The following is a 461,373-nucleotide window of genomic DNA, read 5'->3' as shown; positions in this document are numbered from 1 at the left end:
ACATTTTTCATATTTTCATTTAAATAATCTATTTTATCATCATCTAAAAGCATACCATTTGTAGTTAGGGTAAAGTTAAAATGCTTATTGTATTTATCTTCAAGACTTCTTGCATAATCAACTGTTTGAGTAACTACATCCCAGTTCATAAGTGGTTCTCCACCAAAGAAATCTACATCAAGGTTGTAGTGATTACCGGAATTTGCAATTAGAAAATCTATGGCTTCTTTAGCAGTATCTATAGTCATAATTGCATCTGGTCCATGGTATTTACCACCTTTTGCAAAGCAATATTCACAAGAAAGATTGCATGTGTGAGCAACGTTTAAACAAATTGCTTTTACACTTGTAGGTCTTTTTGTAACATCTATTGCAAGATCAGAAAAATTATCTGTGGTAAATAACATACCTTCATGTTCTAATTCTTTTACTTCATTATACGCTTCATAAAATTGATCATCAGTAAGATTATATGTAGATAAAGTATTTTTTATTTCTTCTTTTGAGTGATCTTCATATAATGAAATAATTTCATAAGTAACATCATCAACAGCATGCACAGATCCACTATATGTATCTAAAACTATATTAAAGCCTTTGGCCTTATATTGGTGTATCATATTTTCTCCTTAATTTGTGATATAGCTATTATACTAAAACAATAGGAAATATTAAAGAAAAAAAATAAGGGTTAATCCCTTATTTTTCTTTTTTGCTAACACATTCTTGGTTAGCTACTCCACAGCTTGTTTTACAAGCTGATTGGCAAGATGTTTGGCATTCACCGCATCCGCCATCTTTTTTTGATTTATGGAGATTTCTTGTATTAAGTGTTACAATTCTTTGCATATGTATTCTCCTTATATTTTATATATGTAGCTTTTATACATATTTATAATAACAGTTACAAAAAAAAATGTCAATCTATTATTAATACATCTGTTGAAATATTTAAAGAAATGCCATTATTGAACATATTATTAATAGTTTTTATTATTGTACTATCAATCACTTCACCGGGTACAACTAAGGGAATGCCCGGTGGATATGCATAGATAAATTGACCTGAAATTCTATTTTTTGCATTATTTATATTTATACATTTTTTTTTGCTTAGCTGAGCATCTTTTATACTTTTTATAGTTTCTGGTATAAAATATGAAAAATTGCTAGCATTTTCTCCGCTGTCTAGATTTTCATCAATTTTTATCAAAGCTTCCTTTAACCTATCAAAACCAATTTTTTTATCAAAAATCGTGGAAATAAGTAATGCATATGATGGATAGGACATTTCTATTTCTATTTTCTCTTGTTTTAATAAACTTTGAAGCATGTCACCATTTATATTACTATTATTAGTAGAAATCAATATTTTTGACTTATCTTTATTAGGATGTTCTATTAATTTTAGATGCTTTAATTTTAAAGTATAGAGTTCATCTAAATTTTCTTTCATTATTTTATACAAATCGTTAAATTTGCAATAATTATTAACCATATCATCAATAGATTGCATAATAATATAAGATGGAGATGATGTTTGAAAAATAGCCATGTTCCTTTGTATTTCTGAGAAATACTTTTTGTTATTAATAAAGACACATGCTGCAGGTGTTAGTGCAGATAAATTTTTGTGAAATGAAGTTATTGCTATATCAAAATAATTCTGCCACATATTATTAAGTAGAAAATGTGAACCATGGGCAAGATCTACAATTAAAGGTACCTTTTGTTTTTGACATTCTTTATAAATTTTTTCTAAATCTATTATATATCCTTCATAAGAAGGTGATGTTACAATTACTGCAGAAAAGTCCTTGCTTCTTATTTTTTTATAAAAATCTTCGTAATCTATATCAACTACAGCATTTTCTTCACTTAATACTACATCAATATATGATGGATTTAAATTATTTAATTCAATTGCATTATAAATCGCCTTATGAGATGAACGCTGAATTAATATATTATTATTTTCATAAGTTAAAGCTCTAATGGTAGCTAGTATCCCACAGGTAGATCCATTGGTAGAAATAATTGCGTTTTTAACTCCATAAATTTCTGCAATTTTTTTGTTAAGGTCTAGTAAAATATCTCCAGGGTCATTTAAATTATCAAAACCTTCAATCTCAGTCAAATCTCTTTGATATGGTAAATCATCTCTTAAGATATCAGTTCTTTTTGAACCAGGCATATGAAAAGGATAGTAATCATTTTTTAAATATTCATCAAGTTTTTTATTTAACATATTTGCTCCTAGTAATACTTTACAGTAGTATTTATATTAAACTAGCGATTTAAAGAAAATGAAATAATTTAAATATATTCATATATTATAGAATTAGAATGATTTTAATATATAAAATCTGGTGTAGTAACGATTAAAATTCTATTATTAATAAGGTCAATAATTTTAGATAAGGAAAAAAATTTATGACAAAAAATAAAAAATGGATACTGTTAATTACTATCATTGTTGGGATTTTTTTAATTAGAAATTATAATTCGCATCCTAGGCATGCAAAGATTCCTAAATTAGAGAATATTATTAAAATCACGTTGATTGATATTAATAATGGTAAAGGAGTTAAGAAAATTACAATTGATAAAAAGTCTGATGTAAATAAATTCTTAGATATATTAAAAAAATCAAAAAAACAAATGAATATAGTGTTTCTGACCTTTCTAATAAAGATAGATATACTATAGTTATGTTTAAACTATCAGAAGGTGGAAAAATTATTAATTCAATATATGAAGAAAATAACAGCGTTTATTTTGAACAAGCGTATTATGGTATTTTTAAATTAGATTATGAAAATACAGAAGAATTAAAAAAAACAATTGATAATAAAGGAAAGAAACAAGATATACTAGTAAATATAGATGATATTTTTAAAGATGATTTTTAAAGCATATGTTTACTAATCCCAAACTATTAATATAAAGTTTTGTCACAATAGGGTATAATCAATATGGAGGATAGAATGGATTTAAAATCAAAAATTAGAGTTATTGAAGGATATCCAGTAGAGGGAGTATCTTTTAAAGATATCACAACTTTATTAAAAGATAAGAAAGCTTACAAACAATCTTTAGATATGCTAGAAAAAGAACTAAAAGATTTAGACTTTGACTATATTATAGGAATTGAATCTCGTGGATTTATTTTTGGGGCACCGCTTGCTGATAGATTGGATAAAGGTTTTGTTCCAATTAGAAAACCAGGAAAACTTCCAGGAGAAATAGAAAAGATTTCTTATGAGCTAGAATATGGTAGTAATGAACTAGAAATGCACAAAGACGCTATTAGCAAAGGTGATAGAGTAATTATTATCGATGATTTAATTGCGACAGGTGGATCAGCACAAGCAGCTGCAAAGCTAGTTGAATCATTAGGTGCAGAAGTGATAGCATTTGAGTTTTTAATAGAATTAGAAGATTTAAATGGTAGAGAAGCTTTAGAAGATTATAAAGTAATATCTTTAGTAACATATGATCATTAAAACAAGAGCCTTCAATTGAAGGCTCTATATCTATATATTAAATAAGAGTTTCAATATTATAAAAAAAAGAAAAAAATACTTGAATATATATACACTAGTGGTATAGTTTAATTAAGGTCAGGGATGGTCAAATAATAAAGATAAAATGATGGAGGTAGCATGAAATATAGAGATTATTATGAAGTATTAGGGGTTGATAAAAAAGCAAGTGATGCTGATATTAAAAAGGCGTATAGAAAGCTTGCCAAAAAGTATCATCCAGACCTTCATCCAGATGATAAAGACGCAGCAGAAAAATTTAGTGAAATCAATGAAGCGTATGAAGTATTATCTGATCCACAAAAACGTAAAAAATATGATAGGTTTGGAAATAGCGCAAACTTCTCAGGTGGTCAAAACTTTGATCCAAGTGATTTTGGATTTGATTTTGGAAACTTTGGAAACGGATCTTACACATATACTGCAGGATCTGATAGTGGTTTTTCAGATTTTTTTGATGGATTATTTGGAAGCTTTGCTAGAAATACTTACCAAAGAGCAGGTTCAAGAAAATCTTCAAAAGCAACGAGTGCTAAGAAAAAAACTACAATTAATACAAACATTGAGCTTAGCATAGCTGAAGCTGAAGCTGGAATAAATAAATCTGTTGCAATAAAGCATAACAATCAAATTAAAAATATAGAAATAAGTGTACCTGCGGGTATTAAGAATAATAATAAAATTAAAGTTGATGGCTCAAAATACGGTATAAATGCCTTTATTTTAGCTAAAATAATCATCAAAGATGAAGAAAATAGAAAACTTGATGGAATAGATATTATTCAGAGGGAAAAAGTATACCCTTGGCAAGCTTATTTTGGAACTAAGAAAAAAGTTTCCACACCAAAAGGTAGCTTGATGGTAACTATCCCAGAGAAAGTAAATTCCGGTCAAAAAATAAGGCTTAAAGGATATGGATATAAGGATAGAAAAAATAATACAGGTGATCTAATTTTAGAAATAATTATAGACAATCCTGCAGAAATCAATGAAGAAATGCATGAATTATATGAAAAACTTAATGAAATAAGGGGCTAAATTATGGATTATAATAAATTTACACAAAAATCATTAGAAGCATTTAATAATGCAAATAGTTATGCTATTAAAAATAGCAATCCAGAAGTAAATGAAATACATTTAAACTATGCTTTAATAGAGAATTCTGATTCTATAGTTTCTCAAATAATAAAAACTATGGATATTGATTTTGAAAATTATAGAAATGATATAAGAAGTATTATGGATAGATTACCACAAACAAACGGTGGTTCTGACATCTATCCTACTCAAACTCTTTCTAGAATTTTATTAAAAAGTGAAGATGAGGCAGATAATATGGGAGATAGTTTTGTATCTATGGAACATATTTTCGCATCATTATTAAATGAAAAAACTCAAGTGAGCGATATTAATAAAAGATATGGTCTAAGATATAGAGATTTTAAAAATTCTATAGATAAGGTCAGGAAAGGTCAAAAAGTGATTACTGAAAATCCAGAAGAAACAAATAATCCATTAGAAAAGTTTGGTAGAGATCTAACCAAAGAAGCTAGAGAAGGTAAGATTGACCCAGTTATTGGTCGTGATAGTGAGATTAGAAATGCACTTAGAATTTTATCAAGACGTAAAAAAAATAATCCTGTTTTAATTGGTAATCCAGGTGTTGGTAAAACGGCAATTGTAGAAGGACTTGCACAAAGAATTGTAAATAACGATGTGCCAGAACCACTTCAAGGTAGAACAATTTTTTCTCTAGATATGGGTTCTTTAGTAGCTGGAGCAAAATACCGTGGTCAATTTGAAGAAAGACTAAAAGCAGTTTTGGAAGAGGTGCAAAAATCTGATGGCCAAATAATAATGTTTATAGACGAGATTCATACTTTGGTTGGAGCTGGAAAAACTGAGGGAGCTATGGATGCATCAAATATTATGAAACCAATGCTTGCTCGTGGAGAAATAAAAGTCATTGGTGCTACAACACTTAATGAATACAGAGAATATATAGAAAAAGACGGAGCACTTGAACGTCGTTTCCAAAAAGTAATGGTCAATGAACCTAGTATTGAAGATACTATTAGTATTTTAAGAGGTATCAAGGATAAGTATGAAATATTCCACGGCATTCGTATTCAAGATAGTGCAGTAATTGCTGCTGCAGAATTATCTGACAGATATATTACAGATAGATTTTTACCAGATAAGGCTATAGATCTTATGGATGAGGCATGTGCAACAGTTCGTACAGAAATTGATACAATGCCAACTTACCTTGACGAACAAAAAAGAAAATTACTTCAATTACAAATTGAAATTACAGCACTTAAAAAAGAAGAAGATGATTCGTCAAAAGAAAGACTTTCAATTTTAGAAAAGGAACTAGCCGACTTATCAGAAAAATACGATGAAGATTTCTTAAAATGGAAGGAACAAAAATCTTCTATAGATGATGTAAAAAATATAAAAGAAGAAATTGATAAGATCAAAAATGAAATAGATCAAGCTGAGAGGTCTTATGATTTTGAAAAACTTTCCGAGTTACGTTATGGTACATTACCAGCCTTAGAAGAAAAATTAAAAAAAGCAAGCGAATTATCACAAAAAGATAATGAAGATTCTATAAAAGAACAAGTAACTGAAGAAGATGTAGCAGATGTTGTAAGCAACTGGACAGGCATACCTGTTTCAAAACTTGTGGAAAGCGAAAGAAGTAAGATTTTAAGCTTACCAGAAAAACTACACGAAAGAGTAATAGGCCAAGATCAAGCTATAAGCGCAGTTTCAGATGCAATTATTAGAGCAAGATCAGGATTAAAAGATGCATCAAAACCAATTGGATCCTTTATATTTTTAGGACCAACTGGTGTTGGTAAAACAGAGCTTGCAAAAGCACTTTCTGAAGCTATGTTTGATGATGAAAACCATATGATTAGAATCGATATGAGTGAGTATATGGAAAAATATTCTGTATCAAGATTAATTGGTGCTGCTCCTGGATATGTTGGCTATGAAGAAGGTGGACAATTAACAGAAGCCGTTCGCCGCATGCCATATTCAGTAATATTATTTGATGAAATAGAAAAAGCTCACCCAGATGTATTTAACATATTATTACAAGTACTAGATGATGGTAGACTTACAGATAGTATGGGTAGAACTGTAGACTTTAAAAATACTATTATAATTATGACATCAAATATAGGTAGCCAATATTTATTAGATGGACTTAAAGATGATGGAACAATAGATGAGGAAAATAAAAATCTTGTAGAAGAATCATTAAAGGCATCATTTAAACCGGAATTTTTAAATAGAATTGACGACATAGTTATGTTTAGCCCATTAACTAGTGATCAAGTTTATAATATAATTGATTTACAAATAAACGAAATTAGGAAAAGACTAAAAGATTTAAGTATAGATCTAGAAATCACACCGGCAGCTAAAGAATATATATTAGACCATTCTTATGATGTAGAGTTTGGAGCTAGACCAGTAAAAAGATACCTTCAATCTAATGTAGAAACCAAACTTGGTAGACTAATAATCGAAGGAAAAGTTGGAGCAAAAGATACAGCTGTTTTAGATGTGGATGAAAATAAAGAATTATCTTTTATAAAAAAATAAATAAATTTTAATCAAAAGAGATGTTTGCCTTTATTGCAACATCTCTTTTAATATCCTAGCTTTATAGTCTACAATACTATATATAGTATATAGTTTTATTTTATGACTATATATGGTATACTGCAAAAGTATAGGAGGAATAATATGTTACAAGTTGTAAAAAGAAATGGTAAAAAAGTTGCCTTTGATGAAAATAAAATATCTGCTGCTATCCTTAAGGCTATGGATTCTCCAAGCGGAGTATACATAAAAAATCAGCCAGAGCATATAGCGTACATTATAAAAGAAAAATATGAAGATGAAAGTGAAATTTCCATATATGATATAGAAGAAGCAGTTTATTATGAGTTGATTAAAAATAATAACCCAGCTACTGCTAGGGCCTATGAATCATATAAGTCAATTCAAGCTTATAAAAGAGAGCAAAATACATCTGATAATGATATATTAGGTTTGCTAAATCAAACAAATATTGATGTAATGGATGAAAATTCTAACAAAAATCCGTTAATAGCATCCACTCAAAGAGACTTAATAGCTGGTGAGGTTGCAAAAGATATAGCAAAAAGAAAACTGATCCCAGCCCACTTAGTAGAAGCTCATGAGTCAGGAGCTATACATATCCATGATCTAGACTATCTTATCCAACCAATTTTTAATTGCTGCCTAGTTGATATGAAAAATATGCTAGATCAAGGCACAGTTGTAAATGGAAAATTAATAGAAAGCCCTAAATCTTTTCAAGTAGCATGTAATGTTATGACACAAATAATTGCGCAAATTGCTTCTAACCAATATGGTGGTCAATCTATAAATATATCTTGCTTAAGTCCATATCTAAAAAAATCTTATGATAAAAATCTAAGATTAGCCAAAGAAACTTTGGCAAGCGAAGACCAAGCATTAGCTATGGCAGCTGCTATGACTCAAAAAGATTTGGAATCAGGCATACAAACTATCCAATATCAAATAAATACCCTTATGACTAGCAATGGTCAGGCTCCTTTTGTGACTTTATTTATGCACACTGATGAAAGTGACCCATACCTAGAAGAAACAGTAAAAATAATAGAAGAAGTCCTAAGACAAAGAATAAAGGGCATCAAAAACGAAGCGGGGGTTTATGTTACTCCAGCCTTTCCAAAATTAATCTATGTTTTAGATGAAAATAATATAAAAGAAAATAGTAAATATTATCAACTTACAAGACTTGCTGGAGAATGTACTGCAAAAAGAATGTATCCAGACTATATTTCTGCAAAAGAAATGAAGAAAAATTATGAGGGTAATGTATTTTCACCTATGGGCTGTAGAGCATTTCTTCCACCATATAAAGATAAAAATGGCAAATATAAATTTGACGGCAGATTTAATATGGGAGTATGTACTATCAATCTTCCTCAAATCGGCATTTTAGCCAAAAATGATGAAAAAAAATTCTTTGAAATATTAGAAAAAAGATTAGAACTTGTAAAAGAAGTGGGCCTTTTAAGGTATGAGCACTTAGCTAAGGTCACAAGTGATAGCTCTCCAATTCATTTTCAACATGGGGCTATAGCAAGGCTGCCAAAACATACACCAATAAAACCACTTCTTGAAAATGGTTATGCCACAGTAACCATTGGATATATTGGAATCTATGAAGCAAGTAAGCTTGTAACAGGCAAATCTCATACCAGTGATGAAGGAAAAGAGTTTGCTCTAAAAATTATGAAGCTTTTAAATGAGAAAAAAGAAAAATGGAGTGATCAATACAATATTGCCTTTGCTGTGTATGGTACACCGGCTGAAAGTCTTACCCATAGGTTTGCGAGCATTGATAAGGATAGGTTTGGAGAAATAGAGGATATAACTGATAAAGGATATTACACAAATTCCTTCCATGTAGATGTTAGAGAAGAGATAAGTATTTTTGAAAAGTTTGACTTTGAGGCAGAATTTCAGTCCCTATCTACAGGTGGTTGTATTTCATATGCAGAAATTCCAAATATGACATCAAATATTGATGCTATTATTACTATGATTAAATACATTTACGATCACATACAGTATGCAGAATTTAATACAAAATCCGATTATTGTAGCAAATGTGGTTTTGATGGTGAAATTTTGCTAGATGATGATAATAATTGGTACTGCCCAAACTGTGGGAATAAAGATAAATCTACACTGACAGTTGTTCGTAGAACATGCGGCTATCTTGGCGAAAATTTTTGGAATGAGGGAAGAACGAAGGAAATAAAAGCAAGGGTGCTTCATATATGAGATATGGTCAAATCAGACAATATGACATAGCAAATGGACCTGGCATACGTACAAGTATTTTTGTAACTGGTTGTAGCTTAAAATGCAAGAATTGTTTTAATAAAGATTATCAAGATCCAAATTATGGTAATCTATGGACTGAAGAAAACACACTACAGATTGTTAATTATTTAAAAAAAGATGAAATATCTGGACTAACAATTTTAGGTGGTGAACCTTTCGAAAATGCAGTAGATTTAATTGAAATTATAAGAAAAATAAAAGAACAAATAGATAAACCAATATGGATTTATTCTGGTTATATATACGAAATATTAATCAAAGATCCTATTCATAAAAAACTATTAGAAGAAGTAGACGTTTTAGTAGATGGTCCTTTCATTGATTCATTAAAAGATTTGACATTAAAGTTTAAAGGATCAGCTAATCAACGAATAATTGATGTTAATGCTAGCCTAGCAAATAATAGCATTATTCTTTTAAATGGGTATTAATATCTTATAAAAGATTTAGGAGGAATAATGAACAAAAGATACGAAAAAAGAAAAGGTTTTGGAGTTGTAGGAGGCATAATAGTAGTTTTAGCTATAATATTAATTCTAACTGTTCCTACTTACAACAGGCTAGCGGCAAGTCGTGAAAATGTCAACGAAGCTTATGCTCAAGTGCAAAATGTCGTTCAAAGAAGAGCAGACCTTATTCCAAACTTAGTAAACACAGTTAAAGGATATTCTGATTATGAAGGAGAAACATTAACAAGAATTACAGAGGCTCGTTCAGGAATTAATAAAGCTGATTCACCAAAAGAGTTGGCAGATGCCAATGAAGAACTGTCTCAAGCTGTTCGTGAAATGAATGTTGTGGTTGAAAACTATCCAGAATTAAAAGCAAATACTCAGTACACTCAGTTAATGGATGAGTTAGCAGGTTCTGAAAATAGAATATCTGTTGAACGTGGCAACTACAACCAAGCTGTAAAAGTATATAACACAGATTTGAAAAAATTTCCTACAAATATAATTGCAGGTTTTACTGGTTATAAAGAAGCTGAATATTTTGAAGCAAGCGCTAGTGCACAAGATGCACCAACAGTAGACTTTAATAATAAATAGGAGTTTTTATGAAAAGGAAAAAAATATTACAAGTTAACTTAGTAGCTTTATTTATGATGATCTTTTTTCCTTTATATTCTTTTGCAAGTATTCCATCTGCACCAACTAGTTTTTACCTAGATGAACTAGATATGCTAGATATGGAAACAAAAGAAAATATTACAAAAACAAATCATGAACTAGAACAAAAAACCGGTTCTCAAATAGTGGTTGCAACGATAAAGAATAATCAAAGATTGCCAGCAAGTGATCTAGCAGCAAAAATATTTAATGAATGGACTATAGGTGATCAAAGTAAAAAAAATGGAGTATTAATGCTGATAACTGAGGATGATCTTACAGGTAATAGAGAGATATTTATATCCACAGGTTATGGTATTGAAGGTAGGTTAAATGATGGTAAAGTGGGTAGGATCATAGATAATTTTATGATGGATGACCTAGAACAGGGAAACTACTCTAAAGCCATTAATGAAGGCTTTAATGCCTTAGTTGCAGAAGTTAGTGATGAGTATGGTGTAACATTAGATGGTAACTATGATTATTATTTAGACGTAAACAGCCAAAATTATTCTGGTGGTTTTAGCTTGGGAACATTATTTGTTATGCTTATATTTTTTATAATATTATCAAATGTATTCACTAGAATGAACCTTTACGGAGCTAGATCTCGTAGATATTATAGAAAATATCCACCTTATGGAAGAGGATACTATAATGATCCTTTTGATTCATCATATCATAGAGGATCAAATCCGTTTGGATCATCATTTGGCGGTGGATCTGCTGGAAGAGGTTCCTATTCTGGAGGATTTAAAGGTGGTGGAGGAACCACTGGTGGCGGTGGAGCCGGCAGAAGTTTTTAAGGAGAATAAATGAGAGGATATTTAGCAAGTCATTTTTTTAATGACGCTATGTACAAGTGGACAGAAGAAGTTGGACAATATATAGAGAATAATACCGAATTAGATCTATATGTTCCTCAAAGAAATGCAGATATTAATGACAAAAAGAATAACGATGATATTATCACAGATATTAAAATATCACAAGCCGATACTGACGAGTTAAAAAAATCAAATATTTTAATAGCGTGCCTTGATGGACTAACTATAGATGATGGTGTTGCTGGAGAAGTTATGGCTCATGGAGTTATGACCGAGCTTGAAAAAGAAAATAACATAGATTTTCCAAGAATGATCATAGGTATTATAACTGATATGAGATACTTAGGTACTGGAGAAAATAAACTATATAGAAATCTAATGATAGTAGGAAAAGTTAAAGAACATGGAGATCTTGTAGTTGGTTATCCAGGAGATGATTCTTATTTAGAAGAAATAGTAAGACTAATAAATGATTTTATAGATGAAAATAAATAAGCTCTAAGATATATCTTAGAGCTTTTCATATGCATATTTTTCAACTTTTGGAATAAGGATAATTAAAATAATTGCGTTTATTCCAGCTTCAACAGCATCTTTTAAAACATTGCGGATAACATAAAATAAATATGGGTTGGAATATAGATGAGTTAGCCACAAAGAGTCAAGTAAAAGCCTAATTCCCATAAAAACAACAATGGTGCTTGTGACACAAATCCAGTCTAATTTATTTTTAAAGTTTCTTTTAAAAATATTATAGGAAATAAATCCTGGTATTGCACCAATTAAAATGCTGCTTAATGTAAAGCCAGGATGAAATACCCCATCAGGTTTTATAAGCATTCCAACAACATCTGCAACTCCACCGGTTATTCCCCCAGCCAAAGGACCATATAAAATTCCAGCCATTATAGTTGGCAAGTAACCTAGACCAATTTTTGTACTAGCAAAAATAGTTATAGTTAGGAATCTCCTAAAAATAACAGTAAGAGCTGCAAAAATAGCCATCTTAGTGATCATGTTTACTGTAAGTTTATTTTTCATTTTTCCCCTTTCTATCAGAGGCAGCGGTTGCGATAGAAAATCACAGCTTATAAGCTTCGTTTAAGAACAACAACCCATTTCTTAACACTTAGTGCTTTCTATCTACTCTGATAATAATATGATAACATATATTTATAATAAATACATCAGAGGAGCTTATGTTAGATAAAAAATTTTTTAATAGAGATACATTACAAGTAGCGAAAGATTTATTAGGTAAAACTTTGATTAGAAATGACAACGGTATTATTTATAAAACAAAAATAGTAGAAACTGAAGCATATCTAGGTATAGAAGATAGGGCAGCCCACACATTTGCTGATAAAAAAACACAAAGAAATAAAATCATGTATGAAGATGCTGGTACTATTTACGTTTATCAAACTTATGGTATACATTTTATGCTTAATTTTGTAACTTTAGAAAAAGGGAGGCCTGAAGCTGTACTTATTAGAGGAGTTGAACCTTTAAATGAGTTTGATAATATTGGTATAAATCGTTTTGGAAAAGTATTTAAGGAATTATCAACATATCAAAAGAAAAATCTAACCAATGGTCCAGGAAAATTAACAAAAGCTTTAAATATAGATAAAAATTTAAATGGAAAAAATTTATTTGGGAAGCAATTATATTTAGAAAATAATAAAGATAATTTTGAAATAGTTAGTGATAAAAGAATTGGCATAGACTATGCCAAAGAAGCCATAGACTATCCCTATAGATTTTATATAAAAGATAATAGTTATGTATCAGTTTTCTAGATGATTACTATTGGATTAATAGACTTTAATATTTATATATTTGAATAAGCTATAGCAATTAGATATAATTAGCTTAACACAAGGTGTGCATTCTCTGAGACGAGAAATCGAACTCTTTAACTTGATATAGTTAGAACTAACGTAGGGATGTGGTTATATAGCTTTATTATATCCTTGTGGAATCCAAGGAGGTTTTTATGTCAGAAAAATTTACAGATAGAATTTATCCAAGAATTATTAAACTATGGGAAGCATGTTTTAATCATCCCTTTGTTCAAGAAATGGGAAATGGAAGTCTTGATTTAGATAAATTTAAACACTGGATTAAGCAAGATTATGTTTATTTAATAGAATACGCCAGACTTTTTGCAATAGGTACATCAAAAGCAGCAGATCTTGAAACTATGAATTCTTTTGCAAAAGGTCTTGATGGAGTATTATTTATGGAAATGGACCTTCATAGATCTTATGCTAAAGATTTTTCTATAAACGAAGATGAATTAGAAGCTACTGAACCATCTGCTATAAATACAGCTTACACTTCATATATGTTAAATAAAGCACAAGCTGGGGGAGTAGAAAATGTTGCTGCAGCACTTCTTGCGTGTTCATGGTCATATAGTTATATAGGTCTTAAACTAGCCGAAATTCCAGGAGCCTTAGAAGATAAAAACTACGGATCATGGATTGAAATGTATTCGTCAAAAGAATTTACAGATTTAAACGAAAATGCCATGGAATTAATGAATAAACTTGCAGAAGATAAGCCAGAAAGAGAATTAAAAGCACTTGAAGAGATTATTGTTAAAACAGGATATTTTGAGTACATGTTCTGGGATATGTGCTACAATAAAGAAACTTGGTCTATAGATTTATAAAAATACTAAAATAATTGACATAATAATTTCGTTTTTTTGGCAGTTTATTTCTTAGGGATAATATAAAATTTATGTTATAATGCTAACAGAGAAAATGTTAACATTAGTTGTTTATTTTTAGTCAGCTAATACTGGTGGAGGTAAAAATGAAATTAGACAGAAAATTTGTATCAAAATATTATGAACATGTTGAAGACTTCCCAGATCTAGACATTGATCTTTCAAAAACAATTTTACTAATTGTTGATTATCAAAATGAGTTTTGCTTAACAGATTTTGGAGAAGCTAAAGAATTTAAAGAAGATGGACTTTGGGATTCTTGGAAACCATATTTTGACAAAATGCACCAAGTAGCTTTACCTAATACTGAAAAAGTTTTAAATTATTTTAGAGATAATGATTTACTAGTATCATATGGTCTTATAGCTTGTCAAAGAGAAGACGGCAGAGATAGGTCGCCAGTTCAAAAATCAGATGGTTGGAATAATATGCTTATGCCTGTAAATTCATATGCCGCACAAGTAGTAGATCCATTAAAGCCAATTGATGATGAAATAGTAGTATATAAAACTACTGATTCTGTAACAACTGGCACTAATTACCTACACTTATTAGATAATATGGATATTGAAACTGTAGTTGTCTGTGGCATGGTTACAGACCAATGTGTAGCATCGACTGTAAGAGGTCTTGCAGATGCAGGTTATAATGTTATAACTGTCCACGATGCATGCATTGCAGCATCAGAAGAACTACACGAAGCAGAGCTTAAAATAATGAATGTAATTTATACCTATGTTTTAAGTACTGAAGATACCTTAAAGTTATTAGATGAAAGTAAATAGTAAAATAAAAAAAGGAGCATGGACTCCTCTTTTTATTTTACTATAAAACCTTGATCTATAAGAGTTTCAAACATTTTATTTCTATTTGCAATTAGACTGCCTTGCTTTACAGGAATTTGTTTAGAAAAGGAATCAACTCTTCTATTTGCATCTCTTAAGTCGTAATAGGTAGTCATTTCCTTATCATATGCCGATATTTTTTCATTGTAATTGTCGAATACTTGGTAATAATTTTCAAATGTTTTCAAATTTATATCCATTCTAGGTTTTAATTGTGGTTTTTGATTTGCAAGCCCAAAACCAAGTCCAACTGCTGGGTAAGTTAGTTTGGGTAAATCTAGTAGTTCAATAATGTGTTTTGTATTATTGTGGATATTACCAAAATAGTTTACTCCAAGACCTAAACTTTCTGCTGCAATGCTTACATTTTGTGCTGCAATTATAGAATCTGTAAATCCTTGTATAAATTTATCAAATCCTATCATCTCATCATTTTCTTGGTAGTTTTCTTTTGCTATATTATAATTTCTAAATAAATCTACTATAAATATCCACAAATATGGAGCACGAGCCATATATTCTTGTAGACCATTTTTTGCTAGTTCTTCTTTTAAATTTTGATCAGTGATTTTTATTATAGAAAAAAGTTGCATGCCATTACTTGATGGAGACATGTTGGCTACGTCTAGTAAAGATTCTATAATGCTATCATCAATTTTCTCATTTTTAAATTCTCTTATAGTTCTATGGTCAAGTTGATTTTTAATTGTTTCATTCATAAAAACTCCTTATCTTGTTATCAGTATATACCCAATAAAATAGTATAATAAAACAAGGTGATTAAATGTTAGTTAGAATTTCTGTTAGAAATCTTATAGAATTTGTAATGAGATCTGGTGACATTGACAATAGATTTCGTGATAATGCCAGAATGATTGAAGGAATAAGGGCTCATCAGGCCATTCAGAAAAAATATGGTGATAATTATAAAAGTGAATATTCTCTAAAAAATACAACTGTTATTGAAGATGTTGAGTTCAAAGTTGAGGGTAGAGCAGACGGTCTTTTAAAAGAAAAAGATGGATGTGTAATCGATGAAATAAAATCTACAACCAGATTACTTACTGAAATGGATGGATCAAATAAATTACACTGGGCTCAAGCCATGTGCTATGCTTATTTTTATGCTATAGATAATAATTTAGATACCATGGGTATCTCTTTAACTTATGTTAGTATAGAAGACTATTCGACAAAAATTTTTAAAGATTATTTTAGCTTTGAACAATTAGAAAAATTTTACTATGACTTACTTAACGAATATCTAAACTTTTCTAAGATATTAGCAAAAAACAAAGTTAAAAGAGATAATTCTATAAAAAAACTAGACTTTCCTTATAAAGAATACAGAAAGGGTCAAAGAAGACTAGCTGTAGCTGTATATACTGCTATACTTGATTCTAAAAAATTATTTGTAGATGCACCAACAGGTATAGGAAAAACAATTTCTACTATTTTTCCATCAATAAAATCAATAGGAGAAGATTTATCTGATAAGATATTTTATCTAACTAGCAAGAATACTCAGTCCAAGGAAGCTTTAAAATCAATAAATATATTAGAAAGCCAGGGTTTATTTATAAAATCCTTGTCTATAACTTCTAAAGAAAAAATATGCTTAAATGATGAAGTGAAATGTAATCCAGTAGATTGTCCATTTGCTAGAGGACATTTTGATAGAGTTAATGATTGTTTAAAAGATATAATTGACAATGAAACAGTGATGGATTTTAATACTATAACATCTTATGCAGAAAAGCACAGGGTTTGTCCTTTTGAATTAGAATTAGATATATCTTCATATGCAGATTTTATTATTTGTGATTATAATTATGTTTTTAATCCAAATACATATCTAAAAAGATTTTTTGATGAAGTGATAGATCGTTATGTATTCTTAATTGATGAATCCCATAATTTAGTAGAAAGAGCTCGAGATATGTATAGCTTTAGCTTTACTGATAGGCGTTTTAGGGAACTTGCTAGCAAATTGAATAAGAAAAAATATAAAAAGATTATAAAATATTTAGAACAAATAGCCGATACGTTTGAAATAATTTATAATAAATATGGCAAGAAATTATATTACTATCAAGAAAATCATATAGAAGAATTTGATAATAAATTTATAAAATTATTAAAACCCTTACAAAAATACTTGGTTGAAGAAAGAGAAGATGAAAATTATGATGACCTTTTAAATTTATACTTTGATATAAATAAGTTTCTTAAAATACAAGAGTTTTATAACAAAGGATTTTATTCTATCATTTCTTATGATGAAAATATGGATGAAAAAATATTTGAAATAAAATGCATTGATCCATCCTTAGTTTTAGCTGATACATATAAGAATGCAAGGTCAGTAGTGTTTTTTTCAGCTACTTTATCTCCTATGATTTATTTTACAAAAATATTGGGAGCTGAAGATAGCTTAAAACTTAGATTGGATATGCCATTTAATGAAAATAATTTTGCTTTATTTAATAGAGAAATAAGCACTAGGTATAAAGATAGAAATAATAATATTGTGTATATAAGTGAAACAATTAACAACTTTATTAATTCAAAAAAAGGAAATTATTTTATATTTTTCCCATCTTATTCCTATCTAGAAGACATTTATGAATATTATAAATCACGATTTGATGATGAAATTATTATCCAAGATAGGTTTATGAATGAAAAAGAAACCAATAAGTTTTTAAAGAAGTTTAATAAAGATTCAGCAAAAACTGCTTTTGTTGTTCTAGGAGGTATATTTTCTGAAGGGATTGATCTACTTGGAGATAGGCTAATAGGAGCTATGATAATATCTGTAGGAATGCCTGGAGTAAGTAATGAAAGAAATTTAATAAAATCTCATTTTGACAAGAAAGGTTTAAACGGATTTGATTATGCTTATACCTATCCTGGCTTAAATAAGGTTTATCAAGCAGCAGGTAGGGTGATTAGATCAAATAATGATAAGGGAATTATTTATCTGGTAGATGATAGATTTAATCAATACAAATATAAAAATCTATATCCAAAGCATCGGAAAAATAAAGGTTTAAAAATAGTAAATGAAAAAGAAGAATTTGATATACAAGCAGAAGGATTCTGGGAGGATGTAATTGAGAAAAAAGAAAAATAGCGAAGTAAAAATCACAGATGTAAAATATCCAAATATTTCTATAGGTCAAGATCAAGACGGAAATACTGTTGAATTTAAAGGTGGTGTACTAGGTCAAACTTGTAAGGTTAAGATTACTAGAAATAGAAAAGATTATAAAAAAGGAAAATATATAGAATTATTAGAAAATTCTTCGCTTGAAAATAGTCGAAATTATTGTCCGCAAGCAGATATATGTGGGGGATGTGCTTACCAAAAACTTCCTTATGAAACAGAATTAATGTTAAAACAGGATATGGTTAAAAAATTATTAGCAGATAACGATATTTGCTATGAAGATGAAATACCTATAAATAGATCACCTAAAGTAGAAGCTTTTAGAAATAAAATGGAGTACACCTTTGGTGATGCATATATAGGAGGAGAACTAATACTAGGCTTGCACAGACAAAATCGTTTTTATGAAATTGTAAATACTATAGACTGCAATGTCATAGATGAAGATTTTAATACAATTAGAAGTGCAGTACAAGAATATTTTAGAGAAAAAAATACGGATTTTTATCATAAATCTAAAAAAGAAGGTTTGTTAAGACATTTTATAATAAGAAAAGCTCATAGAACTGGTGAGATTATGGCTATATTAGTAACAACAAGTGATGAAAGCTTTGATCAGATTAGAAAAAAACTTTTTGTAAACTTTCTGAACAATGTAGAATTAAATGGTAAGATTGTGTCTATATTCCATGTGATTAACGACTCTCCAGCAGATGCAGTAGTTCCTGAAAGAGTTAAGTTACTTTATGGTAAAGATCATATCACAGAACAGATGCTAGGACTTAAGTTTAATATTTCTCCATTTTCATTCTTTCAACCAAATGTATTTACTGCAGAAAAACTATACAAGAAAGCCCTTGATTTTGCAGAGATAGATGAGAGTATGAATATCTTAGACTTATACTCTGGAACAGGAACCATCACCCAAGTAATGGCAAGTCGTGCTAAATCTGCTACAGGTATAGAAATAGTAGCAGAAGCAGTCGAAAAAGCAAAAGAAAATGCAAGAATAAATGAAATTGAAAATATAAATTTCTTATGTGGGGATGTCTTAGAAGAAATTGAAGATGTAAAGAGAAATTACGATGTAGTAATCCTAGACCCACCTAGAGCAGGCATAATGCCAGAAGCTTTAGAAAAAATAATCGCTATAAATCCTAAGAAGTTTGTATACATATCATGTAATCCTAAAACACAGGTAGAAAATTTAAAGGACTTTATAGCAAATGGATATGAGATAAAAAAATACGAAATAATAGACCAATTCCCAAACTCTAGACACGTGGAAGCTATAGCGTTGATACAAAAGATGTAAATATAGAAATCCTGCATTTTAAGCAGTTTTATAAGCATTTTGTCTTCGATAAAGATGAAGAAGGATACGTCAAAAAGACTCAAAAAAACTACATGGACGTAAGAGTAGTTTTGCAACTGGTATGAGGAGACACAAAGAAAAATATAATAAGATAAAACCCATTTTATACTTTCTACAAGAGTAGCTTAAATAAGGCTGCTCTTTTTTATTTTAAAGAGAGGAGGTAAGAATGAATTTTGATTATTTTTATAATAGGCAATCTGAAATGTATAACTTCATTAGGTTGCCTATGGTATTAATGGAAGATGAGATTTTTGAGAGCATTTCTATTGAAGCTAAAGTTTTGTATTCATATATGCTTAATCGAATGGGTCTTTCATGTAAAAATGGATGGATAGATGAAGATGGAAAAGTTTTTATTTACTACACAATTGAAAGTATAAAAGAGCAATTTAATTGTGCAAGTGAAAAAGCAAATAAATTAATAGCTGAGCTTGATATTAAATCAGGAATAGGACTTATTGAGAAGAAAAGACAAGGACTTGGAAAACCTAACAGAATTTATGTTAAAGACTTTATGAGCATATTTAATAATATGGAATTAAAAAATCAAGAAGTTCGAAAATCGGAAGGTAACTATAACAATATTAGTAATAATGAGTTAAGAAATAATGATTTTAGTAAGGGACAAAAGCCTTATGGAATATATAAAAACATATTTTTTACTGATGAAGATTATAAGGACTTAACAAATGAGTTAGGAAGTAGAATTAATGAATACATTGATAGATTGTCGTCATATATGAAAGCAAATAACAGAGTGTATCAAGATCACAAGGCAACGATAATTAATTGGTATCTTAATGATCAGGCAAAAAACATTAATGACAATGCAACAAGGAAAATGAATTACGATATAGGAGAGAGTTTATGAAAAGCTTAAAAGATTTTGTATTAAGAGAAAATGATATTGAAAGAAATGGACATATCCATTGCAAGGTATGTGGTAAAAGAGTAGATGGAGAATTAGTTGACCTTGGATTTGCAAAGTTTATTCCCAGAATTAAATGTGAATGTGAAATAAAAAGAGATAAGGAAAATGAAGAAAGAGAAAGACTGATGAAAATATCAACACTTAAAAGAGGTTGCTTCTCATCGTCGCTCCAACACGAATATAACTTTGAGAAATTCCTAAGTGAAAAGGGACAAGCCTATAAGGTTGCTTATAATTACGCCAAAAGCTTTGAACAAATGAAGAAAGACAATGTAGGACTTTTATTTTATGGCGATGTTGGTAGTGGAAAGACTTATCTTGCTTGTTCAATTGCAAATGAATTAATCGAAAGAAAGCAAGTTAAAGTTAAGATTATGAATTTATCTCAAGTAATAAATCAAATACAAAAATCTGCATTTAAGCTAGATTCAAATGAAATTATCAATAACCTCTCTAATATTCCATTGTTAATATTAGATGATCTTGAAATTGAAAGGGACACATCTTACGCAAGAGAACAAGTATATAACATTATAAACTCAAGATACTTAAAGGGTAGGCCGACAATTTTTACTACAAACTTATCATTGGAAATTATTCAAAATCCTAATATTGACCTTGAGTATCAGAGGATATATTCAAGAATACTTGAAATGACAATACCAGTTAAAGTTACGGGAGAAGATTTTAGAAGAAAAATCCAACAAGAGAAGTTAAGAAAATACAAAGAGCTACTTTTATATGGAGGTGGAATAGATGATTAATGAAGAAGTATCTAGGTCGAGTCTTAATCTTGAAGTAAGACTTGCAAAAGCAACAAGTAAAGCAATTCTTGATGCCTTAAAGAAAGTACACAAGCAAATAGAAGAACAAGGAGGCTTGAAAAATGTAATAAAAAATAACGGAGAAGAAGTAAAGCTAAAGGATATGGTTAAAAAGGGACAGTTAGAAGAAATCAATCTAAAAGATCCTGAGTTAAAAGAATTAAAGAAAATTTTAAATAAATACGGAGTGAAGTTTTCTGTTATGAAAGATAAGGAAACTGGTAACTACTCTGTGTTTTTTCAATCTAAGGATATAAAGGTAATGGAACACGCCTTTAAAAAAGCAGTTAAGGCTTCTGAAAGAAAGACCGATAGAAAAGATTCAATAACGAAGACAATAAATAAGTTTAAAGATATGGCTAAGGACACCATTAGCAAAGATAAAGTTAAAAATAAACATAAGGAGCAAAGCTTATGATAAGTAATTTAAAAATATTTGAAAATAAGAATTTTGGGAAACTCACTGTTATTGAAAAAGACGGTGAGTTTTTCTTTATAGCAAATGAAGTAGCAACTATGCTAGGATATGTCAATCCAAGAAAAGCTATTTATGACCATGTAGATGAAGGAAGATAAGGGTGTAACGAAATGGAACACCCCTGGAGGAATACAGAATATTTCAATAATTAACGAATCAGGATTGTATTCACTTATTCTTTCATCAAAACTATCACAAGCAAAAATATTCAAAGCTTGGGTAACTAGAGAAGTCTTACCAAGTATTAGAAAAAACGGAGGATATATAGTAGGGCAAGAAAAGAAAACTAATGAAGAGCTACTTGCAGATGCAATTCTTGTAGCCAATAGAATTATTGCTGAAAGAGAAGAAGAAATTGAAGTATTAAGACCAAAGGCAGATTATTATGACAAATTAGTAGATTATAACCTACTTACAAACTTTAGAAATACTGCCAAGGAGTTAGGAATACCTCAAAACCAGTTTATAAGTTTTCTAATGGATAAGGGATTAATTTATAGAAATAAGAAAAAAAACTCTTACCTTATGCAGATAAGAACAAGGGATATTTTGAAGTCAAGGAATGGGCTGATCCACTAGGTACACTTGTAGGCATACAAACATTTATAACACCAAAGGGAAGACACTACCTACTAATTTTATTAGATAGTGAAGGTTTCTACGATGAATAAGATATTAGAAGCCATTCTTTCTGATATTAAAAACTTAATTAAAATAGACAACCCAAAGAAATTTATATTATCAAACATTCCTTATCTATCATTCTTCTACATTGGAAATATCTTTTCTAAGCACATAAATTCTTATGTTGGAGGAGATATTATTGATAGAATAATGGTGGGAATTTCTGATATAGGAACTTTATCCTATATACCAAGCCTTAATCCAAGGGACTTGTTAGTAGGTATTTCAGTTGCTGGTCTTGTAAAGTTAATTGTTTATAGTAAAGGTAAAAATAAAAAGAAATATAGGCAAGGTAAAGAGTATGGATCTGCAAGATGGGGAGAAAGCAAGGATATTGCTCCATACATTGACCCTAAGTTTGAAAACAATGTTCTCGTAACTAATACCGAAAGACTAACAATGAACTCAAGACCTAAAAACCCTAAATATGCTAGAAATAAAAATGTATTAGTAATAGGTGGTTCTGGATCAGGTAAGACAAGATTTTATGTAAAGCCAAATCTAATGCAAATGCATTCTTCCTATGTAGTAACAGACCCTAAAGGCACACTTGTGTTAGAGTGTGGAAAAATGCTTTATGAAAATGGATATGACATAAAGATTTTAAACACAATAAACTTTAAAAAATCTATGAAATACAATCCCTTTGCATACTTGAGAAGTGAAAAAGATATTTTAAAGCTTGTCCAAACTATAATTTCCAACACCAAGGGAGATGGAGAAAAGGCAGGAGAAGATTTCTGGGTAAAGGCTGAAAAGTTATATTACACTGCCCTCATCGGTTATATCTATTATGAAGCACCAGAAGAAGAAAAGAACTTTAAGACACTTTTAGATATGATTGACGCAAGTGAAGTTAGAGAAGATGATGAAACCTATATGAACCCAATTGATAGGCTCTTTGAAGCTCTTGAAAAGAAAGATCCAAGTCATTTTGCAGTTAAGCAATACAAGAAATATAAGCTTGCAGCAGGAAAAACTGCCAAATCAATTCTAATATCTTGTGGAGCAAGACTAGCACCTTTTGATATAAGAGAGCTTAGAGAGCTAATGAGTGAAGATGAATTAGAACTCGATAAAATTGGAGATGGAAAAACTGCTTTATTTGTAATAATATCAGATACAGATGATACCTTTAACTTTGTAGTTTCAATAATGTATTCTCAATTATTTAATCTACTATGTGATAAGGCAGATGATGTGTATGGTGGAAGACTTCCAGTTCATGTTAGGTGTCTACTTGATGAGTTTGCCAATATAGGTTTAATTCCAAAATTTGAAAAATTGATTGCAACCATTCGTTCAAGAGAAATATCAGCAAGCATAATACTGCAGGCACAATCTCAATTAAAGGCAATCTATAAAGACCATGCAGATACAATAGTTGGTAACTGTGACTCTACACTCTTTCTAGGAGGAAAGGAAAAAACAACAGTAAAAGAGTTATCTGAAACTTTAGGAAAAGAAACCATAGACTTATATAACACATCAGAAACAAGATCAAATCAAAAATCTTTTGATCTAAATTACCAAAAGACAGGTAATAAACTTATGAGTCAAGATGAAATAACTGTAAAGGATGGTGGTAAATGCTATACCAACTAAGAGGAGTAAGACCTTTCTTGTCTTATAAATTTGATATTACAAAACATAAGAATTACAAGTTATTGGAAGATTATGATAAGAAAAATTTGTTTGATGTAGAGGATTTTTTGAAAAAAAAGATAAAGTAAAATTAAATAGAAATAATTTGATTACAAGAATATACTAACTATGAAACTAATTATTATTTATTACGTAAATTTGCTATAATAGGATTAATGTAATGACTATAAAATTTCATGTTTTTAGAAAGAGGAAAACCAATTATGAGTGAAAAATTTGGGAGTTTAAAATATCTTAGTTCACAAACTGCAAAAAGAATTGAGTTATTAATCCAATATATTGATGAGTTAGACATATCGTATGATATATATTATGGGTATCCAATAATAGATGAATCAGATCATAAAGAATATGTAAAAGGTTTTATTATAACTTGTTATGGGATACTTATATTATATGAACATGAAGAAGAAAAAAATACTTTTGCATCATGTTTTTTAAATCATATAACAAATGATAGTAGCTTGATGATGATTAGTATGAATTTTGACAAATATATTAGATTTATTGATCTTTCAATCATTAGTGAATATATGAATGAAAATTTATTTATAAAGGTTTTATTTAGTGATGAAGAAATATTAAAAATTAATAGAGCTATTCAAAAATCCTATAATTTGACAAAGGATGATCAAAGAGAAATACTACATCAAAACTCACTAGGAGCTCAAATAAAGAAAAGAAATACTTTTATTGGGAAGTATGATTCAACACAATTCAATATGGTACACACACCCATAGAATCTCACCAACGAATAAGAGGATTAGCTGGCAGTGGAAAGACAATATTAATGTTAAAAAAATTGGCATTTTTACATTATAATAATCCAAATTTAAATCTTGCTTTTGTATTCTATACCATATCATTAAAAAGTAGCTTAATTAAGCAATTTGAATCTTTTTATAGAGATTATGATAGATATGGTGAACCTGATATGAGTAAAGTTAATATCTTACATGCATGGGGTGGAAATACTAAAGGATTTTATTCGGATTTGTGTGATAGAAATAATTTTAAAAGAAGGACGTTTAATGAAGCAAAAGATTTATCGGAAAACTTAATAGATCCATTTGAATATACCTGTAAAGAGTTAAATGAATATCTAAAAAGTACTGGATTTGAGGGATTATACGATTATGTATTTGTTGATGAAGCACAAGATTTTGGTATTAATTTTTTTCATTTATGCTTGAGTTCTTTAAGAACTAAAACAGATGGTGTCTTAAATACAAAAAAATCTGGATTCTTGATCTATGCCTATGATGAATTACAATCCTTAAAAGAAGAAACTACAATACCATCAAAAATAGAAATATTTGGAAATGAAGAAAAATGTAAAGACATTAATTTGAAAATATCATATAGAACTACAGTTGAAGTGTTAACTACAGCACATGCCATAGGATTAGGAATATATAGAGATGTGGAAAATGAAGAAAATCCTTTAGTTAATTATGTAGAAGAGTCCAATTTTTTAGATATGGGATATAAAAACAAGTATGGTGACTTTTCAAAAGGTAGTTTAGTTTGCTTGTATAGAGATGAAGAAAAATCTGATATTAGTATTCCTGATCCATTGGAATTTAAAAATGAAAAAGAGCAATATAAATATTTATCAGATATGATAATTAATTTTGTAAATAACGAAGATGTGCTTCCATCAGATATTATGATTATTGATTTAGATGAAAGATATTTACGAAAAAATCATAAAAATTTTTCGAATATATTTTATGAAAAATTAAGTCACAATCAATATGAAAATAACATTAGAGTAAGGTTAATGGATAAGAACACGCCTAATAGAACGACAATTGAAAATGAACTGATATTTACATCAATATATAGAGCAAAGGGAAATGAAGCTAATTTAGTAATAATAATAAATTGCAATTCAGTACCTTTATCTTCAAGAAATAGTTTGAATAGAAATAAGATTTTTACAGCTATGACTAGATCAAAGTGGCTAGTTTGGTTATTAGGTCAAAATATGGATGATTTTAAATCTGAAATCCAGAAAGTAAGAAATAATAACTATATGTTGGAATATAAATCACCAACAGATGAAGAGTTAAAGAAGATAAAACTTTTGAGTGCAGAAGAAGAAAAAATAGACACCACAACTACCAATATTGAAAAAATGCTTGATAACTTGCCAGAAGATGTCATAAAAAAATTGTTAGCAAAACATATTAATAAGGAATGAAATGAGCGATTATAATATAGTTATTGGACAATTTAAAGAATTATGGAGATTAAGTAGTATACCTTTAATCTTAAGCCATAATACTCCTAAAATAAGAAATGATTACATAGGTGAATTATCTGGCAAGTTCACTTATAAGAATTATTATGAATTATATAATAGATGTCTTAGCAGTAGAAATTATCAAATTTTAATACAAGATGAATCAATGATATCAATGTATTATGCATTTAGTAGCGATGGTGAGATAAGTCGTTATAATTTATCTTTTATACCTTCATTAAATAATGAGATAGATGAGAATAATTGTGATATAAATAATATAATTGAAGATGTAGAAAATTATATGAGAATTGATTTTGATATACAAGGATATGAAAAAATATTCCATGAAAAACAACATTTGCATTTAGGATTAAATAATAAATCTCAAAGTAATGAAAAGAATGTAGTTAGGCTTCCAGTGGCAGAAAAATTATATCCATGGGACTTCATATTTTTGATATTAAAATTGATTTATCATTTAGAGGATGGTTATGATAAATATTTTAATAAACATAAGCAGGAATATTATAATATAATTAATGTGGAAGATCAGATATTTCATATAAAATTTAAAAGGTAATAAATGTTAGGCGATAGAAATTAAAAATTCTATCGTCTTTTTTTATACTCAAAATTAGGAGGCTAAAATGGTAAGGATAAGAAGTCCCACTAAAACAATTTAATATATAAGGCATTTAGCGATTGAAATATAAGTTCAGTCGCTTTTTTAATTGAAATTTATAGATTAAGGAGAAGAAATTAATGGATAGAGAAATGATAAATATTAATGCAAATTTAGTTAAGGAAGCTGAATTTTCAGAATTTGAAAAAGATGAAGAAAATGTTCAAGTAGCAAATTTTGCTCTTGTTAAAAAATATGGCAAGAGCAAAGAATATACAAATTGCTCAGTATATGGAGAAAAGGTAGAAATTGTAAAAGAATTTAATAAAGGAGATCTGATCCACGTCTTTGGATATTTCAAAGAAAATAAAAAAGGAGATAAGGTCTACAAGAATTTTATAGTTAAATCACTAAACAAAATAGAAAATAAAGAGAAAGAAAACGAGGAGGAATAATATGGAATTTTTTACAGCAGGAGTTGGAGTTTTAAAGACACTTGTAACTGCAATTGGTGCAGGTTTAGGAGCATGGGGAGTTATTAACTTAATGGAAGGTTATGGTAATGATAACCCTGGTGCTAAATCTCAAGGTATTAAGCAGCTTATGGCTGGTGGAGGAATTGTACTAATTGGTATTAAATTAATTCCACTACTTGCAAATATTTTAAATTAGGAGAAAGTCTATGTTTGGTATCTTTGACAAGCTAACTGAATTTTTTAAGGATATGCTACTCGGAGGTATCAAAGCAAATCTTGAGTCCATGTTCTTAGATATAAATGACAAGGTAGGAGTTATTGCAACTGATGTTGGGAAGACACCAATGGGTTGGAATGGAGAAGTATATAACTTCATAAAAAACATTAATGATAATGTGATTGTTTCAATAGCAGGTCTTATTATAACGGCAGTTTTATGTATTGAACTCATAAATATGGTTATGCAAAAGAATAATATGCACGATACAGATACTTTTGAGTTTTTCAAATACATTATAAAGATGTTTATAGCAGTCTACCTTGCAAGCCATGCCTTTGAATTTTCAATGGCAGTCTTTGATGTGGCACAAAATCTTGTAAACAAAGCGGCAGGGGTAATCACTACTTCTGCCACTGTTTCAGGAGATCAGATAGTTGCAATGGTTGATACATTAAAAGAAAAAGAAATAGGTGAGCTTTTAATGATATTAGTTGAAACAAGCCTTGTAAGGATTGCAATTCAATGTATATCTTTAACTATTACCTTAATAGTATATGGGCGTATGTTTGAAATATATGTCTACTCATCAGTATCATCCATACCATTTGCGACTATGGGAAATAAAGAATGGGGTCAGATTGGAACAAATTATATCAAGGGACTTTTTGCCTTGGGACTACAAGGTTTGTTTTTGATGATATGTTTAGGTATCTACACCGTTTTAATAAGGACGGTACAGATTACAGATATTCACGCAAGCTTGTTTAGTATATTAGGATATGCTCTACTACTTGGACTTATGATGTTTAAGAGTGGAACAGTTGCAAAAAGTATTATGAATACGCACTAGGAGGAATAAATGTTAAAAAAGAAAAATTGTGCTTTATTGGGACTTGGAATTTTATTTGGAGGAACTTATGAATTCTTAAAAGAGAAAAAAAGAAATGAAGAGATTAGAAACTTAAAGAGGAGAATAAATCGACTCGGAAGATGTCACAATGAATTTGTTATGTATCAAGGAGAATACAATGACAGAAATGAAGAAAAACAAGAAGAATTAGAAGAAAGAATTAGCTACCTAGAAGAGGAAACAACATCTAATTATGACCATATACTTGAACTTTCCAAAGAAGAAGTAGAGGGAGATTAAAATGGCGTATGTACCAATACCAAAAGATTTGGACAAGATTAAAACAAAGGTTGCCTTTAACTTAACCAAAAGACAACTTATAGGTTTTTCTGTGGCAGGACTAATTGGCATACCAACCTATTTATTTATAAAGAAATATCTACCTAATGATGTTTCAATCATTGTAATGCTAATAGTAACCCTGCCAATCTTTTTTATAACCTTATATGAAAAAGACACCTTAACCTTTGAAAAATATTTTAAATTTTTCTATCTTCATAAGTTTTATCAACCAACTAAGAGAATAAGAAAGGAGGCATACCTTGAAGCAAAGAAAAAAGCAAATCAGCGACTTAAATCTAAGGGAAAAACAATTAAAAAAAGACCGAAAGGAAGTAAGAAGGCTAAAAACAAAGAAAGATCCGACAAATAGTCTTCTAAGTGTACTTTTAAAGAAAGAGAAAAAGAGATTTACTGTTGAGGATACAATTCCATATATAAGAATGTTACCAGAGGGCATTTGCCAGTTAGATGAAAAAAATTATTCAAAGACAATTTCATTTCAAGATATAAATTACCAGTTGGCATTGGAAGAAGATAGAGATTTAATCTTTAACCAATTTGCCAACTTTTTAAATTCTTTTGATCCGAGTGTCCACATTGAACTTTCGTATGTAAATCAATTAGGAAGAAATAAAGACCTACAAGACGCAATTAAAATTGCTGATAAGGGAGACTTCTATGACGATGTAAGAAAAGAGTTTAGGGAGATGTTAAAGCTTCAACTTGCAAAGGGAAATAACGGACTTAAAAAGATGAAGTATATAACCTTTACAACAGAAGCCGATAACCTAGAGCAAGCAAGAGCAAAGTTAAATAGACTTAAAGTAGATATTTTATCCAACTTTAAATCTATGGGAGTAAGAGCAGAAAGTCTTGATGGAGAAGAAAGACTAAGACTTGTTCACGATATGTTAAATCCAGACAAGAACTTTGATTTTTCATTTAAAGATTTGAAGAAGAAAGAGTCTACAAAATCACATATAACTCCTAATATTTTTAATTTTGCACCAGCAAATAATTTTAAATTTGGAAAATATATTGGGGCAGTAAGCCATTTTCAAATACTAGCAAGTGAGCTATCAGACAGAATGCTATCTGAGTTTTTAGATATTGATGACAATATTTATGTAGCTTTTCATATAGATGTAGTTGAACAAGCAGAAGCCATTAAACTCATTAAGAGAAAAAACACAGACCTAGACAGAATGAAAATTGAAGAACAAAAGAAAGCAATTCGTGCTGGATATGATATGGATATTATTCCTTCAGATATAAATACTTTTGGGGCTGATGTTAAGTCCATGTTATCTGACTTACAAAATAGAGATGAAAGGCTCTTTGTAGTATCTATAGTAATGATGAATTTTGCTAGGACTAATCAAAAATTAGAAAATACTATTGCTCAAATTTCATCAATTGCAAATAGACATAATTGTCAGGTAAAAAGATTATCTCACCAACAAGAGCAAGGACTTGTTTCTGTCTTACCTTTAGGAGTTAACCAAGTCGAGATAAAAAGATTTTTAACTTCATCATCAACGGCAGTATTTATGCCTTTTACAACAGAAGAGCTATTTATTGATTCGGCAAATTCCTTGTATTATGGCTTAAATGCCCTTAGCCAAAACTTGATTATGGCAGATAGGAAGAAACTAAAGAACCCTAACGGATTAATATTAGGTACACCAGGTTCTGGTAAATCTTTCTCAGCAAAGAGAGAGATGGCAAATGCAATTCTTGTAACAGACGATGATGTAATTATTTGTGATCCTGAGGGCGAGTATTCAAACCTTGTAAAACAATTTAATGGAGAAGTTATTAAAGTTTCAGCAAAGTCAAAGGACTATCTAAATCCACTAGATATAAATATGAACTATGGAGATGGGGACGCACCTTTAAAGGATAAGGCAAACTTCATAATGTTTATGCTTGAACTTGTAGTAGGAGGATCTGGTCTTACTGCTGCAGAAAAATCTGTTATAGATAGGTGCTTACCAAAGATATATCAAAAGTATTTTGAAGACCCCAAACCAGAAAATATGCCTATATTAGGAGATTTATACGATATGCTTCTATCCCAAGAAGAGGGAGTTGGTAGAAAACTAGCAACAGAAATGGAAATTTATGTTAAGGGAAGTCTTAATGTATTTAATAATAGGTCAAATGTTGACTTAAATAGGCAACTGCTTTGTTTTGATATAAAAGAGCTAGGAACACAACTTAAAAAGATAGGTATGCTTGTAATTCAAGACCAGGTTTGGAACAAGGTTTCCCTAAATAGAGGAAGCAAATCTACAAGATACTATATAGATGAGTTCCACCTTTTATTAAAAGATCCACAAACTGCTTCATATTCAGTAGAAATCTGGAAAAGATTTAGAAAATGGGGAGGTATTCCAACAGGTATAACTCAAAACGTAAAAGACCTTTTAACAAGTCAGGAAATTGAAAATATCTTTGATAATACAGATTTTGTTCTAATGTTAAATCAAGCATCTGGAGATAGAGATATTCTTGCTAAGAAATTAAAAATATCGCCTTATCAGTTAAACTATATTACTAATTCAAACGCAGGTGAGGGACTCTTATTTTTCGGAAATACTATTGTTCCATTTATTGATAAATTCCCTAAAGATACCATGCTATATAAGCTGATGACAACAAAACCAGAAGAAGCTAAGTAGGTGTGATATGGATAAAGAATTAAAAAAAGATTTTCAAAAGAAAATTATACGAAATAGGGACGCTCCTGAAAAAAATATGGATAGTAAACTTGTTCATTCAGATGATTATACTAATAAGATTATTAAGAATAAGGATAGGTTCGGAGATAAAATTTCAGAAAAAGAATCTAAACTAATTCATGAGAATGTATTATCCAAAGATCAAAAACAAGATAAACTAAAAGATTTTCAGAAGTCTAAAAACAAGGAAAGAATTAGAAACGAAGTTTTAGAAAATAAGGATAAGGCTGGAGAAACAAAACAAGCTAATCTTGAAATAAAGACAGATGAAAGCTTTAAACTTGATGAAGACTTAGATGTAGACTTCAAAAAGGTAAATTTTGATAGTGTAAATAGTAGAAATATTAATTCTAATAAACTAACAACAGATGATATTTCAGCTAAGGCTCAACCAAAAAGTAATAAGAAGGCATCAAGTAAAAGACAAGTTCTTAAAAATTATGAGGATAAACTTATTCATAGTAAGGATAAATTTCAAGACAAAATCAACGAGAAAGAGTCTAAGAGAATCAACACAAGTGAAGATAAACCTATTGAAGTAAAGAAAAGCAAGAGAATATATAGAAAAGATAAACTTGTTAAAGATGAAGTAAGTAAGAACGAGAGTAATACTAATATCAATAAAAAGCAAAAGCAGAAACTTTATCAAGAAAAGAAGTTTAGAGATAAGGAAAAAATTTCTAATGAAATAGATAAAGAAAATAAGCTAAGCCAAGTTGATGAAGATAAGACTTTTGATAATTCGAAGGTTAAAGACAATAATCAAGAATTTATAAAAGATGAAAAGGAAACAAGCCTTAAACCTTCAGAACAAAAGAAAGTTAATAAAAAGAAGACTTACTACAAGAGAAAAAATTATGAAAGTGATAAATTCACTCGAAAGAAAATTGATAACTTAAAAAATGAATCTAAGAAAGCTACACCGAAAAACTCTAAGAAAGCACAAGATGTTAAAGATTTTATCTCAGATAAAAAGATTGGAGAGCTTGAAAAGTCTAAAAGTAAGCTAAAGGATAATATATTAAATAATAAAACTAAAGGAAGTTTATCTTCTGGGGTTTTATTATCTGGAGCTAAGTCTTCAGAGTTAGTGAGAGATTATTTAAGTTCAGGATCTGACAATACTGGTGTAGAATCTGGAGAAAAGGCCGCTAATGTAAGCTCTAAACTCCAGCATGGAATAAGGAAGTATAAGCTAGACAAAAAGAAAAAGTCCTTAAAAAAGCTATCTAAACTTGATAAGAAAATAAGAAAGAGAAAAAGCAAGTTGGAGTTTAAAAGTGGCTTGGAAGATTTAAAAAAGTCAGACGCCTATATAAAGAAAAATAGATTTAAGAAGTTTTACCAAAGAAAGCAAATGAAGAGCATGATAGCTAAAAAGCACGAAACAAGACTGGTAGATAGAGTTAAAAAAGCTATTTTAAGTTTAGGTAAGGCTTCTAAAGAGCTAATCGTAAGAAAAAGTAAGATGGTTTTATTTCTAGTAATAGGACTAGGTCTTATGCTATCAATCATGATTGGTGGTGGAAGTGTTGGTATGAGTGGATTAAGCAACTCTGTTAACTCAGTAATGACAACAACATACCTATCACAAGATACAGTTCTAAGTGAAGTAAATCAAGAATTTTCATCAATGGAGTATGACCTACAATCACAAATCGAAAGTGTAAAAACAAGTCATCCTGGATATGATGAATATATCATAAACAAAGAAGGAGAAATTGGTCATAATACCCATGAACTTTTATCCTATATAACTTCAAGATGTGGAGAAGTAAAATTAGCATCTGAAGTAAAAGGAAATTTAAAAGAGCTTTTTGACAAGATGTATAAGCTTGATTTTAAGGAAGAGATTGAGATTAGAACAAGAACAGTAGCAAGAACTAGATATGATAGTCGTGGCAATCCTTATACTAGCTATGAGAAAGAAGAGTACGAATATAAAAAGTTAATTGTAACTTTAAAGAAAAAAGAAATGGATGAAGTTGTTAGGGAAATATTTAAAGATTATCCAGACAATGTAGTTCATTATGAAGCTCTTCTTGAAGCTAAGGGAAATATGGGAGATGTTTTTGGATCAGGTAATGGGGACTTAGGAGAAATAGTAGATAATCCAAACTTTGGAAATCCTGGTCTTGCTTTTGATTCAGCTATTGCCAAGGCTCTTTTTAATGAAGCAGAAAAACATATAGGCAAAAGATATGTGTTTGGGGCAAGTGGACCATCTAACTTTGACTGTTCAGGTTTTGTATGTTGGTCATTTACAAAGTCTGGTGTAAAGAGAATGCCAAGAACAACTGCATGGAGAATATACAAAGACTATTGTAATCCAGTAAGTCCAAGTGAAGCTCAACCTGGAGATATTATATTTTTCCACTCAACATATAACAGTGGAACTCCAATATCTCATGTAGGAATATACGCAGGTAACGGAATGATGATTCACGCAGGAGATCCAATTCAATACACATCAATAAATTCAAAATATTGGAAATCACATTTTTATGGTTTTGGAAGACCAAGATAGAAGGGAGATATTATGTGAACAGAAAACTTATAAGTATTAGAAACAAAAAGAAAAAAATAGAAGAGAAATTGAAAGATTTAAATGCAAAATACAAGGAAATTTGTGATGAAGAAATACAAGTTGAAAATGAAGAAATAATTGTAACTCTTAGGAGGAACAATATTAGCTTGGAAGAATTAATGGAGAAAATCAATGATAGAAAAAGAGAAGAAAAATTAAAAGAAAAGGAGAACATTCATAATGAAGAAATTTAATACGAACAGACTAAGAGCTTTTTTTATGGCTCTTTTATTAGTTTTAACATCAACCTCAACTACTAATGTACTAGCTAAAGCTGATGATACAGATGGTAGTAAAAAAGTTATAGAGAGTTCTATAAGTAAAATTAGTGATTTAGAAAATCAGATCAAAGACTTAAATGATAAGAAACAAGAAGACCAATCAAAGATAGATGAATTAAAGGAAAAGTTAGAATCTTGCAAAGATAATGGAGAGAATCTGAAACAAGAAAAGTCTAAGTTAGAAGAAGAGATTAGAGATAAAGACAAAAAGATAGCTCAATTGGAAAAAGAAATTGAGAATCTTAGAAACTCTAATAATGATGAACTAATAGCAGAAATTACTCAGCTTAAAGACGAATTAAAAAGATTACAAGATGAAAATGCAAAACTAAAAGAAGATTATTCATCTACAAAATGGGAGTTAGGAGCTGAGAAAGAAAAGACCGATAAAAACGAAAATAAAATCAAAGAAATGCAAGAAAAGCTCGAGTCTTTAGAAGGAGAACTAGCAAAGAAGACTAAAGAAATAGAGGATAAAGATAATAAAATTAAGGACTTAGAAAAAGCCCTTGATGAAAAAGATAATAAGATAAAAGAATTAGAGAATAAAAAGAAAGAAACAGAAAATTCTAAGTCAGAATGCTGTAAGAAAATTGAAGAGCTTCAAAAGGCTATTGATAGTTTAAAAGAATCTTCTGAAAATACAAAAAAAGAATTAGAAGAGAAGATTAAGGGATTAGAAGAAAAACAAAAAGCTTCTGAAGAAGAAATTAAAAAGCTAAAAGAAGATTTAGATAAGAAAATTGAAGAAGCCAAGAAGTTAATCGAGGGAGTAAATAAAAAATCGAAAGAAGAACTTGAGAAACAAGCTAAAGATGGAAAAGATAAAAATCTAAATCAAGACTTATCTAAAAAATTAGATGAACTTCTAAAACTCCAAAAAGAAAACAAAGAGAAGAAAGAAGATAAGAAATCTCAAGATGAGGAGTGGGACGAACTTTTGAAAGCTGATGACAAGAACATTCTAAATCAATTTGATCTTAACAAGATGAAAGAGCAAGATAAACAATTGGACAAAAAACAAGCTAAAGATGAAAAAGAATTTGCAGTTTTCCAAGTTGACAAAAACTTTTATAACATTATCAATAAAGATGGTAAGACAACAGTCTATATGGATGTAAAAACTTATGTAGATCAAGGAAGAACTATGATTCCAGTAAGATATATCGCTTATACTCTAGGTTTTAATGTTGAGTATGACAACTCTACTCGTGAAGCAATTTTCTCAAATAAAGAGAATAATATCCTAGCTAAAAAGACATTAAGACTAAATATTGATACTGGTGTTATGAAAGATTCAGATGGAAAGGTCTACAATTCAGATGTTAAGCCGGTGATTATAAATGGAAGAATTCATGCTTCAATTTCAAATATTGCTAAAGCTTTTGGAGCAAGTCATGGAGATATTAAAGATGGTAAAAACCAAACAATAGAATGGGACAATGCTAGAAAAGCAGTCTATGTATTTAAAAATGTAAAATAAGAAAGGATAGAAAAATGAATATGAGCATTAAACGAGGAGTAGCCATAGCGTTACTCCTTTTTACATTTACAGTACCAAAAGCTACATTTGCTATGACAAATGAAGGGCAAATAGAAAGTCAAAACGAATCAATCTATGAACCACAAAAAGAAGAATTTGAAAAAATGTTGAAAGATGATGTTTTTACACCATCAAAAGAAGAAATTCCTTATCAAGATGTTCCAAGAATACCAGGAAATACAAGTGAAGCAAACAAGCCTTCAAAAAATCCTCCTAAGAAAACACCACTTGTAAAAGGTGGTAATACAAAGGCAGTAAATAGTCTAGCAACACAGGAAAATAAGGCAAGAGGTTCAGTAATTGAAAATGTAGATAGGAATGGAAAAGATATTACACCAAGTGGAGATACAGAAAAAGATAAAGAAAATCCAGTAGATGTAAGACAATTTTTAACATTTCAAACTAAAAGTGGAAAAACTATGCACCTAATAGTGGATCACTCATCAAATCAAGATAATGTAAGGCTATTGACAGAAGTAGGAGAGCAAGACCTACTAAATATGATTGAATCAGAAGATAAAAATACTATAAAGGTTGAAGAGCCTAAGAAAGAAGAAGTAAAAAAAGAAGAACCTAAGACTGTTCCAGTAAAAGAAGAAAAGAAAAGCGGGATAGGTTCATTTCTTATTGTTGCACTTGTAATTGGAGGCGTTATAGGAGCAGGATATTATTTTAAAGTAGTCAAAGCAAAAGAAGATAGAATGTTGGAAGACTTTGAAGAAGATGATGAGGATTATATTAGTGAGTCAGAAGATGAGTCTGACAATGAAGAATCTCTAGATGAAAACGATGAACTATTATAAAGATATGAAAATTAAGCACAATTGAATTTTTGTCACGAATATGATACAATATCCGTGACAAAGGAGAATTGTAATGAGTTCATATATGGAAATAATATCAGATAAAATAAATGATTTTGACTCACGTAAAGTATTTTTTGCAAATGACTTTTTAGATATTGCATCTAATGCTACGGTTAGACAAATATTAAAAAGATTAGCAGATGAAGATAAAATTAAGCGTGTCATTGATGGCTTTTATTACAATCCAAAATATAGTGAGTTAATTGGAGAATATGAAGCAGTATCAATTCACGAGTTGGCACTTGCTATAGCAAGAAAATACAATTGGAATATTGCACCATATAGTAGCACAGCCTTAAACTTATTAGGACTTTCAACACAAGTACCAACTCACTATAAATATATATCTAGTGGAAGATATAAGGAATATAAAATTGGGGATACGGTTTTAGAATTTAAAAAAGTAAATCCAGGAGAAATTGCCAATATGTCCCTAAAGACCGCAACAGTTATTCAAGCAATTAAGTCTTTGGGCAAAGAAAATATAACCTGCGAAGTTATACAAAAGATAAGAGAAAATTTAAGTGAAAAAGAAAGAACAGACTTAATGAACGAATCAAAATCAGTGCCAGCATGGATATATGAAGTAATAAGAGAAATTTACGAGGATAAAAATGAATAAGTTTTATGTGGAAAATATAGAAGACTTAAGAGTTTTAATAGTCAATACTGCAAGAAATAAAAATATATCTGAAGCAGTCATTGAAAAAGACTATTGGGTTACTTTTATCTTAGACTATCTATTTAATGAAAATAAATGGAAAGAATATTTTACTTTTAAAGGTGGCACATCACTTTCAAAGTGTTTTAGACTTATAGAAAGATTTTCTGAAGATATAGATTTAATCTTAGATTGGAGAGTATTAGGCTATGAAGAAAAAGAACCATGGTTAAAAAGGTCAAATACCAAGCAAGATAAATTCAACAAAGCAGTTAATGAAAAGACAGAAGTATTTTTAAGAGATGAATTTTTAAAAGTTTTAGAACAAGATTTAAAGGACATGGACTTTGAATTTTGGGTTGATACTCTTGATCCACAAACAATTCTATGTAAATATCCTAAAATCTTTGAATCTAATTATTTGACACAAAATATAAGGCTTGAAATAGGAAGCCTTGCAGCATGGACACCTGCAATTGGAGTTAAAATTTCACCAATAATTAGTGAAGCATATCCAAATGTATTTAAAGAAAAAACTAATATAAGAACAGTATCAGCAGAGAGAACTTTTTGGGAAAAGGCAACTATACTTCATCATGAAGCAAATAGACCAGAAGCTTCTCCTATGCCCCACAGATATGCAAGACACTTTTATGACTTATATAAAATAGCAAAATCAGATTATAAAAACAAAGCCTTAGAGGATAAAGAGTTATTAAAAAAAGTGACTGAATTTAAAATGAAATTCTACCCTAGAAAGTGGGCAAGGTATGAAGATGCATTAAATGGTAAACTAAGGTTAGTCCCAAGAGAATACCGATTTTCTGAAATAGAAAAAGATTATAAGGCTATGGCAGAAATGATATATGGAGACTATCCAAAATTTGAAGAGATTATAAAAGTTCTTCAAGAACTAGAAAAAGAAATTAATAAGTAAGTAGAATTCTCCCGAAAATAATACAATATTCGGGAGAAATACTTTGAGCGATAGAGAAATCTTTCGCTCTTTTTTTATTTATGGAGGTATTAATGAAGTTAGTAATAGCAGAAAAGCCAAGTGTAGCAGTTACAATTGCAAAAGTAATTGGAGCAAGAACAAGAAAAAACGGATATTATGAGGGGAATGGATACATTGTTTCATGGTGTGTAGGTCATTTAATTCAAATGGCAAGTCCAGATAAGATAGACGAAAAATGGAAGAAATGGACAATAGACACTCTTCCTATAATTCCAGAGGAATATATTTATGAAGTATCTAAAAGCACTAAGAAACAATATGGAGTTTTAAAGAAGCTTTTAAACGATAAGAATATCGACACAGTTATAAATGCTTGTGATGCTGGACGAGAAGGAGAACTTATTTTTAGGCTTGTATATAATCAAGCTAAATGTAAAAAGAAGATTCAAAGACTTTGGATATCTTCAATGGAAAACAAAGCTATTGAAGATGGCTTTAGAAATCTTAAAGACGGAAAAAACTTTGAAGACTTATATAGATCGGCAAGTGCAAGAGCTATTGCGGATTGGCTGGTAGGAATGAATTTAAGTAGGCTTTATTCTTGCATTTACAAGGAAACATATTCAGTTGGTAGAGTACAAACACCAACTCTATATTTAATAGCTAAAAGAGATAGTGAAATAAACCTATTTAAGAAGAAAAAATATTATACAGTTGACCTATCTTATAAAGGATTGAAACTTGTATCAGATAGGATTGATAGAATTGAAGTTGCAGAGCAACTTTTAAACTTGCTAGAAGATGAAATAGTTATTACAGAGGTAGAAGATAAAGAAATAAGCACAAAACCAGATAAGCCTTATGATCTCACTACCTTACAAAGAGAAGCAAATAAATATTTTGGGTATTCAGCAAATGATACTTTAAGTCTGGCACAAGGTCTGTATGAAAAAAAGCTAATCACATATCCAAGAACAGATAGCAGATATTTAACCGATGATATGGTTAATACTATGAAAGAATTATTAGAAGGACTTGAAGAAGATTTTAAGGTTAATGAGTCAAATTTCAAGTCTATTTTTAACTCATCTGAGGTTACAGACCACTATGCAATTATTCCTACTATATCAGGTATTGGAAAAGCCAAAGATTTGTCTGATAAAGAAAGCAAAATCTATAATTTAATTAAGAATAAATTACTTGCTTCATGTTCGGGCAACTTAAAGGAATCTAGTAGAAAAATCAGATATGAATATGATAAATTTAACTTCAACGCAAGTGGCAAGACTATAATCGATGAAGGTTATGCCAAGTATTTAAAGCCTTATGGGAAGGAAAGGCAAGAAAATGAATTACCAGATGTAAAGACTGGAGATAAAATTAAGTTAACTTCTAAAAATATATCGGAGAAATTCACCAAAGCTCCAAGCCACTATAATGAAGATACACTTTTAAAGGCTATGGAGAATGCAGGAGTAGAATCTTTGGATAAAGATATAGAAGTAGAAAGAAAAGGCTTAGGAACACCAGCTACAAGAGCAGGAATTATTGAAAATCTTATCCATAAGGATCTCATAAGAAGAGATAAGAAAAATTTACTTGTAACAGAAAAAGGCAATAGGCTTGTATCAATTGTAGAGGATAAGTTTAAGTCGGCAGAAACAACATCTGAATGGGAAATGAAACTTGCAAAGATTAGCTCTGGCGAAGTAGATAAAGAAGACTTTTTAAGAGAAATAGAAGATAGTATAAGGGAGCTTGTAGATAGGTACAAGAATAATCTAAATGAATAAGGTGAAAATATTAGAGCTTTTCGGCGGCATAGGTGCTATTAGAAAGGCTTTTATTAATTTAAAGATACCTTTTGAAGTTGTTGATTATGTAGAAATAGATAAGGCTTGTGTTAAATCATACAACGCACTTTATGGAGAAGACTATAAGCCAAAATCAGTAGTAGGATATAAAGCTTCTAATGAAAAGATAGACTTAATTATGCATGGAAGTCCTTGCCAAGACTTTTCAAGAATTGGAAAAAAGCAGGGAGGAGTAAAAAACTCAGGCACTAGATCAAGCTTACTATTTGAAACAATTAGAATAATAAAAGAAATGAAAGATAAACCTAAATGGATAATTTGGGAAAATGTAAAGGGAGTCCTTGATAGAAATATGAGGGACTCCTTTTTTATTTATCTAAAAGAGTTAGAGAGCCTAGGATATGAAAGCAAGTATGAAATCTTAAATGCAATGGACTTTGGGATACCTCAAAAAAGAGAAAGGATATTTGTTGTTTCGTGTCTTGGAGCAAATAACTTTTCTTTTAATAAATTGGAGAGGAAAGAAACAAGACCACTAAGTGAATTTTTAGAAAAGGATGTAAGTGAACTTTACACAATGACCCAACCTTATATGCTGAAATTTTTAAATAAAGGCATAGATAACAGTTTTATAGGGCGACTCAAAGTGATTAAAGATTTTTCTTATACTATTTCTACAAAACAAATGAGAGTACCTAATTCTGGAATAATAGATATTGGAAATGGTCAGTATAGGTATTTAACAGAAAGAGAATGCCTAAGACTCATGGGTTTTGATGATAGTGATGTTGACAAACTAGAAGAAGTACATCCAAGAAGAAAGAATTGCACCTCAAGCAAACTGTATAAACAGGCCGGCAATTCTATTGTGGTTGATATTTTAATGGCTATTATAAAAGAAATCCATAGAATGGAGGTAGGAAATGCAAGTAAATGATTTTAAAAATATACAAGAAGCAATAAAGTATGAAGTTTTGCAAGACTCGATAAGACAGTAGTTTCAATTTCCCACAGGAGGGATATTGATTATAGCAAATATTATGGAAAGATTATCGAAATAAAAGATAAAAAAACCGAGGAAGTTTTTGTAAATAAAATATAAAATAACCACCACAGGCAAATAAATTATCAAGTCAAAATCTGTGGTGGTTATAATTTTATTGGCTCTTATTATGTCGTCCTATTGGAACAATCATAGGACTTTTGCTAACTGGGTCAGTTATTATTTTAGCTTCCATATTATATATATCTTTAATTAGTTTGTCATTTAATATATTTTCTGGTTTTCCTTCTGCTATAAGCCTGCCATTTTTTATTGCAAATAAATAATCGGCGTACCTACAAGAAAGATTAATATCGTGGAGCACCATGACAATTGTCGTAGAGTATTTTATATTGAGATCCGTTAGGATATCCAATACTTCGACTTGGTAGGCTATATCGAGATAAGTAGTTGGTTCATCCAAAAGTAGGATATCTGTATCTTGGGCAAGAGCCATAGCTATCCACACTCTTTGCCTCTGGCCGCCTGAAAGCTCATCTACAAACCTATCCGCCAAGTCGGTAATATTTGTCATCTCCATAGCTCTATTTATTACAGACAAATCTTCATTACTTAATGGTTTAAATGCTTTTCTATATGGAAATCTACCCCTAGCTATGAGGTCAGCTACAGTGATTGATTCTGGAAGAATAGGAGATTGGGGTAAAAGCCCTAAATCTTTGGCGAGGTCTTTTAGTTTGTAATCTTTTATGTTCTTATCATCTAAAGTAACTCTGCCATTTTGTATTTCAATGAGGTTGGCTATAGTTTTGAGAAGGGTAGATTTGCCACACCCATTAGCTCCAATAATTACCGAAATTTTGCCTTTAGGAATAGACAAGTTAATATCTTTTAGGATTATTCTATTGTTATAGCCACTGGATAAGTTTATGGCTTTTAGTTCTTTCATATAGCACTCCTTTTGTTAATTTTTATTATAAGGTATAGGAGATATGGGGCACCAATCAGTCCTGTTACTACACCTACAGGATACCTTGCAGGTAAGAAATTAGTACTTAGCAAATCTGAAGCAAGCACTAGGCATATCCCTACAAGTCCTGTAAGAATAGGGTCTTTCTTTTTACCTAGTCCTAGGGCAATAGGTCCTGATATAAATGAAATGCACGCAATGGGACCGGTAACTGATGTTGAAAATGCAGTTAGACTCACACTCAATAGGATTAAAATCATCCTAGATAAGTCAGGGTTAATTCCTAAACATTGACTATAGCTATCTCCTAATTCTAAAATTTCAAGTCTTTTTTTGTAAGTAAGAATCATTATACTAATAATAAAACTTGTGATTACCATAAAAGAAAGGTCATTTAGCTTGGCATAGGATAGAGATCCATTAAGCCATCTCATAACTTCTCCAAGATCATATTTACTAGACTTGAGTAAAACGAAAGAAATCATTGCCCTAAGCATCGCCTGGAAACCAATCCCAATTAGAACTAGTTTGCTTGTAGAAAAGCCGTCTTTTTTTGATAAAAAGAATATTGCCAAGGCAACAGATATTCCAGCAATGGTAGAAATTAGACCAGTGGTATATTTATTAGTTTTTAAAAAAGCTATGCAAATAACAGCAGCAAGAGATGAGCCACTAGTGACTCCTATTATGTCTGGACTGGCAAGAGGATTCCTTAGCATGGTTTGAAAGACAAAACCTGCTAGTGCAAAGGAAAAACCGGCGCTAATTCCTGCTACAAGTCTTGGAATTCTTAATTCAAAAATAACAAAAGAAGCGGGATTATTAGTTTTATCTAAGCATATATTTATAAGTTGAGAAAAAGAATAGGTTTTATCCCCAAAACTTAGGATAAGGAAACTAGCCACAAGGACTAAGATTAAAAACAATAATCTTAGTAAACGGATTCTTCTATTTCTTTTTCTAATTCCCTGAAGAAGATTTTCCACCAAATCCCCCTTTCTTTTTTAGACAAATATATATTAGGATGGGACCACCAATAATAGCGGTGATAATTCCTACTTCAATTTCACTTGGTCTTGCAATTATCCTTGCTAGTATGTCACAGTATAATAGCAGCATAGAACCTGATATAGCTGATATGGGTATAGTGAAACTTAGGTTTGAACCAAACAATATCCTAACAAAATGTGGCACAATAAGCCCTACAAAGGCAATAGGGCCACCGATAGCAGTGCAGGATGCACACAAGATTACAGAGGCCAAGGAGCCTAAAAATCTACATAAGCCAACCCTTGTACCAAGTGACTTTGCAAGTTCATCTCCAAGTGATATGGCATTTAAACTAGGGCTTATTGCAAAGGCAATCAGATGTCCTATTGCTATAAATGGCAAGAGAATAAGTATTGACTTCATAGTTGCAGGACCAAGGCTACCTACCTGCCAAAATCTAAATTGATCCATGATATTGTTGTTGGGCAGGAGAAGAAAACTAACAAGTGAAGATAGGGCAAGGCTTGTGGCAGTTCCTGAAAGGGCAAGTTTGACAGGAGTTAAGGCACTTTTTCCTGAGGATGCTATGGCATACACTAGACCAAAGGCCAAAAATCCACCAACTATAGCTGAACTAATATAAGCAATGGATGATGAAATACCAAAAAAACATAGACCTACTACAACTGCAAGACTTGCCCCAGTATTTATTCCCAGGATAGATGGGTCAGCTATTGGATTTCTACTAATAGTTTGCATTAGAGCTCCACTTACAGCAAGAGATGAACCAGCTAATATTGCAAAAATTGTTCTTGGGATTCTTTTTCTGATGACTGACACACCGAAATCATCAGCCTTATAATGTATATTAAAAGCAGATAGCAGCTCTTGAAAGCTGCTATCTCTGCTACCTAAGCTTAATGATAAAAATATTCCCACTATTAAGCATAAGCTTATCAAAAAGATAAATCCAATATTTATTTTTTTACTTTGCATTTTTGCACGCATTAGATATTAAATCAAGATAATCATTTATTGTGTAAGCTATGGACAAAGGTGTTGGTATACATGATGCTGCAAGAGGGGTATTGTCAGGAATCACAGCTACAGCTCCATTTTTAACAGCCTTTAGTTTACCAAATAAGGGATCATCTTGGAGAGTTTTAAGGGTTGTGTCATCCCCATATGTTATTAAAATATCTGCATCATCAATTTTATTTGCTTCTTCACTGGATAACTCAGCAGCAAAACTATCATCTTTTTCAAATTCTTTAAGAGAAGATGGAAATTCTAAACCTAGGTCTAAAAGGTAAGCTACCCTAGGGTCTTTTGATGTAAAAATCCAAAATTTTGATGGGTCGGCTTGGTTAACCATAATAAATACTGCTTTTTTGCCCTTGATTTCTGGATGTTTTTCGACATTTTCGTTGATTAGTTTTTCGGTTTCGCCAATTAGCTCCTCGCCTTCTCTTTCCATACCCATAGCTTTAGAATCAATTTTTACCATATCTCTCCAAAGAGTTTGCCAAGGTTTATCAGGATAGGCTGCTACTGGAGCTATCTTTGAAAGAGTCTTATAGTCATCTTCTGTAATTCCAGAATAACCAGCAAGGATTACATCTGGTTTTGCATTTGAAATAGCTTCAAAATTTAGTCCATCAAGGTCATCGAAAATTTCTGGACTTCCATTAAGGTCTTTAATTTGTTTTTCTGCCCAAGGGAGAATATCCTTTCCCTTTTCTACTCCGTAATTTTCCTTAGAAAATCCAACAGGAACAATACCTAGGCTTAAAGGAACATCTTGATTTCCCCAACCGATGGTAGCTATTCTTTGAGGTCTTTTCTCTATTTTTGTTTCACCAAAAGCGTGTTTTAATACAATTTCAATAGGTTGACTATCGCTAGAATCGCTTTTATCGTCTTCCTTTTTAGCATCTTTATCATCTTGACTAGATGTTTGTTCAAATTTGTTTTCTGATTTTGTATCATCTTTATCATTAGCAGCTTGGTTTCCGCAAGCACTTAGGCTGAGAGATAATACTAGTGATATCAGAATAAATAATTTATTTCTCATTGATAATGATTTCCTTTCTCAATTATTTCGATTCCATTTTATCATTTTTACTTTTTATGTCAATAATTTTTTAATTTTAATTTTTTAATGTTAAAAGGTAAGTTTATATAAAGAAAAATGTTAGAAAAAATATTAAAAATAACATATAATGTAGTAATATTTAAAATTTGTTTTAAGTCTGATCTAATATTATAGAAAAGAGTATATATGGCACTTAATATAAATTGGTATTCTGGTCATATGAAAAAGACCAAGGAGGAGATTGAAAAAAACCTAAAGCTGGTTGATATAGTTTTAGAGATTATAGATGCGAGGATTCCAGAATCATCGAGAAATCCGATGCTTGATGATATTTTAGCAGACAAGCCTAGGATGATTATCATGAATAAGTCAGACCTGGCAGACCCATTAGAAAATCAAAAGTGAATTAACAAGTTTAAAAACGAAGGGATTGTGGCCCTGCCAATGAATTCTAAGGAGCGAATCAACGTTGGCAAAATCTATGATATAGCTAGGGAAATTCTTTCTGATAAGTTTAAAAAACACGAGGAAAAGGACATTAACAATCCCCTTATTAGGATGATGATTGTAGGCGAGGATGATTTGATGTGGGATAGCCTTGCCATGGCAAATGAAATAAAGGAACAAAACCCTAAGGCAAAGATCTATTCTTATAAAGGAGCAGGGCATATATTTGCAGGCAATGGTATTTTAGATTTAGGAAAAATTAGAGTTGCAACAGGTGGAACAGCTGAAAGCAATGAAAAAGCAAAAAGTGAATCAAGAAAAACTATTGATGATTTTTTAAAAGAAAACCATAAATAGAAAATTACTTGGGTATTTAAGGACGGTAGAAATTTAAAATCTATCGTCTTTTTTTGCTCTAAAAGGGAGGTAGGAAATGCAAGTAAATGATTTTAAGAATATACAAGAAGCTATAAAGTATGAAGTGTTACAAGATGAAAAAGAATATTTAAAACTTTTAAAAGTTATAGGCAATAATCAGAAATATGATTTTTCAAGTCAATTAAGTATATATAACAAGGAACCTGAAGCTAGAACTTGTGCGACTTTTGATATGTGGAAAAAATATTTTGGCAGAGTTGTTATGAGAGGTCAAAAGGGTATTCCGATTTTAGTTGGAAGTGATATAAACAAAAAAATTTCATACATTTTTGATATTAGTCAGACTACATCAATGGATAGGAATATTAATGAGGTTAGCTTATGGAAGTTTGACCACGAAAACCATAACGAGGCTTTAAAAGAAATAATAAGAGATTCTTCATTTGAAGCTAGTGATTCACTTAATGAAAATATATTTTCTTTAAGTCGAATTTATGGAGATGAATATATTAATTTGGCTCTTGCTGATTTAAGGATAGATATAGAGGATAGACTTAGTTTTGAAAAGTTTATGAGAGACGCAATATCCTATGCGGTAGCTAATAGGTTTAATACAGTCTATCCTATGGATATGGAAAATTTAAAAAATAATTTCTCTAGGATAAATACAATTTCTTTAGAACAGATAGGTCTTGTAATATCAAAGATTAGCGAAGATATTATAGATAGCACAATAGAAAAATCTAAGGAAATAGATCGTTCTAGGCTGCTGACAGAAAGGGCCGGTGGCGACTATAATAGAGATATAGAAAATACAAATGAAGATAGAGGAGGTCAAGAAGTAGAGATGGACGAGTTTTCACAGATGGAAGCGACAGAGGAAATAGCAATGAAGATCGAAGAGAAAACCTTGGACATGATGGAGAAGGATCTGGAATTTATGGAGAAATTTCCGAATCCGACTTACGCAGTTCTAAGACTGTCTTACCTGGTAGGGAGCGAGGACATGGAGAACTGGAAGAAACTTCAAGAAATGTACGAGGAGAAAACACTTTTGAACCATCTGAAGGAAATTCAGACTCAGGCAGTGGACTATATCAAGAGAGAGAAAGTCAAGATGATGAAAACACAAGGATTGACAGAGAAGATGATGAGAGAGAATCCAGAGGAATACCAAGGACAGATGAACAACTTGATGACAACAGTGAAGAAAATGGCAATCAAGGAATACGTGGAAGCTTAGAAAATGAAATAAGCCAAGAAAAGGAAGCTGATGAAGCTTCTTTTTTTGATGGCAAAAACACTGAAAATAGAAAAGACTACTGGATTGTAGAATTTAATGAAAACCACGAATTAGTTCCCGATTATAGTGGGCAGATAGTAACTAAAGACTTAATAAATGTTCTAAGACAAAAGGAGATTGATGTTAAAGACCATAATCAAACTCTTGGAGAAAATGAATTTGGAGAAATGACTGATGATTATATCGGATATTTCAAATTCTATTTTGACCACTATGTAGACGGAAAAGTTGTCGAACACTATAGGATTGACCTTGGTGATGGTGAAGAAGTAAATGAGCGTGAATTTTCATATTTAGAAGAACAAGTTACACTAAGTGAGGAAAAATCATTTCAAGAAGAAGTTAAGGAAAAGATAGAGCCTAAGTTTAAGATAGGCGATCAGGTTAGATATAAAGATAAGGACTTTACCATTACAGATTTTGATGAACTAAGTGGAGGACTTAAAACTGTAACCATTAGAGATAATATGGAATATATGGGAGGTATGTTTAGGGGTTCGGAAGTAATTCCATATAGAAACGATTCATACCTTGAAGAAATCTTTGAAAATCTAAGTCAAACATCAGAAAAACTAGCAGTAAAGGTTGGAAAAGAATTTATTTTAGAAGATGAGAATATCTTTGATGGAATTAACTTAATTGAAACAGAAACTAAAGTAGAAGTTAATGGAGAAGAAATTCCCTTATATAAGGGTGAAACATTTGAAGAAAGTAGAAAGATTGATGACCTTTTAGATAGTGGAAATTATGAGATATACAAATTATCTGAATATGAAAAACAAATTGAAAGACAAGTAGAACAAGAAAGCTTTATTGATAACTACAATCCAGAAATTGACCAAATGATGGATAGGTACAATGTCCCAAGAAATTCAGCTGAAAATTTATTGAGGGGTAAAAAAGATTTAAAAAATCTAGGCTATGAACCTAATAAGGAAAGGCTAAGTTTTGCTAGAAATTATGACTTGAAAAATCATATCTACTCAGAATACCTAACACCATCAGAAAGGCTAGATAAAAATATCAAAGCTATTAAAATGCTAAAAAGACTTGAAAATGAAAATAGGAGTCCAAGAGAGTATGAACAAGCCTATCTTGCTGACTATCTAGGTTGGGGTGGTCTTGCCGATGTCTTCGATGAAGAAAAGAGAGGTCAATGGCTTGAAGCAAGAAATATTTTAAAAGAAAATTTAACAAATGATGAATATTTGAATGCTAAAGAGTCTACCTTAACATCGTTTTATACACCTAGAGAGGTAATGGATGGAATATATAAGACCATAACAGATATGGGATTTAAGACTGGGAATATCCTTGAACCGTCTGCAGGGGTCGGCAATTTCATTGGTAATATGCCAAGTGAAATACGAAGCTCTAAAGTCTATGGAGTAGAAAAAGATAGTCTAAGCGGAAGAATAGCAAGAGAACTTTATCCCGAAGCCAATATTCAAATTAAAGCCTTTGAAGAAACAAACTTCTCAAATAACTTCTTTGACTTGGTAATAGGAAATGTTCCCTTTGGAGATTTTAAAGTTAACGATCGTGAATATAACAGAAATAACTTTCTGATTCACGATTATTTTTTTGCAAAGTCAATAGATAAGGTTAGGAATGGTGGAATTATTGCCTTCATAACATCATCTGGAACTATGGATAAAAAAGATGAATCTGTTAGAAAATATATTAATGCAAGATGTGAATTTTTAGGAGCTATGAGGCTTCCTAATACAACATTTAAAGGACTTGCTGGTACAGAAGTTACTTCAGATATTATTTTCTTAAAAAAGAGAGATTCAGTTATAGAAAGAGATGACGATTGGATACACCTAGCAACTTATAAAAAGGGTTTGACTTATAATAAATACTTTGTAGATAATCCTCAGATGGTATTAGGGGATATGAAAGAAGTATCTGGTAGATTTGGAAATACTATAACTTGTGATGAAAGAGAAGATGAGAAGTTAAAAGACTTAATGGATTTTGCAAGTAAGGAAATATCTTTAAATTCAAAATATGAAGAGGTCGAACTATTGGAAGATGAAGAATTAAGTCTTCCAGCAACAGACGATGTTAAGAATTTTTCCTACACTATTATTGATGAAGAGGTCTACCTAAGAGAAAACTAAGTCTTAATTAAGCAGAATATATCAGATAAAAATAAAGAAAAAATAAAAGATTATCTTGATATAATGAATGCTTTGAAAGATGTAATAGAAAAGCAAAGGGACGATTTTTCAGATGAGGAAATAAAAGAATCACAAGCAAAGTTAAATGAAGTCTATGATAACTTTTCAAAGAAACATGGCTTTATTAACTCCTTATCAAACACTAGAGCCTTAAAGGAAGACTCAAACTTTCCTTTGGTATCATCAATAGAAATACTTGATGATGAGAATAATTTCAAAGCTAAGAGTGATATATTCTCAAAAAGAACAATAACAAAGGCAAGGGTAGTAGACCATGTAGATACTTCCCTTGAAGCTTTAGTCTTATCTGTTTCACAAAAAGGATATGTAGATTTTGAATATATGGAATCTATCACAAGTAAAGATAGGGATACTTTAATTGGTGAGCTTGAGGGCGAGATATTTTTAGATATTAAGGACACAGACCTAATAAATAACAGAATGCCCTTTGAAAACTTTAATAATGACGATCCATTTCATTTTTCATATGTATCGGCTGATGAATATTTAAGTGGTAATATCAGAGAAAAGATTGGTTATCTCAATTCATATATCGGAGAAATTGAAAATGTAATAGATTTAGCACCTTCTGAAAAGAAAGACACACTATTAAATGAGTTAGGCAAGCTCAAATATCAAAGAGAAAAATTACAGGAAGTTATGCCTGAAGAACTCAGTGATTCTGATATAAATGTAAGGTTAGGAGCAACTTGGATACCTCAAAAAGATATAGAAGACTTTACTTTTAATCTTTTAAAAACACCAGGTTATGATAGGTGGAATATAAATGTTAGGTTTTCACCACATACAAGTGAATGGAACATTGAAGGTAAAAGTGTTGACTCAACTAATGACCTTGCTAACATGACTTATGGTACAAGTAGAGTTAATGCCTATAAGTTAATTGAAAATGCTCTTAATCTAAAAGATACAAAAGTATTTGACCAAGTAATAAATGATGATGGTTCTAAGACTTCTGTATTAAATAAAAAAGAAACTATGCTTGCAAGTCAAAAGCAAGAACTGATTAAAGAAGAATTTAAGAATTGGATATTTGAAGATCCTGATAGAAGATATAGGCTAGAGAAGATTTATAATGAAAAATTCAATTCAATTAGAAATAGAGAACTTGATGGCTCTAACTTAACTTTTGATGGAATGAATACTGAAATCAGACTTAGAGAGCATCAGAAAAACGCCATAGCAAGGACTCTTTATGGCGGAAACACACTACTTGCCCATGTAGTAGGAGCAGGAAAAACTTTTGAAATGGTAGCTTCTGCTATGGAATCTAAAAAGTTAGGACTTGCAAGTAAATCATTATTTGTAGTTCCTAACCATCTAACTACTCAAATTGGTAGAGAGTTTATGCAATTATATCCGTCAGCAAACATTATGGTGGCAGATAAAAAAGACTTTCAACCAAAAAATAGAAAAAGATTTATTGGTAGGATTGCAACGGGAGAATATGATGCGGTCATCATAGGACACTCTCAATTTGAAAAAATACCAATGTCTAAGGAATACCAGGTAAGGCATATACAAGACCAAATAGATGATATAGTTTCCTTTATTGATGAGAACAAAAGAAATAGAGGAGAAAATTTCACTGTAAAACAACTGGAAAAGACAAAGAAGAAACTCTTGGTAAGACTTGAAAAACTAAATGATGACTTTAAAAAAGATGATGTAATAACCTTTGAAGAACTAGGAGTAGATAAGTTATTTATAGATGAAGCTCATAATTACAAAAACTTATTCTTGCATACAAAGATGAGAAATGTTGCGGGTATCGGTCAGAGTGAAGCCTTTAAGTCTTCGGATATGTATATGAAATGTAGGTATATGGATGAAATGACAGATGGAAAGGGAGTTGTATTTGCTACTGGTACACCAATATCAAATTCAATGACTGAGCTTTATACTATGCAAAGATACCTTCAATATGACGATTTAAAGGCAAGAGGATTAGAACATTTTGACGCTTGGGATTCTACTTTTGGAGAAACAGAAAACACCTTTGAATTATCTCCAGAAGGAACTGGATATAGGCAAAAGACAAGATTTTCAAAGTTCTATAATTTGCCAGAATTGATGTCTATGTTTAAAGAAGTAGCAGATATAAAGACTTCAGATATGTTAAATTTACCAGTACCTGAAGCAAATTTTGAAGTTATTAAAACAAAACCTACTGAGGAACAAAAAGAAATATTAGAAGCTATTTCAGAAAGAGCGGATGCAGTTAGAAATAACCAAGTCGATCCAACAGAAGATAATATGCTAAAGATTACAAATGATGGTAAAAAACTTGCCCTAGACCAAAGATTAATAAATCCACTACTTCCCGATGATCCTAATTCAAAGGTAAATGTATGCGTTAAAAATATCTTTTCGATCTGGGATAAGACAAAAGAAAATTCATCGACCCAATTAGTGTTTTCAGATATGTCCACACCAAAAGGAGATGGAGAATTTAATATCTATGATGATATTAGAAATAAGCTAATGAATATGGGAATACCAAAAGAGGAAATAGCCTTTATTCACGAAGCAGATACAGACAAACAAAAAGATGAATTGTTCTCAAAGGTAAGAAGAGGGGAAGTAAGAGTATTATTAGGCTCTACTCAAAAAATGGGAGCAGGTACAAATGTACAGAACAAATTAATAGCCTTACACGATTTAGACGTCCCATGGAGATCGTCTGATCTAGAGCAAAGAAGTGGTAGAATTGTTCGTCAAGGTAATGAAAATGATAAGGTAAATATCTTTAGATATGTAACAGAAAATACCTTTGATGCCTATTTATGGCAGACAATAGAGAATAAGCAAAAATTCATTTCTCAAATTATGACTTCAAAAACTCCAGTAAGAGTTGCAGAAGATGTTGATGAAGCAAGTCTATCTTATTCAGAAATTAAGGCTTTAGCTACTGGAAATCCTCTAATTAAAGAAAAAATGGATTTAGATAACGAAGTTACAAAGCTAAAAATGCTGGAAGCAAACTATAAATCTAATAAATATAAGCTTGAAGATAAGGTAAATAAATATTATCCTCAAAGTATTTTAAAAACTGAAATGGAAATACAAGCAGTTAAAGAAGATATTGTAAGTGTTGAGAAATTAGGAGAAGGAGATAACAAATTCACTTCAATTAGTCTTGGTACAAACAAAATTTTAGATAAGAAAGAAGCTGGAGGGAAGCTATTAGAAGAAATAAAAAAGGTAAAGATAAATGATAGCAAGGTTATTGGTAAATATAGGAATTTAGACTTACAAGTTTCATATAACTTTATGACTAATACTCACACCTTTAAACTACTAGGAAAAGCAGAATACTTTGGAGAGTTTTCAAACTCTACTGATGTTAATATAACAAGGCTTGATAATGCAATTGAAAAAATGCCTTCAAGACTTGAGAGGTTAAATCAAAACCTTGAAAACTATAAAGAATCTTTAGAAAATGCCAAAGTAGAATTGACCAAGCCATTTGAAAAAGCAGATGAGTTAAGGGATAAGACACTAAGACTAGCTGAAATTAATAAACTTTTAGATATGGGAGAAGTGGAAGAATTAGAAAACCAATCACCACTATTAGAAGATTTAAAAAGGGCGATAGTTGATTATTCTAACTATGAGTTTTCAGAATCTAATAGCTATGAAGACTTTGACAAATTATATCCCGATTTAAGCCATATAGGACTTGCCTATACAGAAACACCAGATGGTAAGCACTCTATTCAATATGAGGTAAATTTGGAAGAAAAAACATGGACTCAGTATGTAGATAATGTTGCTATTAGAACAGAATCTTTTCTAGAAGAAGATATATCTAATTCACAAGCTCTTAAAGATATGACTGAAGCCATAAAAATGTCAAGTTTTGATGATCTGGTATCAGTAGATGAAGAAGATTTAAAACAAGCTTTAGGCTTAGAAATAGATGATGACGGAAACTTCTATGATCCACTAGCAAAAGATCTTGATAATGATGGAATACCAGATAGGTATGACAATGATTTTAAAGATAGTGATTACTTTGAATCAACTTATGATGTAGAGGATAATCTTCACGCAAGGGAAGAGAAACCATCAATATTAGGACAAATATCAAAATTCAAATCAGAAGAAAAAAAAGATAAAAATCAAGAAAAAAGTGAAAAAGGACAAGAAAGATAGAGGAGAGCGAAAGGCTCTCCTTATTTAGTACAAGGAGGAAATTATGGAATACAAAGATATTAGAGAAAACTTAGAAGAAATGATGAATGATAACTACAAGGATTTTATAAAAGCACTTGTGAGTATAGAAAAAGGTGTTACTAATGAAAAGGCACTTGAAGAAGTATACGTTTTATATATGAACAATGACACAACAGGTCTACTAAGTGATGATTTTGACTATATGATTGATGATATGAAAGAACAAGGTAAGATTGTTGAAAATGTCAGTGATATTGAAGAAAAAGATGATCTTATAAATCTCGTGGGTAATATAGCTGGAAAAGTAGAAAATCTTGAAAGAGAAAATGCTAATGGAGAAAAGTTTAAAGTAAGTAACTTTTCTCTTGTTTCAAAAGATGACGATGGGAATAAAATTTATACCAATTGTTCAGCCTATGGAGATAAGACAAAAGATTTAGAGAACCTAAAACAAGGAGATTTTGTAAAAATATTTGGACAAGTAAAAACAAGCATTGACAACAACGGAAAGGAACATAAAAATATCCGTATTTTGTCTTCTAAGCTCTTAAAAGCAAAAGAACAAGTAAAGAGTCAAGATAAGGATAAAAAGTCCATATTATGGCAAATAAAAAGCTTTAAGACAGATGACAAAACTAAGTCAAACAAGAAAGACCATAGCAAAGGAACAGAGAGGTAAATATCGGCAGTCTTGACCTGAACCCCTCCATCCGTATTCCGGATTTTGGGGTTAAGGTCAAGATAGGATTGTTGTTCTTCCTTGGAAATTGTATAATACAATTAGTTGAGATTTATGGAGTAGGTGTATGGTTGAACAAGAAGTGATATTGGAATTGATAGATCTTAGGCGGGAAGTTGAGTACTTGGATTAAAAAAAGAAAGGTATAAATCTGATAAAAAAGGAAAGCAAGATTTGCTTCATGATATTATTTTCATGGCTGATAGTAGAGATGCTTTCATGATAATAGGTGTTGACGAAGAAGATAAGTATAATATCAAAGATGTCAGGAAAGATAAAGGAAGAAGTAATACTCAAAATGTTGTTGATTCTCTAAAGCTTAAAAATTATAATAAGCTTGTAATAATTAATTTACTTTATCGGTGTTGATAATATAGTAAAATTGATTAACATAAGGAGGTATTTTATGAAGTATGAAGACATTAGATTAAATGTTTCAAATGATTCTATTAGTGATTATAAAGCATTCAAAGGAATAAAATTATATTCTGAAATGTTTAAAGCAGAAGATGGAAAAAAACTCATTAATAAAAGAGTGTTTGTAACTCCAAAAAAAAATTATGTATATTATGAAAGGACAGATATAAATTGGAATTATTGGTCAGATAAAACAAAATATGACTCGAGTTTTGATTTAAGTGATGAAAATCATAATATAATATTTGAAGTAACATCTGAATTGGATGATTTCTCAAAATACTTAGATGAAGAAGTAATCAAAAAAATTATAATGAAAGAAAAAAGAGAAGAGATAGTAGAAGTACTAGATATTTGAGACTGTGTAAAATTCTGTGTATAGAAACCTCCTGATTATGGTTAAGAAAAACTAATCAGGAGGAATTTTTATGCCATAAGAAAGCGATCAGAAACAAAATCTCTAAGATGTTAATTGAAGAATATTAACAAGAAACAGCACAAGATTTACAAGATACTCTAAAATATCTTTTAGGTAATACAATGGAGCATTTGTTGAAAAATATGAAAACGCATTAGTTTTAAATAAAATGTTAAAAGAATTTAGAAATAATTGAGAATAAATATATTCCCACATACGAGGCTTTTGAAAAATTTCAAAATTTATCCATACTGACCACTCAAGCCATGTGGAGACTATAGTATTGATGTCAAGGAAATAAAATAAGAGGTTAGAAGACTGTTGAGACAGGTGGCTTTTAGGATTTTAAAAGTAATCTTAAAAGCCATTTTTCTATTCAAAAATACCTTGTGGGAACAGTTAGAGTGTAGATTATAACAGAGTATGTAGACACTATGGATATTTTATGTGGAGTGAGCAGGGTGGATACTATTAGGCTGCTCATTATAGATTAATAATATATGAAACTTCAAACTATATGATCAGAATAGTTGTTAGAGAAGACAATTATAATACAAAATAGATATAAGTTGCTGTTTTGTGTTATAAGAGACAAATAAGATATAATCTAACTACCAGATGTAGAGACGGTAGTATTGATGTCAAGGTGAGGGACTGAACTGTATAGAAAAGCCTTGAAATAAACGGGTTTTGATGGTATTGCCAAGAAAAAGTGCATCATCGTAATCTCATTTTTAGATCTTTTAAAAACAGTTCTGTCTTCCGGAAATGTAACTATGGAACTGCTTTTTGACGTATTGAGACTTCAGAAATGTAGTCGGAGGTGGCTTTGGAGATATTCAGACAATAAAACTGTTTGCAATTGTATATTTCTCGACAAACGGGTCAGGTAGATTACTGAATACACTGAACTTACGGTCAGACGACTTAGTGAAAAGATTACGGTTTACGATGAGAAATAGGCTGTGGAATTCAAATCAGGCCTTGCGATAAAAGGAGATGGATGAAAAGAATATATTAAAATAGGGCACCTCGTCAGGAAATGGCGGGGTGATTTTTTGTAGGAATACTTTAAACATAAAAAGCATATGAAATTGCTACGGCATTGTCGAGTGGTATTAACATATTTCTACTTGACAAGGCAATAACGCATGGTATAACTTGTATGAAATGTATAACAAAGAATACCGAATGTCAAGGAGATAAAGATATGAAAAAAAGCAAACAGAGTCATACCAACTTGGAATATGAGAATAAAACTGAGAAAAACGAACAGGGGTTTTATGCATGGACTGCAAAAGTTGGCACTAAAGGACAGATTGTAATTCCAAAAGAGGCAAGAAATTTGTTCCATATAGAAAGTGGTGACACAATTCTCCTGCTGGGTGACCAAAATCAGGGAATAGCATTAATAAGTGGTGATAAAATGGCTGAGATGCTACAGGCAATTAAAGGAAAGATATTATGAAACGTATGAAACGATTAAAAACTATTATGGTTATTTTGATTGTAATAGTTGTGATTCTAGTGGGTTTTGCATATCGAACGCTTCACTTTGATTATGGAAATGATCGGTTTATGAAGAAAAAGGGGAAGCAGTTAGGATTTACAGAAAAAGTATACAAAGCGACCGATGGCAGTGAGATATCATACTTAGAAGGTCCTAATAATGGGGAGCCGCTTTTACTAATTCACGGTCAGATGGTATCGAAAGAAGATTATGTAAAAGTTTTACCGAAACTCTCAAATCATTTTCACATCTTTGCAGTAGACTGTTACGGACATGGGAAATCATCTAAAAATCCAGACAAATATCAGCTTATTCCCATTCGTGATGATTTGATTGATTTTATGAGAGATGTAATCCGTGATAAAACATTTCTTTCGGGGCATTCTTCCGGAGCTTTAATATCAGCGGCAATAGCTGCAAAGGAAAAGGAACAGGTAAAAGGGCTTCTCCTTGAAGATGGACCTTTCTTTTCTACGGAGCCTGCTAGAGCAGAAAATACTTTTTCTTATCTTGAGTTTAAGACAATCCATGATTTTCTTGCGCAAAAAGTGGAGAAAAATTATACGAGATATTATCTTGATCATACTTACATGAAATCACTTTTCAATAAAGATGGAAAAGATAATTGGGACTTTATAGTCAAAAATCCTTTTTCCGAGAGAATCAGGGAAAATAGTGGAAAAATGCCAATTGTTTGGTATTATCCTCCTGAAATCGGGCTGAATGGAATGATATTCTTAACGCGTAATATGCAGGACGGAACAGGAAACTATGATTTAAGATTTGGGGAGACTTTTTACGATTTTTCCTGGTTTTATGGAGTTGACCAGAAAAAGATGTTGAGCGAAATAGAATGTCCGACAATCATTCTTCATGTTGCGCCTTCAAAGGAAACTGCGCCGAGCTATTATGATGAAAAAGGAATATTACTATCTGCCATGGACGAAAAAGATGCAGAAGAAGTTCATACTTTAATCAAAAACAGTACGCTTAAATCTGGTTATGAATCAAGTCACGATATTCATGCTGACTTACCGGAACAGTTTGTTGATGCAATGATGGAGATGAAGCAGCAGAAGTAGCGGATATGCCCATTGAACGGGCATTGACATTTACCCGGAAACATCATTTTTTTTGCCAACTTCTATCGTGCAACGAGCGTGGAGGCTCTCTTCCAAATGTATCGTTATCGTCAGGGTGGTCTTGGTACATGTGGAGACTATAGCGTTGATACAAAAGATGTAAATTTAGAAATCCTGCATTTTAAGCAGTTTTATAAGCATTTTGTCTTTGAAAAAGATGAAGAAGGATACGTCAAAAAGACTCAAAAAAACTACATGGATGTAAGAGTAGTTTTTAGGCTGGTATGAGGAAACACAAAAAATATAATTAACTCATTTTGTACTTTCTACAAGAGTAGCTTAAAAGGCTGCTCTTTTTGTTTATTCTGTTTTTCTTTGCATCCCACACTTAAAAATATAGAGCCAAGATCTACAAGAAGCAGTTGTAGAAGTCATCAATCAGCTTATTTATGAGAGCAGTGAATTAAAAGAAATAATAAAAGAGAATATAGAAAAAGTCATCACAGGTGATGGGAGTAGGCAGATAGAAGAAATAGATAAAGAAATGCTTGAGGTTCAAGAAGAGCTTTTAAAAGTAGCTAATGCTAAGAAAAACTATACAGACCTTGCAGACAGGGTGGAAGAGCTAAGGAATGAGAAAGAAAATATACTTCTTGAAATGGCAGAAGAGAAGAATGAACAAAGCAGACTAATGGAATTAGAAGAGTTTTTATACAATCAAGAATTCGAAATAGATTTCTATGATGAAGAATTGGTAAGAAAACTTATAGATAAGATAGTTGTATATGAAGAAGATTTAAAAGTTGTATTTAAATCTAAGTTAGAAATTATCATAAATAAGTAGGCAGCTCAGATATTGGGCTGTTTTTGCTTTGTCTAGAAATGGTATAATATAATCAATTATGTAATATTAATGGAGTAGATTTATGGTTAAACAAGAAGTTATATTAGAATTGATAAATCTTAGGCAAGAAGGTGGGTACTGGGATTTTAAAAAAGAATGGTATAAATCTGATAAAAAAGGAAAGCAAGATTTACTTCATGATGTTATTTGTATGTCTAATAATTTGGAAAGTAAGAATGCATTCATAATAATTGGAGTCGATGAAGATGACAACTATAACATTAGAGATGTAAGTGAAGATGAAGGAAGAAGAAATACACAAAATGTCGTTGATTTTCTAAAAGATAAGAAATTTTCTGGTGGTTTAAGACCAACTGTATATGTAAAAAGCTATCAAATTTTAGGTAAAACAATTGATGTAATAGTAATATTAAATGACAATAACACTCCGTATTATTTGACAGATAAATTTCAGGAAATTAGAGCAAATTACATTTATACGAGAATTCAAGATACTAACACGCCTAAAGATAGGTCAGCAGATTTAGATAAAGTTGAATATTTGTGGAAAAAACGATTTGGATTAACTCAATCAGTTCTAGAAAGATTTGAGATTTATCTTGAAGACTATGAAAATTGGAATGATGGTCCATATGGTGAGATGCAGAAGTATTATAAGTATTTTCCAGAATTCACTATAGAATATGAGATTGCTAGAGATGAAAGAAATGGATATGAATATTATCTTTTTTCTCAAACAGATTCAAGGCCGCATTGGTATGATATAAAATTTAAATATCATCAGACATTATTGAAAGAATTAGGTGGGGTTGCTTTAGATGGGGGTAGGTACTTCTCGCCTTGCCCTGAAATAGATGAAATTACATTAGACAAAAACAAAAGCTTTAGTTGGGATTTTTCTTATAGATATTTTACGAAGAGTACTTTTCTTTACAAATTAAATCAGTTTTTCTTTTTTCAAGAAACCTTCAGTGATAGGTTCTCTAGACAGGAATTTTTTGAAGTAGTACTATTATTTGAATCGGAAGAAGAGCGTATGGAATTTAAAGAATTTATTAGGAATAATTGGTATAATAGAAAAGAGTATTTAAAAAATCTACAAGTGCCAAATATTCCGAATTTTCCTAAGTATAAAGAGGGAGCATTCGTTGAAGAATATGAAAATGCATTAGTTCTCAATAAAATGTTAGAAGAATTTAGAAATAATTGAGAATAAATATATTTCAACTTTCGAAGCTTTTGGAAAATATTGATTTTATCCATATTGACCACTCAAGCCCATTGTTAAATGATTTATTTATTAAAAAGAAAATTATTTAAAAATACTACTAATGCAAGAAAAAATTTTATAAGATAATTGGAGGAAAAATGAGTAAAACTGCTGTACTAATTTATGATTCTTTTTGCAACTTTGAAATAAGCGTTGCGCTTGAAATTTAGCGCTTAATAATATAAAAACTATTAATAGTAATATAATGTTTTCATAAAAGAGAGGAAGTTATTTGAATGGATTGGGATTTTGTTTTTAGTCACGTAATAAGTGGCTTTATGCCTACTGTTTTAATATTAATATTATATTTTATAGTTTTAAAAATATATAGAAATAATCAAAATAAAGAACGTATAATTTTGACTTTTGTATTTTCATTTTATCTTGTTGGAGTTTTAACCACAACTGGTATTTGCTTGAAACCTAATTATTCTCCAACATTTTCGTTCATACCATTTATAGATATGATTAGAGGCCCAAAAGATACAATTTTAAATATAATTTTGTTTCTTCCATTAGGATTTTTCCTACCTCTACTTTATAAGAAATACAATTGTTTTTCTAAAGTTTTACTTATTGGATTTTTATTTTCATTGTCCATAGAAGTTATTCAAATGTTTGGTTTTGGAACTACAGATGTAAATGATTTAATTACAAATACAGTTGGATCAGGTTTAGGATACGGTGCATACAAATTATTTAGTAGATTTATTTCTAATTCACTAATTAATAATTCCAAAGCAAAGTCTAAATATAGCTATTATGAACCCATAATTCTATGGGTAATTATTATACTAATCATGCTAACTATTCAGATTTACATCCATAACATCTTTTTCGCAATTAACATAAATGGTGAAATTCATAAATGGTGATATTTTATTTTTATAATAGGTTGTAAAATTAATTCGCTATGAAAAAATCAAAAAAATAGTAAAAAATATTGTAATAATCTGTCTTATGCTAATAGTCGGTATTGCTTGGTATTTTTCAGTATTAACATATAATGGATTTATTCACACTTACGAGACTTTTGAGAAATACTAAATTTTATCCACACGGTCCACTCAAGACACGTGGAAGCCCTAACCATGCTTTCACGAGATTAACACAGTTAATCGACGTTAAAAAGCGGTAGGTCTCATGCCAAGAATCTCCAAGAGAAGTGTCTGTTGAAGATCTTCGATTGGCAATATTCGACGGCGGAGGCTCTAGTATTGATGACAAGAATAAATTAGAGTTTGTGGAGGACTAGATTGAATATAAAAGTAAAAGAAATTGAGAATAAACTAGAAAAGGAATCTGTATCGAGAGAAGTATTGTATGATCTTCAAGAATGGTTTGGAATGCTAGAAAGTACAGAAGAATATATTCAAGATTCACAGGAAAAGCCTTTTCTTGCTTGTTATATTAATGATAAACTTGTTGGGTTTATTGTGTTAAACGCAACCAGCAAGGATTGTGCAGAGATTTTTGTGATGGGTATAAAAAAGAAATTCCATAGAATGGGAGTTGGCTCGGTACTTAACAAAGCATACGAAGCTATGGCAAGGAAGATGGGTTACACATACTCACAGGTAAAAACTGTTCAGATGGGACACTACAAAGAATATGATATTACAAATCATTTTTATATCGCGATGGGATATAAAGAATTGGAATGTTTTCCAACTTTATGGGATGAGTGGAATCCGTGTCAAATATATATTAAATATCTAGGAGTGTGAGAACTCTAAGTTTATTTGCTTGAAACCTTTTAACGATAGGCAGAGATAATTGTTAAAAGGTTCATGGATATGTTTCTGCATACGAACATGTCGATAAAACATAGCTAGTGTTTACTCGTTTAATGTGAAAGCTGTGGCGGACGCTCTAGTATTGATGACAAATGAATAGAAAAAAAGAGAATTGAGGGAAAGTGTATGTTAGAAAGTAGACCTGAATTTAAAGATATAAAATCATTTGAAGAATTCAACAGATATTATTGGTATCGAGAGGAGTTATCAAAAGTTTGTAAGTCTCTTGGATTAGAACATAGAGGAACAAAAAAGGAACTGAATTATATTATAGAAGAATATTTTAAGGGAAATAAAATAAAAAAATCTTCAAGGAATAAAAATAAAAAGATAACTGATAATATAACATTAAATACTCCATTACTAGAATGTGGATTTTCATTCAATCAAAAATTTAGAGACTATTTTTCAGAGCAAACTGGAATTAAGCCATTTAAATTTAATGCAATTATGGCAGAAGCTTGGCGAAAAGTAAAAAGAAAGAACGACAAAAATTTTACAATTAAAGATATGCTTGATGTATATAATGGAGACTCTGATTACGCAAAATATGATAACTCTACTAACCAATGGAACCAGTTTGTAAAAGATTTTAACTTAGATGAACGTAGTGATAAATTTTCTAATAAGATGAAAGTTGCTGCAATTCTTTGGAACGAAGTGAGAGAATCTAACCAAAGTAAAGTATATTCAAAAGAGCTTTTAAGCAAATATGCAGATAAAATAAAAGGATATTGTAAATGAGTAAATTCTACATTATATAATGTATATTATATATCAAAAACATAAAACTCGATATGTTTCCAAATACGTACTAGTATAAAAAACCCTATGATATGTTTACCAATACGAGGAAAACATTAAAAAAAGTCAATGATATGTTCGCGAAAACGAAAAAATGAACTTTTTATCCATAGTGTCGACTCCAGCATGTTGAAGCAATTGCTTTGTTAAAAAAGTAGCAATTAAATATTTTTTATATTTTCTAAAACAGTTACTATAAATGTTATTTATTGGTTAGATTTTATATTTGAATTTTTGAATATAATTGCTTGAATTTGTAATAAGAGAGTACTATTATCAAAAAATATTTATATATGTATAATTTTTATAAATTAATGTATATGTTAAAGTGTTATTTAATGAATAAAAGATAGTTTCAAAATAAATTTGATTAAGTATTGATTTCTTTGTTTATTATTATAAATAAGTAAGTTTTATGAAAATATTTTAAAAAGTTTTTACAGACATATCAGTTATTGCTATGATATTTTCAAATATTCCATAAAGTATATTTGCAAAAGATGAAAACTTAGATGATTTAAAAGAAAATTTTATATAGGAATATTTAGGTATAGATTTAATTTCAAAAAATTTTAATATATATTTGATAGATATAAGATAGATTAGATATATTGTGCTATTATAAAATTTCTAGATTTTTTCTTATTCATCAGTAGCTAAATATGAACTTAATATACAAATGCAATAATCTATAGAACATTAGGAATCGTAATTACTATAGTAGTATGTATAATTCACAATCTTAAATAAGAATGGTATATAACTTATTATATATAAAATATATTTTAAAATGACAAAAATCATAATAAATAATTTCTTTAGCACCTATAAATGAGGTGCTATTTTATTACATAAATTTAATGAGTTGAACAGATGATAAGTTCACGCATGAAATTAAATTTTAAACAGTCATTCTTTCACACCATTATTGATTATGTTAGTATTAGTAAAAGTATTGACTGAAATTTGACTATTATGTCTTATAATATAATAAAGAGATAGGTAGGTGGTTAAATTAAAATTCTAATAATAGAAGATAACAAGAGTTTAGTATCAACTTTAAAAGATGTACTTGAAAGTAGTGGTTATGAAGTAGACTATTCACAGCTTTAGAACAAATTGATGATTATATCATTATTAATTCATATGATTTGAAATATTAGATCTCACGCTTGGTAAATATAATGGTTTTGATTTTAAGAGATGATATAAAAACTCCGATAATAATACTTACAGCGAAAAATACTAAAGAAGACATTATGAAAGGATTTGGCTTAGGAGCAGATGAGGAAGTTTTTGATCTAGCATATACTTATGTAAAAGTTCTATTATTATTTGCTCCGTTTTTATAACTAATAATATTTTATAAGAAATGATGGTAATCCTAAATTATCAATGCTTATAATGATAATAGAGAGTTTATCAAATATTATTTTAGATTATATTTTTATTTTTACTATGAATATGGGAATATTTGGAGCTATACTAGCGACTTGTTTTTCACTAATCATTCTCCTAATAATGGTGTTACATTATATATTTAAAAGGAAAAATAATTTTCATATACAGGATAAATTGGGTAAATAGCATTGTATAAAGGAAATTAAGGAGAAAAAATGCAAGATTTTATTTTTAATATATCAACTAAGATTTTATTTGGAAAAGATCAGCTTAAAAATCTGCCAAGAGAGATTAAAAATTATGGTAATAAGGTTCTATTAGTTTATGGGAGAAATAGCATAAAAAAAATTGGACTTTATGATGATATTATTAAACTATTTAAAAAAAGTTCAATCGAAATATTTGAACTTCCAGGTATAGTACCTAATCCAAGAATTGATAAAGTTCGTGAAGGTGTAAAAATTGCAAAAGAAAATGACATTGATTTTATACTTGCAGTAGGCGGTGGATCAACTATTGATTCTGCTAAGTTAATTGCAGTTGCTGCTAAAACTGATTCTGATCCTTGGGATATTGTCATAGGAAAAGAAAATCCTAAAGATGCAATTCCTATAGCAAGTATATTAACCCTTGCTGCTACAGGTTCAGAGATGAACTCTGGTTCAGTAATTACAAATGAAGAAACTGGCCAAAAACTAGGCTGGGGATCAGAGTATGCTAGACCCAAATTTGCCCTTATAAATCCAGAATACACTTACAGTGTAAGTGTATATCAGACTGCTGCTGGTACTTGCGATATAATGAGCCATACAATGGAGAATTATTTTACACTAAATGATGGTGCTTATCTTGAAGATAGATTTGCTGAAAGTATCTTAAAAACTTGTATGAAATATGGCCCTATAGCTATTAAAGAACCTAATAATTATGAGGCACGTGCAAATCTTATCTGGGCAAATTCTTGGGCTATAAATGGTTTATTAAATGCTGGAAAATTTACAGCTTGGTCAGTACATCCAATGGAGCATGAACTTTCTGCATTAAGAGATATAACTCATGGAGTTGGTCTTGCAATACTTACTCCATACTGGTTAGAGTATTGCTTAGATAATGAAAGAAGTGAAAAGATCGCTGAATTTGGATATAATGTTTTTGATATAGAAAAAACAGAATCTACTTTTGAGGATGCGAAAAAGGCAATAGAATCTTTAAGAGAGTTTTTTATTTCATTAGGAATTCCTGAAAACTTACAAAAAGAGGGATTTAAGAAAGAAGATTTACCTATTATGGCAAGAAATTGTGTTAATAATAGACCAAAACCTGAAATAAATGGATTTAAAAACTTAAAAGAAGAAGATATTTTAAATATTTATAAAATGGCTTTTTGATGAAGGAATTTATGTTAGATTTAGAAAAAATAGCTAATGAGATAGTTAATAAAGAAGATTCTGCTGAAAGTATAATTATATTTGATAATAAAACTGGTCAATGTATTGATTTTTCAAATGATAAAGTATTTGATGTCAGATCTATATCTAAAACAGTGTTAGCTTTAGCTTGTGGAATTTTAATAGAGAAATCTAATAATAATTTTAATGAAGAAACTTTAATTTATCCTATACTAAAAGATAAGATAAATCTTAGCAATACGAAGAATCTAAGGTATCTTAAAGAAGTAAAAATAAAGCATCTCTTAACTCATACTACAGGATACAGGGATTTAGTATTGATGAGTAAAAATATAGATCCTAAGGACTATGATGGTTTATTTGATTATATAATAAATTATCCAATATATTCTAAACCTGGTAGCTACTTTTTATATTCTAATGCAGGATTTTATTTATTAGCAGCAACAATGCAAGAATATTTGGGGTATAATCTTTTTGATTTTATAGATGAAAATTTATTTAATCAACTTAATATAAATGATGCTAAACGGGAAAGATATGGTGATTATCTAGCAGGAGCAACTAAGGTTAATCTTTGTGCTAATGATATGCTGAGCATTGGCAAATTATTAATAAATAATGGTAAATACAACGGAAAACAAATTGTTAGTTGCAATTGGATAGAAAAAATGACAAGACCATTGTTTAAAAATCCTAATGAGACTAAAAGAAAATTTTTATCAGAAGATAATTATGGTTATGGTATCTGGATATCTGATAATGAAGTAATTTTTGCATCTGGAACTGGTGGACAGCTAATTGTTTTACTTAAAAAATTAGGAATCTTAATAATAACAACAAACAGTGGTTCCGATAATAAAGGTTATAAGATTAAGGCTGATATTAATAAAATAATATCTATGATTTATGAAAGGAAATGAAATGAATTATGAACATATAAAAGAATATACAAAAATATATGAAGAACACCAAAAACTTTTAGAGGATCTTTCTAAATCCTTAAAGGACTTTAAAGATCATCAAAAAGAATTAGAAAAATTAGAGAAATATTATTATAGTGAAGATTTTATAAAAGATCATGATGCATCAAATAAAGGAGAAATTCCAGATGATATAAATCAAGGAATTTTAACTGAGGACGCTGTATATGATTTATTAGGTGATAATTATTATATGGCTAGAGAATTACTAGATTTAGCAAATTATATAATTCAAGATAAGGATGAATAGATTGGTAAAGCCAGTCTATTTTTTTGAAAAATTTTGAAAATAAAAAAACTGCGATATTACTCGCAGCTTTCAATTTGTGGTGCACCATCAGAGGCTCGAACTCTGGACACCCTGATTAAGAGTCAGGTGCTCTACCAACTGAGCTAATGGTGCAAAAATAGAATACTACTCTATTATATGCTTCCATTAGCTTATTGTCAAATTAATATATTTGCCATATATGGGCTATTTGATTGCTGATTTCATCAAAGCTCCATGGTCTCATTGAATTTTTTACACTATTTGGGTCATTAACTAAAAATTTACCATCTTTATAAGAATCTATAACAAATATATGACCAAAAAGTGTGAAGTAACCGCGATTGACAGAAACTATCAAGGGACCTTTTTTAAGTGCATCAATCATTTCTTTTTCATTTACTGCTATATCTTTTGAAGATAAATTATATTTTTTTGCTTCATCTGGGAAAAATAACCAGGAAACACCTTCATTGGACATATAATTTTTTGCATCTCTTGAAATTTTGTCTGGAGTTATACTTGGATCATTTTTTAGCCTTGATAAAACCATAGCCGTGGATGTTGGTCCACATCCTGATATACCGATATTTCTAGATCCTAATGCATCATAGGCCCATCTATTGTCCCATTGGATATAATATGGGGTTTTTCGTTCAAGCTTTATAGATTCTCCAGGAGTTTTTGGAAAATCTGTTATATTATGATTCATATTATATACAAATTCAATAGTATCTGGATCATTTCCTGTAAGATATGCTTCTACATTTGTAATATTAAAAAAATTGTCATATACCCATTGAGCTTTAGGATCGTTTGCAGCATATTTTTCTACATTTTTAATAATATCTTCCTTAACGTCTGACTTAACTTTTGGTGTAGAGTTTTCATTTAAATTATTTTCTTCATCTACTATCATATCAGTTATTGAATTATTGTTAGATTTTAAAAAAGTATTTATAGCTAGCTCATTTATATCAGACACAATATTTATATTTTCTTGATCTACTAATCCGTCATTGTTTTTGCCAAAGCTATGTGTACAAGAGCTTAGGGATATAAGCAATAGGGGAATAGCTATTAATTGTTTTTTCATATCTTTACTTTACTCAATAAACGTTTAGCTTCAATCTGATTTTTATATTCTATAATAATGTGGTATTATAGCTAAGTAATGTTTCTTGGCACCCATTATAAAAAATATCAAGGAGAAAAAATGATACAAAGAAATAATTTTACAAATGATACTAACTTTTTAGTTAGATCAGCAATCATCGCAGCATTATATGTTGTGCTTACTTTAGTTGTTCCAATGCCACAATATGGACCAATTCAATTTCGATTTTCAGAGATTTTGGTATTATTAGTTTTCTATAACAAGAAATATATACCTGGTCTAGTTTTAGGATGTGCTATAGCAAATATGTTTAGTCCAATGGCATGGTTTGATGTTATATTTGGAACTTTATCATCTTATATAGCTTTTAGACTTATGACAAAAACTGATAATTTATTTATAGCCTCCCTATTTCCAGTACTTTTAGTTTCAGTACCTGCTTTAGGAACTTATTTTATTCTAGATAGTACAGGAGCTTTTATAACTATGTTATTTTCATTTATGGCAAGTGAATTTGTCATGGTTAGTGTTATAGGAGTTATATTATTTAAGATTTTAGAGAATAATAAAGCATTTATGAAAAATATAATAGAGTTTTAAAAAGACTCCCTTTTTTGGGAGTCTTTTTATATTTTATTTAATTTAGTAATTATATCCTCAATTTCTTTAAGTTTTTCTTTCGCATCATCTGGATCATCATTTTCTAATGCTTGATATACACAATGATTAAGATGAGCTGATAGAACATCTTTATTTATATTTTTCAAAATAGAAATTGAAGCCATTAATTGGTTGCTGATATCTATACAATATCTATCATTTTCAACCATTTTTATTAAACCATCGATTTGACCTCTGACAGTTTTTAGTTTTCTAATTGTTTTTGCCTTATCAGCATGCATTATTTGTATTCGATACCGTTAAATTCGTATCCTGCTTCTGTGATAGCTTCTTTGATTTGATTTTCATCAGCACTACCGAAGAAGTCTACTGTTGCATTTTTTGCTTCTAAATCTACACTTGCGTTTTCCACAAAAGATAATTCACCTAATGCTTTTTCAACATTTTTCTTACAGTGTTCACAAGTCATTCCACCTACGTTAACTACTAATTTGTTTGTATCTGCCATTTTTTCTTCTCCTTTTAATTCTTTATTTGGTAAGTTTTCTATTTGTTTATTTGATATATAATTTTCTAATTCATCTATTTTATTTTGATTTTTAAATTCGGCTTTGAAAGTTTTTAATCTTAGTGAATTTATACAAACAAAAATAGATGACATACTCATTGCAAAAGCTGCAAACATTGGATTAAGCATTATTCCTTTTAAAGGATATAGCAATCCAGCAGCTACTGGAATTAGTATTATATTATAAAAGAAAGCCCAGAATAGATTTTGCTTTATAGTTTTAATTGTTGATTTAGAAAGTTCTAATGCACTTACTATATCGAGTAGTGAATTTCTCATTAGTACAACATCTGCAGAATCTATAGCGACATCTGTTCCATTTCCTATTGCAATACCTATATCACTTCTTGCAAGAGCAGGCGCATCATTAATACCATCACCTACCATGGTTACTTTTTTACCCATATCTTGCAATTGTTTTACAACTTTATCTTTATCTTGAGGTAGGACATCAGCAAATTTTTTATCAATACCTAAGTCAGATCTGATTGCTTCTGCTGTTTTTTCGTTATCCCCAGTTACCATAGTTACTTCATAACCTAGATTTTTAAGCTCATCTATAGCAATTTTTGAAGTTGCTTTTGGTAAGTCCTTAGCAGCTATTAGACCAATTACTTGATTTTCATCAGCAAAGTACATAGAAGTCTTACCTTCATTTGCATAAGTATCAGCTATTTCTATATAGTTTTTAAGATCTATATTATTTTCTTTCATTAGCTTTAAATTACCTGCAAGGTATCTTTGACCATTATATGTTGCGCTTATTCCTTTACCAGAAATAGCGTTAAAGTCTGATACATTTTCTGAAGCTATATTATTTTCCTCAGCATAGGTAACTATTGCATTACTTAATGGGTGTTCAGATGAATTTTCTATAGATGTTGCAAGTTTCATAAACTCATTATGGTCTATGTCAGTTTTTACATCTGTAACTTGAGGTCTACCTTCAGTAATAGTTCCTGTTTTATCTAGTAATATAGTATCAACTTTACTTAAGTTTTCTAAACTTTCTGCGTTTTTAAATAATAAACCTAGTTCTGCTGATTTTCCAGTAGAAACCATTATTGCCATCGGTGTAGCTAGACCTAAGGCACAAGGACAGGATATAACTAAAACTGAAATCATTAGATTTAATGCAAATTCAAAATTATATCCTAGTGCCATCCATACTATGAATGTAACAATAGAAATTAAAATTACAGCTGGTACAAATATAGCTGAAATTTTATCTGCCATTTTAGCGATTGGAGCCTTGGTTTCATTTGCTTCATTTACTAGATTTATAATTTGGGCAAGAGTTGTATCTTCTCCAACTTTGGTAGCTTTAAATTTAAATGAACCTTCTTTGTTAATAGTTGCAGTGATTACTTCATCACCAACACCCTTATTAACAGGAATAGATTCACCAGTTAAAGCTGCTTCATCAAGTAGGGAAGAGCCTTCTATAATCTCACCATCCACTGGAATAGAATCTCCAGGTCTAATTAAGATTATATCTCCTTTTTCTATCTCAGAAACATCTACGCTTTTTTCCTTACCATCAACAAGAATTGTTGCTTTTTTTGGTGCTAGATTTATTAAATTTTCTAGAGATGCTTTAGTTTGACCCTTTGATCTAGCTTCAAAATATTTACCAAGAGTTATTAAAGTTAAAATCATAGCAGCAGACTCAAAATATAGGTTATGCATATATTGATCTATAATTTCTGGTTGTTTAAATCCAAAACCATAGGCCATTCGCATTATAGCAAAAATCCCATAAAGTGTTGCTGCACTTGCTCCTAGAGCTACTAGGGTATCCATATTCGGAGCTTTATTAAATAATCCTTTAAATCCATTTATAAAAAACTTTCTATTTACTACTAATACTGGAATAGTTAGTATAAATTGTATAAAGGCATTATTTATAGAGCCTTCTCTTCCTTGTATAAAAGTAGGAACTGGCAAGCCAATCATTGGTCCCATAGCTATATACAAAAGTGGGATTAAGAAAACTAATGATACTTTTAACCTAAATTTAGTATTACTTTCTTCTTGGTCTTTTTCATTAGGTTTGTCAGCTGTGGCTGATTTTTCTTTATCTTTTAAGCTAGCTCCATAACCTATTTTTTCTACAGCATGGATTATATCATCATCGCTTAATTTATCTTCATCATAATCTACACTCATAGATTCATTGATAAGATTTACATTTACATCATTAACGCCAAGTTTTTCAACTGCTCTTGTAACATTGGCTTGGCAAGACGCACAAGTCATACCTGTTACATCGTAGCGTTTTTTCATATTACCTCCTCTCACACCCATAGGGGGTGTTAAAGTTATTAAACTTTATTTAAAATATATTTCAAGTTCTAGGGTAAAATATAGCCAAGGAGATAAGTATGAAAAGATATAAAATATTATTTAAAGGAAGAGTCCAAGGTGTAGGTTTTAGGTATACATCAAAAGTTATAGCAGATAAATTAAACTTAACAGGTACTATAGAAAATTTATACAATGGTGATGTAGAATGCTATATCCAAGGATCTGAGCAAAATATAGATAAGTTTATACAAGATATGAAAAATCAGAGATATATAAGAATTGAATCAATAGATAAAACACAAGTAGTTATAATGGAAGGTGAAATGTCTTATAAAATTATAGGTTAAATATTGCTAAGTTCACTTTTTAAGATATATTAAATTTATGAGTATAAGAAATAAATTAACAAAAGAAATAGCAAAAATAGTTAGGGCAGGGTTAAGGCTTACAAATCGTAAGGCAACATCCCTACCTGGCTATGTTGCTTATAAATTAGATAAAAATATATTAAATGAGTTGTCAAAAAATACCAAGTTCATCTTTGTTACTGGTACAAATGGTAAAACAATGACAACCCATTTTATAGTAAATATTTTAAAACAAAGATACGATAAAGTTTACACAAACGAGTCTGGATCAAATATGGTTCAAGGGATTATAACCACATTGCTAGATAATCCTTCTAAGGAAGAAACCATAGCAGTTCTTGAAGTTGATGAGGCTAATTTAGTAAAGATAGGTCAAAATATAAAGCCTGACTACGTTATATTTACAAACATATTTAGAGATCAGATGGATAGGTTTGGAGAGATTTATAATATTTTTTCAAAAGTAATGGAAGGTATGAAAGTGATGCCTGATGCTAAAATAATCGCAAATGGTGATTTGCCTATCTTTAATTACGATCAAATAAAAGAGTATGATAGGGTTTACTTCGGTATTCGTGATTATAAAAATGCAAGTGATTGTTATAATATGGATGCTGAAATAAATTCAGATGGCATTCTTTGTCCACATTGTCATAATATTTTAAAATATAAACTTAATAATTATTCTTCATTAGGTGATTATTCTTGTCCAAATTGTGATTTTATATCACCGGCTATAGATTATTCTATAGATGAACTTTTAAAATTAGATGCAAATTATTCTGAGTTTAAAGTAGGAGATGAGCTATATAAAGTAAATGTAGGTGGTCTTTATAATGTATACAATGCTCTGGCAGCCCTTAGTGCTGCAAAAGAACTAGGTTTAACTTATAAAGAAATTTACGAAGGTCTAAGAAGTCAAAAAAATGTTTTTGGTAGACAAGAAAATATTAATATAGATGGTAAAAATATCACTATAAATTTAGTAAAAAATCCTACTGGTCTAAATCAAATTATTGATTTAATGCTTCTAGAAGAAAATCCAATTTCTTTAATATGTCTATTAAATGATAATTACGCAGATGGAACAGATGTAAGTTGGATTTATGACTCTTATTATGAAAATTTAGATAATCTTGAAATAGAAGATATTTATGTTTCAGGTAAGAGAAAAAAAGACATGAAAAGACGATTAGAAATTGCAGAAATATCTGAAGGAGAAATAAAAGAATTTGATTATGAAAATGAAATATATGATGTAATAAAAGATTCGCAAACTGATAATATCTATATCCTATCTACCTACACAGCTATGCTTAGATTAAGGGAGGTTTTAGGTCTATGAATAAAATAATAATATGTCATTTATATGGTAATTTACTAAATACTTATGGTGATATAGGAAATGTGATGGCCTTCACTTATGAGGCAAGAAAGAATGGATATGTAGTAGAAACTGAAATTATCAGTATAGGAGATAAATTTGACTCTAGTAAATACGATTTTGTATTTTTTGGCGGCGGACAAGATTATGAGCAAAGAATAGTCCAGGCTGACCTATTAGATAAAAAAGAAGAGATAAAAAAATATATTGAAAATGAGGGAGTCTTTCTAGCAATTTGTGGAGGCTATCAACTTTTAGGTCAATATTACTTTGATGCATACAATAAAAAAATTGATGGCTTAAATATTTTTAATCATTATACAGAAAATCAAGAAAATGCTAATAGGTTCACTGGACAGATAGAAATAAAAGATGCCATAACAGGAAGTGTCTACCAAGGATTTGAAAATCATGGAGGGGTAACATTCCTATCCAAAGACCAAAAACCTTTTGGAATAGTTATTGAAGGTAATGGTAATAATGGTATAGATAAGACTGAAGGATTTAGATATAAAAATACTATAGGAACTTATCTGCATGGACCGTTATTAGCTAGAAACGAAAATTTGTGTAAAGAACTAGTAAATATAACTATTAAAAATAAAAGTGATAATTAGAATCATATTAATGGTTTTTTGCATAGAAAAGTTATTAGATATAATAATTTGATAAAAGTATGTTTATTTTTAAAAATGGAGTATAATAGTAATGTCGTGATTTGACATATTTTATATATTCGGGGGAAAAATGACAGATTCAAAATTAAGAAATGAACAAATAGATGAATTATTCGAAGCTATTTTAATGCTTGACGATATAGAAGAATGTTACGCTTTTTTTACAGATATATGTACAGCAAGAGAGATCCAATCTATAGCTCAACGTTTACATGTAGCGAGACTATTAAAAATAAGAAAAACCTATAATGTAATTGAAGAAGAAACTGGTGCATCAACTGCAACAATATCTAGAGTCAATAGATCGCTAAATTATGGATCTAATGGCTATGATTTAGTTTTAGATAAGCTAATCGAAAAGGATTTAAAAAGACAAAGAGAAAATAAAGATAATTAATTTTCTTAAAATATAGACCAATGAAAAGAGCAGGCTTTATGTCTACTCTTTTTTCATGTGGTATAATAAAATAGATAAGGGGGAATGTGATGAATTTAGAAGGTTTAAATGATAAACAAGCTGAGGCAGTCCTACATACAAAAGGACCTTTGCTAGTATTAGCTGGTGCTGGTAGCGGAAAAACGCGTGTACTTACAACTAGCATTGCTAATCTAATAGATAATGAAGGAATTGATCCTAGAAATATTTTAGCAATCACATTTACCAACAAAGCTGCAAATGAGATGAAAGATAGAGTGGCTAGTCTTTTAAATATGGATGTAAGTCATCTTTGGATAGGCACTTTTCACTCAATTTGTGCTAGAATTTTAAGAATGAATATTGAAAAAATTGGATACAGCTCCAATTTTACAATTTATGATACTAATGATCAAAGAACTTTAATTAAAGAGATAATCAAAGATTTGGGCTATAAAGATGAAATAAGCGTAAGGGATGCACAAAATCTTATTAGTTCTTTAAAAAATAAGTCTATAAGTCCAGGTGAGTTTTTAAAGATAGATGGTTATTATAGAAACAAAAATGAATATTATGAAATCTATCGCTTGTATGAAAAACGCAAATTTGAATACAATTCTCTAGACTTTGACGATTTGATAGAAAAAGCACTTGAAATATTTAGAAAAGATCAGCAAGTTTTAGAATATTATCAAAAAAAATTTGAATATGTATTTGTAGATGAATATCAAGATACAAATACTTCTCAATATGAACTTATAAAATATTTTGCAGGCTATCATAACAATGTAATAGTTGTTGGAGATGCTGATCAATCTATATATAGCTTTAGAGGAGCAGATATATCCAATATTTTAAACTTTGAAAAAGATTTTAAAGATGCCAGACTTATTAAATTAGAACAAAACTATAGGTCTACATCTAATATACTGGATACTGCAAACTCCCTTATAGAAAATAATATTAAAAGAAAAGATAAAAATCTCTGGACTGCAAATGGAAGCGGAGATGAAGTTCTTTATAAAAATAACTCGGTAGAAAGTGAAGAAAGTAAATTTGTAGTTGATGAAATAAAATCACTTATAAATTCGGGTTATTCTTATGGTGATATAGCAATACTTTATAGAACTAATGCTCAATCAAGACCTTTTGAAGAAGCTTTAATGAAAAATCTTATTGACTATAAAGTCATTGGTGGTTTAAAATTCTATGATAGAAAAGAAATCAAAGATTTAATTTCTTATTTAAAAATAATTGTAAATCCAAAAGATGATGTAGCTTTAAAGCGCATTATTAATGAACCTAAGCGTGGTATAGGCAATAAAAGTGTTGAACAATTGAGTATTATCGCTAGTGAAAATGATATTTCAATGCTAGATCTTATTACTAATCCAGATTATGATCATTTGTTATCAGATAGATTAAAAAAACTGGCACATAAATTTTATAATCCACTAAAAGAAATATTTGAAAAAGCTTTAAACTATACTATTACAGATTTAATAAATGAAGTTTTAGATAAGTCTGGATATCTTAAAGTTTTAGAATCAAGTTACTCTGTAGAAGATAGGGCAAGAATTGATAATATAAATGAATTTATATCTGCTGCTAGTGAGTATGAAGAAAATAATTCAGAAGATACTATTTATGATTATTTAGAAAACTTAAGTTTAATATCAGATTTAGAAAAAACTGAAGATAAGGATGATTCTATCATGCTAATGACAATGCATGCTGCAAAAGGTCTAGAATTTCCAGTGGTTTTTGTAGTTGGCATGGACGAAGGACTTTTTCCAGGCAAAAGATCAATTGATGAAGGAAATGTGGAAGAGGAACGTAGATTATTTTATGTAGCTATAACTAGAGCTCGTGAAAAATTATATCTAACAAGTAGCCAAGTAAGAAGAGCTTATGGAAAACCAATATATTATAAGACTTCTAGATTTGTGGACGAAATAAGAACCAATATCACAGAACTTGAAAATAAGAGTTTTTATACATTTAATTCAAAATCTTTTGAAAGAGCATCCAATGAAGACTACATGAGAGAAAAAACCAGGCAATCAGTACTAAATAAGAAACTTAAAAAAAATGAAAATAGCGATGAAATTTACCAAGTAGGTGATAAGATATCCCACTCAAAATGGGGTGAAGGAATGATTGTTCAAATAAAAGAAAGTAAAGATGGCAATGAACTTGTTGTAGCTTTTGATAAAAAAGGTTTAAAAAAGTTAAATCAGGACTATGCTCCAATTTTTAAGGTGTAATATGGATAAAAAACAAGAAATTAATGAACTTATAAAAAAAATCGAAGAATTAAACTATCATTATTACACTTTAGATGCACCTTTAGTATCTGATGGTGAATATGATAAATTATATGATAGGCTCAAAGAATTAGAAAATGAAGCAGATATTCACCCAGATAATTCTCCTACTCAAAAAGTAGGTGGCGAGGTTTTAGAAAAGTTTGAAAAGCACTTTCATATTTCTAGATTATATTCGCAAGATAAGGCTCAAAACTATGAAGAATTAAAAGAATGGATAGAAAGAGCAAATAGGCTACATGATTCATATAATCAAACTCATAAAGAAAAATTACCAGATTTAGAATTTGTTATGGAATATAAGTTTGATGGTTTAACAATTAATTTAACCTATGAAGATGGAAAGCTTATAAATGCTGCAACAAGGGGAAATGGTATAGTTGGAGAAGAAATTTCAGCTCAAGCAAAAACAATAAAATCTATTCCATTAAAAATAGAAGAGCAATCTTTATTAGAAATTCAAGGTGAGGCATTGATGCCCCTCTCTGAGCTGGAACGTTATAATAAAGAAAATGAATTTCAATTAAAGAATGCTAGAAATGCAGCTGCAGGAGCCTTAAGGAATTTAGATACTAATGAAACTCGTAAGAGAAATTTGACAGCTTATTTTTATAATATTTCTACAACAAATCTTGATTTTTCAACTGAATTAGAGATGTTAGATTTTCTGAAAAATGAAAACTTTAATATTCATCCTTATCATAAATTAGTAAAAACCTATGATGAAATAATCTTAGAATTAGATAAAATAGAAAATGAGAGAAATACCATTGATATATTAACAGATGGTGTCGTAATAAAAATAAATGATAAAAAGACTCAAGAAGTACTTGGCTATACAAATAAATTTCCAAGATGGTCAGTAGCTTTTAAATTTGAAGCAGAAGAATATACAACTACGCTTTTAGATGTAGTGTGGAATGTAGGGAGAACAGGTAAAGTTACACCATCGGCTATTCTAGAGCCGGTAGATTTTTCTGGAGCAACAGTTTCACGTGCAACTCTTAATAATTATGATGATATTTTAAGAAAAAAAGTAAGAATAGGATCAACAGTTTTTATTAGAAGATCAAATGATGTTATCCCAGAAATTTTGGGAGTAGTAGACGAAAGGCAAGAGGGAACTAAGCCAATAGAAAAGCCTAGTCATTGTCCATATTGCAATACTGATCTGATAGAAGGAAATGTCCATATAATTTGTCCTAATTCTATATCATGTACTCCTCAACTTTTGGCACGTATGCAGCATTATGCTTCTAGAAATGCTATGGATATAGAAGGACTATCAGAAAAAACTATAGCACAACTTATGGGTGAATTAAAGATAGAAGATATTTATGAGATTTATGATCTGAAATTTGCTGATCTGCTTAAATTAGATAGATTTGGGAGAAAAAAATCCCAAAATTTAATTGATGCTATAGCAGAAAGCAAAAATAGGGATTTAAATAGATTTATATATGCTATTGGTATACCAAATGTTGGAGAAAGAACAGCCAGAGATTTGGCGAACAAATTTAAAACATTTGATAATTTACGTCATGCAAATGTTGACCAATTAGTTGAAATAGACGATATTGGTGATATTACAGCACTAAATATTGTAGAATTTTTTAATGATAAAAAGATTAGTAATGCTATAGATATTCTTTTATCAAAGGGTATCAATTTAAATGAAGTTAAAAATGACGATGCTTCAAATGAATTAGAAAATCTAACATTTGTAATCACTGGAACTATAGAAGATTACAAAAGAGAAGATATCAAAGAATTAATAGAGAAAAATGGTGGTAAAGTAACAGGATCTGTATCAAAAAATACTGATATCCTACTTTGTGGGCAAAAAGCAGGTTCTAAGTTAACAAAAGCTAAGGATTTTGGAATAGAAGTTTATGAAGGTGATAAACTTTATAACTTTTTAAACGAATTAGAAGGGAAGTAAGATGCAAGCAAAAGAAGTAGAAAAGATTTATAGTCTATCTAATTTAAACTTAGAAGGCAAAGATGTAGAGGATTTGTCAAATAAGTTTAATATTGTAATAGACTTTATAGAAGATATTTTTGATGTTGACACTGAAAATATAAAAATGACTGAAAGTATTGATGCACATAAGGCTGTTTTTAGAGAAGATGAAGCTAAAGAATCATCAAGCCGTGATGATGCGCTAAAAAATGCTCCGGATAGAGAATTTGGATATTTCAGATTAGATTGGAATTTATAGGAGAATTTATGAATATTGAAAATATAGTAAATAGATTAAAATCTGGAGAAATTTCAGTTGTAGATTATACAAAAGAAACTTTAGAAAAAATTGAGAAAAATGAGCACAATGCTTATATTTCTTTTAACGAAGAAGATTCTTTAAAAAGAGCAGAATATCTAGACAATAAATTAAAAAATGGTGAGAAATTAGGAAAACTTTTCGGCTTACCAATAGCTGTTAAAGATAATATTTCATATAAAAATATGAAAATGACTTGTGCATCAAAGATGTTAGAAGATTTTACACCAATTTATAATGCTACAGTTGTAGATAATCTATTAAAAGAAGATGCTATTATAATTGCCAAAACTAATATGGATGAATTTGCTATGGGTGCAAGCTCAAAAACTTCTTATTTTGGAGTTGTTAAAAATAATTTAGATACTGCAAAAATAGCTGGTGGATCTTCATCAGGATCTGCAGTTGCAGTATCAAATGAAGATGTCTTAGTAGCTTTAGGGACAGATACAGGTGGATCTGTTAGAGGACCAGCTTCATATACAAATATTATAGGCTATAAACCAACATATTCTTTGCTAAGCCGTTACGGAGTAGTTTCTATGGCTAATACTCTTGACCAAGTAGGTTTATTTGCTCAAAATATTGATGATTTGAGATTATTATCTGAAATCACTTCATCTCCAGATGAAAATGATATGACATCTATCTTAGAAGCTTACAATTTTGAAAAAGAGGATTATGATTTTAAAGGCAAAAATATAGCAGTAATCAGTACGGATAGTGTTCTTTATGATGGTATTGAAGATAGTGTAAAATCAGACTATCAACAAGCCTTAGAAAGACTAAGAAACTTAGGTGCAAATTTAGAAGAAGTTGAATTAAAATACGCATTTTATGCAAATCCTGTTTATAATATAATAATGAGTTCAGAAGTTTCATCAAATATGAGTAGATTTGATGGAATAAGATATGGTCATCAAACTGAAGACTATAAGGACATTTCTGAATTATTTATAAAATCTAGATCAGAAGGTCTAGGCGAAGAGGTTCAAAGAAGAATTGCACTTGGAACTATGTATTTATCAGCTGACGATGATCAAAAAATTTATAAAAAAGGTCTTCAACTTCGTACTTTAATTAAAGAAGAATTAGAAGAATTATTTGAAAAATATGATTTGATTGTAACACCTACTACAACAAACTTACCTCCAGCTATTGATGAAAAAACAGAAAAAGATCCACTTTCTGATTTCAAAGCTGATGGATTTAATGTAATAGTAAATCTTGCTGGTATGTGTGGTTTATCAGTACCAGTTAGAGAAGGTATATCAGGATCTATCCAATTTATTGGAAATAGATTTGAAGATAATAAAGTAATAAATGCAGCAGATAGATTTTTAGGGGAGGCAAAATGAATACAAAAACAATAATAGGTCTAGAAATCCATGTGGAGCTAGCAACTAAGACAAAAATGTTTTGCTCCTGTAAAAACGAATTTGGGGCAGTACCAAATACAAATGTATGCCCAATTTGCTTAGGTCATCCTGGTGCTTTACCAGTTATGAACAAAAAAGCTGTTGAACTTGCCTTAAGAGCTGGTCTAGCTTTTAATTGTGATATAGCTAATGATCAAAAAATGGATAGAAAAAAATATTTTTATCCAGATTTAACTAAAGGATATCAAATTACCCAATTTGATAAACCATATGCTCAAAATGGATATGTCGGATTATCAACTGGTAAAAAAGTTGGCTTAATTGAAATTCATATGGAGGAAGATACTGGTAAGTCTAATCACGATGAAGAGGGTAGAACTCTAATGGACTATAACAGAGCTGGTGTTCCATTAATAGAGATAGTTACTAAACCAGACATAAATTCTCCAGATGAAGCACGTGAATTTGTAGAAACACTTGCATCAACATTAAGATTCTTAGAAGTTTCAGATTGTATAATGGCTCAAGGCTCTATGCGTGTAGATGTTAATATCAATATGGTAAATAATGATACAGGAAACAAAACAAATATAGCAGAGATCAAAAATATGAACTCTATTAAAGCCATAGAACAAGCTTTAGCTTATGAAGAAGAACGCCAAAGAAAACTATTAGAAAATGGAGAATTTGGTATAAAAGAAACAAGAAGATGGGATGACGAAAAATTAGAAACCATTCACATGCGTAATAAAGAAGTAGGTAATGACTATAGATTTTCAGTAGATGGTGATATTCCAGAAATATATTTGAATGAAGATTATATTAAAGATATTGAAGAAAATTTACCGGAATTACCAACTCAAAAGCAAAGTCGTTATATAAAAGAATATGAAATGACCGAATATGATGCAAACTTATTGGCAAATGATAGAGAACTTGCAGAGCTATTTGAAAAAACAAATGAATTAGTAAATGATCCAAAAATTTCTGCAAACTGGATATTGACAGAATTATCAAGAAGATTAAATGAAACTGAACAAAGTCCATCAACTATGAACTTATCAATAGAAAACTTTGCAAAATTAATAAATCTTGCAAAAGATGATAAAGTTAATAATAATGTAGCAAAAAAATTGCTTCGCGAAATCTTTGAATCAAATGAAGATCCAGAAAAATTAGCGGAAGAAAGAAATTTATTACAAATTAGCGATAGTGAATTATTAGAAGAAGTAGTAAACCAAGTACTTGAAGAAAATCCAGAATCAATCGAAGATATCAAAAATGGAAAAGACCGTGCTTTTGGTTTCTTAGTTGGCCAAGCTATGAAAAAGACCAAGGGTAAAGGAAATCCAGTAGAAATAAATAATTTATTGAAAGAAAAGATAGGAGAATAAGGAGTGGGCACCACTCCTTTTTTTGTAATATGAATATACTAATAAAAAATACTAATGTTTTGTCAATGGTAGATGATAGAATAAAAAAAGATAATATTTATATAGTAGATGGCAAAATTTCAAAAATAGGAAAATTAGAAGGTTTCAAATCTGATAGAATAATTGATGGTGCAAATCATATAACTATGCCAGCTTTTATTAATGCACATACACATGTAGCTATGAGTTTTTTTAGAAACTATGGTGATGATAATGAATTATTTACTTGGCTTAATGATTACATATTCCCTGTAGAAGAAAAACTAACAGAAGAAATTGTTTATTATGCTTCACTTTTATCTTTTGCTGAGATGATAAAAACTGGTACTAGTACATTTGCAGATATGTATTTTTTTGAAGATCAAACTATAAGAGCTTTAGAAAAAGCAAAACTTAGAGGACAGATAGCCAGAGGTCTTACAAGTCCAGATTCAGATAATTTTATGATAAAAGAATGCATAAACTTATATGAGAAATATAATGGATTAAATAATAGACTAGAAATTGCTATGGGACCACACGCAGTATACACAACGGATAAAGATTATCTAAAAAAAATATCTGAATTTGCAAAAGAAAAAAATATACCCATACATATTCATCTATCAGAAACAAAATTTGAGAATGAAGAATGTCAAAAAAAATATAATCAAAGTCCTACAGAAGTTTTTAACGAATGCCATATATTTGATAATAGAACTATAGCTGCTCATGGGGTTTATTTATCAGATAATGATATAGAAATATTAAAAGAGAAAAATGTGTCTATAGTGCACAATCCATCAAGTAACTTAAAACTTTCTTCTGGAATTTGTGATGTTAGCAGATTATTAGGAAATGGAGTAAATGTTGCTTTGGGAACAGATTCAGCTTCCAGCAACAATAAACAATCAATGCTTAAAGAAATTGAAATAGCATCATTAATCTCTAAACTAAAAGCTGCAGATAATCTAAAAGCCTATGAAGTTTTAAAAATGGCAACAATAAATGGCGCCAAAGCTTTAGGAATAGATGATAAAGTTGGAACTATAGAAGAAGGAAAATGTGCAGATCTAATTATGATTGACATAGACAATATAAACCATATACCTGAAAATAACTTGCTAGCTTCTTTATGCTATTCAACTTATGAAAATGATATATCCTATGTGTTTATAGATGGTGATTTGCTTTATGAAAATGGTAAATATACTTACTTAGATATAGAAGATATTAAAGATCATGCGAAAAAACTAAGTGAAGATTTGCTATGATTGGTATAGATATAGTAGATATTGAAAATTTTTCCAAAAAGGCTAATGAAGATTTTCTAAAAAAAATTTTTACAGAAAATGAATTTTCTTATGCTTTTAATAAAAAAAATAATATGCAAAGTTTTGCCGGTATATTTGCAGCAAAAGAAGCTGTCATTAAAGCCTGTGGACTAAACTTAGCATACATTATAAGAAAAAAAGTAGAAATTAGACATGAAAATACTGAACCAACGGCTTATTTGAATGATAAAATAATCAATGGTCACATATCTATTAGTCATGATGGAAAATATGCAATATCTATTTGCGAAATAAAAGAGAATAATTCTATGAATATTGATAAAGATATAAAAAAATTAATGCCTACAAGAAGATCTGACTCCCACAAAGGAGATTATGGAAGAATTGCTATTTTGGGTGGTAGTAAGGGCATGGCAGGCTCAGTTTATATGTCAAGTTTATCTACTATGAAAACAGGTGCTGGCATGTGCTTTATTTTGGCTCCAAAATCCATATCTAATATTTTGCAAATTAAAGCTAATGAGCAAATAATAAATGAAATAGACTGCGAAAATTTTTATTATAGTGATAAAATTCTAAATCAAATTTTAAAGTTATTAGAGGAAAAGGATATACTAGTCATAGGTCCAGGTATGGGCAAAGGTAAAGATTTAAATAAACTTATAGCAAGTATTATTGATAAAACTGACTTAGATATTCTTATAGATGCTGATGGATTAAATGCGATAAGTCAAGATTTGACAATATTAGATTCAAAAAATAATATAATTATAACTCCACATTTAGCAGAATTTGCTAGACTCACAGACCTATCTATTGATAAAATAAAATCAGATGAAGAAAATATAGCAAGAAATTTTGCTAAAAAATATAAATTAGTTTTAGTATTAAAATCAAATCATACAATTGTAACTGATGGCGAGCATTTTTACAAGAATAATATTGGCAATCCTGGAATGGCAACAGCTGGCAGTGGTGATGTTTTAACAGGGATTATTGCAGCTCTTAGCAAAAGGATGGATTCTTATAAAGCTTCTATACTTGGCGTTTACATTCATTCTTTAGCTGGAGATATTGCCAGTAAAAAACTCGGCGAAGATTCTATAATGGCAACAGATATTATATCTAGTTTGCCTGAAGCAATTAAGATATTGAGGTAATTATGATTGAAAGTTGTGTAGAAATTAATATTGACAAAATTATAGAAAATATCCAAAATATTAGAAAAATCAATCCGAAATCTATGTATTGTGCTGTTTTAAAAGCAAACGGATATGGACTTGGTGCTTATAAAATAGCAGAATATATTGAGGATTATGTAGACTATTTTGCAGTTGCAAGGGTAACTGAAGCATTGGCATTAAGAGAAGCAAATATCAAAAAACCTATTCTTATTCTAGGAGCTGTTTATTATAAAGATGTTCAAAAATGTATAGATAATAATATAGATATACCTATAATTGATCTAGATTATGCTAAACTAATAAATGAAAATATAAATGGAAAAGTTAATGCTCATTTACTTTTAGATACTGGTATGGGTAGAATAGGTTTCCGTGATTTTGAAGAAGATAAAATAAGAGAGTTAAATAATTTAGAAAATATAAATATTATTTCAGCTTTTACCCACTTTTCTACAGCTGATGAAGCGGATACTCATTATACAGAAATGCAACATGAAAAATTTAACAAAATGGTTAAAGATATAAATGATAGTTTTAATTTAGAATTTGTACATTTAGGAAATAGTGCTGGAGCAATTAAACACCACATTACTCGTGATATGATGAGAGTAGGTATTGCAACATACGGTCTATATCCTTCTGATTTATTAAAAGAAGAAAAAGACGTTGAACTTAAACAATGCTTTTCTTTTAGAACAAGAGTTATTTATTTAAAGGAAGTTGAAGCTGGAACATCTATTAGTTATGGCAGAACTTTTATAAGTGATAAACCTATGAAAATTGCTACCTTAAGTATTGGTTATGCTGATGGATATATGAGATCTTTTTCAAATATAGGTGAAGTTTCAATAAATGGACACTTATGTAAAGTTCTTGGGAGAGTCTGTATGGATCAAATGATGGTTGATGTAACAGGAGTAGATGTATCTGTTGATGATGAGGTTATTGTATATCCAGATATTTATAAAGAAGCAGCTAAGGTTGATACTATACCTTATGAGTTGATGACATCTATAAATCTTCGTGTTCCTCGAATTTATAAAAAAAGTGGTAAAATAATTAGTATAGATAATTATTTAGGAGAAATCAATGAAGATTAAAAGAGGAGATTTGTTTTATGCAGATCTATCTCCAGTTGTTGGTAGCGAGCAGGGGGGAGTTAGGCCTGTTATAGTTGTTCAAAATGATGTAGGGAATAAATATTCTCCTACTATCATTGTTGCACCGATTACTAGTCAATTAAACAAAGCTAAACTTCCTACTCATGTAAAGATAAGGGGAAATGAATTTGGTCTTCCAAAAAATAGTGTAGCTTTATTAGAACAATTAAGAACTATTGATAAGAGAAGGCTAAGAGAAAAAATTGGAAATTTTGATGATACAGTTATGATAAAAATAAATGAAGCAATGGCTATATCTTTAGATTTATCCAATGATTTTTAAAAATGTACATATAAAAAATGACTCCCGTATGGGGGTCATTCTTAATTTAGGCACTTACTTTTACTTGATCATCGACTATCATATGAGCAAGTACATCAGGATTACCACAACCAGTTGTAATAATAAGATCTGATGGGTTTGCTATTTCGTAGACATAGTCTCTAGCTTCTTCAAATGTAGCCAAATATTTGGCATTTATTCCTTTTTCTATTAGTGCATCTACCACATCTTTAGAATGGATAGTAGGATCGTATTTTTCTCTTGCTGCATAAATATCAGTTACAATTACTTCATCCGCACTATCAAAGCAATTTAGAAAATCATCAAATAAAGTTTTTGTTCTGCTATAAGTGTGAGGTTGCCAAATACAAACTAATTTACCTTCAGTATGCTCTTTTAGAGCATCAAGAGTTACCTCAATTTCTGAAGGATGGTGACCATAATCTGTCATAATAGTTGCATCATTTACATGTCCGATTATTTCCATTCTACGTTTTAGACCTGTATAAGTCTTTAAATTTTCCCTTATAGTATCTAAATCTATACCATTTTCATAGGTTGCTATTATAGCAGCCATAGCATTATTTATATTGTGTCTACCTATAACACCTAGTTCAAAATGCTCAATACTACCATCTTTCATTTTTAAATCAAAATTTGGTCTTCCAATTTCATCAAATGCTATATTATGTGCTACATAATCAGCATCATAATTTTCTTGAGCATATGTAATAAGTTCACCTTGTACAGAATCGAGAATTAACTTATTATTCTCTTCATTTAAGTTTAAAATAGTTTTTGAGTTATTATCTTGATTTCTTAAATAAGCTTTAAAAGTATTTACTATGTCATTTAAATCTTTGTAATAATCTAAATGATCTTGATCAATATTTAATATAATAACAGTTTGTGGAAAATAATATCTAATATTTCCCTTATATTCACAAGCTTCAGTAACAAGATATTTATCATCACCTACATGAACATTACCATCCATATCGTCAAGTTCTCCTCCAAGAAGAATACTAGCATCTTCATTTGAGTTTAGTAATATTTTTGAAATTATACTAGTAGTGGTAGACTTGCCGTGAGAACCAGAAACTGCAATTGAATGCTTATAGTTTCTCATAAGAGCTCCTAAAAACACTCCTCGCGTAACAACTGGTATATCTAGCTTTCTAGCTGCAATAAGTTCTTCATTATCATCTAAAATGGCATCTGTATAAACGACAAGATCAGGATTTTTAATATTCTCCGATTTTTGTCCTATGAATACTTCTGCACCATTTTCCTTTAAATTGTTTACTATATCAGTCATTGATCTGTCAGATCCTGATACTTTATATCCTTTATTTAACAGTAAAGAGGCGATACCACTCATTGAAATACCGCCTATACCGATAAAATGAACGTAATTATAATTGTGTTCATTTAAATTAAATTCAAACATTTTATCTCCTAGCTTCATTTTACTTTATTTAAGTATCATATGCTTTTTATTATTACTTGTAAAGTTAATATCCGTATGTTACCATTAAAATAGAATTAATACAATAGGGGGTTAGCTATGATCTATGCAATTGGTAATGACCATGGCGGTATCGATTTATATGATTCTGTCAAAGAAAAACTAGAGGATCTAGGACATGAAGTAATACACGTGGGTACAAATAGCAAAGATAGTGTAGACTATTCAGACTTTGCTCAAAAAGCTTGCCAAAAAGTTTTGGATGGACAAGCTGATTTTGCTATCTTAATTTGTGGAACAGGTCTTGGAATGAGTATTTCTGCAAATAAAATTGATGGCATAAGAGCTGCATGTGTATCAGAAGCATTTTCTGCTAGAATGAGCAGGGCTCATAATAATGCAAATTGCTTGTGTATAGGTGCACGTGTAATAGGTAACGAAACAGCAAAAATGATCGTAGAAGAATTTGTAAAAACAGAATTTGAAGGTGGGCGTCATCAAAGAAGAGTAGATAAAATAACAGAAATTGAGAAAAGATAGAAAATAAGTCTATCTTTTTTTAGTTTTAAAAAATATATAAAAATGTTATCATAGTATATGAAATTAAATAATAGGAGAGATTATGAATATACCTACACCACATATATCAGCAACTAGTGCTGATCAAATTGCTAAAACAGTTTTAATGCCAGGAGATCCGTTAAGAGCAAAATTTATTGCGGAAAATTTCCTAGAAGATGTAAGCCAATTTAACGATACACGTGGAATGCTTGGTTTTACTGGATATTATAATGGAAAAAGATTATCTGTAATGGGATCAGGCATGGGAATACCATCATCAATGATTTATTATAATGAACTTTTTGGCGGATACGATGTAGATACGATTATTAGAATTGGTACTGCAGGATCTATGCAAGAAGATATAAAACTTCATGATATTGTTATTGCTACAAGTGCATGTTCAGAAAGCTCAATAAATGATAATCTATTTGCAAATATTAATTTTGCATCAACACCTGATTTTGATTTACTATTAAAAACTTACAATAAATCTATAGAATTAGGATATACAACACATTGTGGACAAGTTCACAGCTCTGATCAATTTTATAATGATTTACCAAAAGGTGTTTTTGAAAATTTACGCAAATACGGAGTGATTTGTGTAGAAATGGAAAGCTATGGTCTATTTATGACAGCTAGAAAATATGGAAAAAAAGGACTAGGAATATTTACAATAAGTGACTCACTAGTTGAGGATGTTTCAGATAGTGCAGAAAATAGAGAAAAATCATACACAGATATGATGAAACTAGCCCTTGAAGTAGCTTAAGAGTAAAAGATTATGTTAAAAACTATAATTATGGCCGCAGGTGAAGGAACTAGAATGAAGTCCAATAAATCTAAGGTCTTACATAAATTATTAAATAGAGAAATTATAAAATATGTAGTAGATGCTTCAAGATTTGATGAATCTCAAACAATAATAATTGGCGGTAAAAATAAAGATGATTTAAATAAAATTTTTCCAGATGATATTATTATTGAGCAAAAAATAGGTAAAGATTATCCATATGGTACAGGATATGCAGCATCATTAGCCTTAAATGAGATAAGCGATAATGATCAAGTCTTGGTTTTAAATGGAGATATACCACTTATAACCAAATCATCTCTAGAAGAATTTATTTCAAATCATATTGAAAATGATAATAGTGCATCAGTTTTATCAACTAAAGTCAAAAATCCTATAAATTATGGAAGAATAATTCGTGATGACAGTGGAGACTTTATAGGTATAGTTGAACACAAAGATTTAAAATTGAATCAAGATATAATAAATGAAATAAACACAGGTATATATATATTCAAAGGTTCAGATTTAAAATTGGCCTTATCTAAGCTTGATACTAATAATGAACAAAGTGAACTATATCTAACAGATTGCATAGAGATTCTATATAATGATGGCAAAAAAGTAATGGCCTTTACAGCTAGTGACCCTGATGAATTTTATGGAATAAATAATAAGAAAGAATTAGCTGAGGCAAAAAAAATACTTCAAAAAAGGGTTAATGAAAACCATATGCTGAATGGAGTGGTAATCGAAGATCCAGAAATGGCTATTATAGATCCTGAAGTTATAATAGGAAAAGATACTATTGTATCTGGACCAGTTAAAATCTTAGGCAAAAGTGAAATTGGAGAGAATTGCACTATAGAAGGTTCATCTAGAATAGAAGATTCTATTTTGAAAGATAATATTAAAATCGATAATTCCGTTATTGAAAAATCATTTCTTGATGAAGGAACTGATGTAGGTCCATATTCTCACCTAAGACCTAATGCTAAATTAGGAAAAAATGTTCACATTGGAAATTTTGTAGAAGTTAAAAACTCAACATTAGGAGATGGAACTAAGGCAGGACATCTTGCTTATATTGGAGATTCTGATTTAGGAAGTAAAATAAATATTGGCTGTGGAGTTATATTTGTAAATTACGATGGTAAATTTAAACATAGATCTGTTGTTAAAGATAATGCTTTTATAGGATCAAATTCAAATATAGTTGCACCAGTTATTATAGAAGAAGAAGCATACATTGCAGCTGGATCTACAATAACATCTGATGTAGAAGCTGGCCACTTATCAATTGAGCGAGCTGAGCAAAAAAATGTAGCTGGATATGCAGAAAAAAAACGTAAAAGAGATTTAGAGAAAGAAAAGGAGCAAAAATGACATCTGATCAATCACAATCATATATTCACAGAGGAGAATTAAAACTACTTACAGGAAATGCTAACCCAGAACTTGCAGAATCAATTGCAAAAAGTTTAAGTAAAGAAATAGGTGCTGCAGAAATAGAAAAATTTAGCGATGGCGAAATCAAAATTATTATTAATGAATCAATTAGAGGTAAAGATGTATATATAGTACAACCTACATCTGCTCCAACAAATGATAATTTAATGGAACTTTTAATTATGATTGATGCTTGTAGACGTGCTTCTGCTGGATATATAAATGTTATTGTTCCTTACTATGGATATGCTCGTCAGGATAGAAAAACACGTGGTCGTGAACCAATAACAGCAAAATTAGTTGCTAACCTTATTACAGAGGCTGGAGCAGATAGAGTAATTACTATGGATCTTCACGCTGGACAAATCCAAGGTTACTTTGATATACCAGTAGACCACTTTACAGCTATTAGACTTTTATCAGAATATTTCAAAGACCAAGCATATGATAAAGCAGATGAGTATGTTGTGGTTAGTCCTGACTTAGGTGGGGTAAGACGAGCTAGAGAATTCTCTGATTACTTAAAATTACCTATAGCTATTATTGAAAAAAGAAGACCAAAACCAAATGTTTCAGAAGTAATGAATGTAATTGGTGACTTTAAAGGGAAAACAGCAATACTTGTTGATGATATGATAGACACAGCTGGTACTATAACAAATGCAGCAAATTATCTAATTGAAAATGGTGCAAAAGATGTATATATAGCAGCTACACATGGTGTTCTTTCAGGACCAGCTATTCAAAGACTTGAAGAATCAAAAGTTAAAGAAGTAATTATAACCGATACAATTTATCAACCAGAAGAAAAAAGAATTGACAAGATCAAGCAACTACATGTAGGTCCATTATTAGCTGAAGCAATTCACAGAATAAATACCTATGAATCCATAAGTGGTTTATTTGAGGATATAGATTAGATGTATTTTATAGTAGGGCTAGGAAATCCAGGCTTACAATATGAAAATACCAGACATAATGTTGGTTTTTTAACTATAGATTATTTAGCAGAAAAACATAACATTAATGTAAAAAAACTAAAACATAAAGCTCTTTATGGTCAGGGAGAAATCTCTGACCAAAAAGTTATGCTTATAAAACCACAAACTTATATGAACAACTCTGGTGAATCAGTCAGAGATTTTAAAAATTTCTATAAGTTTGATGATGATAAACTTATTGTTATCCTAGATGATATAGACATTGATTTTGGAAAAATACGTATAAAGAAAAAAGGTTCTGCAGGAACCCACAATGGTATGAAATCTATAATATATCAAACACAAACTGATAAATTCCCGAGAATAAAAATTTCTGTAGGACAAAAACCAGAATACATGGATTTAGCAAACTTTGTACTAAGTGGATTTAACGGAAAAGATGTTGATATAGTTAGAGAAGAAATAATTATGGCTGCAGATGCTATCGAGATGATGCTAGAAACTAATATAGATAAGGCTATGAATAAATATAATTCTATAGACTTATTGGAAAATAACGATAAATGAATCAATTAATAAAACTTTTAGAAGATACAGAACAATTAAATAAGATAAAGGCAAATTATATTAAAGATTCACCTATATATATATATGGTCTAACTGAAGGGATAAAAGCACATCTGATTTTATCTCTTTTTGACGCTTTAGATAAAAATATACTAGTTATAGCTCAAAATGAAAAAAAGGCTAAAGAATATCAGAATAATATAAATAACCTATATGAAATAGCAAGTTTTTATCCTGCTAGTGAGATTAATTTTTATAATATAAAGTCTGTTGACGAAGATATAAAAACTGCTAGAATGGAAAATCTGATTAGTCAATCTAATAATCAAAAGCAGATTACAATAACGACAATAGAAGCTTTATTAAATAAAATAACTCCTTTAGATAAATTTAACAATAGTTTTGTTAGTATTAGTAATGAGGATACTGTGGATGTAGCTGAATTTATACAAACACTTATAAATTTAAACTATAATCCTACAAGCCTTGTTGAAAATAAAGGAGAATATGCAAACCGTGGTTCAATAATAGATTTTTGGCCAATAGATTATCAAAATCCAGTAAGATTAGAATTGTTTGATGATGAGATAGACTCTATAAGAATATTCGATGAAAAAAATCAAAGAACAATAGATAAAATCGATAAAGTTTCAATCTCACCCTTAAATGAGCTCATATACGATAAATCAGATTTTGATAAGATTTTAGAAAATATTGAAGAAGATATTGTAAAATTAGAAAAAAATATAAAAAATTCTAATGATCAAAGATTAATTGATAAGTTTAAGCAAATACAATCATACTTAGAAAATAGTATGTACGTAGCAAATTGGGATTTATTAAATGCTTATAGACAGGATAATTATGAAACATTTATAGATTATCTGTCTAAAGATACCATAATTATTGTTGATGATATATCTAGAATCTATGATGATCAAAATGATTTTTATGATAATTTTTTAGAAGATGTTACTCTTCAAAGAGATAGAGGAGAGGTTTTTAATAACTTTTCAAATTTACTTATAAATAGTAATGACATCTATAAAAAAATTGAAAACTATTCTATTATAAACTTGACTTCTATATTAAAGAGGACAAAATTATTTAATCCAAAACTACTTTTGGAATTAAAGACCATTGAAGCTGAACATTTTAATAGAAAAATTACCAACTTGGCAGAATCCTTAAAAAATCAAGAAAAAACAAGTAAATCATTATTTTTTGTAGGAAATGGTGAAAACAAAGAAAATTTAATAAGTGCATTAAAAGAAAATGATATATTAGAAATATCTGATGACTTTAAGTCAAAAATAACTGTTACTAACGATTCAGCTAGTGAAGGATATTATTTACCTGACTATGATTTTTATCTTTTTACAGAAAAAGAGATTTATGGTACAAGTAAGAAAAAATCTAAAAAGAAAATAAAAAATAAAATGTCATCAACCGACATCATAAATTACTCTGATTTAGATATTGGAGATTATGTAGTACACGAAAATAATGGTATCGGCGTTTATGATGGACTTGAAAAAATCGAAGTAAATAATATACAAAAAGATTTTATTGTTATCAATTATAAAGGTAATGATAAAGTTTATGTACCTATAGATCAGATGAACTTAGTAAGTAAATATATAGGTAATAAAGGTGAAAAACCCAAACTTTCTACCTTAGGATCTCCAACCTGGTCAAAAGCTAAGGCAAGAGCTAAAAAAGCTGTAGATGAGATAGCTGATGATTTGGTAAAATTATACGCTCAAAGATCCAAAGAAGTAGGTCATGCTTTTTCTTTAGATACACCTTGGCAAAAAGAATTTGAAGAATCATTTCCATATGAAGAAACATATAGTCAATTAAGAAGTATCAGAGAAATAAAAGAGGATATGCAAAAAGATAAACCTATGGATCGTCTTTTAACTGGTGATGTAGGTTATGGGAAAACGGAAGTGGCATTAAGAGCTGCGTTTAAAGCTATTGTCGATGGTTATCAAGTGGCATTCTTAGTACCGACAACTATTCTTGCTAGCCAACATTATGAAACAATGAAAGAAAGATTTAAAGATTTTCCAATTGAAGCTAGACTATTATCAAGATTTAATACAAAAAAGGAACAAGATGAAACTATAAAAGATCTAAAGTCTGGAAAAGTGGATATAGTAATAGGCACCCATCGAGTTTTATCAAAAGATGTTAAGTTTAAAAATTTGGGATTATTGATTATAGATGAAGAGCAAAGATTTGGAGTCAAGCATAAGGAAAAATTAAAGCAACTAAAAACTAGCTTAGACGTTTTAACTTTATCTGCAACACCAATTCCTAGAACTCTTCAAATGTCTTTAGCAGGAATAAGAGATTTATCCACTTTAGATGAGCCTCCAGAAGAACGATTACCAGTAAATACTTATGTTATAGAGTATGATGAAAATATTATTAAAGCTGCTATAGATAGGGAATTAAATAGGAATGGACAAGTTTATTTTGTTTATAATCGTGTTCATAATATAGATTTATTATATAATCATCTATCAGAACTAGTTCCTGATACAAGAATAGAGATTATTCACGGTAAGCTCACACCAAAGCAAATTGAAGTAATAATGAACGACTTTATAAGTGGTGAAATAGATATTTTATTATCTACTACAATTATTGAAACTGGTATGGATATTTCAAATGTCAATACAATTATTATTTATGATGCAGATATGATGGGATTATCTCAACTTTACCAGCTAAAAGGTAGGATAGGAAGAGGAAAGCGATCCTCATATGCTTACTTTACCTATAGGCGTGGCAAGGTTTTATCTGAAATAAGTGAAAAAAGACTAAAATCTATTAGAGATTTCTCTGATTTTGGTAGTGGGTATAAAATAGCTATGAAAGATTTAGAGCTTCGTGGAGCAGGTAATCTTTTAGGAGAAAGTCAAAGTGGTCATGTAGAAGCAGTTGGTTATGATTTATATGTAAAATATTTACAAGAAGCTGTTGAGAAAGTATCTGGTAAAGAAGTAAATATAAAGAAAAAATCAGATGTATATATTGATATTAAGGTCAATGCTTACATACCTAATAACTATATATCAGATCAATCGCAAAAGATAGAAATGTATACAAGAATAGCCAATATTGAAAATACAGAAGATTATAATATATTAGTAGAAGATTTGATCGACATTTATGGCGATATACCTGTAATGGTGGATAATATTATGTATGTATCTTTAATCAAATCTTTAGCCGAAAAAATCGGATTTAAGGAGATCAGAGAAAAAGATGGGTACATAAATATAAAATTTGCAAATAGGGATGACTTTAGTATAGATGAACTAAAAGATATTAGCCAAGAATATAAAGGAGATATGAAGCTTGATCTTTCAGCTAATCCATCATTTAGAATCCCAACTACAAACACAAAATTAATTGATACTTATGATTTATTAGAAGTAATAAGTAATGTAAGGAGTAAAAATGAAAAAGACAAATAAAATATTAACAATTATGCTTGCTAGTTCAATGTTTCTAGCAGCTTGCAACAATGAAGCTAAAAATACTGATACAAATAATAACAAAACTGAATCAGTAGAAAAAGCTGATAGCAAAAAAGAATCAAATAAAGATTTACCAAAAAATGCAGTAGCTGTAGTAAATGGTGATGAACTTAGCAAAGATAAATACAAAGATGAAATGGCTTTTTACTCTGCATTTTTAGCTAGTAGCGAAAACGCTAAATCAAAAGTTGTTAGCATGATGATTAGAGATAAATTGGTTGAAGATGATGCTGCTAAAAATGACATTAAAGTTTCTGATAAAGAAGTAAATGATCAATTCATGGAAACAGTAGATAATATAAATAGACAAAATGGTAAAGATGCTTTTGATAAAATGCTAGAAGACTACAACATGGATAATGATATGTTTAAAGAAACAATTAGAAAAGATATTTTATACACAAAACACTTAGATTGGTTTAAAGAAAACAATCCAGTAAGTGATAAAGATGTGGATAAATATTATGAAGAAAATAAGGATAGTTTTGAAAAAGTAGATGCAGATCATATCCTAGTAGAAGATGAACAAACAGCAAAAGAAGTTAAACAAAAACTAGATAATGGTGAAGATTTTGCGAAACTAGCAAAAGAATACTCTAAAGATACTGGAAACGCTGATAAAGGCGGAGCCTTAGGAGAATTTTCAAAAGGACAAATGGTAAAAGAATTTGAAGATAAAGCATTCTCTATGAAAGAAGGAGAAATCAGCGAACCAGTTAAAACTCAATTTGGATGGCATATCATAAAAGTAAATAAAGTTATTAATACATTATCTGATGAAGATCGCGACAAAATCAAAGAAACCTTAGAAAACCAAAAATATCAAGAATACACAAATGAACTAGCAGAAAAAGCAAATATCATTACTGAAGATTCACAAGTAGAAAGTGAACAAAATACTAAAACAGAAGTAAATGATGAAACTTCTAATGACAAAAAAGATAACACAAAAAAAGATGAAAAAGTAGAAGAAAATAAAGATTCTAATGAAAAGAAAGATAATTAAAACTGCTCTACTAACAGTTTTAATAATTAATATATCAGCATGTGCAAAATCCAATGACAATGAAGGAAATATTGCAATTGTCGATGGTACTGCCATTAGTAATAATAGCTACTTAAAAGAATTGGATTTTTATCAAAAGTACTATTCTAAAAAGTATGGAGAAGGCTACCTAGATAAAAAAATTGATAGAAACAAGACTAACAAAGATATATTAGAAAAAGAATTAGTAGATTCTATGATTAAAGATCAGGTTATGGTAAATGATCTGAAAAATAATAATATTAAAGTAGATGATAATGTAGCTTCAACAATTAGATCTGATTTAGAAGATGAATTGGGTGGTAAAGATTCTCTAAAATCCAATGTTAAAGCTATAGGACTTGACGATAATAAATTTAATCAAATACTTTATAATGATTCTATAAGAAAACAACATTATAATTATTTTATTGGTCATAGTGGAATTAAAGATAGTGAGGTTTTAGAATACTATAAGGCCAATAAAAAGTATCACAAACAGTATAAGTATAATGTTTTAGTATTTGACGATAAAAATGAAGCAGAAAAAGTTCATAAAAACTTAAAATCACCAGAAGATTTTAAAACTTATCTTAATAAAACTATACAAAACTATGATGTTATTAGCTCTGATTTTGTATATAACGATGATCCTATTTTAAAAGCAGGAGATACTTTTGAAAAAGGTAAGCCAAGTAACATTTTTAAATATAATGATAAATATATGATATTAATAGTTAACTCATATAATGAAAACGAAAATGAATTATTAATAAATGTAAAAGATATTTATTTGAAAGAAAAATATATAGAATATCTAAATAAATTAGTGAAAAAGTCTAAGATTAGGCTTTTTGTCTAATTTTTGCTTGAAAAAGCTAAAATTATTTTGTATAATCAACATTAGAGTTAAACAGAATTATTTATTGATTTATAGGAGGAAATATGAATAAATCAGAATTATTAGTTAGCATTTCAGAAAAAAGCGGACTTAAAAAAAGCGAATCTGAAAAAGCTCTAAACGCAATGATAGAAACAATTACTGAAACATTAGTTGCAGGTGATAAAGTACAATTAGTAGGTTTTGGTACATTTGAAACAAGAGATAGAAAAGCTCGTGAAGGTAGAAACCCAAGAAAACCTGATGAAGTTATCAAAATTCCAGCTTCTAAAGCACCAGTATTCAAAGCTGGTAAAACTCTTAAAGAAGCAGTTAATAAATAATTTATAAAAATAAAACCGGAACTTGAAATAAAGTCCGGTTTTTTATTATTTAATTTCTTTAAATTGAGTTCTTAGATCATCTGTAGTATCAACAGTTATTGTATTAAAATTTTCATAATATACCATGCCAGGCTTAGCGCCTTTAGCTTTATTAACATTTTTCTTTTGTGTATAGTCAATATCAATTTTTTCTTCATCATTAATAGATGAATTAATAGCTGCAAGGTAAGCAGCAATTATTATATCTCCATCATCTATATTATCAGATCTTAAAATAACATGACTTCCGGGTACATCCTTAACGTGAAACCATAAATCATCTCTATTAGCAAGCTTTAAAGTTATATAGTCATTTTGCTTACTGTTTTTACCTACATATATATCTGAATCGTTATCTGTTAAAAAATGATATGGCTTAGACTTTTTATTTTTAACCTTATGTTTTGAATATTTTTTAATAATATTATTTTCTATCATTTCATCGCGAATGTCATTTAGATCATCTATACTCGTTGATCTTTCTATAAAATCAATAAGTTGATTTAGATATTGTAGATAGTCATTTTGTTTTGGCAAATCTTTTTCAGCATAATCTACTGAATTTTTGATTTTTTTTGCTCTATTATAAAAAGTTTCCGCATTTTCCCATGGAGTTTTTAAAGGATCTAAATTTATTTTTATTTGCTTATTATTATCATAAAAGTCTTTTACAATTATATCTTTATCACCCTTTTTAATTCTATGAACATTAGCAGAAAGTAAATCTCCATTTTTTCGCAAAGATTTAATCTTGGATTCATTTAGGATATTATCATTTAATATATTTATTTTTTTCTGAGTTGTTTTTATATGAGAATTAATCTTTTTGATATGATCTTTTTTTATTTGATTTAATCTATCATGCGTTTTATTTACATCAAAAAATTCTTCGATTGCTTGGCTCATTAGTTCATAATGTTTTTTACTATAGTCTAAGTTACTTAGATCTATAGTATGAAATTCTTTGATCTTTTTACCGTCTGTGTAAGAAAAAGCCTCTAAATTATTATTTATTATATCATCACGAAATTGATATAAGATATTATTCATATTATTTTTTTCATGCTCACTTACAAGTCCCCAATTAATTTTTGGATCTATTCCTGCTCTATAAACAATTTCTTTACCAACAATTGGAGAAAATCCTGTGTAGTTTTTATGAAATATTTTGTCTGGCTTAGTATTATCAGCAAGTTTTTGGTCCAATTTTTTTATATCATATGAAAAATCTGGATCAGTTATATCATATTTATTATCTTCTACAAATTCATAAGTTAATCCTGGTAATAGCTGCCTAACAGATGACATATTTTCGCTTACTCTTTTTATAGAATCGATTATCTTATAATTTTCATCTGTTAATATAATATTTGAATACTTACCCATTATTTCAACAATTAATTTCTTACTAGTGTCAAATCCCATTTCATCTATTGAGCTAATTGAAAATATAACAACTCTATCAAGTCCTTTTTGTGTTATATCTACGATTTTTCCTTGATTTATATGTTTTCTTAAAACCATGGTGTAGTTTGGTGGAACTTCAGGATTTTCAAATTTTTTGTTAGTAAGATGTATTCTAGCCTCATTATTGTTTGCGCTTAAGAGCAATTTGTAACTTTTGCCCATTGAATATACATTTAATACAATATCATTTTTAGAAGGTTGGGTGATTTTTTGTATTTTTCCTCCTAAAATTACATTTTTTAATTCATTAACTATTTTTCTAGTTACAATTCCGTCATATGTCATTTTCTCACCTCATTAATTATTATACTTTTTTTCTTACTTGTAATAAGGGGGCTAAAAAGTAAAATATTTATAATAAGGAGGCGTAATGAAGAAAGGTTTTTTATTAGTAATATCTGGTCCATCAGGTGTAGGTAAAGGTACTGTCCTACACGATCTTATGAATACTCAAAAAAACTTAGTTTACTCTGTATCTGCAACCACTCGAGAAAAAAGAGATGGGGAGGTAGAAGGGGTTTCTTATTTTTATAAGAGCCACGAAGAGTTTAAAAATATGATTGATGAAGATCAGTTTTTAGAATATGCCCATGTACATAATAATTATTATGGTACACCAAAGGAATTTGTAGATAAAAAAATAAATGAAGGAAAAATAGTTGTTTTAGAAATAGATGTTCAAGGTGCGGTTAATGTAAAGAAAAATACAGAAAATGCTGTCTTCATATTTTTGGCGCCTCCAAGTTTATCAGAACTTAAAAATCGCATAGTTGGACGTGGTACTGAAACTGAAAATGATATTAATTTAAGAATGAAAAATGCTCGTAAAGAGCTAGAATATATCAAATACTATGATTATTTAGTTATCAATGATCATATTAACTCAGCAATAAATTCTGTAAATGAAATAATCAATGCTGAAAAACATAAAGTATTTAGAGAAGAAGATTTTGACATAAAGGAGATTTTAGATGAATAACCCATCTTTTAAAAAATTAGCAGAAATAAGCCCAAGCAGATACGACATTTGTATGATGGTTTCAAAAAGAGCAAGAAGAATTGTAAGTGGATCAGCCCCTCTTACTGAACAAGTGGAAGCAAAACCAGTTACTCAAGCCCTAAATGAAGTTATAGAGGGTAAAGTTACAAAAAAATGATAGAAAATAAAAATATATTGTTAGGGGTAAGTGGTGGTATAGCATCCTATAAAGTATTAGACCTATGTTCTAGACTAAAAAAAAAGAATGCAAATTTACAGGTTATTATGACTCCTGCAGCTACAGAATTTGTTAGTCCATTATCTTTTGAAACAATGGCAAAGTGTAAAGTTTATATGGATATGTGGGAAGGCCATCATGAAAGTGTTCACCATATTGATTTGCCAAAATGGGCAGATGTTATGCTAATTGCTCCAGCAACAGCTAGTACAATTGGTAAAATGGCTAATGGTATTGCCGACAATTTTTTAGTAGCTTCATATTTAGCTTGTGAAAAGGATGTTATTATAGCACCATCTATGAATACTCAAATGCTTTTAAATACTGCTACTCAAAAAAATATTGAAATACTAAAATCTTATGGGGTAAAAGTGATTGCTCCGGAATCAGGAATCCTTGCTTGTAATACAGTAGGTGATGGAAGACTTGAAGAACCAAAAAATATCGTTGAGTATCTTGAAGAATATTTTACAAATAAAGATTTAAAAGGAAAAAAAGTTATAGTTTCTGCTGGACCAACTATAGAGCCTATAGATTTTGTAAGATATGTAAGCAATCATTCTAGCGGAAAAATGGGATATAATATAGCAAATGAAGCTAAAAAACGTGGAGCAGATGTTGTTTTAGTATCTGGTCCTGTAAAGCCATTTGACATAAAAGGTATAAATCGCATAGAAGTTAAGACTAACGAAGAAATGAAAAATGCAATTGATGAAAACTTCAATAATGCAGATGCTTTAATAATGGCAGCGGCTCCTGTTGACTACAAATCAAGTATAGTTAGCGATCATAAGATAAAAAAATCAGGTCAAAATTTAAAAATGGAGTTTGTAGAAAATACTGACATTCTTAAATATTTTGGAAATAAAAAGACTAAGCAAAAGGTAATAGGATTTGCAGCTGAGACAGATGATCTAATAGAAAATGCATCAGCTAAACTAAAAAAGAAAAATGCAGACTATATTATTGCAAATGATCTTACAAAAGCTGGTGCAGGATTTAATATGGATACTAATATAGCAAGTATAATATCTAAAGATAATATTAAAAATTTAGAAAAAATGTCTAAGACTGAACTTGCAAATCAAATTTTAGACTTAATTAGGTGATAGTATTTACGCAAAAGTAATAATTGATAGTAAAAGTAGATTTTTAAATCGTTCTTTTACATATCATATACCAGAAAAATTTAATAATAAAATTGACATAGCAATGAGAGTTTTAGTTCCCTTTGGAAAGGGAAATAAAACTAGCGTTGCTTTTGTTTATGGAATAATTGATCAATTAGATGCTGATTATGAAATAAAAAACATCCTAGAAATTATTGATAATAGAAGACTAATTTCAGAAGAGTTAATGGATTTAGCTTTTTTTATGAGCAAAACTTATATGTCACCCATTCAAGCCTCTCTCAAACAAGTGATGCCACCAACAGATATAAAAAATATTAAAACATTTTATTATTCTAAAAGCAAAAAAGATTCTAATATTCTCAACTTCTTAGCTAAAAATAGAACCATGGATGAAATAATTAAAAAATTTGGAGATATAAAACAAGACATTTTTTCACTTGTTGATCAAGGTGAAATTGGTATATCATATGATGTAAAAAATACCCAAAATATACGTTATGATGAGTATGCTTATCTAACTGGTAGTGATATTAAAATAAATAAAAATGCAAATAAGCAAAAAGATATAATAGATTATCTTAAAAAAAATGGAAAAACAAAGTTAAGCATTTTACTAAAAGAAACTAATTCTTTAAAATCCAGCTTAAATTCTCTAGTAGAAAAAAATGTTATAGCCATAGAAAAAGTAGAAACAAAAAAAGAAATTACTAAAAGATACGACCAATATAGTAAATTCAAATTAAATAATGAACAAGAACTTGCATTTAATAAAATTAAATCAAATTCAGATGGACATTTCTTACTATTTGGAGTGACCGGCTCTGGAAAAACCGAAATCTTTTTGCAAATGGTAGAAGAGGTAATTAAACAAGGAAAAGAAGCTATTATTCTTGTACCAGAGATTTCCCTTACGCCTCAAACTATTGAAAGATTTAAAGGGCGTTTTGATGAAAAAATTGCTATTATTCACTCTGGACTTACTCCAAGTGAACGATTTGATCAATGGAGAATGATAAATAATGGAGAAGTAAAAATTGCTATTGGAGCAAGATCTGCTATATTTGCTCCATTTAGAAATCTTGGGATAATAATAATTGATGAAGAACATGATAATTCTTATATATCATCCAAAGATCCCAAATATCATACAGATGAGATTGCAAAATTTAGGGCAAATTATAATAAATGTAATTTGATATTAGCATCTGCAACACCATCTATAAAAACTATGAGTAAAACTAAAAATGGAGAATATGATCTAATCCATTTAAAGAATAGAGTAAATAATAATCTACCAGATATTGAAATTATCGATTTAAAAGAAGAACTTAAGAGTTCTAATTACTCTATAATCAGCTATAGGTTACAAGAAGAAATAAAAAATAATTTAAAGAAAAAAGAACAAACCATTTTATTTTTAAATAAAATCGGACATAATTCTTTTACTTTTTGTAGAACTTGTGGTTATGTCATAAAATGTGAAGCTTGTGATGTAGCGATGACCTATCATAAAAATATTAATAAACTAGTATGCCATTATTGTGGCAGAACTAAAAATCAACCTAAGGTTTGTCCAAACTGCCATTCAAAAAAAATCAAGGAATTTGGCGCTGGAACTGAAAAATTGGAAGAAGAGGTAAAAACTTTATTTCCTAATGCCGATATAATGCGTATGGATAGCATGAAAGCTAGTAACAAATCTACATATCAAAAAATGTATGATGGTATGAAAAATAACAAAATAGACATACTTTTAGGAACACAGATGATTGCTAAAGGCTTGGATTTTAAAAATGTTACATTAGTTGGAATAATCTCAGCAGATCTAAGTTTGAATGTTGGGGATTTTAGGTCTCAAGAAAATACTTTTGAATTGCTTACTCAAGTAGCAGGTAGGAGTGGGCGCGGCAATAAAAAGGGAAAAGTAATTATCCAAACTTACAAACCAGAAAATTTTGTAATCCAAGCTGTAAAAAATGGAGACTACATTAATTACTATAAAAACGAACTTATAGAAAGAAATGCTTTTTCATATCCTCCATTTAAAAATATTTTAACTATAAAAGTAATTGATAGTAATAGGATAAGTACAATTGATATATCTCGCGAATTTACTAAAAAACTTAGAGATAGATTAAAGTCTTTTGAAAATGTAGAGATACTAGGACCGAATCCTTGTAAAATATCAAGAATAAATAATAAACATAGGTATAATATTATTGTAAAAGCATCAGATGACGACTTAGATCTAGTAAGGAATACAGTTAATAAACTTAGAAATGAATTTATAAATAAATATAATAATACTAGCTTTATTCCAGCCCTAAATCCAACTAATATAAATTAAGGAGAAAAAATGTTTGACTTTTTTAAAAAAAAGAAAAATGATGAACAAGTAGATAAAGAATTAGAAGATGATTACCTAGATAGTGATTTTGATGATGAATATTATGAAGATGAAAAAATAGTTTTTGAAACTTCTAGTCAGCAATCTTCTAATATTACTATAGAAAAAGACGATCAAGATGATGTAAGTTTTGGGGATAGACCTGTATCTGATGAACCTATATATTTTGAAAATTTAGATAATGATTCTGATAATAATCTAGAATATGAATCTGATAACTTCTCAGAATATGATAAAACTCCAAGCCTAAATTATACTGAAACTACTAATGGAGAAAATGACGAAGTAGAAGATGAGAAAATAGGATTTTTTGAGAGGTTAAAAGAAGGATTAGTTAAAACACGTGATCAATTTTCATCTGAAATCAAAAATTTATTTACTGCTAATGTAAAAATTGATGATGATATGTATGAGGAACTTGAAGAAATATTAATATCAGCTGATATTGGTATGGATTCTACATTAGACATAGTAGATAGTTTACGTGATGAGATTAAAAGACAAAGTATAAAAGACTCAAATCAAATATATCCTGTGTTAAAAGATATAATGATTGAAAAACTAGACGAAAATAATTTAGATAATAATCTAAATATTATTCAAAACGAACTAGCTATCATATTAGTAATTGGTGTAAATGGAGTTGGGAAGACAACAACTATTGGCAAACTTGCTCATAATTTACAAAAAGAAGGCAAATCAGTAATGCTTGCTGCCGCAGATACATTTAGAGCTGCCGCTATAGAACAACTTGGTGAATGGGCAGAAAAATCTAATGTAGAAATGATTGCTCACAGTGAAGGAGCAGATCCATCAGCTGTTATATTTGATGCTATTAAATCAGCTAAAAGTAAAAATGTAGATGTTTTAATTTGTGATACTGCAGGTCGTCTACATAACAAAAAAAATTTAATGAAAGAATTAGAAAAAATTAATAAAACCATAGATACTCATGCGGGAAGTGCTACTCGTGAGAATATATTAGTTCTAGATGCTACAACAGGTCAAAACGCTGTAAACCAACTAAGGGAATTTAAAAATGTTACTGATATATCTGGTCTTATACTAACTAAATTAGATGGAACAGCTAAGGGCGGGATTATTTTCCCACTTCAAGTGGAGTTAGATGTACCAGTAAAATATATTGGACTTGGAGAAGGTATTGACAATCTAGAAAAATTTGATTCAGAATCATTTGTAGAAGCTATGTTTTAGTATTGATATTTTATATAGTCTATAGTAAAATATTACAGTACTACAAAAATATACACACACTCGGATGAGTATCTCGTTGCCAATTGTGGTTAGATATTCAAAAGAAGAGGGTGGAAGAAGAAAACGGAGGAATATATATGGCAGTAGTTTCAATGAAAAAATTACTAGAAGCTGGTGTACACTTTGGTCACCAAACAAGAAGATGGAATCCAAAAATGGATAAATACATCTTTACAGAAAGAAATGGCATCTATATTATAGATTTACAAAAAACAGCAACACAAATCGAAGATGCTTACACAACTATTAGAGATATTGTAGCTGATGGCGGAGAAGTTTTATTTGTAGGAACTAAAAAACAAGCTCAAGATGCTATCGAACAAGAAGCTAAAAGATCTGGACAATACTACGTAGCTAACAGATGGTTAGGTGGTATGTTAACAAATTTTGACACAATTAGAAAAAGCATTGACAAACTAAAAAGATATGAACAAATGGAAGAAGATGGAACATTTGATCTTCTACCTAAAAAAGAAGTACTACAATACCAAAAAGAAATGGATAGACTTGAAAAAAATCTTGGTGGTATTAAAGATATGGAGAAACTTCCAGATGTACTATTTGTTGTAGATCCAGGTGAAGAATCAATTGCAGTTCACGAAGCTCGTATACTAGGTATCCCAGTTGTAGCAATAGTAGATACTAACTGTGATCCAGATGATGTTGACTTAGCAATTCCTGGAAATGACGATGCAATCCGTGCAGTAAAACTTATAACATCTATTATTGCAGATGCTGTAGTTGAAGCAAATCAAGGAAGCGAATTTGATCCATCTGAAGAAGATTTCATCCAAGAAGAAGATAATAACGATGAAACTTCAGAAGAAAAAGAAGAGCAAGAAGAAGCTCCTCTATCAAATGAAGATTTAGAAAATGCAGCAGAAGAAATAGAAACAGCTGCATATGATAAAACAGAAGAAAATTAAGGAGAAAACAATGGCAGTAAGTGCAAAGTTAGTAAAAGAATTAAGAGAAATGACAGCCGCTGGAATGATGGACTGCAAAAAAGCCTTAGAAGAAACTAATGGCAATATCGATGCAGCTGTAAAACTTTTAAAAGAAAAAGGACAAGCTACATTAGATAAAAAAGCAGGACGTGTTGCAGCAGAAGGTGTTATTGGTTCATATATTCACAATGATAAAATTGGTGTTATAGTAGAAATCAATACCGAAACAGATTTTTCTGCAAATACTGATACTGTAAAAGATTTTGCTAGAGATATTGCAATGCACATTGCTGCAGCAAATCCTTTATACATTTCTGAAGAGGATGCTGATGAAAAGGATGTTGCTGAACAAAGAGAAATATTAGTTAATCAAGCAATCAACGAAGCTTCTGATAATATGCCTGAAGATAAGAAAAAAATGATCGCTGAGAAAAAAGTCGAAGGAAGACTTAAAAAATACTTCTCAGAAGTATGTCTATTAGATCAAGCTTACATCAAAAATCCTGATCAAACTATTGAACAATATCTAAGAGATACAGCTAGCAAAGTTGGAGAAAATATCAAAATTAGACGATTTGCTAGATTTGAAGTTGGTGAAGGACTAGAGAAAAAAGAAGAAGATTTCGCAGCAGAAGTAGCATCACAAATGAATGCATAAGCTTAAAATATTTTTATCACCTATATGTACATATAGGTGATTTTTTTAATAAGATATTTTAAATAATAAAAGATCTAATATTTTAATTTTAGATATTGAAGCATCAAAAGCAGATATTAAAGCTCAAAAAATAATTCAAACCGTAGTTAAAGTGTAATCTATCGATAAAAAATTATGCTATATGAATTATTGCCTATAGTCTTCAACTATTAAAAATGTAGTTAAAATTACTACTTTAAGAAAATATATGATAAACAAATAAAATAGTAACGAAATCATTAATTAAATAATTTTTTTATTTTAAGAATTATATTTTGCTTATTCGTATAATTATCAATTTATGGTATAATTATAAAGGAAAGTAATTTCCGAGAATTTAATAGGAGGTGATATTAAATGGATAATCCAGTTTTTATAATCATTACTGTCGCCTTCGTATTGTTAGCTTTTATTTTAGGCTTCGTTTATCAAAAAAAATCTAGTGAAAAAAAGATAGGTGACGCTGATGAACTCAGTCGCCAAATCATCGAAGATGCTAATAAGCAAGCAGAAACCTTACGCCGTGAGACTCTTGTGGAAGCAAAAGATGAGATATCTAAATTACAAAAAGAAAATGATAAGAAGTTCAGTAAAAGAAGCGAAGAACTCGATAAAAAAGAATCTCGCTTATTTAAAAAAGAAGAAAGTCTTGACAATAGAGCTTTATTGATTGACAAAAAAGCTGATCAAATCTCTAGTGATCAGAAGAGGTTACAACAAAAAGAAGACAGCATTGATAAACTGATTGAAAAACAACAGTTAAAATTGCAAGCTATTGCCGGCCTAACAAATAGTGAAGCTAAAGAAATAATTCTCAATGACGTTAAAAAAGAAACCATCCATGAAACTGCAAAACTTATAAAAGAGTCTGAAGAAAAAGTAAAAGCTGAAAGCAAAAAAATTGCTACAGAAGTTCTTGCCACTACTATTCAACGATATGCAGCAGATCAAGTAGCAGAAAATACTGTATCAGTGGTTACATTACCAAATGATGAAATGAAAGGGCGTATTATCGGCCGTGAAGGTAGAAATATTAGAGCTTTCGAACAATTTTCAGGAGTAGATTTAATAATAGATGATACTCCAGAAGCGGTAGTAGTATCTTCCTTCGAACCAGTCAGACGTGAAGTAGCGAAAGTAGCTTTAGAAAGACTTATCCAAGATGGTCGTATAAATCCATCTAGAATCGAAGAAATGCTACAAAAAGCTGAAGATGAAGTAGAGCAAAGAATCATGGAAGATGGTGAACAAGCAGTTGAAGCTGCCGGAGTTAGAAATCTACATCCACAATTAGTAAGACTTGTTGGTAAAATGAAATTCAGAACAAGCTATGGTCAAAATATTATGAAACATTCAGTAGAAGTAGCTCAACTAGCGGGCATGTTAGCTGAAGAAATTGGTGCAGATGCCCAAGTTGCCCGACGAGGCGGATTACTTCATGATGTAGGTAAAGCAATAGACCAAGAAATGGAAGGAACTCACGTAGAGCTAGGCATAGAAGTAGCCACACGCTATGGAGAGAACAAATACGTTATAAATGCAATACAATCTCACCATGGTGAAGTAGAACCAAATTGTGTGGAATCTATTTTAGTTCAAACAGCTGATGCAATATCAGCAGCAAGACCAGGTGCCCGTCGCGAAAGTCTAGAAAACTATATAAAAAGATTAGAGAATCTAGAATCTATAGCAAATTCTTTTGACGGAATAGAAAAGTCATTTGCTCTACAAGCTGGTAGAGAATTAAGAATAATGGTTAAACCAGAAAAAATAACAGATGATGAAATGATTGTAATTGCTAGAGAAATTGCAAAACGTATAGAAGAAGAGTTAGAGTATCCTGGAGAAATAAAGGTAAACGTCTTAAGAGAATCAAACGCAATAGAATATGCAAGATAATTTATTAGAAATAGTAATGAAATCAAACTAAACTGCCAACAACGACTTTTGGCAGTTTTTTTAATTTATAGATTTTTTATAAAGCTAGTCTAATTTTTATTATATATTTTTAAAATATCCAAATAAAAAAGAGATAACATATATTTATATAAATTTATTTAATTATTTAAAATAAACCCAAAAGGAAAGAGATTCACAGATATAAATTATTGCACAAAATAATAATTTTGTGCAATAATTGCATAAAATTTTGATAGAGGTAAAATTTAATCATAAGTTTTTAGAAAACATCATTTTTATTATAAAGAAAGGAATTTTATATTATGATTGAACAAAAACCCATAATACTTACCGATTATTTAAGTTATTTAAAATCAATACGAGGACTTTCTCCAAAGACCATAAAAGAATATTCTTATGATCTACTAGTATTTTTTGAATATCAAATTATAAGAAAAACATATTTCGGAGATATAAATCTTTATGAAAAAGAATTTAAATCTAATGAAATCAATAAAATTATAAACGCAAAATTCTTACAAGAACTGAAAATAACTGACTTTTATGCTTATTTATCCTACCTCGATAACGAAAAAAATGATAATTCTACCACAAGATCTAGGAAAATATCAGCTATCAAGTCTTTTTACAATTATTTATACCAAGAAATTGAAGTTATTGATAAAAATATAACAGTGAAACTAAAAAATCCAAAAATTAGCAAAAGACAGCCAGTCTACCTCACTTTAGATGAAACCGAGAAACTATTAGATGCTATAAATACAGAAAAAAATGATTTTCTAAGGGCTCGTGATATGGCAATAGTTTTTACTTTTTTAACTACAGGTATGCGTTTATCAGAACTTGTTAGTATAAATGTTTCAGATATCGAAAATGATCATTTTACAATAATTGGTAAAGGAAATAAGGAACGAACCATCTACTTAACCGAAAATGCATTAAAACTTATTCACCATTATCTTAGAATAAGAAAAGATTACTTAGAAGATTTGTATGTAGATGCCTTATTCGTATCTACAAGAAAAAAAAGAATCTCTAATAGAACAGTTCAATCTACAATTGAAAAGTATTTAAAAAAAGCAGGCTTTGATACATCAATCTACTCTACTCATAAACTCCGTCATACTGCAGCTACCTTAATGTATAAATATGGTAATGTAGATATTAGAGCATTAAAAGATATATTAGGTCATACCAATATTTCCACCACTCAAATATACACTCATCTTGAAGATGAGGATTTAAAAAATGCAATCAATAAAAACCCACTTTCTGATTTAGAAATATAAAAAACTAGGCTACCTATATGTATCCTAGTTTTTTAAAATTGCTTAAAACGCATTTTAGAGCGTGCTTTCCGTGGTAATAATTCAATCCACCTTGTAAATATGCTACATACGGTTCACGTAGTGGTCCATCGGCTGATAATTCTGAAGTAGCACCTTCAACAAATCCTCCAGATGCCATTATGACTGGATCTTCATAACCTGGCATAGGAAATGGTTCTGGAACTAAATTTGAATCAACTGTTGCTGCTTCTTGAATAGCTTTACAAAAAGTAATTACCTTATCTGGATCCTTAAATATAATTGATTGGACTATATCACTACGTGGATCGTCAACTTTTGGTATTACATCATATCCGAGCTTATCAAAGACTTTACCAAATAATAATCCTACTTTTATAGCTTCTTTTATAATATGAGGAGCAAAGTATAAACCTTGCAGCACGTGTCTTGTTGTACCAAAACTTAAACCTTCATCCTTACCAATACCTGGAGCAGTCAAGGTATTAGCGCAATATTCTATTAAGTCAGCCTTACCGCAAATATAACCGCCAGTTATAGCGATACCTCCACCTAAATTTTTAATAAGTGATCCAGCTACTATATCAGCACCTACTTCTATAGGTTCTTTATCTTCTGTAAATTCTCCGTAGCAATTATCTACAAAAACAATTGTATTTGGATTTGTTTTTTTTATTTCGTAAACAGCTCTTTTTATTTCATCAATAGTAAAAGCACGTCTTAAAGTATAACCAGTTGATCTTTGTATTAAAGCGAGCTTTGTATCTTTATCAATGATTTTAGCTATATTTTTATAATCTATTTTATTATCGTTATCTAATGAAAGTTTGTCGTACACAACTCCTTTTGATAGTAAGTTACCTTTTTTATTGCCAACAATACCAATAACTTGTTGCATAGTATCATATGGATCATCTGTAACTGCAACCATCTTGTCACCATGATTTAGTAAGGAAAATAAAACTAAGGATAAAGCATGAGTACCAGCTACAATACTCGGTCTTACAAGAGCATCTTCAGATTTAAATACATCTGCAAATATTTTTTCAACTTTTTCTCTACCGGTATCTGCATAACCATAACCAGTCGCAGAAATAAAATCTTGTGTATTTAAATTATTTTTATTAAAAGCTTTTAATACCTTTAACTGATTAAATTCTGATATTTCTTCTAATTTATCAAAATCATTTCCTAAATTATTTTCAGCATTTTTAATAAGATCATCAAATGCTGGATCAATATTATAGTGATTATATATATCGTTAAAATTCATATGTATCCTTTATTGTGCTAATAATTATATCTGTTGCATCGTTTGTGTCTAAATTATCCATAATAATTTCATGAGCAAAATTGTATTTTAAGTAACGTTTCATCCATGTAATTTGACGTTTTGCATAATGTCTAGTATTTTTTTGAATAAGATCAATCAATTCATCTATATCAATTTCTTCGTTTATAAACGGAAAAATTTCTTTATAACCAATAGCTGCCATTGATTGAGAAGCTTGATTTAAATCATATTCCTTTACTACTTCTGCAAACTCTTCAATCAATCCATTATCTATCATTTTTATAACACGATTGTTAATTTTTTGATAAACTTCCGATCTATCTTTATAATTTAAAAAAAATAGAATTGGATTTATATCTTTATTTAATCTTTTTTCACCAGTTCTTACTTCAGATGGAGCTTTACCAGTAGAATTGTATATTTCAAGAGATCTTATTATTCTATTTGTTTCATTTGGATGATATTTTTTTGCCGTTAGAGGATCAATCTCTAATAATTTTTCATATAAATAATTATTTTCTTTTTTACCGTTTAAATTCTGTAATCTTTCTCTAAATTCAGGATTCTGCTTGACTTTTCCATAATTCATATCAAATATAAGGGAATCTATATAAAAACCTGTTCCACCCGCTACTATTGCAACTTTACCTTTTTCATTTATTTTTCTTATAATATTTGTAGCTTTATTTGAAAAATCCTCAACACTAAAATTTTCGTTAGGATCTATAATATCGATTAAATGATGAGTTATAGAATGATCATTTTTTATCTTATTAGTACCGATATCCATTTGTCTATAAACCTGCTGGCTATCTGCAGAGATTATCTCTCCATCAAAAGCTTTTGCAACATTAATTGCAATATCGCTTTTACCACTTGCAGTAGGTCCGGTAATAATTATAACATTATCTGTCAAAATATTTCTCCAAAGTATCTTCTTCTATTTCTAAAATAACTGTTTTTCCATCATAACTTTTAAAAGGATTATCTAATTTAAATAAATCATCTATTAATTTTTCGGCAGTTTCTTTATTTAATCTATCACCTTTTCTAAAGGAATTCTGTTTTATTAGTTTATAGATATCTTTATAAAAAAACTCACTTTTACTACTTATATTCATGTCAATCAATTCTTTTATAAGATTTTCGCTTACTGTTTGTTCAAAAATCTGAGGAACAGCTCTAACAATTAACTGATTTTCTCCAAATACTTCTATATCAAAACCAAGACTTAATATAAATTCCATTTTATTATTATATAAGCTTTTTTCTTCTGATCTTAATTTTATAATTAGTGGTTGTAGCAGTATCTGAGAATCAGGTTTGGAATTTTCTACTTCCGATATATATTTACTAAATTTAAGAGCTTGGTCAGCTCTACGATTGTCCATAATATATATTTTATTTTCATTAGTTTTAAATATTGTATATCTATCAAAAATATTTGTTAGATACAAAAATGAATTACTTTTAATAAATGTATTTTCAAAAGCTTTGTATTCAGTGGTATTTTTTTTATTATTTATATTTTCTTTGTCTTTGTTATTTGTTGATTTATTTACATTTATATTAGTTTTCTCATTAAAAAAATTATTATCCTCGTAGCTAGATTTTTCTTCTCTAACTATACTAAATCCACTATAATTATCTAAAAGATTTTGATAGTTTGATAAGTCTGGAATCTTATCTTTATTTTTTTCTTTAAGATTTATTTTATTTGGCTCTAAGTTTTTATTTAAAACTTTATAAATGGCGTTGTCAATTAAATCTAAGAGCTCATCTTCATAAGAAAATTTTATTGTTTTTTTATTGGGATGAACATTTACATCAATGTTTTTAGGATTTGTATTTATAAAAATAAAAAAGGCAGGAAATCTTCCTTGTGGAATAAATGATCTATATTGTTTTTCTATAGTTTTTGTAATAATACTACTATCTATAAGTCTGTTATTTACATAAATATATTGTAATAATCTACTAGCTCTATAATAATTAGATTTGCAAACATATCCTTCTATTTGATATAAATTATTTTTATCATTTATTTCTATAAGATTATCCTTTAGATTATCATCTAAAAGATTTGCTATTTTTATATCTAGGGGATCTTGGGATATAGTTTTAAACTCTACTCTACCATCTTTAATATATTTTATTGATGTATTATTGTAAGCAATTGCTAAGGAGTACATCAATTTAGATACGGCATTAGATTCAGCTATATCAGATTTAAGAAATTTTTTTCTCACAGGTACATTATTAAATAAATCCATAACTTCGATACTTGTTCCATTATTTGTAGCAATTGATGATTCAGTTGGATTTGTATTTTTTATTTCTAATTTTTTACCAATTTCATCATCTTCACTTTTAGAAATTGCTAATACATGGCTTACTGATGCTATGCTTGATAGTGCTTCACCTCTAAAACCTAATGAGTATATATCATATAGGTCCGAAAAATTTTTGATTTTAGATGTAGTATGTTTTTGAAAAGCTAATGACATTTGATCATTTGCTATGCCCACTCCGTCATCTGTAACTCTAATATAAGATTTGCCGCCTTTTTTTATTTCTACTACTATATTTTTAGCTCCGGCATCTATAGAATTTTCTACTAATTCTTTAACAACAGAAACCGGAGATTCAATTACTTCGCCTGCTGCAATTTGTTCAATTGTCCTGTTATCTAGCTTCATTATTGGCATTATAATTGATTTATCCTTTCAACTAAATCATTTAGTTTATTAATTGCTTCTATAGGAGTAAGTTCATTTATATTGACATTTGATGATATATCTTTAATCTCATTTATTTTATAATCACTTATCTCACTCATTGTGTTCTTTATGTTGTTTGATTTATCCAAGTTTATTAATTTATCTTCATCTATTTTTTTCATAAATTTCTGAGCGTTTTTGATAAGCTCATCAGGCAATCCGCTTAGTTTAGCAACTTCTATCCCATAACTGCGATCTGATTTTCCTTCTTTTATTTTCCTTAAAAATACAAGGTTATTATCTTCTTTTAAAATTTCAATTTTTAGATTTTTTACATTATCTAGTTCGTTCTCTAAAATTGTCAGCTCATGGAAATGAGTTGCAAATACCGTCTTAAATCTAGTTTTTTTAGATATATATTCTACTAAAGACATAGCTATACTCAGACCATCATCTGATGATGTACCTCTACCTACTTCATCTAAAATAACGAATGAATGTGACGTAGCATTTTTTAATATATTTGATACTTCATTCATCTCTAGCATAAAGGTAGATTCACCTTTTGAAATATTATCACTGGCTCCTATACGAGTAAATACTTTATCACATACTCCTATTTCAGCAAAAGAAGCAGGTACAAATGAACCCATTTGTGCTAATATTATTATAATTGCCATCTGCCTCATATAAGTAGACTTACCAGCCATATTTGGACCAGTAATTATTTGTATCAAATTATCTGCTTGACCGATTTTTGTATCATTAGCAATAAATTCATTCTCTTTAAGATTATCTTCAATAACTGGATGCCTGCCATCTCTAATTGTTATTTCATTTTTATTAGTAAGTCTGGGTCTTACATAATTATTTAAGACAGCTACCCTAGCAAGGGTATTAAGACCATCGATATTTGCAATCATTTTTGCAAGAGATTGTAGCATTAGTGTTTGATCTAATATTTCATCACGAATTTGATTAAAAATTTGATATTCTAAATCGTTAACTTTATCTTTGCCACCAAGTATTAGATTTGACAGATTTTCTAATGTTTCTGTGGTATATCTTTCTTGATTTTTTAAAGTTTGTTTTCGTATATAATTATCAGGAACTTTATCTAAATTACTTTTGGTTATTTCTATAGAATAACCATTATTCTTATTAAATACTATCTTATAATTTTTTATCCCTGTTTTATCTCGCTGTTCAGATTCATACTGTGTAAGTTTATTTAATGCACCTTCTGATTCATTTTTTAAAATATCTAGGTCTTCACTAAAAGATTCTTTTATTATTCCACCTTCAGTAATAGAAATAGGTGGATCATCAACTATAGAATTTCTTAATATTTCATAGAGATTTTCTACATTAGGTATATTTAGACCAAGATTCGCAATATTTTCATCTTCACTTTTTTCTAAATACTTTTTTAGTTTAGGAATATTTTTAAGAGAATTTTTTAATGATATTAGATCTCTAGCATTTGCTCTTTTATAAGAAATTTTAGCTACCAATCTCTCTAAGTCATAAATATCATTTAAATAATTAGAAATATTTTGCGAGTCAATTGGACTGTTATAAAAATATTCTACAATATCTAGTCTTCGATTTATTCTTTCAATATCAACTAGGGGTCTTTCTAACCATTCGTTTATAATTCTAGACCCCATTACTGTATCTGCTCTATCTAAAATTTTTAAAACAGTATCATCTTTGGAGTTATTATTTAAATTTCTATGAAGCTCTAAGTTAGTTCTTGTATTTGCTTCAAGTTCTAAGTAATTTGAAATTTCTAAAACTTCTATGTTATTGATGTGCCTTAGCTTATCATCATAAAACTTATAAATATAGTTTAATAAATTAGCTAAAGATACTATCGATAATCTTTTATTCTCAATTTTTTTAATATTTTCTTCACCTAGATAGTTTACAATGGTTTCTGATCTTTGTTCGTATTTTAAATCATCTTCAATATAATTTTTGAAAATATTTGTATTTTGATTTAAATACTTAGATAAATCTTTAAGACTATAATTTTCATTTATTATAATTTCAGAAGGATTTATTTTTTCTATTTGATCTATTGATTGTTTTGCTATAAAATCATCAGAACCTTTTAACTCTATAGTAAATAAAGCTCCTGTAGATATATCACAATATGATAGAGATAGACCAAATTTATTTTGAAAGATAGATAGCAAATAATTATTTTCACGATTATCTAAAGATTCCATATCTGTAATAGTTCCGGGGGTTATAACACGAGTTATAGCTCTTTTTACTAAACCTTTTGCTTGTTTAGGATCCTCTATTTGGTCACAGAGAGCTACTTTGTATCCTTTTTTTACAAGCTTACTAACATAGTTATCTATAACATGATGTGGTACTCCACACATTGGAGCCTTTTTTTCGTGTCCACATTCTTTTCCTGTTAATGTAAGAGCAAGAGCCTTGCTTGTTATAATTGCATCATCAAAAAAAGTTTCATAAAAATCTCCTACCCTATAAAGTAAGAGAGCATCTTTAAAATTTTGTTTAACATCTACATAGTGTTTTAACATAGGTGTTAGTTTTTCGTAAGTAAAATTATCTTTCATAGTCTATTCCTCTTCTAGCATACATTATACCATAAAAAAAACTCACCCTCTGGGTGAGTTTTATTCTATATCCAAGGTTTTTACATCGTTAACCCAAGATGTTGTAGATTCAGCATTTGTATCAATAATCAGCATTTTTCCATAATTTTGACTTATATCAAAAACTGGTTCTCCATCCATTTTATATACTAAATAAACTCTTTCAGGTTCTAACGCTGCTGACATAGATATTCTTTTTTGATTGCCATTGTTATCTTCAACTATTAAAAATGCTCTATCTTTTAAATTAACATCTAGCTTCCCTATTATTTTTTCGATAGCTACACCTTCTATATCTACTTTTTCTAGCCCATTATTTAAATAAACCGATTTTTTTTCAGCACCTAATTTTCGAATTTCTTTTAAGGTTAAAGAATCCAATTGGTTTCCATCACTTTTAACAATTAATATCTCACTATCATATTTGCTAATTGCCTTTTCAACATTATGTTTTCTAATTAAAAAACCTATAAGAAAAACTATTAATACTGCAAAAACGGCTATCATTAGCCTATACTTATTCTTTTTTAACTTCTTATTAACTTTTCTATTAGCCATTATCTACCAGTGGAACCAAAGCCACCCTCACCTCTATCAGATTCATTTAGGCTTTCAACAACTTCAATTTCTAATTGTTGATAAGGTTGTATGACAAGTTGGGCCAGCCTATCCCCGTTTTTTATAACTTGTTCTTGATCACCATAATTATAAAAATAAATAATTATTTCACCTCTGTAATCAGAGTCTATAACTCCTACAGTATTAGCAAGCATTAACTTTTTTTTAACGCCAGTTGATGAACGTGGGTAAATAGCTCCAAAGTATCCTTTTGGTATTTGTACTTTTAAGCCAGTATCAATTTTTACAGTTTCTTTTGCTTTTATCTTAATATCTTCTTTGTTAGAACAATATAAGTCTATACCAGCTGCTTCTTTAGTCGCATAAACAGGTATTTTATTATCTGTCACTATTTTTAATTTTTCCTTCATTTAATCACCTTCACTAAAGATTAGTATACCAATCTTTGCTCAAATTACAAAGCAAAGTATAGTTATTTTAAGAAAAGAGGTAGATTATGGATAATATAACTAAAAGATTTTTAAACTACATTACATTTGACACACAAAGTGATCCAGAAAATGGAGATGAGCAAAAACCTTCTAGCGAAGGTCAATGGGTTTTGGCAAAAGAATTAAAAAAAGAACTAGAAGAACTAGGCCTTACAGTAACTATTAATGATGAAGCCTTTGTTTTTTCTGAAATAAAAGCAAATACTGATAAAGATTTACCAAAAGTTGGATTTATAGCTCATATGGATACATCTCCAGAAATGCCAGGTAAGATTGATGATCCACAAATCATTGATTACAAAGGTGGAGATATAAAATTAAATGACAAAAGATCAATAACTGTTGAAGACTTCCCTGTTTTAAAAGATTTAGAAGGTTTAACACTAATTACTACACGTGGAGAAACTTTATTAGGTGCTGATGATAAATCAGGAGTAGCTGCTATTATGAATATGGCAGAATATTTTGTAAATAATCCTGAAGTAGAACACGGTGATATTAAAATTGCATTTACTCCAGATGAAGAAATAGGAACAGGTGCTGATACTTTTGATGTTGAAAACTTTGGAGCAGATTTTGCCTACACAATAGATGGTGGATATATTGGCGAACTAGAATACGAAACATTTAACGGAGCTGCTGGAAAAGTAAATATAAAGGGTAAATCAGTCCATCCAGGTTCTGCAAAAAATACTATGATCAACTCTACAACAGTTGCATTTGAATTCGATAGATTACTAGGTGAAGTGAATAGACCAGAACACACTGAAGGCTATGAAGGTTTCTATCATTTAACAAATATTAAAGGTGATATAGAAAATACAAAAATGGAGTATATTATACGTCACCATGATAGAGAAGAATTTGAAAATATGAAAAAACAATTTATGGCTAATAAAGACTATTTAAATAACAAATATGGCAATATAATTGAAGTAGAAATAAAAGATAGTTACTACAACATGGGTGAAGTACTAAAAGATAAGCCTGAAATAGTTGGATATGCTAAAAAAGCTATGGAAAACTTAGATATAGAACCATTAATTAGTCCAATCCGTGGAGGTACAGACGGTTCCAAATTATCATTCATGGGTCTACCTTGCCCTAACATATTTGCTGGCGGACTAAACTTCCATGGTGTATATGAAATTTTACCTATAGAATTTTTACAAAAATCTTCCGAAACTATTATAGAAATAGTAAAAGTAATTGCTAAAGATTGTTAAGTATTATATAATTAAGTTGGGTATAATATTACTAAATGCATTATAAAGGAGTTTTAAAATGACTGAAGAAAAAAAATATGAAGAAGACAACAAAATTGCAGATCCAAAAACAGGAAAAGAATCTGGTTCTAGCCAATATAAAGGCGACGAAGAATTAGATAATGTTGCTAAAAACTCAGAAGAAACAGATCGTAGTAACGATCCTGACGTAAAATATAATACAGATACAGAATACAGAAACACAGATGTAGATGAAGCTGGATACGTTTCTGGCCCAACAGCTGAAGGTAGAAGAACAAGAGTTGATGAACTTTCAGAAAATCCTTCAGATGAAGATAAATAAACAATCAAAAAGAGCCAATTATTAGGCTCTTTTTTTAATTAAAATTTATTCATTAATTGCACGTCTTAGTATATCCCCCACTTCTAAAGGCAAATCTATAGTCATATAAATTTTTTCTTTTGGTTTATTTGCTACATCTATCTCTTCGCCCTTAGCGTTTCTCATATTATCTATTGTATAATAATAAAAATCTTTTGAGTTACCAAATATTTCTATTTCTTCACCTTTAAAAAACCTATTTCTTTGTTCAATCACCGCTTCTTTTGTTTGGGAATTATATTCTAATACTGCTCCGATAAAGTCATATTTTCTAATGTATGATGAGTTTTCATAGATTTGGTCTTCGCTATCAGGTTTTTTATAGAAAAATCCTTTTGTGTAATGTCTATGACTAGCTTTTTGAAGTTCATTATAATATTTTTGTACAGTTTCTTCATTATAATTTCCTTCATAGTAAGCATCTATTACTTGCCTGTATGATCTAATTACCGTAGCCACATAAAAGGCAGTCTTCATTCTTCCTTCTATTTTAAAGCTATCGATTCCAGCTTCTATTAATTTATCTATCTCATCTATTAGGCATAAGTCTTTAGAATTCATAATATAGGTTCCGGAACCATCTTCTTTTATAGGATAATATTCTCCTGGTCTATTTTCTTCTTGTATAGAATATTTCCATCTACAAGCCTGAGCACAATCTCCCCTATTTGCATCCCTACCTGTCATATAGTTACTTAATAAACATCTTCCCGAATAAGAAATACACATTGCACCATGAACGAAAACTTCAATTTCTAAGTCTTTTGGTGTATTATTCCTAATTTCTATAATTTCTTCTAATGATAATTCTCTAGCTAATATTACTCTTTTTGCACCCATATTATACCAAAAGTTTACAGTAGCTGAATTTGTTACAGATGCTTGAGTAGATACGTGTAGGTCAATATTCGTTAACTCTTTAGCGATCGAAAATATTCCTGGATCTGAAATAATTAAGGCATCTACACCTATTTTATCTAAGAAATGTAAATATTCTTCAAGACCTATCATATCTTGATCATGAGGTACTATATTCATTGTAATGTGTACTCTTACACCATTTTCGTGGGCATAATCTACAGCTTTTTTCATAGCTTCACGGTCAAAGTTTTTAGCATTTGCACGTAAACCAAAGCTATCACCAGCCATAAATATCGCATTAGCTCCAAATTTTACAGCAGCTTCTAATCTTTCCATATCCCCAGCGGGGGCAAGTAACTCAACTTTTTTTTCTGACATTTCTACTCCTTTATGCTTAAAGTTAAACCATCACCTATAGGAATAATTGTAGTTTGAAAATCCTTTCTGTCCATTACATAGGCAAGATAGTTTCTTAATCTCTTTACTATGGTAATCATGCGCTTATCTACATAATCATCATTTACAACCATTCCTTTAAACAAGACATTATCAGCAATAATTATTCCACCATCATTCAACAGTTTGGATGTTTCTATAAAATAATCCATATAGCGGCTCTTATTTGCATCTATAAAGACAAAATCAAAGCCTTGATTTAAATCACTCAAGGCTTTTTGTGCATCTTTATTTATTAGATTTATTTTTGCATTATATTTGCTAAAGTTATCTCTTGCTATGTTTGCTGTTTCTTCATCTAATTCTATAGTTGTTATTTCTGCATCAGTATATTTATCAAATACAAGAGCTGAATAACCTATAGCTGATCCAATTTCTAAAATTGATTTTGGTCTTTTGCTTATTAAAATGGTTTTAATAAATTCTTTAGTCTCAACATTCATTATAGGTACATTTTCTTTTAATGCATATTCACGCAATTCAAGAAAATCCCTATCTTCAATTAAATTTTGCAAATATAAATTAGTATGAGGATAATTTATATATTTCATTATTTTCTACTTCTGATATTACTGGTAAGATCATTGGATCACGTCCAAGTTCATTATATAAATAAGATTTTAGATCTTCTCTTATTTGATATTTTATTTGGCTAATAGCTCTAACTTCATCTTTTTGGCATTTTTCAAATGATCTTATAACAACTTCTTTGGCATTTTCAATTATATCTTGGTTTTCTTTTACGTAAACAAAACCACGAGATACTATTTCGGGACCTGCAAGTAGTGTTTGCGTATTTCTATCGAATGTAATAGATACAACCATTAATCCATCTTCTGATAAATGTTTTCTATCTTTTAATACAATATTTCCTACATCACCTATACCAGATCCATCTACAAGAACATTTCCTGCTTGAATTTTACCTACAACTTTTGCTGATTTTTTAGTAAATTCAACGACATCACCATTTTCAATTATATGAATATTATCTTTATCCATTCCCATATCAATTGCTAAATCTCGATGTGTATGAAGTTGTCTCGCCTCACCGTGAGCAGGAATTAAAAATTTTGGTGTAGCTAATTGATACATTAATTTGATTTCTTCTTGGCATGCATGACCTGATGCATGTACTCTTTCAAGAGATGAGTAAATAATATTTACACCAATTGTTGTTAGCTTATTAATTACATTATTAATTGCTATTTCATTACCTGGAATGGCTGATGATGATAGGATTACTGTATCTGTTTCATTTAAATGTATTTGTTTATGCTCATGATTTGCCATACGTGTTAAGGCAGATAATGGCTCTCCTTGGGTACCTGTTGATAATACTACAATTTCATCATCAGCATAATTTTTGACATTTTTCATATCAATAATTGTGTTATTCTTCACATTTAAATAACCAAGTTCACTTGCAATTCTCACATTGTTCATCATTGAACGACCGGAGAGTGCAACTTTTTTATTGTATTTTTCAGCTGCATATATTATTTGTTGAACTCTATGAAGATTTGATGCAAACGTTGCAACTATTATTCTACCTGTCACTTGCCCAAATATTCTTATAAAAGTATCTCCTACTTCTTTTTCACTGATAGAATATCCTGGCCTTTCAACATTTGTGCTATCGCAATATAATGCTAATAGACCTTTTTTACCAAGTTCGGCTATTCTTTGAATATCTGTTGGATCTCCATCTATTGGTGTAAAGTCCATCTTAAAGTCACCAGTAAATAAAATTGTTCCAACTGGTGATTTTACAGCTATTGCACATGAATCCGGTATAGAGTGACTTACTCTTATAAACTCTACACTTAGTTCACCGACTTTTACTTTATTATTTACATTAACCATTTTTATTTTATTAGGATTTAGGTTATGTTCTTTAAACTTATTTGCTAAAAGTCCTTTTGTTAATTTTGAACAATATACATTAGTATCTACATTTTTTAAAAAATATGGGATAGCACCAATATGATCTTCATGACCATGAGTTACAAATATCCCTCCCAATTTTTTCTTGTTTTCTTCTACATAAGTAAAATCAGGGATTACTATATCTACTCCAAGCATTTCTTCATTTGGGAAAGTTAATCCACAGTCTATCATAACCATATCATTACCATATTCTATGATAGAGCAGTTTTTACCTATTTCTTGCATTCCACCTAGGGGAATCAGCCTTAGTTTCTTTTCATTTGACATTTTTACTCCTTATTTTTTCTGCAATCGGAGCAAATTCCATAAATTCTTAATGAATAATTGTTTAACTGGAAGTCATATTCCTCTTTTAATGAATCTGCTAATTCTTTATTTGATAAAAATTCATCTTCTATGATCTTTCCACAGTTTGTACATATCATATGATCGTGGTGATCATTTATAGGATCTATTAGTTCATAGGTATAAGCTTGATCTGTAAATTCTTGTTTACTTACAATGCCTAGTTCTTCAAATAAATTTAAGGTTCTATATATAGTAGCTATACCTACTTGCTTATTTTCTTCGTGTACTTTTGAAAATAATTCTTCTGGTGTGACATGTTTTGAAGAGCTTTCCTTTAATACATTAAAAATTATTTCTCTTTGCCTCGTGAATTTTTGATTATTTTCATCAAAAATTTTTCTAATTTCATTAGTTTCCATTACTGTCTTCTTTCATTTCTTCATACAAGCTGATGATTTCATCAAGTTCTTCTTGATTTTCAATTGATTTGAATACTACTTGTTCTTCGTCATTAATGACTTCCATAATCATTATCAATTCATCATCATACTGTTGCAAAGCGCAGTAATTTTTGTCATCTACTCCGAAAGTATCTATTATATTAAATTCGACTTCATTATTATCTTCATCATATAAAACAATACTATCCATTCCTTCTCCCATCTAAATATGTCTGTAGAATAAAGCTTGCTGCGATCTTATCTATATGTTTTTTTCTATTTTCACGTCTGACATCCATATCAATTAATACTCTTTCTGATTGTATAGTTGTCATTCTTTCATCTTGATAGATAATTTCTTTGTCTGTTTGTTTTTTCAAAAGATCAACAAAGCTCATTACTTTCATAGATTGTGGTCCAATAGAATTATTCATATTTTTTGGCAGACCTACTACAATTGTTTCTACATCATATTCATCTATTATTTCAACAAGTCTTTTAATATCCAAACTTGCTTTTTTTCTTTTTATAGTTTCTAGTGGGTTTGCTATCAAAAACATAGGGTCGCTTAAAGCAACCCCTATTGTTTTATCTCCCACATCAAGACCCATTATCCTAGTCATTGATATAATTATTTAATAATTCTTCGATGATTTCGTCACGATCAACAGCACGTATTAATTTACGTGCTCCATTATGAGCAGTAATATATGTTGGATCACCTGATAATAGATATCCTACTATTTGACTTGTTGGCTTATAACCTTTTTCTTCTAGAGAATCATATACAGTTGTCAATATTTCTCTTATATCTTTTTCATCTTCTCTTTCTGGCTTGAAAGCTATTGTTTCATTAAAGTCATGTTTTTCTGTCATAATAACTCCTTTAGATGAGTTCATGTGCTTTTTCTAAAGCTTCATCAACTTTTGAAATATCTTTTCCTCCAGCTTGAGCAAAGTTTTTCTTGCCTCCGCCATTTCCACCTGCTACTTGACTAATTTCTCTAACAATTTTACCTGCGTCATACTTATCTGTCAGACTATTATCTACAGTTACTGTAAATATAATTTTTTCATTTATTACACTTGCAAAGACTATAACTAAATTTTCAAAATCATTTTTTAATCTATTTTCATAATCACGAAGTTCATCCGTAGATACATTTTCAAATTTATGAATTAGTAGATTCATATTATCTCTTGATTCTACATTATTTCCTAAATCTTTATATATATCTTTATGAGATGATGATTTTAATCTTTTGATTTCTTCTTTTTGATTTTCTAATTCATCTTCTAGAGATTTTATTTTTTGAATAATTGCATTTGGTTTTGCATTCAAATTATAAGCTATCTCATCTAAGCTTTGTTTTTGATCTTGTAAAAGTTCATAAACTTTTTTACCTGTAATCGCTTCAATTCTACGAACTCCTGCTGATACAGAAGATTCTGAAACGATCTTAAATATAAGTACTTCTGATGAATTATTTACATGGCATCCACCACATAATTCTTTAGAGTAATCTCCTATAGATACTACTCTAACATTTTCCTTATATTTATCTTCAAATAGTCCTATAGCTCCCATTTCTTGGGATTTCTTAAAGCTTACTATTTGTTTAACAACTGGTAATTGTTCTCTTATTTTTTGTTTATTATATCTTCGATTTTTCTTTTTTCTTCACTTGTTAAAGATTCATTATAAGTAAAATCAAATCTTAGTCTATTTTCATCAACCAATGACCCTGCTTGAGTAATTTCATCTCCCAATACATCTCGTAATGCTTGGTCTAGCAAGTGTGTTGCTGAATGGTTCCTTGTTATATCGTATCTACGCTCTTGGTCAACTTTAAATGTGTATTTTTGATTTGTTTTTATTTCTCCCTCAACAACTTCTACTGAATGGAAAAACACATCATTTTTCTTTTGAACATCTGTAACTTTTGCTTTCCCACCTTGATTATAAATAAATCCAGTGTCAGCTACTTGTCCGCCACCTTGAGCATAAAATGAAGTCCTATCAGATAATATTATACCCTTATCACCTTTATTTAGCGATGAAATATTTTCACTTTCATCAAAAATATTTGAAATATTTGCTTCTACTTTTAAAATATCATAACCAACAAATTCTGTAGGATCAATGCCATCTGTAACTATATTATCTAAAGACCATCCTGAGTCTGATTTTCGTGCATTACGAGCTAGTTGTCTTTGATTTTCCATTTCCTCACTAAACTTATTTTCATCTAAATCAAAGTTTTCTTCATTTAAAATTTCTTTTGTAAGATCTAATGGAAACCCATAAGTATCGTAAAGTTTAAAAGCTTCACTACCGTCTAGAACCGTTTCGCCATTTTTTTTCATTTCATCAATTAATGAGTTTAATCTTTCAAGTCCTGAGTCAATGGTATGTTGGAATCTTTCTTCTTCATCTGTAATAATTTTTATGATATTGTCTTTATTAGTTTCTAATTCTTCATATTCTACTTTATAAGTTTCTATAACTTCAGATACTATTTGTGATAAGAATTCTCCTTTTATACCTAAAAGTTTACCGTGTCTATAAGCACGTCTAATAAGTCTTCTTAAAACATATCCACGTTTTTCATTTGAAGGAATAATACCATCTGATACTAAAAATGTCATAGCCTTTGCATGGTCAGCAATAACCCTTATAGATACATCACATTTTTTATTCTCTTTATATTTTACTCCAGAAACTTTTTCTATTTCTGATATGATATCTTGCATTACATCTATTTCAAAAATATTATCTTTTTGTTGAACAACCATTGCTATTCTTTCAAGACCCATACCTGTATCTATATTAGGATGAGCTAATGGAATATAGTTGCCTTCTATATCTTTATTAAATTGAGTGAATACCAAGTTCCATATTTCTAGGAATCTATCTGAATTATCATTTCCTGGGGCATTATCATTTTCATCTATAGCATGGTCTGGACCTCTATCAACATATATTTCAGAACATGGACCACAAGGACCTACTTCTAATTCCCAGAAATTTTCATCTTTATCTTGGCGTAATATTCTATCTGGACTAATGCCGACTTCATCTTTCCAAATATTGTAAGCTTCATCATCATTAAGATAAACTGTTACCCAAAGATCATTTCTATCAATTTCAACTTTTTTTGTTAAAAATTCATAAGCCCAAGTTATAGCTTCTCTTTTAAAATAGTCTCCAAATGAAAAGTTTCCGAGCATTTCGAAATAAGTACCATGGCGTTCAGTCTTACCAACTCTTTCTATATCTCCAGTCCTTACACATCTTTGAGATGATGTTGCTCTGTTATTTTTTATCTTTTTTTCACCAGTAAAATATTGTTTTAATGGTGCCATACCTGCATTTATGAGTAACAATGACTCATCATTTTGTGGAATTAGTGGAAAAGATTTTAATATAGTATGGCCTTTTTCTTTCCCAAAAAAATCAATATATGATTTTCTAAGATCATTCATTCCTAAGTTTTTCATTTTTCTACCTCAACTTTGTTATTAATTATCTCATTTAAAGTTATGGAATCTATAGTATCATTTATTGCTTCATCTATTTTATAAAAGGCAAAGTAGGCATTGCACTTATCTTCACAATGTCCATCTGGATAACATCCTGTTATGTTCCAATCACCTTCTAATACCCTGATTACTTCTCCAGCTGTTACTTCATCTGGATTTTTAGTTAATTTATAGCCACCTTTTGGACCTCTACTTGATTCTACAATATTTTCTTTTTTTAGAAGTCTAACTAATTGTTCTAAGTAATTTTCTGAAAGATTTAGTTTTTCTGAAATTTCTGATACTGGTATATAGCCCTTATCTTCATTTTCAGCTAAGTAGCAAACTGCTCTTAATCCATACCTGCTTCTAGTTGATAATTTCATTTAACCACCTATACTGTTATTAGATCTTGCATTGCTTGATAAAATTTATCTCCAATGCCAGTTACATTTTTTATTTCTTCAATAGTTTCAAATTTTTTGCTTTCTCTATAATCAATAATGGCTTGAGCTCTTTTCTCACCAATATTTGGCAAAGTCATCAGCTCCTCTTTACTAGCTTCATTTATATTAATTTTTCCTTCTTGAGAACTTGGATCTGCGTTAGAAATTATTTGATCAGTACTAGCATCTTCTTGGTCTAGAATTTCATCTTTACTAGGTATGTATATCTTCATCTGATCTTCTAATTTCATGGCCAAATTTAAAGACTTGCTATCAGCATCAGGACTAAGTCCACCAGCTTTATTTATCAAATCTTCAAGTCTATCACCGTCTTTTATTTCATAGACACCTTCTCTATTAATTTGGCCTGTGATATGTACTTTCATTGCTTCATTTTCTTTTGCATCATCATCTGTTTCATCCTCTAATAATAAATCATCTTCATTTTTATCTAGTAAAGTAAAGTTTTCATTAAGGCTATCGCCTTGTTTTTCTTTTATAAAATTATTGCCAATAGCTATAGCTAAGGCAATAATTAATCCGATTATTATTTTATCTTTATTTTTGTTTTCCATTATGATACCAGGAGATTTATGAAAAGATTACTCTTCCCATAAATCGTCTATGCCATAAAATTCTCTTTGTCTTTGAGTGAAAATATGGATTATAATGTCATCTGCATCCATTAATATCCACTCACCTTCCCTTAATCCTTCCTTAGATAAAAGAGAAAAGCCATTTTTATCTAGCTCTTCTTCTATATAATCCGCAAGAGCTTTAGTTTGAATAACTGATGTACCTGTAGCAATTACAAATGTGTCTGCAATTGAAGAATCTTTAAGTTCTAATACATTTACATCTTCAGCTTTTCTATCATCTAAAACTTTTAGTATTATATCTAATTTATTCATTTTTCTCCTTAATCAAGTAATTTCTTGCATCAATTGTAAGTGGATGAATCAAATCATTTTTTTCGATTATATAAGTAATATTATGATCTAAGCTATATAAAATAGCCTCATCTAAATCATTTTTTGCAAGCTTTCTTATATGATCTACACCTGGGTAGTTTCTTTTTTCTTCTATGGCATCAGCTAAGTAGATTATCTTATCAAGCTGTGTCATATTTTCTCTGCCTGTAGTGTGGTATTTAATTGCATCCAATACATCGTTATCATTTATATTATACTCTTTTTTGGCAACTTCTGCTCCTAAAAAAGAATGTAATACAGCTTTAAACTGTAACTGATAAGAATCGATATTTTCGCCGTAGAGCATCATATATTTATCTTCGTTATATTTAGCACAATCATGTAAAATAGCTGCAGTTTTTACCTTATCTTCTTCGATGTCACTATTTAATAACAAAGCCATTTTCATAACTCTCTTACAATGATTGAATCTTTTTTTACCAATATCTGCTATTAGTTTATCTTCCCAAGCCTCTAAATTATACATATAATTCATACTCCTTTATAAGCTTATAGACTGGATCAGGAACTAAATATTTGATACTTTTGTTTTCTTTTACTAAATCTCTAATAAGGGTAGAAGATATATTTATATTTAGGTTATCAATTAGGTAAATTTTTTCATTGTCTTTTTTGATTTGTTCAAATTTTTTTACTAAATCACTATCTTTTTCTATGCTTGTTCTTGCAAAAACTATAAGATGATCATTTAAAATTTTTTCATAGTTTCTCCATGAATCAATTGTCATAAATGAATCTTCACCCATAATATAATAAAACTCATGCTCAGGATATTTATTTTTAAAATAATCTAAAGTTTGATGAGTATAGATGACTGAGTCATCATTAGCTTCAAAAGTAGACAACTCTAATTTCGGATTATCTTCTATAGCAGCTTTAACCATTTCTACCCTAATACTTGTATCTGTCTTTTTTTTATTTTGTTTGTGTGGTGGATTCGAGCTTGGAAGAACTATTATTTTATCTAGGCCCATAAAATTAAGTGTATTTTCCAATACAATTAAATGACCTATATGAATGGGATCAAAGGTTCCACCGTAAAGACCAATTTTCATTTTATCCCCTCAAAGTTCAAATTTATTATCTTCGTTTTTTCTATATATAGTAAATATATTACCCACATGATTTACAAATTTCGCACCTAATTTTTCTAGTAATTCTTGTAATATTTCATTTGGGTCATCCATATTATTATTCAAAATTTTTATTTTTATTAATTCACGTGCTTCTAATGCTTCTTCAACCGCATTTATAACATCATCAGTTAAAGAAAACTTACCTATATTTACAACTGGTTTATAATCATGGCTTTCTGCTTTTAGCATAGCACGTTGTTTTCCTGTAAGCATATTTACTTACCTCCTATTCAAAGTATTCAAAGACAATATCACCTACAGCAACACTATCTCCTTCTTCAATTCCCATTTCTATAAGTTTATCAAAAACTTCCATTTCTCTTAATTTACTTTCAAAGTACATTCTAGAATCATAATCTTCTAGATTTACTCTTTCTAAAAGATTATCTATTCTTTTACCATAAACTAAATAAATACCATTTTCTTTTGCAAATTGTAAGTCGTACTCTACTTCCCTATTGTAATAATCGTTAAGGAAGTTATCATCAATATCCTCAATAAGATCAAATTTTTTATTTTCTGATTCTAAAAGTAAATTATATGTTGCATCTAATAAATCTTTTATTCCATCAGTTGTAGCCGCAGATATTTTAAATATCTTATAGTCACTTCCAAACTCTTCCATAAATTTAGAAGCATTGTCATTAAAGTCTAGGTCTGTTTTATTTAAAGCTATGATCATTGGTTTATCAGCTAATTTTTCATTATATAATTTTAATTCTTCATTTATTAAAGTAAAATCAGCTATTGGATCACGACCTTCTATCCCTGAAATATCTACCAAATGAACTAAAACTCTACATCTTTCTATATGTTTTAAGAAATCATGACCTAAGCCTTGACCTTCGTTGGCACCTTCTATTAGCCCTGGTATGTCAGCTACAATAAATGATCTTTCTTTATCAATATTTACAACTCCTAAATTTGGATCAATTGTTGTAAAATGATAATTAGCTATTTTGGGTTTTGCTGATGTAATTACAGATATTAATGTGGATTTACCAACATTTGGTAGGCCTACAAGTCCCACATCTGCTAGAACTTTTAGTTCCATTATAAGATCAATTTCTTGGCCTTTTTTTCCATTTTCAGCAAATCTTGGTGCTTGGCGGATAGAATTTTTAAAGTGAACATTTCCTCTACCACCTTTACCACCTTTAGCTATTAAAAACTCCTCATTATCAGTTTTAAAGTCTTTTATAATCGTGTTACTTTCAGCTTCTCTAAGGATAGTACCAACTGGTACTTTTAGAATTAAATCTTCACCTTTTTTACCAAATTTTTTAGATTTACCACCTGGTTGTCCGTTTTCTGCTTTATATTTTGTTTTGTATTTAAAATCATCTAGGGTAGATAGGTTTCTAGTAGCTTTTATTATTATGCTACCTCCATCTCCTCCATCACCACCAGCAGGACCGCCAGTTGGTTCATACTTTTCTCGTCTCCATGCAACAGCTCCATTACCACCATCGCCTGCTTTTAGATTAATTTTTGCAAAATCTATCATATAAATATCCTTTCATATGAAAAAAAGCCTGCCGAAAAGGCAGGCTTATTAATTTTTAAGCAATATCTTGTTTTGGATAAACAGAAACTTGTTTTCTGTCACGTCCTTTTCTTTCAAATTTTACGATTCCTTCGCAAGATGCGTATAGAGTATCATCTCCACCTTTTTTAACATTGTTACCTGGGTGAATTTTTGTTCCTCTTTGTCTAACGATAATAGATCCAGCATTTACAAATTGACCATCTGCTCTTTTTGTACCAAGTCTTTTACTTTCTGAATCTCTACCGTTTTTAGAAGAAGATACCCCTTTTTTACTAGAAAATCTTTGTAAGTTAATATTTAAAATCATTTATATCTCCTTATATTATAGTTTTGTAAGCTTCTACAAAGTCACTATAACTTTGTGTTAGTGTCCAAATACCTGTGTTAAAAGTATTTAAAATTACTTCTGAATCGTGAGATGGATTTTCTACTAATAGTTTCATAGTTTCTTCATCATCACTAAATTCTACCTCATAATCGTAACTATCAAGAGAATTTACAGTTGTATAAGCTAGCATAGATACTGCTGCGCAAACTATATCTTTACCGTGTTCATCATAGTCTGCATGGCCAGTAATTTCAAATCCTTTGAAAATGTCTTTGTTATAGATTAAATTTACTTTAATCATTAGTTAGCAGAGATGCTATCAATTTTAACTAAAGTATAAGGTTGTCTGTGTCCTTGTTTTTTTCTATACATTTTTTTAGGTTTGTATTTGTAAACGATAATCTTTTTGTCTTTGTTTTGATCTTCTATTGTTGCAGATACCTTTGCGTTTGCTACAGTTGGTGATCCAACTTTAATATCGCTATCGTTTGCAACTAATAGTACTTCATCAAATTCAACAGTTTCGCCAACTTCGTAAGGAAGTTTTTCAACTCTTACTAAGTCCCCTTCTGATACTTTGTATTGTTTGCCACCTGTTTTTATAATTGCGTACATGGGCTCCTCCTTATTCTTAGATTCTCGCCAGTTTAGGTGATCAGTACCTAAACTGAGCGGTTTACCTTAAAATGATACTATCTTTTTATTTGATTGTCAAATAAAACTTAAATTTCAATAATTTCCATAGTATCAATAGCTTCATCGACAAGTTTTTGTATATCTAATTTTTCTTCAGATCTTTGTATATATTTAAATTTTGGTTTGGTAACTGGCTTATCTGGTGCAAATATTGAACAGCAATCATCAAAGGGTTCTATAGATTTGTCATAAGTGCCTATATTTATCGCAGTATTTATTATATCTTGCTTGTCTAAGGCGATTAGTGGTCTTAGGATAGGAAATTTAGCAGATTCTTCTATAACTGTAATAGATTCTAATGTTTGAGAAGCAACTTGTCCTAGTGATTCTCCTGTGATAAAGGCTTGGTAAGTATATTTTTCAGCAATCAAATTTGATATTCTCATCATAAATCTTCTTGAAAGAATAGTAGTTTCTCTTCTATCGCAATTTGTAGCAATTTCCTTATAAATATTTGCTAAATTTACTGAATAAAATTTAAGTGGTCCTGTATAATACGACATTAATTTTGCCAAGTCCTCGGCTTTTTGATGAGCTTGTTTGGATGTAAATGGATAGGAATGGAAGTGAACTGCATTAACTCTCATACCACGTTTTGCCATCATAAAACCAGCTACAGGTGAATCTATTCCTCCAGAAAGTAAAAGTAATCCTTCACCGCTACTACCTATTGGTAGTCCACCTAGACCCTTATGTCTTTTAGAATATACATAAGCATTATTTTTTATATCTACATATACTTTAAAATCTGGATTGTGAATATCAACTGAAAGATTATCAAATTCATCAAGCAAATAATCTCCCAGCATGGCGTTTATTTTTGGAGAATCAAATTCAAATGATTTGTCTACTCTAGTTGTATCTGCTTTAAATGTATAATTAACTTCAGAATAATTTTTTTCTACAATATACTTAGCAGCATCAAAAATATCATCAAGATTTTTGTCTACTCTATATACTTCATCTATATAAGCTATGCCAAAGACTTTCTCAATTTCTTTTATTAAGTCATCAAATTTATCTTCACTAGCTTTTATGTAAAGTTTTGCACTTTCTACATAAGTATCTTCATATCCTATATCTTTAATATTAGCTAAAATATGACTTAAAGCATTATTAAAAAAAGTTTTTCTATTTGCACCTTTTAAAAAAAGTTCACCAAAGCTTACTGATAATAGTGTTTGCATTACATAACCCTTCTTATTTCTTCTATAGAATCTTTTAAAACATCTATAACATAATCTAATTCTTCCTTTGTATTTTCACCATTAAAAGAAAATCTGATTACACCATCACTGTATTTTGAATCTACATTCAAAGCTTCTAATATACGGTTATTATTACCCTTAGAACAAGCAGAACCACTGGATACAAATATATCCTTATTCTCTAGCATATGAAGCAATACTTCTGATTTTATTTTAGCAAATCCAACACTCAAGACATATGGTGAATAGTCGTGATCTGGACTATTAATAATATAGTCACTAATATTATTTTTAATTAATTCTCTCATATATTGGTTTAGATCATTTACATAATTAAATTCATTTGCATCTATTTGTTCTTTTAAAGCTATAGCCATAGCATAAATCTCAGGATGATTGTCAGTTCCACTTGAAATTACTTGTTGGTAACCTCCATATAGGACTGGTTTTATTTTATTTAAGACTTCCTTTCTAACATATAATCCACCAACACCTTTTGGTCCGTGAAATTTATGGGCTGAAAAACTCATTAAGTCAACATTCAATTTATTTACATCACATGAAATCTTACCCATAGCTTGAGTAGCATCTATGTGCATAACAATATCTTTATTATAAGATTTAACAATATCACTAATTTTTCTTATATCTTGGATAGTTCCTGTTTCATTATTTGCATATATAATTGAAACTATTTTTACATCTTCACTTAAATTATTTTTTAAACAATCTATATCAATAAAACCATGGCTATCGTTTTTTAAATAAATTACATCTTTATATATATTATTTTTGTAACTAGCATATACAGAAGAATGTTCTATAGATGAAGTTATTGCAATATTATATTCGCCACTTAAAGAGGATATTGCAATGTTATTTGCTTCTGTAGCACCCTTTGTAAAATAAATCTCATCAGCTTTTGATCCAATAACATTAGCTATTATTTGTCTGGATTCTTTTAAAAGATTATTAGATTTCATTCCAAAACTATGAATTGATGAGGAATTTGCAAAAGCTTGATCTTCAGCCATAGCCCTAGCATCCTGTGCTTTTTTATATATTTTAGTTGTAGCTGCGTTATCTAAATAAATCATTTATATACCTCTTATTTTAATTCTTCTCTTAACTAATATCTTTAACTATTATACTATATTGTATAATACATATTCGGCAAATTGGTATAATAATTGTATGATTACTTATAAAAAATTATATTACCCAGAAAATTTAAATAAAGATGAAATTATACTTGATATAGAAACAACAGGCTTAGATTCTCAATCTGATCAGCTTGTATTACTAGGTTTTATATGTTATGAAGGTGATAATTGCTATATTATTCAATATTTTGCAGAAGATAATGATGAAGAAAAGAGACTTTTAGACATATATTTAAAAATAGTAGATGGTAAAAAAATCATAACTTATAATGGAGATAAATTTGATATTCCATTTTTAAATATGAGACTAGATAAGCATAATATGCTAGCTATTTTTCCAGAAACTTTTGATATATACAAGCTTATATCTAAGCATCGAAAATATTTTGTTTTTGAATCGATGAAACTTATGGATATAGAAAAAAATATCGGTATTTTTAGAAGTGATCCTAGCAGGTACAAAGTAATTAGCAAGTTAACAGAAGATATAAAAAAAAGAGACAAGCCAAAACCAATTATGATTCATAATGAAAATGACATTATAGCTACTGAAAGACTATCTAATATAGGTGATTATTTTAATAAAGAACTTTCTATAAATACTAATAATTCAAATATCACTCTTAGGTCAGTATTTATAAATAATGACATTTGTCAAATTAGGCTTGATAGTGACAAAAAACTTCCAGAGTCATTTTTTCAAGCTAGTAACTATGAACTAAGAATTGTAAGAAAAGAAGTCGAGATAAATATACAAGTTATATATGGAAAATTTGATGATAATAATGCTGGCTATGTAGCTTTGAATACTTTTTCATTAAAAAATCAAAGTCAGTTACCGGTTGATCCAAATTTATTAATTATCAGAGAAAACTACTTATATAATTATAAAAATATATTAAATTTAAGCAAAAAAATAATTGAGAATCATTTATAGATTCTCAATTTGCCAATCAATAGTTTCTTGTCCGCTTGCTTTTAAAAAGTCATTTGTTTTTGAAAATGGTCTAGATCCAAAAAAACCTCTATGGGCTGAGAGTGGTGAAGGATGAGTAGATTTTATTATATAATGATTAGGATTTGTAATAAATCTTTCCTTTGACTGCGCATTTCTACCCCATAGAATAAAAACAACAGGCTTTTCTCTCTCGTTTAATTTTTTTATTATATTATCAGTAAGTATCTCCCAGCCTATTTTTTGATGAGAATTTGCTTGATGAGCCCTCACCGTTAGTGATGTATTTAAAAGTAAGACTCCTTGATTGGTCCATTTTATTAAATATCCATTATTTGGAATATATGTTCCTATATCATCATGCATTTCCTTATAGATATTTTGCAAGGATGGAGGTGTTTTTATACCTTTTTGTACAGAAAAAGCATAGCCATGCGCTTGTCCAGGACCATGATAAGGATCTTGTCCTAAAATAACTACTTTTACGTCTTCATATGCTACTGATTTTAATGCATTAAAAATATCATACATATCAGGATAAACTGTATAATTTCTATACTCAGTAATTAATTTTTTTCTTAAATTTTGATAATAAACTCTATCCCATTGATCAGCAAGAATAATATCCCAATCATTGCCAATATTTACACTCATACTTTTTCTCTTTCCTCAAAGAATATTAGGTAAATGATCATTAAGATACTACCTACAGTTACAAAAATATCTGCTACATTAAATACCGGAAAATCTACAAAGGCAAATTCAATAAAATCAACTACATAACCTTGAAATAATCTATCATAAAAATTGCCTATTGCTCCAGTAATTATCATTGTTAAAGCAACATTTAAAAGTTTTGGATTTTTTTTATAGTTTTTAAGAAAATAATAAACTAAAGCACAGACTATAGCTAGTGTTAGTATTATAAAAAATATCCTTCTATCTTGTAAAATTCCAAATGCTGCTCCCCTATTTTCCAAGTAAGTAAAGTTAAAAATACTCCCCTTGTAGGGATTATCTATTAAGTTATTTATCGCATAAGTTTTTGTTAGCCTGTCAATTATTAGGCCTAAAACTATTATAATTATATATGTCATTTTAATTTCCTATATGTAATATGCATATTACCTTTTTTGCTGGTAGCTGTAATATCATCAAATATAAAACGTCCTTGTTTTCTAATCGAGATCATAGAACCTTTACTAACTATCTTGCTAGGGTCTGTTATTATTTCATAATTTACTTTGACAAACTTCGCTTTAATGATTTCTTTAGCTTTAGACCTAGATGTATTTGTAAATTCTGATATTATGTTATCTAATCTTAATGAAGATACAAATCCGCTATATCTAGTATAATCAATAGCTTGTATATCAAGTAAATTATCTTTTTTTAACTCTATATCTATAACTTCTCTTTTTATCTTTTTCAAGTTATATTTTATAAAATTTGCATACTTTTTCAAAGCTACAAATTGACAACAATCTCCATTTATAACAATATCTCCTATTGATTCACGATCTATATTTAAACTCATTAGAGATCCTAGTACATCAGGGTGGCTAAGTCCTTGATGATTAAATTCTAAAATCCTTATGTAATTAGATTCCTCAATAGGTTCATAAAAGAAATTGGCGATAAATATTTTGCGCTCAGCTAAATCATTACCACCTATAAATTTAAGATCAATATTGTTTTTATTTGCAATAGATTCTATAACTTCTTGCTCATAAGGGTCTAGAAAAAAGCTAGATTCTTCTAAGTTCGTATAATAAGATCTCTCTAAAATAGCGATAGCTTTTTTTATAGTTGATTTCTTACTTTTATCATTTATAAAATCTAAATTATATTTTAAACTCATAAAAAATAAAGATCGATTTTAATCTCGATCTTATAATTGATTATAATTTCCATCTGAAATTTGTTCTGTAACTGCACTATCTACTTCTACTCCTCTAGGACTAATTACAAAAATACCTTTTGTAACTCTTTCCACAGTTCCATCTAGAGCATAGACAGCACCAGAAACAAAATCAAATATTCTTTGTCTCATATCAGCATCAACCATTTCAAGATTTAAAACAACTACTTTTTTATCAAGTATATCATTTATAACACTTGGAGCATCTGTTTCATAATCTAGAGGTTCGTGGATAGATATTCTCATTGATGATTTACCTGCAAAATTATTTTCTGTCATACTTACTATATTATCTCCTCTTTTTGATGATCTTGTATAATTGCTAGATGAACTACTTTTAGCAAATGAATCTGGCTTATAATTATTTGTATCATAACTATAGCTAGTTGATGGCTTAGAAGCTGAATAACCACTTTCATAAGTAATGGATCCTTCTGATTTATCATTATCATCATCTAAGAGATTGGTATAAGCTTCCCTTTTTTTTGAAGAAGTAGATGATTCTAATTCATCTTTATTACTATCATCATAATACATTTGTTCGTCATCATAGTCATCATAATTGTCGTCAATACCAATAAAATCTTTAAATTTGTCAAACATAATTTTCCCTTTACTACTTTTATTAATTCTATTATAACTTAAAAATATAAAATTTTAAAATATATATTAAATTAGAATTCGCTCTTTAAACTTCTACCCATTAATGATGAAACAGAATCAATAGGATTTTTATTTTCATATAAAACTTTATATATTTCCAAGGTGATTGGTAAGTCTATATCATTTTCCAAAGATAATTGGTATAAGGCTTTAGTTGTTGGTATGCCCTCGACAACCATTTGTATTTTATCAACAGCATCTTCCATACTATACCCTTTGCCTATTAAAAGTCCTGTCCTATAATTTCTAGAATTTAGGCTGGTAGAAGTAACTATCAAGTCTCCTACTCCTGCTAGACCATTAATAGTATTAGGATTAGCATCATATGAAATTAATAGCCTATTCATTTCATGAATGCCACGTGTAATAACTGCAGCTTTTGTATTATCACCATAGCCTAATCCATCTAACATTCCAATACCAAAAGCTAGAGTATTTTTTATAGCTCCTCCTAATTCAACTCCAATTAAATCTGTAGAACTATAGACTCTAAACCAATCGCTATTAAATAATTTTTGAACATCTTTAGATAAATTTATATCAGATGAAGCGGCTACTACAGCAGTTGGCATTTTTTTGATGACTTCTTCTGCATGAGATGGTCCACTTAGTACTGCAAATGATATATCATCCCCTAGTTCATCACAAAAAACTTCTGAAATCCTTTTATGACTACCAAGCTCTATACCCTTGGCTAAATTGATAAAAACATTATCACTACTTATGTAGGATTTAATTTTTTTTATAACTGACCTTATGCTTTGAGTAGGTATTCCATTAATTATATATTTATTTTTAAATAAATCTTCTAAATTACTAGTTGCTTTTATATTTTCAGCTAAATCAAATTCTTTTAAGTATTTGCGATTTTTATGATTTTTATTTATATAATCAGCATCTTCTTTATTTCTTGCATATATCAAAACATCATAATTTTCAGATAATAATGATGCAATAGCAGTAGACCATGATCCTGATCCTAATATTGAGATTTCCATAATTAAAATATTTTAGACTCCTCATGATTTTTTATTCTTTTTATATTTGACCTATGTTTATAAATGATCATAGCTGCACTAATAAATATTGCATAATAAAGCTTTCCTAAACCAAAGTAGAAGTATCCTACGACTATGGCAGAAAATGCAGCTAAAATTGATCCAAGTGATACCATTCTACCTATAATTACAACAATCAAAAATACTGCTAAAACTATTAATGCGAACTTTACATCTATATAAACAAAAGCACCAAAGGCAGTAGCCACTCCCTTACCACTTTTAAAATGCAAGAAAATACTATACATATGCCCTAGTACAACACATACAAGGCATATTGCAAAAGCATCTACTCCTGCAACTTTGTCCGCAATACATACTGCTAGAAATCCCTTTATGGAATCTAGAAAAAATGTAGCTAGCCCTGCACCCTTACCAAAATTTCTAAGTACATTTGTGCTGCCCACATTACCAGATCCAAGAGTTCTAATGTCTTTTTTAAAACAGTATTTGCCAATAAGATAACCATTCGGAATAGATCCTAAAAGATAGGAGAAAATAGCAAGTAAAAAAATCATTTTCTTGATCCTCTTTCTTTAAGAACAAAGCTAAAAGGAACCCCTGTAAGCTTGTAATTTTTTCTAATTTGATTTTCTAAATATCTCATATATGAAAAATGCATTATATCCCTATCATTTATAGAAAGCATAAATTTAGGAGGAGCTGTTCCAACTTGTGACATATAGTAAATCTTTAATCTCTTACCTTTATCTTGTGGTGGTTGATTTAGCATAATTGCATCTTGCAAGATATTATTTAAAACTCCTGTAGATATTCTTGTATGGTAGTTATTATCTACCACTTCTATCATATCTAATAAGTTATCTATTCTTTGATTTTTAAGTACTGATATAAATACAATAGGTGCATATGAAGCAAATCCTAATTTATTTCTAATATCAGCCTCCATATTTTTCATTGTGTTTGTATCTTTATCAACTATGTCCCATTTATTTACTGCAATAATTATTGCTTTTCTTTGATTATGAGCATAACCTGCTATTTTTGTATCTTGTTCAGTTACCCCAACTGTAGCATCTATTAAAAATAAAACAATTTCTGCACTATCTACTGCATCAAAAGTACGCTGGTTAGCATAATATTCTATATTTTCTTTAACTTTTGATTTTTTTCTTAAACCTGCAGTATCTATTAAAACGTAGTTTTTATCATTATAGGTCCAATAGGAATCTACAGCATCACGAGTTGTACCTGCAACGTTTGTTACAATCATTCTTTCATCATTTAACAACAAGTTTACAAGAGATGATTTACCTGCGTTTGGTTTTCCTATAATTGCTATTCTTGTTTCATCTTCTATTTGATCATAAGCTTCAAAGTCAATATTTTCTACAATTTTATCTAATAAATCTCCAAGACCCTTGCTTTGCTCAGCTGAAATCATAGCTAGATCATCAAATCCCATTGAATAAAAATCATAAATATGATCAGGTACTTTATGACTATCCACTTTGTTTGCAACAATTATAACTTTTTTATGGTAGCGGCGTATGACATCTGCAATTTCTGCATCATATGGACTAAGACCTTCTTTACCATCTACTAAAAATAAAATTAAATCTGTTTCTAAAAGAGCTTTTTCTACTTGAGATTTGATTTCTTGATTCATCATCTCTTTGTTAGAAATATCAAGTCCACCAGTATCTACTAGTAGAAACTCATCTCCTTGCCACTCTACTTTATCTACAATTCTATCTCTAGTTACTCCACTAATATCCTCAGTAATGGATTTTTTCTTTCCAACTAGTCTATTAAATAATGTCGATTTTCCCACATTAGTTCTTCCGACTAATGTTACTATAGGCATAGTCATAATTAATACCCATACACAGGAAATTTACTAGTCAATTCTAGAACTTCCTTTTTTATTATCTCTAGGTCTTCTTTTTGATCAATAGTGCGAGCAATAAGCTCGATAATTTTTTTAGCTTCTGCTTCTTTCATTCCTCTTGAAGTAATAGCAGCTGTACCTATTCTTAAACCACTAGTGACTTGTGGAGAAAGTTTTTCATTAGGAATGGTATTTTTATTAGTTGTAATATTTACCTTGTCTAATAAATCTTGAGCTTGAGCACCATTTATATTTTTATTGGTAAGATCGATTAATAATAAGTGATTATCAGTACCATCTGAAACCATTTTAAAATTATACTCTCTTAATGCTTCTTCCATGGCCTTAGCATTTGCTTTTATTTGCTTTGCATAATCCTTCCAAGATGAATCTAAGTTTTGCTTAAAGCCAAGAGCCTTTGCTAGAATAATATGTTCGAGCGGACCACCTTGATTTCCTGGAAATACCGCATTATCAATTGCTTTTGCATATTCTTTTTTACAAAGAATGATTCCTGATCTTGGACCTCTTAAAGTCTTATGAGTTGTACTTGTTACTACATCACAGCAGGGAAATGGATTTGGATGTTCACCTGCCACAATAAGTCCTGCAATATGAGCCACATCTGCCATTAATAATGCATCAACTTTATCAGCAATTTCTCTAAATTTTTTAAAGTCAATCTCTCTAGGATATGCACTTGCACCACAAACTATTAATTTAGGTTTAATTTCTCTAGCTTTTTTTAAAACATCATCATAATCTATTCTACCGGATTCATCTACTCCATATTGATAAAAATCATAAAGTTTACCAGAAAAATTGACCTTAGAACCATGTGTTAAATGACCACCTTCTGTTAAGTTCATTGCTAAAACTTTATCACCAGGTTTTAAAAGAGCAGAATATACTGCTAGATTTGCATTCGATCCTGAGTGTGGTTGAACATTTGCATGATCACAATGAAATAATTCTTTGGCACGATCAATTGCAATTTGCTCAATGACATCTATATTTTCACAGCCACCATAATATCTTTTTTCTGGATATCCTTCAGCATATTTATTTGTCAATATACTACCTGCAGCTTCTAATATATATGGCTTAACATAATTTTCTGATGCGATAAGCTCTATATTATCTTCTTGTCTTTGTATTTCCTTATTTAAAGCATCATAGGCTTCTTTATCAAATTCTTTGATTAAAGAGTAGTCCATTATACTTTCCTCACTTTCATAACATTTTGATGTGCAAGGTTTTTATCTATCGCCTTTATAATAATAAATGATATAGCAAAAAATACTATAACGGATAAAAGTGTAATTAAGTTTATATCATATCCTGTATTTTTAAAAAGAATGCTTGGTAAAACTGCACCTATTACCATCATTACTACTGGCAATACATATACGTATATAGAATATTTTGTAATATCTGATGAACGTGATTCAATAATTATATTGTCTCCTACGTTTACATCCTCAGTTGAATATACTTCAATAATAGTTTCTTCTTTTTTTCCACAAGTACCCTTGGCTGCACATGAGCCACAGGCTTCATTGCGGGCTACACTTACTACTAAATGACCGTTATTATTCTCTAGAACTTTTCCTAATTTAATCATTTGTGCCATTATCATCACTCCTTACAGAAACCCCAAGCTCATCTAAAGCTTTTTTATCAACTATAGTTGGTGCTTCGGTGAGTGGGCAAGTAGCTGATTGTGTTTTTGGAAAGGCAATTACATCTTTAATATTATCTGTTTTTGCAAATAACATTAATAATCTATCTAATCCATAAGCTAGTCCTGCATGTGGTGGTGTACCATATGATAGGGCTTCAATAAAGAATCCAAATTTATTTTGAATATCTTCTTCTGTTAGATTTAATGCTTCAAAAATATCTTTTTGCAAGTCTGAATTATTGATCCTTACAGATCCTCCACCCATTTCATCTCCATTTATAACAATATCGTAAGCTTGTGTTCTTACTTTTTCTGGATGAGTTTTTAAAAGTGGTATATCATCTTCATTAGGCATTGTAAATGGATGATGTTGAGAAACATATCTCTCATCTTCTTCGCTATATTCAAACATTGGGAAGTTTACTACCCAAGTTAAGGCATATTCTTTTTCATAAAGATCATTATCTTTAGCAACTTTGTTTCTTAAAGCTCCTAGACCTTCTAAAACTTTTTTATCCTTATCAGCTGCAATTAAAATTAGGTCATTATCTTCAATTTCTAATTTTTCTACCATATTATTTAAAATATCATCTGTTAAGAATTTGCTGATTGAGGAATTTACTTCTTCACCATATTTGATGTAAGAAAGTCCACCCAGACCGTAGTGTTTTACAAAATCAGTTAATTTGTCTAATTGTTTTCTAGAATATTTATCAGCTAAATTTTTAAAGTTAATTGCTCTTACTGACTTACCTTCTGAAGTATTATTAGCAAAAACTTTAAATTCACTATCTTTCCATATTTCAGAAATATTTTGAATTTTATATCCAAATCTTAGATCAGGTTTATCAGATCCGTATGATTCCATAGCTTCACTGTAATCCATTCTAGGAATTGGCAATGTTAGATCATAGTCTGTGTATTTGTCAAATAATGTTTTAATTAAGCCTTCATTTACAGCAATTACATCATCTTGGTTTGCAAATGATAATTCCATATCTAATTGCGTAAATTCCGGTTGACGATTTGCTCTTAAATCCTCATCTCTAAAGCATTTTACAACTTGGAAATATCTGTCTAATGATCCTATCATTAAAATTTGTTTTAAAAGTTGTGGAGATTGAGGTAGTGCATAAAATTCTCCTTGATTTATTCTAGATGGTACTAAATAGTCACGAGCTCCTTCTGGAGTCGGTTTTGTTAAAAATGGTGTTTCTACTTCTGTAAAATCATTATCATACATATATTCACGTATAGTACGTACAATATCAGATCTAAGCTTTAAATTTTTTTGTACAGAAGCTTTTCTCATATCAAGGTATCTGTATTTTAATTTTAGATTTTCTGCAACGTCATCATCATCTTTTATATAAATAGGTGGTGTATTTGCTTTATCTAAAATATTGATTTTTTCTGCAACTATTTCTATATCTCCAGTAGCTACTTCTGGATTTTTTGATTCTCTTTCTCTAACTGATCCCTTAACTTCAACAACATATTCTTGACCTAAGTGACTAGCTAAATCATGATTTTCTTTATCTTCTTCACGAACTACGATTTGAGTTATGCCTGTCTTATCTCTTAAATCAAAAAATACTAATGAACCTAGGTTTCTTTTTTTAGCAACCCAACCCATAAGAACTACTTTTTCACCTATATTTTCACTTCTTAATTCGCCACACATATGGCTTCTTTTAAATTCCATCTTATCTCCTTATATTAAAAACGGATTATTTTTAAATTCATAATCTAAATTTGTTTTTTCGCCATGCCCTGGATACACATCTATATTTGGATTTAGTATCCTATATTTTTCATTAATTGAATTAATAATTGTATTATAATCTCCTCCAGGAAAATCTGTTCTTCCAATAGATAATTTAAAAAGTGTATCGCCTGTAAATAGAATATCATCCACCAGATAGCTGGTAGAATCTAAGCTATGACCAGGAGTTTTTAATACTTTTATATTACAATCTGTGATTATTTCATCATCATCTAGATAAATATCTATGGGTACATATAAATCATCATAATCAAAAGCTAGATTATAATGTTTGTCATTTGCTATATATTTAGCTTCGTTTGATGCATAGACATCAACATTATATAGATTTTTGTAAAAATCTAGCCCTAGTACATGATCAAAATGAGTATGTGTTTGTAGAATAAAATCAATTTGGATATTATTTTTATTTATATATTCTGTTACCAAATCACTTTTTTCTACAGCATCTACAATGAATCCATGTCCATTTTTACTAACTACATATAAATTTGTCATAACAGGACCTAGGGTAAATCTCTTAATTTGCATTTAGAGAATCCTCTCACTATCAATTAATATTGTAGTTGGACCGTCATTTATTAAACCTACCTCCATGTGGGTTTGGAACTTACCGGTTTTAACATCAAAACCATCATTTATAAGCTCTTTTTTCATTATTTCATAAAATTCATTAGCTTTTTCTGGTCTCGCTGCTTGTATAAACGAAGGTCTATTCCCTTTTCTCACATCACCAAAAAGAGTAAATTGTGAAACCAAGAGTATCTTTCCTCCTACATCTTCTATTGATAGATTCATTTTTCCATCTTCATCTTCAAAAATTCTAAGTTTTTCAATTTTTTTCTTTACATAGGCTAGATCATCCATTGTGTCATTATCCTTGATACCTAGTAAAACCAAAAAACCTTTGTCAATTTTTGAAATTTCTTCATTATTTACTACTACATTTGCATTTTTTACTTGTTGAATTACTGCTCTCATTAATTATTAACCCTATATACGCTATAAACTGTGTTAAGTGATTTAAGTTTTGCCATAACATCATCCAACTGGTCTAAGCTATTAACTTCAACAGTTAGGTCAATGACACCTTCTTGATTTTCGTTAAGTCTTGCATTGATGCCAGAAATATTGACATTTACAGTAGAAATCATCTTTGTAATATCATATATGACAGATGGTGAATTTGCTACAGCCACTTGAATTTTTACAGGAAATTTATCACTTGCCCCATTTTGCCAGTAAACATCTATCAACCTTTCTGGAGCATGGTTATTAATTATATTTGGACATGACTTTGTATGAACTGAAATACCATTTCCCTTTGTAATAAAGCCTATTATAGGATCTCCGGGTATTGGCGTGCAACATTTTGCAAACTTTACTTCTATATCATCATCAAAGTCACTAACCCTTACTTCACCTTTAGAGGTTGATGGTTTATTTTCTGTTTTGTTTACTAGTTCAATAGGCTCGTTTATAGCTTTTTCTTTTTCTTCTAGTTCTTTTTCTCTTTTTATGAGCTTTTGTATAACTTGCTCACTAGTTATTCTACCGTAACCTACAGCTGCGTACATCTCATCTTTAGTTGGAAATCCTAATTCATTAGAGATTTCATCAACCCACTCATCTTTTAATAGTGATTTGTAGCCTTCTCTGTGTTTTTTTATATCACGGATAATTTGATTTTTGCCTTGCTCTATATTTTCTTCTTTGCCATTTTTCTTAAAAAATTGCTTTATTTTATTTTTTGCTTGATGACTTTTTACAATATTTAGCCAATCTTTGCTTGGTCCTGCAGAATTCTTACTAGTGAGTATTTCTACAACATCTCCAGTTTTTAGCTTTTGTGTGATAGGAACTATGGAGCTATTTACCTTTGCACCAATACATTTATTTCCTACTTCTGTGTGAACTTTATATGCAAAATCTATAGCACATGAACCAATTGGTAGAGAATATATTTCACCAGCTGGAGAATACACATATATTTCTCTGGAGAAAAAGTCTGTTTTAAGAGTTTCCATAAATTCTTTACTATCAGAATCTGCTCCACCTTCATTTTGCCATTCCATGATACGTCGCAAAAATTCCATAGCATTATCAAAATCGGATTCTTTAGTGTTATTTTCTTTATATCTCCAGTGAGCTGCTACTCCATATTCGCATTCTTTGTGCATTTGGCGGGTTCTTATTTGTACTTCAAAAGGCCTAGAATCTTCTCCAAATACAGTTGTATGAAGTGACCTATAGCCATTTGGCTTTGGCTGACCTATATAATCTTTAATTCTATTTGGTATAGGTTTCCATAAAGAATGGACTTTTCCTAAAACTGCATAACACTCAGCTATAGTATCTACTAGTACTCTTACTGCTGTTAGGTCATAAATCTCTTCAAAAACGATATCATTTCTAATCATTTTTTTATAAATGGAGTATAGAGATTTTGGTCTACCGCTTATTTCAAAATCTATATTACTATCTTTTAGAGAATCCGTTAAAGTCTCAATTATTTCATTGATATAGGCTTCTCTTTCACGCCTTTTTTGTGAAACCATCTCCGCTAATTCATAGTATTTTTCAGGCTCTTGGTATCTAAAACAAAGATCTTCCAGCTCCCATTTTATAGAGTATATTCCAAGTCTATGAGCTAGGGGTACATATATTTCTAGAGTTTCTGTTGCAGTCTGTATTTGTTTTTCACGAGTTTTATATTCTAAAGTACGCATATTATGAAGTCTATCTGCAAGCTTTATAAGCACTACTCGTACATCATTAGACATGGCCATTACCATTTTTCTAATATTTTCTGCTTGCTTTTCTTCTCTGGAGCTATAGTTGAGGTTTTTTAGCTTAGTTACACCATCTACCAAAAATGTTATTTCATGACCAAATTCCTTTTCCATCTGATCATAAGTTACAGATGTATCTTCTAAAACATCATGCATAAGACCAGAACAAATAGTCTGATCATCTAGCTTCATGTTTGACAGTGTTTTTGCAACTGCTATAGGATGGATAAAATAATCTTCTCCAGAATTTCTTTTTTGTCCCCTATGATTTACTTCTCCAAAATAATAGGCTTTTTTTATTAAATCCATATCTGCTTTTGGATTATTTTCTAAGATTATTTCTTTTAATTTTTCATATTCTAAGTCAAAATCCGTTGTCATATTTACCTCATCTAATATCAATAAGTTTTAACTGAAGATTTCTATTGCCTCTAAACTCATTTATATCTGGGTAATAGACTACATCAATTTTCTTTCCTTCAATATTTCCATTAAACTTTGTTTTTAAATAATTGTATTGATCAACTGCATTAAATTTAATAGCATTTATATAGACACCATTTTTATGAAGGGATAGTTTCATAGTTTTTTTGTCTTTACCAATCATGGCTACTTGAGCTATATCCACGTTCTTATCTGCAAAAATTGGTTTTTCAAAATCTTTCCCAAAAGGTGTTAGTTTATTTAAACTTTCTGCAAATTCTAGTGATAATTTTGAAATATCAATTGCCTTATCAATATTAATTGTTTTTTGCTTTTGAGCTTTTGTTAATGTTGAATTATTATTTAAAAAATTTCTCAAATAATCAATATTATTTATGCTTATAGAAAGTCCACAGGCCATAGGATGACCACCAAAAGATTCTAAATTTTCTTTAAATTTCAAAACTTCTTTATAAATATTATAAGTTTCTATAGACCTACCAGATCCCTTAGCTAGACCTTGTGTGCTTGAGTTTGTAAGTATAATAGTTGGTCTATAATATTTTTCTTTTATACGTCCGGCCACTATTCCGCAAATAGATTCATTTATGCTTGGCTCGTAAACAACTATTACATCCTTGTCATAGTAATCATTCTCTTCAATAATTGCCAAACACTTATCTAGTCCCTCCTGGGTAAGTTTTTTTCGTTCATTATTTAGATCTACTAGTTGCTTAGCAAGTTCATATATCCTATCTATGTCTTCTTCCATTAAAAGCTCTATGGCCATTTTTGCTGAAGATAATCTACCAGTAGCATTCATTGTTGGACCTAGAATAAATCCAAGTGTATAAACATCAATTTCTTTTGTCCAGGAGCTTTCTTCTAAAACTGCTTTTATAGCAAGTTTATCTGTATAATTTAATCTTTTTATACCTTCAATAACAAATATACGATTTTCATCAGTTAGAGATACTATGTCACAAACTGTGCCCATAGCTACATATTCTAATAATCCATACAAATATTCATAATCTCCATCTAATCTTTTAAATAAAGCTGACATTAATTTAAAGCAAACTGCAGCTCCACATAGATCAGTAAATGGATAATCTTGGTCTATTCTTTTTGGATTAATAACAGCATTAGCTTCGGGTAAAACTTGTTTTGCCCATTCGCCATCATTGGATGTTTCTATTTCATGGTGGTCAGTTACAATAACATTTAAATCCGCTTCTTTTAATTGTTTTATTTGATCAAAACCCGTTATACCATTATCACAGGTAATTATTAGGCTAACTTTGTCATATATGGCTTTTTCTACCATAGCAGTAGAAATACCATAGCCTTCTTTTACTCTTTGAGGTATATCATAGCTAATATTGTCATAATAAAAAAGTAAACCATCTAAAAGAGTCATTACGGATGCTATACCATCTTGATCATAATCGCCAAATATTCTAATTTCTCCACCATTTTTCATAGTTTCTATTATTAAATCTACAGCCTTATCCATATCTCTTAACAAAAATGGGTCATGCATTTTTTCAAGACTGGGATTTAAGAACATTTCTACAGTTTGATCATCTACTATATCACGATTTGCTAGTATCAAGGCCTCTAGCTTTGAAATATTGTCATGTTTTAAGTTATTTAAATAATTATCTTTTTTGTTATATATAAACCAATTACTCACTGCATCACCCTTCCTAATAGGAAAATTATACCATTTTTTAATTTTTTATAAAATAAAAGAGACATTAACTGCCTCTTATGAAAGTATATTTTCTATTTCAGATTTTTTTATTTTTAATTTTGTAGCACTATCATATTCACCTGATAAAATAGTTACAACTTCTCCTTGTATATTTGTTACTTCTCCAATAATACCGGAAATAGTTGTTATTTTAGATCCTACTTTAAGATTATCATTAACATATTCTCTATTTTTTCTATGTATTTTATTGTCTTTTAAAGACTTTTCATAAAACCCGAATAGAAGAATAATTAATATTATATATTCTAGTTTCATTAGTATCCGTATTTACTATAAAATTCTTCTTTATATTCTAAAAATCTATCTTCCATTATAGATTGTCTGATATTTTCACATAATTTTAGTAGGAAGTAAAGATTGTGGTAGGTTAATAATCTAGCTCCCAAAATTTCATTGGCATTTATTAAATGTCTTAAATAAGCTCTAGAATAATTTCTACATGTATAACAATCACAAGCATGGTCTATAGGCGAGAAATCATCTTTATAAACCGCATTTCTAACAACTAAACGTCCTTGAGATGTCAATGCAGTTCCATTTCTCGCAATTCTTGTTGGCAATACACAGTCAGCCATATCTATACCTGCTTGATATGATTCAAACAAATAATCTGGCGTACCTACACCCATATTGTATCTTGGCTTGTTTTCTGGTAGCAGTGGAGTTGTAAAATTTAATATATCAATCATTTCTTCTTTAGTTTCCCCTACTGATAGTCCTCCTATTGAAAAACCATCAAAGTCCATAGCAGTTGTTTGACATGCAGATTTTTCTCTTAGATCCTTATACATGCCTCCTTGGACTATACCAAATAATGATTGATCTGGATGAGAATGTTCTTTATGATAGTCAAGTCCTCTTTTTGCCCAACGAATGGTACGTTCCATCGATTGTTTAACATAACCATAATCAGCTGGAGCTTCTACACATTCGTCAAAACTCATCATTATATCTGAATGAATATCATTTTGTATGCTGATAGCCTTTTCTGGTGTGAAAAAGTGCTTTGATCCATCTATGTGTGATCGAAATTCAACCCCATTTTCATTTATTTTTCTACGTTCAGCTAATGAAAAAACTTGAAAACCACCACTATCTGTAAGTATTGGTCTATCCCAGTTCATAAAGTTGTGAAGGCCACCAGCTTTTTTCATTATATCCATGCCAGGTTTCAAATATAGATGGTAGGTATTTCCTAAAATAATTTTGGCATCCATTTCTTTTAGCTCTTCTACTGACATTGTTTTTACAGTGCCAAGAGTCCCAACTGGCATAAATATTGGTGTAGGTATATCTCCATGAGCAGTATGGATTACTCCTACCCTAGCGTTTGAATTTTTATCTTTTTTTATAACTTCAAATGTTAGTCCCAAAATATCTCCTTAATGAATAAACATTGCATCACCAAAACTAAAGAATCTATATTTTTCATCGACAGCATGTTTATAAGTATCTAATATCATATCCTTAGAAGTAAATGCTGCGACTAGCATAACTAAGGTTGATTTTGGTAAATGAAAATTAGTTATCATGGCATCAATAACTTTATATTCAAATCCAGGGTATATAAATATATCTGTCCAACCAGAATCCTCCGTAACTTTGCCATGTTTTTTATAAACTGATTCTAGAGTTCTAATGGTTGTAGTGCCTGTAGCTATAACTCTATGTCCATTTTCATGAGCTTCATTTATTATATCAGCAGTTTCTTGACTAATTGTATAAAACTCACTATGCATTTTATGATCGTTTACATCTTCTACACTTACAGGTCTAAAAGTACCTAAGCCTACATTTAAAGTTAAATAAGCTAGTTTAATTCCCTTATTTTCTATATCTTCTAAAAGTTCTTTAGTAAAGTGCAAACCAGCTGTTGGTGCCGCAACAGATCCAGGATTTTTTGAATATACTGTTTGGTATTCTTCTGGCTCATCTAATTCTTCTTTTATATATGGTGGAAGAGGTACATTTCCAAGTCTATCCAATATTTCATTGAAAATACCTTCATAAAAAAATTCTATAATTCTATTTCCGTCTTCTTTTATATCTTTTACTTCAGCTTTTAATTCCTCTGAAAATATAATTTTTGTGCCTATTTTCATTTTTTTGCCTGGGCGAACCAAGCATTCCCAAGTTTTACCTTTGGTGTTATGTAATAAAAATACTTCTATAGACTCTTCTTTACCCTCTCTATGACCAAATAGTCTAGCAGGTATTACTCTTGTATCATTCATTACTAAAACATCACCTGGATTTAAGTAATCAATAATATCGTAAAAATACTTATCTTCTGTTTGTCCTGTTTTCCTATCTAGAACAAGCATTCTAGCATGATCTCTTTTTTCTGCTGGATGTTGGGCTATCAATTCTTCTGGTAAATAATAATCAAAATCGTCTGTTTTCATCTAATCCTCGTAAACTAATCCATAATGATCATAGGCTTTCTTTGTTAGAACACGTCCTCGTGGTGTCCTTGATAAAAATCCTATTTGCAATAAATATGGTTCATATACATCTTCTATAGTAACATTTTCTATGCCTGTAGAAGCTGCTATTGTGTCAATGCCAACTGGGCCTCCATTAAAGTTTTGATACATGGTCATAACAATTTTTTTGTCCATAGTATCTAGACCCATATCATCTATCTCAAGTAAATTTAGACCTTCCTTGCTAGTTAGCCAGTCTATTTTACTTTCTTTCCTAACTATAGCATAATCACGAACTCTTTTTAAAAGTCTATTTGCTATCCTAGGAGTACCTCTTGACCTTTTCGCAATCTCATAAGCTCCCTCATCGTCTATTTCTATATCTAAAATACTAGCTGATCTTTTTATAATAGTTGTTAAATCTTCAGCAGTATATAGATTTAATGACAGCATCACTCCAAATCTATCTCTTAAGGGTGCTGATAATTGTCCTGCTCTAGTTGTAGCAGCAACTAAGGTAAATTTTTCTAAATCTATCCTTATTGATTGTGCATTTGGTCCCTTCCCCACAATTATATCCAAAACAAAATCTTCCATAGCAGAGTATAAAATTTCTTCTACGGAACGATTTATCCTATGAATTTCATCAATAAATAAAACATCCCCATGTTGAAGATTTGTAAGAATACTTGCTAGATCTGAGGGACGCTCTATAGCAGGACCACTTGTTACCCTTAGGTTTACTCCAAGTTCATTTGCAATTATTGATGAAAGTGTAGTTTTCCCAAGTCCTGGTGGTCCTTGCAATAGTACATGATCTAAGGGGTCTTGCCTTGAAAGAGATGATTTTATAAAAATATCTAATTTTTCTTTTACCTTGTCTTGACCAATATAATCTTTTAACCACTTAGGTCTTATTGAATTTTCATTAGTTAAATCTTCTTTTAATTCATTAGATCCAACTATTCTTTCATTTTCATCATACATAAACTTCCCCTAAATAAGTCTTTTTAAGCTTTCTTTTATTAAATCTTCAAGTGATAAGTCCATATCCTTTAGCTCATTTAATACATTTGCTATATCATTTTGTGCATATCCAAGATTTTGTAAAGCTTCTTTTGCCACATCCAAGTCTTCATTTTTAGGAAGTGGTGAATTTGTGCTTTTTTTATTAGACATTGGCATAAGTTTAACCTTATCCATTAATTCTAATATAATTCGGCTGGCTGTTTTTTTGCCAACTCCCTTTGCCTTTATAAGAGCATCGATATCATTATTTGCTATAGCCAATTTTATTTCTTCTACACCAAGTGAAGATAATATTGTTATAGCATTCTTAGGCCCGATAGAAGAAACTGATGTCAATAGCAAAAACATCTCAAGTTCATCTTTGGAAAAAAAACCATATAAGCTCATATCATCTTCTCTAACTTGCAGGGAAGTGTATATTTTGTACTCATTATTCAATTCTATTTGTGCAAGGGTTGATAATGAAGACTTAATTTGATAACCAATATTATTATTTTCAATTATAAAATCTTCTTCATTAATTACTCTTACATCACCTATAATATATGAAATCATTAATTCATCCTAAAGTTTTCTTTAAATCTTAGACTTAGTGCATGGCAAAGGGCAACAGCTAATGCATCTGCTGCATCATCTGGTTTTGGTATTTCTTTTAAATTTAATAATGTAGTAACAGTTTTTTGCATTTGACTTTTTGTTGCTCTACCATAGCCTGTTATAGCTTGTTTTATTTGCAACGGTGTATACTCATAAATTGGCAAATTATTTTTTTGTGCACAAAGTACTTGTATACCTCTAGCATGTCCAACCGTAATAGCTGTTTTTACATTTTGATTAAAAAATAATTCTTCGATGGCAAATTCATCTGGCTTAAATTCACTTATAATTTCATCTAAATTATCATATAAAATATTTAATCTCTCCGGTGTTTTTGTCTTGCTAGATGTTGTAATTACACCATTTTCTATTACTTTAACCTTATTTGCATCAAAATCAACCACGCCATAACCCATGATTGCAATGCCTGGATCTATTCCTAATATTCTCATAATTTTTAAATTAAAAAGAGCTTATATAAGCTCTATTGATATCTTTCTAATACTTCTCTTAACAGTCCTCTAAAATAATATTCCGCATAAATGTCTACAATAGATTTGTATAAATATGACTGTGATTTCTCATAAATCTTTTTTGTTTGGGTGATGGTAATATCTTCTGTATAGATACTACTTGTATCAAATCTAAGTTGCTTATGGGTAGTTTGATCTAAAGTATAAATTTTTGATTTTATTTTCAAATCACAGTATATGCCCATATTTTCTTTTAGCTTTGATACTAAATTTTTGTCATTATATATATTTACCTTGTATTTGTCAGCTAATTCTACAAGTTTTGGGTCATTTTTATTTATTGTAGGATAAAAATTATCCATTAAAAAATTTACACCCAAATCGTTTATAATGTCACATTCCAAGTCATCTATCATTTTTTTATCTTTAAATGCTCTATACTGAGCTTTTACTGAAATCCAAAATTCATATCTATTTAAATCGTCAGTAACAAGATTTTCTAAAGTCATGGCAATTTGATCTATATCACTTAAATTCCGAAAATATTTTTTTAAATTTTTTATAACATAGTCTTTTACATAGTAATCATTTTTAGAAAACTTTACAAAATTTTTGTCATATAATAAAGACATAAGTGTATTAAATGAGTATATATCTTCATTTATCAAAAAATTATATTCAAGTTTTTCAATTATTGGATATTGTTCATTTAATTCTGCCTTCATTATCTATTACCTCGTGTTACTATTCTAACATAATTAAACTTATAATTATTTAGATATATTTATCGTAAGAATAAAAAAAACTAAATTATTAGCAAAAATATGCACTATTACTTTATTATTGCATATTTAACTTACAATTTAGCTTATAAGATTTTAAAAATAAAATTTTATACATCAAAATTTTTAAAACTTTTTAAAATTTGCTTTCATATCGCTTAATCTAAAACTGTAGTTTACATCTTTTCTTTCAATATCTATGACAGTTTTTGTTCTCAAATCACTGTCAGTATATAACTTATTAATTAACTCAAATGATGGATTTATTGCATGGGGATTTCCTACTAACTGGAACATAGTAATATCTCCATTTGTATCTCCATAGGCAAATGAGTCGTCTAAATTTAGATTATACTTCTTTGTTAGGTTCATTACAGCCCCTAATTTGCTTCTGCTATCCCGCATTGGAGTTACTTTCCCAGTGAAAGTATTCATTTCATCAAATTCATAAAGGGTTGATATACTTTCATCAGCTCCATAAATTTTTCCAAATTGTTCTACCAAAAACATTGGAGACCCTGATATAAAAAATATTTTAAAAGCTTGCTTTTTATGGTATTCTACAGCTTTTTTTGTTATTCTATATACTTTATTTTTATTTTGCTCTATAACTATTTTTGAATATTTATCTATAGTATCTCGGTCAATACCAGCAAGTTTTTGTTGGTAAACTAATGATGCTTTGTCTAGGTAGTCTTCATAGGCACCTAACCTATTTTCGTATTTATCATATAAAGGACCTATTTCATTGCGCCAAGCATCTTCTTCAATAACCCCATCTGCAGTTAAAAGTAGAAAATGCTCAATTAATAAACTGTTTCTAAAAAGAGTACCATCTATATCAAAAAATGCTGCTTTTTCCATAAAATCACCTTTATTCTTCTTCAGATTCAAAGATTATCATATCTTTAGTATTTATTTTCTTGCTTGCTTTTACTTCTCCATTTGGATTTGCCTTAATTTTTTTTGTATAATATTTGCTAGATGATTTTTTGTTATCGTGATCTTTACTAGATTTTTTTGCTACTCTGCTATTATTTTTGTCCTTTCTCTTTTTATCAGTTCTTGTTTTTTGAGCAACATAAACTTCGTTATTATTTAATTCTAGATTTGTACTTCTTATTGATTTTATCAAATCAATTATAAAACATGTGAATATTCCAACTAGAGCACTAGTTCCTAAAAACACAGCTATCCAAGTTAAGTCAAGCCCATGTGGACTTGTAAATATATTTAATGAATATATTAATAAAAGAATAGAAATAATTCCTAAAGCAAAAGAAGGAAAAAATTTCACTATTTTTCTCTTTGATAAAAAGTGAATAAGGATAGTAATTATTATATTCATCGCTACTATTACTGGTAATATATTTAATTTTGATGAATATTGTGCGATAAGATTAAGTAATCCTGTCATTTAAACTCCTTATTTGTTTGAATTCTTGTTATTTCATAAGAATCACCATTTATATCCAGTATAAAAAAACCATAATTATTATCTCTTGGTAAACTAATTGAACCTGGATTTAAGATTCTTATATCATTTTTAATTGTATTTACACACTGATGGGTATGTCCGAATATAGCAATTTGGCAGGATAATTCCTTTGCACGTTTTAATATTTCATTATCTGTATAATATACATTGTAAGTATGTCCGTGAGTGATAAAAATTCTTATATTTTCTATTTCCACCACTTTTTCATAAGGTGCATCTGATAAATAATCATTATTTCCTTTGACAAACTCGTAATTAATATCTGTTTCATAATGAATATTTTCTACATCTGATGCACCATCCCCTGCATGTAGTAATAATTTTATATCTTCGTGGTCTAATAAATAGTCACTAATAGGCGAATAAAAACCGTGAGTATCACTAGTTACCAAAACTTTCATTTATTTAACCTATATAAATATTCTTTAAACTCTTCAAAAGCTTTGCCTCTATGAGATATTTGGTTTATTTCATCCTTAGTCATTTCTCCTAAAGTTTTTGTTGAGCCTTCTGGCATAAATATTTGATCATATCCAAATTCATAATCCCCAATTTCTTCTTTAGTTATAGTACCAGGAAGTTTTCCAGAAAAATAGTGATCATTGCCATCTTTATCTATAAAGCATAAAACCGTTTGAAAATACGCATTACGATCAGATTTTTCTGAAAGTTCAGCTAAAAGCTTGTCCCTATTTTCCTTATAGCTAGGATTTTCACTAGCATATCTATGAGAATAAACTCCAGGTTTGCCATCCAAGGCATTTACAAATAAACCAGTGTCATCAGCTATAGTCGGTTTACTTATTAAATCATAAAGAACTTTTGCTTTTTTGTATGCATTCCCCTTTAAATCTGGAGCATCTTCATCCACTTCAAAATTTTTAATATTATAGTCTTCAGGTGTCTTAATATCAACATCTTTTAATATTAATTTTACCTGTTTAACTTTATCTATATTTCCACTTGCAAATACTAATTCCATATTATCTCCTAGAAATATGATAACATTTTACAAAAAGTCTTTCAATAAATTAATTTTAGTCAACTATTTCATTGTTACTTATAAAATCTTCTTCAAGACTTTCCACATTAGCTCCACTTTGTTGGTCCAATGATATTAATGATGTTGGATTTGGAGTTTGTATTGAAAAGAAAGGAATTTTTTCTATTGTTCCATCGACAATTTTATGAAATAAAATCTCATCAGTGGTTTGGATTATCATATAATTTCCATTTTCAAGAACTAAATAGTCTTTTTCTTGGGCGTTTATATTTCTAACCTGATCTCTCGTTATAATGGTTTGTACAGAAGAATTTTCCTCAACATAGTTTCTTATTGGTATCTGACTAGATGTTCTTTGTTGACCTTCTTTTGTATAAAGAGATGTCTGTATTGTCCAAATACCATTATCTCTTACTAAGCCAAAATCTGATGTGTCAATTATTATTTTTTCCGGATTAATATCTGAAACCTTACTGGCAGCTTCGTTTATAACCATTTCTTCAAATTGTTCACTGGCGTCTTCTTCTCCTGTAAATTCATCTATATTTACAAGTTTATTAGATTCAAGATCTCCTGTTCTTAATACCCCATACTTATTTATTGTGTTATTTGAGATATCTGTATTATAAGAAAATGATATATAGTTCATATCCGCAAAATTAATTCTTATATCTTTTGAGAAATCTTTAAAGCTATATTTATCTATATTTTCTTGCTTATTCATTTCATTTTCTATTCTAGCTGGATAAGCTTCTATATTGTCATACAAACCGGTTACTTTGCTTTTTAAAGATCTTACTTTCCAATATTCATTTTGCCCTCTTAGGAAAATATCTTTTGATTTTTTTACAATTGCTTCTCCATCAGGATTTATTTTTACAAAGTATGTGTAATAGTCATAATCTTGCTTGCCATTGTTAGAATCCGTTCTTTCCCTTACACCTAATAGTAAAGCTGTATCCTCATTCGCTTCGTCATCTTCATTTGTATCTATTCTCTCCTTGCTAGCTAAGGCTGTATATTTATCGATGATTTCTTGGTCTACATTTTTTGCAAGTTTTGATAAATAGACTATTTTATCATCTACTATAAAAAATATCTCATCTTCACTTCTTATTACAAAATCTCTAGCAAAAAACTGACCCTGAGTTGCATTTACAACTACAGCCGATTCATTTTTATCTATTTTTTCAAAGTCATAGCCTCTATTGGCTAGATATTCATATAAATTTACATATTTTGATGTAAATGTAGGCGGAAATGCATATTCGTCATCCATTGCCACTAAATTTTTATCAATATACAGTTTTGATCCTATATCTGGTGCTTGGCCATTTGTATTATCTGTAATATCCTCTACTTTACTAACTTGCCATGTTCCTTCCAAAACAGGATTTGCTAGCTCTGGAGTTTGTATCAAATCACTTAAATCTTGGGATTTGGAATTTGAACAAGCAGTTAAAAATATTACAAATAAAAATCCCAATAAGTACTTAATCTTTTTTGTCATCATCTAACCTCGGTATTTCTACAATAACTGATGTACCTGAGCCGTACTTACTTTTTATAATTAATTTTCCATAATGTCCTTTAATTATTTCTTCACAAATAGATAAACCTAAACCTGTTTGAGATTTGGATGAGCTTCCCTTATAAAACTTACTAGATACAAAAGCTATCTCATCTTCCTTTATTCCTTCACCATTGTCTTTTACAGTTACTGATACATTATCGTCAATCTGATCTATTAGTATATCTATTTTGCCACCTTCACTTGTAAATTTAATTGCATTATCTATAATATTTATAAAAACTTCTTTCATACGATTTTTATCAGCATAAACCATTATAGACTTATATATACTAGTAAAAGTGAACTCTATCCCTTCATTTATAGCTCTTGGTGCTAATTGTGTATGAACTTGTTTTACTAGTTCGATAATATCAATTTTATCTTTATCGTATTTGAAATTACTAGATTGTAGTCTAGAAAAGTCAAGCAAGTCCTCAACCATCATTGAAAGTCTGTCGCCTTCACTTTCGATAATTGAAAGCCCTTGATTAAGCATATCAGCATTTTGCTGGATGTCCTTAGATTGAAGGGTAATAGCCCAGCCTTTGATAGATGTTAAAGGTGTTCTTAATTCATGAGATACAGACGAAATAAATTCGTTTTTCATATCTTCTCTTTTTACAATGCTATCACTCATAAAATTAATTGTAGAAGCCAGTTCAGATAATTCGTCTTTACCTTTAACTTCCGCTTTTTGCTTAAAGTCACCTGCAGCAAGTTTTTCAGATACATTTATTAAATCCAATATAGGAGCTATAACTCGCCTGGATGCTATAAGTGATACAAAAAAAGCAAGGATACTTACAATAGTACCAAATATTATGTAAAAATACATATCTTTTCTTATCTTATAATTTACCTTTGTCATAGAAGATGTTAGTCTTAATATACCTGCTTGATTATCGTTAGAATTTAGAGGATAAGATAGAGAAATTATTTCTTCGTTAGTGAGTTCATTGCGACTTTTATAAGTACTTTGCTTGCCTTCTCTAGCTTCATTTACATCAGATTTTCCAAGCTTTGTTCCAACCTGATTGCTCGCTTGAGAATCAAAAAGAACTACTCCGGAATTATCCAAAATTTGTACCTGAGTTTCATTATTTCTATAAAATGCATTCTTATCACCAATAATAATTTCTGATAAATCATATCTATTCATATAAGTATTAAATTGTAATTGACTAATTCTTGCTTGATTTTGCATTGATCCAATCAGTGCTGATTCATAGTAATTTCTAATACTGTTATAGGCAAATATTTCAAAACCTATAACTACTGTAACTACAAATAGCATAATTATCCTAATAATGGTTTGTCTGTAAGAATTATTTGCTTTTAATAACTTATTTTTTCTTTCTACTTCCATCTATAACCTGTGCCCCATACCGTTTCTATAAATTGAGGTTTTGCTGGATCTTCTTCTATTTTGGCTCTTATTCTTCTTATATTTACATCAACAATTTTTGTATCATTGCTATAATTTTCACCCCAAGTTTGTTCCATAATTTCATCACGAGTCATTGCCTTTCCCTTATTTTGTATGAAATTTTTAAGGATAGCAAATTCAGTTGGTGTAACATCTATTTCATTTTGATTTTTATAAAAACTTTTAGAGTATAGGTCTAAGGTAAATGGACCATCTGAAAGTGTATTGGTATCTTTATTTTCTTTTTCAACTGTACTTAAATTTACTCTACGCATAAGTGACCTTACTCTTAAAATCAATTCTTGAGGATTAAATGGTTTTATTATATAATCATCTGCTCCACGTTCTAACCCCAATATCTTATCTATATCTTGCGACTTAGCTGAAACCATAATTATCCCAGTTCTAGGAGACTTTTCGCGTATGGCTTCACATACATCAAAACCACTTATCCCAGGTAGCATAACATCTAATATAGCTACTGCTGGATCTTCTTCTTCAAATACTCTTATGGCTTCTTCACCTGAGGCAGCTTCTACAGTTTGATAGCCTTGGTATTCTAAATTTATCTTCATAAATTGTCTTATAGCGTCTTCATCATCTAGGATTAGAACCTTATTATTTTCCATTATTTATCCTTTCAAAAGCAATTTTCCCTGCACCGATTACACCTGAATCATTCAAAAATTTAGCTGGTAAAATGTCTATACTTTCAGTTTTATTGCAAACTTCCTTAAACTTTTCAATCATACCATCCCACCAAATTTCCTTTGAATTAATAACTCCTCCACCAATAATTATTGCTGAGGGATCAAATATATTTCTAAGACTAGTTAAAAAATAAGCTAGATCAGCTTGGTAGTTTTCCAAAACTTTTTGAGCTGCAAGATCCTTGGATACATTCTTTAATATATCTTCACCCGATAAAACTTGACCAGTTAGTTTTTCATAAGCTTTAACAAGAGCACTTCCTGCACAATATGCTTCCACACATCCATATTGACCACAAGTGCAATAATCTCCACCTGGATGTAAGATTATATGTCCTAGTTCTGCTCCTTGAAAATGAGATCCTGAAAGTAATCCAGATTTTTCATTATAAACTGCACCACCAACTCCAGTGCCAAGGGTAACCATAACTATATCTTCATAATTTTTGCCAGTACCTAGCCATTTTTCTGCTAAAAGAGCAATATTTGCATCATTTTCTACAAAAACTGGTATATCAACAAATTCTTCTACAGCATGTTTTAAATTTAAACCTGTCCAACCTTCTATATTACCAGCAAATGTTATTATTCCATTTTCTGCATCTATAAATCCAGGCGTGCCTATACCTATAGCGATAGCATCTTTATAGTCTAATTTCATAATTGATTTTTTTATATTTGATAAAACTGTGTCTTTACCCCTTTTAGCTTGAGTTTCTACATTTGATCTTTGTAAAATATCTCCATTTTTATTTATTAGACAGGCATTTATTTTTGTTCCACCAAGGTCTATCCCTATTACTTTATCCATTTTTTTACCTATAAATCAAAAACTTGACCCTTTAATTTTTCTATATCACTTGTTTTCTTAGATATAAAAGTTTTATCTTTTAAATATCCTAATTTTTCTATATTATTAAATTTCAATTTGTAAGCTAATAATACTTGGTTATTTATTTTAAATTTATCATTTAATAGTTTGTTAGTCTTCTTATCTCCATATTTTCTGTCACCTATAATAGGAGTATTGTTTTTGCCTAAGGAAAATCTTATCTGATGGGTTTTACCTGTAATCAGCTTACATTCTAATAAAGTATATTTGCCATTTGTTTCAATTGACTTAAAGTGAGTGATTATTCTCGAACCATCTTTAGAACTTTTTATCTTATTCTTATTTTCATTTTTACTTATTGTTGTATCAATAGTAAAGTCATCGGTTATTTCACCTTTAACAATTGTTAGATAATACTTCTCAATTTCACTTTCTCTAATAGCTTTATTTAAAGATCGAAGAGCATTCGCATTTTTCGCCCCTATTACTAAACCAGCAGTATTTCTATCAAGTCTATTTACTACAGCCGGATTAAAAGTTTTTACACTTTTATCTACTTGCTTAGTTTTATATAAGTAAGAAAGCATATTATCAACCAAATTATTTCCATAGTCTGCTTTACTTGTTGAGTGAGTCAATAGTCCGCTTTCCTTATCCATTATTATAATATTTTTATCTTCAAAAACTATATCAAGATCAAAGTCTGTCGGTTTAAAATCAGTTCTTGTAAGCCATTTATTATAATTATCGTCTGATATATACATTTTTATTCTATCATTTTCATAAACATATGTATCAGCCTTGGCACGTTTATCATTTATTTTAAAGTTCTTCTTACGGATATTTTTTTGTATAACTGACAAGGGTGCATTTTCAAAGTACTTTCTTAAAAATCTATCAAATCTTTGGTTAGCATCATTTTTTGTAATAACTATTTCTATCATATTAATATGTTTTATTTACATAAGAATCAATTAATGATTGTCTTTCTTCTTCATCAAAAACTTTGTGTTCTCTTAATTTTTGTAAAATCACTTTATTTTTAGAGTGAAGTATAGCCTGTTGCATGGACTTGACATGGATTTCAAAAATTTCTCCTTTTAACCTATTAGACTTTAAAATTATGTAATAACTTTCTATATTTTTATAGTCAATAATCTCTAAAAATCTAAGAGTAGCTATATCTTTTAGGTAGTAATAATTTTCCCTTTGATTTATACGTTTAACATATTGTTTCTTCTTTTTGGGATTGTGAATTATTTTTTGAGCTTCTAAATTTGATTTTTTAGCCAAGAGATTGTAATAATGATAATTATATAAGGCTTCTCTTGTACTTTTAATAGATGTAAAAGGTTTGAGATTAAGTTTGTCTAAAAAAGCTAGATTGGCGGATAGGAATGTTTCCTTATCTACCTTTGATTCTTCCAATAAATCTATGGATTCCTTTCTGAAAGTTTCAAATAGCTCCAATTTTTCATTTTCATTCATCATAATTAAAAAACCGCCTCTAAGAGACGGTCAAACACCATTATATTATTCAACTTCAATTATATTAGCTTTAGTTGATTCAGGGATATCGTCTTTTGACCAGTTTAATCCAAGATAGATGTCAGCTTTTGCATATTCAGAAAGTTCATTTAGTTCATTTGTTAATTTTTCTAAATTTTCGCTATCTAAATCAAGTATATCATAGATTCCATCAACATAAACTTTTCCAATATCGTAGTCACGAGCTAATATACCAGCAATAAATCCTTTTAGTGAGCATATACAGCAAATACCATAAGATTTTGCATTAATTACTCTTACCTTGTGATCTAAAATTCTAGTTTTATCATCATCAGTGTTGACAAAAACAATATTGTTTAAATTATTTTCTTTATCTTTATTAGCTTTATCTACAAGATATTGTGTTTTTCCTGTTCCTGATTGTCCTAGTACATAATAAATCATTCTTATACCCCCTTGATTTTATCAAAAATTATACGTTCGGATTTATCTCCTTGGATATATCCGTTTTTATTCATAGTTTCAATGATTTCATCTCTTATTAGCCACCAAGAAGTATCCCGGTTACAAAAACATGTTTCTTCTTGTGGTGCTCTACCTACAAGTCTTTGGACAGCTATATCTGGATTAATTGTTCTTAAAAATTCTATTACATTTACTTCATAGTCGTTTTTGCTTGGCATTTCAAATTCATTATTCTCATACATTTGATAAAGTTTTGTATCTTTTATTATAAATAATGAATGAATCTTAACTTCTTTTATATTTAAAGCATTTATAATTCTAGCAGTTTGCCTAACATCTTTTATATCATCCCATGGTAGGGACAAGATTACATGCGTACATATTCTAAAATTATATCTATTTATCAAATTGCATGCATATATAAAATCAGCTAAGTCCTCACCTCTATTTAAAATTTCCAAGGTCCTATAATTTGAAGTCTGTAATCCTAATTCAAAAACAATATCTTTGTCAGTTTCAATTGACCATTCTTCTAAAAATATTAGTTTATCTTCTGTTATACAATCAGATCTGGTTGAAATAGAAACTGCTACTATATAATCCTTGTCACAAGCACTAATAACTTGTTTAAATTCCTCCAAAGACATATAAGTATTGGTGAAATTTTGAAAATATGCAATAAACTTTTTTGCTTTATACCTAGAGCCTATATAATCTTTATTTTTTTCTAATTGCTCATCTACAGTCATATATGAAGGTAGATTTTCAAAGCTCCCTCCACTCTCTCCACAAAATATGCAGCCGCCATAACAAGTTGCTCCATCTCTATTTGGACAAGTTAGTGAAAGTTTTACTGGCAATTTATAAACCTTTTGCCCGTAGGTATCTTTATAGTACTGGCTAATTGAATAATAAGGATTATTCATCTAGTGTATCATTATCCTCTATTACTTGTTCATCATCAGCAAAATGTTCGATGTCATTATCATAATCATCTACAAGTTTATCTAATGATTCGTCATCCCAATAGTGAGTAAATAAATGGAATACTTTATCCAATTCTTCTTCATCATCTACAACTTTTAAATCTATTTCATCATTTTCAAAAGAATCTTCATAATAGAAAATATAAATTTCATTAGATTCACTAGAAATAAGTGCTACATAGTCTGTTCCGTCTACCGAAAAAACATCTACTAAGTAGCATTCGTCAGATACTTCTCCTAAGTCTATTTCAATAACAGCTTTACCGCTATTTTTTTGAAATTCTAATTCATGTCCATGAAGTTCAATTTTTTCTGTCATATTAGCTCCTTATTTTAATATGTGTTAATACGTTATCTATAACATTTATAACAGCAATTATATCTGCTAAATCTGTAAAAAACGTATTATCATCTCTTTGTTTATATTCTACCCCTAATGATACAATCTTAACATCTAAGTCAAAAAATATCATGCTGGAGTCCAGTGAATATTGAGTTTTAACTACTTCTAACTGATCACCGGTCAATTCTTCATAGGATTTGGTAAATATTTCTGTAAGACTAGTGTCAGAATTTTTCCATCTAGGTAAGCTTAATCCTGTTAAGGCTTTACTATTACTTATACTTGCTGCAGTCTTAACTTTTTCTAACATCTCATTCATGCTTTCTTCTGATAGAGATCTTAATACGATTATAAAGTTTATATAATCTTCAAATGTCCTTACCGTAGATAAATTTAAAGAGCTTATCAATTGATTGTTATTTGAATTTACTGCATAAGCACCAGTAGGTATTAATTCTACAAATGATGATAGGTAGCTAAATGACGCATCAGATATGGGATTTATATTTGAAACAGTTATTTCACTTAAATCAATATCCATATCCGGCTCATATTTCAGATTCTTTTCTATGTATTCATTTTTATAAAGTTTGAATGTATTAATTAATTCATTTTCATATTGGCAATTTATTGCAAAATCTACACTGGCAAAATTAGGTATATAATCGTATCTATCTCCACCTTGAAGTTTTAATATATCTAAATCTACTTTAGATTTTATTTTTCTAACCAAACCCATTGTAGCTTTAATAGAGTTAACTCTAACCTTATCTAAGTCTTCACCAGTATGTCCACCTATTAGATTATTCAAAGATAATCTAAAGGTTTTAAAAGAATATTCCAGTTCTTTTCTAAGAACTGGAACTTTTATATTTAATAAATTTAGAGCACTGAATTCATCAGCTATACATCTTGATTGATGTAGATTAAGGTTAATAACATTATCAGATCTAATTATATCTTTTAAACTACTGTAATTTTTTATATCTTTTTGTATATTATTATTAGTGATTAATACATCAAAATCATTTGTAGATAAATCCAAAAGAGCTGCTATAACAAAAATAGCATTAAATAAATATATATTTTTGCCTGCTATAATCCTCGCTCCATCGTTTTGATCCAATTCCAAATTTTTATGCAAAAAATTGGAATCAGTATTTAGATGAATGATAGCCTTTGGTGACACACCTTTTTTTATATAGTAAGAATCTAATAAGTCTATGACTTCATAATTGTGGTCATTGGCTTTTTCTAATATAAACTTATTTACTAGATCTGTAGATGTTTCTACATCTGCATATCCCATAGTATGCTCAATATTATATTTTAGATTACTATTTAAATTATCATAATCCATAAGCTTTGCCTAGTAGAATTTTTTAACCTCAGCATTTTTTGCTAATTTATTTACTAATTCTACATATACTTCTTGTCTTTTTATCATCTCATAAGTTGATCTAACTTGATCTTTAATTTCTTCAAAGCTAGTATTTTTTTCTTTTTTATCATCTAATTTTATTAGGTGGTAGCCAAATTGTGTTTTAACTGGTTTTGAAATTTCTCCCACTTCCATAGAATCAAGTCCTTCTTGGAATTCTTTTACCATAACACCCTTAGGAAATGTTCCTAATTGTCCACCATTATTAGCTGATGGATCCTTAGAATATTCTTCAGCTGCTTTAGCAAAATCTAGACCTTCATTTATTTCTTCATAAATTTTATTTGCTTGTTCTAAATCTTCTATCAAAATATGACTAGCTGTGTATGTTACCGGTGAGAATAATGATTCTTTATTTTTTTCATAATATTCTTTTAATTCATCATCTGATATTTCTATATTATCAAAAAGTTTATGCATAGCATAATTTTTAAGCATATTATCTTTTACAGTTTCTAGTTCTTCAATAAACTCATCATCTTGATCATACTTTTGTTCTTTAGCATCTTTTAAAATTAGTTCTTGGTTGATGAGTTCATCTGTAAGAACGTGAATACCTTCTTCGTTATTGAATCTTTCACTATCTTGCATACCTTGCATTAATTCATATACATCGCTTAAAAATATTTGTTTACCATTTACTTCTGCTAATAATTTATTTTCTGTCATTATATCCTCTTTACTAATTCTATTCTGTTATCAAAAATTTTGATATCATTGTTCTTATATAATCTTCCAATAGCACGTTTAAAGCTTGATTTACTCATGCCAAATATTTTGTTGATTTTTGATGGACTAGATTTGTCTGATAAATAAGCTAAGCCACCATTTTCATAAAGATAATCTAGTATTTTATCACTATCATTATCTATTTCTAGATAGGCTCTTTGCCTTAAAGATAGCTCTATCTTACCATCATCTTTTACTTCTTTTACCCTAGCATGTACCAATTCACCTTCAACAAAAACTCCTTTAAGCTCATCTATTCTTAAAAGTGAGTCGTACTTGTTATCTATTGCTACAAAAGCTCCTATAGATTTATTTATAGAATAAATTCTGCCACTAACTTCATCATTTTCATGAAAATCATGGTCTGTAGTTAATAAATCTCTAATCTTCGAGGTAAGATAAATTTCCCCATTGCTATCAACTTTAAAGGCTACAGGATAAGTCATATCTAAAATAACTCTATATGTTCTTTCAGAAAAAGGCATAAATATATGATTTTTATTTGGCATTTGAAAATATACACCCTTTTTGTCTATCTTAACCGCTTTTAGCTCATAGACTTTATTAATTTCATAAGGAAAATCTGTAGCCGCTCTTAAAACATTATTTAAGTCTTGATAAATATAAGCTTTTACACGATCACCCTGGTTTTTATCCTTGACTTCATTTTTGTCAATAACAGCATCTCCAAATTTAGTTGCTAAATATGCCTTATTTTTATTAAATCTTTTTATTTTAAATTCTTTAATAATTATCTCCTAACCTAACTCTTTTGTTGTAAATCCTTCCCCAAAGACTTCTGAAATAGTATGTGTAAATATAAATGCTTTATCATCTGTTTCTAGAATATCTTCTCTAATTAAAGGATATCTTCTATTAGTAGATATTGTAAGTATTAATTTTTTTTCTCTACCAGTAAAGCCACCCTCTGCATGAAGTAAAGTTACCCCTCTACGGTATTTATTAATTAATAGTTCATTTATTTCTTCATATTTATCACTTATAACAAATATTGCAATTTTTCTACCAAGACCTTGTATAACATTATTTAAGGCCATGTCTTGAATCATAATTACTAATATTGCATATAATGATTTTTCAAATCCAATTACAAAAATCGAAAAGATAATTACTATAAAATCTGTTGCAAATAAACTTATATGTATAGGTATATTTGTGTACTTATTAATTATGGTAGCTATAACATCAGTACTTCCTGTAGATCCTCCGTTATAGAATATAAGTCCCATACCAAGTGATATTATCAAAGGACCAAAAACAGCGTTAAGAATTATATCATCTGTTAATATAGTATTAGGAAAAATTTTTTCTAAAAGTATCAAGGATATTGATACAGTTGCAGCTGATAATATCGATCTTTTTACAAACTTTACACTTATAAAAATAGCACCAAGAGTTAATACAATAGCATTTAAGATTAAGTTTATTGTACCAACATTAAAACCAAATAAATTTGAAAGTATAAGAGCAATCCCCGAAATACCTCCTGCCGCTATATTATGTTGTAGAAGGAAGAAATATACTCCAACTGCAAATAATATAGATCCTACAAAAATACTGATATTCTTTTTCATACATTACCTCCAATTGACAATAAAAGCTTACCATAGATCACTCTTAAATTCAATTGACACATAAAAAAGAAGGCATAAAGCCCTCTTTAAAGCCAAGTTGGAATAAAAGTGTTGAAATCATCATAGATTTTTAAAAGGTCATCTATTTCTTCTTTATTATATGCACACTTATCACTGTCTCTATATTCTACAATATCATACAAGATATTATAAGCGGCATATAAAGCTAACAGTCTATAAAACTTAACCGGAACTTTTGTTTCTTTAAAGTAGCTGTCAAAACATCCTTTTACAAATTCTTCAGATTCTAATGCAAAATAATTTATTCTTGCAAAATCATACACTCTATCTCCAACCTTATTAAAATCTAAACCAAAGATACTTATTTTTCCGTTTTCATCTATAAGAATATTTTCATAGTTTAATTTATTAAAAATATATCTTTGATTGACATTTTTTGTAAGGTGTTTATTTGCATTTATATAATCTATTAAAATATAGTCATCATCGCCTATATATTCATTTACTCCATGCATATAAAAAAGATAGTTGGCTCTAGTATTAAATATCTCAAACCAATTTACTTTTTCATCTATTGGAATACCATGAACTTTTTTAAGAATCTTTCCAAACTTAAAACCCAAATCATAGTTATCTTTTTTGCTATGATTTTTTAAATAATCATAAAGATTAGTTATTTTATTTAACTTACTTACTTGATATATATTATTTTGATCAAGTTGACCTTTTTCTAATATATCTTCCTTATTTAACCCCAGAGTCTCAATTTTTGGATAAGTATCATTATCATATAAATTTACAACAAATTTTTGATTTTCTGTCATAACCCTATACCTATCATGATTAATGAAATTTATTTCTTTTATTTTAATACCATTATTTTTAAAATAATTTATATTTTTAATTTGATTTTTAATATAAACTGGCATTTGATCAATTGTGTTTTTTTACCTTTTCTTCTACTTCTTCAGGGCTTTCAATATCTAATAGAGCATTTGCAAATTCTTCTTCCTCTTTTTGACTAGATTTTATAATAGTATCCTTAACTTCTGCAATTTTTGCAGAAGACGCTGAAAATTCATCTAGACCTAATCCTAAAAGTAATTTTGTAGCTTGAGTATCAGATGCAAATTGCCCACACATACCTGTCCATTTGCCTGCCTTGTGAGATTCATCAATTACACGTTTGATAGCTCTTAAAACAGCTGGATTATAATTTGAATATAATTCTGATATATTTTCATTACCTCTATCAACTGCAAGAGTATATTGTGATAAATCGTTAGTACCTATTGAAAAGAAATCAACATATTTTATAAATTTATCAGCCATAAATACTGATGCTGGTGTTTCGATCATAATTCCAACTTCTAGGTCTTTGTTATAATCTACTCCATTTTCATCAAATTCTTTTTTAATTTCATCTATTAATTCCAATGTTCTTTTAAATTCTGTAATATTAATAATCATTGGAATCATTATTTTTAGATTACCAAATGCAGATGCTCTCATCAAAGCTTTTAGCTGTGTTATAAATATATCTTCGCGATCTAAGCAAAGTCTGATAGCTCTATATCCTAAAAAAGGATTGTCTTCTACTGGAAAGTTGAAATAATCTAGTCCCTTATCTCCACCAATATCTAAAGTTCTAATTATAAGTGGTTTTTCGCCTAGCATTTGTGTGGCTTCTTTATATACTTCAAATTGTTCTTCTTCTGTTGGAAAGTGATCACTTTCCATATATAAAAGCTCAGTTCTAAATAATCCTACACCATCACAGCCGTTATTGATGGCAATTTTCAAGTCCTCTATGTTTCCTATATTTGCAGAAACTTCTACCTTTTTGCCATCACTTGTAATCGCTTCTTTATCTTTTACTTCTTGTAATCTCTCACGTTTTTCTTTTTGCTCTTTTACTTTTATTTCATATTCAGCAATTAAATCATCGCTAGGATCAAGAATTATTATTCCTTCATCACCATCAATTATAGCTTTTTCTCCACCCTTTACTTTGCTTGATATATCTTGCATACCTACTAAGGCAGGAATATCTAATGTTTGAGCAATTATTGATGTGTGACTAGTTTTTCCACCCAAATCAGTTGCAAATCCAATAACATTTTCTTTATTCATATTAGAAGTATCAGATGGTGTTAGTTCTTTTGAAATAACTATGGATCCTTTTTCAATTAATGATAAGTCTTTTGGTTTAATTCCTTTTAGTTTATACATTAATTGGTATCCTATATCCTTGTAGTCACTTGCACGTTCTTTTAAGTATTCGTCATCAATTTGGCTCATTATTTCTACCATTTCATTAATTGTTTCATTAAGTGCAAGTTCTGAATTTTTAAATTCTTTGGCTATTTTTGCATCTATTGTATCTGAAAAATATGGATCTTGAAGTAATTCTTTATGTGCATTTGCAATATTTATCTGCGCTTCATTTGCACCATTTGTGTCATTTAATTCATTTATATAATCATCAATTGCAGCTTTTACACGTTTTTTTTCATCATCAACCATGCTTTCATCTATTTTAGAATCATCAACTACAACTTCTACTCTATTAAATAAATATATTGTACCAATGGCTATACCATTACTAGCCTTTATTCCCTTGTATTCAGTAGTCATTTTTAACCTTTCTTAATTATTTATAAAAAAAAGGATACTAATCAGTATCCTTAAATGTTTAATATTATTCTGATAAGTTTTCAATAAAATCAACTAATTCATCTGCAAATTTATCTTCGTCCTCACCTTCAACTACTAAAGTAATTTCTGTTCCTTTAGCAATACCAAGGCTCATTACATTAAAGATTGATTTAGCGTTTGCTTCTTTACCTTCTTTAATGATTTTTACATCTCCTGGATAATTTTTTACAAATTGAACTAATGATGCAGCAGGTCTTGCATGTAAACCTGTCTCATTTTTAATAACAACATTTCTTTCTGCCATAATAGCCTCCTCTTAGTTTATATAATTATTATAGTGTATCATATTTGTTTTTTCAACTATCTTACTTACTTGATTCCCTTGCTACTATGCTACATTCCATAACCCAATCATTTAATAAAATTTCTTCTTCATTTTTTATTCTTTTTATTAAAGCTCTTATAGATATAGCTCCTATGTCGTAATAAGGAATAGAAACTGTAGTTAGATTTGGTCTATAAATACTTGCAATTGATGAATCACCAAATCCTGCCACTGACAAGTCGTTAGGTACTTTTATACCATTATCTGTACAATAGTCTATAAAACCGATTGCCACTTCGTCATTCATTAATGATACTGCGGTGATATTATTCTTTTTGCATAAGTTTATAGCTTCCTCACCTATGTTATACCCATCATCACTATTTAAACCATCAATTTTTAAAATAAATCTTTCTTTTTCTAGCTCCTTGATGGCTTCTTTATATCCTGCAAATTTTGCTCTATTTAATTCATTGTCATCTTTATTGCCAATGTATAAAACATTTTCATGTCCCATATCAAATAAATATTTTGTAAGATTATATTGCTCTTTTTTATAGTCAATTCTAACAGTATTTAAGTTTTTATATGCATGGTATTTATCTAATAAAATAAAAGGAATTCTAGTTTCTCTTAATTTTATTAAAGTTTCATCTGTTAAATTTTCTGTAATTATAATTAATCCTTCAACTTGCTTTGTAGCAAGAAAGTCTATAGAATTATTTAATGCTTCTTCATTACCATAGGAACTTTGAAGCAAAATATCGTATTTATAAACTCTACCAATTTCTTCGACTCCTCTTATAAGTTGAGCCATATATTCTATACCTAGATCTTCTACTATAACACCTACTAGATTTGATTTTCTCATAACTAGTGATCTAGCAAGTTCATTTGGTTTAAAGTCTAGCTTTGCTATAGCATCTAATACTTTTTGCCTAGCTTCTGGACTAACTGGTTTTGAGTTATTCATAACTCTTGATACTGTAGATATAGAAACACCAGCAAGTTTGGCTACATCTTTAATTGTTGGTTGACCCATATTTACCTCTTTTCAATAAAAAAGATCATCCTAAGATGACCTTTGTTTTTATTATCTGCCTGATATTACGTTTCTAACAATATCAACTACGTCCATTACTAAGCTTGAATAGTCTCCAACTGATGCTATACCTGCACCAACTGTATCTATACTATCTATAGCTGTTTCACCAACATAGTTTACAGTATCTCTGATATCGTCAGTGATACTATTTACGTTAGTCATTGTATCATTTGCTTTGGCAATAGCCATTCTTAGGTTAGGGTCTTGAACAACTGTATTTACGTTGTTAACTAACATGTTGGCTTGATCAACAACTCCAGGAAGTTTATCAATTACTTGATCAATATTGTCTTCATTTTTATCTAGTACTCCATGAACTTTCTTTACTAATTCGTTTGCACTTTTTAAAGTCATTATTAAATAAATAAGTGCAATTATTCCGATAATAGTAAGAATAATATTTCCAAGAAGATTAAAGTTAATAGTTACCATTTAAAACTCCCTAGTTATTTTTTTTCTTATTTTCGATATCTTTTTTTATTTCTTTGCCAGCATCTTTTGCTTTATTTGATGCTTTGTCAGCATTTTCTTTTACTTCTTCTTTACCTTTGCTAGCTTCTACTTTTATATCTTCACCTTTATCATCAGCTACTTCTTTAGCTTCTTTTGCTCCTGATTTTACATCATATGCAACATCACTTGCTGTATCAGAAACTATTCTAGAAACTTCGCTAGCTCCTTCAGTAAGATTATCTTTTACATTTCCAGCTGTTTCAGCAATTTGATCTCCAGTTTGTTTGGCTATTTCTTTACCATAGTCAAAACCTTCTCTAACTGGTTCTAAATCTGTATAAGCTCTATATTTCATATCTTCGTAAGAATCTTTTGCATTATCAACTATATCAGTTGATGTTTCTTTTACTGTTCTTACTGTTTCATCAAAAGCTTCGCTAATATCTTCTCTAGTTTCCTTACCAGATTTTGGCGCTAAAAGTACTCCAGCTGAAACTCCAACAAGTGCTCCAAGTAAAGCCCCTTGTGTTCTCATTCTACTATCATGGTTTTTAGCTTTCCAAATTTCGTATTTAATTTCTCTTTGCTTAGCTCTTGCTCTGTCTTCAATATAATCTGCTATTGACATAATAATCTCTCCTTTAATTTGTACTAATTATTATATACCCACTAAAAAGGTGTTATAACAATTATTTTAAAAAAGTCCTAAGGAGGCCCTTACTTTAATACCTTCATTTGTGTGAAGGTGGGCAAGCTGCCTAGTATTTCTGAAGTCCACTCAAAGGAGGCTTTCCATCCAAACTAGAACGACGCAATCCCTTATAAAAGTTGTAGGTTTAAATTCGGACCGTATGCCTTAGGATACGTCAATTATAATACATTGTTAAAATTAATTCAACAAAAACTTTTTCATGTTTTTTTTCAAAAACTCTATATTTCAATAGTTATTTCTAGGAAAATTTTTGCCAGTAGATAAGAATATCTTTATAAATATTTTATCAATTGGATTCTTTTATATATGTTATAATTACTAAGAGAGGTAGAGATAAATGACAAATGTTATCAATATTTTTAAAAACAGATCAAAATTTAGTAAAAGTATCTTTTACAAAACAAAGCAATTATTAGAAAAACACGGTTATGTTGTAAGCAATTCTTATGATAAAAATGCTGTCTTAAATTTAGTAATTGGTGGTGATGGAACATTTTTAAAGGCAGTCCATGATACAAATTTTACATCTATTCCTTTTATAGGGATTAATACTGGACATTTAGGTTTTTACCAAGAAGTAGAGGTAAATGAAATAGAAGATTTTATACTTGCTTTTAAAAACGATCAGTATCAAATGCAAGAACTAACAATTTTACAATCAACTGTTAATAAAAGAAAGATAGAGTCTTTAAATGAAGTTGTTGTAAAAAGCAATAAAAATCAAATAGTAAGGTTAAAGGTTTTTATAGATGGAAATTTTGTAGAAAATTTTTCTGGTGATGGACTTATTATTGCTACTCCCCACGGATCTACAGCTTATAATTTATCCTGCGGTGGATCTATTTTGCACCAATCATTAAAGGGCTATTCTTTAACACCTATTGCACCTATCTATTCAAATTTAAATAATGCAATCATTAGTCCTATTGTATTACCAGAAGATGCAAGTATAGATATTGTTGTGTCTAAACGAGATAATTACCACACGGTTTTTATTTTTGATGGTAAGGAATATTCTACTAAAGACTACAAAATAAATATTAAAGTATCAAAAAATACAATAAAAAAACTTATTCTCGATAAGAACCATTACTGGTCCAATATCAAAAATAAGCTTATATAATTAGTTTAGGTTTACTTGGTTAAAAATATCAACCAGTAAATTCCTAGCTATTGGTGCTACTGTTACACCACCAGTATCATTTGCATCTTCTACTACAATGGCTACTGCAATTTGTGGATCATAGGCTGGCGCAAAGCCAACAAACCAAGCATCGATAAGTCCATTTGACTTATCAGCTGTTCCTGTTTTTCCGGCTACTTGTATACCATCAATATAGGCTGCCTTACCTGTTCCCTCATTTACTACATCTACCATCATATCTCTAATAGTATTTGCTTTGCTTTTACTAGTTACTATCGACAATTTTTCATCTTTAGCCTTATAAACATTTTTTTCATCTTTATCTGTAATAGATTTTACAAGTTTTGGTTGCATCATAACACCATCATTTGCAATTGTTGAAGCTACCATTGCCATATGAAGTGGAGTTGCTTGAGTTTTTCCATAACCAAATCCAGTCATTGCCAGATCTGCTTGATTTAATTGTTTATAAGGTATAACGGAATCATATTTTTCTAAATCAAATGGATATGGTTTATTAAACATATACTTATCTGTCATATTCATCAAAGTTTCTTTGCCCATATCCGTTGTTTTTTTAGCAAAATAAGTATTTGAAGAATACATAAAGGCTTTTGTTAAATCTAAGTGACCAAAGGCTAAGTTATCAAAGTTTTTAATTTCAAAGTTCTGGATGGATTCTGAGCCAGTATCTTCATAATTTTGGTCTATATTACTATCTAGTATAGCATTCGCTGTTACTATTTTAAAAGTAGATCCTGGTCTGTATAAACCTGTTGTAGTTCTATTTACAAGTGGTCCATTATTATTTGCAATTAAATTATCCCAATTTGCATCGATATAATTTGGGTCAAATGTAGGATTTGAGACCATTGCTAGTATATCACCCGTTTTGGGGTTCATAACTACTGCTGCTCCAACATAATTACTCATATAATTGTAGGTAAGATTTTGAATATTTTGATCTATTGTTAGGTGAAGATCATTTCCTACATCATTAGTTACTACCATTTTTCTAAAATTACTCATATTTTCATCTTTTAGATTTAACAGCCAGTTGTTATAAGTTTTCTCTATGCCTGTTTTACCATAGGTTTTAGAAGTATAACCAGTAATCGTTGATGCTGCTTTACCATAATTATAATGGCGTATTTGATTGCCATTTTCATCTACATCACTATAGGCTAGGATATTACCATTTTTATCAAAAATCTTACCACGAGCTATATTTTCCTCATTTACCCAGTTTCTACGATTATTTTCATTGCTAGCTATTGTTTTTGCTTTAAAAAGCTCAAAATATACTAAATATAAGGCAAGTCCCATAAACAAAATCACAAAGAAAATCATTACGAAAAGTAATCTTTTATTCAAGGTCGATTTGGATAAAACTTTTAGCTCTCGGCTATTTTTTATCCTTTGCTCTTCTTCTTGTTTTTTTATTTTATCTATAAAACTTTCTTTTGGAGCTCTTTTTTTGCTAGCTTTGCGATTATTTTTATCACTCATCTATTTCATCTCCATATTTGATGTCACTTGCACAATATTGCAAACATCCCAATAATATAAATCCAGAAAGCATGGATGATCCACCTTGGGATATAAATGGCAAGGTTACACCTGTTAGAGGAATAATTTTTAAAACTCCTCCTAATATTATAAATGTTTGAAAAGCAAATAATACTCCTATACAAAAAGCTAGGATACTAAAAAACTTATCTTGTTGAATTAAGGATATTTTAAATGCTCTATAAACTAAAATCATAAATAAAAGTATAACAGCAAGCCCCATAAATACACCCATTTCTTCAGATATGGCTGAAAATATAAAGTCTGATTCTGCAACTGGAATGTAATCTGGATGTCCCAGACCAATTCCGGTTCCAAATAATCCACCACTAGCAGTTGCAAATAAAGCTTGAGTTATTTGATAGCCCGTAGCATTTATATCAGACCATGGATCTAACCATGTAGCAACCCTTATTCTAACGTGGCCAAACATAAAATATGCCAAAATAGAGCCTAGTATCATCGCTAATATATTTATGGTAATTAAAACCCTATCTTTTTCATAAACAAATTGGGCAAGTATCATTAGTCCAAAAAATATTAGGGCTGTTCCTAAGTCTTTTTGTAAAAATAAGAAGCCTATAAAAATATAAATAACTATATTCATATAATATCTGCCAAATGGTTTCATAGATATTTCGTTATATCTTGAATAAAAACTTGCCACAAAAAATGCTAAAGGTACTTTTATAAATTCTGATGGTTGGATAGTAACAGGACCTATAACAATCCAGTTTTTTGCTCCTCCAATGTAGGAACCGAAAACTAATGTAGCCATAAATAGTCCTACTGAAACAATTACATAAAATATGCTAATCTTATTCCAAAATTTAAAAGTTCTTAAAATAAAAAAAGTTAAGAAAAATAAGACTATACCTATTAAATAAAACTGCAATTGTCTTTTACCAAATGAAGGATTTATCCTATATATCATAGCCACACCAATTGCAAATAGCATATTTACTATCATCAGTAAAATATTATCCGCCTTAGTAATCTTTGGAGTAAGTATAGTTGATAAAACTATTACAATTAAGATAGCTAAATATGTGTAAAAATCAGTTGCTGATAAATTTGCTATATTAAATATCATAGCAAGAGAAAGTGCTAAAAAAGAAAATATAAATAATAGAAAAATTGATTTTCTAATATATTTTTGCTCTTTTTTTTCTACATCTATAATATTATTCATCATCTTCACCTTGGATAAATAAAAATTGCAATTGACCTATATTGATAATATCATTTGATTTTAATTCAATTGCATCTTCTATTCTTTCGTCATTTAAAAATGTTCCATTGGCAGAATCTAGATCTTCTAAAAAATATATATCTTCGTCTTGAATAATTCGGGCGTGAAATTTGGATAAATACTTATCCTTGATACAAATGGTATTTCTATCATCACGACCAATAGTATTGTCTTCACCGATAAAATAATATTCTTGTACTATAAACCTAAAGCCATCATTACGATTTAATAATTTCAAATAAGTGTCTGACTCTTGTTCTTTTTTTAGGGTAGTCCTTACATCATAATAAATAATTCTAATAATAGAATATATAAAGTAAAAAACCACAATTACAAATATGTATTTTAATATTGTTGAAAATAATTGGTATAGGGTTAAATTTCCTATAACTTGTACTGAAAAAACATCATCAACAGCTTTCAAAAATTTTTCCATATAAACCATCCTTTACGATTTGTATATATTTTACCACATATGATTTATTTTTGAACATTATAAAAATCAATAAAAAAACTAGGGCCTATGCCCTAGCCTCTTCTACTTTACTCTATACTGTCAATGATTTCTTGCATTTGATCGATTAGTTTTTGTTTTTTGTTATCTGCTATTTCCAAGTTATCTTTTGAGACTGCATTTATATATAGTTTTATTTTTGGTTCTGTTCCTGATGGTCTAATTGCTACCCATGAATCATCCTCAAAATAATATTTTAATACATTTGATTTTGGCAATCCAGTTTCATCTAATTTATAATCAATGATTTTTACTGTTTCTAGACCTGCTAAAGATTCTAATGGATTGTTTCTAAACTCTTCCATTATTCTACCAATACGCGCTTTACCATCAAGACCTTGAAGAGTTATGGATATTACATCATTTGAGTAATATCCATGTTCTTTGTAAATATCATTTAGAACATCTAATAAAGATTTACCTTGTTTTTTATAATATCCTGCCATTTCAGCTATCATCATTGCTGAATTTACAGCATCTTTATCTCTAACAAAATCTTTGTAGTTATAACCTATTGATTCTTCAAAACCAAAAATGAATTTACCTTCACCTGTTCTATCAAGTTCATTCGCTACTGCAAAGATATTCTTAAATCCTGTTAGAACATCGTATTTTTTAACTCCATATTTTTCACAAATTGGTGCTATCAAATCTCCAGTAACTAATGATTTTACAACAGCACCATTTTTTGGTAATTCTCCATTTTTATCAAGTGCTTCTAAAATATAGTTTGTAAGTAAAGCACCAATTTTATTTCCAGTTAAAAATACAAATTCTCCATTGCCATCATTTATTTCCACTGCACATCTATCAGCATCAGGATCTGTTGCAAGCAATAAATCCGCATTAACTTTTTTACCTAATCTTTCTGAATATTCAAAAGCAGCTGGCATTTCTGGATTTGGATAGCCTACCGTTGTAAAATCAGGATCTGGATTTTCTTGTTCTGGCACTACATGGATATTTTTAAAACCGCGCTCATTTAGAATTCTGCGAACTAATTTATTTCCTGTGCCATTTAGTGGTGTATAAACAATATTTATATCCTTATCAATATCTTCATTTATAGTACAAGCTAATATTTCCTTTACATAATCTTCTATTACACTTTCTGGTACCCACTCTATAATTCCCTCTTCTAAACCTTTTTCAAAATCTATACGTGAGATTTCAAAAAAATCTGGATGTTCTTCAATATGTCCTAATATTTTATCAGCAGTTTCATCTAATATTTGACTACCTTCTGCATTGTAAGCTTTGTAGCCATTATATTCCATAGGATTGTGGCTAGCTGTTATCATTACACCAGCAGATGTTTTTAGATGTCTAACTGTATATGATAAAACTGGTGTTGGCTCAATTTCTTTGTGTATATAAACTTTTATACCATTTGCAGCAAATACCTCTGCAGTTATTTTTGCAAATTCTTCAGATTTGTGACGTACATCATATGAAATAGAAACTCCTGCTTTTTTTGCATCTTCTCCCATTTCTGATATGGTATCAGCAAAACCTTGTGTAGCTTGGGCAACCATATATTCATTCATACGATTTGTACCAGCTCCGAGTTTACCACGCAAACCTGCTGTTCCAAATTCTAGTGAACTATAAAATCTATCTTTTATTTCTTCATCATTATTTTTTATTTCTTCTAGTTCCTTATGGGTTTTTTCGTCAAATTTTTCATTATTTAACCATAAATCATAATTTTTTTTATAATCCATTTTACTCTCCTAATAAATTTTGTATACATTAACTGATAATTTTTCAAGATTTAAATCTACACTTCTAATATTACATTTACCCTTTTTGTCAAAAATCTTATACATAATAAAATCCCTATATCCAGTAAAACATCCTATCTCTTTGCTATCAAAATATTTATTTTCCTTACTGGCATTTATAGCAACTAATATATATCCTTCATCAGCCTTAATTTTATAGATAATTAACGAATCGTCTATATTATTCATAAATGTTAGACTATTTCTAATATCCTCTGGATCTACTTTATTAAATACCTTTAAACTTTTCCTTAGATCTATAAGATTTTTTGTATAGTTGAAGATGTCAACATTCACTTTTTTTTCTTGCCAATTTATCGCATTTATAAACAATGGCGAATTGTAAGAATTTCTATCATTATTTTTGCTATGATTAAACTCGTTACCTTCATATAAAAAAGGCTTACCGAAAGAAAGCATAATTAAAGTAAGGGCAAGCTTTATATAATTATCTATATTTTCTAAATCTTTTATAGATATTATAAGCTTATCATAAAGGATTAAATTATCATGACAATTAAAATAATTTATTGATTCTGAAGCATAGTCAGCAAATCCCATTCTTTTTTCATCATAATAAATAGACCCTGCTATGCCTTCTTCAATCTGAGTTTTTAGATAAAAATTCCCTTGAATATAACCAATGCCATACGAATCCGTATCTCCTTTTATGGCATCTCTATAAGTATCATTGAAAACTCCAAATCCATTTGATCTTTGGCTGCCTTTTAAGCTTTGTTTTTTATATGGCAAAGTCGTGCCTAAAGCTATCCAAGGTTCACCATAAATAATTAAATTTGGATTAATTTTTCTAAGTTCTTTTATAGAAATTTTTATAGTATCCACATCAATTAATGCCATAAGGTCAAAGCGAAATCCGTCTATTTTATATTCTTTAACCCAGTGTTTTAAAGAATCTATAATTAGTTTTCTCACAAAAGGTTTTTCACTAGCAAGTTCATTTCCTACTCCAGAACCATTTGAAAAAGTACCATCTTTATTCATCCTGTAATAATAATTTGGAGCCAAAGTATTTAAATTTGAATCATATGATTTAAAAGTATGATTGAAAACTACGTCCATTATTATAGCTATATTTTCAGAATGAATAGCATCTATCATTTTTTTTGCTTCTATTATTCTAGACTTAGGATTATTTGGATCAATTGCAAAAGAGCCTTCTGGAGTAAAGTATAACTCTGGATCATAACCCCAATTATAGTTATCATCATCAAAAAATCTCTGATCACTTTCATCCACACTTATAAAATCATAAAAGGGCATAATTTGCACATGAGTAATGCCTAATTCTTTTAAATTAGCTAGTCCTGTTTTATATCCATGATAACTAGAATTTTTTTCTGTTAATCCCAAATATTTACCAGCATTTTTTATATTGCTAGTTTTATCGGCAGTATAATTTTTGATAGACAATTCATAAATGATAGCTTCATTTTCTGGGATTTGAGGAACAGATGAGTTTATAAAACCTACTGGATTTGTCTTTTGCATATCACAAACTACTGAATACATAGAATTTATAGAGCTAGTAAAAGAATACGGATCGGTCACTTCATATTTGTCATCTACAATATATGAATAATAATATCCATCATAGTCTCCATTTAAAGTAAGCTCCCAAATACCCCAGTCATTTTGTTTCATAGAATATATATTTTTTCTAGGATTTCTATAATCATTTATTATAGAAAGTTTGACATTTTTTTCAGGAGCAAAAACTCTAAATGTCGTTTTATCCTTACTATAAATAGCTCCCATTTTATAATCTTTTATATCATTATAAGTTACATTTTTATAATTATTTATCAAAACTAAGTTTCCTTTTTATATGATCTAAATTAAATTCATTAGCCCACAATATATTGTGAACTTCATTTTTTGCCCAAGCTTCTTTATTTAAATAGTCAAAACTACTTATTTTTCTAAGATTAATTAAGTTTTCTAAATCTAAAAATATTTCAAATGAGTCATTGTAAACTAATAACTCATTATAAAGCTTAGAGAAATCATATGGTAGATTTCGTTGATTTTCTTTTAACAAATTATCTATTGTATATTTTACTACTTGATTTTGATAAATAATATCATTTGCCTTATAAGATCGTAAATTTTTCCTATTTTTATAAACTCTGTAATCATCATTTAATAAATAAAACTCATTTTTTGTTTTAAGATTATTTACAATGCCTCCCCTAGTTGAAACTATATTCGCCATATTAAATATAGAATTTAATATATCAAAATTTTGATTATCATAAAGCGGATGTGTTATATTTGTATAAATATCACAAGCTGGATATAAGTTTCTTAAATCATCTACTGTTATATTTTCTACAAATATAATTTTTATTTTTTTTCTGATTATTTTATCTGATTCAATAAGTTTTTTAAGAGCTAAGATAAACTTAATAGTTTCCTTTGCCATAAAATAACCTTCATTGGCTTTTCCAGAAAATATATAAGTAACAGGGATAAAATAAGCATTTCTATTATCTCTTAGATAATAATATTGATAAGCAATTGCTAGAGCATTTAGTATTTGTCTTTTGCTTTCATGCATTATTGTTAGCTGCATATCAAAAATCGAATATGGATTAATATCCGATTCTTTATTTGCTAATGACCTTATCAATCTTTCTTTATTTTTAAATTTAATATCTTCAAGTTCATTTAAAAAATTTTTATCCTCTATATATTTTTCGATATTTTTTAAACTATTATAATCTGTAAAATCTATATCATATTTTTTTAAATAATTTACTAGGTCTTCATTTGCACTTTTAGCATATATTAGCCTATCTGTACCTAGATTTATATATTTTTTGCTGGCTATCTTATCTTCTGCTAATATTTTTGATAAAAATAAATAGTCTTTGCTAAGGGCAAGATTTATATTTTTAAATATTACATATCCATCTTCTACAAATGGTAAATAATTGTTTTCACCAGTCAACTCATTTTGAACGTCCATTATGGTAATAAATATTTCTTCATTTAATTTTCTTATCTCATCTACTGGATACTTTTCTAGAGAATCATCTGTTACAGAAAAGGCAAGATGGTAGAAAATCTCCCTAGTATAGTCTATAGATTTTTTTATAGAAAAATCATAGTCATTTCTTAGAATACTTATAAATTCTATAAGAGCTAGTGTAGGATGTATATCGTTTATTATTACATTTGTCTGTTCTTTTATATGCTCTATATTTTCATAATACAGAATATATCTACGAACAAAATCTCTCATTGCTGACGCTACAAAAAAATATTCTTGTTTTAGCCTTAGAATTTTGCCTTCATAGCTTGAGTCATCTACATACAAAAACTCTGTTATAGAACTATTTTCTATATAATCATCATAAGCGTCTATAATGTCGCCTTTAGAAAATTTGTTAATATTTATATCTTTTGTTGATTCTGCTTTAAATAACCTAAGTGTATTTATAAAGCTTGCATCATCGGAAATTACTGGCATATCATAGGTAACGGTTTTGTGTTTTTTACCATATATTTCAATTTCGTTTGTAAAAGACTTTTTATGTTCCCAATTTGATCCATATTTTAGCCAAGATGAAGATTCTTCTGTCTGCATACCGTCTTTTATAACTTGCTTAAAATTACCTGATTCATAGCGTAAAGCGTAGGCTGTTGCTTTTATTTTTTTATTGGAAAGTTCATTTATAAGATAGGCCGAACCCATACCCATATCTCCTATTCCAAGGGCAGGTTCTTTATCGAGGCTTGTAATTTTTTCATAGGAAAATCCCATCTCATTTAAAGCTTCTTTTATTTCTTCTTTTAAATCTAACTTGTAGATAGCGTTTGTCAAAAACCTACCCGGTAAATACTCAAAGCTTAGAATATAAACTTCATAGCCTTCTTTTATCTTTTTTGTATCAACCCAGTTTTTACCTACAATCTCCATCAAGTATCTGCATAGGCAATCATATATTTCATTATCTCTAGCAGTTTTTATATCTTTAGCATAAAAAGAATACAAATAATTTTGTATTCTTTCAATAATAGTATCTTTATTTGTCTTCATTTTATGGTCGTATATTTTCATATAATTTAAAATATTTACCTGCAGACATATTCCAGTCTATATCTTGGCTCATAGCATTTTTTATCAATCTTTCATGATCTGATTCTTGATTATTATATATACTTATAGCATTTTTTATTGTAAATAAAAGTTCGTGGGCATTTATATTTGAAAATGAATATCCAGTTCCTTCTCCTGTGTACTCATTATATGGAATAACTGTATCTTTCAATCCTCCTGCTTCACGAACTATCGGTAAAGTACCATATCTCATGGCAATTAACTGGCTAATACCACATGGTTCGGATATAGATGGCATCAAATAAAAATCACTTGCAGCATATATTTTATGAGCTTCTGCTCCTCCAAAATAAATCCTGCTTGCCATTTTTTCCGGATATTTCCAAGCAAAATATTTAAACATTTCTTCGTATGTATAATCACCTGTTCCTAAAAGTACAAATTGTATATCTTCTTGTAAGAGTTCTTCTAAAATGAAGCGGATAAGATCCATCCCCTTCATCTCATTTAGCCTAGAAACAAGTCCTATCATAGGAACATCTTCTCTTTCTGGCAATCCATAAAGCTTTTGAATAGCAAGCTTATTTAAAACTTTTTTATCTATTGAATTTATATCATAATTTTGATCAATCATTTGATCAGTAGCTGGATTCCATTCTGAGTAATCTATACCATTTACTATGCCAGAAAGTTTATAATCATATTGTCTAATCACTCCATCAAGACCCTCTCCATAAAATGGATAATGTATTTCTCTAGCATAATTTTCAGAAACTGTATTTACAGCAGTTGCGTGAATTATACCGGCTTTCATAAAGTTTATTGCATCATAAAACTTTAAATCATTCTCATTAAAGTATGATCCATCTAATCCTGCTAATCGTAAATATTCAGGATCAAAAACACCTTGATATTTTAAATTATGGATGGTAAATAGAGTTCTAACATCATCATAATAGCTATCTCCACGCCTATAATCATTTACAAATACATTTACCATTGCTGTATGCCAGTCATTTGAGTGGATAATATCAGGTTTAAAGTTTATTTCTTTTCCTAATAGTGTACAAGCCTTTGAAAAAAATATAAATCTTTCTGCATCATCATCGTATCCGTAAGGATTCTCACGATCAAAATATTCAAGGTTGTCTATAAAATAATATTTAATCCCATCAAACTCTAAGCCATAAACACCAGCATATTGATGTTTCCAATCAAGGTCTACATAAAATTCGGTGATTTTTTCCATTTTTGCCTTGTAAGATTCATCTATTGACGAAAATAAAGGCAATACCACTCTTATATCGCAACCAAGTTTTATAAGTTCTTTTGGAAGAGAGCCTGCTACATCTGCAAGTCCACCTGTTTTTATAAATGGAACTGCTTCCCCAGTTAGATAAAGAATGTTCATTAATAACTCCATTCCTCTAAAATTTCATTTTTGCTTGATACATATGGATGAGATCTGTTTCCAAATAGTTTTACATTTTTTCCTATTTGGGTACCTTTTTCTGCTATTACAAAGTTTAATATAGATTCTTCCCCTATTACACTATCTTGGAAAATAACAGAATTCTTAATTACAGCTCCCTTTTTAACACTTACTCCCCTAAATATTACAGAATTTTCTACTACTCCATCAATTATTGCACCATTTGCTACCAAAGAATTTTTAACTTTGCTATCTTTTGTATAGGAAGTAGATGGTTCGTCTTTAGATTTTGTATAAACAAGTCCATCTTTATAAAATAAATTATTGAAGTACTCTCTGTCTAATAATTTAAGATTAGCATCAAAGAAAGAATAAGTATCCATAATGATCTCTAATTGATTATCTATTCTATAGAAACCAACGTCTAGGTCTTCTGGAAATTCAAAAATAGCTGTTAGCATAGTCGTTATACTATTTTTTTCTTCTGCATATCTTAATACTCTCAAAAATATCTCTCTTTTAATAATTATAGAGCCAGCAAATAGATCAAATTCATCACTAGTTCCTAAATTTAACCCAGCACTAATTGGCTTGCCATCTTCACTAGAATTAATTATCTTACGATTTAAGAAAAATCCATCTTTATCTTCAGTTTTTTTAGTAAAAATTAATGCATCCCTGCCTTCTGTTTTTAAGCGTTCTTTGGCATCTCCTATATCAACTTTGTTGATATACATAGGATTTGTAATAAAAACATATTCTGCATTATTATTTTCAAAGGCTCTAATAGTATCAAAATAAGTTTCTATTTCAGTTGGGTTTATAATATCATAATTTGGAGGATTAATAGTCAGTCCTCCACGTCTTCTATTTAATTCCCAGCTACGTCCATCACCTATATGATCTAGGGTAGAACGCATTTTATTTCCAGCATATAAAATCACATTGCTTATATCATAGTTAGTTAAGTTTGATAATGTAAAGTCGATAATCCTATATCTACTAGCAAAAGGTAGCATATAATCAGGCCTTACCTTGCATAATTCCCCATAATCAGCTGGATTAAATTCTGAGCTATATATTAATGCTAAAATATTATCCATATTACTCCTCCTCGATACCTTCAGAGCTTACCAAATAAACTTTGTCAGTACCACTTTGTCCAATATCTTCTGCTATTTCTATATCTTCTGCAACAACGCAATTATAAATTTTGCATCCTGCATTTACCTTTGATCCATTTAATAAAACAGAATTATAAACTTCAGCTCCTTCTTCTACAGTTACATTAGAAAATAAAACAGAATCATCTACTTTTCCATCTATTACACATGCTTCATTAACTAAAGCATCATTTAGTGTACCATTTACGCCAATTCTATGTGGTGGCAAATTTAAACTTGTTGTATATATTTTCCAATCTTCATCATATATACCAAGCTCATTGTTTGGATTTATCAAATCAAGATTTGCTTGCCAGTAGCTTCTAACAGTTCCAACATCTTTCCAATAACCATCAAATTTATATACATAGAGCGGTTGGTTATCGTTTAGCATTTTTGGAATAATATCTTTACCAAAGTCATTAGATGATTCTGGATTTTCATTATCTTCAATCAATGCTTTTCTTAAAACTTTCCAATTAAAAACATAGATACCCATTGAAGCTAGGTTAGATTTTGGATTTTCTGGCTTTTCTTCAAACTCAGTTATCCTTCCATCTTCATCAGTATTCATAATACCAAATCGGCTTGCCTCCTCCCAATCAACTTCCATAACAGCTATAGTAGCATCAGCTCCCTTTTCTTTGTGGATATCTAAAAGCTTCCTGTAATCCATTTTATAAATATGATCGCCTGAAAGAATTAAAACATATTCTGGATCTACTTGGTCAAGATAATTTATATTTTCATAGATAGCACTAGCAGTACCTTCAAACCATTTTCCTCCTTCTTCTGTATAATAAGGAGAAAGGATGCGTAGACCACCATGATTTCTATCATAATCCCAAGCTGAACCTATGCCTAAGTGGCGATTTAATAGTTGTGGCTTATATTGAGTTAAGACACCTATATCTTTTATTTCTGAATTAGTTGAATTACTTAAAGCAAAGTCTATAATTCTGTATTTTCCTCCAAAAGGTACAACAGGTTTTGCCATATCTTTTGTCAATGCCTTTAACCTTGAACCTTGTCCACCGGCTAATAACATTGCTGCGGTTTTATTTGAGTTTCTCATATGCCCTCCTTTTAAAGAGACTTGTCTTATATAATATATTAATACCCTAAATTGAAATATAGTTTTAAAAAAACCTTTTCTTAATATATATTTTACAAAATCCACCTCTCTTTGACAACACAGATGCAAAACGTATAGTATTAGTTACATGGGGATGCCATGGTTTCGACGTGGTCGAGTAATTATTAGTAGCAAGTCGAGTGTGGAACGTAAATCCACAGTTTAAATATAAACGCAAACAATAATAGCGAAGCAAACTTCGCACTAGCTGCCTAAGAATCTGGTAGCAATGAATTGTAGGTTAGTCGCGAACTTACAATTTGTTTCATAATTTTAGCGACAAACTAATATACCTAAGCTTTGCAGTATATTCAGTAATATGAAGCTAGCATAAAAAATATTTGTAAGTTTATAAGTTTTATGCGAAATTTAAAAACTTACTAAACTTGTAGAAGCTAATAAGGATGCTTCCACGGACATGGGTTCGACTCCCATCATCTCCACCATATACACTAAAAGCCTTGAAATATCAAGGCTTTATTTTTTTGAAGTACTAAAAAAGTACTATTTATTTTATTTTCCTAATAAGACATTTTTAAATATATCATTATCTCTTTTTTCTAATTTTAAAACTGTATCTAGTACAGGATTTGAAATATTAGAAGTTTGAACTTTAAGGCTTGAATAGTCATAAGCTTTTATATAGATAATCTCATCATAGTATAAAGCTTCTTCTCTATAATCCTGAAAGTACTTTGAATTATAAATCTTTTTCTCCGCATTATGTTTTATATTTTGCACCCTACCAGTAGTAAATTCTAAACTTTGGGCTATACATTTCATAGACATCTCCTTAATATAAAACATATCTAAGACCTTGTATTCCTCTTTAGTTAGTATTTATTTAAATCGATTTCGATTATATCTATCTACGCAATCACTCTCAATGTCTACCCTTTCATCTTCTAGAGTGTCGACCATCGATAGATTTTCTCCGTCTTGATTTTGAATAGGCTCATCAAGAGATAAATCTATACTATAATCTAATCTATTTCTAGTAATAGCTTTGATACAACTAATAGCATATGTTGAAAACTTAAAGCCTTTACTAACATCAAATGTTTCTACAGCCTTAAGAAGACAAATAAAGGCTTCTTGCTCCAGTTCTTCAATGTCATTTGCATTAGAGCTATACAAGCCTTTCATTCCAATATAAATTAATTTCTTATTCTTTAATGCTATTTCATTTCTTAATCTAATAGATTTTGTTTTCTGATATTCTTTAAATAGATCTATATTGTTATCATAAGAGATTGCTTGCTCCAAATTGCCCTCCAATCAAGAGAACTTACTATTCTTCTTTATGATTGATAGAGTATTCTTCTATAGCTTTTCTAAATAATTCAGCCCTTGATAGATTCTTACTATCTACTAGTTCATCAATCATTTTCTTAAGCTCATTATCAACCCTAATTGTAATCTTATAGTCTTTTCTCTCATCTCTTGGTAAAAATGGTCTACCTACTTTATTGCTATTTATGTCATCTAGATTAGTCATTGTTTTATCCTCCTAATAATTAGTAGCTATCTATTTATATGATAACACTAAATAATAAAAGTAGGACAAAAATTATCATTCATCTATATGGTATAATATACACAATTCTTATTATTTACTAACAATTATTGCACAAAATGATTCTTTTGTGTAATTATTGACTTACATTAATTATGATAACGCCTATTTCAAGCCAATGTATTTTACTGTATATTATACACTATTTTTGAGTTTTTTAGATAGTATCTATAATATTAAGGAGCTTATTTTGAGATTTAAGGGCGTTTTATATTGTTACTAGGGTAATAGCCGATATAATAATTAGCCTTGAATATACTTTAGAGAATATAGATTACTGATTGTATCTACAATTCTTTACTATTGTAATTCCATGATAACAAATGTTAGGAGGTCTAAGTGAGTATAGAGCAAACCAGAAAAGAAATTAAGAAGTACATCAAAATAAAAAAAGAACAAGAAGCATTATCAAATCAAGCTACATATTTAGAAAAAATAAAGAACGATATCGATCAGGAAAGTATAGACCCAAATTTTATAAAAAAAGTTGAAGATTTAGATTGTAGAATTAAAATTTTAAATGCTGAAATGTATAAAGATAAGGTATTTATAGATACCATAGAATCAGCCTTACAGTCATTAGAAAATGATGAAATCGAATTGTTGTTAAATATGCATGGAAATAATAAAATTAGCAAGCGACAACTAGCAAACCATTTATATACTACCAAATCTACCCTATACAGGAGAGAAAACAGGATACTTGAAAAAATAGATTCTGAATTATCAGTTATACGAGAGTTACGGGAATAAAATTGGATCTAATTCATCTCTATTGGTATATTCTCTTTTTGTTTCAATAATCAATCTCTATATTTTAAGATATAAGCTATTTAAAATAGAACTCCATATCTTTATATACCTAATATATATAAGATATACCTAATATATATAAGTTCAAAAAAAGAGTCACATATTAGTGACCCTAATCATTCTATATTGAACATAATTAAGTTATGATACAAATTATAAACTACTTTATTAAAATGCTTTTTATATTTATTATTAAGTATTCTTTTTTATCGACGGACAAACTTCGTGATTTTTATCCAACCACAGTATACTAAAAATACCCGATTCATCTAGAAAACCAAATAATCTAGTTCTTCCATTAAGCCTAAGAGAAAATAGATTATCTGATAAGTTTACTAAATTTAGTTTTATTAATCTATTTTGGGCCTTTTTATCAAGATCTTTGAAACCAATAAAATGATTATTGGTCCCTTTTTTAGGTCCGCCAGTTTGTTTAACAATCTCTTTCCAAGTCATTCTTTCAAAATCACTTAATTTTTTATAAATATCATCATTTAATACAGAATGATTTACACACCAACTCCCACCGCTTTTATCGCATTTGTGTAAATTCCAAGAAGGATTTTTATCATAAAATGCATCTGGACTTTCAGCAACACGTGTTTTTTTATATAATGATGGCTCTCCGCCTTGTTTAACCCTTTTAGCCATTATAACCCAGCATAATATTCTTGCATTAAATCTTTAGGTATGATTTCATTACAAAAATCACCATCTTTACAATTATTTTTTAATCTGATTTCTTTCCAAGGCCTTTCCATATGTGTTAAGTTACTTAACCAGTAAGGCTCTTTATCGCCATAAGTTTTTAAAACCTCATCAATATTCTCTTTTTCGGTTTTATTTAAATTATTTTCATCTCCAAAATCTTCAAAAATTTCTTTATTTACGATAAATTGACCTTTGTGAACTCTGAATAATTCACTACAAACCGGACCATTAGCCCATGCTTCAAACTCCTCGTCAAATAAAGGTTTCCCCTCCCAAGCTAGATTCCACGCTTGAGAATAGTAGGTCAGCTTTTGAAGTTTCATCGAAGTCATTTCTCCATTTTTACTTAAAATGTAATTAACTACATCAAATATACTAGTCATTTTATCCCCCTATTTATTGAAAGAAACTTTCTCCTCTATTTACTTGTATATTATCATAAACTTAAATACTATTCCATTTCATTTTGTATTCATATAATATATAAAATATATATTATATGAATCTTTAACATTAAAAAAGAGCTAGCCATTAACCAACTCAAACTAAGCATGAATGTTATATACTACTTATTACTATATACCGACAATTTACTAATAAAATATTTAAGTTTATTATATATGATATTATTTAGTCAATCTCTTCTTTTCATCTATCTCTTATATGATAAAATCAGTCTAGCTCACATAAATCTATATTCTTAGATTTTGCGTATGATAAACTATAGATGTTTAGATTATATTTTTTTATGGTATTACTTATAGAGTATATCGATATCTATATAATATAAAAAGTCATCAAATGTCATCATCAAAATATTAGATTGGAGTTCTTAAATAAAAGGTAGAAGGTATAAAAATTTGAAACAATAGTTATTAAACTAGTAAATATAAGCATTTTGTTTTACACCTCTCCTATCTTATCTAGCTAAGTAAATTATGTAGAAATGTGATATAAAAATATTCCAAATCCAGTAAATCCTTAATAATAAGCATAATAATAGCCAATAATCAAGTATTTAATGTTAGTTTTTGTTTGTATTTATATAAAATTAGAGGAGAAGCATGACCATTCAAGAAACTAAATAAGATATTAGAAAAGATTGATTTATACCTAAATATAACTTGAAACTAACCACAATATGAAAAGAGCAAGGAATTCCTTGCTCCAATTTTTCTATATAATAATATTTTCATCATACATTGTTGCTATAACTTCAGGTATTACATCTTTTATTTTATCAAGATTTGTTATATCTGTAGTGGATACAGTCCCAGTAGCTAGAATGTGCATTTGCATAATTAATTTATTTCCATCTGATTTTAAATACACACTAGGTAGCCCCTCGCACAATGTTATTATAACCTCACCATCTTCAAATTCTCTTGATGATGAGTTATAGACAATATCTTCTCCCATCTCACTAATTAGGTCAATATACATATCATAACAAGGATCTATAATATAATCGTTTAGTTTTTCCATTTTATTCCTCCGCTTTATCTAATACGCTTTCAGTATCATCATATAATGTATAAGCCAACTCATGTACTAATTTTGATTGATTTGCTAAGCATCCTAACAATGCCATTGAATAGTCTTTTTCCATGTCCGTATTATGTGGTAGAACTCTATATAAAAAGGCTTCTATGCCTTTATATAGGTTGTACGATTCGCTTTCTAAATCCATAATTATTTTCTTAGTTTCTTTTTTATTCATCTTTTCCCTCTCACTGTAATTATTTAGACATTAAATGTCTCTGTATATCCCTGTAACTTTAGCTACAAAGTCTATTTTATCCATCTCATCATTGGTTAGTTTTGAAATCTCATAGAGATTAGTATTACCATCTATGACTGCTACTCCAATATCTGATTGCTTAAGTTCACGATTATTAAATATATGCTTGCAGAAAATAAAATCACCTTGTTTTATCTCCTCACATTCCTTTTTAGATTTTAGTATAAAATCAGGTTGCCCTATTATATTATTTGGCAATGTTACGCAATTGCTTTCAAATAAGTCAGTATTATTCACTTCTTATCTCCTTAATTAATTCTTTAGTTTTGATAGTTTTTTATCCATTGTTATTTTGTTCAATAGCTCATTTATGAAAGTTCTAGATTTGGTTTTATCCATACTATAAAATTGATCATATATCGATTCTTTTATATCTTCAGAATATTTTTCTCCTAACTTTATATACATATCAAAATCAGCTTTTTTTACTTTTATCAAGGTATCAATCTCTTCATCTGTATATTCAAATTGATTGATGATATAAACTAAATCCCACAGGTCAATCTGATGAAATATATATTCAGGTATCAATAACCAGCTTAAATTTTTCAAAATCTTTCGAACTTGATTATAGGCTTCTTTGTATCCCTCTCTATATCCAATCATGTAATTTAAACCAATATCATCTGTAATCATCTCTTTTGATAAATCAAATATATTTTTTTCTCTATCTAAGTATTCTTTTATATTCAAATTTATTCCTATCTTATTTCTGTATAACAAAACTTCATATTTTACGATTTAAGAGATTTTAGAAATCGAAGTATATGTTTATATGCCAAAGTGATTAGAATCTAATCTACATACTAAATCTTAAGGAATTTTAATATAATTCTTATATCTCTTACCTCGATTATTTTCAGTTGAAGTTTTAGCTAAAATTGTTTATACTATTAGTACATTATTTTATTAGCCCCTTGCTCTTTGCAAAGGGCTTTATTTTTATCTATAACTTTTATTTCCAAACTTAACAGGTTTTGTCATTCCGTTAAGTCTATCTACAAATTGATCAATAGTTCTGTTAAGAGAGTTATTTTCTTTTGAATATAGCTTCGCAGCTAAATCATTTAAACCATAATTTGAAGTAACAAATAAAATTGAGTCATTGTTCATCATCTCATCTAATAATCTTTTAAGTGTTCTAACTGCCCAATCTGTACTATTTTGTCCTAATTCATCAATGAACACAGCCCTATTTTTAGCTATATCCCTTATAACTTCATCTTCGCTAGTTTGAGCTTCAGGGTTATATGATTCCTTAACTTTAGATAAGATATATTCTTCAGTTGCAAAGAATATTGGTTCTTCATATTGTTTATATACGGCTCTAGCTAATGCACTAAGTAAAGTTGTTTTTCCAGTACCCGGTTGTTTACTGTAAATGTATAAACCTTTTTCTAAGGTTTTGAAATCATATACTGAATCAATAGCCATATTAACTTGAGGCATTTCTTCGGATTCCCATGTATTCTTAATATCATTCAATGTTAGATCTATAGTTTTTTTAGGCATTCTTGAAAGATTTTTTATATACCTTTCATTGTCTAAGTGCTTACTAGCTTTATTGATTTTAGCTTGCAGTTCTCTTTCTTTTTGCTCCAGCAATTCAGCAAGTGTTTTTTCACTTCTATTGTTTACTTTGCCCATTTGTTTATAATCATTTATCATTCCATCTAAATTCATTTAATCATTTCTCCTTTACCAATCGTATTTGTTTATCTCATTTGAATTATTGAATCCGTTGTTATTAGAGTATTCTTCTCGGTATGCTTCAAACTTGTTACCAAATAATGTTTGTGGTCTTAAATATCTATTCATATCAGGATTAGATAACCATTGATTAGTTTTCGTATCTATAACCTTTTTAAAATCATCAAAACTATTACCATCTCTTGCTCTAGCCTTTATCAAGCTTACAGTTTGCTTTGTAGTAGCTTTAAAATCTTTACCAGTTTTTTCATTCAAATAATTAACAACTTGGTCTATTAATTCATCATTCTTTTCATCTGCTCGACTATTATTACTCTTCTTATTATTCATATCATTAATACTTGTATTATTATCCTTGAACTTTTGTTCAATATCGTTATTGAACGTTTGTTCAATATATGTTGAACTTTTATTCAATATATCTTTAACATTTGTTGGATATAGTTTTCTTCTAAGAATGTAATTAGTACCAGCTTTATATTCATTTTCAGATACCAAATATCCGTATTTGATTAAGCTATTAATCCACCTCGAAATAATAGTAATACTAACACCATACAAATCTGATAAGTACTTATTGCTTGCATAACAGTAACCATTCTTTCTTGATAACGTTAAGATTTCAGAATATAAAATCTTTTCATTCGCTCTTAACTTATCATCATATCTTACAATAGCAGGTATTACTGTAAAATAGTCGGGATTTTTCTTTTCATATTCAGTTTTCTTTAATTCCTTTTCCTTTTCATTCAAGAAACAACCTCACTATTTCGCCATTTCTGTTACTTGTAGCTTAATATCTTCTTCATCAAGTCTAAATCTACTAGCTAAATATTCTGCAGGAATACGACCCTGAATAGTAAGATAGCCATCTCTTTCTAATTCCTTATTTAAAATCTTTATAGAATTATATGCTCTACTCTTACCGCAGTTAAGTATTACCATTACTTGATTCACATCTAAAAGCATTTACAACCCCTTTCTAGTCTTCAAGTTTAACTATCTCTTTTGGATCTACATCTAAAGCTTCAGCAATTTTATTTACTACATTCATGCTTGCATGACCCCTATTAATAACTGTCGCGAGCCATGTTTTAGACAACCCCGTTTTTTCTGAGAGTTTTTCATAAGTCATTCCATTCATCAAAAATTTAATATTATTTATCTTTAATTTCACTAATAACCTCCCGTGTATTAAATGTATCTTGTGTACATTGTACACTATATTTACCAAATAGCAAACTAATTTACTTGTGAATTTAATAAATAATGTTATAATGTTGATAATAAAGAGGTGATAAAATGAGTATTATAAGTGAAAACATAGCATTTTATAGACGTAAAAAGGGTCTGACTCAAAAGGACTTGGCAGAAAAGACTGGTCTCTCTAGGTCTTTTATATCTCAAATTGAAAATGCAACTAATAACGCTTCTGATGATAGCTTATATAAAATTTCTAATGTTCTTGATGTAAGCGTGAGCGAATTAAAAGGAAATGATAAAAGCTTTGTAAAAAATGAGGACACCGAGCTCATCAATCTGCTAATTAAGATAACTGCAGACGAGAAAATCTTATGGGAAAAGTTTGAAGATCCATCAAACTACTATGATTGTACTTATAAATGTTTGATACGTGGTACTGAATATAATCTTAATTTGAAATATAAATTTGATAATAATGAGCTTTATATTAGAGATATAACATTATCCCTTAATGATTATACAACAGAATTTTCTGAAACAATCATCTCCGAAGAGCAAGATAACAGATTGCTGTTTGACTTAGTAGATACTATTCAAAACTTAGAACGTGATAGAAGCCCTAAATTTAAACTTATAAATGAACTTGAAGAGATAGAAAAAGATGACGAAGCAAGACCCGATAATACGGGTACACCATTTTAATAAATAACGATGTCAGCATACAAGGACAAAAACACAGGCAAATGGTACTGCAAATTCTATTATAAAGATGGAGATGGTAATAGAAGACAGAAAAAGAAAATGGGATTCTCTAGAAAAAGCGATGCATTAGAGTTTGAACGTGAATTCTTGCTTTCAAGACAGGGAGAGCCTACAATGTTATTATCTAGCTTCATAGAGCTATATAAGAAAGACCAGTACCCACAGTTAAGACAAAGAAGCCAATTAACTAAAACATCAAAATATAAAAAGATAATGGAGACTTTCCCTGATAAACCTCTCAATGAAATTACCGCCAAAGACTTAAAACATTGGCAAAATAAGTTAATTAAACAAGATTGTTCAGATGGTTACATTACAGGACTTAGGTCAGAATTCAGCGGACTATTAAATCACGCCGTAAACTATTATGGTCTACCTAATAACCCTTTTAGACTTGTAAAAAGAGCAAAGAACCCTAACTACATACCTGAAGAAAAAATGTTTTGGACACTTGAAGAATATCAGACAGTCTATAATAACATTGAAGATATAAAGGCAAAGACTGCAATCAATCTCTTATATTGGTCAGGTATTAGAAAAGGCGAACTATTAGCCTTAACACGGGGCAAATTAAATTTAGATAATAAGACATTATTAGTCGATAGATCTCTTCAAAGAATTAAGGGCAAGAATGTAGTAACCCAAACTAAAACATATGAAAGCAGGGAAATTAGCCTACCTGATTCTACTATTGACCTATTAAGAGATTATAAAAGCAAATGCTACAATAATTCAGATACTGATTATATGTTTAATTGGGAAAAGAGATTTATAGAAAATGGAATCAGTAAAGGTCTTAAGAAATGCAATGAAGAGATAGAACAATACAATAAGAATCATGATGATAACAAGCCATTAATTAAAAGAATTAGAGTACACGATTTAAGACACTCACACGCTAGCTACCTGATAAATCATAATATTAATATTGTTCTTATCTCAAAGAGATTAGGTCATAAGGATACATCTACCACCCTAGACACTTACTCACACTTCTACCCTACTTCAGAAACTAACTTAATCGAATTGATGAATAGAGATTGCTAGTAAAAAAAGGTACTAAATAAGTACTAAAATTATTAAAAGATAACAAAATAAGCGGAAATAATAGCAAATGTATATCTTAAAATGTGTATTTATCAACCATATAGAAATATCAAAAAGGTACTAAAGTATCCCATCATCTCCACCAAATAAAAATTCAAATATTTGAATCTTACAGTTTTACACCTACTAGTTAGCAATGTCATGCATATAAAGTTTGGTACAACAAACAAAGAAAAAAGAGGACTATTTGTCCTCTTTTTTATTACTATTCTCTCTTTGTAATTTCATTACTAAAGCTATACTACTCTATCAATATAGTCTATACACAATCCAATCATTCATATTTTATGATATAAGCTATTTAAAATGTCTGTGCATAAATTTTTATTCCTATTATTTATATAAAAAGCACAAAAAAGAGCCATTTTGGGGCTCTTGATTTTTAATTTTTATTTATTATTAAACTATATTATCTACTATTATTTATAAAGCAATTCTTATAACTTTACTTCGTTATTTTAACTATTTTTACTAAAAACCAGATAAAATAGAAAATGTTATTAGTGTTATAGTAAACTTTATGCTTTAATCACGGATTTCTCTCCTATCTTCTATAGCTCTTTCTAAGGTGAGCTGGTCAAAATATTCTAAGTTCGAACCTACAGGTATACCTTGGGCAATTTTTGTAACTTTTATACTTTTTTCATTTAAAAGACTAGTGAGAAATAAACTTGTTGTTTCTCCTTCAATTGTTGAAGAAATCGCTAGGATAATTTCATTTATCCCTTCTTTTTCTATGCGATTTAGAAGTTTATCTATATTTAATTCATCAGGACCTATGCCATCTGATGGAGAAATTAAACCACCTAGTACATGATATTTGCCATGGTAGGCTCCTGATTTTTCTATAGCTATTAGATCTTTAACATCTTCCACTATACATATAAAATCTTCTTCACGAGTTATATCTTTGCAAACATCACATATATCATCTTCTGTAAGATTGCCGCAGATTTCACATCTATGGATTTTCTCTTTTACTTCTAATAAGGCATTGGCAAAATCTTTTATGTCAGCTTGGTCACGATCTACTATGTTCATAGCAAGTCTTTCTGCTGATTTTCTGCCTATTGTTGGTAATTTTTGAAATTCTCCTATTAAGTTATCTAAACTTTCTGGAAAAATCGCCATTACATAAATCCAGGTATATTTAATCCGCCTGTTAGTTTGCCCATTGTTTCTCCGCTATATTCATCAGCTTTTTTTAAAGCATCATTTACAGCGGCAATTACTAAATCTTCTAGCATTTCGCTATCTTCTGGATCTATTACATCCTCGTCGATTTTAAGACCCACTAATTCTTTTTTTCCATTTACAGTTGCTGTTACTACTCCGCCACCTGATGTGGATTCAAATTCTTTTTCTTCGATGTCTTGTTGAGCTTTTTCCATCTCTGCTTGCATCTTTTTAACTTGTTTCATCATATTATTCATATTTGCTCCCCCACCTGGGAATCCGCCTCTTGCCATAATTATCTCTCCTATTCTATAATTAATTCATCACCAAAGATTTCTCTTAATTTACTAGAGTTATCTTTAGATACTTGTTCGTTTTTTTCTTTTTTTTGTTTTGGTGCATTACTTATATTATTGTTCATATTTTCATATGAATCAATAGCAAATTCGTAATCTGCTTTTAGCATTTCTTTTAAATTTGCATTTATATCATCAATTTTATTTTCTATAAACAAAACATAAAAATCTTCTTTTATATAAAGGGTAAAAATATTTTCATTTATCCTATAGTTAAAACCTTCATCTGCAAAAAGTCCATTTAACACTCCACCTGCAGTTCTTATAAGCATTGATTTTATTTTTTCTTCTTCTACCGATGTTAATGATAAAGTATTTGTTTTGATTTTTTCATTATTTTTTTCAGATTTATCATTTATATTTTCTGATATTTTTTCTTCTTTTATAGGTGTTCTTCCATGACTTACTGGGATATTTATTTCATTTAGATTTAAATTTGAAATCTTATTATCTACTATTTTATTAACGGTATCTATAATATCATCACCAGTATTTTTTTCTAAGTAGCTGATTCTAGAGTCTAGATTATCTTTATTTTTTAAATTTAATAATCTTAATATACAAACTTGGCTAATGACATCTGTATTTTCCGTTAACTTCATTTTGTTGTTATATTCTATCAAGATATCTAAATAATCACCTAGCTCACTATCTGTAATTTGCTCGGCTCTTCTTTCTATAAATTCTTTGTATTCGCCATTGTCAAAGTATGATTGATTGGCAGTTAATTTTAAAATTAATATATCATTAAAATATGAGATTAAACTTGCCAAAATATCATTATTGCTTTTATTATTCTTTCTAAGCATAAAGATACTTTCCATACTAGCCTTCGAATCTTTATTTATAATAGCACTAGCCAGCTTATCTACATCATAAAAGTCAACTACACCTAGCAAGGATTGCACTTTAGCTAGATCATATGAATCTTCTCCATAAGAAAGAACTTGATCTAAGATACTTAGTGCATCACGCATAGCCCCATTTGCTTTTTTTATTATAAGATCGATAGCTTCATTATCCATTTTTATATTTCTATCATTTAGTACTTTATTTATTTGAGTTTTAATATTGGTATCATCAATTTTATTAAACTCGAATCTTTGCACACGTGATAAAATTGTGCGTGGCACTTTTTCTATCTCTGTTGTTGCAAGAATAAAAACTAAATGGCTTGGAGGTTCTTCCATGATTTTTAGTAAGGCATTAAAAGCTTCACGAGTAATCATATGAGCCTCATCTATAATGTAGACCTTATATTTTAGTTTGTTTGGTGGATAAATAACATTATCTTTTAAATTTCTAATATCATCTATTCTACGATTACTAGCTGCGTCCATTTCCACTATATCTATAGTAGATTCTTCTTCTATAGCCTTGCAGTTTTCACATTCTAGACATGGTGATCCATCTTTGGGATTTAAGCAGTTTATAGCTTTAGCAAAAATCTTTGCACAAGAAGTTTTTCCTGTACCTCTTTCGCCAGAAAATATATAAGCATGACTAATTTTGCCAGTTTTAACTTGATTTTTTAGAACATTTGTTACCCTATCCTGACCCAAAACCTCATCGAAAGTTTTTGGCCTATATTCTCTATATAATGCTTTTACCATAATTTTCCTTTCTAGAACATTATACCATATGAAAAAATTTTGCATTTAGTAAAATTCATAGTATAGTTAAATATGTTAATCGCATGGAGAGCTGTCCGAGTGGTTGAAGGAGCACGATTGGAAATCGTGTATACATATTCATGTATCATGGGTTCAAATCCCATGCTCTCCGCCATGCACTAGACGGGGAACTAGCGATGCCTTGTAACCTGCAATTCGCTATAGCAGGGTTTAATTCCCAGTAGAGGGATATTTTCTAACTAAAAGCCTATATAAATGGGTGTTGACTGTTAGGTCTTACGCAACAGAAAACTATGAACCATGTCAGGACGGGAACGTAGCAGCATTAAGTAGATCTTTCTGTGTGCCGTAAGGTCACCTAACACGAGCTTTGTTTATATAGTTACTCTAGTGAGAATTTATTTCAAAACTGGGTGTGCTTACATAACCTCGAGGTTTTGCCTCGAGGTATTTTTTTACTTTATTTTTATTTTAAGGTAGTTTATAATCTTAATAAGGAGCTAAATATGATTGGTAAAAATATAGAAAAAATGTTTAAAGAACCTACCGAAAATATAATGATTCCTGCAAGTGATGTAGCTATTGTTTACGAAGAAGACTCTCTAGTTCATGCTATCTTGGTACTATCATCTTCTGGATATCAAACAATACCAGTTTTAGATAAAGATAATAGAGTTAGAGGTCTAATTTCCATTTCTAATATAGTTACAAATTCTGACGATTTATCTATTTTCGATGAGGATAGACTTGCTGAATTCAAAGTAAAACAAGTGATGAATCAAGTTGTACCAATACTATTTGATAATTACAATCTAGAAGATGTTTTAAGATTAATTATAAATAACAATTTCATATGTGTAACCCACAAGAATGGATATTTTTTAGGTATTATACCAAGAAAGATAATCCTTGAAAGATTTACAAATATAGCCCACAACTTGGAAAATCAATATACTTTAACAGAAAAATAAAAAATAGGATGAGTTTTTTGCTCATCCTATTTTATTCTAAAAATTGCTGATCCAAATGGCATTATTTTTATAAAATCATTTTTATTAACTTTTCCATTTATATTTCCATTACCATCATAAATCAAATCTTCTGTATTAATTAATTCTTCTAAATTATAAGGACTTTTTATTTTATATTCTAAATCTGTGAAATTTATTAATACTAGCAATTTATCATTTTTGCACTCTCTAATAAATCCATAAATACTATAACCTTCCAAATCTAAAAGTTTGCTTGAAGAATCTTTGTTTGATAAGGCATTTTCATTCTTATATAAATTTGTTAAGTTTTTAAAATATTTATTAAATACCTTACTTTCATTAGTAGTCGTGTCTAAAGTAGTTTTTTCAAATACTGAAAAAGTATCAAAACTAGCTAGCTCATCTCCCATAAAAATCATTTTTGAAGAATCGATGCTATATAAAAATGTCATCAATGTTTTTAGCTGACTAATTTTTTCATTGCCATAAATTTTCATAGCTAAGCTTGCCTCATCTAAAAAAGAATCCACAAAAGAAAAGCCTAAGATTTTTTTGCTAGTGTCATTTATGATTAAATTTTGAATATTTATCCTATAGTTATTTCTTTCAAAAGGAGATTTTTGCATAATCCTTAGTATTTGCCTAAAGCTTAAGTCATAAATATAGTCTAAATCGAAATCTAAATCACATATACCATTATAGCTTGCCAAAGCAAGGGCTTTATTTTTATGGATAATCTCTATTATTTTACTTATCAAGCTTATCCACTCTTTATTGATGCCCCTATCCTTTTGACCTTGCCAATAGATTGCGTTTTCAATATTTGCAAGAACAATACCATCTAGATTATATTCTTTTAGCCAAAAATTTACTACTGATAGTAAAAATGATCTACTAGAATTTTTGCTAGGATCAAAGTTCATTGCTCCATAATAATTATATTTTATGTCATCATAATCATAATTATAAAGACTTGTACCATCAAAATTTTCTAAGAAGTAAGAAGATTCATCAAATTCATATAAATCTAATTCTGCTAATATGCCAATATTTTTTGCATGAGCCTTATCAACAAAGTTCTTAAATTCTTTTGAATCTTTATATCTAGTTGAAAAAGCTAAAAAATTGCTTGTTTTATAGCCATAGGATTTATAATTTTTATATTCAGTTAATGGCATAAACGAAATATAGTCAAAGTTATTTTTTATACAATGATCTATAAGCTTATCAAAAGTAAACTCTTTATCTTTTAAAAGCGACCCTAGGTGTACTTGGTAGATATTATTTGGAGTTTTTTTTGTCTTTTTATTATTAAATTTATATGAATCACCGCCTACAAGTGAGGAGTTTTCTTCTAAGGAAACTTTTTGTGCAAAGGGATCTATTTTTTTAGTTTTTACACCATTTTTACTGGTAATTATATACTGGTATCTATCATCTTCCCTGGCATTTTTTATAGTAGTAGAAAATACTCCACTGCTATATTTTCTCAAATTTTGCCCTTGCCAATCGTTAAAATCTCCTATAATTTCGACTTTTACCGCTTCTTTTGCAAATACTCTAAATATATATCCTTTTTCTTTAGAATGATTGCCAAAAAAATTGTAAGCATCACTTGCTTTTCCTTTTATAAATAATTTGCTATCCATAAAATCCTCTTTATATCTAGTAAAAAAGACAGGTTAAATGCCTGCCTTGCTGTTAAATTCATCTATCATAGAGCGTGCTGCTTCTATCATCATCCAATTTACTTTTTTTGACCAATCTGGATCCGTTGCATAGCTGATACCTATTGCATCTGTAGATATGCCCTTATAATAAGCACCATCTGTAGAAAGGTAATTTTCTTTTAGGTGCTTAGCTACTGTGTTTATAGAATCTGCTGGCGTTTTAAAATCTTTAGCTTCATTATATGGATCATAGTCATAGGCATTAAATCCAAAAAGATTATTTTTATTTAAAAATAACTCACTTGTACCATTGCCAGTTTCGTGTTTGGACATAGCAATAAGTAAAAGTGGATTGATACCATAAGTATCACCAGCTTTTTTAAAATCTTTACCAAGACCAGCAAGTCCTGTACCTACAAGGGCATTGTCTAATTCTTCGGCTGTAAAATCTGGTGTATTTAATAGATAAAACATATTATCTGAATCAATTTTGCTAGATCCCTTTTCATAAAATTCATCTAAATCTTCTTCAAACTTCTTATATTTTTCTGCTTGTGATTTTTTTAGTAATTTTGATTCGTAATTTATTTTATTTATACCACTCATTAAGTTTGTTTTAGTATTGTCTTTTGTTGCGTATGCTGGTCTTACAGCACAAATTATAATAGATAAGGCAAAAAATATAATCGCCTTTTTTGATGTTTTGTTTTTCATATTTTTTATTAAATCCTAACTTTTTATAAATTATATTAGCTAAAACTTAATAAAGCAAATTTATTGTATTATTTTTCTTGAACCTGGTTTAATAGCTTCTGTATTTTTTAAATGCTCTGGTAAATCATCTGCATCATAGGTTTTTACATCTATTTTTGTTGCTGATATAACTGGTAATCCATTTATTTCCTCTTTATTTGATCTATTTACAATAGAAGTTAGAGCTACAACTTCTGCTCCGCAGGATCTTATGACGTCTACTGTTTCAAAAGAAGATTTCCCTGTTGTGATAACATCTTCTACAATTATAACTTTTGTTCCCTTTGGAATTTCAAAACCACGTCGTAAAGTCATTTCATTATCCACTCTTTCGGTAAATATTGCATCTACTCCTAAGGCTTTTGCTACTTCATAAGAGATTATAACTCCTCCCATAGCAGGGCCTACACATAAATCTACATCTATGTTATTTTCTTTTAATTTTTCTGCAATTATTTCAGATACTTCCTTACAGTATTCTGGGTGTTGGATTAATTTTGCACACTGAATATATCTATCAGAGTGTTTGCCGCTAGAAAGTAAAAAGTGACCTTCTAATAGCGCATCTGATTTTTTTAATAATTCTATTGTCTTATCCATATTATCTCCTAAATAATTCCTGTGATTTCATTTATATCTTCTATATTATTGTCTTTTAAATATTTTTCTATACCATCTGCCACATCAATCATAGTATTGTAGTCTACAAAATTGGCAGTTCCTACTTGAATTGCAGTTGCCCCTGCCATAATAAATTCTAGGGCATCCTTGTAATCCATTATCCCGCCCATACCAATAATTGGAATATCAACAGCGTGAGCTGCTTCATAAACCATTCTTAAAGCAATTGGTTTTATAGCTGGACCTGATAGTCCTGCAGTTTTATTTACAAAAACTGGCGCTTTTGTATTTATATCAATTGCCATAGCGTTAAAGGTATTTACAAGTGAAATTGCATCTGCCCCATTATCTTCTGCAACTTTTGCAAATTGGGGTATAGAGCCTACATTTGGCGAAAGTTTTACTATTAATGGTTTATTAGTGACATTTTTTACTTTACTAATAACTTCACTTTCTTTGTTAGGATCTGTACCAAAGGCCATACCACCTTCTTTTACATTTGGGCAGGAAATATTTAGTTCTATCATAGGCACATCAGTTTTATCTAGGATGATTGCACCTTCTACATAATCTTCTACTGAATGGCCTCCAAGATTTGCAATAGTTACTGTATCTTTGCTAAGTAAAAATGGAAGTTCTTCATTTACGAAATATTCTATACCAGGATTTTGTAATCCTATTGAGTTCATTATTCCTGATGCGGTTTCATAAATCCTAATTCCACTATTGCCCAAGTTTTTATTTAAGGTAAGGCCTTTAGAACAAATACCACCTAGCTTATCTAAGTCTATATAATCTGCAAATTCTTTGCCAAAGCCAAAAGTACCACTGGCTGCAATAACTGGGTTTTTAAAGTGAACTCCGCAAATATCTACTCCTATATTCATTTAAAAACCTCCCTTGCATCAAAAACTGGACCGTCTTTACAAACTCTTAAGAACTCTCCATCAGCACTTGGAATTGTACAACCTAGGCAAGCTCCAATTCCACAAGCCATATGTGCTTCCATAGATACTTCTATATCTGCTTTGTTATTTTTTTCATGGATTGCTTTTAAAAGTCCATTTGGACCGCAAGCATAGATAATGTCATAGTCATCTGGATTTAAATCTTCTGTGATAAACTTCTTATCGTTTTTAAAAGAAGTTGTTGTAATAGAATTTACATAAGCTTTAAATTCATCTACAAAGTATGGATCGTAGGTAAATCCCGCATAAAAATCTGCTTTTTCTGGTAATTTTTTACACAAATCTAAAAGTGGAGCTATACCTATACCACCAGCTACAACTGCTACTTTTTTGCCATCAGCTTTTGAAATATCAAAGCCATTTCCTAAAGGCCCTAATAGTTTTACCTTGTGTCCTGGGGTAAGGTCTGCCATTATTTCAGTTCCAGATCCTACAACTTGATACAAAAATGTGAGTTCATTTTCATTTTGCTCACACACCCCAAAGGGACGGGATAATAGCGGCTCATTTCTAAAGCTTTCTGTCCTAAACATAAAGAATTGACCAGGATTTGCTTTTAAATCTATATCTACTTTCATTTTCCAAATACTAGGAGCTATTTCGATATTTTCAACAATCACACCATTTTTATAGACCTTCATTTTTTAGAATGTCCTCTCTAGTTTTTAAAACAGCTTCTCTAGCATATTTACCTATATTATATTCTCCATCATCATGATCCATATATGCTTTTAAAACTTTACGGGAGTTATTTACTACTCCACCGTTATTGTCTTTTAAAAGCTTATAAACATTGAGACTATCTGCTCCTTGAGCACCAAAACCTGGTATTAAAAAGAAATTTTTATCATATCTTTTTCTAATTTCTTCTACTTCTTTGGTATGGGTAGCTCCAACCACTAGACCCACTGGACCGTAGCCACAATTGCCTATATATTTTTCATTTAATTTATTGAGTTTATCTCCAACCTTATAAAATAATTCTTCATTATCTGCTTTTAAAACTTCAAAGTCATTTGCTCCTGGATTGCTTGTTCTAAGCAAAACAAAAATTGCTTTTTGTCCACTTTCTAAGTATTCTTTATAAGGTTCTATGGAGTCCATGCCCATATAAGGGTTTAAGGTGATAAAGTCCGTTTCAAAATCACCTTCAAAATGAGCTTTTGCATATTGTTTGGCAGATGCTGCTATATCTGATCTTTTGATATCACCTATGGATAATAAATCTTTTTCTCTAAGATAAGCTAGGGTATCCCTATAAGCAAGCATTCCCTCTATACCGTAGGACTCGTAGTAGGCTATTTGGAGTTTATAGATAGCTGTTATATCGTAAGTAGCATCTATAATTTCTTTATTAAAATCAAAGATAGAATCATGGATACTCTTACCTTTCTTATTTTTTTCTGGTATGTAATCAAGGGAAGTATCAAGACCTACACATACAAAGCCCTTTTTTTCTACCTCCTTATACAAACGATCAATTATCTGCATATTTTAAAACACCTTTCTTATAAACTTTTTTCACTTTCCCATAAAGTTCTTGTCCTATTAAAAGCGAATTTTTAGATTTTGATTTTATATCTTCTTCTTTGTAGATATAAGATTCATCTAGGTCGATTAAAGTAAAGTCAGCTTCAAAACCCACTTCGATTTTTCCCTTATTTAACCCTAAAAGTCTTGCAGGGTTTGTTGACATTATTCTTACAAGATCATTTAAGGAAATCTCCCCAGATCTTACTAAAACTTCATAGCAAGTAGAAAATGCTGTTTCTATACCTATAAAACCAGGCGATCCATTTGCCTTATCTTCTTTACTATGAGGTGCATGATCTGTGGATATGGCATCTACTGTGCCATTTTTAATCATTTCTATTAAAGTTTTTCTATCCTCTTTACTTCTTATAGGAGGATTTACTTTAACTTCTTCACGTCCCTTATCAGCTAGCAATAAGTGATGAGGTGTTACTTCACATGTAATTGGCGCACCTAAGTCTTTAAAATATTTTATAGCAGTGATTGCACCTTTGGTAGATACATGGGAAAAATGCACTGGGCAATTTAACTTATAAGCATAATAGCAATCTCTTATAGTCATAGCATCTTCTGCAATTTCGTAATCAAAATCTGAAACTTCTGCTACTTCCTCATGCAAGGTCATAGTCACATTTAAATTTTTGGCCTTTTGCATAGCCTTATACATAACCATATCATCATTTACTCCATGGCCATCATCCGAAATATATTTTACAGATTCTGGCATAGATTCTAGGTGGTCTAAAGTTTTACCATCAAAATTTTTTGTAATTGTATATACTTGCTCAATATCAATTAAATCTAGGTCTTTACCACGCTTTATAATGTCATTATAAATTTCTGGACTAGATACAGTTGGATTTGTGTTTCCCATTAAAAGTACTGAAGTATAGCCACCTGCAAGAGCCGAATGAGATCCTGTTTCTAAATCTTCCTTATAAGTAAAACCTGGATCACGAAAATGCACATGCATATCTACAAAAGATGGAAGTAAAGCTAGATTTTTACAGTCTATTATTTCATCAGCTTCACTTTCATCAAAATCATCTACAATAATTCCATCTTCTACATAGATAACTTCTTTTGAAATTTTTACATCATCAAAGGCATAGCAGTTTTTAAATACTTGCTTCATTATTCTTCCACATCATAAATGTGATCGCAGTAAGCACATTTATACTTTTTCTCTTCAGGATCTATTAATATAAACTTAGAAACAACAGATCTTTCTGAAGTAGAGATACATTTTGGATTTTGGCAGGTAAGGACATTTTCTACTACTTCTGGCAATTCTAGGTCCTTTTTTTCTACAACTTTTTCATTTTCTATGATATTTACAGTAGCTTTTGGATCTATTATTGAAACTATATCTAGGTTTAAATCTTGGTGATTTTCTACTTTTATAATATCTTTTCTGCCCATATTTGTAGATTCGGCATTTAGAATCAATGCTACTTGCTCATCTAGTTCAGCAAGTCCTAATAGTTCAAATATTTTTATACCATTTCCAGCTTTTACGTGGTCAATTACTATTCCATTTTTTAAACTTGTAATCTCAAGCATTATTTGCCTCCAATAATTTCATGATAAGAGCCATTCTTACATACATACCATATTTTACTTGGTTAAAGTAAACAGCTCTAGGATCTTTATCTACATCTGTTGATATTTCGTTTACCCTTGGTAGTGGGTGCATGATAATCATATCTTCTCTAGCTTTTTTTAGTTTTGACTTATCTAAAATGTAGGAGTCTTTTAATCTGGTATATTGGCTCATTGAGAAAAATCTTTCTTTTTGAATACGAGTCATATACAAAATATCTACCTTGTCCATAGCTTCATCTAGGTTGGTTGTTTCGATGTAATTGTGCTTATCTTTAAACACATCTTCTTTTACATATGTAGGTAGCTTTAATTCTTCTGGTGCTATTAGTATAAAGTTATTATTATCAAATAAATTCATAACTTTTAATAATGAGTGAACAGTACGTCCATATTTTAAATCTCCTACTAAACCAATAGTATGATTTTCTAGCGTTCCTTTATATTGGCTAATAGTTAACACGTCTGTTAAAGTTTGTGTTGGATGTTGATGACCACCATCTCCTGCATTTATTATTGGACAGTCAGCAGTAAGTGAGGCTAGTTTTGCCGCACCTTCTTGTGGGTGACGCATAGCAATTATATCTGCATATTGGCTAACTGTTCTAACTGTATCTTGTAAACTTTCTCCTTTTGTTGATGAAGATACATTTGCATCTGAAAAACCAACTACAGATCCTCCTAGCCTAATCATTGCTGATTCAAATGATAATCTTGTCCTAGTTGAAGGCTCAAAAAAAAGAGTCCCTAAAATTTTTCCATCACATATATGAGAAAAATCTAGTGGACTCTTTATAATATCATTTGCCAAATTAACTATTTCATCAATATCTTCTTTGTACAATTCTTCTGAAGTCAATAAATTTTTTATACTTATCATTTTCACCCTCCTTTGGTTCTTAAAGATATTACACGAAAAGTTATTTTTAGTCAAGTATTAATTATTAAGTTTTGCTCTTAGTTCAGAAATGGATGCAGTTGTAATATTGTTTTTATCAATATCAAGGTCATTAATTACTTCATCCATTTTATTCTTATTAGTAAACTCTATTTCCATATATGGATCTGGGTAAGTATTCTTATCCCAAATATCTATATCAAATCTTTGTTCCTTATAAATATAAGAAACTCTTTCTTTTTTGCCCTCATATTCAAGGTCAATATCAAGTTCATCTAGAATTTTTATCATCATAGAAACAGAGTCAATATTTACTGTATATTCGTCGTTTACTCGAAAATCTGTGTCACTTTCTACACGTTTGAAAGTAAGTTCAAGTGTTTTACTTTTATCATCATATTCTGTTTCGCGTATTCTTAGATAGCCATTTTTAAATTTTCCATCCTTAGGTATAAAGGTATAATTTTTTTGAAATTCATGGCTAATTTTTTCTGCGCCTAAGTTTATCAATTTTTCTTCAATTTCATCTGGATTTATATTTAAAACTTTTACTTCTATTTCTCTTTGCATTTATCGTATCCTTACTGGTGTAAAATCTATATAATCACCTGCTACACATCTTATATTAATGTCACCTATATTACCCTCTTGGATAAGATTATGACCATATCCGTGTAAATGACCGTAGACGAGATAATCAACATTATTATTTAAGCATATATCATAAAATTCATTTAAACTCTTATCCTGATTTATTGGAGGATAATGGAGCATAACTATTTTTTTATTATCTCCACTTGCCTTTATAGAGTTTTTTAATCTCATTAGCTCCCTGGAGAAAACTTTCTCATCATGGTCGCTAAATTCTTTATGATCTCTTGGTATCCATCCTCGAGTACCACAAATATCATATCCTTCTACTGTAAATGAATTATTTTGTAAAAATGACATAGATTCTAAACCTAAATTATTTATTTTATTTAAAGAAGACCACCAATAATCATGGTTTCCTTTCATTAAAATTTTTTTTCCATTTAGTTCATCTATTTTTTTTAGATCAACAAAAGCATTCTCTAGGTCCATAGCCCAGGATATATCTCCTGGAATTAGTACTGTATCATCTGGGCCAACAATCTTATCCCAATTATTATATATACGCTCTTGGTAATTTTCCCAATTTGAACCGAAGACTTCCATGCTTTTTTCATTAGTATAATCAAGATGTAAGTCAGCTAGGGCATATATCATATTTCCTCCAAATCAATCATATTAAAATCGATAGCTTCACTTTTTAAGACTTCTTCTTCCCTATTATGGCAAGTCATATAAATAATTTGCCTATCGTTTGCCAAATCTAAAAGGAAAAATAGGGCCAGTCTTAGCCTATCTAAGTCATAATTTATAAAGGCATCATCGAAAATAATAAAATTATCTAGTTTATTCTCATTTATCAAAAATTTAAGGGCAAAGTTAAGCTGATCGTAAAAACCAGTCGAAAGCTTATCGATACTGATAGACTCCCCATTACTATTAATAATGCTTGGATTTAAATTTGTATCATAGCTAACTTTTTTATATTTATCCTTGGTAATAGTTGCAATTAGATCAGATATTTCCCTATCAAAATTAGCATTGTTTTCTGTAATATCTTTTCTAATCTCAGCTATAGTATCTTTGGCTAATTTTATAGCTTGAATTTCTTCTTCCATAGCTATTAGATTTTGCTCTAATATATTTAGCCTATCTACTAGATCTACTTCGTGATTTAGCTTCTCTTCTGAGCTAGCTAGTTTTCTTTCTAAATTTATATTTGTTTTATTTAAATCTTCTAGATCAATTTCCAGTTTTCTTATTTTTTCTTCAGTTTCTTTTATATCTAAATTTTGAATTTCTTTTATATTTGATCTATCCTTAGTTTTATCTTGGTTTTCTAAAACTCTTAAAACCTCTTCAATCTTTTCTCTTTCTTTAACTAAGCTTAAATATTTGATATATCTCTCATCATTATACTTTTTATCATGATCATCTGAAACTTTACTATCTTTTTTGTCAATAGCAATCATTATGATTGGCAAAATAATAGCTATTGCTAAAAGATAATTTTGCTTAAAATATTTCCATATTAAAATAAGTAAAAGTGATCCACAAATGTATATAATGTAATGCTTTAATAAGTTTTTATCAGACAAATCCTCTGTTTTATCCAATAAATCTGTATCTTTTTTATATTTTATGCTAGTTATATCCTCATATTTTTTTAATTCACTTTCGATAAAATTTAGTTGGTTCTTATACTTTATTTCATCTTCTAAATTTTTGTAAGCGACATTTCCTCTGTAAGCATCACGAGATTTTTTTAATTCTTTTACTTTTTTACTTTTTTTAGCTAATTGATCACGATTCTTATATAGTTTTTCAAAGTCTCTATTTGTTTGATTGCGAAGAGTTTTTAAATCTAAAATTTCCCTTGAAATATCATCTATTTCAGCCTTTGTTTTTGCATAGGGTTTAGTATAAGCACGGTCTGAGCCTATTTCTACTAGCTTATTATCTAATATATTTATGGCATCACTAGAGGAAAAATTGTAGTCATCACGATTTATAAGTAGCTCTATAATTTTTGCCTTGGCTTTTTCGCTAGATTCTTGGCTTTGATAGTTTGAAATAATACTTTTATAAATATCATATGAAATACCTAATATAAACTCACCTGGAAAATTTAGATTACTAGCCTTAGCATCCATAATTTTATTATCTTTTAAATCATATATTTCATATTCACCATTATCAAAATTGCGACTAATCCTGTAATCTATACCATCTTTATTAAATATAGCCATACCTGCATACTTATAAGAATTTATAGGTCTATAGATTTCCTGCTTTCTATTAAAATGACGGACACGATTTCCATCATCAAAACCATACAAAATTCCTTCAATAAAACTTGCAATAGTAGATTTTCCCGATTCATTTTTACCAAAAATAAGATTAAAGCCATCTTCAAAGTTTATGCTAGTATTTTCAAATTGACCAAAGGAAATTATATTGATTTTTTTAAGTAACACAGTCATCTTTTGCTCCTTAATATAGCATCTATGCCTATTTGACGGGCTAAGTTACTAATGTCATCATTTTTTCCTTCAAATTTTTGATCAAACTTGCTTAGTAATGAATTTGGGTATAGGTAAGTAGATTCACTTATATTTTCGTTATAATCTTTCTTTATTTCTACATAAGCAGCACTTATTTTTTTATTTAAGATAGAAAGATTTATGTCAGACTTTTCTTTGATATTTATCCTAACAAAATTTATTTTATTAGATAAGGATTCATTTACATAAGCTAAAATATCATCATAGGAATCAAACGTACTAGGATAGATATCTAGATCTATAAATTTCATCAATGATGAGTCTATTTGATTTATTTCCCCATCATCATAATAAATATAACCATAATCATATTTATCAGAAAAATCATGAGGTTCAATACTAGCTGGATAATAAATGTTATAGATATTTGATGCCTTGTGGATATGACCCAAAGCAACATAATCAAATCCTATGTAATTTAATTTATTTGGATCTAAATCTAAATAATTGCTTGAATTTGGACTAAGGTCTGCGTGTGCCAGTAAAATATTAAAATATCTGTCATCAAGCTTTAAATCATATGGAAAATCATCTTTATAAATACGATCCTTGTAGGATAAACCATATACTCTCACATTATCTTTTTCAAAAAGTGACAAATTTTCTTCTGTAAATACATGGAGATTGTTTGGCTTGTTATTTAAAAAAAATGTATTATAGGAATCAAAATAATCGTGGTTACCTGTTACATAATAAATATCTTTTCCAAATTCTTCAAATATTTTAAATAGTCTATCAAAATCCTTGGATGAAAAATATAGCCTTTCAAATAAATCACCTGCAATTAGGGCAAAGTCTATATCTTGATTGCTTTTAAAAATATTTTCAAAAGATTCCCATGATTTTTTCCTAATAATAGTCCCCAAATCATTGTCAAAACTAGACTTATCTGCAAGGTGAGCATCTGCTAGGTGTATAAATTTCATAGTAAGTTTACGCTTTCTATGATCTTTTCATCATCCTCTATTCTAAAAACAGTTATAGAACCATTTTCCAGCCAAAATCTCTGCCAGTTTTCTTTATCTTCTAGTAACCAAAATAAGGATGATTTTATGGCTATACCATGACTTACACATAGGATATTTTTATCTTCTTTTGATTTTTCTTCAAAAAATTCACTAGTTCTTTTTATAACATCATTTATAGATTCACCAGCAGGGTATTTGATATTAAATAAGTCTTCTTTTTGTCTTTCAAAAAAATCTATCTCTTCTTTTTTTATATCATCAAAGAACTTGCCTTTAAAATCACCAAAGTCTAATTCATTTATACGTTTATCTATTATATAGTCATTAAAACCTAATATTTCTGCTGTTTGCTGGCTTCTTTTTAGCTCGGAAACATAAACTTGATCTATATCATATTTTTCTAGATTTCTTTTTGTATTATTTAAAACACTATATCCACTTTCATGGAGTACAGTATCTTCTAAGGAATAAAATCTTGAAATATTTGCTTCACTTAAACCATGTCTTACTAAAATAATTCTCATAATTATCTCCTTTAATACTATTATATCTTATATGTATGCAATAAAAAAACAAGGCCCTAAGACCTTGTTTGAGTTATAATCCTAAATAATGTTTACACCTTTGATTAATCTTTTACCATCATTGATTTCTAGTATAGTTACTGAACCATTTTCTATCCAGAAGCTATCCCAGTCTGATCTATCTTTTAATATCCAAAATAAGGCAGATTTTATAGCTAAACCGTGGCTGATGCAAAGAGCGTCCTCGTCTTTTTCTACTAATTCGTCTAAAAATTCTCCAACTCTTTTTATAAGATCGTTACGGCTTTCTTCGCCTGGATATTTTACATTAAAAATATCATCCTCATCATCTAATACACCTTGGTAATGATCTTGTATTTCTTCAAGAAGTTGTCCACTATAGTCACCAAAATCTAGTTCATTTAATCTAGGATCTGACTCATAATCATGGAATCCTAGCATTTGTGCAGTTTGTGTAGCATCTTTTAATTCTGATGTGTAAACCCTATCTATATTATATTTTTCAAGAGTTCTTCTAGTATTAACCAAAACGTTAAAGCCACTTTTATTCGTCTTTGTATCTTCAAATGACTCAGTTCTTGCTCTATTTGATTGGGTAAATCCATGTCTTACTAAAAATATTTTCATTAAAAACTCCTTATAAATTATTCTCCACTGCTCATAGCCTCAGCCATATCTATCTTTCTCAAATTCTTGTGAACTATGAATAGTAATACAACTGATATTGCCAGTGTTATCAATCCACTAAATAAAAATGAATTAAAGTGTACCCTGTAGGATAATAAAATATCGGATGGTGCCACTACATATATTATATACCTAAACATAGCGTATCCTAAACCAAAACCTACAAATATACCCAAAATTGTTAGTATAAATATCTCTTTAAATATATATGACGTTACTTCTTTTGGATAAAAACCTAGTACTTTTATAGTCGCAAGCTCTCTTTTTCTCTCACTAACATTTATATTTATCAGATTATATAAAACAACTAGGGCAAGTAATATTGATATGATTGTTATTATTCCTATTACTAGATTTAAATTATCAAGCAAGACATCCATAGATGCATATGTTATTGAAGTATTTATTATAGCATTTACTGCCTTTTCATTTTCTATATTTTTTATAATCTTGTTAGCATCACCTTTTAAGTAATTAGCATTAAATATTGGATCTTTGCCAGTGACTTTTTCAAAGCTCTGTTTGGAGATATAGATAAAATCTCCTGTATAATTTTCTGCTATATTTGTAATCGGGATAGTGTAATTTTTATTGTCATAAGTAAATTTTATTTCATCACCCTTATCTATACCTAGAAGATTGGATGCTTTTTCGCTTATAACTGCCTTTTCATTTGCTATATTGATAGATTCTCTATCAAGATTCCTAAGGCTTACAAAATTATTTAAGTTATCATTTGATTTTGGGATTACAAGACTTACTTTTCGATCTTTTCCGTTAATGGATATTTTGGAATCATCATATCTAATATCTAAAGAATCGTAGTCTTTTATTCTATCCTTGTAATTTTTTAACTCTTCATGGCTAGATTTATCATCTACCATAGCAATTATATCATAGTGATTTATATCATTTTGCTGCCAATTTACAGTATCTTTTATAGAGTCAATCATTGCAAACCCAAAGAATGTTAGAGCAGTGCATCCACCTACTCCAAATAAGGTCATCAACATCCTAGACTTGTATCTAAATAGGTTTCTAGCCGTAATTTTTTGCATAAATGAAAGTTTTGACCAAACTACTTTTATACGTTCTAATAGGATTTTTTTACCAACTTGTGGTGCCTTTGGTCTTAGTAAAGCTGCTGGAGTTTCTTTTACAGTCTCTTTTGATGATAAATGTACTGTAAGTGCCACAAGACTTACAGATAAAATAACTGCAAAATTTATATAAGCTAGCGAATTTATATAATCAATACCCAAACTTCCAAAGCCTGATGAATAGGCATTAATTATAATGCCAGTTACCAAAAATCTACCAAGTAGCGAGCCAATTATAGAGCCTAAGAGTGTAGGAATTATACCATAAAGGTAAAATCTTTGGCTGATTTGCTTATTAGTATACCCTAATGCTTTTAAAGTAGCATTTATATTTCTTTGCTCATCTATATATCTTTTCATAGTAGATATAGTGACAAGCATTGCCACAAGATAGAAAAATGTAGGAAAAACCTTAGTAAGTTCATCTATATTCAAGCTATTTTGATAATAAGTATTTATACCTTTATTATCAAATATAGTTTCTATTTCATATTCTGGACTTTTTAATTTTAGTAAAGCTTGCCTATTTTCTTCTACCTCATTTTCTCCTTTATTTATTTGATCAAGACCATCAGCTTTTTGATCGTCAAATTTTTGAAGATTTTTTTTGTATTCTTCTTCACCATCTAAAAGTTTACTATATGATTCTTCCAATTCTTTTTTGCCGGATACTTTCTTATTTTCTAATTCTTTTAATCCAGCATCATATTTAGCCCATCCTTGGTTAATTTCTTCTTGTTTTTGTTTAAGTTCATTTTTTGCTGACTCTAGCTTAGACCAATTATTATTTTTTTGATCTTCCATCTGACTTTTTCCTTGATTAAAGCTTATCCATCCTTGATTTAGTTCGGCTTTTTTATTATTTATCTTAGTTTGTTTTTGATCAATTTCTGACTTTTTCAAGTTATATTGGTATTCTATTTGGCCATTTTTTTTATTGTATTCTGCTAAGCTAGATTGATATTGTGATAGGTATTGGTCAAATTCTTTTTTCATTATTTCTAATCTGGAAGTATCTATCTGATCTGTTTTATTTTCCAAATATGATATTTGCTCACTTTTTTGATCAAGTACCTTTTTACTTTCATCCAATTTTATTTTTTCTAATGAAAGCTCAGTTCTGGGATCTAGAAATTCATCTTCTAATTTCTTATAAGCTACATTTAAATTATTTTGAGCCTTATCTAATTCTTTTTGACTAGCAGATAATTCATTTTCTTTGGAATTTAATTCATTTTGTCCTTGCTTCATTTCAATATTATATTTATCAAGATTTGTTCTATATTCTTGCCAACCTTTATCAACTTTGTTTTGACCAGTAGTTAGCTCATTTTTAGTATTTGCTAAATCTATTTTAGCTTTAGAAATTTCATAATTATAAGTTTTTTTACCGTTTTCATAATCTATATATCCTTTATCTAGATTATTTCTTGCTTTTTCAAGTTCCTTTTCTCCCTCACTTAAATCATCCTTAGCTTCATTTATTTCGTCTTGGGCATTATCAAGGTCTTTATTTGCGTCTGTCTTTGCCTTTTTTAGAACTTCTTGTGGTCTATTTGATATTTTTTCTTCTATATTTTCTTTTTTATCCTCTACAATTTTTTTATAAGATTTACTAGTTTTATCAAGATTTTTAGTATCTTTATAGATAATATTTACTTCACCGTATGAGTCTAAGTCAAAATTTTCGTCTAAAACATAAGCATAGCCATTTAGTTCTTTTTTTGCAGTATAGGAAAGCTCTCTCATATCTTCCATAAAATAATCAGATGTTTTGAAAAATCCCACTACTTCATAGTCCAGATTATTCATTACTTCTTCATCAAATTTAGGATTATCTATATATGAAAAACTTATTTTATCTCCTATTTTGTACTTATCCTCTAAAATTTTATCTAAAACTATTTCATTTTTGTTTTTTGGCATATGACCTTTTGTAATTACAGATTTTGTAATATCTTTATTATAGGCCTTGACTCTTATAAGGTTTTCATTATTTAGCAGATCTGCACTCTTTATAAAACTTATTTTATCGATATCTGTATCTCTTTTTAAAATTTCTTTATCTTCATAATCTAATCCATAGCTAGAGCTAACAATTATATCTGGATGATCATAAGTATGCAAAGAATTATCTAGGGTATTTCTCATAGTAGCACCTGTCATAGTTAGAGCTACGACAACCATAGCAGCTAGTCCTACCATTGTAGCTATGGCGATTACCTTGCCTTTGGTATTTCTTATATCTCTTAAAATATTTTTCAAATAACTTTTATTCACAAAATCACCACTCTATATCTGCTACTGGCGTTGGATTTATATTTTTATAATTTTCAATCACTTTTCCATCTTTAAGTTCTATAACCTGATCAGCCATAGGCTTTATAAGTGAATTATGAGTTATAATTATTACAGTAGCTCCCAGTTTTCTTGATGCATCTTGAAGAAGTTTTAAGATATGTTTGCCATTCTCATAATCTAGAGCTCCTGTTGGCTCATCACATAATAAAATCTTGGGATTTTTAGCCAAAGCTCTTGCAATAGCAACCCTTTGCTGCTCTCCACCTGATAGCTGTGAGGGAAAATTTTCTGCTCTATTACTTAGCCCTACATTTTCTAAAACCTCTGTAGAATCTAGAGGATTAGTAGATATTTCTGATGCAAGTTCTACGTTTTCTAGGGCAGTTAGATTTGGTATAAGGTTATAATGTTGGAAAACAAATCCAACATCATTGCGCCTATACGTCGTAAGATCATTTTCATCTAATTTGCTAAGATCTTTTTTATCAATTAAAACTTCTCCGCTGCTAGCTTGTTCCATGCCACCTAATATATTTAAAAGAGTAGTTTTTCCAGCACCCGAAGCACCTACTATTACTAATAATCTGCTGCGTTCTAAGTCAAAGCTTATATCATCATTGGCAACTATTCTAGAACTACCAGATTTATATTCTTTTGTTAAATTACTAATTTCTATATATGCCATTACTAACCTTTCTAAGCTATTGTTTTATAAAGATTATACCTACTAAAATATTTAAAATCATAGAAGATATTAGCTATTTCTCACTTTCAAAAAATTCTTTTCATCTAAAAACCAATCAAAGTTTATTACAAATCTTTGTGCGTATTTTGAAGTTTTTATTTTATTTATAGTAGAAATAACGCCATCTATATCTTAATCTTCGATAAGCTTAGTAAGGCTAATAGTTCGTTTTACATCAGAACAAATGTTTTCAATTGGTACTACTTTAGTTGTTCCTAAATTATTGGAATCACCCCCGCGTATGCGGGATAAACATAGGTGCTTCAAATATAAAAATACCCGGATCATTTATATCCAAAATTGTTTCTATAAATCTTTCTTGGTGTTTGTTTGGATAAAAACCAAATCTTTTATTAAAGCTTTCTTTATAATCAAAGTTATAATCTGCTTGCCAAAGCTCAGTTTTAAACCATTTTGTAAATCCTTCTTCAGCACGTTTTTCTAGATTACAGTCTATGCTATCATATATAGAAAATAGGGGAAAATATTTTGTATTACTTGCTATCCAATCTGCCATAATTAAAAGCCCAGTTAATATTACTTGACCAACTTGATTTATTTCTGGTAGATCACTAACACTTTTAAAGCCACTTGCTTGTAGGGCCCAGTCAAAAATATCTTTCTGCACTTGCTCCCACTTTTTATATATTGGATTTGTATTTTTTTCTTCTTGATAATAATTTGCTTCATAAGCAGCTTGATTTTTAATTATAGTGAATGTGTCAACAGGTTTCCCATGATGAGCACCTACAATTGCTCCTATATCTTCTTTTACACCATATTTATATAATAGATATTCACTTGCAAGGCTATGATGAGATTTATTTATTGAAGAAAGATGAGTATATGATATTTCAAAAAAATCTGCTTGTTCTAATTTTTCTTTTAAAATCATATCTAAATCATCTGAGTTTGCAAATCCTTTTTTTATTTGAAAGGCTGGAGTGGCTTTTCCTAAATCATGGCTAGCTCCTAAAAACATTACAAGATTTTTTGCAAGGAATTCATCTCCATTTTCTATAGAGTTTATAACTATATTTTTTTGTGAATCACTCAGCCAATGTTCCCACAACATTGCTGATACATTTTTACTATCAGAAAGATGAATATATAGGGGCATCCATTCAAAATTTCCATTAGTTTCTTGTTTTTTTGCCCACAAATTTTTATAAGATTCCATTTATATTCTCCTTAGCTCCATATAGCAAGTTTTTTATTTTTTGCACTTTTCTCGATTTCTTTTAATTCATATTGATATTTTGTATCTGGTTTGTATGTTTTTGCTCTTGCATAACCATCTCTCACTAGTATTCCATTAATCATTAGATTTTCTATTTCTTCATATGTGGGATTACCCGGATCTTGTGGTGGTTCTAACCAAATATATCTTAATAATCTATTATATTTGTCAGTTTCTGATACATCTTTTTCTAAGTATACTATTTTGTTTTCTAATAAATTTTTTGTAAATTCACTGGCTTCTTTTCCCCATGGATCGGATATATTTCTTATTGGATTATATTCTGGTGTATCCATTCCTATAAATCTAACTTTTTGGTTTTCATTCTTCATTCTAATTACTGCTGTATCTCCATCTACAACTCTTATTACTTTTCCTGTTTGGTAGTTAGGATCTACTTTAGCAAAAAAGTTATTGTTTGCTAGTACCGCAGTAAGTATTATGATAATGCCAATAATATTGGATATTTTATTATTTTTTCTTTTCATACTATTCTCCTTAATCTTATATATAGATTATAGCGAAAGTTTTGGTAAAATGTAAGCAAGAATGTTTTAGGAGGTTTTATGAAATATTCAGTAAAGGATACTAGTGCAAAGGCACATAATATTTATGAAAGTGATAATCAAGTAGTTACCCATCTAAATTTAAAAGCTGGTGAGAGTATCCCTAGTCATAATAGTGATATGTCAGTTGTTGTCGTTATATATGAAGGTGAAATTATTTTTACTGAAGAAAATAAAGATTATACAATAAAAGCTGGTGATATTATAACTCTAAAGCCAAATCTTAGTCATAGTCTAAAAGCTTTAGAAGATAGCAAGCTTATGGTTATAAAGTCAGATTTAAAATAAAACCAGAGGACATCTCCCCTGGTTTTTAGTTTTTATTTTTTAGATAGGATCTTAATATATTGTATAGTTTGGCTTGGTCCCTTACAGAAAGTGAATTAGTATCTACATTGTTTTCTATCATGTAGTTTTGACAAGCATTATAAAGATAATTTAAATCTTCGTAGCTAAAGTCACTAGTATCATAGCCCATTTCTTCTATGGCATTTGTAGCCATAGTGTAAAGATTTGCTTTTTCATCGTCACTAAGCTGATTAAAGTCATTATTTTTTACATATTCTATGCCAGTATCTATATCATTATTGTCTACATTTGCTGTTTGATTTTCAATATTGTTATTTTGAATATTATTTTCACTTATATTATTACTTGTATCTTGATCCAATCGATTTTCTATTTGCTGATCGTTGTTTTCAATGTTTTTAGGCTTGTTTTTTTCTCTATAATCTATAAATCCTATTATAAGAACAGCCGCTAAAATTACCGGTAATATTTTTTTCATATTAGCCTCCTGATTTTTATCTTTGGCTATTATACCTTTTTTATTATATTAAAAAATAAAATCGACCATATATATGAGCTGAACCCGTAAACACGGAATAACTTAATAATTTTTTAAAGCTCTATCAATTTTACGATCTGCTTCTCTTCTTTTAATTGTTTCTCGCTTATCATATTGCTTCTTACCCTTGGCTAGGGCCAGTTCTATTTTTACTAGTCCGTTTTTTTCGTATACACTAAGTGGGACTATGGTATAGCCATCTTTAGTTTTTTTGCCAATTAGGGTATCTATTTCTTTTTTGTGCAATAATAATTTACGGGTTCTAGTTGGATCTATTTTTTGATCATAAGCTTCTTTAAATGGTGTGACATGCATACCATAGATATACATTTGTCCGTTTCTATCACCTATAAAACTTTCTTTTATGCTTACTTTTCCTTGTTTAATACTTTTTACCTCACTGCCTTGTAATTCTATGCCTGCTTCATATTTTTTTTCTATGAAGTAATCATGAAAGGCTTTCTTGTTGTTGGCTAACTGTTTCATTTTCCTCCAATAAATCGAAGTCAATATTTCTACTATAAATATCGACATTTATTACTTTTATTCTCACTTCATCACCTATAGAATAAATCTTGTGATTGTCTGTATTTACTGCTTTTAGGCTTTCTTCTTGGTATTCAAATCTATCTGGTGAAAATTTGTACATAAATAATCCTTCTACAGTATTATCTAATTCTACAAATATACCAAAATCTGTCACAGAAGATATTGTACCAGTAAATTCTTCTCCTATAAACCTACGCATATATTTACATTTCATCAGATCTTCTACATCGCGTTCTGTATCTTCTGAGCGTCTTTCTGTCATTGATAGATGTTCACTAGATTTTTCTAAGCTATTTTCTAGGCTTACTTGATTTAGTTTATTCAACCTATTATCTATATATGTTTTTAATAGTCTGTGAACTATAAGGTCTGGATATCTACGAATAGGACTTGTAAAATGTGTATAGAATTCAGTGGATAAACCAAAGTGTATATCACGTTTTTTACTGTATTTTGCCTTTTGCATAGTACGTAGCATTAGTAAATTTACTACATTTGCTTCGCTTTCACCTTCTACTTCTTCTAAAATTCTTTGGAAATCTTTTGGATGTAGTTCATTTCCTCGGATATTGTAGCCCATAGTATTTAAAGCTTGTTTAAAACCATCTAGTTTATCTTTAGAAGGTTTTTCGTGGATACGATATATAAATGGAAAATCCATATATCCAAATAAAGTTGCTACTGTCTCATTGGCAGCAAGCATAAATTCTTCTATCATTTTATTTCCTGATCCACGCTCATGAACAGATATATTTAATACTTTTCCATCATCGGTAACATCTATTTGACTTTCTGTAAAATCAAAATCTATAGCTCCCCTATCTTCTCTTTTTGCTCGTAGAATTTTATGTAGATCATTGAATATTAATAATTTTTCTTTTAATATTTCATCCTCATAAACTGAGCTATCACTATCATCTATAAATTTATTTACATCGTCATAGACTAGCCTATGATTTGAATTTATAACTGATTTGTAAAAGTCATTGGCAATTATTTTACCTTTTTTATTAATAGTCATTTTTAAAGATACTGCAAGCCTATCTACGTTTGGATTCAGCGAGCAGATACCATTTGATAGCTCTTTTGGTAGCATGGGAATAACTACATTATATAAATAAGTTGAATTTCCCCTATCATAGGCATCATGGTCTATAGCTGTTCCTCTTTTTACATAATGAGAAACATCAGCTATGTGAACATATAAATCGTAATTTTCACCATTTTTATCAATTGATATAGCATCATCAAAGTCTTTTGAATCTCTGCCATCTATAGTAACTGTAAATAAATCTCTGAAGTCCGTACGGTTTTCTAGTTCATCTTCTTTTACTTCTTTATTTATATATAGGACTTCTTTTTTTGTTTCTTTAGAAAACTGATAAGGTATACCGTGTTGGGCTGCCAAGGAATAAATATCTACGTTTTTGTCATTTTTATGGCCAATAATGTCAATAATTCTTCCTTCTGGTTTGCCTTTTTTAGGATAATTAATTATCTCAGCAACTACCTTATCTTTATTTTTTGCTTTTTTAGAAAGTTTCTTATCTATATATATATCTTGACCAATTGACTTATTATCAGCTACGACAAATCCAAAACCTTTTGATTCTTGAAAAGTACCTACAACTTTTTTATTGGCTCTTTTGATGATTTCGACAACTCGTCCTTCAGCATTTTTTCCTTTTTCAGCAGCTTTTATTATTTCAATTTTTACCTTGTCTCCATCAAAGGCTTTATTTAGATTGTCTTTCGAAATAAAAACATCTTTAAAATCTTTATTATCTGAAATAAAAAAACCATAGCCAGCTTGGGCAAGGGAAATTTCACCTATTAACGACTTTTCTTCCTCACTTAGGGGCATAATTTTCTTTTTATGGGAGATGCGTAGTTTATTTTCTTTTTCAAGATTTTTTAGTTCTTCATAAACTACTTTTTTGGTGTACTTATCTACTTGCAAATATTTTTCTAGTTCTTTAATTGTCATCACTTCATAGTTTTCATCATTTACTATGTTTAAAATTAGTTCTTTTAGATTCATATCTTATCCTTTTCTATAAAAAAAGAGGCTAGATAGCTTAAAGTCTATCTGTAGCCCCTTACATAACTGCTAGCATTATGATACTTCCTAAGAAAAGTAATACTCCTCCAGCAATTACAACTTTATCTAACATTTCATTTTTAGTTCTATGAGCACTTCTACCAAATACGTTTGTTTCTTGGCCAGCTAGTGTTCCTAGTCCGTCAGTTTTTGGATCTTGCATAGTAACACCAACTACAATAATTAGCGATGCAAGCATTAATATAACTGCAAAGAAATTTTCCATCTAGACACCTCCGTTTTCATCACTCTATATGATACCACAGGAAGGGCCACAACGCAATTTTTGTTTATAGATTAAGCTAATATTATAATACCCAATATTTATATAAATAAAAAAGCAGGGAAATACTTCCCCACTTTTATTTATTATTAGTCATTAAATCTATCTTTTAGGTTGTAAAATGCACCTAATCCTTTAAATTCTGCACTTTCCCAAAGTTCATCTTCGATTCTTAATAATTGGTTGTATTTTGCAACACGGTCTGTTCTAGATGGTGCACCTGTTTTGATTTGTCCAGCATTTACTGCTACTACAAGATCTGCTATTGTAACATCTTCTGTTTCACCTGATCTATGAGAAACTACTGCTGTGTATCCTGCTTCTTTTGCCATTTGTATAGCATTTAGTGTTTCTGTTAATGAACCAATTTGATTTACTTTTACAAGGATAGAGTTTGCAACATTTTCTTTGATACCTTTTGAAAGTTTTTTGGTATTTGTTACAAATAGGTCATCACCTACAAGTTGAACTTTTCCACCAAGTCTTTCTGTAAGTTTTGCCCAACCTTCCCAGTCATTTTCATCTAGACCATCTTCGATTGAGATTATTGGATATTTTTCTACAAGACTTTCTAGCCAGTCAATCATTTCTTCTTCTGTATAAACTGTTCCTTCACCTTCTAGATGATATTTACCATCTTCTTTATTATAGAATTCTGAACTTGCACAGTCCATAGCTATAAATACATCTTTGCCTGGTTCATATCCTGCTTTTTTGATAGCTTCTACAATGATTTCTAGGGCTTCTTCATTTGATTTTAAGTTTGGAGCAAATCCACCTTCATCACCTACAGCTGTGTTATATCCTTTTTCTTTTAGAACTGATTTTAGGCTATGAAATACTTCTGTACCCATTTGTAGAGCATGTGAGAATGTATCTGCACCTAGTGGGAAAATCATAAATTCTTGGATGTCTACTGAGTTATCAGCATGTTCCCCACCGTTTAAGATATTCATCATTGGTGTTGGAAGTAGTTTTGCATTTGGTCCACCAAGGTAAGCATAAAGTGGAAGTCCAAGTTCATCTGCTGCTGCTTTTGCAACTGCTAGTGATACTCCAAGTATAGCATTTGCACCTAGATTTCCTTTATTTTCTGTACCATCTAGTTCAATCATTCTATTATCAATAGCTACTTGTTCTGTAACATCATAAACTAAAACTAATTCATCAGCAATTTTTTCATTTACATTTTCTACTGCTTTTAGAACTGATTTTCCTAGGAAATAATCTTTATCTCCATCACGAAGTTCTACTGCTTCCCATTCACCAGTTGATGCACCAGATGGTACTGATGCACGACCGTATCCACCTAGTTCTGTTTCTACTTCTACTTCTACTGTTGGATTTCCTCTTGAGTCAAGGATTTGTCTTGCATATACACTTGTAATTAAGCTCATTATTAATTCTCCTTATAAAATTTCCTATTTTCTATGATTTACTAGAGCAGCAAAATCTTCTGCCTTAAGGCTTGCTCCACCTACTAAAGCACCATCGATATTTTCTTTTGCCATTAATTCTTTTACATTTGCTGGTTTTACAGATCCACCGTATTGGATGCGAACTGCTTCTGATGCCTCCTTAGAATAAAGCTCTGCAACAAGATTTCTAATGAAAGCACACATTGCTTCTGCATCATCGCTAGATGCTGTTTTACCAGTACCTATTGCCCAGATTGGTTCGTAAGCAATAATTAATTTTTTAACGTCATCTTCACTTACATCTTTTAGAGCGGCTTCAATTTGAGCTTTTACTTTTTCTTCTTGTTTATCTGCTTCACGTTCTTCTAAAGATTCTCCGCAGCATAAAATAGGTGTAAGGTCATGGTCAAAAGCTGATAGAACTTTTTCATTAATTAATTTGTCATCTTCGCCAAATATATCACGACGTTCAGAGTGACCTAAGATTACATAATCAGCTTTGATGTCATTAAGCATTAGTGGTGAGATTTCTCCTGTAAATGCTCCAGATTCTTCAAAATACATATTTTGACCACCAAATTTAACAACACCATCATCTAAAATTTTAGATGCAGCACATAAATCTATTGCTGGAACACATACTCCAGCTTCAACTTCGCTATCTAGGTCAGACTTTTTTATAGCTTCTAGTAATTCTTTAGCTTCTGATACTGTTTTATTCATTTTCCAGTTTCCAACTATTACTGGTTTACGCATTATAACTCCTTATTTATCTTCTATTGCAGTAATTCCTGGTAGATCTTTGCCTTCTAAAAATTCTAGGCTTGCTCCACCACCGGTAGATACATGGGTAATTTTGTCTTTTAATCCTGACATTTCAATTGCAAGAGCAGAGTCTCCACCACCAACTATTGTTGTTGCATCAGCTTCAGCTAGTGCTTGTGCAATTTTTATAGTACCATTTGAAAATTCTTTAACTTCAAATACCCCCATAGGACCATTCCAAACAACTGTTTTAGCGTCTTTTATTTTATCTGCAAATTTTTCTGCAGATTTTGGTCCAATGTCTAAGGCTTCTTTATCAGTTGGTATATGATCTATGTCTACTATTTCTGTTTCTACACCTGATGCAATTTCATCAGCTATAACTACATCTTCTGGTAGTAATATTTCTACACCATTTTCTTTGGCACGATCTAAAAGTTCAAGTGATAGATCCATCTTATCTTCTTCTAATAATGATTTACCAATTTCTTTACCTTGAGCTTTTAGGAATGTATAAGCCATACCACCGCCTATAATAACAGTATCTACTTTTGTAATTAAGTTTTCAATTACTCCAATTTTATCAGATACTTTTGCTCCACCAAGGATTGATACAAATGGGTGTTCTGGATCTTCTAGGGCTTTACCCATAACATCTATTTCTTTTTCTATTAAAAATCCTACTGCTGATGGTAATATACTTGCCACACCAACATTTGAAGCATGGGCTCTGTGGCTTGTACCAAAGGCATCATTAACGTATAAATCAGCAAGCGATGCTAATTTTTTAGCAAATTCTTCATCATTCTTTGTTTCGCCTGCTACAAATCTAGTATTTTCTAAAAGAGCTACTTCTCCTTCTTTTAGATTTGCTACATCTTCTTTTACTTTTTCATCTACTACTTCTGGAGATGGAATAAAGTGGAATTTTTCACCATAGTGGTTTTCTAACCAATCTGCAACTGGTTTCAAAACAAATTCTGGGTTAGATTCTCCTTTTGGTCTTCCTAAATGGCTCATCAAAATAACTTTTGCATCATTTTCTAATAGATAGTCTATTGTAGGAAGGGCTGCTTTGATTCTAGTATCATCGGCAATTTCGCCTTTATTTTCTTTGGATAAAGGAACATTAAAGTCTACTCTAACTAAAACTTTTTTTCCTTTAACATCTAAGTCTTTTAATGTTTGTTTATTCATAATTACCTCAATAATAAAAGGGCTAGAGATAAATATCCCTGCCCTCTTCTATCTCTTAAAGTTTAGCTAAATAATCAAGTGTTCTAACTAGGTTAGATACGTATCCTGCTTCGTTATCATACCAAGCAACTGTTTTAACTAGTTGGTTATCTCCATTTTCTACAACTTTTGTTAGTTGTGAATCAAATACTGATCCAGCTGGATAGCCAATGATATCACTTGAAACAACGTCTTCAGTTTCGTATGCAAATGCATCGTTTGAGTATTTCTTCATTGCTTCATTTACTTCTTCTGCAGTTACTTTTTTATCAAGTACTGAGTAAAGTTCTGTGATTGATCCTGTGATAACTGGTACTCTTAAAGCTGTTCCATCGATTTTACCATCTACTTCTGGAAGTACTTTACCAACTGCTTTTGCAGCTCCTGTTGAAGCTGGAATTGTATTTTGTGCTGCTGCACGTCCGCCTCTTAAATCTTTTTTAGTAGCTGGTGTATCTTGGATAGCTTGTGTTGCTGTATAAGCATGGATTGTTGACATTTGACCTGTTACAAAGCCAAACTCTTTATTTAGCACGTTTACCATTGGAGCTAAGCAATTTGTTGTACAGCTTGCTGCTGATACTACTGTTTCAGATCCATCAAGTGTTTCGTGATTTACACCGTAAACGATAGTTTTCATGTCACCTTTACCTGGTGCTGAGATTAGAACTTTTTTAGCTCCTGCTTTTAAGTGAGCTTCTGCTTTTTCTTTTTCTGTAAAGAATCCTGTACATTCTAGAACAACGTCTACATCAAGATCTCCCCAAGGTAGGTCTTCTGGATTTCTTTCTGCGAAAATTTTAATTTCCTTGCCGTTTACTTTAAATCCTTCTTCAGTTTCTTCGAAATCTCCTTTAAATCTGCCTTGAGCTGTATCATATTTGAAAGCATAAGCAAGACCTTTTTTATCGATAAGGTCGTTGATTGCTACTACTTCAATATCATCTTGTACTTCAGCAATTCTTCTTAATGTTAAACGTCCGATTCTTCCGAATCCGTTTATAGCTACTCTAGTTGTCATTATTCCCTCCTAATATTCTTTCTAAAAGTCTATACAATAACATTTTACTTTACGATAGTATTCTGTCAAGAGTTTACCAGACTTGACCTTCTAAGTATCTGTTTGCTATAACTGCTGCTATACAGCCATCTCCTGCCGCATTAACCATTTGTCTTACAGATTTTTCACGGTTATCTCCTATAGCAAAAACTCCTTCGATATTTGTTTTCATATCGCTATCGGTAACTATATACCCATAATTCATTTCGACTTGATCTTTAAACATTTCTGTTTGTGGTATATAACCTACAAATATAAATACCCCAATTGGACTATTATCATCACTTTTTAATTCTTTTTTCTCACCTGTTTTTACATTCTCTACTATAAGAGAACTAGTTTCCTTATCCCCTTTTATTTCTGTTACTACAGAATCTAGTTCAAATTTTATTTTTTCATTTGCTTTTGCCTTATCAACTACAAGTTGACTTGCTCTAAACTCATCACGTCTATGGATAATTGTTACAGACTTGCCAAATTTGGTTAGATAAATTGCTTCTTCTAATGCACTATCTCCACCACCTACTACAAATATATCTAGACCACTATAAAATGGTCCATCACAGGTTGCACAATAAGAAACTCCCATATTTAAAAATTCTTTTTCACCTGGTACTTCTAGTTTCCTGTGGGATGCACCGGTTGATATAATTATGACTTTAGCTTCTAATGTTTTGCCATCTTCTGTATGAACTTTTTTAACCTTACCTTTTAATTCAACACTAGTTACTTCTGTAGTTAAAAATTCACAATATTCTTTGGCTTGCTCATACATCCTATCTGATAGACCCATGCCTGTTGCATCTTCTATAGATCCTGGATAATTGTCTACAAAAGCAGTTGTTGCTATTTGTCCACCTGGTATATTTTTTTCAATTATAAGTGTTTTTAATTTTGATCTTCCTGCGTAAAGTCCTGCTGTTAATCCTGCAGGACCTGCTCCTAAAATAATAATATCGTACATTTATTTTCTCCTAAAATTTAAAATCATTTTGCCTTAAAGCTTCATATAAAACTATATTTACTGAATTGGCAAGATTGAGTGACCTATCAATTTTCTTTGTCATTGGAATTGTGATTATTTTTTCTTTATATTTTTCCAAAATTGCTTGATCTATACCTTCTTTTTCCCTACCAAATATCAAAAAATCTCCATCTTTAAAGTCTACATCCGAATACTTGGTAGCTGCTCCTGTTTCCACAAGGTAGAAATTTTTATCATCCAAAAATTCTACAAATTCATCCATACTATCATGGATAGTCAAATTTACCTTATCCCAATAATCAATACCCGATTTTTTCAATGCCTTATTTGAAAAATCAAATTTAAAAGGTCTTACTAAATGTAAATGAGATTCGGTTAGTACACATGTTCTGCCAATATTGCCTACATTGCCCGGATATTCTGGGGCTATTAACACTACATTAAACACTTGGATTTTCCTTATTATAATTTAAAATTATTTCTGCTGCTTCTTTGATACCACTAGAATTGTTATCAGCTACTACATAATCTGCTACTTCTTTTACTTTTTCATTTCCATTGCCCATGGCAAAGCCTATTTTAGATTCTTTTACCATAGGTAAATCATTATAAGAATCACCAATTGCTGCAATTTCATCTTTTTTTATTCCAAGCTGGTCTGATAAGTATTTTACAGCTTCCCATTTATTTACATGTTGCTCCATTATTTCAATTGCTCCTGGTCCTGATGATGTCACATAAAGTTTATCATCAAAAGCTTCTTTTATAATTTTTACAGCTTTTTCTTCTCCATAAGGATGACTTTTTAAACAACCTATTAATATTTTATAGGCTGGTTTTTCTTTTTGTTTTAAATCCTCATATGGATCTTCTGTTATTGAAATATTGCATTGGTAGTTTAATCCATCATCTGTATCAATTTTTAAATGCTTTAGCCTTTCGTCATCAAGTCTATTTGAATAAAAAGTATCTTCATCATAAAAATGATAGATAAATTTATGTTTTTGGCAAAATTCTACTAGATCCTTTATATGACTATCTTCTAATGGATATTCGTATAATTTCTTTTGACTATTAAGCATAAGCAAGGCTCCATTAGCAGCTATCATTGGATTATCAATATTTAAATCCTTACTCTGATATTTTATTGAAGACATTACTCTGCCACTTGTCAAAACAGTTTTTATTCCTTTTTCATTTAATTGTTGTATAGCTTCTTTTGCTGATGGATTTATCTTACTATCAGAATTTAAAAGAGTACCATCCATATCTATTGCAAAAAGTTTAATCATTCTTACTCCTATTATATAAACACAATTTATTTAATTCGCATTCTTCACATAAGGGATTTCTCGCCTTGCAGATAGCTCTACCGTGAGTTATCAATCTTTTGTGAGTTATATTCCAATCTTTTTTCGGAACATTTTCTGTAAGTTGGTCTTCTGTCTGCTCTACATTTTTGCCATCAGCTAGCCCTATCCTATTTGATACTCTAAATACATGAGTATCTACTGCAAAAGCTGGGATGTCAAAGGCATTTGCCAAAACTACATTGGCAGTTTTATTACCTACTCCAGGAAGTTTTATTAGTTCTGATTTTTTATTTGGAACTTCTCCATGATAATCTTGAACTAATATCTTACTTGTTTCTTTTATATTTTTTGCTTTATTTTTGTATATGCCTATAGATTTTATCCAATTTTCTAGTTCATTTATATCCATATTTGCAAAATCTTTAGGAGTATTGGCTACTTTAAAAAGTTTACTTGTAACCGCATTTACTCTTTTATCGGTACTTTGAGCTGATAGCATAGTTGCTATTAATGCTTCAAAAGGGGTTTCAAAATGCAAAAGATTTTTGTCTGGATCTTCGTACATATTAGCTAATATATCTAAGACTTCGTTTATTTCTTTTTTATTTAAAATATTATCACCTTCACCTTTAATATGATTATACTGTTTTTTTCTCTTTTTATTTATGATAATTGTTTTAAATGGTATAATATAGCATTAGATATGGAGTGATTGAATGTTTAATATTAGAAAAAAAAATATAAAAGAGTTGGATTTAGTTTTGCTTTTTGCAACGCTAATTATTAGTATTTATGGTTTAGTTATTTTATACTCGGCCTATGGAGGAAATTTTTCTGAAGTTAGAACACAAATTATATCAACTATCCTTGGTTTTATAATTATAGCTATACTATGTACTATGGATTTGGATGTTTTAAAAAAGTTTTATTGGTGGATATATGGAATTGGTTTAGGACTTTTAGTTCTTACCTTGATTTTTGGTCAAGGTCTTGATGAATGGGGAGCTAAATCTTGGGTTTATATTGGTTCCTTTTCATTTCAACCGTCAGAATTTGTTAAGGTAGGTCTTATATTTGCCTTTGCTGCTTACCTTGATAAACATAAATATACCATCAATGAGCCCAAAAAATTAATTGAGGCTTTAGTTTTTGTAGCTATTCCAGTTGTACTTATCTTGCTTCAACCAGACTTTGGTACTGCCATGGTTTATTTATTTTTTATTGCAGCTATGCTTTTTGTAGCTGGCTTATCTTGGAAATGGATAGCATTGTTTGCTATTGGTGGACTAGCTGCAGGTTTTGTAGTTTTATCCAATCTATCTGGTTATAGAGCAGATAGAATAGAAAACTTCCTTAATCCAGCTAGAGATACATCAGGTTCTAACTGGCAACAACAACAAGGAATGATAGCTATAGGTTCTGGTATGCTAAGTGGTCGTGGTTATCTAAATGGAACACAATCTCAATATGGATATGTACCAGAAAAAGAAACTGACTTTATATTTTCAGTTTTAGCAGAGGAATTAGGTTTTATTGGAGCAATAATTTTAGTAATTCTTTTTACAGTTATAATTTTAAGACTTGTAAGAATTGCAAAAAAATCAAATAATACCTTTATATCACTTATGGTAACTGGTATAGCAGCTATGCTTTTTATCCATATATTTGAAAATATCGGTATGACTATTGGACTTATGCCTGTAACCGGTATACCTCTTCCATTTTTATCAGCTGGAGGTACTTTCCAATTAATTTGCCTGATAATGGTCGGCCTAGCTTTATCAGCTTCTATGCAAAAATCTTATAAGGATGATGATGTTGTAGACTATGAGACTATAAAGGTTATTGATCCAAATTTACTAAGAGAATCTAAAAAAAGAGAAGTAAAAAACACCACAACAAATTAGTTTGTGGTGTTTTCTTGATCTCTTAATTTTTTGTCTTTAACCATCTTGGTTTTTGAGAATTCTTCTCTTTCTTTTTCTTCGATTAAAGATGTAATTGTTTTAATTCTTTCCTCTGTTTTAGGAATTTGAACTTTTTCTAGAGAATTTACTTTTTTACTTGTTTTTTTTATTTGTCTATCAAGGTTATTAATTGTAGTGTCAAGCTCTGCTAACTTATAAAGTTTATCTTTAAGTTCATTAAAAGACAATAAAGCTAAATCAAAAGCTTCATTAGTTTCATAAAATGAATATGATAAGTTTAATTTAGATGGTTCAAAGCTGATATCATAAACTTTAGTTTGCATAAACTCATCTTCTTTTAAAGTTATGCTATTATCAACTGGGACTATTCTTGAAATATCATCCAATTTTGATTCACCCATTGTAACTCTAGCACGCTTAAAATTTCTGCTAACTTTTTCTATAGTTTCATTTACTTCTTGATTTAATTCGTCTCTTTGTTTTATTTTACTATCATGAGCCCCAATTAGAGCCTTTCTTGATTTATCAAGTATATCAAGACCACCATTTAAAAGTTTTAAGTGGTCTTTGGCTGCAATTAAATTTGCCTTGGTAGGTGCTGTTGATTTTATTTCCATAATACTTACCTTATGAATTTATCTAGATTTTCTGGACTAACCCTGTGAAGCTCTGTTTTTGGTAAGATATTTAATATTTCCCAGCCTAGATCTAAACTTTCGTCTAGTTCTCTATTTTCTGTAGGATCTTGAGATAAAAATCTTTTTTCAAAGGCATCTCCAAATTCTAGATATTTTTTATCTATGTCTGATAAGTCATCTTCACCTACGATTTGGGCGATATTTCTAACTTCTCCTACGTGGGAATAAGATTCATAAATTTGGTTCATCAAATCTTCATGGTCTTTACGAGTATAACCTTCACCAATACCATCTTTCATAAGACGAGATAGTGATGGCAATACATTGATTGGTGGATAGATACCTTTGTTAAATAATCCTCTATCGATTACAATTTGTCCTTCTGTGATATATCCAGTTAAGTCTGGAACTGGGTGCGTAATATCATCATTAGGCATTGTTAAAATCGGGATAAGTGTTACGGAACCATTTACTCCACGAATCATACCAGCTCTTTCGTATAAGGTTGCTAGATCAGAATATAAATATCCTGGATAGCCCTTACGAGAAGGTACCTCTTGTCTGATTGATGAAACTTCACGCAAAGCTTCTGAGTAAGAAGTCATATCTGTAATTATTACCAAAACGTGATAGCCTTTTTCATATGCCAAATATTCTGCAGCTGTTAGTGCACATTTTGGTGCTATAAGTCTCTCCATAATTGGACTATCAGCTAAGTTTTGGTACATTACTACCTTATCGCGGACACCTGCTTTATTAAAGGCATCTTCAAAGAACATAGCTTCGTCTTTTTTAATACCCATAGCTGCAAATACAAAGGCAAAGTCTTCATCAGTCTTAAGTTTTGCTTGTCTTACAATCTGAGCTGCTATTTGGTTGTGTGATAAACCATATCCAGAGAATATTGGAAGCTTTTGTCCACGGATTAGTGTTGTTAGTGTATCTATTGATGATATACCTGTTTGAATAAAGTCTCTTGGATACTCACGAGCAACTGGGTTTAATGGTTCACCCTCAACCGAATAATTTTTTTCAGAGTAGATTTCTCCACCATTATCAATTGGTCGAGCTAGACCATCAAATGTACGTCCTAAGATTTTTTCATTTAATGGGATTGCAAGAGGTTTTTCTTCAAAGCTAATTACTATATCATCTAGAGAAAAGTCTTGGGTATTTCCAAAAACTTCTATAGATATAGTATCATCATCTATCTTTACAACTTGACCTACAAAGTCCATTCCTAAAGCATGGACAGATACTACAGCATTGTAAGTTACATCTGCTACATTTTCTATCTCAATGATGGAGGATTCTATTCTTTTTACTTTTGTATATTCTTTACGCATTAATATTCTCCTCCTTTAAGTCCTAAGAAATGTGACTCGATTTTGTTATTTAAAACTGTAAATTTATCTAATTCATCATTTTTAATAGTGTATTTCATTTGAGTAATATCATTTATTAGATCTGGACTGTAAACTTTATTATATGGCACACCTTCTTTTACAGCATCTGATGACTTATGATAGTAATTTCTGATAATATTTAGCATTTGAATTTGTTTTTCTAGTGGTACAAATTTATCAGTATCATTGTAGGCATTTTGTTGTAAAAATCCTACTCTAACTAATTCAGAAACATCTAAAATATTTCTTTGAGCATCAGATAAAGCATCCTTACCTACAAGCATCAATATAGAACGAACTTCGTCTTCTTGTAAAAGTACATTCATTAGTTCATTACGAACTGCTATTATATCTTCACCAGTTTTTTCTTGGTAGAAGGGTCTCATTGTATCGACATAGTTTGAATATGAAGTTAACCAGTTGATAGCTGGATAGTGACGAGAATAAGCTAGTTTTCTATCAAGTCCTAAAAATACATTTACAGAGCGTCTAGTATTTTCTGTAACTGGTTCTGAGAAGTCTCCTCCTGATGGTGAAACGGCACCGATTAAAGTAACTGATCCTTCAGATCCATTTAAGTTTGTAAAATATCCAGCTCTTTCATAAAATTGTGATAACCTTGAACCAAGATATGCTGGATATCCTTCTTCTGCTGGAATTTCTTCCAAACGACCAGAAATCTCACGAAGAGCCTCTGCCCATCTTGAAGTAGAATCTGCCATTAAGGCTACATGGTAGCCCATATCTCTAAAGTATTCTGCAATAGTAATTCCAGTATAAATAGAAGCTTCACGAGCAGCTACTGGCATGTTTGATGTATTTGCAATAAGGATTGTTCTCTCCATCAATCCATATCCAGTATTTGGGTCGATTAGCTCTGGAAATTCTTCTAGTACTTGGGTCATTTCGTTACCACGTTCACCACAACCTATATAGATAATAATATCTGCATCTGCGTATTGGGCAAATTGGTGTTGAAGCATGGTTTTTCCAGTACCAAATCCTCCAGGAATTGCTACTGTACCACCCTTTGCAACTGGAAAAAATACATCCAGCACTCTTTGTCCTGTGCTAAGTAAAAGTTCAAGTGGCCTTATTTTTTTAACTGGTCGAGGATTTCTAACTGGCCAATATTGGTAAAGTTTTAATTCTTTTTCACCTTCAATTGTGTCAACTTTTACTATTGTATCTTCTAACTTATAAGTTCCAGATGGTCTTACTTCAGTAATTTTTCCATCAACTGTACTCATTAGTCTATGTTCAATTGTTTTTGTTTCCATAATAGTTGCATATATATCGCCAACATGGATGCTATCTCCTGCAGCAACTTTTATATCAACATCCCAAGGCTTTTCTTCATCTAAGTTTTCAAAACCTATACCTGATGGAATAAAGGCTCCATTTTCGTCTTTTATTTTTTCTAGAGGTCTTTCTATACCATCAAACATATTTTTTAGTAAGCCTGGTCCAAGTCTTACTGACAGTGGTCTACCTGTTGCTACTATTTCTTCATTGGCAGCAAGTCCTGAGGTATCTTCATAAACTTCTATAGTTGCTAGATCTCCTTCTACAGAAATGACTTCTCCAATTAGCTTTAATTTACCTACAGAAACCATCTCACGAATTTTTAGAGAGCTTGCATTTTTGGCTACAACTACTGGTCCATTTATTGTTTTAATTGTTGGATTCATTCAAACTCTCACTTTCAAACAGATTATATAAGGTTTTTCCTATATCATATTGTTTTTCTTCTATTTTCTTCAAATATGTTTGATTATATTGATAGGATCCATCTTTTACTTTTAAAATAAATCCACCTATATATTTATCATCAAGAGTTCCAATATTTGGATAATCAATAAGATTTTTGTCTTCTTCTTTTACCAAAACTTCAAAATCATCGACGTTTTCATTTATTTCACCAATAGTTTTTTTAATTTCTTCTGGTAATTTTTTCTTATATTCGTCTGTTTTTGTATATTCTGCTAGTCTTTTCTTTATTTCACTTACTAGATCATTTAGTAATTGCTCTTTGTGAGCATAGAAATTAGTTTTTTGTTCTTCTTCAAGTTTTGAAACTTTTTCATTTCCACGAATAGTTGCAAAACTTTTTCTATTATCTAAAGTAGCCTTTAGGTCTTTTTCAAGACTAGACTTTTTTTCATCAATTTGTTCACTGTTTATATTAGTAGAATTATATAATTCTTTTTCACTTTTTGCTTTTTCTTCATCCCAAACCATTGTTCTAAAGGTTCTTAGTTTTTGATTTATATCAAGCATATTACCTCCAATTAACCATCTATTACTACAATTAAAGGAGCATTTTCACTTTCCCTGTGAGTCTTAACTTCTTGTTCAATCCATGAATTTATTGTTTTTGTAATAATTAAAACTGCAAGCTCATCTTCTTTTAAAGAAGCTCTAAATGTATTATAAGCCTCATCTGAGTTAGTGACTAAGTTCCCTTCAATAGACCCAAGTCTAAACATTACAATAAGACTTGGGTCGTTAGTTAATATTTTCGCCTTCATTTTATGCGTTTAAGATTAAGATTGAAATGATAACACCGAAGATAGCAATACCTTCAGCAAGACCTACGAAGATGATTGTACGTCCTAGGATTGATTGGTCTTCTGAAATTGCTCCAAGTGCTGCAGATCCTACTGTACCTACTGCATATCCAGTACCAATTGTTGCAAGTCCTGTTGAAAGTGCTGCACCTATATATCTAAGTCCATCTACATTGCTTTGTGCAGAATCAGCTGCAGCTGCTCTTGCGTTTGCTGGTAGAAGTAAAACTATAATCATTGCCATTACTGGAACAAATGTAGATAAATTTATTTTTAATGCCTTCTTAATCTTATCTTTTGATGAATCCTCATTTGTTTTAAGTAAATATAAACCTGAATAAATTGTGATAACTACTACTGCTAATGCTAACATTCCTATTTTTAAAATCATATTCTTTCCTCTCTAATCTCTCTAATTAATTTTCTTTACTACTAATTGGTCTGAATAATCGACCGTTGCCTTCATAATACTTGCTGAACATTTCGTAAAATTCTAGTCTTAATCCTTGGATGAATACTATCATTCCCTCAAGACCTATTATTAATAGGTTACCTAAAAGTAATATCACTCCACCCCAGAATCCACCAGCAAGATTTGCCATAACCTCAAAAGCCATATATAAACCAACGTGGTTTATAGCAAAAGCTCCTACTCTTGTAAAAGATACAAGATTTGAAAACACTGATAAAAGTGCTTCTATAATTGAAAATGAACTTTCTATATAGTAATCACTCTTATTTGAATCGTAAAGCCTTTTTGAACCTGTAATCTTTCTTGCAATTGGTTGCTTAAATACCATCATTATTATTGAAAGTATAAGCATAACAGTACCAATAGGCATTGGTATCGGACTTTTATTTACAAGATTCAGTACTATTATGATAAAAGAAATCATCATCATAAGTCCTGCAAGTCCCTCTTTACCAAAGATACCTTCTTCTATGTTATGTTGTTTGCTAACTTTATTATAAATACCTATGATATATGAAATCACCATAAGACTTATACCAAATACAACAGAGGCAATAAGAACCGTCATTACATTATCAAATGGTTTTATAAGTAGGGTAGGTATTAAATCTTCTTTACCAAAGAATGATCCATACATCAGTCCAAAGACAGATGCAGATATGCCTATTCTCTTTAAAAGTGCGCCGTAGGTTTTATTTTTCTTAGAAATATAAAATCCTAGAGCTAAGAATACTAATCCTTGTCCTAAATCCCCAAACATCAGTCCATACAATAGCATATAAGTTATTGCAAAAAATGGAGTTGGATCAACTTCATCATAACTTGGAGCTCCATACATATTTACCAAATATTCAAAAGGTTTAAATACTTTATTATTTTTAAGTCTTGTTGGCGGTTGCTGATTTACTGATTGATCATCTTTTGTTGATAATATTGTATTGTCATATTTATCTTCTAAAGTTTTAAATTTATCAACTTCTGATTCTGGAACCCAGCCGGATAGATAAAAATACTTATCTCCTTGGGCCATATTACTTTTTAATTCTTCAGATTTTTTAGCATGGTCTAAAGAATATGAAAGATTATTTATGGTATCTTCATACTGACTATTTATTGTATTTATCTGACGATGAAGGCTAGTTAATTCGTCATTAACTTTTATATATTCTCTATCTATATTTGATGAATTGAGATTATCTGGTATATCATTATCTACAAAACCTAGGGTGTTTATAGATCTTGATACATCTTTTTTAACCTTTTTTGGATAAACCAACAAATATGATTCTTCATTTATATTTTTGGGCTTATCCTTATCTTTTTTAGATTTTTTCTTTTTTTCAACTTTTAAATCTTCTGTTATGATTTTTGTATCAGGATATTTTTTTTCAAGATTTTCTACATTATTTATATCATTTTCCGGTACTAGAGCTGAGAAATAAAAGTACTTATCACCTATTGCAAGACTATTTTCATAGTTCTCGGCTTCTTTTCTCAAAGATAAGTTGTAGGATAGAGAATCAATCACATCTTTGTAAGAATCTTTTAGATCTTCAATTTGTTTATTCAAATCTAAAATTTCTTTTTCATTTTCTTTTATTTCATTATCTATATCTAAACTATTATTTTCGCTTGGAAGTTCATTATCTACAAAACCTAAGGCATTTATAGTCCTTGATAAGTCTTTTTCAACTTTTTTAGGAAAAACCATCAGGTAATGATGCTTATCAAACAAATCATAATCATTATTATTTTTTGGCTTAGTATGTAGATAATCTTCACTATTAGCTAGTTTAACATCATTTAATTCTTGATTATCTGCCATTAATTTCTTCCTTTTTCCTAATTATCGCTATCAACTAAAAAGTCTACTACCTTATCAACAACTTGTTCCTTATATTTGCTATAGATTTTATCCATATTATCAACTCTTGACTGATACTCCGCATTTATGTTATTTGAGCGTTGGTCTGCATCATTCATAATTTCATCGTAAATTTGATTTGATGCATCCTTACTTTTTACACTGTAGTCTTGGTCAAGTCTTAAGGATACTCTTCTTGTATTTTCTTTTTCATTTTCAAGTACTTGATTTGTTTTTTCATTTAAATTAAAGGTTGCTTCGTCTATAGCGTATATTTCACTAAGAGCGTTTAAACTTGTTCGATCAACATCTTCATCTAAGTGGATTATTAAAGAAGGGATATTGTCATAATTATTTTTTAATATAAAACGCCCATCTTCTGTAACAACCCCATATCTATAGTCAAAATATTTAAGGTTTTGTATTTTTTCTATATCTATGTCATATTTTTTAAGTAAATCTATATTTTTCTTATAAGTTTCAAGTTTTCTTGATTTTTCTTCTAATTCTGCTTTTTTGTCTAAAAGAACTTTTAAATTGTCATAAAGTTCATCAACTCTATTGTGGTCAACAATTTCACCACTTCGTGGATTATCTTTTAAATCTAAAGAATCTTTTAATTCTTGTAATTTTTTGATATATCCATCATCTTCTCTACTAAAACCTGATAATTGATTGATATCCTCAGTGATACCAACATTTTCAGCACTAGCTGTTACGTTAAAAGATCTGTTTGTTATTTGGTTAAATGCATCAAGAGGTTCTATATCACCAATTTTAATGACATCTTCCAAAAATTCATCCAGATTTTCCTTATCGGATATCAAATTAACCAGGTACATTTTTTCTACTGACATTATTACCTCACTATTAGATATTCCATCGCTTCATCAACTGTAAATGACTCATCTACTTCCAAAAGTGCTTCGATATTTTCACGACTTATAAACATAATATTCATAGCAGAAACTACATAAAGAATATCACTCTCTTGTTTGGTTATTTCACCATAATAAAGTTTCAACTCTCTTTTTCTTATCTGCCTATGAGTGTGGCTATACTCATCAAATATATTTCTATATTTGCTATCATTCATTGTTTTTATAAAGTCTTCTCTTGGTAAAAGTGATAATTCTTTTAACCTTGCCCCATTAAAGTTATTGCCACCTTCAATTAGGTAATTGAATATATCGCTATCATTTAAATCATAATAGGACTTTAGCCTATAAAGCATTTCAAAATTTAATAGGTTTATTTCTTCACCTAAAAATTTCTCTATACGCTTACGTTCCTTATTATTAAACTTTCTAGCAAGTTTTAGCAAACTACGATAATAAAATTTTATTAAAGCATTCGATGATAAAAATATTAAAGAACTCGCCTCCATATTTTCATTCAAATATGGGAGTAAAGTTCTGTAATATTTGCTAGATTTATTTGCATTTATAAATGATTCCAAATCCATATTATCTTCTAAAATTAAATTATCTGATAAGGGATTTGCTCTAAATCTAACTATGTTTCTTTTGTAATTGTGATTTACAAGGGATTCTATAATTTCTTGTAAAAATAGTATTTCATATTTTGAGAAATAAAGGTTAAAGAATTCACTTTCTAATCCCTGCAAAAAATAATCAATGCTTTTTAGTTCACTAAGCATCCATTTAAAATTATCCGCTTCCAAGGCTACTTTATCTTTCCTATTATCAATATCAGGATAAGCTTTTGAAAGAATATCAATTTTTTTTTCAATATTACCTTCATTTGCCAAGTCAATATATAAATTATTATTTGGGATTTTGCCCATTTTTGCTTTGGCTTTTACTAATACATCTCTCATTTATCGCCTCTTTTCTCCTTAACAAAAAAATAATATCACTTATAACATTTTTATTAAAGGATATTAAATAATTTGTATTATCCATAGTTGATTTGATAATTAATTTACCAAGTCACCTGATATAGTAAATGATGTATGATCTGTAATTTTTACTTTTACAATTTCCCCTATTAGCTCTTTTGGAGCCTTTACGTGTACTAATTTAAATGTGTCGGTTCTGCCTGTTAGTACTTCTGGATTATTTTTAGATTCTGATTCTAAAAGTACTTCTACAGTTTTTCCTACATATTCGGCATTTTTTTCGTTAAACATTGGATATAGCTCATCTAAAAGTCTTTGAAACCTATCTTGAACAATTTCGTCATCTATTATAGGATATGTTGCTGCAACCGTTTTTGGTCTTGGAGAATACTTAAAGGTAAAGGCTGAATCAAAGCCAACTTTTTTGCAAGCTTCAATTGTTTTTTGGAAATCTTCTTCAGTTTCTGTAGGAAATCCTACTATTATATCTGTTGATAAAGCTATACCCGGAATTTCTTCTTTTAATTTATTTGCTCTTTCCAGATATTTTTCTATAGTATAATGTCTGTTCATTTTTTTAAGAACATCATTGGAACCAGATTGCATTGGCAAATGGAAATAATTGCAAATATTGTCATTATCACGCATTACTTCTATAAGCTCATCTGATAAATCTTTTGGGTGGCTTGATGTAAATCTAAGTCTTTCAACTCCCGGAATTTTTGCAACTCTTGCCAGAAGTTCTGGGAAAGTGAAGTCATAGTCGGTTTTATTTCCATATGAGTTTACGTTTTGACCAAGCAAAGTAAATTCTTTAAAGCCTTGAGAAACTAAATATTCTACTTCTTCTATTATGGAATAAGGACGTCTAGATTCTTCCCTACCTCTTGATTCTGGAACTATACAATATGTACAATAATTGTCGCAACCTCTCATAATATTTACATAGGCTTGGAAATCATTAGTAGAATTGTATTTTTCAAAATCATCTTTTGAATTATCTGTAGAAATATCTACTACTCTTTCATTTGTTTCTAAGTACCTATATATTAAATCTGCTAGGGAATTTATATTTTTTGTACCAAAAACTATATCTACTTCTGGATGTTTATCTATAATTACTTGTCTAGCTTCTGTTGTTTGCATCATACATCCACATACACAGATAATTTTTTCCGGATGCTCTCTTTTCAATTTTTTCAATGATGATACTTGACCATATAATTTTAATTCTGCATTCTCACGTACTAAACAAGTATTAAATATAATAAAGTCTGCTTCTTCCCTTTGACTTGTATAAGTATATCCTAGATCTTCTAAAATATAGGATATACGTTCAGAATCATGCTCGTTCATCTGGCAACCAAAAGTAGTTATATTGTAAGTTTTACCTTTAAAATAATCTTTATATTTTTCTTGTAATGTTTGCATTTTATCCTCACTTAAAAAAGAAGATGACCGAAATCATCTTCTTAAATTTTTAGTTATAGATTAATATTCTATTTATTCTTCGTCTTCATCAACATCATCGATATCATTAGCTGATTCTTCTAAATTTTCTTCATCTTCAAGAGTTACGATATCTTCGTCAACTACTTCTTGATCAAGATTTTCTTCTGTAGATTCAGCAGAATCAAAATCATCGATTACATCATCAACTTCTGAATCATTTTCAGAAATAAAATCAGATGAACCACCTTGTTCAAATAAAGCTTGTTCTAATAAGTTACCAAGGTTGTTATTTAAGTCGGCATCTGAGCTAAAGTTAGCTTGAGCTGATCTTTCTGGTCTTCTTCTTTGTCTATTGTTATTAGAATTTTCTCTTTTTTCACGTCTTGGTTTTCTTTCTGGTCTTTCTGGAGCTTCTTCAAGTTGTTTGATTGAAAGACCGATTTTTTCTTCTTCTTTGTCTAATGAGATAATTTTAACTTCTATTTCATCACCAAGATTTAATTCATCAGATGGTTTTTCAACATGATCCCAAGAAATTTCTGATACGTGAACTAATCCTTCAACACCATCTGCAACTTCAACGAATGCACCAAAGTCAAGTAAGTTTACTACTTTACCTTTTACAATATCACCAACTTCATGTTCTTTTACAAATGAATCAAATGGTTTATCTAAAAGTTGTTTACGTCCTAGAGAAATTCTATTTTTTTCTTTGTTTAATTTTAATATTTTAACTTCGATTATATCTCCAACGTTTAATACATCAGATGGAACTTCTACTCTTGTCCATGCAATGTCTGATACGTGTAATAGACCATCAAGACCGTTTACTTCTACGAATGCACCAAAGTCTGTAAGTCTTGCAACTTCACCTTCTAGTACTTGGCCTTCTTCAAGTTCATCCCATCTTTCATCAAGTTCTTCTTCAAGAACATCTTTACGAGATAAAACCAATCTATTTTTTCTTTCGTCAATAGAAACTATTTTTAATTCCCAAGTTTCACCAACAAATTTTTTGAAGTTTTTAACAAAGTATGTTGCTATTTGGCTAGCTGGTACAAAACCGCTTACTCCATCTACATCAACTGTAAGTCCACCTTTGTTAAAGCCTGTTACTGTACCTTCTACTAATTCGTCATTTTCGAATTTTTCAGCAAGCTCTTTCCAAGCTTTCATTCCTTGAACTCTTCTTGTAGATAAAGCGACATTTCCTTCACCATCATCAAGTTTGATTACGTAAACATCAATGTCATTTCCTACTTCAAAATGATCTTTAGGATTATCTTTTTCTTCTTCTGTCATTTCATCTAGTTTTATGATACCGTCTGCACGATATTGTATGTCAACAAAAACCTCATCATCTTTAACATCGATTACTGTTCCTGTCACAATATCTTTTGGATAGATCTTCTTCATACTATCCTCTAGACTGTTCATAAAATCTTCTTTTGTAAATTCGTCCATTTTACTAACTACCTCCTCAATAATCTCATCAGGTGTGGATGCACCTGCGATTATTCCAATTTTTTTAAATTCCGAGAGCTTTTGCAAAGGTAGATCTTTAACAGTTTCAATCCTAAAAACATTTTTGTTATACAAACTCACTACTTGATATAGCTTGTTAGTATTAGAACTATTAAAACCACCAACTACAATCATACAATCAACCTCTTTAGACAAGCTTGCTGCTGATTCTTGTCTTAGTTTTGTTGCATTGCAAATTGTGTTTTCTATCACAACACTACCATTATTTTCTTTGAGCGTATTTGCAATATCATAGTAAAAATCAGCTCTATTTGTAGTTTGACTAACTACATAAAGAGCTTTTTCACTTTTAATATTTTTTGCTTCAGTCTCATCATTTATTATTATACCATTTTTTAAATAAGAGTCCATAGCAATTATCTCTGGATGATTAGAATCTCCAACAATAATTACCTGATAACCATCATTCTCTTTTTGAATAATTTTTTTATATACATTTGCTAGAACTGGACATGTTGCATCCAGGATTTCATTGCCATTGTCCATGAGTGCTTTTTTAAATTCAGCACTTTCTCCATGAGCACGAATAACTATTAAAGAATCCTCTACCTTTAAAGCTTCCTCTTTAGTTAATACTTTTAGTCCTTGTTTTTCAAGTTTTTCTACTAATTGTGGATTATGAATTAGCGGACCAACTGTATATTTTTCTTTATCGCTTCTTAAAGCTTCATTGGCAAGGTCAGCTGACCTATTTACACCAAAGCAAAATCCAGAATTTTCTGCTATTATTATTTCCATTTTCTTATTTATCCTAACTGTTTTTTGTAAATACCATTAAATATTTCATCAGACATTTTCACCATAGCTTCTTTGGATTTCATATTTAAATATTTATTAACATCTATTGGTTCATTTATATAAATATAAGTTTTTTTAAAGGGTTTATAAGTAGAAACTATTTCTACTGGCAGTATATCCTTTTTTGCTTTTATAGCAATGTAGGCAACTCCATCTTTAACATTTTTTCTATTTATATTATGAGTTCTTGTTCCTTCTGGAAATATTCCTAGAACCTTGCCATCTTTTAATAATTTTATCGAATTTTTCAGACTTTTTAGGTCACGACCTTCACGATCTATCGGAAATACTCCAATACTTCTTAAAAAAACCGCCAAGAATTTATTTTCAAAAAGTTCTTTTTTGCCCATAAATTTTATTTTCGAGCTAAAGATAATTGCTAAAAAAACAGGATCCCAGTTTGATTTGTGATTGGCACACAAAATATAGCCATCATCATCAGGTATGTTTTCTCTACCTATTACTCTTAGTCGAAATATTGGGCCGATCAGTATGGTTGCTATAAATTGTAGTAATCTATAAAGCATCTTTATTTATCCAAATTTTCTAATATTAAATCGATAGTCTGTTTAATATTTAAATCAGAGTTATCAATTTCTATAGCATCATCTGCTTTTTTTAAGGGTGAAATCTTGCGACTTGAATCGTAGTTATCACGAGCTATTATTGCTTTTTCTATTTCATCTACACTTAGATTTGATTCATTTTGTTCAAATCTTCTTATGGCTCTTTGTCTAGCATTTGCTGTTAGATAAAATTTGTATTTTGCATTTGGAAATACAACTGTGCCGATATCCCTACCGTCTAGGACAAAAGATTTTTCATTGGCAATTTCTCTTTGCATATCAACAAGTCTTTTACGAACACTAGCATTTGCAGAAACCCATGAAACATTTTTTGTAATCAAATCATTCCTTATTTCTTTTTCTACATTTTTGCCATTTAAATAAATTTCATTATTTATAAAGTTGATATTTATATTATCAAGGGCTTTTTTTACTTTTTCGTCTGTAGAATTTTCATCTAATGAATTTTCCAAAAAATATAGAGTAGCTACCCTATACATAGAACCCGTATTGAGGTATTCTATATCTAAAATTTCTGCCAATTTATTTGAAATAGTTGATTTGCCGGAACCACTTGGTCCATCTATGGCAATTATATATGTCATATATTCTCCTTTATAGCACTTGCACAAGCAAATGCTGTTGTAAATGCAATTTGTAAGTTAAATCCACCTGTCAGAGCATCTATATCCAAAACTTCACCTATAAAATACAAATCTTTTACTAGTTTAGATTCCATAGTTTTAGGATTTATTTCTTTAACTTCTATCCCTCCTTTGGTAATTACTGCTGAATTAAAGCCGGCGAATCTATCAAATTTTAAGTTAAAATTTTTTATATTTTCTATAAGTTTATTTCTTTCATCTTTAGTAATTTGATTTGCTTTTTTATCTTTTTTAATATCTGATCTAGTCAAGATAACTTCTACTAAAGCATTTGTCAGTATTTCACTTAAAACATTTGATATATCTTTATTAGGATTTTTATCAAATATTTTTATAAGCAAATTATCTATATAATCATAGTCTTCACTTACAAGGTCTAGAGATATTTCATTTATATTTTTACCTACTAAAAATGAAGATATCTTTAATACGCAAGGTCCGGATATAAAATTTTTCGTTATTAAAATCGAACCGTTTTCTGTATAGCTTTCTTTATCACTAGTAACTTTTATGTTTACATTTTCCAAAGATATAGCTTTTATATTGGTCATATCTTTATTCTCAAAAAATATTGGTACAAGGGATGGATAAGTTTTTGTAATTTTATGACCAAAATTTTTAGCAAATATATATCCATCACCAGTTGAACCTGTATTTGGATACGAAAGTCCGCCTGTTGCAATTATTAAAGTATCAAATTTATATTCTTTAAAATCAGATTTTACAATAAAACAATCTTTTTTATAAATTTCCTTTACTTTTGCATTAGTGACAAGTTTTATATTACTTTCTATAATTTTATTTTCAAAAAACTTAATCACATCTGAACTTTTTTGAGTTTTTGGAAATACTCTTAGATTTTTTTCTGTTATCAAGCTAAGACCATTTTTTTCAAAAAAATCCATACTGGCATAATTATCATGATTATTAAATGATGAATATAAAAACTTGGGATTACTTACGATATTTTCTAAAAAATCATCATAAAATGCGGCGTTTGTAATATTGCATCTACCATTGCCTGTCATTAAAATCTTTTTGCCAATACTAGCATTTTTTTCTAGGATAGTTACATCTGTATTTTCATTTTTTAAATTGATTGCAGCATAAAGCCCACTTGCTCCTGCTCCAATGATTCCTATTTTTTTCATATACTATAAAAATTTTACCATAAAAAAAGAAATAGATAACTATTCCTTCATTAAAGAAACAAATTCCATTTCTTTTTTATCAAATTTCTTGTATTGACCTGCTATTAAGTCATTAAGATGAATTGCTCCAATTCTTGTACGTTTTAGGTCTATTACAGTTGAGTCAAACACATTAAACATCCTTCTAATTTGGCGGTTGTATCCTTGGCGGATAGCAACAATATATGTGTTATTTTTTATATAACGAATAGCTGCATCTGATGTCAGCTCACCATTGCCGATATCAAGACCACTTTTAAATTTTTCGATTTGATTTTGATTGAGCAATTTATCAACTTTTACTATATATTCTTTGCTAATCCCAGATGATGGATGAATTAGAGCATTTGTAAAATCTCCATCATTTGTTATTATCAAAAGTCCATGACTATCTTTGTCAAGCCTACCTGCAGCAAAAAATCTCTCGTCAATATCTATTAAATTATTTAAATCTTTTTCATTATGAGGATCATAATTACTTGTAATATATCCAACTGGCTTATTAAGCTTATAATAAAAATATTCTTCTAATTGAAGGATTTTCCCATCTATGCTTATAATATCATCATCCTTAACATTATATCCCATCTCTTTTAGGATTTTCCCATTTACTTTAACTTTTTCAGCTGCAATCAAGTCATCAGCTTTCCTTCGAGAAGTATATCCTGCTTGGGCGATAAATTTGTTAATCCTCATAAATTTCCTCTTCTAATTCTTTTATCTCCGGCAATTCTTCTAGAGAAGATATGTTAAAATATTGTAAAAATAAGGTAGTAGTAGCATAAATAATTGGCTTACCAATTCTATCCAAGCGACCATTTTCTTTTATAAGTCCACGATCCAAAAGATTATCAATTGTGGTTTGAGAATTTATTCCACGAATCTTATCAACTTCTGCTCGAGTGATAGGTTGTTTATAGGCAATAATTGATAGGGTTTCAAGAGCTGAAGATGTTAGCCTTTTCTCAGTTTTTTTAACAAGAGCAGAAAAATACTTATCATGTTTATGACGAGTTACAAACTGATAGTTGCCATCAAAGTTATTTATCAAGAGCCCACTTTTTCTTTGCTTTCTTTCATCCACCATCTCTTCTATGGCTTTTTTTATTTGATTTTTATCTGCATCAGTAATTATTTGTGAAAGACTATTTATATCTATGGGTTCGCCCCAAACGTATAAAACTTCCTCAATAAGTCCCTTTAGATAAATTTTATCCATTACTTCCCACTCTTTTTTTTATATGAAATTTATTTCCTGTCGCCTGCTCTAAGTATATTTCCTTTAGCTTAAATAGTTCTAACAATGCCAAAAAACTTGCTATGCATTCTGACTTTGTATGGATATCATTAATTATCAAATCAAGCTTTAAATCATCTCTGATTTCCATAGCCTTTCTATAGCTTGTAAGATAATCATTAACATCTGGCATTTTGATTTGAGAAATAATATTATTTGGTTTTTCTTCTTTTTCCAACCTTTTTAAGAGTTTTTGAAATTGTTTGGCTAGTAGCTGTACATCTTTGGTAATTATTTCTTCTTTAACTTCAAACTGTGCCAAGTCTTCAGCATACTTGCTGTGGATTTTTCTAGCTTCGTTCTCTAATTCTTTTAAGTCATCTTGGACAGATTTTATTTTTTTGTACTCAATAAGGTAGACTAGGAAATCTTCTTCTAGATTTTCTTCTTTTTCTTTTGGCAAAAGCTTATTTGATTTTATATTTAAAAGCACGGAGGCTATATAAATAAAGCTACTCAAATTTTCTATTTGTGGACCTAATCTTTCTAGCTCAGCAAGATAATCATTGGTTAATTCTTCTAAATTTATAGAGTATATATCTATTTTTTGCTTATCTATTAATTTTAATAATAAATCAAAAGGACCTGTAAAGCCCTCCAATTCAATAGTAAAGTCCATTAATTATTTTTATTCATCATTGCATATTGGATAGCAATGATTGTTTTGGCATCTGTAATTTCACCGTTTTCTACCATATTATAAAGCTGATCTATTGGATATGACTTAGCTTCTAGGTTCTCATCTTCATCCAATTCTAGCTTTGACTCTTTTAAATCGTTAGCTACAAAAAATAATAATTTGTCATTGGTAAATCCTGGTGAAGCATGCATAGTAAATAAAAAGTCGATTGTTTCTGGATAAAAACCAACTTCTTCTTGTAGTTCTCTTTTTGCTGACTCTATTGGAGCTTCATTGGCATCTACAAGACCTGCAGGAATTTCTAGCATAACTTTGTCAACAGCTATCCTATATTGACTAACCATCCATAATTTATCATCTCCATCATAGGCTATAATTCCAACTCCTTTTTGATGGTCTACAATCTCTCTTTTAGAATATTTTTTATTTTGCAATTCAACTGTTTCAACTCTGAGTTTTAAAATTTTGCCATCATAAATAGTATCAGATTTTATCGATGTTTCGTAAAATTTATTGTCGCTCATTTCTTAATTCCTCCGCCATAGTTAACATTTCACTTGCTGAATTTATTGTAATATCAGTAATATTTACTCCACCTATTAGTCTTGCTATTTCTAAAATGCGTTTTTCATCCTCTATTTTTTGTGTAGATGATATTGTAAAATTTCCCACATCCTCTTTGCTAATTAATATATGGTTGCTTGCTAAAGATGCAATTTGTGGCAGGTGGCTTATTGCTATTACTTGTCTTTTTGTCGATAAGTCTAGTATTTTTTCTCCAACAATTTGGGCAGTTCTACCTGAAATACCAGTGTCTATTTCGTCAAATATCATGGTATCTACATCATCAAAGTCTGCAAAAATTTCTTTAAAGGCTAGCATTATTCTAGAAATTTCACCGCCTGATGCTGTTTTTGTCAAAGATTTTAATTTTTCTCCCTTGTTGGTTCTAATTAAAAAGTCTACTTCATCGTAGCCTGTTGTGTCTATATTTTCTTTTTTAGAAAAATCTATTTTAAACAACCCATTTTTTATATTTAAATCTTTTATGGATTTATTTATATTTTCTTCCAAGACTTTACTTTTTTTAGCTCTTATATCATGGAGTTTATTTGCATTTTCTTCTAATTCTTGATCAATATCTTTTAATATACTATCTAAATTTTTCCTTAGATCTTCTATTTCATCTAGTTCCTTTATCCTTGCTGAGATTTCATCATAATAAGATATAATCTCATCGATACTTGATCCATATTTTCTTTTTAAATTATAAATGTGTTCTATAAGGTCTTCTAGTTCTGCTGCCCTTTCTGGATCTACAATTAAACTTTCTTGATATATATCCATATCAGAATAAATATCATTTATCTCATCGTTTACTGCAGATAGTCGATTATAAAACTCACTTACCCTACTATCGATATCAGAAAAAGAATTAATTTCACTTAGTATAGTGCCTAGCATTGAAGAAACAGAGTTTACATCATAATCGCTATTATCCAAAGCTTCTTTTGCAGCCTCAATTGACTCTCTTAGGGCATTTATATTGTTTATTTTTTTGTACTCTTCATCTATTTCTTCTTCGTTAATAGCAAATAAGTCTATCTTTTCTATTTCTTCGATTTGGTATTTTATCAAATCTCTTTCGCGAATTATTTCTTCATCTGATAGATTCAAATTGTTATATTTTACTAAACACTCATTTTTTTGATTGACTAAAGCCTTAATCATTTTTCTAAGATCGATAGTTTCATTATCATTTGAGTAATTATCTATTAGGTAAATATAGTTGGCTTTATTCATAAAGGCATTAGAATCACCTTGATTATAGATATCAATTAATATTGGCGATATTTCTCTAAGTATGGTAAGATTTGCTACTCTGCCATTAATTCTAAGAGTAGATGATTTTTTTGAAATTGTTCGATTTACTATAAGTTTATTATCATCTTCATCAAAAATCACACCATTATTAATCAAAATATTTTTAGCCTTGTTATCTAATTCAAAAACTCCTTCAATAACAGTTTTATCAGCAAATCTTCCTACTATATCTTTATCAGCTCTTTTTCCTAAAAGCAAATTTATAGACTCAAGGATAAGGGATTTGCCTGAACCAGTCTCTCCTGTCAAAACATTAAATCCATCCTCAAAAAATATGTGATTTCTTTTTATGATTACAAAATTATCTATAAACAGCTCAGAAAGCATTATATAACCATATCCCTTAATTCTTCAATTAGATCATCTAAACTCTCAGGATTTTTTGGTGTTATAAAAATAGTATCTATTCCTGTTACCATGCCTTGCAAATTGTCTAGTTTTGAATTGGTAATAAATTGACCACAAACAGTTGCACAATAAGAAATAGTTTTTATAACACAAAATTGACCGCTTTTTTCTACAGATAAAACAGATTCTTTAAAAATCTTTTCCATACGTTCATTTAGTGTATCATAAACTGTATCTACAACTGTGTATTTATATTCATAATCATCTGTTTGAACTTTTGATATTCTAAGTTCTTTTATATCTCTAGAAATAGTAGCTTGGGTAGCATCTACCCCATGATCTCTAAGCATTTCTGAAAGTTGGCTTTGCGTTTTCACTTCATTATTCTGTATAATATCAAGAATAAGTCTTTGTCTGGTATATTTTTTCATAATTTATCCTTACTTCTCACGTACTGATAGATAGTCTACCAGGAATAATAAAAAATCATTTTTTTTAAATTGTAATATATTTTCTCTAGCCTTGGCATTTATTATATCCAACAAATATATTGCATCAGTTTTTGCCATAACATTTAATATGTTTAGTTCGTCCTTATATGTATTTTCTAATAAATCATCTTGAATTTGATAAGCAAGTCCTAAATTATAGGCATAATCTTCTAGTATTTCAGTAGATTTTTCATCTACTTGGCTAATTAGAGCTGCACTTACAATACAAGCTTTAAACAAGTCGGAAGTTTTTTTATCATAAACATTTAAGAGATAATCTTTATCATAAGTTTTTGGATGTCTTAAATCAAGCACTTGTCCGTCAATCATTCCCTTATAGCCAGTGTGGTTAAATAAATATCTACCAGCTTTTATATAAGTTGGATTTTTATTTGCGATATCAAATATTAAAAAACTTGCTTCATTTAAAAGTGCATCTCCAGCAAGAATTGCTATATCTTCACCAAATTTTTTATGCATGGATGGCTTGCCACGTCTAAAATCATCATTATCCATAGCTGGCAAATCATCATGAACTAAAGAATATGCGTGAACCATTTCTATAGCTAAGGCAAAATCTACATCTAATTCACTTATCTGATGGTCAAGCATTTTTAATGTTTCAAAATAAAGATTTGCTCTAATTCTCTTTCCACTATCCATAGCATAAAAAAGAGCTTCAGCCAACTTATAATCTTTATCATAATAAGTCGATATCTTTTTCTCTATTATTTTTTTATTATCATCTAACTTTTTTAAAAAATCTTCTTTATTCATTAGTAGCTATCACTTCTATTTTCGCTTGATATTCTGCAAGCTGATCTTTAAGTTCTTTGTAAAGATCATTGGCTTGTTCGTAAATTTTGATACTCTCATCCAAATTTTCCTTACTATCCTCTAATTTTTCTAAGAGTTCTTCAACTTTTTTATAATTTTCTTCAAATGATTTATCCATCACTTACTATTGCTTTTACCCTTCCATCGCTAAAGTTTATCTCAATTTCATCTCCTGCATTTAGAGAATATTTCGAAAAAACTTGTTTACCATTAGCATTTTTTATTATAATATTTTCTTTTCTAGCATCTATTATCTTTTCGCAAGCTCTAAGCCTAGCTTCTATCAAATCTAGCCTATGTTGATTAAAGTTTAAATTATCTTTTAATGCCAGATTCATAGAAAATTTTAGATTTTTAATATCTTTTTCTTTTTGACTTAAATCATTTTTTGGATTAGCCGCATTTAATTTTTGTTTTAAAATTGCGAGTTTATATTCGTTTTCCTTAATTTGCCCATTTATAATATCTTTCATGAGCAAAATGCTTTTTCTCATTTCGCTTTCGATATTTGTATAATTGGCAATTATATATGATCCTGCTTCAGTAGGTGTTTGCAAAGATAAATCTGCTACCAAGTCTAGTAAAGTTGTATCTATTTTATGTCCTATGGCAGAAATAATTGGTGTACTTGTTTTATATACACTTTCAATTATCTCTTTATCATTAAAAACAGAAAGATCTTCACTTGAGCCTCCCCCACGGGTAATTACTATTACATCAAGATCCATTTTTTCCAAGCCATTTATACCTTTAATAATTAAATTTACCGCATTATTTCCTTGAACTTTTACCGGAAACAATTTTACATTTATATTATTTGGTTTTTGATTAATTACAGAAATAAAGTCAACAATAGCAGCCCCATCTTTTGAGGTGATAAGGCCTATGTTTTTTGGAAATTTCGGAATATCTTTTTTGTTTTCTATATCAAAATATCCTCGTTTTTTAAAGTCCTCTTTCATTTTTATAAATTCTAGATATTCTGAAGAAACTCCATTTTCTTTTATTTCATTTGTAATAATAACCACTCTTGATGAGTAATTGTTGTAGGAAAAATTTCCTTTTACTAAAACATCCATACCTTCTTTAAAGTCAAAATCGATATCTTTATCCTCGTAATAATATATTACACAATCTATAATATCGCTGCCTTCTTTTAGAGAAAAATATAAATGGGCACCATTAAATCTAATATTTGCCAGGCTTCCATTTATATATACTCTAGTTAGGATGGGATCATGTTTTATGCTTGTCTTAAAATATTGATTAAATTCTTTAACAGAAAGTGCCTTTAACATACTATTTTCTTACAATCTTACCTAAAACCGAATTTATCATTTGATAATCGTTGTTATTAGCATAAGCTTTAGCAAGTTCTACAGCTTCATTTATGGAAACTGATACTGGTATATCCATATAGGTCATTTCATTTAAGCTTAAAAACAAAATAGCTTTTTCTACCCTTGATAAACGACTATATCTTTTATTTAGAGAATCTTGCAATGTTTTTTCTATTTTTTCATAGTTTTCATTATAAGAATTTATAGAATCTCTTATAAAGTCTTCATCTTCCAAACCATGGTAGGCTAAAGCTTTTTCTACATCTGATATTTTATTTATGCTATCTTCGTATATGAGTTTAAAAACCCATTCCCTTTGTTGACTACGCTTCATTAGAATACTAATTTTGGTACATCAACATTGACGCGAGACACTCTTAGTCCAGTCATAGACTCGATTACTCTTACAACGTTTTCTTGAATATCTTTTACAGTTTTTTTGACATTTACATTTTTATCAAGATTTACTATAAGATTTACATGTAATTTGCCGTCTACTTGGCTTACTGTGCTTTTTGGTCCGTTTTGTGAAATATTTAGCTTATTATCATTAGCTTGTGGAGTATGTACTCCATTTATTTCCTCGCTTGCTCTAATTGCAAGTTGGTCTAGGATCTCATTTGCTATTCTCACTTGACCATTTCTAAAATTATTAGCCATTATTTCTCCTTAAACTCTGGATAAATAATCTCCAGTTCTGGTATCAATTTTAATTGTATCGCCTTCATTTACGAATACTGGAACATTTATTACAGCTCCTGTTTCAACTGTTGCAGGTTTTGTAACATTAGTTGCTGTATCACCTTTAATAGCTGGTTCAGTATCTGTTACTACAAGTTCTACAAAATTTGGTGCATCAACGCTAAATGGTTTGCCTTCATAAAATTTAATTTGAACATTATCATTTTCTTTTACATATTGGATAGCTTCTTCTACAGCTTCATATTCAATACCTATTTGTTCAAATGTTTCAGGATCCATAAAGTAGTAAAGTGTACCATCATTGTATAAATATTGCATTTCTTTTGTAGAAATAACAGCATTTTCAAATTTTTCATTTGGGTTAAAAGTTACATCTTTTGTTCCTCCACCCATTACTGATCTAATTTTTGCACGAACAAATGCTGCGCCTTTACCTGGTTTAACGTGCTGAAAATCAACCACTTGGTACACATCATTGTCATATACAAAAGTAACACCTTTTCTTAAGTCATTTGCAGAAATCATAATTCCTCCTATGTAAATTTTCTTTAAATTATTATACCATAATATGCATTTTATTGGAAACAATTATATAGTTATATTTACAATATATATAAAATCTTCTGAATAATGAAATAATTTTTTCTTAGGGTATAAAGATTTTATGAAAACTTTAGCAATTATTTCAGAATTTAATCCCTTTCATAATGGTCATAAATATTTACTTGATCAAGCAAAAGAAAAAACTAAGGCAGATCTTGCTATTACTTTAATGAGTGGTGACTTTGTTCAAAGAGGCGATCCAGCAATAATAGATAAATTTTCTAGATCAGATTGTGCTATGAAGGCTGGTTTTGATATGGTTATTGAAATGCCAGTCTATATAAGCCTGCAATCTGCAGAATACTTTGCCTTAGGGTCTGTTAAGATTTTAGACAAAATGGGCGTTGATTACCTTTGTTTTGGTATAGAAAATGAAGATCCTAATAGTTTTTTAGAAAAAGTCAATTTGCTTATATCAAAGTCTAGTCAATTGGAGACCTTGACTAAAAAAAAACTAGAATCTTCTTCATTTACCAAAGCCCGCTACGATGCCACAGTAGAAATTATCGGTAAAAATAATTTTATCACTTCTAATAATATCTTAGCTTTAGAATATATCAGAGCTATAAAAAAAATAAATTCAAAAATAACCCCTGTTCCTATAAATAGAATATCTTCAGCAAATAAAGATTTTGATTTAAAAAATACAAATATATCCTCATCTACTGCTATAAGGAATAATATTTTTGATAATTATAAAGATCATGTTCCATCTTTTTCATATAAAGCAATTGAATACAGCAAAGAAAATTTTGGTATTCCTAATATGGATTATGAGTTTGGTTTATTTAAATATTTATTATTGATCAATAATAAATCAATGGATGATATCCTAGCTTATGAAATAGGAATGGATAATTACTTAAAAAAAATAGTTTTAAAAAATGATAATTTTTCAAAATTTATAGCAGAAGCAACTACAAAAAGATATACAAGCTCTAGAATTAAAAGATTGATACTTAATTATATTTTAAATAATAAAACTAAGTTTAATGACTATGACCTAGATTTTTATAAAGTCCTAGCCTTTAACCAAAAATCTCAATACATTTTTAGTAACTCAAAATCTAAGCCTGTCCTTACCAAAAAAGATACCGATAAGCTTTCTGTGCCTGATAAAATTATTTTATCTAAAATGCTGGATGCATCAAATATGTATAATTTGGGTCAAGGACGAGAGCTTAACCAAGATTTCACAAAAAAAATAAGACGCTATTAGATTTATACTAATGCGTCTATTTTTTATTAATTAAATACCTCAGTTCCAAAAAATTATATCTAAATACTTATCTTGATTCTAGTATAGATCTTCTATTTTTTTCTAATTGTTGAGCTAGGGTGCTAAAGTTTTCAGATGATGATGAGAATAGTTTGTCTATATATTCATATGATTGTTGCCTGATTTTATTAGCCTCTGTTGCTGCTTCTTGTAAAATTCTATCAGCTTCTGTTCTAGCTTGAAGTGTAATTTCATGGTCAGAAATCATTTTTTGGTATTGTACTTTTGCTTGTTCTTTAAAGCTTTGAATTTCTTTGTCAGCTTGTGCTAGTCTTTCTTCAGCTTCTGCATTGGCTTCACCAATTATTCTATCTTTTTCTTGGTAAGTCCATTCTGCTTGTTTAATTTCTTGTGGCAATGAATCTTTCATTTCATTTAGTATTTCATAAATTTCGTCTGGATCTACTGATACTTTTCGTGAAAAAGGAACAGCACTTGCCTCATCCATGACATCTTCCATTTCGTTTATTAATTCTGTAATTGTGCTTGCCATAAAATCCCCTCCTAGTATTTATATTTCTCTTTCATTTTTATTTCTACATCGTCACTTACAAATGAGGAAATATCTCCCCCAAAACTTGCTACTTCTTTAACCACGCTTGAGCTTATAAATGAATATTTAGGACTACTTAAAAGAAAAACTGTTTCAAGTCCTTCATATAATGACCTATTTACTCTGGCAATGTTTTTTTCATATTCATAGTCCGCCATGCCCCTAAGACCTCTTGCAATTATAGTTGTATCTTCTTCCTTAGCAAAATTTACCATTAGACCATCAAATGTTTTTATTGTAACATTTTTCAAATCGTGCCCTTCTACATCTGATCTAATCATTTCTATTCTCTCTTCAAGGGTAAAAAGAGGTTCTTTACTTCCATTTACTAAAAGTGCAACTATAACTTCATCAAACATAGAGCTTAATCTTTGGATAATATCAAGATGACCATATGTTGGTGGATCGAAGCTTCCAGGATAAATTACTTTCATTTTATATAAATTTTAACTATTTTCCTTCCATAGTTTTTCTCTTTAACGAGATATAAATCATATGTATCAGAAATTTCAATGTACCTATCTGATTCTGTTATTACTATACCATCCTCATTTAACAATTCATAATTTAAAATCAAATCCAAGGAGGTCTTAATAAAATCCTCTGCATAAGGAGGATCTAAAAAATATAGTCAAATTTTATTCCTTGATTTTTATAATTTTCCAATGCCATTTTAAAATCTAATTTGGATAATTCATAATTATCATCTTTGATTTTTTCTATATTTTCCTTTAAAACTCTAAAACTATTTCTATCTGATTCATTGAAATAAACTTTTTCTAATCCTCTTGATAAAAATTCAATGCCCATTTGACCACTACCTGCAAATAAATCTAAGGCATTGCCGTTAGTTTTTATCGGATAAAGCATGTCAAATATTGCTTCTTTTATTTTATTATCAGTCGGTCTAGTATTTTTACCTTTGGGTGCCATAAGGTTAAATCCCTTATATTTCCCCGCTACAACTCTCATCAATTTAAAATAATCCTTCTATCTATCTCAAAAAACTTCTCTATATAAGTAAAATTGACTCCATCAAAATCATTTGCTTTTAGGTAATCAAATATTTCAAAACTTTTTTCTATTTCTTCTTTGCTCATATTTAAAAATTCTATTTTACTTATATTTCTACCATGTTGGATGGCTGATAGTATCTTGCCACCACCTCTTAGGTCAAAGTCTTTTTTTGCTATATCAAAACCGTTTTCATTATTTACCAGTATATTAAGTTTTGAATTATTATCTACATTTTTGCTTACTAAATAGCAAAAAGAATCATAAACTCCTCGCCCTACTCTTCCACGCAATTGGTGGAGAGATGATAGGCCAAAATGATTTGCATTATAAATTACCATAGTATTTGCATTAGCAACATCTATACCAACTTCTATAACTGTTGTAGATATCAAAATATCTATTTTACCATCAGCAAAATCTTTTAATGTCTTGTCCTTTTCCTTAGCTTTCATATTGCCGTGAAGTTTTTTAACATTTTTACTCTTAAATATTTTTTTATATCTTTTATATAAATTTTCTACGCTATTTTTATCATCAGCATCTATGTTATTTGAAACTACATAAACTTGCCTACCTGCTTGTAGATTGTGATTAATCTGATCAAATAAAGATTTTTCCATAACTTCACTTACAATTTTTGTGGTGATTGGTTTTCTTCCTTTGGGTAGTTCATTTATCATAGATAAATCTAAAATTTTTGAAATTCTAATACTTATTGTTCTTGGAATAGGCGTCGCTGTCATTGTAAGATAATTTACTTTTGTCCCTTTTTGTCCTAAAGCTTGCCTTTGTCCAACTCCGAACCTATGCTGCTCATCATTTACTACAAAGCGCAAATCTTTAAAAGAAACATCTTCTTGAATAAGAGCATGAGTTCCTATTACAATATCGATTTCACCGTTATTAAGTTTTGCTTTTATTGCATCTTTATTTTTACTAGATCCTGTTAGTAAAGCAAATTTTAAATCAAACCCTTCTATCAATGATAGATTTTTTTCGTATTGCTGAATAGCCAATACTTCTGTTGGAACCATCATGGCTGCTTGGTAGCCATTTTTGGCAAAAACTATCATAGCAATTATGGCTACAATAGTTTTTCCAGAACCTACATCTCCAATTAGAAGCCTATTCATCAGTACTTTTTTATTAGCATCTGCTAGTATTTCTTTTAATGAAATCAACTGTGACCTTGTTAATTTAAAATCTAAGTGATCTAATATTTTATCCAAATCATAAATAAGTTTTAACTCTTGTGTCGCTTGCAATTCTTTGTTTATATAGTCAATATAAATCAACTCCTTTACAAAATCACTAATCTTTGTTTGAGATTTTGCTTGCATCAATAGAGCTTTATCACTTGGAAAATGAATTTCATTTAGATTTTCATATTTTGATTTAAAAGAAATTTTTTCTAAAATTCTTTTATCAAATATTTCTTCATCGCTATCAAAGTTTTTTAGGGCTTCAAAAATAAATTTTGATAATTGTTTTTGATTAATACCACTAGTTAATGGATAAATGGCAATTATATTTCCTATTTCTTGATCATCTAGATCACAAAATATAGGATTAACTGCTTGGTATATGCCATTTTCATAGGATACTTTGGTAAAAAATTTATAACTTTCATATATCTTTAATTTTTGCTGGGAAAATCTATCATTAAACCAAATAATTTTGATTTTTTGTCCACTTTTCTCTTCTAAAGCAAATAAATAACTAATAATTCCACGTTTTGTTCTGATTTGATTTGAAGTTGAAGTGATTTTCCATATGAAATAATATTTCATATGTGGATTTGCATCTACGACACTAAGCTTATTTGTCCTGTCTTCAAAGCTTGTCGGATAATAATTGTACAAATCAGCTACGGTATATATGTTTAGTTTTCTTAAAGTATCTTTTTTCTTAGGTCCTATACCTTTAAGGTCAAGTAGGTCCATTATTCTAAAGTTATTGTGTAATAATAAACTGGTTGACCACCATAAACTAGTTCAACATCCACGTCTTTATGTTTTTTGCTGATTTTTTTGACTAAATCTTTAGCGTCTTTTTTATCTATATCTTCTCCATAGTATAAAGTAACTAGGGATAAGTCGCTATCTTTTGCTAGGGCATGATCAACTGTTTTTAAAGCTGTATCTACAATTTTTTTATTTGAAGTTACTATATCACCATCTAAGATTCCTAAATAATCATCTCTTGAAATTTCTACACCCTTTATAGATGTATCTCTTATAGAAATGGAAATTTCAGCAACATGGAGATATTTTATAACTTCATTCATATTTTCTACGTTTTCTTCAATACTGCTGTCTGGATCAAATTCAAGCATAGCTGTAAAAGTTTCTGGTATCGACCTTGTTTCAACAACCACTGCATTTTTTTCTGTTATTTCTGCTGCTTGTTTTGCACTCATTATTATGTTTTTATTATTTGGGAATATAATAATATTTTCAGCATTAACACGATCTAGTGAATTGAAAATATCTTCTGTGGAAGGGTTCATTGTTTGTCCACCTGAGATAATTTCATCTATATTCATGGATTCTAAAATAGAATCATAACCTTCTCCACGACTAACTGCTATAAAACCGTATTTTTTAGCTTGGCTTTTCTTTCTCGCTTTAACTTTTTCCATATTTGGATTTAAGTTTGTAAGTTCTGCCTTTAAAATTTCTCCATCTACAGTTAGCATTTGTAGCAAACTATAAGGGTTATCTGTTTTTAAACTAGCTTTTAAGATTTCTTGTTCAAAAGTTTGTTCAATGTCATCAGCCATATTTTCTAAATTTTTTAATATGGTTTGGTAAGATTGTTCTGTAGTTGCTAGTTCAAATTCTAATTCAAATGGCAAATCTTTATAAGCTTTTACATTTTTACTTTCAATATCTTTTATATTAATATCACTATTTAATGCAGAAAAAGCTCCTTTTAATAATGTTATAAGACCTTGTCCACCTGAATCTACAACTCCTGCTTCTTTTAAAACTGGTAGTTGGTTTGGTGTATTATCAAGGGCAATTTGGCCTTCACTAATTATTTCAAATAAATATCTATCAAGGCTTATATCATCAGTGTAAAATTGGTTAGCTTTGTCAGTCATTTTTTGGCTAACTGTAAGGATAGTTCCTTCTGTAGGTTTCATTACTGCTTTGTAGGCAGTTTGATTAGCTATTTGAAAAATTTCTTTAATATCAGAAGTTTCTATTATAGATTTACCTTTTATAGCCTTGGAAAAACCTCTAACAAGTTGGGATAAGATAACTCCTGAATTTCCACGAGCTCCCATCAATGTTCCTTGGGATAATGCTTTGGCAATATCATAGCAAGAATCGCTGTTTAATTGATTAACCTTATCCACCCCAGATTTCATAGTCATGGTCATATTTGTACCTGTATCACCATCTGGCACTGGGAAGACATTTAAAGAATTTACCATCTCCCTATTTTCATTTAACAAATCATAAGCTCCAATAATCATTTGTTGGAGTTTATTAGCATCAATTTCTCTCATATAATACCTACTCACCAATTCCTTGTACTAACACATTTACTTCTGAAACCCTAACATTTAGAGATTTTTCTACAGTGTATTTTACATTATCAATAATATTTTGAGCAACAACTGCAATTCTAACTCCATAAAGAATAAATATAGAAATATTTATGGCAATTGTTCCATCATCTTTCCTATGTATCTCAACACCTTTACTCATATTTTCTAATTTTAAAAGTTGATAAATATCATCTTTTGTAGTTTGAGATGCAAGCCCTACTACTCCGTATGACTCCATAACTGTTGCTGCAACTATATTGCTTATCACAGAATCATCAATAGTAATCTTGCCTAAATTATTTACATATTTTATAGACATTTTATCCTCCATCATTTGGACTAATTATATCATACATATTTTTTATATTATACTCTAAATTATTATCCCTTCTCATCGCTGTATTGACAATATATATTTTTATGTTAATATAAAGACGAGTATATGATAACATTTTCATAATTGCAATAAGTACACTATGAAGTTTGATTATATTTATAAGCTATAAAGGGAATTTTAAGATAAGCCTTTGGCTTTAGTACACACTTAAAATTAATAAATTAATGATAGGAAATAATATGGATTACCTAAAATACGTTGAGGACAATTGTATTAAGTGTGGTTTGTGCACTGATAATTGTCCATTTTTAAGTAAATATAATATTAATTTATTAGGCTTTACTAATAGAAAAGATCTAGCTTATTCATGCTTTTTGTGCAATAAGTGCAGCTATGTTTGTCCAAAGGATCTAAATGGTAAGTATATCTCACTTACTTTTAGAAAAAATAATCCAAAATACAAGCATGTCAAACTTAACAAAGAATCTTATCCTTTTAAAAATCTAGCTAAAAATAAAGGCAGATCTGAAGATCTTTTGTATCTAGGTTGTAATTTTCCTGCTTTTTATCCAGAAAATTCCAAAGCTTTAATAGAATTATTTAAAAAAAATGGTTTTGACTTTTCTATTGATTGCTGTAAAAATCCTGTCGCTAGCACTGGTTTTAAGGAAGAGCCTAGCAAGTCTTTAGAAAAGCAAATTGAAGATTTAAAAATAGATAGGATTGTCACTGCATGTCCAAATTGCTATCATCACATGCAAAATAAATACAAGGTAAAAATAATTTCAATATTTAAATGGCTAGATGAATACGAATATATAAAGGATATAAAAAATCCTTGCAATGTATTTTTCCCATGTTCTGATAGATATAATAAAGAAATTTTTACTATTATCAAAAAACATGCTCCAAAATGCAATGATAAATTTGTAGATACAAATTGTTGTGGAGCCGGAGGCCTTGCAAGCAAAAAAGAAAAAGAAATTGCAGAAAATATGACTGCTTCTATAAAAAATGAGGAAATCTACACATATTGTGCAACTTGTTCTATGCGTTTTTCAAAATACAACAAGGTCCATCATTTTGCATCAGTATTTTTGGGCATAGATGAAGAAGTAAAAACGGACTATTTTAAAAATGCATTAAAAGCAAAATTTTATAAATAGGAGAGTTAAAAGGAAACTATGGAAAAATTAAATATCAATCAACTTATCAGAAAAATTGGTCTTTCTTTTTTCTCTCTTTTCTTAACTATAACTTTTGCAGCTTGTTCTAATCAAAACGCTAATACTAACAAAGATAATAACACACAAGCAGAAGAAGCAGATAATAATAAAGATCAAAAAGAAGATAGCGAAAAAACAGAATAAAGTACTAACAAAGATAGTGAAAATACAAAAAATTCTGACAAACAAACATCAGATAAAACAGATCACAAAGAAAATCTTGATTGCTGTGGAAATGAAAAAAGAGAAATCTTCGTTACAGCTGACGATGTAAAAGAAGTTATCGATGGCAAAGAAGAACTTGATAACTATATAATAGCTGAAGTAACTTGGGGAGAGTCTGATGCTAGCCAAGATTATTTGAAAAATCATATCCCAGGCGCTATCCATATTAATACTGATTCTATAGAAGAAGGACCAGTTTGGAATTTTAAAAGCGATGATGACATTGTAAAATCAATGCTAGATAATGGTATAGACAAAGATACTACAGTATTTTTATATGGTCCCGATTCTGGTGCACCAAGAGTTGCCTTAGCCTACTTAATAGAAGGTGCAGACAACGTAAAATTAATCGATGGTGGTATCAAAGCTTGGATGGATAAAGGTTACGAAACTGAAAAAGAAGAAAATAAAGCAGAAGCCAAAGACGACTTTAAAGCAGAATATCCAGCACATCCAGAAATGATAGTAAGCTTAGATGAAGCTAAAAAAGACATAGAAGATGAAAATAGTGACGTTCAATATATATCTACGAGAGCTTATGAAGAATATATCGGAGAAACTAGCGATTATACCTATATTCCAAAAGCTGGAGAACTTCCAGGTGCAATCTATGGCCATGATGAAGCTGACTATAAAAATGAAAACGGCACATACATCTCCTACACTGATATGCTAGATATGCTAAAAAAAGAAGGTGTTGATCCTAGTAAAGAAATGGTATTTTATTGTGGTACAGGTTGGAGAGCTGCCCTACCAGTTTTAAAATTCTATGAAAAAGGAATAGATGCTAAGTTATTTGATGGCGGCTGGAATGAGTGGCAAATGCATGATGAATTGCCAGTACAAGTTGGTGATCCTAAAGATAATGCTGAAATGACAACAGTTGGCAACTTATCTAATGACAAAGCAAGCAAAGAATAAAAATAAAATAATAAGCATTTTCCAAATTCTTTTCATAATAATTGGACTTTTACTCCAATACTTTACAAAAAAGAAAATGGGAGTGCAAAGAACTTTAATTTACTATAATTATAATTTAGAAAACAATTACCACATTAAATTGATATATATTTTGTTTGCAATTTTATTTTTAACATATATAATTTATAAATGGTTTAAATATAAATATATTAGTCCAATAAGTATTATATCTATATTTGCAATCTTAATATTAGTTTTAGTGGACATCAATATTTTTAAACTAACGAAATATGCCATATCATCGCTATTGATATTGGTAAATATTTTAGAACTTTTTAAAAGAGGAGAAATAATATGAAAAGATCAAACAAATTACTTACACTTATGCTAATCGGTACTTTCGCACTTTCAGCTTGTGGAAATGATGCAAACAAAACTGAACCAGAAAATACCGAAACAACAGAAACTACTGATACAGCAGAAACTAAAGATGATACTGCAACAGATGAACAAACATCTGAAGAAGCTGATACAGAAGAAAATACTGATGAATCTACAGATGATACTGCTGATGAAGAAATCAAAGAAATGACAGGTGAAGAACTAGATAAAATCGAAGAAGATAACAAAAAGAAAGAAAATTATCTTGTAATCGATGTTCGTGATGAAGATTCTTATAAAGATGGACATATCAAACATGCTATTTCCATACCAGCTACTGATCTAGAAGATAAGTTATCAGAAATTGAAGATTGGAAGGATAAATCAGTAGTAGTTGTTGCTGATAAAGCTGAAGATTCAAAAGATGCTTATAAAACACTAGTTGATAATGATTTTACTGATGTCTATAATGCAGAAGGAATGGAAGACTTTGAATATACAACAATTACTAAAGCAAAAACAGTACTTGGAGATGAATTTAAAGAACTAGCTGAAAGTGGAGACTATACAATCGTAGATGGACGTGATGCTAAAGACTACGACGAAGGTCATATGCCAGGAGCAATAAATGTACCATCTGATCAAGTTGATGAATTACTTCCAACTTTACCAACAGATAAACCATTCTTAACACATTGCTATTCAGGAAATAAATCTTTTGATATAGCTAATAAATTAGCTGAAGATGGTCACGAAGTAATCAACGCTTTTGATGGAACAAAAGAATATGATGGATATGATTTATCTGAAAAATAAGGATAAATTATGCCGACAAATCATTTAGAAAACACAGATCCTAAAGAAGAAAGACTAGAAAAATCTTCTAAGCTAGCAGTTCTAATTCCGCTTGCTATACTTATACTAGCATATTTCCTGATACCGTCATTTAGAAATGGTATTAGTAATGCGGTAAGAGCTATAAGTACTGGTGGATTAAATGGTGTAATCGAGTATATTAGAGGTTTTGGTAAAAAAGCAGCAGTTATTTCATTTTTACTAATGATATTACAATCTATTGTCGCACCAATCCCTGCAGTTTTAATTACTCTTGCCAATGCAGCTATATTTGGATGGGTCAAAGGAGCTATCCTTTCCTGGTCTTCTGCTATGGTTGGTGCAGCCCTATGCTTTTTTATAGCAAGATCTTTAGGCCGTGATGCCGTAATTAAGCTTTCTAGTAAAGGTGCTCTTGAAAATATAGAAGACTTTTTTGCAAGATATGGTAATCACACTATTCTAATAGCAAGACTCTTACCATTCATTTCTTTTGATGTTGTTAGCTATGCTGCTGGTCTAACCTCAATGGACTTTTGGGGATTTTTCCTAGCTACAGGACTAGGACAATTACCAGCAACTATCGTATATTCCTACACAGGCGGAGAACTCGACGGTGGAGTGCGTGGAGTGTTTATGTTTGTCATAATTATATCTATTCTTGCAGTTGCTATTGCCTTCTTTAGGAAAAGATACAATGAAAAACACAAAACAAGTTTATAATATTATAAAAGCTATCATTGCGATAGCTTTTATAGTATGGTTAAATAAATCCATAAATATTAATACTCTTCAAGCTAAAATAGAAGCTATGGGTTATCTAGCTCCTATCGGCTATATACTAGCATTTACTATACTTCCTGCCCTATTTGTACCAGCCTTAAGCATAGTTGTTATAGCTGGAACACTTTTTGGTTTTTGCAAGGGATTTTTTTTAACTATGATAGCTGTTTTAACAAATACTTCCCTTATGTATTTAATTTCCAATAGATTTGCAAAAGATAAGGTATATAAACAATTAAAAGAAAAAATAGGTCCAAAATACTTTAATATAATCTATACTAAAGATCAGAAAAAACTAATATCAACATTTTTTATAACTAGACTTATACCGGCTATTCCCTATATCTTAGAAAATTACCTAGCAGGGCTTACAGAAATACAATTTTTCCCATATCTAATGGCAACTTTTTTTGGAGTAATTCCTGGCATGCTTATTTATCTAAATGTAGGCACAAATATAGGTGATGTAACTAGTCCAGAATTTAAAAAATCTTTAATCTTATTACTTGCTTTTACAGTTGTAACGTTATTATTGAAAATTTTAATTGAGAAAATAAATGGTAACAATAATAATTCCAACTTATAATGAAAAAGAAAATATAAAAAAAATCGAAGATGTTTTATCAAAAATAAAAGGAGATTTTGATATAATATTTACTGACGGTTTTAGCACAGATGGGACCTATGATATGATCTCTTATCCCAAAATTCAAGAAACAAAATATAGGTCTAGACAAATGAATGCTGCTGCTAAGTATGCTAGAGGTGATTATTTATTTTTCCTTCATTGTGATAGCATTATAGGAAGTGACTGTATAAATTTAATAGAAAATTCAAATCTTGATGTCGGTTGCTTTACTATAAATTTTACACCAACTAATCAAAAGCTAGATTTTATTGAATTTTTTTCAAATTTAAGAGTTAAGACTAAACACATAGCCTTTGGAGATCAAGGCATATTTATAAAAAAGGATATTTTTGAAAAAATAGGTGGCTACAAAAATATAGCCCTTATGGAAGATTATCAATTATCCTTAGATTTAAAAGAAGCTGGATATAAAATAAAACAACTAGATTATCCTATATATTCTTCATCAAGAAAATTTACAAACAAAGAATTTAAGACTGGTATTATGATGAAATTTTTACAAAAAATGTATAGGAATGGTTATAATGTAGAAAAAATTGCTGAGATTTACAAGAATATATAGAAGACGAGCAGAACTTTGCTCGTCTTTTTTTAATTATTTTTTTCGATTACATTTACTATATACTCCATAGCGTTTATATTTTCTTTGATTTCAGGCAGATTTACTTTTTTATCATCTCCATCTATCAAGTATCCATTTAATAAATGTTCGTCTAAGCTTATATTTTTATACCTATGTGAAAAAAATTCTGGATTTGTAATATATAAAGCTGCCAAAGCATCCCATACCACTAGTTCATTTTCTCCAAATTCATCCATAAATTCTTCTGTAACTCTTTTTAAAGATGGCTTTAAATAATTCATAAAATTACTTTTATAGTAAGGATTAGCTGGCAATTGATATTTATGCTTCATACAATTATTTCCAGTTATTATATGGATGTTATCTAGTCTAGATAGGCAATAAATAGTTGATAAATAATCAATACTTAAATTTAGTTCACTCATTATTTTTTTGTTAAAGCGTAGCTTATCTGTGATACCACCCATAGCTACAAATGATTTTACTTTTTTAGCATCCATGCCAAGAGCTAATGCTTTTTGAGTGTTTGTAGTTGAGCCTAAAGAAAGAATAATTATATCGTTGTTTTTTTCTACTTCATTTCTTATAGCCTCACCTGCATCATTTGTATATAAGCCGCCTTTTATTAGTGGAATATTTATATTTAAATCATCTAGCATACGTCTTGTAGCCTTATAGGTTACATCTTCGTTATTATTACCAAATGTAGTTGTAATTAGTTTTATTTCTATATCTGGATGGGCAATCAAAAAAAGAATTGCAAAAGCATCATCTAGGTCACACCCTTTAACATCTATAGTACAATCAGTATCTATTATTACTTTTTTCATTACTCCTCCAATTCAATAATACTATTTATCTGTACTCCAACATTATCATTTACAAAAAACTCTTTTGGACTGTCTACTAACAGTTTGTAATTGCCGCTTAAAGTATAGGTAAAATAATCTCCCTTGTAAACTTTATCAACTATAATATAACCTTCTCCTTCAAGTATCTCCACATCAGACTTTTTAATAAGCTTATTTTCTATAATATTATCCTTGAAAATAAATTTTGCTGCTTCAATATTTTTTGGATTTTCAAAAATTTTTCTTGGATTATCATAGGCTAAAAATTTACCATTTGATAAGATTGCAAGCTTATCAGCTACTTCCACTGCTTCATTTATATCGTGGCTTACAAATAAAGTTGGGATATTTTGCTCTTTTATGATTTTAAAAGTTTCATTTCTAAGATTTTCTCTTAAAGTTTGATCTAGAGCTGTAAATGGTTCATCTAGTAAAAGCATTTTAGGTTTTACAATCAGACTTCTAGCTAAAGATACCCTTTGCTTTTCCCCACCAGATAACTGGGATGGGTATTTATTTTTATGATCATATAAGCCTACTAATTCTAAATATTTTTCTACTTCTTTACTTATATAACCTTTATCCAATCTATTAATTTTTAGGCCAAAAGCTATATTATCAAAAATAGTCATATGAGGAAATAATTCATCATCTTGAAACATAAGTATAAACTTTCGCTCTTTCATATCAACCTTTGTTATATTTTTGTCATTTAGATAAATATTTCCGTCAAAGTCATCTATTATTCCTGATAATATTTTTAATAAAGTACTTTTTCCTGAACCGCTATTACCAACTATTGATAAAACTTGCCCAGATCCTATATCAAAACTTATATTATCTAAAATTTTTTTTGTTTTATATGATTTGCTTATGTTTTTTGCACTTATAAGGTCCATTTTTTGCTCCTAAAAATCAATCTAAATATAATTTCTACTATTATTATAAAGATAATATTGATTAGTAGAAATAATATACTAATAGTTGAGGAAATTGCTCTATCTCTTGATACAAAAAAAGGAAACGCTACAGTCATAAATGTCTCTACAAGACCTGACCCTAAGACTAGTGTTAAATAGTAATCGCTAATCGATAGGATAAAACCCATAATCAACGCAGTTTTTATAAAGGGTGCAAGTATTGGAAATATTATTTCTTTTCTAATATTACTATCACTGGCACCAAGCATTTTTCCAGCATAAATTATATTATCTCCTAAAAAACTATATGCAGGTCTTATAATTCTTACTTCATAGGGGATTATAAGTAGGCATTGGCATATGATAATCAAAATCTTTGACCCCGCAAATCCCATTTGTTTAAAAAATAATTGCAAGCCTAGGCCAATACTGGTTGCACCAATTAAAAATGGTAAAAATATCACAAAACTAATCATTTTAAAAGCTTTCTGCTTATAATATAATTTTTTCGCAAGAGGTATCGACATTATAAGAGAAAGCAAACTTGAACATAAGCCTATTGATAGTGAATTAAATAGACCTACCATAAATTTCTTGTCTTTTAATAAATAATTATAAGAACGCAATGAATAGTTTGCTAAAATTAAGTTTGGCCATGGATAATTTTGCCTAAAGCTTGTAAATATTAGGTCTATTCCTGCAAAAATTAAAAGAACTATATAAATATATAAAATAAATTTAGAAATCTTTTTCATAATTTTTATCCTCTGCTAAGTACAAAATTATTAGGGAAACTATGCCAATTAAACTTAAAAATATATTTATTACCAGAGCTTTTGGCTTATAAGAAAAGCTATTTTTTGTAAATTCTATATAGGATTTTGCAGCAAGAGTCCTTGGACTTGTAGGACCAATTAGTAGTGGAACTTCATAGGAACTAATCGAAAAATTAAATAAAATGATAAATGTTGCAATAGTTTCTTTTTTTATAAATGGAAATATTATATAATAAAATTCTTGCCAATCGCTTGCTCCTAAATTTTTTGCAGCAGCTAATTGATTTGAGCCTATATTCCTATAAATTCCTAAAAAAACCATACCAGCATAAGCACCACCCTTTATAGCATAGGTCAAAATAACTCCCACTGCACTTTTATTATAAAAAAACTGAACAAATGAGTGTGAATCATCTACAAGGTTTAATTTATAAAAAACTCTAGCAATAACTCCTGTTTGAGAAAAGATATTTACTAGTAAAATCGCCATAATAATATGAGGTAGTATTACTGGAATCTTTAAATAAATATCGTAAATTTTGCTATTAAATATTCCATAAGATAAAAAAATGCCAATTATAACTGCTAAAATACTAGAAATAACTGAAATTTTCAAAGAAAAAATAAGGCTTGATATAAAAGTCTTATCATTTAGAACTTCCTTGTAAAAGTCAAAGGTAAAACTATCAAGCCCTACTTCTTTAAAAAGTCCAAAACTAATTAATAATGATTTACTAAAGCCAATTAGGATTAATAGTAAAATAAGCATTAATCCTGTACAGCTTAGTAAATTTTCTAGTTTAGTACTTCTTCTTCCCATATTTCTTCTATGAGTGGTACAATATTTGCTGGCATCTCTGGGATTCTATGTTCTTCTAATTCTTTTGTAGAAAGAGTGTATTCTCCAGATGGAATCTCATCATACATTTTCTTTTGCTCATCAGTTAATTTATCATAGTCAATGATTGGGAGATCCCCTAAGACTTCTGGATCTGCTTTTGATATTTGCGCCTCTGGTGATAAGATTAAATTGATAAGGACAGTAGCCGCATCTTTATTTGAAGAACCTTTACTTATAGCTAAAAAGTGTGTATTTGCAATTGTTCCCTTATCAAATACTGCTGTTCTTACATTTTCATTAAATTGTCCATCAACCACACCTGTTGATGCTGCATTTGGGTTATAGCTCATAGCCATGATTACTTCCCCATCTGCAAACATGTTTGTTAAAGTTGGGTTATCTGCTGGGTAAGATTGTCCTTCATTCCATAGGTATGGTTTTAATTCATTTAGGTAGTCAATAGTTGGTTTTAACATTTCTTTTAGTTCTTCTTTTGTTAAATCTTTATTCATGAAGTCTTCGTAGCCTTGAATATCAGAAATAATATTTCTAATAAAAGCTGAGCCTGTAAAGTCTGGTAGAGATGCATAAGTTATTTTACCGGGATTTGCTTTTGCTAATTCTAATAGTTCTTCGGCATTTTTAGGTGGATTATCAATTTTTGAACTATCATACATAAATACAAATTGAGCTCCCCCGTATGGTGCTTCGATATTTTCTACTGGTTCACCAAAGTCATATTTAATTCCTTCATCTTCCCCGTCTACATAGTCGTTAAAGTTTGGTAGTACTTGAGTTATTGGACCATAAAGTAAGCCATTATTTTTGGCATTTTCAAAGTTTTCTCCATTTATCCAAACTACATCTACATCACCATCTTCAGAATCTTTTTCAGCTACCATAAGGTTTAAGATTTCCTCGATATCCATGCCTACACGATTTACATCAATATCATAATCTTCTTTCATTTTAGGAATTATATAATCATCTAACCATTGGTTACGCTTATCATCCCCACCCCATCCATATAAGTTTACAGATGTTCCTTCTGCTTTTTTAGCTATTTCATCAAAGTTTACTTCACTTATAACATCGCTTGTTTCTGCTACTTCTTTATTTTCTTCTCTTTCTTCCTTTACTTCTTCTTGGCTGGTTTCAAATGGTGCTTTTTGACTAGCCTCTTGCTCATTGGTATTATTGCCACATCCTGTTAAAAGCCCTAAGCATAGTAAACTAGCTAAAAGTTTATTTTTCATCTGCATCATATTCCTCCATAATTTTTTCTGTGATTTCTATAGCTGAACTTATGCACACACCGCAAACACTTGCTAGTAAATCTTTTTCTAGCGACTCATTCATTCCTTCTTCAGTGTTTACATTCACACCTAAAAGTTTTATACATTTTTTACTTTTGTTTCTTTGCTCAAACTCAGCATCTAGTTTGTGAACCATTTCTTGTAAGTTTAATTTTTTTTCAAAATCTGTTGATCCATATTTTAAACCTAGTGCCATATAAGCTCCTGTTAGAGATCCACAAGTTTCTGACTTAAACATGCCCCTTTCAAAAGCTGTAGCTGTTTTCATTGCCAGTTCTTCGTCCATGCCCAAATCATCAGCAAAATATGCAAAAACAGTTTGAGAGCAGTTATATTCTTTTTTTGAAAGTTCTTCTAATTTTTCTTTATCCATATCATATCCTATAAAATTTTTCCAACATATTTAAAAATTCTAAACTTAAAAACTTATTAATTTTAGCCAGTGTGTCATCGTTACTTAAAAATCTGCCTTTTTCATACTCAACCTTGGCCATAGAACACCAAGTTATCCCCCTAAGAGAGTTAAACATTAGATATTTATAAAGCTTATCATAGTCTACTTTTCTATACTGTTCATAAACTTTTAAAAATAATAACATTTCTTCTTCAGTTAAAATTGTATCTGTTTTCCAATTTGTAGTTGTAGGTACTAGAAAATGAGCTAAATCTTGCTCACACTCTCCTATAATGGGTTTTTCCCAATCTATTATTACCGGATGTTTACCTATAATAAAGTTTCTATTATTTAATTCCGTATTTATGATACAAGGTTTTTTAATTTCAGCATCTAAGCCGGAGGATTTAGCAATATTTAGGAATTTATTAATTTTTGCTTCTACTTCTAAGTCCTTATTTTCATAAGCTTGATAATAGCTAAACATAGAAACAAATTCATCAAACATAGATTGAAATGGTTTTTTTGCGCATATGAAATTATCATACTCTCCTCTTAAATTATGAACAGAACTTAAAAGCTTCGCAGCAATGTCCATATCACTTTTATAATTAAGAGGTCTACCCTCTACATACTCCATAGTCATAAAACTTTTTGGTAAAAATTTACCTTTCTCATAAAATTTATAGGGTTTAGGAGTTACTCCTGATTTTTCTAAGACTTTTAAGGCATCATATTCATATTTTAATTGTTTTTCACCAAGGCCTATTTGAGACGCTAAATTTATCCTAATTACTTCATTATTTAATCTATAATTTAAATTATATTCACCATGCCCGAGCTCTGTGACATTATCATTATCAAACTCAGCAATTATCAAATCAGAGATTGTATCTATATCTCTTATCGGATCTAATAAATAGTATGTTTTTTTCAATTTATTTATTTGCTTTATAGTATCTTCTAAAACGAATGGTGTAGAATACTTTATATTTGTAAAAATATCTATTTTTTCTTTCATCGCTACTAAACCATAGCCACCATCTTTACTTGGTGCTATTACTATGTCAAAGTTATCAAGTTTTTTAAATGCTTCTTCTATGTGATTTTTACTCAAATTTTCTAAATCTGATCCAAAAAGTGCTACCTTACTATAAATATCTAGTTCATTGTATATTGCATTTTTCATTTTTTCTCCCAGATCATTACCTGATTGAGGAGTTTTTTGACCTTCTAAGAAAGCAATATTTGAAAGGTCTCCATAATAATAAATTATCGAGCTAAAGTTTTTATCTTCTACTAACTTATAATTTTGTTTGATAAGCTTTCTCATTAATTCTAGGCGTTCATTTTCATTTAAAAATTTTTCTAGTCTAGTTTTGCTATTTATAAGATTTGGCGCTTTACTAAAGAAAATTATTCTATTCATTTTAGCTCCTAAATAAATATTGTTAAAATTTTTATTTATTATTTTAAAAAAAATGCCATATTTTCATATGGCATTTTTAATAACTAATTTTTAATTCTTATTTACCAGCAAGTCTTTTATATGTTTCATATCTTTCATTTGCAGCTTTTTCAGCTTCTGCATATAATTGATCTGCTGTTTCTGGGAATGATCTCTTAAGTGAAGAGTATCTAACTTCGCCTTGTAAGAATTCTTGGAATGACTCAGTAGGTTCTTTAGAGTCTAATTGGAACGGATTTTTACCCTCGTCAGCAAGTCTTGGGTCAAATCTCCATAAGTGCCAGTAACCAGCTTGAACAGCTTGTTTTTCTCTAAATTGAGATTTGCCCATACCAATTCTAATTCCGTGATTTATACATGGTGCGTATGCAATAATTAATGATGGTCCATCGTAGCTTTCAGCTTCTTTGATAGCTTTTACTACTTGGTTTTGGTTAGCTCCCATAGCAACTTGTGCTACGTAAACATATCCATAAGAAGTCATCATTAAACCAAGGTCTTTTTTACGTACTTTTTTACCTGATGCAGCGAATTGTGCTACTGCAGATAATGGTGTAGATTTAGATGATTGTCCACCTGTATTTGAGTAAACTTCTGTATCGAATACAAGGATGTTTACATTTTCACCACTTGCTAATACGTGGTCAACACCACCAAATCCGATGTCATAGCTCCATCCGTCACCACCGAAGATCCATAATGATTTTTTGATCATGTAGTCTTTTAGATTGTAAATGTCTTTAAGAATTGCTTTTCCTTCTTCGCTATCTACTGTTTCGTCTTGAAGGTTAAGGATTTTAGCTGTTGCTTCTTTAGATGCGTTTACATCTTCTTTTCCTTCTAACCACATTTTGAATGCATCGTTTAATGGTGTATCAAGGTTTAGATCTAAGAATGAGTTCATTCTTGTTTCTAGTAATAATTTGTTTGATTCTGCAGCTAATTTAATACCATATCCGTATTCAGCAGCATCTTCAAATAATGAGTTACCCCAAGCTGGACCTTTACCTGATTCTTGGTTGATTGTGTATGACATAGCTGGTGCACTTGCTCCCCAGATTGATGAACAACCTGTAGCATTTGCAACATACATTCTGTCACCAAATAATTGTGTTACAAGTTTAGCGTATGGAGTTTCACCACAACCTGCACAAGCTCCTGAGAATTGTAGTAATGGTTGTTTGAATTGGCTTCCTTTAAGTGTTTTATCATCCATAACATCTTCTTTGTAGCCAACTTCTTCGTGAGCATATGTCCAGTTGTCTTTTTGGTTTTCTACTTGTTCTTCGAATGGTTTCATAAGTAGAGCTTTTTCTGGAGCTGGACAAATATCAGCACAGTTTCCACAACCTGTACAATCTAATGGAGAAACTTGAATTCTGAATTGATATTCTTCAAATCCTTTACCAATAGCTTGTTTTGTTTCAAAGTTTTCTGGTGCATTTGCTTTTTCTTCTTCTGTTACTAGGAATGGTCTAATTACAGCGTGTGGGCATACGAATGAACATTGGTTACATTGGATACAATTTTCCATTTGCCATTCTGGTACGTTTAATGCAATACCACGTTTTTCGTATGCAGTTGTACCTGATGGGAATTCACCATTTTCAAGATCTAGATCAACAAAAGCAGAAACTGGGATGTCATCTTCTTTTTGTTCGATCATTGGTTTTAAGATATTTTTAACAAATTCAGGTAGGTCTTTGTTTTCTTCTTTAGCTTCGTCTTCAGCATTAGCCCATTCAGCTGGAACTTCAACTTTATGAGCAGCTTCTAAACCTGCATCTACAGCTGCATAGTTCATGTTTACGATGTCATCACCTTTGTGACCATATGCTTTAACGATAGAATCTTTTAAGTATCCTACTGCTTCATCAACTGGAAGTACTTGTGATAAGTTGAAGAATGCAGCTTGCATGATCATATTTGTTCTAGAACCTAAACCGATTTTTTCAGCAATGTGGCTTGCATCAATGATGTAGAAATCAATGTTATGATTTGCAAGATATCTTTTCATCTTAGCTGGAAGATGTTCTTCTAATTGGTCTTCTTCCCATGTACAGTTAAGTAGGAATGTACCATTATCTTTTAATCCACGTAAGATGTCATATTGGTTTACATAAGCTTGTTTTGAAAGTGACATAAAGTCAGCTTCATCTAATAGATATGTTGATTTGATTGGTTCTTTACCAAATCTTAAGTGAGACATTGTTAGACCACCAGATTTTTTAGAGTCGTAGTCGAAATATCCTTGGGCGTACATATCTGTGTTATCACCGATGATTTTGATAGCTTGTTTGTTAGCACCAACAGTACCATCAGATCCGAATCCCCAGAATTTACATCTTGTAGTTCCTTCATGGCGAATTTTGAAGTCTTCTCTTTCTAATGATGTATTTGTAACATCATCTGTGATTGAAAGTGTGAAGTGATCTTTTGTATCTTCTTTTCTTAAGTTGTCATATACTGCTTTGATGTCTCCTGGAACAGTATCTTTACTTGAAAGACCATATATACCACCAAAGATAACTGGTGCATCTTCAACACCATAGAATGCTGATTTAACATCTAAGTATAGAGGTTGTCCTTCAGCCCCTTGTTCTTTAGTTCTATCAAGAACAGCAATTTTCTTAACTGATTTTGGAACAACTTTTAATAAGTGTTCTTTTGAGAATGGTCTGAATAAGTGAACTTCAACTAAACCAATTTTGTATCCATCTTTAGATAATTCATCAATAGTTTCACGGATTGTTTGACAAACAGAACCCATAGCTACGATAACTTCTTCAGCATCTTCTGCTCCGTAGTAGTTAAATAAGCTGTAGTCTGTTCCAATTAGCTCATTAATTTGGTTCATGTAATCTTCTACAATACCAACGATTTCTGTGTAAGCATTATTTGCTGCAACAGTTCTTTGGAAGAAGATATTTTTCTCAGCTGTACCCATGTGTTTTGGTCTTTCTGGGTTAAGTGAGTTATTTTTGAATGCATCAACTGCATCAAAGTCTACTAAATCGCTTAATGTTTCGTAATCCCAAACATTAATTTTTTGAATTTCATGGCTTGTTCTAAATCCATCAAAGAAGTTTACGAATGGTAATCTACCTTTAATAGCTGATAAGTGAGCTACTGGTGATAAGTCCATTACTTCTTGAACAGAGTTTGAACAAAGCATAGCACAACCTGTTTGTCTAGCTGCGTAAATATCTGAGTGATCTCCATATATTGAAAGAGCGTGTGTAGCTACGGTTCTAGCTGCAACGTGGAATACACCTGGTAATCTTTCTCCAGCAACTTTATACATATTAGGTATCATTAATAATAAACCTTGGCTTGCTGTGTATGTAGTAGTAAGTGCTCCAGCTGCTAATGATCCGTGAAATGCTCCTGCTGCACCTGCTTCAGATTGCATTTCTTTAACCATAACTTCTCTATCGAAAACATTTTTACGTCCATTTGATGACCAAACATCAATAGATTCTGGCATTGGTGAAGATGGTGTGATTGGGTAAATGGTTGCAACGTCTGTAAATGCGTATGATACGTGAGCTGCAGCGGTATTACCGTCCATAGTCTTCATTGCTCTAGTAATTGTCATTTAGACCTCCTAAAATAATTAATAAGCAATTATCGTTAACACTAATTTAAGTATAAATAACATTCTTGGGAATGTCAAGAGCATTTATTAAATAAAACAAAATTTCGATAATTTATTAAAAAGTAATTGATTTTTTTTTAGGAAATTTTTCTAAAAAATAAAAAAACGATAACCTATTCGAAGTCATCGTTTTCCTTATCTAAGTTTTTATGAAAAATATTATCTGTCATAACTTTAGCTGCATTGTATCCAAAATTTTTCTCTCTTTGATTCATGGCAGCTACTTCTACTATTAAGGCAAGATTTCGTCCCGCTCTAACAGGCACTACTAAATGGGGTACTTTTACATTTAATAGTTTTACATAATGATTGTCTAATCCCAATCTATCGTATTCGTAATCTTCTTTCCATTGCTCTAGCTCTATTACCAGCTCTATTTGTGTACTATTTTTTACAGAACCTGTTCCATAGAGCCTTCTCACATTCACTATTCCCAGCCCTCTTATTTCCATATAATGGCGAATATTATCTGGTGATGATCCTGTAAGTTTATTATCAAATGCCATTATGTCTACCATATCATCTGCTACCAACCTGTGTCCTCGATTTACCAGGTCAAGGGCGGTTTCACTTTTACCAACAGATGATTTACCCATAATTAAAACGCCTATACCAAATACTTCTAGAAGTTCTCCGTGAATATTGCTCCTTGGTGCTAGCTGATATTCTAGTTCATCAGAAATTGCAGAAATAAGCTTAGTGGTTTTTTTAGCTGACCTTAGCAGAGTCTTATTGTAATAATCTGCTAAGTCTAATATATCCTGATTAATATCTGCATTATAGGAAAAAATAACAGCAGGAATGCTATAAGCAAGTATGCCCCTAAATCTTTCATATTGGAGCTTACTATCTAGCCCCATTAAATAATTATATTCTACAGCACCTATTACTTGAAGTCTTTGGTATGGAAATTTTTCTAAATACCCTGCTAACTGCAAGCCTGGACGGTTTACGTCTGCACTTGTAAGAGTGATTTCAAAATAATCTGTTGATTGATGAACAACTTCTAAACCTAGTCTTTCAACTACTTTGTGTAATTTTATTTCTTTTATTTTCTCACCTTGTTCAACTTGCTTAGAAATTATTTCACGATGAACTAAAGTTTCTATTAGATCATCATCTTTTTTATTTTCATCTGACTCCATTATTTTCTCCTTAACCTATCCCTTTAGCCTAAAGTATTTATATATTTCTAGGGCTTGGGATTTGCCAACTAAGGGCACTTGCATAAGCTCTTCTACACTTGCTTTTTTTATATTTGATATACTTTTAAAATGCTTATATAAATTAATTCTAGTTTTTTCACCTACACCCTTAATATTATCTAGTTCTGAACTTTTCATAGTATTTTGCATCAGTTTTCTATGATAATTTATTGCAAATCTATGGGCTTCTTCTTGGATTTCATAAATTAATTTATAAACTGGATCTCTTCTATTTATAGATATTTCTTCACCTTGGTATATAATTGCACGTGTGGTATGCTTATCATCTTTAACTAGTCCTGCAATTTCTATATCAAGTTTAAATTCATCTAATATTTCCAAGGCAGATGTTACTTGTCCTTTGCCTCCATCCATTAATATCAAATCTGGCATATATCCAAATCCTGTTGTGGTATTTCCTTTTTGCATTTCTTTAATACCATTTTTAAATCTGCGGGTTAAAACTTCTTTTAATGAGCCATAGTCGTTGGGTCCTTCTATAGTTTTTATTTTGAATTTTCTATATTCTTTAGGATTCGAATGACCATCTTCAAAAACCACCATAGAACCTACAGATTGGACTCCAGATGTATTTGAAATATCATAACATTCGATTCTTTTTATCTCAGACATATTTAATATTTCTTTTAACTGATTGATACCGGCAGATTTCTTGCGATCTTTTTTTTCTACTTGCTTTTCGTATTTTATACGCATATCATTAGCATTTGTAAGTGCCATATTTAATAAATCTTTTTTCCTGCCTAGTTTTGGTTCATGAATTAAAACCTTGGATCCACGTTTTTGGTTTAAAAATTCATTGATAGTCTTTAAATCATATGGCTCTATTTCTATAAGTATTTCTTTTGGAACATACATTATATCCAGGTAAAATTGCTTTATAAAAGATGACATTATCTCTTCATTGCTTTCCGAATAATCATTTTTAATTATAAAGTGTTCTCTTTCTACAATTTTTCCCTGGCGCATTAAAAATACTTGCATAACAATGGCTGTTATTCCCTTGCTCATTGCAACTATATCCATATCTTCTCCAGCAGTTTCAGTGATTTTTTGCCTTTCAGATATAGTGGATAAAGCTCTGTAATAATCTCTATATTTTGTTGCCATTTCAAAGTTTAATTTAGAACTTTCCTCATTCATTTTTTCTAAAACCCAATTAGGGATTTTTTCCGATTTGTTTTCCAAAAATTCTTTAATATCTTCTATATGCTCCATATAACGAGACTCATCCTCGTTATAAATACATGGTCCCTTACATTTTTTTATAAAATAATTTAAGCATGGTCTATCTAAAGTCTGTCCTTTATCAAAATCTAAGTTACAAGTTCTAAATGGATAGTACAAATGAAATAGATCTATAGCATCATTTACTGCATAAGCATCAGGATAGGGTCCATAGTAATCTGCCTTGTCATTATAAATTTGCCTTACTTTTTGGATGCGTGGATATTTTTCATTAGTTATTTTGATATAAGGGTATTGCTTATCATCGCGTAGGACTATGTTATATTTGGGTCTATTTTTCTTTATAAGGTTTGATTCTAAAACTAAGGCCTCTACTTCATTTTCCACAATGATATATTCAAAGTGGTCAATATGAGAGACCATAGCTAAGACTTTGGCACCTTTATTTTTATTATTGTCAAAATACTGGCGAACTCTTTTTTTTAGATTAATTGCCTTGCCGACATAAATTATCTTATCATCGGCATTTCTCATTATATAAACTCCTGGTAAGTCAGGTAGTTCTTTTAGTTTCGCCTTTAGTTCTTCTTTACTCAAATTTGTTTACAACTCTCTTTCAAGTACTCTAAATCTGATCCTTCTAAGTGTGGAGCTAGTACGTTTTCGCATTTTTGATTATAATTATTTATCCAATCAATTTCTTCTTTTGTTAACATATCTATATTTACTGGTCTAGTGTCAATTGGCAAGTATGTTAATGTTTCTAATTGTAAAAAGCTTCCAAATTCGTTTTCTAAAGCTTTTTCTACTACCGCTTGATTTTCTATTCTGATTCCGTGGCTATTTGCAATATATAAGCCTGGTTCTACTGATGTAAACATATGTTCTTTAAATTCTATTTCTGATCCCTTGCCTACACCTAATCTTTGTGGACCTTCGTGAACAGTTAATAAATATCCTACTCCGTGTCCTGTTCCATGGAAGAAGTCTTTTCCTGCCTTCCATAATGGATATTTTGCTATTACATCTAGTCTTTCTCCAGTAGTTTTTTCTTTAAATTTAGCTAAAAATAATGCAATATGTGATTTTAAAACCAAGGTATAATCATCTTTTTCAGCTTGTGTTAAGTTTCCTAGGGCAACAGTTCTTGTAATATCAGTTGTTCCTTCTTTGTAGTGAGCCCCTGTATCCATTAAAATTAAGCCTTCAGTTCCAATTGTTTTTGATCCTACATTTTTTGGTGCATAGTGAACAATCGCTGCATTATCCTTATAACCAATTATTGATTCAAAAGATTCTTCCACAAAGCTCTCATTTTCCGCACGTAATTCGTGAAGCTTTTTGCTAGCAACATATTCATTTAATGTGCCAGTTGAAGCACCTACTTCTAACCAATTAAAGAATTTTAATAAAGTTACTCCATCTATAATATAAGCTTTTTTTGTATTTTCTATTTCAGTTTCATTTTTGATGGCTTTCATATTTGTTGTAATATTTATGCCAGTTGAAATTTTTACATTAGAGTTTATAGCATCATATATCGCTACATTTGTACGAGTAGGATCTAGGAAAATGCGGTTTTTGCCTGGTATATCCTTTAATAGAGTGAAAATATAATCATAGGAGTAAATTTTAACTTTATTTTGTTGTAAATAATCTTTTACTTCTCCATCTAGTTTATTTTGGTCAATACATAAATATGCCCTATCTTTAGAAATAAGCATATAGCAAAGAACAACTGGATTAAAGTCAATATCATTGCCTCTAATATTTAATAGCCAGCAAATATCTTCAACAGCTCCTATAAAATAGTAGTCATAGCTGTTTTTCTCCATTTCTTTACGAATACGGGATAATTTTGAGCTTGTACTTTCTCCAACATATTCTTCTGGTAATAACCAAGCTTTGTCATTGCGAAGATCTGGACGATCCTTCCATAAATCTGAAATATAGTCTATATCTGAAACTAAAGTACGTGATCCCATGGATTCGCTAAGTGATTTATACTCTCTTACAGAAAATAAATTACCATTAAAGGCAATTTTACCAAATTCACTTACATTTTGATCTAAGTATTCTTCAACTGTTGGATAGTTTTCATCCGCCATCTTCATTAATTCAAACTCTGATGATGAGAGTTCTTTTTCTGCTTGTAAGAAATATCTTGAATCCGTCCAAACTTTAGCTTCATTTGGAGTTATAACAGCAGTTCCTGCAGATCCTGTAAAACCAGAGATAAATTCTCTTTCTTTATAATGATCTGATAAATACTCTGACTGATGTGGATCAGAAGTAGGTATTATGTATGCATCAATCTTTCTTTCTGCCATTAAGCTTCTTAATTGTTCTAATCTTTGATCAATATTCATGTTAACTCCCTTAAATTTTTTAAAAATATTTTTACCAAAATGTTAAAATATCATTATTTTATAAAGTAATTATACCATTTTGACCTGTGTTTGGTAGCATATTGACAATTGAATTTTTTAACAAATCAATTATAATGAAAGCAATGTTTAAAATTATATAAGAGGTGAGATTAAAAAATGAAACTTGGAATTGTAGGATTGCCAAACGTTGGAAAATCAACATTATTTAATGCAATCACAAAAGCTGGTGCACTTATAGCTAACTATCCATTTGCAACAATCGATCCAAATGTAGGGCTAGTAAATGTACCTGATCAAAGACTTGATGTTTTAGCCGAAATGAGTGAATCCAAAAAAATAGTACCAGCTGCCATAGAATTTTATGATATAGCAGGACTCGTAAAAGGTGCCTCAAAAGGGGAAGGTCTTGGTAACCAATTTTTATCAAATATTAGAGAGACTGATGCAATAGTTGAAGTTTTAAGATGCTTTGACGATCCAAACGTAACCCACGTTGACGGATCTGTAGATCCTATCCGAGACATAGAAACTATAAATCTAGAACTTATTTTTGCAGACCTAGAAATGATAGAAAAAGTTTTAGAAAAACGCAGAAAAGTAGCTAGAAATGATAAGGATGCAGCAAAAGAAGTAGCCGTTTTAGATAAGGTAAAAGAAGTACTTGAAGAAGGCAAATCAGCTAGAATATTAAAGTTAAATGATGAAGAAAAAAAATTACTACGTTCTTACCAACTACTTTCAACAAAACCAATTATTTATGTATGCAATGTAAATGAAGAAGATACTGCAAATGATGGTGCCGATAATCCATATGTGGCAAAAGTTAGAGACTTTGCTACAAAAGAAAATGCAGAAGTTTCTATAGTTTCTGCAAAAATCGAACAAGAAATATCAGAATTAGATACAGACAAAGAAAGAGAAGATTTCTTAGAAATGCTTGGTTTAAGCGAATCAGGTACAGATAAAGTAATTAAAGATAGCTACAAAACATTAAATCTGATATCTTTTTTAACAACAGGAGAAATGGAAACTCGTGCTTGGACTATAACAAATGGAACAAAAGCAGTAGATGCTGCTGGCAAAATCCATACCGATATATCACGCGGCTTTATAAAAGCAGAGATAGTTTCATATGAAGATTTAGTAAATAGTGGATCTATAAATGCAGCTCGCGAAAAAGGCCTTTTAAGAATGGAAGGCAAGGACTACATAATGAAAGATGGCGATGTAGTTAACTTTAAATTTAATGTATAAGGTCAAATAATGAAAAAACAAGGAAAACTAATAGTACACACAGGCTCAATGTTTTCAGGAAAAACTACTTCCCTATGGCGAGAACTTTACAGAATGAAAATAGCAAACTATAAGATAGCGGCCTTCAAGCCAACAGTAGATAATCGTGATGATGATAAAAAAATAGTTTCTCACGACAATCTAGAATTAGATGCTATAAAAGTAGAAGATTTAAATGATGTTTTAACCTATGCTACAAATCATGAACTAGATGCTATAGGTATAGACGAAGTACAATTTTTTCCAAACGATCCAACAGAAGTTATTGACATATTTAATAAACTTATGGATAAAAGTATAACCATAGTAGTTTCTGGTCTTGACATGGATTATAAAACAAGACCATTTGAAATCATAAAAGAAATAATGCCAATAGCTGATGAGCTTACCAAACACCATGCTATTTGTGCAAATTGTGGTGAAGATGCATGGGCTTCCTATAGAAAGTCTGCCGATGAATCCAGAATTCAAATCGGGTCAAAGGATAAATACGAACCCCTATGCAGAGAATGCTACAATCAAAAGATGAGTGAGAGAGAAAAAACAAAAAATCAAATTTCACTAGAAGAATTAGGAGAATAGATCTAATTCTTCTTAACTTTTATCAAAATATTTTAGCGAAGTAATTAAGGATAGTATATATGAAAGTAGCTTTAGTATACGCAGAATACGAAAACATGACAGATGAAATAAGACAGGTAAATCCAAATGCAGATAATATTATGCAAGATATGCTATCAACTATAAAAGAAGCTTTGGAATATAATAATCATGAAGTTTATGAAATACCTGCTAACATAGATATGATGAGAAATATTATGGATATAGATGACCTTGATGTAATCTTTGTCCGCTATGATCCATTAGAAAATCTGAAACTTCAAGGAAATGTATTTGCAGCCTTAGAGTTATTGGGCATACCAATTGTAGGCAGCGGAATGCTAGCCCAAGCTACAGCACTTTCAAAAGAAACTACAAGTCTGATTTTATCATCTTGGGGACTTCCGGTTACTAAATCACAAATAATATTTGATAAAAAAGATGATCTAAAAGAAGATCTTAAGGAGTCCTTTCCCCTTTTTATAAAACCAGAATCAGAAGCAGTCTCAGTTGGTATACGTAATGATTCTTATGTAGAAAATGAAGAAGAGCTTGCAAAGACCTTAGATCGTATTTTTGATGAAGTAAATCCACCAGTCATAATAGAGGAATTCCTACCCGGCAGAGAATTTACAGTAGGTGTCTTAGAAGATATGGGAGAATTAAAAGCCTTAGAAGTAACAGAGATTACTTTCGCCAAGGAAAGTGGCGTTAATTTTAGAACAAAAGAAGTTATGGAAAATAAATGGCATAAAAAAACAACTCCAGCAGATATTAATGAAGAATTAGAATTAGAAATGAAATACTTGGCTATAAAATCATTTAAAGCCATAAAGTGTGATACCTATGCTAGAGTGGATATTAGATTAAATGCTTATAGTGAGCCTTATATTATGGAAATAAATACTATGCCAGGTCTAAGCAAAAAAACTTCCCCTTTTGTGTTAGAAGCAGAAGCATCAGGAATATCTTATGAAGAATTGATGGATAAACTAGTAAGATCTGCCTACTATAAAGGAACTGAAAAGAAAAAGTTAGGAATTGGAAAATTTTAATATAAAAAAGCAGGTTTTTAAAGACCCGCTTTTTTATTTTTATAATTATAACTATCAAAATATACTATTAGACTTGTAAAAATTATTAAGCAAATTATTAATATATTAAAATTATTTATTTTTATTGGCAAATGAAAAGCCTCCCTAAGCTCATAGGCCACTCTTGGAAATTTTCCAAGAGTAAATACTAAAATCATAAGTCCCTCACCTATTATTATAGCTTTTATACCTTTAAAATCCTTTTTTATTATAAAAATAAGCATTATTAAAAAGCAAATATAAACCACATAACGAGAATGAATTCTCATATCTAGCCATACGCTTAAGCTAATAAGTGAAGTGATTAAGCTATATAAAATTATAGATGCCAATACATATCTGGATACTTTTGCTAATTTTTCCATTATCCTCTAATTGTATAAACTAGTGCAACTGGTGTGCCATCTTCTGGAGCCTTATCTTCATCTACACTAAATTCAACAGTTTTTGTTTTTTCTACTGAACCTAGTGGATAGTTAGCATTAGAAGAAATACCTACAGTACATGAATCAAGACAAGATAGGCATCCTGTTTTCATTTCATTAGAACGATCAAGGTTACCTGTAAATCTAATATCTAGATCTTTACCATTAGAATCTTTCACTATATCATTTACATTTGTCCCCTCTTCGTTTCCATCCCAATAAGCAGTGATTTCTAGTGGAGTACCTTCAGATGTTGTTTCTTCAGCATTTTCAGGTGTCATATTATCTCCTGGTTTTGCACCAATATCTAATAGTGCTTGGTGGAAATCTGCTGGTGGTGTATTAGCTACAAATACTGGTTTATCACCAAATTTTCCTGTTTCGGATACAACTAAATGTCTTGTTGATTCAGTTAAAAATTTACCATTGAAAGTTGTGTATATAGTAACAGTTTGATTTTCTTTATCAACTACAATATTATTATCTTTGCTAACGCCTTTTATCTCTTCAGATGTTGTGTCATTATCAGATGTTTTTTCTTCTTGTTCATTTGTATCAGTTTCATTTGTGTTTTCTGCTTGTTCTGTTATAGTAGTTTCGTTTATTTCTGCCTTATCATCATTTGCAGAATCTTTGTTGTTACATCCTGTCAAAACTGCTCCTGTTAATGCAAAAGCTAGCACAAATTTTTATAATTTTTCATATTACTCTCCTTAAAGTATGATATGTATATTTATAAGATATATTATCACAATATAGCAATACTTTCAATCGTTTCAATATCTTGATAATTAATTTATATTTTATTTTTTGAATTTTTTAAAGGAGATATCATCGATTTTTTTATAATATACTCAAAATATTTCATTATTTCTTCATTAGATAATTTGAAAGAACTATTTATAAGTTCTATATAAATTCTTTATACAGTATTTATAAGATAATCACCTAAACTTTAAATAAATTAAGTCAGAAAATATATTGTCTAATAAATAAACACAAGTATTAAATTAGTGCTTGTTGTGGGTATTATTCTTAGTAAATTAAAATATATAATTATTAATTATTCCAATTAAAAGGAGATTTTATGTCATACATAGAAATGAAAAATTCTTATAAAATTTATAATGAAGGCAAGAAAAACGAAATAATTGCCAATAATGATATTAGTTTTGCTATAGAAAAAGGAGAGCTTGCCATTATTTTAGGCAACTCTGGTGCTGGTAAGTCGACCATATTAAATATCTTAGGTGGTATGGATACCAATACCAAGGGGCAAGTAATTATAGATGGAGAGGATATTTCCAATTATAATAAAAGACAACTAACTGAGTATAGAAGAAACGATGTTGGCTTTATCTTTCAGTTTTATAATCTCGTGCAAAATCTAACTAGCAAGGAAAATGTAGAACTTGCTTCCGAAATTGTAGAAGATGCCCTAAATCCTGAAAAAGTATTAGAAGATGTAGGTCTTGAAAAAAGAATGAACAACTTTCCTGCAGAGCTTTCAGGCGGCGAGCAACAAAGAGTAGCTATTGCCCGTGCTATTGCCAAAAATCCAAAGATTTTGTTATGCGATGAGCCGACAGGTGCTCTTGATTATCAAACTGGTAAGCAAGTTTTAAAAATTTTACAAAATATGAGCCGTGAAAGCAACGCAACTGTAGTAATAGTCACTCACAACTCTGCTATTGCTCCTATTGCAGATAGGGTTATTCATATTAGAAATGCTCAAGTCTCAAATATAAAAACAAATCCAAATCCAAAAGACATTATTGATCTAGAATGGTAGGTGATAAGCTTGGATGCACTAATGCAAAGTATTAAAAAAAGTTATAGAAATTCAATCGGAAGATTTCTGTCCATATTTTTGCTAATGGCACTTGGTTCTTTTGCCCTAGTTGGATTAAAAATAACTGGTCGAAATATGAGATCAACTTCTCGTGACTATTATGATAAGGCAAATCTTGCTGATATTACAGTAATAGGCAGTATGGGCATAGATGATAAAAACGTAGATGAGATTGATAAAACATCGGGCGTTAACCAAAAGGAATACGGTTATTTAAAAGATGTTACCCTTGAAGGTACTACTGATTCTTTGAGAGTTTTTTCAAAACCTAAAGAAATTTCCCAGTATAAAATAACAAAAGGAACAGATCTAAAAAATGACACTGATATAGTTGTTTCTGACAATTTAAAGAATCAATACAAAATTGGAGATACAATAAAACTAGATGAAAAAGAAGATTTAGATGGAAAATATTCCCTAATAAATCATACTTACCAAATAGTTGGTTTTGCGGATTCGCCAGAATATTCCTCATATTTAAATATGGGAGCATCAACATCTGGAGATGGTAATCTTTATGCACTTGCTTTTGTAAATGAAGATAATTTTGATACAGATTATTATATGATTGCACGTTTAAGATATGAAGATTCTATTAATTTAAATCCTTATTCAAACGAATATAGAAATAATATTAGCAAGCACGAAAAAGAATTAAATGATGCCTTAGATGGAGCTGGTGAACAGAGGCTAAAAACTATAAAAAATGATATTCAAAAAGAAATAGACGACGGACAAGCAAAAATAGATGATGCTAATAAACAGGTAAATGACAATCAAGCAAAACTTGATAATGCCAACAAGCAAATTAAAGATGGCAAAGATGAACTAGCTAATGCAAATAAAAGATTAAAGGATGCCAATCAAAGACTAACAAGCGGCAAAAAAACACTAGATGAAAAATGGAATGAACTTCAATCAGGAAAAGCTCAACTAGCTAATGCAAAAAGTTCTCTAATAGCTGCTGAAAATAAATTAGACAATGCATATAATCAGATTGTTCAAGGAGAAAATGAATTAAATGCAAGCAAAAATCAATTAGCGGCAAAAGAAAAAGAATTAGCATATGGCAAAGCAAAATACCAAGATGCCCTTGAAGAATATGAGGCAAAAAAAGCAGAATTAGATGCTGGTAATGAAAAATTAAAAACTAGTGAAAAAGAATTTGCTAATAAAAATAAAGAAGCAAGTGAACTCTTAAATGCAATTGCTAACCTAGAAGAAAAAATAGCTCAACTTAATGAAGCCATTCCTATAATGAAATCAAATATTGGCGAAAGTGGCGAAGATGCTGACCCAGAACTAATAGAAAACTTAGCAGAAAGTAAAGCTCAATTAGAAGCTTTAAAGCAAAAATTATCAGAACTAAACGCTATCAAAAAAACACAAATTCCAGCTGATACTAAAGAGCAAATGGAATCTGCTCAAAAAGAATTATCAGCAAAAAGAGTAGAATTTGATGCAGCTTATCAAAAACTAGAGGCAGCTAAAGCTACTTTAGATCAAAAACAAGCAGAGATAAATGATGGTCAAACACAAATAAATAGTGTAAAAGCATATATATCCTCAAAAGAAAATGAATTAAATACAGCTAAAAATACCTATGCAGCAGGTAAAAGAGATTATGAAAATGGCTTAGTTAGCTATAATCAAAATTTAAATCTTTACTACCGAGGTCTAGATGAATGGAATGCAGGTTTTAACACTCTTAACAAAAAAGAAAAAGAATACCAAGCTAACCTTGCAAAATATAATCAATCAAGCCAAGAATTAAAGAATAAAAAAGCAGAATACGAAGATAAATTAGCAGAATTTAAGGATAAGAAAAAAGATGCTGACAAAGAAATAAAAGACGGTGAAGAAAAAATTGCCGATGCTAAAGAATTAATGGATTCACTTGAAGAGCCTACTTATACAGTAGCTACTAGAAGAAAATCACCCGGATCTTTGGGATATACAGTTTACCAAGTAGTTTCAGAGGTAGTTGATAAATTATCAAAAATTTTTCCAGTATTTTTATATCTAGTAGCTGCCCTAGTAACCCTTACTACAATGACCAGATTTGTAGATGAGGAAAGAATAAATACAGGAACTCTTGTAGCTTTAGGATATGACGATAAAGATATTACAAAAAAATTCACTAGATATGGACTTTTAGCTGGTGGACTTGGTTCAATATTTGGCATAATTTTAGGACATACCCTATTCCCACTTATGATTTATAATGCCTATGGTCATGCCTTTATTTATCCAAGAATTTACCTAGAATTTTATCCGGTAATTTCAATAGTTGCACTTGCTTTATCTATATTAAGTTCAGTACTTCCAGCATATATAGTTGCAAAAAGACAACTACAAGAAAAGCCAACCGCCCTCTTGCTAGCAAAACCACCTGCAAAAGGATCAGAAATATTACTAGAAAAAATTCCATTTATTTGGGATCACATGAGCTTTACACAGAAAGTAACTGCAAGAAACTTATTTAGATACAAAAAAAGAATGTTAATGACAATCTTTGGTGTAGCTGGTGGTGTAACACTTTTATTTGCAGGATTTAGTTCACAAAAATCAATTGCAGATCTAGAATCGACGCAATTTGATGAACTAATCAACTACGATATGATCGTTTCATACAATCCAAATACAAGTGATAAAAATCAAATAGATATAGATAAATTATTAAAATCCGATAAAATAAATGAATATTCTGGCATATACTTTGAAGACCTAAATAAAGTTGCTGGAGAATACAATGACAAACAAGATATAAGATTAATAGTTCCAAAAGATAATGAGAAATTCAAAGACTTTATAAATCTTCGTAATCGAGAAAGTCAAGAAAAAATAGAAATCCCAAAAGATGGTGCAATTGTTACTGAAAAATTATCAAAACTATTGAATGTCACTCCTGGTGATCAAATCACTGTAAAAGATTCATATGATAATGAAAAAACTGTAAAAGTAGTAGCAATTACAGAAATGTACTCTGGCCACTTTATGATAATGGATAAATCATACTTAGAAAAAACTTTTGGAGATAAATTTAAACCTAACGCTGATTTGATAATACTAAAAGATGGAAATGTAGATAATATCAAAATTATTTCATCAGAGTTTATGAATATAGATTGTGTAAATGCTGTAATTTCAAATACAATGCTTAAAAACCAGCTAAATACAATTGTAGATTCACTTAATAAAATAATGCTTATACTAATAATAGTTGCCACAATGTTAACCATAGTTATCTTGTACAACTTAACAAGTATAAATGTTCAAGAACGTATTAGAGAACTTTCTACAATAAAAGTTCTAGGCTTCTTTGATAATGAAGTAACTTCCTATATTTATAAGGAAACAGTTATTTTAACAATTTTAGGAATACTTGTAGGTTATATACTTGGTGATATACTATTTAGATATATTCTAAGATCAGTACCACCAGCAGAGGTTATGTTTAACCCATCTCTGACTCACATATCATTTACAATTCCTCTAATAATTGTAGGAATAATTACAGTTGTACTTGGTATTTATGTTTATAAGAGACTTAAAAATGTAGATATGCTAGAAGCATTAAAATCAGTAGAATAAAATATTTTAAATATTATTAGTTAAAAACTTACCTTCTTAAGTACATCAAACTTAGGAAGGTAAGTTTATTTTTTCAGCTTTATATAATTTAATTAAATTAATATTTAAAAGTATTCAGCAAGGAAAGTATAGTTTTTACTAAATAAATATTTTAAGTATACAGCATTATATGGAATAATAAAGTTTATTCTATAAAAATTAGCAACAACAACTATTTGCAGATGCTTGACCATCATCACTAGATGAATTATGAAAATTAGAACAACCAGCAAAAGGTCCAAAATGATTATTTCTATCTCCTATTATATCAAAATATTTTTTATACCTTGTTTCTTCTAGCATTGCTGCAGTATTTCCACAAACTGCTTCTGCTTTATTTAGGAAAAATCTATGATGATCATCTAAATCAAAATAAAATTCATTATTTGTAATACCACCATTATATTTTACAAATTGACCATAATCTTCACAAATATCTTCTATTAAATCTGGAATTTTAAAAGCACTAATAGTTTCAGAATAAAAATTAATGTTTCCTAGAAAATTTTCCAATTCTTCATTGTCAATAGAAGATTCTTTACTAGACATATATCTAAAATCTAGCCAACCTATCTTAGCCATCAGCCTTCTAAAGTCTTCTCTATACATTGCTCCTGCAAGACATTCTCCCCTAAGAATTTCATCATTTGAAATACTTTCTGGAACTCTTCTATCTGCGAAAATATCTGAAAAATATAATTCGCCACCACGTTTTAAAACTCTAAAAATTTCTTTAAAAACTTCTTCTTTAAATGGTGATAAATTTATTACACAGTTAGATATAACTACGTCAATTGTTTCATCTTCAATACCTAAGGATTCTAAATCTTCTATATATCCTTTTTTAAACTCTACATTTGATTTTTTATATCCAAATATTTTAGCCATATCTTCTTTATACTTATTGGCAATTTCTAGCTGACTACCTGTCATATATACGCCAATTATTTTTCCATTTTCTCCTACTAGTTTTGATAAAATATAGCAATCAAGACCAGTTCCGCATCCTAGATCAAGAATAGTCATACCTTCAATTGTTCTTGGAATAGGTGAACCACAGCCATAAAAACGACTTATTATTTCATCTGGTATTTCTTTTGTAATCTCTTTTATATAATTTAGCATAGAATCACGTTCACATGAACATATATTTGTTTACATATTTCCTTCATTCTCAGTAGTAATCTTGCTATAATATTCACTAACTTTTTTTCTGATATCTGTCATTTTTTTACCTTTCATAATTTTTTAGAGTAAACTACTCCAATGAACCACCTCATGAGGATCCAGATCCTGCTGTACAACTATAACAATGGTTTACAGTTACAATCTCTCTATCCTCTAAATCATATTTACTAATATCAAATATAGTTTTATTACTAGATTTCACTCCCATTTTTAATGACAAATTAAAATCACAATCATAAATTTTACCATCATAGTCAACTGATAGAGTATTTTTACACATTACATCATTGATTACAACTGGATTATAGGAATTATAAAGTCTTTTCATATACCTATTTAAGTTATTAGACTTATCTAGCCATTTACCAAAATTGCCTATGGGAGAATTAGTAATAACAAATAAATTATTAAATACTATTTTATATTCATCTAATAGTTTAGTCCTGTATACATCTTCTAGTTCTTCTTGAGATTGAGGAATCATAGCTCCAGAAGGATTATAGACTAAGTTTAAATTAAGGTCTGGATTCTTGCCATAGCCTAAACTATTAAGCGTTTTTAGTACTTTAATAGAATCCTCAAAAACTCCAACTCCTCTCATTTTGTCAGTTTTTTCCTTTTCATAAAATGGAAGGCTAGCTATGATATATACCTTATTTTCTTTTAAAAAATTAGGAATATTTTGGTATTTCGGATCATTGTAAATAGTCAGATTAGAACGAATCATCACTTTTTTACCAAACATTGATGCATTAGAAATTAAATATTTACAAACCTGACTCATTTCTGGAGCACCACCTGTGATATCAAGTGTCTTAAAATCATAATTTTTTAATAAATCAATAACTTTATCTGCAACATCCATAGACATATCTTCACTTCTATTTGGATTGCATGAAAGATGACAGTGCTTACAAGATAAATTACACCTTCTAGTAAGATTTACTTGTAAAGTATCAATTTCGTTTTTTGTTTTTATCTTATATCCGACTTTATCATCAAATCTAGGAACTGCTTTGTTTATTTTTTTGAAATAATCCACCTAAAATTCCATTTCATCAATTATATTTTTCATCTGAACACTTGTAGCTAGTGTGATGCCTGCTTGCATTGCACTAGCTACATGAACCGCTTCCATCATTTCTTCTTTGCTAATTCCTAAGTCCAAGCATTTTGTTGTATATGCATCTATACAATATGGGCATTTTTCTGCATGTGCAACAGCTAATGCAATTAGAGCTTTAGTTCTTACAGCTAGTTTGCCTTCTCCCATTATATTTGCATAGTAATTTAAAAAATTATCCCAATTTTCTTTATCCAAATCTCCAAGTTTACCTTCATTAAATTTATCTAAATCGCTACTTTTAAAATATTCTGTCATGATTCCCTTCCTTAAATTTGTATTAATTAGATTTAATAATATATAAATAAATTTTGCAAAATTCAAGACAAATTTCTCTACTATTCTTTATTATATTTATCTATACAAAATACTAGTGTTATATAGAAATTAAGTTATATAGAAATTGAAATATTAATATATTTACAATTTGAAAATCAATAGAAAAAAACCTTAAGGATTTATCCTTAAGGTAAATTTAATAAGCTTAAACGGTACATAGTGATAAAAAAATTATAAACTTCTATTAAGACAAACTTGTTATAACTTTTTTACCTGTTGCAGAATAAGTAGGACTTTTATTTATTCCAATAATTCCTACTATAATATAATCATTATCTTTGTACTCTTTTAAAAAACTATAAGCTTTCTTTGCCAATATACATCACTGTTCTCCAGAATTATCAATTGCATCTTAATCATCGTATGTCAACAATTTAATAAAACAACTTGCTCTTGTCTCTTATTCATTAGAGTGAACTCCTTTTATTTTTGGTAAAGCCTTTACCATAATAAGAGAAGCTTATGTTTTATTAAATTAAGATCGTAAATCCGAGACAAAAATATTTTATAAATCAACTAAACTAATATTTTCATTTATAAAATCTTCATCAAATATATTGATATAAGTACCAAAGTACTCATCTATGCCTGCATCTTTGGTAGTTGCCATCAGTTCCATTTCTATACCAAAATAATTTACGCTTTCTTCTAGTACTTTAAAATCATTTTTTATATAAAAAGCTTTTCTTCTATTTCTTATAGCAAAATCATCAGCATCCTTAAATTTTGTACTTTCTATTTCTATTATTAAATCATCATATTTTTCTTTTAATAATCTTAAAGCTTTGCTTCCAAAACCTTCTCCCCTGCATGCTGGATCTATTGCAAGATATGAAAGTAGATGAATATTGTCATTTAAATAAATAACAGCCATACCTATATTTTTACTATCTTTATTTAGTAATAAAATATCTATTAAATTTTGGTCATAAAATCCATATAAAATTTCTGCATCTATCCTCTCATATTCAGGAAATGATAGTTGGTATAGATTTTTAAAATATTTTTTATCTTCTTGACTTTTTACTTCTTTTAATTTCACTTTTTACCTAACCTAAAATTTATAAGAATCTATAAATTCTAAATCATCATCTGTCAATGAATACTTACTTTGGTCTGTAATTACTTCTGGACCATCTTCGTGAATTATAAGTTGGTGTTCATATTGGCAAACATTTGATCCATCTTTGGTTCGTGCAACCCAACCATTATCATCTAATTGCATTGGCCAGTTTCCACTTGCTATCATAGGTTCAATAGTAAATACCATGCCTGCTTGGATACGTGGACCGTGATGAGCTTTTCCATAATGTGGAACTTGTGGATCTTCGTGCATTTCTTTGCCTATACCATGACCTATAAAATCACGGATAACTGAAAAATCATTTTCTACTTCTGCGTATTCTTGGATAGCATGACCTATATCACCTATTCTATTACCGACTTTAGCTTCTTTAATAGAACGAGTTAAGGATTCTAGTGTGACATCCATTAGCTTTTGATCACGATCTGATAATCCGCCTATAGCATATGACCAGCAAGAATCAGCTAGTCCCCCATTATAATCAATTACATTATCAATAGAAACTATATCGCCTTCTTTTAAGACATAGTCTGATGGGAATCCATGGCAGATTTCATCATTTACTGATATACAAAGTGTATAGGGAAATCCACCATATCCTAATTGTGCTGGCACTGCGTTTTTGTGGTCTACTATAAATTTATTTGCAAAGTCATCAAGTTGTTTTGTAGTAATCCCTTCTTTGATAACTTTTTGGATAGCAAGATGAGTTTGACAAAGTATTTCTGCTGCATCTCTCATCTTTTCAAAATCATTTTCTGTGTATAATCTGATCATATTGTCCTTTCAATTAAAATAAAGCGACTAAAAGCCGCCCTATCTTACATTTTCTTTGTTGCTATATAAGTGTATTTGTCAGATGAAATTTCTGGATTGACATCCCATCCACTTGTCATGGCAAGGGATTTTCCTAATTCATCTATATAATACATTATTATACCTGCATCTATTAAGTTTACATCACCTTTAAAGTCTTCTATATATAAATTGATCTTATCATCTACAATTACAAATCTCCAAGGTTGTTCATTGTGTGTTGATGGAGCAAATTTGGCATAGTCAAATATATCATTTAGACCTCTTTGTTCTAGATCTTCATCTGTTGCTTGTGTATCAAAATCACCTAGGAAAACTAAGTCCTCTGTTGCAAGTCTATTATCAAATCTTTGTTGGTGAACTTCTTCATCTAGTGGATAACCGAAAGCTAGAAGTAAATTTACATCTCCATCTGTAAAGTTAAATGCTGATTGTTTTACAGTTGTTTCTACATCAGCAACTGTAATCCAGCATGAACCTAATCCTAGATCGTTTAATTTTGTAATTATTTCTTCCATACCATAAGCACCTTTTACAAGAGAGCTCGGATTGTTATTTAATGAATTTAAAGCTATATATGCTGGAGCTTTTATCATAATTCCACGATAGCCAGCTACACCTTCTAAGGCATTGTATACAGAATCTCCATCAGTATTTACTAAAAAGGATAAATCTTCTTTACCTAATTTTTCTGCCTCAGCATCCACTATTTCATAAATTTTTCTTTGAGTATCATCATCCAATTGTTTTTCTTTGTAGTCTCTAGTTGATGTTCTAGATTTTAAAAAATTTGTTGTAAGCATTGTTACCCCCATTTATGTATTCTAATACAATTTTACCATATTTTTATAAATTTTTATATGGTATGATACTTATATGCAATTAACAGAAAAACAAAAACAAGCTGCTAACCACAAAAACGGTCCTTGCCTAGTACTAGCTGTTCCAGGTGCTGGCAAAACAACTATGCTTTTAGAACGTATAAAGATGTTAGAAAATCAAATAGATCCATCACATATATTATCACTTACTTTTAGTAAAACTCAGGCTTTAGATATGAAAAATAGATTTGAGAGTGAAGGTGATATAAAATCCAATTTTATGACTATCCACGCCTTTTGCTATTTAATTATTAGAAACTATTATAAAAAAACGCATAGAAAATTAAAGATTTTAGAAAGTGATAATGAATATAACAAATATAATTTAATCCAACAAATATATTATGATATAAACGGCAAAGTAATGTCATCAGAAGACCTTAAGAACTTTTTTATAGAAATCGGCTACATGAAAAACTCTATGGCTGATATATCATATTTAAAAAAATCTCAAGTCAAAAATATAGAAAAAATATATAAAGCTTACGAAGATTTTAAAAAGCAAAAATCTTATATAGATTTTGATGATATGCAAATAATAGCTCTCATAATTTTAAACCAAAATTATAAGTTACTAAGACTAGTTAAAAACAAATACAAATATATCCAGCTAGATGAAGGCCAAGATACTTCACTCTTGCAGTTTAAAATTATAGAGAAAATAGTTCATCCCGAAAATAATCTGATGGTAGTTGCAGATGATGATCAATCTATATATTCTTTTAGAGCAGCAGAACCAGACTATCTTTTAAATTTTAAAAGCATATATCCAAATGCAAAATTAATAACTATGGATGAAAATCATAGATCCCAAGCAAATATAGTAAAAGCTGCAAATAATTTTATTATTCAAAACCAAAAAAGATATACTAAAAATTTGTTTACCAGCAAAAATGCTACTAGTAAAGTTTATAAAAAATATGCCAAAGATAGCAAAGATAGTTTTTCCTATATCTTAAAAAATATAGATCCAAATAAAACCAATGCCATTGTTTTTAGAAATAATATTTCAGCTTTGAATCTAATTAGCTTTCTAATGGAAAAAGACATTGCTTTTACTATAAATAATCCAAGCATAGATTTTTTTGATTCTAAAATATTAAGCGATATGGTAAATATCATTAATTTTTCTAAAGATTTTTATAATGTAGAACTTTTTAGTGAAATATATTATATGGTAAACACCTATTTATCTAAAGAAGAAATAGAAAAACTTGATTTAAAGGCGATAAATTATACAGTTTTTGATTATCTTCACGAATATATAAGTGACGAAAAAGCCTACGGTCTATTAAGAAAAGAAAAAGAATTTAAAAATCTTAGAACTATGAATTTAGATAAGCAAATATCCTACATTTACAATAAAATGGGTTACAGAGACTACATAAAAATGTTTTCTAACAAATACTACGAAGTTGTCATAAATAAAGATTTGTATGTAGAAAGTATGATAAATTTTACTAAAGACCTAAAAGATTTAAATGAATTTTATAAAAAAATCGAAGAATTTGAAAGAATATTAAATAAAAATAACGAATCAAATATAATACTATCTACAATTCATAAATCAAAGGGACTTGAATACGACAATGTTTTTATAATAGATTTAGTAAAAGGTGAATTCCCACTTATATATGACTATAAAAATAGAGAAAATCGCCTTGAAGAAGAACGCAGGATGTTTTATGTAGCAATGACTAGGGCACGTGATAATCTTCATTTAATTACTTTAAAATATCGTAATAGTCATAAGGTTGAACCATCTGATTTCTACACTTATGTTTAAAACTAACATTTTGGGTATATACAAAATAACGGCGAAACTTAGAGTTTTAAAGGAGAATTAATTATATGAAAAAAGTAGCAGTTTTAGTTGAAAATAAATTTGAAGAACCAGAACTAATTTATCCATATTGGAGACTTAAAGAAGATTATGAAGTAGTACTTGTAGGTACACAAGCTGATACAGAATATGTAGGAAAAGCTGGTGGATACAAAATGAAATCTGATATTTCAAGTTCAGATGCAAAAGCAAGTGACTTTGATGCAGTATATATCCCAGGTGGATATTCACCAGATGCTATGAGACAATCAGAAGCAACAGTTAACTTTGTAAAAGAAATGCATGAAGCTGGCAAAATAATTGGAGCTATCTGCCACGCACCATGGGTTTTAGCAGAAGCTGATATCCTAGATGGAGTAAAAGCAACATCAGTAAGCACAATTAGTACAGACATTAAAAATGCTGGTGCAAATTGGGTTGATGAAGAAACTGTAGTAGATGGAAACATCATTACTGCAAGAACACCAGACGATTTGCCGGCTCATATTAAAAAATTTGTTGAAGAGCTTGGAAAATAAGTAGATGTTTTTAGCTGATGAGAAATCATCAGCTTTTTTTTATCTAGATTTTCATGATATAATAATATTATGAAAAGAAATTATAATTTAGATAAGTGGCGTGGACTAACAATCATATCCATGGTACTTTTTCATTTAATGTATAATATAAACTATTATTGGCATATAGCTTGGTATGATGACACCCTTTTAAATAAAATTTGGCAATTATCAATTGCTTGCTCATTTTTTATTATTTCAGGTATTACATCAAATTTTCTTAGTGCTGATAAAAATATAAAACGTGGAATAAAAACATCTTTAATTGCTTTTGCAATTACTCTTGCTACCTATATAGCTGCACCAGATCAATTTATCCTCTGGGGAGTATTAAATGGCCTTGGTGCTTCTATGATTATTACTGGACTTATACAAAAATTTACAAATATTTTACCAAAATGCTCACTCATCTTTTTAATATTATTTGTAATAACCTACAAGATTCCAAGAGGAGTCCTTTACACAAATAGTTTTTTTAAAAGTATGTATGAATTAAACTTTTTTTACCTAGGATTTCCATCTGCTGATTTTCACTCTAGTGATTATTTTCCAATAATACCATGGATTTTTATCTATCTATTTGGATTTATCTGGGGAAAAGATTTAAAAAATAAGAATTTTTACGGAAAATATGGTAGAGAAAATATTCTATCAAAAATAGGCAAATATGCTATGCCAATTTACCTTGCCCACCAAATAATTTTATATCCTTTAGTTACTCTTATCTACAATTTAGCAAAATAAGAGACTGTTGCAGAATAAATAAGCCGTCCCAAAATCATTAGATGAACCTCCACGGAAATTTTGCCTCCACGAGTCGGAAGGATATGTAAAAAATTTCCTAAGATAACCTTCTAATGGTTAGGACGATAATTATTCATAGTTTTGCAACAGCCCCTTTTATTTTACATTTATAGTATATTCTTCATTAATAACTGGATTTATATTTAAAATTTCTTTTACAACCTTTACAGTTTGTTCTTCAGCTTCATCTAATAAGCCCTTATCAATCACTTCTTTTTCTACTTTAGCTTCTTCTTCTTTCCTAAAATTTGAATAGTCTTTCATTTCCAATGGATTAAATATAGAATTTTTTTCATCATATACCATTACGCTATCTTCGTCTATTTCATGACTTAAAATTTTTGTTTCTGGTAATGTAATATTTATTGTCTTTGCATTTTCATTTACTTTTACTTTAGCCTCGTCTAAATCAACACCTGCGTGGATTTCTCCCTCATAAGTATATAAAAAGCTTTTTTTAGTAAATGGTATAGTCAATCCCTGAAATTGTTGGCTATTTTCAAATGAAGCTATATTTTTATAATGATATTTTAAAGTAGTGAGTTCCTTGGCTTCTTTTAAAGCTGACTCTACTGTTTCTGATGTAATTGTAGTTTCTTCCTTGACATCAAATATACTTTTTGCATAAAAGAAGGCAGCTGTAATCAGTCCAGCAACAATAATTGCACTGATCAAGCCTTGCCAAAATCTATTTTTATTTTTACTCATATTAATTCCTTTTTTCATTTTCTATTTTTATTATACTAATTATTTAAATAAAATAAAGTTTAAATTTAATAAAATTAATATTAGATAATATTAATACCATCACTTATTAAAACTATATACTTTTTTTAAAATGGAATAATCTGATTTTTAAATCTTATAAATAAATGAAATTACAATAAAATAAAAAAACTAAGTTTATTAAAACTTAGCCTTGGCATAGTATATAGGTTTCTTACGCTCTCTCCATTTTCTTTCATATTCGGTAACTATGGATTTCTCTTCTGGCAAATTATAATTTGACTCTAAAATCTCCAAACCAAAATCTTCATAATATTTTAAAGAATCTTTAAAAAAATCTAAATCATCTGTTTTTTGCTCTATTATTCCTTCATTTTTGATTATTTTTTGGTATCTTTCTAGAAATCTTGGATGGCTTAATCGTCTTTTATGGTGTTTAGTTTTTGGCCATGGTGTTGAAAAATTTATATAAATATGGTCTATTTCATCTTCACCAAAGGCTTCTGTAAGCTCTTCACCATAATCTATTAAACCTATTACATTTTTCAATTCTTCTTCTTTTATCTTTCTACTAGCTATTACAAAAGCATTTGTGTTCATTTCTAAAGCTATAAAATTTATATCTGGATGGGACTTAGCTTTTTCAATAATAAAATCACCCTTGCCTGCTCCTATTTCTAAGTGGATTGGGTTATCATTATCAAAAACTTCTTGCCATTTTCCCTTCATATCTCTAGGATAAAAAAATATCCTATCGTTTTCTTTCATCTCCGGTATAGCATTTGGTTTATATCTTAATCTCATAAGCTCCTCACAAAAAAGGCAAGCCTAGCTCTTTTAAGCTACTTGCCTGTAGTGTAAGTTATTTTACTTTTCTTTGTATTTTTATCAATTATATAACCTATTATAAATCCAAGAATAGCCGGCAATACCCAACCAAAACCCAGGCTAAATCCTGGCAAAAATTTATTTGGGACTAGCAAAATATTTTCAACTATATGACTTTTTGATATACTTTCTGGTAAGTTTACCAATAAATCAAAAAATGCTGCTGCTGCTGTAAAAGCTAGAGTCCACTTATATATTTTTTCTCTCTTTCCAGTTTTTATTGAAAACATTGATAAAAATATAAGAGCAATAGAAAGTGGATATAAAAACATCAATACCGGAATTGATAAAGATATAATCCTGCTAAGTCCTAGATTTGCAATTAAAAAGGACACTATAGAAAATATTATGCAATATTTTTTATAACTTATATTAAGTGAAAGCATAGTGCTAAACATTTCAGAACAAGCAGATATAAGTCCTATAGCAGTTTTTAAACAAGCAATAAACACTATTAAGCTTAATAAAATGTGACCAACAGAACCTAAATAATGACTGGCAATTTTTGCTAGAATTATAGCTCCATTTTCTCCCCCATCCATAATATGGGCAGAAGTTGAGCCTAAAAATGCAAGAGATGAGTAGACTATTCCCATACATAACAGACACACTAAACCTGCTTTTAGTGTTTCTTTTCCTATATCCGCAGGATCTTTTACTCCTAAATTCTTAATAGATGATATTATCAATACTGCAAATGCTAATGAAGCTGGTGCATCCAAGGTATTATAACCATCTATAATACCTACAGTAAAAGGGCTAGACTGATATTTTTCGATTGGACTAACACTAGCGGCTTTTCCCATTGGCTTTACAAGCCCCATAATACCAATAAATGCTAGCAATATTAAAAATATAGGTGTCATATATTTTCCTATAGTATCTATCAAATTGCCTTCTTTTATAGCAAAATAAAAGGCCAATAAGAAAAATACTAGGGAAAATACTAGTAAAAATAAAGTATCATTTGCTTTTACAAATTCCTTTAAGCCAACTTCATAAGAAACAGTAGCAGTACGAGGTATAGCAAAACCAGGTCCTATAGTCAAATATAATAATATAGTGAAAAAATATGCAAAAGAATCTCCAGCTGGTTTTGCAGAATCAAAAAGCGAATCACTATCACTTAATCCTGTTGCAACAATACCTAGTATCGGTAATCCTATAGCAGAAATCAAAAATCCTATTGTAACAGGTGTGAGATTTACACCAGCTCTTTGTCCTAGTTCTAAGGGGAATATTAGATTGCCTGCTCCAAAAAACAGGCCAAATAAAAGTGACCCCACTAGTAAAACTTCCTTAAAATTTAACTTTTTTCTCATAACTTATCCTTCCTTTATTTGAATAATTATATCAAAAAAAGTAAATTTTTACAAAAAGTTTTTCTGATTATATTTTATTTACCCTAAATATATTTTTTCTTCTATTAACTTGCCTATTTTTCTAAAACCATTTACTTCTATATCTGTAAAGTTATTCTTGCTAGGACTATCCAAGTCAAGTACTCCATAAACTTTATCTTCATAAAAAAGCGGAATAACTAATTCGCTTTCTGAGGCATTATCACAAGCTATATGGTCCGCAAATTCATGAACATCATCTACTTTTGTAATTTTTGCTTCTCTAAAAGCTTTCGCACAAACGCCCTTATCTAAGCTTAGCCTAGTACAAGCTGGCAATCCTTGAAAAGGACCTAGGACTAATTCGTTTTCTTTTAGAAAATAAAAGCCTGCCCAATTTAAATTAGCAATAGTTGCCATAATAAAACTAGAAATATTACTCATCAAGGCAAGGCTATCATCTTCATCACCTAGCTGAATTTTTATATAATTGATAAGCTCATCCATACGTTCTTGGTCATTTAGTTTATCTATTCCCCTAAGTTCAAAGGACATTTATTCCCTCTTTCCTTTATTTAAAATTTTGATTATCTCTTTATTTTCTTTTATTGTTTCACCAATTAAATCATCTAAATAATTATTAAAGGCATCTTGGCCATAAGCATCTACTAAATATGTCTTCAAGTCATGAATAAGTTCATAATTATTTATTCCATTTGGATTATCAACTACTTTTACATCATAACTTATAGCCATATTGTCCGAACTTTCTCCAGTATCTCTGATTTTTGTATTTATAATTTCATATTCAGCTCGCTTATATCTTATTCTTATTGGATTGCCATCTTGTTGCAAGTATATTTTGAGATTATCATTTATTTTTAGTTCTCTATCAGCTGAATAGGTATTAATAAGACCTATGATTTTTTCACTAGTTTTTTCATTAAAGAAAAAGTCATTTAGATCATCCTTATCTGACTTTATTAAACCGGAAAGCTCATTTGTAGTGTTTTCCAAAGATTTTATATTTTCAGAAACTATCTCATTTTGATTTTTTTCCTTAGATCTTAAAGGAAATATTTCTACAAGATAATAAGCCACTAGCAAAATTATTAGGTAGACAATATATTTTTTAGTCTTTTTTTCCACTTGGTAACTCATAGACTTTCTATATATTTTTTTACATCAGGACCTACAAAAATTTCTCCATCATCAGTAAAAAGTATTGGTCTTTTTACTAGCATACCATCTGTAGCTAATAAATCGTAAGCTTCTTCATTGGTCATCTCTGTTAATTTATCTTTTATATTATTTTCCCTATAAATTTTGCCTGATGTATTAAAAAACCTTTTGATTGGCAATTCTGTTTTTTCATGCCAATCTTGTATTTCATCAGCAGATGGATTGTCTTCTTTTATATCTCTATATTCATAGGAAATGTTTTTTTCTTCTAACATTTTTTCTACACCCTTGCAGGTAGTACATTTTTTATAGCAAATTAATTTCATCTTATCCTCCTTAAATATTAAAATAGTGGGTTTATATTTACCCACTTTCTTCTATTATACATTATTTAAATTTTTATTATAATCTGGGTGTAAATATTGCCCCTTGCCTTTAGTTTTTCTGCCATAGTTAATAGCATTTGTTGGACAAGCGTGGTAGCATCTTAAGCAAAGCAAACAAGTATCCTCTACCCAAACCGGTTTGCCATCTATAATTTTTATAGCATCTACTGGACAATCATTTGCACATATCCTACAAGATATGCAAGCATCACTTACTTCAAATTTTTTGGTTGTTTTAAATTTACCATAGGCGGATTGGACTACATTTCCTACAAATTTTGCTACTTTGGAATCTAAAAAATTGCCATAAACTCCATTGTCTATCCTCTTTTTTATTAAAGATATTTCATAATCGGAAGCTTCATTTATTTGAGCTATTTTTTCTTTATTGTTTACATCAGTTAGCAAAACAAAAGCATCAGGCATTCTTATATCAAAACTAGCATCTAGCTCAAGACCTTTTTTAATAAAAATATCTCTTACTTGCCTGCTACTATATCCTGTAGATCCTCCACAAGTACCTAGGTAAAAAGTATATGGATGTTTGTCAAAATTTATTTTTAAGTCTTCTAAAAAAGATTTTATATTTGCTGGTAATCCTCCTGCATGGGACGGAGCTAGGATACCTAGCCTATCATTGTTTTTTATAAAAACTTCTTTTATGTCTTTTTGCTTACCAACTTCAATTATTTTTTCGCCTGCATAGGCAATTTCATTTACGACATGCTTGGTATTACCTGTTGCCGAAAAATATATGAGCATCTTATATCCTTTCTATATAGTAGTCTATTGTTTCTACTGGATAATTATTTTCTATTCTTCTTTCTAGATCTTCTAAAACTGACTTTGCCGTATCATTATCATTTGATATGGTTACAAAACCCATATGAGCAATATTTCTAATTTCATTATTAGAAAGCTCTGCAGCAGAAATTTTTAGATTATTTCTTGCATAATCAATAATCGATTTTGTCACCTTTCTCTTATCTTTTAGGCTGAAGCTATTATTTATTTTTATCTTTATTTCCAATAAATATATGTAAATAATTTATACCTAACTTTCTTTATATTTTTGACCTATAAAACTCGAGTAATTATTAAGAATTGTTTTTTTAAAATATATATTATATCAAATATTGGTAAAGGAATAGGTCATGCGACTAGTTAATATTATAAGCAATATTAGTAAATTTAACAATAGCATGCCCATAGCTTATTTATTTGATTATTAAATCTTCATATAATCTCTATCAATTTTATCTTTTATTAACCAGCTTATTTTTCCATAAGTAGAAAATCCCCCGTAATTTGCCAAAGCTTTTTTATTACCACAATTTATGATTTGTAAGTATTTTTCTTGGGGTTCATAAACTTCATAATCTCCATCTTCCCATATAAGTTTCAACAAGTTTTTATATAAAAAAGGTGCCTCGCGTATAGCATAAACTCCTGTTTTTACCATATCTGGATATTTTTTTATACTTGCTACATCTCCCATAGCTAGCACATTATTATCTACAAATAAACTATCATTTACAGCTATATAATTTTTATCCAAAGTCTTATATCCATCAAAATTGACATTTGGTCCACGAAAACCAGATGTTATAAAAGCATAGTCAAAGTCATAAGTATTTTTATTTGTAAATATCTTTTTATTTTTAAGCTCTGTGACCCTCTCATCTTTTATTACTCTTATATCTTTACTAGATAAAATATTTTCAAATCTTTTTTTGGTTTTTTTATTAAAATTAGAGAGTATATCATGGGCTGTAATTATACTAATATCTGCATTAGCAAAGCTTGCCTTAAATGATAGGGCTAGTTCTATGCCAGATGCTCCAGCGCCAATAAATGTTATTTGAGGATTATTTTTATCTTTACAAAGTAAGTCTATCTCTTTTTTAGCACTAACTACATTTAAAATAGGTTTTACAAGACATACATCTTTAGAATCTATAGGGAAATTTATTTTAGAAAGCGATCCTAAATTTATTGACAAATAATCAAAGCTATAGGCGTTATTTTTTGTAATTACCTTTTGCTTTTTCTTATCAATAGTAGTTATTTCTTCTTTTATATAAGTAGCTCCTGACATTTTACAAAGCTTGGCTATGTCAAAAGATATCTCTTCTTCTGTATATATATCTTCTATAAAACCAGCTAGCATTCCTGAATAATATTGCCTGTCATAATCAGATATTAAAATTACTTTGTGGTCTTTTATAGGATTTTTAATTAATTTTTTTAAGATGTTTATATGTCCATGGCCGCCACCAGCCAAAACTATAGTTTTCATAATACTCCTACACTAATTACTTATTATCTATATTATACTATATAAATAATAAGTAGTACGAAAAAAAGAGAACCCAGTGGGTTCTCTTAACTTGGAGTTTATACAAAGTTTCTTGTTATATTATTCTTCTATTTCTGCTTCAGGAATTTCTTCGTTAACTGGTTGTTCTGATTCTTCCTCTGTTTCCTCAGCTTCTTCGTCAGCTGGTTGTTCTGATTCTTCCTCTGTTTCTTCAGCTTCTTCGTCAGCTGGTTGTTCTGATTCTTCTTCTGTTTCTTCAGTTTCTTCGTCAGCTGGTTGTTCTGATTCTTCTTCAGTTTCTTCGTCAACTGGTTCTTCTACTTCTTCTGGATCTTCTTCATTAAATTCTGGATCTATTACTTCACCTTGATCTGGATCAGTATCATCTGCTGTTAATAAGTTTTCTAGGAAGCTTTGTAATTCTTCAGTTGCTTGGTTGATTTCTGCAACAGTTACTCTTGCTTTATTTTTTGTGTGAACTGCTTTTTTAATAGCATCACTTAATTGAGCTTTTTCTTCTTTAGTAAGTTCTTTATTGTTTAATTTTAATTTTCTAGCGTAGTCGATTAGTTTATTTAAATCTTTTTTAACATAGATTGTAGCTACGTCTTCATCAGTAATGTCTGCAGATTCTTTAGCAGTATTCATTGCTTCTTTTAATTGTTCATTTGCTTTTTCAAGTTTTTCATTGCTAGCGTATGGATCAGCTAAAGTTAATGCTGCTTTTGTTATTTGTAGTCCTATTTCTACGTGAGCTTTTTTTGTTTTTCCTTGAATGTCATTGATTGAGAATCTAATTGCTTCTATTGATTCAGATGCTAACTGAACTCTTGGACCTGCTTTAGATGGATCAACATTTTTTAATGCACCTATTATTTTTTCTAGAGCTTTTACATATGGACCTTTACCTGGAATTGGAAGTTTATTTACAACTTTTATTAAATCTTCTGCTCTATCTATAATGTCCTTAATTTTTTCAGGATTTACAGCATTTGGATTTATTTGTGTGTAATAACTAGTATTAACTGGTTCTGCATTAGCAGATGCTACTGCTGGTGCCATTGCTGATAGTACAAATGATGCTGAAAGGCCTAGGCTTAAAATTTTTGCTTTTGAATTTTTCATAATATGTCCCCCTTAAAATTTAAAATTGAATTATTGTCTTGTCAATTATTATATTAACACTTATTAAAAAAATTTAAATACACATTTGTGTGGTTACATATTAAATATATATTATTATATTATTTTATATTATATCATTATTTTATATATTTTTAAATAAATGCAAATAAAAAAGCATAAGATACATCCTCATGCTTTTTATAAATTAATATAACTTGTGTTCTTGATCTCTATGCCAAACTGGTTCTTCTATTCCATCATCCAATTGTTTTTGATAGTCTCTTAAAACGAATCTTACATCTTTAAATAATAAAAATAAGCAAATTACGTTTATAAACACAACTATACCAACAAATACATCGATGAAGCCCCAAACTATGGTTAAATCCATTTGTGTTGCAACTAAGAACATTATAAAGGCAAATATCCTATAAATCCATAATGGAATTTCATATTTTTTACCAAACATTAAAAGAATATTACTTTCACCATAAAATAAATCTGCAATTAGAGTTGTAAATCCAAATAATGCCATAGATAAGAATACTAGCCATCTACCTACTTGACCAAATTGTGATTGGAAGGCATCTTGGACTAATAAAATACCATCGTGACCATTACCAGCTACTCCTGTTAATAATATTGCAAAAGCAGATAATGTACAAATAATAATTGTTGTTACAAATGTCCCAAACATACCTAGAAAACCTTGTTCAGCTGGGTGTTTAACATCTGCAGCTGCATGCATGATACCCGCTATACCATTACCAGCATCATTTGAAAATAGTCCACGAGCAACCCCATGTCTAAATGCCTCTGTAATTGTGTGTCCAGCAAGCCCACCAACTATTGCTTCTGGTTTGAATGCTCCTCTAAAAATTAATCCAAACATAGCTGGTACATTTTTAATATGTGTAATAATAATAAATAAAACCGCTAAAATATAAAGTCCTGCCATAATAGGAACAACTTTTGATGAGAATTCAGTAAGTCTTTTTACTCCACCTATAGTAATAACTGCTGCAGCAATTGTTACAACAATCCCCGGCCAAATAGGGTTGGCATTAACAACACCTGAAAAAGCTAGTCCAATTGAGTTAGACTGCATAAATGCAATACATAATCCAACACCTAAAACATAGAAAAATGCAGTAAATACAGCAAAACCACGTGTTTTTAAACCATATTGCACGTAGTAAGCTGGACCCCCTCTATAAGTCCCATCTTCTAGTTTTACCCTATATACTTGACCTAAAACGGTTTCAGCAAAGGTAATTACCATTCCTAATAAAGCAGTAATCCACATCCAAAAAATAGCCCCAGGTCCACCCCAAACTATAGCTGTTGCAACACCTACAAGAGATCCTGTACCTACTTGTCCTCCAACTGCAGTTGCTAAAGCTGCAAAACCACTGATGTTATCACCAGATTTTAAATTTTTCTTTAAAACTCTTTTAATATTACCAGCATATTTGAATTGTGGAAAGCCTAGTCTTAGTGAATAATAAAGACCAACTGCTAATAATATGTACCCTATAACGTTATCCCACATCCAATTGGCAACGCTGATTATACTCTTCATACAATCCTCCTTATTTTAAATATGTATTAAAAAATACCTGTCTATTATATAATATATATCAATATATTTCAAATAATGAAATAATTAGTGTTCTTTATTGCAAAAAACTCTAAATATAGCTATTCCTTGTTACTTTAATGTATTATCTAATAATAATAAAACAGAAAATAATGATAAGGTTTTACTAACTTTGTTTTTTATCCTATACTATTTATATACAATAATACACAAAATATTATCAAAACATTTTTGTTAATTAAGCTAAAGTTATTAAAAAATTTAGGAGAATATATGCAAGTAAATTTTAATGATAATAAAAAAGCAAATCTTGTAAAATTCGCTTATAAAAATGAACATTTCAATCCATATTTTAAAGGAGATTTGGGTGAAATTTTGCCAAATCCAAATAATAACTCTTTTCTTTTAGGACTAGGAGAAAAAGAAAAACTAGATAGAGACAGTTTTCAAAAAGCTATATACAAATTAACAAAAGCTGCAATTAAGCTAGACTTAAACGAGCTTTCCTTTCAAAAAGAAAATATCGATATAGAAAATAATGAATTTTTATACCAAATTATAGAAGCTGTAAGTCTTGGATCATATAACTTTGACCATTATAAAAAGGAAAAATCTGGTAAAATTAGCTATATAAATTTTCCAGAAAAATTAGATAATAAAAATTCAAATACAGATGTAGAGCAACTAGTAGTCCTAGATAGCCAAAATTTTGTGCGTGATTTGGTAAACCTACGTTCAAACGATATTTATCCAGAAACCTTAGCACAAAAAGTTAAAGAAAGATTTGCTAAAAAAGATGTAAATGTCAGAATATACAATGAAAATCAAATAAAAGAAATGAACCTAACAGCCTACTTAGAAGTAGCAAAAGGTTCTGATAATCCACCTAGATTTATAGTTATGGAATATCTAAATGGAGAAAAAAGTCAAAAACCACTAGTATTTGTCGGCAAGGGACTAACTTACGATTCTGGTGGTTATTCTATAAAATCAAATGCTGGTATGAAAACTATGAATGCCGATATGGCAGGAGCAGGAACTGTAATCGGGGCTATGGATGCAATTGCTTCAAATGAACTTTCTGTAAATGTTGTAGGAGTTGTAGCAGCTTGTGAAAATTCTATTTCAGGCAAAGCTTACAAACCAGGCGATATTATAAGAGCAAGAAACAATATGACAATCGAAATAGATAATACAGATGCAGAAGGCAGGATAACTCTAGCAGATGCAGTAAACTACGCATCTACAGAATACAACCCAGAAATGATAATTGATCTTGCAACACTAACAGGAGCTTGCCTTGTAGCACTAGCAGAAAGCTACACAGGAGCTGTTACAAACAACCAAAAAATATTTGAAAAAGTTCTAGAAGCAGCCAAAGAAGCAGACGAAAAAATCTGGCAACTACCAAATGATGATACAATAAGAAAGTATAACGAATCTGAAGTAGCGGATGTCAAAAACTCAGGCGGTAGACTAGGTGGTACAATCACAGCCGGCCAATTTATAGAAAACTTCATAGAAGAAAAACCATGGGTTCACCTAGATATAGCGGGCACAGCCTACCTATCAAAACCACAGGGTTTATTTGAAAAAGGTGCAACTGGTGTCCATGTCAAAACTCTTTATAATTTAGCAAAAAAATTTAGCAAGTAAATACAAACATAGAAAAAGCTACCATTTATTGGTAGCTTTTTTTGCTAAATATACTTATATTTTATATTACTAAGACTGTAATTATTCAGCTTTAGATAACTCGTCTTCTGACATCCATTTGTGATTTTTTATCTCTTTCCCAGTTTCTGTATCTGTGTAAGTGACCATATAAACATTGGTCTTTTCAGCAGAATCAACAGTTGCAGTTGCACCTTTCATACCTGGCATATGAGAAGCTTCTAAAACCACCTCATCGCCTGCTTGATATGGTTCATCTTGGGCATTTTCTAATTCTTCATGTACTACCCATTTGTGGTTAGCTACAGTTTCACCTGTCTCAGTATCATCATAAGTTACTTCATAAGCAGTAGTGTCATATACGCCTACCACTGTACCAGTAGCACCTTTCATGCCTGGCATATGATCATTTTCAATAACCACTTCGCTACCTACTGGATAAAGAGGATTTTCTGCTTCTTTCATTCCTTCTGGAACTTCACCAGATTCATCATGCACCATTTCTTCGTGCTCACTTTCATTTGAAGATTCATCCTCTGTAATTTCTTCAGTATCTTTAGCTGTATCGTCCTCAGTAGTTTCTTCTACTGTAGTTGTTGGTTCTTCTACTTCTGTTTGCCCATCATCATTTGTACCACAAGCACCTAGCAATAATGCAGATGATAGTAAAACAGCTCCTAATTTCTTTTTATTATTTTTCATACTCTTCCTCCTCTTTTAAAATATAAAGTATCCTTACAAATTCAAGTCTAAAAATATCTTAAACAATAGCAAGTAAATATTTTTATTCCCATCCTTTGCTCATTATTATCAGTTAATTAAAAAACGCTTAATTAACTGATAATCCCCTCCTTTGCTCATTATAACCTAAGTAAATTTTAGGATATAATACACTCTTACCCTAATAAGCAGACTTACTATCAATGTAGAAGATTGATACGCAACAGATGCAACTCATGCCCATATGTAAATTCTCTATAGTCTTACAAAGTCTTATAGTAATTAAAAAAGAGCTGCCGTTGGCAGCTTTTTAGTTATTCTTTACTGGTAAATTCTATATCCCCTATAGTTCTTTGATTTGTCCAATAAGAACCTTCCAAGTGATTTTTTTTAATTAATAGCCTTGCTGTTCCTAGCTGTATTGGATTGTCTTTAATAAACTCACTTTTAGGATTTGTTGTATAGGTATAGTATAGTACATAGTCTCCATGCTCCTCAATTATATCACTTACTACACTCTTACTAGTAATTTCATTTGACTTTAAAGATACGCTAACTGACGTAAAAGTTTGCTTTATTTCAATATCTACATACTTTTCATAAGTTTGATTATTGTGAAAATATTTTATTTTACCTAAATAAGATTCTTTTAAATGAGGAGTTTTAGAAAAAGGGTTTATTTTCCATATCCATCTTTCATAAATTAATATTGGTACAGCGGTTATACTAACTACGGAAGAAATCACCCCAACCCAATCTTCTATATTATTAGGATTCTTAATAAATATTAATATTATTAATATTATAGAAGCAATCCTAATACTTATTTTCCTAAGTTTTTCATTGTTTGATGTCATATTGATAAAAATCACTGAGTTCTTCTATAAACTTTATATAAACATTAGATCTTCCAGGATCATCATCTACTAAGTTTTTTATTCCATTCACTTCTTTAAATTGATTTATATTGAATCTATTACTATATAAATATTTTACTATACCTTCAAAAGTAAAAATGTAAAATTCACTGTATCGAGTGAATAATTCATCAGGAACATTATACAGTAGGCATTCAACTCCAAAAGAACTAGCTTTACTAGCAAATTCAAACTTATTTTCTACCATTTGATAACGTATTTCTTTAGCTATTCTAACCATCTTTTTAAAAAAGTAATTTGTCATTTTATTCTTTTCAATTCCATTTCTAATATTCTGTTCTGGATAATTTATAATCTCACTCCCGTCATCAGCATAAATTAAAATTCCGCCGGTATAATTATCTTTATCAAGTAAATAATCATTGCTATAATCTCTATATCTTAAAGAAGGTACAACATCAGCATCTTTTCTGTAAAAGTTACCATTAATTTGAATTGCTTTATTTTTTCTAATAACATCTTTTTCAAACTTTCTTCTTAATGCTATTTCCACTTCATCTTTAAATGAAAACTCTTTTTTAGGAGCAGCTACGAATCCATAGTCAATTCTTGATAAACCTTCTCTGTATAGAGTTCTAAAAGTGTCTTCTTGGACAATAGCAATATCTATATCGCTACTTTTTCTAACATTTGTATTATTAGCGTATGATCCTTGCAAAAATATTTTAACTTCATATCCATAGTTATTCTTCATTTTTACTCTATAGTATGGAGTATCTTCACTAAAATTAGTAACTTCATGAGATTTTTTTAGACCTAATTCTTCTAATGCTTCAGATACCATTCTAACGGCATTCTCACATTCATCTTCTTCTGTTTTACTAAGTGGCTTTGAGTATTCTCTTAATTTTTCTTCTGAAAATTCTATAATAATCCTCCTTTATAAAATCAATTAAATTCAGTAACTTCTATATCCCCTACTCAAAATAAGGCCTAATCTTCTGGTCTATAAATTTATGCGTATCTTTTCTAAGCATAGATTTAAATTTTAGTAAACTTAAATTTTCACCACTTTCCTCATTATAGAGGTCTTTGTTGGCGTTTTTTATTAGCTTATCCTCACCCAGTGGTTTTTTTACTTCTTTTTTATCTATCGGGTAGTTGGCTATTAAAAATTCCAAGTCTTCTTTGTTTACCTTATAATTATCTACAAAGTCATTTATATTTTTTTGGATGATGGTGTTAAATTTATCTTTTGCTACTTCATCTATGATAGCATTTTGATATTTATCTGGGTTTTGGTCTATTTCTTCTATAATTTGCCTGTAAACCTCTCCCTTGGCTGGATTTTGTTTGATAAGCTCTGCTAGAGTTTTTTCTATCTCATCAGCGTTTTTGTGATTAGTTTCTCCCCTACTATTGGCTTTTTCTTGGATGAGGCTAGTTAGGTAGGAATAATCAATCGTATCAGATCTTACTGAAATAGGGTGGTAATTTATATCCAATAGGTCAATATCATCATCTATATCACCAGGTTTTACTAAAGCTTTTACATAGTTATAGTAATCTAGATACTCAGCTAGCTGGTCTTCATTTATAATATTTTTATAAAAATCTTCATCCTCTGTATAGTCACTATAAACCATAACGGCTGCATTTGCCCTATCAAATTTTTGAAAGGCTTTTACAAATTCTACCATAGCATCGAAACCTATTTCAGTTTCTGGATTATCCACTATTCTAAATTGCAATAAGTCCTCAGCGGCATCCTCAAATCTGCGTTTTGCTTCATTATAATCAGGTGCAGTTACAAAGTTGCCACCGCCATTTGAATAAAGGCTAAAAGCATTTTTTATGGCATCTTGAAAGGCAAATGGTCTTCTAAAAGTAACTATCTGTCCATAAGATTTTCTCTCATCATAAAGTCTATTTGTTCTAGAAAAGGCTTGAATAAGTCCTTGTGGTGTCATAGGTGGCCTATCTATAAATAATAACCCCAAACTTGGCGCATCAAAACCTGTCAAAAGCCTATCCACAACAATAACTATGTCTACCTGCTCGCTTCTAATTTTGTATTTATTTTTCTTACGAGCCAATCTATCATTTAAATTGCGGTTATAGGCCCCGATTGTTTCTAGAGAGAAATTTGTGGCAAACTCCTCGTTATAATCAGCTAGCGCCTCCATCATTTTTTCTTTATTTTCCTGGGTCATTTCTTGGTTTTCTGAGATGGAATAAGTAATGGCAATTTTTGGAAAATCAGCTTGTTTTTTTCTTATCCTATCAGAGATTTTAATATCACTTTCTAATGATATAACCCTTTTAAATAATTCATAGTATTTTTGAGCATCTTTGATAGATGAGGTTGTAAGTATGGCTCCATAAGATTTGCCAGGCTCCCTATCAAGGGCAAATTTCCACGTCATATTATTTATAATATCATCTATAACCCTTAATTTATAAGCATCCGTTTCAAAATATCCGTCAGGAATATATTTTTCCAAGTCATAAGGATCCATTTCAAAGGCATTTTTTTCTGGGAAATGTTCTTCTACTATTTCATAGGCCTGATCATTTGTTATCATTTGCTTATTTTCCACCTGAAAACCAAGCACTGCCCCATCACCAATGGCTTCTTTAATAGTATATTCATGAAGTCTTTTGCCAAATTGTTCCTCTGTTGTTTGTGGCAAATCGCCTAGGGCCTGCTTTTTGTTTTCTGCAAATATAGGTGTACCAGTAAAGCCATACCATAATGAATTTATAAAAAATCTTTTTAAAATATTTTGTTGCTCTGGGGAGATTGCCCTGTGGCATTCATCTACTACAAAGGCTACTTCTAATTGTTTTAATTTTGCTAGCTGGCTATCAGTCAGTCTATTTTCGCCCTTGCCAATTAGATAATTTAATTTTTGTACAGTAGTAACCACCACTGACCTATCATTTGATAGTAAATGTTTTTTAAGCTTGCCAACATTGTCAGTTGATTCTATATCTACCGTATCATTTTGGGCATAGGATAAAAATGAATTTGTAGTCTGCTGGTCTAGGTCCACCCTATCTACCAAAAATATAGTTTTTTGGATACGAGGTATCTGGTATAGGTTGCGGCTGGCCTTGTAAGAAGTCAAAGTCTTACCAGATCCAGTAGTATGCCAAATATATCCTGACTCATGCTTACTAGCTGCAGCTTGCAAGGCTTTTATAGCGTGAATTTGATAGGGTCTTAGGATAATAATATTTTTGCTATCATCATCCAGCACACTATAAAAAGAAATCAGCTGATGGGCTTGGGGAATAGATAAGACTTCTCTAGCAAAATCAAACAAATCATCCACAGCTTCATTTTCGCTATTATTCCAACGGGTTAAAAATTGTTTTTTGCGCTCTATATCATTGCTAGCAGCAATATATCTTGTAGTATGGCCATTTGATATAACAAAAGTTTGCAGGCACGAAAAAAGTCCTCGGTACTTATCACTGGCCACGTATCCTGCTATCTGATTAAAGGCCTCCATATGGTTTACATTTCTTTTTTTAAGCTCAATTTGTATCAAAGGCAGGCCGTTAAATAAAAGTGTCACATCAAAACGGGCGTTTTTGTCCAAGCGATTTGTCTTTGGAGCTTCAAATTGATTTATAACTTGGTAAACACTAGATCCACCGGCTACGTCTTGGCGTTTAAAAACTGTTAGCATAATCATGCCAAGGGACGCATCTTCCCTTTGCAAAGGCACTTTTGCTATGCCATTTTCTCCAACCAAAAACTTGCCTGCATCATAAAAGGAAGTAAATTCCATTTGCCCTTGAATTTGGCGAAACTCAGCATCAGTTAGAGGGTGATCATCTAGGACATCCTTATTATTTATCTCAAGTATTTTTCTAAAGTTGGCCCATAAGTCAGCATGACTTTTGATACTTGGCTCATATGTCCACTGGCTTTTGCCCTCACACAATCTTTTTATCAAAGTGTCTTCTAATATTTGTTCATCATCAAACTTTATCTCAACCATAGGCTCTCCTATACAAACATTTTTTGGAGTAGAGATTTTTTCATATCTCTATATGCATCTAGTAATTTTTCTTCCCTTGCAATTTTTTCATCTAGCTTTTTAAAGAAATTTCCTATTTTTTCTTGTTCTTCTAGACATGGGACTATTATTTCAAATCTATCAAATGTAGATTTATTAATTATTTTTGTAGCAGAGTTTCCTGCTAAACTTTCAAATCTATTTTTTGAATTATTCATAGCTTGTAATATGAAGTAACTACTGTGATTACTTGGTATTATTGCATTTATTTGTTGATTAATTGAAACAGGTACTATATTTATAGTATTTTTACCAATTGAAGCAATTGATGTAATTAATACAGAGTTTTCTGGTAAATATCTTGATTTTCCCAATCCCAATTCAGTCAAATATCTTTCAGAATTATAAATTGTAGGTCCATCAATATCAGTAGGAGTTACCCATATATTATCTGGTTTATCATTCCAATACAAATTATTTTTGGTTGAGGGAGTATTACCGGTTACTGTTTTACCTATTTTAGATAGTTGAACTGGCATCCAATTGTCTTTAAACTCATCAAATCTAAATTCAGGAACAATGGAATCTTTTTTGGGAAACATTTTTTGTAGCATAGATTTTTTAAAGGCTATAGTTTGGTCTACAAGCTCTTGTTGACTTTCGATCAGCTGGTCAATTTTACTAAATAGGTCCCCTATATCTTCTTGTTCTTTAATATCAGGATAGCTAATAACGTCTTTTTTAATATCGCTTCCATATAAATGCACCACAGATTTACCTTGAGCTAATTTTGATAAATTTTTTCTATTTTTTTCTGTAGATAAAGTTAAAGCTTCAAAATGAGGTGATATTTTTTCACATGGGGTTAATATATTCAAGTCACCTCCTAAAATAACACCCGCCATATTCATGTGTGAAGCTCTCGCTAAATCCAAAGCAGTTTCTCCAGATGTTGGTATTAATACTTCATTCCCAATACTTAAGACAGAGCTACTCTTAATAGATTTTACATAAGTTTTTAACTCATTTATTTGCATTTTATAATCAGTATACATTTGTCCATAAAGAAATATTGGATTTCCCTCATCAGACAAATCATTTTTAGAGTATCCTTTACCTTTTGAAAATTCATTTAATTTTCCTAAAGTATTCTCTTCCCACTCTCCATCAAAACCAGCAAATCTCAGCTCTGGCATTTTAGTCATTGTCGTCACCTAGGATTTGTAAAAATTCTTCTAATTCTCTTTGTGCCTCATCTGTATTTGCCACTAGATTTTTCATATCATTATAGATTTCATCTTTTAGCTTTTGATTTTCTTTTTCTATTTGCTCTATATTTTTTGATACTTCTCCTAAATCTATTGGCTCTTCTTCCTCAAAGGTATCTACATAGCGGGGGATATTTAGGTTGTAGTTATTTTCTTTGATCTCATTATAGCTTGCTAGATGGGCAAATTTGTCTATGTCTTCTTTCTCTTTATAAGCCTTTATAATTTTTTCTATATTTGCATCTGTCAATTCGTTTTTGTTACCTTTTTTGACAAATTCTTCGCTAGCATCTATAAAATATACTGAACGGTCGGTCTTATCTTTTTTGAGGATTAAAAGGCTTACTGGGATACCTGTTGAGTAGAATAGGTTTGGAGCAAGGCCTATCACTGCATCAAATATTCCTTTTTCTAGGAGCATTTTCCTAATTTTTTCCTCCTTGCCTCCTCTAAATAAAACTCCATGAGGCAATAATATAGCCATGGTTCCTGAATTTTTTAAGTGGTAGAGTCCATGGAGTAAAAATGCAAAGTCTGCCTTTGATTTTGGTGGCAATACTCCAAAATCTGAAAAACGTGGATCATCTAAAAATCCATCTGTGGCATCCCATTTTGCACTGTATGGTGGATTCATCACTACTGCATCAAAGTTTGTAGGCTCATCTACTGGCCAATCGTCTGATAGGGTGTTACCTTGGTTTAGAGATTGGTATTCTAATGGTACTCCGTGAAGGATCATATTCATACGTGCAAGATTATAAGTAGAATTATTTAGCTCTTGACCAAAATATCTTATCCTAGATGGCTCATTGGAAAAATTTTTGGGATTTAAAAGCAAGGATCCAGATCCCATGGTTGGGTCATAGACTGTATATCCTTTTACATTTTCTTTGCCATCCATAACTATCATAGCCATAAGTCTACTTACTTCTTGTGGTGTATAAAATTCGCCTGCTTTTTTGCCTGATTCACTAGCAAAATTGCTTATCATATATTCGTAGGCATCCCCTAATATATCTCCAGAGTAGTCTGCAAGATTGATAGCTGATATTTGTTTCATAACATTGGCTATTCTTTTGTTTCTATCTTGTAAAGATTTGCCAAGTCGATTTGAATATAGGTCCACATCATCAAATAATCCTCTAAAGTTCTCATCTGATCTTTCTATATCATTAAAGGCTTGTTTTAAGTCATCTAATTGGAAGGTCTTCTCATCGATTTCTCTTATAAGATTTGTAAATGTATATTGAGCTTTGATTACAAATCCATCCTCATATTTTAGCTCCTCTAAAAGTAAGTCAGCATCTTCGGAATCTAGAGCTTTTTCATATTCTTTTTGGATTTCTACTAGATTATCAGTTTCTAATTCCAAAAGATTGGATATTTTTTTAAGTTGCTTATCTGATAAGTATTTATAAAAAATGATCCCTAAAAGATAATTTTTGTACTCATTAGCATCCATAAAGTTACGCAAATCATCTGAAGCGGACCATAATTTTTGGTATAAGTTATTTGTTTTTTCCATATTATTCTCCTTATAAATATTATAACATAGAAAAACAATGATTTTTTCAATAAAAAAAGCCTAGTTACACTAGGTTTTAATTAAAATATTTATTTGTCTAGGGCTTTTAAAAGTTCTCTAGCTACAGCCTTCCCTGAAAATGGATTTTGTCCGGTTATTATCCTACCACATTTTATGGCATTTGGGGTGTATGGTAGAGTTTTTACAAAATTTGCTCCCCTATATTTTGCTTCTTGTTCACTGCTGTAAGGGACTTTATCTCCCTTGCCTCCTAATTTTTCCTCCTCATCTGTAAATCCTGTTATATTTCTACCATCTATAAGATATTTGTCATTGTAGTCTTTTAGATTTAATAATCCTACTAGACCATGGCAAACTGAACATACATAGCCGCCATTGTGGTATATTTTTTCTGCTATTTCTTTTAATTCTAAATTTTTAGGAAAGTCCCATAATACTCCATGACCTCCCGTATAGTAAATAGCTATATAATCATCTGGATTAATATCACTCGGTTTTAGAGAATTATTTATGGCTCGTCTTTTAAAATCAAGAGAATTTAGTATTTGGTAATCTTTTTTGCTAGCATATGGTTTTTTCATAGACCTAGGATCTAGTGGTATTTTTCCACCTTTGGGACTAACATAGTTTACTTTTATGCCATTTCTTTTTACTTTATCTACAAATTCTGTTGCTTCTGCTAGCCAGAGTCCAGTTTTTTCACTATCATCTCCATAATGATCGGTATTTGTCATTACTACTAGTATTTTTTTATCCATAATAACCTCTTTTCTTACTATATATTATTACTACCCACAGATAGGCATAGAAAAAACCGCAAACTCTATGTTTACGATTCTTCTTTAAATATAGTTGCATTTTTTAAATAATTGTTAGGATATTTTTCTAAGAGTTTTTTATATAATCTAACACTTCATTTTTACTAATGATCCCATTTTTATATTTATTGATAAGCGATAAATATTTTTCTTTTTTTATGGGACTTGCCTTGTCTTTAAAATAACCCAATATATGCTGGTAAGCAATTACCATATCTTTTTTGATTCTATTAGTATTTCTATATTTTCAAGTTTAAATTCATCTGTCTTTAGATGTTCTTTAATAGCTAAATAATGTTTGTGGGATTTTAAAAATTACAAGGTATTTATTTTTTGCCCAAAGCTTTTCTATCTTCTTTTCTATACATCTATCCTTTTTAATATATCTGGGACTTCTGACAAATCTTTTATATCAAAATCTACTTTTATTTTTGTTTCATTTATGTTTGTATTTGGGTTAAACCATATATTTTTTATAGCAGCATTGTTTGCTCCTCTAATATCAGAGGTCAATGAGTCGCCTATCAAAATATATTCTTTTTTGTTAGTTGATCCTATTTTTTCAAAAATTTTGTCAAAAAATGCTTTATTAGGTTTATCTACTCCTAAATCTTCTGATATAAAAACATCATCTAAGATTTTATCTAGGCCAGAATTTGTAATTTTGCCTGTTTGAGCTATTTTTGAACCATTTGTAACTGCATATTGCTTGTAATTATTTTTTAATTCATTTAAAACTTCCTTAGCATGGTCGTGAAAAAATACTTGTCTGCCAAGTTCTTTTTGAAAGTTTAGATTAAAATTTTCTACTAGATTATCATCATAATCTATGTTATATTTGGTAAAAAATTCTCTAAAACGTCCTAGTAAAACTTCATCTCGGTCTATTTCACCATTTTCGAGTCTTTTCCAATATTTATCATTTATTTTTTATAACCTAGAAGGGCATTTTCGTCAGTGACTTTTATGCCAAATTTTTCAAAACCATTTATCATGGATGCTTCTTCGGCTAAATCAAAATTTAAAAGTGTATTGTCAATGTCCCAAAGAATATAATTAATCATTATAAATTACTATTATCTATTATCTCTCTTAATGTTCTAGCTGAATGTTCTAATTGTTCTTGTTCTTTATCTGATAATGGTACTTCTATGATATGTGCTACACCTGATTTACCAATAACTGTTGGCACACCAATGTGAATATCTTTTAATCCAAATTCTCCATTAAGATAAGAAGATGTTAGGAAAACTGTATTTTCATCGTTTAGAATAGCTCTAACTATACTTGAAAGTGCTGTACCTATTCCGTAGAATGTAGCTCCTTTTTTGTTAATAATTTCATAAGCGGCATTTACAGTTTTATCAAAAGCAGCATCTAAAGATTCTTGGCTAATGTTTGGATGGGTGCTTTTCCACTCTTCTATGCTAAGTCCACCAACATTTGCATTTGACCAAACTGGGAATTCTGTATCTCCGTGTTCTCCCATTATGTAAGCATGGACTGATCTATAATCAACGTCTAATAGATCTCCAATTTGTTTTTTAAATCTAGATGTATCCAAAGTTGTACCAGAGCCAATAACTTTATTAGCAGGAAATCCTGAGTACTTCATAGTTGCATATGTTGTAACATCTACTGGGTTTGAAGCTACTACGAATATTCCATCAAATCCACTTGCTACAACTTTACCAATCATATCTTTAAAAATCACTAGGTTTTTATCTACTAATTGTAAACGTGTTTCACCTGGTTTTTGTGGAATACCTGCAGTAATTACAACTACTTCTGCATCTTTGCAATCAGCATATTCTGCCTTATATACTTTTTTTGGATAGGTGAAGCTTAAGGCATCTGTTAGATCTAGTACATCACCTTCTACTCTTTCTTCATTTATATCAATAATTCCTAATTCACGTCCTACACCTAAAAGTGATGAAGAATAAGCAAATGAAGAGCCTACCGCACCATCACCAATTAAAATAACTTTACTATCTTTCATTATAACTCCTTTTCTAAATTACATAGTTTTTTTAACTATATTAAAACTATAACATTATAATTTGTAATTTAAAGTCTAAAATGACATTTTAAAAATTAAAGCTAAGAATGTAAGGACTATTGCAAGTGGTACATATAAATATTTCCCCAATTTATACCATTTGTCTGAGTAATTATTTTTACTACTTTGATTTATTTCATCTAACAGTTTATCTTTTTTCAATACATAAAACCATGTTATGGCACCAATTGATGCACCTATCGGAATAATATATATAGAAACAATATCCATATACTGTCCAAAAGCATCTATAGTTTCTAGATTTATACCTAGTAAAAAAACTATTGTTCCCAAAACAATAAAAACTGTTTTTCTAGATAGATTTTTATATCTATTTGTAATTGACTCTGCTATGACCTCAAACATATTTTGTAAGGAAGATACACCTGCACATATCACCGCGAAGTATAAAAAGATAGCAAAAATTCTTCCAAATTTTATATTATTTAAAATAGTTGGTAGACTTACAAAAAGTAAAGATGGACCACCTACTTGTTGCATATTAAATACAGAAATAGCAGGAATTATTACGAGTGAAGATATTACGCCAGATAGTGTGTCAAAAAAACCCGTATGGATAGATGAACTTACAATATCTTCTTTTTTACTAATATAAGATCCCACAACTATCATTCCAGATCCTGTTATAGAAAGCGAAAAAAATGCCTGACCCATTGCTGCTATAATTGTATCTAAATTTAAAGTTGATGGATCATATTTAAACATATTAGCATAACCAGTACTTGCCTTAGGCAGTGTGGCAACTTTTATAGCCAAAATTACAAACAAAATAAAAAATACCGGCATCATAATCTTATTAGATCTTTCTATTGAGGAAGCTCCACCAAGGCAGGTAATAATTGTCAAAATAATTGCTATTAAGTGAAATATAATCACAGAATACTTATAGTTTGCAAAACTATCAAACCAAATTGATGCATCCATTTTGAAAATATCTCCTGTTAGTGAATCAAAAAAACCTTTTAATACATAGGCAACAATCACACAATAGCCAACAGCTATTAAAAATGTTCCGATTAACGGTATGTAACCAATATTTCTTCCAACTTTTTTATTAGCTTTTCCATTATTAAAAGCATATTCATAAGCCCCCAAAGTTCCTGTTTGAGCCATTCTTCCTATTGCAAATTCTGATGATAGTCCAACATAAGAAAAAAGTATTGCAAATAATATATAAAAAATTAAAAAAACAAGCCCACCAGCTTGAAACTTATAAGGAAAACCCCATATATTTGCCATTCCCACAGCAGAACCTACTGCAGAGAGAACAACTCCAACTTTAGAACTAAATTCATTGTCCATAAGTTACTCCTTTATAATTTTATTAATAATACTTACAATTATATCTTATTTAGTAAAATTTACTAAATTTTTATAAAAATCTGCTTTTATTAACTTAATATTTGTTCAATCCTTTTTTGCAAATCTGGTAAATTATCTTCTTCAAACCATGGATTTTTCTTTAGCCAGCCTATATTTAAGGGACTTGGATGGACTATTGGAAAATATTCTGGCAAATATTCTTTATAATTTTTTACAGTTTGAGTTAAATTTTTCTTACGTTTTTTGCCTAGATAATATTTTTGTGAATAAGCTCCTATCAGTATAGTTAGCTTTATATTTGGCATTTGATCTAAGATTTTTTGGTGGTAGTCTTCTGCTATAAATTTTCTAGGTGGCAAGTCCCCCTGCTTGGCCTTGCCTGGATAATAAAAATCCATAGGTAGAATTGCAATCTCTTTTGAATAAAATATATCTCTATCAATGCCCATCCAATTTCTTAATTTATCTCCTGATTTGTCATTAAAAGATATACCAGTCTCTTCTACAACTCTGCCTGGAGCTTGACCTATTAAAAGTACTTTAGCGTCTTTATCTACTTGAAAAATAGGATCTATAGCTCGTTTTGTATATTCTTCATTTCTAGGATCATTTTTTATTTCTTCTATAATTTTATCAAAAGTCATTATTCCTCCTAAAAAAACCACCAAATTTTGGTGGTTCTTTTTTAATTGTATTTTTCTTTTATTTCTTTTAAAAATCTACTATCTGCAAAATAGTCTATACCCATAGATTTTTTTACAGCGTTAATCTTCGCACGACCTACTTCTCTAGCATCTGCTGTACCTTTGTTTAGGATTTCTAAAACCTGATCCAGATTTTGCTCATAGTAGGCTCTTTTTTCTCTAATTGGTTCTAGTTCTTCTTCTAAAACCTTTATTAGGAATTTTTTAACTTTTACATCACCTAGACCACCTTTTTGGTAGTGAGTTTTTAGTTCATCTAGGTTTTTATATTCTGGCAAGTATTTTTCAAAATGACTATCATTTGAAAATACATCTAGATAAGTAAATACTATATTTCCTTCTACTTTTCCTGGATCTTCTATATTTATATGGTCTGGGTCTGTGTACATAGACATTACTTTTTTCTTTACAGTTTTTTTATCATCTGCAAGATATATACAATTACCTAATGATTTGCTCATTTTAGCTGAACCGTCTATGCCAGGCAATCTTTGGGCTACTTTATTTTCTGGTAAAACTGCATGTGGCTCTATAAATATTTCTTCATAGATATTGTTAAAGCTTCTAGATATTTCACGAGTTTGTTCAAGCATTGGCTCTTGGTCTACACCTACTGGAATAATATTTGCATCAAAGAGTAATATATCTGCTGCTTGACTTACTGGATAGATTAAAAATCCTGCTGGCAAGCTTGTTTCAAAGTTTTTTTGTTTAATTTCTGATTTTACTGTAGGATTTCTTTCTAATCTTGAAAGTGTAACTAGGTTTAAAAAGTAAAAAGTAAGCTCAGTTAGTTCTTCTACTTGGGATTGAACAAAGATAGTTACTTTTTCTGGATCTATACCTATGCTTAGGTAGTCTAGGGCTACTTCTATAAGATTTTCGCGAATTTTATCTGGATTATTAAAATTATCTGTTAGGGCTTGGCTATCAGCAATCATTACATACATTTTTTCAAAATTGCCTTCATTTTGCATTTTAACCCTATTTTTTAAGCTACCTACATAGTGGCCCAGGTGCAAACGTCCTGTTGGCCTATCTCCTGTCAAAATTATATTTTTTTCTTGCAAAACATTCTCCTTTTAAAAAAGAGAGGATAAGATCCTCCCTAATTAATTTTCTTTATTGCTTTCTGCTAAATAAGCATCTATAAAATCTTGTATATCTCCATCCATTACTGCTTCTATATTTCCTACTTCATAATTTGTCCTATGGTCCTTTACTAAAGTATATGGTTGGAATACATAAGATCTTATTTGGCTACCCCAAGCTATTTGGGTGTACTTACCTTGGATATCAGATATTTTTTCTCTTTGTTCTTCTTCTTTTATTTGTATAAGTTTTGATAAAAGAAGTTTCATAGCGGTTTCTCTATTTAGTATTTGGCTACGTTCCGCTTGGGAACTGGCAACTACTCCTGTTGGTATATGAGTGATCCTAACAGCAGAGTCGGTTTTATTTACGTGTTGACCACCTGCCCCACTCGCTCTATAGGTATCTACTCTTAGATCATTTGGATCTATTTCTACATCTGTGTTATCAGGTAATTCTGGGAAAATATCTACAGATGCAAAGGAAGTATGGCGGCGCGCTCCACTATCAAAAGGTGAAATGCGGACAAGTCTATGGACGCCTTTTTCTCCTTTTAAATATCCGTAGGCATATGATCCACTTACTTTTAGGGTTGCAGATTTTATACCACCAGCTTCTTCGTTGTTTATATCTGTTAGTTCATATTTAAATCCATTGTGGTCAAAATATCTTTTATACATACGAAGTAGCATTTCTGCCCAATCTGTTGCTTCAAGTCCTCCAGCACCAGCATTTATAGACATATAAGCATTATTTTTATCGTATTCGCCATCTAATTGAGTCTTAAGTTTCATTGATGAAACTTCTTTTTTTAGATTTTCCAAGTCATTTTCTATTTGACCAATAGTTTCTTGTTCTTGATTATCACTCATTTCTACTAGATCAATTAGATCAATATTATCATTTAAAGCAGTGGTGATTTCTTGATATTTTTCTAGATCATCTTTTTTTGCTGCCAAGTCTGCCATTATAGCTTGAGCTTTGTCGCTATCATCCCAAAAATCTGTGGCAAAGGTCTTTTTTTCAAGATCCTTTACCTCATTTTCTAAATTTTCTGGGTCAAAGGGAGTCTCCAATTAGCTTCATTGTTTCAGATAATTCTTCAATTGTTTCTCTTAATTGATATATTTCTGTCATATTATTTCTTTACGTTAGATTTTTTGATTTCGCGTTCTAATCTTCTGCGTTCTGCTCTATTTAGTCCTTGCATTGGATCTTCATCGTCTGATTCATTTTCGCTATCACCATCTAATTGTGGCCCAGCTTCTCCTGTTGGATTCATAACCTGTTTTCTTTGGATATTTTGTTTTATTTCAACATTCATCATGTATCTAACAGTTTCTTCTTGGATAGCTCTAGTCATTTCTTCATACATAGTAAAACCATCATTTGTATATGCACGAACTGGATCTTCGTTACCCATTGCACGAACACCAATTTCTTTTCTCATTTGATCCATAGCATCGATGTGGTCCATCCATTTTTGATCGATAACTCTTAGCATAATAACACGTTCTACTTCTCTCATATTTTCCGGACCAAATTGAGCTTCTTTATCCTCATATTTAGCAAGTGTTGCCTGAGTAATATAATCGATTAATTCTTGTTGAGTGTAATCATTTATATTTTCAAAGTGCAATTGTGTTACTGGTATTCCTAGACTATTTAAGTGGTTAAGTAAAGCTACCATTTCCCAATTTTCTGGTTTTATTTCTGGATTTGTAAAGTTATATACACTATCTGCTATAACATCTTTTATCATAGAAACAATAGTTTCTTTCATATCTTGACCGTAAAGAACATCAGCTCTTTCATTGTAGATAATCGTTCTTTGCTTATTCATAACGTCATCGTATTGTAGGACTCTTTTACGTGTTGCAAAGTTGTTTGCTTCTACTCTTGTTTGAGCTTTTTCTACTGATCTACTTACCATTTTTGAAACTATTGGTTCATTTTCATCAAAATTTGAATTTTCAACAAATTTTGCTACTTGTTCCCCACCATTTAACCTGATAAGATCATCTTCAAGTGATATAAAGAATCTAGAATGTCCTGGGTCTCCTTGACGACCTGAACGTCCTCTTAACTGATTGTCTATACGACGTGATTCGTGACGTTCTGAACCTATTATATATAAACCGCCTACTTCTTTTACTTTTTCAGCTTCTTCTTTTACAGTTGGTCTAATTTGATCTTTGTAGTGTCTAAATTTCTTACGAGCATCTAAGATTTCTTGGTCACTTGTGTCTGCATATGAATCTACTTCTTCAAGCAATTCTTCACTCATGCCTTCTCTTTTTAGTTTTTGCTTAGCCATATCATCGACATTACCACCAAGCATAATATCTGTACCACGTCCTGCCATGTTTGTTGCAATTGTAACAGCGCCAAAACGACCTGCTTCTGCAACTATTGCAGCTTCTCTTTCGTGGTTTTTAGCATTTAATACTGTATGTTTGATGCCCGCTTTTTTTAAAGCTTGGGATAATCTCTCGCTTGCTTCGATAGAAATTGTACCAATTAGGATTGGTTGTCCTGTTGGGTGGATTCTATTTATTTCATCTATAATAGCATTAAATTTACCATTTTCGTTGATATATACATAGTCAACATCATCTACCCTTTGAATTGGTTTATTGGTTGGTATCTCAACAACATCTAAGTTGTAAATTTCGTCAAACTCTTCTTCTTCGGTTTTTGCAGTACCTGTCATACCTGAAAGTTTGTCATACATTCTAAAGTAGTTTTGGAAAGTAATTGTAGCAAGTGTTTTACTTTCAGCTTTTACTTCTACACCTTCTTTAGCTTCTATGGCTTGGTGAAGACCATCTGAGAATCTTCTACCTTGCATGATACGACCTGTAAATTCATCTACTATTTCTACTTCTCCGTTATTTACAACATAGTCTATATCACGGTGCATAGTTGTGTTTGCTTTTAAGGCGTTGTTAATATAGTGAGACAATTCCAAGTTTTCTGGATCTGACAAGTTTTCTATATCAAAGAATTTTTCAGCTTTTGCTGTTCCTTTTTCTGTAAGGTTTGATGTTTTTCTTTTTTCATCTACTAAAAAGTCTACATCTTCTACTTTAAACTCACGGTCAAATGGATCGATTTCTGCATCTTCATTTGGATCTAGAATTCTACCTTCAAGTGTTTGGATAAATTGATTTGCACTTGTATAGGTATCTGTTGATTCATCTCCTTGACCTGAGATGATAAGTGGTGTACGTGCTTCATCAATTAAAATTGAGTCAACCTCATCAACTATAGCATAGTTTAGACCACGTTGTACCATATCATCTTTGTAAATAACCATATTATCTCTTAGGTAGTCAAAACCAAATTGGTTATTAGTACCATAGGTAATATCTGCAGCGTAGTTTTGTTTTCTTTCGCTATTGGTTAGACCATATACGATACAACCTACAGTCATACCAAGGAAAGTAAATATTTTACCCATCCACTCTTGGTCACGTTTTGCAAGATAGTCGTTTACTGTAACAATGTGTACTCCTTTGCCAGATAAAGCATTTAGATATGCCGGACAAGTTTCTACTAAAGTTTTACCTTCACCAGTTCTCATTTCTGCTATCTGACCATTGTGTAAAACAATACCACCAAGTAATTGCACTGGGTAATGTTTCATACCTAAAACTCTATCACTTGCTTCACGCACAGTTGCAAATGCTTCTGGTAAAAGATCATCTAAGCTTTCACCATTTTCTAATCTTTGTCTAAATTCTACTGTTTTGTGTTGTAACTGTTCGTCAGTTAGTTGTTGCATAGACTCATCTAGGCTAAGAATCTTATCAACCAATTTTTGGTTATTTTTTATTTCTTTTTCACTAAATGACTTAAATAAATTAAATAATGCCAAATTGTTCACTCTCCAATTCTCTTAATTATTCATCCAATGATTTAAAATAATTAAGTTTTACCACTATTATATTAAAGTAAATTATCAAATTTGTAAACTGAAATATGAGTGGATTTTATTTTTTAAAATCTTATTTACTTAACATATAAAAAACGCAGTAGACTTAGTCACTTAAGACCCTGCGTTTTACTTAAGTATTTTTATAACTTTCTTTAATTAATAGTACCTTTTTGATGGCAAATTTTCAAACAAAAAAGCTGGTATTAGCTAAACAAATTATTTTTAAATAATAAGTCCAGCTAATACCAGTTATTTTACCTAGATGGCACTATCAAACCATAATCACCTTTGCGTCTTTTGTATACAACTCTAACATCCATGTCTGCTGCATCATAAAATACAAAAAAGTCATGACCTAATAATTCCATTTGCATAACTGCTTCTTCTGTATTCATTGGTTTTAGAGATATTTCCTTAACTCTTGCTATATTTATATCAGAATCATAAGACTCATCTATATCATATTCTTCATCAAAAGATTCATTAAAGTTTTCAAATCTTATAGAATCTTGATGTCTGTTTTTTGTAAGTCTTGTTTTATGTTTTCTAATTTGCCTTACCAAGGCATCTATAGTCTGATCGATTGCATTTTGATAAGTCTCATCAGATGATTCTGCCCTTAAAATAGGACCCTTATCTAAATACATTGTAGCTTCAGCCTTAAAATCATTACCCTCTTTTGAAATGAGAAGATCTATTTCTTGTTCCTTGGAAAAATATTTATCCAGTCTATCATATTTTCTTTCTGCTTCATAGACTATATCATTAGTGATATTTATATTTTTGCCTTTAATATTAATCTTCATAACATCATCTCCCTTTGTCTTTTTATATAAATACCCAAAATCAGCTTATGCAAACGTATGCAATTTAAAAACTTTATAATATATTGTATAATTAAATTAATAATTGGAGGAAATTATGAGCAAAACAAAAATAAAAGATATACTGGGTTATGATTTTCTCTCTAATCTTGATATTTCTAAGGATGGAGAAAAATTAGCCTACATAAAAACTAAAGCAAATTATGATCATAATAAATACGAAAGTGATCTTTGGATATACAACACAAAAAAAGCTGAAACTTTTCCTATAACAGATAATAAAAATATATCAATTTTTACTTTTAACCAAGATTCAAACTTAGTATATAAAGCAAAATCTGATGATAAAAAAGATACTTTTTATATATATAATGGCTATGGTATAGGTAAAAAAATCTTTGATATAGATTTGGAAGTAAAAAGCATAAAGTTTTTAAAAGATGATTTATATTTGATAAATGCCTCTAACAAAAAAGAAGAAAAAGCTAAGAAAAAAGAAGAAGAAAATAAATACTTTGAAAAACTAGATACCCTACCATTTTGGCTTAATAGTCAAGGTTACTTAAAAAAAGAAGAATCTTCTTATTATTTTTATAAAGCAAATGATGGTAAATTAGTAAAAATAATTGACTCTAAGTTCCCTAATGAAATTTATCGACTTTCTTTAAATGAAGATTTGTCAAAAGTAATTTTTATAAAAGCAAATTATGATAAAAATAATGTAGCAGGCACTCGCGAAAGTTTAGTACTTTTTGATATAAAAACAAAAACAGAAAAAGTTTTAATTGATAGTTTATTCTCTTTTTATACTGCTGAATTTTTATCTGATAAAATTATTTTTGTTGGAAGTGATATGAAAAAGGGTGGCATAAATCAAGATTCCTTTATCTATACTTGCGATTTTGATGGTAATTATAAAAAAATTACTGATGATGATTTTGATATGTCCTTTGGAAATTCTCTAGGAACTGATGCTAGATACGGTTCTAATAAAGACTTCTTTAAAGCAAATGATAGACTATATTTTATAGTGACAGAAAAAGAAACAACAAAACTATATTCTACAGATATAAATGGCGAACTAAAACTAGAAATTGACGAGCAAGTAGAAGACTTTATTATAAATAACAATGACATTTATTATCTGTCAATGTCTGAAAATAGCTTATCTGAGCTAAAGAAAAAAAATAAAGATGTCATATTGGTAGAAAATAAAGTTGATTCTAAATTAGGAAAAATAGAAACATTTTACTTTGAATCTAATGGAGATACTTTAAAAGGTTTTGTCTTATTGCCTCCAAAGTTTAATAAAAACAAAAAATATCCTGCTATTTTAAGTATCCATGGTGGACCAAAAACAGAGTTTGGGTCTATCTTTCACCATGAACACCAAGTGCTTGCTAGCAATGACTATATAGTAATTTATACAAATCCTCATGGATCTAGTGGCAATGGAGTAGAATTTTCTGATATTCGTGGAAAATATGGTGATATAGACTACGATGACTTGATGAGATTTGTAGACTTGGCTATAGAAAAATATCCACAAATTGATAGTGGAAATCTTGGAGTATATGGAGGATCTTATGGTGGATTTATGACAAATTGGATAATAGGTCATAATGATCGTTTCAAAGCTGCTTGCTCTCAAAGATCAATTTCAAATTGGACTAGTTTTTATGGAGTCAGTGACATCGGTTATTATTTTGGCTATGATCAAATAACTGCAACTCCATGGAACAGCTTAGATAAGATGTGGGATCAATCTCCAATAAAATATGCTGATAAGGCAAAAACTCCTACCCTATATATCCACTCAGATGAAGATTATCGCTGTCCGCTAGAACAAGGTTTGCAAATGTATACAAAATTAAAATTAAATGGTGTTGATACAAAAATGTTTGTCTTCCATGGAGAAAACCACGAGCTATCAAGATCTGGTAAACCTCATTCTAGGATAAAAAGACTAAAAGAAATAAAAAAATGGTTTGATGGGCATCTGAAATAATGAAAACTGAAACAAAAGTAAAATTAAAAAAAACCACAGCAGATATGCTCTATAGGTTTAAATATCATGAGATCACCAACAATTCGGCGGCCCTGTCCTTTTACTTATTACAAGCATCGATCCCACTTTTGATGGTTCTTGTATCAGTAGTTTCAAGAATTTTAAATAATAATACAGACGTTATATATTCACTTATAGAGTTTTTGCCAACCGCTACCCAAGACATGGCCAAATGGGTTATTGATACTATTTTTGTAAATACCAGTTCAGCATCTGTTACAGTAATTACTGTTTTATTTGCTCTATGGTCAGCCACAAAGGGTATAAACAACCTAATGTTTTCTATAAATAAAGCCTATGGTCTTGATGGAGAAAGTAAGTATGTCAAGCAAAGACTATCATCTTTGCTATATACAATTATATTTGTAGCATTTATAGTATTTATTTTAGTTTCTCAAATCTATGGACCAAGCATACTAACTTTTATAAACGATCAGGTTTTAACGAGAATATCCGATAGGGCCTTCGGTGGTGTTTTTGATAAAGTCATCAAAACTTTATCATCACCTTTATTTAGAATAATACTGACATTGGGTCCTATTTTTATAATGTCTGTAGTTTTTGCAATATTTTATAAATTTGCTCCAAACAACAAAGAAGATCGAGTGCCCTTTAAAGATTCTCTTTGGGGTGGTATTTTTGCTACTATAACTATATACATTGCAACATTCATATACTCATTTTTTTTAAATAACTTTTCCAGACAATCTGTAGTCTATGGAGCTTTGGCAGGTATATTGGCATTATTTATTTGGTTAAACTTAGTATCTACAATATTGATACTAGGTGCAGAACTTATAGATGCAGTTAGAGAAAATTATAAAATAAAATCAGACGAAGAAATATTAGACTTTGAAAAAGAGAATAAATCCCTAAAAGAAACTGTAGAATCTAGCCTTACAAATCCAAGCAAGGACAATCAAAACAAGAAAGAGGAAAAAATGGATAAGAGATCATTACGTAAAATGTTTAGAGATATTAGATACCGTATGGACTATGATCACAAAAATATGGTCGACTATAGTATATACACCAAGTTTTTAAATTCAGAATTATTTTATGAAGCTAAATCTATATTTATCTACGTATCAGTAGCAGATGAAGTAGATACTTATGAAATAATCAAAAAAGCTCTAGAATTTGGCAAGGAAGTTTATGTACCCTATATAAATGATCCAGAAAATTTCCAAATGCAAGCTGCAAAAATCTACTCTCTGGATGATCTAGGCATAGGAGAATTTAATATACCAACTGCAAAAAATATAGAAATTATAGAAAATCCTGATCTTACTATCGTCCCAGGACTTGGATTTGATAGAAATAAAAATAGAATAGGCTATGGAGGCGGATACTACGATAGATATCTTAGTAAAAATCAAACTACATCTGTTGGATTTTTTGCAAGTGACTTTGAAATAGATGAAATAGAAACTAATGAATATGATTATAAACTTGATTATATAATCACAGAAAAAGAAATATTTTAATTAAAAGGACTTTTAATAGTCCTTTTTTGGAGGCTAAATGAAAAAAATACTTGCAGTTATTCTTTCACTTATATGTATAAGTGCCTGTAATAAAACTACTAACAAAACCATAGAAAATAATGATGGAAAGAAAATGGTCTACAATAATTTACAAACAAAACAGTCTAGAAACGATCTTAAAAATATAATGTCTAATACAGATCTTAACAAAAATAATACAGAAAGATTTTTCAAACAAGTGAATTTTTTTAATAAACAGGTAGATAAGGACTTGCTAGTTAGTAAAGATTATGAAAGAGCAGACAAGATTAAAGATTATGACTTCTATAAAATTCAAGAAGAACTTTATAAAAAATATCCAACTTTTACAGGTATCAATTGTAGGATAACAAGTTTTGGACTAATATCAGATAAAATAAATATAAAAAATACTAAAAATCCAAACCTTTCTGTAGTAGAAATTGATAATACAAGCTTTGAAGATAATCCTGTTCCTACTTTAGAAAAAGAAGAAATAGCAAAATTTAATAAATTTTACTCAGCCATTCCTACAGAAAATAAAAATGATAGAGATTTTCAAATAGAAAAAATAAAAGATTTTTGGAAAGACAATGGCATAACAATCAATACAGGCAAAAACTATAATCTTATATCGGTATTTGTCTTTTCAAATTTAGATGAGAATAACAACGAGCTTTTTATCGGACATACAGGATTATTATTTAACATGGAAGACGATAGATACATGCTAGTAGAAAAACTAGCTTTTACAGCTCCCTACCAAGTCGTAATCTTTGAAAACAAAAATGATTTGTACGATTATTTGATGGAACTTTACGATTTTTCAAATGAACAATCTCCCTTAAAGCCACTTATTTTTGAAAATGATAAAATATTAGAAAAAAATAATTCCCCTTCTTAGGGGAACTTTTATATTTCTCTTATAGCAAAAGTCTCTTTGCTAAGCTTATTCAAATATTTTTTTATTTTTATTTTTCTTTTAAAGTTTAAATCTTCTTTATAAACTAGAGGATTGGCTGAGTTTGCTTTTCTTTGATCATTTTCAAAATCTACTCTAAACTGAGAGTCTAGATTGTCAATAGTTTGACCTAGGTCTAAGTTATAATATCTAAATTTCTTATCTCCTATTATTTCCTCTTGCTTATTAAAAATCAAATCGTCTATAGCTAGTTTTGAAGTATTTACTCCATTTAGTGTTGCAAAATAATGGCTACGTCCTTGGCGTAAATTTATTTCAAAAGCATAAAATTTGCCAGTTTTAGTATCTTTTTTGAAGTCTAGATTAAATAATCCATACACTCCTAGTGTTTCTACTATTTTTTTTGCATAGTCAAAGAGAATCTTTTCATCAGAATCTATTTTTGCAACAAAATTTCCTATCCACTCTACTCTCTTGTCTAAAAGAATATTTCTAGACATTGCCATAGAAATAGTAGATGTTGACCTATATCCTTCTACGGAATACTCACTACCATCTCCTCCTGCTACAAATTCTTGAACTAAGATATTGTAATCATAGCCATTTTCAAAAATTGTCTTTAATATTTCTAAAGTTTGTTCTTTTGATTTAGAATGATATCCTTTTTGCCAACCTTCAAAATCTAAAGTTTTATAAAAAACATCATTATCTGGCTTTATAAATACATCTTCTGGATAGGTCAAGTCCTTATAATTTTTACTATCTGCTACAAATGTTTTTGGAGCTAAGTCTAAGTCTTTTATTTTTTCATAAAATTTATTTTTTGTAGAAATTTCATTTATAATATCTTGGTCTGCATAAGGCATAAGAGGCTTAAATTTTAATTTTTCTATATTTTTTAGAGCAAAGGTCCTCATAACATCATCTGGAGCAAATATTATAAAGTTTTCGTAATTATCTTTGTTTTCCTCATAGATTTTATCTAAAACTTCCTTAAAAACTTCTGGATCTTTAGAAAAATTTTCTTTTTTATAAAAATTAATTATTTGAGAATTTATGCAAGGAAGAAAAATTGCAGATGTAGCAACTGCTGGTTTTATCTCGTAAGCTTCATAAATTTCTCTTGCTATTGAATATGTATTTAGGTCTGAACCTAGTATAATTGGTAAAAATTTGTTCATTTATTCTCCCCTATTTTGCTAATACTCTTCTTTGCTAATAGTGATATCTATTATATAATCGTATAATATAAAAAGCAAATCCTATAGATAAGGAGCATTTTATGAAAAAATTAGGCGTATTAGGTGGTATGGGGCCCTTGTGTACAGCTATTTTTTATAAAAAATTGGTAAAAAATACAAAAGCTAATAAGGACCAGGACCATATACCTACAATTATACTTTCAGATCCTCAAATTCCAGATAGAACAAAAGCTATAATTACTGGAGATGACGAGGATATATTACTTAATAAAATAAAAGAAGACTTAGAAAATTTAGAAAAGCAAGGAGTTGATAATATAGCTATCCCCTGTAATACTATGCACTATTATTATGATACTTTTAAAGACTATACAAGTGTAAATATTATAAATATGGTAGAAGAAACCTTGCTATATTGCAAAAATAAAAATGCAAAGAATATTGCAGTTTTAGGAACACTTGCTACAGCAAATTGTGATATCTATGAAAAATATTCCAAAGATATTGGAATCAACATAATAGAAATGGATGAAAATATTAAAAACTTTACTATGGATACCATATACAAAATAAAAGAAACAAACGAAACATCTTATCCTGAATTTTTAGAGATGCTAGAAGATTTAAAAGATACAAAGGTTGATGCAATTATACTAGCTTGCACTGAACTATCAATGATAGATGATATCACTTCATATGATTATGTTATAGATGCCATGGATATATTGGCCTATGAATCTATAAAAAAATCAGATTTCGAGCTAAAGTTTTAAAATTACAAAATTTCTTAATAATACTTTAACACCACCTTTGTTATAATTAATTCGTTAACGAGGTGGATTTTTATGAGCAAAAGAAAAACTTTAAATAAAAGATATGATTATCTGAATATACTAAGGGCTGTAGCATTTTTTGCTGTATCGCTCTTTCACACCTATTCACATTTTGTGCCAGGTGGTTATCTTGCAGTAATTATATTTTTAGTTCTATCAGGTTTTTTAACCGTTAGAACAGCAAGCAACAGGCAAGTCGATACATTTACAAAACTTAGGAAAAAATTTAGAAATATACTAAGTCCAGTTTACCTAATAATGGCAATTTCTTTGATATTTTCATTTAAATTTGCTAGAAATATTTTTGATGATAGTATTAAATCTACCCTACCAGTTGCCTTAAATTTTGAAAATATTAGACGCATTGTAGTAGGAGATGATTATTTTAACCAATTAGGCAATTTTAATATGTTTTTGCATATGTGGTATGTATCGCTTTATATGCAATTTATAGCTATATTTTTACTAATTGATCAATACTTAGCAAATCCTAAAAAAAATAACAAGAGAATTGTTGTCTTTGGTTTAATGACCATAATTAGTTTTATACTAATATTGGTTTTAGCTAGGTCAGATAAAGATATCACTAGGATATACTATGATATAAGTACCAGATTTTCTGCCTTTGGTCTTGGAATCTTAGCATTTTTAATAAATGAAAAAATTGATAAAAAAGCTATTGATTTAAAAATAGATCCTAGAATTATATTAGCAATATTAGGACTATTGACTGTAATTCCATTTTTCCTAATAGACGGAAAGAATATATCATCCTACCATTTATTCTTTATCTTTTATACAATTCTAGTAGGAGTATTGATTACATTTTTATATAATTTTGAAGATGCTAATAGATATGATGTAAAAAAACATAATATTTTTTATAAATCTATTTTATATATAGGTGATAGATCCTTTTACCTATATCTATGGCAATATATAGTGCAAATATTTGCCCTATACTTCTTTCCTAGTTTGATGGATAATATATTTTTGAACTTATTATTACAATTTTTAACTGTAATAATTTTATCAGAAATTACCTATCAAATTTTAAAGGTAAAAAAAATAAGAAAATATATTCAGTTAACGGCAATAATTATTTTTGTTATTCTAACTATAACATCAGTAGTACTAGGTAATAGTAAGGATAAAGAAATAAATAATCTTAGAAAAGATATTGAAACAAATCAAGCAAAAATTGACCAAGCCAATAAGGAAATGATTGCTAAAAATAAATCTTCAAAATCAAAGAACAAGAATAATAAAAGCAAGGAAAAAGAAAATCAAAGCTCAAATAAGATTCCCCAAACAAAGCAATTAGATAAAAACTTTAAGCAAAAAGCCTACAATAATTTTAACTTTACAGAAAAAGAGCTAGAGTATCTAAAAAATATAAATATAACAGCCGTAGGTGATTCTGTAATTATAAATGCAGATTCCTATATAAGGAAATACACACCAAACTTTTACCTAGATGGAAAAGTAGGTAGAGATATGGTTTCTGGACCTGAAATCCTATCACAAATCAAAAATAATTATGGGTTAGGCGATGTCGTTTTAATATCTTTAGGTTCTAACGGTTCTGCCAATGAAGAAGATTTAAATAAAATAATGGAAATAGCAGATGGTCGTGATGTTTACTTTGTAAACACATCCCACACCCAATCTTATATGGATTATGTAAATAAATCCTTATTAGAGTTTACAGAAAATAACGAAAAAGCTCATTTGGTAGACTGGAGAGGCTTTATAAAAGATAAGCCAGATCTACTAGCACCAGACAGAACCCACCCTAATAAAGAAGGTTCAGATGATTTTGCAAAACTAATAATGAGAAAAATCCTTAATGTAAATAAGGTTAGAGACTAGAATAGATATCCTAAACATGTAGAAAGATATAGGCAAAATAATATACTTTATTCAAAGTACAAATTCAGAAAAAATAATCATAATTCTAATAAAGAAAATACCTGCTAATAATCAAAGATAGGATGTCCAGATTATAGTTACTGCGAATAGTACTTTAATAAAAGTAAAATTAAAAAATTATAATAACTAATATCTAAATTAAGAAATCCCGGGTAAACCGGGATTTTTTATTTATTTATTAAAATAAAACCTAGAATTAATACTACAAATACAAGACCCATAATATCCACTATATTTATCCTAGCACCTTCATCTCCCACCTTATTTCTAAATAAAAGGTGAGATATACAATAAACAATACTCTGACCTAAAACTAAGAAGAAAACTATATTATCTGTTACAGCTGTAAATCCTTGGTTTATTCCTAGATAGATTAGGTAAATTATTTCAAATATTAAGGTAAATGCATAGGCAGACCTTATAGCAAATAGGTTGTGTTGCATTTCCATTTCATCCATTTTTCTCATAAATTTTACTCCTATAATTTAAATATATCATTTACTTTCATAGCAAAATAATCAGAAATTTTTAAAGCCAGTTCCAACGATGGATCATACTTGTCATTTTCTATGGCAATTATAGTCTGCCTTGATACTTCTAATATTTCTGCTAAGTCTTCCTGCCTGAGTCCCTTCTCCTTTCTGAGATTTTTAATATTATTTTTCATAAACTTTCTCCATATAAATACTCCACCCCCAAAAAAGTAAAACACGTTTTACATTTTCATTGTAATATTTAAATAGTAAAATGTCAAGTTTGTTTTACATTTCACTCCTTATCTTTCTATAAAAAAGCCAGCATATTTACTATGCTGGCTAAATAATTATATTTATTTTTCAACAGGCTCTAATTTTTCTTTACCACCCATATACATTCTAAGTGGTTCTGGTATTTTTACTGTGCCATCTGCTTGTAGTAGGTTCTCTAAAAACGCTATTAACATTCTTGGTGGAGCTACTACTGTATTATTTAATGTGTGAGCAAAGTATGTGCCATCTTCTCCACGCAATTTGATTCCTAGTCTTCTTGCTTGAGCATCACCTAGGTTTGAGCAAGATCCTACTTCAAAGTATTTTTGTTGGCGTGGGCTCCATGCTTCTACATCGCAAGATTTTACTTTTAAATCTGCTAAATCACCTGAACAACATTCTAATGTTCTTACCGGTATTTCTAGACTTCTAAAGAAATCTACCGTGTTATTCCATAATTCGTTGTAAAATTCTTTTGATTCTTCTGGTTTACAAATTATAACCATTTCTTGTTTTTCAAATTGGTGGATACGATATACTCCACGTTCTTCTATACCGTGAGCTCCCACTTCTTTTCTAAAGCATGGTGAGTAGCTAGTCATTTTTAGTGGCATATCTTCTTCATCATTGATTGTATTAATAAATTTACCAATCATTGAGTGTTCTGATGTACCTATTAGATATAAATCTTCTCCCTCAATTTTATACATCATATTTTCCATTTCTTCGAAGCTCATAACTCCTGTTACAACTTCACTTCTTATCATAAATGGAGGTATATAATATGTGTATCCACGGTCAATCATAAAATCTCTTGCATATGAAAGAATAGCTGAGTGTAGTCTTGCTATATCGCCTTTTAGATAGTAAAAACCAGATCCTGATGTTTCTCTAGCCGCATCTAGTTCTATACCATCAAAACTTTCCATAATATCTATGTGGTATGGTACCTCATAGTCTGGAACTACCGGTTCACCGTATTTATCATTTTCCACATTTTCGCTATCATCTTTGCCTATTGGTACAGAGTCATCGATGATTTGTGGAATTTTTTGCATTCTAGTTTTGATCTCATCTTCGAATTTTTTAGTTTCTTCTTCTATATGAGCAAGTCTATCGTTTATTTCACCTACATGCGCTTTTGCTTCTTCTGCTAGGTCTTTTTTACCTTGTCCCATTAAAGCACCTATTTCTTTTGAAACTTTATTTCTTTCTGCTCTTAGGTTATCTCCCTCAGTTTTAAAAGCTCTGCCCTTTTCATCTAGTTCTAGGACTTCATCAACTAAGTGTAGTTTTTCTTCTTGAAATTTCTTTTTGATATTTTCTTTTACAAGCTCAGGGTTTTCTCTAACTAATTTTATATCTATCATTTTTTCTCCTTTTTCGCATAAAAAAAGACCATCATCCTACATGGGACGAAGGTCTCGTGGTGCCACCCAATTTTTATGTATAACATACTCATATTAAAAAAAGCTAAAGGTAGATTCACTATCATCTGCCAAAGATTTTCACCAGCCATCTTCTCTCTAAAGACTTCATAATAGTTACTATGTCTTATTATCGCTCATATTCAATTAATAATAGTATACAATGAAACTATATTTTATTCAATCCCCTTTTTACTTTTCGCAATAATTAATGCTATTAAAAAACTAACTATAAAAGCAAATACAAAACCAAAGCCAGATTCTTGAAGAGGTAGTTTTGCCATAGCATTTACATAAAAATTATCCTCAAAGCCTATAGCTTTGATACTATCAGCAAGGCTAACAAAACCAACTGCTGTGACGACAATTTTATAGAGAATTGGATCTATACTATCCCTATCAATAAGATTTAAAATATAAAGGCTAATTACTATAGGATAAATAAATAGCAAAATAGGTATTGATATTTCCATTATTTTTTCTACTCCCAATATTGATAATATAAAGCTTATAATAACACCCAATCTTACATAAAATTTATAGGAAAATCTATCAGACTTTTCTGCAAAATTTGTTGCAAAAGCAGATAAAAGTCCAATAGCTGTAGAAAGACAAGCAAATCCTACAACAAGGCTTAAGGCAGCTTGTAAATTTCTTCCTAAAAGATTTTCTGCAATAGTAATAAATAAATCCGTCCTAGTTATAGAAGTATCAGCATAAGCAATTGATTTTGCTCCTATAAATGTTAGACCAGTATAAACAATTACTAGACCTAAAACAGCTATAAGTCCAGAATAAATTGTAGCTCTTATCAAATCATCTTGTTTTTTAAATCCTTTGTTTCTAAAATCGTTTAAAATAATACCTGTTGTAAAAACTGGCCCTAGAGAATCCATAGTTTGATATCCTTCTACAAATCCTAAGGACAATTTGTTTTCGGGAGTAGACTTTAAAGCTACATCTGGATATGTAATTCCTTTTATAATTAAAAAAGCTAGGATAAGTAAAAGCATAGGAGTCAAATATTTGCCAACCCTATCTATAACCTTTGATCCGTTTATAGTTAAAACATAAACTAGGGCAAAAAATAAAAAGGAAAATAGTACTTTATTAAAATTTGGATAAAAAGGCAAGATGCCTACTTCAAAGGTTGTTGCACCAGTTCTTGGAATTGATAAAAGCGGACCTACTAAAGTTATACATATTAAGCTTAAAATCGATCCGAAATTTTTGCTTATTTTCACACCAAACTCATTTAGATTTGCTGATCGCTTACTGACAGCCAAAATTCCTAAAAGAATCAATAAACTATCAGATAAATTAAATCCCATGGATGATACAAACCAACCATCTCCAGAATGCATTCCTAAAAAGGGAGGAAAGATAAGATTGCCCGCACCAAAAAAAATGGCAAAAAGAGCAAATCCTGATATCAATATTTTTTTAGTATCTAGTTTTTCATTATTCATTGATTTCACCTACTTTTTTGATTTACTTTATATTATACAAGTAAATTGTGAAAATAGTATATTAATCAAGATTTTTTTGATCATCAAGTTTTTTTTCAATTTGCTCTAGGTGTTTGTGAATGTCTCTTATAATTATTTCCGTTTTTAAATTCACTATATAATCTTCTTGGGCTCTTTGCCTATCTTTTTCTTCTTGGCGATTTTGGCTCATCATTATTAGTGGAGCTTGAATAGCGGCCACACAAGATAAGACTAGGTTTAATAAAATAAATGGATATGGATCAAAAGCCTTATTTTTCAATTTTGTATTTATAATCATCCAAGTTACTAAGCAAAATATAAAAATTATTATAAAAGTCCAAGAACCAGCAAATTTTGCGATTTTATCTGCTGCTTTTGCCCCAAAGGTATAATCTTCTTTTTCTTTTTTTGCTCTTTTTGAAAGACTATCTTTTATTAACATTACAATTTCTTCATCATCAAGTCCCAAATCATTATCTAGTATGGTTTGAAGAATTTCTGCTTCTGTTTCATTATGATTTTGCATAATATCTCCTTAAAATTTATTTAATTTTATTTTATCCATTTATTTAAAAAATAAAAGATGGCTAGTCTGCCATCTTATCTAAAATATGATTTATTGCTTTTTGTGGTATACCAATATCTTCTACAATGCATTTGTTTTTGTATATTGATCTTTCAAAAACTCCTTGTTTCATTAGTTGCATAGATACTATCAAGTCACAATCTACTATCTCTCCCCAGCTATCTCCACTTGTAGAATCTAGTCCTGATGGGACATCTATAGATATAATATATTTTAAAGAACTATTTATAAGGGAAATCACATAAGCATAGGTGCCAGAAATAGTACGATCAAGACCAGTGCCAAATATTCCTTCTATAATTGTAGTAACATTTGATAAATTTGCTTCCATAAACTCTAAGTCAGCTATGGTATCTACCATGTAGATATTTTCGGTAAGATTTTTGATAGCTTCATAGTTTAGGATAAACTCATCACTGGCCTTATCTATATTACCGATAATATAAGTATCTACATAATAATCCCTAGCTAAAAGGTTTCTTGCAACAGCAAGTCCATCAGCTCCATTATTGCCAATGCCTGCAACAATTGCAAAAGTTTTTCTAATATCTAAATTAATATTTTTTATAACTGCAAGTGCTGCTCTTTCCACTAGGCAAAGAGCTGGTATCTTTAGCTGCTCTATGGCATATTTATCGATTGCTATCATCTGATTTTTATCTACAACTAGCATAATTACCTCAAAATTCTCTTGTTTTCAGCCTCAAATCTTCACCAAATATCTCATAAACTTCACTATTACCAATTATTCTTGAAAAAATTCTCTCTCCATACATTTCAGAAAGCATTGTTTCATCAAAATTTGTAGAAAAAATAATTGGTTTGCCAGCAATCATTCTGTTATTTACGACTTCAAATAAATTTGCAGAATCATTTTTGCTAGATGGTTCACTTCCTAGGTCATCTATTATTAGTAAATCACATTCTAAGATAAAATCAAACTGTTCTTGGTGTTTTGCACGAGCTTCTTCAAAAGCCCAGTTATAGTCATTTAAAAATTTAAAAAGTCTGGATGATGTCATATAAAGAACCGAATAATTGCGGTCTAGTATTTCCTTAGCAATAGAATTTAATAAGTAAGTCTTACCACGACCTACATCGCCAAAAATATATAAATTATTATTTTGCTTATCAAAATCATTTATAAATCCATACAGGGATTTTTTTATGTGCTGGATATTTTGGTATGGAGTTATTGGATAATCTTTGTAAGGATTATCTGAAAATAAAGAATCATCAAAATTTCTAAAGTTTTCTCTAGATATTAGACTTCTAATATTCGATTGACTATAATTTTGATCAATTATTAGCTGCTTACGACAAGAACACATTTTTGTACCGACAAAACCAGTATCCTTGCAAATTGGATGATGGTATCTGATTTCCATATAGTCTTTCTCAAATCCATTTGCTTCTAAAATTCTAGCTTTTTCTATTCTTAATTGTTTAAGATCATTTTCTTTTTTTTCAGTATCATCTCCCTTTAATCCGTCTTGGATGATAATATATCCTAATTCCCTTATATTTTTATCTAAAGACTCCATAGATGGAATTTTTTTGTAAACTTCGTTGATTCTTTTCTTTTGATCTATAAGATTTTGCTCACGTCTTTGGGCTAAAATATGTGTAACTTTATTATTAGTTTCCATTATTATCTTCCCCTAGCATTCTTCTAAAACGCTCTTCACGTGCTTTTTGAGCATAATTTTTTATTTCATCATTGTTTGATGATCTTTTCCTATATTGTCTTGGTGAATTTTTTTTAGCCAACTTTTGGCGTTCTTCTTTCATTTTTAAATCATTTAGAGTAAATATTCCCTGGTCTCTCCAGGTTTTTATGTAGCCTAAGACATATTTTACATCCATATTTCCATTGGCTTTTCCTTGGCGAAAGGCTTCTGTAACTAACTCTGGGTCTGAGTCATAGTCCATAAGGGTTTCTTGGATACGAGTGATATCTGCTGGAGTCAGACTCCTATCTAGGATTCTTTCGATATTATCAAACATAATAGACTTTCTGCCTGCTTTATCAAAGTTGATTTCATTGGATGATTTGCTATTGTCTCCATAATACATTTGCCTAAGGGATACTATTTCTATAAAATTTTGTCCTGAAGTGTCTCTTTTTTCTCTGAAAACTCCCATATTTATCCAAAAATCTATGCATTCATTAAATTTTTCTTCTGTAAATGATAGCTGTTTTTGAATTTTTTTTGTATCCACATATCCAGTATTGTAGGCATCTTTATAGACCAATAAAAAAACTTTAAGACTATCTCCATCTGCCATTTGTACATAGGTATTTAAAAACATATTTTCAAAAGCTGTCATACCTAAATCTAGCTTCACATCTTGCATCTTAAAGTTCATAATAATCATCCTTTTTTAAATTCATTATTAGTATCTTAGAATAAATAATATCATGTTTTTTTTCAAAGTATCTTTCATCTACATCAATTTTTTGGTTTTCAAAAATTTCACTAGTATAACCACATTCTTTAAATCCTAATTTTTTATATAAATTAATTGCTCTTTCATTAAACAAATTAACTTCTAAAAGCATTTCTTTAAACTTTAGAACAATAAAGTAATAATCCAAAAACTGATTCATAGCTTCATATCCAAAGCCATCTGATACATAATTAGGATCAAAAACTATTCCTAATTTTGATCTTTTTGTTAGGGGATTGTAATTTTTCAGACCTAAAAATCCAATAAATCTATCATCTTCACTTTTTTTTACTGCAAAATATCTTTTTCGAGGAGTGCTTACTGAATTGTACCAAAAATTTATTTCAAAATCTGATAAATCTCCATAATTATAGCCAGATAATCTAGGATCTTCAAACTTTCCCCAATATTTTAAGTCCATAGCTGTTTGACGATTTATTTTTTCTATATAAATTCTAGGATTTTCTTGTCTATACATTTTCTTCCTTATAACTTAGATCTCTAAAGGTTGTACATGGTTTATTGAAAAATAAATCAAGGATTCCTGTTGCACCATTTCTGTGTTTTGCTACTATAACTTTCGCAATATTTGGATTGTCTTCTTCATCATAATAATCTTCTCTATATAAAAGCATTACAACATCAGCATCTTGTTCTATAGCTCCTGATTCTCTAAGGTCTGATAAAATTGGTTTATGGTCTGCTCTTTTGTCAGCCTCACGAGATAATTGGGCAAGGGATAGGATTGGGCAGTTTAATTCTTTTGATAAAGTTTTTAATCCTCTTGATATAGATGCAATTTCATTTTGCCTATTTTCTTGGTAGCCATCTGCTTGCATTAGCTGCAAATAATCTATAACTACTAGGTCTACTCCTACTTCTGCTTTAAGTCTTTTTAATTTTGATCTCATCTCTGATAGAGTAATACCTGGTGTTTCGTCTACATATAAGTCTTTTGCAGCTATTTGTTTTGTAGCTGTAAATAGTAATTCCCATTCATCGTCTTTTATTCTACCATTCATAACTTGTTCTAGATCTATCATAGAAACCATAGATAAAAGTCTATAATTTAACTGAAGGGTAGACATTTCTAAAGAGAAAAATGCAACTGATTTTCCTTCTTTAGCAGCATTCCATGCCATTGTGAGTCCTAGGGCTGTTTTTCCCATGGCTGGACGAGCTGCAAGTAAGATTAATTGTGATGGTTGCAGGCCTGAAAGTTTTATATCAATAGTCTCTAATCCTGTGGTCACTCCAGTTATATTGCCATCATTTAATGATAATTCGTTTATGACTTGAACAGTCTCATCTAGGGTATCTCCTACTTTTATCAAACCCTCGTTAAGTTTATTTTGAGATATATCAAAAATTTTACTCTCAGCCATAGATAAGATACTAGAAACATCTTCATTTTGCCTGTAGCTTAAATCCATAATATCTTCACTTGCCCCTATAAGACTTCTAAGCAGTGCTTTTTCTTTGACAGTTTTTGCGTATGTATCGATATTTGGAGTATAAAATGAGGAGAGGGTAATCTCAGTGATAAACTCCTCCCCTCCAACTTCTTGTAATATATTTTCATTCCTTAACTGAGATAATAAACTTACTTCGTCAACCTTAATGTCTTTTTCAAACATGGTGACTATTGATTTATATATCCTTTGGGTCCTGGAATCATAAAAGTCTACAGGTTTTATTATTTGATTTGCTTTATCAAAAGTTTCATTTTTTTTGATAATACTTCCGATTATGGCTTTTTCTGCTAAGAAGTCGTAAGGTAGAGGCTTATTTGCCTCTGTCACTATTGTACCTCAGCTACAACTTCCACTTTAAGATTTGCATTTATTTCTGGATAAAGTCTAACATTTAGTTCGAATTCTCCAGCTCCATCAATTTTTTCTACATTCTCGATTCTTTTTCTGTCAATTTCGATACCTTGTTCAGCTAATGCTTCTGCAATATCTTTATTTGTTACTGAACCAAATAGTTTACCATCTTCACCAACATTTACTCTTTGAGTAATTGTAATAGCTTCGATTTTTTCTTTTAATTCTTCAGCTTCTTTTCTATTTTCAGCTTCTTCAGCTTTTAATTGAGCTTGCATTTCTTCAAGTTCAGCCATATTTTTCTTTGTTGCTTCTACAGCTAAACCTTGTGGATTTAGGTAATTTCTAAAATATCCTGGTTTTACATCAACTAAATCACCTTTAACTCCAACTCTTACAATATTATCTTTTAGTATTACTTTCATTTTCTTCTTCCTCTCTTAAGTATTCATTTATTGATTTTCTTAGCATATCTTCAGCATTTTCCATGCTCATGTCTAATTGGGTAGCAGCAGCTGTTAAGTGACCGCCCCCTCCGATACGTTCTAGTATTAATTGTACCGATATATCGCCTAAGCTTCTACCAGAAATATGGATTTTGTTGTTAGCTTTTGTAAGTACAAATGATGCCTTAACACCCTTTATTGTAAGCAAATCATCAGCAGCCTGACTTGCAATTAAGCTTGATCCATCAATATCTCTATTAAAATGAGCTATGGCAATCATATCATTTACTATACTCGAATCTGCTATAACTTCCGACTTATATCTAACAATTTCAAAGTCATCTTTAAACATACGTTTTATATAAACAGAGTCAGCTCCCCAGCGTTTTAAAATGCTGGCTGCTTCAAATGTACGCACACCTGTTTGGTATACAAAGTTTTTTGTATCTACAGTTATTCCTGCTAAAAGTCCTTCTGCTATAGATGTACGTGCTTTAAAGTCTTCATCTAAATAATTTAACATTTCTGTTACAAGTTCTGATGCACTTGAAGCATATGGTTCTATATATGCAATTGTTGCTTTTTTAATATAATCATTACCACGTCTGTGATGGTCAATTATAAAGATTTGATCAGTTTTTTCAATTAAGCTTGGAGCTTCAGTTGAATTTTTCCTATGATTATCTACAACAACTACCAAAGATGAAGGTTTTATGCGAGCTAGGGCTTGGTCTTCAGATAAAATATTTTCTTTTAAGTCTTCTAAGCTCCCAGTTGTACTATTATATATATTTTCGATTTGTCTAGGTACTTCATTTAAAACTATATATGCATTTTTTTCTAAAAACCTTACACCCTCGTAAACTCCAAGTGATGAACCAAAGGAATCCATATCTGGATTATTGTGTCCCATGATATAAACATCACTTGAGGCATTTACCATTCTTCTTAAAGCTCCAGATATTACCCTAGATTTTACCTTTGAAGTTTTTTCTGTGGCTTTAGACTTTCCACCAAAGTATTCATAGTTATCATCTATTTTTACAACTGCTTGGTCACCACCACGTGATAAAGCAATATCAATTGCTACTCTAGAATCTCCATAAATTTCTCTTGGATCAGCCCCAGAAATCCCAGCTCCTATTGATAAGGTGGGATTTATTTCATTTCCTAATTCTATGTCTCTTACTTGATCTAAAATTGAAAATTTATCTTCATGAATATCTCTATAATCTTGATATTCCATTACTACCATAAATCTATCATTTTCATATTTTCTAACAATGCCATTGTGCTCTTTGAAATATTCATTTATAACTCTATCTACAGCACCTAATACTTGTGGGCGATTGACAGACTCTGTACTATTTCTTAAATCTTCATAATTATCTAAAAATATAGTGAAAAATACTAGTCTCTTATCTTTAAATAACTGCTTAATAGATTCATCGTAAGTGTTATCTATGGCATATAGAAAAATTTCATTAGTATTTAGCTCATCATTATAGACAGTAGAGAAGTAAAATTGCATATATTTTTCATCTACTTCTATCGTTATAGGTTGGATCATTTCTTTATTTGAAAAGTCAATATCAGCAAAACTCGGTATCAATTTTGTGATATCAACTCCTACCAAGTCTTCACTTGGGAAAAGATTTCTAAAATATCCATTATGCCATTTGATATTGTCTCCATCCGTTAAAACTGCAATAGGAAAAGGCATCTCAAATACCAAATTTTTTGTAATGCTATCAAAACTAGAATGGACACCATCTACATATTTTTGTATGGATTTTTGGTTGTCATCTCTAACTCTTTGCAGGTAGAAAAACAATACTCCACATCCTAAAATAGATATAGCCCCAAGTATTTGGTTATAGTAAAAAACTATTACAGATGTTATAACCGGCAGGATAAGTGAATATATAATATGTGCATTATCCTTATTCGAATTATTTTGCATCTATCCTCCTTGTTTTGTTTCTAAAATCTACAAAAATATCGGCTATACCAAGCAACAGAAAAATAACCATAAAAAAGTAGAAAAAGATGATAATAAAAAAACATCTCATCCCACGGGTCAAACTAGCTGACCTAGCCATATTTAAGTAATCATAAGTAAAAATGCCATTTAAAATTAATACTATAGCTACCATGCACACTAAGTTTGAACTTATATAAGTGCTAGGTACATCAATAAACATATTTAATAGAAAATAAATTACTACAGCTGATATAAGCATAATTGTAAGGTCTTTTTTGCCTATTCTAATAGTATTAAGATTTTTCATATCGACTGCCTTATTTTTATAGGCAAGATAATTTCTAACAATTTTTAATGAAAATATACTATATACCATGGCAAGGGCTGCCAAAATGGATGGATACAAAGCAAATGATCTTTCATAAACACTATCTGCTATATCATATTGCATATTTTCTGCAAATACTTCTTTTAGCTCTTTAGCCATATCAGCTATTGTAACACCTTCTGTTATCATTTGGTATTTATAAACTCCAATAAAAACAAGACTAGCTAATAAAAAATTAATCAATATTTGATTTTTATCACTAAGTTTTGATTTTACCAAAATAATTTCTATTAAAGATAAAATCAATATCGGTATATAAAATAAAGTAACTGACCTGATATTTTCAAAAATCAATCCTACTAAAAATGAGCCAATTAATACAATTAAAAAGTCTTTTAAACCTTTATCTAAGGCTATTACCGCAAATAAAATTGGTATAGTTATTAACATTATAAAGCTAGAGCTTGATGCTAACGTCAAAATGCTTATTAAACATATGTAAAATAAGACATTTACTATTTTATTTAAATTTTTGCTTTTGTTCATAGATTTCCTTTCATTTAGATTTATCATAAAGGCTAAAGTTGAACAATCTTCGCTCAATTTGACTTTATATATTTTACTCCTAAGTTAATAAGTATCAATTTTAAAAAAACTATAAATAATAATGTAAATAAAAAATCATAAAAAAAGCGCTAATTAAAATAATTAGCACTTAATATTATATATCTAAGGTATTTAAAAATTCATTTCTGTAAGCCATAAATTCCTTGCTCGTTCTTTTTCTAGGATAATCTAAATCTATTGGAACAATTTTTTTTACTCTGCCTGGTCTAGGTTCCATAACAATTACTTTTGTAGACATATAAACAGCTTCGTCTACATCGTGTGTTACCATTATAGTCATATTTTTTTCTTCATTCCAAAGTCTTAAAATTTCATCTTGCATATTCATTCTAGTAAATGCATCTAAGGCTCCTAGAGGTTCATCTAATAGCAAAACTTCTGGCTTATTTATTAAAGTTCTAATTAAAGAAATTCTTTGAGCCATACCACCAGAAAGGTTTGATGGATAAGAATCCTTAAATTCTAGTAGTCCGACTTTTTCCAACATCTTATCTATAGCTTCTTGGCTAATATTATCTTCATTTTTCAAATCTCCAGAAAATCCTACATTTTCCTCTACTGTTAGCCAAGGAAAAAGAGTTGATTTTTGAAATACCATGCCTCTTCTACTAGATGGTCCTTCAATTTTTTTACTATCTAAAAATATTTCACCTGTAGTTGGAAAGATCAAACCAGCTATTAACCTTAGCATTGTAGATTTTCCACATCCTGATGGACCTACTATACTTACAAATTCGCCTTCATGAATATCAAAATTTATATCATCAAGAGCTGTAGTAATGCTGTTATTATCTGGTCTTAGAAAAGCTTTTGATACATTTTTAAATTCTAATTTGCTCATCTTATTCCACCTACTTTCCATTTTAAAGCTCTATTACTTATATTTTTTATTACTTTATTTACAAGTATAAAAGTAATTGCAAGTAAAATAATTGCTCCATACATTGCTGAGTAGTCAGCCCATGATGATTTCCAAGTAATATACCAACCAAGACCACTTTCTACTCCTAGCATTTCTGCGACTATTAGGGCATTACAAGCTGCACTCATGCCTGCTATTAGACCTTGGAATATATTTGGAATTGCTGATTTTATTGCGATTTTTCTTACCAGTTCAGAATTCGTTGCTCCAAGAGTTTGGGCAGCCTCATAGTAGGATGGTTCGACATTTCTTATACCAGTTATTGTTGCAAGTGTTGTTGAAAACCAAACTCCAAGTGCAATAATAAATACTGCTCCTTGAAAAAGATTTATGGCAATTACCATTACCACTGGTAGCCATGTTGTAGTTGGAATAGGTCCTAGTAGTTTTAAAAATGGATCCACCCAATAATTTACTTTTTCAAAATATCCTGCCAATATTCCAGTAAGTATACCTAAAACAGCTCCTATTATATAACCTGTAAATAGTAATTTTAGTGAGCTTGCTACTGATTCAACCAAGTAGCCTTTATCTTCTTTCATAGAATTAAATATCATATCTAACCACGGAAAATATGGTAGGGCTAATTTCCCTGTCTTTATTGTTGCAATATCATAAAGCATAAGTATTACAAAAACAAAAACATAAAAATTTGATTTGTATAAAAGTCTATCTCTCACATTTTCTTTTTTAAGTGATACTAGTAAAGAAATAATGTATATGGCTAAAAGTATAGCTAAAAACCCAGGATAAAGATTAGTTTTTACTGCTGTAGGATCCAAATCCGGCATAAATAAATATTCTAATATAGCTAATACTCCAACTATTATTGGTAATAGTAATTTAAGTATTTCTTTATTTTTATTTCTGGGTTTTGATTCTAATTTTATAAGTTCTTCGGCTGTTAAGTTTTTAGTAGATACGGCAGTTGGTTTTTCATTATTTATTGCCATTTATTTCTCCTTAACTATTTTCTAATTACTTCTACTTCTCCATTACCTAGTGGTCTCCAAAGTTCTTTTACTAATTCATCTGTAGATTTCTTATCTGGAATTAGTCCAAGTTTTTTGTAATCATTAAAGTAACTTCTAATTGTTGTTTCACCATCTTCATTTGTTAGTGAATAATCATATGATTTTAGTAGATCTGCTGCTACTTCTGGATCACCCTCAGCAAAGTTTTTCTCTTGAAGAAGTTTTATAGATTCTTCAGGATTTTCTGATGCAAATGTATTTCCTTCATCGATAGCTTCTGCTACAAGTTCTGCAAGCATAGGATTATTATTTACAAAATCTTTGTTAAAAGCAGCTACACAGCATACTTCTTTTCCAAAATCTTCATCTGTTGTTAGTGATCTAATTGGTCTGATTATATCTTTTTGTAAAAATTCTTGGGCAAATTGATCATCTAGTACCGCTCCTTGAATTTCTCCTTTTTCCAGAGATTGAATTACTGCAGATTTTTCTACTGGTTTTACTTTTATGTCATCTGGGTTTACATCATCATGCACCAAAAATCTTAAAAGTGTATTGTGGCCACTATTGCCTATACCATTTGTAACTGCTACTGATTTGCCAAGCAAATCTGAAGTTTTTTGTAAATCTTTATTTTCATTTAAAACATAAAGTGACTTGCATCCTGAGTGTGATGATGTAGAGAATACATAATTTAATCCTTTAGTAGCAGGCACTATTAATGAACCAAATTCTCCAGTCATTACATCAATTTGCCCTGTTGATAGTGCATCTTTACCATTTTGAGTATTGATAAATTCTATATCAATTCCCTTATCTTTAAAGTATCCTTTGATTTCAGCAAGGTTTTGTCCTGCCATACATAAATCACCATCAAAGCCCATTTTTATTGGGGTATTGTATCTTGGTTCTTCTTCTAGTGTGATAGCTTCAGCTACATTTTTATTTTCTTCTACTGCTTGATTTTGTCCTTGATTTGCATCTTGTTTGCCACATCCTGCAAATGTCAACCCACCAAGTAAAAGTACAGCCAATAATTTATTTTTGTTCATTTTAATTCTCCTTTTTATTCATCACAGCAACTATGTTGCTCAATTTGTGACATATCAAAATCTTTATCCATAAAGTCAACTTTTTCTAAATCGTCAACTAAAATTTCTCCATTATTAGTATTAGTATTTTCATTTTCTTTTACATTTGTACCAGCATTTAAGCTGCTACAGGCAGAAAAAGTAAAAGCCATGGTGACTGCTAATGAAATATAAGCTAATTTTTTCATTACATACAAAAATCCTTTCCTAATATTCCATGAATATAAAAAAACCCCGCCCAAAAAAGGACGAGGTTGTCGTGGTTCCACCTTAATTTATTTTAAGAAATACTTAAAACCTTAATGTGCTTAACGGGCACTAGCGTTATAGCCTACTATCAATTCGGTATAAAACTCAAAGATGCACTTCCATAAGTTTTTCAATGATTTTTCTCAGCTAATAAATCTCTCTGTATTTGAAAATAAATATGTACTCTTCTTTTCTCAGCTATTCATGTAGAATAAATATACCATGCAAAATTTTAGATGTCAATCTATTTTTGTAATATTTTTGTTCTAAAATAATATTACAAAATATTTGCATTGTACTTTTATTTAAGATTTTCATTTTGCAGGTATATTGTTTATGAAAAGATAAGAGGTAAAAATGACTTTACAAAATATAGAAAATTTTGATATATCAGTCATAAGTGACCCCCATGTACTTGCTTATGATTTGATTGCAGATACAGATTATTTTAAAAAAGAAATAAAAATAGATAGGAAATTACTGGTAGAAAGCGAAGCCTTACTTGGTCAAGCTTTGGAAATAGTGAACAAAGCCAATAGCCAGTTTCTTTTTTTGCCGGGAGACTTGGTAAAAGACGGAGAATACAAATCTCACCAAATAGTTAAGAAATACTTGTGTGAATGGAAAAATAATAAAGACGGTCGTGAGATTTTTATGGTACCTGGAAATCACGATTTAAATAACCATAAGTCATACGATTTTAAAAAAGATACAAAGACAAAAAATATAAATCCAAAAGAATTTTATGACTTATATTCCTTTATTTATGAAAATCCTTTAGTACTCGAAATGTACAAGGATTCAGATATTTTTAAAAAATATTTAGAAAATATAAATAAACAATATGATAGAGGAGAAGAATACCAGTACTATGCCCATGGGTATTTTTCCTATGTATCCAGAATAAAAAGTGAGGTAAATGATAGTGGCCTTACAATAATTGCCCTTGATACATCAATTTATTCAATAGATACAGAACAATCCCATAAAGACAACCGAGAAAATGTACCTGGTTCCATAACTTTAGATCAAATGAGATGGGCAGTTGAAAAAATAGAAGAGGCAAAACAAAGAAAAGACCTTATTTTTGTAATGGCCCATCATGCTCTTATGCCAAATTTTAGAAATCAAGAGCTAGTTTTCTCCCCATTTATCATAAAGGAATGGCGTACTAAATTTATAGATGATGATCCAAGAATAAATAATAAAACTCCTATAGAAGTATTAGCAGATAATGGAGTAAAATTTGTTTTCACTGGTCACTTACACGAAAATGGAACTGCTAAGTACGTTTCAGAGCTAGGCAATGTGGTATATGATGTACAAACAGGTTCTACCGTAACCTATCCTCTACCAATTAGACATATTAAAATTATCAACAAACTTGAAGAAACTAGTGGTTTTGAAGTTTATATAAAAACAGAGCTTATAAAAGAATTTACCTATAGAAATCTAGCTGATGAAATAGAAATCGTAGATGATGCAATAAATTATACTATAGAAAAGCAGCTTTCATTAAGAGATGTACTTCATAATTACATTAGAATTCAGGCAAATAATCCAAAATACGCTCACATAAATTTAAAGCCATTATTAATTGAAAAAGCAAGTGATTTCCTAGATAAAGATATACCAGTACATGGATATATGAATAAAATTGTATTTCCGATGATATATAAATATTTCCCCTATAAAAAGAAATATGTAGGAAAAATCGATGTTGCAAGAATTAACGGTGAATTTGAATTTCAAATAAGAGCTGCAAAAAATATTTTGACAATAAAGGCAAGCAATCTTGAAGAAGCTTTTGATATTATTCTTAAAGAGATAGACAACAAAATACTTATTCCTTATCAAATAGTTACTTATTGGGATAGAATTATAAATAAAGCTTGGCAAATGCCAATTGATAATGACGGTCATACTTTTTATGATTTTGCTAATTATATTTATCAATACAAACCTATAGGAGAGGAAGAACGTCCAGAATTTGTAGCAAAAATGATAGACAATTTAAATAATTCAAATTATAATATCACAAATATTGTAATAGAATATTGCAAAGATGAAATAAATGAAGCTTTTGATAAGTTTACAAGCTCTATTGAGCTTAAAAAAGATGGCAGTAAAGAAAAATTCTTCAATGATCTTATACAAACTAAAGGTAGATTATCAAGTTTTGCCTATAAACGCTTTATAAAAAAAGTAGATAATTTAAGAGAGCTTTTAGACTATTTCTCAAGATATATAACTGATGAAAAAGACTTAACTGGAGCTGGTTTTGCCAAAAAAATATTAAGTACAAAGTCAGTACGAATTGCCAAAGAAAATTTCTCCAAACATATGTTTGGTCAATCGAGTTTAAGGAAATTTGTAATAGATGTTGTAAATTCTATGAGTGAAGAAATGGTAGAAGTTTATCAAAATGAAGATTTAAATGAACTAGAAAAATACTTTAACTATATTGAGTACGATGATTCAAAATCTAGTAAATAAAATTTTAATAAGTACTAAATAAAAAGACTTTTAGAAATCTAAAAGTCTCTTTTATTAATACTCACTATCATCACCGAAAACTGCATCTTGGGTAAAATTTAGTCCTAATTTTCTAAGTTCACTTTTTTCGCTATCATTTAATATAACTGTAGAATGAGCATCTAAATTTTTTAAATTTTTAATCTCTTGCATAGCCATATGAGTAAGAGGATTTGTTGTTGCTGAAATAGCTAGTGCTATTAGCATTTCATTTATTGACAAAGATGGCTCTACTTCTCCAAGTGATTTTGTTTTTAAATTTGACACTGGCTCTATAATATGTGGGCTTAAAAGTAAGATTTCATCATCAATTTTGCCTAATTTTTTTAAGGTATTTAAAATAGCTGCTGCTGGCGCTGAAAATAAATTTGATTTTTTACCAGTAATTATCTGCCCATCTTCAAGTTCTATAGCAAATGATTCTTTGCCAGTGATTTCTTGTTTTTTTCTAGCACCTATAGCAACTCTTCTATCCTCTGCTTCTATATCTAAGTTGCTCATAAGAGTCTGAATTTTTTCTATGCTGGTATAAGATTCTTTAGCAAATCTATAATCTACTAAGGAATTGTAATAGCGTCTGATAATTTCTTCTTTGCTAGCTTCTATAGCAGCCTCTTCGTCTATTATGCAAAAACCAACCATATTTACGCCCATATCTGTTGGTGATTTATATGGAGCTTCTCCCATTATTTTTTCTAGCATTTTTTTTAAAACTGGAAAGGCTTCTACATCACGATTATAATTTACCGCTGACTGACCGTAAGATTCTAAATGATATGGATCTATCATATTTACATCATTTAAATTTGCAGTTGCAGCTTCATAAGCCATATTTACAGGATGCATTAAAGCTAAATTCCAAATTGGGAAAGTTTCAAATTTTGCATATGAAGAAGTTTGTCCCATTTCATGGTCTAAATACATTTGTGAAAGACAAGTTGCCATTTTTCCTGATCCTGGACCCGGTCCTGTAATAACAACTAAAGGCCTTTGAGTTTTTACATAGTCATTTTTACCAAAACCATCTGGTGATAGTATATGGTTTATATCATTTGGATAACCATTGATATTATAAGTTCTAGAATGTTTTATAGAAAGATTGTCCAAATATTTTTCAAATCTTACTGCCTTATCTTGATAGGCAAATTGAGTGATAACTATACTGTTTACTAAAAATCCTTTTTGCTCAAAAGCTTGTTTGAGCCTTATACTTTCAATATCATAGGAAATATCATTATCTCCTCTTATTTTATTATTTTCAATATCATTGGCATTTATTGTTATAATTATTTCTGCCTTATCTTTTATACTATCTAACATTCTAAGCTTACTATCTGGTAAAAATCCTGGTAGTACTCTGGATGCATGAGCGTCATCGAAAAGTTTACCGCCAAATTCTAGGTAAAGTTTATCAAAATGACTTATGCGTTCTATAATTTTTTCGGATTGTAATTTTATATATTTTTCATTATCAAAAGCTATTTTTTTCATAATCCCTCCAGTCAATAATTTTATTATAACAGAAATTTTTCAAAATAAAAAAATCGGAATTATTAATCTTCCGATTTTTTTTCTAAATTTTCATATCCTTCTGTCATGTAACTATTAAAGTCATAGTCTATCCAAAGGACTTCAGCATCAAATTCTTTAGCTACTTTTCTTCCAGTTTCTAAATCTACAGTAAATAAGTAAGTGCTTAGGGCATCTGCTAGCTCTATATTAGGGTGAACTACAGATACTGATCTAAAATATTTAGATGGATAATTTGTATCTGGATCTATAATATGGTGGTAAATTTCTCCATTGTACTCATAGAATCTTTGGTAGTCTCCACTTGTAACAACTGTTGTATCTTTTAATCCAATTATGCTTGCATATGGATTATCTGATTTTCTATCTGGATTTACAATAGCCACTTTCCAAATTCCATCATATTTAGCAGGATTTTCTCCTATTATGACATCATCGCCACCAACAGATACGATCCCGTGAGTAAGTCCAGCTTTTTTGAGGTCTTCTACTATTTTTTTTATTCCATATCCCTTTCCAGCAGCTCCTACATCTATTTTTATATCAGGATCTTTTATATATACAGTATTATTTTTTTTATCTATTTCTATTTGATTAATATCGCTATGGCTAGCTGCTTCTTTTAATTCTTCTTCACTTGGTATAGCAGCTTTTTTTTCATCAGCCAGGCTCATTTCTCTATAGTCATGCCATAATCCAATTAGATCTCCTAATGCCATATTTATTTTGCCATCTGTTACATCATAAATATATTTACTGTATTCTAGCAAATCAATTATTGAAGGATCGACTTTTACCGGTTTTTTTCCTGCGTTGTCATTTATAGTTTTTATATTATTTACACCTTCAAAATCATCGTAGGTATTAAATAATTGATGGTATTTTTTTAGATCTTTTTCTAAAATTTCTTTATATTGGTCAAACTCTTTTTCATCATTGGCATATACTAAAAATTCTGTTACTGTATCAAAATAATCATAAAATACCGCACTATATTTTTTTAAATCAGTATTTGTTTCTGTTGTTTCTTTAACCTCAGCTTGTTTTGGCTTTATATCATCTTGAACTTGGCAAGAAGTCAAACTCAAAACCAAGACTAAGGCCATTAATAATTTTTTATAACTCATAACTTATTTATATTAATAGTCTCCATATCTTTTTTAATTTGTATACCAGCATCATCTGCCCAATATAATAGAATATTCCCAGCAGCTTTTGATCTAAAATCATAATAATCATCTTCAAGTCCCAGAGCATAAACTGTATCTAAAAATTCTTCACTTGGTGAATAACCATCGAATTCATCTATAAATTGATCTTTTTGAAATCTATCTAGGGTTTCAATAAAGGCTTCACGTATATTTGATCTATCGAACTCATCACGACTAGGCATCAAAACATAGTGTTCGATGTCATTTTCTATATCTACATAATCTTTTATAATATCTTCTTCTGTTTGTCCTTGGTTGATACGTATAAAATCTAAACTTTCCGTATTTATCCAAATGGCTTTAAGGTATGAATCTTCATCAAGCAAAGTCCATTTTTCAACCAACCAAGATAAGTTAATTGGTTTTTTCATTTTTTTTAAAAATTTCAAAAACTGCCGCTTCATATTCCCAAAGCTCCAGTTTTAAAACTTCTCCCTTTCTAATTTCTATTTGTCTATAAGCTCCTTTATCTCCACCATAGGCATTATTAAAGGAATTTATTTTTTCTCTAAATATTAAATTTTCATCATACATAAACTCATATCCACCATGATATACATTAGCCATGTTTAAAACTACCAAAAATCTAGAATTTGCTGATCTTCTTTCATAAGCAAAAACAGATGTATTAGTATCATCTACTACTATCCACTTAAATCCATCATCATAATAGTCACGTGCATAAAAAGCTGGATTATTTTTGTAAATAAAATTTAAATCCTTAATGTATCTATTAAAATCATCGTGGATCGGATAATTTTGTATAGGCCAATTTATGGATTCATTTTCGTTCCATTCATCAAATGTAGCTATTTCATTGCCCATAAAATTTAACTTTTTGCCAGGATGAGTCATTTGATAAGTATTTAATAGCTTAAGCTGTTTAAATTTATCATAATAATCCCCATTCATCTTGCTAATCATAGGTTTTTTTAGATGAACCACTTCATCATGGCTAAGAGGTAATAAAAATCTCTCATTATAAAAATAGAACATAGAAAATGTTATCTTATTATGGTACATAGATCTATTGTAAGAATCAACTTCAAAGTACTTTATGGTATCATTCATCCAACCCATATCCCATTTATAATCAAAAGCCAAACCATCATCAGAATTTTTATTTGTTACTAAAGGATATGATGAGGAGTCCTCTGCAATAAGCATAACATCAGGATGATTTGTAGCCAAGGTTTTATTCAAATCACTAATGAATTTTATATTATCCTGATGGACACCACGATTTTCATTGCCATTATAATAAATCATATAGGATACCGCATCGACTCTTATGCCATCTAAGTGAAAGTTTTCTATCCAATATGAAAAACAAGATTTCATAAAACTTCTTACATGGCCTTTGGAATAGTCAAAATTTATAGATCCCCACTCAGAATATGTAAGGCCCTCATAGGGTGATTCGTATAAATGAGTTCCATCAAAAGTTTTTAGCCCATAATAATCATTGGCAAAATGAACTGCAACCACATCAAGAATAACACCTATTCCATTTTGATGCATTAGGTCGATAAACTTTTTAAAATCTTCCGGTCTGCCATAGCGGGATGATGTTGCAAAAAATCCTGTAGATTGATAACCCCAAGATGGATAAAATGGATATTCTGTAACTGGCATTATTTCTACATGAGTATAATTCATTTTTTTAATATGTTCAATTAATTTATCAACTATATCCAAAAAATTTATATTTTGTCCATATCTTAACCAACTGCCTATATGAACTTCATAAATATTCATAGCCTTATCAAAATTTTTGCTGCGATTTTTTATAAATTGCTCATCATCAAATTTATAACTTTCATTAACTATTTGTGTTGCAAAATCACCTTCATGATCCATGGCTTTTGCAAAGGGATCTGTATGTTCTACCCAGTTGCCATCTTTTACAACAACATATTTATAATAATCTCCAATTCTCGCATTTAAAAAAGCATAAAAATATCCAAATTCTGGATTCTTAGTCATTTCATAATTATGCCAATCTGTAAAATCTCCTTTTATAAAGATTTGATCAGCATTTGGAGCATAAACTCTAAAAATATATCCATCTTCATAAGCAATCGCTCCAAATATTTCATGACCATTACTGGCATTACCATATATATAATTTTTTATTTCATTATGGTCGCTTTCAATTATATTTATTTCCATTATATTTTATTTATCCTCTATCATATGAGTAATGTGTCTTACAAGGATTTCTATACCTTTGGTATTTTTTGCTCCACGTGGAATAATTATGTCTGCATATTTTTTGGTAGGTTCAACATATTTTTCATGCATAGGTTTTACTTGTTTTATAAATTGTTCTAACACAGAATCAAGTGATCTACCACGTTCTTTAGTATCTCTTAAAATTCTTCTTTGAAGTCTGACATCACTATCAGCATCTATAAAAACTTTAGTATCGGTAATATCTCTAATTTTTTTATCTCCTAAAACTAAAATACCTTCTATAAGAATAATTTTTGTAGGATTAATTTTTATAGTTTTATCACTACGGGTGTGTATCGTGTAATCATAGGTTGGCATTTGTATTGATATACCTGCCTGTAATTTTTTTAAATCTTCAAAAAATAAATCATTGTCAAAGGCACCCGGGTAATCATAATTTAACTTTGCCCTTTGATCAAAGGAAATATCATCATGAGCTTTGTAATAGTTATCGTGTCCAATTACTATTAAGTCTTCTTTAAAATAATCATCTATATAATTTACTATAGAAGATTTGCCAGAGGCTGATCCACCTGCAATAGCAATTATTTTTACATCACTCATAGATTTATCTCATTAATAATGTTACCGTCTAAATATTCATAAAGATTATTAAATACTATTTCAGCTCTATTTACCATTGCTTCTTTAGTATAGAAACCTACGTGGTTAGTTAAAACGACATTTTTAGCATTTCTTAATGGATAATCACTTGGAAGTGGTGGTTCCATATCGAAAACATCTATACCAGCACGAATTTTATCTTCATTTAAAAGTTTTGCCAGATAGTCATTGTCTACAACTGGTCCTCTAGCACAATTTATCAAAATTGCATTTTCTTTTATCTTATCTAATTCTTCTTTGCCTAAAAAATGTTTTGTTTCCTTATTATTTGGAATATGTAGGGAAATAATATCTGACTGCTCTAAAAGAGAATCTAATTCTACATATTTTACACCCAAATCTTTAACTTCATCTTTTTCAGTACGTGAATAAGCTAGTATTTCACAATCAAAAGCTTGTAAAATTTTTATTAATTTTATACCAATATTGCCAGTACCAATTATCCCAAATTTTTTGCCTCCTATGGTTTCACCCATAAGATTATTATTTTGTCCATCAAAAATATTTTCCCTATTTTCATTAAATTTTCTCATAACTGCAATAGTTAGGCCAATTACAAGTTCTGCCACAGAATCATCAGAATAACCGCTAGCATTTAAAAGTGTAATTCCATTTTCTTTTACAGCGTCTAAGTCTATATGGTCTACCCCTGTGAAAGCTACGTCTATCATCTCAAGATTTTTTGCTTTGTCTATAACATTTGCTGATAAAGGTTTATTTGTTATAATTGCAATATCAGTATCTTCTAATCTATTAGCAAGCTCATCATCATTTTTTGCATTATCATTATAAACAATGAACTCATGACCCATAGCTTCTAATTTTTCTTTATGTTCATCAATTATTTTTTTATCAACTTCCAATGAATTTACTAAAGAAATTTTCATGACACTCTCCTTATTTTTCTTTTATTTTAATTATACTATAAATATTTCGAATTTCGGGGTAAAAAAAAGACTCCTACAAATTGTAAGGAGTCATAATATATAAATATAATTACATTTAAAATTTTTTTATACTTAATTTAAAGACTTATTTATTTTTTTCCTTTCCTTGTTACGTGATCTAAGTAACTTAAAAAAACTTTGCAATTCAAATAAGCATTCATCAGCCATTAGCCCAAATTCTGCATCTACAAAATGCAATTGTGATCTATCACCAGTTATATTTGTATTTGATCCACAAGCTCCTCTTTTAAAATCAGGTATTCCTATTACAAGCCTATCAATACGCGAATTTATAATTGCACCAGCACACATAGAACAAGGCTCCATGCTGACATACATAGTACAATTTTCCAATCTAAAATCGTCAAAATATTCATTGGCTTGTTTGATAGCATTAACCTCAGCATGAAGCAAGGCAGATTTGCCTTTATAGGTGAAATTGTGACCACGACCTATAATTTTTCCATCAATTACAATTACACAGCCTACAGGCACTTCTTCTACAAAACGAGCAAGGCGTGCTTCATATAAAGCTTCATTCATAAAAAAATAATCATCATCACTAAATTCTTTTTTAGTAATTTCGCTCATAATAATCCTTTAAAAATAAATATAAAAAAATATCTTTATTAATAAAGATATTTCTAAATTAAATTTAATTGGTGTTCCAGAGAGGATTCGAACCTCCGACACCCGCCTTAGGAGGGCGGTGCTCTATCCAGCTGAGCTACTGAAACACGAATTTAGTCCGTCTAGCCAGAGGGGGGACCCGCTTAATAGCACGGGTCTTCTAAAAGGCAGAAAGCCTTATTACCTAGCAATAAGCACTTTAAGTAAAAAGTCTGCCGCATCTTCAGCAGTTCTAATTATTCTTGAAAAGGTAGAGGCTTGTTTCAAATCATTTTCGGCTACTAATGGTACTGTATATTCTTCATTTTCGTAGCTAACTTTAGCTTCTCCTAGCTGATCTCCAGCTTTTATAGGTGCTTTTACATTATCTTTTATATTATACTTTATTGCAGCGTGGCTTCCATCTTTTACAATAATATTTACATCTTCACTTGGATAAAGATCTATGTAACCTTGGGAAGTAGTATTATTTTTTATAGAATCAACTGCTACATTTTTATCTAGTACGCTGTCTAAATTATAATACCTACTTACATAGTAAATTAGATCACTCATTACACTATCTCTTGTGTCCTTTTGATCTGCTCCCATTACTACTCCGATTGTTCTAAAATCATCATTTTCATCGATTTTTTTCATATCAGTTGTAGTAACTAGACAAGCTCCTGCTTGATCTGTCGTTCCTGTTTTTAGACCATCAACTCCAGGTATCTCTCCAACTAAAGGCACAGTTGATGCTACATCTATATTACGCCTATGATCTACAATTTCTCTGACGCTGCCATATTCCAATATTTCTGGATATTTTCCTACAATATGTTGGACTAATTTAAATAAATCTTTAGCAGACGATGAGTTTTGATCGCCATCTTCTGTTTCTACACCACTTGCATTATAAAATATTTGGCTATCAAGTCCTAATTCTCCAGCTTTCATATTCATTCGTCTTGCAAATTCTGTTTCTGAATCATCAACAGTCACTGCTAGTTGATAGGCACAATCATTTCCAGAAACCACCATTAATCCTTGCAAAAGTTCTTCTATTGTAAAAACTTCTCCTTCTTCTAGTCCAAGTGCTGAATATTCCCAGCTATTAAATTTAGCAGCTTCTTTATCAACAACCACTTCTTGGTCAAGAGAAATTTCCCCATCATCAATAGCTTCTTTTACTAATAAATAAGTCATAAGCTTACTAAGTGATGCCATTGGCAAAGACTCATCAGCATTTTTTTCGTAATAAATATCCCCAGTTTTTTCATTGCCTATAATATAGCTTCTAACATTATCATCTAGTCCAACAACTTGACTTTGCTTTGCTGCCAAGGCTTTTAATGGAGCTAAAATAAATATAATAGATAATAAAAAGGATAAGATTTTTTTATTTTTCATATACTCCCCTAGCTTAAGAATGACTCAAGTTTTTTGTAATTTGCCCTTAAAATTTTAAGACTTTCTACATCTATTTTTTTTGGATATTCATAGCCTAGATCTATAGCTAATTGCATAGCTATTTTTCTAAATAAAACGCATGCTTTAAATAATGAATTATAAATGTCCATAAAGTCCTCGTGATTGTAAGTTAAAAGGAATTTTTCTTTTGTATCTACATCTAGGGTACTTTTTAATTTTTGACCATCATAACCCTTATCCATTGTGTAGGCGTACTTATCTTTTATGTAGAAATTTATCATAGATAATAAATAATTTCTAACTTCTTGCATCTTTAGACTGGCTGCTATTTCATCTTTTTCACTAATATAAAGTGAAACCTCTATAGCACTTGCAAAAAAGTTTCTAATAGTAGATACAAACTCATATTCTTTAGGAACTTCATATTTAAAATTTTCATTTATATCAAGCCTATCGGTACCAATTTTTGTATATATAAACTCTATATCTTTTGGCAAGGTTTTAAGAAAAACATCTGCATATTCGCTGGAGATAATACTTTCTGTTATTTTTGTATTATCTTTTTTATAAATGTTGATGCTGGTAAAAGGCACCTTTGATTTATCAATGCTAAATTCTTCTTTTATTCTATTTACAAGTATAACATCATCAAATAGACCAACTAACTCCTCTTCAAGTTTTCCAATTATAATATCATTTACAATTGTATATACTTTATAAAATGAATCGTAATTTTCATTTTTTATACAAAATATAGATTCAATTGCATCATTAGTTTTGGCATAAGAGATGAGTTTGTTATTAATATCGTTTCTCATATTAATCTAATCTTTCTATAAAATTTTTTAAAAGTTTTGCAGTTAATCCCCATATTACAGGATCTGTATCATAAAAGTATAATTCTTTATATACAGTGGCAAAATTATATTTTCTACCATGTGGTATTTTATCAAAAGGAAAATCTTCCGGAAAATCTAATTTATATGGAGAGCGATATACAATCGGACTATGATTTTTTAAATAATCTATATCAACTGTAAAAACTCTTTCTACTTCTTCATTATACTTTATTTCTGATATATTTTTATGTAATCTCCCATAAAAAGATTTTACATGAGTATAAGATGAATTTAAAATCATAGAAGAATACCCTAGATACTCTATATCCTCGTAGTCTAGCAAAAGTTCTTCCATAGTTTCTCTTATGGCAGCTTTTTTAAAAGTTTCACCCATTTCTACTCGACCTCCAGGAAAACTTACTTCTCCTGGCTGGGTAATATTTTGTGATCTTACTTCAAATAAAATATGGTCTTTACCATCCACTTCTATTATAGGAATAAGAACTGCATAATTTCTAATCTTATCATAAAACTCGTCATCAACCAATAAATTTTTCATAATAACCTCTGTAACTTTATATTATAAAAATATAAGATATTAGTCAAATCAAAATATTGATTAAAAAACTAGTATAACAGGTATAATATAAACAGTGACTTAAACAAATATATAGAAAGGATTTTGTCATGATACAAGAATTTAAAGATTTTATTGCCAAAGGCAATGTACTTGATATGGCAGTTGGTATTATCATGGGTACTGCTTTTACAGCAATTGTTAACTCAGTAGTAGAAGATTTGCTAATGCCAATTATAACTGGTCTTACAGCTGGAGTAGACTTTTCAGACCTTTACGTAACAGTTGGTGGTGCAAAACTAATGTTTGGTAATTTAATTAATGCTATTATCACATTCTTAATCATATCATTTGTAATGTTTGCAATAGTAAAAACATTTAATAGAAATAGTGACGAAGCTAGCGAAGAAGCACCTACTAAAGAATGCCCATACTGCAAATCTTCAATTGCAGTAGAAGCAACAAGATGCCCACACTGTACAAGTGAACTAGAAGGTTACCACAATGAATACGCTCATGCTCATAATGACCGTGTAACAATTGTAGAATAATTTTAGAAATTAAGAACCACATATGTGGTTCTTTTTTTTGTCATTTTTACTTTACAATTTTTCAAAAAATAGTTATACTGTTATATATACAGTTAAACAATTATTAAAAGGAGTAATGAATAGTTAATGGATATACTAATAAATGCGCAAAGTGAAGATCCAATTTATATTCAAATTAAAAATCAGATAATTAAAGCAATTATAGAAGGCAGTTTAAAAAACAATGAACAGCTACCCTCTCTAAGGGGCCTTGCAAAAGAATTAAAGGTAAGCATCTTAACTGTAAATAGAGCATATACTGAACTTGAAAGTGAGGGATTTATAGTAGGTGTACAAGGAAGTGGATTTTTTGTTGGAGATACTCAGTCACTAATTGTTAAAGAACAATATATCCGTGAAATTGAAAACTTGTTTTCCCAAGCTGTAAATTTGGCTAATATTTCTAATCTAAATTTAAAAGATTTAAAACAATTACTAGAAATGATATACAAGATTGAAATTAATGATTAGGAGAAAATATGAATAGTGTAATAAAAATCGATAAGCTAGTTAAACAATACACAAATTTCGAATTAAATATAACCACAGATTTCCCAAAGGGTTATATAACAGGGATTATAGGTGGAAATGGTGCGGGAAAAACCACATTAATTAATTCTATCTTAAATATTATAAAAGCTGAAAGTGGCTTGATATATGTGGATGGTAATAACATAAATGACGAAAGTTTCATTTATAAAGATAAAATTGGAATCGTACTTGATTCAAATTTTTTCCCCTCATTTTGGACAGCAGAAACACTTGAAAAAAATATAAGCCCATATTATAATCACTGGTCTCATAAAAAATATATGGATTACATTGATATATTTAATCTTGATAAAGAAAAAACTATATCTTCCTTATCAAAAGGTATGCAAATGAAACTGATGTTAGCTGTTGCCTTAGCTCATGGTTCAAAAACTCTTATACTTGATGAGCCTACTTCTGGACTTGATCCTATATCTCGAAATGATTTACTTGAAATACTACAAGAATTTGTACAAACTGAAAGTAATAGTGTTATATTTTCAACTCATATCACTAATGATTTAGAAAAAATAGCTGACTACATCATATACTTAATTAAAGGAAAGATTGATTATAGTGGAACAAAAGATATGTTTTTAGAAAATTACCGTATTGTACAAGGTTCAAAAGATAAACTGAACGATAATTTAATAAAATTTATGATAACCAATGAAATTTCTGATTATGGTTTTAGATCATTAATTGAAACAAAAAATTTGTCGAATTTTAAAAATGATGATTTTCAAATATTAAATCCTAGCATTGAAGAAATAATGATTTTTAAAAATAAGAATAAATAAAGGAGATCAAGATGTCTACAATTAAAATTCAATGGAATTTAATAAAGTCATATCTTTTGCCAATCTTATATTATATGATAATAGCATCAATAATTACCATACAATCAAGTAGCATAATATTTTCTGCACTATTAGCAGCTACACTTATGGCTATGAAACTAACCTCCCTCCCATTTGAAGTTGATACAAATGAAAAACTAGATAAATTTTATGGATCACTTCCTGTATCAAAAATTGACCTTATTAGTTCAAGATATGGCTTGATGATAATAATTGGTTTTATTGGAATTATACTTAGCGTATTCCTAAGATTGATATTAGTACTGATTTTAAAAAAAATAGTTTCAAGCCCATCAGAAATAATTATATCAATTATATTAGGTATGATTTTCTATGTAATATTAATCTCTATCCAACTTCCTTTATATTATAAATACGGAACTATAAAGGTTAGATTATTTTCTATAATTCCGGTTATATTTTATGTTTTAGGAGCTTCCTTGTATATATACACAGATATATCAAATAATTTAATAGAGATTATTGACTACCTTAAAAATAATATATGGGCCACTATCATATCTATCTTATTAGTAAGCGTATTAGTAGGATATATCTCATTTACGATTTCAAAGAATATCGTTAATAAAAAGGAGTAATAAAAATGGATAATAAATCAAGAAAAAATCTTAATTTTATAGGTAAATTTATAGCAATCTCGGGAGCCATGCTAGGAATACTCCACATAATTCCAATAAATGGAATTATTCAATTATCATCACTAGGAGTTGGTCTTATATTAATTATTGCAAGCCACATTAATAACAATGATGTATAAAAAGAACTATCCAAAAAGATAGTTCTTTTTTTCTTTTGCAAAATTTTCTTGACATTATAAATTTACCTGCTATAATAAAATTAAGATAGTTAGTTACTTAAGTAATTAACAGATAAGGAGGCTATATGAATGGATTCCAATAAACTTATTTTTGAACAAGTAGCAGAAATGGTAGAAAACCAAATCCTAGATGGTTTACTTCTAGCAGGAGATCAGTCCCCTTCTACTACAGAGTTTGCAAATGTATATAGTATAAACCCAGCTACAGCTAGGAAGGGATTAAATATATTGGTAGATGAAGGAATACTTTATAAAAAAAGAGGTATGGGCATGTTTGTAACTGATAAAGCTATAGATATTATTAAAGAAAAAAGAAGGCAAGAGTATCTAGATAATATACTTCCAGATCTAATTAAAAATATTAAGTTACTTGGAATAAGTAAAGATGAATTGATAAATGAAATTCAAGATATTTATAATAAGGAGGATATGGATGATAGAGGTTAGAAATTTAAATAAATCATTTGATAATAAAGTTATATTTAAAAATGCAAACCTAAATATAGAAGAAAACAGAATCTATGGATTGTTTGCTAGAAATGGAGTTGGAAAAACTACTCTTCTTAAAATTCTGTCAGATCAACTAGTAAACTACCAGGGTCAAATAACCTATAATTCTAAACCCATTAGAGAAAATAAAGTCTATAAAAAAAGAGTATTACTAGTTGGAGAAGATCTCATTGCAGAAGGCTTAAAAGCCGAACGCCTTTATAAGATTATGGATTTGATCTATATTCTTTTAGAAAATTTTAATAAAGAAAGATTTGATCAACTAATTAATATATTTGATATTGATATGAAGACTAGATATAGAAAGCTTTCTTTTGGTAAGCAAAGTCTTTTTAGAAATGCTATAGGCCTTGCAAGTGGAGTAAATTTTCTATTTTTTGATGAACCAACCACAGGTCTAGATGAGATCAATAAAGATATTTTTTATAAAAAACTTATGGAATTTCAAGAAGTAGATGAATCTACTGTAATTATATCATCTCATAATGTAGCTGATATAGAAAAAATGATTACTGATGTCATAATCTTAAAAGACAAAGACGTTATAGTAAATGAACCTATCTATGATATAGAAGAAAAGTCATATTCTATAACCCTTGACCCAAAAGATATGGATATGCTCGCTAATAAAAATATCATAAGTAAAAAAACTTTTGCAAACCAAGCCATTGTTAGTGTATACGATAAATTTAATGAAGAGGAAATAAATAATATTAAACAAAAAGCTAGAATCGATAGACTAGATTTACGAGACTTATTTATAGCAATAAATGAGGAGAATTAGTATGGATGGTGTAAAAAAATTACTGAAGGCAGAAATTAAAACATATTTTCGTTACTTCTTAATATTTGCTGGAATCTCAATTGTCCTAGGAGCTATTTTTGGCCTAATGGCTAAGGGTTCAAATACTTCCTCAGTAAATATTAGAGCTAGCATAGGAGGACTGTTATTTATAAGTTGCCTATCTTTGCTACTGGCATCAACAACAGAATCACTTGTAAAAACAAATAAATTAGGTCTGCAATTTGCAAATACTAGGAAGGATATAATTCTAGCAACATTTTTAAAGGATATAATAGGGATTATAATTTTTGGTATTGCTTCCTATGTAATATTATATTATTTAATGCCAAGACCTATAGATCAAAGTGGAGTATTTTTTATTACTAGAGCAGTATATGAAAAATTTAATTTTACTAACCTAGGTGAATTGCTCCTATATTTTACCTTTTTAGTATCACTAATAAATATTATTTCCATAATATTTTATATAGTAAATTTCAAAGACACTCTAATCTATGGTTTGCAGGGAGCAGCGGGATATTTAATTATAGCTACAGGCAATTTTACTCAAATAATACCGAACTATCATATCACAATTATTATAATATTTGTTCTAGTTCAAATTGTTAGAGCAATTATAATAAAAAAAGTCGACAGATATTAAGAACTTAAATTAGAAGTTAAGTAAAGATTTTAAAAAATATGGGAGATATTATGAATCAATTAGGAAAAATTTTAAAAATCAACAGTAAGGATAATATAAAATCCTATTTCACAGCTATTTTAATAGCCTTAGTAGGGGGAATCGCCCTAGCACTTGCTACAAGAAAAGATTCGGGCAGTTTTAAATCGGGTTATTTACTTTCTGCAGCAATCTTAATTATACTAGTAACAGCAGTATTCGCCTTTATATCAGTAGTAGCATCATTAGATAAGACTTATCCCCTAGCTAATAAACTAGGTTTTACTAGAAAAGAAATATCTTATAGCTTAATCGTAAAAGATATTATTTTATTAGCACTAACTAGTCTTATAATCTATGGCTTATCCCAAGTATTTGTAGGACAAGTAGATTCTATGCCAAATTATAGTAGTCGCATATTAGAATTTTTTGCAAATGGAAGGCCAAGCTTTACTGCTATATTTTCTGAAGTCCTAATGGGCATCGATTTAGCAATAGTTGCTTCTACTATAGCCTTCATAATTGGATTTGCTCCTGAACCTATTGGAATTATCCTTTATGTTATATATTCATCCTTGATAGGAAACCACACATCAGCTAGCAATCCTATTTACTTACTAATAGGCTTTATAGTTTTTATCCTGGTTGTAATACTTAGACACCTAGTAATACTAAAATTTGATCCAAAAAACTAAGAGAGGAGCAAAAACTCATCTCTTTTTTTCTTTTATATAGTCACAGTTAGCACATCTTATCTCATCCACTTTTCTGTTTTTCTTATGAACTAAGAGGTCACCACATTCTGGGCATTTTTCGCCTGTTGGTGGATCCCATACTGCATAATCACAGTCCGGATAATTGTCGCAAGCGTAAAATCTCTTGCCTTTTTTACTAACTTTTTCTATTATCTCTCCAGTTTTACATTTTGGACAGGTCACTCCAGTTGTTTTTACAATTGATTTTGTAAAGTCACAATCCGGGAAATTTGTACAACCTATAAATTTACCATTTCTACCGTGTTTGATGGCTAAGGCGTGACCGCACTTTGGACATTTTTCATCCAAAACTTTATCCTTTACCTTATAATCCGTAGAATCTTTTTTGACATTTGTCATATCTTTTTCAAAGTCTTTATAGAAGTTACCTAAAACATCTTTCCAATATATTTCATGTTCTGCGATTTTATCTAATTGGTCTTCCATTTCTGCTGTAAATTCTACATTTATGATATCATCAAAGTTTTCTTGCAAGAAATTATTTACTGTTTTTCCAAGCTCTGTTGGATAAATTGACCTACCTTCATATTCCACGTAATTTCTATTTACAATTTGGTTAATAGTTGCAGAATATGTTGAAGGACGGCCTATACCAAATTCTTCTAAGACCTTTACAAGGCTTGCTTCTGTATATCTTGCTGGAGGATTTGTAAAATGTTGGTCTTTTTTAATTTTTGTAGCAGATATTATATCTCCCTCATTTAGTTCTGGGAGGATATTTTCATTTTCCAATGCTCCACTTATTTTATTAAATCCTTCAAAAATAGTAATTTTACCATTTGACCTAAAAATTAAACCGTTGTTATCAAATTTAATAGTAGTTGATAAGTATTCGTAATCTGTCATTTGAGATTGCACTACTCTAGTCCAGATTAGTTTATAAAGTTTATATTGTTGGTCTGTTAAATATGGTTTTAAGGAAATAGGGTCTCTATAGATAGAAGTTGGACGGATGGCTTCGTGGGCATCCTGGCTGCCTTTTTTCTTTCCGCCGTGGTTATTTCCTTTTGAAGCGTATTTTGCTCCATATTTTTCATTTATATATGATAATGACTCATTTACTATCTCTTGAGAGATTCTTGTAGCGTCTGTTCTCATATAAGAAATCAAACCAACTGACCCATCTCCAACGTCTATTCCTTCGAAAAGTTGTTGGGCAAGTTGCATAGTAAATTTGGTCGAATATCCCAATTTATTTGAAGCATCTTGTTGTAGGGTTGATGTTGTATAAGGTTTTGGTGGTTTGCGAGATTTCTTGGTCTTTTTAACCTCTACTACCTTAAAATTATCCTTATCTATGGCATCTAATACCTTATTTGCTCCAGCTTCATTGGAGATTTTCATCTTTTTGCTAGGTTTACCATAAAACTCTGATATAAATTTCGTATTATCATGTTTATGGTCAGCAGTTATAGTCCAGTATTCTTCTGGAACAAATGCATCTATTTCTTTTTGCTTTTCTACAATTAACTTTAAGGCAACGGATTGTACACGTCCTGCTGATAGACCAGATTTTACTCTTTTCCATAAAATAGGGCTTATTTCATAACCTACTATCCTATCCATCACCCTTCTTGCTTGCTGAGCATCGACTAAATTTTGGTCAATTTGCCTTGGATTTTTGATGGCATTTTTTACATTATTTTTGGTAATTTCGTGAAATTCTACACGATTTTTTTCTTTTGGATCCAGACCCAAAAGATATTCCAGATGCCAGCTTATTGCTTCTCCTTCCCTATCGGGGTCAGTTGCAAGATAAACTTTATCAGCCTTGTCTGCTTCTTTTTTTAATTCATTTATAGTTTTTGCCCTGCCCCTTACTTTTATATATTCAGGTTCAAAGTTATTTTCTATATCTACACCAAATTTTGATTTTGGTAAATCGCGCAAGTGGCCAATGGTTGCCATTACCTTGTAATTACTCCCTAGCATCTTGCCGATTGATCTTGCTTTTGTTGGGGATTCTACTATCACTAAATTTTTAGCCAAGCTTTTCACCTCTTTGTTGTAAATTCATTATTTCCAATATTTTCTATATAATCTCTTAGCTCTAGAGAAGTTAAAAGATAGTTTATTTCATCTATGCTATAAGTTAGATTATGAGCTAAGATATCTGCACTTGTATTTGGATTTTCTTCGATATATCTTACTATTTCTAACTCATCTTTTGCAAGTGATGAGTAATCTATACTTGATTCTACTTGATTTATATCTAAAAGATAGTCTAGCTCTTCTAATATATCCTCAGGACTAGTTATTAATTTGCTACCCTCTTGGATAAGTTTATTAGTACCTTTAGAATAAATAGAATTAATATTTCCAGGTACTGCAAAAACTTCTTTACCCTGGTCTAGGGCACACCTTGTTGTAATCATAGTTCCTGATTTTTCCTTGGCTTCTATAACTACTGTTGCTAAAGATATACCAGAAATAATTCTATTACGCCTAGGAAAATTATAAGCTTTAGGATCCGTCCCTAGAGGAAATTCAGATAAAATTAGACCATCATTTTCTAGCTTTTCATAAAGATTACGATTTTGTTTTGGATAAATTTTATCAATACCGCATCCAATTATACCAATAGATCTACCTCCAACTTCTAAAGTAGCTTTATGGCACATGGCATCTATACCATAAGCAAGACCAGAAACTGTTGTAACTCCTGCTGCAGAAACTCCTTGACTTAAATTTTTACAGGCCCATTTGCCATAATCCGTACACTTTCTTGCTCCTACAAAGGCAATTGAATTTCTATCAAGATTTTGATCTAATTCTCCCTTATAAAATAAAATAGCAGGTCTATCCTCTATGTATTTTAAATTTTCCGGATAAGCATCATCTAAAATAGTGACATAATTGTAAGCATATTTAATCACTTTTTCATAATAGACTTTGAAACTTTCCATGGAATCAGTATTAAAGATTTTATTATAAATTTTATCAGTTAAAAAGTCTAAGTCAAACCTAGATCTTTCTAAAAAATTGTCAAAGCCAATTGTTTCGTATATTTTTAGGATGATACGATTATCTAAATATATGTAATTAAGGTATAAAATAATTTCTCTATTTGAATAATTAGAATGCATTTTCAATATAATTTATCTTTCTACTTTCAGTAAATACTTCTGCAACATCAAATCTCATTATATAGTTTGTAAGATTATTTTCTATTAAATAAGTTTGACTAGCCTTTATAATTCTTTGCTGTTTATAAAAATTTACTGCTTCTCTAGGATAGCCATATTTTGTGTTTTTTCTTGCTTTAACTTCTACAAAACAAACTACGTCATTTTTAAAAGCAACTATGTCTATTTCTCCATAGGATTTTAAATAATTACGGGCTAAGATTTCATAGCCATTTTCTACTAAATAATTTGCTACTATCTCTTCTCCAAGATTTCCTATTTTTCTTTTTTCATTCATAAAAAACTTTCCTGTTTTGCATAATATTTTTTTAGAAAACTTAGTCTATGGATAGGTGTGATGCCATAATTATCTATAGCTTCGTAATGTTTTTTTGTACCATAACCTACATTTGTTTCAAATGAATATCCAGAATATATTTTTGAAAAATTGATCATAATATCATCTCTGCATACTTTTGCTAATATGGATGCACAAGAAATAGCATATTCATTTAAGTCTCCCTTCACAATATTTAACTGAGGAATATTTGAATCAATTCTTTCTGCATCTATCAGTAAAATTTCTGGAGTAATTTCTAAATTTTCAACAGCCATTTTCATTGCTAATAAGGTTGCCTGTCTGATATTTATCTCATCGATTTTTTTACTATTTGCATAACCATAAGAAACAGCAAGGGCATCTTCTAAAATTTTCTCTTTTAGTTCTAACATTTTATGTCGCTTTAGCTTTTTAGAATCAGTAACTCCATCTATATTAGAATTTTTTTTCATAATAACAGCACAAGTTACAACTGGTCCTGCTAAGGGACCACGTCCTACCTCGTCAATTCCTGCTATTAGAGAATATTTATCGTATATTTCTTTTTTTATTTGATCATTATATGCTGAATATCTCATGGTCGCTCCAGGGTAATTCTTCCAAGTTTTCCTGATCTAAAGTCAGTTAAAATAATATTTGCAGTTCTGGTATAGTCAAAATCTCCACCCCTGATGATTGCCCCACGTTTTCTTGCTACATCTTCATAGATTTCTAAGGCTGGTTTTTCTGGATCTACTCCGTATCTCTCATTAAGATTTTCTGGATAGTCTTCTTTCATTTTTTCTAAAAATTTAAGGGTTAAATCTTCAATATTTACAATTTCATCTTTTATGGCATGGGTGTAGGATAAGTTTAGTCCGGTTTCTTCATCAAATTTTGGCCAAAGTACACCCGGTGTATCTAAAAGCTCAATATTTGCACCAGTTTTTATCCACTGCTTAGTTTTTGTAACTCCTGGACGGTTGCCGACATTTGCTGATTTCCTTTTGGCTACATTATTTATAAAAGTAGATTTTCCTGCATTTGGTATACCAACTATCATCATGCGGATGACCTTATTTTCAATATTTTTTAATTCTATTCTCTCAAATTTTTCAGAAAGTTCTGCTTTTGCCAAATCATAAATTCTAGAAACATTTATTTTTTCCTTAGAATTCATAAGTGTTGCAGGTATTCCATCTTGCTTAAATTTGTGAATCCACATTTTATTCACTTTACTATCGGCAAGGTCAGATTTATTCATAATAATCAAGCGTGGTTTATCTCCCAATATTTCATCAAGCATAGGATTTCTTGATGATTCTGGTATGCGGGCATCTATTATTTCTAGGACTATGTCTACTAGTTTCAAATTGTTTTGAATCTCTTCCTTGGTCTTTTTCATATGACCAGGATACCAATTTATGTTCATTGCCATGATATTCTCCTTATTTTATAAATATATTATACATAATATGTTGTTTTTATCTAGAATCAGTTAATTAGTAGTACTTAAAAAGTGTACCAATTTATAGAGCATAAAGCTATATTTGTTGCCTTTATTTATTTAATAAATAAGTCTTATTATAACTAAGATTTTTTCTCCTAGTATATTTATCCTTGTTTTTAGCTAAGTTTTGATATACAATTAATAAAAATTATCAATAAAAAAGTAGAAAAGAATAAAGATTGGAGAAGAAAATGAGTAAAGAATTTTCTATTACAGGAAACAAAGCTATCTTAAATTTATCAGAACAATTTTTTAATGATATCAATGAACTTTTAAATAGCGATTCTTTCTTTGAACTAACAAAATCATTTATAAACTATCATAAAGAAGAATCATCAAGGGTCTATACATACATAGAACAATTTTTTATTAATTCATCTGTTGACTCACTCTCACGAGAATTGGTTGATATCCTAAAGCTACTTACAGTTATGAATATAGATGAAGTTTCTTCAAAGATAAATAAATATCATAGCTTAAATAAGGAAAAAGATGGACTATTAAAGATAGTTGAAGAATTCTATAATTATTGGAGAAATCTTGAAAGATATTCAATAATAGAGCAAAAAGAAGACTCTCGTGGAGTTGGAGTTGTAAACTTTGTTGAGATTAATGAAAAACTTAAGAATATGATTCTTCAAGCCTACAGAAGAATTGAAATGTCTATCATAGGTGAATGGCCAAAAGTATATAGGCAAGTACCAGCAGCAGCTGATGCTTCTATTATGATTAGATATTTTGAAAAGGACTTTCCAGAAATTTATAAAAACTTAAACAAAATTCCTTTTATAACACAAGTTATGATTGAAACGCCTTACATTACCTATACTAAGTCAAATAAAAGGGATGGAATATTTGAAGAAGTTTATGAAAATCCAATATTTGATACTGATATAAATTACGAACACTTCTTCTGCTATCCAGCAAAAGTAGGAGATAATCTTATTTATATATATTTTCACAGAGACCTTCTTACCCATGGTGTTTCAGCATCCAACCTATTTGAACTGGCTGATGTTAAAGATATTGAAGAAAAAACTCCAGATGCCATTTATATATATGGACCAAAAGATGAGGGCGATAGAAAAAATTCTTTCTACTACGATGAGGAGAATAAGCTATATATTGGATATATCGCCTATAGTGATAAGATTGATTATTTTGGTTATCTTAAAAAAATGGTGCTAACCTTAAACAATGTAATCAACATCAAAAAGGGATATTTACCAATACATGGTGCTGGTCTTTCAATAGTTTTACAAAACGATAAAACAGTAAATATAGTAATCCTTGGTGATAGCGGGGCTGGAAAAAGTGAATCAATAGAAGCCTTTAGGTCTCTTGCAAAAGACTATATAAAAGAAATGACCATAGTTTTTGATGATATGGGATCATTTAGAATAAAAGATGGAAAAGTTTATGCCTATGGTACAGAAATAGGTGCTTTTGTAAGACTTGATGACCTTGATGCTGGCTATGCCTTTAAGCAAATTGACAGGTCAATTTTTATGAATCCTGATAAAGTAAACTCTAGACTTATAATGCCTGTAGCAAGTTTTGAGGAGATAAATAAGGGATATGAGGTTGATTTTTTCCTCTATGCTGATAACTACTCAGCAGTTTTAGACAATGAATCTTCAATAGATATACTTGATGATAAAAAAGAATCCTTAAGAATCTTTAAAAGAGGCGGAAGACTTGCTAAGGGAACTACAACAGAAACTGGTCTTGTACAAACCTATTTTGCAAATCCATTTGGCCCTGTTCAAAAAATGGAAGAATGTGACAAATTATTAGACCAATACTTTGAAACTTTATATAAAAATAAGGTTAAAGTAGGAACAATTAGAACACAATTAGGACTTGATAGTATGCAATTTGAAGGTCCAAAAGCTGCTGCCATAGAACTATTTGAACTGATTAAAAATATGTAAAATCACAAAAACTCAAGCAAAATTATATGCTTGAGTTATTATTTTATTTGTTTACTTCATCAATTGCTTCTTTTATAAGCTTTGGTGCGATTTTACATTTATCTTCACTTACTGCACAAACTGCAAATCTTAGTCCGTTTTTATTTGCGACTATATACATATCTTTTTCTTTTAATTTTTCGGCAACTTCTTTTGGATTATCACATGGAATTGATATGAAAAATCCTCCAAAATATGGCAAATGAATAAGGTCTACTTCTTTTGCACTTTCTACAAAAGCCTTAGCTCTTTTTTCAAGTAGCTGTCTATTTGCTTTAAGCTCATCTTCATAGAATTTTTTCTTTTCTTCGTCATTTTCTATATCAACTAGAATATTCATCCCAGCATGGGTTATATTTGACCAGATTGACCTATTTGAATGCTTCATCGAATCAAAGGCTCTGTTTGCAATATCTCCATTTGATGAAATTATTATACAAGCTCCTGTCCTTATTCCATAAGCTGTGTAGGATTTACTCATAGAATAAGCCACTGTTGTTATAATGTTTTCTGGTAAGGATGAGAATTTCTCAAAAAATTTCTTTTGAGATCCATCACCTGCAAATTCTATATAAGCAACATCAAGAAGTATAGAGATAAATTTGCCAGCTGCCGCTCTTTTCTTTATTACATCAAGGATCTCATCCCACATAACATCATCTATGCTAAAACCTGTTGGGTTATTGGCAGGAGAGTTAAATACACAAAGCACCCTATCCCTGTTTTCTAAGGCAAAATCTAAAGTCTTTGTAAACTCTTCAAGATTAAAATTAAAATCTTCATCCAAAAATTCATAAGTTTTAAATTCTCTATCAAATTCTTCGCACATGGTCTGATAAGCTGGCCAATACCAGTTTGGACAAATTACATAATCTCCTTGGTTTAAAAATGTCCAAAAACTATGTCTAATTGCTCCAGTACCACCAGCAGTAGCAATAGCTTTAATATAAGCATCTGGTTTATAAGGTCCAAAACATTTATCAACTAATAGGTCAAGATATGCCTCATTACCCTCAATGGCAGCATAGCTTGCTATTGACTTTTTATCCATATTTTTTAATGTATCATACACACTATCAAAAGCAATCAGATTTCCATTATCATCTATCAATGTTCCAAGTGTTGAGTCTATGACCTTATCTCTCCCCTTTTCTTTTATAGCTTCTTTACATTCTTTATTTACTTTAAAAATTTCATCTTCAAGTCTTGGCCATCTTGCATGGTCTGCTATAATATCTTTGCCCACAATATTTCCCCTTTTCATTATTTTAGTTATTGTATCACTTTTTGCTACTTTTTTAAAGAAACGTTTCTTAAATCATAGATAATATTCGGAAAATTTAGTTATATAGATATTTTATATAACAAAAAAGCAAGAATACTAGGTATCCTTGCTTACATTTAATAGTTTGTTTTTTCTTTTACTTTTGTAGCTTTACCTTGACGATCACGTAGGTAGTTAAGTTTTGCACGACGTACTTTACCGTGTCTTGTTACTACTAATTTTTCAATTCTTGGTGAATTGTAAAGGAATGTTCTTTCAACGCCAACACCATAAGAGATTCTTCTTAGTGTAAATGCTTTGTTGATTCCACCTTCTTTGATTTTAATAACTGTACCTTCAAAGTCTTGAAGTCTAGTTTTTTCACCCTCTTTGATTCTGTATGATACTCTAACTGTATCTCCTACGTTAAAGTCAAATTGGTCTTCACGTAAGTTTTCTTGTTCGATTTTTTTAATTAAGTCCATTTTCATTCTCCTCTCTTAGGAATTTTTCATATAAATCAGGTCTTTGCCTTTTAGTTTTTTCTATTGCACTTTTTTTATTCCAAGCTGCAATTTTCTTATGGTCTCCACTTATTAAATCCTGTGGCACCATATAACCATTAAATACACGTGGTTTGGTAAACTCATCTTGCTGCAATAATGTATTGTAATGCGAATCTGTAACTAAGGACTCTTCTTTACCAACTACTCCTTCTATAAATCTTGCCATAGAATCTATGACAACCATAGCTGGGATTTCTCCACCTGTTAGGACATAATCTCCAATTGAGATTTCATAATCTACATAGTGATTGGTTATTCTTGCATCTATGCCTTCATAGTGACCACAGATTAATATAAGATGTTTAATTTCTGCAAAGTCGATTGCTAATTTCTGATTGAATTGAGATCCTGCAGCAGACATATAGGCTACCTTGGATCCAGGTTTTTTTACAGACATTAAAGCATCATATATAGGTTGAGGTCTCATAAGCATTCCTGCTGCTCCACCATAGACTGTATCATCTACATGGTTGTGCTTATCATTTGAAAAATCTCTTATATTTACAAATTCTAGTTCTAATAGTCCCTTTGAAATAGCCTTACCTATTACTCCATAAGTTTTTAAAAACTCAAAACTTTCTGGAAATAGGGTTAAAATGGTTACTTTATTCATAGTCACCAAAGTTTTCTACTTCTATAAATCTATTTTCTATATCAACTTTTTTTACAGTAGCATTTAAGGCTGGAAAGTAAATTTCATCTTTGTCTGTTTTTATTACATAAACATCATTTGGATAGACACCTGTGATTACATCTGTGATTTTGCCTACTATTTGCCCTTGGCTTTTCACATCTAATCCAATAAGACTGAAAACATAATACTCATCATCATCTAGCTTGCCTAAATCAGAATCTTCTATGGTTATATCTTTGCCGACAAATTTTAAAACATCATTTATATCGTCATATTCTTCAAATTTAATAACCTTTAATCCTTTTTGATCAAAGGATGATTCTACAGTGACTTCTTCATCTCCGATTAGTAATTTTGCCCCATTTTCAAATCTTTTGTCATAATCACTTAGGCTTTTTACTTTAAGATTTCCTCTTACTCCATGAGTTGTTACTATCTCTGCTACTGTTATTCTCATATTTTTATATTTACCTTAACATTTTCTTTTATTGCTGCTGATCTAGCTATAGTACGGATTGAGTTTATAATATTTCCTCTTACTCCTATTACTCTGCCTTTATCAGATTCAGCTACATGGATTATAATGTTAACTTCACCGTCATTGCGGCTTTCTTCGATTTCTACTTGATCTTTTTCTTTTACAAGTTCTTTAACTATTGTTTCTACTAATTCTTTCATAGTCTTAAGCTAAAACATCATTGTCATTGAAAAGTTTTTCAACGATTGATGTTGGTTTTGCACCAGTGCCAACCCAATATTTTGCTCTTTCATTGTCGATTTTGAATTCTTTTGGTTCGCTAACTGGATTGTAATATCCGATTTCTTCTATAAATTTACCGTCTCTTGGGCTTCTGCTATCTGCTACAACAACTCTGTAGAATGGTCTTTTCTTTTGTCCCATTCTTTTTAATCTAATTTTTACTGCCATTTTTACTTCCTTTCATTTTTACATTTAAAACAAATTTAATACTTATCAACAGCAACTAGCTATTAAAAAGGGAATTTTGGCATCTTTGGCATTCTCATACCTCTACCTTTTTTACCTTTTCCCTGCATATTTGAAACTTGTTTCATCATTTTTTTCAGTTCTTTAAACTGTTTTAAGAGTTTATTTAACTCTTTTACATCAACTCCAGATCCTTTTGATATACGATCTTTACGGCTTTTACCTATTATTTCTGGCTTTGCTCGCTCTTCTAACGTCATTGAACTAATCATGGCTTCGATTCTTTCAAAGCCTAAGTCATCCACATTGATTTGCTTGAGCATCTTATTATTTACACCAGGTATCATAGCAAGTAAATCTTCTAATGGACCCATATTCCTGATTTGGTTGATTTGTTCCATAAAATCATCTAGGGTATAGGTTTGATTTCTCATCTTTTCTTCAAGCTCTTTGGCATTTTGAAGATCGATTTGGGCTTCTGCTTTTTCTATTAATGATAAAACATCTCCCATACCTAGAATTCTATTTGCCATCCTATCTGGATAAAATGGTTCTAGGTCTTCTAGTTTTTCTCCTACACCGACAAATTTTATTGGTTTTCCAACTACTTGTCTAATGGATAGTGCAGCTCCACCTCTGGCATCACCGTCAAGCTTGGTGAGTATTACACCTGTAATGTCCAGATATTCATCAAATGTCTTTGCAACATTTACTGCTTCTTGTCCTGTCATAGCATCTACTACTAGGAGGATTTCGTCAGGTTTGGTTGCTTCTTTGATTTCTTTTAGCTCTTCCATCAAATCAGTATCTATTTGAAGACGACCTGCGGTATCAAGGATGACCGTATCGTAGTTATTTGCTTTGGCATAATCTCTAGCCTCTTTTGCAGTAACTACTGGGTCTTGTTTACCTTGTTCAAAAACAGGAACTCCTGCCTTTTTACCAACTACTTTTAATTGGTCAATAGCTGCTGGCCTATAAATATCTAGGGCAGCTAGCATTGGGTTTCTGTTTTCATTTTTAAGTTTATAAACTAATTTACCTGAGTGAGTGGTTTTACCAGAACCTTGAAGGCCTACCATCATAACCATATGTGGTGTGCTGCCTTTAAGATCTAGTTTGGAGTTTTCTTTTCCCATCAAATTAGTTAGCTCTTCATTTACGATTTTAACTACCATTTGACCTGGGCTTAGTGACTGCATGACATCTTCGCCTAATGCACGCTCTTTAACTGTTTTTACAAATTCTTTTACGACTTTGTAGTTTACATCAGCTTCAAGAAGTGAAAGTCTTATCTCTCTCATTGCACTATCGATGTCTTTTTCTGTTAATTTTCCTTTTCCGGTTAGTTTGCCAAGGGTTTCTTGGAGTCTATCGGATAGGCCTTCAAACACCATATTATCACTCCCTAAATTTTTTCAATTTCTTCTGTTATTTTTTCAATTGCTTGTTCATAATTTGAACTTTCCATCAGCTCTCTTATACTCATAAGAGCATCTTTGAGCCCCTCTTTTTTTTCTAGCAAAGAAAGCTCATCTTCAAACTCAAATAATTTGTCAACTGAACGAGTCATCATATCAGATATTGCTTGCTTGGATTTGTTATTATTATCCGCAATCTCTTGTAAGGATAAATCCTCGTTATAATAGCAATTTATAACATCACGTTGTTTTTCATTTAGTAGCGGTCCATAAATATCGAATAATTCGGCCACCTTAACAATTTTTTCCATAATGCTCCACTAAATAATTTTGCGACCACTTTGATCTTGGTCTTAATATAGCCGGACAGGCTAGTTGTCAAAGTTTTTACTTGACCTATGCATTATACAATGTTTTTAAGTGTGTGTCAAGGATTTTTCTTGACTCTGAAAATTCGCTATTTTTAGATTACTCTAATATTTTTTTACTAAATTTCCAGTTGATTTTTTTATAAAAAAAGCTTACTAGAATGAACTAGTAAGCACTTATATTATTATTTATGGAAGATTTGAAAAAGGGTTCAAACTTCTACTATTATTTTCATCGCTTTCTATCTTATTATCCGGTCTTGCTTTATTATATTCATCAACATTTGAAGAATCTATAGTAAATGTAAAGTCTAATGTTTGTTCTTTACCATTTCTAATTATTGTGATTTTTGCACTTTCACCTACTTGATAATCAAGTAATACTTTTCTTAAAGATGCCATATCTGTAACTTTTTTATCATCCACTGCAGTTATTACATCTCCTTTTTTAAATATAGTATCTTTATCAAAGTCACTATAAACATACACACCGTCCACATCCTCAAGATCTCCCATATCTGCTTGTGGGAATTGTCTAAAGTAATCTAGAGATTGGCCAGTTATACCAAGGTATACTGAATTATATTCTCCATTTTTTATAATTTGATCTATAACTGGTTTCACTGTATTAATTGGTATAGCAAAACCAATTCCATCGCTATTTCCTGCTTTTGCTGAGTTGATACCTATTTGCTCTCCATTAGAATCTAATAAAGCCCCACCAGAGTTACCTGAGTTTATAGCAGCATCAGTTTGCATCAAACCATCCATTTGTGCTCCAGTTTCAAAGCTTACTGTACGATTAAGTCCTGATATAATACCACTAGTTACTGTTGATTGAAGCTCAAAACCTAGTGGGTTACCGATAGCTACAACCCTATCACCTACTCCAACATCATCACTATTTGCTAGTTCCATGACAGGTAGATTATCTTTTTCAACTTTTATAATAGCTAGGTCAAGAGTAGAATCATTCCACACAAGTTTTGCTGGAGTAGATGTTCCATCATTAAATAAAACGCTGATTTCGCTAGCTTCTCCATTACTAACAACATGAGAATTAGTTAAAATATAGCCATCACTAGAAACTATGGAACCAGAACCGATTCCTTCTACATATCCAGATTGAGGACCAAAAAATGTTTGTTGAGTAACCTCAGCTTTTGTAGTAATACCAACTACACTATCAATAGATTTTTTAACAACCTTAGATTCCATAGATATACTAGTATCATCAGAATCAAGGTTACCAATATTCTTACTAATCTTCTTTTTAGAAGAATCATTTTCATTATTATCAGCTTTTTCTTCGGTTTTAGGAGTTTCTACCGGATCAGGATCCTTTGAACTATTTTTCTTAGCCCCAAAGCCATTAGTAAGTAAAAACACCAAAAGTCCCCCAATGATCGCTCCTATCAAAGCAGAAGCAAAAGAAGACATAGAACCATTTTTATTTTCACGTCTATCAGACATAAAACCATCCCTTTCTATAAAATATAAGTATTAATTTATAAGTATATCATACTCCGAGTTTGGTTAAGAAGATATAAAGATTTATAATTTTTATTTAATTGGTCATAAAAATCAAATAGTGATGGTTCGTATGGGAGGTGACAAAGGGCTTATGTAACTTTGGTTGATAGGATAAATATTTTAATCCACACCTCCGTATAGGAGGTGACTAACAGATACAACATAAACAACTTATCCTCTGGAATTTCAATCCACACCTCCGTATAGGAGGTGACCTTGTAGGTGGCCAAGAAGAGATGCGACAAAATGTAATTTCAATCCACACCTCCGTATAGGAGGTGACTAGATACAGATGACACCTTGCTCTCTATCAAATCTATTTCAATCCACACCTCCGTATAGGAGGTGACGTGATTTTATACGTAAGCCTACAAAAATTAGACCTAATTTCAATCCACACCTCCGTATAGGAGGTGACGAGCCTAAAAACTTACTAACTAAAGATGATATTAGTATTTCAATCCACACCTCCGTATAGGAGGTGACACACTCTGTACAACTCTTTTATCACACTTTTTATATTTCAATCCACACCTCCGTATAGGAGGTGACCGATTTGATATGAATAGGCAACAAAAGCGTAAATATATTTCAATCCACACCTCCGTATAGGAGGTGACGCCCTGCTAATAGTGAGTTAACAATAGCAAATAAAATTTCAATCCACACCTCCGTATAGGAGGTGACTTGCCTTATGTTGTCAAAGTTTCTAACCTCATCATCAATTTCAATCCACACCTCCGTATAGGAGGTGACCGCATTTTTTAGAGGTTTTTGTATGAATTTTATTAGAAAAAAATACGAAAACTCATAAAATCCATCATATTATGGTCATATATAGCGCGAGTGCTCCGGTATTTTATGGGTGATTGGGGTCGTCTAGATTATAAGCAGGTCTTTATCGGGATCGTAACTGTCATCTTTTCCTATGGTTTCTACCCTATTTTGCCAATTTTTCCCTAAATTATAAAATCTAATACTATCATTTTCTTCATCTATTATATCTAATAGTTTCTTTTTTAAATTAACTAATTGAGCAGGTGTAAGTGAACATTCAAATACAGAATTTTGAACTCTTTGGCCATAATTGACGCACTGTTTTGCTACTTTCCTTAGTCTTTTAGTACCTAATTCCGACTTTGTATTTACATCATAAGTGATCAACACCATCATAATAATTAACCTTTCATCAGAAATGGTGGATAAGCTTCTAAATCTCCTCTTATATACCTATTTAAAAGCATAGCTTGCACATGTGGTAATAGTCCTATCTTTATCTTTTCGTTAATAAATGGATGCATTATCTCATCTTGTTTTCTTTTTTGCCAATTTTCTAGCACCTTTGCCCTGCCCTTATCATTTAATAGTACTGCTCCTGTTTCTTTTTTCTCAAAATCTTTTGCAGTGATAATATTTCTATTTATCATAGTTAGGGCAAGTCTATCGCACATATAAGCCCTTAGTTCTTCTATCATATCTAGTGCCATGGAGCTTCTTCCTGGTCTATCTACATGGAAAAATCCAACATAGCTATCTATTCCTACTCCTTCTAGGGCTGATTGCATCTCATATGTTAAAAGTGAATACATAAAAGATAGAAGGGCATTTGTATTATCTTCTGGTGGTCTTCTATTTCTATCTATAAAATAAAATTCATCTCTTTGGGATACTATCATTTCATCAAAGCAAGCAAAGTATCTGCTGGCTACATTTCCTTCAATAGCTCTTAGACTATCTTTGTTGTCTGCCTTCCATATATTTTTTAGAGCAAGGTCTATAAAGTCTATGGTTGATAAAAGTTTTTCTGAGTCTATCTTTTCTTTGTGATCTCTGATTGCTCTTTTTAATACTTTTCTAGAATTAAATATTTTTGCATAGATAATATTTTGCACAAACTCTAAGCTTTCATCGCTATCAGCTAACTGGTATTGACGTCTTCTTAGTAGTACGTTGCCATTTGTCTTACCTATTACCCTACCACAAAACCTACCTTCTGGTGTAAAGAAGGAAATAAGCAAATTATTTTCCATAGCAAATTTCATCAAAGCTGGACTTACTCCTGTGTAATTAAAACACATAATTCCATCTAATATATGGATAGGAAATCTTTTTAAAACTTTAGAATCCTTAATAATTACTACATTTTCCCCATCTTTTGATAGGTAGGCATCATCTATGGTTAGGTATAGGATATTTTGTAATTTCTTCATATTATTCACCTAGCAAATAATTTTGTACTGATTTTTTCTTTTTTGTAAGTCTGGGCATGCATAAATCATAAAGGGAGCACATAGTACAATTTTTAAAGTACTCTGCATCTGGGGTGAGTTTATTTTCATACATAGTGTGCATTTGATTTGCCATGATTCTGACTTCATCTTTTAACTGATTGGTTATGGCTATAGTCTCTCTTTTCTTGGTAGAAAAATAAAATAAATCTGCACTTTCTATCTGAATATTATATTTTTCTTCTAAACACATTACTTGGGCAGCTACTTGTACTACATCCCTGTTATCTTTTTTGGCTTTCCCTCTCTTATATTCGACTACATTGGGCATCCACAATCCTTTATTATTGGCAATTTCTATACCCTTATCACTTTTTATAAATTCTACAGTATCTAGGATACCTGATAAACCTAGGTCTTTTGAGCTAACTGGTATGGCTCTTGAGATAATAATATTATTTCTTTTTTCTTTTAAATAAGGGTCATCAGTTATTTCGTGGAGCTTGTTACCTTCAGCTGTAAAGGAGTTGTCAGACCATACCTGTTCTATATGGATAAGCGCCCATTGTCTTTTACAAAAATAAAAGTGTTGGATGCCACTTAGCATTAAGTAATCATCTGGGGCTGACATTTATATTCCTTCAATAATTTCGAGCGTTAGTCCCTTATCTTTATATTCTTTTAGCTTTTTATCATCTAGTCTAAAGTTATAGTCTTCATAGGAAGGATTGGTATTGTTTATGTCAATTTGATCATAGTTTACTAGCTGTTTTATCTTAGCACTTGATACATTGCCTAGCTTATTGCTGTGGGTAAACCAGTAAATCTCTTTTATTTCCATACTTCCATCTGGCCTAGCACTTGATACATCATTGATAAATAAGGTTCTTAAAGCTTCTTTTAAAATTTCCAAATCTTTTTCATCAAAACCAGTTCTTTCTGAGTAAAATGAATTTACACTTCCTTGTATTAGATAAACTCCATAGTCTATAAAGTTTTTACTACCCATAGTATCAGATGATCTCTTCTCCCCTGCATCTTGTCCATTGGTACTTCTTACTATTTGCATAGTTTCTGTAATAACTGGGTCTAGGGACTTGGAAATAGATATTGATACTGGGCCTCTGATACCTATTGATTTTTTGTTAAATGTTACTACTTGACCAAAAGATCTTACATCTATCCATTTTTCATTCATAGATCTTTCTATTACTTCGTTATCTTTTTCTTTATCAAAATAAGCCTTATATCTTTTTTCTAAGGATCTAAAATCGTCATCTATCCTATCATTTGCCTTTACAAAGATATCATAGCCTTCTCCTAAATCATTTTCTTTAAATTGGTCTTGCATCCTATTTCTAATTTTTCTTTTGATACAAACATCAGATATGATCCCATAGCCTAGCGAGTCTATTCTCGGCATATTTGAGGTAAGAGGGTCTCCGTTTGGATTGGCATTTTTTACTTCAATTGTCATTAAAAAGTCAATTTTATTATTTATCATTTTCTATCTCCTTATTCACTTGATTTTTTAGTCCATATATAGAGCTATTTTGAGCGGTATATCCAAATAAAAATTTATAATCTAAAGGCATATTAAAGCTTTTATCATCTAGCTTATAATTTTCACTTATTTTTGTAAGTAATTGTGACTTTATAGTGTCTAATCCCTTATACATCCTATAATCTGTTGTCTTTAGCTTATTTAAATAAGTATTGGTCTTTTTTTCTAATATAGTAATTGTTGTCGCTGGTCTATCTAGATAGTTACTCCAAAACTTCTCAGCATTTGTAAGTCTTTGTGGATAGTCTTCTTCATTTCCTACATTTAAATCTCTGCTTGTATATGTGCTTAGTTCAATATTGTGATAGACACTAAGTAATCTTCCAAGAAGATAAGACCTATCATTATTATCTTTATCAATCATTCTTGTGAAATCCTTTCCATTTGAGTTCTTAAGTACTGCTCTTGCTACAAATAATAAATTATTCCAAACTCTAGGCTCTTTGTAACTATTTCTTTTTCTGATATTTTGCTTAAATTTATTTTCTATATTTTTAGGTAAAGAACTTCCATTAAGTAGGCTAGTTACCAAAGAAACGTACTGATTATTCATAAAATTTTTATTATCATAGTCTAAACTTCTGCCATTTTTTAAAGTTCTCTCTATGCCATAAGCATTTATAAAGATACTATAAAATGATGGAGTAAATGGATTAAAATCTTCAATACTTTCATTGTATTTATCCCAATGGTATCTACTTTCCCATTTTTTTAAGTTATTTTGTAATTCCGAAACTTTTAGTTGGTTAAAGTATTTTATAACTACCCTACCAGGGTTAAATGAGTCAATTATCATACAATAAAAGTTAGAATCATCACTATAATTTGCTTTTCCAAGCTTAAAAGACTGGCTTATATTTTCAGTATTTATATTGGCAGGACTTGTTTTGATACTAGTACTTGCAAGTTGGTTAAGAAAGTCTAAGTTTTTTCCACTTGGTTTTTTGAAAGTTATATCTATGTTTTGAGAGTTTTTAATATCTTCAGAAAACCATGTTATTAAGTACTGTTTTTCAGCTATCCTTATATGGGACTTATTATTTTCTATAAGATAAGCAAGCATGAGGTGGATTTTTTCAGAAGTTTCTCTACCTACATTTAAGCTAGAGGTATCTTTATTAAGTCTACCTACATAGGCTTCTTTATTATTACTTACACTTATAAGTTTTGCATTGCCTAATAGCCCCCTGTGTTTTTGAGTAATATATTCTTCTTTCCCAGAAATATTACATATACCATTTGGACTATCTATGGAGTTTGTAAAGTTTATAAAAGATTTATGCAAATCTTTATAAGAGCTTACGCTTACATCTTTATCCCCTAAAAATGAACTTATCTCAAACTCCAAAAAGACATCTGATATATTTACATTTTTATTCTCGTATTCTATATCATAGCCACTTAGATTTTTAAAATCATTTACTAAATTACTAGCTATACTTTTTAAAGCATCTTTTTTATCTAGAAACTCAAAAATAATCTTAAGGAATGTTTTAATATCTTGATCTTTTTCAAAATTTATCCAGGCTAATAGGTTTTCTTTGTAATCTTCATATAAGTTTCCATCTTCATCAAATACATACTTGACCTTATCTACTAGGGCGTGTGATGGAGCCTTTCTACCTGATCTTGATGCAGAGTCTTTAGTTACTGGGAATAGTATTACATCACTTATATTATTATCTTCATCAGCTTTACTTTTATATTGGTCTAGATAGGATACCTGATATAAGCTTGAATCTTTTTTGATTTCAACCTTTATAATATTTGTTCCATTAGATTTTAATTTACTATGGTAGATAGGTAATAATATAGGATAGTCGTTATTATCTACCAGTCCTATATCTTCAGCATAGTTATAGGAGTTAAGAAGAGCTTCTAGTGCATTCATAGACCACCCTCCTCAAAATTTTCATATTCTTCATATTCCTTATCAACTGATTTTATTTCATCTGGGTATTTAAAACTATAGGTATCTAGGGTATTTTTTATTTCACAGTCTTTGCTGTCTTTAAAGGTGATAACCCCATCCTCCATTCTAGTTTCTGTAAAACACGATACCAATTCCCCACCTGGCTCAGTAGGGTAGATAAATTCTTGAAACATGATACCAAAAGATAGACTTTGACCATCATAAAAGCTCTTGGCATTTTCATATTCTTCTTTATCTATTTTTTCAACAAATGCGTAGCACTCCCTGGTCCCTAAAAAAACATCTCTTCTACCACCTTTTTTTAAAGACCTCTCCATTATAGCCTCATGTTTCTTGATATTCCTATCATGGGCTAAATCTTCCCTATCTAGGTTCCACTCAAAGTGAAATTTGACCAGATAAGATACATCTTTCAAATAAGTGTAAGAGTTCAAATCATTAGACCCTCCCATCATTAAAGTTCTAGCTCCCATAGCTTCTGTTTTTATTTCATTTAGAACTTTCACTTCTTCAATTACATTCTTAAAAGTTGGTTTAAAATAAATTTGGTCAACTATCCCACGTAAAGCTTCTTTTGTGGGAACTTGATAGCTTGATTTATCCCCAGAAGATTTGGAATATGGGGAACTGAATAACGCGTAATCCCCATAAATCTTCGCAAAAAAAGTTTTTGATTGATCCATTTTACCTCCTCAAAACTATATTTTATTCAATGTTCTAATAATGTTAATTCATCTCATATATTTAATATTACATCAACTTCTTATAAGTGTCAAATGAATAGAGGTTAAAAAAAAAGTATAATACAAATATCTAGTAATTTTACTAGCGGATTGAAAAAATGTACTAATAATGTATACCTTAAAATAGAAAAGAAATATTTCTTTTCTATTTGGTATATCAAATCAAAAAACTTTCTAACTTAGACTCCTCAGTCAATCCAACTTTTTCATCATAGTTTGATTCATTTAATATTTTTATTCCAAATGCATCTAGTCCATCTATCTTTACTAACTTATCTTCAAAATCATTTAAATTATATATACTTATAGTGTAGGGTTGGAGTTTATTTAATAAAATTTTAATTTCATTAATCTTTTCTTTGTTACCATCATAACCCCTAAATTCTTCTATCGCTGCTATGAGTTCTTCTATCAAAGCAAAACTTTCACCATAATAAACAATTACTGACTCACTACTATCCTCTATTAGGTTAAACTGATCAGATGCTTCTTTTAGAGCTTGGGCATTTATTCCTTCCATATCCCCACTTTGTCTGATTTCTTTATTAAAAGAAAGTAAGTCTAGTAAAGTTTTATTATCTGCCACCTTTTTATCTAAATCATCTAGGTTAGAAAATAGTTTAGCATAATATCTTTTATTTAAATCTTCTATATCAAAGTTTCCATCATAGTTGTCTAATACTTTCTTGGTTATATTCTTCTTATTTTCAATAGATTTTAAATTACCTAGCTTTTCATCGTCCTTATCTAGATTTACTAGGTAGGCTTCTCCTTTATCATATTTTCCTTCTCTATTACACCTGCCCACGGCTTGGATAATGGAGTCAAAGCCCGCATATGACCTATACAATCTCCTAAAATCTAAGTTTACTCCTGCTTCTATCAAGGAAGTGCTGATAACTATAACATCTATGTCACTATTTAGCTTATTTTTTATCTCATTTATGATATCAAGCCTGTGTTTTGGACACATATTGGTAGTTAGATAGTATAAATTACTTGTATCATCCATAGCTTCTTCAAACATTTCATACAAGTTCATTACAGATTTTTTAGTATTTAAAATTATAAGGGTAGATTTTTGTTTGTCACCTAACACAGAGTTATATATGTCAGTTAGCCTGGATTCTTTGCCTTCATTTAGTAAACTTACATCTACTCGGTCAAAAATTTGTTTTTGCCTATCATCTAGTTGTATCAGGTTATAATCTTCATTATTAGAGCCACCATATATAATTTTATGACTAATAGAATCATGGTCTAAGCTAGGTTGAGTAGCTGAGCATAAGATAATTACAGAATTCATCACCTTACTTATAAAATTGAGCATTAGGTTAAAGATATGGGTCATCTCATCTGGTAAAGATTGGACCTCATCTAAGATGATTACACTATTGCTTAAATTATAAAATCTTCTAAGATTTGATGATCTTGACTTAAATAGGGTGTTGGAAAACTGCACCATAGTAGATAAAATTACTAGCTGGTCCCAAGATTCTATTATATATTCTTTCATAGCAGCTATATTATCATCATCATTATCTTCATTATCAAAAGGAGTATTATCAACTACATTTGAGTGGTGCTCTAATATATACTTATCATTTGCTAAAGTTTTTCTATATTCATATGCATTTTGCTCAAGAATTGATAAAAAAGGCGCTATATAAATCATCTTATTTTTATGATTATTTTTCATTTGATGGAGAGAATATAATAATGATAGTTTGGTTTTACCCGCCCCTGTAGGTAAATCTAGTTTATAAATTCCATTGCTATCTGTATCGTATCTTGAGCGAATAACATCTACTATGCTTGCTCTTACCTTATTTATATCGCTGGTTGGCGGAGGATAAGATCCATACTCAGCTTCTATTTGCTGATAAAAATATTCTATAACAGCTTGGTTTTCATCATATGTTTTTTTATCAATAATCTTTTCATAAGCATTTATCGTGTCATAAATATCTTCATTTTTTAGTATAGATAGGATAAGTCTAATTATACAGTGGTTATAATAATTAAAGTCTATATCTGGATTATCTGATTTTCCTAATTCTAGCTTTTCTATAATATTCTTATATTCTTCAAATCCTTTTGTAAAGGTTTCCTCAATAGAAAGCTTATACTTTTTATTACAATATTCGTCTATAATACTATTTGCATAATTCCTTACTAAGTTATAGCTGTATTTTCTATTTAGACTATCATATTCAAGTCTTTTATATATACTATTGATAACTTGTTTATTATAGGTACCAATATCAAAAACTCTATGGTGGGCCTCTATGGCATACATTAAAATTTCTGTATAAGACTGGCACATAGGACTTTTAAACTTTTCATCTTCATCTCCTATATCGCAATAAATTTGATATAAATATTTTGCACCAGCTGAAGAGTGGTTTACACTAGTATTTTTATTATTTTTTATTTTATCTTGAAACAAGGGATCTGCCTTACCAAGATCATGTAAAAGGCCAACTAATAAAGACATATACTCAATATCTAATTGTTTACCTAGGTTAAAGCTTGCATTACCTACATTTATTAAATGTTTAAATAGTGATTGTTCTCTACCGTTCTCATCTTTATGAGCTATAATCATAGTTCCTCCATTAATGATAATTTTATATCTAAATACTATTTTAATACATTATATAAAATTAATATATTAATTTATATACATTTTAAAAATAAGCATAAAAAAAGCACCCTTATAAAGGTGTTTTAGTTATGGCGCGTCATTGAGGATTCGAACCCCAGGCCTTCTGGTCCGTAGCCAGACGCTCTATCCAGCTGAGCTAATGACGCAAATATTTGGTTTTTATACACTCTAGAAGCTTAAGCTTCTTTTGCTTAGTTCTTCGGATTTGCTATGCTCATCTCGAAGATTTCAGATGTTATACATCTGAAACACTACAAGTGACTTGGAGCGGGTGAAGGGAATCGAACCCTCGCAACCAGCTTGGAAGGCTGGGGCTCTACCACTGAGCTACACCCGCATAATAAAAAATCACCATGACCAAACATCTACTGTTCGGGATATCTGGTGAATTTATGGAGCGGATGACGAGATTCGAACTCGCGACCCTCGCCTTGGCAAGGCGATGCTCTACCACTGAGCCACATCCGCATAAACAATTAATTAAAATATTTGATTTATATAAAATTAATAAATTTAATGGCGACTTGGATGGGATTCGAACCCACGACCTCCGCCGTGACAGGGCGGCATTCTAACCAGCTGAACTACCAAGCCATATATTTTATTATTTCCGGTATTTAAATTTACTATTTTTTATAGTGATAATATCTGCTTTGGAGCTGATGATAGGACTTGAACCTACAACCTATTGATTACAAATCAATTGCTCTGCCAATTGAGCTACATCAGCCTAGCTAAAGTTAAGGGTTGGGCTAGGGCAACAATTTACCCTAGTTATTAATATGTTTTCAAAATCAAAAGATCATTAAAACTATATATGGTGGAAGTAACAGGGCTCGAACCTGTGACCCCCTGCTTGTAAGGCAGATGCTCTCCCAACTGAGCTATACTTCCATATAGACAATACTCACAGAACTTTTTGTAGTCCTCGGACTTCGTCCTGCGGTATTTAGTTGTTGCACTACTCCTCCATGAGCCGGAGGGGCTTGCTTTGTGGTGACCCTACCGGGATTCGAACCCGGGATACCACCGTGAAAGGGTGGTGTCTTAACCGCTTGACCATAGGGCCTTATAGGTATAGTTTTTGGTGACCCCATCGGGATTCGAACCCGAGAACCCGCCGTGAGAGGGCGATGTCTTAACCGCTTGACCATGGGGCCAAATTTAATAGGTCAACCATATCTAATATAAAAATGGTAGCGAAGGACGGACTTGAACCGCCGACACTTCGGGTATGAACCGAATGCTCTAGCCAGCTGAGCTACTTCGCCATAAAATAAATTGGTTGCGGGAGCAGGATTTGAACCTACGACCTTCGGGTTATGAGCCCGACGAGCTACCAAACTGCTCCATCCCGCGTCAGTAAAAACTTGCTCACTATTAAATATTTATAATACATTATATTTGGCGCTCAGGGTGGGACTCGAACCCACAACCTACCGGTTAACAGCCGGGTGCTCCACCATTGAGCTACCTAAGCATATTAATACTTCTTAACTTACTTAAAATACATTTAATAGCTTGCTAGCCAATGTGGCTAGCAGTTATTAGATGTTTGGCGATTTCTTACTCTACCGGGAGGTCACCCTCCGAGTACCATCAGCGTAATGAGGCTTAACTTCTGTGTTCGGTATGGGAACAGGTGTATCACTCATGCCATTATCACCATATTCTATTTTGAACCTATAAATAGCAGACAATATTTCCAGTCAAGATTTAAAGTTTAGTATCCATTAGCTTAATGCATTACTGCACTTACACCTTGGACCTATCTAACGTATTTTCTTTACGTACTTTTAGAAATCTTATCTTGAGGGTTGTTTCGTACTTAGATGCTTTCAGTACTTATCAATTCCATACTTAGCTACCCAGCTATGCTCCTGGCGGAACAACTGGTACACCAGTGGTATGTCCATCCCGGTCCTCTCGTACTAAGGACAGGTCCTCGCAAATTTCTTACGCCCACGCTGGATAGGGACCGAACTGTCTCACGACGTTCTGAACCCAGCTCGCGTGCCTCTTTAATGGGCGAACAGCCCAACCCTTGGGACCTACTTCAGCCCCAGGATGAGACGAGCCGACATCGAGGTGCCAAACCTCCCCGTCGATGTGGACTCTTGGGGGAGATAAGCCTGTTATCCCCGGGGTAGCTTTTATCCGTTGAGCGATGGCCCTTCCATGCGGTGCCACCGGATCACTAAGTCCGTATTTCTACTCTGCTTGAGCTGTTTCTCTCGCAGTTAAGCTCGCTTATGCCTTTGTACTCTGCGAATGGTTTCCGTCCATTCTGAGCGAACCTTTGAACGCCTCCGTTACTTTTTGGGAGGCGACCGCCCCAGTCAAACTGCCCAACTGACAATGTCCTTTGCCCTGATTAAGGGTCAATGTTAGAATTTTGATATTAGAGGGTTGGTATCCCAAGCTTGGCTCCTCGCACACTGGCGTGCACGGATCAATGCCTCCCAACTATCCTGTACATCTAATCTCAAAATCCAATATCAGCCTACAGTAAAGCTCCACGGGGTCTTTCCGTCCTAGCGTGGGTAAGTCGCATCTTCACGACTACTACAATTTCACCGGATCCTTTGTTGAGACAGTGCCCAAATCGTTACACCTTTCGTGCGGGTCGGAACTTACCCGACAAGGAATTTCGCTACCTTAGGACCGTTATAGTTACGGCCGCCGTTTACTGGGGCTTAAGTTCTAGCCTTCGCGTTTGCTAAGCCTTCCCCTTAACCTTCCAGCACCGGGCAGGTGTCAGCTCCTATACTTCATCTTACGATTTTGCAGAAACTTGTGTTTTTGGTAAACAGTCGCTTGGGCCTGGTTTCTGTGGCCAGATCGCTCTGGCTCCCCTTCTCCCGAAGTTACGGGGACATTTTGCCGAGTTCCTTAACAAAGGTTCTTCCGCGCGTCTTGGTATTCTCTACCTCCCTACCTGTGTCGGTTTTGGTACGGGCGCTTTGGTCATTGATAGTGACTTTTCTTGGCAATTTGAAATCGGCTACTTCTCTACTCATGTTTTCGATACCTATCACACATCAGCTTTATGATTAGCGGATTTGCCTACTAATCGGCCTTTGTGCTTAGACTGCCTTCCATCGGGCAGCTTAGCTTATCCTCTTGCGTCATCACTTCTCTATAGCGACTTTAAGCGGTACAGGAATATAGACCTGTTATCCATCGGCTACGCCTTTTGGCCTCGCCTTAGGTCCCGACTTTCCCTGAGGGGACGAGCCTTGCTCAGGAGTCCTTAGGGTTTCGACGGGAGTGATTCTCACACTCCTTCTCGCTACTCATGCCAGCATTCTCTCTTGTATTAAGTCCACGCCTGCTTTCGCTTGGGCTTCTTCCCTAATACAATGCTCCTCTACCACTGATAGAGTATTTAAAATTGCTGGTAAATACTTTGACGTTTTCTTGACCTAACTCAAATCTTTGATTTGTTAGTAGGTCAAATGTCGCACTGTTTCAAATCTTAGATTTGTCAAAGTGCCGACTATATTTTAAACCAGTTACATATATTAATATATGCGATTGTTTTCGGTGATAATCGTAGTTATTTACAACTTACCTTTATCTTAGTGTTTGATATTTGCGTAAATTTTGAATAACTCGTTTTATCTTGATTGTATTGTAATATTTCCGTCTAAGTTTTACCTTTTCTTCTCTTTATGTTTGTTCTAGAGTTGATTGAGCAATTTTAAATTCTCTATCAATCCGAAGCTTCGGTACTGAATTTTAGCCCCGTTTATTTTCGGCGCAAACCCACTTGACCAGTGAGCTATTACGCATTCTTTAAATGTATGGCTGCTTCTAAGCCAACGTCCTGGTTGTCTTAGTAGGTTCACATCCTTTTCCACTTAATTCAGATTTTGGGACCTTAGCTGTCGGTCTGGGCTGTTTCCCTTTCGACTTAGGAGCTTATCCCTCTAAGTCTGACTCCATGACTTGATTTTTTGGCATTCGGAGTTTGATAGGCTTTGGTACGGTTAGCCGCCCTAGGCCAGTCAGTGCTCTACCTCCTTAAATCTTTGGTCATAGGCTAGCCCTAAAGCTATTTCGAGGAGAACCAGCTATCTCCGGGTTCGTTTGGTTTTTCGCCCCTATCCACAGTTCATCCGATGCGTTTTAAACCGCACCCGGTTCGAGCCTCCAGTGAATTTTACTTCACCTTCACTCTGACCATGGATAGATCACCCGGTTTCGGGTCTATCATATCTAACTTTCGCCCTATTAAGACTCGCTTTCGCTAAGGCTTCATCTCTTAAAGATTTAACCTTGCTATATATGATAACTCGCTGGCCCATTCTACAAAAGGTACGACATCAGGCTCTTGCCCTCTGTCTGCTTGTAGGCTCAAGGTTTCAGGTTCTTTTTCACTCCCCTTTCGGGGTTCTTTTCACCTTTCCCTCACGGTACTTGTTCGCTATCGGTCACATGTTAGTATTTAGCCTTAGGGGATGGTCCCCCTATCTTCACAGCAAATTTCTCGTGTTCACTGCTACTTGCCCCCACAATATATTTTCTTTTGTTTACAAGACTGTCACTTTCTTTGGTTCATCTTCCCAAATGATTTAACTAAAAAATATATTTCTTACTGGGTTGGGCTGTTTTCTGTTCGCTCGCCGCTACTTGGAAAATCGAGTTTTCTTTCTTTTCCTCCTGCTACTTAGATGTTTCAGTTCGCAGGGTCTTACTTCATAAAGCTATGTATTTACTTTATGATGACTGTGTCTTCCACAGCCGGGTTTCCCCATTCGGAGACCTAGGGGTCATTGCTTTTTGTGAGCTTGCCCTAGTTTTCGTTCACTTACGTCCTTCTTAGTCTTCATGTGCCAAGGCATCCACCTTGTGCCCTTTTCTTCTTGACTGGAAATATTGTTTGCTATTTAATTGTTATGGTTCATTAGTTGTGTAGCTATTATTTTACACTTTGTTTTATTTTTTTCAAATAGTAATTTGATGGTGGACCTGAGTAGACTCGAACTACCGACCTCACGCTTATCAGGCGTGCGCTCTAACCACCTGAGCTACAGGTCCAAGCAATTATTTAAGTAACAAATTGTTTCTAAATAGATAGAGAATAACGTATCATTCTCTGCCTAGCTAGTGGGTTTTCTTTCCTCGTTGTTGAGGCGTCCTAGTCTCTGTTTGTTTAGCAAACTTGTGTCTAGGATCTTTTTTTCTGCTATTTAGTTCTTAAATTCTTTAAGTTTTCTTATAGCGTCATTTTTGTTGTTTCTTCGAAACTTTCAAAAATGATGAAAAATACTTTCGTATTTTCCACCCACCAGGCCGGGCTTCCTTAGAAAGGAGGTGATCCAGCCGCACCTTCCGATACGGCTACCTTGTTACGACTTCACCCCAGTTACTGACCCTACCTTCGACTGCTGCTCCCAAAAGGTTCGCTCACAGGCTTCGGGTATTGCCAACTTCCATGGTGTGACGGGCGGTGTGTACAAGACCCGGGAACGCATTCACCGTGGCATTCTGATCCACGATTACTAGCAACTCCAACTTCATGCACTCGAGTTGCAGAGTGCAATCCGAACTGGGACAGGCTTTTTGAGTTTTGCTTAACATCGCTGTCTTGCTGCCCTCTGTACCTGCCATTGTAGCACGTGTGTAGCCCAAGTCATAAAGGGCATGATGATTTGACGTCATCCCCACCTTCCTCCGGTTTGTCACCGGCAGTATTGCTAGAGTCCCCAACTTAATGATGGTAACTAGCCATAGGGGTTGCGCTCGTTATGGGACTTAACCCAACATCTCACGACACGAGCTGACGACAACCATGCACCACCTGTATTTCAGTTATCCGAAGATATAGGCACTTATCTCTAAGTGCTTCCAAAATATGTCAAGACTTGGTAAGGTTCTTCGCGTTGCTTCGAATTAAACCACATGCTCCGCTGCTTGTGCGGGTCCCCGTCAATTCCTTTGAGTTTCACACTTGCGTGCGTACTCCCCAGGCGGAGTGTTTAATGCGTTAGCTGCGGCACCCAGATTTACTCCAGACACCTAACACTCATCGTTTACGGCGTGGACTACCAGGGTATCTAATCCTGTTTGCTACCCACGCTTTCGTACCTCAGCGTCAGTTAATGGCCAGAAAGTCGCCTTCGCCACCGGTATTCCTCCTAATATCTGCGCATTCCACCGCTACACTAGGAATTCCACTTTCCCTTCCATTACTCAAGGTCTCCAGTTTTAGAAGCTTACTATAGTTGAGCTATAGCCTTTGACTTCTAACTTAATGACCCGCCTACGTACCCTTTACGCCCAATGATTCCGGACAACGCTCGGTCCTTACGTATTACCGCGGCTGCTGGCACGTAATTAGCCGGACCTTATTCGTATAGTACTGTCATTTTCTTCCTATACAAAAGATTTTTACAACCCGAAGGCCTTCTAAATCACGCGGCGTCGCTGCATCAGGGTTTCCCCCATTGTGCAAAATTCCCCACTGCTGCCTCCCGTAGGAGTCTGGGCCGTGTCTCAGTCCCAATGTGGCCGTACACTCTCTCAAGCCGGCTACTGATCGTTGCCTTGGTGGGCTTTTTTCTCACCAACTAGCTAATCAGACGCAAGTCCATCTTACACCGCTAACACTTTGACTATCGCTTCATGCGAAGTGATAGTTTCATAGGGTATTATTCGTCGTTTCCAACGGCTATCCCCTTGTGTAAGGCAGGTTACTCACGCGTTACTCACCCGTCCGCCACTAATCCACTTAAGTTCATTCCGAAGAAATCATTTAAGTTTCATCGTTCGACTTGCATGTGTTATGCACGCCGCCAGCGTTAATCCTGAGCCAGGATCAAACTCTCATGAAAAATATTTTTCTACATTATTTTTTTACTAATGTAGTTTATCTTTTGTTCATAAAAGCTTTTTGATTCAAGCTCTTTTCATTTACATTGATCTTTATAATCAATGCGTGATTTAAAGTATCCTATCTATATATAAATAGATTGGAATCATTTTAACTTTCATTATATTAATAAAAGTTGGTTTTGGTTACTCAAATTAATTGCTTTAAGTTTAATTACTATTTTATTGTGTCATCAAATATGCATTTGATGGATGAGTACCCATTTCCTGGATATTTCATCAAGTTCTTTCGTCGTTTCTTAACGACAAGATATATAATACCATGGTATTTTTATCTTGTCAATACTTTTTTTTATTTTTTATTACATTTATTATTTTTTGTCCAATATTAGCCCAGGCTAGAGTTTGAATTTCACCGTTTACTTCTTCTGTAAAAAGATTTTCATCTAGCCTATTAATTTGTTTTTCTATATTATTACTTAATCTACTTACATATCCAGGTATGTCTTCTTTTACTGGCTTGTCTACATCATATATTCTTGGAAGTTCTGTAAACTTTATAAGTTCTTTATTTTTTATTTCCTCTCCTAGTAATTTTTCCAATCCTTCTATATAACTAGCTACAACTAATTTATGACAGGCTAGGGCTTCTATTGCTATAAGGCCTAGAGCTTCAAAATATGATGGCAAGACAAATATATCTGCTTGTCTTAATAGATTTGCTAATTTTTCTTGATCTAGGGCGTGGCAAATAATAAGTCTTGGTGAATGATTAACTAGTTCTTTCATTTTGCGGCAAGATTTTAAATCAGCGTTTCCTACTATATGAAGTCTTATTTGTGGATATTTCTTTTCTAGTATAGGTAATGTTTTTACTAGCTCAAAAACACCTTTGGATTGGCTTATCTTACCTGCATATACAATGTCTATAGTGTTTTTATCTGTATCTTCTTCTAAAGGATAAAATACTTCTTGATTGTATCCTCCACCCACATTATAAATTTTATTTCTATTGATATCTAGTAGATTTATAATTGAATCATCTTCTTTATCTGTAACGGTTAGTACATAATCTAAATTTTTTATATGAGTCAATCTTGGTAAAAATTTGTGATGTTTTTTTATTTGTCTAATATCTGTTCCGTGAGATATGCCCACTACTTGTTTATCATTAAAAACTTCTCTTACTAAATCTGTAATCAAAAATAAATGGTGTGATATCACTATATCAGGGTTAAATTCATCTTTGACTTCGATCAAAGCTTTTCTAAAATTATCTATCAAAGCATCAATATCTTCTTCACTCATTTTACTGTAAACTGTAGAATCATATGGCATCAAATCACTCATGCCACAAATATTAAAGGGCATTGACTCTGTATTATAATAAACTGGCTTTAAAAAATCTGCATTTATATTGTTTTGATATATATTTTCTGTTCCAAATACTGCAGCATTTTCATATCCTAAATTATCTAAGCTTTCAATTAAATTTGTGAAATATACTCCGCTACCAGTTTTTGCTGGTAACTGAGTTAGTACATGTAGTATTTTCATTTTATCTGCTCCATATCATAATCCAATTTGATTTTATCTCCAATTTTTTTATCAAAGTTATCATTTAATAACAAAAGTTTTAAGTTTTTATTATTATTTGCTAAAAAAACTTCGATTGTGCTACCCATAAAAATAATATCTTTAATTATAAATTCTTCACCATTTTCTGATATTTTTATTTTCTCAGGTCTTATAAAACTATTTCCCAAAATATTTTTTTGCCCTATAAAGTCTAAAGTTTCTATATTAGAAGGTTTATTATAGATTCTTTGTGGTGATCCTTGATCAATTATCTTGCCTTCATTAAGCACTATAACTTCATCAGCCATTTTAAAAGCCTCACCCTGATCGTGTGTGACAAAAATAGTTGTTAGGTTAAAATCTTTGTGAATTTTTCTAATATCTATTTGCATTTTTTCTCTTAGTTTTTGGTCAAGTGCACTAAAGGGTTCATCCATCAAAAGTAATTTAGGATTTACTACTAGACTTCTGGCTAAAGCAACTCTTTGCCTTTCCCCGCCTGAGAGCTCTCCAGGCTTTCTTTTTTCATATCCTTTAAGTCCAACCATTTCTATTGTTTTATGAGCTAATTTTTTCTTTTCATTTGTTGTCAAAGCTTTTTGATTAAATTTTAAACCATACATTACGTTATTAAAAATAGTCATATGGGAAAATAATCCTAAACTTTGAAAAACAGTAGAAACTTTTCTTTGGCTAGCTTCTAGATATGTTATGTCTTCTCCATCTAAAAATATTTGACCATCATAATCTATAAAGCCTCCTATAGAATGTAGAATAGTACTTTTCCCGGATCCGGACGGTCCTAGTAGACACAAAAATTTTCCCTTTTCTAGGTTAATATTTATATTATCCAAAACTTGCTTTGACCCGTAATTTTTGGTTAAATTATTAATTTCTAAGTACATAGTTGGACCTTTCTTTAAAACTTTTATTGCCAAACATCCAATTTGTCAATATATTAAATATTATACAAATAATCATAATCATCAAAGATATCACAGAGCCTTGACCATATTTACCACTATTTATTACATCAAACATTACAAGAGTCAAAAGTTTTTTTCCTGGATAGACTAAGAAAATTATAGAACCAACTGTAGTCATAGTTGTTGTAAAACTATTTATAAGTGATATACGCAAGGATGGCTTTATATTTGGAATAATACCATCTTTGATTTCATAAAATGTATTTGCTCCTAAATCTCTTAGAGAATTTATAACATCTGTATCAATAGATTTCATGGCTGTATTGCCTACTCTACTTGAAAATGGCAATTGTTTAAAAAGCACATTTAGAACAACAATTATACTAGTTCCTGTAATCATAATAGGTGGTGCTTTAAAATATAATAAATATCCTAATCCAAAAAAAGTACCAGGTATTATATAGGGCATATTTGAAATGAGATCTATAATTTTCATAAATTTACTGTTTTTAATTATCAAGTAGTATCCAATTAGCATCCCTATAAAGGTACCAAACAAAGCTGAAATCAAAGAATAAACAATAGATCTAAGCATTGCACCATTCATATATTTTTTAGCATTTAAAAAATTATCTAAGCTAAAAACTAAGGAACCTTTTTTCATAGTAGTAAAAGCACTTAAAATAATTGCTATATATAAGCTAAGTAATAATAATAAAATTAAAATCCCTATTATTTTAAACAAGATATATACAAATCCCTTTCTTTGGATATTAAGTTCTGATAAGTTATTTGAACTTGATGTCGACGATTTATCTTTATTCAAAAAATTTACTAGTACATATACAAAGAGAATAGGTATTAGTAGCAATACATTCATAGCGCTAGCCTTGGATAAATTACCATTTGCTATAACTTCAAAATATGATTCTAAAGCTAATACATTAAATCTACCTCCTATAATAGAAGGAGTAGCAAAATCAGATATAGATTTAAAAAAGCTTAGTAAAAATACTGTATAAATTCCATTTTTTAATTGTGGAACGAGTATGTCCATGATAATCGAATTGGTATTTGCTCCTAAGGATCTTGCAGAATTTATAACATCATTTTTCATAGTACTTAAATATCCTAGTAAAATCAGACAATTTAAGGAAATATAGGATAAAGTTTGCATAAAAACTACACCCCACATATTGTAAGGGTTAATTGATAATGATAATAAATTATGGGTAATAAAACCTCTTCTACCAAAAAGTGTAATATAGCTAAGGCTAGTTACAAAAGGAGGACTAACTAAGGTTATTAATAAGATTAAGTTGATAATCTTTTTTATTTTTTCTTTGGAAACATAAGCATATATAGCTAAAACAGTAGAAAATATCAAAGAAAATACCGATGTCAATGTAGCTAATTTGAGGGAATTAAAAAGCAAGTTTTTATTAGATAAAATATTACTATAATAGCTAAGATCTATGTGTCCATCTATGATAAAAGACTCTTTAAAGACACTTAAAAAAGGCATTAGTACAAAAAATACTACTGCTAGCGCCAATAAAACTTGTATTAAAATGTCAATTAAATTTATTTTTTTAACTTTTTTCATAATATGTATATATAAAATAAACCAAGGCTAAGCCTTGGTATTATCTTATTCTTCGCTAGCTTTATTTCCAGCTATTTCTTTAAATTTGTTTAAAATCTTTTCTCTGTCAGAACCAAATGTTGTTAGGTCTTCATCGATTAGCTTATCTTTTGGCAAACCTAAATCAAGGCCTTTTATATCAGGAACTATTAGTTGATTTGTATCTTTTCCATCGATTTCAGCTATCATATTTTGAGATTTTTCGCTTAACATAAAATCCACGAATGCTTTTGCAATATCTACGTTTTCGCTATCTTTAAAAATAGCAACTCCTTCAGGAACCCATGGAATACCGTCTTCTGGATATACTACTGTTAATCCATAATCTTCTGCTGCATCAAATGCTTTTTGGTCAACTGGTATAATTCCGATTCCAAATTCTCCTTGTGCTGTTTTTTCTTGTGGATCTTTACCCCTTTTTGAGTAGAAGTCGATATTTTTATTTATTTTTTCAAATAATTCCCAACCTTCTTCTTCACCATATAGATCTAATAATCCTTTAAGTGCTGCATAATTTGTTCCCGAAATTGCAGGGTTAGACATTATAATTTCACCTTTATATTTTGGATCTGCTAAATCTTTCCAAGTTTTTGGTACTTGTAAACCTTTTTCTTGAAGAATAGAATCATTTACTAAAAAACCTACTACTGTAAGACCTTTTGAGAAATAATAATCATCTTCATCTTTGTATTCTGCTGGAAGTTTGTCTGTCATTTCTGAACTATATTGTTCTAAAAGATCGTCATCTTTTGCCTCCATAAAAGCATCTAATCCACCACCGAACCAAAGGTCAGCCATTGGTTTTCCTTCTGCTTTAGTTCTAGAAATAACTTCTCCACTAGACATAGATAAAAATTCCACATCTGCACCAGTTTGTTTTGTAAATTCTTCAAATAATGGTACATAAGAATCACTTGTTGCTACTACATTTAAAGTTTTGCCTTCGAAGTTGTTATCTTCACTAGCTTCTTTTGAATCAGCATCTTCATTTTCGCTAGTTGTTGCATCTTCTTTCTTGCCATCATCTTTCACTTCTTTTTCTTCTTTAGCTGTTTCTTCTACATTTGTATCATTTGTAGCTTTTTGTTCTGTATTATTTTGTTCAGAACCACAAGCTGTAAATGCTAAAAGCATAGCAGTTATCAAAGAAATCTTACTAATAATATTGCTTTTCACGCTTCCTCCTTAATAATATTAGTAAGATTATTATATATTATATTGATTCTAAATCAAAATCTATTTTAAAATTCTGGTCTATCATTTAAGTTGATATGACAATAGCCTGTTGGATTTTTTTCTAAATAGTCTTGGTGGTAGTCTTCTGCTATTATAAAATTATTTAATTTTCCCACTTCAACTTGTATTTGTTTTTCTGCTACTACCTGCTTTTTATCTAAGAATGCTTTTACTTTTGTTAAATCCTCTTCGTCATTAGAATAAATGCCAGTTCTGTATTGACGACCCATATCATTTCCTTGCCTATCTATACTAAATGGATCTATTATATAGTAAAAATATTCTAATATTTCTTCTAAGCTAATTTTTTCATTATCATATGATACTTTTACTGTTTCTGCATGATCTGTCTTTTTTACTTCTTGATAGTTAGTTTGCTCGGTATTTCCATTTGCATATCCAACTTTTGTGTCTGTTATTCCTTCTATTTCTTTAAAATATGCTTCTACTCCCCAAAAACAACCACCTGCTAGATATATTTCTTTTATCATTTTTTCCCCTTTTTTAAATAATTGGTTCTATTTACAGTTCTTGTTCTAAAAGCCTTAAGTGATGTTGAAAAGGAACTAGCTAGTAGAACACCGAATGAAATAGAGCCTGCTACTACTATTGTGCTATAAAAACTAGATATAGCTAATTCTGACTGCTTATTTACAAAGTAACTCATTGTATTGTATATACCCTCACCTGGTACAAGGTTAATAATCCCTGGAATAATAAATACAGAAGCTGGATATCTTAGTTTTCTTGCAAGCATTTCTGATACAAAAGTAATTGAAAGTGCAGATAAAAATACCGCTATATATTTGCTTCCTGTTGTATCAATAACAAATTTAAATATAATCCAGCCGAATCCTCCATTAACAGCTGATACCAACAGTGTTTTAAGTGGAACAGAAAATACTAAGGCAAATCCTACAGTTGAAAGGATGGCTGCAATAAATTGTATTATATATGACATTTAAAATAACCTCCATACTGAAATAGGGGTAGCAACTCCCACAGCAAGAGCAATGGAAATTAAAATTGCCATTGCAGTTCCAGTTATACCACTAAGAGCATCCCCACTCATTAAATCTCTCATTGCATTTGTAAGCATAACTCCAGGAACAAAAGCCATCATTCCACTAATAATAAGGATATTTATACTTACCGGTGTAATTTCATTTGTCAACAAAGCCAAAAAAGATAAGACGAATCCATATAAAAAGTGAACTACAAAAAAGTTTATCTTTTCTCTTTCTAAAAATAAGGAAAATTTATAAGCAATATAACCTATAGCAAAGGAGCTAATTACTTCTATAATATTTCCACCAAGAAGTATTGAGTAAGAACCCGCAGCTAGCGTAGCTCCCAAGCTTTTTAAGTAAATAGGTACAGATTTTTCTTTTTTTATTTTATCTATTTCCATAAGGGCTTCATCCAAGCTATAAAGGCCTGCTGAGAAATTTCTAGAAAAAGTATTTACCCTATCTACATAATATAAATTATTTCCACGATTTCTAACCCTACGCATGTTTGTATGTATCTCGCCTTTATAAGAAAAAGAGATCATTATCATATTGTAGGAGGAAAATACATCTACGTCTTTTATAGCTTCTTTTGATCTAATTATTCTTTCTACTGTATCTTCAACCCTGTAAATTTCTGCTCCATTGGCAAGCATAAGTGCCCCAGCAGATGAAGCAATCTCTGAAAGAATCACTGCTTCTTCCAGAGTTTTGATTTTTTCATTAGTCATTGGCTATCCTTTTCTAAATCTTTTTTATAGATAATTCTGTTTATATTTTTTTATATTTTCCTCTGTCAAAAATTCGTAAGCTTCATTTACTTTGGTAAACATTGTTGTAGCATTGGGATCCTTGTTAATATCGGGATGATATTTTTTTGCAAGTTTTCTATAATTTAGCTTTACTTTATAAATATCTGTGTCTACATCTACACCCAAAGTCTTACAAGCATTTTCATATTTTTCCTTAAAACCAATGTCATTTACACCTTGGTAGCCAGAATAATTATCATTCTTATAACCACCACTGTATCCACCATAGTTTCTAGTTTCTTCGTAGTTTCCAAAATTTCTTACAAATTCTTCGAAACGGCGATTCATCTCTTCTTGCTGGCGTCTAGCTTCTTCTTCTTGCTGACGACGCCTTATTTGTTCTTGTTCATAAATGTATTTATCAGAATAATCCGATATTTTTTCATAGCCAACTTTTTGTCCAGTAATCATTGAGTCAGCTCTATCATACATCCACTCGGTTAAAGTATAATTTATATATCTTAAAAAAGAAATGAATTTTGGTCCCAAAATCGGTATAAATATCACTGCAAAAATAAAATACAAGGCTTTTTTTGGCAGAAATAAAGGTATGATTGGGAATATAATAATTGTTGAACATCCAAAAACAAATATCATGAATAATAATTCTCTTATACCTTCAAAAGTTACAACTATTACATTCATAATATTTATCAGAACATTAAATAATGTGCCCAGACCTGTTGCAAGTCCGTGCAGTATCTTTCCTAAAAACTTCATGATTTTCTCCATTCTAATAAGAATTATATCAAAGTTTGCCAATCATTAAAAATAAAAAAAGAATGGCCATTTAAACCATTCTTTATCCAAATAATTCTTCGTTATTACTATTATATAAGTTATAGTAAATACCTTTTTTATCTAATAGTTCTTGGTGGCTACCTCGTTCTACTATACCATCATAGGTTAATACTAAAATTTCATCAGCATTTATAATTGTAGAAAGTCTATGAGCTATGGTAATTGTCGTTCTTCCTTTTGATAAAACTTCTAAGGATTGTTGGACAATCGCTTCACTCTTATTGTCCAGGGCACTAGTTGCTTCATCCAAAATCAATATTGGAGGATTTTTTAAAAATACTCTTGCAATAGAAATTCTTTGCTTTTGTCCACCAGATAATTTTACTCCACGTTCACCTATATGAGTGTCCATTCCATAAGGCAAGTCTTTAATAAATTCTGTAGCTCCAGCAAGTTCTGCAGCTTTCATTATATCTTTATCGCTTGCATCTTCTTTTCCATAACGAATATTATCCTTTACTGTACCACTAAATAGATATACATCTTGTTGAACTATACCAATATTATCTCTAAGTGATTCTAAAGTTAAATCTCTTATGTCCTTATTATCTATTTTTATAGAACCTTTATCTATATCATAAAATCTTGGTATTAGTTTAGAAATAGTAGTTTTACCAGCACCGGATGGTCCAACTAGAGCAATATTTTCTCCTACATTTACGTTAAAATTGATATTTTCAAGTACATAAGGATCTTTTTCGCTAGTTTCTGGATATTTAAAATATACATTATTAAACTCAATTTTTCCCTTAACATTTGTTAAATCTTTTGAATTTTCATAATCAAATATTAAATTATCCATTCCCATAACTTCTGTAAATCTCTCTATACCAGTAGTTCCTGCTTGAAGAATATCTGTAAAATTAATTAGTCTTTCAATTGTTGCAACAAGCATATTTAAATACATTGTGAAAGCAACTAAGTCTCCTGGACTAATTTCTCCTCTTATTACAAAAAGACCACCAACAAAAATCAAAATTGCATACATAGCTCCTGCAAATGATTGGTTAATCATAAAAAAACCAGCCATATCAAAATATCTTTCTTTTTTGATATCTACAAATTTATCATTATTAATTTGAAACTTTGATTTTTCTATATCTTCATTTGCAAAAGATTTTACAACTGATATACCCAACAAAGTATCCTCTACTCCTGAGTTTATATCACCAATTTGTCTTTTAACATTCATTGTAGCTTGTCTAAATTCTTTTCTTTTTTTACTAGAAACTATGACCATTATTGGAATAATTATATAAATTATTAAAGAAAGCTTCCAATCAATTGTTACAAGTACAACAAACGATACTATTAGTTTTATTATACCTACTAAAAATTCTTCAGGAACATGATGAGCAAATTCTGTAATATCAAATAAATCAGTTGTAATTCTACTCATTAATGCACCGATTCTTGCTTCATTAAAAAATTCGGTATCCATTGTAAGAAGATGATCAAAAACATCTTTTCTCATATCTCGTTCAATCTTAGCACCCATGATATGACCTAAAGATTGCATAAAATATCTTGCAGCTACCTCAACTAGCTTTGTTAGAACATATATAATTCCTACTTTTACTACTCTATTTGTATTCAATAATCCTAATTGCGCCCAGTCTGTTAGATATGATAATAAAATAGGCAACACCAACTCAGAAACAGTTGTTAGAGCCGCTGCAAATAAGTCAGCAAAAAGGATTTTTTTATAAGGTTTATAATAAGGTAAAAATTTCTTGATCAAATGCTTATTGCTATAAGCTTGTTTCTCCATAAGTCCTCCTTTTAAAAAAATTAATCAATACTTATATACTGTACTCTATTTTTTATACTTTAATAATCATTATCATTAATAAAAGTTTTTGCTACATAACAAATATTTTACATAAAATTTACAATATTATTTAAAATCTATAATAAAGATATTTTATAATTATCATGAAAATCTTAGGAGGATATCATGAAAAAAAATAATAAATTAGTTTTAGCCCTAGCTATAGCAAGTGCAACCGCTGCAATTTTCCCTGTACAAAATACATATGCAGCAGAAGAAAATGCCTTAGTTGAAAATGAAAAAGCTATAGTAGAAAGTAAAGAAAGTCTAGATGATTTAAGCACAGAAGAAACAAATTTAGAAACTAGTACATATTCATCAAATAACTACATGAACTTCACAGATGATGAGGTTACATTTCCAAAAAATGAAGCTAATGTAAGAGAATCTGATGGAACAAACAAATTTAATAGAGCTACCGAAACAGAAAGAGATACTTTTGGTGAAGATAAAAATGTAAATGACATAGACCCAGAAGTTGCTAAAAAACTAAAAGAAACCGATGGTGAATACGGTAAAAAAGGTGGAAAATATGCTGACAACAACCTAAAAGCTACTACAACACCTATTAAAAATGTAGTTGTAAATCCTGGTAAAAACGAAAATGAAGTAGCTATTACATGGTTTGCTAAAGGTGATGCAAATTCTAGTTCTAAACTATTTTTTGGCGGAAAAGAATATAGTGTAATAAGAGCTAGAAAAACTGGTGATTCAAACGGATATAGTACTTATACTGCTATAGCAAATATTACTCCTGGAAATACCTATTCATATTACGTACAAACAGGAAAATATGTCTCCGAAACATATACTTTAAAAACTAAAGCCCTAGGAAAAAATAATGAATTTAAAGTAGCTTACTTCGGTGATCCACAAATAGGTTCTGGAGATAGTGTTTGGGATTCAAAAGGACTTAATAAAAACACTCAAGCAAAAGTTGACCAAGATAAAATAGACTTTGCAAAAACTATAAAAAAAGCTCGTGAACTTGATCCACATATTTACCTATCAATGGGTGATAACGTAGAAATCTCAAGTCTTGAAGGCGAATATGATTATTTCTTAGATAATGATTTATTTAGAGAAAGAATTTTCTCAACTGTAGTAGGAAACCATGAAACATATGTTGATAAAAATGATACTAGCCAACAAAACACTGTTTTCTCAGATCATTTCTACTTACCAAATGAGTCAAAACTTGGTTCTATTACAAATATAAATGAAGATGGTACACCTTTTTATATTTCTGGTGACTACTACTATTCATATGGAGATACATTATTCTTAAATCTAAACTCAAATGTTGAAGATTCAAAAGAACATGAAGCTTTCTTAAAAGATGCAATAGCAAAAGCTACAAAAGAACACGGCAAAAACTATTCATGGAAGGTAGTATCATTCCACCATGCTCCTTACTCAACAGCAACACATACTTCAGATGAAGATATTCTCCAAAGAAGACACGAATTAGTTAGAATCTTTAATGAAAATGGAATCGATGTTGTATTAAACGGACACGATCATATATATACAAGAACAGGACAAATGATTGCTGGTGAACAAGCTCTATCATTCAAAGATGCATATGGAACTGATCCATCAAATGAAAATGCAGGTATTAAAGATGGATTCTCAGAAACTTACAACAACAAAGTTTATAAAAATGGAAAAGTTGTAGTTGATGGTATTTCACTAGATGCTGATAAAAAAGAAGTTACAAACCCAAGAGGAACACTTTTCTTAACAATGTCAACATCTGCAGGATCTAAATTTTATAATCCAATTGGTGAAGACCAATGGTTTGTAGCAAGAAGCTTAGATGATAGAAGCCAATTATTCTCAAATCTAACATTTACAAAAAATCTATTCAATGTTCAAACTATGAACCCATATGGCGAAATAGTAGATTTTTATACAATTCATAAAACAGATGACTTTATCAATAATCCAAATATGCTTGATAAATCAGCATCAAAATCCCAATTAGAAGCTTCTATTAAACAAGCTAAGGCTCTAAAAGTAGTAGATAATAAAGAAAATATAGAAGCTTATAATGAAGCTATTCAATCAGCAGAAGACGTATTAAATTCTACTTATACATCACAAGAAGAAGTTGATGCAGCTATCGAAGTTTTAAATACAAGACTTTCAAATGTAGAATTCCTTGGTGAAAATAAGATAGATCAAAAAGTAAGTCCTTCTAAAACCACAAAAAAAGTTAAAGAAGTAAAAGCTCCAAAAGCAGCTAAAAAAATAAAAAAAGCAGAAATAAAAGAAGCTAAAAAATCTAACAATCCTAAAACAGGTATAGCTAGCTTAAGTGGTGTATATGCAGCACTCTCCCTAGCAAGTGCAGGATTATTTGCTTCAAAAAGAAAATAATTAAAAATACAAATAAAAAACAAGCTCAGCAAATATGAGCTTGTTTTTTTATTACATATTGGCTGCTTTTTCTAGCCATTCCTTATCTTCTGGATTAGCTGAATATCTTTCTTTTTTATCTAAGCTTGCTAAAGCATGCATATCATCATTAGTTAAATTGAAATCAAATATGTCTATATTCTCATTTATTCTTTTTTCATGGGAAGATTTTACTAAAACCATAACTCCCCTTTGTATATTCCATTTTAAAGCAATTTGTGCAGGGCTTTTTCCATATTTTTTACCAATATCTTCTAAGATATCTTCATGAAGTAGATTTGATTTTCCTTGAGCAAGTGGTCCCCATGCTTGGTGGAGAATTTTATTTTCTTTTAAAAATTGATGAGTATCTTTATCTTGTAAGTGCAAGTGACTTTCTAATTGATCGACAACTGGAATAGTACCTTCTTTTCGTAATTCTGACATTTGATCTACAGAAAAATTACAAACACCAATACTTTTTATAATGCCTTGGTCTTTGTAATCATTTAAAACTTTCCAAGCCTCTCTAAAGTCTTCTCCATACCAATGTAAAAGTCCTACATCTAGGTAATCAACATCCAAATCTTTTAAAGAGCCTTCTATAGATTCTTTTGTTTTATCAGCTGAATAAGCATTTGGCCAAACTTTTGTAGCTATTTGATAATCTTCCCTATTTTTTTCATAAGCTTTTAAATATTTTCCTAAAAGATGTTCATTTTCATAAAATTTAGCTGTATCAAAATATCTATAGCCAGCCTTTAAAGCTGCTTCTATAGCTAGATCCATTTCCTTTTCTTCTTTAATTTTAAAAGTACCAAATCCTATAGCAGGTACTTTAATACCATCATTTAATGTAAAATAATCCATATTCTTCACTCCTTTTGTTTCATATATACCCTATTGTGTTATAATTTTAATATGAAAACAGTTTTAATTACAGGCTCTTCTCGCGGTATCGGCGCTGCTATTGCAAGAAGACTAAATGATGAATACAAAATAATAATTAATTACAATAAAAGCAAAGATAAGGCCTTTGCTCTTATGGAAGAACTTAGAGAAACCAATCCCAATGTAATAGCTATAAAAGCTAATGTTTCTGATGAAAGTGAAGTAGAAAATATGTTCTCTATAGCTGAAAAAAACTTTGGTCATGTAGATATTTTGATAAATAATGCAGGTATTTCTCACTTTTCTCTTATCCAAGATATAGATTTTGGCACATGGAAGGATGTAATAAATACCAATCTAAATTCAGTTTTTCTAAATAGCAAACGAGCCATACCAAACATGATTTCAAAACAATATGGAGTAATTATAAATATGAGTTCCATTTGGGGAGAAATTGGAGCTAGTATGGAGACCTTGTATTCTGCAAGTAAAGGTGCAATAAATACTTTTACCAAGGCAATGGCCAAAGAACTAGCACCATCTGGGATAAGAGTAAATGCTATAGCCCCAGGAATTGTAGATACAGATATGATGAGAAATGATTTTTCAGAAAGCGAACTTTTAGATTTAAAAAAGGAAGTAGATACAAATAGATTTGCAAAACCAGAAGAAATTGCTGGACTTGTAAGATATCTGATATCAGATGAGGCAAGTTATATTACTGGTGATATTATCCACATAAATGGAGGTTTTTATTAAAAAATCCCTTAGAGAATCTTATCTCTAGGGGATTTTTCTTATTTATTTACTTCTTCCAACTCAGAAAAATTGTACCAATAAATATATGATTTACTCACTTGTTTTTTTAAACTTTCTTCAATAGCTAATTTGTATATTTTTAGCTGGTCATCATAGATACCTTCTCTTTTTATTTTATCAGTTTTAAAGTCTAGTAAGACTATTTCATCTTCAAATTCAAACATGATATCTATCTGTCCATTTACATAATAGTCTTCATATTTCATCAAGAAAGTTTCTTCTTTTCTGATATTTGCTGCATTTTGGTAGAGTTTTTTTATTAAAAGATCTTTAAAATATGCTATTATTTTTTCTTCTTCTATGACTTTTAATTCATCTCTTGTTATTTTATTTTCTATAACTAACCTATCCAAAGCTCTAGCTAGGCTTTTACTATCATATTTTTGATAGTTTAACCCTTGAAAAACTTTATGTATGATAGTTCCCCTATCGGTTGGCTTGTACTCTCTTACTTCAGAAATAAAATTTGGTTTTCTAAAGTCAGATTTTGCTTCAAATTTACTATATCTTGGTAGCTCGTAGCCATCTTCCTCTGGGTTAAAATTTTTACTAATTTCTGTTACTGATTTTTTTATAGAATCCCTGGTATCAGCCTCATATGGATAAGGTCTAGTAAAAATATTTACAAATTTATCATATAAATTATCGTGAACATTTGCTGATAAAATATCTGAAATATCGTTACCTTTACTAACTTCATATTTACTTTCTTCATTAAAAACAAATACACTTGCAACTTCACTTAATTCATCAGTTTCATAGTCATTTTCTAGCAAATCTAAACTTATTTTATCATCTGATAAGCTAACTAATATCCAATCCATATAAGTTGACATGTTTAGATAATCATCTCTACCATTTAACTTATTAACAGTATTTAGATTTCTATTACCAACAATAATTAATTTATTTATAGCTCTGGTTAGAGCTACATATAATACCCTCATCTCTTCTCTTTTATTATCTGTAGTCATTTTTTCAGTAATTATGTCTTTTTTTAAAGAACTTAGCCTTATTTTATTTTCATAGTCAGCGATATTTATACCAATACCCAGATCATCATCAAAAACTACACTTTCTCTTAGATGTTTGTTGTTAAATCTTTTATTAGTATCTGCTAAAATAACTACAGGAAATTCTAAGCCTTTTGACTTATGAATAGTCATTATCCTCACTAGATTTTCATTTTCTGACAATTCACGAGCCGGATTTATATTATCCGTTTGGTGTAAAGATAAATTTTGAATATAATCTAAAAATCCATATAAGCCATTGTCATTATTAGCTTCATAATCACTCATCAAATCTATAAAAGCCTCTACATTTTCTATCCTATCGATAGCCCTATCTCTAGCCATTAAAAAATCGTAAAATTTAGAATTTTCAAATATATAATTTCCAAATTCATATAGGTTCATCAAAGATAACTGGTAGGTAAAATCATTGTAGATAGTTTTAAAGTCATTTATTTTTGTTAATATTTCATCATCTTGCTCATAATTTTCAAAAGCTTCATAAAATTTAGCATATTTTTTACTTAATCTAATAGTAGCTATATCATCTTCGCTAAATTTATATATATCACTGCGAATAACCGATAAAAGAGTTATATCATCTTTTGGATTTGCAATTAATTTTAGTATATTTATAAAAAATGTTACTTCTACTGCCCCAAAAGAAACTTTACTAATGTCGTTAAAAAAAGGAATTCCTGCTTTTTTAAAGGCATTTTCATATAAATAAGACTTTGATCCACTTCTTAATAGTATGGCAATGTCCTTATATTTATATCCTTCATTTATTAAATTTTCTATTACACTTACTAAATGTCTTTCTTCTTTTAATTTTTCATCCAAAACATGGACTTCTGATTTAGGCTTTGCGTTTTCAAATTCCTTAATTGCATTTAATCTATGGCCACCATTTTTATAATCTATTACAGAATAGTCTTTGGTCATTAGCCTATCAAAAATATAGTTTACAAATTTTATAATATCTTTATCTGTTCTAAAGTTTTCATTAAGGTTTATTCTAATAGAATCTTTATTTTCATCACTATCATATGATTCAAGTTTGTCTAAAAAAAGCTGAGGCTCAGCACGCCTAAAACCATATATAGATTGCTTTACATCTCCTACAAAAAATAAATTATTATCTCTTTTTAGTTTTTCAATGATATAGTTTTGAATTTCGTTACTGTCCTGATATTCATCGAAAAATATATAAGCAAATCTTTCTTTTAATATTTGATTAGCTTCATCATTATCGATTAATTTTATAAACTCTGCTTCTATATCATTAAAATCAAGATAAGATTTATCATCCTTTTTTGCTTGATATTTTTTAATAAATCTTTTTGTCAAATAATTAATCTCTTTAAGGACATTTACTTCTTTTTTGCTGAATTCACTTATAATATTAGAATTTGTATTTATAACTAGGGAGCTTATATTTTTTAATTCTTTTTTATAAAGGTCTCTATTATTTTTTATAATAGCTTGGATGTCTTTTTCATCTTTACGAGCCCTTACCATGGTTGCAAATTTTGCCTTATTTACTTTTTCTATAAATAAGTCCCAGTTGGTAAATATTAACTGATTTAAGTTATTTACAAGGATATAATCATCCTCTAATATCTCTTCATATTCTACACGCAAATTATTTTCTCTAGCAATATCTTTATTTTTACTAATATCTTCGATTATTAAGTCAACTTTTTTCTGATTATTTCTTGGAATATATTAAAATCAAAAGGACTTTGTGTTTTATTATCAAGCCAAGCTAAAGAATCTATTTGTGAAGCCAATTTATCATAAGTTTTTAAAATAACTGACTTAGCATCTCTATCACTGCGGCTACTTGCGAAATTGTGGATAAAGTTATGAAATTCTGGACTTCCCTTTGAATATTCTTCATCGAAAACTTCTTCTATTGTCTCTTCTTTTAATATTACATTGGAATTTTCACTGATAATACTAAAATTTGGACTAAGATTATCAAAGTAATAAAAATATTCTCTAAGCATATCTGAAGCAAAAGAATGCAGAGTTTGGATATGAGCGTGTTTTAGTAATTTTAGTTGATCTTTTAAAAATTTATTTGTGGGATCATTTTTTATACTATTTTCTAAGGAAGACCTTATCCTATCTTTCATTTCTATAGATGCTTTATTAGTAAATGTAACTATAATCATCTTATCTATAGGAACTTTTTCATCCAACATAAGACTAATTACCCTATCAACTAGAACTCTTGTTTTTCCAGAACCAGCGGCTGCTGAAATTATTATATTTTTATTTCTCTGGCTTATAGCCTTTTGCTGGTCTGGTGTATAAACTATGTCACTCATCTAGATCCTCCGTACTTTTATAAAGATCACTTATAGTTTTTTTGCTATCAAAATCCCTATATTTATCGGTGTCTATGCTCTCATCAAACTTACATATGCCTTTAAAATCACAATACTGACATTCATTTTGGCTTTCATTATATCTTATTGGATTAAGTTTTATATTTCCTATTTTAATCTCTTTGATATATTTACTGATTAGTTCTTTTGCAAAATTATTTACTACTTGTTCCTCTTCTTTTGTTAAAATATCAGTATTTTTAATATCTATTACTCCAATGTTTTTGCTATCAAAATTTTCCTTATCTATTAGTTTAAATACTTCCTCATTTACTTTTACTACTAATCCATTCATTTTAAACTTATCTTCATAAATTTTCTCAATATTAGATTTTTCGTAAGTATCTTTCATTTTTTCTAGCTCATCTGATAGGGGCATATAAAATGAGCCTATAGGAGTAATTGTATCGCTTAGACTGCTTGCGCTCATCATATAAACTAAAAGTTGCAAATCTAAACCATTTAAAATATTTACGATTTTAAATACTTTTTTGCCTGTTTTATAGTCAATTATTCTTAAATAATTATTTGCTTTATCTATCCTATCAATTCTGCCCCTTAAATAATTTTTGTCATCTACATACACTCCAGGCAAATCATTTTCTTTATTATAACCAAAGTCCACTTCTACATCAGAAACTTTAAACTCACCTTTTTTAAGTTGATTTATAAGTTCTCTCGAGTTATTTTTAGTATTTTTTATAATATTATTTAAAATAAATCTATTACGTGGATCATTTTTACGGGTCATATCTAGGTAATTATCAACACTTGTATTGAAATTCTCTATTATTAGCTCATCTAATTGCTCGCTAGTTATCTTTTCTATATCTTCATCTTTTATCAATCTTGATACATCTTCTAAGGATGTATGAACTATAGATCCCAATTCTCTAGCATCTACATCATAGTTTTCGTCATAATATGGTTTTATTCCAAAGTTTACAAAGTATCTATATGGACATTTTGAGTATGTTTCTATCTCCGTAACATTGAAGTGATTTTTGGGATATAGTTTACTTGCATTAGTTAATGTCAAATTATTTTTATTGTTGCTATAGTATAGACCATCTACCACGGTTTGAAAATCACCATATGATTTTAAATATGATAAATAAGACTTAGTAAATTTAAGATCATTTTCTGTTACTTTTTCACCTTTGCGTACCCTCCAAAGCACATCCATAGCATACTTTTTTGAGACTTCTTTAGAATATATACTTTCACTTAATGGCAAAGTTGTTAGATCTGTTATCTCTATTTCAGGAAATATTTTTAAAATATCATTTAAAACTATAGATTTATTTATAGCTGCCCCATCCTTATCACTTAGGGCAAAAGATAGATATAGTTTATCAGATATACTCATCATCTTATAAAGATTTAATTTTTCTCTTTCTTCTATATCTTCCTCATATATTTTTAAATCTAGATTTAGCTCTGTCAATTTATCCTTATCGTCTTTTCCTATTAAAAAATCTCCATTCGATTTTGATGGAAAAAATGTATCATTTAATCCTAATGCAAAATTTATAGGTCTTTGTGAAACTCGAGGTCTTTTAAAATTTGTTACTATAACATGATCCTTACTTGGAGGTATGGTGCCTATTTCCATATCATTTGCAGTGGATAAAATTATATTATAAATTGATTTTAATGTGGACTTTCTATCTGCCATTAGATTCATAAGTTCTTCAAGTATAGAAACAAACTTGTCCCAAACTTGGTCATTTTGATTATAATCATCCAAATCTCCTTCTTCTAAAAGAATATTTTGATAATTATTAATTCCTTTTATAAATCCTTCATTGCTTATTAATTTATAAACAGCGATTATTATATCTGAGCTTTTAGCTATTTCTTTTTCTTTTATTGATATAAGATCTCCTAAAAGATCTAAAACTTTTTTTCTAATTTCTTTTACAATTTTTTCTTCATTAATTTTATAAAGCAATTTATCATCAGCAAATGGATTATCTTTATATAAATTTTTATAAAAGTCTATGTCAATCTCAAAATACTTATCTTCTAAAAACATTGATCCCTTTATTTTTCTACTAATTATATAATTTTGAAAAATAATTATTTTATCAACGCCATTTGGTCCAAAATCAAAAATATTTGACCTTAAAAAGTAAGATAAATCATGTACATTAAAGTCATAGATAACAAGTCTAAACGCTGCTAGCCAACTTCTAACTATATGATTATCTGAAAGCTTATTTATTTTATCTAAAAAAACCGGAATATTATATCTATTAAAAATTTTATTGATTTCGTTTTCATATTGGCTAGCATCAGAAATATATATTGATATGTCTTTGTAACGTAAATTATTTTCATATATAAGCTTATTTATTATGAGAGCAACATTTTCCACTTCAGTTTTACTTGATATAGACTCAATTAAATGAACATTCGCTGGATTTCCTTTAAAGAAAAGTGGATTATACCTTTCAAAATTTGTACAAAGATGATTGATATCGTTATGCTTATTTATTCTTCCGCCTATATTTATTTCATTTATTTGATCTATATCCTTTAGCCTATAATAGAATTTATTGGACATATCATATATTTCTAAGTCCTTTGCCATGGGATTATCTATAAAAGTTTTATCTAAGGTAAGAGTGACGCTGACTTTAGCTCCAAGATTTAATAACTCAGATATAAAATCCATCTTTATATCTGAAAGATAGTCAAATTTATCAAAATAAAAGTAAGCATCCTTAAAAAATTCACAGCTAGAAAGTCTAGTTATTACTTGATTTAGCTTATCTTCTGAATCTAGGTACTTATCATTTATTTCCCTTTGGTAGGCTTCATAGATTAGCTTTATTTCTTTAAATTTTAATTTTAATATTTCATCATCTAAATTGGATTCTATATTTTGGTAAAAAGTCTGGTCAAAATTATTATCTTTTATGTTGGTAATTATTGATTCTATATCATTTATAAAATCAATATTATTGTACTTATCTTTAAAAAGAGTTAGATCACCATTTATATCTCTTAAAACATTACTTAGCATTATAATCTTGCCAGATTTAGTTAAAATATTATCTGAAAGCCCTCCTGTCCTATCAATTATAAATCTTGCTAGAGATGAAAATGAGAGAACTTTAGCATCCATAGCAGTATTATAAGAAATATTATCGATAAGATTTATGTCTGATTGGAGTGTATACTGTTCAGGAACAATTAAAAAAGCTTTCTGCTTATTGTCTAAGTTTTCTTCGATTTTTTTGTAAGTATACATGCTATTTGCATAAGCTGATTTTGAAATAATTGTATTTATCATGCTATTACCTCTAAGCTACTTCCCCTATCTTCTTTATAAGAAACTAATATTTTGCCATCAATGGCATCTTTTAGCTCACTTACATGACTAATTAGACCTACAAATTTATCGTCATAAGAAAGTTTTTCTATTTGCTCTATTACTTTTGATAAATAATCATCAGATAAGGTCCCAAATCCTTCATCTATAAACAAAGTATCAATAGTAATACCTCCATTTTCTGCACTTATCTCATCTGATAAGCCCAGGGCAAGTGACAGAGAAGCTAAAAATGATTCTCCACCAGAAAGAGTTGATGCTGGTCGAGTTTTTCCAGTATTGGCATCCAAAATTTCTATATCTAATCCTGATTGAGATCTTAAATTTTGCCCTTCAGATGTTCTAGCCATTGTAAATTGACCGTTAGACATTTGTAAAAGTCTTTTGTTTGCATAATTTAGGACCCTATCAAAGTAGTAAGTTAGGACAAATGTTTGAAAATCTATTTTTTGCCTACCAGCTACTTTCCCAGTAGCTCCATTAGAAATTTCTGAAAGTTTATCTAAAATTATACTTTCATCAGATAATTTCTCATATTTTTTTTCTAGTTTTTGTATATTTTCTAGTATCAAACTTATGGATATAATTTTTACTTTAACATTTGAAATTTCTTCATTTAATGTATTTAAATTTTCATAAGCATCATTTATTTTTTCTTCAATACTATCTAGATTAGCTAATTGCTTGCCTTCATATACTTTTAAGTTTTTATAATTGATTTTAAGTTCATCCAAAGCTTTAAAATACGCATCTACCTGCTCTAGCTTGTTTTGAATTTCATCATAGTAAGAAAGATATGTCTTATATTCACTGTAATCAATAAATTTTTCACCAATCCTACCGGCTAAATCTTTTTTGATAGTAAATATATTTTCCTTAGCTTTTTCTATATTTGTCTTATAATTTCCAATCTCTGTTTGAATTTTTACTTGTTGTTTTAATAAATTGTTGTGCCTTTGATTTACTTCTCTTATATAAATATCTAAGGAATTTATTTGCTCATCTATTTCATCTAAATTTTTATTAAGTTCATTTATATCAAGATTTTGCATTTTTTCTTTATTTAATTGATAGTAAATTTTCAAGTCTTCTGAGTCTTTAGTTTTTAATTTTAAGTTATCTAATATTTTAGTATTTTTTTCAATATCATATGAATAATTAACTGATATATTTTCTTTATCCTGCTTTATCGATAAAAACTTTTCTATTGTTTTTTCTAAATTTTCTTTTTCTTTATTTATATTGTTAATTTCAACTTCTATATTATATTTTTCAGCTATTATCTTATCTAATGACTTAGTTTCAATAATTGATTCTTTATATAGCTGATTTTGTGTTTTTATTTTTGTTATCTCTTTATTTATATTATTTAAATTTTTATTTACTAAATCTATATCTACATTGCTAACTTGTAATTTTTTAAAGTGCTTGTCGTGTTTATCTCCACATACTGGACAAGTTCCTGTTTTGTTTATATCATCTATGAGCTTATTTATTTCAATTATTTTACGATTTTGCTCGAAGATTTTTACTTGATCTAGTAATTTTGCTTGTTCATTTTCTTTACTAATTAATAGTTTGTCATTTTGATTTATTTTTTCTAATATATCCTGGTTTTTCTTATATAAGTCTAATGCATCATTTATTTCTTTTTTCCTATCTTTTAATTCAGAGAGATTTTTTTCTATGGATAGTTTTTCATTTCTCTTTTCATCAAGATTATCATTTAATTCATATAGGTCTTTTCTAATTTTTTCTAAATTTTCTTTTAGTTTATCATTTTCTTTAACAATCCGATCTATTTTTGATAGATCTTTTTCTATTTGTAAGTATTCCTTCTCTTTTTCTTTAAACTCTTTAAGTTCTCTTATAGATTCTACTAGCTTTGTTCTTTTTATTTTTAATGCATCTAATTTATTACTTTTATCATCTATAGCAGAAATCTCTTTATTGCTAGCTGCTATTTCTTTCTTATATTTTTCTAGTAATTCATTAGCTTTTTCTAATCTACTTTTATTAACTGATAATTCTTTTTTTATCTTATCTAAATTATCTTCAATTATTTTTATATTTTTTGCAAAAGCTGACTTTTCACTTTTTTCTCTAAGATCTTTATAATAGCTTTCTTGCTTTTGTTTTTCTTTTAAATCCGCACTTACTTTTTGAAATTTGAGGATATTTTCATTTAAATTTTTATCCATCTCTCTTTGTTTTAAAAGTGATGTATATATTTGATTTTTTCTTTCATAGCTTTCTTTTTTGCTTTTTAAAGCTTTATCATATTTGTAATTAATATTTTCAATTTTTTTAACCATTTGATCGAAATCATGGGTGATTTTCTCACTACTATCTATAGCTTCTTCTATCTCAATATCTTTTACTATTTCATTTTGTAAATTTTTATCTATAAAATCTAGCTCTTTTTTACTAGCGAGTGATTTTTCTTTTATAAGTTCTTGGATATTTTTATACTGGTCAGTTTTGAAAATTTTTCCTAAAAGCTCTGTACGCTCCTTAGAACTAGAGTGAAGAAATTGTTGAAATTCTCCTTGAGCCAATAGCATTACCTTTGTAAATTGATCTTTATCTAGACCAATTATATTTATGACTTCATTTTCAACATTTCCTATTTTTTCAGCTAATAATATTTTTTCATCACTTATCTCATAAAGACTTGCTGAATGTTTTATATCTTGGTTTACTTTTGATTTTTTTGCTATTTGAGAAGGTATTCTTTCTATTTCATAAACTTTATTATCTACTTCAAAAGTAAGTATCACATAAGTGTATAAATCTTTAGTAGAAAGGTAATCTGACCTAAGCTTTTCCATAGGTATATTTCGAGATGTTTTTCCATAAAGAGCAAAGCTTATAGCGTCAAATATGCTTGTTTTTCCAGAACCTGTATCTCCCGAAATAATAAATATTTTTTTATTATATAGCCTAGTAAAATCTATTTCTATTTTTTCTTTATAGGTTATAAATCCTCTAAACTCTAATTTTATAGGCTTCATTCAACGATCCTTCCTATTATTTCTAGTTCTTCTTTGCTAATTTCTTCATCCATTTTATATTTATAAAACTCTTTAAAAAGTTCTATGGTAGTTTTATTTTCCAAATCCAAATTTAAATCACTTGTTGCATTAAATATTCCACTATTTTTATAAGTAATTTGAACTGCATGTGGGAATATTTCTTTTAATTTACTCATAGCATTATCAACTGTATGATCATCTTCTAAAATAAATTTTATGTAATCATCATTTTTTGCCATTTTTATTATGTCATCAAATTTACCATCTATTATCCTAAAATCTCTTAAAGGTTTTATTTCAACATCAAAAGTATTTACATCATCAGTTATATCAACAATGGTTACGCTTTTACTAGTCTTTGTTTCATCAAATGAATATTTCATAAATGTTCCTGAATATCTAATTTTTGGATCAATTACAAAATGCTTGCCGTGTAAATGTCCTAGAGCCACATAATCAAAGTTTAAAAAAAGATGCCCATCCATGGCATCAGACCCACCAATTATAAGGGGTTTTTGCCCTTCATTATAGGCATCCTCACTTTCTATTCCTACATTATTTGCATAGCAATGGGTAATTAGGACATTTCTACCCTCATAAGATTTATCTTTTAGTAGATAACTATAAAGGTCAGTAAAATTATCTATCTTATCATCAAATAATACTTTAGCTTGATTTAGGGAAATATATGGTATTAGGTGAAAGTTTATTTTGCCATACTCATCCTCTAGACTTACCACTTCATCCTTGTATTCTCCATATAGATGGTAATTATGTTCTGCAAAAAATTTATTGTTTATATCTAATCTTTTGGCAGAATCATGGTTACCACTTATAGCTAAGACTGGCTTCTGTCTTTTAAAAATAATCTCATCTATAAAGTCAGAATAAAGTTTAAGTCCATCGACACTTGCAACAGAGGTATCAAAAATATCTCCTGCTATCATTACTACATCTACTTTTTTTTCATCGATTATATTTAATATTTGATCTATGGCATATTTTTGATCTTCTATTAGAGAATAATTTCCAATATATTTTCCTAAGTGTAAATCTGCTAGGTGGAGCAATCTCATGAATGACTCCTTATAAATACATATTCACTTTCAGTTGAGTTATATGGATCATATTTGTAATTATTTACTATAAGTTTTTTTATATCGTCTGGATCTTCAATCTTTTTTTGAATAATTGTTTTAAGCATCTCTCCTCTAGCCTGTTTCATCCAAGCTGTATATGAGCGCAATTTCCCATCCTTATCATCCTTAAAATTTAAACTTATAAATCTATCATTTTTTCCTAAAAATGGTCTTATGGTCTTTGTATATTCTTTACTAGCTAAATTTATAACTAATTCATCGTTTTTAAATAATTCATCATATAAATCTTTGCCCCAAAACTTGTATAAATTCATATCAGAGTTATCAAAATATAATCTGTAGTCTGCTATAGCTGTTAAGGGTTTTAATAAACCATAAAGAGCAGATATTATGTAAACATGATCATTTAAATACTCTAAATCATCAAAATCATCTTTATTAAATTGCTTAAATACTAAGCCATCATAGGCAAAAATAGCAGGATTATTTAAATTATTAAAGTCAAATTCTTGGTAATCATAGTAAGCTTTTTCTGTTAGCTTATCATTTGTTCTATTAAGATTACCAATTTCATTCATAGTATATTTTTTTAGTTTATCTACTAAAATTTTTGTTTTTTCAGGAAATAGTAAATTATAGGTATCTATTCCTTCATTTTTTTTAAAACTTTTTGCAGGTGAAATAATTATTTTCATTCTAATTCCTCCATCTATATAAATTATAGCATAGAAAAATAGCAGGCCCTAACCTGCTATTTTTGTTTTTTTTATATATGATATTAAAGATATTAAAATAAAAAATCCTACTGCTATTAATACTATAGCTCCACCTGGTTTTAATCCCTTGTAGTAACTAACTGTTATACCCAAAATCATAAATATAGCTGAAAAAACTATAGAAAGCTTGAAAGTGGCTTTATATGATTTTGTAAATACCATAGACGATGCAACTGGTATTGTCATAAGTGAAGTGATCATTAAGGCACCTACAGTCTTTGCTGAAATGGCTACAGTAATTGCTGTTATAAATGTAAATAAATTATTAATAAGTCTGGTATTTACTCCAGCAAGTCTAGCTAAGACAGGATTTATAGATGTATATAATAATCCGTAATAAAAATATATGGAAGAGATAAGCACTATCACGAATATAAGAGCAACTATATACAAGTCTTCACTGCTAACTGTAGTAATAGAACCAAACATAAAGGACTCAAAATTAGTCCCGCCTGGTGTGAAATCGGAAAGTATTGATGCAATAGCAATTCCTGTACTCATTACAATAGCTGTTGCCATATCTCCGTATTTAGGAAATTTTCTCCTTAAACTTTCAATTGCGAAACTTGCCAATATGCAAATAAGAATAGATGTCCACATAGGATTTATTCCAAAAATCAGGCCCAGTCCTATTCCTGCCAAAGAACTATGGCTTAGGGCATCTCCTATCATTGATGTTTTTCTATTAATCATTATTATCCCAATCATAGGAATAATAATTGCAAGCATTATACCAATAGCAAAAGCCCTTCTCATAAAAGAAAACTCAAGCATTAATAAGCCTTCCTTCCTTTAAAAACATAGTTTTATTTACATAATTATCTATAAGTTCCATTTCGTGGCTAATTATAAGTACAGTAATTTTATGTTTTTTATTCAAATGTCCAAGCAAGTCCAAAAATTCTTCCTTACTTTTTTGATCTATACCTACAGTAGGCTCATCTAATATTAAGATTTCTGGACTTGATACCAAGGCTCTAGCTACCATTACCCTTTGCTGCTGACCACCTGATAACTTATTAAAAGGTCTATCTTTTAGATTTTCAATATCTAGTCTTTTAAATATACCACTAGTTTTTCTAATAACTTCTTTGGTAGGTCTTTTAAAAGCATTAAATTCTCTGTATAGATTTAAAATTACATACTCAAAGCAAGTTAGAGGAAATGTAATATCCTTTGATTCGCTAAGCTGTGGCACATAGCCTATTTGACTAAAGTCATCAATTTTTTCAATACTTTGATCAAGTATATTTATTTCTCCACTTCTCTTTTTTAATTCTCCTGTAAGAATTTTAATCAAAGTTGTTTTTCCACTACCATTTTGACCAGATATAGCCAAAAAGTCCCCTTTTTCTACTGTGAGATTGATATTTTCTAATATTAATTTTTCATTATAAGCAAAATTCAGATTTTTTATTTCAATAATACTCATTTATTTTTCCATAGATTTGTAAAGTTCTTCTAAATTATATTTTATCAAATCTTGGTATGTTGTGTCATCATTTAATTCTTCATCTGTAGCATATTCTAATGTATTTAGTGGTACAGTTTTTGATCCAATTTCATCAGCAATAGTTTTTGCAGATTTATCAGATCCACCCATTTCGTAGAAAATTGTATTTATGCCAAGCTCATTTGCTTTATCTACTGCATCTTTTAAAGTTTTTGCATCAGCATCTTCTGTAGATGTTAGACTTGTAAGAGCATTTTGAGTAAGACCAAAGTCACGAGCTAAGTAACCAAAAGCTTGATGGCTTACTAAAAAGTTTTTGTTATCTACACTTGCAAATTTATCTGTATATTCATCAATCATCGCATTTAGCTCATCCTCAATTTCTTTATAGTTATCCATATAGTAGTCTTTATTTGCTGGATCTATTTCTGAAAGCTTATCAGCAATTACTTTTGCTTGAGCTATACCATTTTTTGGGCTTAACCATGTGTGTGGGTCAAATTCTCCGTGGTGGTGGTGATGTTCTTCTTCTTGATCTTCATGTTCATGATCATCTGCTTGTTCATTTTCTTCTGAAGCTTCTTCTTCATTTTCATGATCATGGTCTTCATTCATTTCTTCGCTTTCTTCTTCATGTTCGTGATCATGGTCTTCATCTTCGTGTTCGTGGTCATGGCTGCCTTTTATAAGTTCTACATTTTCAGTAGTATTTACTAATTCAATATCAGAAGAATCTTCTAATGAATCTTCCCATTCTTCCATGCCGGCACCATTTATAAACATAACTTGGCTATCTGATAATTCAGCAATATCTTTAGCTGAAGGTTCCCAGCCATGACTTTCTGTTTTTAAATTAGTAAAAGATTTTACATCAAATTTATCTCCTGCAATTTGTTTAGTAAGATTATAGATTGGATAAAATGATGAATAAATTGTTGGACTTTCTACAGCTTGATCTGAGATTTCTGTCTTATCTTTTTCTTCCTTTTGATTATCATTTTCTTCTACATTTTCTTTTTGTGCATCTTTTGCATCTTCTACTGTTGTTTCAGTATTATTTTTCGCATTATCTTCTGCTGGTTGTTGATTATTACATGCACTTAAGCCTACTCCTAAAGCAAGAACTAAGGCCATTTTTTTATATTTCATAAATACCTCCATTAATGTTAATGCAAATCATTTGCATCTAAGATTATATAATAATTTTTTTATATGTCAAATACTTGTATAATAATATTGGAGGTTAATAATGAATATAAATAACCTATTAAAAGAAAAAAATTTAAAAGTAACCAAAAATAGAAGAATAATATTAGAAGCTTTACAAAATATAGCCGATCCCGTATCCGCTGAAGAGCTTTTTGATAAACTAAAAGCAGATTATGATGTTGATTTATCTACTATTTATAGAAATTTAAACATTTTAGAAGAAAAAAATTTATTGCTAAAAAGTACAAATTTAGATGGTATAAATTATTATCAAATTAACAATAGTAAACACAAGCATTTTATAACATGCAATATTTGTCAAAAAAAATTTACTATTGAAAACTGCCCTGTCCATGATTTGGAAGAAAGTATTCAAGAAGAAACAGGTTTTATACTTAATGGGCATAATTTTGAATTTACAGGTATTTGCCCAGACTGCCAAATGAAAAATAACGAAAAATAAATATTAAATAATAATTTATGAGGTTAAAAATCAAATCACTTTATATCGCCTTTAAATTTTTTATTAAAAAAGATGTATGATTATTTTCATACATCCTTTTTTTTAACTATTAAATTTATTTTTATCAAACGCATTTACTGTATTTGCCACAATTATTGTACCAACTGCATCTCCTGATAAGTTTACTGTGGTTCTAGCCATATCAAGGATCCTATCAATACCCATAATTATTGCTATACCTTCAACAGGCAAACCAACTGATTCTAATACCATTGATAAGGTTACTAGACCTACAGAAGGTATACCAGCAGTACCAACTGAAGCTATTGTTGCAGTTAAAATTACAGTTAAAAAGTCAGTAGGACTAAGTGTTATACCATAAGCATTGGATATGAATATTACTGCAACTCCTTGCATTATAGCTGTACCATCCATATTTACAGTTGCACCAAGGGGAATAGTAAATGATGATATTTTTCTATCAACTCCCATTTCCTCAAGAGTATTTATATTTAGAGGAACAGTAGCTGATGATGAGGCTGTTGAAAAACCAAAGGTCATTACTGGAGCATATTTTTTTATAAATTTAAATGGATTTACTCTTACAAATAAACTTAGTAATAACATATATACAAGTATCAATTGAGCAACAAGACTACCTAAAACTGATCCCATATATGATAGCATAGATAATATTGCATCGAAACCTAGATTTGAAAAAGTCCTTGCAATTAAGAAAAATACACCAACTGGAGCAAGTTTCATAACCCACATTGTCATACCCATCATAAGGTCATTCATTTCTGTTACTATATTACCAAGAGTAATGAGTCTATCTTCCATAGATGCTATCAAAAGACCAACAAGAACTGCAAAAATAATGATTTGTATCATATTTCCAGTAGCAAGAGCTTCGATAGGGTTTGTTGGTACAAAATCAAGGATAGTATCAACAAGAGATATATCAGTATCCACAGCTTCAAAGCTTTGATCTCCAATAGACATATTCATACCCTTACCAGGTCTAATTAAACTTGCAAGACTCAAAGCAACGACTATAGCTAAGGCTGTTGTCAACAAATAATATGCAACTATTCTAACACCTACCTTACCAAGGGTTTCAGTATCACCTATATTTCTACAACCATCGGCAATAGAGAAAAATACTAGAGGTACAACAAGCATTTGCATTAATCTTATAAAAAGTTGACCTATAGTATAAAAAATACCATCAATCAAAATATCATTTTTAAAATGTGAATCAGGAACTAGGGTGTGAAGCAATATCCCAACTACAATTCCTAATATGAGACCAATAAAGATTTTCTTTGATTGGCTATTTCTTTTCTTTTTTTTATCCATTCAGTCCCTCCCTGTCTATATATTCATGTAGGGTGTCCTTCCAATTTGGGATCTTATACCCTCCAGTTATTTTTAAAATATAATCATCAAGTGCAAAAAATCCTGGTCTTGATTTTAAAGAAGTGTATTCACTACTTTCTATAATATCAGCTTTAACACCAGTATAAGATAAAATTTCAGACGTAAAATCATGCATAGATATAAACCCATCTGCTGATGTATGGTAAGTACCAAATGAACTGGTATTTATAAGCTCTATTAAAAAGTTAGCTAATTCATGTGCTGAAGTAGGTGACATATATAGGTCTTTAGAAACTACTACTTGCCCACTTTTAGCTTCTTTTAAAATATCTTCGACAAATTGATTTTCTCTAGAATAAAGTCTACTGACTCTTACAATAAAATGATAATTAGAAAACTCTCTTACATAATTTTCACCAGCTAGCTTACTTTTTCCGTAAATACTCTGTGGATTTGGCTGATCAAATTCTGTGTAGGGTAACTTAGATTTTCCATCAAATACATCAGCTGTTGAAAGCTGAACTAGTTTTGCCATATATTTATTAGAAGCTATAGCTATATTCCTAGCTCCAACAGCATTTAGTAAATAGGCCGCATCAGGATTTTGCTCACACTTATCTCTATTTGATAAACCTGAGCAATTTATAATTGTATGTGGTCTAACACGATCTACAAAATGACTTACTTCTTCTTGATTTGTAATATCTACTCCTCTTTCATCAGTTGCTATTATTTCTGCATCCAATGGGTCTAGTAATCTAAGCATAGAAGTACCAAGTCTTCCTGAACAACCAGATATCCAAATTTTCTCATGTGCAATTTTCATAATTTCTCCTTACTAATACAAAAATTTCATATATAAAAATATATGAATGAGCTTGGTGATTTATTTTTAATATATAATTTTTACTAAATGATTATAAGAATAGAATTTATAGTAGGCTTTATGGCAAAGCTGCTTTGTATCTTTGAAAAGCAGCAACATCTGACCTTCCATCAATCCAGCTTACCTGCTGGGATTGGGATAGATCATTATGGCACGCCAGAAGAGAATCGAACTCCTATCTTAGGCTTCGGACACCTTTGTTTTACCACTAAACTACTGGCGCAAGTGTAATATTACTATACTGGATTTGGTCTAAAAATCTTAGTGGTAAAAATGTGTTTCCTAGCCCACTATCTACATATATGATTGATTTTTTATATTTAAAGACACCCTTGTCGAAATCTGGCAATATCCCTTCTCCTGGGGCTATTAGTCCACCTACAATTGGCATTCTTACTTGACCGCCATGGGTGTGGCCTGAGAAAATAAAGTCTTCATCTCCCCTATAATTATCTCGTACATTTTTTGAAAAATGACTTAGGATAATATTTACACTATTTTCACTTGCTTTATAATTTTCATAAGAAAAATCAAACATACTAGTCCCATATATATAAATCTCATTGCCATTTATATTTAATAATTCTCCGTCATTTTTTAAATATTTTATACCTAGTTTGTCAATCTCTTTTAAAAAAACATCTAAATTTGGTCCAGACTCCTCATGATTACCTGTAATATAATAGGTTTTTATATTTAAACTTGATAATTTTTTTAGAAAGTAAATAGATCTATCTATTTTGGATTCTTTTCCATAATCTATTATATCCCCTGTCAAAATTATAAAATCAGGTTTAAATTGTCTAATATTTTCTAATAGCTCATCCAAATTTTTGATAGCATTTGAGTGGAAATCTGTTATTTGAGTAATCTTTATAGGATTTTGCAAATTCTCACTTACCAATTCTATCTTTTTTTCTTTTGCTTTAAAACATTGATTATCTATATAAAAACCAAGACCTACAGCAGCCGCTGCAAGTCCTAGTATTATTTTACTTTTCTTTTTCATTTAAATTTTCTAAATATCCTTCACTTCTCATATCACTTGGGATTTTAAATCCTGCCCTCGGGCTAAAAGATCTGCCAGTTATATTTGGTCCATCAACTGAAGTTGATCTTTTAAATTGGCTTGCGGTAAATCTTTTAAAATATGATATGAGCCATCTTTTTATAATCTCTTTATCATATTTATCAGAAAATGCAGATATTGCATCTTCTAAAATTTCTTTGGCTAGTAGATGGTAGGTCAAGTGTTCATAGATAAAAAAGTCAATTAATTCATATGGACCAATAATATCTTCCGTTTTTTGACTTATTTCCTTTTTATCTTGGCTAATAAGTTCTGGAGAAATTGGTGTATCTAATATGTCCTCTAAAACTCTTCTTAGCTTTGGATTTTCTGTTGTTTCTGCTATAGCACCTACTATATAGCGGATTTCTGTTTTTGTAAGGGACGCATTTAATGAATAATTACTCATTTGATCTCCATTAAAGGTTGCAAATCCTTGCATAGCTTCAGATAGATCTCCAGTACCAATTACAATTCCCTTATGCATATTTGCTAAGTCAAATAATATTTGTGTTCTCTCACGAGCTTGAGCATTTTCATAAGCAGTATCAGTACTTACACCATCGTGTCCTATATCTCTTAGGTGGATTTTTACCGCATCAGTAATATTAATCTCTCTTAATTTAAGTCCTAGTGCTTTACAAAGTAGATATGCATTTGATTTTGTTCTATCACTTGTACCAAAGGCTGGCATTGTGTAGCAGTTTATCCCTGATAAATCTAATCCTGCTTTTTTATAAGCATGGACTAAAAATAAAAGGGCCATAGTTGAGTCAAGGCCACCAGATACTCCTAAAAATACTTTTTTTACACCAATTTTTTGCATGCGGGTTAAAAGAGCACTTGCTCCAATATCTAGGACATCTTTTACATATGCATCTCTTTTTTCATATATTGGTAAATATGGGAATTTTTCCCTAGTTATATTTTCTTCAAACTTATCAAAGTGTAGTAATTCTTGATCAGTATATATCCTATATCTGTTTACAAAATCTATCTGATCATTACAAATAACTTTTTCTACTTGACCATTCTCAGCAATTATATTAAAGCCGCCATATACAAAATCTGTTGTGCTCTCTCCCCTGCCTTGAGATGTATAGACGTAAGTTACATCTTTTGATAAAAATTTTATTCTATTTAAAATTTCTTCTTCATTTAAAGCCATTTTTACCTCTGCCGTTGGATTTAAAATAATTTGAGGGCGATTAGCAATATCAGACTTGTAAGTTAAGCTTCTTGGTATATCCATCATTTCATCTTCGCCAATGCTTACTGCTATATTTAAGTGACTAATACTTTTTGATAATGGATTTACCTCACACCAGTCATCCAAAAACGGTATAACTTCTCCGTCTGGTATATCAATAGCAAATACATTTTTTTCTGTTATAGACAGGTTCTTTTTGGTATACAAATCTACTAAATATCCATCCATTAGTAAAGCTATGGCATTATAAATTTTTCTATTGTATATTAAAGGAAAACCAACAGAAAATAAAATATTATAGCCTTTTGAAAACTCTTTTAACTCAAGGATAGCATCCTCACACAATAAAGCTATATCTTTATATCCATCATAAAGACTAGCTCCTGTAAGGGATAACTCAGGTAAGGATAATATACTTACACCGTCATCATATGCGTTTTTTACTAAATTTTTTATGATTTCTTTATTTTTATTAACATTTCCAAGGGCTAGATCAAAGTTTGTAGATCTAATTTTTAAATTTTTTCTCATAATCCACCTCTTAAAGATATTTTACCACATAATGCAATTATATTGGCAGAGACCTTTATATAAATATTAAATTATTTTTTCACAAATTATTTTATTTATAATATGATAAGTCGTATAATAAGGAAGACAAGATAAATGTATTTAGGAGGAAAAATGCAAAATATCAGAGAAATTCTAGATGACATTTACTATGTAGGAGTAAATGACAGAAGAATAGACAGATTTGAAAATATGTTCCCAGTTGAAAATGGTGTTTCATATTCTTCTTATGTAATTAAAGATGAAAAAAATATTTTACTTGATAGTGTAGAAGCAGGTTTTACTAGACAATATTTAGAAAATATTGAAGCAGCACTTGATGGTGAAGATTTAGATTATATAGTTGTTCACCATATGGAACCTGATCATTGTAGAAATATAGATTTTTGCATGAGAAAATGGCCAAATGCCAAATTAGTCGGAAATGCAAAAACATTCAAATTTTACGAACAATTTTATAATGATGAATTTAAAGACAGATATTATGAAGTAAAAGAAGGCGATGAGCTAAATCTTGGCAAGCACAATCTTAAATTTGTAATGGCACCTATGGTTCACTGGCCAGAAGTGATGATGTCATATGAAACAAATAACAAAATTTTATTCTCAGCAGATGCTTTTGGTTCATTTAATGCCATAGAAGGTCATTTAAAAGCTAAAAACGTTATGTATAAAGGCGATTGGTTAGACCAAGCACGTAGATATTATATCAACATAGTTGGTAAATTTGGCAAACAAGTTCAAGCAGTATTTAATAAAGTATCTGATCTTGAAATCAATGCTATTTTACCATTACACGGACCAGTTTATGATGATCCAGAATCAGTTGCTTTTATTATGGACAAGTACAATAATTGGTCAACATACACTCCAGAAGAAAAAGGAATTGTAATTGTATATTCTTCCATGTATGGCGATACAGAGCAAGCTGCCGATATTTTAGCAAAAGAACTTGCAGAACTAGGTCTTACAGAAGATATAAAAATATATGATGTATCTGACGTAGATCCTTCATATGCAATAGCAGAATGCCATAAATATAGCAATGCTGTATTTGCACCAATAAACTACAATTCAGGTTTATATTACAAAATGGAAGCATTTTTACAAGAATTAGCTGGAACAAGCTACCAAAATAGACATATTTCTTTCTTAAATAACTGGTCATGGGGTGGTACAAGCCTTAAAACTTCAAAAGAAATATTAGATAATGGCAAACACACATATGTTGGAGAAGATGTATTAATAAATTCATCAGTAAAAGAAGAACAAGTTGATCAAATCAAAGAATTAGCAAAAGCCATAAAAAAAGATATAGATTCACAAGAATATTAATATAAAAATAAAGGAGCCTAACTGGCTCCTTTATTTTTTTATCTTTTTAATTATTTTCAAAGCTCCATCATCATATGGTGGATATTTTAATTTCATTTCGAAATTAGATTTAGCTTGCATAATAGATTTTTGGTTGGAGAAATTTTTAAATCCATAATAACCATGATAGCCACCTTGACCACTATATCCTACACCACCAAATTGCAAGTAAGGATTTGATACCATCATCAAGGTATCATTTACCATGCCATTTCCAAATTCCATATTATACATTACTTTCTCTTTAATTCTCTCATCTTCTGTGAATAAGTAAAGAGCTAGTGGTTTTGGTAAAGTTTTTACCTTATATAAAATGTCATTTAAATTAGTATAGCTTATAATTGGAAAAATTGGACCAAATATCTCTTTGTCCATAAGTTTGTTATTGAAATCAACCCCATCTACAATAGTAGGTTCTAGTCTCAAGTTTTTGCTATCATACCTACCACCATAAACTATAGTTTGATCTTTTAGTAAAGATACTAAATCTTCTAAATGCTCTTCATTTATTATATTTGCATAATCAGAAGAATGGATTGGATCTAGTCCATAAAACTCTATCAAAGCTTTTTTTAATTCTTTTATAAATTTATCTTTGACAGCTGCATTTACTAATATATAATCTGGAGATACACATGTTTGCCCAGCATTTATAGTATTTCCCCAGGCAATAGATCTAGCAGCCAATCCTATATTTGCATCGCTTTCTATAATAGCAGGAGATTTACCGCCTAGTTCCAAAGTAACTTTGGATAAGTTTTTGCTTGCAGCTTGCATTATTGTTTTACCAACTTCTGCTCTACCAGTGTAAAAAATATGATCGTAATTATAAGAAAGTAGCTCTTCGTGACTTACTTCTTTATTATCTACAACATATAAATATCTAGAATCAAAATTTGCATTAACTAATTCTCTTAGCAAATTTGATGTGTGTTTTGATTTCCTACTTGTTTTTAAAATTATAGTATTGCCTGCTGCCATAGCTCCTATTATTGGATCTACAGCTAATAAGAACGGATAATTCCATGGTGAAATAATCAAAGTAACGCCCATTGGTTCATATAGTGTATATGATTTTGCTGGCATAGACATTAGAGAAGTTTTTTCATAAATTGGCTTCATCCAATCTTCTAAACTGTCTATAGCTAAATTTATTTCTTCATAAGCCATAGTTAATTCTGTTGAATAAGCCTCAAAATTGGACTTTCCTAAATCTTTTGCAAGAGCCATTAGAATATTATCTTCAAATTTGACTAGCAAATCTTTTAATTTTTGTAAATTTGTTAACCTAAATCCCAAGGTTTTTGTCTGACCAGAATAAAAATATTCTCTTTGCAGATCTACTATATTTGCTAAATTCATTTATTATCTCCTTAGTTTTTCGTACTCTTTTATTTATTCTTACCCTAAAATATGTAAAAAAATAAAACCTTCTAGCTATCTAGAAGGTCATCTATCTTATTATAAATTTTCTATTACTTCTTCGATGTCAGGTAGTTCAGATGGTTCATAAACCTTTACCCATTTTACTTTTCCTTCTTCATCGATAATTACATTTGCTCTTTGACTAGCTCCATTTTCTTCATTAAACAAACCATAAGCTTTAGTAACTTCTCCATATGGGAAGAAATCTGATGCGATTTTTACATTTTCTATGCAGAGCATATCTGCCCATTTTTGTTTTGCTGGGAATGGATCTATGGATAGCCCAATAACCACTGTATCCCCTTTTTCTTGGATTCTATCATAATTTCTTTCTAAAGATCTCATTTGATCTGTACAAACAGATGTAAATGCAAGTGGATGCCAAGAAAGAATTACTTTTTTGCCTTTTAAATCTGATAAGTTTATATCATTTTTGTATTGGTCTTTTAGTGAAAATTCTGGTGCTTTTTCGTTTACATTAATAGTCATAATACACTCCTTTTAGATTCTTATTTTACTATGATATAATATATACCCAACTAATTAGCCTTTAAAAAATCATTAGCAAATTTAACCATAATTGTAGTAGCTATAGTTAGTGACTTTTCATCTATATCAAAGTATTCATTGTGGTGTTCAGCTCCTGAACCTACTTCTTTATTTTTTGTACCAATCATTGCAAGAGCTGTTGGACAAAGCTTGCTATATCCTGCAAAAGATTCTGAAGCAAACCAAATTATATCTTTAGCTAAAGAGTCTGGCATAATATCTTCTATTGAATTTTGGATAAATTCAGATAAAATTTTATCATTTATTACAGGATCATTATCTTGAATTATTTTATTTTCTATAAATTGGCATTCGTGGGCCTCGGCTGTTAGAGAGCCTACTTTTCTAACAAATTCTAGGGCTTTTTTGCCTTCTTCTATATCAAAGTATCTTAAAGTTCCTGCAACCCTAACTTCATCTGGAATTACATTTGCAATTGTACCACCATTTATCATGCCAAGACCAAGAGTGACCGTTTTTCTAACATCAACACGATTTACCCATGCACTTGCTAGTCCATTAATAATATTTGTAACTGCAAATATTGGATTTATTGACAAGTCAGGACGAGACCCATGCCCACCCTTACCACGTACTGTAAAATCAACTATAGCATTGCCTGCCATAACAGGACCTGCATCTATAGCAATTTTTCCAGTATCTAAAAAAGCTGCTAGATGGGCTCCATATATAGCATCTATTTTTTCTTTTTCTAAGGCTTCTACCATTTTTCCTATCCCTGAGCATATTTCTTCGCCCTCTTTAAAAATAAAAATAATTTTTCCTTTTAAATTATCTTTATTCTTAACTAGTATATGCATAGCTGCTAAAAGTATTGCCATGTGACCATCATGACCACAAGCATGAAACTTGCCATTTACTTTTGATTTGCAGACTCTTTTTGCTTTTTGATTTTCTTCTTTTTCTACTATTGGCAGTGCATCTATATCAGTTCTAAGACCTATAGTTTTTCCTACTTTTTCTGTATCAAGGATTGCATAAAAACCTGTGCCTTCTACTTCTGTAATCGGTAAATTTAATTTTTGGACTTCAGATTTTAAAAATTTGCTGGTTTCAAATTCTTCACCAGATAGTTCTGGATTTTCATGAAGGTACCTTCTAGTTTTTACAAGATAATTCTCAATAATTTCTACGCTTTTTGTTATACTATCATTTGATATGCTCATTTTTACTCCAATTAGACCTTACTTTATTCATTGTAATTTATAATAAATTCTTAATTTTAAATAATAATGAAAATTTACGGATCATTATAGTTACTTTACCTTAAATAAAGAAAATTTCGATTGTAAAATTTGCAAATAAAAACGGCAATAATTACATTGCCGTTTCAAATAATAAATTATAATGAAGCTATTGCTTCGATTTCTAATGGTGCTCCTAATGGAAGTGCAGCTACTTGTATAGCTGATCTTGCTGGTTTATGTTCATCAAAGAATTCTTTGTAAACTTCATTAACTGCTGCAAAATCATTAATATCTGCTAAGAATACTGTACATTTGATTACTTTATCAAGTGATGAACCAGATTCTTCTAAGATAGCTTTTATATTATTTAATGATTGTCTAGCGGCAGCAGAGATTTCTGTTACTAATTCTCCATTTTCTGGATTTAATGGAATTTGACCTGATGTAAATACAAATTCTTCTGTACCAATCGCTTGTACATATGGTCCTACTGCTGCTGGTGCTTTTTCTGTGTGAAATGATTTCATAATTATATCTCCTTAAATTTTTAAATGTTTTACATTACATTTATATAACAAATCACAAAATAATTCAAGGAATTTTTTAATTAATTTTCAAATATTCCTCAAGTGTAAGATCATTTTCGTAGATATTCTTTGCATTTTCAACACCTACAAATCTAAAATGCCAAGGCTGAGCCTTATGACCAGTTTTATTTTCCTTACCCTTTGGATATCTTTCAATAAAACCGTATTTGTAAGCATTTTTTGCTAACCAATCGTAACTTGCTGTTTTTTCAAATTTATCGTTATACTTGCTTCCTTCTGTAAAAAAGTCAAAGGCAGAGCCAAGTTGATGTTCGTTTGTACCAGCTTCTGAGCTATCTGGTTCAGAAACTTCAAACATTTTTTTCTCTAAGTTATATCCCCTATAGTCAGATGCAATTTTAAGATCTAAATTTTGACGTTGCATATCTTGACGCATAGTTTCATAAGCACGTCTAGCAGTTTTATCCACTCCTGGATCAAAATCTTCTGGCAAAGGATAGTTTTCACTTACATAAGCTAGACCATTTACAACCTTTATTTTCTTATCTTCTGGAAGTTTTGATAATCCAAACTTATTTACATAATAATAGGTATCATCTAATTTTACCTTAGAAAAGCCGTTTTCTGTACCAAAATATGGTACATATGTTCCTTTTTCTATGTATTTTTCAGTTTTTGAATAATCATTTGGAAATTGATAAGCATATTGTGTTTGTGCACAAAGTACATATTCTTTTAATTCATCACTATACTTATCATCTTCTAAGGCTTGACTTTTATCAATATCTGCATCAGTAAACCCAAAATCTGTAGCAACATAGATTTTGTCATTTTTTTCTTCTACTGTCTCTTCTTTAAGTTGTTGAAGATCACCAGAGGCTTGCCTAATCTCACTTGGTCTTGAAATTTGAAATTCGTTGTCACTATTTCCTTTAAAAGCAAATTGATATAGGCTTCCTACTAATACTAAAGATAATCCTGTAGTTATGATTTTTTTATTTCTAGCTTTTCTTTTTCTCTCTTGTTTTCTCTTTTTTTCTCTGATACCTTTGTTAGACATATTTGTTCCTATTCATTTATTTCAATATTATAGTAATTTTTGACTGAGGGAAATCTCTTTTATAAAATATATCTCAATTTTATGCAAAGTGATTTATTAACTATTTATTAACATTATAGCATGATTCTAGTAAATTTAATAGGGGTAAAATGACTTTATTTTAATAAAAAACAAAAAAAATCGACTGATTAGTCGATTTTTTCTTAATTTTATAAATATTGATTACTTTCTGAAAATATCTGCTATTCTTTGCAAATAATTTCTTCTTTTCTTTAGATTTTTTCTTTCTTCACTTATGTTATTTTCGTGCTTTCTTTGATTTCTTTTTGCAACTTTTTCTGCTGCTCTATCTTCTTCAGCTTGTAGGCTACGTTTTTTGGCATGGCTAGCTAAAGTTGCTTGAGCATCTATATTATTTATATTTTGTACTTTTGTATATTCACCATTTGAAAGCATCTTTCTGATTTTTACATCATCAGATAGCATTAGGTCCATAAATTTTATAATTCTTTTTTTAATAACATCATCATAAATAGGAACTGCCACTTCCATCCTATGCCTTATATTTCTAGTCATAAAGTCAGCTGAAGAAATATATACTTTTGCACAATCTCCCTTACCGAATTGGTAAACTCTGTGGTGCTCCAAAAATCTACCTACTATTGAATATATTTCTACATTTTCTGTGCGATCTTTAATATCTGGTAATATGCAAGTTATTCCTCTAACAAGCATAACAATTTTTACTCCAGCATTTGAGGCTTCTGAAAGTTTTTCTATTAGAATCCTATCTGAAATAGAATTTAATTTTAACCTAATGTAGCCATTTCCACTTTCTTCTTGAATTCTAATTTGTTCATCTATTAACTTATCTAAACCATCTTGCATAGATTTTGGACTAACCATTAGATTTTTATATTCACCTTCAAGATTTCCTAGCATGACATTATCAAATAGGTCTTTTGCATCTAGTCCTATAGCTCCATTTGAAGTCATTAATGAAAAGTCTGTGTATAATTTGGCTGTTTTTTCGTTATAATTACCTGTTGCTACTTGAGTAATGTAGTTAATATTTCCTTGGTAGTCAACTCTTGTTATAAGGCAAATTTTAGAGTGAGTTTTATAATTATCAAAACCATACAAAATTTTACATCCTGCATCTTCTAATTTTGATGACCATAATATATTATTATCCTCATCAAATCTTGCGCGCAATTCCATTAAAACTATAACATCTTTGCCATTTTCACTTGCTTTTATTAAAGCTTTTGCTATTTTGCTATCGTGAGCTATTCTATATAGGGTGATTTTTATAGAAACTACTGTATCATCCTCTGCAGCTTCTTCTAATAACCTAATAACAGGATCCATTGATTCGTATGGGAATGATAAAAATATATCTTTGTCATTTATCTGATCAATCATTTTTCTAGTTGGATCTACCATTACAGATGCTTGTGGACTAAATGGCTTATAGCTATGCTTAGATTTTATATTGTCTGGCAAATCTTCTGCTAATCCAAATAAAAATCCTGCTTGCATTAAGGATTTTGTTACTAGAACGTCCTCTTTTTCTAAGTCAAACTTTTTAGTTAAAAACTCTACCGATGAATCCGATAAGTCTTGGTCTACCTCAATTCTTACTGGGTGCAGTCTTTTTCTTTTTTTTAATTTGCCTTTCATATAATCTCTAAAGTCTTGATCTATATCATAGTCATCGTCGTCATATGAAATATCGGTATTACGAGTTAAAGATATTATATATTTGTTAACTACATCATAGCCTTCAAAAACTTGGTAGCCAAACTCTTTTATAATGTCTTCAATGAACACAAAAGTAGTGTCATTTATTTTTAAATATCTTTTAATTTTATCTGGCACTTGTATAAGACCTATATTTTTACTCTCTTCATCCTTCTGCCCTACTAAAGAGAAAAGTACACATAAGGCTAAATTTGGTAGCCTTGGGAAAGGGTGAACCCTATCTACTACTTGAAAATTCAGTATAGGTTCAATTTTTGTATTGAAATAATACTCTACAGATTTTCTATCTTTTTCATTCAGTTCGGAAACTTTAAGCAAATTAATACCATTTACTTTAAGATCATCAACTATTTGTTCATAAACTTGGTCTTTTTTTCTATAAAGATCGATACACTCTGTCAAAATTGCTTCGATTTGTTCATCGCTGGTCATACCAGATTTACTATCGACTGGTTTTTTCTTTAAATTTTTAAAGTCTGATAAACTACCTACCCTAACCATAAAAAATTCTTCTAGGTTAGTATCAAAAATCGAGAAAAATCTAAGTCTTTCTAAAATTGGTACATCTTTATCATTCGCTTCTTCTAGCACTCTTTGATCAAATTTTAACCATGAAAGTTCTCTATTCTGAGTAAAAGATATATCTGTCATTTTTTAATTATTCCTTCCTAGTAATTTATTATATACATACCCTTCTCTTACACCAGTTTGACTAATACTTATTTTTTCACAATAAAAATATTTGGCCAAACGATTTAATATAACCATACCAGGAAGTAATGTATGAACCCTATCGGGTTTTACCGCTAAAATAGCATCTAAAATCTCTCTTGGTTCTTTTTCGATAAAATCTTTTATCATATCATTTAATTTTGAAGCATCCATTACCGTATTGGAAGTTGATTCGTTATAATATTCATTATAAAATTTCATAGTAGCACGGGCTGTACCACCTACAGCACATAGTAAATCATGGTCTTCTCTATACATTTTATTTGATTCGAGGAGTGACTTAACCTCGCTATCTATTGATTTTTTTTCATCTTTACTTAAAAATAGACCATCAACATAATCATTAAAGGCAGATAATGATCCTACTGACAAAGAAGTTGATTTTATAACCTTATGTTGGTCGATTATTACAACTTCAGATGATCCACCACCAATATCTGTCAAAACGCCACGAGAAACATCTACAGATGAACTAGCTCCTATAAAAGAAAGTTTAGCTTCCTCTTCCCCACTAATAATTTCAATATCTAAATCAAGCTCATCTTTTACCCTATCAAGGATTTCTTGTCTATTGGCAGCATCTCTTATAGTTGCTGTTGCAAATGGATGAAGTTCATCAATATCTTCAAAATTATCTACCACTGATTTAAAGTTTTTAAGAGTTTCTATTAGCCTTTGTATTCCTTTTTCTGAAAGGACCCCATCTTTTACATAAGTTTTTAAGGAAGCTTGCTCTTTTTCATTAAATAAATTGGTAACTTTATCTCCATGTATTTTGTACACAGATAGCCTTACAGTATTTGATCCTATATCTATTACTGCATATATCATTTAAATCTCCTTTTCCTCCAGATAGTAATTACAATCTAGGATTTTGTCTATTAATTTTTTATTCTCTTCATTTACTTTAGTCATAAATATATTAACTGATATATCATCGCTATCTTCAAAATTTATTTTTTTACCAATATTACTTGCAGGATTTATTATATTTGCATTATAGTTTAAATTTTTCTCTATAGAATTTCTTATAATCGGATAATGAGTACATCCTAAAATAATATTTGGTATTTGTTTTTGATTAGCAATTTCTAAATAGCTCTTTAATTCTTTATCCATTAAAGGTCCCTCAATATCTCCATTTTCAATTAATTTTACTAAATTTGGAGCTGCTATTTCATAAACTTTGCTAGAGGATAATTTTTCAATAGAATTTTTGTAAAAATGACTATCAACTGTGGCTTGAGTTCCTAGTACTAGATAATCTCCTTTAAAAAGTAGAGCATTTTCTAAACCTGCTTTGGTAATAGGATAAAAAGGCTTTTGGTATTTCTCTTGCAAAAAATCTGTTGCCAATGTTGAAATTGTATTACAAGCTATTATGTATCTGTCGATATTGTATTTTTCCAAAAAATTTACAATTTCATCGGAAAATTTAATTATTTCTTTTTGTGGACGACTTCCATATGGGGCTCTTAGACTATCCCCTAGATAATAATAATTTGCATTTTTTTTCTTAACTAATTCATTTAAAACACTTAGTCCACCCAGACCAGAATCAAATACTCCAATATTTGTCATATTAATTCCACCTTTTTTACAAATTCATATTTATCTTTCATATCTATATAGGCATTTTCAAGGCTTTCATCATCCATAAATATTCCAAATATAGAAGCTCCACTACCACTTATAAGGCAAACTTCAGCATTATTATCTAAAAAATCGCTCTTTATATCTAACAAGTGAGGGAAAAGATCTGTTGCAACATCTTCCATAACATTTTCAAAATAGAAAATAGCTGAATGATCTCCATTTTTAAGCTTTTCTATAATCAGATCATTTTCAACATGGCCATAGTCATCAAGCCTTTTATATACTTCAGCTGAAGAAATCTCTGTCCCGTCATTGACTAATAGTATTTTCATATCAAGCCTATTTTTAAATGGATCTATAATCTCACCTATGCCCCTAGCTCTTGATGTAGAATCTTCAAAGAAAAAGGGAATATCCGCACCTATGCTAGCTCCAATATCCATCATTTCTTTTTTTGATAAATTAAGCTGCCAAAGCTCGTCTAGTCCTTTTATCATCTCAGCTGCATCAGTTGATCCACCAGCTAGACCCGCTGCCAGCGGAATATTTTTCTTTAAATAAACATCCACCCCTGGATTATTTGTTTTATCTTTTAAAATATCCCAAACTTTATAAACTAGATTATCTTCTACAGGGCATATACTATTTAAATTTGAAGAATAATTAAAATCTCCACTATCATTTGCCTTTATTTCAAGCTCGTCAAATAAGCCTATACGCACCATAATGGTATCTATTTCGTGATAACCATCACTACGCTTATACAAGCTATCCAAAGTTAAGTTTATTTTTGCAAAACATTTTCTAATCATTTTAACCTCAGCTCTAATTATAACAAAATTTATCAATTTTGAACAAAAAAAATAATATGCTCACAATCAGCATATTACCCTAAAGATATCATATATTGTGGTGCAGGATAGAAGACTTGAACTTCCACGACCTAAAATCGGTCACAAGATCCTTAGTCTTGCGCGTCTGCCAATTCCGCCAATCCTGCGTAAATACTAAATCATGATACACCCAAATTTAAAAAAAGTCAAATAAAGGTTAACCTTTAAATGACTTGTGATAAAAATTGCTTGCTGCGTTCGTTTTTTGGATTAGCAAAAAATTCTTGAGGACTGCTGCTTTCTTCCACAATATTTCCCCCATCCATAAAAACAACTCTATTTGAAACTTCTCTGGCAAATCCCATTTCGTGAGTTACTACTACCATGGTCATACCATCATCGGCAAGTTCTTGCATCATTTCTAAAACTCCACCGACCATTTCTGGGTCAAGGGCACTGGTTGGCTCATCAAAAAGCATTAGTTTTGGATTCATCATTAGTGCACGAGCAATAGCTACTCTTTGTTTTTGTCCCCCAGAAAGGCTAACTGGATATACCATTTTCTTTTGGCTTAGACCAATTCTTTCAAGAAGTCTCATAGCCTTATCATTTGCTTCTTTCTTTGTCATCTTCCCTCTCATAACTGGAGCGAGAGTTAAATTATCTATTATAGGCATATTTGAAAATAGGTTGAAATTTTGAAAAACCATACCCATTTCTTCTCTTAATTTATTTATGTCAACTGCTGGATCATTTATTTTTTTACCTTCAAAAAATATTTCTCCACCATTTGGCTTTTCTAGAAGGTTTAGGCATCTTAATAATGTTGATTTCCCTGATCCTGATGGACCGATAATTGAAATCACATCATTTTTTTCTACCTGTAAATTTACTTTATCAAGCACTTTTAATTTACCATATGATTTTTCTAAATTATTTACTTTAAGCATAAAGGTTCGCCCTTTCTATTTCCTTAAATATTTTCTCGATTATTAAAACAATTACTAAATATATTATAGCAGCAGAAAAATATGCTGTAGCCGCATCGAAAGTTTGACTTATTACTATAGAAGCACCACGGGTTAGGTCGGCAAGTCCTATAAATCCAGCAATTGAAGTTTCTTTAAATAAGGTAATTACTTCATTGCCTAAAGCTGGCAAGGAATTTTTTAATGCTTGTGGCATAGTAACCTTTTTCATAGTCTGAAAATTGCTAAGTCCAAGGCTTCTTGCAGCTTCTTTTTCTCCCTTGGCAACTGAATTGATCCCTCCTCTAAAAAGCTCTGACATATAGGCTGATGAGTTTAGAGCAAAGGAAATTATTGCAACTAACATAAGATTATCTAAGTTCACTAAAATAACATTAAACATTATTAAAAGTTGAATAGTAGAAGGTGTACCACGAATAATTGATACAAAAAGTGCAAATATTTTATCAAGAATATTTATTAATACACTTCCAAATCCATTGTTTTCATAAGCCTGATCAATATTTGCAGCTCTCACTAGAGCTATTAATAAGCCAAGAGCAAAAGAAATAATTAAAGCGCATATTGTCACTATCAGTGTTGTCTTTAATCCATCTAATAGATATTTACAAGCCCCATTATCTATAATATTTGACTTAAACCTTCCAAATATGCCCTTACTAGCTTGCTTATCATCGCTTTTTTGATATTTATCCATTATTTTGTCTATTTCTCCAGATTCTTTTAAAGCTGCAATAGCTTCATTCATATCTTCTAAAAGTTCTGGATTATCTTTACTAATAGCTATAGCATATTCTTCCTCAAGATAAGGTGTTTCTATTATAGTTAAATCTTTATTGGCATTTACAAAATTTTCTGCAGAATGCTTATCTAAAATAACTGCATCGATCTTTTTATTTTGTAAGGACAAGATAGCATCTGGAACTTTATTAAAAGAATTTACATTTTCTTCTCCAAAGTCATCTTTGGCTATAGTATCTCCAATTGTTCCCAACTGGGTCCCAATTTTTATTCCATTATTTAAATCTTCTACTTCTTTTTTATCAGAATCTTTTCTAGTGATTATAATTTGGCTTGTTTTTGTAAATGAATCTGTAAAGTTTACTGATTTTTTACGTTCTTCTGTAACTGTAAATCCAGCAGCTCCTCCATCTATTTTTCCTGAATCAATGCTTGCAATTATATTATTAAAATCCATATCGTGAAGTCTAACTTCAACTCCCATATAATCCCCAATAGCTCTTAATATATCAGGATCGATTCCTACTATTTCATCACCTTCATAATATTCATATGGTGGAAAATCTGCGCTTGTTCCAAAATCAAGAACTTTTCCATCTTCTTTTTCACTTGATGCTTGTACTTTACCAGGCAACAATAAACATAAGGTAAAAATAATCGCACAAAGTTTCTTAAATCTGTTTTTCATTATTACTCCATCTAATAATTCTATCGTATTTTTTCTTGGACAAATTTTATTTGTCTTTCCACTTCGCTTTTTGCAGGTCCGCCTAGAGATTTTCTTTCATTAACGCATTTTATTATATCAATTTCATCATAAATATCTTCTTCAAATAATTCTGATTCATTCTTATAAATTACTAATTCTATTTCATCTAAACCCTTATTATTTTCTATGCCATATTTTACAAGTCTTGCCGAAATATGATGGGCATCTCTAAAGCTTAGTCCCTTATTTACCAAATAATCTGCCACATCAGTAGCATTTAAAAATCCATCTTTGCAAGCTTTTAACATTTTTTCTTTATTTACTGTCAATGTTTCAATTTGCCCTGCCATAACTTGAAGTGCCATTTTTATTGCATCTACACTATCAAAAATAGATTTCTTATCTTCCTGCATATCTTTTGAATATGCTAGTGGCAATCCTTTCATCATTACAAATGATTGATTCATATTTCCTATCAGCCTTGCAGATTTACTTCTAATAAGCTCTGCCATATCTGGATTTTTCTTTTGAGGCATAATGGATGATCCAGTGGAAAACTTATCATCTATTTTCACAAAGTGATAAGGCTGGGATGACCAGATTATCAATTCTTCTGAAAGTCTTGATAAATGTATGCCAATTATCGATAAAACTGATTGTAATTCTAGAATATAGTCTCTATCACTTACTGCATCCATAGAATTTTGCATGAGACTATCAAATCCTAGCTCTTTTACAGTAAATTCTCGATCAATTGGATAAGTTGTGCCAGCTAAAGCACAAGCACCAAGCGGTGAAAAGTTTAATCTTTTTTTGTAATCTTCTAGCCTTTCCAAATCACGAAGACCCATCATAGAGTAGGCCATCAAGTGATGGGCAAATGTTACTGGCTGTGCAGCTTGTAAATGTGTGTAGCCCGGCATAATTGTATCTTTATTTTCTTTAGCTTTTTTACAAAGAACATTTATATATTTTTTTAAAAACTTTAAAATTTCTTTGCTTTCATCTCTTAAATTTAATTTTAAATCTGTTGTTACTTGATCATTTCTAGACCTTGCCGTATGCATTTTTTTGCCAAGCTCTCCAATTTCATCAATTAAAGCTGATTCTACAAAGGTATGAACGTCTTCGCTAGTTAAATCTACTTTTAATGATCCATCTAAAAGCTTTTGCTTTATAACTTCTAGTCCTTTGATAATTTGATCAGCTTCATTTTTTTCTAAGATAGCAGTTTTTCTTAGCATTTTTACATGGGCAATGGATCCTTTTATATCATCAAATACTAATCGTTGATCAATTTTAATTGATGAGTTAAATTCTTCAGCAAATTTGTCCAAATCACCTGATAGCATTCCACTCCATAATTTCATCTTATTTATTTTCACCTTCTTTTATTGCTTTTGCATAAATTTTTGTACTTAAGCCGAATAGATTAATAAATCCAGTGGCATCTGATTGGTTATATACATCATCTTCTTCAAATGTTGCATATTCTTCTAAGTATAAGGAATTTGTTGCAAAAATTCCAGCTGGTTGCATTGAACCCTTATATAATTTTACCTTTACTTTACCATTTACATTTTCTTGAGTTTTCTCAATAAAAGCATCCATAGCTTCTTTTAATGGTGTCATCCACTTACCCGCATACACTAATTTTGCATAATCTAGGGCTATTTTTTCTTTATATTGTAAGGTATCTGGATGTAGGGTTACTGTTTCTAATTTTTCGTGAGCAAAATATAAAACACTTGCTGCAGGATTTTCATAAACTCCTCTGGATTTCATACCTACCATCCTGCTTTCTACTATATCATCTATACCTATACCGTGTTTACCAGCTATAGTATTTAATTTTTTTACCAAGTCTGATCCTTTTAGCTTTTCTCCATTTAGGGCTATTGGATTTCCATTTTTAAATTCGATTTCCACTATTTCAGCTTTATCTACTGCTCTTTCTGCTGGAGTTATCCAATATAATATTTTTTCTAAATCAGCTGCATTTTGTGGATCTTCTAGATCTAAACCTTCATGAGATAAGTGCCATATATTTTCATCCATGGAATAATCTTCATCCTTGCTGACTTTTAATTCTATGTCGTGTTCTTTTGCATAAGCTTCTTCTTCGCTACGACTTTTTATATCCCAAATCCTCCATGGTGCTATTACAGTGATTTCTGGTGCAAGTGCCATAATTGAAAGTTCAAAACGTATTTGATCGTTTCCTTTTCCTGTGCAACCATGAACAATGACATCTGTATCTTCTTTTTTAGCTACATCTACTAAAACTTTTGATATTAGTGGACGAGCAATTGCAGTTCCTAGTAAATATACATTTTCATATTTTGCATCAGCTTTTAAAGATTTAAAGGCATAATCTTCTATAAATTCGTCTTCTACATTTACATTATAAAATTTACTAGCTCCTGAAGATAAGGCTTTTTCTTCCAAAGCTTTTGGATTTTCTACTTGACCTAGGTCTACTGATACACAAATGACTTCTTTGACACCATGTTCTCTAAGCCATGTTACCATAACTGATGTATCTAGGCCGCCAGAATAAGCTAATACTACTTTGTTCGCTTCTTTTAATATTTCATATTCGTTTTTTAACATAATATCCTCCATAAAAATTTTTTTAAAATATAGTCATCTGTGTATTTTCTTGGCAATAAAAAAAGCTTTCACCCCAAAAAGGGACGAAAGCTCGTGTTACCACCCATATTCATTTATTTCTCACAAAATAAACCTCATCAAGTACAAATAATACTCTAACTCTATAACGGGAGTTCCCGAATAAATCTCCTTGTATCGACTTATTAGCTCAGAGGTTCTTTTCTTTACCTAACCACTTATCCCCTTTCACCATCTAGGACTCGCTTTTAGCTTTTTAGATAAATACTCTTCTCTTCAACACATTTTTAAGACTAATATTCTAATTAAGGACATTCTATCCTATTCTAACTACTTTGTCAAATTTTTTAAATATTTAATATGTGTAATATATGATTTCTGTATTCTGTAAACTTCTTATCTGTCCTATCTCTTGGATAGTCCATATCTATATTTACAATTTCTCTTATCTGTCCTGGTCGTGGTTTCATAACTATAACTTTATTTGACATATAGATAGCTTCATCTATGTCATGGGTTACCATAATCATCATTGTATTATTCTCACCCCATAGTTTTAAAAGCTCATCTTGCATATTCATTCTTGTAAATGCATCTAAAGCTCCGAGCGGTTCATCAAGCAAAAATACTTTTGGCTCGTTTATCATAGTTCTAATAAGAGCTACTCTTTGTGCCATACCTCCTGATAGGTGATGAGGATATGCATCTTTAAATTCTATTAAGCCAACTTTTTCTAAAAGCTCATCTACTTTTTCATAATCAGGATTATTTTTTAATTTTCCAGAAAAAGCTACATTTTCTTTTACTGTAAGCCATGGAAATAGAGTTGGTTTTTGAAAAACCATACCTCTATTGCTATCTGTACCCTTTACTTCTTGCCCATTTAATTTTATAGACCCACTTGTAGGCTCTATTAGACCTGCAATTAATCTTAAAATTGTAGACTTACCACAACCAGATGGTCCCACTATAGATACAAACTCACCATCATTTATCGTAAAACTAACATCTTTTAAGGCATGAGTTACCATTTGCGAATCAGGACTTATAAATTCTTTATTAATATCTTTAAAAACTAATTCACTCATTAATTAACCATTCCTTCTTGCCATATTAGGGCTCTATCTCTAAGTTTTCTCAAAACCCAGTTTACAAATAAAAATGTCAAACAAATTATAATAATTGCACCATACATACTAGCATATTCTGCCCAAGACTTTTTCCAATTGATATACCAACCAAGTCCTGACTCAACTCCCATCATTTCTGCAATTAAAAGTGAAGTACAAGCTGAGCTCATACCTGCAGTTAAACCTTGAAAAATATTTGGAAGTGCAGATGGTATGGCAATTTTTCTTACCAATTGATGTTCGCTAGCACCTAGAGTTCTTGCCGCTTCATAATAGCTTTTATCTACACTTCTTATACCTGTCATGGTAGCCAAAGTTACAGAAAACCAAACACCAAGGGCAATTATAAATATAGCTCCTTTAAAGAGTGTAGTTGCTAAAACCATTACTACAGGTAGCCATGTTGTAGTTGGGATTGGTCCTAAAATTTTCATAAAAGGTTCTACCCAGTAGGATACTTTTTTTGAATATCCACATAAAATACCTGTAATTAGACCGAGTATGCTTCCTATTAGATAGCCTGTAAATAATAATTTTAATGAAGAAAGTGTAGATTCCATAATATAGTCACTATCTTTTACAATTGCATTAAAAATCATATCTACATATGGAAAATATGGCAGTCTTAGTTTTTCTGTTTTAAGGGTTAGTACATCAAGAATAATTAATATTACCATAATCAAACTATAAAATGGTGCCTTAAATATTAATTTTTCTCTTAAATTTTTATTTTTTATAGATATTAAAAGGCTTAAAACATAAATCCCTATTAATATCCACAAAAATCCATTATAAAAATTTGTTTGCTTAGCCATGGGTCTATTATTTGGCACATAAATATACTCAAAAACTGCTGCAAGACCCATAATTAATGGCAATAGCAATCTAAAAATATTTCTTGCCTTATTATTTTTTTTAGAAACAGAAACTTGCTCATCAAGTTTGTCATATCCTTGATGAGCATTTTCCTTTATATCTTTTTTTTCATTCATAACTTTAAAATTTTCTATTTGATATCGCTATCTTTTAATCCTAAACTATTCCAGTAATTAGAAATGAAATCTTCAGTTTTCACATCTGAGTCGATAATACCAAGCTTTCTATAGTCATCTACAACTCCTTCTAGTGTATCTTCTGTTTCATCTAATGAAACTGCCCAATTATAAGAATCCATCATTTTAACAACTGTATCAAAGTCTCCACTTGCCCAGTTATTATCGAATAAGATTTTAGCTGCATCTTCTACGTTATCTTCCATCCATTTTTGAGTTGATAATACTGCTTCGTTGTAAGCTTTTGCCATAAGTGGATTTTCTCTTACAAAATCACCATTAAGTGCATTTACACAACAAGCTTCGTCTTTGAAATCATCATCAAATGATAGTGATCTGATCATTTTGATTGTTCCATCTTGAACAAATTTATCTGCATATTCATCTGAAAGGATTGCTCCTGCTAGTTCACCGCTTTCCATTGATTGAACTATAGCAGACATTTCTACTTGTTTGTAATTAACTTCATCAGGCTTTATACCATCTTTATCAAAGAATCTTATAGCAATATTGTGGTCTGCACTACCGATTGATCCTGGGAATCCTACAGTTTTTCCTTTTAATCCTTCAGTATCATTAATTTCTCCGTTATCTAATACATATAAAGATTTACAACCTGTGTGAGCACCTGATGCAAATACCATATCAACACCATTTATTGTTGGTGGTACGAATTTTGCAATGTGTCCTACTGTAGCATCTGCTGTGTGAGTACCAATTGAGTCTACATCACTTTCTACATTAACAAATTCTACTTCAAGTCCTCTTTTTTTAAATTCTCCACGAACATCTGCAATTCCTGGGGCACCTGTACAAACTCCCCCATTATAAGCTACTTTTATTGGTTCGCCATAGTGTGGTTCATCTTCCATTTTGCCAGTAGTTTCTACATCATTATCTTCATCTTTGTTATCATTTGCTTCTTTGTCCGCTTCTTTTTCAACTGTTTGTGAATCTTTATCATTTACATTTTCAGCTGAAGTATCAGTTTTTTCATCTCCTGCTGGCATTTCTGCTTGTGTATCGTCTTTTTTTGTTTCTTGGTTATCATTTACACATGCAGTAAAAGATAAAGCCATTGCTAAAGTTAATGCTATTTTTTTAAAATTATTCATTTCTTTCTCCTAATATGTAGTAATTATCAGTTTTTTTGCACAAAAAAACCTGTAAAAAATTTTTACAGGGATGTCTCTTTTAACTTTGTAATCTTTAAAGCTTTTTACTTATAGATTAGTAAAAAAGAGCACACTTTCCCTATTAAGAAAGCAAACTTTCTTTATCAGCCTAAAGTGTGTACTAAGGAATAAATCCTATCTTTAGACAATCTATAGTAAAAATATATCTTATTAATTTATAGCAAGTGTACTTAACTACCCATAAAGGCAATTTTGCTAACAATTAAATATATTACTTATGATATTTAAACATATAAGCAAGTTTTTGTCAATCGATTTTATTGACACGAAAAAATAAACATAAAAAACAGAGGGATTTCCCTCTGTTTTCATTTTCATGTATTAGATAAATAATCCTGCAAATACTACAGAAACTATTGTCATTAGTTTGATAAGGATATTTAGTGATGGTCCTGATGTATCTTTAAATGGATCACCTACTGTATCCCCTACTACTGCTGCTTTGTGAGCATCAGATCCTTTACCACCTTCTACACCAGATTCGATGTATTTTTTAGCATTATCCCAAGCACCACCAGCGTTTGACATAAAGATTGCCATCATTACACCAGCTACAAGAGCTCCTGCTAATAATCCACCTAAAGCATAAGGTCCAAGGATTAATCCTACTGCGATTGGAACTATTATTGCAAGTATTCCTGGAATAATCATTTCTTTTAGTGATGCTGTTGTAGAAATGTTTATGCAGTTAGCATAGTCTGGTTCTTTTTCACCAGCTAAGATTTTCTCATCTGATTTAAACTGTCTTCTAACTTCTTCGATCATTTGGCTTGCTGCTTTTCCTACTGAGTTCATTGTCAATGCTGAGAATAGGAATGGTAGCATACCACCGATAAACATACCTGCTACTACTTTGCTATCTAAAATTGATATTTCTTCTAGATTAATTGATTCTGAATAAGTAATAAATAATGAAAGTGCAGTAAGTGCTGCAGATCCAATCGCAAATCCTTTACCGATGGCTGCTGTTGTATTACCAATAGAATCTAGTCCATCTGTAATATCACGAACTTTTTCTGGTAGATAGCTCATTTCTGCAATACCACCAGCGTTGTCTGTTATAGGACCGTAAGCATCCACTGTTACTGTTGTTCCTGTAATTGAAAGCATACCTACTGCTGCAAGAGCAATACCATATACTCCCATTAGGTTAAAGGCAACTATGATTGCAATAGCAATAACAAGGATTGGGAATACAGTCGATAACATTCCTGTTGAAAGACCAGCAATAATGTTTGTAGCAACACCTGTTGATGATTCTTTTGTAATGTATTTTACGTGTTTATATTTATCTGAAGTATAAACCTCTGTTAATAAACCTATTAAGATACCTGCTATAAGTCCAGTGATTACTGCAAATGCTGCACTGTAGCTATCAAAGTATTTGTTTGATAATATTAATGAACCGATTAATACTATAGCGCCTGAAATGTATAGGGTATTCATTAATGCCTTTTGTGGGTTAGCATGTTTTCCAGCTAAGAATATGATTGATGCAAGTATTGATGCAGCAATACCTATAGCTGCTAAGAATAATGTAAATTGTAATCCTGCTTGTTCAAAGTAAACTGTACCAAGTGTCATAGCTGAAATGATAGCTCCAGAATAAGATTCGAATAAATCAGCTCCCATGCCAGCAACGTCCCCAACATTATCTCCTACATTATCAGCAATAACTGCAGGGTTTCTTGGGTCATCTTCTGGGATTCCTGCTTCTACTTTACCTACAAGATCAGCACCAAGGTCAGCAGCTTTTGTGTAGATACCACCACCAACTCTAGCAAAAAGTGCAACTGATGAAGCACCTAGTGAATATCCCATAAGGATAGTTGGGTCTTTATAGTAAAGGTAGGTTAAAATAATTCCTATAAATCCAAGACCTGTTACAGCCATACCCATTACAGATCCACCTGAAAATGCTACTTTTAGAGCACCATCTTCTCCATCTTCATAAGCTTGGTTTGCACATCTAACATTAGAAGCAGTAGAAACTTTCATTCCTATATAACCTGCTAGCATAGAAAGAATAGAGCCTAGTAGATAACAAAGCATAATCTTAACGTTTAAAAATATTGCTAATAAAATTGCTACTATAACGACAAAAATTGCAATGTATTTGTACTCTCTTTTTAGAAATGTCATTGCACCATCTCTGATATAGCTTGAGATTTGTAGCATACGATCATTACCAGCTGATAATGGATTAATCTTTTTTGTGATTGTAATAATCATAAAAAGAATTGCTAGTATTGCTACTATTAAAGATAAAATCTCTACAGACATATGTCCTCCTTATATAGTTTTTTATATTTATATTGTAATATTAATTTCAGATATTACAATTATAAATCAAATTAAAGAATTTTTTATAATAAAAGGACGCCAAAGAGATGCAAGTCTGCATTAACTTTTAGCGTCCTATTTATCGCTTATTGAATTTGTTTGTATATTTATTGTCTAATTATTAATTTTCTTCATATGGTAATAATGCAACTTGGCGAGCACGTTTAATAGCACGTGTTACTTCTCTTTGGTGTTTTGCATTAAGACCTGTTACTCTTCTTGGTAAGATTTTTCCTCTATCAGAAATAAATCTTTTTAAAGTTTCAGTATCTTTGTAATCAATCACTTTTGATGGATCTTTTACAAATGGATCAACTTTTTTTCTTGGTCTAAATCTTCTATTTTGAGCCATGATATTCCTTTCTTAGTATTTTAGAACGGAATCCTTCCATCATCTTCTATTTCAGTGAAATCATCATCAAAGAAATCATCATTACTATCAAAGCCAGCTTGGTTTTGATTATATGAGTTATTGTTATAAGAATTGTTGTTTTGATAACCAGTTTGTGAGTAATTATCGTTACCATAATCTTGGTTATCGCCATAATTTTGATTATAGTTTGAAGAACCTTGATTATCTGAACGAGATCCTAAAAACTCTACATTATCTGCAACAATATCTGTAGTATAGACTGTTTTGCCAGTTTCTCTGTCTTGGTAAGATCCTGTTTGGATTCTACCTTCAACAGCACATTGACTTCCTTTTCTTAAATATCTTTCACAATTAACAGCTTGAGGACCCCATACATTTATGCGAATGAAATCAGCTGTTGGACGATTTTGAGATTCTGCTTCTTGTTTCTTTTCTCTACTCATACGTCTATCTACGGCTAGAGTAAAGTTTGCAACTGATTGGTTTGATTGAGTATATCTTAGTTCCGGATCGCGTACTAGTCTTCCTATAAGTGTTACTCGATTCATTGATTAGTCCTCTTTTCTGATAACCATGTATCTGATTATGAAATCTGAAAGTCTAAGTCTTCTTTCAAATTCGCTGATATGATCTGGTTGTGACTTAAAGTTTACGATATAGTAATAACCTTCTTTAAGATCATTAATTTCGTAAGCTAATCTTCTTTTGCCCCAGTCATCTACATCAGTTACTTCACCATTTTCAGAAATAATTGTTTTAAATCTTTCTAATAGTGCAGTTCTATCTGCATCTTGCATATCAGCTTTGAAAATTAAAACTGCTTCGTAGTTATTCATATTTTTCACCTCCCTATGGTCTATGACCCCGTTAATTTCTCGCGGAGTAGAGTGTTTACTGATACATTTTACTACTATTAGTCGTTTAAGTCAATATTTACTTTCAGATACTTTTTTCCCATTCTTTGCATATATTTCTAGCAGCAAGCCTTGGATCATCAGCTTGTGAAATGGCTGATATTAGAAAAAATCCATCTACGCCTGTATCAGCTAAATCTTTAAGATCAAATATTTTTACTCCACCACCTAAGACCACTGGTATATTTGATGATTCTTTTAATATTTTTATCTCCTCAAAACTTCTTGTTATTATTTCTCCATTATCATCTAATCCACAATCTGGTTTTGAAGTAGAAGGTCTAAGAGGACCTGCACCAAAATAGTCAATATCTGTAGTATCTTTAGCTTTTACATAATCAATTAAATCTTCAGTTCTTGCTGATAGACCTATAACGGAATCTTCACCTAAATATTTTCTACAAACTTCTACAGGTATATCTGTTTGTCCAACATGGATGCCATCTACTTTTGCTCCTAGTTCACGAGCTGCAAGAACTATATCTAATCTATCATTTACTACAAGTGATACTTGATCTTCTTTGTTTAATTTTTTAATAATGTCTGATGTTTTTACACAAAGATCTATCAGTTCTCTAGCACTTGCTACTTTTGATCTAATTTGTATAAAGGTAAATCCTTCTTCTATTACAGCTTCTATTATTTTTTCTACATTACGGTCTAGGGTATTTTCAGGACCTGCAATAAAATATTTACTTATATCAAAATTATTTCTATTATACATCTAATTCCTCAATTTCAAATTTATTATTTGCAATATCTTCACTACTTAAATTATACAAACAATCTAGGAATTCACTTTCAAAACTACCTGGTCCGTTAGCTTTCTTGCTTGCAATTTTTCCTGCTAGATTATAAATTTGACTTGCTGTAACAGCTGCTGTTAGAGAATCTGTTACACATTCATAAATCGCACATACTCCTGCTAGTGAGCAACCAGCCCCAGTAATATTTTCCATCATTTCTGATCCTCCATATGAGTGAACTATGACTTTGCCATCTGTAATTAAGTCTACTTTCCCAGAAACTACTACTACTCCTCCAGTGTAGCTAGCTATG

The 461,373-nt window shown here is 30.1% G+C and carries 440 protein-coding genes, 17 tRNA genes, 3 rRNA genes, 2 other RNA genes, 6 pseudogenes, 1 CRISPR repeat array, 1 riboswitch and 2 other annotated features (2 of these 472 only partly in view); of the genes and pseudogenes, 135 read left to right on the top strand and 333 right to left on the bottom strand.

Annotated elements, in window-relative coordinates:
• The 3 genes from scfB to DY249_RS03525 form a co-directional block, all read right to left on the bottom strand.
• Positions 1-620: the 5' end (the start) of a thioether cross-link-forming SCIFF peptide maturase gene (scfB, locus tag DY249_RS03535; RefSeq protein ID WP_115595206.1), read on the bottom strand. It extends 766 nt beyond the left edge of the window; the window shows 620 of its 1,386 coding nt (coding positions 1-620); the start codon lies at positions 618-620; its stop codon lies beyond the left edge, outside the window.
• Positions 621-699: 79 nt separating this feature from the next.
• Positions 700-849 (bottom strand): six-cysteine ranthipeptide SCIFF, encoded by a 150-nt coding sequence (gene scfA / locus DY249_RS03530; RefSeq protein WP_101540154.1) that lies wholly within the window; start codon positions 847-849, stop codon positions 700-702.
• Between the two features lie 70 nt (positions 850-919).
• Positions 920-2,248 carry an aminotransferase class V-fold PLP-dependent enzyme gene (locus tag DY249_RS03525; RefSeq protein ID WP_115595205.1) on the bottom strand — a complete coding sequence of 443 codons (1,329 nt, stop codon included), beginning with the start codon at positions 2,246-2,248 and terminating at the stop codon, positions 920-922.
• A 185-nt stretch (positions 2,249-2,433) separates the two neighbouring features.
• Between DY249_RS03525 and DY249_RS03520 the strand changes: the two genes are divergently transcribed.
• The 10 genes from DY249_RS03520 to DY249_RS03475 all read left to right on the top strand — a co-directional run bounded on the left by DY249_RS03520 (position 2,434) and on the right by DY249_RS03475 (position 11,931).
• On the top strand, positions 2,434-2,709 hold the full coding sequence (locus tag DY249_RS03520; RefSeq protein ID WP_115595204.1) for a hypothetical protein: 276 nt from the start codon (positions 2,434-2,436) through the stop codon (positions 2,707-2,709).
• A complete protein-coding gene (locus tag DY249_RS03515; protein WP_115595203.1) occupies positions 2,628-2,912 on the top strand; it encodes a DUF5301 domain-containing protein in 285 nt (94 codons plus the stop codon). The genes DY249_RS03520 and DY249_RS03515 overlap by 82 nt, the downstream gene beginning before the upstream one ends.
• A 75-nt stretch (positions 2,913-2,987) precedes the next feature.
• Positions 2,988-3,506, top strand: a complete 519-nt coding sequence (locus DY249_RS03510; protein ID WP_101540151.1) for an adenine phosphoribosyltransferase — start codon at positions 2,988-2,990, stop codon at positions 3,504-3,506.
• Positions 3,507-3,665: 159 nt separating this feature from the next.
• The gene (locus DY249_RS03505) at positions 3,666-4,583 is read left to right on the top strand and encodes a DnaJ domain-containing protein (RefSeq protein WP_115595202.1); all 918 of its coding nucleotides are present in this window, start codon (positions 3,666-3,668) and stop codon (positions 4,581-4,583) included.
• A 3-nt stretch (positions 4,584-4,586) separates the two neighbouring features.
• Positions 4,587-7,172: an ATP-dependent chaperone ClpB gene (gene clpB / locus DY249_RS03500; protein WP_115595201.1), complete on the top strand. Its 2,586-nt coding sequence runs from the start codon at positions 4,587-4,589 to the stop codon at positions 7,170-7,172.
• Positions 7,173-7,316: 144 nt separating this feature from the next.
• Entirely contained in the window at positions 7,317-9,437 is a 2,121-nt protein-coding gene (gene nrdD, locus DY249_RS03495) for an anaerobic ribonucleoside-triphosphate reductase (protein ID WP_115595200.1), read from the top strand.
• Entirely contained in the window at positions 9,434-9,931 is a 498-nt protein-coding gene (nrdG, locus tag DY249_RS03490; protein ID WP_115595199.1) for an anaerobic ribonucleoside-triphosphate reductase activating protein, read from the top strand. The genes nrdD and nrdG overlap by 4 nt, the downstream gene beginning before the upstream one ends.
• A gap of 27 nt (positions 9,932-9,958) precedes the next feature.
• On the top strand, positions 9,959-10,549 hold the full coding sequence (locus DY249_RS03485) for a LemA family protein (protein ID WP_115595198.1): 591 nt from the start codon (positions 9,959-9,961) through the stop codon (positions 10,547-10,549).
• 8 nt (positions 10,550-10,557) lie between these two features.
• On the top strand, positions 10,558-11,415 hold the full coding sequence (locus DY249_RS03480) for a TPM domain-containing protein (RefSeq protein WP_115595197.1): 858 nt from the start codon (positions 10,558-10,560) through the stop codon (positions 11,413-11,415).
• A gap of 9 nt (positions 11,416-11,424) precedes the next feature.
• Positions 11,425-11,931, top strand: a complete 507-nt coding sequence (locus DY249_RS03475; protein WP_115595196.1) for a nucleoside 2-deoxyribosyltransferase — start codon at positions 11,425-11,427, stop codon at positions 11,929-11,931.
• Between the two features lie 15 nt (positions 11,932-11,946).
• Here the strand turns inward: DY249_RS03475 and DY249_RS03470 are convergent, their stop codons facing one another.
• Entirely contained in the window at positions 11,947-12,477 is a 531-nt protein-coding gene (locus DY249_RS03470) for a folate family ECF transporter S component (RefSeq protein WP_101540143.1), read from the bottom strand.
• A gap of 19 nt (positions 12,478-12,496) precedes the next feature.
• Positions 12,497-12,589: riboswitch (THF riboswitch) on the bottom strand.
• A 46-nt stretch (positions 12,590-12,635) separates the two neighbouring features.
• Between DY249_RS03470 and DY249_RS03465 the strand changes: the two genes are divergently transcribed.
• The 3 genes from DY249_RS03465 to DY249_RS03455 all read left to right on the top strand — a co-directional run bounded on the left by DY249_RS03465 (position 12,636) and on the right by DY249_RS03455 (position 14,961).
• Positions 12,636-13,238 carry a DNA-3-methyladenine glycosylase gene (locus DY249_RS03465; RefSeq protein WP_115595195.1) on the top strand — a complete coding sequence of 201 codons (603 nt, stop codon included), beginning with the start codon at positions 12,636-12,638 and terminating at the stop codon, positions 13,236-13,238.
• A gap of 197 nt (positions 13,239-13,435) precedes the next feature.
• The gene (gene tenA / locus DY249_RS03460; protein ID WP_101540141.1) at positions 13,436-14,116 is read left to right on the top strand and encodes a thiaminase II; all 681 of its coding nucleotides are present in this window, start codon (positions 13,436-13,438) and stop codon (positions 14,114-14,116) included.
• A 146-nt stretch (positions 14,117-14,262) separates the two neighbouring features.
• Complete coding sequence (locus DY249_RS03455) at positions 14,263-14,961, top strand: cysteine hydrolase family protein (RefSeq protein ID WP_101540140.1); 699 nt, start codon at positions 14,263-14,265, stop codon at positions 14,959-14,961.
• 32 nt (positions 14,962-14,993) lie between these two features.
• On the opposite strand, the gene DY249_RS03450 is transcribed toward DY249_RS03455, so the two are convergent.
• Positions 14,994-15,740 (bottom strand): nitroreductase family protein, encoded by a 747-nt coding sequence (locus tag DY249_RS03450; protein WP_101540139.1) that lies wholly within the window; start codon positions 15,738-15,740, stop codon positions 14,994-14,996.
• A 65-nt stretch (positions 15,741-15,805) separates the two neighbouring features.
• Between DY249_RS03450 and DY249_RS03445 the strand changes: the two genes are divergently transcribed.
• The 23 genes and pseudogenes from DY249_RS03445 (at position 15,806) to DY249_RS03335 (ending at position 41,306) form a co-directional block, all read left to right on the top strand.
• A complete protein-coding gene (locus DY249_RS03445) occupies positions 15,806-18,157 on the top strand; it encodes an ATP-dependent DNA helicase (protein ID WP_115595194.1) in 2,352 nt (783 codons plus the stop codon).
• Entirely contained in the window at positions 18,138-19,508 is a 1,371-nt protein-coding gene (gene rlmD / locus DY249_RS03440) for a 23S rRNA (uracil(1939)-C(5))-methyltransferase RlmD (protein ID WP_115595193.1), read from the top strand. The genes DY249_RS03445 and rlmD overlap by 20 nt, the downstream gene beginning before the upstream one ends.
• A gap of 229 nt (positions 19,509-19,737) precedes the next feature.
• Complete coding sequence (locus DY249_RS03435) at positions 19,738-20,442, top strand: replication initiator protein A (protein ID WP_115595192.1); 705 nt, start codon at positions 19,738-19,740, stop codon at positions 20,440-20,442.
• Entirely contained in the window at positions 20,439-21,266 is an 828-nt protein-coding gene (locus DY249_RS03430; RefSeq protein WP_115595191.1) for an ATP-binding protein, read from the top strand. Before DY249_RS03435 ends, DY249_RS03430 begins: the two co-directional genes overlap by 4 nt.
• Positions 21,259-21,744 (top strand): PcfB family protein, encoded by a 486-nt coding sequence (locus DY249_RS03425; protein ID WP_115595190.1) that lies wholly within the window; start codon positions 21,259-21,261, stop codon positions 21,742-21,744. The genes DY249_RS03430 and DY249_RS03425 overlap by 8 nt, the downstream gene beginning before the upstream one ends.
• A pseudogene (locus DY249_RS03420) lies at positions 21,741-22,475 on the top strand (BRO family protein). Before DY249_RS03425 ends, DY249_RS03420 begins: the two are co-directional and overlap by 4 nt.
• Positions 22,468-24,259: pseudogene (locus DY249_RS03415) on the top strand (VirD4-like conjugal transfer protein, CD1115 family). Before DY249_RS03420 ends, DY249_RS03415 begins: the two co-directional pseudogenes overlap by 8 nt.
• A 97-nt stretch (positions 24,260-24,356) precedes the next feature.
• Positions 24,357-26,360, top strand: coding sequence for a DEAD/DEAH box helicase (locus DY249_RS03410; RefSeq protein WP_172540052.1), 2,004 nt, complete (start codon positions 24,357-24,359; stop codon positions 26,358-26,360).
• A gap of 1 nt (position 26,361) precedes the next feature.
• Positions 26,362-26,985, top strand: coding sequence for a DUF2290 domain-containing protein (locus DY249_RS03405; protein ID WP_115595188.1), 624 nt, complete (start codon positions 26,362-26,364; stop codon positions 26,983-26,985).
• 182 nt (positions 26,986-27,167) lie between these two features.
• Complete coding sequence (locus DY249_RS03400; protein WP_115595187.1) at positions 27,168-27,482, top strand: single-stranded DNA-binding protein; 315 nt, start codon at positions 27,168-27,170, stop codon at positions 27,480-27,482.
• A 1-nt stretch (position 27,483) separates the two neighbouring features.
• Positions 27,484-27,699, top strand: coding sequence for a Maff2 family mobile element protein (locus tag DY249_RS03395; protein WP_115595186.1), 216 nt, complete (start codon positions 27,484-27,486; stop codon positions 27,697-27,699).
• 10 nt (positions 27,700-27,709) lie between these two features.
• Positions 27,710-28,573: a VirB6/TrbL-like conjugal transfer protein, CD1112 family gene (locus DY249_RS03390; RefSeq protein ID WP_115595185.1), complete on the top strand. Its 864-nt coding sequence runs from the start codon at positions 27,710-27,712 to the stop codon at positions 28,571-28,573.
• 9 nt (positions 28,574-28,582) lie between these two features.
• Positions 28,583-28,873 carry a hypothetical protein gene (locus DY249_RS03385; RefSeq protein WP_115595184.1) on the top strand — a complete coding sequence of 97 codons (291 nt, stop codon included), beginning with the start codon at positions 28,583-28,585 and terminating at the stop codon, positions 28,871-28,873.
• Between the two features lies 1 nt (position 28,874).
• Positions 28,875-29,285, top strand: a complete 411-nt coding sequence (locus DY249_RS03380; protein ID WP_005956341.1) for a PrgI family protein — start codon at positions 28,875-28,877, stop codon at positions 29,283-29,285.
• Positions 29,176-31,599 (top strand): VirB4-like conjugal transfer ATPase, CD1110 family, encoded by a 2,424-nt coding sequence (locus DY249_RS03375; protein WP_115595183.1) that lies wholly within the window; start codon positions 29,176-29,178, stop codon positions 31,597-31,599. Before DY249_RS03380 ends, DY249_RS03375 begins: the two co-directional genes overlap by 110 nt.
• Before the next feature lie 7 nt (positions 31,600-31,606).
• Complete coding sequence (locus DY249_RS03370; protein ID WP_115595182.1) at positions 31,607-34,186, top strand: C40 family peptidase; 2,580 nt, start codon at positions 31,607-31,609, stop codon at positions 34,184-34,186.
• Between the two features lie 14 nt (positions 34,187-34,200).
• Positions 34,201-34,440, top strand: a complete 240-nt coding sequence (locus DY249_RS03365) for a hypothetical protein (RefSeq protein ID WP_001080402.1) — start codon at positions 34,201-34,203, stop codon at positions 34,438-34,440.
• Positions 34,427-36,010, top strand: a complete 1,584-nt coding sequence (locus tag DY249_RS03360) for a stalk domain-containing protein (RefSeq protein ID WP_115595181.1) — start codon at positions 34,427-34,429, stop codon at positions 36,008-36,010. Before DY249_RS03365 ends, DY249_RS03360 begins: the two co-directional genes overlap by 14 nt.
• Before the next feature lie 14 nt (positions 36,011-36,024).
• Positions 36,025-36,873 carry a CD1107 family mobile element protein gene (locus DY249_RS03355; protein ID WP_115595180.1) on the top strand — a complete coding sequence of 283 codons (849 nt, stop codon included), beginning with the start codon at positions 36,025-36,027 and terminating at the stop codon, positions 36,871-36,873.
• 73 nt (positions 36,874-36,946) lie between these two features.
• Positions 36,947-37,558 carry a DUF6088 family protein gene (locus tag DY249_RS03350; protein WP_115595179.1) on the top strand — a complete coding sequence of 204 codons (612 nt, stop codon included), beginning with the start codon at positions 36,947-36,949 and terminating at the stop codon, positions 37,556-37,558.
• Positions 37,551-38,534, top strand: a complete 984-nt coding sequence (locus tag DY249_RS03345) for a nucleotidyl transferase AbiEii/AbiGii toxin family protein (RefSeq protein WP_115595178.1) — start codon at positions 37,551-37,553, stop codon at positions 38,532-38,534. The genes DY249_RS03350 and DY249_RS03345 overlap by 8 nt, the downstream gene beginning before the upstream one ends.
• 92 nt (positions 38,535-38,626) lie before the next feature.
• A complete protein-coding gene (locus DY249_RS03340) occupies positions 38,627-40,348 on the top strand; it encodes a DNA topoisomerase 3 (RefSeq protein ID WP_115595177.1) in 1,722 nt (573 codons plus the stop codon).
• A complete protein-coding gene (locus DY249_RS03335) occupies positions 40,341-41,306 on the top strand; it encodes a DNA cytosine methyltransferase (protein WP_115595176.1) in 966 nt (321 codons plus the stop codon). Before DY249_RS03340 ends, DY249_RS03335 begins: the two co-directional genes overlap by 8 nt.
• 220 nt (positions 41,307-41,526) lie before the next feature.
• Here DY249_RS03335 and DY249_RS03330 read toward each other — a convergent pair whose 3' ends face one another.
• Genes DY249_RS03330 through DY249_RS03315 form a run of 4 tightly spaced genes read right to left on the bottom strand, consistent with a single transcriptional unit; the run spans position 41,527 to position 45,406 of the window.
• On the bottom strand, positions 41,527-42,321 hold the full coding sequence (locus tag DY249_RS03330; RefSeq protein ID WP_115595175.1) for an ABC transporter ATP-binding protein: 795 nt from the start codon (positions 42,319-42,321) through the stop codon (positions 41,527-41,529).
• Positions 42,318-43,328, bottom strand: coding sequence for a FecCD family ABC transporter permease (locus tag DY249_RS03325; RefSeq protein WP_115595174.1), 1,011 nt, complete (start codon positions 43,326-43,328; stop codon positions 42,318-42,320). The genes DY249_RS03330 and DY249_RS03325 overlap by 4 nt, the downstream gene beginning before the upstream one ends.
• A complete protein-coding gene (locus DY249_RS03320) occupies positions 43,303-44,328 on the bottom strand; it encodes a FecCD family ABC transporter permease (RefSeq protein WP_218565042.1) in 1,026 nt (341 codons plus the stop codon). The genes DY249_RS03325 and DY249_RS03320 overlap by 26 nt, the downstream gene beginning before the upstream one ends.
• The gene (locus DY249_RS03315) at positions 44,318-45,406 is read right to left on the bottom strand and encodes an iron-siderophore ABC transporter substrate-binding protein (RefSeq protein ID WP_115595172.1); all 1,089 of its coding nucleotides are present in this window, start codon (positions 45,404-45,406) and stop codon (positions 44,318-44,320) included. Before DY249_RS03315 ends, DY249_RS03320 begins: the two co-directional genes overlap by 11 nt.
• 207 nt (positions 45,407-45,613) lie before the next feature.
• Here DY249_RS03315 and DY249_RS09490 point away from each other — a divergent pair.
• From DY249_RS09490 to DY249_RS03220, 17 genes and pseudogenes are all read left to right on the top strand, one after another.
• Positions 45,614-46,000 (top strand): annotated as a pseudogene (locus DY249_RS09490) (YlqF/YawG family GTPase); the annotation flags it as partial.
• Positions 46,001-46,307: 307 nt separating this feature from the next.
• Positions 46,308-47,495, top strand: a complete 1,188-nt coding sequence (locus tag DY249_RS09545) for a hypothetical protein (RefSeq protein ID WP_483964151.1) — start codon at positions 46,308-46,310, stop codon at positions 47,493-47,495.
• Positions 47,496-48,082: 587 nt separating this feature from the next.
• Positions 48,083-53,920 (top strand): annotated as a pseudogene (locus DY249_RS03305) (helicase-related protein); the annotation flags it as partial.
• Between the two features lie 43 nt (positions 53,921-53,963).
• Complete coding sequence (locus DY249_RS03300) at positions 53,964-54,620, top strand: DNA-binding protein (protein ID WP_115595171.1); 657 nt, start codon at positions 53,964-53,966, stop codon at positions 54,618-54,620.
• A 255-nt stretch (positions 54,621-54,875) separates the two neighbouring features.
• Entirely contained in the window at positions 54,876-55,049 is a 174-nt protein-coding gene (locus DY249_RS09130) for a hypothetical protein (RefSeq protein WP_172540051.1), read from the top strand.
• Positions 55,050-55,086: 37 nt separating this feature from the next.
• Positions 55,087-55,455 carry an EXLDI protein gene (locus DY249_RS03290; RefSeq protein WP_115595169.1) on the top strand — a complete coding sequence of 123 codons (369 nt, stop codon included), beginning with the start codon at positions 55,087-55,089 and terminating at the stop codon, positions 55,453-55,455.
• A gap of 1,270 nt (positions 55,456-56,725) precedes the next feature.
• Entirely contained in the window at positions 56,726-56,983 is a 258-nt protein-coding gene (locus DY249_RS03285; RefSeq protein WP_115595168.1) for an AbrB/MazE/SpoVT family DNA-binding domain-containing protein, read from the top strand.
• Positions 56,980-58,107, top strand: coding sequence for an alpha/beta fold hydrolase (locus DY249_RS03280; RefSeq protein WP_245943500.1), 1,128 nt, complete (start codon positions 56,980-56,982; stop codon positions 58,105-58,107). The genes DY249_RS03285 and DY249_RS03280 overlap by 4 nt, the downstream gene beginning before the upstream one ends.
• A gap of 96 nt (positions 58,108-58,203) precedes the next feature.
• Entirely contained in the window at positions 58,204-58,395 is a 192-nt protein-coding gene (locus tag DY249_RS03275) for a hypothetical protein (RefSeq protein WP_115595167.1), read from the top strand.
• 256 nt (positions 58,396-58,651) lie between these two features.
• Positions 58,652-58,951, top strand: a complete 300-nt coding sequence (locus DY249_RS03270; RefSeq protein ID WP_245943499.1) for a hypothetical protein — start codon at positions 58,652-58,654, stop codon at positions 58,949-58,951.
• A gap of 82 nt (positions 58,952-59,033) precedes the next feature.
• A complete protein-coding gene (locus tag DY249_RS03265) occupies positions 59,034-60,182 on the top strand; it encodes an AlbA family DNA-binding domain-containing protein (protein WP_115595166.1) in 1,149 nt (382 codons plus the stop codon).
• Positions 60,183-60,478: 296 nt separating this feature from the next.
• On the top strand, positions 60,479-61,117 hold the full coding sequence (locus DY249_RS03255; RefSeq protein WP_115595165.1) for a VanZ family protein: 639 nt from the start codon (positions 60,479-60,481) through the stop codon (positions 61,115-61,117).
• Positions 61,118-61,498: 381 nt separating this feature from the next.
• Positions 61,499-61,969, top strand: a complete 471-nt coding sequence (locus DY249_RS03245) for a GNAT family N-acetyltransferase (RefSeq protein ID WP_115595164.1) — start codon at positions 61,499-61,501, stop codon at positions 61,967-61,969.
• Between the two features lie 195 nt (positions 61,970-62,164).
• A complete protein-coding gene (locus tag DY249_RS03240) occupies positions 62,165-62,782 on the top strand; it encodes an SAP domain-containing protein (protein WP_115595163.1) in 618 nt (205 codons plus the stop codon).
• 1,676 nt (positions 62,783-64,458) lie between these two features.
• The gene (locus tag DY249_RS03230) at positions 64,459-65,631 is read left to right on the top strand and encodes an iron-containing alcohol dehydrogenase (protein ID WP_115595162.1); all 1,173 of its coding nucleotides are present in this window, start codon (positions 64,459-64,461) and stop codon (positions 65,629-65,631) included.
• A gap of 11 nt (positions 65,632-65,642) precedes the next feature.
• On the top strand, positions 65,643-66,575 hold the full coding sequence (locus DY249_RS03225; RefSeq protein WP_172540050.1) for a serine hydrolase domain-containing protein: 933 nt from the start codon (positions 65,643-65,645) through the stop codon (positions 66,573-66,575).
• Position 66,576: 1 nt separating this feature from the next.
• A complete protein-coding gene (locus tag DY249_RS03220; RefSeq protein WP_115595160.1) occupies positions 66,577-66,885 on the top strand; it encodes a DUF4298 domain-containing protein in 309 nt (102 codons plus the stop codon).
• Positions 66,886-66,962: 77 nt separating this feature from the next.
• Here DY249_RS03220 and DY249_RS03215 read toward each other — a convergent pair.
• Together DY249_RS03215 and DY249_RS03210 are read right to left on the bottom strand one after the other, a co-directional pair.
• Positions 66,963-67,038 (bottom strand) — tRNA-Lys (locus tag DY249_RS03215).
• A gap of 49 nt (positions 67,039-67,087) precedes the next feature.
• Complete coding sequence (locus tag DY249_RS03210; RefSeq protein ID WP_101540101.1) at positions 67,088-67,999, bottom strand: C39 family peptidase; 912 nt, start codon at positions 67,997-67,999, stop codon at positions 67,088-67,090.
• Between the two features lie 120 nt (positions 68,000-68,119).
• Between DY249_RS03210 and DY249_RS03205 the strand changes: the two genes are divergently transcribed.
• Positions 68,120-68,620, top strand: coding sequence for a QueT transporter family protein (locus DY249_RS03205; RefSeq protein WP_115595159.1), 501 nt, complete (start codon positions 68,120-68,122; stop codon positions 68,618-68,620).
• 26 nt (positions 68,621-68,646) lie between these two features.
• On the opposite strand, the gene DY249_RS03200 is transcribed toward DY249_RS03205, so the two are convergent.
• Together DY249_RS03200 and DY249_RS03195 are read right to left on the bottom strand one after the other, a co-directional pair.
• Positions 68,647-68,922: a metal-sensing transcriptional repressor gene (locus tag DY249_RS03200; RefSeq protein WP_115595158.1), complete on the bottom strand. Its 276-nt coding sequence runs from the start codon at positions 68,920-68,922 to the stop codon at positions 68,647-68,649.
• Complete coding sequence (locus tag DY249_RS03195; RefSeq protein WP_115595157.1) at positions 68,922-71,495, bottom strand: heavy metal translocating P-type ATPase; 2,574 nt, start codon at positions 71,493-71,495, stop codon at positions 68,922-68,924. Before DY249_RS03195 ends, DY249_RS03200 begins: the two co-directional genes overlap by 1 nt.
• A 98-nt stretch (positions 71,496-71,593) precedes the next feature.
• Here DY249_RS03195 and DY249_RS03190 point away from each other — a divergent pair, with 98 nt between their 5' ends.
• The 13 genes from DY249_RS03190 (at position 71,594) to DY249_RS03130 (ending at position 85,682) form a co-directional block, all read left to right on the top strand.
• Positions 71,594-71,863, top strand: a complete 270-nt coding sequence (locus DY249_RS03190; protein ID WP_101540097.1) for an acylphosphatase — start codon at positions 71,594-71,596, stop codon at positions 71,861-71,863.
• A gap of 37 nt (positions 71,864-71,900) precedes the next feature.
• The gene (locus tag DY249_RS03185; protein ID WP_115595156.1) at positions 71,901-73,229 is read left to right on the top strand and encodes a MurT ligase domain-containing protein; all 1,329 of its coding nucleotides are present in this window, start codon (positions 71,901-71,903) and stop codon (positions 73,227-73,229) included.
• Entirely contained in the window at positions 73,226-73,885 is a 660-nt protein-coding gene (locus tag DY249_RS03180) for a type 1 glutamine amidotransferase (RefSeq protein ID WP_115595155.1), read from the top strand. The genes DY249_RS03185 and DY249_RS03180 overlap by 4 nt, the downstream gene beginning before the upstream one ends.
• Positions 73,886-74,015: 130 nt before the next feature.
• Positions 74,016-74,342 (top strand): YerC/YecD family TrpR-related protein, encoded by a 327-nt coding sequence (locus tag DY249_RS03175; protein WP_101540094.1) that lies wholly within the window; start codon positions 74,016-74,018, stop codon positions 74,340-74,342.
• Positions 74,343-74,431: 89 nt separating this feature from the next.
• Positions 74,432-76,627, top strand: a complete 2,196-nt coding sequence (locus DY249_RS03170; RefSeq protein WP_115595154.1) for an ATP-dependent helicase — start codon at positions 74,432-74,434, stop codon at positions 76,625-76,627.
• 1 nt (position 76,628) lies between these two features.
• Positions 76,629-78,629: an NAD-dependent DNA ligase LigA gene (gene ligA, locus DY249_RS03165; RefSeq protein WP_115595153.1), complete on the top strand. Its 2,001-nt coding sequence runs from the start codon at positions 76,629-76,631 to the stop codon at positions 78,627-78,629.
• A gap of 1 nt (position 78,630) precedes the next feature.
• Positions 78,631-78,909: an Asp-tRNA(Asn)/Glu-tRNA(Gln) amidotransferase subunit GatC gene (gene gatC / locus DY249_RS03160; RefSeq protein WP_115595152.1), complete on the top strand. Its 279-nt coding sequence runs from the start codon at positions 78,631-78,633 to the stop codon at positions 78,907-78,909.
• A gap of 8 nt (positions 78,910-78,917) precedes the next feature.
• Positions 78,918-80,327, top strand: coding sequence for an Asp-tRNA(Asn)/Glu-tRNA(Gln) amidotransferase subunit GatA (gene gatA, locus DY249_RS03155; protein ID WP_115595151.1), 1,410 nt, complete (start codon positions 78,918-78,920; stop codon positions 80,325-80,327).
• Positions 80,324-81,742, top strand: coding sequence for an Asp-tRNA(Asn)/Glu-tRNA(Gln) amidotransferase subunit GatB (gatB, locus tag DY249_RS03150; protein ID WP_115595150.1), 1,419 nt, complete (start codon positions 80,324-80,326; stop codon positions 81,740-81,742). The genes gatA and gatB overlap by 4 nt, the downstream gene beginning before the upstream one ends.
• A 65-nt stretch (positions 81,743-81,807) precedes the next feature.
• Complete coding sequence (locus DY249_RS03145) at positions 81,808-83,034, top strand: amidohydrolase (RefSeq protein ID WP_342767203.1); 1,227 nt, start codon at positions 81,808-81,810, stop codon at positions 83,032-83,034.
• Positions 83,031-84,215, top strand: coding sequence for an NAD(P)H-hydrate dehydratase (locus tag DY249_RS03140; protein WP_115595148.1), 1,185 nt, complete (start codon positions 83,031-83,033; stop codon positions 84,213-84,215). The genes DY249_RS03145 and DY249_RS03140 overlap by 4 nt, the downstream gene beginning before the upstream one ends.
• A gap of 2 nt (positions 84,216-84,217) precedes the next feature.
• A complete protein-coding gene (gene alr, locus DY249_RS03135) occupies positions 84,218-85,339 on the top strand; it encodes an alanine racemase (RefSeq protein ID WP_101540086.1) in 1,122 nt (373 codons plus the stop codon).
• Positions 85,329-85,682 (top strand): type II toxin-antitoxin system PemK/MazF family toxin, encoded by a 354-nt coding sequence (locus tag DY249_RS03130; protein ID WP_101540085.1) that lies wholly within the window; start codon positions 85,329-85,331, stop codon positions 85,680-85,682. The genes alr and DY249_RS03130 overlap by 11 nt, the downstream gene beginning before the upstream one ends.
• A 46-nt stretch (positions 85,683-85,728) precedes the next feature.
• Here the strand turns inward: DY249_RS03130 and murC are convergent, their stop codons facing one another.
• Positions 85,729-87,132 carry a UDP-N-acetylmuramate--L-alanine ligase gene (murC, locus tag DY249_RS03125; protein ID WP_115595147.1) on the bottom strand — a complete coding sequence of 468 codons (1,404 nt, stop codon included), beginning with the start codon at positions 87,130-87,132 and terminating at the stop codon, positions 85,729-85,731.
• Between the two features lie 117 nt (positions 87,133-87,249).
• Here murC and rpiB point away from each other — a divergent pair, with 117 nt between their 5' ends.
• The 9 genes from rpiB to DY249_RS03080 all read left to right on the top strand — a co-directional run bounded on the left by rpiB (position 87,250) and on the right by DY249_RS03080 (position 97,266).
• Positions 87,250-87,690, top strand: a complete 441-nt coding sequence (gene rpiB / locus DY249_RS03120) for a ribose 5-phosphate isomerase B (protein ID WP_101540083.1) — start codon at positions 87,250-87,252, stop codon at positions 87,688-87,690.
• A gap of 82 nt (positions 87,691-87,772) precedes the next feature.
• A complete protein-coding gene (gene deoD / locus DY249_RS03115) occupies positions 87,773-88,486 on the top strand; it encodes a purine-nucleoside phosphorylase (protein WP_101540082.1) in 714 nt (237 codons plus the stop codon).
• Between the two features lie 12 nt (positions 88,487-88,498).
• Positions 88,499-89,893 (top strand): bifunctional UDP-N-acetylglucosamine diphosphorylase/glucosamine-1-phosphate N-acetyltransferase GlmU, encoded by a 1,395-nt coding sequence (gene glmU, locus DY249_RS03110; protein ID WP_115595146.1) that lies wholly within the window; start codon positions 88,499-88,501, stop codon positions 89,891-89,893.
• The gene (locus tag DY249_RS09220; RefSeq protein WP_101540080.1) at positions 89,890-90,876 is read left to right on the top strand and encodes a ribose-phosphate diphosphokinase; all 987 of its coding nucleotides are present in this window, start codon (positions 89,890-89,892) and stop codon (positions 90,874-90,876) included. The genes glmU and DY249_RS09220 overlap by 4 nt, the downstream gene beginning before the upstream one ends.
• Entirely contained in the window at positions 90,877-91,464 is a 588-nt protein-coding gene (gene pth / locus DY249_RS09215) for an aminoacyl-tRNA hydrolase (RefSeq protein ID WP_101540079.1), read from the top strand. It begins immediately after the preceding gene.
• Positions 91,461-94,955, top strand: a complete 3,495-nt coding sequence (gene mfd, locus DY249_RS03095) for a transcription-repair coupling factor (RefSeq protein WP_115595145.1) — start codon at positions 91,461-91,463, stop codon at positions 94,953-94,955. The genes pth and mfd overlap by 4 nt, the downstream gene beginning before the upstream one ends.
• A complete protein-coding gene (locus DY249_RS03090; RefSeq protein WP_115595144.1) occupies positions 94,939-96,024 on the top strand; it encodes a peptidylprolyl isomerase in 1,086 nt (361 codons plus the stop codon). Before mfd ends, DY249_RS03090 begins: the two co-directional genes overlap by 17 nt.
• Positions 96,005-96,904, top strand: coding sequence for a peptidylprolyl isomerase (locus DY249_RS03085; RefSeq protein WP_115595143.1), 900 nt, complete (start codon positions 96,005-96,007; stop codon positions 96,902-96,904). Before DY249_RS03090 ends, DY249_RS03085 begins: the two co-directional genes overlap by 20 nt.
• Before the next feature lie 83 nt (positions 96,905-96,987).
• On the top strand, positions 96,988-97,266 hold the full coding sequence (locus DY249_RS03080; protein ID WP_101540075.1) for an HU family DNA-binding protein: 279 nt from the start codon (positions 96,988-96,990) through the stop codon (positions 97,264-97,266).
• Positions 97,267-97,311: 45 nt separating this feature from the next.
• Here DY249_RS03080 and DY249_RS03075 read toward each other — a convergent pair whose 3' ends face one another.
• Positions 97,312-99,057: an Rqc2 family fibronectin-binding protein gene (locus tag DY249_RS03075; protein WP_115595142.1), complete on the bottom strand. Its 1,746-nt coding sequence runs from the start codon at positions 99,055-99,057 to the stop codon at positions 97,312-97,314.
• Between the two features lie 85 nt (positions 99,058-99,142).
• On the opposite strand from DY249_RS03075, the gene gmk reads away from it, so the two are divergent.
• The 9 genes from gmk to DY249_RS03030 all read left to right on the top strand — a co-directional run bounded on the left by gmk (position 99,143) and on the right by DY249_RS03030 (position 109,657).
• Positions 99,143-99,751: a guanylate kinase gene (gene gmk / locus DY249_RS03070; RefSeq protein WP_115595141.1), complete on the top strand. Its 609-nt coding sequence runs from the start codon at positions 99,143-99,145 to the stop codon at positions 99,749-99,751.
• A complete protein-coding gene (rpoZ, locus tag DY249_RS03065; RefSeq protein WP_101540072.1) occupies positions 99,744-99,929 on the top strand; it encodes a DNA-directed RNA polymerase subunit omega in 186 nt (61 codons plus the stop codon). The genes gmk and rpoZ overlap by 8 nt, the downstream gene beginning before the upstream one ends.
• Positions 99,926-101,098, top strand: coding sequence for a bifunctional phosphopantothenoylcysteine decarboxylase/phosphopantothenate--cysteine ligase CoaBC (gene coaBC / locus DY249_RS03060; protein ID WP_115595140.1), 1,173 nt, complete (start codon positions 99,926-99,928; stop codon positions 101,096-101,098). The genes rpoZ and coaBC overlap by 4 nt, the downstream gene beginning before the upstream one ends.
• 4 nt (positions 101,099-101,102) lie before the next feature.
• Positions 101,103-103,469, top strand: a complete 2,367-nt coding sequence (gene priA / locus DY249_RS03055) for a primosomal protein N' (RefSeq protein WP_115595139.1) — start codon at positions 101,103-101,105, stop codon at positions 103,467-103,469.
• A gap of 9 nt (positions 103,470-103,478) precedes the next feature.
• Complete coding sequence (gene ftsY, locus DY249_RS03050) at positions 103,479-104,744, top strand: signal recognition particle-docking protein FtsY (protein WP_115595138.1); 1,266 nt, start codon at positions 103,479-103,481, stop codon at positions 104,742-104,744.
• A 137-nt stretch (positions 104,745-104,881) separates the two neighbouring features.
• Positions 104,882-105,730: a 30S ribosomal protein S2 gene (gene rpsB / locus DY249_RS03045; RefSeq protein WP_101540068.1), complete on the top strand. Its 849-nt coding sequence runs from the start codon at positions 104,882-104,884 to the stop codon at positions 105,728-105,730.
• 10 nt (positions 105,731-105,740) lie between these two features.
• On the top strand, positions 105,741-106,409 hold the full coding sequence (tsf, locus tag DY249_RS03040) for a translation elongation factor Ts (protein ID WP_245943495.1): 669 nt from the start codon (positions 105,741-105,743) through the stop codon (positions 106,407-106,409).
• Positions 106,410-106,805: 396 nt separating this feature from the next.
• Positions 106,806-108,347: a ribonuclease Y gene (rny, locus tag DY249_RS03035; RefSeq protein WP_115595137.1), complete on the top strand. Its 1,542-nt coding sequence runs from the start codon at positions 106,806-106,808 to the stop codon at positions 108,345-108,347.
• A 323-nt stretch (positions 108,348-108,670) separates the two neighbouring features.
• On the top strand, positions 108,671-109,657 hold the full coding sequence (locus tag DY249_RS03030; protein ID WP_115595136.1) for a tyrosine recombinase XerC: 987 nt from the start codon (positions 108,671-108,673) through the stop codon (positions 109,655-109,657).
• A gap of 13 nt (positions 109,658-109,670) precedes the next feature.
• Here the strand turns inward: DY249_RS03030 and DY249_RS03025 are convergent, their stop codons facing one another.
• From DY249_RS03025 to dut, 6 genes are read right to left on the bottom strand one after another with little or no spacing between them, the layout of a single operon-like run.
• A complete protein-coding gene (locus tag DY249_RS03025; protein ID WP_115595135.1) occupies positions 109,671-110,948 on the bottom strand; it encodes a methionine gamma-lyase family protein in 1,278 nt (425 codons plus the stop codon).
• Positions 110,938-111,885 (bottom strand): tRNA (adenosine(37)-N6)-dimethylallyltransferase MiaA, encoded by a 948-nt coding sequence (miaA, locus tag DY249_RS03020; protein ID WP_115595134.1) that lies wholly within the window; start codon positions 111,883-111,885, stop codon positions 110,938-110,940. The genes DY249_RS03025 and miaA overlap by 11 nt, the downstream gene beginning before the upstream one ends.
• Complete coding sequence (gene mutL / locus DY249_RS03015; RefSeq protein WP_172540049.1) at positions 111,875-113,677, bottom strand: DNA mismatch repair endonuclease MutL; 1,803 nt, start codon at positions 113,675-113,677, stop codon at positions 111,875-111,877. Before mutL ends, miaA begins: the two co-directional genes overlap by 11 nt.
• Positions 113,677-116,286 (bottom strand): DNA mismatch repair protein MutS, encoded by a 2,610-nt coding sequence (gene mutS / locus DY249_RS03010; protein WP_115595132.1) that lies wholly within the window; start codon positions 116,284-116,286, stop codon positions 113,677-113,679. The genes mutL and mutS overlap by 1 nt, the downstream gene beginning before the upstream one ends.
• A 60-nt stretch (positions 116,287-116,346) precedes the next feature.
• A complete protein-coding gene (locus DY249_RS03005; protein ID WP_115595131.1) occupies positions 116,347-116,883 on the bottom strand; it encodes a hypothetical protein in 537 nt (178 codons plus the stop codon).
• Positions 116,883-117,314 (bottom strand): dUTP diphosphatase, encoded by a 432-nt coding sequence (gene dut, locus DY249_RS03000; RefSeq protein ID WP_101540059.1) that lies wholly within the window; start codon positions 117,312-117,314, stop codon positions 116,883-116,885. Before dut ends, DY249_RS03005 begins: the two co-directional genes overlap by 1 nt.
• 86 nt (positions 117,315-117,400) lie before the next feature.
• Here dut and pepT point away from each other — a divergent pair, with 86 nt between their 5' ends.
• Complete coding sequence (gene pepT / locus DY249_RS02995) at positions 117,401-118,621, top strand: peptidase T (RefSeq protein ID WP_101540058.1); 1,221 nt, start codon at positions 117,401-117,403, stop codon at positions 118,619-118,621.
• A 58-nt stretch (positions 118,622-118,679) separates the two neighbouring features.
• Positions 118,680-118,964, top strand: coding sequence for a hypothetical protein (locus DY249_RS02990; protein ID WP_101540057.1), 285 nt, complete (start codon positions 118,680-118,682; stop codon positions 118,962-118,964).
• 45 nt (positions 118,965-119,009) lie between these two features.
• Here the strand turns inward: DY249_RS02990 and DY249_RS02985 are convergent, their stop codons facing one another.
• The 20 genes and pseudogenes from DY249_RS02985 to DY249_RS02890 all read right to left on the bottom strand — a co-directional run bounded on the left by DY249_RS02985 (position 119,010) and on the right by DY249_RS02890 (position 133,972).
• On the bottom strand, positions 119,010-120,242 hold the full coding sequence (locus DY249_RS02985; RefSeq protein WP_115595130.1) for a peptidase U32 family protein: 1,233 nt from the start codon (positions 120,240-120,242) through the stop codon (positions 119,010-119,012).
• Between the two features lie 2 nt (positions 120,243-120,244).
• Positions 120,245-120,871, bottom strand: coding sequence for an O-methyltransferase (locus tag DY249_RS02980; RefSeq protein WP_101540055.1), 627 nt, complete (start codon positions 120,869-120,871; stop codon positions 120,245-120,247).
• Positions 120,843-122,537: a ribonuclease J gene (locus DY249_RS02975; RefSeq protein WP_101540054.1), complete on the bottom strand. Its 1,695-nt coding sequence runs from the start codon at positions 122,535-122,537 to the stop codon at positions 120,843-120,845. Before DY249_RS02975 ends, DY249_RS02980 begins: the two co-directional genes overlap by 29 nt.
• 2 nt (positions 122,538-122,539) lie before the next feature.
• Complete coding sequence (locus tag DY249_RS02970; protein ID WP_101540053.1) at positions 122,540-122,977, bottom strand: Fur family transcriptional regulator; 438 nt, start codon at positions 122,975-122,977, stop codon at positions 122,540-122,542.
• Entirely contained in the window at positions 122,967-123,209 is a 243-nt protein-coding gene (locus tag DY249_RS02965) for a DUF1292 domain-containing protein (RefSeq protein ID WP_115595129.1), read from the bottom strand. The genes DY249_RS02970 and DY249_RS02965 overlap by 11 nt, the downstream gene beginning before the upstream one ends.
• Complete coding sequence (gene ruvX / locus DY249_RS02960) at positions 123,202-123,621, bottom strand: Holliday junction resolvase RuvX (RefSeq protein ID WP_115595128.1); 420 nt, start codon at positions 123,619-123,621, stop codon at positions 123,202-123,204. Before ruvX ends, DY249_RS02965 begins: the two co-directional genes overlap by 8 nt.
• Positions 123,614-123,874 carry an IreB family regulatory phosphoprotein gene (locus DY249_RS02955; protein WP_101540050.1) on the bottom strand — a complete coding sequence of 87 codons (261 nt, stop codon included), beginning with the start codon at positions 123,872-123,874 and terminating at the stop codon, positions 123,614-123,616. Before DY249_RS02955 ends, ruvX begins: the two co-directional genes overlap by 8 nt.
• A 10-nt stretch (positions 123,875-123,884) precedes the next feature.
• Positions 123,885-126,499: pseudogene (gene alaS / locus DY249_RS02950) on the bottom strand (alanine--tRNA ligase).
• The gene (locus tag DY249_RS02945; protein ID WP_101540048.1) at positions 126,496-126,906 is read right to left on the bottom strand and encodes an RrF2 family transcriptional regulator; all 411 of its coding nucleotides are present in this window, start codon (positions 126,904-126,906) and stop codon (positions 126,496-126,498) included. The pseudogene alaS and the gene DY249_RS02945 overlap by 4 nt, the downstream one beginning before the upstream one ends.
• An 8-nt stretch (positions 126,907-126,914) precedes the next feature.
• A complete protein-coding gene (locus tag DY249_RS02940; RefSeq protein WP_101540047.1) occupies positions 126,915-127,541 on the bottom strand; it encodes a DUF655 domain-containing protein in 627 nt (208 codons plus the stop codon).
• Between the two features lie 27 nt (positions 127,542-127,568).
• Entirely contained in the window at positions 127,569-127,877 is a 309-nt protein-coding gene (gene rsfS / locus DY249_RS02935; protein WP_101540046.1) for a ribosome silencing factor, read from the bottom strand.
• Complete coding sequence (gene yqeK, locus DY249_RS02930; protein WP_101540045.1) at positions 127,870-128,424, bottom strand: bis(5'-nucleosyl)-tetraphosphatase (symmetrical) YqeK; 555 nt, start codon at positions 128,422-128,424, stop codon at positions 127,870-127,872. Before yqeK ends, rsfS begins: the two co-directional genes overlap by 8 nt.
• Positions 128,417-129,013 (bottom strand): nicotinate (nicotinamide) nucleotide adenylyltransferase, encoded by a 597-nt coding sequence (gene nadD / locus DY249_RS02925; RefSeq protein ID WP_101540044.1) that lies wholly within the window; start codon positions 129,011-129,013, stop codon positions 128,417-128,419. The genes yqeK and nadD overlap by 8 nt, the downstream gene beginning before the upstream one ends.
• 9 nt (positions 129,014-129,022) lie before the next feature.
• Positions 129,023-129,307 (bottom strand): ribosome assembly RNA-binding protein YhbY, encoded by a 285-nt coding sequence (gene yhbY, locus DY249_RS02920; RefSeq protein WP_115595127.1) that lies wholly within the window; start codon positions 129,305-129,307, stop codon positions 129,023-129,025.
• A gap of 13 nt (positions 129,308-129,320) precedes the next feature.
• Positions 129,321-130,601: a GTPase ObgE gene (obgE, locus tag DY249_RS02915; RefSeq protein ID WP_115595126.1), complete on the bottom strand. Its 1,281-nt coding sequence runs from the start codon at positions 130,599-130,601 to the stop codon at positions 129,321-129,323.
• A 55-nt stretch (positions 130,602-130,656) separates the two neighbouring features.
• Positions 130,657-130,950: a 50S ribosomal protein L27 gene (gene rpmA / locus DY249_RS02910; RefSeq protein ID WP_101540041.1), complete on the bottom strand. Its 294-nt coding sequence runs from the start codon at positions 130,948-130,950 to the stop codon at positions 130,657-130,659.
• A 10-nt stretch (positions 130,951-130,960) separates the two neighbouring features.
• Positions 130,961-131,272: a ribosomal-processing cysteine protease Prp gene (locus DY249_RS02905; RefSeq protein WP_115595125.1), complete on the bottom strand. Its 312-nt coding sequence runs from the start codon at positions 131,270-131,272 to the stop codon at positions 130,961-130,963.
• Positions 131,272-131,586 (bottom strand): 50S ribosomal protein L21, encoded by a 315-nt coding sequence (gene rplU, locus DY249_RS02900; RefSeq protein ID WP_115595124.1) that lies wholly within the window; start codon positions 131,584-131,586, stop codon positions 131,272-131,274. The genes DY249_RS02905 and rplU overlap by 1 nt, the downstream gene beginning before the upstream one ends.
• A gap of 107 nt (positions 131,587-131,693) precedes the next feature.
• Entirely contained in the window at positions 131,694-132,854 is a 1,161-nt protein-coding gene (gene thiI / locus DY249_RS02895) for a tRNA uracil 4-sulfurtransferase ThiI (protein WP_115595123.1), read from the bottom strand.
• Complete coding sequence (locus tag DY249_RS02890) at positions 132,854-133,972, bottom strand: cysteine desulfurase family protein (RefSeq protein ID WP_115595122.1); 1,119 nt, start codon at positions 133,970-133,972, stop codon at positions 132,854-132,856. The genes thiI and DY249_RS02890 overlap by 1 nt, the downstream gene beginning before the upstream one ends.
• A gap of 97 nt (positions 133,973-134,069) precedes the next feature.
• Here DY249_RS02890 and DY249_RS02885 point away from each other — a divergent pair, with 97 nt between their 5' ends.
• Entirely contained in the window at positions 134,070-134,975 is a 906-nt protein-coding gene (locus tag DY249_RS02885; RefSeq protein ID WP_115595121.1) for a ribonuclease H-like domain-containing protein, read from the top strand.
• Here DY249_RS02885 and DY249_RS02880 read toward each other — a convergent pair.
• The 44 genes from DY249_RS02880 to DY249_RS02665 all read right to left on the bottom strand — a co-directional run bounded on the left by DY249_RS02880 (position 134,970) and on the right by DY249_RS02665 (position 173,556).
• On the bottom strand, positions 134,970-135,647 hold the full coding sequence (locus DY249_RS02880) for a uracil-DNA glycosylase (protein ID WP_101540035.1): 678 nt from the start codon (positions 135,645-135,647) through the stop codon (positions 134,970-134,972). The genes DY249_RS02885 and DY249_RS02880 overlap by 6 nt on opposite strands.
• Positions 135,644-136,090, bottom strand: a complete 447-nt coding sequence (lspA, locus tag DY249_RS02875; RefSeq protein WP_101540034.1) for a signal peptidase II — start codon at positions 136,088-136,090, stop codon at positions 135,644-135,646. Before lspA ends, DY249_RS02880 begins: the two co-directional genes overlap by 4 nt.
• Positions 136,087-136,854 carry a YlmH/Sll1252 family protein gene (locus DY249_RS02870; RefSeq protein ID WP_115595120.1) on the bottom strand — a complete coding sequence of 256 codons (768 nt, stop codon included), beginning with the start codon at positions 136,852-136,854 and terminating at the stop codon, positions 136,087-136,089. Before DY249_RS02870 ends, lspA begins: the two co-directional genes overlap by 4 nt.
• Before the next feature lie 30 nt (positions 136,855-136,884).
• Positions 136,885-137,517 (bottom strand): cell division protein SepF, encoded by a 633-nt coding sequence (locus DY249_RS02865; RefSeq protein WP_115595119.1) that lies wholly within the window; start codon positions 137,515-137,517, stop codon positions 136,885-136,887.
• 71 nt (positions 137,518-137,588) lie between these two features.
• A complete protein-coding gene (locus DY249_RS02860) occupies positions 137,589-138,575 on the bottom strand; it encodes an NAD(P)H-dependent glycerol-3-phosphate dehydrogenase (protein WP_115595118.1) in 987 nt (328 codons plus the stop codon).
• Positions 138,576-138,577: 2 nt separating this feature from the next.
• Entirely contained in the window at positions 138,578-139,153 is a 576-nt protein-coding gene (gene plsY, locus DY249_RS02855) for a glycerol-3-phosphate 1-O-acyltransferase PlsY (RefSeq protein WP_101540030.1), read from the bottom strand.
• Positions 139,150-140,469, bottom strand: a complete 1,320-nt coding sequence (gene der / locus DY249_RS02850; protein ID WP_115595117.1) for a ribosome biogenesis GTPase Der — start codon at positions 140,467-140,469, stop codon at positions 139,150-139,152. Before der ends, plsY begins: the two co-directional genes overlap by 4 nt.
• Before the next feature lie 2 nt (positions 140,470-140,471).
• The gene (gene glyA / locus DY249_RS02845; RefSeq protein ID WP_115595116.1) at positions 140,472-141,704 is read right to left on the bottom strand and encodes a serine hydroxymethyltransferase; all 1,233 of its coding nucleotides are present in this window, start codon (positions 141,702-141,704) and stop codon (positions 140,472-140,474) included.
• Entirely contained in the window at positions 141,704-142,120 is a 417-nt protein-coding gene (locus DY249_RS02840; RefSeq protein WP_101540027.1) for a SoxR reducing system RseC family protein, read from the bottom strand. The genes glyA and DY249_RS02840 overlap by 1 nt, the downstream gene beginning before the upstream one ends.
• On the bottom strand, positions 142,104-143,876 hold the full coding sequence (gene aspS / locus DY249_RS02835; RefSeq protein ID WP_115595115.1) for an aspartate--tRNA ligase: 1,773 nt from the start codon (positions 143,874-143,876) through the stop codon (positions 142,104-142,106). Before aspS ends, DY249_RS02840 begins: the two co-directional genes overlap by 17 nt.
• A gap of 9 nt (positions 143,877-143,885) precedes the next feature.
• Positions 143,886-144,488 carry an MBL fold metallo-hydrolase gene (locus DY249_RS02830; protein WP_101540025.1) on the bottom strand — a complete coding sequence of 201 codons (603 nt, stop codon included), beginning with the start codon at positions 144,486-144,488 and terminating at the stop codon, positions 143,886-143,888.
• Positions 144,489-144,938, bottom strand: coding sequence for a D-aminoacyl-tRNA deacylase (gene dtd, locus DY249_RS02825; protein WP_101540024.1), 450 nt, complete (start codon positions 144,936-144,938; stop codon positions 144,489-144,491). It abuts the gene before it with no gap.
• The gene (locus DY249_RS02820) at positions 144,938-147,130 is read right to left on the bottom strand and encodes a RelA/SpoT family protein (RefSeq protein ID WP_115595114.1); all 2,193 of its coding nucleotides are present in this window, start codon (positions 147,128-147,130) and stop codon (positions 144,938-144,940) included. The genes dtd and DY249_RS02820 overlap by 1 nt, the downstream gene beginning before the upstream one ends.
• Positions 147,131-147,137: 7 nt before the next feature.
• Positions 147,138-148,868, bottom strand: a complete 1,731-nt coding sequence (recJ, locus tag DY249_RS02815) for a single-stranded-DNA-specific exonuclease RecJ (protein WP_115595113.1) — start codon at positions 148,866-148,868, stop codon at positions 147,138-147,140.
• Between the two features lie 75 nt (positions 148,869-148,943).
• Positions 148,944-149,204 (bottom strand): preprotein translocase subunit YajC, encoded by a 261-nt coding sequence (locus DY249_RS02810; protein ID WP_245943493.1) that lies wholly within the window; start codon positions 149,202-149,204, stop codon positions 148,944-148,946.
• On the bottom strand, positions 149,204-150,322 hold the full coding sequence (tgt, locus tag DY249_RS02805) for a tRNA guanosine(34) transglycosylase Tgt (RefSeq protein ID WP_115595111.1): 1,119 nt from the start codon (positions 150,320-150,322) through the stop codon (positions 149,204-149,206). Before tgt ends, DY249_RS02810 begins: the two co-directional genes overlap by 1 nt.
• A 9-nt stretch (positions 150,323-150,331) precedes the next feature.
• Positions 150,332-151,354, bottom strand: a complete 1,023-nt coding sequence (gene queA / locus DY249_RS02800) for a tRNA preQ1(34) S-adenosylmethionine ribosyltransferase-isomerase QueA (RefSeq protein WP_115595110.1) — start codon at positions 151,352-151,354, stop codon at positions 150,332-150,334.
• Positions 151,355-152,362 carry a Holliday junction branch migration DNA helicase RuvB gene (gene ruvB / locus DY249_RS02795; RefSeq protein WP_115595109.1) on the bottom strand — a complete coding sequence of 336 codons (1,008 nt, stop codon included), beginning with the start codon at positions 152,360-152,362 and terminating at the stop codon, positions 151,355-151,357. It abuts the gene before it with no gap.
• Positions 152,363-152,371: 9 nt separating this feature from the next.
• Positions 152,372-152,959: a Holliday junction branch migration protein RuvA gene (gene ruvA / locus DY249_RS02790; protein ID WP_115595108.1), complete on the bottom strand. Its 588-nt coding sequence runs from the start codon at positions 152,957-152,959 to the stop codon at positions 152,372-152,374.
• Positions 152,959-153,453 (bottom strand): crossover junction endodeoxyribonuclease RuvC, encoded by a 495-nt coding sequence (ruvC, locus tag DY249_RS02785; RefSeq protein ID WP_101540016.1) that lies wholly within the window; start codon positions 153,451-153,453, stop codon positions 152,959-152,961. Before ruvC ends, ruvA begins: the two co-directional genes overlap by 1 nt.
• 32 nt (positions 153,454-153,485) lie before the next feature.
• Positions 153,486-154,199 (bottom strand): hypothetical protein, encoded by a 714-nt coding sequence (locus DY249_RS02780; RefSeq protein WP_115595107.1) that lies wholly within the window; start codon positions 154,197-154,199, stop codon positions 153,486-153,488.
• Positions 154,200-154,382: 183 nt separating this feature from the next.
• Positions 154,383-155,120: an HAD family hydrolase gene (locus DY249_RS02775; RefSeq protein WP_115595106.1), complete on the bottom strand. Its 738-nt coding sequence runs from the start codon at positions 155,118-155,120 to the stop codon at positions 154,383-154,385.
• A gap of 10 nt (positions 155,121-155,130) precedes the next feature.
• Positions 155,131-155,673 carry a hypothetical protein gene (locus DY249_RS02770; protein ID WP_101540013.1) on the bottom strand — a complete coding sequence of 181 codons (543 nt, stop codon included), beginning with the start codon at positions 155,671-155,673 and terminating at the stop codon, positions 155,131-155,133.
• Entirely contained in the window at positions 155,670-156,155 is a 486-nt protein-coding gene (locus DY249_RS02765; RefSeq protein WP_101540012.1) for a YfcE family phosphodiesterase, read from the bottom strand. The genes DY249_RS02770 and DY249_RS02765 overlap by 4 nt, the downstream gene beginning before the upstream one ends.
• Positions 156,152-156,736: an RdgB/HAM1 family non-canonical purine NTP pyrophosphatase gene (rdgB, locus tag DY249_RS02760; protein ID WP_115595105.1), complete on the bottom strand. Its 585-nt coding sequence runs from the start codon at positions 156,734-156,736 to the stop codon at positions 156,152-156,154. Before rdgB ends, DY249_RS02765 begins: the two co-directional genes overlap by 4 nt.
• 55 nt (positions 156,737-156,791) lie before the next feature.
• Positions 156,792-158,270, bottom strand: coding sequence for a hypothetical protein (locus tag DY249_RS02755; protein WP_115595104.1), 1,479 nt, complete (start codon positions 158,268-158,270; stop codon positions 156,792-156,794).
• Positions 158,251-159,696, bottom strand: coding sequence for a sensor histidine kinase (locus tag DY249_RS02750; protein ID WP_115595103.1), 1,446 nt, complete (start codon positions 159,694-159,696; stop codon positions 158,251-158,253). Before DY249_RS02750 ends, DY249_RS02755 begins: the two co-directional genes overlap by 20 nt.
• Positions 159,687-160,385, bottom strand: coding sequence for a response regulator transcription factor (locus DY249_RS02745; protein ID WP_101540008.1), 699 nt, complete (start codon positions 160,383-160,385; stop codon positions 159,687-159,689). Before DY249_RS02745 ends, DY249_RS02750 begins: the two co-directional genes overlap by 10 nt.
• Entirely contained in the window at positions 160,375-161,277 is a 903-nt protein-coding gene (locus tag DY249_RS02740) for an ROK family protein (protein ID WP_101540007.1), read from the bottom strand. The genes DY249_RS02745 and DY249_RS02740 overlap by 11 nt, the downstream gene beginning before the upstream one ends.
• An 8-nt stretch (positions 161,278-161,285) precedes the next feature.
• The gene (locus tag DY249_RS02735; RefSeq protein ID WP_115595102.1) at positions 161,286-162,242 is read right to left on the bottom strand and encodes an RluA family pseudouridine synthase; all 957 of its coding nucleotides are present in this window, start codon (positions 162,240-162,242) and stop codon (positions 161,286-161,288) included.
• 1 nt (position 162,243) lies between these two features.
• Positions 162,244-162,789, bottom strand: coding sequence for a DUF6648 family protein (locus DY249_RS02730; protein WP_101540005.1), 546 nt, complete (start codon positions 162,787-162,789; stop codon positions 162,244-162,246).
• 42 nt (positions 162,790-162,831) lie between these two features.
• Positions 162,832-163,251: a hypothetical protein gene (locus DY249_RS02725; RefSeq protein ID WP_101540004.1), complete on the bottom strand. Its 420-nt coding sequence runs from the start codon at positions 163,249-163,251 to the stop codon at positions 162,832-162,834.
• A gap of 2 nt (positions 163,252-163,253) precedes the next feature.
• Entirely contained in the window at positions 163,254-164,198 is a 945-nt protein-coding gene (mnmL, locus tag DY249_RS02720; protein ID WP_115595101.1) for a tRNA modification radical SAM protein MnmL/YtqA, read from the bottom strand.
• On the bottom strand, positions 164,191-164,577 hold the full coding sequence (locus DY249_RS02715; protein ID WP_115595100.1) for a DUF1292 domain-containing protein: 387 nt from the start codon (positions 164,575-164,577) through the stop codon (positions 164,191-164,193). The genes mnmL and DY249_RS02715 overlap by 8 nt, the downstream gene beginning before the upstream one ends.
• A gap of 1 nt (position 164,578) precedes the next feature.
• Positions 164,579-165,961 carry a zinc-binding metallopeptidase family protein gene (locus DY249_RS02710; RefSeq protein WP_115595099.1) on the bottom strand — a complete coding sequence of 461 codons (1,383 nt, stop codon included), beginning with the start codon at positions 165,959-165,961 and terminating at the stop codon, positions 164,579-164,581.
• 9 nt (positions 165,962-165,970) lie between these two features.
• Positions 165,971-166,711: a peptidylprolyl isomerase gene (locus DY249_RS02705; protein ID WP_115595098.1), complete on the bottom strand. Its 741-nt coding sequence runs from the start codon at positions 166,709-166,711 to the stop codon at positions 165,971-165,973.
• Complete coding sequence (locus tag DY249_RS02700; protein ID WP_245943491.1) at positions 166,711-167,280, bottom strand: S1 RNA-binding domain-containing protein; 570 nt, start codon at positions 167,278-167,280, stop codon at positions 166,711-166,713. The genes DY249_RS02705 and DY249_RS02700 overlap by 1 nt, the downstream gene beginning before the upstream one ends.
• Before the next feature lie 249 nt (positions 167,281-167,529).
• Positions 167,530-168,366 carry a YitT family protein gene (locus DY249_RS02695; RefSeq protein WP_101539999.1) on the bottom strand — a complete coding sequence of 279 codons (837 nt, stop codon included), beginning with the start codon at positions 168,364-168,366 and terminating at the stop codon, positions 167,530-167,532.
• Positions 168,367-168,452: 86 nt separating this feature from the next.
• On the bottom strand, positions 168,453-169,316 hold the full coding sequence (locus DY249_RS02690; RefSeq protein ID WP_115595097.1) for a phosphotransferase: 864 nt from the start codon (positions 169,314-169,316) through the stop codon (positions 168,453-168,455).
• 4 nt (positions 169,317-169,320) lie between these two features.
• Positions 169,321-171,024 (bottom strand): phosphoenolpyruvate--protein phosphotransferase, encoded by a 1,704-nt coding sequence (ptsP, locus tag DY249_RS02685; RefSeq protein ID WP_115595096.1) that lies wholly within the window; start codon positions 171,022-171,024, stop codon positions 169,321-169,323.
• Between the two features lie 64 nt (positions 171,025-171,088).
• Positions 171,089-171,349: an HPr family phosphocarrier protein gene (locus DY249_RS02680; RefSeq protein ID WP_101539996.1), complete on the bottom strand. Its 261-nt coding sequence runs from the start codon at positions 171,347-171,349 to the stop codon at positions 171,089-171,091.
• A gap of 61 nt (positions 171,350-171,410) precedes the next feature.
• On the bottom strand, positions 171,411-172,412 hold the full coding sequence (locus DY249_RS02675; RefSeq protein ID WP_101539995.1) for a LacI family DNA-binding transcriptional regulator: 1,002 nt from the start codon (positions 172,410-172,412) through the stop codon (positions 171,411-171,413).
• Between the two features lie 51 nt (positions 172,413-172,463).
• Entirely contained in the window at positions 172,464-172,907 is a 444-nt protein-coding gene (locus DY249_RS02670; protein WP_101539994.1) for a hypothetical protein, read from the bottom strand.
• Between the two features lie 10 nt (positions 172,908-172,917).
• On the bottom strand, positions 172,918-173,556 hold the full coding sequence (locus tag DY249_RS02665; protein ID WP_115595095.1) for a YtxH domain-containing protein: 639 nt from the start codon (positions 173,554-173,556) through the stop codon (positions 172,918-172,920).
• A 421-nt stretch (positions 173,557-173,977) separates the two neighbouring features.
• Between DY249_RS02665 and DY249_RS02660 the strand changes: the two genes are divergently transcribed.
• Positions 173,978-174,763, top strand: coding sequence for an NAD(+)/NADH kinase (locus DY249_RS02660; RefSeq protein WP_115595094.1), 786 nt, complete (start codon positions 173,978-173,980; stop codon positions 174,761-174,763).
• On the opposite strand, the gene DY249_RS02655 is transcribed toward DY249_RS02660, so the two are convergent.
• The 9 genes from DY249_RS02655 to DY249_RS02615 form a co-directional block, all read right to left on the bottom strand.
• On the bottom strand, positions 174,764-176,293 hold the full coding sequence (locus DY249_RS02655; protein WP_115595093.1) for a peptidoglycan D,D-transpeptidase FtsI family protein: 1,530 nt from the start codon (positions 176,291-176,293) through the stop codon (positions 174,764-174,766).
• Positions 176,286-177,545 carry an FtsW/RodA/SpoVE family cell cycle protein gene (locus tag DY249_RS02650; RefSeq protein WP_101539990.1) on the bottom strand — a complete coding sequence of 420 codons (1,260 nt, stop codon included), beginning with the start codon at positions 177,543-177,545 and terminating at the stop codon, positions 176,286-176,288. Before DY249_RS02650 ends, DY249_RS02655 begins: the two co-directional genes overlap by 8 nt.
• Positions 177,538-178,041, bottom strand: a complete 504-nt coding sequence (locus DY249_RS02645; protein WP_101539989.1) for an FHA domain-containing protein — start codon at positions 178,039-178,041, stop codon at positions 177,538-177,540. The genes DY249_RS02650 and DY249_RS02645 overlap by 8 nt, the downstream gene beginning before the upstream one ends.
• 107 nt (positions 178,042-178,148) lie before the next feature.
• On the bottom strand, positions 178,149-179,843 hold the full coding sequence (locus DY249_RS02640; RefSeq protein ID WP_115595092.1) for a phospho-sugar mutase: 1,695 nt from the start codon (positions 179,841-179,843) through the stop codon (positions 178,149-178,151).
• A gap of 9 nt (positions 179,844-179,852) precedes the next feature.
• Positions 179,853-181,733: a type I pullulanase gene (pulA, locus tag DY249_RS02635; RefSeq protein WP_245943490.1), complete on the bottom strand. Its 1,881-nt coding sequence runs from the start codon at positions 181,731-181,733 to the stop codon at positions 179,853-179,855.
• Entirely contained in the window at positions 181,723-183,969 is a 2,247-nt protein-coding gene (locus DY249_RS02630) for a glycogen/starch/alpha-glucan phosphorylase (protein ID WP_245943489.1), read from the bottom strand. The genes pulA and DY249_RS02630 overlap by 11 nt, the downstream gene beginning before the upstream one ends.
• 1 nt (position 183,970) lies before the next feature.
• Positions 183,971-185,401 carry a glycogen synthase GlgA gene (gene glgA, locus DY249_RS02625; RefSeq protein WP_115595090.1) on the bottom strand — a complete coding sequence of 477 codons (1,431 nt, stop codon included), beginning with the start codon at positions 185,399-185,401 and terminating at the stop codon, positions 183,971-183,973.
• Complete coding sequence (gene glgD / locus DY249_RS02620; RefSeq protein ID WP_115595089.1) at positions 185,401-186,525, bottom strand: glucose-1-phosphate adenylyltransferase subunit GlgD; 1,125 nt, start codon at positions 186,523-186,525, stop codon at positions 185,401-185,403. Before glgD ends, glgA begins: the two co-directional genes overlap by 1 nt.
• 1 nt (position 186,526) lies before the next feature.
• Complete coding sequence (locus tag DY249_RS02615) at positions 186,527-187,660, bottom strand: glucose-1-phosphate adenylyltransferase (protein WP_115595088.1); 1,134 nt, start codon at positions 187,658-187,660, stop codon at positions 186,527-186,529.
• 150 nt (positions 187,661-187,810) lie between these two features.
• On the opposite strand from DY249_RS02615, the gene ssrA reads away from it, so the two are divergent.
• Positions 187,811-188,166: a transfer-messenger RNA gene (gene ssrA / locus DY249_RS02610) on the top strand.
• 67 nt (positions 188,167-188,233) lie between these two features.
• Here the strand turns inward: ssrA and DY249_RS02605 are convergent.
• From DY249_RS02605 to DY249_RS02595, 3 genes are read right to left on the bottom strand one after another with little or no spacing between them, the layout of a single operon-like run.
• Complete coding sequence (locus tag DY249_RS02605) at positions 188,234-188,503, bottom strand: hypothetical protein (protein WP_115595087.1); 270 nt, start codon at positions 188,501-188,503, stop codon at positions 188,234-188,236.
• A gap of 57 nt (positions 188,504-188,560) precedes the next feature.
• Positions 188,561-188,986: a sigma factor gene (locus tag DY249_RS02600; RefSeq protein ID WP_115595086.1), complete on the bottom strand. Its 426-nt coding sequence runs from the start codon at positions 188,984-188,986 to the stop codon at positions 188,561-188,563.
• Between the two features lie 25 nt (positions 188,987-189,011).
• Positions 189,012-189,218 (bottom strand): ribbon-helix-helix protein, CopG family, encoded by a 207-nt coding sequence (locus tag DY249_RS02595; RefSeq protein ID WP_115595085.1) that lies wholly within the window; start codon positions 189,216-189,218, stop codon positions 189,012-189,014.
• Between the two features lie 417 nt (positions 189,219-189,635).
• On the opposite strand from DY249_RS02595, the gene DY249_RS02590 reads away from it, so the two are divergent.
• Positions 189,636-190,049, top strand: a complete 414-nt coding sequence (locus DY249_RS02590; RefSeq protein WP_115595084.1) for a hypothetical protein — start codon at positions 189,636-189,638, stop codon at positions 190,047-190,049.
• Positions 190,050-190,301: 252 nt separating this feature from the next.
• On the opposite strand, the gene DY249_RS02585 is transcribed toward DY249_RS02590, so the two are convergent.
• The 10 genes from DY249_RS02585 to DY249_RS02540 form a co-directional block, all read right to left on the bottom strand.
• Positions 190,302-190,760: a hypothetical protein gene (locus DY249_RS02585; RefSeq protein WP_115595083.1), complete on the bottom strand. Its 459-nt coding sequence runs from the start codon at positions 190,758-190,760 to the stop codon at positions 190,302-190,304.
• Positions 190,760-191,203, bottom strand: coding sequence for a Panacea domain-containing protein (locus DY249_RS02580; protein ID WP_115595082.1), 444 nt, complete (start codon positions 191,201-191,203; stop codon positions 190,760-190,762). Before DY249_RS02580 ends, DY249_RS02585 begins: the two co-directional genes overlap by 1 nt.
• Positions 191,204-191,996: 793 nt before the next feature.
• Entirely contained in the window at positions 191,997-192,305 is a 309-nt protein-coding gene (locus DY249_RS02575) for a hypothetical protein (RefSeq protein ID WP_115595081.1), read from the bottom strand.
• Position 192,306: 1 nt separating this feature from the next.
• Positions 192,307-192,540, bottom strand: coding sequence for a hypothetical protein (locus DY249_RS02570; RefSeq protein ID WP_115595080.1), 234 nt, complete (start codon positions 192,538-192,540; stop codon positions 192,307-192,309).
• 30 nt (positions 192,541-192,570) lie between these two features.
• Positions 192,571-192,858: a hypothetical protein gene (locus DY249_RS02565; protein ID WP_115595079.1), complete on the bottom strand. Its 288-nt coding sequence runs from the start codon at positions 192,856-192,858 to the stop codon at positions 192,571-192,573.
• Between the two features lie 15 nt (positions 192,859-192,873).
• Positions 192,874-193,314 (bottom strand): hypothetical protein, encoded by a 441-nt coding sequence (locus tag DY249_RS02560; RefSeq protein WP_115595078.1) that lies wholly within the window; start codon positions 193,312-193,314, stop codon positions 192,874-192,876.
• A gap of 249 nt (positions 193,315-193,563) precedes the next feature.
• Positions 193,564-194,304 (bottom strand): ATP-binding protein, encoded by a 741-nt coding sequence (locus DY249_RS02555; protein WP_115595077.1) that lies wholly within the window; start codon positions 194,302-194,304, stop codon positions 193,564-193,566.
• Positions 194,305-194,319: 15 nt separating this feature from the next.
• Positions 194,320-195,084, bottom strand: coding sequence for a conserved phage C-terminal domain-containing protein (locus tag DY249_RS02550; RefSeq protein ID WP_115595076.1), 765 nt, complete (start codon positions 195,082-195,084; stop codon positions 194,320-194,322).
• A gap of 12 nt (positions 195,085-195,096) precedes the next feature.
• Positions 195,097-195,300: a hypothetical protein gene (locus tag DY249_RS02545; RefSeq protein WP_115595075.1), complete on the bottom strand. Its 204-nt coding sequence runs from the start codon at positions 195,298-195,300 to the stop codon at positions 195,097-195,099.
• 13 nt (positions 195,301-195,313) lie between these two features.
• The gene (locus DY249_RS02540; protein ID WP_245943488.1) at positions 195,314-195,508 is read right to left on the bottom strand and encodes a helix-turn-helix domain-containing protein; all 195 of its coding nucleotides are present in this window, start codon (positions 195,506-195,508) and stop codon (positions 195,314-195,316) included.
• A gap of 125 nt (positions 195,509-195,633) precedes the next feature.
• Between DY249_RS02540 and DY249_RS02535 the strand changes: the two genes are divergently transcribed.
• Together DY249_RS02535 and DY249_RS02530 are read left to right on the top strand one after the other, a co-directional pair.
• The gene (locus DY249_RS02535) at positions 195,634-196,236 is read left to right on the top strand and encodes a helix-turn-helix domain-containing protein (RefSeq protein WP_115595074.1); all 603 of its coding nucleotides are present in this window, start codon (positions 195,634-195,636) and stop codon (positions 196,234-196,236) included.
• Between the two features lie 9 nt (positions 196,237-196,245).
• The gene (locus DY249_RS02530) at positions 196,246-197,343 is read left to right on the top strand and encodes a site-specific integrase (protein ID WP_115595073.1); all 1,098 of its coding nucleotides are present in this window, start codon (positions 196,246-196,248) and stop codon (positions 197,341-197,343) included.
• Positions 197,344-197,928: 585 nt separating this feature from the next.
• Here the strand turns inward: DY249_RS02530 and recR are convergent.
• Genes recR through dnaX form a run of 3 tightly spaced genes read right to left on the bottom strand, consistent with a single transcriptional unit; the run spans position 197,929 to position 200,548 of the window.
• Positions 197,929-198,534, bottom strand: a complete 606-nt coding sequence (gene recR, locus DY249_RS02525; protein WP_101539983.1) for a recombination mediator RecR — start codon at positions 198,532-198,534, stop codon at positions 197,929-197,931.
• Entirely contained in the window at positions 198,534-198,872 is a 339-nt protein-coding gene (locus DY249_RS02520) for a YbaB/EbfC family nucleoid-associated protein (protein WP_101539982.1), read from the bottom strand. The genes recR and DY249_RS02520 overlap by 1 nt, the downstream gene beginning before the upstream one ends.
• A gap of 11 nt (positions 198,873-198,883) precedes the next feature.
• A complete protein-coding gene (gene dnaX / locus DY249_RS02515; RefSeq protein ID WP_115595072.1) occupies positions 198,884-200,548 on the bottom strand; it encodes a DNA polymerase III subunit gamma/tau in 1,665 nt (554 codons plus the stop codon).
• Between the two features lie 85 nt (positions 200,549-200,633).
• On the opposite strand from dnaX, the gene DY249_RS02510 reads away from it, so the two are divergent.
• The 3 genes from DY249_RS02510 to cbpB all read left to right on the top strand — a co-directional run bounded on the left by DY249_RS02510 (position 200,634) and on the right by cbpB (position 201,540).
• A tRNA-Ser gene (locus DY249_RS02510) sits at positions 200,634-200,723 on the top strand.
• Positions 200,723-200,990, top strand: an RNA gene (ffs, locus tag DY249_RS02505) — signal recognition particle sRNA large type. Before DY249_RS02510 ends, ffs begins: the two co-directional genes overlap by 1 nt.
• An 85-nt stretch (positions 200,991-201,075) precedes the next feature.
• On the top strand, positions 201,076-201,540 hold the full coding sequence (gene cbpB, locus DY249_RS02500) for a cyclic-di-AMP-binding protein CbpB (RefSeq protein ID WP_101539980.1): 465 nt from the start codon (positions 201,076-201,078) through the stop codon (positions 201,538-201,540).
• A 26-nt stretch (positions 201,541-201,566) separates the two neighbouring features.
• Here cbpB and DY249_RS02495 read toward each other — a convergent pair whose 3' ends face one another.
• The 19 genes from DY249_RS02495 to DY249_RS02405 form a co-directional block, all read right to left on the bottom strand.
• The gene (locus DY249_RS02495; RefSeq protein WP_101539979.1) at positions 201,567-203,210 is read right to left on the bottom strand and encodes a GlgB N-terminal domain-containing protein; all 1,644 of its coding nucleotides are present in this window, start codon (positions 203,208-203,210) and stop codon (positions 201,567-201,569) included.
• A gap of 33 nt (positions 203,211-203,243) precedes the next feature.
• The gene (locus DY249_RS02490; RefSeq protein WP_115595071.1) at positions 203,244-203,945 is read right to left on the bottom strand and encodes a glucosaminidase domain-containing protein; all 702 of its coding nucleotides are present in this window, start codon (positions 203,943-203,945) and stop codon (positions 203,244-203,246) included.
• 60 nt (positions 203,946-204,005) lie between these two features.
• Positions 204,006-204,584 carry an orotate phosphoribosyltransferase gene (gene pyrE, locus DY249_RS02485; RefSeq protein ID WP_115595070.1) on the bottom strand — a complete coding sequence of 193 codons (579 nt, stop codon included), beginning with the start codon at positions 204,582-204,584 and terminating at the stop codon, positions 204,006-204,008.
• 8 nt (positions 204,585-204,592) lie between these two features.
• Positions 204,593-205,492, bottom strand: a complete 900-nt coding sequence (locus DY249_RS02480) for a dihydroorotate dehydrogenase (RefSeq protein ID WP_101539976.1) — start codon at positions 205,490-205,492, stop codon at positions 204,593-204,595.
• Entirely contained in the window at positions 205,489-206,214 is a 726-nt protein-coding gene (locus DY249_RS02475; RefSeq protein ID WP_115595069.1) for a dihydroorotate dehydrogenase electron transfer subunit, read from the bottom strand. The genes DY249_RS02480 and DY249_RS02475 overlap by 4 nt, the downstream gene beginning before the upstream one ends.
• Positions 206,201-207,064, bottom strand: a complete 864-nt coding sequence (gene pyrF, locus DY249_RS02470) for an orotidine-5'-phosphate decarboxylase (RefSeq protein WP_101539974.1) — start codon at positions 207,062-207,064, stop codon at positions 206,201-206,203. The genes DY249_RS02475 and pyrF overlap by 14 nt, the downstream gene beginning before the upstream one ends.
• Entirely contained in the window at positions 207,051-208,241 is a 1,191-nt protein-coding gene (locus tag DY249_RS02465; protein WP_115595068.1) for a dihydroorotase, read from the bottom strand. The genes pyrF and DY249_RS02465 overlap by 14 nt, the downstream gene beginning before the upstream one ends.
• The gene (locus DY249_RS02460; RefSeq protein ID WP_101539972.1) at positions 208,241-208,669 is read right to left on the bottom strand and encodes an aspartate carbamoyltransferase regulatory subunit; all 429 of its coding nucleotides are present in this window, start codon (positions 208,667-208,669) and stop codon (positions 208,241-208,243) included. The genes DY249_RS02465 and DY249_RS02460 overlap by 1 nt, the downstream gene beginning before the upstream one ends.
• Entirely contained in the window at positions 208,662-209,588 is a 927-nt protein-coding gene (gene pyrB / locus DY249_RS02455; protein ID WP_115595067.1) for an aspartate carbamoyltransferase, read from the bottom strand. Before pyrB ends, DY249_RS02460 begins: the two co-directional genes overlap by 8 nt.
• A gap of 57 nt (positions 209,589-209,645) precedes the next feature.
• Positions 209,646-210,176, bottom strand: coding sequence for a class IV adenylate cyclase (locus tag DY249_RS02450; RefSeq protein ID WP_115595066.1), 531 nt, complete (start codon positions 210,174-210,176; stop codon positions 209,646-209,648).
• Positions 210,177-210,854, bottom strand: a complete 678-nt coding sequence (locus tag DY249_RS02445; protein ID WP_115595065.1) for a metallophosphoesterase — start codon at positions 210,852-210,854, stop codon at positions 210,177-210,179.
• Entirely contained in the window at positions 210,851-212,680 is a 1,830-nt protein-coding gene (locus tag DY249_RS02440) for an ATP-binding protein (RefSeq protein WP_115595064.1), read from the bottom strand. The genes DY249_RS02445 and DY249_RS02440 overlap by 4 nt, the downstream gene beginning before the upstream one ends.
• Positions 212,677-213,687 carry a metallophosphoesterase family protein gene (locus DY249_RS02435; protein WP_115595063.1) on the bottom strand — a complete coding sequence of 337 codons (1,011 nt, stop codon included), beginning with the start codon at positions 213,685-213,687 and terminating at the stop codon, positions 212,677-212,679. Before DY249_RS02435 ends, DY249_RS02440 begins: the two co-directional genes overlap by 4 nt.
• The gene (locus DY249_RS02430; protein ID WP_101539966.1) at positions 213,684-214,253 is read right to left on the bottom strand and encodes a histidine phosphatase family protein; all 570 of its coding nucleotides are present in this window, start codon (positions 214,251-214,253) and stop codon (positions 213,684-213,686) included. The genes DY249_RS02435 and DY249_RS02430 overlap by 4 nt, the downstream gene beginning before the upstream one ends.
• An 81-nt stretch (positions 214,254-214,334) precedes the next feature.
• On the bottom strand, positions 214,335-214,901 hold the full coding sequence (locus tag DY249_RS02425; protein ID WP_101539965.1) for a histidine phosphatase family protein: 567 nt from the start codon (positions 214,899-214,901) through the stop codon (positions 214,335-214,337).
• Between the two features lie 17 nt (positions 214,902-214,918).
• Entirely contained in the window at positions 214,919-218,341 is a 3,423-nt protein-coding gene (locus tag DY249_RS02420) for an FtsX-like permease family protein (RefSeq protein WP_115595062.1), read from the bottom strand.
• Positions 218,342-218,345: 4 nt separating this feature from the next.
• A complete protein-coding gene (locus DY249_RS02415; RefSeq protein ID WP_101539963.1) occupies positions 218,346-219,047 on the bottom strand; it encodes an ABC transporter ATP-binding protein in 702 nt (233 codons plus the stop codon).
• A gap of 289 nt (positions 219,048-219,336) precedes the next feature.
• Positions 219,337-220,287, bottom strand: coding sequence for a CRISPR-associated endonuclease Cas3'' (locus DY249_RS02410; protein ID WP_115595061.1), 951 nt, complete (start codon positions 220,285-220,287; stop codon positions 219,337-219,339).
• Positions 220,288-220,298: 11 nt separating this feature from the next.
• Positions 220,299-220,835, bottom strand: coding sequence for a thermonuclease family protein (locus DY249_RS02405; protein WP_115595060.1), 537 nt, complete (start codon positions 220,833-220,835; stop codon positions 220,299-220,301).
• Positions 220,836-220,913: 78 nt separating this feature from the next.
• Between DY249_RS02405 and DY249_RS02400 the strand changes: the two genes are divergently transcribed.
• Positions 220,914-221,201, top strand: coding sequence for a cupin domain-containing protein (locus DY249_RS02400; protein ID WP_115595059.1), 288 nt, complete (start codon positions 220,914-220,916; stop codon positions 221,199-221,201).
• A 25-nt stretch (positions 221,202-221,226) separates the two neighbouring features.
• On the opposite strand, the gene DY249_RS02395 is transcribed toward DY249_RS02400, so the two are convergent.
• The 12 genes from DY249_RS02395 to nth form a co-directional block, all read right to left on the bottom strand.
• Complete coding sequence (locus tag DY249_RS02395; RefSeq protein ID WP_115595058.1) at positions 221,227-221,700, bottom strand: hypothetical protein; 474 nt, start codon at positions 221,698-221,700, stop codon at positions 221,227-221,229.
• A 102-nt stretch (positions 221,701-221,802) separates the two neighbouring features.
• The gene (gene smpB, locus DY249_RS02390; RefSeq protein WP_115595057.1) at positions 221,803-222,246 is read right to left on the bottom strand and encodes an SsrA-binding protein SmpB; all 444 of its coding nucleotides are present in this window, start codon (positions 222,244-222,246) and stop codon (positions 221,803-221,805) included.
• Positions 222,209-224,350 carry a ribonuclease R gene (gene rnr, locus DY249_RS02385; protein WP_115595056.1) on the bottom strand — a complete coding sequence of 714 codons (2,142 nt, stop codon included), beginning with the start codon at positions 224,348-224,350 and terminating at the stop codon, positions 222,209-222,211. Before rnr ends, smpB begins: the two co-directional genes overlap by 38 nt.
• A 58-nt stretch (positions 224,351-224,408) precedes the next feature.
• Positions 224,409-224,636 carry a preprotein translocase subunit SecG gene (gene secG / locus DY249_RS02380; protein ID WP_101539949.1) on the bottom strand — a complete coding sequence of 76 codons (228 nt, stop codon included), beginning with the start codon at positions 224,634-224,636 and terminating at the stop codon, positions 224,409-224,411.
• A gap of 146 nt (positions 224,637-224,782) precedes the next feature.
• Complete coding sequence (eno, locus tag DY249_RS02375; protein WP_101539948.1) at positions 224,783-226,090, bottom strand: phosphopyruvate hydratase; 1,308 nt, start codon at positions 226,088-226,090, stop codon at positions 224,783-224,785.
• A 24-nt stretch (positions 226,091-226,114) separates the two neighbouring features.
• Complete coding sequence (gene tpiA / locus DY249_RS02370) at positions 226,115-226,867, bottom strand: triose-phosphate isomerase (protein WP_115595055.1); 753 nt, start codon at positions 226,865-226,867, stop codon at positions 226,115-226,117.
• Between the two features lie 9 nt (positions 226,868-226,876).
• Positions 226,877-228,073, bottom strand: coding sequence for a phosphoglycerate kinase (locus tag DY249_RS02365; RefSeq protein ID WP_115595054.1), 1,197 nt, complete (start codon positions 228,071-228,073; stop codon positions 226,877-226,879).
• Positions 228,074-228,128: 55 nt separating this feature from the next.
• Complete coding sequence (gene gap / locus DY249_RS02360) at positions 228,129-229,133, bottom strand: type I glyceraldehyde-3-phosphate dehydrogenase (RefSeq protein WP_101539945.1); 1,005 nt, start codon at positions 229,131-229,133, stop codon at positions 228,129-228,131.
• Between the two features lie 73 nt (positions 229,134-229,206).
• A complete protein-coding gene (gene trxB / locus DY249_RS02355; RefSeq protein ID WP_101539944.1) occupies positions 229,207-230,136 on the bottom strand; it encodes a thioredoxin-disulfide reductase in 930 nt (309 codons plus the stop codon).
• Positions 230,137-230,146: 10 nt separating this feature from the next.
• Positions 230,147-230,605 carry a tRNA (cytidine(34)-2'-O)-methyltransferase gene (locus DY249_RS02350; RefSeq protein ID WP_115595053.1) on the bottom strand — a complete coding sequence of 153 codons (459 nt, stop codon included), beginning with the start codon at positions 230,603-230,605 and terminating at the stop codon, positions 230,147-230,149.
• Entirely contained in the window at positions 230,598-231,449 is an 852-nt protein-coding gene (locus tag DY249_RS02345) for a Cof-type HAD-IIB family hydrolase (protein WP_101539942.1), read from the bottom strand. Before DY249_RS02345 ends, DY249_RS02350 begins: the two co-directional genes overlap by 8 nt.
• Positions 231,442-232,083 carry an endonuclease III gene (gene nth / locus DY249_RS02340; protein WP_281269047.1) on the bottom strand — a complete coding sequence of 214 codons (642 nt, stop codon included), beginning with the start codon at positions 232,081-232,083 and terminating at the stop codon, positions 231,442-231,444. The genes DY249_RS02345 and nth overlap by 8 nt, the downstream gene beginning before the upstream one ends.
• A 103-nt stretch (positions 232,084-232,186) precedes the next feature.
• Here nth and rodA point away from each other — a divergent pair, with 103 nt between their 5' ends.
• Entirely contained in the window at positions 232,187-233,377 is a 1,191-nt protein-coding gene (gene rodA, locus DY249_RS02335; protein WP_115595051.1) for a rod shape-determining protein RodA, read from the top strand.
• Here the strand turns inward: rodA and DY249_RS02330 are convergent.
• The 26 genes from DY249_RS02330 to efp all read right to left on the bottom strand — a co-directional run bounded on the left by DY249_RS02330 (position 233,374) and on the right by efp (position 256,489).
• On the bottom strand, positions 233,374-234,015 hold the full coding sequence (locus tag DY249_RS02330; protein WP_101539939.1) for a V-type ATP synthase subunit D: 642 nt from the start codon (positions 234,013-234,015) through the stop codon (positions 233,374-233,376). The two genes, rodA and DY249_RS02330, sit on opposite strands and share 4 nt — an antisense overlap.
• A 5-nt stretch (positions 234,016-234,020) precedes the next feature.
• Positions 234,021-235,382 (bottom strand): V-type ATP synthase subunit B, encoded by a 1,362-nt coding sequence (locus tag DY249_RS02325; protein WP_101539938.1) that lies wholly within the window; start codon positions 235,380-235,382, stop codon positions 234,021-234,023.
• The gene (locus DY249_RS02320) at positions 235,382-237,133 is read right to left on the bottom strand and encodes a V-type ATP synthase subunit A (RefSeq protein ID WP_101539937.1); all 1,752 of its coding nucleotides are present in this window, start codon (positions 237,131-237,133) and stop codon (positions 235,382-235,384) included. The genes DY249_RS02325 and DY249_RS02320 overlap by 1 nt, the downstream gene beginning before the upstream one ends.
• Positions 237,117-237,722, bottom strand: a complete 606-nt coding sequence (locus DY249_RS02315) for an ATPase (protein WP_101539936.1) — start codon at positions 237,720-237,722, stop codon at positions 237,117-237,119. Before DY249_RS02315 ends, DY249_RS02320 begins: the two co-directional genes overlap by 17 nt.
• 11 nt (positions 237,723-237,733) lie before the next feature.
• Positions 237,734-237,973, bottom strand: a complete 240-nt coding sequence (locus DY249_RS02310) for a V-type ATP synthase subunit F (RefSeq protein WP_101539935.1) — start codon at positions 237,971-237,973, stop codon at positions 237,734-237,736.
• 1 nt (position 237,974) lies between these two features.
• The gene (locus DY249_RS02305) at positions 237,975-238,403 is read right to left on the bottom strand and encodes an ATP synthase subunit C (protein WP_115595050.1); all 429 of its coding nucleotides are present in this window, start codon (positions 238,401-238,403) and stop codon (positions 237,975-237,977) included.
• A 25-nt stretch (positions 238,404-238,428) separates the two neighbouring features.
• On the bottom strand, positions 238,429-240,309 hold the full coding sequence (locus tag DY249_RS02300; RefSeq protein ID WP_245943487.1) for a V-type ATP synthase subunit I: 1,881 nt from the start codon (positions 240,307-240,309) through the stop codon (positions 238,429-238,431).
• Positions 240,310-240,326: 17 nt separating this feature from the next.
• Positions 240,327-241,205, bottom strand: a complete 879-nt coding sequence (locus DY249_RS02295) for a V-type ATP synthase subunit I domain-containing protein (protein ID WP_115595049.1) — start codon at positions 241,203-241,205, stop codon at positions 240,327-240,329.
• A 2-nt stretch (positions 241,206-241,207) separates the two neighbouring features.
• A complete protein-coding gene (locus DY249_RS02290; protein ID WP_101539932.1) occupies positions 241,208-242,188 on the bottom strand; it encodes a V0D/AC39 family V-type ATPase subunit in 981 nt (326 codons plus the stop codon).
• 99 nt (positions 242,189-242,287) lie between these two features.
• A complete protein-coding gene (gene miaB / locus DY249_RS02285) occupies positions 242,288-243,640 on the bottom strand; it encodes a tRNA (N6-isopentenyl adenosine(37)-C2)-methylthiotransferase MiaB (protein WP_115595048.1) in 1,353 nt (450 codons plus the stop codon).
• 72 nt (positions 243,641-243,712) lie between these two features.
• Positions 243,713-245,944, bottom strand: a complete 2,232-nt coding sequence (locus tag DY249_RS02280; protein WP_115595047.1) for a bifunctional 4-hydroxy-3-methylbut-2-enyl diphosphate reductase/30S ribosomal protein S1 — start codon at positions 245,942-245,944, stop codon at positions 243,713-243,715.
• A gap of 8 nt (positions 245,945-245,952) precedes the next feature.
• Complete coding sequence (locus DY249_RS02275) at positions 245,953-246,531, bottom strand: lysophospholipid acyltransferase family protein (protein WP_115595046.1); 579 nt, start codon at positions 246,529-246,531, stop codon at positions 245,953-245,955.
• A 2-nt stretch (positions 246,532-246,533) separates the two neighbouring features.
• Positions 246,534-247,175 carry a (d)CMP kinase gene (gene cmk / locus DY249_RS02270; protein WP_115595045.1) on the bottom strand — a complete coding sequence of 214 codons (642 nt, stop codon included), beginning with the start codon at positions 247,173-247,175 and terminating at the stop codon, positions 246,534-246,536.
• Positions 247,172-248,386, bottom strand: coding sequence for a BaiN/RdsA family NAD(P)/FAD-dependent oxidoreductase (locus DY249_RS02265; RefSeq protein ID WP_115595044.1), 1,215 nt, complete (start codon positions 248,384-248,386; stop codon positions 247,172-247,174). Before DY249_RS02265 ends, cmk begins: the two co-directional genes overlap by 4 nt.
• Before the next feature lie 39 nt (positions 248,387-248,425).
• A complete protein-coding gene (locus DY249_RS02260; protein WP_115595043.1) occupies positions 248,426-249,121 on the bottom strand; it encodes a pseudouridine synthase in 696 nt (231 codons plus the stop codon).
• A complete protein-coding gene (scpB, locus tag DY249_RS02255; RefSeq protein WP_115595042.1) occupies positions 249,111-249,644 on the bottom strand; it encodes an SMC-Scp complex subunit ScpB in 534 nt (177 codons plus the stop codon). The genes DY249_RS02260 and scpB overlap by 11 nt, the downstream gene beginning before the upstream one ends.
• Positions 249,637-250,341 carry a segregation and condensation protein A gene (locus tag DY249_RS02250; protein ID WP_115595041.1) on the bottom strand — a complete coding sequence of 235 codons (705 nt, stop codon included), beginning with the start codon at positions 250,339-250,341 and terminating at the stop codon, positions 249,637-249,639. The genes scpB and DY249_RS02250 overlap by 8 nt, the downstream gene beginning before the upstream one ends.
• The gene (locus DY249_RS02245; RefSeq protein ID WP_101539923.1) at positions 250,341-250,886 is read right to left on the bottom strand and encodes an NUDIX hydrolase; all 546 of its coding nucleotides are present in this window, start codon (positions 250,884-250,886) and stop codon (positions 250,341-250,343) included. Before DY249_RS02245 ends, DY249_RS02250 begins: the two co-directional genes overlap by 1 nt.
• Complete coding sequence (gene recN, locus DY249_RS02240) at positions 250,873-252,573, bottom strand: DNA repair protein RecN (RefSeq protein WP_101539922.1); 1,701 nt, start codon at positions 252,571-252,573, stop codon at positions 250,873-250,875. The genes DY249_RS02245 and recN overlap by 14 nt, the downstream gene beginning before the upstream one ends.
• Positions 252,573-253,025, bottom strand: a complete 453-nt coding sequence (locus DY249_RS02235; RefSeq protein ID WP_101539921.1) for an arginine repressor — start codon at positions 253,023-253,025, stop codon at positions 252,573-252,575. The genes recN and DY249_RS02235 overlap by 1 nt, the downstream gene beginning before the upstream one ends.
• Positions 253,026-253,034: 9 nt before the next feature.
• Complete coding sequence (locus DY249_RS02230; protein ID WP_115595040.1) at positions 253,035-253,862, bottom strand: polyprenyl synthetase family protein; 828 nt, start codon at positions 253,860-253,862, stop codon at positions 253,035-253,037.
• Positions 253,855-254,040 (bottom strand): exodeoxyribonuclease VII small subunit, encoded by a 186-nt coding sequence (gene xseB, locus DY249_RS02225; RefSeq protein ID WP_172540048.1) that lies wholly within the window; start codon positions 254,038-254,040, stop codon positions 253,855-253,857. Before xseB ends, DY249_RS02230 begins: the two co-directional genes overlap by 8 nt.
• Positions 254,033-255,220: an exodeoxyribonuclease VII large subunit gene (gene xseA / locus DY249_RS02220; protein WP_115595038.1), complete on the bottom strand. Its 1,188-nt coding sequence runs from the start codon at positions 255,218-255,220 to the stop codon at positions 254,033-254,035. Before xseA ends, xseB begins: the two co-directional genes overlap by 8 nt.
• A gap of 1 nt (position 255,221) precedes the next feature.
• A complete protein-coding gene (nusB, locus tag DY249_RS02215; protein ID WP_115595037.1) occupies positions 255,222-255,596 on the bottom strand; it encodes a transcription antitermination factor NusB in 375 nt (124 codons plus the stop codon).
• Positions 255,596-255,922, bottom strand: coding sequence for an Asp23/Gls24 family envelope stress response protein (locus DY249_RS02210; protein WP_101539916.1), 327 nt, complete (start codon positions 255,920-255,922; stop codon positions 255,596-255,598). Before DY249_RS02210 ends, nusB begins: the two co-directional genes overlap by 1 nt.
• A gap of 9 nt (positions 255,923-255,931) precedes the next feature.
• Positions 255,932-256,489 (bottom strand): elongation factor P, encoded by a 558-nt coding sequence (gene efp, locus DY249_RS02205; RefSeq protein WP_101539915.1) that lies wholly within the window; start codon positions 256,487-256,489, stop codon positions 255,932-255,934.
• Positions 256,490-256,628: 139 nt separating this feature from the next.
• Here efp and DY249_RS02200 point away from each other — a divergent pair, with 139 nt between their 5' ends.
• The gene (locus tag DY249_RS02200; RefSeq protein WP_101539914.1) at positions 256,629-257,786 is read left to right on the top strand and encodes a tRNA(Met) cytidine acetate ligase; all 1,158 of its coding nucleotides are present in this window, start codon (positions 256,629-256,631) and stop codon (positions 257,784-257,786) included.
• A 67-nt stretch (positions 257,787-257,853) separates the two neighbouring features.
• On the opposite strand, the gene DY249_RS02195 is transcribed toward DY249_RS02200, so the two are convergent.
• The 6 genes and pseudogenes from DY249_RS02195 to DY249_RS02170 all read right to left on the bottom strand — a co-directional run bounded on the left by DY249_RS02195 (position 257,854) and on the right by DY249_RS02170 (position 263,294).
• Positions 257,854-258,339: an ATP synthase subunit B family protein gene (locus DY249_RS02195; protein WP_101539913.1), complete on the bottom strand. Its 486-nt coding sequence runs from the start codon at positions 258,337-258,339 to the stop codon at positions 257,854-257,856.
• Positions 258,340-258,350: 11 nt separating this feature from the next.
• Positions 258,351-258,833: a pantetheine-phosphate adenylyltransferase gene (gene coaD / locus DY249_RS02190; protein ID WP_115595036.1), complete on the bottom strand. Its 483-nt coding sequence runs from the start codon at positions 258,831-258,833 to the stop codon at positions 258,351-258,353.
• Positions 258,830-259,332: pseudogene (rsmD, locus tag DY249_RS02185) on the bottom strand (16S rRNA (guanine(966)-N(2))-methyltransferase RsmD). Before rsmD ends, coaD begins: the two are co-directional and overlap by 4 nt.
• Positions 259,333-259,370: 38 nt before the next feature.
• A complete protein-coding gene (locus DY249_RS02180) occupies positions 259,371-261,359 on the bottom strand; it encodes an ATP-dependent DNA helicase RecG (RefSeq protein WP_115595035.1) in 1,989 nt (662 codons plus the stop codon).
• Positions 261,359-262,933 carry a DAK2 domain-containing protein gene (locus tag DY249_RS02175; protein WP_115595034.1) on the bottom strand — a complete coding sequence of 525 codons (1,575 nt, stop codon included), beginning with the start codon at positions 262,931-262,933 and terminating at the stop codon, positions 261,359-261,361. The genes DY249_RS02180 and DY249_RS02175 overlap by 1 nt, the downstream gene beginning before the upstream one ends.
• A gap of 7 nt (positions 262,934-262,940) precedes the next feature.
• Entirely contained in the window at positions 262,941-263,294 is a 354-nt protein-coding gene (locus tag DY249_RS02170) for an Asp23/Gls24 family envelope stress response protein (protein WP_101539908.1), read from the bottom strand.
• 257 nt (positions 263,295-263,551) lie between these two features.
• Between DY249_RS02170 and DY249_RS02165 the strand changes: the two genes are divergently transcribed.
• The 7 genes from DY249_RS02165 (at position 263,552) to DY249_RS02130 (ending at position 268,893) form a co-directional block, all read left to right on the top strand.
• Positions 263,552-264,478 (top strand): heterodisulfide reductase-related iron-sulfur binding cluster, encoded by a 927-nt coding sequence (locus tag DY249_RS02165; RefSeq protein ID WP_245943486.1) that lies wholly within the window; start codon positions 263,552-263,554, stop codon positions 264,476-264,478.
• Positions 264,479-264,496: 18 nt separating this feature from the next.
• Positions 264,497-264,682, top strand: coding sequence for a hypothetical protein (locus DY249_RS02160; RefSeq protein ID WP_115595032.1), 186 nt, complete (start codon positions 264,497-264,499; stop codon positions 264,680-264,682).
• 105 nt (positions 264,683-264,787) lie between these two features.
• On the top strand, positions 264,788-265,684 hold the full coding sequence (locus DY249_RS02155; protein ID WP_342767207.1) for a sulfurtransferase: 897 nt from the start codon (positions 264,788-264,790) through the stop codon (positions 265,682-265,684).
• A gap of 354 nt (positions 265,685-266,038) precedes the next feature.
• Positions 266,039-266,881, top strand: coding sequence for a rhodanese-like domain-containing protein (locus DY249_RS02145; RefSeq protein ID WP_245943485.1), 843 nt, complete (start codon positions 266,039-266,041; stop codon positions 266,879-266,881).
• 9 nt (positions 266,882-266,890) lie between these two features.
• Complete coding sequence (locus DY249_RS02140) at positions 266,891-267,622, top strand: TVP38/TMEM64 family protein (RefSeq protein WP_115595029.1); 732 nt, start codon at positions 266,891-266,893, stop codon at positions 267,620-267,622.
• The gene (locus DY249_RS02135) at positions 267,597-268,268 is read left to right on the top strand and encodes a TVP38/TMEM64 family protein (RefSeq protein WP_115595028.1); all 672 of its coding nucleotides are present in this window, start codon (positions 267,597-267,599) and stop codon (positions 268,266-268,268) included. Before DY249_RS02140 ends, DY249_RS02135 begins: the two co-directional genes overlap by 26 nt.
• Positions 268,240-268,893, top strand: coding sequence for a TIGR04283 family arsenosugar biosynthesis glycosyltransferase (locus tag DY249_RS02130; protein WP_101539902.1), 654 nt, complete (start codon positions 268,240-268,242; stop codon positions 268,891-268,893). Before DY249_RS02135 ends, DY249_RS02130 begins: the two co-directional genes overlap by 29 nt.
• Before the next feature lie 29 nt (positions 268,894-268,922).
• Here DY249_RS02130 and DY249_RS02125 read toward each other — a convergent pair whose 3' ends face one another.
• The 11 genes from DY249_RS02125 to DY249_RS02075 all read right to left on the bottom strand — a co-directional run bounded on the left by DY249_RS02125 (position 268,923) and on the right by DY249_RS02075 (position 283,921).
• Positions 268,923-269,744: a nucleoside hydrolase gene (locus DY249_RS02125; RefSeq protein WP_115595027.1), complete on the bottom strand. Its 822-nt coding sequence runs from the start codon at positions 269,742-269,744 to the stop codon at positions 268,923-268,925.
• Complete coding sequence (locus tag DY249_RS02120; protein ID WP_115595026.1) at positions 269,744-270,664, bottom strand: ABC transporter ATP-binding protein; 921 nt, start codon at positions 270,662-270,664, stop codon at positions 269,744-269,746. The genes DY249_RS02125 and DY249_RS02120 overlap by 1 nt, the downstream gene beginning before the upstream one ends.
• A complete protein-coding gene (locus tag DY249_RS02115; protein WP_115595025.1) occupies positions 270,652-271,440 on the bottom strand; it encodes an ABC transporter permease in 789 nt (262 codons plus the stop codon). Before DY249_RS02115 ends, DY249_RS02120 begins: the two co-directional genes overlap by 13 nt.
• On the bottom strand, positions 271,424-272,281 hold the full coding sequence (locus tag DY249_RS02110) for an ABC transporter permease (protein WP_115595024.1): 858 nt from the start codon (positions 272,279-272,281) through the stop codon (positions 271,424-271,426). The genes DY249_RS02115 and DY249_RS02110 overlap by 17 nt, the downstream gene beginning before the upstream one ends.
• A complete protein-coding gene (locus DY249_RS02105; protein ID WP_115595023.1) occupies positions 272,257-273,558 on the bottom strand; it encodes an ABC transporter substrate-binding protein in 1,302 nt (433 codons plus the stop codon). Before DY249_RS02105 ends, DY249_RS02110 begins: the two co-directional genes overlap by 25 nt.
• The gene (locus DY249_RS02100; RefSeq protein WP_115595022.1) at positions 273,548-273,991 is read right to left on the bottom strand and encodes a C-GCAxxG-C-C family protein; all 444 of its coding nucleotides are present in this window, start codon (positions 273,989-273,991) and stop codon (positions 273,548-273,550) included. Before DY249_RS02100 ends, DY249_RS02105 begins: the two co-directional genes overlap by 11 nt.
• Before the next feature lies 1 nt (position 273,992).
• Positions 273,993-275,441 carry a TIGR04282 family arsenosugar biosynthesis glycosyltransferase gene (locus DY249_RS02095; RefSeq protein ID WP_115595021.1) on the bottom strand — a complete coding sequence of 483 codons (1,449 nt, stop codon included), beginning with the start codon at positions 275,439-275,441 and terminating at the stop codon, positions 273,993-273,995.
• 97 nt (positions 275,442-275,538) lie between these two features.
• Positions 275,539-279,078, bottom strand: coding sequence for a pyruvate:ferredoxin (flavodoxin) oxidoreductase (gene nifJ, locus DY249_RS02090; protein ID WP_115595020.1), 3,540 nt, complete (start codon positions 279,076-279,078; stop codon positions 275,539-275,541).
• 173 nt (positions 279,079-279,251) lie between these two features.
• Positions 279,252-280,283, bottom strand: a complete 1,032-nt coding sequence (hprK, locus tag DY249_RS02085; RefSeq protein WP_115595019.1) for an HPr(Ser) kinase/phosphatase — start codon at positions 280,281-280,283, stop codon at positions 279,252-279,254.
• 15 nt (positions 280,284-280,298) lie between these two features.
• Positions 280,299-282,149, bottom strand: coding sequence for an excinuclease ABC subunit UvrC (uvrC, locus tag DY249_RS02080; RefSeq protein WP_115595018.1), 1,851 nt, complete (start codon positions 282,147-282,149; stop codon positions 280,299-280,301).
• Positions 282,146-283,921, bottom strand: coding sequence for an aminopeptidase P family N-terminal domain-containing protein (locus DY249_RS02075; RefSeq protein ID WP_115595017.1), 1,776 nt, complete (start codon positions 283,919-283,921; stop codon positions 282,146-282,148). The genes uvrC and DY249_RS02075 overlap by 4 nt, the downstream gene beginning before the upstream one ends.
• Positions 283,922-284,098: 177 nt before the next feature.
• Between DY249_RS02075 and ychF the strand changes: the two genes are divergently transcribed.
• From ychF to DY249_RS02060, 3 genes are read left to right on the top strand one after another with little or no spacing between them, the layout of a single operon-like run.
• Entirely contained in the window at positions 284,099-285,196 is a 1,098-nt protein-coding gene (gene ychF / locus DY249_RS02070) for a redox-regulated ATPase YchF (protein WP_101539890.1), read from the top strand.
• Positions 285,197-285,205: 9 nt separating this feature from the next.
• Positions 285,206-285,817: a thymidine kinase gene (locus tag DY249_RS02065; RefSeq protein WP_101539889.1), complete on the top strand. Its 612-nt coding sequence runs from the start codon at positions 285,206-285,208 to the stop codon at positions 285,815-285,817.
• 59 nt (positions 285,818-285,876) lie between these two features.
• Complete coding sequence (locus DY249_RS02060; protein WP_115595016.1) at positions 285,877-286,890, top strand: D-alanine--D-alanine ligase family protein; 1,014 nt, start codon at positions 285,877-285,879, stop codon at positions 286,888-286,890.
• A gap of 17 nt (positions 286,891-286,907) precedes the next feature.
• Here the strand turns inward: DY249_RS02060 and DY249_RS02055 are convergent, their stop codons facing one another.
• Both DY249_RS02055 and DY249_RS02050 read right to left on the bottom strand, forming a co-directional pair.
• Positions 286,908-287,294, bottom strand: coding sequence for a hypothetical protein (locus DY249_RS02055; protein WP_115595015.1), 387 nt, complete (start codon positions 287,292-287,294; stop codon positions 286,908-286,910).
• The gene (locus tag DY249_RS02050) at positions 287,294-288,007 is read right to left on the bottom strand and encodes a YdjY domain-containing protein (protein ID WP_147291900.1); all 714 of its coding nucleotides are present in this window, start codon (positions 288,005-288,007) and stop codon (positions 287,294-287,296) included. The genes DY249_RS02055 and DY249_RS02050 overlap by 1 nt, the downstream gene beginning before the upstream one ends.
• Before the next feature lie 434 nt (positions 288,008-288,441).
• On the opposite strand from DY249_RS02050, the gene DY249_RS02045 reads away from it, so the two are divergent.
• Together DY249_RS02045 and DY249_RS02040 are read left to right on the top strand one after the other, a co-directional pair.
• Positions 288,442-289,146, top strand: coding sequence for an ABC transporter ATP-binding protein (locus tag DY249_RS02045; RefSeq protein ID WP_115595013.1), 705 nt, complete (start codon positions 288,442-288,444; stop codon positions 289,144-289,146).
• A 21-nt stretch (positions 289,147-289,167) separates the two neighbouring features.
• Positions 289,168-292,800 carry an ABC transporter permease gene (locus tag DY249_RS02040; protein ID WP_245943484.1) on the top strand — a complete coding sequence of 1,211 codons (3,633 nt, stop codon included), beginning with the start codon at positions 289,168-289,170 and terminating at the stop codon, positions 292,798-292,800.
• 198 nt (positions 292,801-292,998) lie between these two features.
• Here DY249_RS02040 and DY249_RS02035 read toward each other — a convergent pair whose 3' ends face one another.
• The 7 genes from DY249_RS02035 to DY249_RS02010 all read right to left on the bottom strand — a co-directional run bounded on the left by DY249_RS02035 (position 292,999) and on the right by DY249_RS02010 (position 298,192).
• Positions 292,999-293,964: a methyltransferase domain-containing protein gene (locus tag DY249_RS02035; RefSeq protein ID WP_245943483.1), complete on the bottom strand. Its 966-nt coding sequence runs from the start codon at positions 293,962-293,964 to the stop codon at positions 292,999-293,001.
• Between the two features lie 151 nt (positions 293,965-294,115).
• Positions 294,116-295,069: an arsenosugar biosynthesis radical SAM (seleno)protein ArsS gene (gene arsS, locus DY249_RS02030; protein WP_115595011.1), complete on the bottom strand. Its 954-nt coding sequence runs from the start codon at positions 295,067-295,069 to the stop codon at positions 294,116-294,118.
• On the bottom strand, positions 295,070-295,408 hold the full coding sequence (locus DY249_RS02025) for an arsenosugar biosynthesis-associated peroxidase-like protein (RefSeq protein ID WP_115595010.1): 339 nt from the start codon (positions 295,406-295,408) through the stop codon (positions 295,070-295,072).
• A 265-nt stretch (positions 295,409-295,673) separates the two neighbouring features.
• The gene (locus DY249_RS09400; protein ID WP_273358629.1) at positions 295,674-295,805 is read right to left on the bottom strand and encodes a hypothetical protein; all 132 of its coding nucleotides are present in this window, start codon (positions 295,803-295,805) and stop codon (positions 295,674-295,676) included.
• A 189-nt stretch (positions 295,806-295,994) separates the two neighbouring features.
• Positions 295,995-296,531 carry a GNAT family N-acetyltransferase gene (locus DY249_RS02020; protein ID WP_115595009.1) on the bottom strand — a complete coding sequence of 179 codons (537 nt, stop codon included), beginning with the start codon at positions 296,529-296,531 and terminating at the stop codon, positions 295,995-295,997.
• A 12-nt stretch (positions 296,532-296,543) separates the two neighbouring features.
• A complete protein-coding gene (map, locus tag DY249_RS02015) occupies positions 296,544-297,350 on the bottom strand; it encodes a type I methionyl aminopeptidase (protein ID WP_101539880.1) in 807 nt (268 codons plus the stop codon).
• 44 nt (positions 297,351-297,394) lie between these two features.
• Positions 297,395-298,192, bottom strand: coding sequence for a nitroreductase family protein (locus DY249_RS02010; RefSeq protein WP_245943482.1), 798 nt, complete (start codon positions 298,190-298,192; stop codon positions 297,395-297,397).
• Between the two features lie 73 nt (positions 298,193-298,265).
• Here DY249_RS02010 and DY249_RS02005 point away from each other — a divergent pair, with 73 nt between their 5' ends.
• The 3 genes from DY249_RS02005 (at position 298,266) to DY249_RS01995 (ending at position 301,414) form a co-directional block, all read left to right on the top strand.
• Positions 298,266-300,056: an ATP-dependent helicase gene (locus tag DY249_RS02005; protein ID WP_115595008.1), complete on the top strand. Its 1,791-nt coding sequence runs from the start codon at positions 298,266-298,268 to the stop codon at positions 300,054-300,056.
• A gap of 65 nt (positions 300,057-300,121) precedes the next feature.
• Entirely contained in the window at positions 300,122-300,631 is a 510-nt protein-coding gene (locus DY249_RS02000; RefSeq protein WP_101539877.1) for a type 1 glutamine amidotransferase domain-containing protein, read from the top strand.
• A 69-nt stretch (positions 300,632-300,700) separates the two neighbouring features.
• Positions 300,701-301,414: a heparan-alpha-glucosaminide N-acetyltransferase domain-containing protein gene (locus tag DY249_RS01995; RefSeq protein ID WP_115595007.1), complete on the top strand. Its 714-nt coding sequence runs from the start codon at positions 300,701-300,703 to the stop codon at positions 301,412-301,414.
• Positions 301,415-301,570: 156 nt separating this feature from the next.
• Here DY249_RS01995 and DY249_RS01990 read toward each other — a convergent pair whose 3' ends face one another.
• The 11 genes from DY249_RS01990 to DY249_RS01940 form a co-directional block, all read right to left on the bottom strand.
• Complete coding sequence (locus tag DY249_RS01990; protein ID WP_115595006.1) at positions 301,571-302,182, bottom strand: DUF4230 domain-containing protein; 612 nt, start codon at positions 302,180-302,182, stop codon at positions 301,571-301,573.
• Between the two features lie 198 nt (positions 302,183-302,380).
• Positions 302,381-303,004, bottom strand: a complete 624-nt coding sequence (gene trmB, locus DY249_RS01985; protein ID WP_101539874.1) for a tRNA (guanosine(46)-N7)-methyltransferase TrmB — start codon at positions 303,002-303,004, stop codon at positions 302,381-302,383.
• Positions 303,005-303,042: 38 nt separating this feature from the next.
• On the bottom strand, positions 303,043-304,410 hold the full coding sequence (brnQ, locus tag DY249_RS01980) for a branched-chain amino acid transport system II carrier protein (RefSeq protein WP_115595005.1): 1,368 nt from the start codon (positions 304,408-304,410) through the stop codon (positions 303,043-303,045).
• A gap of 78 nt (positions 304,411-304,488) precedes the next feature.
• Positions 304,489-304,983 (bottom strand): GAF domain-containing protein, encoded by a 495-nt coding sequence (locus DY249_RS01975; RefSeq protein ID WP_115595004.1) that lies wholly within the window; start codon positions 304,981-304,983, stop codon positions 304,489-304,491.
• A complete protein-coding gene (locus tag DY249_RS01970) occupies positions 304,984-305,577 on the bottom strand; it encodes a hypothetical protein (RefSeq protein WP_147291899.1) in 594 nt (197 codons plus the stop codon).
• Positions 305,578-305,585: 8 nt separating this feature from the next.
• Entirely contained in the window at positions 305,586-305,936 is a 351-nt protein-coding gene (locus DY249_RS01965) for a Spx/MgsR family RNA polymerase-binding regulatory protein (RefSeq protein ID WP_101539870.1), read from the bottom strand.
• Between the two features lie 54 nt (positions 305,937-305,990).
• Complete coding sequence (locus DY249_RS01960; protein ID WP_115595002.1) at positions 305,991-306,758, bottom strand: EFR1 family ferrodoxin; 768 nt, start codon at positions 306,756-306,758, stop codon at positions 305,991-305,993.
• Position 306,759: 1 nt separating this feature from the next.
• A complete protein-coding gene (locus DY249_RS01955; protein ID WP_172540047.1) occupies positions 306,760-307,026 on the bottom strand; it encodes a DUF503 domain-containing protein in 267 nt (88 codons plus the stop codon).
• 198 nt (positions 307,027-307,224) lie between these two features.
• Positions 307,225-308,295 (bottom strand): NAD(P)/FAD-dependent oxidoreductase, encoded by a 1,071-nt coding sequence (locus DY249_RS01950; RefSeq protein ID WP_101539867.1) that lies wholly within the window; start codon positions 308,293-308,295, stop codon positions 307,225-307,227.
• Between the two features lie 120 nt (positions 308,296-308,415).
• Positions 308,416-309,441, bottom strand: coding sequence for a CAMP factor family pore-forming toxin (locus tag DY249_RS01945; RefSeq protein ID WP_115595000.1), 1,026 nt, complete (start codon positions 309,439-309,441; stop codon positions 308,416-308,418).
• A 205-nt stretch (positions 309,442-309,646) separates the two neighbouring features.
• Positions 309,647-311,023, bottom strand: coding sequence for an alanine/glycine:cation symporter family protein (locus tag DY249_RS01940; RefSeq protein ID WP_115594999.1), 1,377 nt, complete (start codon positions 311,021-311,023; stop codon positions 309,647-309,649).
• A gap of 291 nt (positions 311,024-311,314) precedes the next feature.
• Here DY249_RS01940 and DY249_RS01935 point away from each other — a divergent pair, with 291 nt between their 5' ends.
• Positions 311,315-312,697 (top strand): leucyl aminopeptidase, encoded by a 1,383-nt coding sequence (locus tag DY249_RS01935; RefSeq protein ID WP_115594998.1) that lies wholly within the window; start codon positions 311,315-311,317, stop codon positions 312,695-312,697.
• Positions 312,698-312,778: 81 nt separating this feature from the next.
• Here DY249_RS01935 and DY249_RS01930 read toward each other — a convergent pair whose 3' ends face one another.
• From DY249_RS01930 to hpf, 17 genes are all read right to left on the bottom strand, one after another.
• Positions 312,779-313,417, bottom strand: coding sequence for a YdhK family protein (locus DY249_RS01930; RefSeq protein WP_115594997.1), 639 nt, complete (start codon positions 313,415-313,417; stop codon positions 312,779-312,781).
• A gap of 332 nt (positions 313,418-313,749) precedes the next feature.
• Positions 313,750-314,307 carry a Cap15 family cyclic dinucleotide receptor domain-containing protein gene (locus DY249_RS01925; protein WP_115594996.1) on the bottom strand — a complete coding sequence of 186 codons (558 nt, stop codon included), beginning with the start codon at positions 314,305-314,307 and terminating at the stop codon, positions 313,750-313,752.
• Positions 314,276-315,157: a nucleotidyltransferase domain-containing protein gene (locus DY249_RS01920; protein WP_115594995.1), complete on the bottom strand. Its 882-nt coding sequence runs from the start codon at positions 315,155-315,157 to the stop codon at positions 314,276-314,278. Before DY249_RS01920 ends, DY249_RS01925 begins: the two co-directional genes overlap by 32 nt.
• Positions 315,158-315,290: 133 nt before the next feature.
• Positions 315,291-318,326 (bottom strand): type I restriction endonuclease subunit R, encoded by a 3,036-nt coding sequence (locus DY249_RS01915; protein ID WP_115594994.1) that lies wholly within the window; start codon positions 318,324-318,326, stop codon positions 315,291-315,293.
• A gap of 8 nt (positions 318,327-318,334) precedes the next feature.
• A complete protein-coding gene (locus tag DY249_RS01910) occupies positions 318,335-319,549 on the bottom strand; it encodes a restriction endonuclease subunit S (RefSeq protein ID WP_115594993.1) in 1,215 nt (404 codons plus the stop codon).
• On the bottom strand, positions 319,542-321,137 hold the full coding sequence (locus DY249_RS01905; RefSeq protein ID WP_115594992.1) for a type I restriction-modification system subunit M: 1,596 nt from the start codon (positions 321,135-321,137) through the stop codon (positions 319,542-319,544). The genes DY249_RS01910 and DY249_RS01905 overlap by 8 nt, the downstream gene beginning before the upstream one ends.
• 89 nt (positions 321,138-321,226) lie before the next feature.
• Positions 321,227-321,916 (bottom strand): type 1 glutamine amidotransferase domain-containing protein, encoded by a 690-nt coding sequence (locus DY249_RS01900; RefSeq protein ID WP_101539858.1) that lies wholly within the window; start codon positions 321,914-321,916, stop codon positions 321,227-321,229.
• Between the two features lie 127 nt (positions 321,917-322,043).
• On the bottom strand, positions 322,044-322,190 hold the full coding sequence (locus tag DY249_RS09485) for a DUF1722 domain-containing protein (RefSeq protein ID WP_115594991.1): 147 nt from the start codon (positions 322,188-322,190) through the stop codon (positions 322,044-322,046).
• Between the two features lie 146 nt (positions 322,191-322,336).
• The gene (locus DY249_RS01890; protein WP_245943566.1) at positions 322,337-322,864 is read right to left on the bottom strand and encodes an HAD-IA family hydrolase; all 528 of its coding nucleotides are present in this window, start codon (positions 322,862-322,864) and stop codon (positions 322,337-322,339) included.
• Positions 322,865-322,899: 35 nt separating this feature from the next.
• Complete coding sequence (locus DY249_RS09300; protein WP_245943481.1) at positions 322,900-323,040, bottom strand: hypothetical protein; 141 nt, start codon at positions 323,038-323,040, stop codon at positions 322,900-322,902.
• On the bottom strand, positions 323,040-323,978 hold the full coding sequence (locus DY249_RS01885) for an L-lactate dehydrogenase (protein WP_101539856.1): 939 nt from the start codon (positions 323,976-323,978) through the stop codon (positions 323,040-323,042). The genes DY249_RS09300 and DY249_RS01885 overlap by 1 nt, the downstream gene beginning before the upstream one ends.
• Before the next feature lie 75 nt (positions 323,979-324,053).
• On the bottom strand, positions 324,054-325,361 hold the full coding sequence (locus DY249_RS01880) for a sodium-dependent transporter (protein ID WP_115594990.1): 1,308 nt from the start codon (positions 325,359-325,361) through the stop codon (positions 324,054-324,056).
• Positions 325,362-325,450: 89 nt separating this feature from the next.
• Positions 325,451-326,026 carry a uracil-DNA glycosylase family protein gene (locus DY249_RS01875; protein WP_101539854.1) on the bottom strand — a complete coding sequence of 192 codons (576 nt, stop codon included), beginning with the start codon at positions 326,024-326,026 and terminating at the stop codon, positions 325,451-325,453.
• A gap of 41 nt (positions 326,027-326,067) precedes the next feature.
• A complete protein-coding gene (gene trpS / locus DY249_RS01870) occupies positions 326,068-327,156 on the bottom strand; it encodes a tryptophan--tRNA ligase (RefSeq protein ID WP_115594989.1) in 1,089 nt (362 codons plus the stop codon).
• A gap of 42 nt (positions 327,157-327,198) precedes the next feature.
• A protein-coding gene (prfB, locus tag DY249_RS01865; RefSeq protein ID WP_115594988.1) for a peptide chain release factor 2 occupies positions 327,199-328,315 on the bottom strand; the annotation gives its coding sequence in 2 pieces (ribosomal slippage) (positions 327,199-328,239 and positions 328,241-328,315; 1,116 coding nt in all).
• A 1-nt stretch (position 328,316) separates the two neighbouring features.
• Complete coding sequence (gene secA / locus DY249_RS01860; RefSeq protein ID WP_115594987.1) at positions 328,317-331,058, bottom strand: preprotein translocase subunit SecA; 2,742 nt, start codon at positions 331,056-331,058, stop codon at positions 328,317-328,319.
• Positions 331,059-331,372: 314 nt separating this feature from the next.
• Positions 331,373-331,924, bottom strand: coding sequence for a ribosome hibernation-promoting factor, HPF/YfiA family (hpf, locus tag DY249_RS01855; RefSeq protein ID WP_101539850.1), 552 nt, complete (start codon positions 331,922-331,924; stop codon positions 331,373-331,375).
• Between the two features lie 115 nt (positions 331,925-332,039).
• On the opposite strand from hpf, the gene DY249_RS01850 reads away from it, so the two are divergent.
• From DY249_RS01850 to DY249_RS01840, 3 genes are read left to right on the top strand one after another with little or no spacing between them, the layout of a single operon-like run.
• Positions 332,040-333,950, top strand: a complete 1,911-nt coding sequence (locus DY249_RS01850) for an alpha/beta hydrolase family protein (RefSeq protein WP_115594986.1) — start codon at positions 332,040-332,042, stop codon at positions 333,948-333,950.
• A complete protein-coding gene (locus tag DY249_RS01845; RefSeq protein ID WP_115594985.1) occupies positions 333,950-335,497 on the top strand; it encodes a 5-formyltetrahydrofolate cyclo-ligase in 1,548 nt (515 codons plus the stop codon). The genes DY249_RS01850 and DY249_RS01845 overlap by 1 nt, the downstream gene beginning before the upstream one ends.
• 37 nt (positions 335,498-335,534) lie before the next feature.
• On the top strand, positions 335,535-336,419 hold the full coding sequence (locus DY249_RS01840) for a DUF4300 family protein (protein WP_115594984.1): 885 nt from the start codon (positions 335,535-335,537) through the stop codon (positions 336,417-336,419).
• Positions 336,420-336,427: 8 nt separating this feature from the next.
• On the opposite strand, the gene DY249_RS01835 is transcribed toward DY249_RS01840, so the two are convergent.
• Positions 336,428-337,618, bottom strand: a complete 1,191-nt coding sequence (locus DY249_RS01835; RefSeq protein ID WP_115594983.1) for a carboxylate--amine ligase — start codon at positions 337,616-337,618, stop codon at positions 336,428-336,430.
• 101 nt (positions 337,619-337,719) lie between these two features.
• Here DY249_RS01835 and DY249_RS01830 point away from each other — a divergent pair, with 101 nt between their 5' ends.
• Both DY249_RS01830 and DY249_RS01825 read left to right on the top strand, forming a co-directional pair.
• Positions 337,720-338,412, top strand: a complete 693-nt coding sequence (locus DY249_RS01830; RefSeq protein ID WP_115594982.1) for an aspartate/glutamate racemase family protein — start codon at positions 337,720-337,722, stop codon at positions 338,410-338,412.
• A 72-nt stretch (positions 338,413-338,484) separates the two neighbouring features.
• Entirely contained in the window at positions 338,485-340,344 is a 1,860-nt protein-coding gene (locus DY249_RS01825) for an acyltransferase family protein (RefSeq protein WP_115594981.1), read from the top strand.
• 227 nt (positions 340,345-340,571) lie between these two features.
• On the opposite strand, the gene DY249_RS01820 is transcribed toward DY249_RS01825, so the two are convergent.
• The 17 genes from DY249_RS01820 to DY249_RS01740 form a co-directional block, all read right to left on the bottom strand.
• Entirely contained in the window at positions 340,572-340,871 is a 300-nt protein-coding gene (locus tag DY249_RS01820; RefSeq protein ID WP_101539839.1) for a hypothetical protein, read from the bottom strand.
• Positions 340,872-340,882: 11 nt separating this feature from the next.
• A complete protein-coding gene (locus DY249_RS01815) occupies positions 340,883-341,071 on the bottom strand; it encodes a helix-turn-helix transcriptional regulator (RefSeq protein ID WP_101539838.1) in 189 nt (62 codons plus the stop codon).
• Positions 341,072-341,233: 162 nt separating this feature from the next.
• Positions 341,234-342,523, bottom strand: a complete 1,290-nt coding sequence (gene serS / locus DY249_RS01810; RefSeq protein ID WP_115594980.1) for a serine--tRNA ligase — start codon at positions 342,521-342,523, stop codon at positions 341,234-341,236.
• A 233-nt stretch (positions 342,524-342,756) separates the two neighbouring features.
• The gene (brnQ, locus tag DY249_RS01805) at positions 342,757-344,049 is read right to left on the bottom strand and encodes a branched-chain amino acid transport system II carrier protein (protein ID WP_115594979.1); all 1,293 of its coding nucleotides are present in this window, start codon (positions 344,047-344,049) and stop codon (positions 342,757-342,759) included.
• A 61-nt stretch (positions 344,050-344,110) separates the two neighbouring features.
• Positions 344,111-344,596 carry a DUF1003 domain-containing protein gene (locus DY249_RS01800; protein ID WP_115594978.1) on the bottom strand — a complete coding sequence of 162 codons (486 nt, stop codon included), beginning with the start codon at positions 344,594-344,596 and terminating at the stop codon, positions 344,111-344,113.
• A gap of 61 nt (positions 344,597-344,657) precedes the next feature.
• Positions 344,658-345,329 carry an NAD(P)H-hydrate epimerase gene (locus DY249_RS01795; RefSeq protein WP_115594977.1) on the bottom strand — a complete coding sequence of 224 codons (672 nt, stop codon included), beginning with the start codon at positions 345,327-345,329 and terminating at the stop codon, positions 344,658-344,660.
• 7 nt (positions 345,330-345,336) lie between these two features.
• Entirely contained in the window at positions 345,337-346,305 is a 969-nt protein-coding gene (locus tag DY249_RS01790; RefSeq protein WP_115594976.1) for an ATP-binding protein, read from the bottom strand.
• Positions 346,295-347,026, bottom strand: coding sequence for a DnaD domain-containing protein (locus tag DY249_RS01785; RefSeq protein WP_115594975.1), 732 nt, complete (start codon positions 347,024-347,026; stop codon positions 346,295-346,297). Before DY249_RS01785 ends, DY249_RS01790 begins: the two co-directional genes overlap by 11 nt.
• Complete coding sequence (locus tag DY249_RS01780; RefSeq protein ID WP_101539831.1) at positions 347,016-347,585, bottom strand: GNAT family N-acetyltransferase; 570 nt, start codon at positions 347,583-347,585, stop codon at positions 347,016-347,018. The genes DY249_RS01785 and DY249_RS01780 overlap by 11 nt, the downstream gene beginning before the upstream one ends.
• Positions 347,578-348,909 carry a replicative DNA helicase gene (gene dnaB, locus DY249_RS01775; RefSeq protein WP_115594974.1) on the bottom strand — a complete coding sequence of 444 codons (1,332 nt, stop codon included), beginning with the start codon at positions 348,907-348,909 and terminating at the stop codon, positions 347,578-347,580. Before dnaB ends, DY249_RS01780 begins: the two co-directional genes overlap by 8 nt.
• Positions 348,909-349,358, bottom strand: a complete 450-nt coding sequence (gene rplI / locus DY249_RS01770; protein ID WP_101539829.1) for a 50S ribosomal protein L9 — start codon at positions 349,356-349,358, stop codon at positions 348,909-348,911. The genes dnaB and rplI overlap by 1 nt, the downstream gene beginning before the upstream one ends.
• Positions 349,336-351,342: a DHH family phosphoesterase gene (locus tag DY249_RS01765; RefSeq protein WP_115594973.1), complete on the bottom strand. Its 2,007-nt coding sequence runs from the start codon at positions 351,340-351,342 to the stop codon at positions 349,336-349,338. The genes rplI and DY249_RS01765 overlap by 23 nt, the downstream gene beginning before the upstream one ends.
• Positions 351,332-352,237, bottom strand: coding sequence for a DUF2232 domain-containing protein (locus DY249_RS01760; RefSeq protein ID WP_172540045.1), 906 nt, complete (start codon positions 352,235-352,237; stop codon positions 351,332-351,334). Before DY249_RS01760 ends, DY249_RS01765 begins: the two co-directional genes overlap by 11 nt.
• A gap of 175 nt (positions 352,238-352,412) precedes the next feature.
• On the bottom strand, positions 352,413-353,159 hold the full coding sequence (locus tag DY249_RS01755) for an ABC transporter ATP-binding protein (RefSeq protein WP_115594972.1): 747 nt from the start codon (positions 353,157-353,159) through the stop codon (positions 352,413-352,415).
• Positions 353,156-354,193, bottom strand: coding sequence for an ABC transporter permease (locus DY249_RS01750; protein ID WP_115594971.1), 1,038 nt, complete (start codon positions 354,191-354,193; stop codon positions 353,156-353,158). The genes DY249_RS01755 and DY249_RS01750 overlap by 4 nt, the downstream gene beginning before the upstream one ends.
• Before the next feature lie 14 nt (positions 354,194-354,207).
• Positions 354,208-355,266: an ABC transporter substrate-binding protein gene (locus DY249_RS01745; RefSeq protein WP_115594970.1), complete on the bottom strand. Its 1,059-nt coding sequence runs from the start codon at positions 355,264-355,266 to the stop codon at positions 354,208-354,210.
• 14 nt (positions 355,267-355,280) lie between these two features.
• Positions 355,281-355,493 (bottom strand): hypothetical protein, encoded by a 213-nt coding sequence (locus DY249_RS01740; protein ID WP_172540044.1) that lies wholly within the window; start codon positions 355,491-355,493, stop codon positions 355,281-355,283.
• Positions 355,494-355,546: 53 nt separating this feature from the next.
• Positions 355,547-355,759 (bottom strand) — a binding site (T-box leader).
• 152 nt (positions 355,760-355,911) lie between these two features.
• On the opposite strand from DY249_RS01740, the gene DY249_RS01735 reads away from it, so the two are divergent.
• Positions 355,912-358,050 (top strand): metallophosphoesterase family protein, encoded by a 2,139-nt coding sequence (locus DY249_RS01735; protein WP_115594968.1) that lies wholly within the window; start codon positions 355,912-355,914, stop codon positions 358,048-358,050.
• A gap of 54 nt (positions 358,051-358,104) precedes the next feature.
• Here the strand turns inward: DY249_RS01735 and DY249_RS01730 are convergent, their stop codons facing one another.
• The 11 genes from DY249_RS01730 to DY249_RS01680 form a co-directional block, all read right to left on the bottom strand.
• Positions 358,105-359,580 (bottom strand): DUF1846 domain-containing protein, encoded by a 1,476-nt coding sequence (locus DY249_RS01730; RefSeq protein WP_115594967.1) that lies wholly within the window; start codon positions 359,578-359,580, stop codon positions 358,105-358,107.
• A 62-nt stretch (positions 359,581-359,642) separates the two neighbouring features.
• Positions 359,643-360,746 (bottom strand): FAD:protein FMN transferase, encoded by a 1,104-nt coding sequence (locus tag DY249_RS01725; RefSeq protein WP_101540875.1) that lies wholly within the window; start codon positions 360,744-360,746, stop codon positions 359,643-359,645.
• Entirely contained in the window at positions 360,743-361,219 is a 477-nt protein-coding gene (locus DY249_RS01720; protein WP_245943480.1) for a UPF0158 family protein, read from the bottom strand. The genes DY249_RS01725 and DY249_RS01720 overlap by 4 nt, the downstream gene beginning before the upstream one ends.
• A complete protein-coding gene (gene glgB / locus DY249_RS01715; RefSeq protein WP_115594966.1) occupies positions 361,185-363,002 on the bottom strand; it encodes a 1,4-alpha-glucan branching protein GlgB in 1,818 nt (605 codons plus the stop codon). The genes DY249_RS01720 and glgB overlap by 35 nt, the downstream gene beginning before the upstream one ends.
• Positions 363,003-363,008: 6 nt before the next feature.
• Positions 363,009-363,629 (bottom strand): uridine kinase, encoded by a 621-nt coding sequence (gene udk / locus DY249_RS01710; protein ID WP_101540878.1) that lies wholly within the window; start codon positions 363,627-363,629, stop codon positions 363,009-363,011.
• Positions 363,626-364,576, bottom strand: a complete 951-nt coding sequence (locus DY249_RS01705; RefSeq protein WP_115594965.1) for an NAD(P)-dependent oxidoreductase — start codon at positions 364,574-364,576, stop codon at positions 363,626-363,628. Before DY249_RS01705 ends, udk begins: the two co-directional genes overlap by 4 nt.
• A gap of 132 nt (positions 364,577-364,708) precedes the next feature.
• Positions 364,709-365,227: a nucleoside deaminase gene (locus DY249_RS01700; protein ID WP_115594964.1), complete on the bottom strand. Its 519-nt coding sequence runs from the start codon at positions 365,225-365,227 to the stop codon at positions 364,709-364,711.
• Between the two features lie 69 nt (positions 365,228-365,296).
• Positions 365,297-365,373, bottom strand: a tRNA-Arg gene (locus DY249_RS01695).
• Positions 365,374-365,446: 73 nt separating this feature from the next.
• Positions 365,447-366,655 (bottom strand): D-alanyl-D-alanine carboxypeptidase family protein, encoded by a 1,209-nt coding sequence (locus DY249_RS01690; RefSeq protein WP_115594963.1) that lies wholly within the window; start codon positions 366,653-366,655, stop codon positions 365,447-365,449.
• 8 nt (positions 366,656-366,663) lie between these two features.
• Positions 366,664-367,494, bottom strand: a complete 831-nt coding sequence (locus DY249_RS01685; RefSeq protein ID WP_115594962.1) for an aminoglycoside 6-adenylyltransferase — start codon at positions 367,492-367,494, stop codon at positions 366,664-366,666.
• A gap of 1 nt (position 367,495) precedes the next feature.
• Entirely contained in the window at positions 367,496-368,074 is a 579-nt protein-coding gene (locus DY249_RS01680) for an NUDIX hydrolase (RefSeq protein ID WP_101540883.1), read from the bottom strand.
• 128 nt (positions 368,075-368,202) lie between these two features.
• On the opposite strand from DY249_RS01680, the gene mscL reads away from it, so the two are divergent.
• From mscL to DY249_RS01640, 9 genes are all read left to right on the top strand, one after another.
• Positions 368,203-368,643: a large conductance mechanosensitive channel protein MscL gene (gene mscL / locus DY249_RS01675; protein ID WP_101540884.1), complete on the top strand. Its 441-nt coding sequence runs from the start codon at positions 368,203-368,205 to the stop codon at positions 368,641-368,643.
• A 126-nt stretch (positions 368,644-368,769) separates the two neighbouring features.
• Complete coding sequence (locus DY249_RS01670; RefSeq protein ID WP_115594961.1) at positions 368,770-369,153, top strand: GntR family transcriptional regulator; 384 nt, start codon at positions 368,770-368,772, stop codon at positions 369,151-369,153.
• Between the two features lie 8 nt (positions 369,154-369,161).
• Positions 369,162-370,013, top strand: coding sequence for an ABC transporter ATP-binding protein (locus DY249_RS01665; protein ID WP_115594960.1), 852 nt, complete (start codon positions 369,162-369,164; stop codon positions 370,011-370,013).
• 11 nt (positions 370,014-370,024) lie between these two features.
• Entirely contained in the window at positions 370,025-370,672 is a 648-nt protein-coding gene (locus DY249_RS01660) for an ABC-2 transporter permease (protein ID WP_115594959.1), read from the top strand.
• Positions 370,673-370,677: 5 nt separating this feature from the next.
• The gene (locus DY249_RS09120; protein ID WP_172540043.1) at positions 370,678-370,851 is read left to right on the top strand and encodes a hypothetical protein; all 174 of its coding nucleotides are present in this window, start codon (positions 370,678-370,680) and stop codon (positions 370,849-370,851) included.
• A gap of 129 nt (positions 370,852-370,980) precedes the next feature.
• Positions 370,981-371,358: a GntR family transcriptional regulator gene (locus DY249_RS01655; RefSeq protein WP_115594958.1), complete on the top strand. Its 378-nt coding sequence runs from the start codon at positions 370,981-370,983 to the stop codon at positions 371,356-371,358.
• Positions 371,345-372,205 carry an ATP-binding cassette domain-containing protein gene (locus DY249_RS01650; RefSeq protein WP_172540042.1) on the top strand — a complete coding sequence of 287 codons (861 nt, stop codon included), beginning with the start codon at positions 371,345-371,347 and terminating at the stop codon, positions 372,203-372,205. The genes DY249_RS01655 and DY249_RS01650 overlap by 14 nt, the downstream gene beginning before the upstream one ends.
• Before the next feature lies 1 nt (position 372,206).
• Complete coding sequence (locus tag DY249_RS01645; protein WP_115594956.1) at positions 372,207-372,869, top strand: hypothetical protein; 663 nt, start codon at positions 372,207-372,209, stop codon at positions 372,867-372,869.
• 50 nt (positions 372,870-372,919) lie between these two features.
• The gene (locus tag DY249_RS01640; RefSeq protein ID WP_115594955.1) at positions 372,920-373,582 is read left to right on the top strand and encodes a hypothetical protein; all 663 of its coding nucleotides are present in this window, start codon (positions 372,920-372,922) and stop codon (positions 373,580-373,582) included.
• Positions 373,583-373,597: 15 nt separating this feature from the next.
• Here the strand turns inward: DY249_RS01640 and topA are convergent, their stop codons facing one another.
• From topA to ylqF, 5 genes are read right to left on the bottom strand one after another with little or no spacing between them, the layout of a single operon-like run.
• Positions 373,598-375,652: a type I DNA topoisomerase gene (topA, locus tag DY249_RS01635; RefSeq protein WP_115594954.1), complete on the bottom strand. Its 2,055-nt coding sequence runs from the start codon at positions 375,650-375,652 to the stop codon at positions 373,598-373,600.
• 5 nt (positions 375,653-375,657) lie between these two features.
• Positions 375,658-376,749: a DNA-processing protein DprA gene (gene dprA, locus DY249_RS01630; protein ID WP_115595959.1), complete on the bottom strand. Its 1,092-nt coding sequence runs from the start codon at positions 376,747-376,749 to the stop codon at positions 375,658-375,660.
• Positions 376,739-377,086 (bottom strand): YraN family protein, encoded by a 348-nt coding sequence (locus tag DY249_RS01625; RefSeq protein ID WP_115594953.1) that lies wholly within the window; start codon positions 377,084-377,086, stop codon positions 376,739-376,741. The genes dprA and DY249_RS01625 overlap by 11 nt, the downstream gene beginning before the upstream one ends.
• Positions 377,083-377,706, bottom strand: coding sequence for a ribonuclease HII (locus DY249_RS01620; RefSeq protein ID WP_101540894.1), 624 nt, complete (start codon positions 377,704-377,706; stop codon positions 377,083-377,085). The genes DY249_RS01625 and DY249_RS01620 overlap by 4 nt, the downstream gene beginning before the upstream one ends.
• Entirely contained in the window at positions 377,703-378,539 is an 837-nt protein-coding gene (ylqF, locus tag DY249_RS01615; protein ID WP_115595958.1) for a ribosome biogenesis GTPase YlqF, read from the bottom strand. Before ylqF ends, DY249_RS01620 begins: the two co-directional genes overlap by 4 nt.
• A gap of 269 nt (positions 378,540-378,808) precedes the next feature.
• Between ylqF and DY249_RS01610 the strand changes: the two genes are divergently transcribed.
• Positions 378,809-380,551, top strand: coding sequence for a phosphoenolpyruvate carboxykinase (locus DY249_RS01610; protein WP_115594952.1), 1,743 nt, complete (start codon positions 378,809-378,811; stop codon positions 380,549-380,551).
• Between the two features lie 43 nt (positions 380,552-380,594).
• Here the strand turns inward: DY249_RS01610 and DY249_RS01605 are convergent, their stop codons facing one another.
• From DY249_RS01605 to DY249_RS01410, 40 genes are all read right to left on the bottom strand, one after another.
• Positions 380,595-381,836: an aminotransferase class I/II-fold pyridoxal phosphate-dependent enzyme gene (locus DY249_RS01605; protein ID WP_115594951.1), complete on the bottom strand. Its 1,242-nt coding sequence runs from the start codon at positions 381,834-381,836 to the stop codon at positions 380,595-380,597.
• A gap of 155 nt (positions 381,837-381,991) precedes the next feature.
• Positions 381,992-382,339: a 50S ribosomal protein L19 gene (rplS, locus tag DY249_RS01600; RefSeq protein WP_115594950.1), complete on the bottom strand. Its 348-nt coding sequence runs from the start codon at positions 382,337-382,339 to the stop codon at positions 381,992-381,994.
• Positions 382,326-383,033, bottom strand: coding sequence for a tRNA (guanosine(37)-N1)-methyltransferase TrmD (gene trmD, locus DY249_RS01595; protein ID WP_101540900.1), 708 nt, complete (start codon positions 383,031-383,033; stop codon positions 382,326-382,328). Before trmD ends, rplS begins: the two co-directional genes overlap by 14 nt.
• Positions 383,026-383,511 carry a ribosome maturation factor RimM gene (rimM, locus tag DY249_RS01590; RefSeq protein ID WP_115594949.1) on the bottom strand — a complete coding sequence of 162 codons (486 nt, stop codon included), beginning with the start codon at positions 383,509-383,511 and terminating at the stop codon, positions 383,026-383,028. The genes trmD and rimM overlap by 8 nt, the downstream gene beginning before the upstream one ends.
• A complete protein-coding gene (locus tag DY249_RS01585; protein ID WP_115594948.1) occupies positions 383,508-383,732 on the bottom strand; it encodes a KH domain-containing protein in 225 nt (74 codons plus the stop codon). The genes rimM and DY249_RS01585 overlap by 4 nt, the downstream gene beginning before the upstream one ends.
• 4 nt (positions 383,733-383,736) lie before the next feature.
• A complete protein-coding gene (rpsP, locus tag DY249_RS01580; protein ID WP_101540903.1) occupies positions 383,737-383,982 on the bottom strand; it encodes a 30S ribosomal protein S16 in 246 nt (81 codons plus the stop codon).
• A gap of 62 nt (positions 383,983-384,044) precedes the next feature.
• Positions 384,045-385,397: a signal recognition particle protein gene (gene ffh / locus DY249_RS01575; RefSeq protein WP_115594947.1), complete on the bottom strand. Its 1,353-nt coding sequence runs from the start codon at positions 385,395-385,397 to the stop codon at positions 384,045-384,047.
• An 11-nt stretch (positions 385,398-385,408) separates the two neighbouring features.
• Positions 385,409-385,732 (bottom strand): YlxM family DNA-binding protein, encoded by a 324-nt coding sequence (gene ylxM, locus DY249_RS01570; protein ID WP_115594946.1) that lies wholly within the window; start codon positions 385,730-385,732, stop codon positions 385,409-385,411.
• A 246-nt stretch (positions 385,733-385,978) separates the two neighbouring features.
• Positions 385,979-387,262, bottom strand: a complete 1,284-nt coding sequence (locus DY249_RS01565; RefSeq protein ID WP_115594945.1) for a S1C family serine protease — start codon at positions 387,260-387,262, stop codon at positions 385,979-385,981.
• A gap of 177 nt (positions 387,263-387,439) precedes the next feature.
• A CRISPR array of direct repeats spans positions 387,440-388,078; the repeat unit is 32 nt; unit sequence ATTTCAATCCACACCTCCGTATAGGAGGTGAC.
• 123 nt (positions 388,079-388,201) lie between these two features.
• Complete coding sequence (gene cas2, locus DY249_RS01560; RefSeq protein ID WP_115594944.1) at positions 388,202-388,495, bottom strand: CRISPR-associated endonuclease Cas2; 294 nt, start codon at positions 388,493-388,495, stop codon at positions 388,202-388,204.
• 5 nt (positions 388,496-388,500) lie between these two features.
• A complete protein-coding gene (cas1c, locus tag DY249_RS01555) occupies positions 388,501-389,532 on the bottom strand; it encodes a type I-C CRISPR-associated endonuclease Cas1c (RefSeq protein ID WP_115594943.1) in 1,032 nt (343 codons plus the stop codon).
• A 1-nt stretch (position 389,533) separates the two neighbouring features.
• Positions 389,534-390,181 (bottom strand): CRISPR-associated protein Cas4, encoded by a 648-nt coding sequence (cas4, locus tag DY249_RS01550; protein ID WP_115594942.1) that lies wholly within the window; start codon positions 390,179-390,181, stop codon positions 389,534-389,536.
• Positions 390,182-391,054 (bottom strand): type I-C CRISPR-associated protein Cas7/Csd2, encoded by an 873-nt coding sequence (cas7c, locus tag DY249_RS01545; RefSeq protein WP_115594941.1) that lies wholly within the window; start codon positions 391,052-391,054, stop codon positions 390,182-390,184.
• Positions 391,044-393,005 (bottom strand): type I-C CRISPR-associated protein Cas8c/Csd1, encoded by a 1,962-nt coding sequence (cas8c, locus tag DY249_RS01540; protein ID WP_115594940.1) that lies wholly within the window; start codon positions 393,003-393,005, stop codon positions 391,044-391,046. The genes cas7c and cas8c overlap by 11 nt, the downstream gene beginning before the upstream one ends.
• On the bottom strand, positions 393,002-393,730 hold the full coding sequence (gene cas5c / locus DY249_RS01535) for a type I-C CRISPR-associated protein Cas5c (protein WP_115594939.1): 729 nt from the start codon (positions 393,728-393,730) through the stop codon (positions 393,002-393,004). The genes cas8c and cas5c overlap by 4 nt, the downstream gene beginning before the upstream one ends.
• Positions 393,731-393,947: 217 nt before the next feature.
• Complete coding sequence (gene cas3 / locus DY249_RS01530) at positions 393,948-396,398, bottom strand: CRISPR-associated helicase Cas3' (RefSeq protein WP_115594938.1); 2,451 nt, start codon at positions 396,396-396,398, stop codon at positions 393,948-393,950.
• Positions 396,399-396,527: 129 nt separating this feature from the next.
• Positions 396,528-396,604, bottom strand: a tRNA-Arg gene (locus DY249_RS01525).
• Positions 396,605-396,721: 117 nt separating this feature from the next.
• Positions 396,722-396,795: transfer RNA gene (locus DY249_RS01520), tRNA-Gly, on the bottom strand.
• Between the two features lie 56 nt (positions 396,796-396,851).
• Positions 396,852-396,926: transfer RNA gene (locus DY249_RS01515), tRNA-Gly, on the bottom strand.
• 49 nt (positions 396,927-396,975) lie between these two features.
• Positions 396,976-397,052, bottom strand: a tRNA-Asp gene (locus tag DY249_RS01510).
• Positions 397,053-397,112: 60 nt separating this feature from the next.
• Positions 397,113-397,188, bottom strand: a tRNA-Thr gene (locus DY249_RS01505).
• 88 nt (positions 397,189-397,276) lie between these two features.
• Positions 397,277-397,352 (bottom strand) — tRNA-Val (locus DY249_RS01500).
• 100 nt (positions 397,353-397,452) lie between these two features.
• Positions 397,453-397,527: transfer RNA gene (locus DY249_RS01495), tRNA-Glu, on the bottom strand.
• A gap of 16 nt (positions 397,528-397,543) precedes the next feature.
• Positions 397,544-397,618, bottom strand: a tRNA-Glu gene (locus DY249_RS01490).
• 34 nt (positions 397,619-397,652) lie between these two features.
• Positions 397,653-397,729 (bottom strand) — tRNA-Met (locus tag DY249_RS01485).
• Positions 397,730-397,740: 11 nt separating this feature from the next.
• Positions 397,741-397,817: transfer RNA gene (locus DY249_RS01480), tRNA-Met, on the bottom strand.
• A 46-nt stretch (positions 397,818-397,863) separates the two neighbouring features.
• Positions 397,864-397,938, bottom strand: a tRNA-Asn gene (locus DY249_RS01475).
• A 73-nt stretch (positions 397,939-398,011) separates the two neighbouring features.
• Positions 398,012-398,128, bottom strand: a 5S ribosomal RNA gene (rrf, locus tag DY249_RS01470).
• A 35-nt stretch (positions 398,129-398,163) separates the two neighbouring features.
• A 23S ribosomal RNA gene (locus tag DY249_RS01465) occupies positions 398,164-401,332 on the bottom strand.
• 92 nt (positions 401,333-401,424) lie between these two features.
• Positions 401,425-401,501 (bottom strand) — tRNA-Ile (locus tag DY249_RS01460).
• 269 nt (positions 401,502-401,770) lie between these two features.
• Positions 401,771-403,297, bottom strand: a 16S ribosomal RNA gene (locus DY249_RS01455).
• Together the 16S, 23S and 5S rRNA genes with 12 tRNA genes alongside form the textbook arrangement of a ribosomal RNA operon.
• A 337-nt stretch (positions 403,298-403,634) precedes the next feature.
• Entirely contained in the window at positions 403,635-404,852 is a 1,218-nt protein-coding gene (locus DY249_RS01450) for a glycosyltransferase family 4 protein (RefSeq protein ID WP_115594937.1), read from the bottom strand.
• The gene (locus tag DY249_RS01445; RefSeq protein ID WP_115594936.1) at positions 404,849-405,778 is read right to left on the bottom strand and encodes an ABC transporter ATP-binding protein; all 930 of its coding nucleotides are present in this window, start codon (positions 405,776-405,778) and stop codon (positions 404,849-404,851) included. The genes DY249_RS01450 and DY249_RS01445 overlap by 4 nt, the downstream gene beginning before the upstream one ends.
• A complete protein-coding gene (locus DY249_RS01440) occupies positions 405,762-407,405 on the bottom strand; it encodes an ABC transporter permease (RefSeq protein ID WP_115594935.1) in 1,644 nt (547 codons plus the stop codon). Before DY249_RS01440 ends, DY249_RS01445 begins: the two co-directional genes overlap by 17 nt.
• A 45-nt stretch (positions 407,406-407,450) precedes the next feature.
• Entirely contained in the window at positions 407,451-408,620 is a 1,170-nt protein-coding gene (locus tag DY249_RS01435) for an ABC transporter substrate-binding protein (RefSeq protein WP_245943479.1), read from the bottom strand.
• A gap of 65 nt (positions 408,621-408,685) precedes the next feature.
• The gene (gene msrA / locus DY249_RS01430) at positions 408,686-409,171 is read right to left on the bottom strand and encodes a peptide-methionine (S)-S-oxide reductase MsrA (RefSeq protein WP_115594934.1); all 486 of its coding nucleotides are present in this window, start codon (positions 409,169-409,171) and stop codon (positions 408,686-408,688) included.
• Complete coding sequence (locus tag DY249_RS01425) at positions 409,168-409,641, bottom strand: threonine/serine exporter family protein (RefSeq protein WP_115594933.1); 474 nt, start codon at positions 409,639-409,641, stop codon at positions 409,168-409,170. The genes msrA and DY249_RS01425 overlap by 4 nt, the downstream gene beginning before the upstream one ends.
• Entirely contained in the window at positions 409,642-410,421 is a 780-nt protein-coding gene (locus tag DY249_RS01420; protein WP_115594932.1) for a threonine/serine exporter family protein, read from the bottom strand.
• A 24-nt stretch (positions 410,422-410,445) separates the two neighbouring features.
• Entirely contained in the window at positions 410,446-411,222 is a 777-nt protein-coding gene (locus DY249_RS01415) for a J domain-containing protein (protein WP_306489562.1), read from the bottom strand.
• Between the two features lie 82 nt (positions 411,223-411,304).
• Positions 411,305-413,074 carry an ABC transporter ATP-binding protein gene (locus tag DY249_RS01410; RefSeq protein WP_115594931.1) on the bottom strand — a complete coding sequence of 590 codons (1,770 nt, stop codon included), beginning with the start codon at positions 413,072-413,074 and terminating at the stop codon, positions 411,305-411,307.
• A gap of 186 nt (positions 413,075-413,260) precedes the next feature.
• Between DY249_RS01410 and DY249_RS01405 the strand changes: the two genes are divergently transcribed.
• The gene (locus tag DY249_RS01405) at positions 413,261-415,516 is read left to right on the top strand and encodes a purple acid phosphatase family protein (RefSeq protein WP_115594930.1); all 2,256 of its coding nucleotides are present in this window, start codon (positions 413,261-413,263) and stop codon (positions 415,514-415,516) included.
• Between the two features lie 51 nt (positions 415,517-415,567).
• Here the strand turns inward: DY249_RS01405 and DY249_RS01400 are convergent, their stop codons facing one another.
• Positions 415,568-416,404, bottom strand: coding sequence for an aldo/keto reductase (locus DY249_RS01400; protein WP_115594929.1), 837 nt, complete (start codon positions 416,402-416,404; stop codon positions 415,568-415,570).
• Between the two features lie 51 nt (positions 416,405-416,455).
• Between DY249_RS01400 and ymfI the strand changes: the two genes are divergently transcribed.
• Entirely contained in the window at positions 416,456-417,184 is a 729-nt protein-coding gene (ymfI, locus tag DY249_RS01395; RefSeq protein WP_101541004.1) for an elongation factor P 5-aminopentanone reductase, read from the top strand.
• Between the two features lie 38 nt (positions 417,185-417,222).
• On the opposite strand, the gene DY249_RS01390 is transcribed toward ymfI, so the two are convergent.
• The 9 genes from DY249_RS01390 to DY249_RS01355 are packed head-to-tail and all read right to left on the bottom strand — an operon-like array spanning position 417,223 to position 431,506.
• Entirely contained in the window at positions 417,223-419,901 is a 2,679-nt protein-coding gene (locus DY249_RS01390) for a 3'-5' exonuclease (RefSeq protein ID WP_245943478.1), read from the bottom strand.
• 47 nt (positions 419,902-419,948) lie between these two features.
• Positions 419,949-420,593 (bottom strand): UvrD-helicase domain-containing protein, encoded by a 645-nt coding sequence (locus tag DY249_RS09295; RefSeq protein ID WP_245943477.1) that lies wholly within the window; start codon positions 420,591-420,593, stop codon positions 419,949-419,951.
• Positions 420,586-423,954, bottom strand: a complete 3,369-nt coding sequence (locus DY249_RS01385; protein ID WP_115594928.1) for a PD-(D/E)XK nuclease family protein — start codon at positions 423,952-423,954, stop codon at positions 420,586-420,588. Before DY249_RS01385 ends, DY249_RS09295 begins: the two co-directional genes overlap by 8 nt.
• Entirely contained in the window at positions 423,951-427,007 is a 3,057-nt protein-coding gene (locus DY249_RS01380) for an AAA family ATPase (RefSeq protein ID WP_115594927.1), read from the bottom strand. The genes DY249_RS01385 and DY249_RS01380 overlap by 4 nt, the downstream gene beginning before the upstream one ends.
• Positions 427,004-428,104, bottom strand: coding sequence for an exonuclease SbcCD subunit D (locus tag DY249_RS01375; protein ID WP_115594926.1), 1,101 nt, complete (start codon positions 428,102-428,104; stop codon positions 427,004-427,006). Before DY249_RS01375 ends, DY249_RS01380 begins: the two co-directional genes overlap by 4 nt.
• Positions 428,101-428,823, bottom strand: coding sequence for a peroxide stress protein YaaA (yaaA, locus tag DY249_RS01370; protein ID WP_115594925.1), 723 nt, complete (start codon positions 428,821-428,823; stop codon positions 428,101-428,103). Before yaaA ends, DY249_RS01375 begins: the two co-directional genes overlap by 4 nt.
• Before the next feature lie 48 nt (positions 428,824-428,871).
• Positions 428,872-429,678: a metal ABC transporter permease gene (locus tag DY249_RS01365; protein WP_101541012.1), complete on the bottom strand. Its 807-nt coding sequence runs from the start codon at positions 429,676-429,678 to the stop codon at positions 428,872-428,874.
• A complete protein-coding gene (locus tag DY249_RS01360) occupies positions 429,671-430,336 on the bottom strand; it encodes a metal ABC transporter ATP-binding protein (RefSeq protein WP_115594924.1) in 666 nt (221 codons plus the stop codon). The genes DY249_RS01365 and DY249_RS01360 overlap by 8 nt, the downstream gene beginning before the upstream one ends.
• Positions 430,337-431,506: a metal ABC transporter solute-binding protein, Zn/Mn family gene (locus tag DY249_RS01355; protein WP_115594923.1), complete on the bottom strand. Its 1,170-nt coding sequence runs from the start codon at positions 431,504-431,506 to the stop codon at positions 430,337-430,339.
• Positions 431,507-431,606: 100 nt separating this feature from the next.
• Here DY249_RS01355 and DY249_RS01350 point away from each other — a divergent pair, with 100 nt between their 5' ends.
• Complete coding sequence (locus DY249_RS01350) at positions 431,607-432,029, top strand: Fur family transcriptional regulator (RefSeq protein ID WP_101541017.1); 423 nt, start codon at positions 431,607-431,609, stop codon at positions 432,027-432,029.
• A gap of 102 nt (positions 432,030-432,131) precedes the next feature.
• Here the strand turns inward: DY249_RS01350 and DY249_RS01345 are convergent, their stop codons facing one another.
• From DY249_RS01345 to nadE, 5 genes are all read right to left on the bottom strand, one after another.
• Positions 432,132-433,391, bottom strand: a complete 1,260-nt coding sequence (locus DY249_RS01345) for a dicarboxylate/amino acid:cation symporter (RefSeq protein WP_115594922.1) — start codon at positions 433,389-433,391, stop codon at positions 432,132-432,134.
• Positions 433,384-434,238 carry an SDR family oxidoreductase gene (locus DY249_RS01340; RefSeq protein WP_101541019.1) on the bottom strand — a complete coding sequence of 285 codons (855 nt, stop codon included), beginning with the start codon at positions 434,236-434,238 and terminating at the stop codon, positions 433,384-433,386. Before DY249_RS01340 ends, DY249_RS01345 begins: the two co-directional genes overlap by 8 nt.
• Positions 434,239-434,447: 209 nt before the next feature.
• Positions 434,448-434,521, bottom strand: a tRNA-Arg gene (locus DY249_RS01335).
• Entirely contained in the window at positions 434,507-435,307 is an 801-nt protein-coding gene (locus DY249_RS01330) for a metallophosphoesterase (protein ID WP_115594921.1), read from the bottom strand. Before DY249_RS01330 ends, DY249_RS01335 begins: the two co-directional genes overlap by 15 nt.
• On the bottom strand, positions 435,291-437,108 hold the full coding sequence (nadE, locus tag DY249_RS01325) for an NAD(+) synthase (protein WP_115594920.1): 1,818 nt from the start codon (positions 437,106-437,108) through the stop codon (positions 435,291-435,293). Before nadE ends, DY249_RS01330 begins: the two co-directional genes overlap by 17 nt.
• Positions 437,109-437,261: 153 nt before the next feature.
• Between nadE and DY249_RS01320 the strand changes: the two genes are divergently transcribed.
• Entirely contained in the window at positions 437,262-438,482 is a 1,221-nt protein-coding gene (locus DY249_RS01320) for an FprA family A-type flavoprotein (protein ID WP_115594919.1), read from the top strand.
• A 30-nt stretch (positions 438,483-438,512) separates the two neighbouring features.
• Here the strand turns inward: DY249_RS01320 and DY249_RS01315 are convergent, their stop codons facing one another.
• The 23 genes from DY249_RS01315 to thiM all read right to left on the bottom strand — a co-directional run.
• Positions 438,513-439,883: an aldehyde dehydrogenase family protein gene (locus tag DY249_RS01315; RefSeq protein WP_115594918.1), complete on the bottom strand. Its 1,371-nt coding sequence runs from the start codon at positions 439,881-439,883 to the stop codon at positions 438,513-438,515.
• A 99-nt stretch (positions 439,884-439,982) separates the two neighbouring features.
• Complete coding sequence (locus tag DY249_RS01310; RefSeq protein ID WP_115594917.1) at positions 439,983-440,435, bottom strand: redoxin domain-containing protein; 453 nt, start codon at positions 440,433-440,435, stop codon at positions 439,983-439,985.
• A 50-nt stretch (positions 440,436-440,485) separates the two neighbouring features.
• Complete coding sequence (locus DY249_RS01305) at positions 440,486-441,682, bottom strand: amidohydrolase (protein ID WP_115594916.1); 1,197 nt, start codon at positions 441,680-441,682, stop codon at positions 440,486-440,488.
• A 176-nt stretch (positions 441,683-441,858) separates the two neighbouring features.
• The gene (locus tag DY249_RS01300) at positions 441,859-442,230 is read right to left on the bottom strand and encodes a RidA family protein (RefSeq protein WP_115594915.1); all 372 of its coding nucleotides are present in this window, start codon (positions 442,228-442,230) and stop codon (positions 441,859-441,861) included.
• Between the two features lie 76 nt (positions 442,231-442,306).
• Positions 442,307-443,311: a M15 family metallopeptidase gene (locus tag DY249_RS01295; protein WP_115594914.1), complete on the bottom strand. Its 1,005-nt coding sequence runs from the start codon at positions 443,309-443,311 to the stop codon at positions 442,307-442,309.
• A gap of 222 nt (positions 443,312-443,533) precedes the next feature.
• A complete protein-coding gene (locus DY249_RS01290) occupies positions 443,534-445,726 on the bottom strand; it encodes an RNA degradosome polyphosphate kinase (protein WP_101540921.1) in 2,193 nt (730 codons plus the stop codon).
• Positions 445,727-445,729: 3 nt separating this feature from the next.
• Positions 445,730-446,638, bottom strand: a complete 909-nt coding sequence (locus DY249_RS01285) for a Ppx/GppA phosphatase family protein (protein WP_101540922.1) — start codon at positions 446,636-446,638, stop codon at positions 445,730-445,732.
• The gene (gene murI / locus DY249_RS01280; RefSeq protein WP_101540923.1) at positions 446,639-447,388 is read right to left on the bottom strand and encodes a glutamate racemase; all 750 of its coding nucleotides are present in this window, start codon (positions 447,386-447,388) and stop codon (positions 446,639-446,641) included.
• Positions 447,385-448,215 carry a 4-(cytidine 5'-diphospho)-2-C-methyl-D-erythritol kinase gene (gene ispE / locus DY249_RS01275; protein WP_115594913.1) on the bottom strand — a complete coding sequence of 277 codons (831 nt, stop codon included), beginning with the start codon at positions 448,213-448,215 and terminating at the stop codon, positions 447,385-447,387. The genes murI and ispE overlap by 4 nt, the downstream gene beginning before the upstream one ends.
• Positions 448,216-448,313: 98 nt before the next feature.
• Positions 448,314-448,403, bottom strand: a tRNA-Leu gene (locus DY249_RS01270).
• 57 nt (positions 448,404-448,460) lie between these two features.
• Positions 448,461-449,186, bottom strand: a complete 726-nt coding sequence (locus tag DY249_RS01265; protein WP_115594912.1) for an amino acid ABC transporter ATP-binding protein — start codon at positions 449,184-449,186, stop codon at positions 448,461-448,463.
• The gene (locus DY249_RS01260; protein ID WP_115594911.1) at positions 449,179-450,654 is read right to left on the bottom strand and encodes an ABC transporter substrate-binding protein/permease; all 1,476 of its coding nucleotides are present in this window, start codon (positions 450,652-450,654) and stop codon (positions 449,179-449,181) included. The genes DY249_RS01265 and DY249_RS01260 overlap by 8 nt, the downstream gene beginning before the upstream one ends.
• Before the next feature lie 20 nt (positions 450,655-450,674).
• Positions 450,675-452,045, bottom strand: coding sequence for an argininosuccinate lyase (argH, locus tag DY249_RS01255; RefSeq protein WP_115594910.1), 1,371 nt, complete (start codon positions 452,043-452,045; stop codon positions 450,675-450,677).
• A gap of 1 nt (position 452,046) precedes the next feature.
• Positions 452,047-453,288 carry an argininosuccinate synthase gene (locus tag DY249_RS01250; protein ID WP_115594909.1) on the bottom strand — a complete coding sequence of 414 codons (1,242 nt, stop codon included), beginning with the start codon at positions 453,286-453,288 and terminating at the stop codon, positions 452,047-452,049.
• Between the two features lie 76 nt (positions 453,289-453,364).
• Positions 453,365-453,595, bottom strand: a binding site (T-box leader).
• Between the two features lie 58 nt (positions 453,596-453,653).
• Positions 453,654-454,394 (bottom strand): ABC transporter ATP-binding protein, encoded by a 741-nt coding sequence (locus DY249_RS01245; protein ID WP_115594908.1) that lies wholly within the window; start codon positions 454,392-454,394, stop codon positions 453,654-453,656.
• Positions 454,394-455,428: an ABC transporter permease gene (locus tag DY249_RS01240; protein ID WP_115594907.1), complete on the bottom strand. Its 1,035-nt coding sequence runs from the start codon at positions 455,426-455,428 to the stop codon at positions 454,394-454,396. The genes DY249_RS01245 and DY249_RS01240 overlap by 1 nt, the downstream gene beginning before the upstream one ends.
• A 14-nt stretch (positions 455,429-455,442) precedes the next feature.
• Positions 455,443-456,603, bottom strand: coding sequence for an ABC transporter substrate-binding protein (locus tag DY249_RS01235; protein ID WP_101540935.1), 1,161 nt, complete (start codon positions 456,601-456,603; stop codon positions 455,443-455,445).
• Between the two features lie 402 nt (positions 456,604-457,005).
• Positions 457,006-458,967, bottom strand: coding sequence for a sodium-translocating pyrophosphatase (locus tag DY249_RS01230; protein ID WP_115594906.1), 1,962 nt, complete (start codon positions 458,965-458,967; stop codon positions 457,006-457,008).
• 181 nt (positions 458,968-459,148) lie between these two features.
• Positions 459,149-459,379 carry a 30S ribosomal protein S18 gene (gene rpsR / locus DY249_RS01225; RefSeq protein ID WP_044567459.1) on the bottom strand — a complete coding sequence of 77 codons (231 nt, stop codon included), beginning with the start codon at positions 459,377-459,379 and terminating at the stop codon, positions 459,149-459,151.
• 20 nt (positions 459,380-459,399) lie between these two features.
• The gene (locus tag DY249_RS01220; protein WP_115594905.1) at positions 459,400-459,948 is read right to left on the bottom strand and encodes a single-stranded DNA-binding protein; all 549 of its coding nucleotides are present in this window, start codon (positions 459,946-459,948) and stop codon (positions 459,400-459,402) included.
• 3 nt (positions 459,949-459,951) lie between these two features.
• Positions 459,952-460,236, bottom strand: coding sequence for a 30S ribosomal protein S6 (gene rpsF, locus DY249_RS01215; RefSeq protein ID WP_101540939.1), 285 nt, complete (start codon positions 460,234-460,236; stop codon positions 459,952-459,954).
• 103 nt (positions 460,237-460,339) lie between these two features.
• Positions 460,340-461,038: a thiamine phosphate synthase gene (locus tag DY249_RS01210; protein WP_115594904.1), complete on the bottom strand. Its 699-nt coding sequence runs from the start codon at positions 461,036-461,038 to the stop codon at positions 460,340-460,342.
• Positions 461,031-461,373, bottom strand: partial view of a hydroxyethylthiazole kinase gene (thiM, locus tag DY249_RS01205; RefSeq protein ID WP_115594903.1) — the final stretch only. It continues 494 nt past the right edge of the window; 343 of the gene's 837 nt are visible here — the last part of the coding sequence; the start codon falls outside the window, past its right edge — the gene reads right to left on this strand; it ends in the stop codon at positions 461,031-461,033. The genes DY249_RS01210 and thiM overlap by 8 nt, the downstream gene beginning before the upstream one ends.

Source organism: Anaerococcus octavius, from assembly GCF_900445265.1.
Classification (GTDB): domain Bacteria; phylum Bacillota; class Clostridia; order Tissierellales; family Peptoniphilaceae; genus Anaerococcus; species Anaerococcus octavius.
The sequence above is the reverse complement of the archived record's forward strand: the minus strand, read 5'-3'. Positions and strand labels throughout refer to the sequence as shown.

Coding starts and splice junctions, on each gene's coding strand:
- DY249_RS01830 (WP_115594982.1), top strand. CDS start 337,720: ATGAAAAAATTAGGCGTATTAGGTGGTATGGGGCCCTTGTGTACAGCT.
- DY249_RS02200 (WP_101539914.1), top strand. CDS start 256,629: ATGAAAACTTTAGCAATTATTTCAGAATTTAATCCCTTTCATAATGGT.
- DY249_RS01965 (WP_101539870.1), bottom strand. CDS start 305,936: ATGAAATTAATTTGCTATAAAAAATGTACTACCTGCAAGGGTGTAGAA.
- DY249_RS03175 (WP_101540094.1), top strand. CDS start 74,016: ATGACAGATTCAAAATTAAGAAATGAACAAATAGATGAATTATTCGAA.
- DY249_RS03080 (WP_101540075.1), top strand. CDS start 96,988: ATGAATAAATCAGAATTATTAGTTAGCATTTCAGAAAAAAGCGGACTT.
- DY249_RS01220 (WP_115594905.1), bottom strand. CDS start 459,948: ATGAATCGAGTAACACTTATAGGAAGACTAGTACGCGATCCGGAACTA.
- DY249_RS03200 (WP_115595158.1), bottom strand. CDS start 68,922: ATGCATGCTGATAAGGCAAAAACAATTAGAAAACTAAAAACTGTCAGA.
- DY249_RS01450 (WP_115594937.1), bottom strand. CDS start 404,852: ATGAAAATACTACATGTACTAACTCAGTTACCAGCAAAAACTGGTAGC.
- DY249_RS02140 (WP_115595029.1), top strand. CDS start 266,891: ATGCCGACAAATCATTTAGAAAACACAGATCCTAAAGAAGAAAGACTA.
- glmU (WP_115595146.1), top strand. CDS start 88,499: ATGTTAAAAACTATAATTATGGCCGCAGGTGAAGGAACTAGAATGAAG.
- DY249_RS02165 (WP_245943486.1), top strand. CDS start 263,552: ATGGATTACCTAAAATACGTTGAGGACAATTGTATTAAGTGTGGTTTG.
- cas4 (WP_115594942.1), bottom strand. CDS start 390,181: ATGTCAGCCCCAGATGATTACTTAATGCTAAGTGGCATCCAACACTTT.
- DY249_RS03405 (WP_115595188.1), top strand. CDS start 26,362: ATGAGCGATTATAATATAGTTATTGGACAATTTAAAGAATTATGGAGA.
- DY249_RS01680 (WP_101540883.1), bottom strand. CDS start 368,074: ATGAAAAATTTATTGGTTGATGACGAGTTTTATGATAAGATTAGAAAT.
- glgA (WP_115595090.1), bottom strand. CDS start 185,401: ATGAACATTCTTTATCTAACTGGGGAAGCAGTTCCATTTATAAAAACA.
- DY249_RS01350 (WP_101541017.1), top strand. CDS start 431,607: ATGAATATAAATAACCTATTAAAAGAAAAAAATTTAAAAGTAACCAAA.
- DY249_RS03090 (WP_115595144.1), top strand. CDS start 94,939: ATGAAAAAGACAAATAAAATATTAACAATTATGCTTGCTAGTTCAATG.
- recN (WP_101539922.1), bottom strand. CDS start 252,573: ATGCTTTCTGAGCTGTTTATAGATAATTTTGTAATCATAAAAAGAAAT.
- DY249_RS01290 (WP_101540921.1), bottom strand. CDS start 445,726: ATGACAGATATATCTTTTACTCAGAATAGAGAACTTTCATGGTTAAAA.
- DY249_RS01995 (WP_115595007.1), top strand. CDS start 300,701: ATGAAAAGAAATTATAATTTAGATAAGTGGCGTGGACTAACAATCATA.
- nusB (WP_115595037.1), bottom strand. CDS start 255,596: ATGAAGCGTAGTCAACAAAGGGAATGGGTTTTTAAACTCATATACGAA.
- DY249_RS03430 (WP_115595191.1), top strand. CDS start 20,439: ATGAAAAGCTTAAAAGATTTTGTATTAAGAGAAAATGATATTGAAAGA.
- dut (WP_101540059.1), bottom strand. CDS start 117,314: ATGAAGGAAAAATTAAAAATAGTGACAGATAATAAAATACCTGTTTAT.
- DY249_RS01905 (WP_115594992.1), bottom strand. CDS start 321,137: ATGGAAAAAACAAATAACTTATACCAAAAATTATGGTCCGCTTCAGAT.
- DY249_RS02700 (WP_245943491.1), bottom strand. CDS start 167,280: ATGCCAAATAAAAATCATATATTTATGCCTTTTTCTGAAAGAACATAT.
- DY249_RS01365 (WP_101541012.1), bottom strand. CDS start 429,678: ATGCTTGAGTTTTCTTTTATGAGAAGGGCTTTTGCTATTGGTATAATG.
- DY249_RS01880 (WP_115594990.1), bottom strand. CDS start 325,361: ATGGACAATGAATTTAGTTCTAAAGTTGGAGTTGTTCTCTCTGCAGTA.
- DY249_RS02095 (WP_115595021.1), bottom strand. CDS start 275,441: ATGAATAGAATAATTTTCTTTAGTAAAGCGCCAAATCTTATAAATAGC.
- DY249_RS02410 (WP_115595061.1), bottom strand. CDS start 220,287: ATGGAATCTTATAAAAATTTGTGGGCAAAAAAACAAGAAACTAATGGA.
- DY249_RS01240 (WP_115594907.1), bottom strand. CDS start 455,428: ATGAATGAAAAAAAAGATATAAAGGAAAATGCTCATCAAGGATATGAC.
- ylqF (WP_115595958.1), bottom strand. CDS start 378,539: ATGAACATAAATTGGTATCCTGGTCATATGAAAAAGACCAAGGAAGAG.
- yhbY (WP_115595127.1), bottom strand. CDS start 129,307: ATGCTTACAGGAAAACAACGTGCTATGCTAAAAGCAGAAAGCCATGAT.
- rplS (WP_115594950.1), bottom strand. CDS start 382,339: ATGGACTTAATTAAAAAAATCGAACAAGAAAACTTACGTGAAGACCAA.
- lspA (WP_101540034.1), bottom strand. CDS start 136,090: ATGACATATATAATTATAATAGTTTTAGGCCTAATAATTGACAGGCTA.
- trxB (WP_101539944.1), bottom strand. CDS start 230,136: ATGTACGATATTATTATTTTAGGAGCAGGTCCTGCAGGATTAACAGCA.
- DY249_RS02680 (WP_101539996.1), bottom strand. CDS start 171,349: ATGGCAGAAAGAAATGTTGTTATTAAAAATGAGACAGGTTTACATGCA.
- DY249_RS01800 (WP_115594978.1), bottom strand. CDS start 344,596: ATGCAAAATCATAATGAAACAGAAGCAGAAATTCTTCAAACCATACTA.
- DY249_RS02000 (WP_101539877.1), top strand. CDS start 300,122: ATGAAAAAAGTAGCAGTTTTAGTTGAAAATAAATTTGAAGAACCAGAA.
- DY249_RS01665 (WP_115594960.1), top strand. CDS start 369,162: ATGAATAGTGTAATAAAAATCGATAAGCTAGTTAAACAATACACAAAT.
- DY249_RS01420 (WP_115594932.1), bottom strand. CDS start 410,421: ATGACTAATGAAAAAATCAAAACTCTGGAAGAAGCAGTGATTCTTTCA.
- DY249_RS02145 (WP_245943485.1), top strand. CDS start 266,039: ATGAAAAGATCAAACAAATTACTTACACTTATGCTAATCGGTACTTTC.
- DY249_RS01940 (WP_115594999.1), bottom strand. CDS start 311,023: ATGAAGAGTATAATCAGCGTTGCCAATTGGATGTGGGATAACGTTATA.
- DY249_RS01410 (WP_115594931.1), bottom strand. CDS start 413,074: ATGGAGAAACAAGCTTATAGCAATAAGCATTTGATCAAGAAATTTTTA.
- DY249_RS02970 (WP_101540053.1), bottom strand. CDS start 122,977: ATGGAAACTAATGAAATTAGAAAAATTTTTGATGAAAATAATCAAAAA.
- DY249_RS01440 (WP_115594935.1), bottom strand. CDS start 407,405: ATGAAAAAAGTTAAAAAAATAAATTTAATTGACATTTTAATACAAGTT.
- DY249_RS02290 (WP_101539932.1), bottom strand. CDS start 242,188: ATGAGAGATGTATTAGTAAAAGCCAAAGCAAAAATGGGCAAAATCCCA.
- DY249_RS01620 (WP_101540894.1), bottom strand. CDS start 377,706: ATGAGATATTCAGCATATAATGATCAAATAAAAAAAGAAATATACGAT.
- DY249_RS02100 (WP_115595022.1), bottom strand. CDS start 273,991: ATGGATAAAGAAAAATTAGAAGAACTTTCAAAAAAAGAATATAACTGC.
- DY249_RS02105 (WP_115595023.1), bottom strand. CDS start 273,558: ATGAAAAATAAACTTTTAGCTAGTTTACTATGCTTAGGGCTTTTAACA.
- DY249_RS03410 (WP_172540052.1), top strand. CDS start 24,357: ATGAGTGAAAAATTTGGGAGTTTAAAATATCTTAGTTCACAAACTGCA.
- eno (WP_101539948.1), bottom strand. CDS start 226,090: ATGAGCTTAATTACAAGTGTATATGCAAGACAAATCCTTGACTCAAGA.
- DY249_RS09120 (WP_172540043.1), top strand. CDS start 370,678: ATGGATAATAAATCAAGAAAAAATCTTAATTTTATAGGTAAATTTATA.
- DY249_RS02780 (WP_115595107.1), bottom strand. CDS start 154,199: ATGAAGGCAGAATTAAATGAACAATATCCAATAATTGAAAAACTTGAA.
- DY249_RS01750 (WP_115594971.1), bottom strand. CDS start 354,193: ATGGCAATAAATAATGAAAAACCAACTGCCGTATCTACTAAAAACTTA.
- DY249_RS01445 (WP_115594936.1), bottom strand. CDS start 405,778: ATGTACTTAGAAATTAATAATTTAACCAAAAATTACGGGTCAAAGCAA.
- DY249_RS01745 (WP_115594970.1), bottom strand. CDS start 355,266: ATGAACAAAAATAAATTATTGGCTGTACTTTTACTTGGTGGGTTGACA.
- DY249_RS03140 (WP_115595148.1), top strand. CDS start 83,031: ATGATTGGTATAGATATAGTAGATATTGAAAATTTTTCCAAAAAGGCT.
- cas8c (WP_115594940.1), bottom strand. CDS start 393,005: ATGAATGCACTAGAAGCTCTTCTTAACTCCTATAACTATGCTGAAGAT.
- mscL (WP_101540884.1), top strand. CDS start 368,203: ATGATACAAGAATTTAAAGATTTTATTGCCAAAGGCAATGTACTTGAT.
- obgE (WP_115595126.1), bottom strand. CDS start 130,601: ATGATAGATTTTGCAAAAATTAATCTAAAAGCAGGCGATGGTGGTAAT.
- DY249_RS03255 (WP_115595165.1), top strand. CDS start 60,479: ATGGATTGGGATTTTGTTTTTAGTCACGTAATAAGTGGCTTTATGCCT.
- DY249_RS02430 (WP_101539966.1), bottom strand. CDS start 214,253: ATGAGAATTATTTTAGTAAGACATGGTTTAAGTGAAGCAAATATTTCA.
- DY249_RS03435 (WP_115595192.1), top strand. CDS start 19,738: ATGAATTTTGATTATTTTTATAATAGGCAATCTGAAATGTATAACTTC.
- DY249_RS02975 (WP_101540054.1), bottom strand. CDS start 122,537: ATGTCAAATGAAAAGAAACTAAGGCTGATTCCCCTAGGTGGAATGCAA.
- DY249_RS01235 (WP_101540935.1), bottom strand. CDS start 456,603: ATGAATAATTTTAAAAAAATAGCATTAACTTTAGCAATGGCTTTATCT.
- DY249_RS01340 (WP_101541019.1), bottom strand. CDS start 434,238: ATGAAAATTGCACATGAGAAAATTTGGATATCTGGTTGTTCAGGAAGA.
- DY249_RS02025 (WP_115595010.1), bottom strand. CDS start 295,408: ATGACAGAATATTTTAAAAGTAGCGATTTAGATAAATTTAATGAAGGT.
- cbpB (WP_101539980.1), top strand. CDS start 201,076: ATGATTGGTAAAAATATAGAAAAAATGTTTAAAGAACCTACCGAAAAT.
- DY249_RS03275 (WP_115595167.1), top strand. CDS start 58,204: ATGTATCGTTATCGTCAGGGTGGTCTTGGTACATGTGGAGACTATAGC.
- DY249_RS01250 (WP_115594909.1), bottom strand. CDS start 453,288: ATGTTAAAAAACGAATATGAAATATTAAAAGAAGCGAACAAAGTAGTA.
- DY249_RS02945 (WP_101540048.1), bottom strand. CDS start 126,906: ATGAAATTATCAACTAGAAGCAGGTATGGATTAAGAGCAGTTTGCTAC.
- DY249_RS02645 (WP_101539989.1), bottom strand. CDS start 178,041: ATGGAAAAATTTTTGAAAGCTGTTGATGATGTTTTTTCAGTACAAGTT.
- DY249_RS01875 (WP_101539854.1), bottom strand. CDS start 326,026: ATGACTTTTGATAAAATTATAGAAGAAATAAAAAATGATCCTAGAAAT.
- DY249_RS01260 (WP_115594911.1), bottom strand. CDS start 450,654: ATGAAAAACAGATTTAAGAAACTTTGTGCGATTATTTTTACCTTATGT.
- DY249_RS03400 (WP_115595187.1), top strand. CDS start 27,168: ATGGATAGAGAAATGATAAATATTAATGCAAATTTAGTTAAGGAAGCT.
- DY249_RS02545 (WP_115595075.1), bottom strand. CDS start 195,300: ATGCTTTTAGATGTGAATCAAGTAATGGTAATACTTAACTGCGGTAAG.
- rpsP (WP_101540903.1), bottom strand. CDS start 383,982: ATGGCAGTAAAAATTAGATTAAAAAGAATGGGACAAAAGAAAAGACCA.
- DY249_RS02695 (WP_101539999.1), bottom strand. CDS start 168,366: ATGAAAAAGAATATCAGTATTTTTGTAGGATCTATATTATTTGCAGTT.
- DY249_RS01975 (WP_115595004.1), bottom strand. CDS start 304,983: ATGTCCTTTGAACTTAGGGGAATAGATAAACTAAATGACCAAGAACGT.
- DY249_RS01320 (WP_115594919.1), top strand. CDS start 437,262: ATGCAAAATATCAGAGAAATTCTAGATGACATTTACTATGTAGGAGTA.
- ftsY (WP_115595138.1), top strand. CDS start 103,479: ATGTTTGACTTTTTTAAAAAAAAGAAAAATGATGAACAAGTAGATAAA.
- DY249_RS01700 (WP_115594964.1), bottom strand. CDS start 365,227: ATGAGCGAAATTACTAAAAAAGAATTTAGTGATGATGATTATTTTTTT.
- clpB (WP_115595201.1), top strand. CDS start 4,587: ATGGATTATAATAAATTTACACAAAAATCATTAGAAGCATTTAATAAT.
- nrdG (WP_115595199.1), top strand. CDS start 9,434: ATGAGATATGGTCAAATCAGACAATATGACATAGCAAATGGACCTGGC.
- glgD (WP_115595089.1), bottom strand. CDS start 186,525: ATGGATAATATTTTAGCATTAATATATAGCTCAGAATTTAATCCAGCT.
- DY249_RS02495 (WP_101539979.1), bottom strand. CDS start 203,210: ATGGATAGCAAATTATTTATAAAAGGAAAAGCAAGTGATGCTTACAAT.
- DY249_RS02650 (WP_101539990.1), bottom strand. CDS start 177,545: ATGAATAATATTATAGATGTAGAAAAAAAAGAGCAAAAATATATTAGA.
- DY249_RS01405 (WP_115594930.1), top strand. CDS start 413,261: ATGAAAAAAAATAATAAATTAGTTTTAGCCCTAGCTATAGCAAGTGCA.
- DY249_RS02300 (WP_245943487.1), bottom strand. CDS start 240,309: ATGGCAGATAATCAAGAATTAAATGATGTTAAACTAGCTAATAGTGAA.
- DY249_RS01725 (WP_101540875.1), bottom strand. CDS start 360,746: ATGAGTTATAAAAAATTATTAATGGCCTTAGTCTTGGTTTTGAGTTTG.
- hprK (WP_115595019.1), bottom strand. CDS start 280,283: ATGGAGTCAGATGAAAATAAAAAAGATGATGATCTAATAGAAACTTTA.
- murC (WP_115595147.1), bottom strand. CDS start 87,132: ATGTTTGAATTTAATTTAAATGAACACAATTATAATTACGTTCATTTT.
- DY249_RS02535 (WP_115595074.1), top strand. CDS start 195,634: ATGAGTATTATAAGTGAAAACATAGCATTTTATAGACGTAAAAAGGGT.
- DY249_RS03285 (WP_115595168.1), top strand. CDS start 56,726: ATGAAAAAAAGCAAACAGAGTCATACCAACTTGGAATATGAGAATAAA.
- DY249_RS02230 (WP_115595040.1), bottom strand. CDS start 253,862: ATGAATAAAGAAGATTTTTTAAAAAAGTTAGATGATAATAAAAAAATA.
- DY249_RS02955 (WP_101540050.1), bottom strand. CDS start 123,874: ATGACAGAAAAACATGACTTTAATGAAACAATAGCTTTCAAGCCAGAA.
- DY249_RS02870 (WP_115595120.1), bottom strand. CDS start 136,854: ATGAGTTTAAAATATAATTTAGATTTTATAAATGATAAAAGTAAGAAA.
- mnmL (WP_115595101.1), bottom strand. CDS start 164,198: ATGAATAATCCTTATTATTCAATTAGCCAGTACTATAAAGATACCTAC.
- DY249_RS02490 (WP_115595071.1), bottom strand. CDS start 203,945: ATGAAAAACAAAACATCAAAAAAGGCGATTATATTTTTTGCCTTATCT.
- DY249_RS02580 (WP_115595082.1), bottom strand. CDS start 191,203: ATGACTAGTATATTTGATGTAGTTAATTACATTTTAAGTAAAAATGGA.
- DY249_RS03170 (WP_115595154.1), top strand. CDS start 74,432: ATGAATTTAGAAGGTTTAAATGATAAACAAGCTGAGGCAGTCCTACAT.
- DY249_RS01795 (WP_115594977.1), bottom strand. CDS start 345,329: ATGCTAGTTGTAGATAAAAATCAGATGATAGCAATCGATAAATATGCC.
- DY249_RS02595 (WP_115595085.1), bottom strand. CDS start 189,218: ATGACTAATCTAGATGACATAAATAGCAATAAAGTAGGTAGACCATTT.
- DY249_RS02365 (WP_115595054.1), bottom strand. CDS start 228,073: ATGAATAAACAAACATTAAAAGACTTAGATGTTAAAGGAAAAAAAGTT.
- scpB (WP_115595042.1), bottom strand. CDS start 249,644: ATGGATAAAATTTATCTAAAGGGACTTATTGAGGAAGTTTTATACGTT.
- DY249_RS01305 (WP_115594916.1), bottom strand. CDS start 441,682: ATGAGCATATCAAATGATAGTATAACAAAAAGCGTAGAAATTATTGAG.
- DY249_RS03330 (WP_115595175.1), bottom strand. CDS start 42,321: ATGAAAGAACTAAAAGCCATAAACTTATCCAGTGGCTATAACAATAGA.
- xseB (WP_172540048.1), bottom strand. CDS start 254,040: ATGGATAAATCATTTGAAGAAAATTATAAAAAAGTTGAAGAACTCTTA.
- DY249_RS01310 (WP_115594917.1), bottom strand. CDS start 440,435: ATGACTATTAATGTAAACGAAAAAGCACCAGAATTTTCACTAAAAGAC.
- rpsR (WP_044567459.1), bottom strand. CDS start 459,379: ATGGCTCAAAATAGAAGATTTAGACCAAGAAAAAAAGTTGATCCATTT.
- DY249_RS02320 (WP_101539937.1), bottom strand. CDS start 237,133: ATGAATCCAACAATTAAAACAATAAATGGACCAGTAGTTGTAGCCAAA.
- DY249_RS01300 (WP_115594915.1), bottom strand. CDS start 442,230: ATGAAATCATTTCACACAGAAAAAGCACCAGCAGCAGTAGGACCATAT.
- gatC (WP_115595152.1), top strand. CDS start 78,631: ATGCAAGCAAAAGAAGTAGAAAAGATTTATAGTCTATCTAATTTAAAC.
- DY249_RS01345 (WP_115594922.1), bottom strand. CDS start 433,391: ATGGATAAAAAAAAGAAAAGAAATAGCCAATCAAAGAAAATCTTTATT.
- xseA (WP_115595038.1), bottom strand. CDS start 255,220: ATGTTAAAGGCACTTTCTGTTAAAGAATTTAATCAATATTTTAAGACA.
- DY249_RS02465 (WP_115595068.1), bottom strand. CDS start 208,241: ATGAAGCAAGTATTTAAAAACTGCTATGCCTTTGATGATGTAAAAATT.
- DY249_RS02860 (WP_115595118.1), bottom strand. CDS start 138,575: ATGGAAATCTCAATATTAGGATCAGGATCATGGTCTACTGCTATTGCA.
- DY249_RS02965 (WP_115595129.1), bottom strand. CDS start 123,209: ATGGATAGTATTGTTTTATATGATGAAGATAATAATGAAGTCGAATTT.
- cmk (WP_115595045.1), bottom strand. CDS start 247,175: ATGACATATATAATTGCCATAGATGGACCAAGTGGTTCCGGCAAATCA.
- DY249_RS02750 (WP_115595103.1), bottom strand. CDS start 159,696: ATGGAAGTAGAAAGAAAAAATAAGTTATTAAAAGCAAATAATTCTTAC.
- tsf (WP_245943495.1), top strand. CDS start 105,741: ATGGCAGTAAGTGCAAAGTTAGTAAAAGAATTAAGAGAAATGACAGCC.
- map (WP_101539880.1), bottom strand. CDS start 297,350: ATGATCAGATTATACACAGAAAATGATTTTGAAAAGATGAGAGATGCA.
- DY249_RS02235 (WP_101539921.1), bottom strand. CDS start 253,025: ATGAAAAAATATACCAGACAAAGACTTATTCTTGATATTATACAGAAT.
- gatA (WP_115595151.1), top strand. CDS start 78,918: ATGAATATTGAAAATATAGTAAATAGATTAAAATCTGGAGAAATTTCA.
- DY249_RS03335 (WP_115595176.1), top strand. CDS start 40,341: ATGAATAAGGTGAAAATATTAGAGCTTTTCGGCGGCATAGGTGCTATT.
- pyrE (WP_115595070.1), bottom strand. CDS start 204,584: ATGGATAAGACAATAGAATTATTAAAAAAATCAGATGCGCTATTAGAA.
- DY249_RS03475 (WP_115595196.1), top strand. CDS start 11,425: ATGAGAGGATATTTAGCAAGTCATTTTTTTAATGACGCTATGTACAAG.
- DY249_RS01910 (WP_115594993.1), bottom strand. CDS start 319,549: ATGACTAAAATGCCAGAGCTGAGATTTGCTGGTTTTGATGGAGAGTGG.
- DY249_RS02445 (WP_115595065.1), bottom strand. CDS start 210,854: ATGATATATGCCCTAGCTGACTTACATCTTGATTATACTAATGAAAAA.
- DY249_RS01315 (WP_115594918.1), bottom strand. CDS start 439,883: ATGAATTTAGCAAATATAGTAGATCTGCAAAGAGAATATTTTTATTCT.
- DY249_RS03205 (WP_115595159.1), top strand. CDS start 68,120: ATGATACAAAGAAATAATTTTACAAATGATACTAACTTTTTAGTTAGA.
- DY249_RS02130 (WP_101539902.1), top strand. CDS start 268,240: ATGGTAACAATAATAATTCCAACTTATAATGAAAAAGAAAATATAAAA.
- murI (WP_101540923.1), bottom strand. CDS start 447,388: ATGACAAATATTGGAGTATTTGATTCTGGTCTGGGTGGACTAAGTGTT.
- DY249_RS02575 (WP_115595081.1), bottom strand. CDS start 192,305: ATGGAAAAACTAAACGATTATATTATAGATCCTTGTTATGATATGTAT.
- DY249_RS03485 (WP_115595198.1), top strand. CDS start 9,959: ATGAACAAAAGATACGAAAAAAGAAAAGGTTTTGGAGTTGTAGGAGGC.
- DY249_RS01760 (WP_172540045.1), bottom strand. CDS start 352,237: ATGAACAAAAGCAAAAATTTAAATAAAATAGTAAATGTCTTATTTTAC.
- DY249_RS01380 (WP_115594927.1), bottom strand. CDS start 427,007: ATGAAGCCTATAAAATTAGAGTTTAGAGGATTTATAACCTATAAAGAA.
- DY249_RS02065 (WP_101539889.1), top strand. CDS start 285,206: ATGAAAAAACAAGGAAAACTAATAGTACACACAGGCTCAATGTTTTCA.
- DY249_RS03195 (WP_115595157.1), bottom strand. CDS start 71,495: ATGAAAAAACGCTACGATGTAACAGGTATGACTTGTGCGTCTTGCCAA.
- gap (WP_101539945.1), bottom strand. CDS start 229,133: ATGACAACTAGAGTAGCTATAAACGGATTCGGAAGAATCGGACGTTTA.
- DY249_RS02730 (WP_101540005.1), bottom strand. CDS start 162,789: ATGATGAATGAAAATGAAAAATTGGAGCTATTTGAAACTTTCAGAAAG.
- DY249_RS02905 (WP_115595125.1), bottom strand. CDS start 131,272: ATGATTAAAGTAAATTTAATCTATAACAAAGACATTTTCAAAGGATTT.
- DY249_RS01645 (WP_115594956.1), top strand. CDS start 372,207: ATGGATGGTGTAAAAAAATTACTGAAGGCAGAAATTAAAACATATTTT.
- nifJ (WP_115595020.1), bottom strand. CDS start 279,078: ATGACAATTACTAGAGCAATGAAGACTATGGACGGTAATACCGCTGCA.
- DY249_RS02180 (WP_115595035.1), bottom strand. CDS start 261,359: ATGGACCTACTTGACCTTAAAGGTATAGGACCTAAGAAAAAAGATACT.
- DY249_RS02710 (WP_115595099.1), bottom strand. CDS start 165,961: ATGGATTATGATAATTTAAATAGTAATCTAAAATATAATATTGAGCAT.
- recR (WP_101539983.1), bottom strand. CDS start 198,534: ATGGCGATTTTTCCAGAAAGTTTAGATAACTTAATAGGAGAATTTCAA.
- DY249_RS02770 (WP_101540013.1), bottom strand. CDS start 155,673: ATGACAGGATTACTTAATCTTATCGCACAATATTCATCAAAATTAAAT.
- pyrB (WP_115595067.1), bottom strand. CDS start 209,588: ATGATAAGTATAAAAAATTTATTGACTTCAGAAGAATTGTACAAAGAA.
- DY249_RS02295 (WP_115595049.1), bottom strand. CDS start 241,205: ATGTCAGTAGAAAAAATGTACCTGGTTAATTTGATATCCGATAAGGAA.
- DY249_RS02325 (WP_101539938.1), bottom strand. CDS start 235,382: ATGCGTAAAGAATATACAAAAGTAAAAAGAATAGAATCCTCCATCATT.
- DY249_RS01845 (WP_115594985.1), top strand. CDS start 333,950: ATGAAAACTGAAACAAAAGTAAAATTAAAAAAAACCACAGCAGATATG.
- tpiA (WP_115595055.1), bottom strand. CDS start 226,867: ATGCGTAAACCAGTAATAGTTGGAAACTGGAAAATGAATAAAACAGTA.
- miaB (WP_115595048.1), bottom strand. CDS start 243,640: ATGCAAACATTACAAGAAAAATATAAAGATTATTTTAAAGGTAAAACT.
- DY249_RS02345 (WP_101539942.1), bottom strand. CDS start 231,449: ATGATTAAACTTTTTGCAATAGATATGGATGGTACTCTTTTAAATTCT.
- DY249_RS02520 (WP_101539982.1), bottom strand. CDS start 198,872: ATGGCAAGAGGCGGATTCCCAGGTGGGGGAGCAAATATGAATAATATG.
- rny (WP_115595137.1), top strand. CDS start 106,806: ATGGATAATCCAGTTTTTATAATCATTACTGTCGCCTTCGTATTGTTA.
- DY249_RS01565 (WP_115594945.1), bottom strand. CDS start 387,262: ATGTCTGATAGACGTGAAAATAAAAATGGTTCTATGTCTTCTTTTGCT.
- ispE (WP_115594913.1), bottom strand. CDS start 448,215: ATGATTAGAAAATGTTTTGCAAAAATAAACTTAACTTTGGATAGCTTG.
- DY249_RS03350 (WP_115595179.1), top strand. CDS start 36,947: ATGAGTTCATATATGGAAATAATATCAGATAAAATAAATGATTTTGAC.
- glyA (WP_115595116.1), bottom strand. CDS start 141,704: ATGGACTACTCTTTAATCAAAGAATTTGATAAAGAAGCCTATGATGCT.
- secG (WP_101539949.1), bottom strand. CDS start 224,636: ATGGAAAATTTCTTTGCAGTTATATTAATGCTTGCATCGCTAATTATT.
- DY249_RS02765 (WP_101540012.1), bottom strand. CDS start 156,155: ATGAAAGTTTTGGTAACTAGTGATACTCACGGTTTTTATTCGCCTATT.
- DY249_RS03085 (WP_115595143.1), top strand. CDS start 96,005: ATGAAAAGAAAGATAATTAAAACTGCTCTACTAACAGTTTTAATAATT.
- cas1c (WP_115594943.1), bottom strand. CDS start 389,532: ATGAAGAAATTACAAAATATCCTATACCTAACCATAGATGATGCCTAC.
- DY249_RS01930 (WP_115594997.1), bottom strand. CDS start 313,417: ATGAAAAATAATAAAAAGAAATTAGGAGCTGTTTTACTATCATCTGCA.
- DY249_RS03465 (WP_115595195.1), top strand. CDS start 12,636: ATGTTAGATAAAAAATTTTTTAATAGAGATACATTACAAGTAGCGAAA.
- DY249_RS01585 (WP_115594948.1), bottom strand. CDS start 383,732: ATGAAAGAATTAGTAGAAACAATAGTTAAAGAACTTGTAAAAGAAAAA.
- DY249_RS02040 (WP_245943484.1), top strand. CDS start 289,168: ATGCAAAGTATTAAAAAAAGTTATAGAAATTCAATCGGAAGATTTCTG.
- gatB (WP_115595150.1), top strand. CDS start 80,324: ATGAATACAAAAACAATAATAGGTCTAGAAATCCATGTGGAGCTAGCA.
- DY249_RS01295 (WP_115594914.1), bottom strand. CDS start 443,311: ATGTCTAACAAAGGTATCAGAGAAAAAAAGAGAAAACAAGAGAGAAAA.
- DY249_RS03505 (WP_115595202.1), top strand. CDS start 3,666: ATGAAATATAGAGATTATTATGAAGTATTAGGGGTTGATAAAAAAGCA.
- DY249_RS01815 (WP_101539838.1), bottom strand. CDS start 341,071: ATGAAAAATAATATTAAAAATCTCAGAAAGGAGAAGGGACTCAGGCAG.
- DY249_RS02055 (WP_115595015.1), bottom strand. CDS start 287,294: ATGGAAAAATTAGCAAAAGTATCCAGATATGTATTGGCATCTATAATT.
- DY249_RS03360 (WP_115595181.1), top strand. CDS start 34,427: ATGAAGAAATTTAATACGAACAGACTAAGAGCTTTTTTTATGGCTCTT.
- DY249_RS01660 (WP_115594959.1), top strand. CDS start 370,025: ATGTCTACAATTAAAATTCAATGGAATTTAATAAAGTCATATCTTTTG.
- aspS (WP_115595115.1), bottom strand. CDS start 143,876: ATGGAATTTAAAAGAAGCCATATGTGTGGCGAATTAAGAAGTGAAAAT.
- DY249_RS02035 (WP_245943483.1), bottom strand. CDS start 293,964: ATGCTAAATTATATAAAAGAGATTACAAAAGAAATACCAGATGAAATA.
- yaaA (WP_115594925.1), bottom strand. CDS start 428,823: ATGAAAATAATTATTTCACCTGCAAAAAGTTTTAAAAAAAATGAAGGA.
- DY249_RS02615 (WP_115595088.1), bottom strand. CDS start 187,660: ATGAGAAACTCAAATAAAACCGCAGCAATGTTATTAGCCGGTGGACAA.
- DY249_RS02740 (WP_101540007.1), bottom strand. CDS start 161,277: ATGGATAAAGTAATAGGGATAGACCTTGGTGGAACAAAAATAAATGCC.
- DY249_RS03455 (WP_101540140.1), top strand. CDS start 14,263: ATGAAATTAGACAGAAAATTTGTATCAAAATATTATGAACATGTTGAA.
- DY249_RS02250 (WP_115595041.1), bottom strand. CDS start 250,341: ATGGACTTTACTATTGAATTGGAGGGCTTTACAGGTCCTTTTGATTTA.
- DY249_RS02690 (WP_115595097.1), bottom strand. CDS start 169,316: ATGCCAGTTTATATTAAAAATCAAATTAAAAATATAAATTATTTTAAA.
- DY249_RS02045 (WP_115595013.1), top strand. CDS start 288,442: ATGTCATACATAGAAATGAAAAATTCTTATAAAATTTATAATGAAGGC.
- gmk (WP_115595141.1), top strand. CDS start 99,143: ATGAAGAAAGGTTTTTTATTAGTAATATCTGGTCCATCAGGTGTAGGT.
- DY249_RS03075 (WP_115595142.1), bottom strand. CDS start 99,057: ATGACATATGACGGAATTGTAACTAGAAAAATAGTTAATGAATTAAAA.
- DY249_RS03240 (WP_115595163.1), top strand. CDS start 62,165: ATGTTAGAAAGTAGACCTGAATTTAAAGATATAAAATCATTTGAAGAA.
- alr (WP_101540086.1), top strand. CDS start 84,218: ATGATTGAAAGTTGTGTAGAAATTAATATTGACAAAATTATAGAAAAT.
- DY249_RS02265 (WP_115595044.1), bottom strand. CDS start 248,386: ATGAAAAAAATAGGAATCATTGGAGCAGGAGCAAGTGGGCTTTATGCT.
- DY249_RS03280 (WP_245943500.1), top strand. CDS start 56,980: ATGAAACGTATGAAACGATTAAAAACTATTATGGTTATTTTGATTGTA.
- pepT (WP_101540058.1), top strand. CDS start 117,401: ATGGATAATATAACTAAAAGATTTTTAAACTACATTACATTTGACACA.
- DY249_RS01400 (WP_115594929.1), bottom strand. CDS start 416,404: ATGGATTATTTTACATTAAATGATGGTATTAAAGTACCTGCTATAGGA.
- DY249_RS03145 (WP_342767203.1), top strand. CDS start 81,808: ATGGTAGATGATAGAATAAAAAAAGATAATATTTATATAGTAGATGGC.
- ffh (WP_115594947.1), bottom strand. CDS start 385,397: ATGGTGTTTGAAGGCCTATCCGATAGACTCCAAGAAACCCTTGGCAAA.
- DY249_RS01950 (WP_101539867.1), bottom strand. CDS start 308,295: ATGAAAACTATAGTTTTGGCTGGTGGCGGCCATGGACATATAAACATC.
- DY249_RS01690 (WP_115594963.1), bottom strand. CDS start 366,655: ATGAAAAATAAAAAAATCTTATCCTTTTTATTATCTATTATATTTATT.
- DY249_RS01245 (WP_115594908.1), bottom strand. CDS start 454,394: ATGAGTGAATTAGTTTTTAAAGATATTAATAAAGAATTTATAAGTCCT.
- DY249_RS01780 (WP_101539831.1), bottom strand. CDS start 347,585: ATGTATAGACAAGAAAATCCTAGAATTTATATAGAAAAAATAAATCGT.
- DY249_RS03340 (WP_115595177.1), top strand. CDS start 38,627: ATGAAGTTAGTAATAGCAGAAAAGCCAAGTGTAGCAGTTACAATTGCA.
- DY249_RS01785 (WP_115594975.1), bottom strand. CDS start 347,026: ATGAACTTTAAGATGCAAGATGTGAAGCTAGATTTAGGTATGACAGCT.
- DY249_RS02120 (WP_115595026.1), bottom strand. CDS start 270,664: ATGGACCTTATAAGTGCAAAAAACATAAGCAAATCATATAAAACAAAA.
- ligA (WP_115595153.1), top strand. CDS start 76,629: ATGGATAAAAAACAAGAAATTAATGAACTTATAAAAAAAATCGAAGAA.
- dnaX (WP_115595072.1), bottom strand. CDS start 200,548: ATGGTAAAAGCATTATATAGAGAATATAGGCCAAAAACTTTCGATGAG.
- DY249_RS02810 (WP_245943493.1), bottom strand. CDS start 149,204: ATGAAACTAGAATATATAATATTAATTATTCTTCTATTCGGGTTTTAT.
- DY249_RS01705 (WP_115594965.1), bottom strand. CDS start 364,576: ATGAAAATTTCTTTAGTAAATTCATTGGAAGTTGATAAAAAAATAATT.
- DY249_RS01730 (WP_115594967.1), bottom strand. CDS start 359,580: ATGAAAAAAATAGCTTTTGATAATGAAAAATATATAAAATTACAATCC.
- DY249_RS02725 (WP_101540004.1), bottom strand. CDS start 163,251: ATGATTTATTATGTACTAGGACAATCAGGAACAGGAAAAACACAATAT.
- ruvB (WP_115595109.1), bottom strand. CDS start 152,362: ATGTATGATGAAAATGAAAGAATAGTTGGATCTAATGAATTAAAAGAA.
- DY249_RS03290 (WP_115595169.1), top strand. CDS start 55,087: ATGAAGTATGAAGACATTAGATTAAATGTTTCAAATGATTCTATTAGT.
- DY249_RS02395 (WP_115595058.1), bottom strand. CDS start 221,700: ATGAAAAAAATATTACCGGTAATTTTAGCGGCTGTTCTTATAATAGGA.
- DY249_RS02585 (WP_115595083.1), bottom strand. CDS start 190,760: ATGGCTAAAAGGGTTAAACAAGGCGGAGAGCCATCATTATATAAAAAA.
- DY249_RS01740 (WP_172540044.1), bottom strand. CDS start 355,493: ATGAAAAAATTAGCTTATATTTCATTAGCAGTCACCATGGCTTTTACT.
- DY249_RS09300 (WP_245943481.1), bottom strand. CDS start 323,040: ATGATTAATTATATTCTTTGGGACATTGACAATACACTTTTAAATTTT.
- DY249_RS02195 (WP_101539913.1), bottom strand. CDS start 258,339: ATGGCAAGCACAATTACAGAATTAATAAACGAAATGGAAGATGTCATG.
- nadD (WP_101540044.1), bottom strand. CDS start 129,013: ATGAAAATTGGTCTTTACGGTGGAACCTTTGATCCCATTCATATAGGT.
- DY249_RS02405 (WP_115595060.1), bottom strand. CDS start 220,835: ATGAAAAGAAAAAATAATAAAATATCCAATATTATTGGCATTATCATA.
- DY249_RS02670 (WP_101539994.1), bottom strand. CDS start 172,907: ATGGTAACTATTAACTTTAATCTTCTTGGAAATATTATTCTTACTATT.
- DY249_RS02480 (WP_101539976.1), bottom strand. CDS start 205,492: ATGAATATAGGAGTAGATATTTGCGGAGTTCACTTTAAAAACCCAGTT.
- DY249_RS03445 (WP_115595194.1), top strand. CDS start 15,806: ATGTTAGTTAGAATTTCTGTTAGAAATCTTATAGAATTTGTAATGAGA.
- DY249_RS01825 (WP_115594981.1), top strand. CDS start 338,485: ATGAGCAAAAGAAAAACTTTAAATAAAAGATATGATTATCTGAATATA.
- DY249_RS02665 (WP_115595095.1), bottom strand. CDS start 173,556: ATGTCAATAGCAGATTATATTGAAGACAGAGCAAGAGCTAAGCAAAGA.
- DY249_RS02115 (WP_115595025.1), bottom strand. CDS start 271,440: ATGAAAAAGATTTCTAAATTTATTTTATATATTTATATAGTTCTTTTA.
- rplI (WP_101539829.1), bottom strand. CDS start 349,358: ATGAAAGTAATACTAAAAGATAATATTGTAAGAGTTGGAGTTAAAGGT.
- ptsP (WP_115595096.1), bottom strand. CDS start 171,024: ATGACTACTGAATACAAGGGAATAAAGGCTAGTAATGGTATAGCCATT.
- mutL (WP_172540049.1), bottom strand. CDS start 113,677: ATGCCAATAATGAAGCTAGATAACAGGACAATTGAACAAATTGCAGCA.
- DY249_RS01625 (WP_115594953.1), bottom strand. CDS start 377,086: ATGAATGAAAAAAGAAAAATAGGAAATCTTGGAGAAGAGATAGTAGCA.
- DY249_RS02660 (WP_115595094.1), top strand. CDS start 173,978: ATGACAAATGTTATCAATATTTTTAAAAACAGATCAAAATTTAGTAAA.
- DY249_RS02745 (WP_101540008.1), bottom strand. CDS start 160,385: ATGGAAAATAATAAGGTTCTAATCCTAGATGATGAAGACGCTATAAGA.
- DY249_RS03525 (WP_115595205.1), bottom strand. CDS start 2,248: ATGTTAAATAAAAAACTTGATGAATATTTAAAAAATGATTACTATCCT.
- DY249_RS03225 (WP_172540050.1), top strand. CDS start 65,643: ATGTTAGATTTAGAAAAAATAGCTAATGAGATAGTTAATAAAGAAGAT.
- rsfS (WP_101540046.1), bottom strand. CDS start 127,877: ATGAATAAATTAGATATAATACTAAAAGTTTTAGATGATAGAAAAGCT.
- DY249_RS01285 (WP_101540922.1), bottom strand. CDS start 446,638: ATGATATATGCAGTAATAGATATAGGATCAAATACTGTAAGGCTATCT.
- DY249_RS03230 (WP_115595162.1), top strand. CDS start 64,459: ATGCAAGATTTTATTTTTAATATATCAACTAAGATTTTATTTGGAAAA.
- DY249_RS02980 (WP_101540055.1), bottom strand. CDS start 120,871: ATGAAATATATAAATTATCCTCATACTAATTTATATTTGCAAAATTTA.
- DY249_RS02605 (WP_115595087.1), bottom strand. CDS start 188,503: ATGAAATGTATAGCCCAAAGTTTAGAATTTACTACTGGTAGGGTGCAA.
- DY249_RS03180 (WP_115595155.1), top strand. CDS start 73,226: ATGAATAAAATAATAATATGTCATTTATATGGTAATTTACTAAATACT.
- DY249_RS02060 (WP_115595016.1), top strand. CDS start 285,877: ATGAAAGTAGCTTTAGTATACGCAGAATACGAAAACATGACAGATGAA.
- DY249_RS02260 (WP_115595043.1), bottom strand. CDS start 249,121: ATGAGGATTAACAAATTTATCGCCCAAGCAGGATATACTTCTCGAAGG.
- DY249_RS01835 (WP_115594983.1), bottom strand. CDS start 337,618: ATGAACAAATTTTTACCAATTATACTAGGTTCAGACCTAAATACATAT.
- DY249_RS02245 (WP_101539923.1), bottom strand. CDS start 250,886: ATGAGCGACAATAAATTTTACGAAACATCGATAAAATCTGATACTATT.
- DY249_RS01935 (WP_115594998.1), top strand. CDS start 311,315: ATGCAAGTAAATTTTAATGATAATAAAAAAGCAAATCTTGTAAAATTC.
- DY249_RS02280 (WP_115595047.1), bottom strand. CDS start 245,944: ATGGAAATAATAATAGCAGAAAATTCTGGATTTTGCTTTGGTGTAAAT.
- DY249_RS02755 (WP_115595104.1), bottom strand. CDS start 158,270: ATGATGACAAAAAAGATTAAGTACTTATTGGGATTTTTATTTGTAATA.
- DY249_RS02425 (WP_101539965.1), bottom strand. CDS start 214,901: ATGAAAATATTTTTAGTAAGACATGGATTTACCCAATCAAATAGAGCA.
- DY249_RS02310 (WP_101539935.1), bottom strand. CDS start 237,973: ATGAAGGCGAAAATATTAACTAACGACCCAAGTCTTATTGTAATGTTT.
- DY249_RS02110 (WP_115595024.1), bottom strand. CDS start 272,281: ATGGGAAGAAGAAGTACTAAACTAGAAAATTTACTAAGCTGTACAGGA.
- DY249_RS03395 (WP_115595186.1), top strand. CDS start 27,484: ATGGAATTTTTTACAGCAGGAGTTGGAGTTTTAAAGACACTTGTAACT.
- cas3 (WP_115594938.1), bottom strand. CDS start 396,398: ATGATTATAGCTCATAAAGATGAGAACGGTAGAGAACAATCACTATTT.
- rpsB (WP_101540068.1), top strand. CDS start 104,882: ATGGCAGTAGTTTCAATGAAAAAATTACTAGAAGCTGGTGTACACTTT.
- DY249_RS01375 (WP_115594926.1), bottom strand. CDS start 428,104: ATGAGATTGCTCCACCTAGCAGATTTACACTTAGGAAAATATATTGGA.
- ylxM (WP_115594946.1), bottom strand. CDS start 385,732: ATGGAAAAAATTGTTAAGGTGGCCGAATTATTCGATATTTATGGACCG.
- serS (WP_115594980.1), bottom strand. CDS start 342,523: ATGATAGATATAAAATTAGTTAGAGAAAACCCTGAGCTTGTAAAAGAA.
- pth (WP_101540079.1), top strand. CDS start 90,877: ATGTATTTTATAGTAGGGCTAGGAAATCCAGGCTTACAATATGAAAAT.
- DY249_RS03025 (WP_115595135.1), bottom strand. CDS start 110,948: ATGAATTTTAACGATATATATAATCACTATAATATTGATCCAGCATTT.
- cas7c (WP_115594941.1), bottom strand. CDS start 391,054: ATGATAAATAATAAAATTGACTTTTTAATGACAATTGAAGTAAAAAAT.
- DY249_RS02775 (WP_115595106.1), bottom strand. CDS start 155,120: ATGGAAAAAGCAGCATTTTTTGATATAGATGGTACTCTTTTTAGAAAC.
- rplU (WP_115595124.1), bottom strand. CDS start 131,586: ATGTACGCAATTATAAAAACAGGTGGCAAACAATACAAAGTATCAGAA.
- DY249_RS03370 (WP_115595182.1), top strand. CDS start 31,607: ATGGATAAAGAATTAAAAAAAGATTTTCAAAAGAAAATTATACGAAAT.
- ymfI (WP_101541004.1), top strand. CDS start 416,456: ATGAAAACAGTTTTAATTACAGGCTCTTCTCGCGGTATCGGCGCTGCT.
- ruvX (WP_115595128.1), bottom strand. CDS start 123,621: ATGACTAGGATAATGGGTCTTGATGTGGGAGATAAAACAATAGGGGTT.
- DY249_RS02820 (WP_115595114.1), bottom strand. CDS start 147,130: ATGACAACGGATTTTGACTTAGAATATGAAAAATTAAAAGAAATAATC.
- DY249_RS02890 (WP_115595122.1), bottom strand. CDS start 133,972: ATGATTTATTTAGATAACGCAGCTACAACTAAAATATATAAAAAAGCA.
- rpiB (WP_101540083.1), top strand. CDS start 87,250: ATGATCTATGCAATTGGTAATGACCATGGCGGTATCGATTTATATGAT.
- DY249_RS02830 (WP_101540025.1), bottom strand. CDS start 144,488: ATGCAAATTAAGAGATTTACCCTAGGTCCTGTTATGACAAATTTATAT.
- DY249_RS01885 (WP_101539856.1), bottom strand. CDS start 323,978: ATGAAAGATAGTAAAGTTATTTTAATTGGTGATGGTGCGGTAGGCTCT.
- brnQ (WP_115595005.1), bottom strand. CDS start 304,410: ATGAGAAAAAAGTTAAATTTTAAGGAAGTTTTACTAGTGGGGTCACTT.
- ychF (WP_101539890.1), top strand. CDS start 284,099: ATGAAACTTGGAATTGTAGGATTGCCAAACGTTGGAAAATCAACATTA.
- DY249_RS02175 (WP_115595034.1), bottom strand. CDS start 262,933: ATGAGAGAAATTGATGCTAATAAACTCCAACAAATGATTATTGGAGCT.
- rimM (WP_115594949.1), bottom strand. CDS start 383,511: ATGAGAATAACAGTAGCAGAGATAGTAACAACTCATGGAGTAAGAGGA.
- DY249_RS03130 (WP_101540085.1), top strand. CDS start 85,329: ATGAAGATTAAAAGAGGAGATTTGTTTTATGCAGATCTATCTCCAGTT.
- DY249_RS01735 (WP_115594968.1), top strand. CDS start 355,912: ATGACTTTACAAAATATAGAAAATTTTGATATATCAGTCATAAGTGAC.
- mfd (WP_115595145.1), top strand. CDS start 91,461: ATGAATCAATTAATAAAACTTTTAGAAGATACAGAACAATTAAATAAG.
- DY249_RS03185 (WP_115595156.1), top strand. CDS start 71,901: ATGAGTATAAGAAATAAATTAACAAAAGAAATAGCAAAAATAGTTAGG.
- mutS (WP_115595132.1), bottom strand. CDS start 116,286: ATGAAAGATAATTTTACTTACGAAAAACTAACACCTATGTTAAAACAC.
- DY249_RS02305 (WP_115595050.1), bottom strand. CDS start 238,403: ATGATTTTAAAAATAGGAATGTTAGCATTAGCAGTAGTAGTTATCACA.
- rpmA (WP_101540041.1), bottom strand. CDS start 130,950: ATGATTTTAAATATTAACTTACAAAGATTTTCTAGTAAAAAAGGGGTA.
- DY249_RS02210 (WP_101539916.1), bottom strand. CDS start 255,922: ATGGCTAATAATTTTAGAAATGGTCAAGTGAGAATAGCAAATGAGATC.
- rdgB (WP_115595105.1), bottom strand. CDS start 156,736: ATGGAATTAGTATTTGCAAGTGGAAATATAGATAAAGTTAAACAGGTA.
- DY249_RS02630 (WP_245943489.1), bottom strand. CDS start 183,969: ATGAAGACAAATAAAGATACTATTATTGAAAGAATACAAAATTATTTG.
- DY249_RS02330 (WP_101539939.1), bottom strand. CDS start 234,015: ATGGAAATAAAATCAACAGCACCTACCAAGGCAAATTTAATTGCAGCC.
- DY249_RS01960 (WP_115595002.1), bottom strand. CDS start 306,758: ATGCTCATATATTTTTCGGCAACAGGTAATACCAAGCATGTCGTAAAT.
- DY249_RS03300 (WP_115595171.1), top strand. CDS start 53,964: ATGGAATACAAAGATATTAGAGAAAACTTAGAAGAAATGATGAATGAT.
- DY249_RS03210 (WP_101540101.1), bottom strand. CDS start 67,999: ATGAAAAAACAATTAATAGCTATTCCCCTATTGCTTATATCCCTAAGC.
- DY249_RS02715 (WP_115595100.1), bottom strand. CDS start 164,577: ATGACAGAAAAAATTGAACTTCATGGACATGAATTAGAATTTCAAAAA.
- DY249_RS03265 (WP_115595166.1), top strand. CDS start 59,034: ATGGTTAAACAAGAAGTTATATTAGAATTGATAAATCTTAGGCAAGAA.
- DY249_RS02125 (WP_115595027.1), bottom strand. CDS start 269,744: ATGAAAAAAGTAATAATAGATACTGATTGTACTATAGATGTTAAAGGG.
- DY249_RS01640 (WP_115594955.1), top strand. CDS start 372,920: ATGAATCAATTAGGAAAAATTTTAAAAATCAACAGTAAGGATAATATA.
- DY249_RS09545 (WP_483964151.1), top strand. CDS start 46,308: ATGCAAGTAAATGATTTTAAGAATATACAAGAAGCTATAAAGTATGAA.
- DY249_RS01755 (WP_115594972.1), bottom strand. CDS start 353,159: ATGAGCAAATTAGAATTTAAAAATGTATCAAAAGCTTTTCTAAGACCA.
- DY249_RS02985 (WP_115595130.1), bottom strand. CDS start 120,242: ATGTCAGAAAAAAAAGTTGAGTTACTTGCCCCCGCTGGGGATATGGAA.
- scfA (WP_101540154.1), bottom strand. CDS start 849: ATGCAAAGAATTGTAACACTTAATACAAGAAATCTCCATAAATCAAAA.
- DY249_RS02570 (WP_115595080.1), bottom strand. CDS start 192,540: ATGAATAAAAAAGAAACTAAGAAAATAATTATGGATTTAGAAAGCGAA.
- trmB (WP_101539874.1), bottom strand. CDS start 303,004: ATGAGATTAAGATATAAACCAAATGCTATACCGGAGATGAAAGAAAAC.
- DY249_RS02705 (WP_115595098.1), bottom strand. CDS start 166,711: ATGACAGAAAATAAATTATTAGCAGAAGTAAATGGTAAACAAATATTT.
- DY249_RS01355 (WP_115594923.1), bottom strand. CDS start 431,506: ATGAAATATAAAAAAATGGCCTTAGTTCTTGCTTTAGGAGTAGGCTTA.
- DY249_RS03480 (WP_115595197.1), top strand. CDS start 10,558: ATGAAAAGGAAAAAAATATTACAAGTTAACTTAGTAGCTTTATTTATG.
- DY249_RS01230 (WP_115594906.1), bottom strand. CDS start 458,967: ATGTCTGTAGAGATTTTATCTTTAATAGTAGCAATACTAGCAATTCTT.
- rpsF (WP_101540939.1), bottom strand. CDS start 460,236: ATGAATAACTACGAAGCAGTTTTAATTTTCAAAGCTGATATGCAAGAT.
- yqeK (WP_101540045.1), bottom strand. CDS start 128,424: ATGTATAATTTAGAGGCTTGGGAAGATAAACTAATAGCAGATATTGGT.
- DY249_RS01765 (WP_115594973.1), bottom strand. CDS start 351,342: ATGCAAAATAATTCGAATAAGGATAATGCACATATTATATATTCACTT.
- DY249_RS01425 (WP_115594933.1), bottom strand. CDS start 409,641: ATGTCATATATAATACAATTTATTGCAGCCATCCTTTCAACTGTAGGA.
- DY249_RS03005 (WP_115595131.1), bottom strand. CDS start 116,883: ATGGCTAATAGAAAAGTTAATAAGAAGTTAAAAAAGAATAAGTATAGG.
- tenA (WP_101540141.1), top strand. CDS start 13,436: ATGTCAGAAAAATTTACAGATAGAATTTATCCAAGAATTATTAAACTA.
- DY249_RS01790 (WP_115594976.1), bottom strand. CDS start 346,305: ATGGAAACTAATAATAAAGTTACACATATTTTAGCCCAAAGACGTGAG.
- DY249_RS03320 (WP_218565042.1), bottom strand. CDS start 44,328: ATGCAAAGTAAAAAAATAAATATTGGATTTATCTTTTTGATAAGCTTA.
- DY249_RS03470 (WP_101540143.1), bottom strand. CDS start 12,477: ATGAAAAATAAACTTACAGTAAACATGATCACTAAGATGGCTATTTTT.
- DY249_RS02880 (WP_101540035.1), bottom strand. CDS start 135,647: ATGAGTGTAAATATTGGCAATGATTGGGATATTATTCTTGCTGATCAA.
- brnQ (WP_115594979.1), bottom strand. CDS start 344,049: ATGAATAATGAAAAACTAGATACTAAAAAAATATTGATATCAGGATTT.
- DY249_RS02460 (WP_101539972.1), bottom strand. CDS start 208,669: ATGCTTGAGATTACAAGTTTAAAAAATGGAATAGTAATTGACCACGTA.
- DY249_RS02735 (WP_115595102.1), bottom strand. CDS start 162,242: ATGATAGAAATAGTTATTACAAAAAATGATGCTAACCAAAGATTTGAT.
- queA (WP_115595110.1), bottom strand. CDS start 151,354: ATGAAAACAGACGATTTTGATTATTATTTACCAGAAGAATTGATAGCC.
- rpoZ (WP_101540072.1), top strand. CDS start 99,744: ATGAATAACCCATCTTTTAAAAAATTAGCAGAAATAAGCCCAAGCAGA.
- DY249_RS03030 (WP_115595136.1), top strand. CDS start 108,671: ATGATTGAACAAAAACCCATAATACTTACCGATTATTTAAGTTATTTA.
- DY249_RS02275 (WP_115595046.1), bottom strand. CDS start 246,531: ATGCTTTATAGATTACTACAATTTATAGCAACCATACTGATCGGCCCA.
- DY249_RS01900 (WP_101539858.1), bottom strand. CDS start 321,916: ATGGATAAAAAAATACTAGTAGTAATGACAAATACCGATCATTATGGA.
- DY249_RS02170 (WP_101539908.1), bottom strand. CDS start 263,294: ATGTCTATAAAATATGTAAATAATTTAGGCAAGATTACTATTGATGAT.
- DY249_RS02555 (WP_115595077.1), bottom strand. CDS start 194,304: ATGAATTTAGATGGAATGATAAATGATTATAAACAAATGGGCAAAGTA.
- DY249_RS02865 (WP_115595119.1), bottom strand. CDS start 137,517: ATGTTTGACAAATTTAAAGATTTTATTGGTATTGACGACAATTATGAT.
- der (WP_115595117.1), bottom strand. CDS start 140,469: ATGACTATGCCTATAGTAACATTAGTCGGAAGAACTAATGTGGGAAAA.
- DY249_RS01385 (WP_115594928.1), bottom strand. CDS start 423,954: ATGATAAATACAATTATTTCAAAATCAGCTTATGCAAATAGCATGTAT.
- DY249_RS03425 (WP_115595190.1), top strand. CDS start 21,259: ATGATTAATGAAGAAGTATCTAGGTCGAGTCTTAATCTTGAAGTAAGA.
- DY249_RS02940 (WP_101540047.1), bottom strand. CDS start 127,541: ATGGAAAACAAAAATAAAGATAAAATAATAATCGGATTAATTATTGCC.
- DY249_RS03345 (WP_115595178.1), top strand. CDS start 37,551: ATGAATAAGTTTTATGTGGAAAATATAGAAGACTTAAGAGTTTTAATA.
- DY249_RS02885 (WP_115595121.1), top strand. CDS start 134,070: ATGATTACTTATAAAAAATTATATTACCCAGAAAATTTAAATAAAGAT.
- DY249_RS02840 (WP_101540027.1), bottom strand. CDS start 142,120: ATGGCACAAATGATTAAATTAGGAAAAGTTCTAGAGAATAATAACGGT.
- DY249_RS03520 (WP_115595204.1), top strand. CDS start 2,434: ATGACAAAAAATAAAAAATGGATACTGTTAATTACTATCATTGTTGGG.
- DY249_RS01670 (WP_115594961.1), top strand. CDS start 368,770: ATGGATATACTAATAAATGCGCAAAGTGAAGATCCAATTTATATTCAA.
- ruvA (WP_115595108.1), bottom strand. CDS start 152,959: ATGATTTCATATATTATAGGTGATGTAAGAGTAATTAATGAAGAAGAT.
- DY249_RS01945 (WP_115595000.1), bottom strand. CDS start 309,441: ATGAAAAATTCAAAAGCAAAAATTTTAAGCCTAGGCCTTTCAGCATCA.
- DY249_RS01915 (WP_115594994.1), bottom strand. CDS start 318,326: ATGGTTGAGATAAAGTTTGATGATGAACAAATATTAGAAGACACTTTG.
- DY249_RS03510 (WP_101540151.1), top strand. CDS start 2,988: ATGGATTTAAAATCAAAAATTAGAGTTATTGAAGGATATCCAGTAGAG.
- rodA (WP_115595051.1), top strand. CDS start 232,187: ATGTTTAATATTAGAAAAAAAAATATAAAAGAGTTGGATTTAGTTTTG.
- DY249_RS01685 (WP_115594962.1), bottom strand. CDS start 367,494: ATGAGAAACGATATTAATAACAAACTCATCTCTTATGCCAAAACTAAT.
- rnr (WP_115595056.1), bottom strand. CDS start 224,350: ATGAATCTAAAAGAACTAATTTTAAACATAGTAAATGATGAAAACTAT.
- ruvC (WP_101540016.1), bottom strand. CDS start 153,453: ATGAGAATATTAGGAATAGATCCAGGCATTGCAATCATGGGTTATGGC.
- dprA (WP_115595959.1), bottom strand. CDS start 376,749: ATGCATTCTAATTATTCAAATAGAGAAATTATTTTATACCTTAATTAC.
- DY249_RS02675 (WP_101539995.1), bottom strand. CDS start 172,412: ATGGGTCAACCAACAATTAAAGATGTAGCCAAACTTGCTGGTGTTTCT.
- glgB (WP_115594966.1), bottom strand. CDS start 363,002: ATGGAAATAAATATAATTGAAAGCGACCATAATGAAATAAAAAATTAT.
- dtd (WP_101540024.1), bottom strand. CDS start 144,938: ATGAGAGCAGTAATTCAACAAGTAAAAAATGCAAATGTAGTAGTAAAT.
- DY249_RS02315 (WP_101539936.1), bottom strand. CDS start 237,722: ATGCTTGATATAAATCAAAAACTAAGAACCTTTAGAACAATGGTTTGG.
- cas2 (WP_115594944.1), bottom strand. CDS start 388,495: ATGATGGTGTTGATCACTTATGATGTAAATACAAAGTCGGAATTAGGT.
- thiI (WP_115595123.1), bottom strand. CDS start 132,854: ATGCAAACACTATTATCAGTAAGCTTTGGTGAACTTTTTTTAAAAGGT.
- DY249_RS01850 (WP_115594986.1), top strand. CDS start 332,040: ATGAGCAAAACAAAAATAAAAGATATACTGGGTTATGATTTTCTCTCT.
- DY249_RS09130 (WP_172540051.1), top strand. CDS start 54,876: ATGGCTGATAGTAGAGATGCTTTCATGATAATAGGTGTTGACGAAGAA.
- DY249_RS09220 (WP_101540080.1), top strand. CDS start 89,890: ATGACATCTGATCAATCACAATCATATATTCACAGAGGAGAATTAAAA.
- DY249_RS01360 (WP_115594924.1), bottom strand. CDS start 430,336: ATGAGTATTATTGAAATAAAAAATCTGAATTTTGCTTATAATGAAAAA.
- DY249_RS03385 (WP_115595184.1), top strand. CDS start 28,583: ATGTTAAAAAAGAAAAATTGTGCTTTATTGGGACTTGGAATTTTATTT.
- DY249_RS02400 (WP_115595059.1), top strand. CDS start 220,914: ATGAAATATTCAGTAAAGGATACTAGTGCAAAGGCACATAATATTTAT.
- argH (WP_115594910.1), bottom strand. CDS start 452,045: ATGAAATTATGGAGTGGAATGCTATCAGGTGATTTGGACAAATTTGCT.
- DY249_RS02005 (WP_115595008.1), top strand. CDS start 298,266: ATGCAATTAACAGAAAAACAAAAACAAGCTGCTAACCACAAAAACGGT.
- efp (WP_101539915.1), bottom strand. CDS start 256,489: ATGATTTCTGCAAATGACTTAAGAAAAGGTGTTACTTTTGTATATGAC.
- DY249_RS02435 (WP_115595063.1), bottom strand. CDS start 213,687: ATGAAATTTATACACCTAGCAGATGCTCACCTTGCAGATAAGTCTAGT.
- DY249_RS02655 (WP_115595093.1), bottom strand. CDS start 176,293: ATGAGTGATAAAAATAATCGCAAAGCTAGCAAAAAAAGAGCTCCAAAA.
- DY249_RS01415 (WP_306489562.1), bottom strand. CDS start 411,222: ATGAAGTTTTTAGGAAAGATACTGCACGGACTTGCAACAGGTCTGGGC.
- nrdD (WP_115595200.1), top strand. CDS start 7,317: ATGTTACAAGTTGTAAAAAGAAATGGTAAAAAAGTTGCCTTTGATGAA.
- DY249_RS01210 (WP_115594904.1), bottom strand. CDS start 461,038: ATGTATAATAGAAATAATTTTGATATAAGTAAATATTTTATTGCAGGT.
- DY249_RS02450 (WP_115595066.1), bottom strand. CDS start 210,176: ATGCAAAGAGAAATAGAAGTAAAAGTTTTAAATATAAATCCAGATGAA.
- trmD (WP_101540900.1), bottom strand. CDS start 383,033: ATGAATAAAGTAACCATTTTAACCCTATTTCCAGAAAGTTTTGAGTTT.
- DY249_RS02075 (WP_115595017.1), bottom strand. CDS start 283,921: ATGAATATTGATCAAAGATTAGAACAATTAAGAAGCTTAATGGCAGAA.
- DY249_RS09295 (WP_245943477.1), bottom strand. CDS start 420,593: ATGAGTGACATAGTTTATACACCAGACCAGCAAAAGGCTATAAGCCAG.
- DY249_RS03270 (WP_245943499.1), top strand. CDS start 58,652: ATGCTTGAGGTTCAAGAAGAGCTTTTAAAAGTAGCTAATGCTAAGAAA.
- DY249_RS02010 (WP_245943482.1), bottom strand. CDS start 298,192: ATGCTTACAACAAATTTTTTAAAATCTAGAACATCAACTAGAGACTAC.
- DY249_RS01840 (WP_115594984.1), top strand. CDS start 335,535: ATGAAAAAAATACTTGCAGTTATTCTTTCACTTATATGTATAAGTGCC.
- DY249_RS01650 (WP_172540042.1), top strand. CDS start 371,345: ATGATAGAGGTTAGAAATTTAAATAAATCATTTGATAATAAAGTTATA.
- DY249_RS01330 (WP_115594921.1), bottom strand. CDS start 435,307: ATGAAAAAGAAAAGTAAAATAATACTAGGACTTGCAGCGGCTGCTGTA.
- DY249_RS03355 (WP_115595180.1), top strand. CDS start 36,025: ATGAATATGAGCATTAAACGAGGAGTAGCCATAGCGTTACTCCTTTTT.
- DY249_RS03380 (WP_005956341.1), top strand. CDS start 28,875: ATGGCGTATGTACCAATACCAAAAGATTTGGACAAGATTAAAACAAAG.
- nadE (WP_115594920.1), bottom strand. CDS start 437,108: ATGAGAAAAAATTTAAAAATTAGATCTACAAACTTTGATCTAGCCCTT.
- DY249_RS03390 (WP_115595185.1), top strand. CDS start 27,710: ATGTTTGGTATCTTTGACAAGCTAACTGAATTTTTTAAGGATATGCTA.
- DY249_RS02440 (WP_115595064.1), bottom strand. CDS start 212,680: ATGACTGTGTTACTTAAAAAAATCAATATAATTTCCTTTGGTCAATTT.
- msrA (WP_115594934.1), bottom strand. CDS start 409,171: ATGATAAAAGAAATATATCTAGCAGGTGGTTGTTTTTGGGGAGTAGAA.
- DY249_RS03190 (WP_101540097.1), top strand. CDS start 71,594: ATGAAAAGATATAAAATATTATTTAAAGGAAGAGTCCAAGGTGTAGGT.
- DY249_RS09485 (WP_115594991.1), bottom strand. CDS start 322,190: ATGGTAATTGCTTACCAGCATATATTGGGTTATTTTAAAGACAAGGCA.
- DY249_RS02160 (WP_115595032.1), top strand. CDS start 264,497: ATGGAAAAATTAAATATCAATCAACTTATCAGAAAAATTGGTCTTTCT.
- pyrF (WP_101539974.1), bottom strand. CDS start 207,064: ATGCAGATAATTGATCGTTTGTATAAGGAGGTAGAAAAAAAGGGCTTT.
- DY249_RS02990 (WP_101540057.1), top strand. CDS start 118,680: ATGACTGAAGAAAAAAAATATGAAGAAGACAACAAAATTGCAGATCCA.
- smpB (WP_115595057.1), bottom strand. CDS start 222,246: ATGAAACAGTTAGCCAACAACAAGAAAGCCTTTCATGATTACTTCATA.
- DY249_RS02640 (WP_115595092.1), bottom strand. CDS start 179,843: ATGGATTATAAAAAAAATTATGATTTATGGTTAAATAATGAAAAATTT.
- DY249_RS01655 (WP_115594958.1), top strand. CDS start 370,981: ATGGATTCCAATAAACTTATTTTTGAACAAGTAGCAGAAATGGTAGAA.
- DY249_RS01265 (WP_115594912.1), bottom strand. CDS start 449,186: ATGCTTAAAGTAAATAATTTAGAAAAATCATATGGTAAATTAAAAGTG.
- coaD (WP_115595036.1), bottom strand. CDS start 258,833: ATGAAAGTAATTTATCCTGGAAGCTTCGATCCACCAACATATGGTCAT.
- deoD (WP_101540082.1), top strand. CDS start 87,773: ATGAATATACCTACACCACATATATCAGCAACTAGTGCTGATCAAATT.
- DY249_RS02135 (WP_115595028.1), top strand. CDS start 267,597: ATGAAAAACACAAAACAAGTTTATAATATTATAAAAGCTATCATTGCG.
- coaBC (WP_115595140.1), top strand. CDS start 99,926: ATGATAGAAAATAAAAATATATTGTTAGGGGTAAGTGGTGGTATAGCA.
- DY249_RS01920 (WP_115594995.1), bottom strand. CDS start 315,157: ATGGTATCTGAAGCATTAGAAGAATTAGGTCTAAAAAAATCTCATGAA.
- DY249_RS02415 (WP_101539963.1), bottom strand. CDS start 219,047: ATGGCATATATAGAAATTAGTAATTTAACAAAAGAATATAAATCTGGT.
- DY249_RS01610 (WP_115594952.1), top strand. CDS start 378,809: ATGAGTAAAGAATTTTCTATTACAGGAAACAAAGCTATCTTAAATTTA.
- plsY (WP_101540030.1), bottom strand. CDS start 139,153: ATGATTTTTTTACTTGCTATTTTCTCCTATCTTTTAGGATCTATTCCG.
- hpf (WP_101539850.1), bottom strand. CDS start 331,924: ATGAAGATTAATATTAAAGGCAAAAATATAAATATCACTAATGATATA.
- udk (WP_101540878.1), bottom strand. CDS start 363,629: ATGAGTGATGTAAAAATAATTGCTATTGCAGGTGGATCAGCCTCTGGC.
- DY249_RS01820 (WP_101539839.1), bottom strand. CDS start 340,871: ATGAGAAAAATGGATGAAATGGAAATGCAACACAACCTATTTGCTATA.
- DY249_RS03315 (WP_115595172.1), bottom strand. CDS start 45,406: ATGAGAAATAAATTATTTATTCTGATATCACTAGTATTATCTCTCAGC.
- DY249_RS02530 (WP_115595073.1), top strand. CDS start 196,246: ATGTCAGCATACAAGGACAAAAACACAGGCAAATGGTACTGCAAATTC.
- DY249_RS02475 (WP_115595069.1), bottom strand. CDS start 206,214: ATGAAGGTCTATAAAAATGGTGTGATTGTTGAAAATATCGAAATAGCT.
- cas5c (WP_115594939.1), bottom strand. CDS start 393,730: ATGGATCAATCAAAAACTTTTTTTGCGAAGATTTATGGGGATTACGCG.
- DY249_RS03220 (WP_115595160.1), top strand. CDS start 66,577: ATGAATTATGAACATATAAAAGAATATACAAAAATATATGAAGAACAC.
- DY249_RS01990 (WP_115595006.1), bottom strand. CDS start 302,182: ATGAGTAAAAATAAAAATAGATTTTGGCAAGGCTTGATCAGTGCAATT.
- DY249_RS03450 (WP_101540139.1), bottom strand. CDS start 15,740: ATGAATGAAACAATTAAAAATCAACTTGACCATAGAACTATAAGAGAA.